Below are 461,373 nucleotides of genomic sequence, written 5' to 3' on the forward strand. Positions count from 1 at the left end.
CTCGCAGCGTGGCTGTTTGCCACAGGCGACCGCCCCCAGTTCCATGACGGCGTTGTTCCACACTCGAGAGCGGTCCTCGGGCAGGAGGTGGTTCGCGGCCGTCGCGAACTGGTCGTCGTCGTCTGGGACGCTGAATGCACGGAAACAGACGCGCTTGACGTTCGTATCCACGACGGCATCGCCGTTGTTGAACGCAAAGCTCGCGACGGCGTTGGCCGTGTACGGGCCGACGCCCATCAACGACTGCAGCGCCTCGGGCGTCTCCGGAAACGTCCCGTCGAATTCGGTCTCGATCTGCCGCGCTGCCTCGTGGAGGTACTTCGCCCGGTTGTTGTAGCCGAGGCTGTGACTCGACCAGAAGCCGACGACGTCGGCTCGGTCGGCGTCAGCCAGCGCGGCGGTGGTCGGCCAGCGCTCGAGAAAGGCCTCCCAGGCGTCGACGACCCGGTCGAGCTGTGTTTGCTGGCTCATCACCTCGCTAACGAGGATCGCGTACGGGTCGTCGGTCTGTCGCCACGGGTACTCGCGGTGATCGTCCTCGTACCACTCGATGAGCGCCGACTGGATCGCCTCAAGGTCGTCGCCGGTCGGGAGCGGGGCCGATTCGCGAGCGGTGTCACTGTCACCGTTTCCGTCACCACCGCCACGATCCGTCGGCTCGTTCTCACCGTTGGGCTCGTCACCACCCTCGCGTGGACTCATTGCTCGAGGTTGCGAATCGATGACCTTACCCCTGGCGGTTTCCGGGATCGGCAGGAAACTGGTGAACGCAGCAGCGCCGACCCAAGCGCGAAAGGTCTATCCGTTGCCCTCGAGTCACCCCTGGTATGAGTCTCGAGGAGCTGAATTCGGAGATGAACGAGACGTACGCCGACCTCGGCGATGAGCTATCGGTCGCCCTCGATCGAGAGACGCGAAACGAACTGGCACTGTTGCAAGCGGCCCTCGAACCGGAGTCGACCGACGAACTCGTCCGGCGAGCGGTGCACATGCTGTTCCAGACGACCGTGGATACGGGCAAACTCGACTTCCAGCTTCGCTCCGGCTACGACGTCACGTACGACGAGTATCTCTCGGGTATGACGTTCGAAGAGATGACCGGCGCGAACGCGTACCCGAAGATGGACGACGAACGACGGTACCAGTTTTAATCGCCTGGGTCGCCCCCACCACGTTTGAAAACGACCTCGACGACGCCGCCCTCCGCACCCGCCGGGAACGTAAGCGCCCCGTCGTACCGGCTAACCGTCCAGTCGACGAGCCAGAGGCCGATCCCCGCCGAGTGGTTGAGCGGCGAGATATCGCTGTCCCCGGTAAGGAGTGCAGCCGTTTCCTCGGGTATACCAGGTCCGTCGTCGGCGAATTGCATGCTGACGGTCGCGTCCGTAACCGTCACCGTGATCTCGATCGTCGCGTCGTCACCCGCGTGCTCGACGACGTTCTCGAGCAGTTCGTCGACGACCAGTTCGAGTTCCTCGCCACCGACGACGACTGCGTTCGCGGGGGTCTCGAGGTCGACGGTCACTCCCGGATGCGCTTCCGTAAACGCCTCGACGCGATCGGTGACTACGTCGACGAGATCAATCTCTGGTGGGTTCGAACTCGGTCGATCGAGCAAGTGTTCGGTCGTTCGGGCTCGGTCTGCGAGGTCGAGGAGATCGGTCGCCGCCAGTCGGATGTCCGTCGCCGCGGTCGACTCCTCGTCCTCGAGGGTCGCTTCGAGGTGAGCGGCGTAGCCGGTAATGATGTTGAGTTCGTTGCGGAGGTTGTGCCGAAGGATTCGGTTGTAGACGAGCAACATCTGCTCGCGACGCTCGAGCGAGCGGGCCAGCCGGTCGAGCGCCCGATCGATCCGACGCCACTCTGCCGGCCCACCGACGGGCTCCGTTTCGTCGTACGCCCGGCGCTCGAGTGCGCCGACACGCCGAGATAGCCGTTGAATCCGCTGAATCTGTGAGTGATACACCCACAGCCCGAAGCCACCGACGGTGCCGAGGAGGAGGACTCCGGTGGCGATCTGGAACGTCCGCAATCGATCCAGTGTCTCGCCCAACGCGGCCTGATCGTGATGGACGGTGACCGTCCAGTCCACCATCTCGAGGTCGGCCTGTCGGTCGATGGTTTCCTCGAAGCGTTCGCGGTCGCTGTAGAGCACCGACTCGTCAGCGGTGACCGTCATCCCTGTTCGCTCCGCTGAGCCGACGAGCGGATCGAAGAAGGTCGTCTCAGTGAGGTGATAGGCGGCATTGACCGTGCCGACGATCTCACCATCGTCGCGTACCGGCACGCTGATTACCACGATGTGGTTGTCCGTTTCGGCCATGAACGGATCGCTGATACAGGATCGATTGGCCAGGGCACACTGGACGTACTCCCGATCGCTGAAGTCGGCGCCGATGAGATCGTCGGAAGCCGCACCGTCGTCCCCGGTCGTAATCGCCCGGACGGTTCCAGACGAATCGACGACGCTTGCCCCGTCGAACGCGGAGGTCTCGACCAGCGCTTCGATCGCGCTCGCTTGTTCGTCGCTCTCGTGATCGATGAGGGCGTCGTTGGTCGCGGCGACCTCGAGCGTTTCGACCTGACCGCGAAGTCGGTCGTCGAGGACGTCGGCAGACTGATCGGCCTGGGCCTCGATCGACCCATCGGTGTAGTCGGTGACGTCGTTTCGGTGGGCATCGAATGTTGCGACGAGTACGGCGCTCGTAACCAGGAAAACGACGAGGAACGCCACCAGAAACCGGTGGGCCGTTTTCATACGGGCACTGGGCGCTCACAGGGACTGCGGCCGGTCGAACGGTACAGCGCGCCGTAGAGTGCCATTTGCTACCATGGCTGTTGTTGATCAGGTTATAAAAACATAGTGCCCGGTGCGACCGAACGTCTCGACCAGCCTGAACGTGAAAGACGGGTGAATCGATCGCAACGAACCGCTCAGACGGGTGCGGGCTGTTCCGCAGCCACCGAGTCGATCGCTTCGAAGAGCAGCCGCGTGGCGAGGTCGATTTCGCGCTCGGTGACGTCGAGCGGTGGCAACAGCCGAAGCGTTTTGTGGCCACAGCCGAGGGTGAGCAGACCGCGTTTCATCGCCGCCTCGACCACTGCCTCACGTCGGTCTTTGGTGTCGAACTCGATCGCCAGCATCAGTCCACGTCCGCGGACGTCGATGACGCCCTCGGCGTCACGCTCCTCGAGGATCGACCGAAGCTGGTCACCGCGCGTCCGGACGTTCGACAGCAGGTTTTGCTCGCGGATGGCGTCGATCGTCAACACGCCCTGCATCGACGCGATGAGGTCGCCGGCCCCCCAGGTCGAGGAGATGCGCCCCTTCTCTTCGGGAAACACGTCGGATCGGGAGATCGTCGCGCCGACGCGAAGCCCCTTGGCGCTGGTGATGACGTCCGGCGTCAGGTCGAGGTGGTCGATGGCCCACATCTCGCCGGTACGGCCCAGCCCGGACTGGATCTCGTCGGCGATGACCTTCAGCCCGAACCGGTCGCGAAGCGCCTCGACGTCACGAGCGAAGTCGGGGTGGGGGACGCGGTAGCCGCCCTCTCCCTGGACGGGCTCTAGGATCAGGTAGGCGACTTCGTCTGGGTCGATAACCCCCAGGTCAGGGTCGAGTTTGTCGGCGACGACGTTGCCGCCCGGGCCGTCAGTCGACCAGTCGGTGTTGTACTCATCCTGGGTCGAGGGGTACGGAACGCTCACGACGCCGGGTACTTCGGGATACCCTTTGCGGTGGACGGCTTTCGATCGGTTGAGCGAGAGAACCCCGAGTGTCCGGCCGTGGAACGCGCCATCGAAGGTGAACGCCCGATGCCCACCCGAGGCGTAACAGATCTTGATGGCGTTCTCGACCGCTTCGGCACCCGAGTTCGAGAGGAACACCCGATCCATCCCGTAGTGATCGGTGAGGTCGACGAGCCGATCCATCAACTGGGTCGGGCCCGGAAAGTCCGCATCAGCGGGACCACCGCCACCGCCACTGACGTAGAAATCCTGTCCAGCGATTTTCAGCGGATCGACGAGGTCGAACTCCTCGAGACGCTCGCGGACGGCGGGGTTGTTGTAGCCGAGCGGGGCCGCGGCGACGTGACTCGTAAAGTCCATGAGGACGTTGCCGTCGACGTCGGTGCAGAACGGCCCAATGGCGTCTTCCCCTGCGTCCCAGACGAATTCGTAGACGTAGGTGCTCGGTGCGGAGAACTGGTGGTGATAGTCAACCCACTGCGTTGCCCGTTTCCCAGGAATCGTCTCGACTCGAGGTTCGACCGTGTCTCGATCCATACGATAGCTCAGCCGGCCACTAAGTAAAAATATTCGTTGTGGTTCGCGCAATTCTTCTGGGAACCGTTGTGGCTCACGCCATCGTCGACCCCATCGATCGGTGGCTATCGGCGATTGCTTGGGGTACGAACGAAACCTGTCTCGGCTCTCCGAGCCGTTCACGGTTCCTAGATGACGACGGCCACCGTCGCGATCGCCCCGCCAATCAACAGGAGTGCGCTCGAGATTGCCACCTGCCGTTTGAACGTCCGATTGGTCGAGCTGGCGGCGAGCAGTGCCTTGACGATGATACTGGAAACCGTCGCGAGCAAGATCGCGATCGTCGCCTCGGGTGCGGCGAGTTGGCCACCGCGGTAGAGGACGACCGCCGAGGTCGTCGCCCCGGCACTCGAGATGAGGCCGCTCGCCACGGCCGTCGCGTAGAATCCGAGCGTCCCGAACCACGTTTCGGCCAGCGACCCGAACACGAGGACGACCAGGAATACCGCTCCGAACGCGAGGGCGTTTTTCATCGAGAACGGGCTCTCGAGTTCCATCGGCGTCGACTCGCCCCAGTCGGCGATGTAGCCGGCGACGACGAACGCGACGAGGATAACCGCACCGAGCGGGGCGACCGCCTCGAGCAGGGGTGAGACGTCGCTACCGATCGTGAACGCGACCGCGATCCCGAGGTTTCTGGCGGCCATCGCGGCGTTCGCGAGTAGGATGGCGGCCACGGCATAAGAAGCCGCGGCCGGTCGCTGGTTGACGTGGTCGAGCATCGTCCCGACGACGGCCGTCGAGGAGGCGAGGCCGCCGAAAAAGCCAGTGACGGCGATCCCGCGTCCGCCGTAACTCGAGACGATGGCGTAGTTGACGATGCCGATTCCGGCGACCGCGACGACCATGAGCCAGATGATCTGTGGCTCGATCGGAATCACCAGCTCGCCGAACTCGAGCGTCGTTTCGGCGGGCAACAGTGGGTAGATGACGAACGCCAAGATGGCGAACTCGGTCGTCGAGCGCATCTCCGCCCGGGTGAGTCCCCAGGCGAACTCGTGGAGTTCGCGTTTGAGCACCAACAACAGCGACGAGAGGACGGCGATGGTCACCCCCTCGAGGATGAACCCGGCGGCGACGAGTGCGCCCACGCCGTAGGCGACCAGCATCGAGACGGACGTCGTCAGCGAGAGACCAGTGTCCTCCTCGCCCATAAGGCCCTGTGCGGCGAGCAAGACGCCCTGGACGATGACGAGCAACCCGCCGAGGAGTAACAGACTCTCGCCGACCTCCGTCTCGAGGACGAGGATCGTAAAGAGCGCGCCGAGCAGACTAATTAGCGAGAAGGTTCGGATCCCCGCAGATTTCTGTGACCACTCGCGCTCGAGGCCGAGGAACATCCCGAGCGCGCCGGCAAGCGCGATTCGGACGACCGTCTCGTCGAGGGGGGCGTCGATCGTCTGGAGGGGGACGTCTGTCAGCATTCGATGTGGCTCGTGTGGTAGGTGGTCGTCTGCAGTCGGTGGTCGTCTGGAGACGGTAGTTGCAGTATGAAAAGGATCGGTGTCGACTTACACTTACAGGTCGACGTACTGTCCTTCCCAGTCCCGGCGGGCCTCGAGTTCACGTCGGCCACGGCGGGTGAGCGTATAGAAGTTCGTCCGGCGGTCGCGGCTGCCCTTCTCGACGAGGCCCTTATCGACCAGTGTGTCGAGGTTCGGGTAGAGGCGACCGTGGTGGATTTCCTTCTCGTAGTACTGCTCGAGTTCTTCTTTGATGGCGAGTCCGTGTGGTTCTTCTTCACCGGCGATCACGTACAACAGATCTCGCTGGAATCCTGTCAGGTCGTACATTGGGAACGTACCACCTGTACTTCTTGTCGAATTTTAATAAAGATATCGGGTTACGATCGAATCTACCCGGATAGCTCGGTGCATACCACTATTATCGTTGTCATCAAATCGTAAGCTCTCCGACGAGTTTTCTTCGACAGACGCATAATACACACCTCATGTTTAGCATACAGAGCGTTTTTTATCTGATTATTCTATATTGATTCGGCAACCACGTTCAGGATCCGCTCTCGAGGATTACGCGAGAATTCGAGGATAACAGTACAACTCTGGCTCGCGGGCCGAACGCTGGTCACGCCCCGTGTTCCTCGTGTTCGCGAGACCCCTTCGCTCAGTAGTAACAACTGAAACGATTCACACACTGATCGCCGACAGGTCTGGCGATCGGGTGTGCGTTGACTTGCAGTGGCTACTATAGGTTCGACCACGAACACGAACGGCCGGGTACAACTCCCGCAACCCACAGCAGTCGCTCGCTGTGTGATCGTAAACAGGAAAGCAAACCGTACGGCATGAAAAGGGCCGTACGATTGCTTGCCGCCCTGAATTGGTCCCCGCTGACGCTTCGGCCCTCCAAAGCGAAGCGTCAAGTGAGAAAATTCACTCGGGAGACTTAAAGGTAACGACACCGCCACGGGCGATGATACGTCGGGAACCGAACTCGTTCGGCGTTTCTACGGGAAGCCGTGGGGCTTGACCCCGAGCCGGTTCACATATGTTCTTCCTCGAGCACCCAACCGAGCGCCCGTCGATAGTGGGTGAACATCTTTCTGACTCCTTCGTGGCGCATCTCTTCGCTCTCGAGCTCGTCGACGAGAAATTCGTACTGCTCGCGGATTTCTTCCTCATCGCGCATAGGACACACTCGACGTTCCACGCTAAAAAAGGGGCGGGCGGTCGGCTTACTCGTGCTCATGGGGCGGCGCTAGCGATGAATCTAGGGCTGTCTTTCGTCCCGTCAGTGGCTGGCGTTGCACGAGTTTACACGCGAACGCGGGGTGCTCGAGCAGGTGCCAGAGGAGTATGTGTCGCCGAGAGCCGGTTACCCCGTCGTAGTCGACGTCCGAGACGGTAAACGTCGACGGCAACTCCTGGTACAACTGCTTCACCGCCTCGAACGAATCGAACACTTTTCGATGGCCACTCGAGGTCGCCCCGCGGCGGGCGACGACGTACGTGCCGTCGCCCCGACGGGTCGCCGTGGTATGGGTAAACTCCTCGGTGCGCTCGAGTGCCTCGGTGAGTTGGTTGCGAAGCCGGCTGACGTCGCCGGTGGTCAACGGATAGGTGTCGGAACCGACGACGAGAACGATGGTTTCCCCGTCCGTCTGGACGGAGAGGGTGCGATTATCGACGAATTTCTCGATCAGGAGTGAGGCTACTCCGTGTCATCGTCTGATCGTTTCACACGGTGGATATAAATTCTTGCGGAGGCGTCACCCATGTTAGCATATCGGGCCAATTTTGCACGAGGATGGGAACCGTGTGAATGGCACTCGTTTCACACTGAAAAAGACAATCCAAAAATAATTAATGGGTGGCCACAATGTTAGGAATATGAAACGTCGGTTCGTGCTTGGCGTCGGCGTTGCCGCCGCCTTGCTTGCCCTCCTCCTGTCGCTCGTCGGGAGCGACACCGTGTTCGCCGAACTCGCTGCTGCCGACCGCCGCTTGCTCGGCGTCGGACTGCTCTCTGGAGCGCTCGCGTTGACCTTTCGCGGACTGGTCTGGGTGCAGTTCCTGACCCTGGTCGACGACTCGCTCCGTCGACGGCAGGTGGGAATGTTGTTCCTGACGGCGATGTTCATCAAATACGTCACCCCCTACGGACAGGTCACGACGGAGCCACTCGTCGCCTACCTCGTCACTCGTGAGGGGGAACTCGCCTACGAAGACGGCCTCGCTGGCGTGTTGGCGGCGGACGTCCTGACACTACCTACCGTACTACTCGTTTGGCTTTCTCGGCGTGGCGTCCATCGTCGCCGGTGGAACCATTGCGACCGCGTTCGTGAGTCGATTGGCCGTCTTCGGGGTGGCCTTCCTGATCGTCGTCGCGGTGCTGGCGGTCGTGCTCTGGCGACGAGCAGTCGTGTACTGGCTCGTCCTCGGAGCGGTCGCCGTCGTTGCCCGGGTCACCTGCTCCGTGACCGATCGATTCGACGCCCTGTTGTGTCCCGACATGGTTCGCGGTCGTCTCGATGGCTTCTACGCGACCATCGACGCAATCGGTGCCAACCGGCGCACGCTCGCGGTGGCGACGGTGTCTGCACACCTGGGGATGGCCTTCCTCATGTTGCCCGTCTACATCGGTGCGAGCGCCCTCGGTTACCACCTGTCCCTGGGCGTCGTCGCCGTAACAGTGGCCGTCGGTAAACTCGGGGCCCTCGTCCCGGCACCCGGTGGCACCGGCGGCGTCGAAGCCATCGTCACTGCCAGCCTGACGACGCTCGGCCACCTCGAGGTGGGGGCTGCGCTCTCGGTTGCCCTCGTTTACCGATTGTGTACATACTGGCTCACCATCGGCATCGGTGGCGTCTGTGCGTTCCCAGCCTTCTACAGGAACTGACGGCCGGAAACCACACCGATGGGTCTTTTGAACTCGCGGCGCTACACTCGCGTGATGAACATTCGCGGGGAGCGTGAGTGTACCGACTGTGGCACCCGCTGGTCGTACTTCGAGACCGGCAGCGTCGGCTGCCCGGCCTGTGGCAGTCTTCGTAGCGTCGGCACGGGCGAGCGCTCGAGTCACACCGACCGACCCACCGACTTCGATCTCACCGCCGTTCGGGGGGCTATCGACGACTGCTCGAACGAGGAACTGGCCGACCGGGCCCGGGCCGCGTGTCGGGAGTACCTCCGAAACCGGGGCTTCGTCAGCGGCGGTCGCCTCCGCGAACTGGACGAGGCGTATCTCGCCGCGGCGGAACTCAACCACGTCGCGGATCTGGTCGCCCGAACGTCCCAGCCCACGGAGGACGAGGAACTGTACTTTCTCGCGTTGCTCCGGGATGCGGACGCGGGCAAGCGCCCCGACGCGGTGACGATACCAGCGTCCTTCCGGGAGGGTCGCGGACTCGCCGTCGCGGACTCGATTCGGGACTACCGGCGCGATATTCGGCTCTGGATCGAGGAAACAGATCGCACGCTCAGCGACGCGGCTCGAAGCACGCTCGAGATCCTGATCGATCACGAGACCAGACTGCGCATGCTCGACGGTGACGTCGATCCGGGGACGGCCGAGACGCTGCTCGAGGCGGCGCGTCACCTGGGGAACGGTGTTCGTGGCGACGAGTACGAACTCGAATTGGCTCAGGAACGCCTCGAGACGGTTTTTTGAGGAATCCTCTCGCAGTCTCGTCTGAACGGGATCGACGTCGCAACGTGGTGGTTGAAGCGTGAATTAAGGTAGATCGACGTCGATCCCCGTCTGCAGGCTGGCCGCCTTGACCGTATTGTACAGCAACATCGCCCGCGTCATCGGTCCGACACCGCCCGGAACGGGTGTGATCGCGCTCGCTCGCGCTTTTGCACTCTCGAAGTCGACGTCACCCACCAGTTCGTACCCCTTCTCCGTGTCGGCGTCGACGCGGTTGACGCCGACGTCGATGACCACTGCGTCCTCGCCGATCATCGAGCCGTCGAGCAACTCGGGGACGCCGACGGCGGCCACGACGACGTCGGCACTGCGGGTCTTTTCGCCGAGGTCATCGGTTCGGGAGTGACACACCGTGACCGTCGCGTTCCCGTCGTCGGCCTTCTGAATGAGCAGGTTCGCCAGCGGCTTGCCGACGATGTCGGATCGGCCGACGATGGTGATATCCGCCCCCTCGGTGTCCACGTCCGCGGCCTCGAGGAGTTTCTGGACGCCGTGAGGGGTACAGGGGCGGAACCTGGCGTCGCCGGCGACGAGACGGCCGACGTTCTCGGGATGGAAGCCATCGACGTCTTTGAGTGGGTCGATTCGACGGATGACCTCCCGGTACTCGACGTGATCCGGAACCGGTGCCTGCACGAGGTAGCCGTGGACGTCGGGGTTCTCGTTGAGGTCGTCGATGGTCTCGTAGAGGGTTTCGGGCGCGGCGTCGCCGGGAACGTCGACGTGGTGGGGTTCGATGCCGACCTCCTCGCAGTCGCGCTGTTTCATCGAGACGTAGGTCTGACTCGCAGGGTCATCTCCCATCAACACGGTGGCCAGACCGGGACGCGAGCCAGCGTCGGCAAGCGTTTCGATGGCGTCGCCGAGGTCGTCCCGTATCTCGCTCGCGACCGCGTTCCCGTCGATGATTCGTGTCATTACGTGAATTCGGGAGGGCGAGCGTCATTAATGCTCGGGTTCGTGCCTATCTCGTGGAAATGCGTTCTGATTATATCCATGTCTGTGCATTATTTTTCCGGTCGCGTGGATTGCCACCAGCGTTCGACCGGCCAGCAGGCACTCAAGCAGGTCATTGTCGGTCGAGGCACCGTCACCAACGACGGTTCAACACCGTTATTTTCGACGAGAGCCTTCCGTTCTCCGTGGAGAACGTAACGGAACGACGGAGCAACCCCTTCGGCATGCGACCGCCGTTTGCAAAGAACGACCCGGGTGCCCACCCGGCGGTCTTCGGCTACGGTGACGCCAACGCGGATTTTCACCTGATCGGTGATCATCCGGGTGTTCACGGCGGGACGACTACGGGGGTACCGTTCACCGAAGTCGATTCGTCGGAGACCCTCTTCGAGGTCTTTCGCCAGGCAGGGTTCAGTAGCGGCCCGCTCGCGGATCCCGACCTCTCGAATCTCTTCGTGAACTACCTGCACATGTGTACACTCCCCGGCGACCGGGCACCGACGCGAGCGGAGTACGACGAACTCGAGCGATACTTCGACGCGGAACTGCGCGCGATCAACGCCCACATCCTGTTACCGGTCGGCGCGAGGGCGACCGACCACGTCCTCCGGGAGTACACGACCCAGCGCCACCGGATTGACCTCGAGATGCCCGCCCTCCACGCTCGTGAGTTCCGCGGCCGCGGATTCATGGTCGTGCCGATTCTCGATCCTGCGGAGTGGGAGTCCGGTGACCGCGCCCGGTTAGCCGCGAAGCTCGAGGCGATTCTGGCGTCCGATTACCGCCAGACGAAGGGCGTGGCGACGCGAGTGGGCTGAGCCTCTCCTGCTAGCGACGGAAGTGCGTCCGGATGCTCACCCGCATCGGCAACCCGAGCGCGCCGACCAATGGGATGACGACGAACAATGCGAGATCAGCCGCAAGCGTGCCGTAACCCGCAGCGCTCAGCCCGAACCCAGCGAGGGGCGCCGAGACACAGACGACGTACAGATACGATGGCGACCAGCCCGGAAGCTGGTGGGTTCGGTGGACGATGACGCCGAAAAACAGCGGCATCAACACGGCACCGGCCAGGAACGGCCCGCCGAGCAACAGCGTCACTGCCGCGAGCGCGATGGCTACCACGATGGTCTCGTCGAGGGAGACGGGGCCCCACGTATGTGTTCGCCACGCGATACGTGCAGCGAGCACGACGAGCAGGGCAGTGAGGACGATGCCGGCCAGCGCGCCGTACCACTGGACGGGCTCGATCGGTGGGGTGAAAAACTCGACCCCGGAGACGAAGCCGATGGCGGTGGCGATTCCGTGGCGGCTACTCGATAGCAGCGTCCAGACCGTAGCCAGATCCGTACCAGCGGCCTGGAGTTCTCGGCTGAGGTCGAGGAGGCTCGCTTCGTTCTCGAGGCCGAAGTGAACCAGTCCAGCGAGATACGTCACGATTGCCGTCCAGATGAGCGGCCAGGCGAAGTTTTGGTTGCGCCACCACCGGAAAAGGGGATTCCCTGCGAACCGATTATGGGTGTCACTCGTGGACGATCGTGTGCTACCTGCGGTTGCCCGTCCGCTCGCGGTGGTGTTCGAGCGCGTCCGGTGGCTAGTGGTGCTGGAGCTGGAACCGGTACTGGCACCGGTGGCGGTGCCGGCAGCGCGCCCACCACCCGTCCCCGTCGCGCTCGCCCCAGTTCCGGTCTGCGTCCGCGCGCTCGAGCCGGTGTGTCCGGTGGTCGTCCCCGATGTGCTGGTGCCGGTAGTGGTGCTGGAACCGGTGCTGTCGTCGGTACCGGTGCCAGCACTGGCACCCGTGGACGATCCCCCAATAGTCGTCTGCCCCGTCTTTTCTGTACCCTCACTTTCGCTCTCCCTCGAGTTGGTCGACCGCTTCCACACGTCCGGGGAGGGCAGCCCAGACGTTCGTTTCGCGACGTAGTCCTCGTGACCGAGGCGGTCGTAGGCCTGTCGTTCGACCGGATCCCCGAGAATGTCGTAGGCCTTCTTCAACGCCGTAAACTGCGCTTGCGCGCGGTCGTCGTCGTTCAGGTCGGGGTGATACACCCGCACCTGTTCGCGGAACGCCTGTTTGATGTCGTCCTGTGAGGCGTCAGCAGAAACGTCGAGAAGGTCGTAAAAGTCGATATCGTCGGTCATATGGAGATCGGTCAACTGTGGCCTGGAACAGTGATCTGTTACACCGTTTTCCTGCGGTGACTTATACTTTCAATATCACAGTCCGGCGGTCGTGAATATCGTGTCATCGTGACCCCACCGTGATGGCTATTTCGGCCGGTGTTGATGGGGCGTGGTTCACTCGAACTCTTCAAGGGATGCCTGACCGGAGTCACGCGACCGATCCGTACGCGAGTCGGACTGGGATGGCTCCTCGGTGTCCTCCTCGTTCGAGTGTGCCTCCAGTAGCGTCGTCAGTGCGGCCTGTTCCGGGTCGGACGGATCGGCCGTGGATCGTCTCCGTTCTCCCGACCTCGAGTCAGTGCCCGGATCGGACGACGTTCTCGAGTCGGTCGTCGTTCGAGCGTTCCAGTCCACGTCGTCCAGGCTCGCCTGGTCGACCTCGCTGAACTCGAGGTTGGCGACTTTCACCCCGAGTTTACGCACCGGGACGGTCTCGAATTCGGCGAACAGCTCGAGGGCGATCTCGCGGACGAGATCGGGGTTGTCTACCGGCCCCGGCAACGATCGCTCCCGGGTGTTGACGTCGTATGGCGGCGTGACGGCTTTGACGCCGACGGTTCGGTACAGTGCTCCCTCCCGCTGGGCGCGCTCGGCGACTGCCGCCGCGAGCGTTTCGACCAGCTCCCGCTTGGGGTCGGGTTCCTCGACCGCCTCGCTGAACGCCGACTCCCGCGAGAAGCTCTTCGGGAGCCCTTTCGGCTCGACCGGGCGGTCGTCGTCACCACGTGCGCGTTCGTACAGCTCCCGGCCTCGCTCGCCAAATCGCTCGATCAACGGTTCCGGATCGGTCGCTGCCACGTCGGCCGCCGTCTCGAGCCCCATCGATCGAAGCTCGCGGGCCGTGACGGGGCCGACGCCGTGGAGTAGGTCGACCTCGAGGGGGGCCAGGAACTCGCGCACCTCGCCTGGGCGAACGACGGTGAGTCCATCGGGTTTGTCGAAGTCGCTCGCGATCTTCGCGGCGCTCATCGACGGCGCAACGCCAATGCTGACCGTGATCCCGACCTCCCGACGGATGCGATCTTTCACGTGGCGGGCGAAGCCGGCCGCAACGGCCCAGGCCGTCCGGTCGGTGACGTCGAGATAGGCTTCGTCGACGCTCACCTCGCGGACGACGTCGGCGCAGTCGTGGAGGATGGTCTTTACGTCCGCGGCGACCGACTGATAGTACTCCATGTCCACCGACCGGTAGTGGCCGGTTTCCTCGACGGTCAGCTCCGGATCCGCCTCCACGCCCGCTCGCCGGGGAAGATTCTCGAGCGCCGTCGAGATTGCCTGGGCGCTCTCGACGCCGAAGGCGCGGGCTTCGTAGCTGGCGGTGGCGACGGCACCGATGGTGTCGCCGGGTTCGTAGCCCATGCCGACGACGACGGGCTCGCCCTCGAGGTCGGGTTCCCGGAGGCGTTCACAGGCGGCGTAGAAACAGTCGGCGTCGACGTGGAGGACGATCCGATCCTCGTCGTCCGCAGTCGTCTCGACGCCGGGGAGGGATGGGTCGTCGGTCATGGGCCTGAAATTCGAGAGTTCGATGTCAATATTTGTGCTCGTGCTCGTGCTCGAGTTTTGGCCGGGATACCGTCAACGTTGCGCCCCGGATCAGGGGCCGTGTTCAGATACCACCACGAGTAATCGAAACGCGGTTCGAATCGGTTGCAAGCCAGTCAGCGTGTACGTTGAACACCGCCGAGTCAGGGGACAGGAAGACGTGACGGAAGGGAACCGTACCCGGTCTGCCGGGAGGGACGCGTTTAGGTACCGCCGTGAGTGAGTGGCTGACATGGACTACGACCTCGACCGATTCGACTCGAGACGCTCCTCGGTACACGCGACCGGTGGGATGGTCGCGACGAGCCAACCGCTTGCTGCCCAGGCCGGCCTGTCGATCCTCCAGGACGGCGGGAACGCCTTCGACGCGGCGGTCGCCACTGCGGCCGCACTGAACGTCGTCGAACCGACCTCGACGGGGCTCGGGGGCGACGTCTTCGCCCTCTACCGGACGGCCGACGGCGACGTGGGGGCGATGCGCGCCTGCGGCGGCGCGCCTGCCGAGGCGACGATCGAAAACGTCTCCGCATCGATCCGCGACCACGGGAACGCTGCGGACTGGTACCCCGAAGCCCGGGGCTACGCCGTCGACGACGCGTCCGACGAGGACGCACTCGAGATGCCCTTCCTCGGGCCGCACGCGGTCACGGTGCCGGGGACGGCCCGCGGCTGGGAGGCGACGGTCGAGGAACTCGGCCGTAAATCGCTGGCGGACGTCCTCGAGCCGGCGATCACCTATGCCACCGAGGGCTACCCCGTCTCGGAGGTCATTTCGTATTACTGGCAGGGCGGCCCCCGACTCTTCACTGACGACCACGCCCGTGAGGCGTACCTGTTCGACGACGAGGCACCTGATCCGGGACAGGTCGTCACGCTCGAGCGCCTCGGCGAGTCGATGCAACGAATCGCCGAGGAGGGCGCAGACGTGGTCTACGAGGGTGAGATCGCCGAGGCCATCGCCGAGGAGATCCAGTCCCAGGGCGGGTTCATGACGGTCGACGACCTCGCCGCCTTCGAACCGGAGTTCCTCGACCCGGTCAGCACCACGTACAACGGCACTGAGGTCTACGAACTGCCGCCGAACAACCAGGGGCTGATCGCCCTCGAGGCGCTCAATATCGCCGAGGAGATCGGTGCCGGCGAGCACGACTACGACTCCCCCGAGCGCATCCACGCCTTCGCGGAGGCGATGAAACTCGCGTTCGTCGACGGGCACCACTACATCACGGATCCGGAGTACGAGACGGTTCCACCGCTTGCCTCGAAGGCCTACGCTCGCGAGCGGGCGTCGGCAATCGGCGACAGTCCCATCCAGGATCCCGAGGTTGGCGTGCCAACGAAGGCGGCCGAGGACGCCGACACCGTCCTCCTGACGGTGGGCGACGCGGAGGGGAACCTCGTCTCCTACATCAACTCCCGCTTCGCTGGCTTCGGCAGCGGCCTCGTCGCCGGCGACACCGGTATTGCGCTCCAGAACCGTGGGGCGTCGTTCTCGCTCGATCCCGACCATCCGAACAGCCTCGAGCCAGGCAAGCGACCGTTCCACACCCTGGTTCCGGCGATCGCGAAATTCGACGAGGACGACTGGGCCGCCTTCGGCGTGATGGGCGGCTATATGCAGCCCCAGGGCCACGTCCAGCTCATTTCGAACCTCGTCGACTATGGGATGGGTGCCCAGGAGGCCCTCGACGCGCCTCGTTGGCGCTACCGGGAGGAGGGGACGCTCGGCGTCGAAGAACGGCTACCCAATCAAACGGGACTGGTTCGAAAAGGCCACGACGTGCGGATCCTCCCGCCGTCGTTGTTCGGCGGCGCACAACTCGTTCGCCGTACGGGGGACGTGCTCACCGGGGCGACCGAACCCCGGAAGGACGGGCAGGCGGTCGGATTCTGAGGAACGGCGCTCGAGCCCGTAATCTCGAGTGAAGCGGACTGCGAACTGAGCTCGAGTGGCCGTGACTTACCCGCTCCAGGTACCGCCGAGGTCGTCGGCGACGTTCTCGCGCCAGCTATCGAACTCGGTCTGGCAGTCGGGGCTCGCCCCGATGTGATCGACGAACCCGGCACCGGGGTCGGCGAGCTCACTGCCACAGAACGGGCAGGTCGCGGTATCACTCCAGTGGGTTGCGTGCGTCGACATACGGCGTGTGCACCACGGGTGATTATATAAAGTTACTCTATGTGTACATTTTATTGGAAAAGTGGATTTATATTGCATATTATTTTGGACAGAAGTTTGGATATGGTTGGTTTACGAAGATGGAACGTCCGATTTTCGACGAGGACTATTGTCCCGATTCTCCGACACCTGCTATCGTGGAACGACAATCTTCGGTGAGTGCCGACGCCAGACCCTATCGGTCTTGCAGTGTACTTCCTCGTTGCAATCATGAACGTCGACTAGCGTCTGTATATCAAAGATACAAATAATGTGTTGTATAGATATTGATTATATACTATAATAATACAGGTACTGTAGTGTAGTGGATCGACGGACGCAGACGGCGTCACATTGAACGCCGTCCGCTCGAGTCGCCGTTCGGATCTCGTTCGCTGTGAGTTGGCCGGCGTTCGTTCGACGTTCGTCTCCGATCAGCGGGGGATCGCGTCGTTCGCGAGCACTCGATCGCCGTAGCTGTGACCGAGGCACCTATGGTAGCTCGCTGACAACCGTCTCGACGACACATGACCCGTCCCTCGAGTCCCCGCGTCTCGAGACGCCAGTTCCTCGCCAGTGGGAGCCTCGCGGTCGCCGGCCTGGCAGGCTGTGCGATGCCGGGATACGGCACGTACGACCGCGATCAGGAGTCGTTCGATCCCGAGATCCTGCCCTACGACGAGACCTATCCACTGCGGGACGACGCAACGATGTTCCGTGGTGGCCTTCGCCGGTTGGGCTACTATCCGGAGGAGACCGTTCCGGACGCGGTGTCGGTCAACTGGTCGCTCCCGGTCAACTACGTCGGGCACACGGCGGCGAAGTCGACGCCGCTGCCGACGCCCGACGGCGAAACGATCGTGATCCCCGCCGACACCGGCAGGCTCCACGCCGTCGATCCCGAGGGGCGACATCGATGGACGCGAATGACCGGCGCGTCACGCTCGCTCGGCTTTCACGGCACACCGACGATTATCGGCGACGTCGCCTACCTGGGGGGTTACGACGGCGACATGTACGCCTTCGATCCCGACACTGGCGACGAGATCTGGCACACTTCCCGTGGTCGCCTCGACGGCGCAATTGCCATCGGCTCGAGTCCTGCTTACTGGGAGGGCGTCGTCTACGTCGTCACGGAGTACTCGAACCCGGACGCGGGGACGATGTGGGCGCTCGACGCCGGGACGGGTGAGCCCCTGTGGAAGGACGACCGCCTGTGGGGGATGCCCCACCCGTCGACGGCGATCGATCCCGCCACCCAGCGGATGATCACGGGCTCGAACGACGGCGTCGTCTACTGCTGGGAGTTTCCCTCGCTCGAGTTCGAGTGGGAGTTCCAAACCGGCAGGGAAGTCAAGGGAACGATCCCGACCTACGACGGGGGCGCGTTCGTCGGCTCCTGGGACGGGTACGTCTACCGCCTCGACCTCGAGGACGGTACCGAGGAGTGGTCGTTCGAAATCGGCCAGGTCGTCATGTCGAATCCGGGGATCGACCCCGAGGCCGGCGTGGTCTACGTCGGTGGCGACGACTGGACGGTCTACGCCCTCGACACCGACACGGGCGAAGAGCTGTGGTCGACGTACGTTCACGGCAATGTCATCGGCTCGCTGACCGTGACCGCCGACGCCGTCCTCGTGGGCTCGTACGACGGGAACCTGTACTGCCTCGAGAAGGACACTGGATCAGTGCGTTGGACGGTCGAAAACCGTGGCCACGTGACCAGCGAGCCGGTGCCTCGAGACGGTCGGATCTACTACGCCGAGCGAGCGTCGATCGCGAACTACTGGGACGACGAACTGGAGACGGTGTTCGAGGCTCCCGGGCACGCATACTGTCTGGTTCCGGAGGAGTGACCGAAGCTGGTTCCGGAGGGGCGATCCTACCTTTTATCGAGAAGGGCTTGATCGAGAGATGATTACGCACAGGCCTCGACCGGCGCGTGCTGGGCGGTGTCGATCCAGAACGACTCGATCGCCTGGGCCATCGAATCGAACTCGGTCGGCGACTGGGGTTTGGTGAGGTAGGCGTTCGCCGCCTTCTCGTAGCTCTTGATGATGTCCGCTTTGCTCTCGGAACTCGAGAGGATCAACACCGGTGGCGGCGGATACTCGATTTCCTCTGCGAGTATGTCGAGCACGTCAAACCCGTCCGAACGCGGCAGGTTGAGATCCAGGAGGACGAGGTCTGGATGGTCGTCCGGATCGGATCCATCGAGTTCACTGAAATAGCGGCCCGCCTCCACGCCATTGGTGACGACCTGGAAGGTAACGTCGCTCTCGACGCTGTTGAACGCCTCCTGAGTGAGTCGGACGTCGCCGGGATTGTCCTCGATCAGGACGATCTCGATTGGCTCTTCGGGGGTGTAGGAATTCATGGGCGTACGTGAACGTTCTCGACCAACCGGTGTAAGGCCTCCACCTAAATGTGTGGGGCTGTGTTTATGCTGCTTCAAATGTACAGGTGACCCGCTCTCTCCCCGGGATTCGACGCCAGTTCCCTCTTTGTGACTCGAGGGTGAAACCAGCGGATATGTCCCAGACCACCTACCGATGCGTTTGCGGTGCCACCCTCGAGTACCGTCAGGATCTCGAGAAGGAGGTCGGCGGCACGTACCCGACGTGGCTCTGTCGCGACTGTCGCACGCCGGTGCCGGGAACGATCGCCGAGCGGATTCGTCACCAGCATCCATCGTAAACTACCCGCTCACACCGGAGCGACACGCCTTTCCCACCGGAGGCGGCACTGTGAGATATGACTATCGAGCCCAAACGGGAACTCACCAGCGTCGACCTGGCAGCCCTCGTCGGCGAACTCGGCACCTACGAGGGGGCGAAAGTCGACAAGGCTTACCTCTATGGCGACGATCTCGTTCGTCTCAAGATGCGCGACTTCGACCGCGGGCGGGTGGAACTACTGATCGAGGTCGGTGAGCAAAAACGAGTCCAGACCCTCTCGCCCGAACGGGTGCCCGATGCACCCGGGCGGCCACCGCAGTTCGCGATGATGCTTCGCAACCGACTTTCCGGCGCTGACTTCGTCGGCGTCGAGCAGTACGAGTTCGATCGCATCCTCGAGTTCGTCTTCGACCGCGAAGACGGCGTTACCCGCATCATCGTCGAACTCTTCGGCCAGGGGAACGTCGCCGTCACCGACAGCGAGTACGAGGTGATCGACTGCCTCGAGACCGTTCGACTGAAATCCCGGACGGTCGTCCCGGGATCGCGCTATGAGTTCCCGGAATCGCGGGTCAACCCGCTCACGATCTCGCGCGAGGCGTTCGATCACTCCATGGACGACTCCGACACCGACGTCGTGCGAACGCTCGCGACCCAGCTCAACTTCGGCGGGCTCTACGCCGAAGAGCTCTGTACGCGTGCTGGCGTCGAGAAGACCCTCGATATCGAGGACGCCGGCGAGGACGAGTACGAACGGCTCTACGAGGCGATCGAACGGCTGGCGATCGATCTCCGAAACGGGCAGGTCGAGCCACGGGTGTACCTCGAGGATGGCGACGACGGCGAGAGCGAAGCCAACGAGACTAACGATGCGGGAACGAGCGCGGAACCAGCGGACGAAACCGCCGCAAACAACCACGTCGTCGACGTGACGCCGTTCCCGCTCGAGGAACGCAACGTGTTGCCCAGCGAGCCCTACGACACGTTTCTGGACGCACTCGAGGAGTACTTCCTTCGGCTGGAACTCGAGGACGACGAACCCGATCCGCGGGCCCAGCGACCGGATTTCGAAGAACAGATCGCGAAACACCAGCGAATCATCGACCAGCAGGAGGGGGCCATCGCGGGCTTCGACGAGCAAGCAGAAGCCGAACGCGAGAAGGCCGAACTGCTGTACGCTCACTACGGCACGGTCGACGACCTCCTGTCGACGGTTCGGTCGGCGAGAGCCGACGGCGTTCCCTGGGGTGAGATCGCCGGCCGTCTCGACGAGGCTAAAGAGCAGGGGATGGACGCCGCCCAACCGTTCGTCGACGTCAACGGCAAGGAGGGTACGGTGACGATCCGCCTCGAGGGCGACCCAATTACCCTCCTCGTCGAGGACGGCGTGGAGAAGAACGCAGACCGCCTCTACACCGAGGCCAAGCGTATCGCGGAGAAAAAAGAGGGTGCGCTCGCGGCCATCGAGGACACCCGCGAGGAGCTCGCGGAGATCAAACGGCGCCGCGACGAGTGGGAGGCTGACGACGGGCCGGAGACCGACGATATCGACGAAGAGGCGGATCAACGCGACTGGCTCGCCGAACCCTCGGTGCCGGTTCGCGAAAACGAACAGTGGTACGAGCGGTTTCGCTGGTTCCACACGAGCGACGGGTTCCTCGTCATCGGCGGGCGAAACGCCGATCAGAACGAGGAACTGGTCAAGAAGTACCTCGAACGCGGCGATAAGGTGTTACACACGCAGGCCCACGGCGGGCCCGTGACGGTGTTGAAGGCGACCGACCCGAGCGAGGCGTCCTCGAAGGACATCGAGATTCCGGAGAGCAGCGTCGAGGAGGCTGCCCAGTTCGCCGTCTCCTACTCGTCAGTCTGGAAGGACGGCCGGTACGCGGGCGACGTCTACGTGGTCGACTCCGATCAGGTCTCGAAGACGCCCGAAAGCGGCGAGTACCTCGAGAAAGGCGGGTTCGCCATCCGTGGCGACCGCAGGTACCTCGACGACACGCCGGTCGGCGTCGCCGTCGGCATCCAGTGTGAACCCTACACCCGCGTGATCGGCGGACCGCCGTCGGCCATCGAGGCGGTCGCGGTGACGACGATTCGGGTCGAACCGGGTCGGTTCGCCCAGGCCGACGCGGCGAAACGGATTTACCGCGAACTCCGTGAGCGGTTCACCGACGAATCGTTCGTCAGAAAGATCGCCAGCCCGGATCAGATCGCCCACTTCCTGCCACCGGGTGGGAGCCGGCTGCTCGAAGAGTAAGACGGGTTCGCCTGACCTGTTTGCCTGGCACGTGAGCCACCCGAGGCGATTTACAAATTGGCTTCGAACGACTGATCCTGTGAGTGTGTCTCCTCGGCCGCGTCGCTCGCCAGCGGTGTCAGCCGAACCGTATCAGGCCCCTCGAGCGTGACGAGATAGCCCGCATATTCGAAGGAGATGGTGACGGTGGACTGGCCGGCCCGGGATCGAAAGAGCGCCTCGAGCGCGTCGACGTCGACCGATTCGTACAGGGGTGGCTCGACTTCGAGGGGGTCTATTCCCTTCCGTTCGGCAACCGTTTCGATGATCGCGAGCCCAGTCCGATGATCCTGCTCCATAACCAAGGTAGCCAACAGTAGATCGTAAAAATCCCGTTGATACTTGCGTGATAGGTGTCCGACGCCTGTCAGCCACCCGTCACCGGTGCCGTCGATGTTCGGGAATCGTTCGGGGACGGTGCAATGATTGACCGAGGGGGGTGACTTATGCACGCTCGACGCAAGAAGCGACCATGAGCAGTGACGACGTGTTCGATCACGGAAAGGACGAGCGCCTCCAGAGTCGCGACGTGACGGAGGGGGCCGACCGAGCACCCCACCGGGCGATGTTTCGAGCGATGGGGTTCGACGACGCCGACTTCGGATCACCGATGATCGGCGTGGCGAACCCGGCGGCGGACATCACGCCCTGTAACGTCCACCTCGACGACGTTGCCGCGTCGGCGCTCGAGGGCGTCGACGACGCTGGCGGGATGCCGATCGAGTTCGGTACGATCACGATTTCGGATGCCATCTCGATGGGCACCGAGGGGATGAAGGCCTCACTAATCTCGCGGGAACTCATCGCCGACAGCGTCGAACTCGTGGCCTTCGGCGAACGGATGGACGGCCTCGTCACCGTCGCCGGCTGTGACAAGAACCTCCCCGGAATGATGCTGGCGGCGATCCGAACCGACCTCCCCAGCGTCTTCCTCTACGGCGGGTCGATCATGCCCGGCCAGCACGACGGACGCGACGTCACCATCGTCCAGGTGTTCGAGGGCGTCGGGGCCCACGCCACCGGCGAGATGGACGCCGACGAACTCGACGACCTCGAGCGCCACGCCTGCCCCGGTGCCGGTTCCTGTGGCGGAATGTTCACGGCGAACACCATGGCTTCGATTTCCGAAGCATTAGGGCTGGCCCCGCTCGGAAGTGCGTCGCCACCCGCGGAGGACGAGGAGCGCTATACGGTCGCCGAGCGCGCCGGCGAACTCGCCGTCGAGGTCGTTGCGGAGAACCGTCGCCCCTCGGACATCCTCTCGCGGAAATCGTTTGAGAACGCCATTGCCCTCCAGACGGCCATCGGTGGCTCGACCAACGGCGTCCTCCACCTGCTCGCGCTCGCCCGCGAGGCGGACGTCGACCTCGAAATCGGGGACTTCGACGACATCTCGAAACGCACCCCCAAAATCGCCGACTTGCAGCCAGGCGGCGACAGTGTGATGAACGACCTCCACGAGATCGGCGGTGTCCCGGTCGTCATCCGTCGGTTGCTCGGGGCAGACCTCTTTCACGGCGACGCGATGACCGTAACGGGGCGGACGATCGAAGCGGAACTCGCTCACCTCGAGGAGACGGGCGCGCTAGCAGCGAGCGACGAGACGGTCGACGCGCCGTTCCTCTACACGGTTGACGAGCCCAAAGAGGCGGAGGGGGCGATCAAGATCCTCGAGGGGAATCTCGCTCCCGACGGTGCGGTGTTGAAAGTAACGGGGGACGACGCGTTCCACCACGAGGGGCCGGCACGCATCTTCGAAAACGAGGAGGACGCGATGGCGTACGTCCAGGAGGGCCACATCGAGAGCGGCGACGTGATCGTCATCCGGAACGAGGGGCCACGCGGCGGCCCGGGCATGCGCGAGATGCTCGGCGTCACCGCGGCCGTCGTCGGCGCTGGTCACGAGGACGACGTGGCGCTCATCACCGACGGCCGATTCTCCGGTGCCACACGGGGGCCGATGATCGGCCACGTGGCCCCGGAAGCGTTCGTTGGCGGCCCAATCGGCGTGCTCGAAGACGGGGACGTGATCACGGTCGACATCCCCGACCGGACGCTGGCCGTCGACCTCGATGACGACGAACTCGAGGCCCGCCGGGACGTGTGGGAACGCCCAGAACCGGCCTACGAGGGAGGCGTGCTGGCGAAGTACTGTCGTGACTTCGACTCGGCTGCCAACGGTGCCGTAACGAACCCGCGGTTGACTCGAGATTGAGTCCTGCATCGATTGGTACACCCACCCGTCTCCTTCCCGACGGCTACGACGTCTTGTTCATATGAAGGAGGTTTGGCTATGTGAAGGGTGCCCGTCGATTCGTGCCGCCACCCGTGAATTTAAATATAATGGTGGCCATTGATATCATTGGACATGGCAACGAGTGACAGCCAACCCGTTCCGGGACCGATCACCCTCCGCCAGTTGTCGACCGTCGACGATCACCGCTCGGTTCGTCACCTCGACGAGTTGAGCGACGACGCCCTCGAGCGATTTCTCGAGCTAGCTGACGGCAACACCACGGTGACCATCGACGAGACCGACCTGGCTGTCGGCGAGGTGATCGTGTTCACCGACTACTATCTGATCTCGTCGGTCTGAGAACTCGTTTTGGTTGCACTGCGCTCACATCCACTTGTTTCTGGACGCCCCTGAGCGACAGCCACCGTCGACGACCCCGGTCGGATCCACCGTCCTCGGGCGTATCGAAGCCGTTTTCCGGGGTGCGCGACAACGCCGTGTATGAACGGCGGAAGCGATATGACGCTCGCGTTCGAACTCGAGGCCCTGAAAGCGGTGGCCTCCCCGGAGGCCGTCTTCGACGACGCCCGGGGCTGGAGTTCCTACGTGGGGGTCGTCTCCGAGGAGCCGACGTACGTCGTCACGAACTTCACGCGAAAGAACAGGGTCAGACAGGACTTCTTCTCCGGCCCACGCGGGAAAGCCGAGAGCTTAGAGAGCGTCAAACGCCAGTTCGACACCGAGCGACACGTGTTCGTCGGTGTCGATGACGCGGACGAAGCACTGGCCGAGGAGGTCGGCTGGGAGTTCCTCCACGTCGAGGACGCCGCGGAGGCCGCCGAGTGGACGCTCGCCAGCGATCAGTCTGCCTCGATCGACGCCGAGGAGGACGTCCGCGACGACTGGCCATAGATGACGGGGCTGTCGGTTCTCGAGGCGATCGACGAGGCGTTCGCCCGCGTGAGCGACCGCCGGGCCGGCCTCGGGTTCGCCGCCGTGTTCCTCACCCAGCTACTGATGCTCGTCGGCATCCAGAGCCAGGTCGAAGCCCAGCGCGACGAACTCGCAGACGAGGAACTCCCCTTCGGTGCCGACCTCGAGATGCTCCCCGAGCAGTTGCCGCTGGCGCTCGAGATCCCCCTGGGCGTATCGACACTGCTCTGGCTCACCATGCTGGTCGGATTCGTCACTGCCTCTGTCGTCGCGTTTCGGTTGCTGGTTCGCCCGGATTCAGGCGCATCGGGAATCGATTCTGATGACCTCTCTCACGACGCGTCGGCGACGGATGCCCGTTCGTGGGACACCGAATCGGAAACCACGACCTCGAGCGAAGAGCCCCATTCCTCGGTCACGTCTACTACCGTCACGGAAGCCCCACCGGATACCGAAGAACGGAGTGCATCACGACCGGCGTGGAACGAGGCACTCGCACGAACGACGCTCTCGGCGTTCGCCGCAGCGGTGCTCGGATCGATGCTCGTAAGCCTCGGGCTGGCTCTGCTCGTGGTTCCGGGACTCGTCGTCGCGACAGCCTTCGCGTTCACTCATCCCTACCTGGCAACCGAACGCGTGGGCGTCATCGAGGCGATGAAACGCAGCCTCGAGCTGGTTCGTGGCTCCTGGATCAAGGTGTTCGCGCTGCTCGTGGTCATCGTCATGAGCTTCATCACGATCAGTTCCCTCGGGGCGTTCGCCGTCGCCGCTCTCCAGGCGTACCCTCTCGCCGGCGAACTCGCGAACGTGGCGCTCACCGCGCTGGCCTGGCTGTTCGCGCTCGCAATCCTCGCGAGCGGGTTCGACCAGCTCGAGCACGCGCAGGCACAGGAAGACGCCAGGTGGGAGGGCATCGACGACGAACTCTTGCCATAACGCAGTCGTCGGGCTTATCACCGTCCCCTTCCAAACGAACCCGATGGCCGAACCTCGCGTCCCGGGTGACGACACGCGAACGCTCGAATTGCCCTGTGGACGGACGCTCGACCCACATGACATCGACCTCGGTATGCGAGAGTACAACTGTTCCTGTGGCGACCGCCACGCCGTCGTCACCGACGTCCATCCACCCTCGAGATTCGTTCCGGAGTCGCTCGTCGCCGTGTTACGGGAGACGGTCGACACCGCCGACGACTTCGACGAGTTCGGCACCCCTCACCTGCTCGGGATCGTCATGGAGGAGTTCCCAGAGAAGGTGGTCGTCCACGACGCGGCCGAAGACGGTGCCGTCGGCTACACGCTGTTGTGGGTCACCGACTTCGACTCACGCCGTCTCCACGTGATCGTCGTCGAGTTGATCGTCGAACTGATGGAACACGCGATCAGCCACGCCGAGGACGGCGACGCGATTACCGAGTTCGAGAGCCAGATGCTCGAGTTCGACGTCGAATCGTTCGTCGACGAGTACCGACAGCTTCGGGACTTCGAGAGCGAACACGACGCGCCGGTTTGATCAAAGGGCAGCGTTGCTGACACGTTCTCACGCACACCCACATCTCCGCCCCTATCCGGTGGGGGAACGTTTTTCTCGTCGCGGTTCAACCTCCGCACATGAGCGATTTCGACCTCGACCTCCGAACCGTCGAGGAACACATCGACGACGAACTCGAGCTCGAAGGGAGCATCCTCCTCGACGTGCTCGACGGATCGAAACCCCCGGAGGAGTGGCTCGAGGCCATCGGGGCAGGAAACGTACTGGTGTTGAACGTCAAGGGCGACGTCAACGAATTGGCGGCGGGCTTCGCGCGCGACATCAAGGAATCGGGCGGCAGTCTGGTGCACTTCCGCGGGTTTTTGATCGTTGCGCCGCCGGGTGTCGACGTGGATACGAGCCGGTTGTGAGCCGGTTGAGCGGTGGTCTCGAGCGCCCTCGAGCGTTTTTCGTGCGCTCGGTCGCTCTGCTTCCCTGGATGCCGAGTGCCGGCTATCCCTCTCCAGACTCCACCAGAAACGTCAGGTGGTGTCCGTCCGGATCGCGAGCGACGAGTCGCGAGTCGGTTCGCTCGAGCGAACACACGTTCCTCCCGAGTGCTTTTTCCACCGCTTCGAGATCGTCCGTCTCGAATCCCAGATCGACATGGAGGCCGCCTCTGGCATCGGCCAGCCCGAGCTGTGGCTCCCAGAGCTCGAGCGCCATCGGGCCGTTCATCCTGACCCGTTGGCGGTCGTCGCCCCGGTCGACCGTTTCGAATCCCAGTTCGGCATAGCGGGCTTCGGCAGCCTCGAGATCGGCGACCTCGAGGACGATCTCGAAGATGCCGTCGATCCCCGGCCCGGCCACCTCGGTCTGTCCCAGCTCGACGCAGTTCCCGTCGGGATCGTACAGGTACAACGAGCGAGCGTCGCCAAAGGTGTGTTCGTCGAGGTCGTAGGCACCATCGAGGCGCTCCCACCAGTCGTCGTACTCAGCGGCCGGAATCGAACACGCGAAGTGGGTGTGGACGCCCCCACGAGGGAGCGACGTGGGTCGCCGGAGGACGATATCGCTCTCACCAGCCCGAAAGACGACGGCGTCGCCCTCGCCATCATTCGTATCGGTACTGATCCCGTCGTCGGTATCGGTGGCGCCTGAAGCAGCTACCAGTGCGGGATGGGAACGCCCATCCAGTCGAACTGACAGCTCGAGCGTCTCCTCGTAAAATCGACGGGCGGGCTCGAGGTACTTGACCTCGAGTCCGAGCCAGGCCAGCCCAGTCAGCATACGTGGGGATACTCAGGGGGGCCACAAAGTCCCATCGACGGGTGCTGTCACCGATGCGAGGGAGCACCCACCCACATCGAAGCGAGGTATCGTCCCAACTGAACCGATTCAGACGCCGATCGCAGACTCGTCTTGCGATCTGGTGTACATTGACTTTTGGAGGCTACTATAGCAAACAAACACATTGTGTTGCATTCGAGGCGACGTTTATTAGCGTGGCGCTCTAACCATCGCCTATGAGCTTTCGTGTCGACGGACGAGCGACTGACCTACAGGAAATCGACCGGTTCGACGGCGGTGTCGGCTGGATCGCTCACCCCGAAGAAACGATGCAGCGGGCCAGTCACGCCCTCGAGTTCGACGGCAAGGTCTGGGTGTTCGACCCCGTGGACGCCGACGGTCTCGACGAGTTGCTCAGCTCCCTCGGCGAGGTCGCTGGCGTTGTCGTCACGGTGGATCGTCACAAACGCGATGCGGGAGCAATCGCCAAACGCCACGAGGTTCCGGTCTACCTACCGACCTGGTTCGACGGCGTAAGCGAAACGCTCGGCGCGCCCGTAACCCGTTACGAGGACGAACTCGCCGACACCGGCCTCGAGGCAATCGTCCTCAAGGACAGTCGAACCTGGCAGGAAGTCGGCTTCTACGATCCCATCCGTGGGACGTTGCTCGTCCACGAATCGCTCGGGACGGCCCCGTACTTCCGCGCCGGGGACGAACCCCTCGGCGTCCATCCGATGCGCCGACTGACGCCACCCAGGGCGACCCTGAGTGGCTATCACCCCGAACGGATTCTCGTCGGCCACGGCGAGGGAATCATGACGGACGCCTCACGCGTGCTGAACGAGACCCTCGACGAATCGCGAAAGCGGACGCCGCGCGCCTATGCGGGGGCGGTTCGCCAGTTCTTGCCGTTCTGAGATCGCCAGTTTTTCACTCCCGTCCCTGTTTCCACTCCGCTACATCGAGGGTGGAACCCAACCCATGCCGGGAACAAGTCTTTGTACACGACTCGAGAAGTATCACCCGTGGTTTACATCACCCGTGGGCTGGTCGAGGTATTGCTCGAACTCGCAGCCGACGCCGACCCAGGTCACGTGACGACTGGCCTCTCAGTGACACAGGCGTCGGCACTCGAGGGAGCTGCGGCCGATGCGCTCGACCCGGAGACACCGGTGTTCACGGACTTTTTTCTGCCCGACCCGGGTAATTCGGTCAACGCGGTGTTCGGCGTGACGCTCTCGACACCGGCGACGGAAACCCAGGGGCGGTTCGTCTCCCACCCCGTAGAGGAACTCGCCGTCACCCGGAAGGACGACCTCGCCCAGGTGATCTTCGTGGCGGTGCCGCCGTGGGACAAGAGCGAGACGGCCTTCGGTGCGTTCGACCGCTCGGGGGATCGCCTCCCACTCGAGATCCTGGATGCCGAGCCGCCGGTGGATCACCTCGAGTAGCCGTCTGGGTGTGCATTCCGTTTCCTGAATCGATCGATGCTAACGTACGTAAGGTATATCACTGCCGCCCGGAGTGGCTTGATTATGGCCAGAACCTCCTATCAGGAACAGCTCCGGGAGCTTCGTTCGGAGATCTGTTACATGGGCGAGGTCGTGATGGAACGACTTCGGATGGGGCTCGACGCCCTCGAGCAAAAGGACGAAGCGCTCGCCAACGACGTGATCACTGGCGATAGCGAGGTCAACCGCATGTACCTCGACCTCGAGCAACAGTGTATCAACCTTCTTGCACTCCAGCAACCCGTCGCCAGCGACCTGCGATTTATCGCCTCCTCGTTCAAGATCATCACCGACCTCGAGCGCATCGGCGACCTCGCGGTCAATCTTGGGGAGTACACGATCGACGCCGAACGCGACCTGTTTCCGGACGTCGACGTACAGGCGATGGGAGAACTCACCCTCGAGATGGTTGACGATGCGATGCAGGCCTACGACGGGGAGGATACCGACGCCTGTCACGAACTTGCCTCCCGGGACGACGACCTCGATCACTTTGCCGAACGAGCGAGCGAAATCGTCGTCAGGGATCTGATCGAGCGCGAACTCGACGCTCCAGACGAAGTCGAGTACCTCTTACAGGACGTCTCCCGGCTCTTGTTGACGATCCGTGACCTCGAGCGCGTCGGCGATCACGCCGTCAACATCGCCGCACGGACGCTGTACATGGTCGAAAACGACGACGAACTCATTTACTAATCGTCCCCACGACGCCCTCGGCTGGGTACGAACGATTGCCACTCGGGCCACGTGGGTCGACGCTCGCCATCGAGCACCGACTCGGCAAGCACGTGGAAACTCGTCACCAGCACCAGAAGGACGACGATCAGCCCGGAGAGGACGGTTGGAGTAATCCGAAGTAGGCCCACAGTCGACAGTGAAACCAGGATCGTACTGATGCCGGTCACCAGTACGTACAGTCGCCACCACTCTCGATCCGGCTCCTCGGATAGCGGCTCGAGGTACTCGACGAACTCCTCGATCCGTTCGGTCGGTTCGACGGTTCCCCGGTCTTTGTCGTAGCGAACGATACGATACTCGTCAAGTTTCGGGAGGTGGGTCTGATACAGCGAGATGTACACCCGTTGGCGCTGAGACGAGTTGAGTTGTTCAGGCGTCGTCTCGTGCTCACGTGCGGCGACCCAGTCGGTGAGATCACGAATATCGACGGCGCCACCTGACTGGTGGAGATAGCGGAGTACGTCACGGCGGCGACTCGTCTGAAGGACGTGAAACCGGTCATCCGGTGTGAGTGCTGGCTGACTACTCGATTCGCCATCCGTGTGCACTGCCCCGGTACCCAACTGCCGTGAGGTTACACCCGAGTTGGGGCCCATATGTGTGTCGCTGACAAGTCACGTATTCCATATAAATCCATACTATCGCACAGCGAGGGTAATCTGCACGTGAATCGTCTCAAAAGTGAAATCATCGGTTCCACGCGCGTCAACTCACAAGCCTACGACTGAAACCGTGAGGAGCTATAGTAGCCACTGCAAGTCAATGTCCACCTGATCGCCAGACGTATCGGCGATCAGTGTGTAATTCGTTGCAGTTGTCACTATCACTCCAAATCCTTTTCATCGATCCGGGTTCATCCCTGAGTATGCGCGTCACGTTTCTCGGTACCGGGAGTGCGATTCCGACCGGCGAGCGTTTTCAAACGGGGCTGGTCGTGCAAGAGTCGGGACGAACCCTCCTCGTCGATTGTGGCAGTGGCGTCATCCACCGACTCCAGCAATCCGGTATCGGCTTTGAGGCGGTCTCGAGCGTCCTGTTGACCCACCATCACCTGGATCACGTCGCCGACTTGCTCCCGCTGATGAAAGCTCGGTGGCTCGCGGGCGAGGAACACCTCGAGATTGTCGGCCCGCAGGGAACGAAAGCACTCGTCGACGGCCACCTCTCGGTGCACGAGTACATGCAGGAGAAACTCGAGCTTCGAGTCCGCGAAGTCGTCCCCGGCTCGTTTTCGGTAGCTAACTTCGATGTCGATGCCTACGAGACCCGACACTCACTGCCGTGTCTCGCCTACCGATTTGGCGATTACGTGACCTTTAGCGGGGACTCAGAGGCGTTCCCTGGTCTCGCGAACTTCGCCGACGGTTCGGGGATCTTGATCCACGACTGCTCGTTTCCAGATGATGTAGATGTCTCGAACCACCCGACGCCGAGCGAACTCGGACAGGCGCTCGCCGGCACCGATATCGGTCGGGTGTACCTGACACACCTGTATCCCCATACAGACGGGCGACACACCGAGATGCAGGATTCCATCGCCAACCACTACGACGGTGACGTCCGCTTTGCAGAGGATCTTCAGACGATCTCGATCGAGTAAAGGCCGTTTTACCGCCCATCCCTCATAATCCCGTAGAAAATCCGCAAATAGCTCTGTGACGTTGTGTTTCGTTAGAACTAGGTGGTTTATTTGGTGCGAAAAAACGAGCTCGAGAGATGTGTTCGAGCGGTTTCACTCGTAGTGTAGTGCGGGTATTCGGATTCTGGGTGACTCGAGTTCGTCTCAGTGGACGTGGAAAATCACCTATTCGAGCGATTCATAATCGGTTTCGGTCAGGCGTTTTTAGGTAGTTGTCGATGGCGTTGTTGAGCGAACGTGAAATCGGGTTTCAGGTGGGTGGCTGAAGTTGAAAATGGCCGGTATGAGGCTTCTAAGTGGTGTATAGAATTATTGGTTCTGTAACACGAACGAATAGTCAATCGAATAGAGTGAATTTCATAATCGGTTGTAGTCTATCGGTTTTAGACTTTGAAATGGGTCTTATTTCTCAAGGAACGGCTTGATATTTTCTTTCGAACGTATTTCGGTGGAGATGATTTACAAACTCGAGCGTATTTTGATGGGGTTCGGGATGTCGAAATTCGAGGGTCATTGCTCGACTCGAGTGAACCCAGTGGAAATTGCTGAGTGAAGGAGTTCATACAGAGTGGGACAGATGCGCAACCAGAGACCGTTATTTCCTCTTTCACTTCTCATATGACTCGAGGCAGGTTGTTGTGACGGCTTTCAACTATGTGAGTAGAGATATGCAATCGTGACCCGAATATGGCTGATAGCAAGTGCACTGTGAGATAATTGGAGACTGGTAGAGATGGATCTTGAGTGTCACAGTAAATCACATCGGAATGTCGAACCAATCTTTTCGACTGTCTCCTCTCGTTTCATCTCACCCATATGTTCGTTCCCAGCGCTGGAGTTCGAACGTCGTGAGCCGACAGACATCTGAATTCACTCGTGCGTCCTCCAAACTGCAAATCACTCGAGGTTGTGAATCCTACTCGTCTGTACCTCCACTCGAGTTGTACTACACCACATGTGCCTTCCTAGTTCGTCTATCTGTTATCCACGAGACCATTATTGCGGCCTCTGTAGCCAATTATGAGGAATTGGAACCTCATTACCTTCCGTTGACACCGCTCTCGAGCGACCATATGGGGTAATCGCAGCTATGGTGAGTACGATCGCTTTTGACACTCTCCCGCACTGAAGTACGAGTTTTTCTCTTTGACTTCCTGTAAGAGTTCACAGCTGGACATCGACCCAGTAGGTGAACGGGTCAACTTATTAATGGTTGGGAGCCGGTGATTGAATGGATATTACTCTCCGTTGATAGGACTCGATAGGGATTCTCGAAATATTCACATATACAACGAGGCTTCGAACGCTACCACACCCCGCCTATTATGCAGAATGAAAGCGTGAAAACGACTATAATATGTGGCAGCCTGTTACAGCAGCTCTACTCCCTTTTCATATCGATAAATTAAACATGGTTATATCCAATTCACCGATAATATTGTTCATTCTCTCAATAGTTGTAGTCACTATAATTACATCGTCAATTATTGCAGTTTTTGCGTTCCTGAAATACGAGAGAGAAAGTGACTCCACAAACGATAGCCCACAAAAAAGACGAAGATTTATTTTGCGCTACACTGGGATTGCTGCCTTCTCCGGAATTGTCGGGGCTATTGGTGGCGGGTTATCAACACTTAAAATCCTTGAAAAGGATTTTGTTAGCTACGTTATTAATTTGAGCATATCGGAGAGATATAAAGGGCGTCCACCACGACCAGAAGGGTTAGTAGGTATATTTCTGACATGGCAACACAATCCTACAACAACTATGACAATAGATTGGCATACAGTTCGCGGTCGACCCTCTATCTCTCTACTTCGATATCGACGTGAGGATAATGGTAGTTGGCAAGAGATTGGTGCAGATTCACGCCCATTTCCCTCCACTACTGACCGAAGTTCGATTGACCCACGAACTATCCATAGGGCTGAATTAACGGGTTTAGAACCTGGGACGGTATACCAATTTCAGGTTTCGGGTTATAATCGTGAATACAAATTCCGCACGATGCCTGCGGAAATATCATCGGAAAAACCGCTCAGATTCGCGACCGGTGGTGATACAATGACAGACTGGGTTGCTTTAAAGCGAGTTAATGAAGTGGCAATGAAACACAATTTAGATTTTATTCATTGGGGAGGTGACCTGGCTTACGCAGATGCCGACCCGAATCAGGTCACTGACTGGTTTGATTGGTTTTCAGTCAATAAGGACACACTAGTGACTGACGAAGGAAGAGTAATTCCAATACTTGTAGCTATTGGTGATCACGAACTAATCGGAGAGCTAGAAACTCACGACCATGTTGATTACGAGCAAACTGATGAGTATCGAAAATTCATGGCTCCATTCTTCTATGAACTGTTCGCCTTTCCCGGTCAGCCAGGATACAATTCACTTGACTTTGGCAACTATCTCAGTTTCATCATCCTCGATTCTAATTGTTCAAACCCTGTCAAAGGCCAGCAGACTATGTGGCTGGAGGAACAACTCGCAAATATGACTGAGCGATCTTACGTCTTTACCTCATATCATAGTGCCGCTTTTCCTTCACATAAGGACTGGAACAAGGAAGAAAAAGTAAAGATTCGCGACCATTGGGTTCCGTTGTTTGAGGAATACGATATTACTTTTGCTCTCGAACACGGTGATCATACATACAAGCGGTCGAAACCCATACGAGAACTGGAAGTCTCCGAAGATGGAATTCAATATCTCGGTGACGGAGCTTGGGGTGTTGTTCCTCGTGGTGGGAATAATAAAAATGAATGGTATATTGATCAGTTCGAAAGCGATAGACACGTTATTATTGTTGAGCTTGACGGGTCGATGGTGGATGTTAAAGTGATAAACGAAGACGAGAATATCATAGATCAATTTGCTGTTGAAGGTAGAGGTAGCTCTACCAATTAGTCTAATTTAGCTCTATTAAACATTAGCACTCACTAAAATATGATTCAATTTTCTATTGGAATAAAAATCACTACAGGTGTGCAGACCCAGAACCGACGACGTTCATGACACACTATACGCGGTGTGGTTGGTGCCCAACCAGAAGAAAATACGGACACGTCCGAGGAGTAATAGGCACTGCTTCCCAGTGCAATTATGAAAGGATGTCTTTTCATTCAGTGGATTATAACATTTAAAATATCCAAATTTATATAGATTATCTTGCAGTGACTGGACTTTGAAGCATTAGACTAGCTAAAACTCTTGGCGGGTCAGATGGCGATTAGGTGACTAAAACCAACATTTCCGCTCTGGGAGACTCGAGCAAATACTCAAATGCTTACGAAGAATTACTAATCGAACGAATAACTGAAAAGCACAGAACCAATGTCGGGTATACTATTTCCCTCATGAAACACGTATATTCAATCAGGAATGACTCGAACGAGCGGGCCATTGTCATCGTCGACCAACACGTACAGATATCCAGTATCGGGAGCGACGGCGACGTCACGAATTCGCCATCCCTCTCCTCCGAGGAGTGAACCAACTTCGTCGACATCGGTTCCGTCGACCGTGAACCGCCCGAGGTACTGACCCGCCAGGTTCCCAACGAACAGGTCGCCGCCCCACTCGGGGAACGCCTCACCGTCGTAAAACGTCATCCCGGCCGGCGGGAACCCACCGGAGGTACACTCCCAGTAGTAGACGGGGTCAATAACGTCGTCGCGTTCGTGTGGATCCTCTCCAACTGGCTCGTCGGTGCCATACTCACAGCCGGTGTGAGCGATCGGCCAGCCAAAGTTGCCCCCTTCCTCGAGCACGTTCAGTTCGTCGCCGTCTTCTTCACCGTGTTCACTCTGCCAGATTTCGTCCGTCTCGGGGTGGACGGTCATCCCCTGGACGTTTCGATGGCCGTATGTGAAGATGGCGTCTGTAAATTCATCGTCGTCTACGAACGGGTTGTCGTCGGGAATCGAGCCGTCCGGTTCCAAGCGGAGCGTCGCGCCCAGTTCGTTCGTCGTATCCTGCGAGACGTGCTCCGGGCCGAAGTCCTTTGACTGGCGGTCGCCCGTCGTCACGTAGATCATCTCGTCTGGCCCGAAGACGACCCGCGAACCGAAGTGACCGGTGCTGTCGACGAACGGTTCTGCGACGTGGATTTCCTCGAAAGACTCGAGTGACAGCGTGTCGGCGTCGGGATCGAATTGCCCGCGACCAACTGCAGTGGCTGACTCGCCCTCGTCGTTGGCGACCGAGTATGTCAGGTACATCCAGGACTCCTCTGGATACTCGGGATGGAGAGTTACGTCGAGGAGGCCACCCTGCCCCGAGGCGTACACGTCGGGTATTCCCTCGATTTGCTCAGTCGAGCCACCCTCCCGGTCAGCGAGCAGGAGTTCCCCGCCACGAATCGTGATGAGGGCGTACTCCGTATCGGGAACGAACTCGAGGCCCCAGGGATGGCTGAGGTCGTCGACGACTGTTTCCACCTCATAGTCCCCTGTATCGGGCGGCCTCCGGTCTAACAGCCGGGACAGGTCGCTGAGGCAACCGGCGAGGGAAAGGAAACCGATCGATGTGCCGGTCGCAAGGACGGTACGTCGCCGAACCGGGTGAGGCGGGATTGAGGAGGGCATGTGGAAAACACTGGGTAGTGTATGTTCTCAACGATAGGGGCAATGATGCTTTGGGGGAAATAGTCAATTATTCCCGGCTACTTCTAATTTAAGTTGGGTGTCAACTCCTCTTCCTCGAGGAGTTCACGTGTTGCGACTCGGATAGCCTCATCACTTTCGTACTTAGGGATCCAGTCGAGCATCGAGAGTTTCTCAATCGATAATTGCATCTTCGGTACATCACCTTTCCAGCCTCGGTCGCCACCACGATACTCGTATGTTGGATCTACGTCCATCTCCTCGGTGACAATCTCTGCAATCCTGCGCACCGAAGTCGTCGTCCGAGTACCGATATTAAACGAGTTCAGGGGCCCTGTAACACTGTCGACGACCGTCAGTAGCGCGTCGATGCAATCAGTTACGTGGAGATAAGATTTCTCTTGGCGACCGTTTCCAAGTATTTCAAGTCGGTCGGGATTCTGGCTGAGCTTCCCGATAAAATCTGGGACGACGGCCCCTCGAAGGCGTGATCCGACCACATTTGCGAACCGAAAATTCCATATTTGGAAATCATGCGAATAGCCGTAGGTAGAAAGAAGTCCTTCATCGGCGAGTTTGCTTGCCCCATAGACGCTGATTGGCTCGAGCGGGCCAAAGTCCTCAGGAGTCGGACGGGGGGCTTCACCGTAAACCGTCGACGATGACGTATATGCCAGGTTTCCGACGCCTACTGATTCCATTGCCTGGAGTACGTTCGACGTCATTGTAGTGTTGGCCCGGAATTGATCGTGAGGCTGTTCGGTGTTGACCGTTTTCAAGGCTGCGAGGTGATAGACGATATCGGTATCTGGGGTCAATACACCCTCGAGAGCATCCGAGTTTGTAAGATCTCGTTGAAATAACGTTGCCTCATCAGTTACCCACTCCTCACGGCTGTTCGATAAGTCGTCGACGACTACGACATCGTCTCCTTGAGCTATCAACCGCTCCACGAGGTGAGAACCGACGAACCCCGCACCACCGGTCACGAGTACCCGTTCGCTCGACATAGGGGTTGTACCAGAAACCGACTCATAGAGGTGTGTTGGGGATTTATCTGAACGTCTGGATTTTTATAATTGGCTCTATTGAAAGGCGCTCATGAGAAATTCGACGCAGCGTTACACGATCACAGCCGACAATCGCTGGGGTTGACACACGCCCCGATTAGAACGCAATGGAACTGGTTTCTGACTAATAGTCGAATTCTATCTATCACCGAGCTATTTGGTAGGTGAGCCTTCTGTTTACTACCAGTTTTATATTATGATGCTTTCCTCACCGACCTTCTTCTCGTTCAGTGAACACCCAGTAGCCGGAGCCGTCGCCCTCACGATGGAGCGTGATCCTTTCGGGGTCGTTCTCGTCAAACCTCGTCGTTATGACCTCAAGGAATCCTCCCTTGAGGTCGTACAGTTTGATCACGTTCTCAACTTCGTTTGCGATCATACGTAGATCGTATGGTGGGTTCGCATAGATCCTGTGCACTATCCCTCCGCTTCATTATTAGTCTTTGAATGTCGGTGAACGCGCTCGAGTGCATAGAGTGCACCCCCGATTCCGACCGTTGTTGCGGCTGGGCCGAATCCGGGTGACGGATCGGTAATTTTAGTTTCAGATTCACGACTCTCGCCCTCGGAGCGATCGTCCGATGACCGGTCGTCGTCTCGTGTCGCGCTGTCTTCCCATTGTGTTTCGTCAGTATTGTCTCCACCCCTTGTGGATTCATCGTCGGTTTCCTCGGAGGGTTCATCATCGTCTGAGCGATCTTCGGACTGGGATTGCTCATCATCTGGTTCGTCGTTGGATTGGTCGTTCTCCTCATCGCCTACTCCGTCGTCGATCGTGTTCTCATCGACCCCACCCGTCTCGTCGTCGATCGAGCCATCGTCATCCGCTCCCAGACCATCGTCGGACGTGTCTTCATCGCCTGGAGGGACGGGTGACCGATCGGTGCCACCACTGCCGTCACTGCCTTCATTATCGTCGATATTCTGATACCCGTCGTCACCACTGATGGTATCTTCGTCCTCGTCATTATCCTCACCAGCAGAGACAGTGGAACCGCCGTAGGCGTCGAATCCGTATCCTCCCTCGCCATATCGCTGGTCTGCTGAATCCTCTAGTCCAGTAGATTCCTGTTCACTGATAACTGCGTGGCTGCCAACCACGCCGATTCCCACACCGGAGGCCAACAACTCACGACGGTTGAGTCGCATAGCCACTAACCTTCTTGACTTTTCTTAAACTCACGGATGATTATATTTCTGTATTTTATGTCATTCCCGATCGCGTGAGAAACTCACCTTGCGTGTGACTGCTCAAATATATCATCTGTATGGTGTGGTTCGGTGCCCTGACACGGGCACGTCTTTAAACTGGTAATAGTCCATCCGATTCGCTTTAATCGACGATTACTGTGGGTAGTACGTGATTGACGGTACGTCAGAACCCGCGAAAATTCGCCAAGAGAACCGCACGAGAGAGATCAGTTCACAGGGATCCAGCAGTGAGGGTACCACGCTCATTGGTCGTCGGACAGCACTCAAAGCGATTGGCGTCGCAGCGATCCCGCTGGCAGCCCAGAGCGTGCAGGCGGACTCCTCGAGTGGCTACGGAGACAGTGGCTATGGTGCTGGATACTACAGTGGTGATTCAGCGGGCGAGGACGAGGATGACTATGCGGGAGTACCAGAGCTCGTCTCTTTCGAGGTCGGCGAGGAGAGTCCACCAAACCCACACGCAGACCTTCACGTGGAGTGGGCAGTCTCAGAACCAGTGAGTGAACTCGAGGAAATTTCGATTGACGTGTACGACATCGGTGGTTCAATTGAGCACGTCGACTCCGAATCGATCGCAGTTGATGGATCTGCTGATACGGGTGAAGAGACTATCAGGATCAGTCACGGTTCAGGGAGCACGTATAGAGTAGCGTTTACGGTGAGCAACTCAACGGGAGGCGAGGCAGACGTCGAGAGTGACGTTCAGGCGGAGTGACTGACCATCAGTCTACTCGATTATCTCGAACCACAGGTGGACGTGATAGGCTGCGTTCGCCGTTGACGGCTCGCTCGGAACCTCGTCATCGAGGTAGAGTAACCACACTATCCGAACATCCTCTCCTGCAATCGTCGGCGAGATAGCATGCGTGTACGTCCAGGTTTCCTCGTGGGCTAGTTCCCCTTCAAACTGATCCAATTCGCGTTGCTCGGTGAGTACGCGTTCACCGTCGACGAAATCGAATACCTGTTCGACGACGACGACGGTGTACGCTGTTGGTTGCTGTTCGTGATTTTCGACGTTGACAACGAACTGTTGGCTCTCGCCGAGCGCAAGTTGCGTTGGATAGTCGTTTCCAACCCATTCTCCATCTTCGCCTTCCGTCAACACAGAGACCGTTGAATGTCCCTCATTCTCCTGTACTGTCGCCCCGACAACCCCAACGCTCGCAACTACTAACATGACTGCTACCACAAGCACTCCTCGTCCACGTTCGGATGCAAGATTTTCCATGGATGGGCTCTCCGTTTCGTAGGATCGAAACCGCTCGATTACGATTCCACCTCTTAAATGGTTTATCGAGTAGAAAAGTTGGTTAGATAGTCCAATATAAAATCAGCACTTTCTGAACATCCTCGAGTTTGTATTCAGTGTCCTCTCGATAATCGTGTGTGGGATATATATGTCGTGTAATTTTCCTATGTGAATCCGGATTCGCCAGCGCCCTCACAAAGTTGGATTGCGTCCTCGAGAAGGGATTCAGCAACACCTCGAGGGAGGGTTTCGTCATCAAAGACGGCACGTTCGTATCCAGTCGTAACCTCTCGCAACAGCGTTTCCTCCCGGTCTCCGAGCCCCTTTGGTTGTTGTCGAGTAATCCTATCGACGAACTCACGGTGAGTCAGCCGGTCGCCTTCGAAGTCGGATTCGAACGCCCGACGAACGGCTGCGTATCCGTACTGAACGGCCCTGTCCGGATCGTTCCCGTCGAGGGTTTTGCGAGCCTGAGCCAGATACTCGGTTGTATTTCCAGCTGATTCGGCTGCGGCTGGCGACAACTCTCGGCCATTAGTGGGGGTGTTCGCCGGCAACGGTCTCGGTGGTGATCCAGACCGTCGGTACCACCAACTTCCGGCCACGATGCCGAACGCACCGAGTATGCCGAGGCCGATCCAGACCCACGTTGGGACACCAACAGCTGTTCCAGCAGAATCGCCACCGTCGGGCACCAGTATCGTCGTTTCGGCTTCGGAACTGGCGAGGCTCGTTTCCGCATTCTCGTACACAACGCTGAGAACGGTCTCACCTTCAGCACCGGCCGGCGGGTCGACGGTCGCGTTAAACTCGCCCTCGCTCCCCGTTGTCACCGAACCGATGGGTGTGTCCTCGAGGTGAATCTGGAGTGTTTCGTTTTCGACTCCGTCTCCATCTGCATCGACGAGCTGACCTGCGAGTCGAATCTCCCCGTTGGATTCTGTCCCATTGGCCGTGATCTCGGTCTCGGTCTCGAGAACGGTGAGCGAGGTATTTCCAGTCGTTTGGGCGAGGGCCTGCTCCTCGAAGTCGAGTGTGATCTCGAGTTCGTGGTCACCGGCGGGTACCGTGCGTGGGAGCTCGATCGCCCCCTCGAACGATCCATTCGACGCTTCGACCGTCCCGAGTGACTGTCCAGCAAGCGAAACCGAGAGTGGGACACCATCGACCGACTCACCCACTGCGGCCACGTTCCCCTGGAGCGTGATCTCGTCGCCGTATGCGCCTTCCGCAGTTGCTCTGATGTCAGTGATCGTCGGTTCGACCTGCGCTACCGAGACGTTGACGGTGGTTTCACTGCCGAGGTACGACGATTGGTTTTCTGGGACGAACTCGACCGTTATGTCATCTGACTCGAGCGGGACGTCACGCGGTCGATGCGTGAGATCGAACGAACCGGTCTCGTCCGTCTCGGCGTACTCGGTATGCCCGCCCACATCGAGTCTAATCTCCTCGTTGGTCACTGCTCTTCCGTCTGCAGTCCGCAACTCGCCCGTCGCGTTCAGTGGGTTCAGATACGAAATGTTCTCGTCTTCGGTCGTAAGCGTCAGTTCAGTCTCGGAGAACTGTTGTGCGGTGATCGCTTCCTGTTCGTCTTGCACTGACTGATTGATCTCTCGCACCTGTTCTCGGCTCTCGGAGACGTCTTGGCCGGTGCTCGCTTCGATCTCGTCGTAGTGCTCGTCGACGCGTTCGCTACGCTCCTCGATTTCCTTGGCGAGCTCCTGCAGTTCTCGAGCGTGCTGTCGTGCCTCGAGATCGTTGCCCGCTTCCCTGGCGTCGTCGTATGCCTCTCGAACCTCCTGATACTCGGTCATCGTCTCGATTAACTCCTCTTGGTCCTCACCTGCTTCATTGAACACCTCGCCTTGTTCGGCATCCCCCGTCTCTGATGAGACTTCTGCGTACTGGCTGGCAATGTCGCGGTACTCCTCGTCGACGTACTCTCGAGCCAGCTCAGTTTGTCCTTCACTCAGTGCCACCGTACTGTCCTGTAATCTGGTCGCGAGTAGGTCACCCAGCCAGCCACGAAGTCCGTCCGGGTCACTTCCCCCATCATACTCCTCCGGATTTTGATGACGGACGGTTTCGTTTTCCGCATCTTCGTGGTCTTCCTGTAGTACGGCGAGGTCGACTGGCGTGCCCAGTTCCGTCTCAGTGTCCTCCGATTGAGCCACGTCAGTATCTGTCGTGGCGACAGGGACAGTCCCGACAGCCAGGACGCTCAACGCTGTCGCTACCCCAACGATTACGGCTAGTAGCTGCAACCGGCCTCGAGGGACGCCCACTCGAGTCGGTTCATCCGAGACGTGTAAAAAGCCGGTCGCACGTACAGCGTGGCAATATTCTGTTGCAAATGAGACTCCTCCACGTCGAAAAGAACCGAATGCAATGTCTCAAAATAATAGGCGATTGATCCCTCCCTTTCATGAACGAGAACGGTGTAGCGGCCGGAGATGCAGCTCACGCATCGATGCCAGGGGTTCGTCGCACTTGCCCTCGTCGTGGCGATCCTTGGGGCGACGTTCGCCAGGCCGATCCTGTTTGCCGGGAGCATACTGATCGGTGCGTGGGTGCTGGCAAACCAGGTTCAATTTTTCCATACACTCACCCAGATGGCCGATGACGTGACGATTCACCAGTGGCCCGAGCGCTCGAGCCTTCGAAAGGGCGAGGACGTCCAGGTGACGATTAGGGCGAGGCTGACCGAGCCGATGCCGTTGTCGCTTGCTATCGAAGCTGGCATGCCGACGGGCGCAGTGGCAAACGAACCCCTAACGGTCACCCTCGATCCACACGAACAGGATGCCACGCAAACGGCGTCGGTATCCTGGCCGGTTAGCGGCCGTCATCAGTTCGAGAGCGCGAGCGTGACCGCAACTGATGGGCTATTCGTCGAAACGCTTCCGATTGGACAGCAGCCGACCATCACCGTCGAACCGCTCGGATCACGCCACGTGCACGTCGGCGAAGGTGGTGACCGCTTCGCAGTCGCCTCGGGCGAACACCGAACGGGGCGTCTCGGGTCGGGCCTCGAGCCCGCCGAACTTCGAGAGTACGTTCCCGGCGAGACGGTCTCTCGAATCGATTGGAAGGCGACAGCACGGCTCGGAAAACCCTACGTTCGGAAGTACGAGGCCGAAACCCATCGACGGACGTTGATCGTCGTCGATCACCGATCAGGGCTGTCAATGGGGCCACCGGGGGAAACGAAACTCGATTATCTCCGTGAGGTCGCACTCGGTGTGGCATCTAGCGCCTACCAGCTCAGCGATCCAATGGGAGTGATCGCCGTCGGCGATGGGGGGATTACGGCACGAAACGAGATTTCCTCGAACGCCGAACAGTATTCCCTGATTCGACGGACGCTCCTGGAGCTCGAACCGACGGCTGCCCGTGATGGAGCGGACAATCAGCACGTAGAGCCAATTCGAACCTCGCCAGTTCTTGGTCGCCCCTCCAGCGAGTCGACTGCAAGCGATTCGAGGGGGGCACACGATGCCCCTCAATCCTGGTCGCGACGACCCACGGCGCCTGCCGAGAGGCGACGGGCACTGACCGACCTCAGCGGGGATGGCAGCGCGTTTGCTGCCGTACTCGAACCGTTCTACACTGCCCAGCGAACCTACCAGAAACAGATCGAGTCCAGGCCTCTATACAGCGCTCTCCGGGGTGAACTCACGACTGAGCCTGGTCGTCTCTGGACTGTTATTCTCACGGACGATTCGAACCTCGAGGAACTCTACGAGGCAGTCACGTTGGCGCGGTCTCGTGGAAACGACGTCCTGCTCGTCCTTGCGCCAACGGTTCTATTCGAACCGATGGAACTCGGTCGGATCGAACGAACCTACGACCGATATCACGCCTTCGAGGGGCATCGGCGCTCGTTTGCCCACATGGATGGCGTCACCGCACTCGAGGTGGCACCGGGAGACCGCCTTTCGGCCGTTCTCGGTAATGGGCGAACCAAACAACACCAATGAGTACTGACACCTTCCTCGAAGAACTCACTCGCCACGGATACGACGATTCACTGGTTGGCGTCGTGTATCTCGTTCTCACCGTGATTTTAGTCGCTCTTTCGGGCCCGTTCGGCCTGGTTGCTGGGCTCGTGACCGCTGCTACCTGGTACGCCCTTGGAACGCCCTTTGCCATCGCCGTTGGTCACATTGCTCTCATCGGTCTGTTTCCCGATGGTATTGGATTCGTCTCGTTCGTCCTCGTCGAAACGGCGTTTCTGGCCATTTTCCTCACAGAGGCACGATTGGTTCCGTCTCCCGTCCGATTTGGTGGTGTTGCATTCGCGAGTCTGCTCCTGCTGGGTGGTGGGGTCTGGCTCGGAATTAGTGTCCACTCACTCTGGATCGGTGCCGGACTCTTCATCGTGTTGTTCGTGAGTGGCCTCTACGTCGTCGCCCGATACGGACGTATTTCACTCGGACTCGTACCCGATAGTCTCGAGTCCGGTATCGAACACCGATCACGAAGCGGCCTACAATCGGATTCGAGTACAGACACAGAACCAGGTGGTGCGAATCGGACGGGGGCGGATTCTGAATCATGAGTCAACGCGACCTCCAGGACGACTCGGCACTGTCGAACGATTCGACCCCGGAACACGACGGGGAAGCTGACGATCGCCTCGAGCTCGTGGCCCAACTCGAGATGCTTACCGAAGAAAATCGTCGCCTGCAGGAAGCCTATGCTCGAAGCCGTCGATCCCAGTACCGACACACTGCGTTCGGACTGGCGATCCTCGGCATCGTCGCTGTTATCGGTGGCCTCCTGTTCCCCGATGGACGCGACGTATTGTTCGCTCTCGGGGGAACGGGGTTGTTCGGCGGGCTACTCACGTACTATCTGATGCCGAATCAGTTCGTCGCCGCTGATCTCAGCGAGCGGATGTACGCGACGATGGCCACGAACTACGCCGACATCGTCGACGAACTCGGGTTACGAGATGAGCGTATATACGTCCCGACGGGTGACTCCACGCTGGCCCGACTCTTCGTCCCACAGCGAGTCGAGTACGACCTTCCCGAGGATTTCTCCCGACCGATCGAGACGGCTGAGAGCCAGCGTGGACTGGTTCTAGTGGCAACCGGAACGGGACTGTTTCGCGAGTTCGAGCGGACGCTCGACGCTGAACTCGCCGCTGCACCGGTCGTTCTGGGGGAACAACTCAGCGACGGCCTCGTCGAAAGCCTCGAACTCGCACGGAGTGCCAACGCAGACGTCGATGTCGATGTCGAAGCGGCGGAAGGCCGAGCGACGGTCGCGGTGTCTGAGAGCGCGCTCGGCCCTGTGGATCGGTTCGATCATCCGATCGCGTCGTTCGTCGCCACGGGGTTTGCCATTGGACTCGACCACCCGATCACGCTCGAAGTTGCTGCAGGATCCACTCAGGAGGAGTGGTTGGTCACCTGTCGATGGGAGCTCGAAGCGGGCGCGACCGACGAAAACGACTGAGAGGCGTTGCTTCTCGAGTTTGGAATTGGGGTTCTGACTCCCTCGCTCATTTCCGCTCACCAGCCGGGGCTCATCTACCCGTCACCATATTGGCTCTGTGGATCGGCCACCGCTGAAACGTCGCTCACGTCCGCACCCGGTGGTTCGATCGTCTGAAGGATCTCACGAATGACGCTCGAGGGCTCGATGTCGCCAAGTTCGGCATCGGTGCCCAGGACGAGTCGGTGGACGAGAATGGGCACACCGAGCGCTTTCACGTCGTCGGGAATGACGTACTCTCGCCCGTGGATGGCCGCACGAGCCTTTGCTCCATTGAGAAATGCCAGTGTCGCCCGTGGCGACCCGCCGTGAGCTACGTCGGGGTGGGTACGACTGGCGTTGACAATATCGAGAATGTACTCCTTCACTGCAGAGGCGACGTGAACCTCTGTCGCAACCTTGCGTGCACTGAGGATACCCGTGGTCTCGACGGCCTGCTCGATGACCTCTGGCTCGAGATCTGGATCGTCGTCGAATCGATCGAGGAGTTCCCGTTCGTTCTCCCGGCTTGGGAGATCGACGGTGAGTTTGAACTGGAATCGATCCCGCTGTGCTTCCGGAAGTTCGAACACGCCTTCCATCTCGATCGGGTTTTGCGTCGCGATCACGAGAAACGGGGTTGGGAGCGACAGTGTATCACCTTCGATCGTTACGTGACGTTCTTGCATCGCCTCGAGGAGCGCACTCTGTGTCTTTGGCGTCGCTCGATTAATCTCGTCAGCGACGAGGACGTTAGTGAAGATGGGGCCCTGATGGAGTTCGAACTCGCCACTGTGTTGTCGGTACACCTGTGTCCCCGTGATGTCGGCCGGAAGGATGTCCGGCGTCATCTGGATCCGTCCGTATCCCAGGCCGGTGGCTCGAGCGAAGAGATTGGCGATGGTGGTTTTGGCGACGCCGGGGACGCCCTCGAGCAGAACGTGGCCTCTGGTCAACAGCGCAATCGTCAGGTGTTCGATGACTTCGTCGTTCCCCACGAGTACACCGTCTACTTCCCGTTGAATCGCTTCGTAGAGTGCCTGGGGGTCGGTCGCTTCGTCACCAGGTGTCGTGATCTCGCTCATCGATTTTACTCATCTTCCACGTGTGTGGTCACGTACTGTTGCCACGCGTTCGATACGTTCGTCGTCCCAGTCGGGGTATTTTAGGCGTAAGAATTCAAGACGTTCAGTATGGGTAAGCGTGGACGTTGCATCTGCGCGCTCGCGCTGAGATGACGGTCTTGGGAGTCTCTTCTGTGTTCGCTTCATCACGGAACGACCAGGTTTCCTCCAAATGGTGGCTACGGCTGCGACGCCGAGGCCGCCGAGCAGTAATTGGAGTGAGACGGATCCTCGGACGGTGAGTAACGCGCCAATAAGTGGCGGAACGTCATCTGATTTTGAGACGTCGATCAGGGCGTGGTCGTTCCCGGTGTAGAGTCCACGAACGAACGCGTCGTTATCCGGTTGGCCGATCATAGCGTTAATCACGAGACTCGGATCGCTGACGACGACCACCTGGCCGTCACCGACAGATTCGACCGTGGCGACTGGGTACGACTCGAGCGTTTCCACGTCCTCGAGATCGGTCGTCTCGTTTCCGAGATACGCGTATTCACTCGTCGCGACGAGTACCGTTGCGTTGCCGGGGTTGACCGCACTCGCGTAGTTGAGTGAGAGTTGATCTACTCCGTCGGTAAGCGGGTGGGTGGTGACGTCCGTTGCAATCGGCATCGTCGGCCCGTTCTGGTGGTTTCGTTCATCACGAAGCAGTTGGCCGTCTACCTGCGCTTCCGTCCCGAGACCGAAGAGGAGTTGGTCACCGCTCGTGCCGAAATTCTCGAGAACGACGAGGGTTCCGCCGCGATCGACAAACTGGCTAATTCGCTGGACGTCCGTTTCAGCGTAGGGTTCGTCTGGAGCGATAACGAAAGAGACCGTTTCATTTGGCTCGACCCTGTTGTAATCGGTAGTTCGGGTGGTGAGTTCGGTCTCGACGGTGGGGTCTGCCTCAAGTTGTGTACGGAAGTCGCTCGTCCCATCCCACGAGGGGTTGTAAGGGGCGAACGCTGCGGTGGAGGTTGCGGCGTAAAAGCCCACTGACGTCACTATTACGAACGCAAGAACTATGAGGAATATCGGTAGCCACGGGAGATCTCCTCGTCGAACGAGGAGTGATTGCCAATTCACGGCAATACCTCAGGTGGAATCATCATGTAGATACGTCGAATAACAATGAAAAGGAAGCCGGCAATTCCCACTAGAATAATCCACCTGAGACGCCCCTTCCACTTCGGGGTGACATTTATTGGCGAAGTCAGTTCCGTTACAACAAGGAGTCCTAAGAGTGATAGACTGAAGAAACCGGTATATGAAAATGAGCCCAACACAGAAAGGACGAATATCGTGCCTATCATCCACGCTAGTTGACCGTGGATGAGAGTCATACGTCGAGGGCTTTGCATCGCTCCAAATGAAAATCGGGTACCCTTGTAAAACTATAACAACACTGCTAGGGGAAAGCCACACTTTCCTTATGGGAGGTGGACGATCTCTCGAATTAAAATATGTATACCCATTGTCACTGGTGGCGGATGTGGTAATAGTAACCCTCCCTTATGATTTAACCCGGCGTTTTATTCGCAGAGAACCGTGTTGTGGAATAGTTACGGGCAGTTAATACCCTCTATAACTCCTGGACAGAAGCGAACAAACCACCTCAACTATGCATAGAGCAGGCTGCTAGCCACGTAGAATCCATACATGGCAGACAGAGAAGCTGATGAGATGAATTCCCCTCGATTACAACAGACACTTGGCCAAGAACCTTACAAAAAGGCGTCCGTTGCTGAACACTACGCGACCCTCGCCACAAACGGCGCATTACGAGCTCGAGAGGTGAAGGTGGTCAATAGGCATTTCGAAAACCGGGATGCACAGGTACTTGACCTCGGATGTGGAGCGGGAAGAACGACACAAGCGCTTGATCGCCGTGGATTTGATGTGATCGGGATCGACGTTAGCGAACCCATGGTAGAACTAGCGAACGAACTATTCGACCATCTAGATATCAGGGTTGGTGATGCAACCAACCTTGATTTTGGGGACGCTACGTTCGATTACATCCTGTTCTCCTGGGTGGGGATTGATTCGATTCGACCGCCTGATAAGCGGAAGCAAGCGCTACAGGAGATTTTCCGAGTATTAAAGCCAGGTGGCGTGTTCGCCGTCAGCACACATAATAATCTTTACGCACTCCCTGCGCTTTTCATCGATTGGAAGTATATCAGGAACTATTATTTCAAGAACGGTAATATTCGGAACTGGTGGTCAAGGTATAAAATAGATGACACGGATTTCGGTGTCCACAAATATATGGCCAACCCAGTTCACCACGTACGCCAACTCAGACAAACGGGCTTCGAACTCATCGAACTCATTGGACGGAGGGAGTCAATTGGGCGATACTTCGAAGGTCAACCGTACTATGTGGTTCGGAAACCCGCTAATATAAACGGATAGTTGAACTGTTGCTGAAGCCCAGTCTTTGATTTTTACGCTGTTTGCTCTCATTTACTAAGCCGCTGACACCAGATACACCTTTGTGACGTTAACGGTATGGCGTCTACGAAAACACGGAGAACGTAGAGTCTGACTTCCGATCAACACATCATAGAATATTGAGTTATGGATTCCGTAAAAGAAGAACTGAGACGTCGATTACCAGAGAGTACAGAACCAGCGATCGAGAAGATGGGATCAGCAAAAGACGATATGGGCTCAATACCTGGACAAGTGTTCCGTCGAATGCCTGATGGAACGAAACCACTCGTCCAGCACGGATATCATATACTCAATCCTGGTGCCTCGTGGGAAAACATGAGACGCCGTGAGCGTACACGCAAGCATTTCAAAAAGCTCATCGGAAATGAGGAATACGACAGGCTCTCAACAGAGTTCTTCGATGAAAGTGGTATTACAGATATTGTCATCTCAGCGATCAAAGAGGTTGGTGATGAGAAAGTCGTATTCGATACACATCGTGGAGTTGCTTCGCACGTCTATGCGCTCATTAGAACTCAAAAACCTGATCGGATTGTATCCACTGGCGTTTATAGTGGCGTCGGAACAGCCTCAATACTCCTCGCCCTGGACAAAAATAATCACGGAATGTTACATACCGTGGATGCCTCACTAACCCGCGGTACCGTAAACCGAACTCGGGGAGGCAGTGACTCTATCCGGGAACTTGATTTCGTGGAACGTGGTCGCCCATCTTGTTCGGAACACCGGAGCCACGAACTCCCGCCTGGGAAAGAGCCAGGCTGGATTATACCAGACAGACTTCGAGAGCGGTGGGAATCCAGACACGGATTTCCGCAGGACGTTTTACCAGAGCTATATACTGAGTTGCCAAAAATTGACATGTTCTACCACGATTCTGGACACTCGAAAAGTGGTATGCTATTTGAGTTTGAACTAGCGTGGAACTGGCTGAAACCTGGTGGGATGTTGATCTCGCCTCATATCGATCAGAATGATGCGTTTGGTGTGTTTGTGAATGAACACGATTGTCATCACGGATTGATTGAACACGATTATCTTGCATCTAGTGAGTATGACGAACCATGTAGTTGTGGCTATGCTGTTAAACTGAAGAATTGATGAATACTGGTGGCTAGTTCGTGTTGAATATTGACTATTTGTGAGCCAATTGTTCACCTACTACTATTTTAAAACATCACTTTTTTATATCCCTCAGAGATGATGTTCATAAACCGAGTCCCCTTCTCTATACCGTAGTATTGCTCCAGTTCAGGATTGAATTTTGATTTGTATTTACAAAGCCGAGGGGTATTCGCCCCGTGAAGATCATATGCTTTTACACCTCGCTTTTTAGCTTCTTTAATTATGTGCCAGTGCAGTATATCGTTTATGGGGAAATCAACATCAGGTATTGCACCCCCCTCCTGGAAATATATTGTCTCGCCGTCATCAAAGATTAAAATTCCAGCCACCCGTTCATCGTTGACGATACCAACGTACGGGCGAACCCACCCATCAGGAAAAATATTATATAAATCTAATAAAAAATCCTCTTTAACTGCATAGGTTTTATCCTGTGCCTCGTAACGGTCTCTCGTTTGTTGGTATATGAACCTGATCCCATCTTCTCCTTGTTCTTCGATCCGATACTGATCCTCATCCGGATCGAGATAGCGACGCAGTGATTTGGAAAACGACATTTTAATCTCATCGATATCACGAGTGACGTCGATACAGTAGGTGTATCGCGGGGTCAACGTAAACCCGTTCCAGGCGAACGGACGGGGATCGTCGTATGCCGGATGCGTTCGCATATAGACGTAGCTCGGACCGATCTCGTTGTCAAGCCAGGTAAGGCTATTTTCGATAAATCGTTTGTGTTGTTTTTCCTGTTTTCGTCGTTTAGGCGACGGGTTCCCGAGAAGGATCGGACCTTGGTACGGTAATCCCATCCTCGGAGCCGGTGAAAATGCCGTACTGATGCCGAACTTCTTAATCTCGACGAACGGTATTACGCCGATCGGTTCCTGGCCATTGTATCCGATCAGTCGTATCACAGTGCCATTAACGTGTTTGTCGACCGTTTCCAGAAAATCATGTAGATGAAAAATTGTCCCGGTTGGTGATCGGTCGATGTATCTATCCCACTCATCCGCTTCGCCAGTAAATTTCTCAACTTCAATCGTCATTTTCCAAGAGGCTGATTATTACGGTCAACTGACACGGTGCGCTGGGGACATGGGACAATATCGTAGGTCTTTGTCATTCGACACACCATATGCGAACAACACTGGAAAAAGTATAGCTTCGATTTGCACGTATAACGTGCCAATTAGAAGTGGAAAAGAGATATTGACGATAAAGTGTGAGATGAGGCCGGCTGATCCTTAAATCCGTCATCACCGAAATTTGAGGTGGTACTCGACCGGGAATAGGAAGCGAGGGTAAAGTGATTGAGGCCTACACGTACTTTCCATTAATGACCTCGAGACCCTGTTGTCGATAATCATTACCAGTTAACTCATCATGATGCTTCCCCTAATTGTTCTTGTGCAAGTTTTCTATGGAGCAGCGCCCCCCTTTCATTACCACTGAAAAGTCCATGCTCGCTCGAATTCCATGGTCAGGACGGTTCGTCCGGTAGATCCGTTAGCGTCCGATAATCTGTTATTTGTACCGATATTAGCTGGAACTGTCCACAGCATCTACAACCCTGCTCGCCATCTAAGCCTTCGATGGCAAACGGATTGGATGCACCCCAAAACCTGTCATGGCGGGAAAAGTTCACAGCGCTCTATCGTGTTGCGACCTTTCGCCCGCTCTATACTGCTGGTATTGTTGTGCTAAGCGCGTTCACCGCATTACTCGAAGGAATTGGATTGAGTTTCATCCTTCCGATCATTGAGTTGGCAGAGGGTGAGACGGATCCAAACGAGGCTGAAGGGCTATTACACGCGTTTGTCGTTGTCTATGAATCGATCGGCGTTCCGTTTACCCTAGGATATCTGATTGTTGGGGTAACTATTGTTATGACAGTTCGATACACCTCGACATTCTTAGTGTCGTGGTTACAAGGGGCCATCGAAACGTATTATATACGGCATCTGCAGTCAACAGCCTTCAATAACGCACTTGATGCGGAGATTTCGTACTTCGATCAAGAGGGATCAGACGATATTCTTAATGCAATTGTCACTCAAGCAGAATACGCTGGAAAAGTTATCCGGTATTCAATACGAACGTTTGAAGCGGTATTGCTATCGATTGTCTACGTGAGTATTGCGCTCTATCTGGCACCCATGTTAACCATCTTTGCAGCGGCTTTCCTTGGCTTCGTCACGTTTTTCTTTCGGTACGTCCTTGAAGCAGGGTACTCTATCGGTGATCGGGTAGCCGATGCGAATGAACGAGTTCAACAGGCCGCACAAGCCGGAACACAGGGCATTCGTGAGGTCAAACTTTTCGGTATCACTCGTGAACTCCAATCGCAATTCTCACGAGGTATCGATCAATTCACTCAATCGCGGATTAGGTTATTACGAAACGAGGCGGCGATCGGTAGTTACTACCAGTTAGCAACAGCAGTGGCTGTGTTCGTGTTAATTTACCTCGCACTCACCTGGACGACGCTGTCGATCGGTGCGCTGGGTGTTTTTCTCTTTGCGATGTTTCAACTCGGGCCGCAAATTAGCCAGTTGAACAGATATGCTTACAAAACCGAGGGGGAGTTACCACATCTAGTGCGAACGCAGGAGTTCGTGGATCGATTGCAAGCCAGTTCCGAAACGGACGAGGGAACGAGATCACTCTCCGAACAGATTAAAGAGATCAGGTTTGAAGACGTAACGTTCAGCTATGAGGAAACTGGCGAACAAGTCCTCAACTCCGTTTCGTTTGACGTAACTTGCGATCAGTTCGTCGCTTTCGTGGGTCAATCAGGCGCGGGCAAGTCGACAATTGCCTCGTTACTTACCAGAATGTACGATCCAGACTCTGGACGAATCACGGCCAATGGGATCCCGATCCAGGAGTTTGAGCTCTCGGCTTGGCGATCACGAGTCTCGATAGTTCAACAGGATCCGCATATTTTTAACGATACACTTAGGAGAAACATAACGCTAGGAAACCGCGAGGCATCACACGAAGAAATCGAACGGGTTAGTGAGATTGCTCAGGTGACTGAATTTTTAGATGGTCTGCCCAAAGGGTATGAGACGAAGCTCGGAGACGATGGGGTCAGATTGTCAGGTGGTCAACGCCAGCGCGTCGCACTTGCTCGAGCTCTGTTGAAAGACGCTGATCTGTTAATTCTTGATGAGGCGACGAGCGACCTCGATTCGACGATCGAACAGCGAGTACATGAAGGGATCGATGAGATGGATCGCGATTATGCAACGCTCGTCATAGCCCATCGCCTATCCACAGTTGTCAATGCTAATCAGATCTATACTATGGATGATGGACAGATAATCGAGTCCGGCGACCATAATCAACTCCTCGAGGAGGACGGACAATACGCGACGCTCTATGCAACGCAATCATCGTGATAGAGGTCTTCCGAAACGACCGCTCGGATGTCTGGATGAGAGAGGTGCCGTCGCTGGCGCGCAGTAAGCTGATTTACATCATCGAAACGAGTGATATCTGACCGGAGGTTATGCCAGTCTTTGTGCCTAATCATCACGATTACAGGAATTTGTGGAACACCCAGGATCTGTGCTATCGAGAGTCTGTGACGCCCACCACCACATCGGATCAACTCACCATTTCGCCCAATTGCGATCCGAAGCTCGTCTGGAAATCTCCGGTCGCCAATCCGTTTAGTTTTGGGTTCGCTGACGGCGACCTCGTCTCGGTAACGTTCACGAAGTTTCTGTTGAGGAACGTATCCAGACTTTCTCATATTCTCGTATAATTCGTCCAACTCACAACACCGACGTTCGACATCTTTGATACTCTGACAACCGTTCCAAGCCTGCTGACCTTGTTCAAGTTGGTTGACGGCTTGCCTATAGAGAGATGTCTCCTTCCAATCAGCATTATGATTGAACCGGGCAGTGAGTGACCGATATACTGGTGTTGCGGTAAAATCCGATCGGTACTTGTCCCACGGCCCGCCACAGACACCTATTAATGCGTTTTTTCCGACTGTCTGCAATATACTCCGAGGAATATCGAGACCGTATTGTACATCACGTGGGTTGACGTGAATCATCGTTGGTAGCGACGATGAGCCAACCAGTTGGGTCTCAATCCGCATACCCTTCGTGAGCACCCAAGACCATATAAAAAAGCCCACCTTCTCAGCAGTAGCTATAACTCCTTGCTCCTTTGCATGTTCATATACCCGTACCAAACGTTGTAGTATAACTTCGTCAATCTGGTTGGTGATGACCATTGGAATTGGTACCTCTTTGAGGGGAACAATGATGTGAGAATTTTCGCAGTGGTGAATATGGGTGTGAATCGGTAACCTCCCCAAACACAGTGAGTACGATCATTGTTCCACCTGGCGTTTGAATATCACTTCCGCCGAACCCCGGTGCGTTTCATCCGCGCAGTGGTTAAATAGTTCAGTGTAGGTTGTCATCATTGGATTTGAGACGTCCGTCGCCAGAACTAGTTCGAACTCACGATCTCGAAGGTCGTTCAATAGTTCTATGATCGGTTTGGTACCCACGCGGTGAGGATGAACCTCGAGAAAAATTATGAGATCTTTAGCGGTATCAAGTACGTTGGTTGCCCCCTTCATTACAGGCACTTCGAATCCCTCAAGGTCGAACCGAAGGACGTTAACGTCGCTTGGATTTAGATTTATCCCGTCGATGAAGCCATCAAGCGAACGTACTGGCACGTCGACCGTACGTCCATTATAGAGGTGTGCCATCTCATCTGGCGGCTCTAAGAGTGTGTGCCTGTTGGCGTGAGAGGATAAATGAAGTCGTTGATAGCCTTGCGTCTTTCCGATTGCTTGTTCGTGAATAACTACGTTCTCAAAACGATTTCGTATAACTCCCCGTCGTAGTGCCATCACGTTTTGGGGATCCGGTTCGATGGCATGAACCGTGGCATTCGGAAGCAGTGACGCCCCTTGAAATGCAAAATAGCCTTTATTGGCGCCGATGTCAAGTATCACTGGATCGGTGACTCGATCACCGAGGATCCGAAGTTCAGCTCGATAGGCGGCAGTCGCTGCTGCTTCGCGTTCACCCCAGTGTAACAGCTCGTGTGACAGACCGTCGTCAAGGGGGTCAAGGAATAACTCAAAGTCAGAAAACTCCTGGACGATTAATCCATCCTCGGCGCGGACATTCGAGAGGTACCATGTATAGAGGTTCGAACCTAACAGCTCCTCAGTGACCAATCCCACGAGGCCCTTGAACCGGCGCTTTCGAACAAGTTCACTTGCTGTACGAACCTTCCCGATCGCCATACGGCAACCTCACCGTCAATCGCATAAAGGCTTATTCAACCGAAAATGAACCTCTTCGCACACACTCTGTCAACTGATTACTGTAAACACCTACCGCCGAACTCCTGAAGCTTTTATGGGACTAAAAAAGATAAATCACGTTCGTTCTAAACCTTGTGCAATGATCAATACTCGAGTGGAATACCCCACTTGTCTCCGAGATGATATGCGAGTGCGTTTCGTTCGCTGAGTGCGAGTTCTCGGTCGTAGACACGCAGTTCGCTGATCCAGCCACGCATCGGTTTACCTCCGTCGTGACGGGCTCCGATCGTCAATCCCACCTGATCGTTTGAGCCGGCAGCCCCTTCGACAACAGCCCCATCGACGTGTAACGCGCTCTCGCTGCCATTGAACACGCATGTGAACACGTGAGCATTGTCATCGTTTGATTGGCCGATACCACCAGAGGCGCCCGACCACATCGTAAATGCGTTGTCATAATCCATGTCGAGGAACGCTCGCTCTTCAGAATCGCGCCCGCCGAAAGCGAAATTTCCACCATCGGGCTCGTCTGCTTGGGCTACCACAATGTAGGTGAACGGCTGAGTAAGATCGTCGCCAAACTCGTCAGTCTGTAGCCACTCGTCCCCGTCAAAGCGAAGCGCAGGGCTGGAATTCAAGCCTGAAGAGTCGTAGGCAGGTCTGTTTTCGCTGGACAATTGGACAGCATCCGAGGAACCTGCGCTGTCAGTCCAGGAACCGACCCGTTCCCCATCATCAGTCCCAGTTAATGACTGTGCATCGTACTGCGAAACTAAGCCTTCGACCAGCGGTGACGACGACCCCTTCGTCCCATCAGCCGGCCAAAAGGTACGTACTTCACCATCGACACGTGCCTCTGCTCGGCTAACCTCCTGAAGTCCACCGTCAGAGCGGATGCCGATCCGTTGTACGTGACGGAGTTCACCATCATATCGAACCTGCGGGACAGAATTCGACGATGGCGGTTCATCGGGATAATCCTCGATGGATATTTCCTCACCTGAAACGAACAAGCCGTCTGGTTCGCGATCTGCCCGTATTGCTACGATCTCACCATCGAAGAAGAACCCATCAATGTCCTCACCTTCGAAGGTTCCGCGGGCATGCCAGTGGCTGCCATCAAAGTGAATGCCGACCGTTTCGTTATATGTTGCTTGACTCCAATCTGACTGGACGATAATGTCGTTCGTGATTATCTCGTACTCGAGGATTTCATCGTCTGAATGAATCGTCAAATTATCGCCATAATCGCTTTCGTTATCGGGATCCTCGAAATATGGATCTTCGTCGTAGTTTGGAGAGTTTGTGGAGTCATCTGATTGGTCGCCCCACCAGCGACGTTCACTCGTTGCTATGTCACAGCCTGCTCCCGAACATTCCGTCCCACCGAGTTCGTTCTCTTTCGTCCCGTTCCCGGTAATGTGGATTCCTTCACCTGTCCAATTGTTTGTCCGATCTTCATTAAATCGGACAGCTAAATCTGTGGTACCACTTTCATCAATGTGGAGTCGACAGTTCCCTACGTAGCCATCGTTAGCGACGATACTGGCATCTCGAGGCGTTATCTGCAGTGGTCGACGTCCATATTCGTCAAAAAGAGCGATATCAACGTCTTCGATGTGGATATTGTCGCCTGGTTCACGCACCCAGAGCGAGCGATGACCCGATCCATATGGATTATCAGAATCTTGTACGATGGTACAGCCAATTACGGAGTCATTTGGACCGCCAGGGCGGATTTGAGAGATGGCATTGTTGCGAAAGAGTCCACCTCTGATGTGGGTGGATCCACCATTCCCGTAACTCTCGTACGTGCGACCAGGACTAGAAAAGTACGCACCGTTATCGGCAAAGTTCTGGACGACGTTATCGATGATCCAGAGTTCACCAGTGTGTCGACCGTGGACATAGTAGCCTGAAGCGCTCGAGGATCCGTAATGAGTTGGGTGGACGCCATCAGGACGCTCTATCCGATCAAAAACAAGCGTCCCGCTCGAACTGTCGGAATATGGTGTGAGTGTACCACTGTCTGCAACCCCGCCCTCAAAGCGGAAGTTCCGAAACTCAAAGGTGACATTCGAGGATGAACTCGAGATCCCCCACTGTGGATCAAAATCAATAGGTGGGTCTTCAAGTTGGATCGTAACGAGACCGTCACCTTCAAGGATTGTATCACTCGAAATACCAGTCAAGTTCCACGATCTGTAATTTGCAGTGGTATAGGTACCTTGTGGGACGATGATATGGACGCCATCGGTGAGGTACTCATCAAGGTACGGGTCAATGCGGTCTCCCTCAGAGAGCCCTACATTACCGAGGTTTATCGTACTGCCGGGTGGATCTGCAGGATTATAGTTTGCCATTGGTTTGTATTTTGATTGAAAGCTGCAATCGTATTCAGAGGTTATCAGGTTCGTGTACGTTAGAGTGGGCAATATTGGCTTTTATTAGCAAGGGTACGTGACCCACCTCACACATAAAAGACAATATCGCCGTCGTGTTGAGTTGGGTCGTCGCTTCCGTCTTCAACGACGTAGATATCTCCGGAGAGTGAGCTGATCGGTTCGGTGCGGTCAACTACGTCACCGTCGAGTTTCGCTGGTGCAATCGTTTCACCAGCGTGGTCGTGATCCGAATCAGATTTCTTCTCGAGTTCTTCTTTGATCCCTTCTATATCTCTGCCAATGTGGTTGAAGTTTTCGTTGAGTGGTTCATGCCAATTTTCGGTACCAGCACTTGGAGTGTTATATCGGTCAGACATCTATCTGTTAGTCAGTGTTGATTGGTAAGACCCTGTTTATTAATTCGTTCTTGTTATAAGATGGGGTGGGTATTGTTCTGGCAAACAATCAGTGTAAGCACGCTGCAAGAAAGAAAGCAGTTGTTGACACATGAAACAAATGACTAGGATGATATCCACATACCAACGTGACTATCCATGACCAAGTGGTCTATCTTGATCGGTTCAAGTGATAGAATAGTGACGGCAGCTTATTGGAGACTCCGATCATTTAACACCATGTTCTCCACCAGAACGTGGCGGACAAGGGAACAACGAAGCTAGTATTCCTTATGGAAATAGGATTTGTTCATCCAGGATCACCAACCGCAGAGGGAGTCGGTTCGAACAACAGTGCAACAAAGATCGTACAAGAACTCGTAGATCGGGGCCACGATATCACAGTCTTTGCGCTGTATCCAGGAGATGCTTCGTCAAACAGTCGTGAATATGATCTCGAAGTCCTCGACCTTGGAAGCGATTACACTTCTAAACTACAACGAGGTCAAGTATTAGAGAAGAAGCTGAAACGTCGGGTTCGACAATTCGAGACATTTGACGTAGCCCACGCGTACGCGCCATTAGCGGTGCCAGGGATGGCCCATATTGCGAAGTATACCTCCACTCCCACCGTGATTGGACTCAACGCCTACGATGCCATCTGTCCGAAAAAAGATCTCCTCCACATGAACGAAACGCGATGTTCGGGAAATGGCGTCGCTAAGTGTACAAAATGTATCACTCACTCCGCCGTTACGTCCCCACTATACGAGACATGTTCTCCGTTGATGTACGCGCCGACGTTTGGATATTTAACACTCCGTCGATTCAACACCCTTCGCCATGTCCTCCGTTCAGAAAAGGTTGCAAATGAGATCGATGCATATCATACATTGTCACCTCACCTCAAAGAAAAGTACGTCAACTTTGGCTTCCCTGAATCGAAATTCCACATCATTCCAAATCTCCTCGATGAGCGGTTTTTAGTCGATCAACCGACCGATTCCGCCAGCCCACCGTATCAGTTACTTTATGTTGGATCACTTCTCGAGAAGAAAGGCGTCCGAAAACTGCTCCCAATGTTTGAACGGTTACACGCGCGGTCGCCAAATGAGTACACACTCACGATTGCTGGTGACGGACCGTGGCAATCATCACTTGAGGCCGAAGTCAAAAAGCGAGGCCTTACTAGCCATGTGGCGGTTCTCGGGAGGGTTCCATATAGCAACGTTCCATCCTTATACGGCGCTCACGATCTCTTTGTGTATCCCGGCAGATGGGATGAACCGTTTGCACGGGTCTTCTTAGAGGCGCTTGCATCGGGGACGCCAATCGTTGGCAGTGATGTCGGCGACCTTAAACAGATTGTGGGGGATGCCGGAGTCGTGACCGATGGTACGCCGGAATCGCTTGCCGATGAAATTACCCGCTTAATTGCAGCGGACGCGTTGCCAGCGATGTCTTCGGCGGCAGTGAATCGCGCAAAGATTTACCAGCCAACAGATGTGATTGATAGGTACGAAGAACTGTACGAGATACTGACTTAATTCTGACACGTCTTAATCCAATCTCGGTGCGTTATCGCTTTCATCTGCAGCATGAACATAGTACAAGACGTAATCGTGGTTGGAATACACTCGATTTATTTCACTCTCCCTTTCTATATATTCGAAATCATTATATGAGAATCTAAAACCGTTGTATAACCCAGCATCTCGATCCCTGTCAATGGAGGGAACAGGCAGATATTTATCATCGGTCAATGCCCCAGGGAGGTTTTGGTTGGCAAAGTGATCCGGGGAGTAGTTACTCGAAAACCTTGCTGAGTGTCCATATATTGCCTGGCTGTATCGACTTGGTGAGACTCGGACGCGGGTGTACTCCATGTCATCATCAGCATGCGTGAAGGTTCGGTCAAATCCCTGCATATGCCCCTGGGACACGTGAGGATTCGCCTGAAAAATAAACGGAGAGAGATGTACCACAGGGATGGACAAGAACAAGAACCCGAGAAGGACAATCACAAGCGCAGTCTTCGCATGGCCCACGGATAATCGATTGCGAGAGAGCGTGTACAAATGGTACAAGCCAATACTACCAATGAACGTTGCGATAGCCATCATAAATCCAAGGTGACGAAAATACTGAGTTGAAAACGTCATATAGAAGAAAAAGAGTAACCCGATAGGGAGGAGACCGATACCTAAGTAGACTACTACGGTGTTGTAGATGAGGTTCTCGCGCGGTGATACCCGGATTTCAATCGTTCTCGCGAGTTGGAGTGTGACTATAGTGGCAACTATTATACAATAGATAAGGGTGACGAAAAATAACCTGAGAAACAGTTCCGAGATATCTGCTCCGATAGCGACCAGAGAACCGGAGATCCTGTCGACGTCGCCAGTGGTCCCGGTATCAACAAATAGCGAAAGAAGAAGGCCAGAAATACTTCGTTCGAAACGACTTCGCATGGCCACCCAAAGCCAAAAAACGATCGCAAACGCCGTTGTCAAACTCACTAATGAGAAATCGACGTTTTGTTGGGTTGACCGGAAATAATGGGTCGCAAGGTGAAACATTACCACACCCCCAAATAGAATCAAGACATTCGCCGCTTGTTGAGGGTGAATCGTCATCAACGAAAGGAAACAGAGCGTAACAAGCAGAAAACCCCGTGGACGATGACTCTCCATCAAATAGACGTACATGTACAAAAATAGGGGTAAGAAAAATAATGCTGCAGTTGTCGGATATGGTCGCATGAAGACGCCTGCCTGTGTTATCTGGTTTACTGGCAGAATCATTAAGGCACTCATTGACCCTATCATCACAAGAACCCAAGCATTATGTAAACGGCGCAGGGTCAACGGAACAAAGAGAAAGAAAACAAGTGCGTAAAACGCTGGTAGAAGCATGAATGAATTTTCAAGGCCGTAGCCGAGAAGGTAATCGAACTGTAGTGAATGGAGCATAATTGCAGGATACATCGTATCCATCGGCATGAACAGCCCTTCTCTCATTTCCTTCGCAATGCCTAGATACGTCATCGGGTCACCGGAGCCGTAGTACTCGTATCCCCGGATTGACGGCAAGGCCACGATGACGAACATCGTAATCGGTCCAAGTAAAAATCCCACCCATCGGTTGAGCCGATTTGATGAGAAGACGGCGACTACAGTGCCACACGTAAGCGCGATTGTAGCACAGATCCAGAACCAAATCGGAGTAGCACTATATATCGAAAGCTCGTACTGCGTGGCGGGATTCCATCTCACGTGGAGAGTCCCAATAGTCAAAGCAAGAAAACTCCCGATCAAAGCAACTTTATAAATATAGTTGTTCATACTGGCTCTCTACCGTGTATCTTTTTCGTCAATTTGACGAAAACAGCGATGAAACTCAGCCTCCGTAGCGCCACGATTCACATTCCCATTCTGTTTTGGAGGCTCCCGTGAGCGGAGCATGGAAGTTTCGCTACTCATGGGACGTCTCTCCAGGTTTGAACGATGTCGGTTGAATCACGCTCGAGGTCGAGTTGCTCATAGCATCCTCGACAGGATCCGACCCAAGCACCCATCGATTGGGCGGTTTTCACGATCCGTTCGTAGATCTCTCTGTATCCGGGGAACTCCTGGTTGTTAATGAACTTGAGATGCCACAGGACAGTCATAATCGCGCCCTGTTCCTGGGCTTCTTGGAGCAACGCTTCACACTCTTCCCAGGCCTCATCAAATGATTCTGTCGCGTTCATAAGTGCGTTTTCCATGATGGTCACTGGAAAAACGACGAATTCGTCCTCAAAGGGACGAAGAACGCCGTACTGACCATTGAATCCGTACTCACTGCTCGACCCCATACTTGAGTCGTATTTCAGTCCGATTTTCCGGTGGTATTCCCACGTCTCCGGCTGGTTTAAATTGAGATAGTGCTGTCGTCCTCCTATGATCTTCCCTTCTAGCAACTGTTCTAGCGTTTTTTTCTCGTATTGAAGTCTGTCAAATTCAGCATAGGAGTCATATGAGCCGTGTAGGCCAACTTCCCACCCTCCACGCTCGAGTTTTTGGATTACGTTGATGATTCTCTCGTCAGAAAGTGCGTATCGGCCAGTATAAAGAACCCAATTTATTGGTTTTATCCACTCGAACGGCTTCTTATCGTGTAATAGTCTCTTTTCATTCAAAAAATAAAATGAAGAGCGTACACCGAGGTCTTCTTCAAGACGCATAAGCTCGTCAAATTGCCAGTACGGCTGTTCGCCACGCACTGCCGACCAAATGTGTGTAAGATCCCGTTCAGTGATTGCATAGTACGGTGCGTGAAATGACTTGTATGGGCGGTCTACGTCGTGAGTGAGGCACAATGCGAACTCATACTCATCGAGTAGTCCACTCATGAAGATGCCACCCCTTTAACTGTGTTGACAATAAATGAAGCTGTGTCAATCTTCTCATCAAGGAGCTTCTTCCGCCGTTTTTCCCATACTGAAGGCGATTTGTTAATTATTGCTTTAGCTCTCGTAGCTACCTCTTTGGGTGTTGCACCTTCGGGTAATCTATAAAGAAGTCCATATCTCGCTTCAAGTTCCTCAAGAACCCCTGCATGTAGCGATGAAATATACAACGCTGGAGTCCCGAGAATTGCACTCTCTATAGCCATTGTTGCACTTTCACCGATAATGAGATCTGCCTGATGAAGGAAGTCATGTATCGCGTGGGGAGGAATGTCGAGTCTATGGTTCGCTAACGAAGGTGGGAGAGGTGACTCAGCAGAAATAACGACGGTTGCACCCATTGCTTCTAATTCGTGTATTAATGAGGCCACCTGTGCTATTCCGGTCTGTCCAACGTCGTGGGCTGCCGCCCACGAAACAAGTCGCAGAAGGACAAGTGGGTGTCCACCAGTGTCTGGAAGCAAGTCTGCAACTGATTCGTCAGGAATGAATCGATGAGGATGAAGGTAGGCTAACTCGTGAAATCCGGGGTACCGCACCTGTTTTGCACCAAGCTCATCCCAATAAGAACTAGGTGTGCAAATAATATCGGCGAACGGAAATGTAATACCATTTTGGAGTTTTGCATGTTCAGTATCAGTAAGGACGATACTCCGACAATCAAGTAGTGAGGACGCATGGGCAACAGATGGCTCTCCGATAGCGATCGCCACTACTGGTTGCAGGGCCCGTATCTCTCTAAGCAGACGAAATTCGTACGCACACTGAGTCGCAGCGAGCTGGGGAAGAGAGGAGGTTTGCCTTGCAATAATTTGATAGTCAATATCGATATTGTCCAGAAGGTGTGATATAAGCGGCCGTTCGCGAGCAAATACATGGACTTCATACCCCTGAGATTCGAGCATTGCAATCGGGTGTTTGAAAACGTGAACGTGTGCGGGATGTTGAATAGTGACGACAATCCGTTTCTCTCTCGCGAGTCCTGTCATAGTGGATTCCCCATTGGCACAACTTGGAAAGCGTTTGCCTTTGTAAACTCATCACCTTGACACACATGTCTTCCCCTCCCCACCACCATCCTAATCATCTGAATGAGCAAACCCAAAGCCATTGTTCTGTTCGGTAGACCCTTTAATTTGTTAAATGAGAAACACTGTTTCAGGGGGTCAATATCACTCTACTCTGTAAATATTGGAACTCTAACAAAATCTACTGCTATTCAACTGCTACTTTCCGACTGTTAAACAAAGACAATTTTTCGTGGAAGGTATCTTTGAATATCAAGAAATTACTAACCCTTGAAGAACGACATTTGGGTGGCACAGCTGGAGGGGATCCCCCGAAGTCACTCCTTACTTGTTTGATCCGTCTCAGATTCTTTCGCGTCGTGTCAGGAGGCGGTTGGGAGTGGGGTGTACCTAATCAACGAGTTTTGAAATCTTCGGTCTTCATCATCAAGAACGGCGTAGTCTTTTGAACGACCTGGGGTGATTGTACTGTCTGTGGATACGTTCGTATCTGCAAAGCACGTCGTAAAAACAGGAGACTCAAGCGCGGGTGCGTCAGCCCGAGTGATAGGATGGGGAGTTCACTGACGCCTGTGAAGCAATTGACCAACCCAATTTGGCTATGTGGGCACCGCTCAACGCATTGGCTAGTGCGATTTGCAATCGACAATACGGACAGCATCTGATGATTTGGATTCTGAGGTATTATAAAGCACTCAAATTATCGAAAGCAAGAATCTATACCTCAGCTCCAGACCTCTTCATACACTGAATATATCTCGTCTGCGATGTTATTCCAGGCAAACCGATCAGCATACTTGAGAATTTCTTCACGATTCCAATCTCGAGAGAGCCCCTGTTCAAGTATCTCTTTGAGTGCATACCTATCGTTTATTTGGCAGTATAGGCCATGTTTTTCACTAGTGATGATCTCATCAACTCCACCCGAATTAGTTCCGATATACGGTTTTCCACACCCCAACGCCTCAAACATTACGGTGGGGTTCCCTTCGGCCTCACTTGCCAATGCAAATATATCACAGGCATTCATCCATTGTACCAGGTCTTCTTCAGACAGATATCCTGGGATTTTGATATCAACAGTGTTGGAACTGTGCTTATTTGCGAGTCGATTCAGGGTTTCGTACTCCTCTCCCTGTCCTCCGATGACGAGCATGAGTTTGCCGTCGATATTGATCTGTGACACCGCTTGGATGAGAAGATCGAATCGCTTCCGCGGTATCAAATATCCGAGGGAGAAGATAAGATTCGTATCTTGATCAATACCCAAATTGGATCTTGCTACATTGGTTTCGATCGTTGGCAACCGGTCTCGGTCGAAACCGTTGGGAATTGAATACACCGCGTCGTTGAAACGGGAGAGTTGTTGACAGTCTTTTTCATTCACTCGAATGATCGCATTAGCAGAACTCCATGCTTGATAGAGATCACTATTACCGGAACTCATCTCTCGCGACAGTCTACCTTCATTTTCATGAACCGTAACGACAGATGGGATGTCATACTCCTTTTGAATTCGCGCAGCGACGTAACCTGAAGTCCAACTGAAGTGGGCATGTACCAGATCATAATTATGCAAATGACCATTTAATTGTCGTTTGAGGCCATAGTAATGGTGGCGGCCGAGTAGTCGGTACCAAGGTGATAAGGGTGCATATGTTAATGGTACAGGAACGACCTCCACGTTCTCAGGCCGGTCTTCATCGATTTTTGAGTCACGGCCATATTTTTTAACAATCCTATCATCTACAATCCAATTAAGATCTGTTAAACGGTTGTATCGTACTGTCACAGTGACATTGTCAAAACGTTCGGCCAAAGCATCTACCTGCCCTTTGGTGAAGTTATTGTAGTGATGGGCAATAACCAGTAAATTTGATTCCACTGTGGTTCTTGATTGGTTTTTTGACTTGACGTGGGGTTTACTTATGCCTTGCATGCTTCTATAACCTGTTTCGCAATCAAACCGACATTACTCATGGAACTGCACCTCTCGATTCTCGTTCGCCTGCATATCGAACAACATCGCGAACATCAGGAACATACTCCCAGTCGTGAACAACAGCCCGCTGAGCGCAATCCGCACGAACAACGGGTTCTCGAGCCGTTTCCACGAATATAACGACCATCCCACCCCGAGCGTCCCAAGCGACGCCGCAACCGCTCCGAACAGGTAAAACAGGGCGAGCGGATGGAAATCCAGAACCAGATACCTGGTTTTCAGCCGCCACAGGAAGTTTCGCAGTAACATCCCCGAGACCTTCCGAATATAGGTTGGGTACTCGATATTCGACTCCTCGTCTCCGTAGTTGGCGGGCATTGCGACATCTGCCACGCGCATCCCTTTGGCGTTCAACTTCACGAGCAGATCGTTGCAGTAGCCGTAGTACTCGTACAGGCCATCGATGCCGACGTTCTCGAGGGCGTGATTCGAAATCGCCGTATAGCCGTTCTGTGGATCCATCATCTTCCAGTAGCCGGAGGCGATTTTGGTGAGGAACGTGAGGATCGAATTTCCGAAAAATCGCCAGGGAGACATCCCACGACGGTACTCCCTGTAGAGCAGTCGATTCCCCTTCGCGTAATCTGCCTCACCCTCCACGATCGGATCGAGAAACCGTGGGAGGAGCTCCGGATCCATCTGCCCGTCGCCGCCCATCACTGCTGTGATGTCTATGTCGTCAGCAAGCGCTCGAGTGTACCCCGTCTTGATCGCGCCGCCAACGCCTCGGTTCGTCTCGTGCTGGATGGGGACGACCCGTTGATCGAACGCGACACCTCCATCCGTGGACGTGGCGGCAAATTCCTGTGAGCGTATCATCTGTCGAGTGCTGTTAGCCTGTCGTGCAAAGTGCTGAATCTCGTTCCAGGTTCCATCAGTCGAAGCGTCGTCGATGACGTAGACGCGGTCGACGTACTCCGGCATCGTCCTGATAACGTCCCCAACAAATCCTTCCTCGTTGTAGGCGGGGACGACGACGCCGATGGTGTGATCTCTATACACCTGCTTCACCCCCAATCGTGTATACTCGGTGGTTACTGTACTCGAGCGTCTGCTGCTCGAGCGCGTCTCGACCATCGATGATGCAGAGACCACTCTCGGCATCTCGAGCGTCGACGTCCTCCCATCGGATCTCCTCGAACTCCTCGTGGGGCGTGACGAGGACAACTCCGTCGAACGACCGCTCGTACACCTCCTCGAGCGCGAGCGGTTCGAGATCGAACGCCTCAAACGACTCGAGCATTGGATCGACGCCGTACACGGAGGCTCCCTCGGCAGTCAACCGCTCGGCGATGGCGAGCGAGGGGGAGGCACGGATCTCCTCGACGCCGGGTCGATAGGTCAACCCAAGAACCAGTACCGATGCGTCTGATAGCTCCGTCCCCGTCGCAGCGAGTCCGTCGCGAAGTTTCTCGACGGTGTAGCCTGGCATCGAGTCGTTCACGGCTCGAGCCGTCTCCAGAAGCGGTGCGTCCGTCTCGAACGGATCGATCAAGAAGTACGGATAGAACGGGATACAGTGGCCACCAACACCTGGGCCGGGGTCGTGAATGTCACAGTACGGCTGGGTATTGGCGACGTCGATCGCCTCTCGGACGTCGATGTCGAGTTCGTCGGTGAACGTCGCCAGCTCGTTGGCCAGCGCGATGTTCACGTCGCGGTAAACTCCTTCGAAGACTTTCACCGCCTCGGCCGTCGTCGCGTCAGCGACGGGAATAACTCCTCGGTCGTTGATCTCCCCGTAAATAGCAGCGGCGAGACGGGTGCTTTCCTCGTCTACTCCGCCGACGACTTTGGGATACGCACCGCGGATGTCTTCGAGCGCTCGACCGCTCGAGGTTCGTTCCGGACAGAACGCGACGCCGAATTCCTCGGGTGATAGCCCCGACGTCGCCTCGAGTTTTGGGAGGACGCGATCGATCGTCGTCCGGGGCGGAACCGTACACTCCACGACGACGAAATCGCCCGGTTCGAGGCCACGACCGATGTCGTCGACGACCGCATCGAGGATCGCCAGGTCGGGCTCGTTGCGATCGGTGATCGGCGTCGGAACGATAATAACGTGAACCTCGCCTGCGGTTGCCGCGTCTCGAGGGTCAGTCGTCGCAGCCAACGCGCCCTCGGAGACGGTTTCATCGACGAGACTGGCAAGACCTGGTTCTCGCTTCACGTGGCACGTGCCATCGTTGACGGCGTCGACGACGCCATCGTCGATGTCGGCACCGAGGACGTTGCCGGTCACGTCAGCAAAGATGGCCGCGAGGGGCAGTCCCATCTTTCCGAGCCCATAGACCGAGACGGGAATGTCGCCGTTCACGAAGGCGGCTTGCACTTCCGCGTCCGACAGAGCGGTGTCGTAAACCCCGCCGGCAACCTGTGCGGAGCCGGATTCAGTCATGGTACACCTCCAACGACTGCGTCTGATATCGTCCTTGCCTGTCGATCTGGGTAGCGATCTTCAGCGCTGTCAGTCCGTCATCGAGCGTCACGTCTGGAGTGGTTCCCGTCGCGACCGTCTCGAGGAACGATTCGAGTTCGTTCCGGAGTGGCTCTTCGTTGGGGACTCGTGGGTGTTCGACGATGCTCTCGTGTGTGTACCGAACGTCGCCGTTTTGATGCACGTACTCCGGCACCGACTGACGGTGGATCTGAATCGATTGATCGAGGTAATCGAGTTCGATGAGACAGCTTTCTGCGGTGATCTGAAGTCGTCGAACTTTTCGCTGGGTCAACCGACTTGCCGTCAACGAGGCGATCGCTCCGGAGTCGAATTTCAAGAGCGCGCTCGCGTGCTTGTTGTCCGCGACACCGGCGCTTCCGACAGTAGTTGGTGACTCCCCGAGTAACGAGCAGACGACGTCGATGTCGTGGATCATCAGATCGAGGACGGCGTTATCAGCAATCTCCCGTTTGGGTGGGGGGCCGAGCCGTTCGGCTTTCACGCCGATAATGGAAAGATCCGGGACAATCTCTGAGAGTGCTTGCACAGCGGGATTGAACCGTTCGATGTGCCCAACCTGCACCGGCACGCCCGACCTGCGTACCGCCGATTTGAGCCGTTTTCCATCCTCGAGGTTGTCAACGACTGGCTTCTCGACGAGGACTGCCACGTTGGCGTCGAGACAGGTCGTCACCGTGTTGTAGTGGAACGGCGTGGGGACGGCTACGGAGACCGCATCGACCTGCTCGAGCAACGATCTGAGATCGGTGGCGGCCACATCGTATCTGTCCGCGACCTCTCGTGCATGCTCGACGTCGACGTCGTAGACGCCCACGAGGTTGGCCGTCGGCAGGTTGTCGTACACGCGTGCGTGGTGTTCCCCCATCGTGCCGACACCGACGACGCCGACGTCAACGGGGTACTGAGCAGCGTTTTCGTCGGTTCTCGTATCATCTTGCATAGTTGGTCGTCACCTCCGTGATGTGGTCGATATCAGCCGCAGAAACGCCAGGGTGAACGGGAAGGGAGAGTACTTCACTGGCTGCTCGGTCGGCGACGGGAACGGTCGCATCGACACCGTCGTACGCCGGTTGGTTCGGGATACACGCTGGATAGTACACCGCTGAGTCGATCCCCTGTTCTGCAAGTTGATCCTGGAACGCGTCTCGGTCTCGAGTGCGAACGGTGTACTGGTGATAGGCGTGACGAACGTGGTCTGGTTCGACCGGCACCTCGAGTTCGCTGTCGTCAATCGATGCCGTCAACTGAGCGGCGTTTTCCCGGCGACGGTCGACGAAGTCCGGGAGTCGCTCGAGTTGCGAGCGACCGATAGCCGCCGCGAGGCTCGTCATTCGGAAGTTGTGCCCGACTGCGTCGTGTGCGTACGTACTCGCCCCTTCGGCACGGCCGTGATTGATGAACTGTCGAACTCCAGTGGCGACGTCGTCTCGATCGGTCACCACCATTCCACCTTCTCCCGTGGTCATGTTCTTCGTTGGGTAGAACGAGAAACAGGCGGCATCTCCGAACGAGCCGACGGGTTTCCCCCTGTAGCTTGCCCCGTGGGCTTGCGCAGCGTCCTCGATGAGCGGGACGTCGAGTTCCGATGCGAGGTCGAGAAACGCGTCCATCTCCGCGGGCAACCCATACAGGTGAACGACGAGAATCGCGTCGATTGGATCGTCTGCTACTCGCCGTCGTGTCGCCTCCGGATCCAGATTGTAGGTGATCGGATCGATATCGGCAAACACGGGGTCGGCTCCGGCGAGCCTGACCGCGTTTGCCGTCGCCACGAACGAAAACGGCGTGGTGAGAACGCGATCACCGTCCCCGAGATCGAGTGCTTCGATCGTTGCGTGAAGGGCGGTCGTCCCGTTCGAGGTTGCAACAGCATAGTCGGTCTCACAGTAGTGGGCGAACTCGCGTTCGAATTCGCGAACCTCCGGCCCATCTGCAAGCATTCCGCTTTCGATAACGGTCGAGACGCGATCGAGTTCCGTCTCGTCCAGTTGTGGTTTAGCAATAGGTATCATTCAAATCGGTTCCCTCCATCGAGCGCGACGGGAAGTGGTTCGTGTCTCGCCGGAACGCCAACTGCGAGCGTTTGCTCTGGGACATCCTCGGTAACGACGGCCCCAGCAGCGACAAATGACTGCTCGCCGATTGACACGCCGGGGAGGACGGTCGCGTTTGCCCCGACCGAGACGTGATCGTTCAGCCGTGGGCCTTCGAGGTCGACCTCCTGTCGAAGCGGGACTGGATCGTTCGTCATGACCGCGTGGGGGCCGATAAAAACGTTATTCCCGATGGTGGTTCTCGAGGGGACGTACGTTCCGGTTTGCAGGCTAACGTTCGAGCCGATGGTCGTGTGCCCATCGACGACGCTGTTCGTCCCGATCAGTACGTCGTCGCCGATCTCCGTGTGTTCGCGTACGAGTGCGAAGTGTCCCGTGGTGAATCGGTCGCCGATGGTGACGTCGTCGTAAATGATTGTCCCCTGTCTAATCGTTGCATTATCACCAACTACTGGTGGCTGTGCCCCATCATCGTAGCTATATCCAAGTGTTACCCCCGCGCTCATCTTTTGGCATGAAAGATACATCCCGGTATAAGCGAAAACCATAGTTACAGCACCTTTCGTTGGTTAATCGGCAACGGTTAGCTCGTCGGACGCCACGCTCAGGGACAATAGTGCTTTACTACCCGACCCCGCTGACGTCTTTCTACCATATCCACGACACGCCGAGCACTGATTCTGGAACCGGCCTACGAAAACATACGCTCGATCGATTTCTCGATCACAGACCCGAGTTGACGGAGTCCACGGTAGAGCTCTCGACCGATCGGCATTCCATCGTAGATCCACAGGAGAAATCCGGCGATAAACAACCCGACGACACCCTGCATGTACAGCGATTGATCCAGCTCGATCAGTGCCTGGAGGTATTCTTCGTTTGCAGTGATGAACCCACCTGTAAACCCCTGTCCACTGCCGCCCTCAACCGGACGCACTGGCCATAATACTCGATTGATGGGGAACCGACCATCCCGGATGTATATCGGGAGAATATCCGCGGGGAGATGCAACAGATACCCGATTCCGAACGCCCATCCGACGCGCGTTCGGTCGCGTCGCCGTGCATACCAGCTAACAGCGCTGGTCAACGGAACGGCGAAGAATATCGAGTGACCCAGCGCATACCCACTGGGGAAGATTCCGTACTCCCACGCAAGTGGCTTGTCGATCAGATCCGGTAACACGGAGGCAAACACGACGACGACAGCCTCGCCAGTAGTCGGAGACTCCCGATAGACTACGTGAGTAAATACTGAATACCCGATGTATCCGACCACAGCATGCTCCCAGGGCATCATGTGAGTGAGGTACTCATCGTGACGACTGTCGCGCTCAAATAGCCCGTACCAATCTATACGAGATCCTGACGTTCACCCTGGGTTGCCAGGGCCCCTGCTTGATTTGGATGGTTCTCGTACAGCCAGTATGGAGTACGTCACCGTTCGTGACGAAGCAGTACCCGCTATCGGGCTTGGCACATACCGACTCGACGGAGACGAGTGCTTCGAGACGGTTCAGACCGCCCTCGAGATAGGCTATCGCCATATCGATACCGCAGAGATGTACGACAATCAGTCCGAAATCGGTGACGCAATCGCCACAACGCCGATCCCGAGAGACGACCTCTTCGTGACGACGAAAGTGTGGAAGACGAATCTGGAACACGATGCGGTTCACCGCTCGGTGGCAGCGTCACTCGAGGCACTCGGTTTCGAGTACCTGGATCTCCTGTTAATCCACTGGCCGACCGACGACGTCCCCGTCGAAGAAACGCTGGGTGCGATGAATCAGTTGCAAGCGGACGGTCGAGTTCGCCACATCGGCGTGAGCAACTTTTCACAGTCTCAGCTCGAGGAGGCGATAGCGGCTTCCGAAACGCCGATCGTCACGAATCAGGTGAAGTACCACCCGTACGTTGATCGGGACGACCTCCTCACATTCTGTCGTGAACACGGTGTGATGCTGACAGCCTACAGCCCGCTTGCCGAAGGGCGGGTAGCCTCCGACGGTACTCTCCGCACAATTGGGGATCGGTATGGGAAATCGCCGACACAGGTCGCGTTACGATGGCTCACCCAGCAGGAGGATGTGATAGCTATTCCGAAAGCCTCGGGTATCGAGCATCTACAGTCCAACATCCAGGTGTTCGATTTCGAACTGACCCCTGAGGAAATGGATCGGATTTTCGCCCATCGTGGGGGTTTGCTCTATCAGGTGCGGAACACGCTTGGACTATAGCTGTATAGGGACAGGCTACTCCATTCCACGATGGTGCCATTGGAGCGAACAGCCTCGGAATACTAACCGGAATGGGAGTGGCTAATTCGCCTGTGGATGCGTTCAGGCGGAACTCAACCGTTTTGTCGGGGTTAATACGACCCGATGTAAACGATCGACTCAGTAGAGCATAGTTAACCGAAGAGACGGTACGCGGGTTCAAAAGCGGTCGTGGGTGAGTATTGGAGCCATGCAGCCGCCTACAGCAATCGTTCTCGCAGCGGGTGAAGGGAGACGGCTTCGCCCACTGACGAAATATCGACCGAAGCCGATGCTTCCGGTCGCGACCAAGCCAATCCTGGAGCGCGTGTTCGATCAGTTGATCGGCGTCGGGATCACCGACATCGTCGTCGTCGTTGGATACAGACGTAACCGCGTCCAATCGTACTTCGGATCCACGTACGGAGAGGCGTCGTTGACCTACGTCACACAGGAAAAGCAACTCGGGACGGGACACGCACTCGCTGTCGCCGAATCGGAAGTAGATGGAACGGTTCTCGTATTGAACGGTGATCAGATTGCCGACGAGACGTTGCTCCATGACGTCATTTCGGCACACGACGCATCGGCGACCGCGACGCTCGGGCTCTTGCGAAAATCGTCGATCGACGAGTACGGTGGTGTGATCCTCGAGGATGGTGTCGTCAGCGATATCGTCGAAGACCCACAAGACGATCGTGAGTATCTGTTGAACGCGGGCGTGTACGCGTTTGAACCGGACGTGTTCGACATGTTGTACAACGGCGCGCCACGAATTGGAGAACGGTTGCTGATCGACGCGATCATGGAACTGTCCGGCGCCGGGCACGAAATTCGAGGCGTCGTTTCCGACGGGTTCTGGGTCGACGCGACGTATCCGTGGGATCTCCTCGAGGTCTCGTTCGAACTCTTCGACGGAGGACTCGTCGACGGCGGGCACGCTATCGATGCGAGTACCGAACCGAATATTCACGAGACGGCTGTGTTGCGAGAGCCGGTAATTGTCGACGGCGATTGTGAGATTGGCCCTGGCGCAGTCGTCGGGCCGTACGCCTGTATAGGGGAGAACACGATCATCGAATCGAACGCGGTCGTAAAGCGAAGCGTTCTCGATTCGGATACCAGAGTGAACGCCAACGCGACCGTAATCGATTGTGTCACTGGCGTCGGTGTACAAATCGGTGCTGGGTCATCCATTCCTGGTGGGCCTGGAGACGTTCGAGTCGGGAACCGAGTCTTTGAGGACGAACCGCTCGGAGCACTCCTCGCGGATCGCGTCTGTGATCGCGGTGGTGTTCACTATCTCTCTGGATCGATCGTTGGGCCTGAGTCCGTCATCTATACTGGTTCAGTCGTTCGCGGAACGATTGCGGAAGGAACGGAGGTACAATACTGATGTGCGGGATAATCGGTTATGCCGGGAAGCGAGAGGATGACAGCCTCGAGGTTCTGATGAACGGCCTCTCGGGCCTCGAGTACCGGGGATATGACTCTTCCGGGGTTGCAATCGCCAACTCAACGATAGAAGTATTCAAACGAGAAGGGCACCTGTCCGCCCTCGAGGAGACGCTTCCAGCGAGAACCGTCCCGGGAACGGTTGGTATTGGCCACACGCGATGGAGTACACACGGCGAGCCCTCGGACAGGAACGCCCACCCGCACACTGATTGCCAGGACACCGTGGCCGTCGTTCACAACGGGATCATCGAGAACTTTCAGTCGCTGCGCGACGATCTCGCGGCTGCGGGCCATACGTTCGACAGCGATACCGATACCGAGGTGGTTCCCCACCTGATCGAACACGAACTCGGAAACGGTGCAAGTCACACGGAAGCGTTTCGGCGCGCGGTCGACCAACTCGAAGGGAGTTACGCGTTGGCAGCCGTCTTCGAGGGCGACCACACGCTGTATGCTACGCGTCAGGAATCACCGCTCGTCGTGGGTCTCGGTGAGGACGGATGCTATCTCGCCAGCGACGTGCCGGCGTTCATCGAGTACACGGACACCGTCGTGTATCTCGAGGACGGAGAGTTCGTCCAACTCGATCCGTCGGGCATGGAAGTCACGGATAGCCAGGGGAACGCCGTCGAAACGACGACCGACACGATTGAGTGGGATCCGGAGGATGCCGGGAAAAGCGGCTACGACCACTACATGCTCAAGGAGATCCACGAGCAACCGACGGCGATCCGCAAGTGTCTCAGAGGTCGGGTACAGGAATTAGAGGAATCGGTGTCGATCGATTCGTTGTCCGACGTGTCCGAACCAGGCGCGGTTCACTTCGTCGCCTGTGGAACCTCCTACTACGCAGCGCTGTACGGCGCTCGCCTGTTTCGAGAACGCGGGATCTGGGCCCAGGCGTTTCTGGCCAGCGAGTACGATCCCGGGGTAATCCCGGTCGACGATGATACGATGGTCGTCGGGGTGACCCAGAGTGGCGAGACTGCAGATACGCTGAGCGCGCTTCGGGGCGCAAACCGGGCCGGTGTCGAGACCATCGCGGTGACGAACGTCGTCGGTAGTTCGGCCGCTCGAGCGTGCGATCACACGCTGTTTATAAGGGCCGGGCCCGAGATTGGGGTGGCAGCTACGAAGACGTTTGCGAGCCAGCAGACGGCACTGGTGTTGCTCTCGAGTGCGCTCACCGGCTACGACGACCCCAATCTCCTCAGGGCGTTCCGGAAACTTCCCGATCAGATGCAATCAATTCTTGATCGATCTCGAGCCGATGCGGTCGCAGAAGCGTACCGGGACGCCGACGCCTACTTCGTAATCGGTCGTGGGTACACCGAACCCGTCGCATACGAGGGTGCGTTGAAGATGAAGGAGATCACGTACAAACACGCCGAAGGGTTCGCCGCAGGAGAGCTCAAACACGGCCCGCTCGCCCTCGTGACGGAGCGGACACCGGTGTTCGCGCTGGTCTCTGACAATGGTATGGCCCGGAAGACGATCGGGAACGTCAAAGAAGTCGAGGCTCGCAGTGCCCCCGTCGTTGCAATCACTGATGTCCCCGAGATGGTCGACCCGTACGCGGACTTCCTGCTCGAGGTACCGAAGACCCACGAGTGGTTAATGCCGATCCTGGCGAACGTGCATCTCCAGTTGGTTGCGTACTCGATTGCCAATCAGCTCGGACGATCGATCGATATGCCGCGGAATCTGGCAAAAAGCGTGACCGTCGAGTGAGGGTCGATCAAGATCACTTGGAATCAGCCCCGAACCGGAAACTCTGGTACCGAAAATACTGGGAGGAGAGTCCGACTGCTGAAACCAGATCAAATGACGAAACGGTACTACACGATATCGTCAGTGGCCATCAATCAGTCTGGAACTCGAGGATCGATCCAGACAGGGTACCACCACCGCCACCGGCAATCGCTCGGAATTCGTATGCCGTGTCACTCGAAAGACCGTCTATCTCTACGCAGAACGAATCCGACGAATTGAGCCGCTGGAACCCCGCCCAGTGCCACGATCCCGTTCCGGCTTCCTGCCACGTGAAGTAGACATCGACGGTATCGAGTCCGCCGTCGTCGATAATCTCGCCGTTGAGCGTCGCTGACGAACCGGTGACATTAGTTGCTGCTCTCGTTTGAACGGTGGGGGTCGATTCGTCCTGCTCGTCCGTTTGGAACTCGAGGATCGATCCTGATTGCGTGCCACCACCACTTCCGGTGATTGCACGGAACTCGTAGTCAGTTCCGCTCGCAAGGCCGTCTATCTCTACGCTGAACGAACCCGACGAACTGAGGCGCTGGAACCCCGCCCAGTGCCACGATCCCGTTCCGGCTTCCTGCCACGTGAAGTAGACATCGACGGTATCGAGTCCACCGTCGTCGACGAGTTCGCCGTTGAGCGTCGCTGACGAACTGGTGACGTCGGTTGCCACCCTCGTTTGAACGGTGAGGGTCGATTCGTCTTGCTCATCCGATTCATCGTCGTCAGCCGTTTCCTCCTCGTCGTCAGCGGATTCATCTTGCTTACTGGACTCACCACCGTAGCCATTCGATCCATATCCGCCCGCACCGTAGCCATCTGTTTGTTCAGCCGCGCCAGTCTGGGCTGCCAGCGGAACTGCCGCGACGCCGAGCAATTTGAGTGCCGATCGGCGACCGATGAACGACGTATCCGAACGCCCCTCGGACGTGGAATAATCAGTTTCGGGATCCTGCTCTGACGTGGTCTGTTCCGACGCTGGGGGTTTCTCAATCACGTCTTACGCACGGTAATAGTCGATTAAAGCAGGTCGGGTACACTGGTTCGGTTTTGAAGTCATTCATCAGTTCGCGAATTACATTGCGCCTGAATAATTGTCGTCGTTGATACGAAGCCGTACGTACTCGTCGCGAACGCCCACAGTGTTCCCACTCGGCTGTCACTTGTGTCCTGGTTCACCAACTGATCGTTTCTAAATTCGTGATTAGCCCACTAAACCTGGTGATGCTGCCTCCTTCACCACAATCCTCGAGTCTTCCTCGAGCATGAAGACGTACGTGACCCACCCGTTCTCGACGGAAGGTGACGCTCTCACGACTGTCGATCCTGCTGGCGGAGAAGTGACCACGAACAGGACGATTAGAGGAACAACTGGAACGATTTACACACTGATCTTCGATACGGCTGGCGATCGGGTGTCCAATGACGTGCAGTGGCTGCTATTGGGGCGCGCCACTCCGCTCGAGGCCGAACAGCGGTTCCGACGTGAGGGGGTCGAGGTGAGGATGGGGTCGTGTTGAAGGCTGGGATCGAGTGGATTCCCTCTCCATTGGTGGGAGGGGAACCAATTCTCGAGGCCGGATGTCACCCGTCTTCGTCCGGCTCGACGCCGACGTCGACCCAGAGATGGACAGTGTAGTCTGCGTTCTCGCTGGTTGGATCTGCTGGGACGTCGTCGACGTACAGGAGCCATACGATCCGCGTGTCGTTCTCATCGATCGTCGGTGCAATGTCGTGGGTGTGAAGCCACGTTTCGTTGTGCGCTACCTGCGTGTGAAACCGCTGTAGCTCGCGCTGTTCGTGCACGATCGAGTCGTTGTCGACGGTTTCGACGTCCTGTTCGACGACGACGACGGTGTAGTTGACAGTTCGTTGTTCGTTGTTGCCGATGCCGAGGACGATCTCGGCGCTTTCACCCTGGGCGAACTCCGTGGGGTAGCCGGATGCCACGAGGTCGCCGTCGTCGTCCTCTGTCAGGATATACAACTCGGAGAACTGTTCCCCCTGGGGCGGGACGGCGATGGCGAAGACGATGCTTCCGACGGCGAGCACGATCGAAGCCACCAGCAGGAGGTTCAGAAGTGCGTCAGCACGGGAATCCGCTTCGAACAGCTCTGCCCGTCCACGATGCCACCACTGCCGGTACGGAACGCGAAATCGCTCCTCAACCGGCAGTTCCCACCGACGGTAGGCCGCAATTGCGGTTACCGGAAGCGTAAACCCGCTTACGGCGATCATGATCGGGGTGAGTCGGATCCCCAAGGGTGTGAAGTTCAGCCCGAGTCCGATCAACGGGACGATGGCAATGCTCAATCCAAACGACACGGCGACGCGTTCGATGCCGTCGATCCCGGGTCGAGGCACGTCGACCCAGCCGGCCACCATCTGGTCGCTCGAGTCGGACGAATCTGCGTCCCTTTCGTGAGCAGTACCTGTAACGGGTTCGTCGCCCTGTTCCGGAAAGAGCGCAGCGATAAACGCGTATCCGGGGACGAAGAGGATGAACACAAGGCCGACGGGTACCCTGAGCGGGGTCTCCCGAATCAACGGTGCGAAGACGGCAACGTTCGTAAGTACGACCATTCCAACAACCGCTGATAGATCTGCAGGGAGATGCCGTACGTGCCGGGGCAAGAGCAGCCACAGCGATCGGGCTGCGTTCATTTACGCCATCGTTTGACGATCACCGGTAAAAATCGGCAGTTTGCACACGCCGGACGAGGTGTTCTGAGGGGATACTCTCCTGTGGACGTTACGCGAAACTGCGAAAGTTCGATCCACCGCACTGACACTGTTCGCCGAGTCCGATGAGAAAGACCGACCCGTCCGTTTCGATCTCCGCACTGAAGATCGACTGACAGTGCTCACACTGTACGGCGGTCTTTTTCTGGATATTCTCCCGTTTCATGGGCAACACAATCTACACCGGAATATCCCTTGATCGTAATTCCAAAATGAATAGGATCGATTTGGGAGAACGAGGCGTACCGTCCGCCGAAACCTCCCCTATCCCGCGACTTTCGATTTCTTCCGGGAGGGGTGTCAGTAGATATATGCTCGAGGCCTCGCAACGGGTCATCAGGATGCTGGGGCGTGGCGTCGACCGGGTCGCAACTACTCGTGGTGATCGGCCGTGAGTGTCGGTGACCGACTGACCGCGGCCATCGTAACTCACAGCCGCCACGTGCTCGTTCTCTGTCTCCTCACGACACTGATACTGGGTGCTGGCCTCCCCGCACTCGAGACCGACACCAGCCTCGAGCAGTTCCAGACGGAGACACCCGAGAGCGACGCCCTCGCCTACGCCGATCGACACTTCGACGAACGCGACGAGAACACGACGACGACGCAGGTCATCTTCCGGGAGGAAAACGCCCTCGAGCGGGACTCGCTGCTCGAGGGGCTCCGATTCCAGCAACAGCTCAGACACGACGACACCATCGGCCCGACGCTCGTCGACGATCACCCCACCGTCGGCGTCGAGAACGTTGTCGCGACGGCGATCATCCGTCTCGAGGAGGCCGACGAACTGCAGGAACGCGCGGATACACTCGAGCAGGAGGCTGCCGAACTCGAGGCCCGAATCGACACACTCGAAGCACATCTCGAGCACGTCGCCTCGATCCAGGTCGAGTACGAGGCGTTGAACGCCTCCTACGAAGCGGGTGAGGTGAGCGAGGACGAGTACGAACGGCGGGCCGCCGAACTCGAGACCGACCTCGAGGAGACGGTGGCGAACGCAACCGCTGACCTCGACGACGAGCGGGCGAGCGAGTTCGAGCGAGCCGCAGCAAGCGTTCGGGCGATTGAGGCCGAAATCGCCGCCCTCGAACGCGAGTACGAAGCTGGCGACGTCGACGACTCGACGTACACCAGCCGACTCGAGCGTCTCGAATCCGACCGTGATGGGGCGATCGTCGACGGCTCGCGGTGGTTGTTCGTCGACGAGATCGAGGCGATGGCTCAGGCGACCGACGACCTCAAGGCCGAACGAGAGGCCCTCGAGCGTCTCGACCTGCCGCCGCTCGACGCCCAGATCGAAGCGCTCGAGGAGGCCGACGACGACGCGTTCGATCGGGCGATCACAACCGTCCTTGCCGACGGCGGCCCCGGGAGCGAGCGTGCATTGCGGCTCCTACCGACCGGTGCGGAACCCGCGTCGCTCGAGTCGAGCGATCGAATGGTACTCGTCAGCCACTCGCTGGATCGAGGCTCGGGCCCATCCGGGGAACTGGGAGCGGACGTGATCGACGCCCAGCATGCCATCGACGCCCACATCGCTGACCGCGGTGACGACCACCTGGTGTTCGGGTTCGGACTGGTCGCCGCGGAGGTGGATCGTGCGGCCGTCGATACCGTGATCCTCGTTGGACCGCTCGCGCTCGTGTTGGTCATCGGGGCGCTCGCAATGGCTTACCGGGACGTCCTCGATATTGTCCTCGGCGTTGCTGGGATGCTGGCCGTCCTCGTCTGGACGTTCGGTATCATGGGCTGGACTGGAATTGCGTTCACTCAGGTATTCGTGGCCGTCCCCGTCCTGCTGGTCGGCCTCTCCATCGACTACGCGATCCACGTCTTCATGCGCTATCGGGAGGCTCGAGTTGGGGATGGCCAGAAGGCCCAAGTTGGGGACGATCTGGCGACTCGAGTTGGGGACGACAGCGATACCGGGGTCGGCGACTCGATGACGGTCGCCCTGGCCGGCATCGCCACCGCGTTCGTCTGGGTGACGGCGACGGCGTCGATCGGCTTTCTCGCCACCCTCGTCAGCCCGATCGATCCGATCAGGGAGTTCGGACTGGTCAGCGCACTCGGTATCGTGGCCTCGCTTTGCGTGTTTGGAGCGATGATCCCGGCGGCGAAGGTCGAACTCGACGATGCCCTCGAGGCACGTGGCATCGACCGCCGAATCCGGGCGATCGGTGGTGCCAGCCGCGTTGGCCGCATTCTGGCTAGCGGTGGGGTAGCTGCCCGCCGTGCCCCTGTTGTGGTACTCCTCTGTGCGTTGCTCGTCACCGCCGGCGGTGCCTACGGGGCAACCCACGTCGATACCACGTTCGACGAGGAGTCGTTTTTGACTGAGGAGCCGCCGTCCTGGACGACCCACCTCGGCCCGTTCGCTCCCGGCGAGTATCGGATGCAATCGACGCTGACCTATCTCGACGACAACTTTCAGCGTCAGGACGGCCATGCCCAGATACTCCTCAGGGGCGACGTCACCGACGGCACGACCCTCCAGCGCGTCAGTCGAGCCGAAGAACGGGCACGCTCGAGCGAGGTCGTCTACGTCCTTCCCGACGGATCGGCCGACGTTCGGTCGCCGCTGACGGCAATGGAGGCCGCAGCCGCCGAGAGCGAGTCGTTCGATGCGACCTATCGGCTGGCCGACCGGACGGACGACGATGTCCCCGACCAGAACGTCCTCGGGCTCTACGACGCGGTTTTTGACGTCAACCCGGGTGGTGCCAGCGAAGTTATCTACCGAAGCGAGACCGGGGAGTACGAGGCGATCCGGCTCGTCGTCGGGATCGATACCGGCACCTCGAGCGCGGAGACGGCAGCGGAGATGCGCGAGATTGCGGCGATTCTCGAGGGTGCAAGCGAAGGCGGAACAGCGACAGGTGAGTCGAGTCTCACAGATCTCGACGACCAGCGATGGGAGGCGACGGCGACTGGCGAACCGCTCGTGACCTACGCCCTCGAGCGAACCCTGTTTGCGAGCGTCGTTAACGGATTGCTTGTCGCACTGATCGCCGTCATGGGCGTCCTCACGGTCGCCTACCGGCTCACTGGGCGCGGTGCGATGCTCGGGGTCGTCACGGTGATTCCCGTCGTCATCGCCCTGGGTGCCACGCTGGGGACGATGGCGATGGTCGGAATCCCGTTCAACGTATTGACCGGGATGGTCACCAGCCTGACGATCGGCCTCGGGATCGCATACGCCGTTCACGTCACCGCACGCTACACCCAGGAACTCGAGGCCGGTCGCTCGGTTTGGCAGGCCCTCGACCGAACGCTGTCGATGACCGGCGGTGCCCTGACCGGGAGCGCGGTGACGACCATCTGTGGCTTCGGCGTCCTGGTCGTCTCGATCGTCCCGCTGCTCCGACAATTCGGCCTCGTCACCGCGATGACGATCGGTTACGCGTTTCTCGCGAGCGTGGTGGTGTTACCGACACTGCTCGCGCTGTGGACGCGATTCGTCGCCCCCGCACCGTACCGTCACGACGATTTTGCGTTCGATCGATCGTCCTGGCGAGGTCGACTCGCTCGAGTCGGTGATCGCGATACCGACGGTGACAGCGACTGATCTCGGTGGTCGACCAGTTTTTATCGATCCGGGCCGGCAGCAGTTGTGTTCCCAATGGGCGTCTGGGTTGGCGACAGTCCAGTTCCCGGCAGGTTCCATCGATGAAGTACACAGGTGGGATGGCAGTACCGTCGTACGGATTGAATGTTAGTATTCGAATAACAACGACTATTTACGCATCCGTTTAGTACGATCATCACAACAGAATGCTGTCCCCGATATTCTTCGAAACGTCCGGAGGGGCGATCGAATGAGCGCCCCCGATCGAATCGCCGAGGCGATCACCACCTACAGCAAGACCATCCTCGTAGTCATGCTGGTGGTGACGCTCGTGATCGGTTCCGGTGCCACGATGGTCGACGACGACTCCTCCCTCGATCAGTTCGAAAGCGACTCTCCAGAACTCGAGGCCGCCGAGTACATCGGCGAGAACTTCACCGTCGAGGAAACCGAGAACACGACGACCGTTCAGGTGATCGTTCGCGGGGAGAACGTCCTCTCACAGGAGTCGCTGATCGACTCCCTCGAGTTCCAACAGGCGATTCGTGCCAACGAGTCGATCAACGCCACTCTCGCCGAAAACAACGCGATGACGGGCGTCGAGAACATCGTCGCCATCACGGCGATACGCGGCGACCAGGCCGACGAACTCGCCGAACGCGGGGCCGAACTCGAGGAACGAAGCGAGTCGCTCAACGAGACGAGCCAGCAACTCAGCGAGGCGCTCGAAACCGTCGTCGGGATCGAACGGGAGTACGCTGCCCTCAACACCTCCCACCAGGAGGGTGAGATCGACGAAGAGACGTACGAACAGGAGGCCGGCGAACTCGAGGATCGCCTCGATGAGACGATTGCTGACGCGACCGCCGACCTCGACGCCGAACAGACGGCGACGTTCGAGGCTACTGTCGCTGATCTTCGGACGGTCGTCAATAACGAGTACCACCTCGAGCGCCAGTACGAAGCCGGCGAGATCAGCGACGACGAGTACGAGTCTCAGTCCGCCGAACTCGCCGAACAACGTGAGGGGCTGTTCGAACAGGGGACGTCAGGCGTCCTTGCCGACGAGTGGGAACAGCTCGAAGCAGACAGCGAGGAACTCGAGGCCGATCAACGAGCGCTCCAGACCGCCGACGATCCGACCCTCGAGGAACAGATCGAGGCCATCGAGAACCTCGACGACGAGGCGTACGAGGAACTCATCGCCGACGTCCTCTCTGACGATGGCGAGGATTCGGCTGCCCTGGCGCTCATGTCGACGGGCTACGAACCCGGCTCGACCGAAGCCGAAGCCCGGATGCTGTTTCTCACGCAACTGACCGACGGAACCGGTATGCCGGAGATGGGCGAAACCGACGACCCCGCCTTCGACGCCCAGCTCGTGTTACAGGATCTGGCGAACGCACACGTCGACAGCAACGACTACATCGTCTTCGGCTTCGGCATCATCGGCGACGAGATCGACCGATCGATGGGCGACAGCCTGGCAATCGTCGGGCCGCTGGCGCTGTTGTTCGTCGTCCTCGCACTCGCCATCGCCTACCGGGACGTCCTCGACATCGCCCTCGGCGTCCTCGGCATTCTCCTCGTGCTCGTCTGGACGTTCGGCTTCATGGGCTGGGCCGATATCGCGTTCAATCAGATGTTCGTCGCGGTGCCCGTCCTCCTGATCGGCCTCTCGATCGACTACGCGATCCACGTGTTCATGCGCCATCGCGAGCAACGCGAAGCCGCTGGCATCACCAGCGACGTTCGTGGTTCGATGGCGATTGCGCTTGCCGGCGTCGGCGTCGCACTGGTGTGGGTAACTGCGACGACCGTCATCGGCTTCCTCTCGAACCTCATCAGTCCGATCGCTCCGATCCGCGAGTTCGGCGTCGTGAGTTCGTTCGGCATCCTCGCGGCCCTCCTGATCTTCGGCGCGCTCGTCCCCGCGGCGAAAGTCGAACTCGATTCGCTCCTCGAGCGGGTCGGCCTCGACCGGCGAAAGCGCGCCTTTGGCACCGGCGGTGGTCGGTTCAGCAGCGTGCTGACGATCGGTGCGACGGCCGCGCGGAAAGCACCGCTCGTGATCCTCGTCGTCGCTCTCGTGTTCACCGCGGGCGGCGTCTACGGAGCCAGCCAGGTTGACACTTCCTTCAGCGAGGAGGATTTCCTTGCCGACAGCCCACCGGAGTGGGCACAACACCTGGGCCCGCTCGCTCCCGGTGAGTACCAGGCGAAATCGAACCTCGACTACGTCAACGAACACTTCCAGCGCCAGGACGTACGTGCCCAGATCCTCGTTCAGGGTGATATCACCGATCCGGAGACACTCGAGCGACTCGACCGCGCCGAACGCGAAGCCGCCGAGAGCGAGGACGTCGTTTACGTTCTGCCAAACGGCGAGGCCGACGTCGAGGGGCCAATTTCGAAGATGCGTGATGTGGCGGCGGTGAACGAGTCGTTCAACGAGACGTTCACCGCTGCTGGCGGTGGGCCGGACTCCGTTCCGACCCAGGATCTGGAGACCGTCTACGACGAGTTGCTCGCCACCGATCCGACGGCGGGCGAGTACGTCTACCGCACTGACGACGGCGAGTACGAGGCCGTTCGGCTGGTGGTCGCCGTTCAGGGAACCGCCGAGTTCGGCGATATCACCGACGAGATGCGGGCGATTGCCGCCGGCATCGACGACGACGGTACCGATCCACGCTGGACGGCCACGGCGACTGGCGATCCGGTCGTCAACTACGTCGTCGAGGGCGACCTGATGGCCACGGTGCTCGAGAGCCTCATGATCACACTCGTTGCCGTCGTCAGCTTCCTCTCGGTCGCCTACTGGGCCACCGGAAAAGGGGCGATGCTGGGTATCGTCACCCTCGTGCCGGTTGCTCTCGCCGTGAGCTGGATTCTCGGGACGATGTACCTCCTCGGGATGCCGTTCAACGTCCTCACGGGGATGATCACCAGCCTCACCATCGGCCTGGGCATCGCCTACAGCATCCACGTGAGTTCACGCTACACGCTCGAACTCGAGCGACAGGGTAGCGTCTGGGACGCGATGGAGACGACGGTCACTGGCACCGGCGGCGCGTTGCTCGGCAGTGCAGCGACGACCGTCGGCGGCTTCGGCGTTCTCAGTTTTGCCATCCTGCCGGTGTTGCGTCAGTTCGGGATTATCACCGGGTTGACGATCATCTACGCGTTCCTCGCGAGCGTGATCGTCCTGCCGACGCTACTCGTCCTCTGGACGCGCTATTTCGGCCCCGACGTCTCGTTCGCACCGACGACTGCGTCACCCCGAGGGACGCCTGCGAGTGACGGTGGCCTCGAGTCCGACGACTCGAGCGAGGAATACACGGGAGGTTACGACCGATGACGACAACGACCCCGACCGAGACCGACGCCATCGAGGCGTTCGAACGCCTGGGACTCACGAGTTACGAAGCGCGGGTGTTCATCGCCCTCCAGCAACTGGGTTCGGGCACCGCCCGTGACGTGGCGAGCATCACGGACGTTCCCCGCTCGCAGGTGTACAGCGTCGCCGAGAGCCTCGAGGATCGGGGCCTGCTGGAAGTTCAGCAGTCGAGCCCGATTCGGTACCGACCGGTGAGCATCGACGAGGCGCGTTCGACGCTTCGATCTCGCTTCGAGAACGAACAGGAGCGAGCGTTCGACTACGTGGAGCAGGTACGGAGCGAACCCGGTGGCGAGGAAGAACAGGAGGACATCTGGACCGTTCGCGGACGCGCACGCATCGACGACCGGACGCTCGATCTGTGCTCGCGGGCCGAGGAACGCGTCGTCTTCGGAACCAGGCTGGAACCCCTCGTCACCGACGAACTCGAGGCCGTGCTCGAGAAACAGGCCGCGGCGGGACTGGAGGTCGCCGCTGTGAGTCGGACGCCAGCGGTTCGCAATCGGCTGGATCGTCTCGACGGAGTGACGGTGTTTTCGCCACCTTCACACCACCAGAGTGACGACCGATCGGGACGGATCGTGATCGTCGACGACGATACGATTCTGTTGAGCGTCGTCGACGATGACGGCAGCGAGACGGCGTTCTGGAGCGCTGGCTCGCGCTTTGCCTCGGTGTTGATTCAGTTGATCGAAGCCGCCGATGGCGGTCACGCGCCGGTTGCACCCGATTCGACCGACTGACAGCCGTCTTTCGAACGCACTTTAGCTGCTCCTGATCATCACGACAGTCTTCGACCATCACCACTTCGTCGAACGCCGGTCACTCGAGCCGATATCGCAACAGGGCCGCGATTCCACCGAGATTCGAGAGCTGTTCGCCAGGCGGGAACTCACTCGAGAAGACCGTCACATCGCCGCCTTTCTGCTCGGCCGTCCGGACCACGTCGTCGACGTTTATCGCCCACTCGCCGTCGGCCCCTCGCTCCTTGCGCAGTTTCTCGTCGAGGATGAGCAGTTCGTCGATCGCGCCGTATTCGGCGGCTTGGGCGACGCTTTCGGGCCCGTAGGCGGCTTTCGCACCCTCGGCGATTCGCTTGGTGAGTTCGTCGATCGCCTCGGCTTCCGATTCGATCCGGGTCTCCTCCTGGACGTCCGCGACGGCCCCTCGTTTGAGCACTTCGTGGACGCCGCGGTCGCCGACACCGGCGGTGTCGACCATCGTCACCTGCTCGGCGACGTCGGGGTGGTTTCGCTCGAGGTACTTCAGAGCATCCTGTTTCGTGAAGCCGGGGCCAGCGAGGATGATCGCATCGACCTCGAGCCGTGAGAGGATCTTCCCGAGGTCGGCGAATAGTTCCGACCGGTCGCGGGCGTACTCGCCTTTTCCCGTCGGGCCGCTGATCGACGCCCGTTCCTCGGTGCCGTACTGGGCGACGGTGTGAACGTGGGCCTCGCCTTCCTCGACGGTGGCGATGGCGACATCGGGGTTTTCGGTCGCCTCGACGGCTTCCTCGAGGCGGGCGTTCTGGTCGGGTTTGAACCGCTTGTCGATCGAAATCTCGTCGCGCTCCTCGACGTTGAGTGTGTGGTGGAAGCCGAGTTGATCCTCCCGGGAGCAGGCGACGATTTCGCCGCCGACGCGCAGGCGGTTGGCGAACTTGTGGAACTCGATATCGTCGACGGCGATGGCGACCCACATATGCTCGCGTTCGCCGCCCGTATCACGTAACTGCTCGTCGTCGCGCTGGATCCGTCGGGTGGTGTCACCCGCGACGCGGTCGCCGGGCTCGAGCACGTACTGGAGGTGCCAGAGGTCGTCGACGCTCTCGGGGACGACCGTCACCCGTTCGCGTCCGCCCTCGAGTGGCTCCCGGTCTTTGAGTTGCATACGCGAGCGATTATCGGGGTGGGGGTAAGTGCGTGACGGATCCGCTGGCTCGGTTCTGCGGTTCTGATCGTGGGTACGTGGGTACGGTGCGTTCGGGGCTAGCCGATCTGACGATCGATCGCGTTCGCCACCTCGAGAATCGTCCTCGGATCGATGTGCTGGTGAACCGGGAGGACGACGACCTCGGCCGCGAGTCGGTGTGCCGTCTCGTAGTCGGGGTTATCGCGAACGTTCGCGGACAGTCGCGGCCATGTGTGGGTGCCGTCGACGCCGTAGTCCTCGAGCAACCGACGGAGCTGTGTAGGGTGTTTCGTGCGGACGGGACAGACGTGTGGGCACACACCCGTGGGAAGCGACTCGAAGACGAGTTCGACGTCTGGCCGTTTTTCGAAGAGGGAGGCCCAGGCCCGGTAGTTCGAGCGGCGGGCCGACCGGATCTCGATCGGGTCGGCCTCCTGTACGAGGTACGCGGAAAGCCGCGACATTGGCGCTTTCGAGGACTCGTATCGCCGTCTTGGGTCGGTCGCTGGCCCGGACAGGCCGTTGTTCGCAACCAGCCGATGGACGGACTCCTTGACCGTTCGATTCGCGTCGAGAAGGCCGGTTGCCAGCGATTTGACCACGAACTGCAGGTCGGCCGCGTGAACGGTGTCTTCGACGCCAGCCAACGCGGATCCCTCGAAATGTTCGGCTACGGACGGGTTAGAGAGATACAACAGCGCGCCGTCCGGAATCGGTAACAGCTTCCACAGGCTCGTAAAGCCGATATCTCCTCGCGTGCCGAGTAATCGACCGTCGTCGAAGCTCAACGCACCGTGGGCGTTGTCGTCGATGTGATAGCAGTCGTGGCGGGCGGCGAGGGAGGCCACCTCCTCGAGTCCAGGCTGTGGGAAGCCAAAGTAGTTTACCGACATGATCGCCAGCGTTTGGTCGTCGATGCGGGCTTCGAGGTCGCCGAAATTGGGGGCGAGGTCGTCGGTGATCGCGTACTGTCTGGGTTCGAGGCCGCAGTCGACGATCGGTTCGACGACGGCGTCGGGGAGGTAGGCGGGAAGTACTACGTTTTCCCACGTCTCCACCGTGTCCGGTTCGGCGGTCGCTGCACGTACCAACGTGGTCAACCCGTCGTGCAGCGCGGCCTTCCCGGAACCGTAGTAGAGAACGGGGTCGGCGTGTTGTCGGACGAACGAGTCGATGTCGGTCGTTCTCGAGTCGTCGGTTGACCACTCGAGCAGTGACGGATTTGCGCTGATCATCGGTTCGTTCGGTCGAATCGCAGATCGATCCGGGGAACGACACCAGCAGAACGGGGGACATCGAACGGTGCACCAGTCATCGGTTCTACTGACTGTCAGCCAGTCGCTTAGTGATGGTGGGGTTACTGCTCGAGCAGGCGTGATAACGGCGGGCTACAGTCACGTTCTATTCTATATTTTCTGAATAGATTTCAAGAACTCTGAACATAGAGAAAAAAGCAGTTGCATAACAAAGCTGCCGACAACGAATTCCCGGGCATGGAAACGGATCGTCCCAGATTGCTCGTCGTCGGTCTCGACGCTGGTTGTCTCCACGTGCTCAAACCAATTTTCGAGGCGGGCCAGGCTCCAACGCTGCGCCGACTGTTTGAAGTCGGAACCCACGGCCCGCTCGAATCCCAGCTGCCGCCGTGGACGGCGAGCGCCTGGCCGTCGATGTACACCGGACAGAACCCGGGCAAACACGGCGTCTACGACTTTCTCAGCTTCGAAGGCTACGACTGGGACGTCGTCAACGCGTCGCACGTCCGCGCACGCCCGGTGTGGGAACTTCTGAGCGATCACGGCTTCTCGAGCGTGGTGGTCAACGTGCCGGTGACCCATCCCACTCGATCGTTCGACGGCGCGTTGATCCCCGGGATGACCGCGCCCGAGTCGCCGCCGTGTCATCCCGAAGGGATTCTCGAGGAGGTGGAGGACGCCATCGGTGACTACCGAGTGTACCCCCAGAGCGGGCCCGAACCAAACCAGTCGATCGAGAGCTACGAACGCACCATCGAGGGGCGTGGAAAGGCGTTCAGGTATCTCGTGGATCGGTTCGAGCCCGATTTCGGCTTCGTCCAGTTCCAGCAGACCGACTCGGTGTTTCACGAACGCCCCGGCGACAAACAGGCTATCGAAGCGGTCTACCGGGCAGTCGACGATCAGCTCGCCCGGACGATCCTCGAGTTCGATCCGGACAACGTCCTCGTCGTCAGCGATCACGGCATCGGCCCCGTCGAGGGCTGGGAGTTCCGGGTCAACGAGTTCCTCCGTGAACGGGGCGACGTCGTCGCCAAAAGCGGCGGTGAGGGGATGCCGACGTGGTCGCGCGCCTGGGAGAACGACCTGCTGGAGGGAGAGTCCGCGGGGGAGCACGACACGAGCCTTCTCGAGCAGGGGATGAACCTGGCAGCTCGTGTGGGAATCACCACCCAGCGGGTCGCTAACGCGCTCGATACGGTCGGGTTGAAGGAACCGATCGGTCGACGAGTGCCGAACGACGTGATCCGCGCCGCGAGCGAACAGGTCGATTTCCCCAACTCGAGAGCCTACCTCCGTTCGAAGAGCGAACTCGGTGTTCGCATCAACCTCGAGGGCCGCGAGCCGAACGGCATCGTTCCCGAAGCCGAGTACGAGTCCTACCGCGTCGACCTCATCGACGACCTCTCGAGCGTCCGGACGCCAGACGGCGAACCGATGTTCGAGGCCGTCGAGCCACGGGAGGCCGTCTTCGACGGGCCGGAACTCGAGTTGGCACCGGACATCATCACCGTGCCGGCGGACTTCGACAACGCGATTGTCGAGGGGCTCGAGGGCGAGCAGTTCGGCGACCCGATCGAACCCTGGAACCACAAACGAACGGGCGTGGTCGCGGCCGCCGGGGCGGACTTCGACGAGAGCGCGTCCCTGTCGGGGGCGACGATTTTCGACGTCGCGCCGACGATATGCTCGTTCTTCGACGTGGGGATCGACCAGGAGATGGACGGCTCCGTCCTTCCGATCGTCGACGCCAGCGAACGCACGAGCTACCCGAGCTACGAACCAAAGCCGATCACCGCTACGGAGGACGGGGCGGTCGAAGATCGACTGGCAGACCTGGGGTATCTGTAACGATGGGAATCGACATCGAACACCTGGATCCACACGAGGATGGCGACGAGTGGGATCGATACGTCGACCGAGCCGATCGGACGCACCCGTTCTACTACGCCGATGCCCTCTCTCTGCAGGCTGGGGATACGGAGACGACCGTCCACTTGCTCGTCGGCTTCAAAGGACAGGAGGTGGTCGGTCTCTTTCCGGTGTTCGCCTATCGGAAGGGGCCGGTTACCGGCGTGTTCTCCCCGGCACCGTACTCGTGGGTACACTACCTCGGCCCAGTCATGTGCAACCTCGCAAAGCTCAAACAGCGGAAAGCCGACCGGCGCGCGAAGGCGTTTCTCGAGGGCTGTCTGGAGTGGATCGAAGACGAACTCTCGCCGGTGTACACGAAGTTCGACGCGGTGGCGGTCGACGACATTCGCCCGTTCACCTGGAGCGGCTACGAGATCGAACCCGAACCGACCTACGTGGTCGATCTCGACTGTGACGAATCCACGCTACTCGACCGGTTCAGCAGCGACGCCAGACAGAACATCCGCGCCGCCGACGAGTTCGAGGGCCAGTACACCATCGAGGAGGGATCGATCGACGACATCGACCGAATCGTCGAGCAGGTTCGCGCTCGATACGAGAGCCAGGGTCGCTCGTTTCACCTGTCGACGTCGTTCGTCCGATCGCTCTACGAGGTGCTCCCCCCTGGATCGATCCGGCCGTACGTCTGTCGTATCGACGGCACGTTTCAGGGCGGCATTCTCGTCGTTGACGGGGACACGACCAGATATCGCTGGCAAGGTGGGGTCAAACTTGAGACAGACCTCGACCTGTCGATCAACGACCTGCTCGACTGGCACGTGATGTCGACCGGCCTCGAGGCAGGATTCGAGGAGTACGATCTGGTGGGTGCCGGCGTACCGAGCATCAACCGGTACAAGGCGAAGTTCAACCCGCGGTTAGAGACGTACTACACCGTGACGACGGGTACGTACGGTGTCGACATGCTGATCGATCGATACCGGAAACGGAAGTAGGGATGTAACGCCCACTAGGCGGCAGCGACTTTTCTCTCCGAAAGAAAGGGGTAGATGACAGGGATGGAGCGTTCATCGGCGATCGACCCGAGCTGAGAGGGAGTGACGCGGCAGCCAGGACGATCAGGCAGTTGTTCGCGCTCGAGAGACGCGGTAGATCGACCGGCGGGCGTCTCGCAGCGAGGCGCGGCTGTCGATACAGTCTGCGGCCTCGAGTTTCGTCACCGCATAGCGCACCGTCCGCGAGCAGAGACGGGATTCGGTGGCGATTTCGGACTGGGTCATCGGGCCTTCGTACTCGAGCACCTTGTAGACGAGTTTGGCGCTCGGCGGAAGCTCTTCGAGGGAGGGCTGTGCGTTCGGTTCGTCACTACTGGCGTCGTTTGAGACACTCATTGAACTGGGTTCGATGTGGAGCGACCACGCGTTGTGCAGCGACCACGACGGCCGGAATGAACGGCCGACATCGTTTCGACGGCGTGTGGGGTGCCTGCTGGCCGTCGGTGCCGAGTTCCTTCGTGGCACCGTGTCGGCGCGGTCGTGACCGGCGTCATTGTCGTGATGGTCGTGGTCGTGATTGTGATCGAGCCTCGTGATTTCGACGGCGGATCTCGGGGAGTGAACGATCGGTCACTGTGGCGAGTCGGCTCGGTTACCGGTGTTCTTTCGGGATGAAGTCGGCCGTCTTCATCTCACGGTAGGTCGCACAGTCAGGGCAAGCGTGGACGGTGTCGCGATTGTCGCCGAACACTCGAGCGAACTGGCGGGTAACCTGTGTCCCACAGTTCCGACACTGCGGGGCGGTCGTCGTCTCTTGCGTCGCCATCGGCGTCCAGTGGGATGGTTCGGTTGACATCAATCTCTCCTTATCATACCACTGTATTTACTATAGGCTGCATAATGGGCTAAATGAACGATATCGTCGACACAATGGTTCACAATGTGCACTGTGAAATTGTTCACAAAATGGGACTGTCACCGCCCCAAGCGTGCATAATACGATCTTACCCACTGTGTAATGGAAGATTATCTGGCCCAGCGTCGGGTCGAGCGGCGGCCTGATTTCCACCGGGGCGTTCCACCCCCGGCAGCCGGCGACCGGCGACCGTATATCCCCTATAGTTATCCGTAAAATCGTCGAACGCATAGGTACTGATGAAAGCTGTTATTCTCGCTGCCGGAGAGGGGACGCGAATCCGTCCGCTCTCACACGCGCTGCCAAAGCCGATGCTCCCCGTCGCCGACCGGCCGTTGCTCGGACACACCGTCGACACGGCCATCGACGCCGGTGCCGAGGAAATCGTGCTGGTGATCGGGTACGAAGCGGATACCGTTCGATCACACTTCGGCGAGACGTATCGCGGCGTCCCGATTCACTACGCCGTCCAGGAAGAACAGCGTGGCACCGCCCACGCGGTCAACACCGCTCGAGAACACCTCGACGGCCCGTTTGCCGTCCTCAACGGCGACAACCTCTACGACCAGGCGGCCGTCGACCAACTGTTCGCCCGCTGTCCCGCCGTTTGCGCCATCGAAGTCGAGGAGCCACAGCACTACGGCGTCCTCAGCACCAGCGGCGAGCGGGTAACCGGTATCGTCGAAAAGCCCGCCGATCCGCCAACGAACCTCGCCAATGCCGGGGCCTACGCTTTCCCGGCGGCTGCGACGGAGTGGCTCGAGGTCGCCGAAAGTGAGCGCGGCGAGTACGAGATCACCGACGTGCTCGCGACGGTCATCGAAGAGTACGACGTCTCGCCGGTGATCCTCGAGCGGTGGCTCGACGTCGGCCGCCCGTGGGAACTGCTCGAGGCCAACGAGTGGAAACTGGGCGAGCTCGAGCGTCGCATCGACGGCTCGGTACACGAGGATGCCGTTATCGAGGGCGATGTCGTCGTCGAGGACGGCGCGACGGTTCGCGCTGGCGTGGTCATCGAGGGGCCTGCGCTTATCCGCGAGGGAGCTACTGTAGGGCCGAACGCCTACGTTCGGGGTGCGACGCTCGTCGATGCGGGCGCAAAGGTCGGTCACGCCGTCGAGGTGAAAAACAGTGTCCTTTCAGCGGGTGCAACTATTGGCCACCTCTCGTACGTTGGTGATAGCGTCCTTGGCCGAGACGTAAACTTCGGTGCCGGGACGACCGTGGCGAACCTCCGACACGACGACGACGATATCCGGTTTACGGTGAAAGGTGAACGGGTTTCGACCGGCCGTCGAAAGCTCGGCGTGGTTGCCGGTGATGAGACCAAAACTGGCATTAACACCAGCCTAACACCTGGTCTGAAGCTCTCTCCGGGGGCGACGAGTCATCCGGGCGAGACGGTCGATCGCGATCGCTGACCCCTCCAACTGGCGGAACAGTAGCGTACAATTGTTGAGCCTTGTCACACACCGTTCGGGATTGTTGCTCGTTGTTACACCCTGTCCGCAATTGTTGAGCCGTGTCACACGGTACGTTTTCGACAGGTGAAACGGTACCAATGACAAACTACAGTTTCGATAGTATATGGTGCGGTATCTATAGCGAAATACTTTGGATACTGTAGCCTGGATCCGAGTTCGATATCGGGCGAGTCTCGAGTTCGGACACGTCGTCTCTTGACGGCGACCACGTTCGACGCGTCAACACCAATAGTTGACCATTGTTTCCCCCTAAAACCGTATTTCCGCAGTTCGGGATGCGATATCATGGGACACCGATACGTTATACCGCTGGAGAACGTAGTTGACCTGTGAGCGACGAATCACAACAACGACGAAATCTCCGTATGCCCAACGACGACGAGTTATTCGCCGTCGTCACCGAACACCTCGGTGGAAACCATGTCCGACTGCAGTGTGAGGACGGTAAAACCCGCCTCGGACGCATCCCCGGTCGGATGAAGTACCGAACCTGGATCAACGAGGACGACATCGTCGTCGCCGAACCCTGGGACTGGCAGGACGAGAAGGCGACGATCGAATGGCGCTACACCGGACAGGACGCAGACCAGCTGCGTCGCGAAGGGCATATCGACTGATTCGTCTCTGCGGATGTTACTGTTGACACACCTCTCGAGAGTCCTCTCTCGGTGACCACGGGGGCACTCGAGACGCCTGTGAGACCTCACTGTCCCGTCGCCGAACCGACCAAGCTGAAATATTCGTTTGAGCGTGCCCAAAGCACTTACTTGCCGTGTTCGTCGTCGAATACATGAACCGCGTGACACGTCGATCCGTTCTCGGTATCGGCACGACCACCCTCCTCGCTAGCGCCGCTGGGTGTCTGAGTCGGGACGACGGCACGTCGAACTCCGGAACGCCGGCGGACGGTTCCGATGACGATGACGAGAATGGTGGCAGTTTCGCGAACGCGAGCGATCCATGGACGTACGAAACCAGCGTCTTCCTCGAGACCGTCGCCGAGGGACTGGTGCTCGGCCAGGAGGATTTCAGGGAAGGAACCGGCGGTCTCGTCGCCCTCGACGTCGACACCGGCGAGCATCGGTGGGGGTACGGCGAATCGGGCGGCTACACGGGAGTTCTTCGGGTTGCTCGTCGACGACGGCATCTACGTCACCCAGGGGTACGACGTGCTGGCGCTCGAGCCGAGCGACGGGTCGGTTCGCTGGACGGAATCACGCGCGGATCGAGGGGCTTTGCTCGTCACCGAGAATGGCGTCTTCTTCGCCACTGACGTGGACGAGATCCGGGCTCGGAATCATGACACCGACCAGGACGAGACTGACCGGTGGACGACGGCGATTGACGACGAGATCAAACGACTGCAAGCTAGCGACGACGGTTTGTACGTCGTGACCGAATCTGGGCTCACTCGAGTCAGCTGGGACGGCGAGATCGACGCCTCAGCCGATATCGAAGCGATCCGAAGTGTCTTCGTTGCCGACGATCGCGTGATCGTCGCCACACGAGAGGAAACCTACGGGCTCGGGTTGGATCTCGAGTTGCCGGTGTGAGCGTCGTCGATATTCTGGCCAGTATGATCGCCGTCGATATATTCACCAGTATGGCCGGCTTCGGTCTCCGTCAGCCGTCAGAAAAACCCCGGCTACTGCCTCACTCGACCGTCACGCTCTTCGCCAGGTTCCGGGGCTTGTCGATCGGCCGGCCCAGGGCATCTGCAGCGTGATACGAGAGCAACTGTAACTGGACGTTCGCCAGCAATCCGGCGAGGTCGGGGTCGACGGCCGGGATATCGAGGTGGGCATCCGCGATGTCGACCGCCCGATGACCAGCGGGGCAGACGGCGACCAGCGGCGCGCCGCGGGTCTGGGCCTCCTCGGCGTTGTTGAGAACCTTCTCGTCCTCGTCGCCGGTGAAGATTGCGAACACGGGCGTTTCGGGGGTCACGAGCGCCAGTGGCCCGTGTTTGAGTTCACCCGAGGCGAACCCCTCGGCGTGTTCGTACGTGATCTCCTTGAACTTCAACGCGCCCTCGAGCGCGACTGGGAAGCCAAGCCCCCGACCGATGAAGAAGTACGACTCGGCACCGAGATACTGCTCGGCGAGTGCTTTTGCAGTGCCGTCCTCGAGGATCGAACTGAAGGTGTCCGGCAGGCCGCTGAGGTCGTTGTACAGCGCCCGCCGATCCTCACAGGTTCCATCGAGGTCGTCGATGATGCATTGCGCGAGTAACAGGAGCATCACGGCCTGGGAGGAGAACGTCTTGGTCGCGGCGACACCGATCTCCGGCCCGGCCCGGATGAGCAAGACGTCGTCGGCGAGGCGGGCTGCCGTCGAACCGACGACGTTGGTCACGGTCAGCAACCGTGCGCCGTCCGCTTCGGCCCGGCGCATCGCGTTGAGCGTATCCGCCGTCTCCCCGCTTTGGGTCACGGCGATCACGAGCGTGTTCTCGTCGACCGGCGGGGCGCTCACCCCGTACTCGTTGGCGAGGTGCGCACTCGTCTGGATGCCACACTGGTTCATCGCGATCGAGCCGTACAGCGCGGCGTGATATGAAGTACCACAGGCGACGAACTGAATCCGTTCGATTCCGTCGAACGCCCCCGGCGGGAACGACTCGAGGGCCACTTCGCCAGGTTCGTCGCCCTGGATTCGACCCTCGATGGCCTGGGCCAGCGAGGTCGGTTGCTCGTGGATTTCCTTGAGCATGAAGTGGTCGTACTCGCCCTTTCCGGCCTGTTCGGGATCCCACGCGACGGTTTCGGGTTGGCGGTCGATCGCGTGTCCCTCGAGCGTGGTGAACTCCACTCCGTCGGGTCGGACGACGACGACGTCGCCATCCTCGAGGTAGACCACGTCGTCGGTGTACTCGAGGAACGCGGGCACGTCGCTGGCGAGGAAGAATCCGTCGTCGTCGAGGCCGACGACAAGGGGCGACCCCTGCCGGGCGGCGTACAGCACGTGCTCGTTCGCGACCATCGCGGCGACGGCATAGCTCCCTTCGAGGTCGTCGATTGCTCGGCGGAACGCCGTCTCGGCTGACGCACCCTCGTCGAGGTAGTACTGAATCAGGTGGGGGATGACCTCGGTGTCGGTGTCGCTCTCGAACTCGTGGCCGAGTTCCTGCAACGACGATTTGAGCGTCGCGTAGTTCTCGATGATGCCGTTGTGGACGACGGCAACGTCTCGCGTCGAGTCGGTGTGGGGGTGTGCGTTCTCGTCAGTCGGCGGCCCGTGGGTACTCCAGCGGGTGTGACCGATACCAACCTCGCCGCTGAGGAGGTCGCTGTCGATCGCTTGCTTCAGCTCAGCGACTTTACCCGATTGCTTCTGTATCTTGATACCGGAACCGTTCTGGACGGCGACGCCGGCGGAGTCGTAGCCGCGATACTCGAGGTTCTCGAGGCCGGTCAACAGGGTATCGATCGCTTCGTCGGTTCCGACACGGCCGATGATGCCACACATCAGCGGCTCACCTCGTGTGGAACCATCGTTAGCTGACAGTCGCGGCTGGCCGCTGTTCGCTGGGCTTTTCGGCGAGGAGAGAAAAGATCTGTCCGGCCGGTGGTGTGCGGGGCGGTTGCGACCGCTGAAGAGGGGGATCCGCTACGGGTTACTCGACGCGGTATTCGGTGCACTGACATACCCACTCAAAGTGGCGCTCGGCCCATTACTATAGATTCACTAACGGCAGTGATAGCCTCCCCGTACCTGCACCGAACGATGAGCCATTGCGTCAGGTCGTGCAACCGTCTTCGTGTGACCGCGTATCCACCGAAACGGTTTCTTTCACGAGTTGGGACGTGGTTCGAGAGGTGAAGGCAAGTGTTTCTCGACGTATGGTCACCAATCTCGGAATTGTCTCCGGTTTGGGTCGGGCTACTGTCGAGAAACGAGTGCAAACAACCGGTCAGTCAGCCCGTCGTTTCACGGGCTCCTCTATCGCGTCAGACGAGCCACGGTGGGCACAGCGAACAGGTTCCAACTGGGTTCTCGTGACGATTGGCTCCCGGTCTGACTCGAGATCTCCACTGACCTTCACTCGAGATCCCATTGCTCCGCCACGAGGAAAGCCCACGACTTATTAGTCACCCGGACAGTACCACAAAATAGAACGCAACGCAATCGTCGACGTCGTTCTGCGTACGGCGTTAGTCGGAGGCAGTAGAGATGAGTAGGAACGTGCGCCGGTATCGTCTACCCCAGCCCAAAAGATCGTCATGATACTCCCGTTTCTCCCGGTCTCACCGGTCGGTCTCTCGCTCGAGGAGCCGGTGCTGGTGTTTACGATCGCGATGATCGTCTTCCTCGGCGGGCCGCTGGTCGTCAAACACTTCGGCCAGCCAGGGATCGTCGGCATCGTCCTCGTCGGGGCGATCATCGGGCCCGATGCCCTCGAGATCGTCGAACACACCGACGCGATCATTCTGCTCGGCGAGGTCGGCCTCATCTACCTGCTGTTCACCGTCGGCCTCGAACTCGACTTGCGGGGCTTTTCGGACGCGCCAGAGAACGCCGCCCTTTTCGGACTGACGAGCTTCTTCCTTCCGTTCACCGTGGGGACGGTTGCCGCCATGACGATTCTCGGGTTCGACCTGCTGGCGGCACTGTTGCTGGCGGCCGTGTTCGCCTCGCACACGCTGCTCGCCTACCCGATCGTCAACCAGCTCAACGTCACGAAAAACCGGGCGGTCACCGCCGTCTTCGGTGGCATCCTCTTTACGGACACGCTCGCGCTCATCGTCCTCGCGATCGTCACCGGGGCGATCGACGGCGAACTGACCGTCTGGCTGTTCCTCTCGGTGTTCGCCAGCCTGGTCGTCCTGTTCGGTGCCATCTGGTTCCTGATCCCACCGCTGTCCCGACGGTTCTTCCAGACCTTCAGCCAGGAGAGCTACTTCGAATTCCTGTTCGTGATGGTCGCACTGTTCGCCGCCGCGAGCCTCGCCGAAGTACTCGATATCGCCCCCATTCTCGGTGCGTTCGTCGCCGGCCTCGCGCTGAACCGGCTCATCCCACAGGGTGGCACGCTCATCAATCGGATCGAGTTCGTCGGCAACGCGTTTTTCATTCCGTTCTTCCTCCTGCACGTCGGGATGCTCGTCAATCCCACAGTCATCGTCGCCGGGCTCGAGACGATCCAGATCGCCGCCGTCGTCACCGTCGTCATGCTCACGACGAAGTGGGCGGCCGCGTGGCTGGTTTCGACCGTCCAGGGCTACGACGCCAACGAACGCGGCGTCATCTTCGGCCTCTCGACCGGCCAGGCTGCCGCTGCGCTGGCGATCACCCTCGTCGGCGTCGACGCCGGGGTCTTCGGCGACCAAGTGTTGAACGCCGTCGTCTTGCTCTTGCTCGTCACCGCCCTGGTCAGTCCGTGGCTCACCGAGCGAGCCGCGACCAAACTCGCCCTCGAGCGGGAGGTCGAACAGGGCGAAGACAGCGTGCTCGATCCGAACATTCTGTTGCCGCTCTCTCACCACGCCGAGATGCAAGAGCGATTGCTCGAGTTGGCGTTCGTCCTGAAAGGCCAGCGCGGTACGGAACCGGTGCACGTGCTGACGGTGGTGCAACGCGACCGGAACGTTCGAACCGAGGAACAGATCGCAGCCGTCAGCGAGGATCTCGATCGGGTCGCCGAAATCGGTGGCGCGGCCGAGGTGCCGGTACACACCGAAACGCGCGTGAGCCACAACGTCGCCAGCGGCATCGTCCAGGGGGCCCTCGAGGTGCAGGCGAACCAGATCCTGATGGGCTGGGACGCCAAACGCTCGTTCAGCCATCGGATTTTCGGCAGTATCATCGATCAGGTGCTCGAGCGAACCTCGCTTCCGGTGTTGATCAGCCGACTCGGCCACCCGATCAACACGACGAAAGAGATCACCGTCGTCGTCCCGATCGGTGCCGACCACCACGAGGGGTTCTACGAGGCCGTGCACATCACGAAACGGCTCGCCGCGAGCCTCGGCGTCCCGTTGTCCGTCCTCATCGTGGAGGGACGCACCCACCAGGTCGACCGGCTCTTCGAACTCGTCGAGGAGGACGTCTCGGCCGAGTTCGATGCCGTCGACCAGTGGGGTGACTTGCTCCCGACGCTCGAGTCGCGCGCGGGCGAAGATGATCTGATTATTGCCATCGCGCCGCGCAAGGGCGACGTCGGTTGGCACCCGGAACTGGCGGATTTGCCGGGTCGACTCGCAGAACTCCCACCGGAGTCGTTCATCACGATCCATCCGCGTCAGGGCGAACCGGAGTACGACCGGCGGTACCTGCGACTCGAGTGATCGTCGAGTGACCGCAGCGTTCACTCGTGTGTGTTTTGAGAGTCGTCGACGAGGCCGTATTCTTCTTGTACACGGTTCCCTTCTCCTTCCGTATGAGCGGCCCGATTGAACGACTCCAGGAAAATATTACGTCTGCCACCGCGTTACTCGTCATCGGGTTGAGTATCGTCGCCTATGGGCTGAGCATCCCGTATGCATGGGTATTCTTCGTCGTTGGACTCTTCGTCATCGTTCCACTCGTTGGATTGCTGTTCGGTGCGGACGACTGGCGCAAGTGGGATCCGCTCAGCGACGAATTTTGGGACGACATCTTCGAGGACGAGCCAGCGGAGGCAACCGAATCGCCACCCCCTGACGACGAAGCGACGACTGAAGACGCACTGGAGACGTTGCGCGACCGATACGCGCGTGGTGAGCTTACGGACGAGCAATTCGAGCGAAAACTCGAGTTGCTCGTCGAAACCGAGTCGCTGGAGAACGTCGAAGATTGGTACACGAACCGGGAGCGGGGCGACCGGTTGACCGAGCGCGAGTAGGTGACGAGACGCACTCACCAATTCGACGCCGGGTCTAAAAACTCGACGGAATCTACAGGCGGTTCAAGGCGAGTGCCTCGGGGCTTGACCCCGAGGGTGAAGCCGACAACGCCTAACCTATCAACGCTAATCCATACCTTTACAACACCCAAGTACGTCGATTAGGGTATGGAAAAGTCGCTTACGAAGACACTCGTCTTCCAACTCCAATCCGATGACAAGCGACTTCTCTCCGACGCGTATAATGAAGCTCGGTGGGTGTACAACCAGACCATCCAATTAGCGAAAAACGGGATGGACTGGGACGACATCTCACCACGTCTTGAAGACGAGGCAGACCTCGTGAAGAACACCACGCAACGCATTGTCGCTAAAGCACTTGATGCACTTCAGCAGTCCTACAACCGCGACGACTACAACACACCCAGTCACGAGAAAACTGGGCCATACCCGTTGCGAATGAACTTCACCGAGGGGTACAATCTCACACGCAAAGACAACGGGATACACTACCGAATCAGTGCCAAGCCGTACAATCCGGTGAAAGGTACACTTCGTGGCGCACCAGACAACCTCGAACTCCTCGAACAAGCCCTCGAACGTGACGAGTGGCGTGTCGGAACCGCCGAAGCGATGGCACGCAACGGAAATCACGAACTACACGTCAACGTTACTCATCTCGAAGCCACGGTTCAAGACAAACACGACGCTCAGACCATTGTAGGCGTAGACATCAACGAAGATTGCGTGGCTCTTTCAGCCCTTCGTGATGACGACATCGTTGATTCCGTGGTTATCGACTACCCGGAAATCAAGAAAGAGCGCCATCGGTACTTCACGATGCGTAAGCGAATGCAGAACGTTGGGCAGACAGCGTTCGACCGTATATTCGAGAACAAAGAGGAACGATACGTTCACGACCAACTCCACCAAGTCTCCCGGCGAATTGTGGTGTGGGTTCAGCAATTCGTGTCGCCGCTCGTTGTGTTTGAAGACCTCAAGCATATGCGAGATTCGATTGATTACGGTACTCGGATGAATCGTCGGTTGCACTCCCTGCCGTTTCACAAACTCCGCTCGTTCGTCACGTACAAAGCGGCGTTCGAGGGGATTCCGAACGATGACATCGACCCGGCGTACACCAGCCAGACGTGTTCTTTCTCAAAGTGTGAGCATACGACTCGGTCGAATCGCCGGAAGAAGCGGTTCAAGTGCAACGCGTGTGGTCGGCAAGACCACGCTGACCGAAACGCGGCAGTGAATATTGCGAAGAAAGGATTGGAGAAGTTGAATCGAAATGTGCCTGCTCTCAACACGCTTCCGGTTGTTCGGAAACTGCGACGGCAGGCATCGGGCTGTGTGAACCAGCCGACCGTGACCCACGCAACCGTTCGAGGCCACCAAGCCGATGGTCGCGTGGGAGTGTCCGATTAAACCACGGGAAGCCTCGGGGCTTGACCCCGAGGCGGTTCACAGCGACGTTTCACACAGCTCGTTCATCGCCCGACGCAACCGCTGTGAGACGGCCGACTTCGAAATTCCCAACATCTCGGCGAGTTCGTCCTGTGAGATGCCTCGAGGCACGTCGAAATACCCCTCCTCGTACGCGACGGTGAGCAGGCGTTCCTGTTTTTCCGTCAGCCCGACCACGGTGGTGTCCTCGGGGTTCGCCAGCCGCAGATGGTTGACGTGAAACGAGATACCGAGTCCTTTGCAGGCGCGGTTGAACGCCACCAACCCGTCCCGATCAGGGAACTGAAGCCGCGCGATCCACCCCGTCTTTCCGCCGGTGAGGCTCAGAATGCGCCCGTCGAATTCGGCAATCCGACTCGTGAACCGTACCGTCTCGGTACACACGGTGGCGCGGTAGACCCGTTTCCGTGGGTACCGATCGACGAGTGTCGGTTCTCGTATCGTCGTATCGTTCGCGAGTGCGGCCTCGAACTCCGAGAACGGGACGGATTCTGCCCCGAAGAAGATGACCGTTCGTCCGTCCTCGAGGTCGCTCCAGTACTCGATCTCGACCCGGCCGCTCGAGAGCTCACGGAGGGTCGGCCGAAGTACCAGTGCTTCGTGATCGAGTTCGAGTTCGGCAACGATACTGCCCCCCGCCTGTGAATGAAGTGAGATCTGATCGGTCTCGGATGGCTTGGTGCTCATCGTTCGATCACCGTAATCCATTGTTCGAGAGAGTAATCGACGCTTATCGACAACGCATACATCAAGCGTGCATTTCGACCCGAGTCACTTGGTGGTGGACGCTAAATACACTCAGGTGGTGATTAATCGACGCTAAACGTATTCATTGATACGATATCTTGACTGTCTGTCCTCCCTGAGTAACACGGACTTTCCGCCAGCGACATAGCGTAACAGCGCGATTATCGCCCGGTAATTATCTGTTTCACTCGGTACGCACCTCGTGTTCACGTCCGAGTCCGCTACTCGAGCCACCCCTCCTCGAAGAGCAGTTCGAATAGCTTTCGCTCGGCCGTCCTGAGGTGGCGCGTGAACGTCGGCTGTGAGACGTCGAGCAACTCGGCCACCTCGCCACCAGTTCGATCGCGGGGCCACTCGAAGTAGCCCGCGTGGTAGGTGACCCGGAGCGTCTCGAGCTGTCGGTCGGTCAACTGCTCGCGGAGGTGCTCGCTGAAGGTTCCGTCCCGATTGCTCTCCGCCGAGACGACCCGTTTCGACCGGAGTTCGATGTCCGGGTACCGTTTCTCGAGGCGGTCGGCGAACGTCCGAATGCTGGTTCCGGGGGCGACGTCGATCACGATTCGCGGACGATGATCCGTGGCGTCGATTCGTGTGAGTTTCCCGCCGTGGGTTCCCACGACCGACCCGATATTCGACTCCCGAATCGCCGTTTCGAGGTGGAGTCGATCACCGCGGGAACGCGAGAGGGTGCCACCCTCGAGACCGTCGATGTCCTCGAGGGCCGCCCCTACGGTCTCTCTGTCGAGTTCTCCATCGTCCATACCCAGCGAGAGCACGGCGCTCGCGCCAGAGTCGGTGTGACTCAATGTGAGCAGATCCACCCGACACCGACAGCCCACGGCAAGGTCGATCAGTGGATCGTCGACCGACTCGCGTGCAGTGGCGTCGCTGGACGGTGATCGATCCGTCGAAGCACGGTCGGCCCCCTCCTCCGTCACGTCGTGTGCGGGCAGGGCGAACTCGAGTTCGAGTCGATCCTCGCTGGTTACGAACTGCCGATACTCCTCGAGAGCGTTGGCGAGCGTCAGTGTCGTCCGAAGTGCCTCGAGACCGGTGAGCGTCGAATCGGCTGGTGGGTCGGTGATGGCGAGCGCCAGGACTCCGTACTGTCGCTCGTCGAAAACGAGTGGGAGGGAGGCAACGACCCGTCCGCCTCGCTCTTCTCGAGTGTCCCCGTCGCCGTCCTGTCCGGGCCGATCGATCCCTGCGTCTCGCTCAGTCCAGGTGTCCGCTTGTTCGACGGTCACTGTCCTCGAACCGACGACTGACTCGAGCGAGTCGACGTCCGTTTCCGAGATCGTCCCCCTCCCGTCGACGAACGGGGAGACGGATCCACCCGCAGTTGCTCGCGTGCGATACTGCCCGTCCTCGAGGTCGATCGATCCGATCCAGACGCCCGTCACCCACGTGAGGGCTGCCAGGTCGTCACAGATCGCGGACTCGAGGTGTTCCCGGTTGCTTCCGGCAGCCATCCGCTCGTCGATCGTTGTGACGACCGCTTCCAGTTCCCGTTGCCGGTCGAGTTGGGCTTCGATCCCTTCGAGTCGATTTTCGAGCCCATCCCGATTCCGGGCATTCTCGAGCGTTTCGAGCCGATCCGTCACGACTGCAGCGAGGATGGAGAGCGCGTCGACGTCGACCGGATCGAGAGTCCGCAGTCCGAGGCCGGTCGCGAAGACGATTCCCTGGTCGCCGAGTGGAACGAGTAGTACGTGTTCGGTGTGCAGTCCCACCCGTTCGAAGAGGGAATCGAACGCCGTCGAGTCAGCGAGTCCCATCGCCGGACCGATGAGTTCCCGCGGATCGAGTGCGGGTACCGTCACCGTCTCGAGCGTCGGCAGCGACAGTGGCGGGTCGGAATCGGACGGTTTGACGGCCGCGGGGTGGAGTCGATCACCCTCGCGAAGATAGACCCCGACAGCCGAGGAGGGGGTGGTTTGCAACACGCCATCGGCAGCGATCGCGGCGAGACGGGAGGGCCGTGTCGTCGTCCGAACGTCGTGAGCCACGCCCGCGAGCGTCGAGACCGTCGTGGTATCGACCGTCGGTGACCCACCGTCGAGCAGTCCGAGGGCGTACCGATCAGCATCGACGGAGACGACAGCGGCAGACAGCGTTCGATCACCGTCAGCGGTGTGTACCGTCGCTGTGAACGTCCCCGCTCGCCCAACGGGGGTGGCCGCCGTTCGGCTGTGAACCCGCTCGCGGGTTCGGTCATCGATCAGTGCCTCGAGGGACTGGCCGATATGCTCCCCATCTGTCGGCCCGAGCAGACGGCGTCCAGCCTCGTTTATCGCCTGCAGGTGCCCGGTGTTTCGATCGACGAGCAGCACGCCGATACCGAGCGCGTCGACGACCGTCTCGAGCGTCCGTGACTGCTGGAGCGGTTCTGCAGGTGTCGCTGAGGTGAGTGTGATTGCCATGACGCCGCTCGACGTCGGGGCCGCGAGCCACTCGAGTTCGTCGGCTTCTGCGTGGTCGATACCGGAACGTTCCGTCTCGCCTTGCTTGTCGAAGCGGGGAGTGGTGAAACGAACCGGTGACTCGGTCTGGCGGCACTGCTTGAGACTGTCGGAAAACCGCTCTCGTATCCTCGCCGGAAGCACGTCCCAGAGGGTGGCATCCGCCCTCCCCGGCTCGAACCGTGAGGACGCGGCCCTGGATGCGGCCACCAGGTTCCAGGTGTCGTCGACGGCGAGTGCGGGTCGGTCGACCGATTCGACCCAATGGACGAGGTCGTCCGTCGGTGGTGCAGCTGCCGGTGATAGAACGAGATCGATTTTCCCGTCAGTATCCGATTCAATTTCTCCGTCGGCATCCGTTTTTGGGCTCGCTATCGCGGTCACGGTTTGGCGAATCCAGGAGCCATCGGCGTGTCTGAATCGGGCGACTGCCGTCGACTGCGTTCTCCCGTGCGGTGAGACCGCGTCGACGGTCTGACGTACCGCCGATCGATCGGCGGGATTGACCATCTCCTCGATGCGTTGTCCCTGTATCTCGCTCGGGAGGCGGCCCAGAGTCGGCTCGATGGCTGCCCCTGCGGCGATGACGGTGTTTCCGTCGCCGAGACGGAGCCAGGCGATCGGCCCGGACTCGAGGAACCGACGGGCGATGTCGGCTGACTCGAGCGAGGATGCGGTTCGCTGGCGCTCGTCGCTGCGATCCTTCTCGGCCCCCTCAATCACGTCCTCGGATCCTTTCAGTACTGTCCGTACGCGTGCGCGAACGACTGCCGGATCGGCCCCCGGATCGAGGACGTCCGTCGCGCCCGCCCCGAGGGCTGCCCTCGCCTCGGGTGGCGATACTAGCGCGAGGATCGGACACTCGGCGACCTGCTGTATCCGCTCGCGGTCGCCTGGAGAGAGTTCCGCGAACGGATACACCAGACAGCAGACCGTTGTTTCCCGCCCAACGTCGAGGGCCGACTCGACATCGGCGACCCGACGGACGGCCCGTTCACCCAGGGCGTCTGTGAGCATCTGCGTCGCCGTCGCTGTCGGATCGACTACGAGTACAGGTGTCGTCTCACGGCGCTCGAGGGGCGTCCGTTCGCTCACGGCAGTCCACTGTTCGAGTACGAACCAGCGTGCGGCCATTAAGTAGGCCCACCGTATTCACCGGTAGCGATGGATTGGACTCGGTAAACTACCCTACCCTACTTCGCTCACCCCATACGGGGTTCGCTCGTTGAGGGTAGGGCTTTGATGTGGACTCCCGGCAATCAGTCGCCAGCAATAGGCTGGTAACTCTCGCCGTTCAACATCCCACCATTCACACGCACGTCTACTGGTGCGTCTCCGCTCCCCGACTTGGGCGAGGAACGGAGTCTGTGTTTCTGCTTTCGGGCGTATCGTATCCCGATATTTTTCGCCGCGTTATAGTCCGCGTTGACCTCGTAGCCGCACTTCTGGCACTCGAAGTGTTCTCCGTGGCGGTTCGCTTCGTGCGTGAACCCGCAGTCCGTCCGAGAACAGCGTTGGGACGTGTGGTTCGGCGCAACTTGCTTCACCGTGACGCCACGTTCCGGTGCCTTGTATTCGACGTACTCGATAAGGCGTCGGAACGCCCAGAGGTGGTGCCATTTAGCCTGTGGAAGCCGCTCACGGATGTCCGTTAAGTCCTCGAACACGATCACGTCGCACCCGTTCTCAACAGCTTCCGTAACAATCTCGTTGGCGACGGTGTGGATGTACTGTTTGCGCCACGCTTCTTCGCGTTTGCCGAGGCGCAGAAGCGCATTGTGCGCGGCTTGCGTGCCGTGCTGTTGCATCTCACCACGCCGTTTCTCGAACTCGCGGCACCAATGGTCGTAGTCGTTCCCCTGACAAAAGCGGCCGGTTGAGGAAACAGCGAGGCTGTTGACGCCGAGGTCGATACCGAGGACTGTTTGGTGCCCGGTATCTGTCGAAACCTCGGATTCGTCGTCATCGTACTTCCGGGTCGTAATGTGGAAGTAGAACTCGTCGGTCGCCTTGTCGTATTGCAGTGTACTCGCCCGGAACTCGTAGTCCTGCGAGAGAACATACTGCTCGTAGGGGGTCGGACTGTCTGCCGGAAGTTCAAAGTCGCACTCGACACGCCCGTTGACGGTGGAGAGCGAGACTTTGTTCCGGTAGAACGTGGCACTTCGCTTATCGTAGACCATGCTCCACGACGTGAACTCCGGCTGGCTCACACGCTTGCCCTGTTTCCACCGTTCGACGCATCCTTTGACGGCTTGGACGGCGCGTCGGATGGCTTCTTGGACGAGGTTCGCGGTGAGATCGGTTTCCTCTCGCAGCTCCGCGTAGAGTGCGTCTCGCGCAGTTGAGTTCGCAGTGATGCAGTTCGTGTAGGAGTTCCCGTCCCAACAGACCTCACCAGCACGATTCGCACAGTAGAGGAACTGTCGAGCGGATTCGTGGAGGTCGTCGCGGCGCTCATCCGGAACGACGAGTTTGACCGGCGCTGTTCGACGAACCTCCATGTTTCAGATTGCTGTCTAACGGTACTTATATGCTTGGGAGGCGGGTAGCTACCGTCGTGCGGTTGCGTCGTCCGTTGTCGGTTTCCTCTCCGACCTACTCGCTCGCTACACTCGCTCCTTGAGGTCGGAGGCTCCACCTCGATTTATGCTGAAACAGCCGTTCAGAGTACGTCGAGCACGAAGAACGCCAGATACAGCTGTCCGAGGCCGGCCACGATCATGATCCCACCGGCGACTCGCTTGAGCGTACCCGTGTGAGCGGTGAGCCACCCCGACCCGGCGACCAGCCCCATCCCGGTTGCGACGGTCAGTGAGATCATGAGGAGGGTGACGGTGCCGACGTATGCCAGGATGACGAGGAGCCCACTGACTGCCGACAGCGAGAGGGCACTCCCCAGGACACCGATAAACAGCGGTGCGACACAGCCAGCGGCCGCGAGGGCGTACCCCGCCCCGAATACGCCGAACCCGAGGACGCTCGAGCGTCGCTGTGGGAGCGCGATCGTCAGTGAGGGGGCTCGGTCGAACACGACGAGGACGCCGAAGACGACCAGGATCGCGCCCACGATCGGTTCGAAAAGGACGATGTTCTCGAGTTGTGAGTGCCCGACGACGAACGTCGCGCCGAGGAGGACGAGGAAGGTGGCGATGACGCCGACGCCGGCGATGAGACCTCTGGAGAGCGAGCCACCGAGTGTCGCCTCGCCACCCTCGGTTTGACTCACGTAGTAGCCGACGTAGCCGGGCAACAGCGGGTACGCACAGGGAGAAAAGAACGTCGCAACACCGGCTCCGATCGCAAACGCGAGCGTCGGAACGAGAGTGAGATCCACCATCTTAGAGCGCCCGTTCGATGCCGTCGATCAGTTCGTCGGCGGTTTTGACGCCGGCATCAGACCAGCGCTCGACGCCGTGTTCGTCGATTGCCACCGCGTACGGATAGCCCGAGAGGCCGTAACGCTCGGCGAGTTCAGCGGTTCGATCTCGTGCAATCGTCCACTGTCCATCGTGTTCGCCCCACCAGTCGGCGATGTCGTCGTCTGGTGCGTTCTCGAGCGTCACCGATACGAACGTTACCGTGTCGCCGAGGTGGTCGTGGGCGTCAGCCAGCGCGGGCATCTGCTCGACACATGGCGGACACCAGGTTCCAAAGAAGTCGATAAACGTCGGCTGCTCGAGCGACGGGAGTGCGATCGTTCCCGGTTCGCTCCCCCGGGCGTCGACAGTCTCGAGCTCGAGTTGGTCGACATCCGGGCCGAACCGATGCTGGAGTGACGACTGGATCGACGAGGCGCCGCCCATGGCGACGGCTCCCCCAGCAGCGAGGATGCCGAGACTGCCGATGCCAGCGAGGAGTTCCCGTCGGCGCATGCTAGTTGCCAGTTACTGCCCGTACGTCCTCGAGCACCTTCGAGGTGTCGACCATCGCACCGCGAGGGTAGGAACGTTCGACGACGCCGTGTTCGTTGACGAGCAGGATCAGGTTGATGTGGGTGAAGGTGTACTCGCCGTGATCGTGGTCGTCGTCGGTGTGGCTGTTGTGGTCGTCGTTTCCGTCGTGGCCGTCGTGGTCACCGTGATCGTCGTTCTCATCGTCATCGTGACCGTCGTGATCATCACCGTCTTCCACCCGATCGATGAGCATCCCAATCTCGTCCTCGAGCAACGCCTTCCCGTCCTCGTAGTTCTCAGGCCGGAGGAAGTGCCAGTTTCCGGCCTCGAAATCGACGCCCTGTTGTTCTCCATACTCCTCGAGCACGTCTGCCGTGTCGCGTTCGGGATCGAACGTCATCGCCAGCAGCGAGAGGTCGTCGTCGTAGCCGCGTTCGATCGAATCGGCCTGGGCGCGACGCAGGCGCAACAGTAGCGCCGGACAGGCCCCGTCGGGACACGACGTGAAAAAGAAGGTCATGAGGTAGGCTTTCTCGCCTTCGAAATCGCTCGAGGAGATGGTCTCGCCGGACAACGGGTCTGGGAGCGAAAAGTCCGGCATCTCGTGTCCGTGGATTGGGTGGATCGGGTCGCCACGATCCTCCGTCGGTGGGTCGAGCACGGTCTGACCGTCCCCCCAGTTACCCCGGCCTGGTTCCTCGCCGCCGAGCGCCGACGTCGTCTCCTCGAGCGTTCCAAGACAACCCGCCAGTCCTGCGAGGCCTGCCGTGGTCAGTCCGCCGAGGTACGTCCGTCTGTCCATATTCGATGCCAGGGGCCAGTCGATGAAAGGCTCGTTGGTTCGGCGGTCGAAAAACCGACAGTGGTTTTTTGTACTCGTTCTAAAACAGTGGTATGCCCCTCTCTCGGCGAGATCTGTTGTATACCACCGCGATCGGTGGGTCGCTGGGGTTCGCCGGCTGTCTCGAACGCCTGGGCTTCGAGGAACAGTCGGCCTGGGACACCCCACCCATGGTCGACGATCGTCCAGACGCCGTCTATATCCCGTCTTCGTCCGAGGAGATGGGTGTCTACGGACGGGCAAGCGACGGCGAGTACGTCGTCGAACTCTCCTTTACGTTCCCCCACCGGTTCTGGCTCGTCGCCGGTGATCGCGAACGCGTCGACGTCCAACCCGACGACACCCTCCACCTGATGATGACCGTCTGGGACGACGTCACCGGTGTCGTCCTCCCCGTCGATATGGGGCTGGAGATCGTCGACGCCGACGGCGATCTTGTCCACGGTGACACCCCGTGGTCGATGCTCTCCCAGCGGATGGGGTTTCACTACGGCGACAACGTCACCCTCCCGGGCGAGGGTAGGTACACTGCACGCATGTCCGTTGGCCCCGTCACGACCCGTCGGACGGGCGACCTCGAGGGTCGCCTCGAGTCGCTGTCGACGCTGGAGGTGGACTTCGAGTACGCCCGATCGGATATCCACGATCTCTCGTTGAATCTGACCGACGAGGACGAACGGGGGACTCGAGGGGCGTTGCCGTTGATGGATCACAGTGACCACGGCGATCACGCTGGCGAGAGCAACGGAGATCGGGATGAATCCGATGGTCATGACAGTGACGACGACAGTCACAGCGATCACGACGACCACGGTGACCACGACGACAGTCACAGCGATCACGACGACCACGGTGACCACACCGATCACCCCACATCCCGCGGCCCAGCCGTCGACAGCCTCCACGGTACGCTCCTCGGCACCGAAACGACCGGTGACGCTGCCATCGCCGCGCTCGTGACCGATCTCGAGCGATTCAGTGAGAACGGCGACCCGTATCTGGCCGTCTGTCCCCGAACGCCCTACAACGACGTCATCCTCCCGTTTATGTCGCTCTCGACGACGTTCGAGGCAGAGGGCTCGACGCTGCTCGAGTCCCGTCTCGTCGAAACGATCGATCACGAGTTCGGCCATCACTACGGGCTTGCTGCTGGTGAACTCGAGCAGGCCGATCGAGTCACCGTCACCGTCGACACGCCGCCGCAGGTCTCGCGCCACGACGGGTACGAGACGGCCTTCTTCGAGTTCGATCCGATCACGTTCGAGCTGTAGTGATGATGGGCCCGTCGATTTCCGTTGAACGTCCGTGAACTACCCCACCCTACCGCTCGCCTGACGGCTCGCGCTTGAGGGTGGGGCTTCCTGTTTCAACGACGCGCTTTGCAGATACGAACGTATCCACAGGGAGTGCAGTCTCTACAGGCGGTCAAGGCAGAGTGCCTCGGGGCTTGACCCCGAGGGTGAATGCCGACAACGCCTAACCTATCAACGCTAATCCATACATTTACAACACCCAAGTACGTCGATTAGGGTATGGAAAAGTCGCTTACGAAGACACTCGTCTTCCAACTCCAATCCGATGACAAGCGACTTCTCTCCGACGCGTATAATGAAGCTCGGTGGGTGTACAATCAGACCATCCGATTAGCAAAAGATGGGATGGACTGGGGCGACATTTCGCCACGTCTTGAAGACGATGCCGACCTCGTGAAGAACACCACGCAACGAATCGTCGCCAAGGCACTTGATGCAGTTCAGCAGTCCTACGACCGCGACGACTACAACACGCCCAGTCACGAGAAGACTGGGCCGTACCCGTTGCGGATGAACTTCACTGAAGGCTACAATCTCACGCTCGAAGACGACGGCATACACTATCGCATCAGTGCCAAGCCGTACAATCCGGTGAACGGCAAGCTTCGTGGCGCACCAGACACCCTCGAACTCCTCGAACACGCCCTCGAAAGTGACGAATGGCGGGTGGGAACCGCTGAAGCGATGACTCGCAACGGCAACCACGAACTCCACGTCAACGTCACTGACCTCGAAGCAACAGTCCAAGACAAGACTGACGCTCACACCATCGTGGGTGTGGACATTAATGAGGGCTGTGTAGCTCTTGCCGCCCTTCGTGATGACGACATCGTTGATTCCGTGGTTATCGACTACCCGGAAATCAAGAAAGAGCGCCATCGGTACTTCACGATGCGTAAGCGAATGCAGAACGTTGGGCAGACAGCGTTCGACCGTATATTCGAGAACAAAGAGGAGCGATACGTTCACGACCAACTCCATCAAGTCTCCCGACGGGTCGTGGAGTGGGTTCAGCAATTCGAGTCGCCGCTCGTTGTGTTTGAAGACCTCAAGCATATGCGAGATTTGATTGATTACGGTACTCGGATGAATCGTCGGTTGCACTCACTACCGTTTCACAAACTCCGTTCGTTCGTCGCGTACAAAGCGGCGTTCGAGGGGATTCCAAGCGATGACATCGACCCGGCGTACACCAGCCAGACGTGTTCTTTTACTGAGTGTGAGCATACGGCTCGGTCGAATCGTCGGAAGAAGCGGTTCAAGTGCAACGCGTGTGGTCGGCAAGACCACGCTGACCGGAACGCGGCAGTGAATATTGCGAAGAAAGGATTGGAGAAGTTGAATCGAAATGTGCCTGCTCTCAACACGTTGCCGACTGTTCGGAAACTGCGACGGCAGACATCGGGCTGTGTGAATCAGCCGACCGTGACCCACCCGACCGTTCGAGGCTATCAGACCGATGGTCGCATGGGTGTGTCCGACTAATCCACGGGAAGCCTCGGGGCTTGACCCCGAGGCGATTCACAGGCGTTGGTTCGGAGTATCCCACTCCTACATCTCCGAGGCCGCGAGAAAGAATGTTCCACGCCGCATTCGCGTCCCTGTCCGCCTCAAACCCACACGCCGGACAGGAGTGTTCACGAACCCACAACGGCTTCTCCGTCGAGACGCCGCAGGACGCGCACTCCTTGGTCGTCCCTCTCGGGTCGACCTCCACGAAGTGCGTTCCTTCGCGTTCGCACTTGTATTCGAGCAACGAGAGGAACGTTTGCCACCCCGCAGACGCCGTGTTGCGGCTGTTCGACGGCGACTCCATCATCCCCTTCACGTTCAGGTCTTCGACCGCTACGAGGTCGTACTCCCGAGCGTAGTACGCCGAGAGTTTGTGCAAGAAGTCCCGCCGCTTCCGTTTCAGGCCGGCGTAACACTCCGCCACGCGCCGCCGTTGCTTCTCGTAGTTGTTCGACCCGTGTTGCTTCCGCGAGAGTGTCCGCTGTTCGCGTTCCAAGCGTTCACGTTCGTTCGAGAGGTCGAGCGACCCGACCGCCGTGCCGTCGGTGTCGTGGGCGTACTTGAGAATCCCTACGTCGATACCAACCACGTCGGTCAGTTTGTCGGATTTCTCGGGTGGTTCGCGATCCACTTCAACGCCGAACGTGGCGAACCACTCGCCCGTCGGCTCTTTCTTGAGCGTGATCTGCTTGAGTTTCGCGTTGTCAGGGGTGGCGCGGTGAAGCCGTATCGGTATGTCCGCGAGTTTCGAGAGTGACAGCACAGTCTGACCGCCCTTCTTGTCGAGCTTGAAGCCAGACTGACTGTACGTAAAACTACGGAACTCCCGTGGTGGCTTCCACGTGAGTTGACCGACGCCGTAGCCGTTCTCCTTGAGTTTGGAGAGGCCTTTGACGTTCTGCTCGATTCGCATGACCGCCGTTTGCAGAACTGTCGAGTACACGTCTGAAAGGGCCTCCCACCAATCTTTCAGAGACGGGACTTCGTCCCGGATGGATCGAACACGCTGATTGAGCGTGCCTGACCCCTCAGGGATTTGGTCAAAGCGGTAGAGCGCGTGATTGTACAGTTGCCTACAAATGTCTCGGTGGCGGTTCAACTCCTCGCGGTGGGCGTCGGACGGATTGAGACGGTACTTGTAGGCGTAGTACATCCGTTACTCTCGTTCCTCGATTAGTTCGTCAAGTTTCTCACGGACGAACGATGAGAGGTTGAGGTGTTGGCCCTCTATCCACTCGTCTTGATCCTCCCGGATGGTGATTGTCTTCCGTTTCACCGTAATGCACACTATGCACGCCACACGCATAATAACTTCGGTGAACGTTGGCCTGTGGGCCGAGCATCAAACGTGCTTGAGAAATGTGCGGCGCTGTATCCCCTCCCTGCTCACGCCTTCGGCGCTCGCTGAGGAAGGGGGCTTAGCGCCTACTTTCAGCTAAACGGTGTGAACGATGAGAACGGCGGGATATCCCACCCGTGTATTAACCACTACAGGCCACGTCCGGTATCGAGCGTGTAGGAAGAGGGGGATACACACTTTCGAACGTCCAGTTTGCGTGACTCTACGTTCGTACTCACTGTTCGCACGAGGAAATTCGTAACCGTCACGTAAAACTCGAGGTTGCAACCACCTAATTCCTCCATAACAAACACCACTGGAGGTGAAGCTGTCCGGTATGTCACAATCGAATCAACCGCGGGTGACCGTTGGCTGTCCCGCCTGTGCCACCCCCGTTTCAGCCCCCGTTCCCGGCGGTCCAGGCCTTCGCGGCGTCGAACACGGTCGCGAAAGCGAGTGGGAGGAGTCACATCGATTGAACGGACTCGAGACCACCTGTCGAAACTGCGGCCATCAGGTCGAACTCTACTATTACTGATCGTCTCTCGTCGAGCACGGACGCGCCCCTCCGCGAACCCACACGTTTTTGCGGACAGCCGACCCCACATCGGACGTGTACATCGAGAACAGCTTTCTTCCCGTCCGCGGGGTCGGTGAGACCACCGAACGCCGCCTCTGGGAACACGGCATTACCCACTGGGACGAGTTCGACGGCAGCGTCGTCGGGCCAACGGTCGCCGACCGCATCGAGGCGTTCATCGAGGACGGCCGGCGTCACCTCGAGGCCGGGGACGTCTCGCCGTTCGCCGAGGCGCTCCCGGCGGCGAGTAGCTGGCGATTCTACGAGAACGTTCGCGAGGACGTCTGTTACCTCGACATCGAGACGACGGGGCTCGACGCGGCCCGCCACGACGTGACGACCGTGAGCCTCCACCGGCGGGGCGACACCAGGACATTCGTCAACGGGCAGGATCTCACCGCCGACGCGCTCCGGGCCGAACTGGCAGCATCCTCGGCGCTCGTCACCTTCAACGGTCAGCGCTTCGACGTGCCCTTCCTCGAGACGGCTCTCGACATCGAGATCGCGCTCCCACACATCGACCTCATGTATCCGTGTCGAAAGCTCGACCTGACGGGTGGGCTCAAACGGATCGAGCGCGACCTCGGGATCGAGCGCGACCAGCCCGACATCAGCGGTCGCGACGCCGTTCGGCTCTGGCATCAGTACGAACGCGGCGACGACGATGCCCTCGAGACACTCGTCCAGTACAATCAGGCCGACACCGCAAACCTCGAGCCGTTGATGGAAACCGTCGCCAACCAACTGCACGAGACCGTCTTCGAGCGAGTCTGTGGCGAGACAGTCGCTGGCCGGCATCGGTAGGGTCACCATGTCCGATCCCCTTACCACCTATCACACCGATATCGACGTTCGCCTCCGCGACGTCGACTTCATGGGCCACGTCAACAACGCCGTCTACGCGACCTACCTCGAGCAAGCTCGTGCCGGATTCTTTCGGGACGTCCTCGAGGTGTCTCTGGATCAGGTCGATACGGTGCTCGCCCGTCTCGAACTCGAGTATCACCGGCCGATCGAGGCCGAACAGCGTGTGGGCGTCGAGCTCAGGGTGCCCGAACTCGGTACTTCGAGCATTCCGATGTCGTACACGATCACTGCCGACGGTGCATCCGCGGCGACCGGCAAGACGGTACAGGTCGTCGTCGACCGGGAAACGGGGGCGTCACGCCCGATTCCGGACGCCTGGCGCGAGCGGCTCGAATGATAATCTGCGTACACGGGATCCTCTGTCGAGCCTCTTGTTCGTGACGTCGGACGGTTGTACTACTGGTGTGAACGTGTCGTCGGTGCTCTCGGTCGCTCGTCTGAACGAGCAGACGTACCCGTCACGGCCGTCTAGTCGAGAATATCGACGGTACCGTCGCTTTTGACGACGATATCGTACCCACAGAACCGAAAGGCAACTTCACCCGGGCTTCGAAGGGTACCGTCCTCTCGAGGTGCAAAGAGGGAATCGAGTGCTTCTGGATTGAGAACGTCGTACAGTGCGTCGTACTCTGGTGGCTCGATATCGATCGGATCGACACCTTCTTCGTCGGCTACCGCTTCGACAATTCGGAAACTAAGAGGGGGTTGTTCCTGTGTGTCCATTCGGTCGGCTGAGAGTAGCATTGCAGGATGCTTTTCACGCCCAGATATAAATCCTGTGGCCTCAATGCCTTCTTGCAGCACAATAGTGTACTATAAACGCCAAATTAATACTTCAATGTATATATTGGGCATGGAAATACAATTGAAACTACGAATTATTCGACACCGAGAACGTCTACCTGCCCAAATCGACCGTTCCAATCCGATATTGAAGTTCACCGTTCGGTGCCTGAAACAACGAGTGAACGTTCTCGATCAAAACAATTACAAGTATTACCGGTTCAGAACCGGGCCGCTCGTGACAGTACCTCCGTCGTCATCGCATTCAGCAGGAACGAACCCGAGCCCACATCCGAATGGAGGGGGCGAGTCCCACGAGAGTCGAGACGATAACAGAGCCAGGGCCGGGATTTGAACCCGGGAACTCTCGATTACAAGTCGAGTGCATGTACCGCCCATGCTCCCCTGGCGCGGTCTGTGAGTTATCCCTCATCCTTTGAGTGTGTATCGTTTTTCATCGACCCCTCGAGTCGACGTTCGAAACCGATTCGAAACGGTGTATATCCTGCTTGCCGGTAAAACTGCCTGGCCGCTTCATTGGCTGCCATCGCCTCGAGGGAGATCACGTCGACGCCTCGCTCGACGAGGTCGGACTCGACCGCCTCCAGGAGCCGCGAACCGAGACCCTGTCCCCGGAGGGCAGGGTCGACGTACAGGTTCGAGAGCAAGCCACGCGTACAATCGAGGTCGAGGGATCCGTGTTCGACCGAAAACGAGGCGAAGCCGACGATCGAACCACGATGCCGCGCGACGAGCAGTCCGCCATCTACCTGGTGGGCTCTGAGCAGCGCCTGCATCGTTTCCCGGTTCGATTCAGCGTGCACGTGCGAGCCGTGCTGGCGTTGATTGATGGCCAACCGTACCCATAGCTCGGTGATCGCCTCGAGATCGTCGGGCGTCGCCGGTTCGATCGTGATGTCGTCGGTGTCCGTCATTCGTCGTCTCCTCCCGATAGTCGGTGCGTGTCACTCGAGCACGCGAACCAATATAATCGCTGTCGAACCGGAACTGGTGCATCTTCGCCAGCCGTTCGCTCGCCCACCACACGCAGGGTGTCGGCTACACCTGCCGGCAGTCAGTACAGACGAGCTGACCGTTTGCCTCCTGTAGCGACTCGGCCAGGGTGCCACACGCCTCACAGACGCCCTGTGTCGAGAACTCGTCGTTCCCGTCTGTGGCGTACTCGGTCGCGAGACCGGCACCTTCGCCGCCAGGATTCGAAACGGCCCCCTCGCTCGCAGCCGGTTTAGCAGTTGCCCCCTGGAACGATCCCGCGACGACGATGACGTCACGCTGGGTGAGGACACCGGCGATGCCGTCGCCGTTCTCGACGACGAGATTTCGGATGTTCTCCCGTGCCATCATATCCGCCGCGTCCGTGAGCGAGTGATCGGCGTCGATGGTCAACACGGGCGCGGACATGACGTCACCAACTGTCGTTTCGGCAGGATCGTCCTCGCGTTCGACGACGCCGAGGACGTCCCACTCGGTCATGATGCCGACGGCTGTCGATCCCCGGACGACGAGCACGCAGCCGGCGCGCTCTTCTCGCATCAACGTCACCGCCCCGTGAACGGTGTCTGACTCGCTTACACCGACGTACTCAGTCGTCAGGGCTTCCCTGACCGACAGATCCGATTCCATGTTCGAATACACTTCACAAACGACCTAAAAGGTACCTCCGGCACGTTTATACAGTCACACACTGAAGATTTGATTTCTGTCCCGACCCGGCCGCGTCGGTCACTCTGGTCTACTTGTGCAGTTCGGCGCGCGTACTGTTCGCTCGACAGCGCTCGAGGGCGTGTTTTGCCTCGTATCCGGCTTCGTGCGCGGTCGCGCCGGTACCGATGCCAACCTGTAACTCGACCTCGACGTCCGACTGGACGTGATCGATCGCATCGAGGTAATCCGCGCGCTCGAGGTCGGGGCAGACGACGATGACGTTGTCGCCGCCGACGAAAAACGAGAGGCTGTCGTGGGCGTGGCGCATGTAGCGCATGAGCGAGGCGTAGCCCTGTTCGATCTCGATGAAGCTATCGAAGGCGTTGAGTTCGTCGGTGTACTCGCCGGTCGCGTCGATGACGTCGAAGTGTGCGATCTGGACGTCGTCGTTCGTTCGGTGGGCATCGTCGATCGTTCGGCCGTCGAGGATCTGTCGACGGTGTTCGTCCTGGGCGCTGCCGGCGTCCTGGATCAGGCCGGTGGCGTCGGAGAGCGCCTGCACCGGCGTCGTGCCCGTCGCCACGCCGAGACTGAGCGTGACCGGATACCGGTTACCGACGGATTCTTGCAAGAGCGCGTGATCCTCGAAATCAAGCCCGTTGGTGACGGCGATCATGTTGTCGAAACGGGTGAAAAAGACGTAGCCGTCCCGGTTGCCGACGAATTGCGAGATGTCCGCATAGAGGCGTGACTGGAGCGTCTGTAAGTCGGCCTCGCGTCGCGGCTCGGGGGTCACTGTCCACGGCCCGTAGTTATCGATCTGGAAGAGAGTCACCTGCGTGTTCGTCACAGTACCTGATCGTTTCGAACGGTATCGTATAAACGATACGTAATCCAGATTCGTGATGACGTCCAGCATTCGCTCGCGAGCGCTATCATCTCCTTCAATAGCGCTGTCATCATCCGCAAAATCACTCTCGTGCCTGCAATGGTTCGTCTCGGATCCCGCGCTCGAGGTGACGTGGGTGAGAACTCAGGCCGATTTCTTCTCCGGGTCGGCGCCGACGGGGTGGTAGTCCCAGAAGTTTCCGGCGCGCATGGCCCGGCCGACGGCTTTGTGCATGTCCGTGATCGTCTCGAACTCTGCCTGGTCGACGTACTCGAAGATGTCGCTGAGGGCGACGACTTTCTTGGAGTTGATCCGGATTGGCTCGGTGCCGTGGGCCTCGACGAATTCGTCGCGCGAGAGCGGGAAATCCTCGTCCTCGTCGACCTTCTTCGCGATGATCGCCATATCGAACTTCCGCATCCCTTCGCTGCCCTCCTCGCCGTCGGGGTCGTGTGGCCAGTCCATACTGGAGCGTGTGCGCGGGGGTTGCAAAAGGATTTCTCCTCGGCGGCGATGGAACAGTGCTCGAGCCGTCCCCCAGACTCGCTCAATCAGACTCGGCTGGCTGCTGTGGCTCCTCGAGCAGTTCCGTCCGGTGTTCGTCGAGAAGCGGTGCCCGGCCGCGCGGTCGCGGTGGCGTCTCGCTCATCTTGATCGGACTGCCGGCGATGTCGACGGGTCGGTCAGCCCCCGGCTGATCGACGGAGACGAGCATCTCGCGGGCGTGGACGTGCGGGTCGTCGAAGATGTCGTCCGTGTTCTGCACCGGCGCTACCGGGACGGATCCCTCGAGCGTCTCACAGATGTCGTCGCTCGAGCGCTCGCGTGTCCACGCGCGAATCTCTTCCCGAAGTGCGTCGCGGTGAGCGAGGCGACGGTCGGGGTTTGGATAGTCGGTGGCCAGATCCGGTCGTTCCATCGCCTCACAGAGGGCCTTCCAGTGGTTGGTGCCGAAGGCGGCGATGACGACGTAGCCATCAGCGGCCTCGAAAGCGTCGTAGGGGAACAGCGTCGGGTGGGAGTTGCCTTGTCGGGTCGGCGCCGCCCCGGTGTAGGAGTGCTGGTAGATGGCTCTCTCGGTCATGCTTATCATCGCGTCGTACATCGCGGTGTCCACGTACTGTCCCTCGCCCGTCCGGTCGCGGTGATGGAGCGCCGCTAGGATGCCGACGCAGTTGAGCGTGGCCGTAAAGAGGTCGCCGATGCCGGGGCCGACTTTCGTCGGAGGGCTGTCCTCGAAGCCGGTGATCTCCATCACGCCCCCGAGCGCCTGCGCGATAATGTCGAAGGAGGGCTGACCCTGTCGGTGGGTTTCACCGGTTCGTGGATCACCGAAGCCACGAATCGAGGAGTAGATGAGTTCGGGGTTTTGCGCGCGCAGGGTTTCGTAACCCAGGTCGAATCGTTCCATCGTGCCCGCCCGGAAGTTTTCGACGACAACGTCGGCTTCCGTAACGAGCGAGAGGAATTCCTCGCGCCCGCGTTCGGAGTCGAAATCGATCTCGAGACTGCGTTTACCCCGGTTGACGCTCTGGAAGTAGCCGCCGTAGGCTTCGGCGTCGGGATCGTCGACAAACGGCGGGTTTGGGCGAATCAGATCGCCACCAGGTCGTTCGACTTTGACCACGTCGGCCCCCATATCGGCGAGCAACATCGTACAGTACGGGCCGGCAAGCACCTGCGTCAGATCCAGCACGCGAAGTCTCGAGAGCGCTCCCATAGCCTCACGTCACGGACGGGTGTGAAAAACGTTTACTATAAATCATGACAGTGTTATTTTCTCTCACGGAAAGTGTGTTAGGGCGTATTAGGAGTAATATCATGATCAACCATTAACTTTAAACACCGGTCTATCATGGTTGTGCACACTCATGTCCCGTACGGTCGTTCTCGGGGTCATCGGTTCCGACGCCCACGTCGTCGGCATCACGATCCTCGAGCAGGCGTTCAGTGCAGCTGGATTCACGGTCATCAACCTCGGCGTTCAGACCTCCCAGGCGGAGTTCGCCGAGGCCGCAGTCGCCCACGACGCCGAGGCCGTACTGGTCTCCTCGCTCTACGGCCACGCCGAGCAGGACTGTCAGGGCTTTCAAGAGGTTCTCGAGGCCCACGGGGTCGACGCCGTCACCTACATCGGCGGCAACCTCGCGGTCGGTCAGGACGACTTCGAACAGACCCGCGAGACGTTCGAAGCCCTCGGGTTCGACCGCGTCTTTGACTCCGAGACTGAGCCAGCGGAGGCCATCGCAGCCCTGAAGCGAGACCTCCAGATCACGACGAGCGAACAGGAGCGGGCCACCGTGACATCGTAGATGATACGCGACGAACGCATTCCAGCCGACGAGTTGCAACGCATCGACGAACAGCTTCGGAGTGAGTGGCCGACGGGCGACGCCGTCGACTTCGAGGAGGCGGTCCGCTATCACGAGTCGCTGCCCGCGCACAAACGGTTTGCCGAGGTTCTCGAGACTGCCGACCAACCGCTGTTACAGCCTCGAGCAGGGGTGCCACGTTTAGGGGATCAGATCGAGTTGCTTCGCTACCTCCAAGAAGAAGGCGAAGCCGACCTGTTACCGACGACGATCGACTCCTACACGCGCGACAACGAGTACGGAAAGGCGCAGGAAGGCCTCGAGAATGCTCGGGAGTCGGGCGAGGACACGCTCAACGGCTTCCCGGCCGTAAACCACGGCGTCGACGGCTGTCGGGAGTTGATCAATGCCGTCGACGCGCCGATCGAGGTGCGCCACGGTACCCCCGACGCGCGCCTGTTGGCGGCGATCACCTTCGCCGGCGGCTTCCAGAGCTTCGAGGGCGGACCGATATCGTACAACATCCCCTACACTAAACGCCACGATCTGGCGACGACCATCGAACACTGGCAGTTCGTCGATCGGCTCGCCGGGGCTTACACCGAACGCGGCGTGCGGATCAACCGCGAGCCGTTCGGGCCGCTAACGGGGACGCTCGTTCCACCCAGTATCGCCATCACCGTGATGTTGCTCGAGGGGCTGCTCGCGGCGACCCAGGGCGTCCGCTCGCTCACGCTCGGGTACGGACAGGTGGGGAACGTCGTCCAGGACGTCGCCGCTCTGCGTGCGCTCCGGTCGCTGGGCGAGGCGTACCTCCCCGAAGAGGTCCGCGTGACGACGGTCTTCCACGAGTGGATGGGCGGTTTTCCGCCTGACGAAGCCCGTGCCAGCGGCGTCATCGGGCTGGGCGGAATAACGGCCGCGATCGCCCAGCCGGACAAGGTCATCACGAAGTCCCCACAGGAGTTCCAGGGCGTTCCGACGAAGGAGGCCAACGCGGCCGGCCTCCGCACGACCAGACAGATCATCGATATGGCTATCGAACAACGAATCGACATCGACGGCATCGAGGACGAACAGGCGCTGATCGAACGCGAAACGCGACAACTCGTGGACAGCGTCTTCGATCACGGCGACGATGACGTCGCACGGGGAACCATCTTGGCGTTCGAATCAGGGGCCCTCGACGTCCCATTCGCACCCAGCGACAGTGCACACGGGGCCGTCCTACCAGCTCGAGACGACGACGGCCGCGTTCGTATCCTCGAGTTCGGCGACCTCGCACTCGAAGACGACGTCAAGGAGATCCACGGTGCGCGTCTCGCTCGACGTGCAGAAACCGAAGGGCGAAAGCGTTCGTTCAGGATGGTCGCCGACGACGTCGACGCGATCAGTGACGGTCGCCTTATCGGTCGCCCGAACGGAGGTGAACGGCGTGCAGATTGAGGCCCTCCGGGCCACGCCGGGCGTCGCCGGCTTCTACGCGGACGACCAGCGAGCGATCAAGAACGGCGCCACGTCGGATGGCTTCGCCTACGAGGGCACCCCGCTCACCGACGGCTTTCGGGCAATCCGTCAGGCGGGCGAGGCGCTGCTCGTTGACCTCGAGTTGAGCGACGGGACGGTCGTCCGGGGCGACTGCGCTGCCGTTCAATATTCCGGAGCCGGCGGGCGAGATTCATTGTTTGGCGCTGATGCGTACGCGCCAGTTCTCAACGGGCCCGTGGCCGACGCGCTCGTTGGCCGCGACCCACGAGTGTTCGGCGAGAACGCGGCCGTTCTCGAGTCACTCCGTGTGGATTCCGGATCTGGCTGCGGCAACGAACGCGGACGGCTCCACACCGCAGTCAGGTACGGCGTCTCTCAGGCGCTGCTCGCGGCGGCCGCCCGAACCAGACGAACCACGATGACCGACGTCCTCGCCGACCACCTCGGAACGGAGCCGTCGACCGAGCCGATTCCGGTCTTCGGACAGTCCGGCGACGACAGACGGACGAACGCCGAGAAGATGCTCATCAAGGGCGTGCCCGTCCTCCCACATGGCCTGTTCAACAGCCGCTCGAAGATGGGTACCACCGGGGAGAGACTCCAGCAATACCTCGAGTGGCTGCACGACCGAACGGCCGACCTCGGCCCGGAGGGGTACGAACCGCGCTTTCACGTCGACGTCTACGGCATGATCGGCGAACTGTTCGGTGCGCCGTTCGACAGCGACGAGGTGCTCGAATACGTCGCCAGCCTCGACGCGGCGACCGGGTCGATTCCGCTCCAGCTCGAGGGGCCGATGGACGTCGGCACCCGTGAGGATCAGATTCACGCGATGTGTGAACTGCGCGAGGGACTGGCCGACGCGGGCATCGACGTCGACATCGTCGCCGACGAGTGGTGTAACACGCTCGAGGACGTTCGGGCGTTCGTCGACGCCGGGGCGGCGGACGTCGTCCAGGTGAAAACACCTGACCTCGGTGGGATTCACCGAAGCGGCGAGGCGGTTCGCTACTGCCGTGGAACCGACACTCGAGCCTATCTGGGCGGCACCTGCAACGAGACGAACGTCTCAGCCCGCGCCTGCGCGCACGTCGCGCTCGCGACGAACGCCGCCCAGGTGCTGGCCAAACCCGGCATGGGCTTCGACGAGGGCTACATGATCGTCGAAAACGAGATGCGCCGAACGTTGGCGCGACGCCGGGAGTCGCCCGCTGGATCGAGCGACGCCGAGGGGGTCACCGCCGATGACTGAGTACGAGTGGACGGATCCGGACACCTTCGCGTCCGTCCTCGAGCGCGTGGAAACTCGCGAGAAAGGCCACTTCTTCGAGGATTTCGAGGAGGGGGAAACGATCGAGCACGACCCCGGCCTTCGATTGACCCGCTGGGGAAACGAACTGTGGACGAGCCAGACGCTGAACCACGATCCGTTCTACTGGCGGGCGGACGCCGCTCGAGAGCGTGGTCAGGAGGAGACGCCGATCCATCCCGACTACCTGCTCGCCGCGACCCTCGGCTGCACGGTCGAGGATCTGAGCGAGAAAGGCGGCTACTTCCTCGGCCGGACGAACGTGCAGTTTCCGACCGACCCCGTCGCTCCCGGTATCGACCTGCGCGTCGAGAGCGAGGTGCTCGAGACCACGCGCTCGAACTCGCGACCCGAGTACGGGATCGTTACCTGGCACACGCGCGGCTACGACGCCGACACCGACCGAACGCTCTGTGCCTACGAGCGGACGAACATGATTCCACGACGGGAGCCGACCGAGGGCCTCGAGACCGACGGTGGTCGTGCGGACTCGAGCGACAATGTGAGTGGTTCCGATGGGAGTGATTCGAGCGATGAACCCGACGACCAGCGGACGCTCCCGGAGACGTTCGTTATCCCCGAGGGCACCGCCTTCGAGGACTTCGAGGCGGCTCTCGAGCGCGCCCCCGACCGAGATACCGCGGTCGCCTACCGACACGAACGCGGCCGGACGATGGACGACCTGACGGTCGCTGGACTCCCGCTCGCCACGTTGAACACGGCGAAACAACACCACAACGTCGACGTCATGGCGGACTCCCCCTCCGGCGATATCGTCACCTACGGGGACGTCACCCGGTCAACGGCGCTCGGGCACGCCCGCTCGGACGAGCAGACGCTCCGGGAAGTGCGCTTTACGGACGAACGCTTCCACACGTTCGTCACCCCCGGCGACACAGTCTACTGTTTCACGCGCGTGCTCGAGACCAGCCGCGAGACGACGACGGCGAACGAGCGAGCCGGCACCGTCCACTTCGAACACGTCGCGTTCAACCAGCACGACGAACCGGTGTACTCTGGCCGCCGAACCGCAGAGATCGCGACTCGAGATGCCAGCAACTGACGCGATATTCCACCAAGTGACGCGAGATGCCACGAACTGAGACAATACGAATTGACAGCCACACATGACAGCTAACACCACCAACAGCACCAGCAGCACAAACACCACCATCACCACCTGCAGAACCTTCCAGACCGCACCGGCGGCCGTTCCGCGAGACGACACGGCGAAGTACCTCCGTTCGGGGCTCACCGCCGAGGGGTTTCAGGCACCCGACTGGCTCGTGCCCGACCTCGAGGACGGCACGGCTCTCGACATGAAATCCGAGGGACTCGAGAACGTCTGTGACCTCGTTCCCGATCACGACTTTCCCGGCGAGATCTGGCCGCGCGTCCAGTGGAGCTACGACGACGAGGGCTTCCGCGAGCAGGGTCGGAGGGAAATCGATACGCTCCTCGCCGAGCTCGGGACGAAAATCGACGGCGTCGTCGTCCCGAAGGTTGGCCGCCGCGCGGACGTCGAGCGCGCGCTCACAGCCGTCGCCGACGCGGAATCGGACGCGGGGCTCCAGGACGGCTCCATCGACCTCTCGGTCATCGTCGAGACCGCCCGCGCCAGATCCGACCTTCGAGAGATTGCCCGACTCGGTGCGGACTCGAGACTTACCGCACTCGTCTTCGGGCCCGTCGACTACACGGCCGAACTCGGCGGCCGCGACCTCGGTGATGGCCGCCCGCAGTGGGACGGCCTGCTCGAGGCGATGTCGAACGAGGCGAGCGCGAACGACCTGCTCGCGATCGGCGGCCCCTTCGACGACCTCTTTCGGGAACGATCGGGCGTGACGATCTACAACGCAGACGGCTACGCCGATCAGGTCGAGCGCGAGGCCCGGATCGGGCTGGACGGGTCGTGGTCGCTGTACCCCAAACAGACGATCCAGGCCAACCGGATCCACATGCCCACGGCGACGGAACTCGAGCGGGACGTCCACAGGATCGAGGCGTTCAACGAGGCGAAAGCCGCGGGAACGGGAGCGGTGACGATCGACGGCCAGATGGTCGACGAGGCGACGTTCAAGAATTTCCGGAACACGGTCGAGACCGTTCGTGCGATCCACCGAACGCGCCCCGAACAGACGACCGAACTGTACGACGACGGGGTGCTCAAGCGGGCACTGGATCTCGACGTATCGTATCGGTGAGGCGGTCGGGACGGTGTTTGTCGGCCACCGCGGCTACTCGTCGAGTACCGCACTCGAGTCGTCCCGCGGTCGGTACGCGAGTCCCTGGATCGTCTCCGTCAACGAGAGGAATCTGTCGGCGTTGTTCGAGATGCCGTGTGCCGTGACTGCGTGTTGGGAGAGTGAGGCCGACACCGACGCCTCGAGCAGTCGCTGACAGTCGTCCGGACTTAACCACATCGCACGGGCGTATCGTTCTCCCGACCCGTCGCGTTCGGCACAGACGGCCTGGAGTTCGTCCGCCGACAGCAGCCAGCCAATTCGGAGGTTCACGACCTCGAGGCCGTGGCGGCTGGCGTAGTACGCGCCCATCGCCTCGCCGAACACCTTGCTCACGCCGTAGTAGCTATCGGGGCTGGGCGAATCGTCGGGACGGACGACCAACGGATTGCCCTGGGTCGTCTCGACCCGGGTCGGTTCCACGACGTTGTCGGCGTTGACCGCGTGATTCGAACTGGCGAAGACGACACGCTCGAGTCCGTTCTCGAGGGCCGCCTCGAACGCGTTGTACGCGCCGTCGATGTTCGGTTCCCGAACCTCGTTCCAGTCGGCCGTGGGCGACGGGTTCGCCGCCAGGTGAACCAGGACGTCGGCTCCCTCGAGTGCATCGACGAAGGCGTCGTAGTCGGCGACCTCGAGCGTCTCGGTGTCGAGATCGTCGTGTTCGCTGTGGCTGAAGAGCCGACACTCGTACTCGGAAAGCGCCTCGATCGTCTGTCGGCCAACGCTGCCTGAAGCACCCGTGATGGCGACCGTGCGGTCGGTCGACTGGGCGTCTGCTGACATGCCTCTAGCGACGACCGTACGTCCGAAATAGGGTGGGTCGGCGCGTGCCGGTGTGCGGTGTGAGGTATCACGGGCTGGTGGCCTCTCGAGATTGACTGCCCAGTGCCACATCCTCCATATGCCGTTCGAAGTCTGTCGAGCGTCCCTGGTGATCGGTCACATCCCGCTCGCTCGAGTCCTCAAGTTCCGTCCTCACATCCACTCCGATTCCCCGGATGACCGCTACAGGTCGATCGCGTCCGGATCGGGCGTCGGCAGCGACCGATGCTGGCGGGGCGGAACCAGGTAGTTCGCCCGCCGCAACACCGTCATATACTGCTGGATGCCGTTGTTCGTCACCGGACCAATCGCAGACTGGTCGGCGATGTCCGACCCCGTCATCGCCTCGCGGGTCGCGACGAAATCCTCGATGTTCCGCTGGTGGGAGAGAAAGTGCAGGCCCGCCTCACCGTCGTCAGTCGAATTAAAATCCCGACGGAGGATGATCGGCTCGCCGTCTTCGCGCGCACGCGCGGACTTCTGTGCGTGACCGACCATCCCATGCTCGTGGGCGTCCTCGAGCGTGCGTTCTGCGCAGTCCTCGACTTGGCTCGAGTCGCCGAGGTTGTCCCCAGCGCCCTCGATTCGCCCTTCGTCGGCGTGGGCCGGACAGAACATCTTGCGCTCGCGAATTTCGCGGCTGTCCTGTTCGTACCACTGGTTGAGCGAGAGACGAATCCACGAGAGGTGAGTCGTCGTCCCGCCGGCGAACGGCCCTTCCTGAATCGTCACCCGATCCTCGGAGGCCTGGTTCTTCTTGAAGCCCGACTTGAAGCCCATAAACAGCGGTGCGTCCTCGGAGACGGGTTCACTGTCGGGAATCCCGCGAATGCCCTCCTGGTTCTCCGCTGGCAGTCCCGGCCCGATGAATCCTGTCCGCCGTTCAGCAATGTCGAAGATGCCCGCGAGCGTGTCCGCGACGTCGACGCCGTTGACTTCATCGAGGTCGCCCGTGAGGGCTTCCTCGGCGCTCAAAATGACGGATCCACGGTCGCTCGCGAGGTGAATGATCGCGTCGTACGCGTCGAATTCTGGACTCTCGATCGGCGAGAGCGCTCTCGGTTCCGGGAGGGCGACGCTGTCCGGCAATGGCTCGTCGAAGCGTTCGAAGTACGACGGCCCGTAGCAGACGGTGAACAACAGCCCGTCGCTCCCGCGTTCGTAGGCCCGCTCGAGGGTTTCGAAGGCCGCCTCGACGCGTTCGCGTTCGGCTGGTGTGGGGCCGTCGCCGACGTACTCGAGGTGGAGACAGACGTGGTGTTCGGGGGCGACCGAGTTACCGTGCTCGTCCGTTCGCTCGAACGCCGTCCAGGCGTGCTGGCGATCGGGCAGCGTCTCGAGTTCCTCGGGTGGGACTCCCTGTGGCGGCTCGTCCCCCGACTCTCGATCCAGACAGGCAGCGAGTGCGCTTGCCCCGCCGATGGCGACGGCGCTCCGGACGAACGCCCGGCGCGAAATCGTACGCGACGACCGACTCATATCGATCCCTCGGGTCTGGTGGCTAATGGGGGTTGTGGTGCACGTGTCGGAACCTGCGAAAAAGCGCCCAGCGAAAGTGCGCCCAGCGAGAAAGCGGTCGTAGACTGTCCAATCCGTCGAACACTTCGGATACCCTGGTACAACCGATACGCGTTTCGTCACTGGACGTGTCTGATGGGAGCATGGAACAGATCGAGACGTTCGAAACGATCGATGCCCCGCCCGATGTCGTCTGGGACGTCCTGCTCGAGTTCGACGCCTATCCCGAGTGGAATCCGTTCATCCGTGCGATCGAGGGGAGCCCGATCGAAGGCGAACGCCTCACCGTCGAGATCCAGCCGCCAGGTTCACGCATTACGACGGTTCGCCCTGAGGTGCTGTTCGTCGAGGAGAACCGCCGACTCGTCTGGGTTGGGCACCTGCTCGTCCCCTACGCGTTCGACGGCTACCACGAATTTCACCTCGAGCCGATCGAGGAGGGGAGGAAGACCATGCTCTTACAACGTGAGACGTTCCGCGGTGCGCTGGTGCCGATCCTGTTCGACGGCGACCGGATTGAACGCGGATTCAGGGGAATGAACGAGGCGATCAAGGCTCGAGCGGAGTCTCGCGTGCGTGCAACCGCCTGACCGCTCGATTGAGATTCGATTACGCCCCTGCACGCCGTTACGTCTCGGTCTATTGAAGTTCCGACAGTTCTCGAAGCGACGTAATTTCGTGAGTCGGGTCGCCGTGATAACCGAACTCTGCGAACGAATACCCCTCCCGGTGTGATCGGCGGATGAACGCCGAATCAATCTCGAGTGCTTCTGCGACCGCGACGTCGACCCAGCTATCCCCGACGTACAGCGGGTTCGAACATCCCATCTCGTCGATCGCTCGATCGAGGTAGTACGGCGTCGGCTTCTTGCGTTCGATACCTTTCACCGTCGGTTCGCGGCCATAGTAGGGATCGAACGCCTCGAGTTCGAAGTGGTCGACGATGTTTTCGATCGTCTCGTGCTGGTTGTTGCTGACGATCCCCATCGGTCTCGAGATCGACTCGAGCGCCGTCACGTCGTCGTAAAGCGTCTTCCGGCCGGCACGAATCTCCTCGTACTGGACGTCGATCGCTGCCCGTTCGCGTGCTTCCCACAGCGTGGACGGTTCCAGCTCGTACCGGTCGGTGATCGCCTCGAGTTCATCGACCGTGGGTGAGATCAGTGTGTTAAGTTCGTCGTCGGTCGGGTCGGTGACGCCGTGGCGCTCGAACGCCTGCGACATCGCCCGACGAAGCGCCTCGTAGCTGGTCGGCGTCGTCAACACGCCGTCGTTATCGAAGACGACTGCGTCGTATTGCATTCGCGTGGGAGTACGGGTCGAAGGGTTTTCGGACTTACGGGCACACTCGAGTGTGGTTTCCGTGGCGCTCCAACGCGAGTTCGTAGCGCTCTACCAGAACACTCGCGCTGACGACCAGCCGAGAGTTCAACTAAGCGGTAGCGCGGAGTCGCCTTCTGCTCACGGCTTCGCCGTTCGAACGGTCAGCGGAACCTTTGGTTCCGCGTTATCCTCAAAAGCGAGCGAAGCGAGCGGTAGGGAGGGGAGGAGCGTGTTCGTATAGTCGTTCGAAAGGCGGGCCTTTCGTGATGACGAGAGACTCTGTCTCTCGAACCACTGTGCAAAACGATAGTCTATAAATAGCCATTGGACTATATTGAATATGTGGCAGACGACTACGTACATCGGACGGCAATCACCCGCCTCTCGATAGACGGCGAGCAACGCGACTTGCTCGAAGAGACCATCACCGAGTGGAAACGGGGCTGCCAACTCGCCACAGACCTCGCGTGGGGATGTTGCAACGCCAAGAGCGACGTGCAACCCCTCGCCTACGACGCTGTGCGCGAAGAGACTGACCTCGGTAGTCAGCACGCGATTCTCGCCACCCACCAAGCCGCACAAGCCATCACCGGCTGTATCGAACGCCGGTCAAAGCGCAAGAAAGTCAGCAAACCGACGTTCACTGCGCCGACCGTAAAATACGATACACGGACGATGACGGTGTTCGATGACGACACTGTCTCCCTCTCCACGACGGGGAGCCGGGTTCGATGTTCGCTTGACCTTCCCGACGTCGACAATGGCTATCAGCGACAGTACCTCGACTCGGACGAATGGAGCGTCACGGAAAGCACGCTCACCGCCCGAGACGGTGAGTTCTTCCTGCATATCGGCTTCCGCCGGTACAAGAACGACACCGAACGAAATACCGCCGAGGACGGGACGATCCTCGGGGTTGACCTCGGTATCGAAAACCTCGCTGTCACCAGCACCGCCTACTTCTTCAGCGGGCGGAAGCTAACCCACCGGCTCCGCGAGTTCGAGAAGGTACGCGCCGGATTACAACAGACCGGAACGCGAAGTGCTCACCGAACACTCGTACAGTCGAGTGGCCGGGAACTTCGTTACGTCCGCGACGTGCTTCATCGGGCGTCAAACGCGCTGATAGACGAAGCACTCCGCTACGACTGTGACGTAATCGCGTTCGAGGATCTAACCCACATCCGCGACCGCACGGGCGCGTCGTGGGGGCACAAGTGGGCGTTCCGAACCCTCTATGAGTACGTCGAGTACAAAGCCGAAGCCGTCGGTATCTCGGTGAAGCAAGTCGGGTCGGCGTACACGTCGAAGCGGTGTTCTGAGTGCGGATTTACCGCAAGCGAGAATCGCTCGTCGCGTAACGAGTTCCGATGCGTGAAGTGTGGGTCGGAAGCGAACGCCGATTACAATGCGGCGAAGAACATCGGTATGCGGTATGTCCGTCGAGGCCAACAGTCGTCTCGGCGGATGGGCGACAGTCAACTCGCCCTGAAGTCTGGAACGGTGACGCCGAAGCGCGGATTTACCGCCTACCCCGATGGGTTCGAGGCCGAGTTCACGGACAAGCCCCACCCTCCACGAGCGAGGCCGTCAGGCCGAGCGAAGTAGGGTGGGGTAGTTGACATACGAACCCGCAGTCAACACCGGTGATGGACGGACACTCGCGTCTACGCGTTCGCACCCGGAGCCCCTTGCTGGCAGGTTCCGCGTTCGGTTCCGAGCATCGGTACCCGTTGGCCGGCCCCGACCAACCGGGAGTCCGCAACTCGAGGGTGACTGATGGGTCATAGAGCGCTCGTCGCCTACCGCCGCCCCGATCACCTCTACGATCTTCGCTACAGTCACTGGGGTGGTGACGACCTCGACGTCCTCGAGTATCTCTCGGCGGAGACGCCGCTGGCCCGTAGTCGGATCGACTCGGAACTCCTGGCCGACTCCGTGTCGCTCGACGGCGTCTTGGCCGACTTCCTCGACCCCTGTGGCTACGAGGCCCTGATCCTCGTGTCGCCCACCTTCACGATCCGAGCCTATCGCGTCCTCTGGCTCGAGTGGGGCGACGGCCGCGATCAGGGGCGCGGCGCACTGGTCGAGGTCGAGCCGGGCGACTGTGATCTGACCGTCCGAACCTGGTTTCGTGCCACCAAAACGGCAGTCGCGGACGTCGTCGAAATGGGCGTCCTCTCGAGACGTGCGGCCCAGTCGTACCTCGAGGCGCGTATCGCCGAGGACGAAAACGGCTACTTCTACACGTACGGGGCGACGGCGGCTGACGAGGATACAACTGATGCGTTCGATGGGTTTCTGGGTAACAATTTGTGTGAGTGACGTGAGTCTGCAGTTCTGGACATGACAGTGAATTCTCAGGACGCCCAGCTCACGATTCTCGAGCGCTCAACCCCAGCTGTTTACCGTCCCGGACTTCGGAAAAGGTCGGAATCCGAGTGGGTTGGGGCAGATTTGGCTGCCGCGCTCCGCTGCGCTCCGCGCCCGCGTCCATCGAGTTTGTGTGCGGAGTCCATAACCAATGGCTGTCACACAACCACGAAAAGTATCCGAGCTATTCATCCGAGAACGCGAAGGAGAACGGGCAAAGGCAACAATCTACAAAGACAGAGACGTACTCAACCAGTTCACCACCTGGTGCGAAAACAACCAGATAGATTCAATCCGGGATCTCGATGGAACCGTTCTGCTCGAGTACAAACTGTTCCTGCAAGACGATCCGAACAAAGCTGACTCCACCATCCGGAATCACTTCAGCACGCTCAGAACATACTTCAGATTCTGCCGACGGATTGACGCAACTCGGGAGGATCAACACCTCTATGAGAAGCTGAAAACCCCTGACTTTGCTAAAGGAGAGCTGTCTCGGGACGATATGATGGAAACAGAACGAGTCAAAGAGCTACTGGAATACTTGCGGAAGTTCGAATATGCCAGCAGTCGTCATACTATGTTCATCGTGTTCTGGCATACAGGGTGTCGGCGTGGTGCTCTCCGAGGACTGGATCTACATGACTACGAGAGAGTCAAGCAACGAGAACACGGCAAACACGGGGTTCTCAAATTCAGGCACCGTCCTGATACGGATACGCCGTTAAAGAACAAAGCCTCTGGACAGCGGGAAGTGATTGTTTGGCCCAGCATCGGGGAAATCATTGAAGACTACATCGATACCAAACGTATCAAAATAGAAGATGAAAATGGCAGGAAGCCGCTGATAACCAGTAGTATGGGGCGGTATGCGATTTCATCAATTCAAAGGCAGATCTACGGGGTTACTCGACCCTGCTACTACTCAAACAGTTGTCCGCACGGACGAGAAATAGAGAACTGTGAGGCGTATAATTACAACAAATCAAACAAGTGCCCGTCGTCGTTGTCTCCACACCCAATGCGTCGGACGGCAATCACGTACCATTTGGAAGAAAAAGACTGGACATACGAAGCGGCATCAGGCCGATTCGACGTGTCGCAGAAAATCTTGGACGAACACTACGACGAGTCTACCGATGAAGGGAGAATGAAAACTCGAGCATCAATGCACTTCGACGGTGATCAGGGGGTAATCTGACGTGCTCTAAACCACCCTTACAGCAGTCCAAGTAGATTCGTTGAACTCTACTCGTAGTAATCCAGTTGCTCTACCACGTCAGCAAACGCAACGTTTTCTTGCACCTGATTGATTTCTATCCGGACTCGTTCTCCTTTCTCTGTATCCGACACAATAACCACGTAGCCGCGCTCAACACGTGCAATACCGTCTCCTTGTTCTCCTATGCCCTCAATATCAACCACACGCGTTTCACCTGTTTCCACGGGCGGCTCCAGCGAGCTCTCTTTCTGTTCCGGTTCCCGTTCTGGTTGTGGCTTCTCGATTGATTCATCAAGGGTAGACAACACCGCAACTCGGTACGGGATTCCTTCATCTACATCGCCGAGCCGGAGTTCTTGTTCCGGAATCTCAATAATATATGATCCATCTCGTTCTTCAATGCGTCCTGAAAACATGCACAGAAGCTGGTCAGAAATCTCCATTGAACAGATCTCACCTCGAAAATCAGGTTACGAGTCCTTGAGTCTACCGTCGGTGACACTGCCGCGTTTTCGCTGTGTCCATATTTGACAGCAAGAAACCGGGCATCAGAGCGCCGTCCTTGAATTCGAATTTTGTGTTCAGCGGGAATGCGCCCACTCTTGCCACACCTCCTCAGATGACTGCGTTGCAATCCTTGTTCGGTGATGTGTTTCAGGGGTCGTGCTGAATACAGGGCGCGAATGTGGCACTCGGCAGGATCGACCATCGCAAAGATGAAAGTTCAGTACAGAGTCGGTACTGAGCGCCACCACTGCCCCGAGTGTCCGATGTTCTTCCGGAGTACTGGCGACCTTTAGACCCACTACAACGGAGAACTCGGTTCCGTGACTGAATTCGCTGAGCGGTTAGGACAGCTGGGTTTGTAGCGGTTGGTAAGTGACAATTTGCAACTCGTGTGAAAACAACCCTCGACTGTCAGTTCACCTATGACCTAGTAACTTCATGAAAAACAAGAATACGATAACCGAGAGTACGCCCATGACAAACAAAAGTGTAATATGTCTGAGTATAACTCTGGCAAGCGCATATAACGAAGGGGCATCAGAGTGCATCACGATATATTCTACAGCAGTCACAGTTGCGCTATTCACGACAAGGTTCTCTACAACATTTACAGCACTCATTGTCATTGCATATGACCGGTTAGATTACATATGAGTTCAGTAATACCGATCCCTGTGAGGATGGCTCGTCGCTTCATATATGGTTTCTTAGAGTCACCAGCAAGTACTTTCTGGTGAGCTAATAATAACATGCTCTAAATTGGTACAGTGATGGCGTCTCAACCCCACAGGTCAAAGTAAAAGATGCGATTCTGTATTGCTAAACTCATGCTCTGAGTCGGTCAAGTCGTTTCTGATAGGGATCAGGTAGTTCGTTCAGCTTTTGCTGAACTCACAGCGTGAATGTGTTATCGGGTGAACCTGACACTACGGCTGAGACAGACCGGTCAGTACAGAGTATAGATGCAGCACATTGACCTCGTTTATTTCAATCACATTGGGTGGAACCAACCGATATGTACGGGTGCTTACCGATCACCGTTGGCTCTATCAGTTCCTATTAGTACTGGAACTGATGCGCTGAATTGAAGGCCCGAATGAATGTTGCATGAGTTGAGTTCGATTTGCTAAGAGTGGCGATCAGTCAGTACAGGTAATTTTCAGATTACCGATTGGAAAGAGCCATGTTAATCGACTCACAGAGACTGGGTTCTAATCCGCTATCCCGGTACCCTGCGGCGAGATTGACATCTACGGCCCAGTATCGGTTTTCGTTATCTTTGACGAGATCAACCCCAACGCCCCGGAGATCGAGTCGGTTGACGAGACGACGCAAACGTCGAGTAAGCGTCAGTCTGGGGCGTACATGAGTGAGGAATCGTTTGGGGCCATAGAGCTTCGAGGTAACGAGCTTGGCCGCCGTCTGGACTCGTGTTCCATCGTTTACCGCGTAGTATTTGTAATCGACAGGCTTCGTGTGGATCAACTGTTGATAGAAATCTCCCTCGCCGTTCAGTTCGGGATCGCCATGCCAGATGTAGTAGGGTTTTGCAACGTACTCAAACTCGGGTTTCTCGAAGGATAGTCTAGGAGTCCGAAATCCGACCGCCTCGAGCGCTCGTAGCCCAATTAGTCGTGAACTCAACGCCATCGTTGCGACGAGGTTGTTCCACAGGGGCGTTCCCGTTTGTCGTGCATACCTGAGAGCGGAGAGATTGAATGGGAAAACCTGCTTATTGACGAGCAAAGCAAGATCGTCGATGTGACTCGGAGAGAGTTCGGATCGCGGCTCAAAGAACCGAACGGTATATCCCGATTTCCGAAGTTGGCTGGCGACGGCAGTGAAGACCGGCTGATCACCCTTACAAAGAATCCCGATTTGCTCCGCGTTAGCCGTCTTCATCGATAGCAGATGTATGTGTGTCAGACAGAATAATCCTCCGTGCAGTTTCGCCCCCTGCTACTGCAGTCAAAACAATCAGCAACTGCTTCGGCCGCACTGAGCGATCACTACCTTCGTGCAACATTCGCGCTCTGTATTTAGCAAATCTAATCTATCAACTACTGTAGAGATATGATGCGAAATAATGAGTTGAGTTGATAACCCCTATCAAAAAAACTTCCAAGACCAAGTCCGCAATGGGCGCAGCAAAAAGCGAACCTCACGCGCGGTTCCTACTTGATGATAAGGGCCGTAGTGGCGCGGCGCTTCCAGCTGGAAAATTCTGCTGGCAAAGGTTCCAAAGACAGAATACGGTTGGAAACAGTTATCATTCCAGTCTTCTTCGGTATAATCGCACTACGGCTCGACGGCTAAGGCAGTGACTTCATGAAATCCGAGAACCGGCAGAAGGGTTCTTTATAAGGGACTCTACGCCGTCTGTGGGTTCACGCGAAGGAACTGAGCGTATGGGTTGGGGCAGATTTGAACTGCCGACTTCCTCCGTGTGAAGGAGGTATCATAACCGGACTAGATCACCAACCCGCACGAGATGGTATCCGGGGGCGAAACTTAAGCGTTCCTTTCAGCGATTACCGTCGATGCCAGCGATCCCGGCTGCCACTCGAGTCCTTGGACTCATCACGCTCGAACTCGGGTAATTCGACTCAGACACGACTTCCGCTGTCACCAATCACGTACACGCTCAGTACGTCGGCGACTCCTCGACCGACCCATCGCGCTGGTTGACCACTCGAGCGAGCGTAAACAACCCGTCGGATAATCGGTTGAGATACTGCACGGCATCTTCGTTCACTGCGTTTGGCTCGCTCTCCTGGAGGGTAACAGCCCGTCGTTCCGCTCGTCGACACACCGCTCGAGCGTGATGCAACCTGGAACCCGACTCGCTCCCAGAGGGGAGGATGAACGAACGCAACGGCTCGAGTTCTTCGTCGTGATTGTCGATCCAGTTCTCGACTGTGTCGACGTGGTCGTCGGTGATCATCGGATCGTCCTCATCGGGATCTGGATTGGCGAAATCCGCCTGGACGATGTGGAGGTGGTTCTGTACCGCTCGGAGCTGGTCGTCGATATCGTCGTGGCCCGTCGGTCGAATCGTCCCGATGAGCGCGTTGAGTTCGTCGACGGTTCCGTAGGCCTCGATTCGGGGATCCGTCTTCGAGACGCGCGTCATGTCTCGGAGATCCGTTCCGCCGTCGTCTCCGCGTCCGGTATAGATCGGCATTACTGGAGTCAATGGGCGGTGGTGACTTAATGGGATTGACGAACGCACGTTTGCACCCCTCACCCCAATTCTATATCCCAACATACAGTTTATGTGTTCGCGCCACGACGGTGAATCAGTACGTTAAACATCCCTGGAACCAGACCTAGCCCCATGATGGAACTCGAAGCCGACTGTCCGGACTGTGGTGAGCAAACGTTCTACCGCGCAGCGAGCACGACGCTCCACCTCGGCGAGAAAGTCAAGTGGCACTGCCCACACTGCGATTACGGGTTCGTGGAGATCAACGGGATCGACTCGAGCGCGGTCTAAGGCATCGATTCCTCTCTGGGCTCGTTTTCAACCGAATCTGCTCGGCAGCTACGTACGGTGTTCAACGATCACGATCAGGACGGTCTATAGAGTGCATCGCTTCAAACGGGACTGTCCTGGCCTCGAGCGGAGCTATACTGCCTCGAGCGGGGTGTAGAGACCTCGAGCGGAGCTGTACAGGTCTTGCCCGGCTATTGGTGTAGCCTCGACGTACAAACACCATCCTTCTCGCCGTAAAGAGATCCGCTAAGCAGTCAGGCAAATCAGCGGTGGAGAGCTTCCTCTCTCGCTGCGAGGGATTTAGCCAGTCGACGAGGTAACCTGGCTGCTCGGTCGGAACGTCCGGTTCTAGCGGTCGAATAGGGGGATACGATGGACGAGTCGTTCGACCGGCACAATACCCACCACGCTGCACGCTCAACTTCTGGATTTTGCGTGATCTTCACCGACAGTGTCTCTCGAACCATTTTACAGCTGGCCCCGATTCTGTCGTGAGGACTCGAGGGTATCGTCTGTCACCTCTTCCCTACCTATTATCTTCGCATTCCCGTCACGAACCATTCGTCACGGTTTCACTTTTCGTCGCCCCCGTAGCTCGAACCTTCCTGCTCGACCGTTCGTCCTACACTTCGCCACCACATTCGTCGTTTTCGTACACGAGATGCTGGTATATGCGATCGAGCACCCATCGGTGTTATTTCTCTGTGTCACATGTCTTCTAGTCCGATTGCCCACTTTTTCCGAGTAGTTCATCTCCAGCGTCTCGAGGTCTCGCCTGTCATAACCGTCGATACTCCCCTGGTGAGAGTGCGGGGTAGAGCAGTGTCTCGCTAGTGTTCATCGTACAGCCTGTATGGGTGTCAGGATCTTCCAGTCACACAGCGGGTGTCGATTACGGGGATTCGAGAGAACGCCCTGTGCTTTAGCGAGATGATGAATCCGAACCAGTTTGACATCCTCTACACGACTGCAGTCGTGGGGTTTCTCACGTTCAGGGCCGAGTCGGTCTCGACCCCGACGGAGGCAACGTCCCGACCACGGTGGTTGGTCTCGGTTTGTAGGCGGTGCGTCGAGGCGATGAGCGTGTGGTGACGCCAGTCCACGTGGACTCTCTCGCTAACACCCGACGGTTCGTGGGATGCAAGTGGATTCCCAAGCACACAACGCCTCTTACGAGGCTCGACGCACAAGCCCACAGACCACAGCCAGCCGCCAGTGGATCGGTCAGTGTGCCGTCTGGGGCGGAGAACGACCTGTTGTCGTTCGAAAGATCCGAGATCTTTCGTGATGACGAGACGGCAAACCGTCTCCACTATCCCACGAAGGAATCCTCGTGCTTCAGCGCGGGAAGGGCATCAACACACATCCGTCACTCACCTGGTCGATGTGCCCGTGAAGTGGAACCTGTCCGTACCCTCGGCCTCCAACTGTCGACCCACAGCGTGTCTTCGTTGCGTGCCTCGTTGGGGGTATTGATCGTATTTGTCGGGAAATGCGAATTCGTCGATACGCTCGCGGTCGAAGTCGGATTGTGCGATTCACTCACCGAGTGAATCGTTGGTTTCGATTTGACTTTGTCGACGAGGTGGTGATCCACTCTCCACCTTTCAGATCACATGGCCGTTTTCCGCCAAGGGGCGTCCAAGCAGCATCTGGTTTCAACCCTGTTCTGCCGATCTTACCCCCAGGGTAAGACTGCGAAAGTAGGTGTTCTCCTTCTCGGATCTCGACCGTCTCTCTCGCTTGCGTTTTCGGCGTTTCAGTCGGGTTCGGTGAACGAAACTGACCCGCACTCATTCTGACCGACGTCGCGTTCGTTCGTTGATGATACGGATGCGATATTTCCAGTGTGTATCCCTATCGTTACTGGCGTTCACTGTGGTACTCGAGCGAAACGTCCCGTCCACGACACGGTGTCGCCGTTCGTATAGCAGTGGTGTGGACACATCGGTTGAATACTGGTTGGGTCAACCAGAGCGGTCGTACATGCTGGTGCTGTGTCGCTCTCGAAGCTGGCCTTCGGAACCGCCGCCAGTTTGAACTGATTTTGTGAGCGGATTCCGACCGATCAATTGTAAGATTGTTGATGGCTGATTCGGTAAGATGTGGGAGTAACCATGGAGTCGTAATCGGCGTAGAAGTCAATTTATTGACGGTATTTGGCGACACCTTCTAACCGGCATTACTACACTAAGGCTGATACAGAGGTTCAAACTGCTGCTATAGGGGGCAAATTGAGGAGTCTTTAGACCATCTTATCCAACTAAGGCCGACTGAAGCACCAACAACTAAGTACTACCCGTTCGTCGCCATCGACGAGACAGACATGCCGGAACCAAAGCTGAACGTCGGCGTCCCCGAACATCAGCTCGCGATCTACGACGACGAAGCCGAGGAAATGGGCTTCTCCTCCAGGGCCGAATACATCCGCTCGATGATCAATGCTGGACGGCGGGAATTCGGCCTCAACCCCCAGGGTGAGACCCCGGAAGACGCCTCTCTACGAGGGTCGCTCGACGAACGCATTCTCGCAATTCTCGAGGAGGCCGAGGGGTTGGCCCAAGACGAGGTCGTCGACGCAGTCACCGCTGACGTTGAAGATCAGGTCACCGAGGTACTCAACGACCTGAACGACGAGGGGCGCATCGACTACGACGTCCGTCGGAGTGGCTTCGTCGTTGCGGAGGGGCAGTAACCGATGGACGCTACCGAACCCATCGGTGATCTCGACGCCAATGCCGAAGACCCGATCGCGACGTTCCTCGAGGAAATCAGCCTCTACGGCCGGTCACAGAAGACGATTGCGGACTACGAGACGACGCTGAGACAATTCGAGCGGTTCCTCCGGGGTGACGGCGGGCCAACCGACCTCGACGACGTCGCGCGACGTGACTGCCTCTCGTGGATTCAGCACCTCCGTGACGAGGGGTATGCCCCTGGTTCGATCCGGACGAAAGCCGTCCACCTCAACCGATTCTACAGTCATATGGCCCAGGTCGGCGCGTTCGACGCGAATCCGATGGTCGTCGTGATGGAACAGTTGAGCGAGCGTGGGGACGCCTCACCGACGCGACGAGACGTCTCCATCGAGCAGATGGGGGCGTTCGTCGCGGAGATCGACCACCCGCTCCGGCAGGCAATCGTGACGATGCTGTCGAAGACCGGGATCCGGGCTGGTGAGCTGTGTAATCTCGATCTGCGGGACGTGAACCTCGAGCACGAGGCGATCATCGACTATCGCGACACGCCGCCACGGGCTGCCGTTCGCGATCACCCCGATTCGTTCTTCGTGGCCAGCGACATCGCCGTCGGGAGCGTCGTCAACGGCGAACAGCGAGCGGAAGGGAATAAACGCCATCGCGATACACGGATTCCGATCGACGAAGAACTACAGGAAGCGCTCGTCCGATGGTTGGCGATTCGCCCGGATCCCGCCTCTGACGCCGACCCGTTGTTCGTGAGTACGAGTCGGAAGTGTGGACAGCGATTGACCGTCGATATGGTGCATTCACACGTTCGAGAAGCCGCTGAGCAGCGTGGATGGTACGCAGAGGGTGCTGGCCCAGAGGAGAACGTGACACCCCACTACTTCCGGCACTTTTTCACCACGCGGCTAAGGGGGCGCGTCGATGACGCGTATCTCGTGCAGTACATCCGCGGCGACGTCGGTGACGTGATGGATCGATACACGCACGATTGGGAGGAACTCGTCGAAAAACCGTACCGTAGTCACATTTTTCGATTCAGTGAGTGACTGCTACCCTACTCATAAACCCCATATCGCTATACAAAATCCCTGGCTGTTTTCTAACAGGGATTCTCCGTATGGATCGCTGCAAATCGCAAGACGGGGCGACGCTGAGGGCTAACGTCGCCACTGTGCCTCGAGATCGGAGTCCGAAGCAACGTGATTCCACGACGGAATTGGGCCTCAGTCGGCTATGATGGACGCTACATTACAGCTGGAGCCTCGAACTGATCGAGTTCGGAACGGGAAGTGAACTGAAACGCAGAACCTGAAAAACAGACGGACGACCGGAAGCGACTACTCGTCCTCGAGCGCCTGCCAGGACAGCCGCGGATTCCGCGCGGCGCTCGTCTGATCGATGCGACCGACTGCGGTTCGGTTCGGCGCGGTCTCGAGCGTCTCGTCGTCCGATGCCTGAGCGTGACCGAACGCTTCGGCGAGTCGATCGAGCGTCTCTTTGCTCTCGACTTCCGTCGGCTCGGTCATCAGCGCCTCCGGCACGATCTCTGGCCACTTCGTCGTCGGCGGGTGAACGCCGAAGTCGAGCATCCGTTTGGCGACGTCGGCTGCGTCCTGGTTACCGGCGCTGGCGACGAACTCGTGGTGGAACGGGCCGTACGGCACCTCGTAGTCGATCTGACTCGCGAGGTAGTTCGCGTTGAGGACGGCCTTCGCACCGGCGTCGGTGAGCCCCTCGTCACCGAGGCGAGCGATGTAGGCGAATGCCTTGACCAGGACGAGCCAGTTCCCCTGGAAGCCGTGGACGTGACCGATCGAGTGATCGGGATCGAATAGTTCGTATCCCTCATCGGAGTGGCGAACGCGGGGTTTCGGGAGGAACGGTGCGAGTTCGTCGACGACACCCACCGGACCGGCACCGGGGCCGCCGCCACCGTGGGGCGTCGCGAACGTCTTGTGCACGTTGTAGTGCATGACGTCGAAGCCCATGTCGCCCGGACGGGCTCGTCCGAGCAAGGCGTTGAGGTTCGCCCCATCGTAGTAGAGCAATCCGCCGGCGTCGTGAACCATCGCGGCAATCTCCTGAATGTCGCCCTCGAACAGCCCCAGGGTATTCGGGTTCGTCAGCATGAGGGCAGCCGTGTTCTCCGAGAGTGCGGCCTCGAGCGCCTCGAGGTCGACCCGGCCGTCCTCGTCGCTCGGGATGGTGACGACATCGTACCCGCCGAGGGCCGCCGTCGCGAAGTTCGTCCCGTGGGCGCTCTCGGGGATGATAACTTCGTCCCGGTGGCCCTCGCCGTTGTGTTCGTGGTAGGCGGTCGCCACGCGGATGCCGACGAACTCGCCGGCCGCACCCGCGGGTGGCTGGAGCGTGACGGCGTCCATCCCGCCGATTCGACCGAGGTAATCCTGCAGACGGTACAGGATTTCGAGGGTTCCCTGGATCGTCTCCGGCGAGCGGTCGGGGTGAACGGCACCGGACTCGAGGGCAGCCACGTCCTCGGTGAATTTGGGGTTGTACTTCATCGTACAGGAACCCAGGGGGTAGGGGCCGTTGTCGATCCCGTACACCATCTGTGAGAGTCGCGTGTAGTGGCGCGCGAGTTCTGGCTCCGAAAGCGACGGCAACTCGAGGCTGTCCCGCGTCAGGTCGTCGGGCAGCGGGGAGTCGTCGTCGATCGCGACCCGAGTGGTGTTTTTCTCCGAGAGCAGCGGTTCGTACTGGCCGTCGGTAACGTAGCGAGCCTGGTCGAAGTAGGTCTCGCCGTTTTCGCCTGCCGCCTCGGGGGCGTGCTCGGTCATCGAGCCACCTCCGTCACCGCCGCGACGAACCCATCGATATCCTCGTCGCTCACGCCAGCAATACAGCACTGAATCTCGTGGTCGCCGACGACGTGAACCGCGTACCCGTGCTCCTCGAGATCGCCCGCGACCGCTTTGGCGGGGCGATCGACCCGGGCGACGAACTCCCGGAAGTGTCGACGGTCGTGAACCGGGGCCTCGACGCCGTCGATGTCATCGAGTTGTTCGGCCACCGCCTCCGCTTTACGTACCCCGCGAGTGGCGAGGTCGGCGAGCCCCGATGGCCCGAGGTACGCTGCGTGCATCGCCGTTCGGAGGGCAACCCACGCCTGGTTGGTACAGATGTTGCTCGTGGCGCGTTCACGTCGGATGTGTTGTTCGCGCGTCTGGAGAGTCAGCGTGAACACGCGACGATCGGACTGATCCTCGCTGACGCCGACGAGTCGACCCGGTACCTGTCGGAGATAGCGCTCACGGGTTGCGAAGAGACCGAGCCCCATGCCGTAACTGGTCGGGAGACCTAGGACGCTGGCATCCCCGATCACGACGTCGGCACCGACGTCGGCCGGCCGCTGGAGCAATGACAGCGCGATCGGATCCGAACCGATGACGTACAGGGCATCGACCTCGTTCACGCTCGAGCCGATATCGGCCAGGTTCTCCTCGATAGTTCCCCGGACGGTCGGGTTCTCGACGTAGCACATGACCACGTCCTCGTCGAGTGCCGTCTCGAGGGAATCGACGTCGACGTTCCCATCGGTCGTCGGGTACGTCTCGACCTCGAGGTCGGTTCCGGCGACGTAGTTCTCGAGGGTGCTCCGGCGACCCTCGAGCAAAATGTCGGGAACCAGGACGCGGTGGCCGGACGTGGCGCGAACGCGGTCGGCGAGCGTCGCTGCCTCGCCGAGGGCGGTCGCCGCGTCGTACATCGAGCAGTTGGCGATCTCGAGCCCGGTCAACTCGACGAGGAGGGACTGGTATTCGAACAGCGCCTGCAAGAACCCCTGGGAGATTTCGGGCTGGTACTGAGTGTAGGAGGTGAGAAACTCCGAGCGATCCGCGAGGTGGTCGACCACCGAGGGGACGTAGTAGCCGTAGTGGCCCCGTCCCAGCAGTTCGATCAGATCGTCGTTTTGCTCGAGCGTATCCCCAACCAGTGCTCGCGCCTCGCGCTCGCTGTGCGGTTCGATCCCGAACTCGTCGTCAAACCATACCTCGGGCGGGATGTCGAAGAGGTCGTCGATGGAGTCGACACCGATCGCCTCGAGCATCGCCGCCGTGTCGTCGTCCGTGTGGGGAGCGTACGGACTCCCCGTGGTACGTGTTCCGTTCATGGCAACTTCGAGTCTCGGGTGGCTGAAAAGGCATCCGTTTCCACCGGCGGTCGGTCGCGGGCTTCGTTCCGAGACACGTTAGGCGAGAGTTAGGGGCACGGGGTTATGAACGCACCTCTTTTTCCTCCGGCGTGGGAGCAATCGCTGTCTCGCCGTGGACGCGTCCACTGCGTGCGTGGTCACTCGAGTGGTCGATGCTGCAAAACGGAATCCGTATTCGAGAACCGCCCTACTCGACGAACCGGTACTTGCGCTCGCCCATTCGGCCCCAGCCGTCGAAGACGAACTCCTGCTCGGGGGTCGTCAGCGGCTCGATGTCGACGTCCATGTCGTGATTGTGGGCGTCGTGAATCTCCTCGTAGTCCGCCCAGCTAATGTCGTAGCGGGCCTCGAGCTGTTCGTCGACGTTCAGCGCAGCGATCTCCTCGCGCCAGTTCTCCCGGACGACTTCGGTGTGGATCTCGGCCTGTGCGCCGCTCCCGTAGGAAGCCACGAGCAGTTGGTCGCCGGTGACGTCGCGGTCGGTCTCGTAGGCGTGTTTGAGCGCGCTCGCGCGGGCAACGTGCACCGAGCCGGTGTACCAGTTGCCGACGTTCCTGGAAATGGTCAGCGTCGGGTCGATGGTCTCGGCGTACCACTCCTGGTAGCGGTCGGTGCGTTTGAGGCTGTCCATGTACTCGCGGATGGCTTCGCGGAAGGCCTCGTCGTCGTCGAAGGCCTCCTCACGGGGCTGGCGGCCGATCTCCTCGGCGAGTTCCTCCTCGATCTCGGTGTCGCGGGTGACGTGTCGGTACGCGAGCAGCGCGGCCTTGCGAACCATGCCTGGGAACGGCGTGTGGAAGGGGGCGTAGGCGAAATCGTCGACGGTGAGATCGCCGGCCTCGCGCTGGTAGTCGACTAGCGCCTCGCGCATGCGCGCGAGATACACCTGTACGGAGCGCTTGCCGTCGACGCTGGGGAACTGCTGGTTAGGTTTGAGGAAGTCGGTCTCGTCGGCCGAGCCGTACCCCTGTTCAGTCGAGAGTTCGACCAGGTCGGGATCCTCGCTGATGAGCATCGCCACGGCACCGGCACCCTGGGTCGCCTCGCCGGCGTCCCCGCGAGCGTACAGCGCGGTGTCGGTGGCGATCACGATCGCTGAGCGCCCCCGGTTGCGGCCGGCCTGGATCCAGTTGAAGGCGTCGTCCAGACTCTGCGTGCCGGCGATGCAGGCGAACTTGCGCTCGCCTTTGTTCGCGTGGTGGAAGTCGCCCTCGAACACCTGCTCGAGGCAGCCTGCGACGTACGTCGAAACCGGTTTCGAGTTGTCGAAGGCGCTCTCGGTGGCGACGTCGATGCGGCCGATATCGTCGGGCTCGAGGCCTTTGCGATCCATGAGGCGGTAGGCGGCGTTGGCGCCCATGGTGACGATGTCCTCGTAGCTGTCGGGGAACGAGGAGGCGTTGAGGCCGAGGCCTTTGGTGTACTTTTCGGGGTCTTCGCCCTTCTGGGGGGCGAACGTGCCGGGCAAGTCGAGTTTGAGGTTGCCCGTCCAAATTTCGACGGCGTCGATACCGACGGATGTCATACTGTAAGGGTACAAGTCAGGCTACAAGATATTGTCGTTCGTGGTTTCGACGATTGACGTTCACGTTAAGGAACTAGGAACGTTATTTCGACCATTGATTACACTCTGTAGCGAGTTTCGAACCAAAAGGAGGTGGTCGGACAATGATCAATCCTCTTCCGATATTAACCGTTGGGTGTAAACGGATAATTCGTCATGATTATGGCTGGCTTCGTAAAGCACGTAGATTGTCTCTCCGTCAGATTCTACGTCGATAGTGGTTGTCGTTGTTTCACGACCTTCAGTGTCGAATGTCAGCGAGTCGATCTCGCTTTCTTCACTATTGAATATAACAACATTAATTTCGCCACTTGATTGGTGTATGCTCGCATCTATGTCTAACTCCAATGTGTACGTACCTTGATTCACATCGTCAGTTGCAGTGCCGATTTTGAAGGGGTTATTTTCGGACGTGAACGTTGCAGGGCTATTGTCTGCGGTTTGTATATTCACGAAGCTTTCCAGTGTGCCTGCTGGATCATCATCGAATGGTGGAATGTCCGAATCTCCGCCTTCGCCGTCTCTGTACCTGTTGGGGACAAATTCAGTTTGAGGGACAACCGAAACGGTGACCGTTTCATCATCTACCTCGGGTGATTCTGACGAAATAGTGATCGTCACTTCATCCTCTGAGTCTGTTTCTGCAGCCTCGTAAACGGTTTGCACTATCCCGTTCTCACTACTCGTATCCGTTTCAGAACTCAAGGTACCGTCACCATTTGTTGTGAACGTCACCGTCTCACCCTCGTAGTTATCTCCGAATTGATCGACGATTTCTGCTGTAATGGTCGTCGTTTGGCCTGGGGATATCGGGTCATCACTAGCACCGGCGTTTTCGATCGCTGTTGCTGTCGGTTCGTCAGTAACTGTCACTGTTGCTGCATCGCTATCTAAAGCGTTTGATCGACCTTCCTCATATAGAATCGCGGTCAGCGTTTCACCAGAATTGAACTCATCATGGTCAAGGTCAACCGTATACAATCCGTCTTCTTCGACAGTTTTCGAGCCGATTTCGTATCCACTCGAGTTTTCGATTACGATCGTCGCATCACCGTTCTCAGTATTGGAGAACCAGACGTCTTCGACCTCAACAGCACCCTCTGGCGGGATTGTCTGGTCGTTGAAGGTTAGTGCGCCATCCGGCTCTCTGCTGATCGTTAGCACAATTGTGTCGCCATCGCTCCCGCTCGAGGTGTACACTTTGACGCTATCACCGTCTTCCGCGTCGTCGTCGACGGTAAACGTAGTGGTATTCGTGCCGGCAGAATCAGTCCATCCCGTATTCGGGGAAACGGTTCCAACGCTGGTGTCGTTGACGGAGAACTCGACCCTGGCACCATCTGCAACGTCGTCAGTTTCCATCGTCAGGTCGATTTCGTTTCCGGTCACGACACAGGTGTTTGCGCTACACTCCTCGTCGTCCACACCCGATTGACCCGATGGATCCTGCCAATCGACCCAATACGCTGGCGTCGCGCCGTCGCCCTCTCCACCACTTCCACTGCCAGCCCTCACCTCGAATTCGATATCGACATCCGAGCCATCGATCGATAATTCCACGGTATCGCCTGTCTCGAGTTCGCCGATACGCACCTGTCCGTTACTCCCGGTTGACGTCGATCTGAGGTCGCCATCCCCTTCATTCGTAATTTCGACGTTCCGAACGGGGTTGTTGAACGTATCCCGGACTTCGACGATTGTTGTTGGTGCGAACTCGTCGACGACGGTCATGTAGGACACGCGATCGACGGCGTCCGCTCGAGTCGCATCACCGATTCCGACTTCGGCCATCCGGAGCGAATACGATTGATTCACCAACTGAAACCGGATTGCTGGCTGCTCGGACGTCCCGGCTTCCTCGATACTATCCTCGAGTACCGCATCTGACTCTCGAAGACTAGCGTTCCAGGCTTCGAAATTCGACGTCGGCAGCGTCATCGTAATTGGGTTGTCGTCCTCGACTTGAGCGACGCTCACCGTATTCGATGACGTACTGAACGCCCGCGTTTGCACTGAAACGGTCGAGCTGCTCGAGGTCGACAGATTCCCCGTCATCGTCACGATCGTGATCTCGTCGCCATCGATCACGATCTGATTGTCAATCGGGATGGTCGCATTGTTCGGATGGTGGTTGTACAGCAATCCGTGCTCGAAAACGGTCGTCGGAGCATTTCGATACTCGTTGTACCCTGGCGTGTACGTGAGTCCGTAGGTTTCACGCGCCCAGTTCTCGATCGGTACCTCGTCGCCATCAATCGAGGTCGCGTTCTCGATGACGATTTCACCGAGGGGTTCAGAGGCCAGGGTTCCCGATGACGGTGGGGGGTTGACCGTCATCGTTCGGGATGGATAGTTCGTGCCGAGGCTGACCGAATCGGCTCCACCACTCCCACCACCGGGAACGGAGACGATCGTATTTCGAAGCTCCTGAAGCTGACTCTGGGTCTGCTGGTTGTGCTCGTACTCAACCGCCTGATTCTCGTCGGGGACGACGTTCACCTGATACAACGCGAGCGCCGTCACGACGATTCCGAGGAGGAGCACGGCTCCGATTACTGCGGAGACAGCGCGCTCGTCACCCCGGTCTATCATACGGAGTGATAGTCCTGATAACGTAAACGCTTATTGGCTCGAGGCCCCGCTCGAGCCGTCCAAAAGAGCCTCCTCTGGTTACTCGTCTTCCTCGACGACTTCCGGATCGCTCATCGCGCTCTGGAGGCTGTCGAGGCCGTTGATCCACTCCGTGACGAGGCCGTACTCGAGTTCCTCGGCGATCGTCATATCCAGCGTTTCGCCGTCGAAAATCAGCGTCCCCGCCTGGGCCGCATAGCCGAGCGCGGCGTCCAGATCTTCCTCGGCCTCGGCGTCGGCCGCGGCACCGATGTAATCCATAACGCTCGCTTCCTCGGCCGGGCCGCTCGCGACATACTCCTCGGCGGCGATGAACACACAGACCAGACTCGTCTGGACGCCGTCGACGAGCATGCGCGTCTCCTCGTCGTCGATGTCGACCTCCGAGAGGACGATCTCGCGCACGTCGGCGATCTCCTCGAGGGCCTGTTCCTGCTCGAGTTCGCCGTCTTCGTAGGCGGCGACGATTTTGGCCACGGCGATCGCGGTATCGTCCTGCAGGTTCAACAGTAAGCGCGCGGACGATTCGTCCTCCGGATCGATCTCTTCGTCGTCCAGGCGGTCGATCCAGTTCTGCCAGCGTTCTGCGGAATAGAACTCTGCCGGGGGATTGCTCATACTCTCACCTACACCGGCCGCTTGAAATGCCTTTCTCTACACCTCGCCCGTGAAGTCGCCACCCTATATTCGGCCCTAAAAACGGAACAGGACGGTCACGCATCGCGCTCGAGCGTCGCCTCCGTGTCGATCCCGTACACCACCTCGGGCGTTTCGACGTGAGCCGTTCGAACGGCCCCCTCGTACCCCTGCTCGAGCAGCCAGGCGACCCGTCGCGGGACGGTTTTCGGGCCGAGGACGGCACCCGGTCGGTCGGGATCGTCGACGAAATCGGTCTCCATCAAGAACGGCTCGCCACGCTCGGCGGCGACCTCGAGGCGGTCTTTCTCGCTCATGACGCTCGGGGTGATCCCCTCGAGACGGCCACCGGCGTAGTGTTTGACGACCCTGTGGGCGGGGAGCCCAGCGTCTTCGGCCCACTCGGCGACCTCGGTGAAGTCCGAACTGGCTTCGGCGTGGAGCTGGACGGCACACTCCAGGTCGGCCCCCAGTTCGAACGCGTGTCGCATGACGGCGTTCGAGGCGTCCCAGACGTCGTCGCTGACGTCGTAGTGGGGCCGACCGGATTTCAGGCCGAGCGCCTCGCCGTCGCGGACGTACTCGGCGGCGACCTCGAGGCCACTCTGCATAATCTCGGCAGCCTCCTGGGGCGACAGGCCGCGTTCGTCGACCAGTCGCGAGACCATTCCGGGGTGGACGCCGAGTACCGGCCAGGCGCGACCATAGAGGCGGTCGCTCGCCTCGGAAACGATCTCGATGGTTCGCTCGAAGACTGAACGAAAGTCCTCGCCGGCGTCGGCCTCGACGCCCAGGTGCCACGACGGTTTGTTGATCACGATCAGGTGCGTTCCGCCCATCCGGGCGAAATCGTCGACGGCTTCGAGCCCTCGCCCATGATCCGGATCGAGGTGGAGGTGGTTGTCGAGTACTGGCGTCTCAGCATCGATCATGGTCGGAGGGTTGGGAGCCAGGTCGGAAAAGCCATCGACTTGTGATCGCGTCCAATGCGGTGAACCGCGACCTACCCCTCGGCGGTATCACGAGACGTCGACTCCCCCTCGAGCGTGATCGCCATGTCGGCGGCGTTCTGGAGGGCGTCGGAACGTCCGTGCGCGCCGGGGGCGATGGCGACCGTCCGGATCCCTTCGACACCGGCGTACTCGAGAACGGGCTTGAAATCGGTGTCCCGGGAGGCGATGACGAGTTCGTCGATCCGTCCGTCGGCAACACACGCGGTGGCATCGACGGCGAGTTTGACGTCGACGTCCCCGCTCGTGATCACAACTTCGAACCCGCGGGCTTCGGCTGCCTGGATGAGTCCTGGCGTGGCGTGTTCGTCCAGATACAGCCGGATGACGCCGACCCGGCCGCGCTCGAGCACCGCTTCCCGGAGGTCGTCGAGATCGACGTCGAACTCGTTGCGAAAGACGTTCGGCCCGTCGACGAACAGGCCAATGCTGTCCGTCGACGGCGTTTCCCGCAGCCGATTTCGGACGGATTCAAACATAGGGGTGGATAGTTAGCCCGCTGCAATAGGTGTACCGAACCGCGGAATCGACGAAAAAGCGGCCTCGACGGTTCGGTTCCCACTGACTGAACACGGGTTCGCTCGAGATGGAGTATTACGATATGATGATAATTCAACGTACACTTTCATATCTTGTTGTCTATCGACTAATAAATTGTGCAGAGTTTAGTAATGGTTTAATATGTGTTTGTGGATGAGTTACACGAACCATGTCAGACAATGACAACTACGGGTTCGATCGACGATCGGTGCTGAAAGGAGCAAGCGCACTTGGTGCATTTTTCGGACTTGGTGGCGTTGTGACGGCCACACCCGGACGGAATCCGGGTCCAAAAGAGGACGAAATCGTCGTTGGTCTCGGCGTCAGCGTAGCCGATGCGGAGGCAACGCTCACACCGGCACTTCCGGAACAAGCCGAGATCGTCCACCGCAACGAGACACTCGGCTACGTCGCCGTCAAACTTCCAGAACAGGCGTCGGCGCAAGCTAGAGAGAACGTCAAGAACCGCGTCGAGGCCGTCCAGGGTGTGGAGTACGCCGAGGACAACGCCACTTACGAGGCACTGCTCGTTCCCAACGACCCGATGTACGGTCAGCAGTACGCTCCCCAGCAAGTCGGCTGTGAGGAGGCCTGGGACACGACGCTCGGCGATCCTGGTGTCACGATCTCGATCATCGACCAGGGGATCCAGTACGACCATCCGAACCTCGCGGAGAACATGGACGGGAGCGTCTCCAACTACGGCTACGACTTCGTCGACAACAACGGCGACCCCTATCCCGTCACCCAGAGCGAAAACCACGGGACGCACGTCGGTGGGATCGCCGCCGCCGGCACGAACAACGGTGAGGGCCACGCCGGCATCTCGAACTGTTCGATGCTCTCCGCACGCGCACTCAACTCACAGGGAGGTGGGTCGCTGACGGACATCGCCGACGCGATCCAGTGGTCGGGTGACCAGGGTGCGGACATCATCAACATGTCCCTGGGTGGCGGCGGCTTCAACAATACGATGAACAACGCCTGTGAGTACGCCTACAGTCAGGGATCGCTCCTCATCGCGGCCGCCGGGAACGACAGCGGCAGCGTCAACTACCCTGCGGCGTACGATTCGGTGATGGCCGTCTCCGCCATCGACGAGAACGAGAACCTCGCGAACTTCTCGAGTCGCGGCCCCGAGATCGAGCTCGCCGCCCCCGGCGTCGACGTCCTCTCGACGGTCAACTGGGACGACTATCAGGCGCTGTCGGGGACGTCGATGGCATCCCCGGTCGCCGCGGGGGTCGCCGCGCTCGCGAAATCGGCCCACCCGTCGATGAGCAACGACCAGTTGCGGTCACACCTCCAGGAGACCGCGGTCGACATCGGTCTCCCCGGTGACCATCAGGGTGCCGGCCGCGTCGACGCGGCAAACGCCGTCAGCGATGGGGGCGGCGATCCACCGGAGTCCCCAACAGCCGTTATCGACGTCAGCGATACGAACCCGGACGTCGGCGACGCCGTCGAACTCGACGGCACGGGCTCGAGTTCGCCCAACGGTTCGATCACCGAGTACTACTGGAACGCCGAACCGGGCGGATCCGCGACCGGGTCGACGGTCACGCTCCAGCGGGACGAGGAAGTCGACGTAACGGTTTCCCTGACGATCACCGACGAGGACGGACAGACCGATACCGATTCGGTGACGGTGAGCTTCGGTGGCGACGGCGGAGGCCAGTGTGGTGCTGAGGTCAACACCGCCAGCGCCGAGGGCTACTTGAGCGGCGGCTGGTATGGCAACCCGAGCGATACGTACTCGTACGCCCTCCAGACGTCCGATCCGTGTCACGGGACGGTCACGCTTGACGGCCCATCGGACGCCACGTTCGACCTGTATCTCACCCTCGACGGCCGGACGCCGACGACGACCGACTACGACGAACGGTCGTACAACTGGGGTGCTGATGAGGAGATCAGCGTCGACCTCGACGGCGACGAGAGCTTCGGCATCCTCGTCGATCGGTGGGACGGTGAGGGTAGCTACACCCTGACCGTCGAGGAACTCGGCAAATAACCGCTCACGTTCGATTTTCTTTAGCGCTGATTCGAGCCGTTGTCGTCACTTCTCGGTGATTACCGAGTCGAACTGTCGATCACCGATAACTCCGTACAACAGCCGCTTGAATCGCCCGTCCACTCGAGGACGTTGGACGTACGTCCTCTCGTGTAGGTCGTCGAATTCCTTCTCGCCCCGACCGCTCGAGTGGCGTCATCTCAGGATTTCCGTTGTTGTGATGATGTAGTGCACCTAATTTCCTCTGTGGAATCGATCACGATAGTGGATCGGGAGTTCAGTTAACTACGACACAGATAGTATTAAAAAACGTACACGTGATTGTTCGTCGCTGGTCTGTAAACGACCCGTCCACCAGTTAGCATTTACACCCTGGTTATGGCTGTTCTTACCGACATTCATCGTTATCATTGATCTTCTGACAATAAATTCCATAGTATTTCATAAGGATTTAATTATAGTTGTGAGTATGCGTGACTACGTCATGTCAGAGGATGACATTCCAGGCTTTGATCGACGTACCGTACTGAAATCCGCTGGTGCACTCGGTGCCTTCTTCGGTATCAGTGGACTCACCGTTGCAACCCCTGGCCGTAGGCCAGGGCCAAAAGAAGACGAAATCGTCGTCGGGATGGGGGCGAACGTCTCCGACGCCGAAGCGACACTCGCTTCGGAACTTCCCGAACAGGCCGAGATCGTCCACCGCAACGAGACACTCGGCTACGTCGCCGTCAAACTTCCAGAGCAGGCGTCGGCGCAGGCCAGAGAGAACGTCAAGAACCGCGTCGAGGCCGTCCGGGGTGTGGAGTACGCCGAGGACAACGCCACCTACGAGGCGCTTTACACGCCGAACGACCCGATGTACGGCCAGCAGTACGCCCCACAGCAGGTCAATTGTGAAGGTGCGTGGGACACGACGCTCGGCGATCCTGGTGTCACGATCTCGATCATCGACCAGGGGATCCAGTACGACCATCCGAACCTCGCGGAGAACATGGACGGGAGCGTCTCCAACTACGGCTACGACTTCGTCGACAACAACGACGATCCGTACCCAGTTTCGCAGGGTGAGAACCACGGGACGCACGTCGGTGGGATCGCCGCCGGCGGCACGGACAACGGTGAGGGCCACGCCGGCATCTCGAACTGTTCGATGCTCTCGGCTCGAGCCCTCGGCGACGGTGGCGGCGGGTCGCTGACGGACATCGCCGACGCGATCCAGTGGTCGGGTGACCAGGGTGCGGACGTCATCAACATGTCTCTGGGTGGTGGTGGCTTCTCCGATACGATGAACAACGCCTGTGAGTACGCCTACAATCAGGGATCGCTCCTCATCGCCGCCGCCGGGAACGACTACGGTGGCAGCGTCTCGTACCCCGCAGCGTACGATTCGGTGATGGCCGTCTCCGCATTGGACGAAAACGAAACTCTCACATCGTACTCGAACAAGGGCAGCCAGATCGAACTCGCTGCGCCGGGAAGCAACGTCCTCTCGACGGTCAACTGGGACGACTACGACGAGCTCTCCGGCACGTCGATGGCATCCCCGGTCGCTGCCGGGGTGGCCGCGCTCGCGAAATCGGCCCATTCGGGCCTCTCGAACGACCAGCTTCGTTCTCATCTTCAGAACACGGCCGTCGACATTGGCCTTCCCGCGGATGAACAGGGACACGGTCGCGTAGATGCGAATCTCGCAGTCAATACTGATCCAGGTGACGACGGCGGCGACGACCCGGACGATCCCGACGATCCCGACGACCCAGGCGAATGTGGTGACGAGGTCAACACCGCAAGCGCCGAGGGGCACCTGAGCGGCGGCTGGTACGGGAACCCGAGCGACACCTACTCCTACGACCTCCAGACGGACGATCCGTGCCACGCGACGATCACCCTCGATGGGCCGTCGAACGCGACGTTCGACCTGTATCTCACCCTGGACGGTCGAACGCCGACGACGACCGACTACGACGAACGGTCGTACAACTGGGGTGCCGACGAGGAGATCAGCGTCGACCTCGACGGCGACGAGAGCTTCGGCATCCTCGTCGACCGCTACGACGGCGAGGGAAGTTACACCCTGACCGTCGAGGAACTCGGCAAATAACCACTCGTCCACCACCCCCGTTCGCCTGTCTCGAGTACCGCTACTCGAAACGGGTAGGCAACGTATCAGACATCCGCTACCGATTCCCATTTTTGACGTCGTTTGTGGACGGCTCGTTCGAAGTCGACGAAAACCTATTACTACCCCGGCCGTGTTGGCTCGAGTATGTCGCTTCAGATGCCGCCACTGCGTCGGGTTCACGACGATCGCGGGGCGAAGGTCACCGAGTTTGGCGGCTGGGAGATGCCGGTCGAATTCGACTCGATCCGCGAGGAACACCAGGCCGTCCGTGAGAACGTCGGCAAGTTCGACGTCTCACACATGGGTGAAATCGAGGTGGCAGGCCCGGACGCGACGCAATTGATGCAGCGACTCACCTCGAACGACGTCACCGCTCTCGACGTCCGCGATTCCCAGTACGCGGTCATCCCCGACACCGACGGCGTGATCATCGACGACACCGTGCTCTACCGACTGCCCGACGCCGACGGCCACCGTCGCTATCTGTTCATCCCGAACGCGGGCAACGACGAGGCGATGGCAGAGCGATGGCGCACCCACCGAGACGAGTTGGGGCTCGAGGCAACCGTCGATAACCAGACCCAGGAGTACGCGATGTTCGCCATCCAGGGGCCGAACGCCCGTTCGCTCGCGGCCGACGTCGTCGACGAGCCGAAGGCGGTCGGCGACCTGGGTCGGTTCGAGGCGACCGACGCGTCGATCGACGGTATCGAGTGCTGGATCGCTCGAACCGGCTACACGGGCGAGGACGGTCTCGAGGTGCTCGCTCCCTGGGACGAAGCCGAACCCATCTGGGCGGCGTTCGACTGCCAGCCCTGTGGGCTCGGAGCCAGGGACACCCTTCGCCTCGAGGCCGGCTTCGTCCTGGCCGGACAGGATTTCGACCACGAGTCGAACCCGCGGACACCCTACGAGTGCGGGATCGGGTTTACCGTCAAACTGGACACCGAGTTCGTCGGCCGGGATGCGCTCGAGCAGGTAAAGGAGGAAGGCATCGAGGAGAAACTCGTCGGCTTCCGACTCGTCGACCGCGGCATCGCTCGCCACGGGTACGACATCCTGAACGGTGACGGCGACCCGATCGGCACGGTGACGAGCGGGACGATGAGTCCGACGCTCGAGGCGGCAATCGGGATGGGATACGTCCCGGTCGAGTACGCCGACGAGGGAACGGTCGTCCGCATCGACGTTCGTGGACGGAACAAAAAGGCAAAGATTGAAACGACTCCCTTCATCGACACAGTATAATGAGCTTCGACACACCAGACGATCGACGGTACCTCGAATCGCACGAGTGGGCACTCGAAACGGACGACGGCGTCAAAGTCGGCATCTCCGACTTCGCACAGGACGAACTCGGCGACGTCGTCTTCGTCGAACTTCCCGACGAAGGCGACTCGATGACCCAGGAGGAGGCCTTCGGCGTGATCGAGTCGATCAAAGCGGTCTCCGACCTCTATGCACCGATTAGCGGCACGGTGACGGCCGTCAACGAAGACCTGTTCGACGCCCCCGAACTCGTCAACGAGGATCCCTTCGGCGACGGGTGGATGCTCGAGATCGATCCCGACGACGAGAGCGAACTCGAGGCGTTGCTCTCGGCCGAGGCGTACAGCGATCAGGTCGCCTGATCCAACCGCTCCGATCGCGACCCGTAGCGTACGGCTCGTAGCTGTGTGCTGCCTCCCATTTTTGTGCGAACGCTGGATACACAGGAGTCACAGCCCGTCGGCGGCCGACATCTCGAGTTCGGACGCGTACTCGAGACCGGTGGTTGGGCTGTCGTCGGAGCCGTTGTCATTGGGCGACCGCGTCAATATCGCTTCAATGGGCGTAGGAATCGTCTGTACGCGGATCATACAACTCACTGGCGAGATCGATCAGGAGGTTTCCGAGGAGTCCGATACCAACAGGAACCAGCATCGCCCCGAGGATCAACTGTCCGTCGCGAGTATCGATCGCCGTGTACCCGACGTATCCGATACCGTTGATCGTGAAGATGTACTCGAGGACGTAGACCGTCAGGACGAAGATCGAGAGCACCTCGGCGAACGAGAGCGAGAGGAGAGGGTACTTGGCGTTGGCCAGGATGTGTCTCGAGACGGCCGACTTGCTGAGCCCCTTCGATCGAGCCAGTTTGACGAAGTCTTGACCGGCGTACTCGGCCGTTTGTGCGCGGACGTACCGTGACTGCGCGCCGAAGAGCGTCAGCGACAGTACGACGGCTGGGACGACGTACGCTTTCAGGTTCGTCGGGGCGAGCGGCGAGGCAGCACTATCGTACACCAGGCTGCCGAGGCCGAACTCGTAGATGGCGTAGCTGAAGGCGGCACCGGCGAGGAAAAACGCCGGGATCGCAGCGATCGCATAGGCACCCACGCGAACGATGGATTCGAGTCGCTTCGTCGACGCGGTGGCGGAGTAGTATCCGAGTAGCGTACTCGCGATCGTCGACACGACGAGCGCTGGAATGATGTACACTGCAGAGACGAGCGTCGCATCGAGGACGACGCTGCCGACCGGACGCTCGTACGTGTGTGACCACCCCCAGTCGAACGTGGCGTATCCGATCATCCAGTCCAGATATCGCTCGTGGAGTGACCCATCGAGGCCGCGACTCGCCTGATACGTGTCGACGGCGGATTGGGGATCGCCGCCGCCGGTGGCTGCTCCCCAGGCGGCCAACGTCTCGTTTGGATCCGGTGCCCAGTTGAGAAAGGCGAACATCGCGGTAAGCAATAGCCAGATGACGACGAGGGCAAACAGGAATCGGTGTCCGACGAGTCTGATGACGGTGTTCATGGCGTCCGGTAGCGTAGAGGATTATAACGTCGTGTAGCAAATACACGTCAACAACCCAACTTCATTGTTTCGGTGCGTGCAGCGACGACGGATCGTCACGGAGCTTCCGATGTGGTCGACCCGATTCTGCTGCTACCAACACATTCATTGTGGACGAACCGGAACCAGAAGGTCAGCTGACCAACACGAATGCCCGTTCCCGATGAGCCCTCCGGCGTCGATGGCCACCCGCTCGAGTCAACCGACTGGGCACGGAATCAGGGGAGTATCGGTTGGGACTGGTTCGACGTGTTGCGGTGGGGAATTCTGGCTGCAGTGATAGTCGCGGCAATCTCCGACACGGTGCTCGTTGATGAGTGGAACGTGCTCCCGGTCTCGATGGACGTCTTCGATTGGCTCCTGGTGATCGCCCTCACTGTTGCGTTGGTCGTGAGCGCGCCGGTTCTTTGCAACCGGGATCGGTTGCGGTGGCACCTCTCACGCTACCCGACGGATCTGCCTTCGGTGTTCGGGCTTGTCGTGGTTGGTCTCGTCTTTCTCGTGGGTTTTCTCGGCCCGTTCTTCGTTCCCGAACCGACGGAAGCGTTCGACCGGTTGAACCAGCCACCACTGTTACTGTCGGTCGACGAGAGCCTTGTCAGCTCCTGTCTGGGCGAGCAACGTGGCGGTGTCTGTCATGGAACCATGGACCACCCGTTCGGAACCGACCGGTGGGGGATGGACGTCCTCACGTACGTCGTCTACAGCACCCGAACGACCCTCGAGATGATTGTGCTTGTGGCGATGATTGCCGTTCCGATCGCGACGCTCGTCGGCACCGCCGCTGCCTACGGCGGTGGCTGGATCGATTCAGTGTTGATGCGGTACGTCGACGTGCAGATGGTCGTTCCCGCGTTTTTCATCTACTTCGTGCTCTATTTCACCTATGGGCCGAGTCACACGATGCTCATCGCCGTCTTCGGCCTCTTTAGTTGGGGTGGTATCGCCCGCGCCGTTCGCCTCGAGGTGCTACGTGTTCGCCAGGAGGCGTACGTCTCTGCGGCGAAGGCGGCCGGTGCCAGCACGCGCGCCCGAATTCTCGACCACGTGTTTCCGAACGTAACGGGGGTCATCGTCGTCTCGATGACGATTCAGATCCCGTTCTTGATCGTCGCGGAGGCCTCCCTCTCGTTTCTCGGTCTCGGAGACGCCTACGTCTACTCCTGGGGTGATATCATTCGTCGCGGACTCGAGGACATCCACCTTCGGGCATGGATTCCGGCGATTCCGGGAATTGCACTCACGGTCACGGTTCTGGGATGTTATCTCCTCGGTGACGCGCTCCAGCAGATGTTCGATCCGCGAACGAGGTAATACGTCGTATGGGATTCGGATCCCAAAACAAGGAATGGCTCGCCTCTACTCGATCGTCGCGAGCGTCTCGAGCATCTCCTCGAGCGGTACCGTCGAGACAGCGAGGGAGTAGCCGTCGATTCGGGCCAGGTCGGCGGCGTGCTCCCAGAGGTCGTCCGCCTCGAGGCCGTGGAGGACGACGGCGTTCGGCGTCGGGTTGACAACTCGGAGCGCGACGAGGGGCGATTCGCCGCGGGTGACGCCGGTAAAGACGAGCAAACGGTTCGTACTCTGGCCGTAGAGCCGGAAGAACTCCTCACTCGAGAGGCGTGTGATCGCCTCGATGCTGTTGATGACGGTGTGACCGCTGATTCGATCCGTGCTTCCGGGTGCAATTTCCGTTGCCTCGATCGATTCGTACACGTCGGGGAGGTGGTATGTGGTCGCGTACTCGCGCAAGTCGTAGACGACGTCGCTTTCGAATCCCGCCGAGAGGACGCGGCCGTACTGTCGAATGCGGTCACCGCCTCGCTGTTCGTCGATTGCGAGCAATCCGTCGACGAGTCGTTTGATGACGCCGATGCCGGGACTTTCGCGGCGACCGCTCTCGTAATCGGAGATGACCGACGAGGAAACCTCGAGTTCGCCCGCCAGATCCGTCTGGGAGACGTCGAAATCCGTTCGCCACTTGCGCAACGTCGCGCCGGGGTCGCCGCTCAAGGTGATCTCGCCGGCGATCTTCTCCGCCAGTTCCCGTTTTGGCCCGCGTCCGCCCATACTAATCGGGGAGTCACACGGCTGTGGCAAGTAGCTACCGGCATCGCTCGAGGGTATGTGTCTCTCGCCTGCTCGGTATCTCGCGCGTATTGCATCACTCGGGATTCCATGTGATCACATCACTCGAGTTCGTCCACGGCAAACACTCAAGCGATCAGCGTCCGTGACTGTCGCTCATGCCTTCCACTGTCGTCCACGTCGGACTGGCCGGGCTGGTCGGCGCTGCACTCCTCGGCGATCGGTTCGATACCAGGGCAATCCTGTTCGTCATGGCCGTCACTGCCATCATCGATCTCGATACACTGATCGGAATTTATTTCCCGGGTACGCATCGTGCTGCACTGCACAATATTTGGGTCGTCGTGATTCCCGGTGTCCTCCTCTACTGGGACGCGAACGTTCGCGACCGGTCGTTCGTCCGCTCGAGATGGGGTGACTACGGCTACCGTGCCGGCTGGGTCACGCTCGTTGCCGTCCTGTTCGCCCACATTCTGCTCGATGCGTTTTACAACGGCGTGAATCTGTTCTGGCCGGTGTACGACCGATTCTTCGACCTTTCGGGGGCGCTCATGGTGACCGATCAGCGGGGTCTCGTCCAGACGTTCGTCGAACTCGAGTCGGGTTCTGGGGGTACGTCGCTCTCGGAATCGACGGCGAGAGGCACTACTGCCGACACTCACTACTCGACCGGCTTCGACCCCACGCGAGAGGAACCGCCCGAAGACGTCGAACGGATCTTTCCGATCGCGAGCTCCGGTGAACTGTTCGTCGTTTCAGTGATCGGCTATCTCACTGTCGGCTATCGAATCTACGAATCGCGGCGACGGAGCGAGTGACCAGGATCTACAGTCCTATGTAGGCGTCGACTGTATGGGAGCCCATGGAACCATCGGTGACTGACAGAGCGTACGATCCGACAACCGATCGCCAGGCGCTGTGGGAACTCAAGCGTGGATTCGAACTCGGTCTCGGTGAGGGGACTGGCGACGACGAGAAAACGCAGCAGTACGAGGCGAAACTCGACGACGAGTATCGCGACGGCTATCTCGAGTGGGTCGAACGCTGTCAGGCGTCGGAGCCGGATGCCGTCACTGTGGCCGTGCGTTCGGATCCAAATATGGACTCGAATGTGGACACAGACTCGAACACGAATGCAGGAGCATCGAACCCCACACCATCGCTCGTCGGCTACGTATTCGTCCTGCCCCAGGATCACGCCTACATCTGGGACGCCGCCGTCCTCAACGAACTCTACGTTCGACCCGCGTTCCGCGGTACTGGCGTCGCAGACGGCCTCATGGAACGGGCGATCGAAACTGCTCGCGAACAATCGCTCCCGCTCGAGCGACTGGTTCTCGACGTCGATCGCGAAAACGACCGTGCACAGGCGTTTTACGACCGCCACGGGTTCGACCACTGGGGCGAGATGGTCGCCCGGCCGCTCGAGTGAGGCGGGTGCGTCCTTTCCCGTCGAGGCCGAGGTCGGGATCGCGACGCATCGTCTGATCTGTTGGCGTTGCTTCCTGGTGACTGCCGAGTCGCAAGGGTACCCAGCGGTAACTCGTTCCACCAGTCCGTATCAATCGACGGGCTGATCGTGACGCTACCCACGAGAAAACTTTCGCACGAGTACGCCACCGACGGCCCCGAACGTCAGCGGATAGACGATCCCGACGATGAGAATCGACTCGAGCGGGGCGGGACGGATGACCCCGCCTTCGACCGGCACCGTGGATACAAGGACGGCGACGATCGTCGCGAGCAGGTAGCCGATGGCGATCATCGCGCCGACGATCGACGCGTCGGTGTGTGTCTCGAGCGTTTCGACACGACGGGCGGTGATGGCTGAGCCCGCTAGTGCGAGGACGACCGGGGGGAGGATCAAGAGCAGCCACTCGTTCCCGCCACCGTGGGTGACGGCATTTTGCTCGGCCCGAAGGAGGCTGTACAATCCCTGCTGTGGAATCAGAGTCGGGACGCCGTGTGCGTTGACGTACGTCCAGGCGACGAGTTCGGCGGTGAGGGTCTCGCCAGTAGCCGATTCGAGAATCTCCGTCCGGAGGTCGCTCCGAATCGTCGAACCAGCGAGGAGGTAGGTGAGGGCGTAGCCGACGGCCCAGGCAGCAGTTCCGGCGGACGCCCCCTCGAGGAGTGGCTGTAGGTCGTTCTCGTCGGCCGTGGCGTTGCCGTCGGTGTCTGCATCGACACCGCCCTCGATCTCGGCGTTAGCGTCGCCCTTCGCTTCGTTCTCGGGATCCCGCCCAGACATTGACGCTTCTTTCCCGTGGGCGATGAAAATCGTTGTGTTCGGTTGACCTGTCGCTGGCGGAGTGCTGGTACGGTGAACGGTCGCGTGTTGGATCGGGTGGACGAACCGTCAATCGATTCCGATAGCACGGTCTCGAGTTCGAAATTGTTCGGTCGCGTGACTCGTCGATTCCTGATATCGACGTCCGTTCGAATAGGAGTGGGCCACCGTCGCGGCTACCCAGCCACGAACAGCCGCGGGTGGCACGAGTGTTGAGCATGAGTGATCCACCATGACGCGCTTATGAAGAACGCATCATGTGGCGTGCAAACCGACCGGTTCGCAGACCACGTGCACTCACTGGGTTGGTGTGCGGGCAATACGTCGCGTCGTCGGGGTGTTCCCGTCGACAGATGGGTATTGGACGTATTGGGTAATAAACTCGGTTGAAGTAACGAATATTCCTGGTAGCCACCCAATATGTGTTTGAACGTTTGTACAATACCAAAATAAATGATGATCGTCTCATCCTAACTCGCCTTTGCTCGGAGAAGTACCGGATCGGTCACTGAGCTATACGGCGTCGGGTATTACTGCACGTAGCGCTTACCGGGTGGTTCCACCCGTCGAACTGGTCGTGGACGTCCTCGAAGCGGACTGTTCGTTCTCGTGAAAACGCGGTACCACCCGTCCACTACTGTCGCGCTGGTTCACGGCTTTACAGCGACGGTGGTACAGCAGAAGCGGATTCCAGTTTCTCAGACGGGATTCGCGGCGACGTCGTTGATCCCGGTCTGGACGAGATACCACAGGATCGGCGGAAACACGAGTTCGGCGAGGAACAACAGCAAGCCGCTCTCGTCGACGACGGCCTCACAATCCTTGGCGAACCACCAGAGGATGACGAGATTGACGATCGGGATGAACAGGCCGATAAACCGCAGCAGTGGACTGTACTCCGCGTCCGTCCCGACCTCGAGCTGGACGAACGTGATGTAATACCAGTACGGGATGTGAACCGCCTCGGGGTCAAGCCCCGAGGCTTCTTCGCGTGGTTTAATCAGATACTCCCACCCGACCATCGGCCTGATAGCCTCGAACGGTCGGGTGGGTCACGGTCGGGCTGTCCACAAGCCCCGATGCCTGCCGTCGCACCTTCCGAACTTGGGGAAGGCTGTTGAGAGCAGGCACATTCCAACTCATACACTTCTCGATACCTTTCACGGCGATATTGACGCTTGCACCACGGTCACTGTGGTCTTGATGACTACAAGACTTGCACTTGAATCGCTTCTTCCGCCGATTCGCCCGTTCAGCGTGCCCACACAACGGGCACCGCTGGCTCGTCTTGTACGGGTCAATCGAATCCGAGGGGATTCCCTCGAACGCAGCCTTGTACGACGTATAGAACTGGAGAGCGCGAAACGGCAAGTGGTGCAAGCGTCGGTTCATCCGCGTGCCGTAGTCGATACTGTCGCGCATCTCTTTGAGGTCTTCAAAGACGATGCACGGCTTCTCGAACCGCTGGCTCCACTCCACGATGTGACGGCTCACCTTGTGGAGTCGGTCACGGACGAACCGTTCCTCGCGCCCTTCCAGCGTGTCGTGGATGCTGTCCTTCCCCGCGTTCTGGACGCGCTTCCTCATCGTGAAATAGCGGTGGCGCTCGAACTTGATTTCGGGGAAGTCGATAACCAACGTATCCTCGACACCATTCTCGGAGAGTGCAGTGAGAGCCACGTTGTCCTCGTTCACATCGACACCGATAACCGTCCGAGAGTCCTGCTTGTCTCGCACAGTACGTTCGGTGTTGCGAATATTGACGTGGAGTTCCGGTTCTCCCTCGCGCCACAGGGCTTCACTGGTCGTGACTTTCCACTCATCGCTCGTTAGTGCGTTCTTGAGCAAATCAAGGTGGGAGTCACTACCCTTGAGGATACCTTTGACGTGGTTGTAGGGTTTCGCACTGATGCGAAACGCCACTTCGTCCTCATCGGTGAGCGAGAGGTTGTAGCCTTCTTCGTAGTTGGCTCGAAGTGGGTACGCGCCACCTTTGGTGTGGCTGGGAATGTTGTAGTCGTCGTAGTCGTAGTAATTCTCCATCGCTTCCAAGGCCTTGGCGACGATGCGTTGAGTCGTGTTCTTGATGAGGTCGGCCTCGTCTTCGAGACGAGGAGAAATGTCGTCCCAGTCCACGCCGTTTTTGGCAAGGCGGATGGTTTCGTTGTACACCCAGCGGGCTTCGAGGGTGGCGTCTTTGAGCAGACTCTCGTTGTCACTCTGGATGTCGAGTTGGAAGTCCAGCGTCTTCACGAGAGTCGGCTCTTCGGTTGTCATTCTTTGTCTTGTTCAGTGGGTTCTGAGGTGCGAACGACTTTCACGTCCGCGCCACGCCAGCGTTTTGGGACGGTGACGTGGGCGCTGTTCCCGAACGGTTTGACCTCTCCGTCGAGAACTTCTTCGCCGTCGATTTCAAAGCGATTCGCCATACCAGTGTATATACTTAAGTGTATCGGTGTGGTGTGTCAACTATGGAGGAGAAACGGTCAAATCACACGGTGTACAACGCCAACTATCACTTCGTGTGGTGTCCGAAGTACCGCCACGCGATACTGGAGCCAATCGAGGATTCGTTGGATGAGTGTTTTCAGAAGGTATGCGATGAGTACGGCTATGACCTACAATCGTTGCACATATCTCCTGACCACGTACACGTGTTCCTGTCCGCGCATCCGAAACACGCGCCGAGCGAGATTGTACGGACAATTAAGAGCATCACAGCGCGAGAGATGTGGGAGCAACACGAACCGTTTCTGGAACAGTATTTGTGGGGTGGTGGATTCTGGGAACAGTCATACTATGTCGGGACGGCAGGCATAGTGTCGAGCGAGACGATTGAACAGTATATTGAACGAACGGAACACGTTTAGTGGAGTTTACGGCCTTCACCCTCGGGTTCAAGCCCCGAGGCACTCGGCCTGTCTTTTCTGTAGAATCCGAACGTTATGATCGTGAACAGTACCTGCTTTCCGAGTGACCGGTGGCGGAACGCACCCTCGTTCGTGACTGTCCGTTTAGACATACCAGTTTCATTCACCAGACCTGACTAATATCTTGTGCTGTGATGAGTTCGAATAATTTCAGTTGTCGTCGCGATTCAGCGAGCCGTAACAATGGGACTCGCTCGCGCAATTCCAAAATATATTGGATTAACACGTATTTGTCATCACCCCGTAGCACCTATTGCAGGGAGCACCCCAACGGAACACACGATACCCCCCGTGTGAGTTCAGCCCTGCCACCGAGCCAACCACCCCACATCACCAACACCACCCCGCATCACCACACAGGAATCCACTACGGCGTGTGCCTCCCAAACCGCCCGTAGTCGTTCCCGGGCGTTTTTCAAACTCCCCCGCTTTTCACCCTTCCACTGGCAACCGACCAGCGACCGTTCTCACAACTACTCGGGTCTCAAGAGCCACTGCTCGAGTTCGTCGAAACGTCCGACCCTCCAGACGGTGCCGTGAGGAATTCGTTCTCGACGCTCGAGGTATCGTTGGTGGGCACCGAAGAAATCGATAAGTGCCCGGGGAGGGCTCCGAACCCTCGATCTCCGCATGTCCCAGGTTCGAGGCTCGGCAGCATCCTCGAGGGACACGGAGGCTTCCAAGGCGAAACCGCACCGAATCTCTGAACCCTATGAGTGCGGCGCTATGTCCAGCTAAGCCACCCGGGCTTGCGTGCACTCTCGGCTTTGGCGCTGGCTTTCTTTAACCTTCCCATTCACCGGCGGCGTGCAATCCGTACCCACGGATTTATGATCAGCCCTTGCGAAATTCGGGCTATGACTGTTCCCGGAATCGTCCAGTCGACGCTCGAGGGCGAGGAGATCGCCACTCGGGTGTCACTCGGTGGCGACGACGAACTGTTTATTACGCCCTCGAGAACCATCATCTACCGCGCTGAAGGTCTATTGAGCGACGAATCTGTCGATGAGTTCGACCACAGCGCCGATCGACTCACGCTCTCGGAAGGCCGTCGAAAGACCACGTTCACCCTCGAGTACTCCATCGATGGCGAGCGATCGTTTTCGATCCCAGCCAGTCGAACCGACGATGTTCTCCATCCGGTACTCGCCGGCGTCCTAACCGGCAACGAGATCACCGACCCCGGCGAGACCGTCCACCGGACGTTCCGCTTTAGCGAACTGACACTCATCATCACCAGCGACCGCGTCGTCAAACACATCGGCGAGGCCGTCTGGGACAGCGACTACGAAGGGTATCACTACGACGACGTGACGAATCTCTCGTTCGAGGACGGGAGCGTCGCCACCCAGATCGTCCTCGAGACCGACGGCCGCCAACAGCGGGTCAAAGCACCGAACGACCGGGCTGACGAAGTCTGTGAACGCCTCAAACGGGCGCTCTTTGCATACTACGACGTGAGCACGCTCGAGGAACTCAACGCAGCTATCGCCCCCGAGGACGACGACTCGGCGGCTCGATCGACCTCGGGCATCGACTTCGGAGCGGGAGTCGATCCACTCGATGCCAACCCGCCCGAACCGGAGGAAGACGAGCCAGCGGCGAGGTCGGCTGATTCGGTGGCTGAGAACGATCGGCTCGGGACAGGGAGCGGATCCGACGGTGAAACGACCACGGCGGAGTACGACGAGTCGGCTGCAGACCCAGGCGCAGGTAGTGGCCAATCGACGGGGGCGACACAGACAGCGGCGGGCGCGGCGCGTGGCGCTACGCACAGCAGCGATCCGGAATTAGTCGACCGAATCGAATCGCTCGAGGCGGCCGTCGACGCCCAGACGGAGTTACTCGAGTCCCAGCAGCGAACGATCGAACAGTTGATTCAGGAGCTCAAGCAGGGTCGGTAACGATTCGTTCATTCGTACGAGCAGATAGTATTTTCAGGCACTCGAGCAGGGCGAGAGCGTTGGTTCCGGCTCTTGGAGTAGATCAGTCCGGTTGGGTAGCCGCCGTCAATCGAGTACCGTCTGTGAGCCGGCTGCGAGAATGCGGCTATCGGGTTGCACGAACACACCGAACCCGAAGACGGTAACTCACTCCCGACCTGTGACTTTGCGGATACACGACGAGCCGAAGGGGCCGATTTCGCCGGCCTCGAGTTTGATGAAGTGACCAGTCGACAGGCTGGAGCCACACCGCTGGCAGTGAAAGTCACCCTCTTTCGTCACGACCTGTTCCTGAAAACGGACGTACTGTCGGCTCTTCACGCGGACAATGCCGTCCTCACGCTCGATGATTCCCCGAAGTTCGGCCTCGTCGAGGATCGTCCGGGTCAGCGTCGGATTGGTCGTGATCGTCTCGATCCGATCGAGGAGATCCGGGAGGGGGAGTGAGTCGTGTTCGAGTCGCTCGAGCAGCGCGAGCCCGAGTTCGACGCGCTCGTCCATCGATGTGAGGTGTCCGGTGAATCGTGATAAACGTTCTGACGAGGAAGGTGAGCCGGAGACACGTGCTGTCGGGGCGGTGAGCCAGACACAAAAGTTTCAACCCCTGGGTTCGAACCCGGTGCTAGTTCGATGTCGTTACCGCTCGCCGCTCGAGCCCTCCTCGGAACCGTGCTCCTCGGCGTCGTCCTCGTTGGGAGCGTGGTGGTGTCCCCATCGGCGAGTCTCGGCCTCCTCGAGTCGGTCGCCGGCAATCCCTACCGGTTTGGCCTCGTCGTCGCCGCCCTGTACGCGATTCGCCCCATCTTCGCCTGGCCGACGACACCACTTGCCGTCGTGGTCGGCTACGGGTTCGGAATCACGCTGGGCGTTCCAATCGCCCTCCTTGGCGTCGCCCTGACGGTGATTCCGGTGTACCTGGTCGTTCGCTGGCTCACCGAGTCGTCGGCCGACCGAGCACGGGTGTGTGCAACGCTCCCGTTTGGAACCACCCTCGAGAGGAGCCACCGCGTGGTCACCCAATACTACGAAACCGCGGGCCCCTTCCGCGGTGTCGTCGCCTCACGGTTGGCCCCAATTCCATCGGACGTCGCGACGGGGGCGGCCGCGGTGAGCGGCGTTCGGCTTCGCCACCTCGTCGCCGGTACCGTCGTCGGAGAGGTACCGTGGACGATCGCAGCCGTCGTCCTCGGCGCGTCGACGGCGACGCTCGCAGCCAGCGTCCGTGACACCGGTGGACTGGGCGAGTACGGGATGGCGCTCGCAGTAATCTGCACGGCTGCAGCGGTGGTGCTCGTCGCCCCGGCGGTGTATCACCTCCTTCGGACGCAGGATGGGGCGCCGACCGCCTGAAAATGAACCCGCAGTTATGCCTCCTCGAAACCATCACCCAGCGACTCACCTAACTTGCCCAACTCGTCCTCGAGTTGCTGGTAGGTCTCCGTACCCTCGAGTTCCTCCATCGTGAGTTCGTCCTCGAGGGTGTCTTTCTTGTTCGAGAGCGCCTGGAGTTCGCGACGTCCGTCCTGTAAGTATCGCGACTGAACCCGGAGCGTATCGATGATGCGGGTGAGCTGACTTCGCGTGACGGGTTTCGTGACGTAGTCGTCGATATCGAGTGCAACGATGTCGAGACCCGGGTCGACTGCGGTCACCATGATGACCCAGCAATCGTGGCCACGGCGACGTATCTCTTCGAGCACTTCGTCGCCGGTGAGATCCGGCATGTGGCGATCCAGAAGGACGATGTCGACCTCGTCGGTCAGTTGCTCGAGAGCAGATCGACCGTCGTAGGCGGTGAGAACGTCGTAGCTATCCCCAACCCAGGTCGCATACAGATCCGTGAGTTCGGTCTCGTCGTCGACGACGAGGATCGTCGGTTGAGTAGACATGGACAGCCTTGTCTCTGAGAAGGGGTCGTTTCGGTCAACTCAGCGTGTGGGTCGACCGTGGATATGCGACCTCGAGTTGGTGCGTACGTCCGTGGGGATTGGTCGTGGGGTACGTTCGGGGAGGTAGGTTTGGGAATGTACGTTCGTGAAGTCCGGTCTACGGTGTCGTCGGATGACAGGTGACACCGACGCCCGACAGCCGATCATCCATCTGGTTGACAAGCAAATTTTCCTCTACTGCATCGCCACAGTCAGCGGAACGGATCTGAACAATCGTAGATGACCCCGTGCTGTGGGCAGACGTACTTACAGTGGCGTTTGTAGAGGGATGCCTCACAGCGCGGACAGGGTGGGCCGTTGGTGTCGTCTGGTGGGTGCATCGAACGCGGCCTCTCGTCGATCCCGGACGCGTGCTCTACTGAAGACGGCGATCCTGGATCGACAGGTCACGCCGATATCGGTTCCCGACCGTCAAGAGCGTGACGGCTGAAGCGAGATCACGGTCTTACACCGTCTCAACCAGTATACAGAAATCGTTTTTGAAGATACGAATACTGTTGACAAATTATTTGTGACTGGTTCACATCGTGTTGCACATGGGCGCCGAACCACCGATCGAGGAACTCCATTTCGCAGATGCACCGTCAGTCGACGCGGTTCCTGGGCCGAAGTCGCGCACACTGCTCGAGAAACAACGCGAGATCGACAGTAGCGCCGTCGCGTATCCGAACGACATCCCGCTGGCGTTCGAGGCGGGGAAGGGGGCGACGATCAGGGACGTCGACGGAAACACCTACATCGATATGTTCGCAGGGATCGGCGTCCTCAACGTCGGACACGCGAACCCGTACGTCGTCGACGCGATCCACGACCAGATGGACAAACTCGTCCACACGGTCGACTTCCCGACCGAGGCGCGCCTCGACCTCATCGAGAAACTCGACGAAATCGCTCCGGGCTCGCTCGCCGGGAACAATCGCGTCGTCTTCGGCGGCCCCACGGGGAGCGACGCCATCGAGGCGTCGATCAAACTCGCGAAGTTCAACACCGACGGCGACGGGCTGATCGCCTTCCGCGGGGGCTACCACGGCCCAACGAGCGGGGCGATGAGCCTCACCTCGAACACGAAATTCAAGGGCCACTACACGCCGTTGCTTCCGGACGTCGTTCACGCGCCGTACCCCTACCCGTTCGCCCAGGGAAAGAGCCCGGACGATGCCACGAAGGACGCCCTCGAGGAGGTTCGAGCCATCGTCGAAGACCCCTACAGCGGCCTCGCGAATCCGGCCGGGATCTTCGTCGAGCCGATTCAGGGCGAAGGCGGCGTCGTCGTCCCGCCGGCAGGGTTCCTCGAGGGCCTCAGGGAGATCGCCGACGACAACTCACTGCCGCTGATCTTCGACGAGATCCAGAGCGGGATTGGACGCACGGGCGAGTGGTTCGCCGCGGATCACTTCGACGTGACGCCCGACGCGATGACGATGGCGAAAGCCCTCGGCGGGAACGGTCTCCCGCTCTCGGCGACGATGTACCGCGAGGAACTCGACACCTGGGGACCGGGCGATCACGCAGGCACCTACCGCGGACACGTCACGGCGATGGTCGGCGGCACTCGTGCGATCGAGTACATCCAGGCCCACGATCTGCTCGCCCACGCCCGCGACCTCGGTGCGCACATTCGCGCCCGGTTGGAGGAAGTCGCCGAGACGACCCCCGTGCTTGGCGAGGTACGCGGCAAGGGGCTGTTCATCGGGGCCGAATTCGTCCACGAAGATGGGAGTCCCGCCGACAACGTCGTGGGTTCGATCCAGCAGTACTGTTACGAACACGGCGTGCTGGTGTGGACGGCCGGCCGGTACGGGAGCGTCCTCCGACTTCTGCCACCACTCGTACTAACGCGCGAGCTGGCCGACGTTGCCCTCGAGGTGATCGCCGACGGCATCGAGCACGCAGCCGCCGAAGCGTCGCCATCACGCTAACGGTGTTGGCCGCTCTCGAGATGGGATCGGCTCCTCTCGAGGTGGCGGATACGAGGGCGGTAACCGTCGGTCAGTTCGCTGAATGCGCCCTCGAGCGAGATTCTGTCATATTTGACTTTCGTAACCAGCATATACAATAATTGATGAGCGTTTTTCGTTGTACGGAGTCCGTACGTTCGTATTAGGATACGGTGAACCGATGGCGGGCGGTGACTTCGTGAATCAGTAAACCGCGGCTATTGGCTCTACTCGTCGTGTCGCGTGCGTCTCTCGAGCGCGGCATCTGGTAGCCGTCATCCGATTCTGCTTGTGACGACGTGGATATCGATTCGTTCTCACAGTAATTGTATACAAATTCTGTATATCACGACAACGATTACAGAAAGTCTTAATAACCAATCCGTGGATGTGGTGTTTGGTGGTACCACACACCATGGTATTTGATACATCGATTCGAGACGGTTGCGGGGGGATAGATCGAAAGAAAAGCCAGTGGTGGGGCTGCAGTGCGTCGGGTGATCGCCACCAGAAGTGGACGTTTTTCGATCCACTGGTTTCGGTACTGAGAGGTGAGGATCATGGCTGACGGCGGCGACCTCGGCGCTGTCGGGCGGTTCCGCGAGGAAATCGATCCGATCGTGTTCATCTTCGGTACGCTCCTGACGGTCGGTGTCATCGCGATGTTCTTCTTCAGCCGGAGCACCCTGGCCTGGGCTATCGGCGATCCCGAGACCGCCCAAGAGGGGGTTCTTAACACGTTCTTCCTCGAGTACCTCAACTGGGCGCTGCTGGTGATCGTGTTCCTGGTCGTCGTCTTCCTCCTGTTCCTGATACTAGGGCCGTGGGGGAAGCTCAAATTCGGGGACGATCCGCCGGAGTACAGCTTCCTGTCGTTTTTCGCGATGTTGTACTCCGCTGGCTTCGCCGCGGGCGTCGTGTTCTGGGGCCCGACGGAAGCGCTGTTTTACTACGACAATCCGTCGCCACTGTTCGACGTGTCGAGTCAATCGGGTGAGGCGATGCCGATCGCCATACAACAGACGCTCTTCCACTGGGCGTTGCCCCAGCTAGCCGTCTTCACGATCATGGGGATCGCGATCGGCTACTTCGCGTACAACTACGAGAACGTGCCACTTCGTGTGTCGTCGGCGCTCACGCCGATTCTCGGGCGCGACAACCTCGACGGCCCGGCTGCGAAGGCCATCGACATCCTCGCGGTCTTCGCGACCATCGGCGGCGTGGCGACCTCGCTCGGCTTCATCGGCAGCCAGTTCGTCACCGGACTCGACTACCAGTGGGGTATAGACCTGGGAGACACAGGCATCCTCCTCGTAGTCACGGCGATGACGCTCCTGTTTACGATTTCGATGGTTCTGGGGGTCAACCGCGGGATCAGGCGACTCTCGAACTTCAATATGGTGTTGTTCGTGATCCTCCTCCTGGCGACCTTCATCGTGGGGCCGACGATCTTCCTCGTCCTGGTCGGTACGCAGGCCCTCAGCGGAATGGTCACGAATTTCGTCTCTATGAGCCTCTACACCGGTGCGGGGGCGGAGGGCGGAACCCAGTGGGTGAACGACTGGACCGTCTTCTACTGGGCGTGGGCCCTCTCGTGGTCGCCGTTCGCGGGGCTGTTCATCGCGCGCATCTCCCGGGGTCGAACGGTACGGGAGGTCGCGTTCACGGGCATCGTCGCGACCTCGGCGGCGACGATTCCGTGGTTCATTTCACTGGGCGGTACCGCGCTGTATGCACAACACAACGAGATCGCCGACTTCAGCGGCGTCATGGCGTTCGAGCAGGGCGCCGAGGTCACTGGCTTCATCCTGTTCGATGCGTTCCCACTCGGGACGGTGTTCATGATCGCGTTCATGTTACTCGTGACGACGTTCTTCATCACGTCCGCGGACTCCTCGACGCTCGCGGTGTCGATGATGACGACCGGTGGGAAGGCGAGACCGTCGAACATCAACCGAATCTTCTGGGGAGTCGTCCTCGGGATGACCGCAGCGATCCTCATGATTCAGGGTGGTGTCGACGCGCTCCAGTCCGCCGCAATCGTCACCGGCGGGCCGTTCGCGTTCGTCTGCTTCCTCGCCATGCTCGGGCTGATCAAACACTTCAGCACGAAGTACGGCCGCGTCCTGCTTCAGGAGGACACCGTGTTGATCGGCTCCTCCGAGGACAAACCGGCTGTCGGCGGTGCGGCACAGGCAGGAGACGACGACTGAGAGGGAACGTCGTACCACCATACCGCCGTTTGCCGCTATCGAGTGGGAAAACGGTGGTACGTGATTACAACGATCCCTCCGACCCACTCCCCTCGCTTACGGGGTTTCGCAACCGTTATTGATCGCCGTATACAGTTTTTGTGTATGACTACGGACGACGAAATGGACGAGTTGAAGGGCCTCGCGTACGACCCAGACCGAGAGCGAGGGATCCTCACGCCCAGCGATCGGGAGTTCCTGCTCGGCCGTAAAACGGACTACACCGATCACTCGAAGAAACAGAAACGCAACCGGATTCGCCGACGAATACGGAACGCCATCCTCGATTTCTCCATCATCTTCGACCACCTCGACGACCGCGACCGTGAAACGGTGTTCGACCCCGAAGACGAGGAGCGAGACGCCTACACGCAGGGCATCGTCGACATGCTCGCACTCCTCCACCTCGGTACGATGGGCTACTCGACGCCGTTCAAGGACATGCTCTCACAGGGGGTCTACAAGGCCGAACAGGAACTCGCCGGCTCCGACTACCGCATGGTGAACGTCTACTTCAACGTCGATCCCGTCGGTCAGATCGACGTCGATGAGGTCATCGACAAACTCGAGCGTGGTCGCTTCAACGAGCTCACCGACGAGGAGTTGCGGGCGTTCGTGCGATTGCTCGCGGAATCGTCGGAGTTCTCGCCCGATCCGATGCGCGAGGAGATCAAAGACCAGATGGACGAGTTCGCCGAGCGGGCCACCCAGGCAGCCCTCCAGCGCGAACAGCGCATCGAGGATCTCATCGATTGAGCGGTGGAGTCAACGGGAGCCGACTGACTCTCGAGCAATGTCGACGAATGTTGAGCACAGTCAACGAATACTGACAGAGTCGACGAATACTGAGGAGAGTCAACGATTTTCGAGCGGCTCGACGCGAGAATCGAGCGACGGATCCCGTCGTAATCGGTGCCGAATCGGGGGGTAAAATGTCGGACGCACCGACCGGTTACGGTCGTTCGACCTCGAGTCGACGAACCGACTCGACGAGTACGTCGACAGCGATCTCGAGGCTGCGCTCGTCGACGTCGAAATGAGGTGTGTGGTGGCTGTCCGGGTGATCGGTGCCGACGATTAGATAGGACGCGAGTCCGCCCTCATCCTGGACGCGCCGCATGAGGAACGTCGCGTCCTCGCTCGCCCCGAAATCCGCGGTTCGTACCGTGTCGTCAACGCCGTCCGTTTCGCCGGCCACGTCGTACACCAGGTCGACCAGTTCGTCGTCGCTGTCGGCCCGCGGCGACTCGCTGACGACGTCGAACTCGAGGTCACAGCCGTGCATGGCGGCGGCGGACTCGAACGTGCGACGGAGTTCGCCTTTCACGTACTCCATCAGGGCGGTGGTCTCGCCACGAACCTCGGCCACGACGTCAGCTCGTTCGGCGATGATGTTGCTCGCGGTTCCCGCCTCGACGCGACCCACATTTACCCGCGTCATGCCGCCGCTGTGTCGCGGGATGCCGTAGGCGTTCTGTACCGCCGTGGCCATCGCCTGGATCGCATTGTGCCCCTCGTTCGGCGCTTTTCCGGCGTGGGCGGATCGTCCGCGGATAGTCGCGTCGATGTGGCTCATCGCCAGCGGTTTGACGATGCCCGCGACGACCTTCCCCGTCGGATGGTCGAGGCCGACGTGGACGGCGAGGAGGTACTCGAGTCCCTCAGCGTAGGGGCCGTCGGCCATTGGCTTCCCGCCGCCAGCTTCCTCCTCGGCCGGCTGGAAGAAGACGGTGAACGTGCCGTCGAAATCGCTCTCGAGCACCGCCTCGAGGGTCGCCAGCCCGATCGTCATGTGAGCATCGTGTCCGCACGCGTGCATCAGTCCCTCGTGCTCCGACCGGAATCCCTCAACCGCGGGCTCGTGGTCGTCGTCGCTCGCCTCCTCGACGAACAGGCCGTCGATGTCGACCCGGAGCCCGATCGACGGCCCGTCGCCCCGACGCACCCTGGCGACGACGCCGGTGTAACCGCCCTCCGTCGCCTCGAGCACGTCCTGACGCGCCCCGCGTTCGCGAGCGCGATCGAACCACGTCTCGAGATCGTCGTCGTTCGGAACCGCCATCCGTTCGTCTGGATCCATCGCCTCCGGTCCGACGACAATCTCGTCGATCCCGCCCGTCCCGGCCTCCTCGCTGCGGGCGTCTATCGCCTCGAGTTCGTCGACGAGCAGGCTGGTGGTGTAGAACTCCCGCCAGCCCGGTTCGGGGTACCGGTGGAACGTTCGCCTGACGTCGCCCAATCTGTCGCGAACCGTTCGGGTCATCTCGATCGATACCTACCCCGTGCTCGCACTTAATGGTACACAGATTTCGTTGAAGGCGGATACACACATTTTATTTTTCGTACCCGCGTGACGGCACCTATGACCGATGCTCGTCAGGACGTCGTCGTCCTCCGCGAAGGAACCGAGGGGCTCGCGACGGAACCGTACGCCGATCTCCTGCGCGACCGACTCCCGAGCTACGACGTCAGACACGCGCCGACGCCGCAAGCCGAACGCACGCTCGTCGAACGGGCACCGATCGTCACGGGCGTCCGCATCGACGAGGCGCTCCTCGAGCGCGCCGCGGAACTCGAGCTCTTCGCCTGTGCGTTCGCCGGTACGGAACACCTTCCGATGGACGCGCTCGAGGATCGCGGCGTGATTGTGACCAATGCCGGGGGCATCCACGCGCCCGGCATCGCCGAACAGGCGCTCGGGAACATGCTGGTGTTCGCCCGACGGCTCCACGAGGGGTGGCGGCGGAAGCGAAACCGCGAGTGGCGTCACTTCCAGTCGTTCGAGCTGACGGGGTCGACGGTCACGGTCGTCGGCCTCGGCTCGATCGGCACCGAACTGGTGACCCGACTCGAGGGGTTTTCCGTCGAGACGATCGGCGTCAGGTACAGTCCGGAGAAGGGTGGGCCGACGGACGAGGTCATCGGCTTCGACGACGATGCCATCCACGACGCGCTCGCTCGAACCGACTACCTCGTGATCGCCTGCCCGCTTACGGAGACGACCCGCGGCCTCATCGGCTCCGAGGCGTTCGCGACGCTCCCGCCACACGCTGTCCTCGTCAACACCGCTCGAGGCCCGATCGTCGACACCGACGCGCTGGTGTCGGCGATTCAGACCAACGGCATTCGCGGGGCGGCACTCGACGTCACCGATCCCGAACCGCTTCCTCCCGACCATCCGCTGTGGGACTTCGAGAACGTTCTCATCACGCCACACACCGGTGGTCACACCCCGAAACACTGGAACCGACTAGCCGACATCGTCGCGAGAAACGTCGAGGTACTCGAGGAGACGGGATCCGCGAACGATCTCGAGAACGTGGTGTTTGCGCCCTGAACCGGTCGATTTCGTCGGTGGCGTTGCTGCCGACCCTGGGCCGAGAGCAGAGGCGAAAGCAGCGACACCGCTCGAGTGACCCATGATTCCCGAACTCCCACAACCGATCCTCGGGATCCTCCTCGCGAGCCTCGCGGCGATCATGTGGGCGATCCAGTACCTGTGCGTTCGCGTCGGAACGGATGATGGTGACGTTCTCTCGGCCGTTATCGTCACCATCGCGGTCAATCTCGCGTTGCTCGCTCCGGCTGTCCTCGTCGTCTACCCGCGGCCGTACTCGGGACTGTTCACCCCGCTCTCTCTCGTCGCGTTTACCGCCGCGGGACTCGTCGGCACGCTCCTCGCCCGACTCCTCATGTACAAGAGCATCGAAACGATCGGGGCGAGTCGAACCTCGCCCGTGATCGCCGCGAACGTCTTCTTCGCGACCGTCCTCGCGGTGGTCTTCCTCGAGGAGTCCCTCACGTTCGTGCACGTCGTCGGCATCGTCCTCATCGTCGGCGGGGTCGCCGTCATCTCCTGGGATACCGCGTCGTCAGAACCCGATCAGTCCCTTCGGGAACTCGGCCTCTCGCTGTTGCTCCCCGTGGTGGCCGCTGCGGCGATCGGCATCGAACCGATCTTCGTCTCAATCGGTCTCGAGGAGGGGACGCCCGCCATCCCCGGTGTGCTGGCCATGACTGCCGCCGGTGGAATCGGGTTCGTTGGCTACCTCCTGTGGCGACGACAGCCCGTTCAACTATCGGTGCGGAGCCCCTCGACCGCTTGGTACGTCGCCGCAGGCGTCTCGAGTGCGATCGGTCTCGTCACGTACTTCGCGGCGCTCGAGGTCGCCCCCGTCGTGATCGTCGTTCCCCTGTTGCAAACGACGCCGTTGCTCGTCGTCGTCCTCTCCGCGCTGTTTCTCCCGCAGCGTCTCGAGCGGGTCACGCTACTCACGGTGGTCGCTGCGCTCGTCGTCGTGGGTGGGGCGATTCTGGTGTCGGTTTCGGGGTGACGCGGTTTCGTGAAGACGGTATGTCGAGGTGACGCTGCACACCGCCGCCAGGTTCCGCGATCAGACCGAGAACAGTTCCTGCGGGAACGATGAGAACCGCTCCGCACCCGTACTCGTCACCCGGAACGACTCGCTGATCTCGACGCCGAACTCGTCGAACCAGATGCCGGGAATCATGTGGAAGGTCATGTTCTCCTCGAGCACCGTCTCGTCGCCGGGGCGGAGGCTGGCCGTGTGCTCGCCCCAGTCCGGCGGGTAGCCACACCCCATCGAGTAGCCGATGCGCGATTCCTTCTCGATGCCGTGTTCGGCGATGGTCTCCCGCCAGGCCCGTTCGACTGCCTCGCAGGTGACGCCCGGTTTGGCGGTATCGAGGGCGGCGTTCAGACCCTCGACGACGACGTCGGCCACGCGCTGCATCTCGTCGGGCACGTTGCCGACGACGGCCGTCCGGGCCAACGGCGAGTGATAGCGGTGTCGACAGCCTGAGAGTTCGATGATGACGGGATCGCCTGCCCGGAATGGATCGTCCGACCACGTCAGGTGGGGCGTCCCCGTGTGGTCTCCGGAGGGCATCAACGGAACGATGGCGGGGTAGTCCCCACCCATTCCGTCCACGCCGTCGATCAGCGTGTGATAAATTTCGGCCGCGACGGTCGACTCGGGGACGCCTTCCTCGAGCGCGTCCAGCCCCGCTTGCATCGCCGCGTCAGACAGTTCGACCGCCTGCTCGATGTACTCGAGTTCTTGGTCTGATTTCACGATGCGTACCTCGTTCACCAGGAGCGTCGCGTCGTCGAACGACGCCCCGGGGAGGTTCTGTTGCAGTCGCTCGTGGGAGTGAGCGGTGTAGTAGTAGGCGTCCATCTCGACGCCGATGGCGGTTCGATCGAGCTCCATCTCCTCGAGGACGGTCGCCACGTAGTCCATCGGGTGTTTGCCGACGGGCGACTGGACGTGATCGTCGCTGTAGGATCTGATGTGCTCGTGGTCGATCCAGACCGTCGCTTTCGCCCCGTTGGCGTCCATCTCGCGACCGATCCACACCGGCTGGTCGTGATCGAGTGAGACGACGACGCCCTGGTGGACGTAGAACGACCAGCCGTCGTAGCCGGTGAGGTAGTTCATGTTGGCCGGGTCGGTGACGAACAGCGTCTCGAGACCTGCTTCTCGCATTCGCTCTTTGGTTCGGTCGACTCGCCGTTCGTACTCCGCTCGCTCGAATGGTGTGGCTGTCATTCTCAATCAATCCGACGAACGATGCGCTCTCGCTTAATCTTTTTCGTGTTCGCCGTATACGGAATGTGTATATTTGGCCAGCGGATTAGGCGGTCGCGTCGATCGACTCGAGTAACAGGTCGGCACCGAGGTCGATCTCGCGTTCGGTCACGTCGAGCGGCGGCAACAGCCTGATCGCCTTCTCGCCACAGCCGAGCGTCAGCAGGCCTCGAGCGACGGCCTCCTCGACGACGGCGGTTCGACGCTCGGTGGTGTCGAACTCCACGGCGAGCATGAGTCCGCGTCCGCGCACGTCGATCACACCGTCGGGCTCCGCGTCGCGCAACCGTTCTTTCATGTGGGCACCGCGAACGACTGCGTTCGCACACAGGTCGTACTCTCGAATCGCGTCGATCGTCAATGCTCCCTGTAACGCCGAGAGGATGTCGCCCCCACCCCACGTCGATCCGATGCGGTTCTTTTCGGTGGGGAAGACTTCCGAGCGCGAGATGGTCGCGCCGGTTCGAAGCGCCTTCCCGCCGGCGATGACGTCCGGTTCGATCGCGTAGTGATCCGAGGCCCACAGCTTTCCCGTTCGTCCAAGTCCGGACTGGATTTCGTCGGCGATCAGGTGAATGTCGTAGGTCTCACAGACCCTCGCTACCTCGTCCATGAACGCCTCACTCGGGAAGTTGTAGCCGCCGACGCCCTGGATCGGCTCGAGGATCAGGAACGAAATCTCCGACGGATCGATGTAGCCCCCTTCGGGCTCGAGGAGCCGTCCCAGCTGTGAGTCACCGCCGGCGAAAAAGCCACAGGAGCACGTCTCCTGGCTACAGTTTCGATCCTCACAGAACGGTACCGTTCTCGTTCCTGCGATTTCGGGATACGAACGGGTGTAGACGGACTTGGCTCGAGTCATCGAGAGCGTCCCAACAGTCCGGCCGTGGAACGCGCCGACGAACGTGATGCCGTACTTCGGCGATTGGGTGTTCGCGTTGGCGATCTTCATCGCGTTTTCGACCGCCTCGGCGCCGCTGTTACAGAGAAACACTGTGTCCATGTCGTAGTGGGCGGTGATCTCGACCAGCCGATCCATGAGCTGGCTCGGTCCGGGGTGGGCCGGATCCGTCGGCGACGTACCGGCACCGACGTAGAAGTCCTGGCCGGCGATCTTCATCGGATCGCCGAGTTCGAACTCGGCCATCGGCTCGAGAATTTTGGGATTGTCGTACCCGAGGGGTGCAGCGCCGATGTGGCACGTAAAGTCCATGAGGACGTTTCCGTCGACATCGGTACAGAACGGCCCCGCTGCCGGTGCGGTTCGATCCCAGACGAACTCGTGGGAGTATTCACTTGGGGCGGCGCTCCGGTGGTGGTACTCGATCCACGACTGGGCCGCCTCGCCCGGGACGGTACGAACCGACGGCTCCGCGGTATCCCGATCCATACACAGAAATCGTGTATGGCGTTATTAAATGTTGGTGTCTCTCCGTTCAGCACTCGCTCCAGCCACAGGACTCACACGTCTTGCAGCCTTCCGAGAAGTACAGCGAGAGCGACCCACAGGAGGGACACTCCGGCGACTCGCCGGCGTCGATCAGATCCTGGGTGGCGTCCTGTTTTTCGGCTGCGGCCCCGCCGTCGGTCTCGTGATCCTCGTAGTCGACTGCAGCCTCCTCGGCGTCCGCCGACTCCTCGAGCGTCTGCTGTTTCGGGTACGGTTTGTCGATTTCGTTGTCGAGGTAGCGTCGCATCGCAGTGCCAATCGCGTCCGGGATCGACTGAATCTGTTCGCCCTTGTCCCAGGCCACCTTCGGACTTCGGGTTCCACAGAGTTCGTCGACGACCTCCTCGGGATCGACACCGGAGCGCAGCGAGGTCGAGATGACCTTCGCCAGCGCTTCGGTGAAGGAGTTGGTGAAGCCGCCGGAGTGGCCGATGTTGGCGAACAACTCGAACGGCTGGCCGGTTTCGGGATCCTCGTTGATCGTGACATACACCTTGCCGTAGCCGGTGTCGATGCGCTGGCTCACGCCCTGCAAGGCGTCGGGGCGTTCGCGTTTTTCGGCGAACTCGACGGTCGGTCGGTCGCCGTTGGTCTCGAGGTCGGCCCCAAGCACTTGGCGGACGTCTTCGTGCTCGAGGAACTGCTCGAGGCCACCGAAGATTTCGCCGATCTGTTCGACCAGCGCCTCGGCGGCTTCGGTCTCGTCGGCGAACTCCGTGTTGTCCGCGCGCGTCGTCAGCACCTGCTTCGTCCGGGTGCCGTCGCGGTAGTAGGTGACGCCCTTGCCGCCGTGTTCGTACACCCACTCGAAGACCTCCTTGGCGTCCTCGAGCGTGGAGTCGTTGGGCGCGTTGACGGTCTTCGAGATGGCGGAGTCGACGCCCTCCTGGCAGGCACACTGCACGGCCGCGTGATCTTTCGCGGTGAGGTCGGCGGTGATGACGAACAGTTCGCCGATCGCGTCGGGGACGGTCTCGAGCCCGTCGACACCGTCGAACTGGTTGGTAGCCATCTGTTCCTGGGCCTCGCGCTTTGCGGCCTCGACGTCGATATCGTTGGCCTCGAGCGTGCGCAGGAAGTAGTCGTCGAACTCCACCAGCATCTCGTCGCCCTGGACGTCGTCGGTGACGTTCTTGTAGTAGGCGACGTTGTAGATGGGCTCACAGCCGCCGGTGGTGTTGCCGACCATGCTCGTCGTCCCGGTCGGCGCGATCGTCGTGACGTTGTGGTTCCGGATGGGGAACCCGTCAGGGAACCGATCCGCGTTGAGACCCGTCTGGTGTTCGAACCACTCGCGGTACTCCGTGGGGTTCGCGTACTTCGACTCGTCCCAGTCGGCGAAGGAGCCGCGCTCTTCGGCCAGTTCGTGACTCGTCCACTTGGCCTCGTGGTTGATGTGGGTCATCAGTTGGCGGGCGACCTCGTTACCCTCGTCGCTACCGTACTTGATGCCGAGCTGGATGTAGAGCTGTGCCAGCCCCATGATGCCCAGTCCGATCTTGCGCATCCGGCGAACGGTCTCTTCGATCTCTTCGACCGGGAAGTCGGACATCGTGACGACGTTCTCGAGGAAGCGCGTGCCGTAGGCGATGCGCTCGTCGAACTCGTCCCAGTCGATGGCCGCCTCGAGGAACGCTGCGACGGCTTCCTCGTGGCTCTCGTACTCGTCGGCGTGTTCGGCCGACCAGACGCGCCAGTCTGGGGAATCAAAGGCAGCGAGGGTACTCAGGTTAATATGTCCAAGATTACAGGCCTCGAATTCTTCCAACGGCTGCTCACCACATGGATTTGTCGCCAAAATGGTATGTTCGGGGTGTTTCTCCACGTCGAAGGAGTGTTCCTTGTTGACGCGCTCGAGATAGATCACGCCGGGTTCGCCGTTCTCGTGGGCACCCTCCACGATGCGCTCCCAGACGAGTTCGGCGGGAATAGAGAGCGGTTCGCCGACCTCGACGTACTCGCCGAGGTCGTAGCGGCCGTACATCTCCTTGGTTTCCTCGGTGGCGATGTGTGGCTCTTCCGTCCGTGGGTTGGTGAACGTGTACTCTTCGCCGTTCTGGACGGCCTCCATGAAGGCGTCGGTGACGCCCACCGAGATGTTAAAATTCGAGAGGTGGCCCTCGACGGCGTTGCGCAGGTGTTTCGGCACCTTGCCGTCGTCGTCGATCAGTTCGCGGGCCTCCTCGAGCGCCTCGGCGAACGTCGTGTACGTGTAGTCGTCGGGGTCGTTGAGCCGCAGCGTGTGTGCCAGCGAGACGTCCTTGTTTTTGGCGTGGATGAATTCGATGACGTCCGGGTGTGAGACGCGCATGATGCTCATCTGGGCCCCCCGTCGGGTACCGCCTTGCGCGATGGTCTCACACAGCTGATCGTACGTGCGCATGAAGGTGATCGGGCCGGAGGCGATGCCGCCGGTGGAACCGACGGAGTCCCCGAACGGGCGCAGTTGCCAGAAGCCGTAGCCGACGCCGCCACCGGACTGGAAAACCTCGGCGGCCTTCTTGGCCGTCTCGTGGATGTTCGCGAGGTCGTCGTCGGGGCTCATGACGAAACAGGCCGAGAGTTGCTGGAGTTCGTCACCTGCGTTCATCAGCGTCGGCGAGTTGGGCATGAACGAGAGGGTTTCCATACCCTCGATGAACGTGTCGGCGACGTCCTCGACGTGTTCTCGAACCGAAGTGGGAAGTCCGGGGACGACGGTGTCGTAGGCAAATTTGTTGACGTTCTCCTCGGTGAGCACCGTCTCGACGTCGTCGTCGACGGTCGTCCCCTCCCCGAAGACCTCCGCGGCGAGTTCGTCCCGGCGTGGATGGCCCGGCTTGAGCTGGTCTGGCGTGACGGTGACCTCGACCCCCTGGTTGTCGCCCTCGTACACTGCCTCGGCGAGAGCGATGTTCTTCCCGATGCGCTCGAACAGTTCCTCCTGGGTCTCGGTAAGTTCGCCGTCGGCATCCTTCCGAAGATAGCGTGCTGGGAGGATGTTGTGATAGGCGTTTGCCGTCATGCGCTCCTCGAGGGTCTCGCCCTCAGTGCGTTTGATCGGCAGCGTGAGATCGTCCGCGGTGAGCTCGGATTCGCTCATGCGTGCGACACCTCGTCCGCACACCGCCCACTGCTGGCGAATTTTCCGTCTGACAGTGTATCCCTTTGCATGGTTAGTGACGAAGGATGGATATTCTCCCACCCCTATAAATCTGTCTGACTTGCAATAGTGAAAGTCAAATTGCAAAGATACCGCTCAGTGGTCGTCGTTCGTTCCCGGTCGCCGAGACGGACGTCTCGGGCCCTGTCATACGCTATGAACGCATCAGTCTTAATCATTTTCAGAGGACACTGAAAGTGAAACCCGGTTCCGGATCCCTCGAGTATTGCCGGTGTCGACCGTCGATGTGTGCATCTCTGGTACTCACAACGCGTTGGAGGCATATCAGCGGTTTCCACGAGGGTTGATGTGTCTCGATAATGAGAGTTTCAACTCATCCGGAACTATTAGGTGGATTGAGTGCGCGGTGATAGCTATGCTCGATCCGATAACCGGTTCACCGATCCTGATGGCGCTCGCAATTCTCGCGATCATCGCCGTCGCGATAACCGCGATCAGGTTCGCGATCAAGATCGCTATCAGAGTGGGACTCGTCGCTGCCGTGGTACTCGCTGGACTGTATACGATGGGTTATCTCGGCGTGCTCCCGTTCTGAGCGCGCACGTCCCGAAGAAAGTTCTCGATGATCTCGTGACCGACGGCGGTGAGTACGCTCTCCGGATGGAACTGTACGCACTCGAGTGGCACGTCCTCGTCCGTGTGACGGACGCCCATGACGAGTGACGTGCCATCGTGGTCGGTCGTCGCCGTTACCTCGAGACAGTCGGGCACCTCGACGGCGACTAGCGAGTGGTACCGACCGGCCTGGAAGCCCTGCTCGAGCCCCGCGAAGACGCCCCGTCCGTCGTGATTCACGGAAGAAGCTTTCCCGTGGATCGGCGACGGTGCGCGGTCGATCGTCCCGCCTAGGGCGTAGACGGCGGCCTCGAGACCAAGGCAGACACCCAACGTAGGGATCGTCGGACTCACCTCGCGGATCACGTCCATCGAGACGCCGACGTCGCGTTCGTTTTCCGGGTGGCCGGGGCCAGGACTGATGATGATCGCGTCGGCGTCGACCGCGCGAACCTCCTCGAGCGTGGCGGTGTTTTTCAACACGGTCGTCTCGGCGTGCTCGCTGACGTACTCGACCAGATTGTACGTAAAGGAGTCGTAGTTGTCGACGACGAGAACGTGCGGTCGCCCCTCGTCGGCGGTGACGTCGACTCCGCTGGCGGAATCATCGCTATACTCGTCTCCAGCGCCAGGCGTCGTGCTCATTGCTCGGCCCCCACGACCACGTCACGGTCAGTCGGATCGGTCGACTCCTCCCGTTCGATCTGCTCGAGCGCCGCCAACACGCCGCCCATCTTTTTCTCCGTCTCGTCGTACTCGGCTGCCGGATCGCTGTCGGCGACGAGACCCGCGCCCGCTTGCACGGTGATGCGCTGGTCGTCACCACCGGATTCGATCGTCGCCGTTCGGATGACGATCGCGAAGTCGGCATCCCCCGTCCAGGAGTAGTAGCCGACGCCACCACCGTACAGACCGCGAGGCTCGTCCTCGAGATCGTCGATGATCTCCATTGCCCGCACTTTCGGTGCGCCAGAAAGTGTCCCTGCGGGGAACGCAGCACGGGTCGTGTCGAACGCGTCGGCGTCGGCGGCCAGCCGACCGGTGACCGTCGACTCGATGTGCTGGACGTGGCTGTACTTGAGGACGTTCATGAACTCGTCGACGCGAACGGAGCCTGCTTCGGCGACCCGGCGAACGTCGTTTCGTGCCAGATCGACCAGCATCGTGTGTTCGGCGCGCTCTTTGGCGTCGGCGAGCATCTCGCCGGCCAGGCGTCGATCCTCGACGGGGCTCGAGCCTCGTTCACAGGTACCGGCGATCGGATTCGACATGATCTCGCCGCCGCGCACGGAGATCAGCGTCTCGGGGCTGGCACCGACGACCGTGAGATCGTCGTGCTCGAGCAAGTACATGTACGGCGAGGGGTTGATCTCGCGCATCGACTCGTAGAACCCCAGGGGATCGATCTCACCACGAATTTCGCGACGTCGGGAGATCACGCCCTGGTAGATCTCGCCGTCGAGCACGCGTTCTTTCGCTCGATCGACGGCCGCTTCGTACGTCTGGCGCGACCCTGCCGTCTCCGATCGTTTGACAAATCCGCCGGTTTCGAGGGTCGTTGCCGACGAAAGGACGGTCTGGACGCGTTCGGCTTCTGATCGGAGCTCGTCGTACACTGCTCGCGGATCGTCGGCGGGGCCAATCACCGGCGTGAACACCAGCGAGACGGTGCCATCGTGTTCGTCGAACACGAGCGTTTTCGTCGTCAGAACGAACTGGGCGTCCGGAAATCGCGAGTCGGGTCGCTCACAGCCCACTTCCTCGAGCCAGAGGTCGTAGACGGCGTCGTACGCGAGAAAGCCAACCAGCCCACCCTCGAGGTGCTGGCGGTCGCGGTCGGGGACGTTCTCCAGTCGAACGTCGGGCAAAGCCGCCCGAAGCGAATCGACGGTGTCTCCGCTGTCGTCGCGGCCGATGGTCTCGAGTGGCGCAGTGTCCGTGAGGGGTTCGACGGTCGTCCCATCGGGATCGACGGTGATGACCGCCTCTGGTTCGTACCCGACGTACGAAAAGCGGGCGTGTCGATCCGCGCTGGCGGCGTTCGGTCTGAACGCACCGTCCGGATCGCTCGAGGGCGTCTTCTCTGCGCTCTCGAGCAGGAAGCTGTAGGGCGACGGCTCGCGGTCGGCTTCTGTTCCCTCGGTTTCGATACGTCCTGTAAGGGCCGCATACGCGTTCAGTGGCGTCGTTTCGACCTCGAGCGTGGCCTCGAGGCGGACGACGGCCGGTCGCTCCCGTCGGTCGGTTCGCTCGGCGAGGCCGACGAATCTATCGTCGTCGGTCTGGAGCGTCAGCGACGACTGCGTTGGGGTGGGTGCTGCGTTCGATGTCGATGGTGGATTCGTCATTGTGAATGTCGATATCGGTATCGGCGATCAGCGTTCGACTGTCGGCGGCTCTCGAGATCGTACCGCCACCCCATCGGGACGGCGGGCCGCGTCGACGAACGCACGAACGGCCTCGTGGTCTTTCGTTCCCGGTGTGGCTTCGATTCCGCTCGAGACGTCGACGGCGTACGGCGATACGGTCTCGATCGCTTCGGTGACGTTCGACGGAGTGAGCCCGCCAGCGAGAATGACCGGTGACTCGAGGGCTGAAACTGCCTCGCGGGTTTGCTCCCAGTCGTGGGTTTCACCGGTACCGCCAGCACCGTGTTCGTCCACGGAGTCGACGACCAGCGCGTCCGCGATGTCGTCGTACATTTCAGCCGCCGACACGTCTTCGGCGTCGATGGCGAGGAAGACCGCGGCGTCGATTTTGGCTCGCAGGTAAGCCAGATCGCCCGGTCGCATTCCGCCGTGGAGCTGCATGACGTCGGGTTCGACGGCTTCGGCGAGTTCGATTGCCCGCTCAGGCCCCGTCGGCATCGTCACGAGAACGGTCGTTACGAACGGTGGGGCGGCGTCGACGAGCGCTGTGGCGCGATCGGCGGTCACTTCCCGTGGTGTTTCGATCGAAACGTCACAGACGATCCCGACGGCATCTGCTCCGGCTTCGACGGCGGCATCGAGATCGTCCTTCTGGGTGATCCCGCAAATCTTCACGCGCGTCATTGGGCCTCCGCCTCTGCTTCCGTGTTCGTGTCCGTTTTCGAGTCGACTTCCGCGTTCTTTTCCGAATCCGTTTCTGCGTTCGCGCCCGATCGCGTAGAATCACACAGACGCTCGAGCGTCGCGGCGGCGTCACCCGATTGAATCGCTTCGAGGGCCCGATCGGCACCCGCCTCGAGCGTGTCGACTTCCCCGGAGATGTAGACAGCAGCGCCGGCGTTCGCCAGGATGACGTCCCGTTTCGCACCGTCGATGCGACCGTCGACGATTCCGCGGAGGTCGGCGGCGTTCGCTTCGGGCGTTCCACCGGCGACGGCGTCGATAGCGTGGGTCTCAAGTCCGAGGTCGGCTGGCTCGAGGGTGTACTCCTCGACGGTTTCCCCGTCAACCTCGGCGACGCGCGTCTCGCCGTGGATCGCAATTTCGTCGGTACCAGCACCGTGGACGACGAGCGCCCGTTCGACATTCATGCGTGCGAGGGCACGCGCGAGTACCGGAACGAGTTCGGGGTCGTAGACGCCCACGACCTGTGCGTCGGCTCCGGCCGGGTTCGTGAGTGGGCCGAGGACGTTGAAGATCGTCCGCATCCCGAGTTCCTGGCGCGGCCCGATGACGGCTTTCATCGCGGGGTGGAACACCGGGGCGAGCATGAAGCCGATGCCGTCGGTTTCGATGGCGCGTTCGACGGCGGGCGGTTCGGCGTCAACGGTGACGCCCACCTCCTCGAGGACGTCGGCGCTACCGGAGGAGGAGGACACCGAGTAGTTGCCGTGTTTGGCGACGGAAACGCCGGCGCCCGCTGCGACGATCGCGCTCGTCGTGGAGACGTTGATCGTGTCGTAGTCGTCGCCGCCGGTGCCGCAGGTGTCGACCAGCGGTTCGCGATCGGGATCGATCGTTCGGGCGGCGTCGCGCATCCCTTCAGCGAAGCCCGCGATTTCGGCTTCCGTCTCGCCTTTCGAACGCAGTGCCGCGAGCAGTGCACCGATCTGTGCTTCGGTCGCATCCTGGAAGATTGCGCTCGAGGCGGCTCGAGCCTCCGGCTGTGCGAGGTTTCGACCGTCAGTCACGTGTTCGACGTAAGTTTGCATAGGGGAACACCAGTGTACGAATTTGTCTTACAATGTCCAAAACAGTACATCAACTTAAGCGTGTCGGAGCCACGCCCGTGGTGAACACTGCCGAACGACCGGTGATTCGAAACCTTCAATTAGGGTGGCGGGCAACGATTGAGTGCGAAGGGAGAACGCGCAGACGCAAACCGGGTTGGTGGTCTAGTCTGGTTATGACACCTCCTTGACATGGAGGAGGCCGGCAGTTCAAATCTGCCCCAACCCACTTTTCAGCGACACAACGCGACGAGCAAAGTGGTTCGCTCGTCGCTGAAAATTGTTGTCGGAAGATTTGAACCAGATAAGTCGCAGCCCGGGAAGCGAACGGAGTGAGCGACCCGGAACGTCTTGACGAGGTTCAAATCTGGCCCAACCGCCTCGAGCAACACGATTGACGGATGGGACTGATACTCGAGGCTCGAGAAATGGCATAATGGTGTAGAAAGGAGCTGTACTTCTCGAGTGACGCGAAGACGTTTCGCCGTAGTTCGAATCGTACTGATCCGTGGGCCTGAGGCGAAACGGGGTGTGACTACCGCTTTTTGAATAGTGGCTACCAGAGTACCTCCTCGAATATTCCTAACACAAAACACCGGCTTGCGATTACCTCGAGGTACCTTACTCACTCACCCAGGTGTTAGCGCGAGTATATGCATTACGGGTGAGTGTCTCGTTCATGAATCGAGGAGCGTCTGGAAAACGTGTACGTACTCGACTATTTGCTGTTTTGTGTTCGATTTTGATGGTGTGTTCGGTACTGGTGCCGTTCGGTGTAGCGGCACAGCCAGCAGCCGATTCGAACGCTGACTCGCTTTCTGCCATCGATCCCGACCTCGAGGGGTGTCTCGTCGTCTCGGAGGATGAAGAAGGGGGCGACTTTGACAGTATCCAGGATGCAATCGATGCGGCGGAACCGGGGGATACGATCTGCGTAGAGACGGGAATCTACGACGAGGGTCTGCAGGTAACCACCGAAGGAATCACCATTGCGGCGGTACCGGGGGCTGACCCGGTGTTGCAAGGGTCGTCAGGGACTGGTATTGAGATCGACGGTGCCCACAACGTGACGCTCGAGGGGCTGACGATCCAGGGATACGACAGCAACGGAATCCGAGTCACCGGTGACGGTCACAATCTTACCGTACGTGACATGCGTATCGAAGACAGCGGACGGGGAATCTGGCTCGAGAATAACGTTGCCTCAAGCGTCGTTATCGAGAATAACGAGATCGTGAACAACGGCGTCAGGGGGATTCACATCGGTGAGAACAATGAGGATGTGGAGGTTCGCGGGAACTACATCGCGGACAACGGTGGCGTCGGCATCAATGCTAGGTACGCGCCCCACGTCGTCGTCGCCGACAACATTCTCGATGGGAACAGCGGAAACGGAATCGCCATCTGGGACGAGTACGCCGTAGTCCGGGACAACACCCTGAACGGCAACGGCAACGTCGCCATACGCATTTCTCATGACGGCGACCATGCGCTCGTTGAGGGGAACGAGGTCACCGGTGGCGATGTCGGTATCAGTGCTTCGATGGTGGACAGCCCCGAAATTCGGAACAACGCCATCACCAGCGCAACGGTCGACGTCGAACTCGACCGCGTACGGACGGCCACAATCGTCGACAACACCTTCGAGACCGGAATCGCCCTCGGCGGCGCAGCCGGCACGTTCGAGCACTTCGACCACACCGCCTCCGGCAACACCATCGGGGACGATCCGCTTGTCTTCGTCAGCGGCGAGGACGACCCGACGATCCCCGAAGACGCGGCGCAGGTCATCGTCGTCGACTCGTCGAACGTCGAGGTTTCCGGACTCGAGTTCGATGGCGTCGCCTCTGGGATCCAGATCGCCTACAGCCCCGGTGCCGTCGTCTCCGACAACGTCGTTTCGAACACCGGGAGTCACGGGATTCGAGTGTGGGCTTCTGATGACACGGTTGTGTCGGGGAACGACCTGCTGAGCAACGACGAGACCTCACTCGTCTCTGGGATCGGCATCCATGGCTCTGCCGACGCCGTCGCCGCGGAGAACACGATCACCGACAGTAGCAGCCGGGCGCTCGAGGTCGGTGGCTCACCCGACTCGATCGTTCGGGACAATTCGCTGATCGACAACCACAACGGGTTGCACCTCACTGGCTCGGATCGAACGGCGGTCACAAACAATACGATCACCGGGACGCACCACGGGGGAACGACCAGTAACTTCCGATCGGCGATACTCGTGATAAGTGGGGAGTACGTCGAAATACGCGGTAACGAGATCACGGACAACCACGTGAACGGCATCCACGACAACCGCGGGTCTAACTCACAGTACGTCACGATCGAGGATAACCACATCGCGAACAACGGAAACGAGGGAATCTACTGGTCGAGGAGCCACGACGCGACGATCCACAACAACACCGTTACTGACAACGGCCGAACCGGTATCAACGGACCGATGCGAGCGAACGTCACACACAACGAAGTTAGTGGCAACTCAGTTGGCATCGACGTCTCGCACGATTCGCTCGTAGCGAACAACCTCGTCCAGGATAACCGCGGCAACGGCGTCGAGGCGAACGCTGACTCGACGGTGCGTGACAACACGATCGTAGACAACGGCATCGCGGGGATCTACTTCCGGAACTTCGACGGCCAGCTCGTGGAGAGTAACGAGGTCAGCGGTCACGCCGTCGATCTGTGGATTCACGAGACCACCGACGTCACCGTTCGGCACAATTCGTTCGAATCCGGTGTCCTCTTGCGGAGTTACTACGCCGATTCCGAGGAACTGACCACGCACTCGTTCGTCAACAACACGGTCGGGGATCGGTCGCTCCACTACGTCCGAAACGAAACCAGCGTCGAGGTTCCGGACGATGTCGGGCAGGTTATCGTTGTCAACTCGACGGACGTGAACGTCTCGGGTCTGGAGTTTGACGGGGTCCCGGCCCCAGTCCAGGTCGCCTACAGCCACAGCGTGGAAGTCACCGACAATTCGATCGCGAATGGGACTGACACGAACACGGAACGAGGGGCGGTTACCATCTGGGAGTCGACCCAGTCGACGATTCAACGAAACACTATCGTCGAGATGGGTGAACGAACGACCGGGATCGAACTCATCAATGGGGGGCCCGCCGAGGTCACCAACAATACGATTACAGACGTCGGCTGGAACGGTATTGCCGCCGAAGACATCGACGCTCCGAAGATCACCCGGAACATAGTCACGGACGCGGGCAGGGACGCCATTACCGTCACTAACAGCGATGATCTGACGATCACTTGGAACACCGTAACAGGCGCTGGTGGGGACGGCATTCACACGACCGTCACCGATGAGGGGCTGGGTGCGGACGTTGCGAACAACACGGTTTCGAACAACGAGCGAGGTATTGTGGTTGAAGCACAGGGATGGAGTTCGCCCATCATAAACGTATTAATCCTCGACAACCTCATTGAGCACAACTCTGCGGCTGGCCTCGAGTTCACTGACGAGGCCGAGGACGTTCAGGTGCATGGGAACGCCATCCAGAACAACGGAAACGGGATTGTCTACAGCGATCATAGTCCCGAATACGCACTGAACGCGACGGACAACTGGTGGGGTGCTGCGAGCGGGCCGAGTGGCGGTGTCACGGATCCCGAAACTGGAACGATTGCGGACGGTGATGGGGATACCGTCGACGAACACGTCCTGTTCGATCCGTGGGACGAAACGCCGTTGGGGCCGACGTTCGAGATCGGTATCGACGACACGAACTCACCCATCGCCGCCGGCGAGACGCTGACGGTAGACGTAACCGTCGAAAACCTCGCCGACGAGACGGAAACCCAGACGATCGAACTGGTCGATTTCGACGGCAGCGTCGTCGACGCCGTCGATGAGCTGACGCTCGAGGGAGGCGAATCCGAATCGCTTACTCTCACATGGGAAACGCCCACCGATGTCGTCGGAACCGGTGACATCACCGTTCAGACCGAGGACGATTCCGACACCGACCAAGTGATCGTTCTCTCAGCCGAGGCAATCGAAGTAGACACCTGTACAGTGATCGATGCCCCTGGGTACTACTTGCTGACCGGTGACCTCGAGGGCGACGCAACCTGCCTCGAAATTACAGCGGACGACGTGGTTCTCGACGGAATGGGACACACCGTTCAGGGCGAAGATCTCGACGACGACGGAACCAATTACGGTATCGTGGTCGACGATGCTGACGGCGTCACGGTCAGCAATGTCGTCATCTCTGGCTGGGACGTCGGCCTGTACTACAACGAAGCCAGTGACGGTGTCATCAGCGACGTAATCACTGAGAACAACGGAGCAGGGTTCAACCTCCGTGCGTCCAACGACAACGACGTCTCTAGCCTCACGGCTCGATATAACGATTATCGAGGACTCAACGTCGGCTCTGGTGGTGGATCGAGTCATGGTAACACGTTCACGGACATCCACGTATACGAGAACGAAATCAGCGGAAGCTCCCTTTATCCAGGTGCGGTTCAGGTAGCCTCTGGATCAGCCAACAACGTGTTCACCGGACTAAACGCCTCTTCGAACCGCGCCGGTCTGCGAACCGCCGGCTGGTCGAACACGTTCACCGATGTCGTCGCCGACGACAACTCGATGTACGGGCTGAACCTCGAGAGTAACTTTGGTAACGAGTTCGAGAACGTGAGTGTCTCAAAGAACGGCTGGCACGGAATCCGAATCGGTGAGAGCAACGGGAACGTATTGACGAACGTAACGGCGACCGAAAACGACGGTACTGCCATTTACCTCGTTGGTAGTCTGAGAGGTGGCGCTGCCGTTACGAACACCGTCTTTACCGGAGTAAATGTGTCTGATACCGACGGAAACGGAATTGGACTGAGTAACGCCGACGGGAACACGTTTACCGATATTGCGCTACAGGACAACAGCGGTAGTTCGATCCATCTCTCGAGTGGGTCGAGCGGGAACACGTTCACCGATGTCGTGGTCACCGACAGTGGTGGCCACGGATTCTACTCCGCCTATGGAAGTCAGGACAACACCGTCGAGCACCTCGAGCTGGCTACCGCCACCATCTCGTTCGAGGGGCAGGATATACGGGTCAGTTCCGCCGGTGAACTAGGCGAACCGCAAACTGGAACCAATCCACTGGGTATCTTTGCGAATGTCGGTGGTTCAGGAGTGGACGCCCACCTCGACTCATTGTACGTTCACTACGACGAAATCGATGTGACCGGCATCGACGAATCGAGCCTCGAGATCTGGCGCTTGACCGAGACCTGGTCACCGCCGTCGGAGGAGTCCTACGACTCGGGTGTGAACACGGACGAACAGTACGTTTACGCGACTGATATCGACGAGTTCGGCACCTTCGGTGTCTTTGGCGAACCGGGTACGGTTCCTTCGATCACCGATACCACGGTGGATCCAACAGAAATCGATGAAGGTGAGTCCGTTACAGTTACGGCGACCGTCGAAAACGTCGGCGACGTCGGTGGGGACGTCATCGTTGCACTCGAGATCGATGGTACAACGGTGGATACCGAGACGATCGATCTCGAGACAGGTGAGACTGGCCAGGTCACCTTCACACACACGTTCGAGGATTCGGGTACGTTCGACGTGAGCGTGAGCGAGACTCATGCGGGTACAGTAACCGTTAACGACGACAGCGACGACAGCGACGACAGCGACGACAGCGACGACGACGAACCCGAAGCGAACGTCATCGTCTACGGGGGATCCGTAAGCCACGACGCTGTCGGCATCGACGACACCGTCACGATTACCGGCGACCTCTACAACAGCGGCGACGTCGCCGGTGACGTCACCGTCGAGCTGACGATCAGCGGCGAACACGTCGACGAGACGATGAGCCAGACAGTCACGGTCGAACCTGGCCTCGAGCGAGACGGCGTCGAATTCGAGTGGACTCCAACGGAAGACAGTCTCCCGGACGGCGTCGACAGCGACGAGGTCACGATCACGCTCAACAGCCTGGTCGTCGACACCGTCTCGCTCGAGCACCAGTACTCGGACATTCAAGTGATCGCCGCATCTACGTCCGAAACCGAGGTCGTCGGCGGCACCGAGTTCCACGTCGTCGGGAGCATCTACCAGGCAGGCACTATCGAAGGATCCGAAGAGATCACGTTGACCGCCACTCCGACCGATGGAGGCGATCCAATCGACCTCGGAGTCCAGGAAGTGACGCTCGCGCCCGGCTTCTACCACCTCGGCGCAATCAATATCACTGCTTCGTTCGACGCGGACGACGCTGGTACGTACGACCTCGAGCTTGGCGACCGGTCGGCGGGAACGATCGAGGTCGAGCCCGCCGAATCGGACATCCAGGTAATCGCCGCCTCGGCCTCGGAGATCGAGCTCGTCGAGGGTGAGGATATGTACGTCATCGGCAGCATCTACCAGTCCGGCAATATCGAGGGAACCGAGGAAATCGAACTCACCGCCACGAACGTAGACACCGGCGAGTCCACGGTGGTGGGCACTCAGGAGGTGACGCTCGCGCCCGGCTACTACCACCTCGGCGCACTCAACGTCACACACGTCCCCGACGAAGCGGGCACGTACGACCTCGAGTTAGGCGACCGAAACGCCGGGACGATCGAGGTCGCGTCCGCCGAGTCGGACATCAACGTGATTGCCGCCTCCGTTTCAGAGATAGAACTCGTTGAAGGAGATGAAATTCACGTCGTCGGGAGCATCTACCAGGCCGGCACCATCGATGGGCCTGAAGAGATCGAGGTCACTGCCATCAATCAGGAGACGAACGAGACGACCGTTCTTGGCGTTCAGGAAGTCTCGCTCGAGCCCGGCTTCTACCACCTCGGCGCGGTCAACGTTACCGTTGTCCCAGAACCGGGCACCTACGACATCGAACTCGGCGACCGAAACGCCGGGACGATCGAGGTCGAGCCCGCCGAATCGGACATCCAGGTAATTGCCGCCTCTGCCTCGGAGATCGACCTGATCGAGGGTGAAGAGCTGTACGTCATTGGCAGCATCTACCAGACCGGTAATATCGAGGGAACCGAGGAAATCGAACTCACCGCCACGAACACCGACACCGGTGAGACGACGGTGGTGGGCACGCAGGAGGTGACGCTCGCGCCCGGCTACTACCACCTCGGGGCGATCAACATCACGTACGCGCCTGATGAGGCCGGAACGTACGACCTCGAGCTCGGCGACCGGGCTGCGGGAACGATCGAGGTCGAGCCCGCCGAATCGGACATCCAGGTAATTGCCGCCTCTGCCTCGGAGATCGACCTGATCGAGGGTGAGGAGCTGTACGTCGTGGGGAGCATCTATCAGGCAGGTAACATCGAGGGAACCGAGGAGATCGAACTCACCGCCACGAACGTAGACACCGGTGAGACGACGGTAGTGGGCACGCAGGAGGTGACGCTCGCGCCCGGCTACTACCACCTCGGGGCGATCAACGTCACGTACGTCCCCGACGAAGCGGGTACGTACGACCTCGAGCTCGGCGACCGGGCTGCGGGAACGATCGAAGTCGAGGAAGCCGTCACCGACATTCAGGTGATCGCGGCGTCCGCGTCGGACATCGAGATTTCCGAGAACGAGGAGACCTACGTGGTCGGGTCGGTCTACCAGGCGGGCAATATCGAAGGAACCGAAGAGATCGAGCTGACGGCGACCCACGAGGACGGTACAGAGACGGTCGTGGGAACCCAGGACGTGACGCTCGCGCCGGGATACTATCATCTGGGCGCATTGAACGTGACGTTCGAACCCGAACAGAGCGGCAACTACACCCTCGAACTCGGTGGCACGTACGCAGGAACGGTGTACGTCGAGGAGATCGTCACAGACATCCAGGTCATCGCGGCATCTACCGCCGACGTCGAACTGATCGAGGGCGAGGAGACCTACGTGATCGGCAGCGTCTACCAGAACGGAAGCGACACCGCGACGGAGGAGATCGAGCTGACCGCGACCAATCAGGAGACGAACGAGACGCACGTCGTCGGCAGCCAGGAGGTGACGGTCGCGCCGGGATACTACCACCTCGGGGCGATCAACATCACCTTCACACCGGACGAGCCGGGGACGTACGACCTCGAGCTAGGTGGTCGGAACGCCGGCTGGGTGGACGTCGAGCCCGCCGAATCGGACATCAGCGTAATCGCCGCCTCGGCCTCGGAGATCGAACTGGTGGAAGGCGAAGAGCTGTACGTCATCGGCAGCATCTACCAGGCCGGCAACATCGAGGGAACCGAGGAGATCGAACTCACTGCCACGAACACCAACACCGGCGAGACGGAGGTCGTGGGAACGCAGGAGGTGACGCTCGCGCCCGGCTACTACCACCTCGGGGCGATCAACGTCACGTACGCGCCTGATGAGGCCGGAACGTACGACCTCGAGTTAGGCGACCGAAACGCCGGGACGGTCGAGGTCGAGCCCGCCGAATCGGATATCCAGGTAATCGCCGCCTCGGCTTCAGAGATCGAACTGATCGAGGGCGAAGAGCTGTACGTCATTGGCAGCATCTACCAGGCCGGCACCATCGAGGGAACCGAGGAACTCGAACTCACCGCCACGAACACCGACACCGGTGAGACGACGGTAGTGGGCACGCAGGAGGTGACGCTCGCGCCCGGCTACTACCACCTGGGTGCGCTCAACGTCACGTACGTCCCCGACGAAGCGGGCACGTACGACCTCGAGTTAGGCGACCGAAACGCCGGGACGATCGAGGTCGAGCCCGCCGAATCGAACATCCAGGTGATCGCCGCCTCGGCTTCAGAGATCGAACTGGTGGAAGGCGAAGAGCTGTACGTCATAGGCAGCATCTACCAGTCCGGCACTATCGAGGGAACCGAGGAAATCGAACTCACTGCCACGAACACCGACACCGGTGAGACGGAGGTCGTGGGAACGCAGGAGGTGACGCTCGCTCCTGGTTACTACCACCTCGGGGCGATCAACGTCACGTACACGCCCGACGAAGCGGGCACGTACGACCTCGAGTTAGGCGACCGAAACGCCGGGACGATCGAAGTGGCCTCCGCCGAGTCGGACATCCAGGTGATCGCCGCCTCAGCCTCCGCGCTCGAGGTCGCCGAGGGCCAGGAGTTCCACGTAATCGGGAGCATCTACCAGACTGGCACCATCGAGGGGCCGGAGGAGATCGCCCTCACAGCCACCCCGACCGACGGCGGCGACCCCATCGAACTCGGGAGTCAGGAAGCGTCGCTCCAGCCAGGCTGGTACCACCTCGGTGCGATCAACGTCAGCGCGACGCTCGAGCAACCGGGTACCTACGACCTCGAGTTGGGTGACCGATCCGCCGGGCAACTCGTGGTCACCCAGGCGACCGTTGAACCGACCATCGTCGCCGTCGAGGGCCACTCGAGCGCGAGTGACCTCGTCACGGCCGATGGCGACGTCCTCGACACCGACGGCTCGTACGTGTACGCGAGCGACGAAGCGACCGTCGAGGTGGCTGTGGACGCCGATCACCCGATCGACGAGGTGACGGTACTCATCAGTTCACTCGAGACGACTTACAGCGTCTCGACTCAGGCGATCCGTCAGGGCGACACCTGGATCGCGTCGATTCCGTTCGAGAGTCTCCCCGACGACGGCCGCTACGAACTGACGGCCGTCGCTGCCGACGAACGCGACAACGGCGGGATGGATCGAGCGGACGAAACGCTGGTGATCGACCGACAGTCACCGTCGATGTCGGTGAGCATCGAGGACGTTACCCACGAGGACGCGACGATCGTCATCGAGAGCACCGAACCGCTCGATGGAGTACCGACCGTCGATGTTACCGTCGACGAACTCGAGGCGGACGACGCTTCCGTCGGAGCCGATCCAACGGTCACCGGGATCGAGGCCGATCCGTCGGGCACCACCTTCACGGGCACCCTCGAGTTCGACGAGTCGGGCGAGTACACCGTCACCGTGACGGGTGTCGACCGGGCCGGTAACGACGCGACCGACGACGCCTCCGTGGTCGTCCATACCGGATTCACGCTCGAGGACGGCACCATCGAATTCGCCAACAGCGGAACGACGATCGAGTTCGATCTTGTCGACGACGTCGAAGAGGCGATGAAGGCGGAGGAACTGTTCATCGCGCTCTCGGAGAACGCGGTGGACGCCAACCTCGATGACGGGTCACTCGGCGTCAATTTCCTGACGGCCGATCTCGACAGCTTCATCGATCACCAGCTCGGGTCGGGCGCCATCGAAGGCGCAACGATCACGATGCCGGTCGACGAGACGGCCCTTCCGGCGGGCACTACTGCGACCGACGTCGGCTTCCACTACTACGACGAGGGCACCGAGACGTGGGATCCAGTGGACTCGAGCGTCGATTTCATTGACGACGACCCATACCTCACCGCCACCGTCGACGGCTTCTCGACGTACGGAGCCATGATCGTGGATGAGGAACCGCCGACGCTGACGAGCGTATCGCCCGCGCCCAAGAGCGAGTTGCCGACGGGTACCGACGAAACCACCGTTGCGTTCGCCTACGAGGACGATCTCTCTGGCGTCGACGTGAGCTCGATCACCATCGAACTCGACGGCGTCGACGTGACCGAGGACGATCGAACGCAGATCACCTCCTCAGAGACCACCCTCGAGGTGGCGCTCGAGGACGGTGCGTCACACACAGTAGCCCTCACTGTGGCCGACGAGGGCGGGAACGAGGAAACGTACACGACGTCGTTCAAAGTCGCGACGGCCGACGACACAGACGGCTCAAGTGACGACCCGTCGGATGACTCGAGAACCGACGACACAGACGATGGCGAGGACAGCCCAGTCTTCGACGATGAGTACGCGGACGACGCGGACGATTCGATCCCCGGATTCGGGGTTGGCATCGCGATTGGGGTAGTCCTCGTCACCGTGCTGCTTGGTCGCCGACGGTCGTAGCTGACGACCTCATCACTCGTCACATCGATTTCTGCCATCCATTACTCGTCAACACTCGCTACTGTCAGTTACGAGATACCGATCGCTCGAGCGGACAGATTCACAAAAATACCGTGAACAGTTGGTGTGATGACGTCCCGTTCAGCAGGACGTGGTGGTTCGAAGTGAATCAGGCGGGTGAGTCGTTGTTGCCGTTGTCACCGTTGTCGCCGTTGTCATCACAGACCACGTCAGTGTTGGCGTCAGCTTCGCCAACCTTCTTTTTGTTGTGGTGGATCGTTACACGGCCTTTGCCCTTCTTGTCGAGGTCGGCCCAGAAGCACCGCTTCTCCCGACCCGGAATCTCGAGGACGCCGGCCTGGTTCGTGTAGGCGTTGCGCCAGACGATTTTGACGTCTTTCTTGTAGTGGTTGTAGACGTAGTACTTCGCCTCCCCGTGTTTCTTCTCTTTGCCGTTCTCACTGCGGTAGCAGATCGGCTCGAGCTCGAGGGCTTTCTTGTGGTCGTCGGGTTTGCACTTCTTGTCCTTGACGCCTTTTCTGGCGAGGCGTTCACCCATGAACCAGAGGGAGACGGAGAGGTCGTCGAATCCGTTGTTGCCGTTATCGTCGTTGTCGTCCAGGTCGACCCAGAACTCCCGTGAGTCGTTCCCGCCGACGTAGAACGTTCCCTCGTAGTCCGGACAATCGTCGTCGCCATTGAAGCCGTTGTCGTCGTGATCGACCGTCCAGGATACTGGGACGGCCTGTCGGTTGTAGTTCCGGACACGGAACTTCGCCTCGCCGTCACGATAACAGACCGGTTTGAGGTGGATCTTCCGTCCCTTCGGTCGGCAGAGGTCGTCGGTATTGGCGTCCTTTTCGTCGATCCGCTTGCTGTTGTAGTAGAGGCTCGCTCGACCCTTCCCCTTCCGATCGAGTTCCACCCAGAAGCATCGCGTGCCACCTGCAGGCACCTTCCTTACGCCGGCCTGGTTCTTATACTCGTTCTTCCAGACCACCTTCGCGTCGTGGCTGTAGTGATTGTGGACGCAGAACTTGGCCTCACCGTGGAAGTCGTCGTCCTTTTTCCGCTTTTTCTTCTCGTCGTACATCCCGTCGACGTCGCCAATCGTGAAGACGGTCGCCGAAGACTCCTCGTCGTTCAGCGTGAACCGCGCAGGGTACAGCCCAGGCATCTCCGGGTTCTGGACGTTGTCGAGGCAGACGTCGATCGAGTCTCCTTGCTCGAGGTCGTAGTTCCCACCGAAGGTGAGGGTGAGCGTCTGGCCGTTGTTGCTGTCGCTGACCTCGTCCAGGTCGTTCGTCACGTCATCACCGTTGAGTTCGGCGGAGACGTCGTCGTCTTCGACGTTCGAGACGTCGACGCCGGTTCCACAGAAGTCGGCGACGATTTCGTTCAGCGAGTTACCGTCGGCGTCGTCGCCCACGGTGAGGCTGAAGCAGTAGGTCGCCGTCTCCCCTGGTTCGTCGGGGTCGACGGTGAGGTCGGCGTCGCCGCGGTAGGCGCGCTCGTCGATGTAACACTTCGCCTCGAGCTCGAGGGCTTCCTTCGGGCTCTCGGGTTCGCACTCCTTCTGATCGTTGGCGTGTTTGACGTCGATCTGGTCACCCTTGTAAAAGAGGCGAACCGTAGCCTGGCCATCCTCGGCGTCGACCCAGAAGTACTTCGATTCCTTTCCGGGAACGGTGAGGGAACCAGTCTGGTCGGTTCCGTAGACGTCCCAGGTCACCTCGACCGATCGTTTGTTCTCGTTGTCCACGCGGAACCGCGATCGTTCCGATTCGTAACAGATCGCAACGAGTCTGATGTTGTCGCGTTTGTGTTCGCTCGCTGTCGCCGTCCCAGCGGCGAATCCGGTGCCACCTAGCAGTGCACCGGAGGCAGCGATTCGTTTGAGGCTATCTCGTCTCGTGATGGATCGTTCGTCTGTCATCGTATTCTCCTGGGTGTGCTCCCAGAGTGGATACACGTCCGAGACACGGACAGTTTGTAATCGATGAACTACTCGATTTCACGAGCCTCCTTCTCGCTGAATCGTCTCGAGCGTTGAACAACCATCAGCAGTGACCAGTTGTAAGCCGGCCATACCTCGAGTAAATCACTGGCAAACGGTCACTACACGACTTGCTGGGCCTCGAGTAAGCCGCGGTAGACGTGCTGTCTATCGACGACGTGTCGCTCAGACCCTGGTATCGACGGTCTACCGAACGTAGGGCCAGTCACCGCTTCGTGATGACACGCCCTACCCACGTTTTCCAGTGGTTACTACGAGAAACGCACTCATCGCGGCCCACCTTCACTGACCGGCGTTAGAGCCCGGTCGGTGCCTCGAGTAGTGTCGTCTCGAGCCCCCACTCTCGAGCCAGCCCCTCCAGCGCCTCGACGCCGAACGTCTCGGTCGCGTAGTGGCCGGCCAGCACGACGTGCACCCCGGCTTCCTTCGCGTCGTGGTACACCTGCTGTTTGCCTTCGCCCGTCACCAGCGCGTCGGCACCGACCCCGAGGGCTTCATCGAGCCAGTCGACGCCGCTGCCGGTGACGATCGCCACCGTTTCGACCGCCTCAGGCCCGAACTCGAGCACCTGTATCGGCTGGCCACCGGTCGCGAGTTCGGCCTCGAGGGTCGCCTGGAGTTCGGTGGGCGAGTACGGTTTCGGTACCTTCCCACGCTGCCCGATGTACTCCGGGCCGTATTCGCCGAACGGTTCGCGTTCTTCGAGGCCGAGGACGTCCGCGACGCCGGCAGCGTTGCCTAGCTCCTGGTGGCCGTCGAGTGGGAGGTGGGAGACGTAGAGCGCCATATCGTGTTCGAGCAACGCCTCGAGTCGGTCGTAGGTACGCCCGGTCACGCGTTCGATGCCGCCCCACGAGAGACCGTGATGGGAGACGAGCAGATCCGCGCCGGCCTCGCCAGCAGCCTGAATCGTTTCGAGGGCCGCGTCGACGGCGAAGGCGACGTGATCGACCGATTTCGATCTCGAGTCCGATCCGACCTGCAGGCCGTTCGCGCTAACGTCTAGGTCGGCGTAGGCGTCCGTCCGCAACTCCTCATCCAGCCGATCGACGATCGTAGCGAGTTCCATGGCCACCGATTCGCGGGGGAGGTCTTTGAGTCGGACGGTTTTCGAGGCCAGGCCGACAGGGACTCGAGTGAACCCAGTATTGATCCGCCACTTACCGATACAGAAGTGAGGGAGTCACCGACAATCCAACATCTGTAGTCATAGATTCACTATCTATAGCATTACACTATACACATAATAGTTAGGATACACGGATCGCGACACACACTCGAGTCGGCCGACCGTACTCACTCGCGGTACTGGTTCAGCCGCATCTTGAGCCGCTTTGCAGCCTCCCCAGCCACCGTCGCGAATTTCTCGCCGGCGTTCTCTCCTGCGAAGATGATCCCGCGTGAGGAGTTGACGAGACCGACGCCGTTGGCCAGGCCGTACTCGACGGCCGCCTCGGCGTCGCCACCCTGGGCCCCCACTCCAGGGACGAGGAACGGGAGGTCGGGCACTTGCTCGCGCAGTTCCTCGAGTTCCTCGGGTTTCGTCGCGCCGACGACGAGGCCGACGTTGTCGTTCTCGTTCCAGAGATCGGCCAGCGCAGCGACGCGCTCGTAGAGGGGTTCGCCCGTCTCGAGTTCGAGATCCTGGAGGTCAGCCCCGCCGGGGTTGGAGGTGCGACAGAGGACGAACACGCCGGCTTCCTCGTTCGCGAGGAACGGTTGGAGGGAGTCTCGACCCATGTAGGGGTTGACGGTGATCGCATCTACGCGTTCGAGGATCTGGGCGTACTGGCGGGTCGTGTTCCCGATGTCGGCACGCTTGGCGTCGAGCAGTACGGGGACGCCCTTGCCGTGGGCGTAGGCGATCGTCTCCTCGAGGGCGGCCCAGCCGTCGGGATCCTCGTAGAAGGCCGCGTTCGGTTTGTACACCGCGGCGTGTTCGTGGGTGGCGTCGATGATCCGGCGGTTGAACGCCCAGCGAGGGAGGTCGTACTCCTGCAGGTGCTCGGGAATGCGTTTGGGGTCGGGGTCGAGGCCGACGCTGACGACGCTGTCGACTGTCACGATGCGATCGTGCAACCGGTCGAAGAAGTTCATGCGCTCGAGTCGGCGGGCGATTGCCGAAAACGTTGCTATACTGCTTCCCGTCCGGCCAATCGGTCGGCACTCACACCGGGGTCGGCTTACTCCAGGGTCACGAACACCGACCTCGCTTACTCCGGAAATAACTCCTCGGTACGGTCGATGCCGTCGATGGCAGCGACGTCTGCGGCCTCGAGGTCGATATCGGTCGCCGACAGGTTCGCTTCGAGGTGGTCGCGGCTGCTGGCTTTCGGAATCGCCCGCACGCCGTCGTGGGCGAGCACCCAGGCCAGCGCGACCGCCTCGGGCGTCGTGTCATGACGGTCGGCGACCGCACAGACGGACTCGAGGTCGCGAACCCGTCCACCGGCCAGGGGCGAGTAGGCGACGACGGGATAGCCGTGATCACGGGCGTGGGCGAGCAATTCCGGCGACTGGAACAGAGGATGAAACTCGATCTGGTGGGCGGCGATCGGTGCCTCGAGAATCGACCGTGCGGTCTCGAGTTCCGCCACCGAAAAGTTACTCAGGCCGACGTGCTCGATGAGCCCGTTCGTCCGCAGGGCGTCGAACGCCGGCAGCGTCCGCTCGGGATCGTAGGTGTCGATCGGTCGGTGAACGTACAGCAAGTCGATCGTCTCGAGTCCGAGGCGCTCGAGGCTCTCGTCGGTGGAGCGACGGACGGCTTTGGGGGAGAGGCTGTCTGCCCAGACTTTCGTCGCGACCGTTAGTTCAGATCGGGGGACGTCGCTCCGGGCGATCCCCTCGCCGACGACGGTCTCGTTGTCGTAGATCTGGGCCGTATCGAGGTGGCGGTAGCCGACCTCGAGCGCCGTCGCGACGACATCGGGATCCTCGATTCCCATGGTGCCGAGGCCGACTGGTGGGAGTTCCATACCCCGGTTATCGGCTCCGGCGAAAAGTATCCGCCGCTCGAGGATCGGACGCACTGGCAGAGGTGGCTACACCGAGGAGAACCCACTGTACGCTCAGGCGCGGATCACTGTCTTCTTAACCGTCGGTTTCGACCTACGTCCCATGAGCATTCCCTCGTTCGTCATCGCCATCGCCGGGGGAACCGGCGCCGGGAAAACGACCGTCTCTCGAGCGGTCGCAGACACGGTCGGCGAGGGCGTCACCCGGATCCCACTCGACAACTACTACGAGGATCTCTCTCACCTCGCGTACGACGAACGCAGGGAGGTCAACTACGACCACCCGGACGCGTTCGAGTGGGAACTGATCCGGGAACACCTCGACGCGCTCTCGATGGGCCAACCGATCGAGATGCCCCATTACGACTTCGAAATTCACAATCGAAAAGAGGAAACTGTCCGCGTCGAACCAACCGAGGTCATCGTCGTCGAGGGCATCCTGGCGCTGTACGACGAGATACTCCTCGAGATGCTCGATCTGCGGGTGTACGTGATGACCGACGCCGACGTGCGGATCCTCCGCCGCATCCAGCGCGACGTTATCGACCGTGGGCGCGACCTCGAGGGTGTCATCGATCAGTACCTCGAGACGGTCAAACCGATGCACGAGCGCTTCGTCGCACCGACGAAAAAACATGCCGACATCATTATCCCCGAAGGAGTCAACCGGATGGCGATCGACCTCCTGACCGAGAAGATCGAGGCGGAACTGGTCGGCGAACCCGTCGACGATGAGCACGACCGGCGAGGGGCGCTCGAGTCGTTCGAAGACTGAGACTGGGCTTCGCGATTCTCTTCGGATGTCCCCGTCGGAAAGCGCTTTGTGTTCAGTCGTCTGCGGCTTCTTGCTCGCTCGAGCCGACTGGTTCGACCTCCGCGGCCGCAGCCTTGTACTCCGGAATCTTCGCCAGCGGATCGAGCACGTCGTTCGTGAGCGTGTTCGCCCGCGCGTCCGCGAAGTGCGGCGTCGTCCAGACCACGCCCTCCTTGATGTCCTCGGTGACCTGTGCCTCGAGAACGATTTCGCCCCGGCGTGAGCGTAGCGTGACGTAGTCGCCGTCTTCGATCCCGCGGTCGGCGGCGTCGGCCGGGTGGATGTCGACGAAGTTCTCCGGCGTCTTCCGACGGAGGGTGGGCGAGCGCGTACTCATCGTTCCCGTATTGTAGTGTTCCTCGAGTCTCGCCGTCGTCAGCACGAGCGGGAACTCCTCGTCCTCGACCTCAGCAGGTGGCTGGTGGCGAACCCCCCGGATTACGCCCAGGCCGTCCTCGGTGTCGAACGACTCCGCGTAGAGGTACTGGTCGCCCTCGTCGCCCTCCTCGTAACAGGGCCACTGGACACCCTCGAGACCGATGCTGTCGTAGGTGATCCCGTGGTAGATCGGACACACCTCTCGAAGCTCCTCGAAGACCGCCTCTGGCCCGTCGAAGTCGAACCCCTCCCCGAACAGTCGGGTTCCCAGCTCACTGAGGATGTCGAGGTCGTGGCGGGTGTTTCCGGGGACGCTCGTTGCCGGGCGCATCAGTTGCACCCGTCGGTCGGTGTTCGTGACGGTACCGCCGCGTTCGGCCCAGGTAGTCGCGGGAAGGACGACGTCTGCGAACTCGGCGGTTTCGGTCATGAAGATATCCTGGACGGCGAGGAATTCGAGGTCGGCCATCCGTTTTTCCACCTCGAGGGCGTCCGGTTCGCTCATCACCGGGTTCTCGCCCATAACGAACAGGCCGTGGATCGAGTCCCCGATGGCGTTCGACACCTCGACGTTCGTCAGCCCCGGTTCGGGTGGAATCTCGAACCCCCACACGTCCTCGACCGACTCGCGCGCCTCGTCGTCGTCGACTTCCAGGTAACCCGGGAGGACGTTCGGCATCGCGCCGACGTCACAGGTTCCCTGGACGTTGTTCTGACCGCGGAGGGGGTTGACACCGGTTCCTGGACGGCCCAGATTGCCCGTAATGAGTGCGAGGTTGACCTCGTTCTGGACGTTGTCGACGCCGCAGGCGTGCTGGCTCATCCCCATGCCGGTGAAGATGGCAGCGTTGTCGGCCTCGGCGTAGATGCGGGCGGCCTCCTGGATATCCTCGAGCGGGATGCCGCAGATGTCCGCTGCGTCTTCCATATCGAACTCTGCCAGGGTGGCCTCGAGGTGGTCGAAGCCCGTCGTTCGCGCCTCGATGAAGTCCTCGTCGTACAGTCCCTCGTCGATGATGGTCTTGAGGACGATGTTGAGCAGCGGGATGTCGGTACCGGGTTTGAGCTGGAGGTGGATGTCGGCGTCCCGGCTGGTCTTGTTCGCGTGGGGGTCGACCTGGATGAGCGTCGCGCCGTCGAGCGTCGCCTGCCGGAAGTAGTTGCTGTGGGCGATGACGTGCTGTTCGGCCGGGTTTGCCCCCTGCACCCAGTAGACCTCACCGTCTTCCTCGAGATCGGCCATGCTGTTGGTCATCGCCCCCGCACCCAGGCTCTGGCGGAGCGTGTACACCGTCGAGGCGTGACACATTCGCGTGCAGTTGTCCACGTTGTTCGTCCCGTAGCGACGGGCGAGTTTCTGGAGCAGGTAGTTCTCCTCGTTCATCACCTTCGAAGAGGCGAAAAAACCGGTCGCGTCCGGGCCGTACTCGTCGTCCAACCGCTCGAGTTCGTCGACGATATGCTCGAGTGCTTCGTCCCAGGTGGCTTCCCGGAAGGATTCACCTTCGCGAATAAGCGGTTCCGTCAACCGATCCTCGTGGTCGACGACCTGGGTCGACGCGCCACCCTTGATGCACAGCGCACCATCGTTCACCGGCGCGTCGAACCACGGCTGGAGGCGAACCGACCCGGGTTCGTCCTCCTCGAGCAGTTTGAGTCCACAGCCGACCCCGCAGTACGGACAGATCGTGTGGACGCCCTCGTCGTCTGAGCTCATGGGTGTATGTGACACCGTCACGCATTTAGTTGTTAGCGTAGGCTCGATGTTGATGGCGGTGCTAGCAGACCACTGAGAATCAGCCAAAACGACCGGAAAACCCGTCAGTAGCCGCGTTCGATCAAGTAGTCGGCCACCTGGAACAACAGCTTTCGGGCCTCGTTGTCGGGCAACATTTCGAGGCGAGCCTTTCCACGGGTGACGAGGTCGCGAGCCTTCTCGTTGGCGTACTCGATCGATCCGGCCTCCTCGAGGGTAGCGACGGCGTCGTCGATTTCGGCTTCGGTCACCGCTTCGACGTCCGTCGTGTCCACGAGCGATTCGATGTCGACACCCTGCTCGCGAGCGTGGACGGTGATCAGGGTCTGTTTGTTCTCGACGAGGTCGCTGCCGCGCTGTTTCCCCAGTTTCTCGCTCGGTACGGTCAGGTCGAGCACGTCGTCCTGAATCTGGAAGGCTCGGCCGACGTCCAGCCCGTAGCCATAGAGGGCGTCGACGGTCTCCTGATCGGCACCCAGCAACACGGCCGGGAGACAGGCAGACGCGGCGTACAGGACGGCCGTCTTCTGTTCGACCATCTCGAGGTACTCCTCGGGCGTGACGTCGTCGCGGGCCTCGAAACTGACGTCGAGGGACTGTCCCTCACAGATCTTCGTGCACGTCTTCGCGAGGATGTCCAGCGCCTGGACGGTGCGATCGGCATCCGCACCCGTCTCGAGCATAATCTCGAACGCTTTCGAGTAGAGGGTGTCGCCGGCGAGGATGGCCGTCTCGAGGTCGTAGGCCTTGTGCACTGCGGGTACGCCCCGACGGAGGTCGTCGTCGTCCATGATGTCGTCGTGGATCAGCGTGAACGACTGGATGACCTCGACGCTGACGGCGGCGGCCATGATGTCGACCGTCGAGTCGGTGAGGGTGGGGAACTCCCGGTACGGCGTCGAGAGCGTCTCGACGTCCGCGAGGGCTTCGGCAGCCGCCAGCAACACCGTCGGCCGGAGGCGTTTACCGCCCGCATCGAGCAGGTAGCGCGACGCCTCGTAGAGCCGCTCGGGTCGCTGTATCGGCAGTTCCTCGGGAATGGCGTCGTTGACGAGGTCTCGTCGCTCGCCAACGGCCTCGAGTACCGCTTTTTCTCGTGCCTCGGGGGATGTCATGTTAGTCGACGAGCTGGATGATGTTCCCGTTGCGAGAGACGTGGACGTCACGCCCCATCTGGTAGCCTTCGCCTTCACACAGGCCGACGTAGCCCGAGAGCCCTTTCAAGTTCTGGTGAGCGGGGATGATGTGCTGTGGCTGGAGGGCGTCGAGCATCTTGTAGTGGCCCTCCTGGTTCAGGTGACCAGAGACGTGAATGTCGTCGTAGACACGAGCGCCCTGCATGCCGAGTAGTTTCTCGGCCTGGTAGCGTTGTCCCTCGTTGGTCGGCTCCGGGATAACGCGGGCGGAGAAGACGACCTTATCGCCATCGTCCAGTTCGTACGGCGTCTCGCCACGTGCCATCCGGGTGAGCATCGCGCGCGGTTCGCCCTGGTGGCCCGTCACGACGGGTAGGAAGTTCTCCTTGCCCTCGTTCATGATGCGTTTGAAGGTTCGATCGACGGACTTGCGGTGGCCGAACATACCCAGATCAGAGGGGAAATCGACGAAGTCGAGTCGCTCGGCGGTGCCCGAATATTTCTCCATCGAGCGGCCGAGCAGGACGGGCTGGCGACCGATGTCGTCGGCGAACTCGACGAGGGATTTTACACGAGCGATGTGGCTCGAGAACGTCGTGGCGACGATGCCACCGTCGTAGTCCTCCATGCTGTAGAGGACGTCACGGAGGTGTTCGCGGGCGACGTTCTCGGAGGGGGTTCGCCCCTTCTTGTTCGCGTTCGTACAGTCCTCGATGTAACAGAGGACGCCGTTGTCCTCGCGGCCAATCTCACGGAAGCGCTTCATGTCGATCGGGTCGCCGAGCACCGGCGTGTGATCCATGCGCTTGTCGAGGCCGTAGACGATGGCACCCTCCGGGGTGTGGAGGACGGGGTTGATCGCGTCGATGATCGAGTGGGTGACGTTGACGAACTCGAGTTCGACCCCGTGGTCGCCGATCGTCATCGACTCGCCGGGATCCATCTTGATCAGGTCGTTCTCGACGCCGAACTTCTGTTCGCCCTCGATCTGCTGTTTGACCAGCTCGATCGTGAACGGGGTCGCGACGACTGGCGCGTTGTACCGGTGGGCGAGCTTGGAGATGGCTCCGATGTGGTCGAGGTGGCCGTGGGTCGGAACGATCGCCTGCACGTCGCCCTCGAGGTCGCTCATGACCCGGTCGTCCGGGATGGCGCCCATGTCGATCAGATCCAGGCTGTGCATTCGTTCGGTTTCGACGTTGTCGTGGATCAGAACCTGTGAGAGGTTCAGTCCCATGTCGAAGATAACGACGTCGTTTCCTGCGCGAACGGCAGTCATCTGCCGCCCAACTTCCTCGTAACCGCCAATGGTTGCAATTTCGATTTCCATGGTTGTATACACTGAGCGCGGTCGTCGCACTCATCGAAACGGTCCGCGGACTCCCAGGTACGGCAGACCGGCACGGTGTCGCGTCGGCCACAGTCCCGCTATGCGATCGGGATCGGTTCCGGGCGAGATCACGGCGACGCCGTAACCACACCACACGATCGCACTTGCCCGCGGGTTTCGCTACTGCCGACTACACACCCAGGGAGTATAAAGTCCGTGGGTTTTCCGAGCCTCCTCGATACCGCCTCCCGTTTTGGGACGTGCGATGCCTCCGTTCTCGAGTCGCTCTAACACCACTGCTGGCTCCGAGAGGCTCAACCGTCGTTTTGCGCCGGTTCTGTGTGGCATAAACGAGCAATTAGTGCAACGTTTTACACGTTGCTTAGGATATTATTCTACACCATCATTCATGATAACATTAATGTCAGCGCTCGTTGTCGTGGGTCATATGTCACCACGACACACTTCGTCGGTGCCAGGGAATGATCGATCGGTCTCGAGACGAACAATCCTGCGAGGCGTCGGTGCCTCAGCCGTTGGCCTCGGTGGACTTGCACTCGCTTCATCGCCCGCCCAGGCCGGCAAAGAGGATTCGTGTGACGATCCGCCGATGTGGTACCCGCGAGTCACGACACGCGGTCACTTCGATACGACCTGGTGGGGAAGCGTCTACATCACGGACGGCAACGACGAGACCAACTACGACGTCGCCGGTGATCCGATTCCGGGACTGGACGGATCGTCACCGGACGAACTCCTGATTCACGCCCACGGCTGGAACAACGACCTCGAGGGTGGCGTCTGCTCGGTGAGCGAAGCCGGATTCACCTTCGACCTCGAGGGCTACGACCATCCGGTGGTCGGCTACACCTGGGACGCCGATTACGGCTGGTATAACGCGACGAGCATCGCCGAACAGAACGGGCCGAAACTCGCTCACTTCCTCATCGCCTATCGCGCACAGAACCCGAACGTCACGCTACGGCTGTGCTGTCACTCACTCGGGGCACGCGTCGCCCTCAGCGCCATCGACACGCTCGCTCACTGGGGCTACCACGACGTCGTCGAAAGTGCAACGTTGCTCGGCGGCGCGGCGGACAACGACAGCCCGTCACTCGAGGGAACCTACGGGTCAGCGATCGGTTCCGCGGTCGGCCGGTTGGATAACTTCTGGATGAACGACGACGCGGTGCTCGACTGGGCGTACAGCACGGCCGAGTGGGGCACCGCGATCGGTGCGAGCACGATCGACGGTACGCCGCCGGCGAACTACGCCGATCACAACGTCGACTACGTCCCGGATCACTTCAGCCATTACAAACCCGACGGGTGTCTCCACGAGGTCATCGCGACGTTCTGATCCGATTCTCGACGGATTTCGATCGATCGGGTACCGGGCGTTTGCGCTGTACCCAGACGCTGGTACGAGGGGACTTCACAGCGGGTGGTTGGGTTGAATGGGCGTCAAGAAAATCGGTCAAACGATCTCTTTTCACACTAAATTTTGCCACCAACGTCGCTTTCAACCGGTCAATGTAACGACGATATCCGAAATACAAACATTTCTAAACACTCGTACAAAATGGGTACGTGAGCTATGTCGAAGGATCTCGAGCGAGACCTGGGTCTGTTCGCCGTCATTGCGATCAGTATGGGTGCGATGATCGGCAGCGGCATCTTCATCCTCCCTGGATTGGCGATGGCCATTGCCGGACCGTCCGTGATCGTCGCGTTCGTCCTCGCCGCTATTCTGGTCGTCCCCGCCGCACTCAGCATCGCCGAGCTCGGCACGGCCATGCCCGAAGCCGGTGGGGATTACGTGTTCATCGAGCGCGGAATGGGGCCGGCAGCCGGCACGATCGCAGGGCTGGGCACCTGGCTCATGTTGATGCTCAAAGGCTCGCTCGCGCTCTACGGCGGTATGTTCTACATTCACTTTGTCTACGCGCTCCCGACCTGGGAGCTGGCGATTCCGGGGCTCGAGTTCGCGCTCACGGTTCCCGGCGTCAGGGCCCTCGGCGTCACGTTGGCGCTCGTCCTCATCGGCGTCAATCTCCTCGGGGTCAAACAGACCGGGGGGCTCCAGTTGATCATGGTGATCGTCATGCTCGTGATCCTCTCCGGGTTCGTCGCCGCCGCCATCGTCCAGGTCGAGGCGGCGAACTACGCCGATTTCTTTGGCGAAGGAATCGGCGGCATTCTGAACGCGACGGCACTCGTCTTGGTTTCCTACGCCGGCGTGACGAAGGTCGCAGCAGTTGCCGAAGAGATCGAAAATCCCGGCCGGAACCTTCCGCTCGGGTTACTCATCTCGCTGATCGCGACCAGCTTTCTGTACGCTTTACTCGTGTTCGTCCTCGTCGGTATCATCGAGGGCGACGAGCTGGCCGGCTCGGAAGAACCGATGGCGCTCGCGACCGAGTTGCTGTTCGGTGACATGACGATTCCGGTTGCCGGTATGGAACTCGCCATCGGATTCGGTGCCGTCGCCGCGATCGTCCTCGCGGCGCTGCTCGCACTCGTCAGCACGGCCAACGCCGGCATTTTGACTGCCTCGAGATACCCACTGGCGTTGAGTCGTGACAAGCTCTTCGTCCCGGCGTTCGAGTACATCCACCCTCGGTTCAAGACGCCGTTCGTTGCCATCCTCACGACCGGGGCGGTCATCGTCCTCATCGTCGCCACCATGCCCGTCGACGACATCGCGAAGATGGCCGGTGCCTTCCAGATTCTCGTCTACATTTTGGTGTGTGGCGCATTGATCGCCTTCCGTGAACGCGACCTCGAGTGGTACCAGCCGGATTTTCACACCCCAGCCTACCCCTGGGTTCAGCTCTTCGGCATCGTCTCGGGGGTGTTCATCATCGCGCAAATGGACTGGCTCCCGGTCGTCGGTACTATCGTTATCACGATCTTCGGGTTCGTCTGGTACCACTACTACGCCCGCGACCGGGTCGAACGCGAGGGCGTCGCCGTCGGCCTCGCCAGACGCGAAGCTGGCAAACAGTTCGTCCGCGACACCGAAGCGGAATTCGCGCGCAACGACCGATACGAGGTGTTGATCCCGCTTCGCCAGGACGTTTCCCGCGAGCAAGAAAACGCCCTCTTGCAACTCGCCGCGCCCATCGTCCGTAGCCAGGGCGGGCGAATCCGAGTGATCCGGTTCGACGAAGTCCCCGACCAGGTACCCCTCGACACGGCCGCGAGCGAACTCTCCGAACGCGACGTCGCGTTCGAGAAACGAACCGACACGCTGGTGAGCGAACTCGACGTCCCGGTCGAAGTTGGGGAAATCGTCAGCCACGACACCCGCCACGCCGTCGTCAACTTCGCCGAGCGAACCGGCGCGAACCTGATCCTCGCCCGCCAGCAGGCGACCAGCCGGCTCGGCACGCTGTTCGGCCGCGATACCGACTGGATCCTCGAGCACGCCCCCTGTGACGTCGTCTTCGTCCAGCACGAACGACACACGCCGGTCGACGAAATCGCCATCGTGACCGACCGCAGCCCGTTCAACGATCCGCTGAAGGTCGAACTCGCGAACACGCTGGCGACGCAACTCGACGCACGATTGCGATTCCTCTTTGCCGTCTCGGAGAACGCACCCGACGAACTAATCGAGACGGTCGAAGACTACCACGCCGAACTTGACGACATCTGTACGGTGCCCGTCGAGAGTTCAATCGTCCGGGCGAACGACGCCATCGGCGGGTTGTCGGCCGAACTCGAGAGCGCTGACCTCGTCATGCTGAGCACGGTTACCCACCGCCGGCTCCCGGATCTGCTCATCGAGCAGCGTTCCGATCGGCTCGCGGCCGCGATAGAACAGCCGGTGTTGCTCGTTCACTCGAAGAAGACCAGGCGCGGGTCGTTCCTCAGGCCGATCCTCGAGCGCGTCTTGTTCAATTAACCGCACGACACCCTCAGCGAATCCATAACTCGCCAGTAGCCGACGGCACAGGTCTCGATGGTCGTTTCTCCGAATGACTTTCGCGCAATTCTAATGAATGCAATATGGCAGATCTGCCAAAGCATATTTTTCTTGTTATTTATGTCGATGGCAGGGTTGGGAATTCAAATTCTATGGAATAAGCCACTTATGGCTCTGATATCGTTATATCTAATTATAGTTCGAGTACGAAACTGAGGAGGAACATAGATTGGCAATTCGGACTAAAATGCCCAAGAGAGTGTCTCAATACTGGTTTTATTGTTGTGGATCCAAATAGTGTATGGTAAAAATTATATTAGTTCATTCATAGAATGGGAATTGGTGGGTCTGTTACCAAGGATGACGCTGCAGATCCGCTCGAGGATACTTCTCTTCCCATTCGCTCCCGACACGTCTCGCGAGCTCGTGGATCCGAGCGAGTTTCGCCACGGCGGTCTCGTGCTCGTCGACACGAAGGTCGTGGGCCAGGTGTGGTTCCTCGGGATCGAACACGCATAGGGCGGCGCTCTGGGCGTGTTCCCCACGTTTGTCGCCGCCGGCGTTCGCACCCGCCTCGAGCGCCGCGAGTAAGCGTTCGTCAAGCGGCCGTCCGACGGTTGTCTCGAACCGATCGGCCATCGCTCCGAGGACGTCCTCACCGACGAGCATGTTTCCGGCGACCGTATACTCCGATCCGACGCGCTCTCCAGCGGTCGGGACGCACTCCTCGCCCGTGATTGCGACGACACCGCCGTCAGCGTCAACACCGTGGATTTGCCGCACCGTGGCGTGTGGGTCGTCCGCGAGCAGTTCCTCGACGGCCGCATCGATCGCGTCGCCGGCCTCGAGGGCTCGTATCGTTCGGACGCCGAGAGGCGTACTCGTCATCGCCTGGGTGCAGACTGCTCCGCGACGACAGACGAACGGTGCTGTCGACCCGACGGCGATGGCCTTCGTCGCGACGGCAACCCCGTGACGGCCCTCGACCGTCGCACAGATGGAGAACGTCACGGCTGCTCTCGCTCCGCGCTCTGGGTCGCCCGAGTCGTTTGGGTCTGGGTCGCCGGCTGACTCATCTCCTCGAGCGAGAGGTGACAGGCAATCCGGTGATTGCTCTCGTCGACCCTCTCGGGAAGCGGTTCGTCCGTCTCACACACCTCGCCAATCTTCTTCGGACAGCGGGTGTGGAACGGACAGCCGTTCGGCGGGTCGAGGGGGCTCGGCACCGTCCCCTCGAGCAGGATTCGATCGCTCGTCTGATCGGGGTTCGTGTGGGGAACCGCCGACAGCAAGCTCTCGGTGTAGGGGTGATACGGCGGGTCAAACACCTCGCCGACGGCGCCGAATTCGGCGATTTTACCGAGGTACATCACAGCAACCCTATCACAGAGGTGCCTGACGACGCTGATGTTGTGGGAGATGAACAGGAACGAGAGCCCGAACTCGTCCTGGATGTCATCGAGAAGGTTCAGAATTTGTGCCTGCACACTCACGTCCAGCGCCGAGACGGGTTCGTCACAGACGATCAGTTCCGGCTCGACCGCGAGGGCGTTCGCGATGGCGACCCGCTGTTGTTGCCCGCCGGAGAACTGGTGTGGATACTTGTCGATGTCGCTCGCCTGCAAGCCGACGCGTTCGAGCAGGTCTTTGATCCGCTCGCGCTTTTCCTCGCCCGTCGCGATGGAGTGTTTCTCCATGCCGCGCCCGATGATCTGGCCGACGGTCTTGCGCGGGTTGAGCGAACTCTTCGGATCCTGGAAGATGATCTGCATCTCTCGGCGGAGGCTTCGAATCTCCCGTTTACCGAGTTCGTGTAACGGGTGCCCGTCGAAGTACACTTCGCCGCCGGTCGGCTCGAGCAGTTGCATCACCGTCCGTGCGACCGTCGACTTTCCACAGCCACTCTCGCCAACCAGGCCGACCGTCTCGCCGCGGTTGATCGTGAAGCTCACGCCGTCGACGGCCTTGACGTACCGTCGCTCGAGTGTGAGCCCGCCGCCGTCGGTGCGAGCCAGTGAAAGGTTCCCGAAGAGCCCGTCGCCGGCCGGGAAGTGCTTCTCGAGGTCTCGCACCTCGAGGAGGGGCTCGTTGTGTTCCTCCCGACGGCGTCGTTCGACCTCGCCTTCGACGGCCGGCTCCGAGAGATCGAGTTCGTCCGTCCAGATGCATGCCGCTTGGGCGCCTTCGGGGCCGCCAATGACCGGCTCGAGCGCTGGATCGCCGCCGGATCGACACGCCTCGATGGCGTGCGGACAGCGATCGGCGAAGTTGCAACCGTCGGGAAGCGCCTTGAGGTCTGGCATCGACCCGCCGAGGGCGTACAGCCGGTTACGATCGGAGTCGACTGCCGGAATCGCGTCGATGAGGGTTCGGGTGTAGGGGTGCCTCGGCTGCTCGAAGATATCGTCTACCCGTCCCGTCTCGACGAGATTACCGGCGTACATGACCCCGACGCGGTCGCAGGTCTGGGCGACCACACCGAGGTTGTGCGTAATCATCAGAATCGAGACGCCGCGCTCTTCTCGAAGATCGTTTAACAGTTCGAGGATCTTCGCTTGGGTCGTCACGTCGAGCGCCGTCGTCGGCTCGTCGGCGATAATGAGATCCGGTTCGCAGGCGAGCCCGATGGCGATCAGCACCCGCTGGCGCATCCCGCCCGAGAACTCGTGTGGGTACTCGTCGATCCGCGAGGCCGGATCCGGGATTTCGACATCTTCCATCGCTTCGATGGCAATGTCGCGCGCCTCCGCTTCGCCGACGTCCTGGTGGAGCCGGATCGTTTCGATGATCTGCTGGCCGACCGTGAGGACGGGATTAAGCGAGGTCATCGGATCCTGCGGGATCAGCGTGATCTTGTTCCCGCGAACGCTGCGCATCTCTTTTTCCGTGAGCGAGAGGAGTTCCTGCCCGTCGAACGTGATCGATCCCGAGACGATTTCGCCCGGATACCGGATGAGCCGCATGATCGATTTGGCGGTTACGCTCTTGCCAGCGCCGGACTCGCCGACGATGCCCATCACTTCCCCGCGATCGAGGGTGAAGGAGACGTCGTTGACGGCGGTGACGGTGCCCTCTTCGGTGCGAAACTGCGTTCGCAGGTCGTCGACTGCAAGTAGTGTATTGGTAGTCGTCATTCGATAATCTCCCCCTTTGGATCGAGGACGTCACGGAGGCCGTCGCCCAGCAGATTGAAGCCGATCACCGCGATGGCGATGGCCAGCGCCGGGAAGAAGACGAGCCACGGCGCATCGCCCATGAAGGCCCAGCCCTGGTTGATCATCAGGCCCCACGACGGGGTCGGCGGCTGGACGCCAAGCCCGAGGAACGAGAGACTCGCCTCGAGAAGCATGGTGAACGCGATGTTTATCGACCCCTGGACGAGCAGTGGGCCGACGCAGTTGGGCAACACTTCCCGGAAGATGATGTAGGTGTCACTCTCCCCGCGCGCAACGGCTGCTTCGACGAACGATTCGTTGCGCACCGACAGCGCTGCGCTGCGGGCCACCCTGGCGATAAACGGCGTGTACACGAGCGCCAGTGCCAGGATCACGTTGTTCAGGCTCGGCTCGAGGACGGCGACGATTGTCAGGGCGAGCAAGATTGGTGGGAACGACATCATCGCGTCCATTCCGCGCATCAATCCCTCGTCGATCAGTCCCTGATAGTAGCCGGCGACGACCCCAATGGTCGTCCCCATAATCATCGCCGCGCTGATCGAGGTGAACCCGACGTACAGCGAGATGCGTGCACCCATCATGACGCGGCTGAAGATGTCACGCCCAAGATCGTCGGTTCCCATCGGGTGCTCGAGCGACGGCGAGAGTTCTCGATCCTGCACGTTGGTCGCCTCGGGATCGTGCGGGACAATGAACGGCGCGAAGATCGCCGTCGTGAACAGTCCAATGATGATTAACAGGCCGAGCATCGCCTTCTGGTTCCGGCGGAACTGCTTGACGAATCGGCCGTAGTGAGCCTTCTTCTCGTCAGTCAAGCGAAAGCGTTCAGTCGACATTACTCGTCACCTCCGTAGCGGATTCGCGGATCGACGTAAGCGTAGAACGTGTCCGCGAGGAAGTTCGAGAGCATGTAGATCAGCGCGATCACAATGATACAGCCTTGCAACAGCGGGACGTCGCGGTTCTCGATGGCCGTCAGCGTGAGCCGACCGATGCCCGGCCAGGAGAAGACTTCCTCGAGGACGACCACACCGCCGAAGGCGTAGCTGAACTGGAACGCAATGACCGTGATGACCGGGATCGCGGCGTTTTTTAGCGCGTGGCGAAGCACGACAGCGCGTTCGCTCAATCCCTTCGACCGGGCGAACTCGACGTAGTCTTCGCTCAGTTCGTCGATCATGCTCGAGCGAGTCATGCGCATAATGTATGCGGTCAGCGCGACGCCCATCGCGCTGGCCGGCAACACGAGGTGGTGTGCAGCCGCGACGGGGTCTTCCATCGGTGAGACGTACCCACGCGTCGGGAACCCGCCGAGGGTTAGCGCGAACACGTAAATGAACACGAGCCCCCACAGGAAGATGGGCAGCGAGAGGCCGACGAACGCGACCATCGACGCGGTAAGGTCGGTCGGTGAGTTCTTCTTCACTGCGGCGATGACGCCCAATGGAATCGACAAACTCACCGATATGATCGTCGCCGTGACCGCGAGCAACAGCGACCGTGGCAATCGAATCGCGATCAGGTCGGCGACGGGCGTCCCGTACCGGAGGGACGTGCCCATATCGCCCTGAACCATACCGACGATCCAGTCGACGTACTGTATGTAGAGCGGTTGATCGAGTCCCAGTTGTGCCTCGAGCTGGGCGATCGATTGCTCGGTCGCGTTCGGGCCGAGGATCAGGAGTGCGACGTTCCCTGGCAGGATGTTCGTGAGACCGAACGTGATCAGCGTCACCAAGAACAGCGTGATCGTCATGAACCCCAGCCGTTTGAAGATGTAGCTTACGAACGCCATCTATCGGTGAGCGTGTGGTAAAGTCCGTATCATATCCCTTGCAGTGTGTACGTGTATCGATCAGTTCATCCAGGTATTCTCGAAGCGGAAGGTCGAACCATCAGGTGACATGACCTCTCCCTGGAAGTCGTGCGTTCTGGCCATCAGGGTGGGCATCCAGTAGAGCAGGATGTGTCCCGACCGCCGTTCCTGTAGAATCTCTGCGGCATCATGGTACAGCGGTGCGCGGTCTTCCATTTCGTAGTAGCGTCGAGCCTCGTCGACAAGGTCGTTGTACTCGTCGTCTTCCCAACCCGTAAAGAAGAACGCCCCATCGGTGTGGAACGGCCGGTGGAAGCCAGCGTCCGGGAACCAGAGCGCGAGGTAGGAACTCGTCGTCGCTTCGAAGTTACGATCGGTGTAAACGTCACTGAGCCAGTTGCTCCAGGTGATCAGCTGGATATTGAGGTCGATGCCGACCTGTGCAGCCTGCGATTCGATCACCTGCGCCGCCGTTACCTGATCGTTGTACTGTTCGGGAATTTGGAATGTGACCTCAAACCCGTCCGGATAGCCGGCAGCCTCGAGGTGTTCTTGAGCGAGGTCGTAATCCTGTGGGCGGGGCTCGAGGTCGGGATGCTCCCACTCGCTGTCGGGTGCGGCGGGGCTCGAGGCGACCTGTCCCTGTCCATAGAGGGCCGCCTCCATGACCTCTTGTTTGTCTATTGCGTAGTCGAGTGCCAGACGGGCATCGATGTCATCGAAGGGCTCCTCGTTGCAATTCAATCCGAGGTACGTAAGCGACTGCGGGAAGCGACGAATGAAATCGACGTCGGGGTCGTCATCGAGATCATCGGCGTGGCGGGGTGGAACCCCGTTGATGAAGTCGAGTTCCCCGGCATTGAACGTGTTGAGCCGGTTGTCGTCATCGGAAATCTCGAGTTTCGTTACCGTGTCCAGGTACGGGAGGTCGTCGTCCCAGTACTCGTCGAATCGCGTCATCACGAACTCGGAGTCCAGTTCCATGCTGTCGAACTCGAACGGCCCGGTGCCGATCGGTTCGTCGATGGAGTTCTGGTCGGCCTGGTCGGCCGGAATAATGTGCATGTGTGAGGTCGCCATCCGGGAGAGCATCGGCGCGAACGGCTCGGAGAGCGTCATCTCGAACGTGTAGTCGCCGTCGGTGTCCATTCCGTCGACGAGTGCCATGTAGTCGGCGGCAAGTCCCTCGTGTTCCTGAATGCGATTGAACGAGGCGTATACGTCCTCGGCCGTCAGCTCGCTCCCGTCGTGGAACTGTACTCCCTCCCTGATCTGGAACGTCAGTTCCGTGTTGTCCTCGGAGGCGTCCCAGGACTCTGCCAATAGCGGCTCGAGTTCGTACTCCCAGTTGACCCTGACGAGCCCCTGCGTGATGTTCTCGAGGACGCGTGCACTGGCGGCGGCACTCTCGAAGTGGGGGTCGAGACTCTGTACCGGAACGCTGCCGCCCCAGAGCACTTCACCACCATGGGTCGCGTCGCTGTCGTCAGTGTCGACTTCGGTTTCGTCGCCCACGCCGTTCCCGTTTCCGTTTCCGTTCCCCGGATCGTCGTCATCCCCACCGAGACACCCCGCAAACGCAATCGGGATGCCCGCAGCTGCCGCCTTCATGAAGAGGCGACGGCTGGGCACCGAAGCTGAACTGGTAGTCTCTCGGCTACTGTGATGGCTTGGCATACCTACCTATCGATATTCGATTTACCATATATAAACTTATGGATTATGGAAGTGATCTGGGTCGTTCGTCCCCGAACTGCCGTCACTCGAGTGACCACTACTGGTCGTTGTGACAACCCTCTTCAGTGACTGTCAGGCTCCTCTTTGTATCAATTAAGCCCCAGCCAGTTTGGCAACCGCAGCCGTGATCACATTGGCGGCGCTTGCGCAGTCGTCCCAGTCTGTCCACTCGCGCGGATTGTGCGAAATGCCGTCGCGAGACGGAGCAAATAGAAGCCCAGCGTCGGTTACTCTGGCGACGTTCATCGTGTCGTGAGCCGCTCCGGAGTGCAGCGACAGCGTCTCGGTACCCGTCGCGGCACCCGCCTCGAGCAGGGCCTCCCGACACCGTTCTGCCATCGGTTCCGGCGGGATGTCGTACGGTTGTGTAATGGAGATGTCGACGCCGCGGTCTGTTTCGACCCGTTGTACGCTTTCCTCGAGTGCGGCGACGAGCGCGTCCATCGAGTCAGCGTCGACGTCACGAATGTCGACGCCGAGCCGAATCGTCCCCGGAATCACGTTCGTCGCGTTGGGTGAGGCTTCCACCTTTCCGACCGTACCGACTGCCGAGGCCGACTCTGCCGAGACGATTCGATTGGCCGCCGACTCGAGGTCGAGGATGAGTTCGCTCGCCGCCGCGAGCGCGTCAGTTCGGTCGCCCATCGGCGTCGATCCGGCGTGGTCTGCTTCGCCCGTTACGTCGACGTAGCAGTGTGTGATCCCGCTGATCGACGTGACAACACCGGCTATCGCGCCAGCCTCCTCGAGTCGCGTCCCCTGTTCTACGTGGAGTTCCAGCCAGGCGTCCCACTCGGCGGCGTCAATTCGACCCTTGCCATGGTAGCCGATTTGCTCGAGCGCCGTCTCGAGGGACGTTCCCGATCCGTCCTCGAGCGCAACCGCCTCCTCGACGGACATCCGTCCGGTGGCGACCAACGACCCGAGCAAACCGTTGCCGAACCGTTGCCCTTCCTCTTCGGTGAAACAGACGACGTGTATCGGCCGCTCGACCGAAATCGACGATTCCTGGAGCGTTCTGACGGCCTCGAGGGCTCCGTACGTGCCGAGTGGACCGTCGAAGATGCCACCGGAGGGGACGGAATCGAGGTGGCTCCCAATCGCAACGGGGGCAAGCGACGGATCAGCATTCGGTGACACCCACCGACCGACGATGTTTCCGACGGCGTCGACGCGAACCTCGAGACCCGCATCCTCGAGACGGCGGACGAATCGGTCACGTGCTTGTTTGTTCTCGGTAGTTCCCGTTAGTACGGTTCGTCCGTGGCCCTCGACGTCGGGAAGGACGCCACATTCGGCGTTCGCTTCGATATCGGATCGAAGCCGCTCTCCAGAGACCTGCATACTCAGTTCGCCGTTCTGAAGTACTTCATGTTAAGTGTTTGCGTTTCCCAGCACCTATCCGTTCGCTGTGTTACCGTTCGCGAAATCCGAACCCTGTGGGGTGGCCGAGATGTCGGTTTGAGTCGAAGTGTCCTCACAGTCGAAGTGTTGAACGCGTATCGGCGGCAGACCGATTTCACTGAATCGAGCTCACCGTTCGAGGCAGAACGTGTTCTCCAAATGCGAACACCTATGGTGTACCCGCACGTGACCCCGCTATGGCCCGCGACGAGAACCGATCCGCTCGCACCCTCGAAACAGTCGCCCGAGCCTGTGACGTCATCGACACGCTCGATTCACTCGACGGCGCTGGCGTAACGGAACTGGCGACGGAACTCGGTATGGCGAAAAGTTCCGCCCACGCGTATCTCAATACGCTTCGGGAGCAACGACTGGTCGTTAAACGCGGTGACCAGTATCACCTCAGCCTGGAGTTTCTCTACCTCGGAAAATCGGTTCGGCACCGACACGTGCTCTTCGAACACGGAAAATCGGTCGTCGAGGAACTCGCCGCGGATAGTGGCGAGTACGTCCACCTGATGGCCGAACAACACGGTCTCGAGCGGAATATTTACAAAGTAGCGGGTGAGAACGCCGTCGGCGATACCTACCACACCGCAAAGGAACGTAAGACCGACTACCTCCACTTCACTTCGACGGGGAAAGCTGTTCTCGCTTATCTGCCCGAGTCCCGGGTTCGAGAGATTGCCGACATCTACGGGCTCGTCGAGAAAACCGAGAACACGATTACCGATCTCGAGACGCTCATCGAGGAGCTCGAGGGGATTCGCGAGCGGGGGTACGCGGTCAACGACGAGGAGGAAGTCAAGGGCATTCGGGCAGTCGGTGCCCCGATTCGAAATGCGAACGGTACTGTCCTCGGCGCGGTTAGCGTCTCCGGCCCCACGAGTCGGTTCAATGGTGAGTATTATCACGAAGCGGTGCCTCACATGGTCAAAGAAGCCGCGAACGTCACCGAAGCCAGCATCAACATGTCAGACGCGAGCCGGACGCTATAGGTTCCCATCCTCGCGAAAGGAGCTATTACAAACCTAATACTGTAATACCCAACGAGAAATCGTCCCGGGTGAATCAAAGGCACTCTGGTTGCGTTCGCATTTGGCGAACGGCGCTCGTTTAGAGATCCGATGAGGCGCGCACTATCTACTGGTGGGAGTAGTATCAATTAAGACATACTTTCGAACCGCCAGTACGTAGACACACGTTATAATATAATCAATGCAACACCTCAATACCATGGTGGTTTGAGGAATTGATAATTTTTTAAATATGTTTGCTCTGATTGTGGACTCGGGATTGTTTTGGCTTAATGATCGCCTATTAAGAAACCTTTCGCAGCCCATGGGCTGAAATCTTGGAGAGGTATAGTATTATAGGGCGTGTATTTATAATTCTAGGGCGCATGGAAGATTAGAATTCGGTTTATATGATTGGGCGCTTTACTGTACGTACAGGGCCCAATAGAGCCAATAACTATTGTTATATTGGTACTTATGCCACAGAAACCTAATCTAACAATCATTCCTATATGGATGGTATGTTGGTCTACACTGCCGACGACTGGTTCCAATCGGAATCCGCTCGAGTGACCCATCTGACGATCCAATGTTCGCCAGCAGTCCACGGCAAGTCTGCGGAGGTTCCAGAAAGGCTTACTCGAGGCTCCCCAACTGGCGAATATGATCAGAACCTTCGACGGCTACGCCCCGACGATCGCCGACTCGGCGTACGTCGACGAGAGCGCGGTCGTCATCGGCAACGTCACTATCGAAGCGGAGGCCAGCGTCTGGCCCGGGGCCGTCCTCCGGGGCGACCACGGCGAGATCGTCCTCGAGGAAGGCGCGAACGTCCAGGACAACGCCACCGTCCACGAGGGTGCGACGATCGGTCCGTATGCGACGGTCGGCCACAACGCGATCGTTCACAGCGCGAGCGTCGGCGAGCGAGCGCTGGTTGGGATGGGGGCGATTGTGCTCGACCGATCCACAATCGGTGCCGAGAGCCTGGTCGGCGCGAACAGTGTCGTCACCGAAGACACGACGATCCCCGACTCCGTCCTGGCCATCGGTGCACCGGCCGAAGTCGTGAAGACCGTCGAGGATTCGCCGTGGACGGCCGCTGCGGATCACTACGTTGATCTCGCGAAACGCTATACGGAAACATCCGAGGTGCTCGAGCGGGGGACACACGGTGCGGTCGACGGTGAGGGCGACCAGTCCTAACGAAGCGGCAATCGAATGAAGCGGCTACCGAATCGTCGTTCCCGGCTGGTCGCCCGCGAGAAACGCCGACAATGCGTCGGGGCCGAAAATAGAGGCCTGGCCCGGCAACTCAAGCAGCGCCTGCACCTTCGCAGCCATGCCGCCAGTGACGTCCGTCGAGTCGCTCTCCCCGAGAACGGCCTCGACGTCACCGTAACGGTCGATTTCGGCGATAACCTCATCATCGTCGTCGAGGACACCTGGCACCGTCGAACACAACCCGATGCGCTCGGCCTCGAGGTCGGTCGCCAGCGTCGTGACGAGTTCGTCCCCGCTAATGATGGTCACGCCCCGTTCGCGCTGGGCGATGACGTCGCCGTGGAGGACGGGGACGAACCCTTCCTCGAGTAGCGTTTTCACGGGCTCCGTAGCGAACGTGAGCGTCCCGTCCTGATCGCGAGCCCCGGCCGAGAACGGATGGACGGGCACCGCCGGAATCGCTGCCTCGAGCAGTCGCTGGAGGACGAACCCGTTGAGCGTCTTCATCGCTCCGTGGATGTCGTGTACGGCGTCGACGTCGTGCGTGCCCTGGGTGGTGCTCACGTCGTGTTCGCTCGCGTGGACGTGCCCGAAGCTTCCGCCCCCGTGGACGACGACTAGTTTCCCAACGCTTCCGGCCTCGAGGGCCTCGGCGATTGACGTCCCGGCCGTCTCGAGCGCATTTCCGTCGAGGGTTTCGGCCCGATCCTTGTCGGTGATGACGCTCCCGCCGAGTTTGAGCACGGTCGTCATTCGAGCCGTTTCACCCCGGTTTCGGCCAGTTCGGCGCGGAAGGCGTCCTCACAGCCAGGTGTGAACCGCAGTGCTGTCTCGCTGGCTTCGGTCTGATCGAGAGCCACGATACAGCCGCCGCCACCAGCCCCCGTCAGTTTCGCCCCAAGGGCGTCGGCGTCTCGCGCCGCCCAGACCATGGTGTCGAGCGACCGCGAGGAGACGCCGAGTGCCGACAACAGCCCGTGGTTGAAGTCCATGAGTCGACCGACCTCCTCGAGGTTACCGTCTTCGAGCGCCGCCTCGCCGCGCCTGACCACGTTCCCGATCGTTTCGACGGTATCGGCGGCGAACGCGTACTCCTCCCGGAGCGCCCGGACACCCGACACCAGTTCGCCGGTCTCGCCGGCCCCGCCATCGAACCCGATGACGATCGGCAGATCCGGGGCGTCGATACGGCGACAGTCCTCGCCTTCGACGCGGACGGCACCACCGGTTGCTGAACAGAACGTGTCCGCCCTGGACGCCTGTCCATCCTGTACCGCGTACTCGGTCTGAAACGCCCGTTCGGCCAGTTCGTCGACCTCGAGCGTGGCTCCCAGTTCTCGGGTCGCGGCGTCGATAGCGGCGACGACGACCGCCGCGGACGACCCGAGTCCGGCCCCGAGCGGGATATCGCTCTCGATGATGACGTCGAAACCGGCGTCCGGTTCCTCCGTCACGTCCCGTACCTGTTCGATCGCCTCGTCGACGTAGCCCATCGCCGCGGTGATCAGGTGTTCCGGGACGTCGACGTCAGGATGGCCGTCCGTCCGTCCGCCGTACTCGACGGTAAATCCGTCCAGGCTGAGATTGTCCGCCTGCACCCGCAGTTTGTCGTCCGCGCGCTGTTCGACGGTCACCCGTGCCCGCCGTTCGATCGCACACGGGACGGCGGGCTCGCCGTAGACGACTGCGTGCTCCCCGAAGAGATACACCTTCCCGGGAGCGCTCGAGACTGTCATATTCCAGGATTCGGACGACGACGGTTAATAGCTATCCTCTCGCGTCGGGCCCGTATTGGGTACCCGACACTCGTCTCCCCCGTCATCAGGATGGAGGCACTCGTCTCCACTAGCAGGATGGACGCCCGTGTGGCGGTCGCTCCCACATCGCTTCCGTCACTCGAGGTCTCGCCGCTCGATCAGACGTATCGCTCGGCGATCTCTCCGACGACCGGAAGGGCGAACCGGTCTCCCCGGTACGCCTTGAGCATGAGCACGAGCCAGAGGATGAACACGATTGGCCCAATCAGGAGTCCAGACAGCGCCATCATCAATCCGAACCCGGCTGCGAACAGCCATCCAATCCCCGGGATGAGTTCGAGGAAGACGATCGCGATGTTGAGGCCAATCCCAATGGCGAAGAGGCCGCCAAAGACGAGCGTACTCTGGGCCGCGTGAAATCGGACGAATTCATTTCTATCCTCCAGCAGGAGAAACACGATCCCCGTCACGAACCCGAACAGGTAACACAGCGTCCCAGCGACGTGTTCCTCGAGCCCACCCACGATCTCGGTGGATCCTCGACTCTCGTGTGCTGTTCCCCCTCCGCTCGATCCACAGTCGGTGCAGAACGTGCGTTGACTGGACAGTTCCTCCCCACACTGCTGACAGTACATGTGGTACGTGTCACCACACCTGTCCATTACTAATGACGACATACCATTGGGTACGCGATGCCAGCAGTTCCCGTAACGACCGTCGTCGCTGTGGGTGAAACGCACGCGTCCCTCGAGGAGTGCGGTATTCAAGTACACGACGACACAAAAGAACGCTTACCGAACGAAAACGTCTATACGAGGCTCTCGAAGTCGTCGAGCGCGTAATTGGGCTCTGCGCCACGGCGGTCGAGGACTTCGTTGGCCAGCAGCCAGTAGACGACGGAGAGCGCCTTGCGACCCTTGTTGTTCGTCGGCACGACGAGGTCGACGTTGCTGGTCTGGTTGTTCGAGTCACACATCGCGATCACGGGAATGCCGACCGTGATCGCCTCCTTGACGGCCTGGGCGTCACCGATCGGGTCGGTGACGACCACGACGTCCGGCTCGATGTAGCCGGCGTATTTGGGGTTGGTCAGCGTGCCGGGGATGAACCGACCCGTGCGAGCGCGAGCACCGACCGCTTCCGCGAACTTCTCGGCGGGGAAGCGACCGTACTGACGGCTCGAGGTGACCAGAATCTGTTCGGGGGCGTAGTTCGCGAGGAAGTCCGCGGCCGTACGGATGCGGCCGTCGGTCTTCGAGACGTCGAGCACGTAGAGACCGTCGGTTCGGACGCGGTGGATGAACCGCTCCATGTCCTTGGTCTTTTGCTGGGTACCGATGTGGACACCGGCACCGAGGTAGTCCTCGACGGGGATGAGGAGGTCGGCCTCCTCGTCGGACATCACGTCGTCGTCGAGTGCTGGTCCGGCTGATTCGGCTTCCTGTTCGTCCGCGGCCTCGTCGGCTGCGGCGGGCTGTTCGTCTACTGGCTCGACGTCCTCGGCGGGATCGGCGGCGGGACCAGCCCCTTCGGCTGGCTCCTCGTCGATCTCCGCCTCGGCGGCGTCGAGTCCGTCCTGTTGTGCGTTGTCCTCAGTCATGTCGCATCGTCTGCAATTCGGATGAGCTCGTTGAGCTTGGCGGTTCGCTCGCCGCCGACTGCGCCGGTCTTGATGAACGGCACGTCGGTCGCGACGGCGAGGTGTGCGATCGTCGTGTCCTCGGTCTCACCGGATCGATGGGAGACGATCGACTCGTACCCGTTCTCGCGGGCGAGTTCGATCGCGTCGAAGGCGTCGGTGAGCGTCCCGATCTGGTTCGGTTTGATCAGAATGCTGTTTGCCGCGCCCTGCTCGATCCCGTCGGCGAGGCGTTCGGTGTTGGTGACGAACAGATCGTCACCGCAGACGAGCGTTCTGTCGCCGACTTCTTCGGTGAGAGTTGCGAACGCCTCGTAATCGTTCTCGTCGAGAGGATCCTCGACGTAGACGAGGTCGTACTCCTCGACCAGGTCGGCGATGTAGGCGATCTGTTCGGCCGTGTCTCGAGTCGTGTCGCTGTACTCGTAGATGCCGGCGTCGGCGTCGTACATTTCGGCCGCAGCGACGTCGAGTCCGAATCGGATCTCGAAGCCGACCTCGTCTTCGATGGTCGAGACGGCCTCGTCGACGATGTCGAACGCCTCGGCGTCGTCGATCGACGGCGCCCAGGCACCCTCATCGCCCTTGCCTGCGGGGACGTCCCGCTCGTGGAGCAACTCCGACACTTCGGCGTGGACGGCCGCGTTCGCGAACACCGCATCCGCGACGCTCGGTGCGCCGACGGGTGCGGAGAGGAACTCTTGGATGTCCGTCGCGTCGGCGGCGTGCTCGCCGCCGCCGATGACGTTTCCGAGCGGAATCGGGAAGTTCTCGCCACGGAACGCACCACCGAGGTGCTGGAACAGCGGGGCACCGAGCACGTCGGCGCCGGCTTTCGCGGCGGCCATCGAGATGGCGACCGCGCTGTTGGCTCCAATCTCGGAGAAGTCGTCGGTACCGTCGGCCGCCCGAAGGAGTGCGTCGACCTCCCGCTGGTTGCCGGCGAACGCCTCACCGACGAGACGCGGGACGGCGTGTTCGCGGGCGGCGGCGATCGCTTCGTTTGGTGGGCGTTCGATCGCTTCGTACTCGCCCGTGCTCGCACCCGACGGCGCAGCTGCGCGCCCGAAGCCGCCGCTTTCGGTCAGCACGTCGGCTTCGACCGTGGGATTACCCCGCGAGTCGAGCACTTCCCGAAGCCGAACGTCGGTGATGCGCGTCATTTCGATCCTCGGTGGACGGTGAACGGAAGCACCCCAGCGTCGTACTCTTCGGCGGCGATCAGGATCGGTTCGGCCTGATCGGTGTCGATCAACACCGGTGCCCCGTAAGACACTTGCAGCGCTCGTGCGCCGAGGATGCGTGCTTTCTCGTATCGGTTGTGGCGTTGTCCCTGCATTACTGGTATGGTGAGACGACGTCGACGAGGTCGGTGTGGCTGACCAGCATCCGCCGGCAGCAGAACCGATCGACGCCGAGGTCGTCGAGAACCTCCTGCGGGTCCTCGTCGCCCTGGTTTGCTCGTTCGTCGAACGCTTCCCAGTGTTCGCCGACGACGTTGCCGCACGTGAAACACCGGACCGGTACCATCATATCCTGATCACCTCAGCGGTAGGATTTCTGGTAGCGGGCCCGTGCGCCTGGGCCGCCCCACTTTTTGGGTTCGGACTGGCGAACGTCGTTGACCAGTAGCGAACGGTCGAACTCCATGTAGGCGTCGCGGAGTTCGGCGTCGTTCGTGTGCTGGACGATGCCGCGAGCGATGGCGGTGCGGACGGCGTTTGCCTGGCCGCTAACGCCGCCACCCTCGACGTGGACTTCGACGTCGATGCCGTCACGGAGGTCGTCGCCTGCGATGCGGAACGGTTCGAGCATCTTCAGGCGGGACATCTCCGGTTCGACCAGTTCGACCGGTTGGGTGTTGATTCGCACGCGACCCTCACCCTCGCGTACGGTTGCGCGGGCGACGGCCGTCTTCTTCTTTCCACTCGTGTTCGTTACCATGTGACGTTAGCACCTAGCTGTTCGGACACTTCGTGCAGGTGGACGAAGCGGATGTTCGAGAGTCGATCCAGCGACGTGCCCTCGAGGATCTCGGCCTCGCGGTCGTCGTCGCCTTCGTAGGGGTTGCCGACGTAGACGCGAACGTTCTCGAGCGCCTCGCGTCCGCGTGGCTTCTTGTACGGAAGCATCCCGCGAACGGCTCGCTTGAGAATGGCGTCCGGACGGCGCGGGTACATCGGCCCCTGGTCGGAGCCGAGCCCGATACGGGTTCGGTAGGTGTCGAACACGTCGTTCTTGTCGCCGGTGATGACGGCGTCCTCGGCGTTGACGATCGCGATTCGCTCGCCGTCGAGGGCGCGCTGGGCAACCTCACTGGCGACGCGGCCGAGAATGCAGTCTCGAGCGTCGACGACGACGTCGGCGTCGTATTCAGCGACGCTCATCAGGCGATCACCCGGACGTTCGAGCCGTCGGGGTTCTCCTCGAGAAGTTCCTCGAGGCGAACCGATTCGCCGACCGCTTCGATCTTGGTCTCTGCCGACGACGAGAAGTCGACGGCGGCGACGGTGACGTTCTTTTGCAGTGCGCCGGATCCCAGCACCTTGCCGGGGACGACGACGGTCTCTTCCTCACGTGCGTATCGCTCGATCCGCCCCAGGTTGACCTCTGCGTGGTTGCGCCGGGGTTTCTCGAGACGATCCGCAATATCTCGCCAGACGGCTGCGTCCCGCTCGCGGGACGTAGACTTCAACTCGGCGATGAGATCGGTGAGTCTCGGATTGGTCTTTGTACTCATTGGTTTCCTCCAGTGTCAACTAGAGCGTGCCCACCCGTCGATGGATGGGACTTCGCAAATCGACTATCGGTGACACACCTCACCTCGAGGTCAGTCGCTCCTCGAGTCGAGTGCGTCGGATCGGAGAAGTGATGCAGGGAGCAGGATTTGAACCTGCGGACTCCTACGAGACAGCGCCCTGAACGCTGCGCCGTTGGCCTGACTTGGCTATCCCTGCTCGCACTTCCCCGTACCCGTCGCCCCGTAAAACCCCTTTCGATTTGAACCCCCGATCGGCTGCCGATCTCGTCGCTCACGGCGTCGGCGTCCGTCGGGATCGAACCGGGTGTGGAACGTCGGGTCATTGGTTTGGTAGTCGTCTGTGGTGTGTGGTCGTGATCGATACTACAGCTGGACGGCTTCCTCGAGTTCGGCCGCACGCCGGTCAATCGAATCGACCGCGCGGGTCACGAGTTCCTCGACGCTGAACGAGCCGTCGGTTTCGACGTGGAAGACGAAGGCGTTCGGCACGTCCTCGACGCGTACGTCCTTTCCGGGGTAACGCTGGGCGAGGTCGTGGTCGAACTCGCTCGTCGTAACGAGTTCGCCGTCGTCCTCGATGACGCCACGAACGATCTGGCGCTCCTGGTCTTCGAACTCGGGTAAGTCCTCGCCGACGTCGACACGCTGGAGGTGTCGGTAGCCGACGGCCACGCCGCCCTGGTGTTTGGCGTGATCCTTGCCGCGGTCGAAGACGGCGTCGGCTTCGGCCTCGAGACGCTGGTTGTCCTTCAGCTGGATGATCGGCACGTTCTGGTCGGCCGGTTTGACGAGGTCGTCACTCGAGACCAGATCGCCGGAGTAGGCGGTTCCTGGCCCTTCGACGTCGATCGAGAGCGTGACGGCGTCGCCGTCGACGAACTCGTCTACGGGAGGCGTCGTCAGCGGGACGAGCCCGAGCCGGAGCGCGATCTGCTCGTCGAACATGACCGACGAGTTCTCGATGAATCGAACCTCGTCGATCGCTAGCGTGGGGACGTCCGCGATCATCGCCCGGCGAATGCCGTTGGCGAATGCGGGCGTCACACCACGGACGAGAAAGCGGGCGCTCCGTTCCTCACGTTCGACGAACTCGACGTCGTACTCTTCGGTCATGGTCTAGTAGCCGCCCTTGCCTTTCGGTGCTCGCGATCCGTCGTGTGGGATCGGGGTTACGTCCTCGATGCGACCGATTTCGAGACCCGCACGGGCGAGTGCACGGATGGTCGCCTGTGCGCCTGGCCCGGGGGACTTCTGTAAGTTCCCGCCGGGGCCGCGGACGCGGATGTGCAGGCCGGTGATACCGGCTGCTTTGATCTCGTCGGCGATGGATTCGGCCATCTGCATGGCCGCGTACGGCGACGCTTCGTCGCGGTTCTGTTTGACTGCCGTCCCGCCGGAGGATTTCGCGATCGTCTCGGCGCCCGTGAGGTCGGTCACGGTCATGACGGTGTTGTTGAACGATGCGTGAACGTGGGCAATGCCCCATTTGTCGTCGTCTGCCATGTTATTGACCCTCCGCGCGTGCTGGGTGGAGTTCGTCCGCGATCGGACTGTTCTCTTCGAAGTCGACCAGATCCTCCTCGTCGACGTCGACGACGTACGACGGAACCCGCTGGCGCTGGCCGTCGAGGACGATGTGACCGTGCGTGATGAACTGACGCGCCTGTTGTGGCGTCTGGGCCAGCCCCTTGCGGTAGGCGACCGTCTGGAGACGGCGCTCGAGAACGTCCTCGACCTCGAGGCTCAGAACGGCACCGAGCTCGTCGGCTTCGTCGAGGATGCCGACGCGTTTGAGCCGTCCGAGGAACTCCTCGGTTCGGTTGATGACGGTTTCGTCGTCTTGCTCCTGAGCGAGCAGGTCACGGGCCTCGCGCCGGTAGGAGCGAAGTTCGGACTGGGCTCGCCAGAGCTCTTCTTTATTCTTCAGACCGTAGCGGTCGAGGAGCGAGTGCTCACTCGAGATCCGCTCGCCCTGGTAGGGGTGATTCGGCGTCTCGTACTGTTTGGTATTGGAGCCGAGTGGCATTATTCGTCATCCTCCGCCGCCGCTTCTTCGGCGGCTTCTTCACGGATCTCCTCGACGTTGACACCGATCGTCCCTTCGGTACGGCCGGTGGACTTCGTTCGCTGGCCGCGAACCTTCTGGCCGCGCTTGTGTCGAACGCCTCTGTAGGAGTCGATCATTTTCATCCGGTTGATGTCGTGCTGACGGGTCAACTGGAGATCGTTACCGGTTTCGTGGGAGGTCTCGCCGGTGTAAAAGTCCCGCTGGCGGTTGGTGAGCCACCCGGGAACGGTGTCGGCGTAGTTCTCGACGACTTCGATGACGTCGTCGATCGTCTCCTGGTCGAGCGCGCCGAACGTCGCCGTTCGGTCGACGCCCGCTTCGTCTGCGATGATGCGGGCGGTTCGTCGGCCGATCCCGTTCATCTCAGAGAGCGAGCGCTCGACGGACTTCGTCCCGTCCAGGTCTGTCTGCCCGATTCGGACGAAGTACTGAAGCTCGTCTTCCTCCTCGTGTTCTTGCGGTTCTTCCTCACTCATGTGTGGTTTTGCTATGGTGGTCGTGTGCGGTTCGAGGCGACCGTCTCCAACGACGGCGACCAGCAGTGGTCGCTCGTCACCGGCAACAGTCGTCTGATCGACGTCGTGGCGGGGATTTGAACCCCGGAGGCTTGACGCCACATGGTTAGCAACCATGCGCCTTGGGCCGCTTGGCTACCACGACACCGTGTGTATCGTCGCCCTCTCGGACTCGGGGACGGATCCCCTACATCGTATTGCACTCGTTCCTTCCCGTGGCCAGTACTTAAGGGCAACGAAAGATCCCGGTTCGTCACCGTGGAGGCGTGTGATACCATACCGGAATCCGACGACTTATTAGGAACTGTACAAAAGTGGCAGTCAATTGGTGCCTTCCACAGAGACGCTCACTCGAGTGGCGATCGTTCTCGTTGCAATCGTCGCCATCGGCCTGGTCGCCGCAACGATCAGTTCTCCGATCGATCCCGGGAGCGAAGGCCTCGGTCCGAACGACGGCGACGGCGATGGCGAAATCGGCCCCCAGCCGGTCGAACACGGCGAAACGACGACCATTCCGTCCTTTTTCATCTACCTCATCTACGCGATGGGGATCCTTGTCGCCATCGCCATCGTCTGGTACCTGATATACTACCGGCGGGACGCCGTCAAAGCACTCGCACTCGTGATCGCTACAGCGGCGATCCTCGTAGGGATTCTCTACCTCCTGCTCGAGTTGGGGGTCGACCTACCGACAGAGGAGCAACAAAACCAGACTGTAGAATCGCCCGGGGACGGCGAGCCCGGTGGTGGCGACGGTGGCGACGGTGAGGAAGACATCGTCACACGGGAACTGGGGCCCTTTCTCGGCTTTCTCGTCGTTCTCGCAATGATTTTCGTGGGGGGACTCCTGTTGAGTGCTCGTTCGTCGTCGACCGACGAGAAACTACCAACCGAGTCGACGGACGCTCAACCGGACGAACAGGCCGCCGTCGCCGCCGCGGCCGGCAGAGCGGCGAATCGGATTAGCGCTGACAGTACGGAAGACGTCGACAACGAAGTGTACCGGGCCTGGCGGGAGATGACCCAGTTGCTCGAGGTCGACCGCCCCGAGACGACGACACCCGGAGAGTTCGCGACTGCTGCCACCGAGGCAGGCCTCGAGCGAGAGCACGTCGACGAACTCACGCGGTTGTTCGAGGACGTCCGCTACGGCCACGAGGCGACAACGGCCGAGCGGGAAGAGCGAGCCGTGACGATCCTTCGTGCGATCGAATCCGCGTACGGTGGCGGTGATGACGAATGAACGGGCGACGTCTCGCACTGGGTGTTGGCGTACTTCTGTTCTTCGTTGGCGTGCTCGCCATCCTCGGCATCACGTACCTATCGGTTTCGCGGAACGCCATTTTCTTGATCGGTCTCGTCGTCATCCTGGCCGCGCTCAGCGGCCTGAGCAGCCGACGGGAAAAACGGCGCATTGCGGACACGACCGATCCCGAACATCGAGCCACGGTTTCGACCCCGGGCCACGACCTGTCGAGGACGATCAACCAGTTCCGTACGGAGACGTACGGTTTCGCCGCTGACTCCCAGCGAATCGTCGAAGGGCTTCACGGCGCGGCCCTTGCCGTCCTCACCCGTTTCGATGGGCAGTCGGAGGCGGAGGCACTCGATCGAATCGAGAACGGTACCTGGACGGAGGACGACCGTGCTGCTGCCTTCCTCTCGTCCGATCTGGAGGCACCGACCAGATCCGTTCGGAACCGATTGGCAGCCGTGTTCGACAGCCGAACGACGTTCAGACAGGACGTCAGTCGAACCGCTGCCACCATCGCCAGTATCGGCTACGGTGGGTTGGGCGAACGACCAGTTGCGACGGACATTCCACAGTACGACCCGGAGGAACTCGATGACGTCACCCCACGAACGACGACTCTGAGCGTATCCGAGGTAACCGAACGCGCTGCCCGAGAGACGGGGTACTGGACGGGCGTCGGTGCCCTCTCGTTGTTGGCTGTGGGTATCGGCGCGATAGCGGAATCGCCCGGCGTCGTGCTCGCCGGTGTCGTCGGTGTTGGCTACGCCGGGTCCGCCCACCTCCGCGTTGCGCCCCACCCGAATATTTCCCTCGAGCGAACGCTCAGCAACGAGACCCCTGATCCTGGCGAGGAGGTGGCGGTCACCGTTACGATCACGAACGAGTCTGCCAGCTTCATTCCGGATCTCAGACTCATCGACGGTGTCCCGGCGGGCCTGGCGCTTACCGACGGGTCGGCACGACTTGGCACGAGCCTCAGACCCGAGGAGTCGGTCACGCTCGAGTACACCGTGACGGCCCGACGGGGCACTCACACGTTCGATCCGGCGCTCGTGATCACCCGTGATCTCTCGCGGTCGAGCGAACGCGAGTGCTACGTCGGGACGGAGACGACGCTCGTGTCCCAGCCACTTCTGCGCCCGCTCGCCGCGACGATGCCGCTTCGACCGGCCGCGGCCGCCTTCTCGGGGCAGTTGACCACGGCCGAAGCCGGCGAGGGAATGCAGTTCCACTCCGTGCGCGAGTATCGACGCAACGATCCGCTCAACCGCATCGACTGGAACCGACACGCCCGCTCGGGTGAGTTGGCGACCCTCGAGTTCCACGAAGAGCGCGCCGCACGCGTGCTCATTCTGATCGACGCGCGAAAGGCGTCCTACCTCGCGCCGAAGCCGGATGCACCCCACGCCGTCGACCGCGCTGTCGAAGCCGCCGGTTTGATCGCGGCGTCGCTGCTTGATGCCGGTGATACGGTCGGTCTCGCCGCCCTGGGGCCGGTCAACCGTACAGATACGAGACAGATCAACCTGCGTGATACCTGCTGGCTAGCCCCCTCCTCCGGTCAGCATCACCGCATCCAGTTCAGCGAACTGCTGGCGAGCCACCCGCAGTTCGCGACGGAGCCACCCCGCGGAAAGACACAGTGGCAGCCACAGCTCAGGATGATCCGCCGTCGGCTCTCCGCCGAGACGCAAATTCTGTTCATCAGCCCGCTCTGTGATGCCACCGCCACCCGAATCGTACGGCGTCTTGACGCGCGCGGTCACGCATTGACGGTGCTCAGCCCGGATCCGACCGCCGAGCGGACGACCAGCCAGCAACTCGCTCGCGTCGCTCGGCGCATTCGCCGGTTCGACCTCCAGCGGGCTGGAGTTCCGGTCATCGACTGGTCGGCAGACGAAACCATCGACGAGGTCATTGCACGAGCCAACGCGGGTGAGAACCGATGATCGAAGTCACCAGACGCCCGACGCGGATTTCGAGTGTAGCTGCGACGCTCGCGGGCGGTGTCGCCGTCCTCTCGGCAGCCCTGGGTGGGCCGGCCGGCCCGACCGTTGGATTGGTCGGATTCCTCGTACTTGGTCTCGGTCTCCACCGCGGAATCTACGGCGCAGTCGACATCGGTGCCGGACTGGTGTTCCTGGGCGTCCTCTTCGGCGGGCTCCAGGGTGCGCCCGTCGAAGCGACGGTGCTCGGTGCCGTCACCGCGCTGGTAGCCTGGGATCTCGGTACCAGCGCCGTCGAACTCGGCTCCCAGCTCGGCCGGGAAGCCGACACTCGTCGTCTCGAGGGGGTACAGCTACTCTCGAGTCTCTCCGTCGGGTTGCTGACGGCGACGGTTGGCTACGGTGCGTACGTGTTCGGTGCCGGCGGCCAGCCCGCGGGTGCGGTGGTGCTCCTGTTGCTGTCGGTGTTGTTCGTGGTCGTCGGGCTGAAAGGTCGCTAGAGCGAAAGCGACTCGAGCGGGTTCGTAACAGAGACACTACCTGCTGTTGAACCCCTAGACGCCGATGTACTCCTCGTTCAACTCCCAGTCGCCGGCCTCGTTTCGCACCATATACTCGCCGTAGTAGGGGACTCGGTTGGCGACGACCGCTCGAAACGCCTCCCGGATCTCGGCTTTCGTCATCTCCCCCATCGGGCGCAGGTCGTCGTTTCGGTTGAGACAGCCTTTCAGATAGCCCTGATGGGTGACCCGGACGCGGTGGCAGTTCGCACAGAAGGTGGGGTTCTCGACGGGATCGACGATTTCGACCATGCCACGACCCGTGCCGTCGTCCGCGCCGATCCAGTAGCGCTTGCGGTCGTGCATCTCGCGATGTTCGACCTCCTCTGCCTGTTCGGCGAGCCAGTCGTGAACGCGCTGGATGTCGACGTTCCACTCCGGTTTGCCCGTCAACTCGGGCATGTACTCGATCAACTGGAGCTGGAGGCCGTCGTTTTCGGCGACGTGGTCGACCATCTCGGGGACGTACCCCGCCGTGTGCTCGAAGACGACCATGTTGAGTTTGACCGGATCGAGCCCTGCATCCAGGGCCGCGTGGACACCTTCGATCACCTTGTCGTAGGCCCCGCTTTTCGTTACCGCGGCGAACGCCTCGGGATCGAGCGCATCCTGGGAGACGTTGACCCGCTCGAGACCAGCGTCGACGAGCGCCTCGGCCCGACCGGGGAGGAAGGTGCCGTTGGTCGTGAGCGAGACCTCCATCGAATTCGGTGTCCGGGTGATGATCTCCTCGAGATCCTCCCTGAGCATCGGTTCGCCACCGGTGAATTTGACGGCCGTCACGTCGAACTCCGCGGCAACCTCGAGAAAGCGAACGACGTCGTCGGTGTCCATCTCGTCGTCCTGGGGGGCCATCGGCCCACGCGTGTCGCCCAACCCCTCGTTGTGACAGTAGACGCAGTCGAAATTACACCGATCGGTGAGCGAGACCCGAACCCCGGTTACCTCGCGTCCGAAGTCGTCGGTGAGCATGCGAGACAATTGCGGTCGGATCCGCTTAAACACGTGGGCTTCACCGGCAGTTATGTAACCATTCGTGGTTACGTGCCAGGGCCGAAGAGCGGACGCATTCGGTTCACGCACGGCATGGTATGTGTCATCCGTGGGGGACATGTGCCAGATTGAGCCGGGCCCAGAAGCCCAACAGCTACCCCACTCGAGGTCGGAGGGAGTGGTATGGATCGCGAGATGCTCGACGACCAGCGTGAACTCGTCGCCCTGATCGAAGACGCCGGCTGGGAGGTAACCGGCCTCGAGCTGTCCGCCTACGACAGTCCGTGGGTGGACGAGGACGCGCCGGAAGCGGAAGTGACGATTACAGCCAGAAAACCCTACGACGATGGGACGGAGGAGGACGATTCGGACGAAGACGAGAGTCCGTTCCGGATCAGCTGATCGGCGCTCGAGACTGACTGATCACCGGCGGTACCGGGAACCCCAAAAATCGGTCTCGAGCCAGCGACGCGTCGTCACCCCTTGATGTTGCAGACCGGGAACGTCCGGGCCACTTTATCGCCGATGCCGAGTTCGTCGGAGACACGTACGACCTCGTCGACGTCCTTGTAGACGCCCGGCGCTTCCTCGGCGATCGTCGCTCCCGACTGGGCTTTGACGAAGATCTGTTGCTGGGACTCGAGTTCGTCCCGAACGTCCTCGCCCCAGTAGTCCTTTTTCGCCTGGGTACGGCTCATCAGCCGACCAGCGCCGTGGGCCGTCGACCCAAACGTAAGATCGAGCGAGTTCTCGCCCCCACGGAGGACGTAGCTTCCGGCACCCATGCTGCCGGGGATGATCACCGGCTGGCCGACGTCGCGATAGGCCTTCGGGACGTCTGGATGGCCGGCAGGGAACGCCCGCGTCGCCCCTTTCCGGTGGACGAACAGTTCTCGCTGTTCGCCCTCGACGGTGTGGTTTTCCTTCTTGGCGATGTTGTGGGCGACGTCGTACAGCAATTCCATCTCCATCGACTGCCAGGAGCGATCGAACACGTCCGCGAAGACTTCCCGCGTGCGGTGCATGATTAGCTGCCGGTTGACCCAGGCGAAGTTGATCGCCGCATTCATCGCCGCGTAGTAGTCCTCGGCCAGCTGTGAGCCAGCGGGCGCAGCCGCCAGCTCTTTGTCCGGCAACTGGTTCAACAGCCCACCGTGTTGACGCTCGATCTTTCGCAGGTAGTCGTTACACGTCTGGTGACCCAGTCCGCGCGAGCCACAGTGGATCAACACCACGATCTGGTCTTCCGCGAGCCCGAAGGCCTCGCCGACCGCGTCGTCGAAGATGTCGGTCACACGCTGTACCTCGAGGAAGTGGTTCCCGGAGCCGAGTGAGCCGACCTGGTTTTTGCCCCGATCCTTGGCCTTCTGGCTGATCTTCGAGGCGTCGGCTCCGGCTCGAACGCCCTCGTCCTCACAGTGAGCAAGGTCGTCTTCGACGGCGTGGCCTGCCTCCAGCGCCCAGTCGACGCCGCGCTCGAGTATCTGCTCGATCGTTTCGACGTCAGTTTCGACGACGCCGCCACCACCGAGCCCCGACGGGATGGCCTCGAAGAGGGCCTCGACGAGTGCCTCCTCCCGGCCCTGGAGGTCGTCGTAGGTCAGGTTCGTTCGCATCATTCTGACGCCGCAGTTGATGTCGTAGCCGACCGACCCCGGCGAGATACAGCCGTTTTCGGCGTCCATCGCGCCCACGCCGCCGACCGGGAAGCCGTACCCCTGGTGACCGTCGGGCATGCAGATGGCGTACTTCGTGATCCCCGGGAGGTGGGTCGCGTTGCGCAACTGTTCGAGCGTGCGATCCTCGCTGATCTCCTCGAGCAGGGATTCACTGGCCAGCACACGGGCTGGAACGCGCATGGGGCCTTCCTGTGGTAGCTCCCAGACGTGCTCTCGAATCTGTTCGAGCACGATGCCGTCGGCGTCGAACGTCTTGGTCATACTCGACGATGGGACGTGCAGGCTGAAAGGTGTTGCCAGGTCGTGCCCGTCGAGTGGTTAGTCTGCGGCCGCTGATGCCACGGCGTCCTCGAGTTCGGCTTCGACGGTCTCGAGGCGGTTGTCGACCGAGTACGGGCCTGCGCCGGTGATCAACAGCACCGACGCCATCCCGAAGAGGGCGACGTGGGCCAGGACGGGATCGTCGGGCAACGCGAAGAGCGTTAGCGTGAACATTGCGATCGCCGTCGCCGCGCTGGCTCGGGTAAAGAGGCCGAGAATCAGGGCAATTCCGAGTGCCGTCTCGGTTAGCCCCGCACCAATCACCCACAGTTCGGGGCTCACCGGGACGACGTTCGTGAGGTCGTACCGATCGACCACGGCGAGTGCGATGCCTGGTCGAAGCAGTTTCTGGCCGGTGCCGAGGTAGATGAACGTGAGTCCCAGTCCGACGCGAGTGACGGTCGGAACAAATTGCTCGTAGGATGCGATCCACGTCTGAAAGCGTGTGGCGACGTCGTACACCCGATCGATGCGACCGTACAGCGTTCCCGGCCCGCCGGCCACCCGCTGGAGGACGTGATCGCCGCTTGGCTGACCGCTCCCAACGAGTGCTATTGCGAGGAGGCCACCCACGAACTCGAGTTGTAACAGCAAGGTCGGCCAGGTGAGCAGACCGACGAGGTAGACGGCGAGGGTGACGAGCGCGACGAGTCGTGTGGCCAGCCCGAACAGGAGAAGAAAGCCCAGAGCCACCTGCAGTAGACGAACCTCGATCTCGAGAGCGGGACTGACGAAGTAGCCGCTGAACCCGGCACCGATGAGGGGAATGCCGAAGGAGATGCGAAGGAGCCACGGCACGAACTCTGTGTACTCGCGCATGGCGGTTCGGAAGGCGGCAACGTCTCTGGGAACCGGTTTCACCCACAGATACCCCGCCAGCGCGAACACCACGGCGAGTCCACCTGCTACGAGCACTCCCACGATAGCCGGATCGGTGAATGCGTCGGCCAAAAACTCGCTCGCGCTGACGTCGTGTTCCTCGTCGACGACGTACTCCTCGTGGGCGCTGACGGGCGCTGTGGTAAGGAGGAACAGCAGCGACAGGCCGATTGTGGCGACTCCGCTCGTGACGTGATGACGTCGCGCCATAGCTGCCCGTACTCCAGCCACGAATAAAAGCACACAGTCGATCACGTTGACAGGCCAGAGTCGGCCGCTCGAGTGACGAGCGACAGGACGAGGTGTACAGTGTCGAGAAATCGTCGGGAACCACAGACGCCAGGTGCGTGCGGTGATCAGTTAGCGAGGGATTGGTTACACGTCGAAGACGACGTACGCCTCCCACCCGGCGTCGACCTCCTCGAGGCGCATCTCGGAGTAGGTGACGGCCTTGATCTCGCGGGCGTCGATGTCAGAGAGCGGAACGCCGCGGGCAGTGGCCTCGAGTCGCCAGGCATCCAGGTCGTCTCCCTCGTCCGTTTCAGGCTCTTCCGCGAGCCGTTCGACCCGGTTTTCGACGGGAAGCTCGAGGCGCACGTCGCGAAGATAGATGAGTTCGTCCAGGTACTCGAACAGGAGCGCCTCGCGGTTCTCGGCGGTGACTGCGAGCGAGAATCGATCCGTCGACGCGCCGGGAGCAGCGTCGTCAGGGGTGGGAGGAGCAGCGTCACCGGCGGCGATCTCATCACAGGAGGCCCCGGCTAACCCGTCGGCGACGGCCGCAAACGTCGACTCGAGTGACTCCCCCCTCGCGGCGACCGCGATGTCCGCGGTGTGGGCGCGGAGTTCGTAGCTCATACGTGTTGGAGCGTACCCCACCCAGTGCCCTATGTTCGTCGATCTATAGGCGGTGCAGGGCGAGAACCCCGACCCTTGGGGTCGGGGGTGAAGCCCGTCGAAGGACTACACATGCTCACTACGGTTGATGTACTGTTCAATCGTTTCCCGACTCACCTCTCCTGCCGTCCCCACGTAGAATGAACGCTCCCAACACCCACCGCCCCAATACAACGACCGCATCACTTCGGGATATTCTGACCACAATCTCCGTGCTGTCACGCTCTTCAACCGTAATACAATCTCACTTGGCGCGTGTTTCGGATGCGCTCCCAGGAACACATGAACGTGGTCAGGGGAGATATGCAACGACCGCAACTCGGTGTCGTTCCGCTCGATAATCACATGGAACTCCGATTCCAATGTCTCTGCAACGTAGTCGAGAAACGAGTGTCGATACCGAGGGCACCACACGAAGTGGTAGTTGATATTGTACACCGTGTGGTTTGAACGAGTCACCTCCATACACACCGCACGACGTAACAACATTTAAGTCAATGTGTTAATAAGTATTTACTGCAAATAAGATGGCGCGACGATTCACCGTCGATTTCGAGGAGGACTTCTACAAAGACTTCTCGAAGAAATGCATCGACGAAGACCGAACGAAAGCCGATGTCGTACGCAAACTTCTCCGCGAGTGGACGTACGACGAAGACACCGAGTGAGTTTCACGCATGGACATCGAAGACCAAAACCTCACGAAAACCCTCCCACTCCAACTCCAGTTTTACGAAGAGGGCGATGAGGCGAAAGTCTTCGAGTCCACGCAAGAATCACGCTCAGTGTACAACGACACCATCCGCCTCGCCAAACAGGGCGAAGACTGGGATGACATCCGTCGCCAGATGGAGCAAGACGCCAACCTCGTGAAAAACAACACACAGTTGGTCGTCAAGAAAGCCCTCGAAGCGATGGAGAACTATTACGAATACGACGACTACAACATGCCCAGTCACACCAAAACTGGGTCATATCCCCTGCGAATGAACCACAAAGAGGGCTACACACTCTCACTCACCGACGACGGCGAGGTTGCGTTTCGTATCTCTCCGAAACCATATCATCCCGTTCGAGGGACGGTCGTTGGCGATCCGGTGCATCTCGACGTGTTGAAAATCGCACTGTCGAGTGACGAGTGGAAGATAGGGACGGCTGAAGCCCTATTCACGGATGGCCGTGCCGAACTCCACGTCAACGTCACACACCAGACGCAGACCGTCCGAGACAAAACCGACTCGAAGACGGTGATTGGTGTGGATGTGAACGAGGACAACATCGCGTTGACCGCAATGGATGAAACGGGAGTTCTCGACACACTCATCATCGACTTCCCCGAAATTAAGTCTGAACGCCACCGCTATTTCACGATGAAAAAGCGGATGCAGAACGCGGGGAAGCCGTCGTACAAGAACGTGGTTTGTGACCGAGAGTATCGGTTTGTCCACGATAGACTCCACAAATTGTCTCGGGCCGTAGTCGAGTTTGCGAAGCGGTTTCCTGACCCGTGCATTGCACTTGAAGACCTCAAGGATATGCGCGAGTCAATTGACTACGGCACTCAGATGAATCGTCGGCTCCACGCGATGCCGTTCCGCGCAACACACGTGTTCATCGCGTACAAAGCAGCGTTTGAAAGCATCCCGATTGCCTCGGTTGAAGCGGAGTACACGAGTCAGGGCTGTGCGTTGACGGCGTGTGAACACGCCGAGCGAGCGAATCGACGGTGGAAGCGGTTCCAGTGCAAGTCGTGTGGTCATCAAGACCATGCGGATAGGAATGCGTCGGTGAACGTTGCGAAGCGTGGATTGGCGAAGTGTTTGTTAGATGTACCTGCTCTCAAGAGCCTTCCTCAAGTTCGGAAGGTGCGACGGTGGGCATCGGGGCGCGTGAACCGCCCGACCTCATCCCTCGTAACCGTTTGAGACGGCCTTGCTCTGAAACGGGTAGGCGTCGGGGGTTGCAGGGAGTGTTAGCGATAATCTGAGGGAACCACGAAGAAGCCCCGACCCTTGTGGTCGGGGTTGTTCACCGTCGAACCACCGCTTGCAGCGGCGACGTGGGATGCTCGAGCGAACACTGAAAACGGAAAAATCGGTGTTCGGAGGCTAACGACCACCGTTTCCCCTGAAATGTCGGTCTGACTGCCGGTGGAATTATATTGCCGTCCGTGATACGGTATGGTAGTGAGCGTCAACATCGACAGTCGCGTTGTCGGGCCCGGGAGCGACGAGTTCGTCGAGGAGGCCTGGGAGCTCAAAGAACAGATTAGCCAGGCCGAAGGGGTACTCAAGCAGCGACGGAACTTCTTCATCGACGCCTATCGTCGCTCCACGGTTCACTGTTACGTCCGCGACGGAACTACCCTCGTCGGGTTTGCGGCCGTTCGACGGGACGGATACATTCTCTTTCTTGCCGTCTCGCCCGAGGCTCGAGGCGAAGGGATTGGCAAGCGCCTCGTCGCACAGGTCGCCCAGGATCACCGAACCATCACCTGCCACGCCCGAACGACGAACGAAAACGCCCTCCAGTTCTACGAACACCTCGGCTTCGAAATCAAACGACGCATCGACAACTACTACGAGGACGGTGGCGACGCCTACTACCTCAAACTCGGCTCGAGTGCCGGCCTGACCGATCGGATTTCGGATCTGATTCGCCGATAGTCGGTCGCGGATCCCTCGTCTCAATCAGTCAGCGTTGCTGTTACCGAACTCGAGTCGGACGAACATTCGGAAACGCCTATATGCTCGTATTGCTGACTACCAGAGACGAATGGAGGAGCGAACGCGAGCCTATCTTCGGGGGCGGTTTCGGGATCATTATCGACGCACGGAGATCACCCCGCCCCCGGGGGCCAACGAACGCGAGTGGGGATTCATCCCCTGGACGGAGGGCCCCAAGACCACGATGGTTCGCCACCGCTCGCTCCTCGAGTTGGGTTCGATCGAGGACTTCCTCGAGCGAAAGCGCCCACAGCACGTCTACTTCTCGGTCGGCCGTTATCGCGACCCCGGCGCGAACTCGATGAGCGCGAAGGACTGGCGCGCGTCGGATCTCGTCTTCGACCTCGACGCCGACCACCTGCCCAGCGTGACCCTCGGTGAGGACTCCTACGCCGAAATGCTGTCGAAGTGCAAGGACGCCTTACTCAGGTTACTCGATTTCCTGGAGGACGACTTCGGTTTCGAGGAACTCGAGGTCGTCTTCTCCGGTGGACGTGGCTACCACGTGCACGTGCGCGACGAGAACGTCCTCCACCTCGAGCGCGAGCACCGCCGGGAGATCGTCGACTACGTGCGCGGAATCGGCCTCGAGTACGACCAGCTGATCGACGCCGAGACGGTCGCGGGCCTGGGGCGAAAGACGCCAACACAGCGGCGACATCTCTCCGTCGAGGGCGGCTGGGGACGCCGAACCCACCGACACTTCATGGCCTTCGTCGACGAGCTCCTCGACCTCGAGGAGGAGGCCGCCCTCGAGCGACTCCAGTCGTTCGACGGCATCGGCGAGGGGAAGGCGACGGCGACGCTCAACGCCGCCCGAACCAACCGCCAGGAACTCGAGGCGGGCAACGTCACGGTTCACACCGCCGTCTCCCAACTGGCCGAGCGGTTCGCCAAACGGGCCGTCGAGCGGGACAACGCGCCGATCGACGAACCGGTGACGACCGACACGAATCGACTGATCCGCCTCCCCGGCAGCCTCCACGGCGGCAGCGCGCTCGAGACCAGACGCATCGCGCGAGACGAACTCGACGCGTTCGACCCGCTGGTTGACGCCGTCCCCGAGACGTTCGTCGGGCACGAGATCGCCGTCGACGTGAGCCGCGGCGGCGAGGTTGAACTCGGGGGCGATATCTTTACAGTCCCGGAGGGTGACCAGTCACTACCAGAGTACGTTGCCATGTTCCTGATGGCGCGTGGTCGGGCGGAGAAGGAAACGGAAACATGAATCTCGACGAGTTACGCACGGTGCAAAGCAAGGAGCGTCAGAAGGACAGTCTCCAGCATCTGCGTCCCTCCTTTTACCAGGAGGTCGGCGACTACATCGCGAATCTCGAGGCCGAACGCGAGTGTATCGCCGACGCGGCCGACGACCCCTTCTCTTCGCCCGAGGTCGGTCGGCTGACTGACGAAATCGAGACGGCGAAGGACGTCGTCGACGCGATCTACGAGCGCCGGATGGGCAAACTCGTCAAACAGGCCAGTCTTGCAGCGGCGGGGATGCCCGCCGACGACGAGGGGCTCACGGCCGAAGAGTCGGATCTGTTCGACGACCTCGTCGACCGAATCCAGGGCAACAAAACGCGGGTGCTGGACGTCCTCGAGGGCAAGGAGTCGGTGGCTGGAGGCGCGGCAAACGACGCAAGCGACTCGAATCCGAACGCGGACACCAAGTCACCGGATCGTTCTGCCGACGCACCGGAATCATCGTCGCCAGCGTCAAACGCCCCATCCGATTCGGTGAGCGTCGCCGACGCGATGGGTGGGGAGTTGCCGGCGGACGAGACGGAGGCATCTCAGGAGTCATCATCGGCCGACGAAACGCCGCCACCACCGCCACCGGACGAACCGCCGCTCGAGAACGCTGACGCGGTATCCGACGGGGCGGATTCGGAGCCACCCATTCGAGACGACGAGCCGTCAGCATTGGCCACTGAAACTGACGCTGATGCTCAAACTGACACCGCAACCGCAGGCGACGAATCGACCACGGACGTCGACCGCGTCACCGTCAAGATCACCCGCGACGTCGGCTCGATTCTCGGGATCGACGATCGGGAGTACACTCTCGCGACCGACGACGTCGTCACGCTCCCCGAGCAGAACGCGACGCCGCTGGTCGAGCGGGAAGCGGCCGAACAGCTCGAGTGACCTGACCCGGTCGGACGAGGAAGATGCCGTCACGACCGACACCACTACAACTATCGAGACGAACGTCCAGGTATGCTCGAGATTGGCGACGACGCACCCGATTTCGCACTGGACAATCAACACGGCGAGACCGTTCGCCGCTCTGATTTCGACGGCCAGCACCTCATCGTCTACTTCTACCCGCGGGCGAACACCGAGGGCTGTACGGTCGAAGCCTGTGAGTTTCGCGACGCGCGCCCCACGTTCGAGAACGAGAACGCGGCCGTCGTCGGCATCAGCGACGACCCAGTCGACGACCTGGCGTCGTTCGCGGCGGAGTACGACCTCGAGTTCGACCTCCTCTCGGACGAGGATGGCGAGGTCTCGGCCGCCTACGACTCCTACGGCGAGAAGAACATGTTCGGCAACACCTTCGACGGCGTCTTCCGGAACACCTACGTCGTCGGCCCGGACGGGACGATCCAGGCCGTCTTCGAGGGCGTCTCCCCCGAAGGGCACGCCGAGGAAGTGCTTGAGGCGCTCGCGTAGGGTGGCCGATGTCGGGGTCGATCACCGCTGAAAGCAAACGCGAGGTCGACGCCCTCCTCTCGCGACTCGAGGCCGATTACGGCACGTTCGAGCGTCTCGAGAAAACGTGGACTCACTCGCCCGACGAACAGAAACGGATTCTCGAGCGGTACGAACGTGACGAACTCGGCGGCGCCGGGGTCTGGCTGCGAAACGGGGCCGGCGAAATTCTGCTGGTTCGAAACGAGGGCGACGACGGATGGGCGGATCCCGGCGGCAAAGTCGAACCCGGTGAGTCTGTTGAACGGGCCGCGAAACGGGAAGTTCGGGAGGAAGCCGGCGTCGACTGTCGGCTAACCGGAATCTGTGAAGTTCACGAGATCACAAATCGATGTGAGACCGCCGCACTCCCCGACGTCCTCGAAGCTATCGTCATCTTCGATGGCGAATACGTTTCTGGGGAACCGCGGCCTCGAGAGGGAGAAATCGCTGAGGTGGACTGGTTCGATGCTCCGCCCTCGAGCGTGTTGTACGACGAGGTACGGACGAGGCCGTATCCGGCACAGGAATATAGTGCCAATTGAAACGATGTACACACCGTTAGCAGACTTGTCTTCCGATCAGCTGTACAGTGACGTTCAGTGGCTACTAAAGGTCGACGATTAACCTGCGTGGACTTTCCAGACTGTCGTCGGGGGTGGCGGTCGAAAGACGATCAGATCGACGGAATGCACACACTTCCACACGCCAGCGACCCGGATCGGGCGAGAAGCCTTCGAACTGCCGATCGTCACGACGACACTCGAGCCGATCAACTCCGAAATTGCCGCCGTCGCATTCGTCCTCGCCGTCGCCGTCCTGATCGGCGCGGCAGCACTGTTGTTCACCCCGGATTGTCAGCAAGGGCAACACTCTACGACTTCTTTTCCTTTCCACCGGCGATACTCCTCGTCACCGTGGTCTGGAAACTCTCCTATCCGAACCACCTGGGGGAACTCGACGGCGCGTCAGAGGGAGATCGATTCCTGGACGTCCTGAGACTCGAGGGGAGTTGGTAGCTCGAGTGTCTCGAGAGTTCCATGAATCACTTCGAGAAACCAACCTAAAGCCCTGAATCCGACGAAACGGAGCCGTTCCGATCGATTTGTTCGTACAGATAGTACGAATAGACAACTGTGATGATGGCGGTGACGACTACGGGGACGAAAAAGAAGTACAGCGCGTATTCGCCAAACAGGAGTCCGACCACTGTGAGTATCGCTGTCAGTTTGAACAGTTTCCCACCGAGCGCGTGAGTTCGATCCCAGACCACCTCGTCACTGAGCGTCCACGGCGTACGGATGCCGACAAACCAGTTTCGGTTTGCGTGGGTGAGTACGACCCCGCAGTAGTAAAACAATCCGGCTGCTCCAAGCAGGATCAGGTAGACGAAGTCGAATTCGTACCCGAGATTGAACGCGATAATGCCGGTGTGAATGAGGAACATATATGACGCGAAAACGACGACGAACCAGTCGTAATAGGTGCGAAACTCGGCGATGTTCGCACGCAGTGGATCTATTCGTGGAATTACGGCGAACAAACCGAGTAGTCCCGCAGTCAGCGAGGGCATGAGTCCGAGTGCGAGTGATTTAGACATCGTCCCACTCGGTTCACCGGCGGCGTTCCAGTTGGAAACGACCTGGTCGGGGAGTTCGGGTGCAGCAATAACGCTCACCATCGCCGAGAATACGACGAAGCTGCCAGCCAAGGCGAATCGGTGACGAGTGTTCATAGCGGATGATACGTCGGACGTACTGATGAATTCGAGGGATGGGTCAATCACGGAACCAGGACGATCGATGTACGATGAGGTACGGGCGAGGGCGTATCCGGCTCGAGAATAGAGTTAAAATCCGGGGACTGTCAATCCAGACAACGTGGTCGCCTGTACGCGGCGCTGGCTGACTGTACGCGGCGCGGAGCGCCGCGTTTCACCGAGCGCTTCGCGCTTGGCCTTTTAAGCGTAGCTTTTTGCGCTGAGTGGTTCCGCGCGGAGCGCGGAATCCCGAAGCGGAAAAAGGTACTATTGGAAGGTTCGTCCCAGCTGATCCTCGGCCGTCTCCGGTTCGCGCGTCTGGAACTGCTCTTCGATCTCTTCGTAGCGCTCCCGGGTGTCGGCGGTCACGCTCGGTGGCACTTCCTCGAGCGCCTGCTCGAAGTGTGCCTTGCTGATCCGGACGTTGCCGACCGTGTCAGCCATGTCTTCGGGGGAGACGGTGTTGATGAACTCCCGCGAAGCGGCCATCGACGCCTCACGGCAGACCGCTTCGATGTCGGCACCGACGTAGCCCGCCGTCTCGCTCGCAAGCCACTCGAGGTCGATCGCCTCGGCGAGGGGCTTGTTGCGCGTGTGCACCTCGAAGATCTTCTTGCGACCGTCCTCGTCGGGGACGGGAACGTGAACGTGGCGGTCGAGGCGACCGGGGCGGAGCAGCGCCGTGTCGATGAGATCCGGCCGATTTGTCGTCGCAATGACCACGACGTCCTCGAGTTCCTCGAGGCCGTCGAGTTCCGTGAGCAGCTGGGAGACGACGCGTTCGCCGACACCTGAATCCATCTGACCGCCGCCGCGTTCGGTGGCGATGGAGTCGATCTCGTCGAAGAAGATCACGGTCGGGGCGTTCGACCGGGCCTTCTCGAAGACTTCGCGAACGCCCTTCTCGGACTCCCCGACGTACTTGTTCAGCAGTTCGGGGCCTTTGATCGAGATGAAGTTCGACTGGGCCTCGTTGGCGACGGCCTTCGCGAGCAGGGTCTTCCCCGTGCCGGGCGGGCCGTACATGAGGACGCCTTTGGCGGCCTCCATGTCCATCGCCCGGAACACCTCGGGGTAATCGAGGGGCCACTGGATCGTCTCTTGGAGGCGTTCTTTGGTGTCCGCCAGGCCACCGACGTCGTTCCAGGTGACGTCGGGCACTTCGACGAACACTTCCCGGAGGGCGGAGGGGGTAATCCCCTTGAGCGCTTCCTTGAAGTCTTTCTCCGTGACGCGCAGGCGCTCGAGCACCTCGGCGTCGATCTCTTCCTGTTCGAGATCGAGCTCGGGCCGGATGCGTCGGAGGGCGTTCATCGCCGCCTCTTTGGTCAGGCTCTCGAGGTCGGCGCCGACGAAGCCGTGGGTGTTCTCGGCGTAGCGATCCAGATCGACGCTGTCGGAGAGGGGCATCCCGCGGGTGTGTACCTGCAGGATCTCCGTTCGGCCGTCCTTGTCCGGGACGCCGATTTCGATCTCGCGGTCGAAGCGACCGCCACGACGGAGCGCGGGATCGATCGCGTCGAGGCGGTTAGTCGCGGCGATGACGGTGACGCGGCCTCGCTCCTCGAGGCCGTCCATCAGCGAGAGTAACTGGGCGACGACGCGCCGTTCGACGTCACCGCCGGCGTCTTCGCGCTTTGCGGCGATGGAGTCGATTTCGTCGATGAAGACGATCGCCGGGGCGTTCTCCTCGGCCTCCTCGAAAACCTCCCGGAGCTGCTCTTCCGATTCGCCGTAGTACTTCGACATGATCTCCGGGCCGGAGATCGTAGTGAAGTGGGCGTCGATTTCGTTGGCGACGGCTTTCGCCATCAGCGTCTTCCCGGTGCCCGGCGGGCCGTGGAGCAGGACGCCTTTTGGCGGCTCGATACCGAGTTGCTGGAACAGTTCGGGGTGGCGCATCGGCAGCTCAATCATCTCCCGAACCTGGTCGAGTTCGTTATCGAGTCCGCCGATGTCCTCGTAGGCGACGTTCGGGACGCCCTCGCGACCGCCGCCCGCACCGGCGCTGATCTGTTCGGCCGGGGTTTCGGAGATCTGGATCTCCGTCGAGTCAGTGATGACCACCGTTCCGCTCGGCGACGTCGAAGCGATCTTCAGCGGCACCGACTGGCCGGAGCTGGCCATCGGCCCGAACGACAGCGAGAAGGGGACGGTCTGTCCCTCGGTGACCGCTTGTCCGCTGAGCTTATCGCGGACGAGCGGACCGATGTTACCCCGGATGCGGAGGTTCTGAGGGAGCGCGACCGTGACGCGCGTCGCCTGTTTGACGTCCGCTTTCTCGATGGTGACGCGGTCGTCGATACCGACACCAGCCTCCTGGCGAAGGCGGCCATCGATCCGGATGACGCCGCGGCCTTCGTCTTCGGGATAGCCTGGCCACACGCGTGCAACCGCTCGCGCGTCGGCGTTTCCTTCGATGACGATGTAGTCACCGTTCTCGAGGCCGAGCTCGCTCATCGAAGTGCGATCGATCGCAGCGAGTCCGCGCCCAGCGTCTTTCTGTTTGAGCGGTCTGACGGTGAGTTTCATAGGGAGTCCTCCAATTCGACAGTGAGTACGCCGTTTTTGATAAACGCTTGCGCGTCACGTGCCTGTGCTGGCAGATCGAATTCGTGCTGATCGTCGCCCAGAACGACGATGACGGTTCCGTCCACCACGTCGACCGTCGCATCGTCGTCGACGTCGCCGAAGTCGACCGCCAGAACGGATTCGTCGTCGTACTGGTACTGGCGCACCAGCCGATCACCGTCTCGGGCAAACTGTGAGTAATTCATTGTAACTAACCCCAGGTAAGCTGCGCTACTATATAAATGTTGTGTTGAGAAAACGCACGACGTGAGCACATAGGTGAGTTAGCGGTCGAACTGCAGTTCGCGAAGACAACTCGAGCAGAACCGCATTGTCGACATCCGGCTCACAATACGTTGATCGGGCACGCACACGCTACTACTCGTTGGATCGGGGACGCACACGCCCACTGTTAGTCAGATCGGCGACGATCAGCGATACTCTCCTCGCCGGTCTCGGTCGCGACGATTTCGTACAGGATCGCTCGAGCACCGTCGGTTTTCGGTCGAAGGATCCTGCCGAGGCGCTGGGTAAACTCGCGCTCGCTCCCGCTTCCGGAGAGGACGACCGCGACCGATGCGTCGGGAACGTCGACCCCTTCGTCGAGGACGTTCGACGTCACCACGCGCGAGTACGTGCCGTCGCGAAACTTCTCGAGGACGTCCCGGCGTTCGGCCGTCCCCGTTTGATGGGTGAGTACGGGTATCAGGAATCGTTCGCCGACCTCGTAAGCGAGGTCGTTGTAGGCGGTGAAGACGATCGTTCGTTCCTCTCGATGATCGCCGAGCACGTCGGCCAGGGTCTCGAGTTTCCCTTCGGCACCGAGCATGATCTCTCGAGCGCGCTGGCGTGCCAGGAGTGCTTCCCGTGCGGCCGGGTCGGAGCCGGATCGCTTGACGAGCTCCTGATAGTCCGAACCCGACTGCATCCGGATGTTCGACCTGGCGAGGTAGTCCACAAATGTACCCTGATGCCGTTCATAGGCAGCCCGTTCCTCGACCGTGAGCGAGACGGTCAGTCGCTTGACGTCGTACGGAGCCAGGTGCTCGCCGGCGAGGTCGTCAGCGGAGAGGCGGTAGACGACCGGCCCCACGAGCGATTCGATCACCTCGTGAGCGCCATCGGGCCGTTCGAACGTCGCCGTCAAGCCCAATCGCGCCGGTGCAGCCAGCAGGCGCGCGATGTCCCGGTACCCCTCGCCGCCGAGATGGTGCACTTCGTCGAAGACGACGAAGCCGAACCGATCACCGACGGAGTCGGCTTTCAGATACGCAGAATCGTACGTCGAGACGGTGAGCGCTTCGAGTCGCTGCTCGCCGCCGCCGAAGCGCCCAACGGGAAAGTCGAACTCCGCCTCGAGTTCGGTCGCCCACTGCTCGAGCAGATCGATCGTAGGTACGACGATTAGCGTGGGCACGCCGAGGCGTTCGATCGCTTTGATCGCGATGACGGTCTTCCCGCTGCCGGTCGGCAGCTCGAGTACGCCGGCTGGTGCCACTGCCGGGTGGGCGCTGCCGTCATCGGTGTCGGTGGCCGAATCGACCGTACCCCATCGGTCGGTCTCGAGCCAGTACTCGAGCGCCTCGCGCTGGTACGAACGGAGGTCGTAGGCAGAACGAATCCCGTGGAGCCGTTCCGGTTCGAAGGTGAGCACCGTGTCGTCCACCACGACCCCGTGGTCGTCGAGTGCAGACCGGAGTGGTGCGTACCGATAGCCTTCCGCGCGGAACGATCCCGTCCGGGCATCTCTCTTGAGCGCACCATCGGCCAGCAAGCCGTCCTCGAGGAGCGTCTCGAGCGTTTGCTCGTCGCCCTCGATGCGAATCGTCCCGTCCTCATAACACAAGCTGACGGGGCGATCGGGTGCGGTGGCAGGCGGCGACATAGCTTCGACTCTGTTCGTGTGTGGACGTGGCTGGCACAAATACTCTCTGACGGGCAGTGATGGCGTTTCCCTACTTATTGCAAAGAGACAGTGTCATTCGGGTCGACCACTACCTGCTGGCGGTGATAAGAACGCATACCTCAACCCTTTTATTACCGCTGTGCCTTGTCTGGGACATGAGCGAAGACGAGGGCCCAAACCCCACAGCCCAAGGCGTTTCGGCTGCGGGAAACGACGACGCCGATGCGGAAGACGGCTCCGAGGCCTCGAGCCAGGATGCGGACGAGGAGCCGGAGCCATCCGACGGCGAGGGAACCGCCGATGAGCAGCCACCGGAGGACGAACTACCGACCGACTCGAGTGCGGACGCTGAACCTGTCGCTGAGGATGGCGAAGCCGCCGAAACGGGAGTGACGGACGAGACACCACAAACGAGCGACGACATTCGCGACCTCCTCAATACGCTCCGGGAATACGACGACGAGATCGCTCGCGACGTCAACTCGATCGTCGAGACGGCCCGCGACCTCAACGGAACCGTCCAGCACCAGCGCGACGAGCTAGACGACCTGAGCGAGCGCGTCGACGCCCAGGCGGAGACGATCGGCGACCTCCAGAGCCAACTCGAGAACCGCGAACAGGAACTCGAGGCCCGCCAGGAAATCATCGACGAGTACGAACAACAGATCGAGGATCTCAAAGGGCACGTCAAACGGACGCAGGCGGACTTCCAGAACTACAAAAAGCGGGCGAAAAAGCGTCAACAGCAGATCAAAGATCGGGCAACCGAAGATCTCGTTCAGCGACTGGTTGGCGTGCGAGACAACCTGAAACGGGCGCTCGGGGAAGAGAGCGACGACGTCGAGAGCCTGCGGGACGGCCTCGAGATGACCCTGCGGGAGTTCGACCGGATCCTCGCCGACGAGAACGTCGAGGAGATCGATCCCGAACCGGGAACCGACGTCGATCCGCAGCGCCACGAGGTGATGATGCGAATCGATAGCGAACTGCCCGAGGGAACGATCGCCGACGTCTTCACGCCCGGCTACGAGATGAGCGAGAAGGTGATCCAGAACGCCCAGGTGACGGTGAGCAACGGAGCGCTCGAGGGTGAGAGCGAGGCCGAAGCCGATGGCGAAGGTGAAGACGAGGGCGAGGGCGAGCCACCGTCCGACGACGCGGACGACGGTATCGCTGGCAACGATAGTGACGATGGCGCTGACGCGGATGGTGACGATGACGACGATAATGCTCAGGGGAGCGAATCAGTCGACGGCGACGAGGGATCGCACCCGGATGGGGACAACGAAGCCGACACAGAGACCGACGACGGCGACGGTGAGGAGGCGATCGAACTTGGCGGTGAGGTTGCGGTGACTGACGACGAGGACAGCGAGAACGTCGGCGAGAGCGATGGGGACGTGAACGACGAGACGGCTGATGCCGACGAAGTTGCATCGACGGACGACGAGGATAGCGAGGAAGCCGGTGACGGTGCCGATGCGAGCGACACTGACGAGGCGGATATCAACGTCGATGGCGATGTCGATGCGGATGGCGACGGTGGCGAAGTCGACGGCGACGAGTCCGACGAACCCGATGGGGAAGCCACGGATGACGTGGAGACGGAACCTACCGAGTAGGGAACGTGAGCGATTGACCGAGCCTGACGGTTCGGTTCGTCTCAACCGGTGGCTCGAGCATTCACCGCCTCGAGCCACCCACCGACTCGAAGCAGGTTTTTTTACGTGTCAGCGTCAGATTCGATAGCCAGTGCGTCCCTGGAACCGATCGCTCGAGAGTAACTACGATCGGGGTAAGACTTCCACGGAATCGCGCGTTGGGTGGGGTTTCAGAAGTCTTTTGACGACATAGGGGTAACGTCCGCTACGACATGACCGAGGACTTAAACTGGGCAATTGGAGGCGAGGCCGGGGACGGTATCGACTCCACTGGGAAAATTTTCGCCCAGGCACTCTCCAGGGCCGGACGACACGTCTTTACGTCGAAGGATTTCGCGTCGCGGATCCGTGGCGGCTACACCGCCTACAAGATACGGACGTCGACAGACCGCGTACAGAGTGTCGTCGATCGGCTCGACATTCTCGTCGCGCTCACCCAACGAACCATCGACGAAAATCTCGACGAACTTCACGAGGGCAGTGCCGTCATCTACGACGGCGAGCGCTCGTGGGACGCCGAGATTCCCGACGAAATCACCGCCGTCGACGTGCCACTGAAAACGCTCGCCGAAGAGGCCGGCGGTGCCATCATGCTCAACGTCGTCGCGCTCGGGGCCGCCTGTGAAATTACCGGTTTCGACGTCGAGTACCTCGACGAATCGCTCGAGAAGCGCTTCGGTGGCAAGGGATCGAAGATCGTCGAGAACAACCGCGAGGCCGCCCGCAAGGGCCGAGACTACGTCCGCGAGAACTACGATTTCGACCTCGGTTACGAACTCGATACGACGGACAACGACTACGTCCTGCTCAACGGCGACGAGGCCATCGGGATGGGCGCACTCGCCGCTGGCTGTCGCTTCTACGCCGGCTACCCGATCACGCCGGCGACGAACGTGATGGAGTACCTGACCGGGCGGATCGAACAGTACGGCGGTCACGTCGTCCAGGCTGAGGACGAACTGTCGGCGATCAACATGGCGCTCGGTGGCGCCCGCGCCGGCGCTCGCTCGATGACGGCAACCTCGGGGCCGGGCATCGACCTGATGACCGAAACGTTTGGCCTCGTCGCGACGAGCGAAACGCCGCTCGTCATCGTCGACGTGATGCGCTCTGGACCATCGACCGGGATGCCGACCAAGCAAGAACAGGGCGACCTGAACATGACGTTGTACGGCGGCCACGGCGAAATTCCACGGTTCGTCGTCGCGCCGACGACCATCGACGAGTGTTTCTGGAAGACCGTCGAGGCGTTCAACTACGCCGAGAAGTACCAGACGCCCGTCTACGTCGTCGCCGACCTCGCGCTCGCAGTCACCGAACAGACGTTCTCGCCCGAGACGTTCGACATGGACGCCGTCGAGATCGACCGCGGCACCCTCGTCGACGACGACTCGATCGGCGAGTGGCTCGACGAGCAGGGTCGCTTCCGCGCCCACGCCGCCACCGAGGACGGCATCAGCCCCCGCGCCATCCCCGGTACGACCGACGGGGCCCACATGTCCACCGGCCTCGAGCACGACGAACTCGGCCGGCGAACGGAGGACACCGAGGTGCGCGTCGAACAGGTCGACAAACGAAACCGAAAGGTCGAGACTGCCAAGGCCGAGGAGGACTGGGACTACCGGGAGTTCGGCGACGAAGACGCCGAGAACCTCGTCATCTCCTGGGGGTCGAACGAGGGCGCGCTCGTCGAAGCGCTCGAGTACCTCGAGGACGAGGGTATCGACGTCCGTATCCTCTCGGTGCCGTACATCTTCCCGCGGCCGGATCTCACCGACGACGTCGAGGCGGCCGAGGACGTGATCGTAGTCGAGTGTAACGCGACCGGTCAGTTCGCCGACGTGATCGAACACGACACGCTGACGCGGGTCAAACGGGTCAACAAGTACACCGGTGTCCGCTTCAAGGCGGACGAACTCGCCGACGCGATTTCAACGAAACTCTCAGAGGAGGTGCCTGCACAATGAGCTCAGAGGTACGATTCACCGACTTCAAATCCGACAAGCAACCGACCTGGTGTCCTGGCTGTGGGGACTTCGGGACGATGAACGGCATGATGAAAGCCCTCGCGAACACGGGGAACGACCCGGACAACACCTTCCTCGTCGCCGGGATCGGCTGTTCCGGCAAGATCGGGACGTACATGCACAGCTACGCCCTCCACGGGGTGCACGGTCGTGCGCTCCCCGTAGCGACGGGGGTCAAGATGGCCCGACCCGACATCGAGGTCATGGCCGCCGGCGGCGACGGCGACGGCTACTCGATCGGTGCCGGCCACTTCGTCCACGCCGTCCGGCGCAACGTCGACATGACCTACGTCGTCATGGACAACCGCATCTACGGGCTGACCAAGGGGCAGGCTTCGCCGACCTCGCGATCCGATTTCGAGACGTCGACGACGCCAGAGGGGCCACAGCAGCCACCCGTCAACCCGCTCGCGCTCGCGCTCGCCGCCGGGGCGACGTTCATCGCCCAGTCGTTCGCCTCCGACGCGCTGCGCCACGCCGAGATCATCGAGGAGGCCATCGAACACGACGGCTTCGGCTTCGTCAACGTCTTCAGCCCGTGTGTGACGTTCAACGACGTCGACACCTACGACTACTTCCGCGACACGCTGGTCGACCTCGAGGAGGAGGGTCACGACCGTCACGACCTCGAGGCCGCAAAGGAGGTCATCCTCGACGCGGACAAAGAGTATCAGGGCGTAATGTATCAGAACGAGAACTCGGTTCCGTACCATGAACAACACGGCGTCACCGAGAACATGGCTGATATTCCAGACGGCGCGCCGGAGAACGCGATGGATCTCGTGCGCGAGTTCTACTGAGTCCGCTTCAATTCTTTTCGCCGCCGTCAGAGACCCCAACACGGTCGAGACCGATGAAAACGGTACACACCGCTCGAGGCTTGTCGCTTGAGTGCACCAGGATTAAAGAGAGTGTCGACGATTGTGACCAGTTCGAAATAGCGTGAGGGTACCGAAGGCGGCCGTCGAACAGCTGCAAATTGTTTTCATTGTGGTCTCTCGAGAAGCCACTTACCGAGAAAATGCCGATCGCTCCGAACGTACCCCTGAGACGTTCGTCAGTTAGGGTGAAAACGGCAGCAATATTCCTCAGAAGTGTCGGTCGTGGTCAGTACGGTGTGAGAACTGAGGTCACAAGTCCCACGACTAACAGTCCCGCGATGATAAGGATGATAAACCCGACGATGTATCCGAACGCCATAGCGACAGCCCGGTAGTTTCGCGGCTTCCCAATCAACCAGCCCAGAATCATCACGTACACCGGAAGCATGATGATTCCGAAGATCACGTACAATCCAAGGTGGATCGTTTCATGCGCCATCTCAGTTCACCTCCTCCGGGTCGAGTTCAACCATTGGGATCACTTTCGTCGCGACCAGGAATCCGAGGCCGACCAGAACGATCGTGCCGATAAAGAGCCACCACTCGAGGAGCGTAGGGGAATACGATCCACTGGGATACAGGTTCGTCAGCGGTGGGGCAGTCGGGAACATGAGCCCTTCCACGATGAACATCACCTTCTTGTTCAGGATCGTCACGGAGAGGATCGCCGAGATGGCGACCAGTGCCGGAATGCTGAAGAACCGGTCGGGCCAGCCGATCATGAGGAACAATGCAACGACGGAGACGACGAGCCCGGCGACGGCCAGCCAGAAGAACGGCAACTCGAGCATCGCTCCAGTGAGTGCACCGATGTTTGTCGGGGCCGTGTATACCCCGGTCAAAATGTCGTGCATCGTGAACCAGATCGTCGCTAGTGCCAGGAACGCGAGGACGGTCGCGAGATCACGGAAGATTCGGTCTTCGATGACATCTCCCCAGTCGTACGCGAATCTGAAAATCGCTGTAATGATGATGACACCGGCGAGCGCACTTGTGAGCGACTCCGTGAGCATCGCTGCACCGGCTGCGGATCCGTACCACGCTGGTTGGGCGGCGATGAGGCTGAACAGCCACGGAACGACGCCGCCAGACAGCAGCGGCACGAGCGCAAGGATCGCTACCGCAAGCCACCAGAGGATCTGCTCGATCTTCTCGTCTTCCGATCTCGAGTATCCGATCGTAAGCACCGAGTACAGCGGCGAGAAGACAGTGGGGAGTCGGTCTCGGAAGGCAGCTATCTCCGCTCTAAGTGAGAGACACAAATACGTCAGACTCAGCACGAGGTACAGCGTAATCACAGCGATGTCCCAGGCCAGCGGCGAGTGGTGTACGGTGGCTGGCCACCAGAGGATCGTGTTGAATATCCTGTCGGGGCGACCCATGCTCAACACGATATTGAACGCGGCCATGCTGAGCGCAAGCACCGTCAATACCTCCGATACTCGAGCGATGGGGGCGAACCGGTCGATATCGATCACTCGTACGGCAGCCGAGATGGCGATGCCCCCGTGTGCTAGACCGACCCACCAGACGAACCCGCCGATGTACAGTCCCCAGGGAACCCCTCCGGAGATCCCCCAGTCACCGATGCCAGTCACCGCCCAGACGCCGGCGTTGAGCTGGTACGCCCATGCGATCAGGAACAATACCGTCCCGAGTAAAAAGATCACGAGAAGCGCGTAGTACCGTTTCGATGTGTGCTCTAACGGGTACAGGATCCTGTCCTCGAAGACGTCAGTACTCATTGATCCCCACCCCCATCGTCCGCGAGCGTCTCCATGCCGAGATCTTCGTAGGTGAACGGTCCATCCGTCGGTGTTGCGTTCTTCGATGGCTCGTTACCTAGATAGACGACGTTCGGCTCGTTTCCTTGTTCCTCGAGTAGCTTGAACCGGGATTGGTCTCGGTTCTCTCGAAGATACTGGCGGGGTTGGCTGTCCGCATCGTTCATGTCACCGAAGTGGATCGCATCGACGGGGCAGTCGTCCTCACAGGCGGTCGTCCCCCGTTGAGCGCTGTCGTCCTGTCGGTGGACGCAGAAGGTACACTTGCCCATGACACCTGCGGGTGGCGGCCCGCCGACTCGTCGATCGTTCCTATCAGTGTCCGACCCGATAAAGCCGGGAGACTTGTCGGTCGGCTCATCCTTCCCGAGGAAGTTTACACCGTACGGACAGGCGACCTCGCAGTACTTACAACCGATACATCGATCGTAGTCCGTGAGGACGATACCATCTTCCTGACGTTTGAACCGCGATTGGGTCGGACAGACGTACGTACACGACGGTTCGGAGCAGTGTTGGCACGGACGGGGCATCTGTCCCTCGCTCACGTCGTCGTACTCCGTTTCCTCGTATCGGAAGACGTGCATCCACTGGCTGCCGCGGTCGGTATCGTTCTCCCGTTTACAGGCTTCCGCACACTTCAAGCAGGCAATGCATTGATCCGTGTCAATCACCATCCCCAGCTGGACGTCATCCCCGTCGGAATCTGCCGTGCTCGCGGGTGTGTTAACTGCTCGGTCGAGACAACCGGCCACGCTCGTTGCCGCTCCCGCTACGGCCAACCCACCCATTGTCTTTAGCAATCCTCGCCGGGAAGGTACCGCGTCTCCTCCGACATCGGGAACACCGGGAAGCGCATCCCCGTCGTCGTCAGTTGTCGCTTTGACCGTTGTTTCGTACGTCGGCCGCAGATCGATCCCGAACTCCTCGAAGACTGCTTCGTGGTGTTTTTCGTGGAACGCGGCCTCGGTCATTTCTCCCCGTGCAAGGGCCATCGCGTCTCTACTGATCTCGATGCCCAGGTTCGTGTCGAACTCCACGGTCTCGAGTTTGGCCTCGGCGCGGGCTTCCCAGTCATCATCGAGGTCATCAGGAGTCCATCCCTGACCGAGATCTGGTATCTCAGGCGCTGTTTCTGGCGATTCGTCGCTCTCATTTGACCCGGAACATGTCCCCGAACCACAGGTACACCGGGACGGATCTATGTCGGAACTCATACCGATACCCTCATCATGCATATGGATCCCACCGGACTGCGGGTAGGGTTGCGTGTGGAAATTACAGGAGTTTATATGCTCGACGGGGCGAACTGGTGCAGGCTCGTTTTTCTACCCGCTGGGGCGGAACGTCACGGCAGGTTACACGGAACCTGCATGTCGGGCGGAGCTCTTCAAACGGGCGTGACGGCCATACACAGGCGGGTGGATCGGGGAGTATAAAAACCGCTGTATACTCCAGACCAATTCGAATCCCACCCAAGAGCCGAGTATTGCATATGACTGAGGAAACTCGAGGTCGATCGGACGACGAAATCGCGAACCTGAGTATCGATGAAGCCAGGGACGCTCTGAAAGGCGAAGCGGCGATTCCAATGCGGGCGTCTGGAACGCTTCGACGTCGGTTTCTATTAGCTATGGGCGCAACGGCAACGTTTGGCGCAAGCGCAGGATGTCTCGGTATGTTTAGCGAGGATCCCGAGGCGGCAGGTAGTGAAGATGACGACATCGACTATTCGGAGATAGAGAAGTTCAAACTCGATTGGGTTCCCAAGCAGATTCTCAAGAACCTGAACGTCAAGATGGCGTTCAACAACGAACAGTTCTTCTTCCGATTCAACTGGGAACAGCCGAACGCTGGCGGTTGGTTCCACGATTATCTCATCTACCACGAAGACGAAGGAGAGTGGGTGCGCCACGCCAGCCCGGATCCGTGGGTGGCCGATCAGGATCATCCGGATCACATCGGCTTTTACGAGGATCGCGTCACGTTCCTCTTAGACGACGGTTCCGTGAAGGGATTCGAGAACTTCGGCGGCTGGCTCACCGTACACATGGGAACTCGGAGTCTTCCGGGCGCTGCCACGTCGGAGGAGGTCGAGAACCATCCACATCTCGGTGACGACGGACTCGGGCGGAACGACGTCCGAAAGTTCCTCCCACAATCGCGCGAGGGCGAGTGGTGGGAATCCCCGTGGGACGATATTCGTTCACAGGAAGAACTGGATCAGCTGAAAGAAGACGGCGTCTTCGTCGATTTGCCGATGTTTCGCGCGCACCGGAGCAATCCGATGGGTTACGCCACGGATCATCACGTCCTCGAGTACCGGCACGGTGACGAGGGGAGCAACACATTCGGGTCACAGGGCTGGGATCCGGAGACCGGGCCGGAGTACATGTTTGATCCGGACGTGGTCGAAAACGGTGCGCTCGATCACGAGCGGATGCTCGAGGGTGACTATCGCCAGGATCTGTTCTACGACGATCGTGACGAGTGGCTCGGGGAGGAGGAACCCTACTATCTAGCCGACGAGTGGATGGTCGAGTTCGATCCGGAGGTCGCCGAACGGGATGGGGCAGCCATTCCCCGTCGACCGCTCCAGCAACCCGAAGGAAGTGCCGCTGACTGGCAGTGTCGAGGCGTATGGGACGATGGTGAATGGACTGTGGATATGTGGAGAGACCTCGAAACCGAGAACCCCCTGGACACCAAACAACTCGAATCCGGCAGGGTCTACGACTGGGCACCAGCCATCCACCATGGCTACAATGCACGGTGGCACTGGGTGGCATACCCGTACAAGTTAGGGCTCGGGACGGGAACGGAAGCCGATTTCCACGCCGTACAGTTCGACGGCGATGCCCCCGATTGGGACGATATCCCGACCCACACGATACCGCTGATCTACCCCGGGCAGGTCGACTGGACGTGGCTCACCAGCAAGGAACACCGCGGATACATCCCAACTCGAAACGACGAAATGTCGATCTGGGACGTCCACGAGAATCCGCGACGGATGGCGGCGATGGTGCTCGGCAAGGAAATCGGAGAAGATCCGCGGCGGTGAGATGATGCAATTCGCGTTCGAATCGATCGCCTGCGTTCGTGTGTCCGTCACCCAAACGACGAACTCGATGACGATTCAGCGACGCGTCGGTGCGCTTCGAGACGCATTGATCGACCGCGGTGGTCTCGAGGAGGTATTCGTCGTTGGAAACGCAGCCGTCCTTGACGCCTACGTCCGAGGTTCCGGGCCGGAGATCATCGACGAGCTTCGAGCGGAGGTCGAGATTCGGAACGGTACATTCCCGGGAATCCATAACGATGCTGTCCACCCCGTCGGTGACGTCGACGTGTTCGTTGGAATCGAAGCCGTCGACCGCCTGTTCGCTCGAGCAGCACGTACCGACACCCTCGACGCGACCAGCCACCGTTCGGCCGGGAGCATCCCCGAAGCATACGTCCAGGCGCGGCGATCAGGGAAGCTCACCGGGCCGCTGGCACGACTCGTCAGGTGCGCATGTCGTGTGCACCGGCGGGTTCGATCGGGAGCCAGTCCAGAACGCGTCGTTCACCGGGAACGTGGTCGTCTTGTCGGCGAGTTTGAACCAACCGTACAGACGGCCGTCCTCGAGGACGTTCACGAGCACGCAGAAGAAGTCAAACGGCGCGAGGTCGAACGGGCACGGCGGATGCTTACGGCGGCGGACGGCCTGACCTCCGAACAAGAACGCGTTCTCGAAGGACTCGCCGCTACGTTGGTTGATCGTCTCGTCACTGAGCGGCTTGCTTGCCACCTCGAGCGGAGCCCAGTGGGGAAGGTCGACGACGAACACTCGAGGACGTCGGGCAGGCCGAGAACACAGTTAAGCGAGTCGCTTGCGGCGATCTTCGAACTGTTCGAATTCGAGGTGAGCGAGGCCGACCGCGACCGCGAGTTCACGAACGATCACACGAGCAACCGGATAGAGGGGGAGTCGTGACCGGGTCGCCGTCGTCTACTCGTTGGGGGCACGGGTCGGTGCTCGCCGCCGCCGGAATCGTTCTACTCGCCCATCCGGCGTACGTGAGTTCCCTGTCGGTCTACCCGGGGACGGACTGGGGATTCCTCCCGCTGTTTCACGCCGCGTTCACCGCGCTCGGATTGCTCGCGGTCTCGGCTGGTGGGCTTCTCGTACGTCACGGACGGATCGTTCCGCCAACGCGGGAACTACTCGTCGTCACAACAGTTACGGCCGTGGCCGTTCCGCTGTACGGCATCGTTCTCCTTCAGACGTACGGCACTAGTGGCCCCATCATGGAGGGGTACGGCATTAAACGAGCGTTCGTCGGCGGTCTTGTCGTGGGCTCGTTCCTCATCGGCTTCAGCCTCTCGAGTCGGCGATGGCGAGCGGCGGCGGCTGGTGGTGCCATCCCATCTGTTCCGGCTGCGTTCGTCGCCTTCGAGTGGGTACTCGTCGTTCTCGAGTATCGACCCGGTGCGCTTCTCGGCCCGGTCGTCGATGTCTGGTTTCTCTTGACAGCCGCACCCCTGCTCGAGATCCCGTACCTCGGGACGGGAATCCTTCTCGTTGCGGGGACACTCGGCTTCTGGATGGGCGTTCCGGCGAAACGTGCTACACCCGAGTCGAACCGTCGCGAGTCCGCATCCGGTAACGGCCACTCCTGACACGGACGCCACGAGTCGTCACACTCCTTCCGTGAACCATCGGCCGTCTCCGATAGCTGCGGCGAATCCGAGAGGGTGAATAAAACGCGACCACTGTCAATTCAACGGTCGGAGACGGTTGTCTCGGTGACGTCGGCGCCGTCACGGGTACCAATGGGGTCGGAGGTCTCCCTCTCGAGACGCTCGAACAGGTCGTCGTGGATTTCGGGTACTTCGTCGGTTCCCTCCTCGTTCGGTACCTCGATACGGATCACGAACTGTATCGCATCGATGTACTCGCCACGATGAACCTGAAACAGTCTCGCACAGCCACAGTCGAGCCACTCGAGCGCCCAGTCGATAAGCCAGGATTCGTGGTCGTACACCGGTTTTTGGTGTGTGTAGACCAGTTCGTACCGGTAGCTCCCGTGGGAATTCATGGGAGTAATACTCCCCCTACCAGTATGGGCCACTCAACCGATGGATCGCTATATCGCGGTAAGACCATAATTATTTGCAGGTGACAGTAAGCAGTGAGTGTACCCCTCTATACTACACCCGTTTTTGTAGCGACCGCATCTACTCAAACGGATATCGAACGCGAGCAAACGTGCCCGAACCGTTAGACGTTGCCCTGTCGGTATCGATAGTCACCGCTCCAGTGGTCGCATCGATCGGGGAGGTTCACCCCTTCGACGGCTGGGGTTGGTCTCAGTCGCTCACGAGTGACCGAACAAGCGTGACCTCGGCGGCGTTGAGACGTTGTGATACCGCAGACCGTGAGATGTCGAGACGATCTGCGAGTACCTCGAGGTCAGCCTGCCGCGGGCAGTCGTAATAGCCGAGTTCAACGGCGAGATCGACTGCCTCACGTTGTTTGTCCGTTATTTTGGAGGTGTTGATCTCGAATCGGCTTTCTTCATCAGTACAGGTTCTCGTGAGCCGTTCGAGATGAACGGATGCATCGATATCCCTGAGAGAGTTGACAATGTCGGTAAGTACCTCCCGTTCTTTGACGATAACCGAGACAACGAAGGAACCGTTCCGAACTGACGTGACCGTGAAGATGCACTCGTACTCGGAGGCCGCCGTACAGATGCACGAAGACTCCATCTCTGCGGAGATGAACGACGTCTGTTCGACCGCACGGTCTTCCGTACGCACTTCGCAGTAACAGGTGTGACACTCGGATTCGTCGCTCACGATGTTCTGTGAGATGATCGTTGAGTCGTTTGCTTCGCGGATGATCGGACAGAAAGAGTTGGCGGGCGGTTTGATCAGTAACGTGGCTCGAAGGGGGTTTACTTCTGTCTCGTGTAAAGAACCGGGAGCAGACTGACCCATAGATAACGTTGTGCGCAAACTATGGATATGTCTTCAGGGACGTTCCTACGACATGGGAATGATGCACAGATTCAGATCACCGATACGCATCTGGAACGGGTGGCGTCAAGCTCGTGGGAGACCGTGTATGACGGGATCCTCCCAGCCGCACTCATGGGGTTCGTTGTAGTCTCTTACGTAACTGCTTCGCCGGCTACCAGGGATCGGGAGTCGTCGCCATTGTCATGCAGTTATTGGCGCTATCCCGAGGTATGAGTGAGCGTGAATGGGAAGGGACGCAGTCACGACCGACAGCGAAGCCGACCCCACGCGCGACCGTCGAGTACGGCCCGGACGGCGTGACCGTCCACGGGATGAGCGACCGGGTCGACGAAGACGACGCTCCCGTCGCCCTCGAGGTGTTCAAACAGGTGACGGGCCAGCGGTTGCCCGACAAGCCATTCGGAACCCATCGAGCGACGGTACATCAGTTCGAGCACGTCCTCGTCGTCCACTACCCCAACCAGGAAGACGCGGCGACTGCGGAAGCCGACGCACCGAAACGGGGGACCGTCGCGACGTTCGACGCGGAGGCAGCCGAGCAACCGTTGACGGCCCTCGTCGAGGCGACGGTTCGAGCGACTCGGTAGCGATCAGCACGCTCCACGAATCCGGTGCCGGCTTCGAGGTGTTCCCAGGGCGTGGGAATCAACTGGGTTTATCATCGGTACGGGGACGCTATCTCCAGTCGGTGATCGGATGACATGGACTATCGTCGTCGGCGTGAAGCAAGTTCCCGATGCGGCTGAGGTCGGGATCGATCCCGATACCGGGCGACTGGATCGGGCGAACGCTCCCGCCGTCATGAACCCGCCGGACAGAGACGCCCTCGAGGCAGCCCTCTCGATCAAAGATGAAGTAGACGCTCGCATCGTCGCGATGACGATGGGGCCACCGATGGCGACGCCCGTCCTCGAGGAAGCGATTGCGATGGGGTGTGACGACGCCGTGTTGATCACCGATCGCGCCTTCGCTGGCAGTGACACGTGGCCGACGAGCCTGACGCTCGCGAAAGCAGCCGAGAAACTCGGCGCCGACATCGTCCTCGCCGGTGAGGAAACGACTGACTCCTCGACGGGGCAGGTGCCCCCCGGGATCGCCGCCCACAACGGCTGGGCACAGCTCACCTACGTCGAAGCCATCGAGCCACGACCCGAGGAGAACCGACTGGTCGCAACACGTGACGTCGAAGGCGGCTACGAACGTGTCGCTGCCGACCTCCCGGTGGTCGTCGCCGTCGCCTACGGCGAGTTCGAACCACGACCCGCCGGCCTCCACCGCAAGATCTACGCCGAGAACGACTTCGAGCCGATCGAGTGGACGGCCGAGGATCTGGGTATCGAGGACGAGGTCGGACTCGACGTCTCGCCGACCTCCGTCGGTGGCATGGAGACCGTCCAGCCGGTCGAACGCAAGGGCGAGGTAGTCGAGGAGATCGGCGATCTGGCCGACCCAATTACGGAGGTGCTCTCATGAGCGAGCAGAACGACGCCGGAATCGACGTCGAGGAGTACGAAGACGTCTGGGTCTTCGTCGAAGAGCACGCTGGCGAGGTAATGCCCGTCTCCTGGGAACTCCTCGCGGAGGGCAAGAAGCTCACCGAGAAGACTGGCGAGAACCTCGTCGCCCTCGTCATCGGCGAGGATCTCGAGAACGTCGCCGAGGAGGCGCTCGAGCGCGGCGCTGACCGCGTGCTCGTCGCCGACGACCCGGTGTTCGAACCGTATCGGGCCGACCCCTACGGGGCGCAGTTTCGGGCGATGGTCGAGGAGCGAAAGCCCTCGATCGTCCTCATCGGCGGCACCCACACCGGCCGCGACTTCGCCGGCCGGGTCGCCGTCCCGACCCACGCCGGTCTCACGGCGGACGTGACCGAGATCGACGTCGACGACGACGGGCTGTTGCAGGCCCGCCGACCCGCTTTCGGCGGCGACATCCTCGCGACGATTCTCTGTGAGGAACACCGGCCGCAGATGGCGACGATCCGACCTGGCGTCTTCGAGCCGGGTGAGTCCGACCCAGACGCCGACGACGGCCGAACGGCCGACGACGAGGCGATCATCCCGGTCGACGTCGTCGTCGACGAAGCCGACACGATCAGCGAGGTGCTCGAGCGTGAGGTCGGCGACACGGCCGATATCACCGAAGCCGAGCGCATCGTCGCCGTCGGCGCCGGCGTCGAGGGCGACCTCGGGCCCGCGATCGAACTGGCCGAGGCGCTCGACGCCGAACTCGCCGCGAGCCGCGCGGCCGTGGACGAGGGCTGGGTCGACGGCTCGAGACAGGTCGGCCAGACGGGAAAAACCGTCCGACCGGAGCTGTACGTCGCTCTCGGCATCAGCGGGGCGATTCAGCACATCGAGGGCATGAACAAATCGGGCACGGTGATCGCGGTCAACACCGACCCGAACGCGCCGATCTTCGAGCACGCGGACTACGGCATCGTCGGCGACTTCGCCGACGTCTGTCCAGAGCTCGCGGCAACGTTGGCTGACCGTGACCTGACGGAGGTGGTACAATGACCGATCAACAACTCGCAGACGGCGCACAGCTCCTCGACGAGCGAGCGGGCGACGCCGCCCTCGAGGCACCGAACTACGACAACGACTTCGACGTGATCATCGTCGGGGCCGGCCTCGCCGGAACCGCCGCAGCCCTGACGCTGGCAAATCGGGGGCTCGAGCCCCTGCTCATCGAGCGCGGAACGTACCCGGGCGCGAAGAACGTCTTCGGCGGCGTGCTCTACACGCCGACCATTCGTGAACTGACGGATCTGGACTCGGCACCGCTCGAGCGCTACATCGCCGAGAAGCGCTTCAGCATGCTGAGCCACGACGACGAGACGGCCGTCTCCCTCAAACCGGGCGCGTGGAACCGCGAACCGCACAACGATTCCTACACGGTCTTGCGCGGAGACTTCGATCGGTGGTTCGCCGAGCAGGCCGTCGAGGCCGGCGCGACGCTCGTGACCGAAACGACGGTCACCGGCGTCGTCCGAGAGGGCGGCGGCATCGTCGGCGTCCAGACCGACCGACCCGACGGCGAGATCCGTGCTCCCTACGTCGTCCTCGCCGAGGGGGCGAACTCGCTGGTGAGCGAAGGCGCGAACCTCAAGGAGACCGAATCCCGGAAGAACATCGCTGTCGCCGCCAAGGAAGTCCTCGAGTTCCCGGGGAACGACACGGCCATCGAAGACCGGTTCCGACTGGTCGGCGACGCCGGTGTCTCCTACCACTACTTCGGCGAGGGGGCCGTCGGCGAAGCCTACGGTGGTGGTTTCATCTACACGAACGGCGACACGGTGAGCGTCGGGGTGGCCTACAGCCTCGACGACGCCGCGACAAAACGCCAGTCGCCAGAGTCGACGCTGAACCTGTTCAAGAGCCATCCGGCCGTGGCCCCACTGCTCAGGGGTGCGCGTACCGTGGAGTACAGCGCCAAGACGATTCCGGAAGGCGGCGCCGAGTCGATGCCCGACCTCGTCCACGACGGGGCCGTCATCGTCGGCGACGCCGCAGGGCTGGTACTCAACAACGGCGTCCACCTCGAGGGGACGAACATGGCCGTCGAGAGCGGCTACTACGCCGGTTCGGCCATCGCCGAGGCGGCACAGAAGGGGCAGACTGGTGCGGAAGCACTCGAGTCTTATCCCGACCGGCTCGAGAACTCCTTCGTCGTGCAGAACCTCGAGCGCTACGCCTGGCTCCAGGAGCGCGTCGAGGAGGATCGCGAACTCCTGTTCGAGCAGTTGCCCCGGGCGATTGCGGACGCGAGCACGGAGTACTTCAGGATGGATCGCTCGCCCAAAGCAACCCACGCGAACGCCGCCAAACAGCGGGTGTTCGACACCCTCGGCGGCTGGACGGGCGCAATGAAGCTGGCGCTGCGATACCGAAAACTGGTGAAATAAGATGAGTGTAACCCCACAGGTTCCCGAGATCGAGAACGCATCGATGGAAGATCGCCTCTACACGGTCAAGTACGACGACCCGGGTGAGTCCCACCTCGACGTCAAAGTCCAGCGCATCTGTTCGGACTCGTGTGAGACCAGCGACTGCGTCTCCATCTGTCCGGCGGACGTCTGGCGACGCGAGGACGGCGAGGTGCCGACCATCGCCTACGAGAACTGCCTCGAGTGCTCGAGTTGCCGGTTCGCCTGCCCGTACGACAACGTTAGCTGGGAGTACCCCAAGACGGGGTCGGGTGTGACGTACAAACACGGGTGACGGTTGTCCGTTTTCGGTGTCCATATTCCGTCCCCCGTGTCCCGTATTCCTCATTCCGTTTCATCCCACACTGCTCGAGGCGTGTCTTCGAACATTGATCCCGAATCTGAATTCGTATTTCTGTTCCCGTTCTCGCTTCTGTTCCTGTGATCGTTCCCGTTCCCGACCAGTGGGAACGATCGACCGTATACATGCGTGTGTGGGGCATACACACGATCGAGGGCCCCGACCATGACAGACACGCTCACATCCCGACCAGGAACGACACGCGTCGCCTCGATCGAACAGGCCGCAGTCGCCGCCTACGACGCGCTCCGTGCGGCTGGCTGCACGGCGATCGAAACCGAACTCCCACACCAGACCCGCGGCACCTGGATCGTTCCGGCGACGACCGACGAGGGACGTCGCCACGTCCACATCGATCCTCGGACGGGAACGACCCGCATCTCCACCTGTCGAGACTGACTGACAGGCGTCGGCGCTGGTGGCGTTTTCAGTGATCGCTTCTTCTACTCCCGTCCGAATCGGCTCGAGCGCTGCCGGCTGTTTTGAAAAATACTCGAGCGAGCCCGCTCCAGAGCGGCGCTGATTCGCTGATTCCGATGAAACCGTCGTTGATCAGGGGAAGAAATATGTCGTGACTGCCGACACGACGGCTCGGCCGCGGCACGTATCAACAGTTATCGGGATGGCCCACGGCCGTACAGGTATGGCGGAGTTTTCCACTCGCGTCGAGGCAGTATCGATCAGCGGCATCCGCGAAGTGTTCGAGGCGGCCGGCGAGGATGCCATCAACCTCGGCATCGGCCAGCCGGATTTCCCGACCCCCGAACACGCACGGCAGGCGGCGATCGACGCCATCGAGTCGGGAAAAACCGACGCCTACACCTCCAACAAGGGCATTCTCCCCCTTCGAGAGGCGATCTCGGCAAAGTACGACCACGACTACGGCATCGACGTCGATCCCGGCGACGCCATCGTGACCGCCGGCGGGAGCGAAGCCCTTCACCTGGCGCTCGAGGCCCACGTCGATCCCGGCCAGGAGGTCATCTTCCCCGATCCTGGCTTCGTCGCCTACGATGCGCTGACGAAACTCGCCGGCGGGACGCCGAAGCCGGTCGACCTCCGCGAGGATCTGACCCTCGATCCGGCCGCCGTCGAGGAGGCGATTACCGAGGACACGGCGGTTTTCATCGTGAACAGTCCCGGCAACCCGACGGGCGCCGTCCAGAGCGAGGCCGACGTCCGCGAGTTCGCCCGCATTGCGGACGAACACGACGTGCTCTGTCTCTCCGACGAGGTGTACGAACACATCGTCTTCGACGGTGAGCACCACTCGCCGCTGGCGTACGCGAACACGGACAACGTCGTCGTCGTCAGCGCCTGCTCGAAGACGTACTCGATGACCGGCTGGCGACTCGGCTGGGTGATCGGCGCTAACTCACGGATCGAGCGCATGCTTCGCGTCCACCAGTACTGCCAGGCCTGTGCCTCCGCGCCGGCCCAGTACGCGGCCGAAGCCGCCCTCTCGGGCCCCCAGGACTGCGTCACCGAGATGCGCGACTCGTTCGAACGCCGTCGAGACGTCGTCCTCGAGGGCCTCGAGGCGGCCGGTCTCGAGGTGCCGACCCCCCAGGGGGCGTTCTACGCGATGCCGAAGGTGCCCGAGGGCTGGTGTGACGAGGTGCTCTCCCGTGGCGTCGTCGTCGTCCCCGGCGAGGCGTTCGGCGCGAACGGCGAGGGGTACGCCCGACTCTCGTACGCGACGGGCATGGACGACCTCGAGGAGGCGCTCGAGATCATGCAGGCGGCGACGGACGCGGTTCGATAGGCAAAACTACAGCTTCTGCTGTTTTTTACGCTACTTTCTATACCATTTTACTATAGCATTCATAGCTAAGGCGTGGGATGCGCTCGAGGCCGTCGATGCCAGGACTGACGGAGTCCGGACAGGCCGCTCACTCCGCGTCCTCGAGCACGTCCCGACACCGTTCGCGGGCAGCCGCGAGGTGTTCGTCGGCGTCGTCGTGGCCCGTTTCGTCGGCTTCCGCGAGCAGGTGCTCGACCTGTCGGATGCGTTTGCGGATCGTCGCCTCGTCGAGGTCGTTTTCGGCAGCGTCGCGGGCGACCGCCTCCGCCTCGCCGAGCCAGCGGTTCGTTCGGTGATCGATCGGAAGTTCGGCCGTCGCCTCGAGGTGGCGATAGATTGCATCGACGTGTGTCGTGAGGTCGTCCGTCTCGTCGCCGTTCGACGGTGGCGTCATACCCCCGTCTACAGTGGCCAAACCTGTGGCTGTTCGGGTTCGCTGGCCGGGGCTCGAGGTGCGTGAACCCAAAAAACGTGAGGTGAGGAGTTCGAAGGGAGAGGTGCGATAGAGTCGTCTCGCCAGTTATAGCAACCGGTCGACCGTCTCGAGCGCGTTCGTCCGACCGGCGCCGAAGTCGGGGTCGCTGCGGCCGTCCGTTCCCTCTGCGCCTCGGGCAATAGCACCCTCGACCCGCCGGGCGTTGCTCTCTGGCTCGAGTTCCCGGACGAGCGCGGCGAGTCCGGTTACCTGCGGGGCGGCCATCGAGGTGCCTGCTGCCCAGCCGTAGCTGCCGGGAACCGTCGAGTAGACGAGGTTGAGCGGGTAGGGCCACTCCACTTCGTCGGGATCTTCGATGAGCGTCTTCTCCTCGGTCTCGTACCCGCCTCCGGGTGCGCCGACGTCGATTTCGTTCGTTCCGTAGTTCGAGTAGAACGCTCGCTCGTCGTTCGGCGCGGTCGCGCTCACCGAGAGGACGCCCGAGAGGCTGTTCGGGAGGGTGAAAAAGCCCTCTTGCTGGAGGTTCGCGTCGGAGTTCCCGGCGGAGCCGACGAGGAGCGTTCCCGCACGCGTGACCGACTGTGCAACCGGTTCCATGATCCGTCGATACTGATCGGCGTTCGCCGCCGGCGGAATCGGTGCCGTGCCGATGCTCATGTTGGCGGCGTCGGAACCGATCGCGGCGGCGTACTCCATCCCGATGAGAATGTCACCGAAGGCCGCGCCACCCTCGTCGCCGAAGACGCGAATAGAGACGATGGTCGCGTCGGGGGCCGTCCCCAGCATTCCAACGCTGCCGTTGGCGGCGGCCGTTCCGGCGACGTGCGTGCCGTGAAAATCGACGTCACCTATGTGTTCGCTGATCGCGCCGCCGATGACCGAGACGCTCGCGTCTGTGTCGACCGTGAGATCCGGATGCGTATCGTCGACCCCGGTGTCGATGATGGCGACGGTTCGCCCGGCACCGGTCGCGTGGTCGTGGGCCTCGCGAACCTGCTGTACCTGCTTGTCCCAGAGAAATTCGTCGTACACCTGATCGATGCTGGATGTGCCGACGTCGGCCGACGCCTCAAGCGCCGGCGTCTCGAGTTCGAAGGCAAGATCCGGAAGGGCGAGGGAAACGCCCTGAACGGTCTCGAGGTCGGCGGCGGCATCCGCCGGGCCGTCGACGAGGAGCACTCGTCCGTCGGCGAGTTCCCATCGTACGTCGAATCCGGCAGCGGAAACGTTGTCCGCCGCATCCCCGTTCGTTCTGGTCAAATAGCGTGCCCGACCGTCGGACGCGCTCGCCAGTCCAGCGAACGTCATCGTTGCACCCAGTGCGCCAAGTCCCTGCAAAACAGATCGTCTGTTCGTGAATGTCATGTGTGTGAATCCCAACCGCGGGATGGTTCAAACGGGTCGACAATCACTATATAATTTATTACTTTACTCACGAAATGACTGGTATCAACAGGCGTAAGTAAGTGTCGAACACTCAGCACCGAAGGGGGTTCATCGCCCGCTGGTGCGTTCTCGCTGGTGTGGCGATACGAACCAGCCAGTGATGCCGTAATCAAATCCCTTGCCGGTTGTCAGACCTTTTCGTCACTCGAGCGATACGACTCCTGTATGGCCGATCAGTTACTGGTACTCAACAAGGATTCGGATACGATGTCGGTGCTCGACGCCGACACCGGCGAGACCGAGACCGTCGTCGAAACGGACTTCAACCCCCACGAGATCACCGTAACGCCGGACGGCGAGAAGACGTACGTCACCTGCTCGCTCGGCGGGTCGCTGCTCGTCTTCGACACCGACTCCTGGGAACTGTTCGAGCGCATCGAACACGAGGAGTTCGACTTCCCGCACGGACTCGCGATCCGCGAGGAGGCGGGCGAACTCTGGCTCGCTTCGACCTACAGCTCGCGGGTGTACGTTATCGACGTCGAGACCGACGAGATCCTCGAGCACTTCCCGACCCATCAGGACAAATCGCACATGGTGGCAATCACGCCCGACGAGGAACGGGCTTTCGTCGCCAACATCGGTAGTGAGAACGTGACGGCGATCGACTGTGAGACACGACGAATCCTGGGCGACCCGATGGTCGGTGAGGAGCCCGAAGGGATCGAGGTACACCCCGAAGCTGGACTCCTGGTGGCGAATCAGGAAGACGGCTTGCTTTCGGTACTCGATCCGGACAGTCTCGAGACGACCGGCCGGGCGCTCCTCGGTGAGAACCCGATCCGAGTCGTCTCCTCCCCCGACGGGCGACACGTGCTCGTTCCGAACCGCGAAGGCAACGACGTCTCGTTGATCGACACCCAGCACGTACGCGACGGCGAACGACGACCGTGGGAGATCGCCCGCATCCCGGTGGGCATCTGGCCCGGAGGCACGGTGTTCGCCCCCGATGGTGAACGGGCGTTCGTCGCCAACAACAAGACCAACGATGTGAGCGTCATCGACTGCGAATCCTGGTCGGAGGTCGAACGCTACGATACCGAGGTACACCCCGACGGGATTGCCTACCTCAACCGGTGACGACGGCTGAACGCTCCGTCTCGAGGACTGAACGCTCCGGTTCGGGTAACCGATTCAAGTTCTCCGCTTCGTGGCGGTTCGTCCGGAGATGACTGCAGGGACGTCTCCTCACTACGTGCGACATCGACACTGTTCTCGAAGCGCTGGCCACACTGGACAGGCTGGAACGCACGCGTGTAGTCGGCACGAGACGCTCGAACGACCTCGAACGGTTACGTCGATACTCGAGACCCGTTCCTCGTTCCCAGCAACCGGGCTGCAGTATTATGTGTCACGTCGTCGACTAACCATCTATGGCACTGGCGAGACACGGCTCCGGACTCGAGGTGACAGGTCGAGCGTATCTCTCACAGGTACACCCAGTCTTCATGTTGCCCCCGCTCGCCGCCTCGCTGTTCGGCGGGATTCTGGTCGGCTCCCTCGAGCCGGTAGTAGCCTCGGTTCACGTCCTCGCGATGTTCGCCGCGGTCTACACCGCCCACGTCAAAGACGGCTACGTCGACTTTCACGTGCGCGGGGAGGACGACGACCACCCCCTCACGGTCGCCGGCTGTCGACTCGGGCTGGTGGCGTCGACCGCGCTCTTTGTCGCGTGTTGTCTGGCCCTGTTCGCGCTCGTCGGCTGGGGTGCCGTCGCGGTGACCGTCCCGACCTGGCTGATCGCGTATCTCCACGCCCCACAGCTAGATATGCACCCCGTGACGGCGACCGCGGGGTACCCGGCAGGGATCGCCCTCAGCCTCCTCGGGGGCTACTACGTACAGGCGACGGCACTCGACGTGTTGCCGATCGGGTTCGCGCTCGTCTTTCTGACGTTGCTGTCGGGGATCAAGGTGATCGACGACGCCAAAGACTACGACTACGATCGCTCCATCGACAAGCGAACCGTCGCCGTGGTTCTCGGCCCCGCTCGAGCCACGACCGTCGCCTATGGGCTGATGGTCACCGGGCTGGCCGTCGTCGGTCTGCTCGCACTGACTGGCACCTTCCCGCTGGGGGCGCTCCTCGCGATCGTCGCCTTCGGGGTCGTCGCCCTCTTCGCGCGACGGGCACCGCCTCGGCTCGCGACCATGCTCCTTATTCGGGGCACGTATCTGTTTTTGGCCGTACTCGTCGCTGCCGTCTGGTTCGAGCCGCTGGCGACGGTGGGCGCGATAGTGTAACTGTGCTACAACACGGATTCTTCGACCGTCGGACTCATGCTGCCGGTGTGAGCGTAGACGCCGACGACGAGGATGAGGCCCGCGAGGAGGGCGATCCCGGCGCTGATCGCGTACATGATCGAGAAGCCGATGGTCTCGGCCAGCGGCAGCGAGATGAGCGGGCCGAGGCCGCCGCCGACGTCCCCCAAAATGTTGTTCGTTCCCATCGCCCGCCCCATCCGCTCCTCGGCGGTGAGGTCGGCTAACAGCGCGGTGAGCGGGCCGCCGACCCCGCCCTGGCCAGCACCGATGAGGATGCAGCCGACGACGACCGAGAAAAATGATCCGGCGAGAGTGAGCACCAGAAATCCGATGCAGTTGAGCACGAGAAAAAAGACCAGAACGGGCACTCGAGCCCCGACGGAGTCGCTGAGGACGCCGCCTGAGATCGTGAAGATCGCGCCCATCAGGACGGTGATGGCCATCAGCATGCCCGAGGTGCCCTGTTCGCCGAAGACGACCGCGTAGCCGAGTATCTCCGTCGAGATCGTAAGCGATTCGACCCGCAGGTAGATCACCAGCGTCGAAAACAACACGCCGACGTACGCGAAGTAGAGCCCGAAGTTGACGAAGCCGACCGTCAGCGCGGGGACGGTCAACTCGAGATCCCAGGGTTTGACCGAGGTATCCGTCTCCTCGACGTGGGTCTCAGGCACGACGACGAAGGCAATGACGCTCGCCAGGCCGGCGAATGCTGCGGCGAGGACGAAGGCCGCGGAGTTGCCGTACAGTTCGCTGACTATTCCTCCGAGCACCAGTCCCGCGGGAAAGCCGAAGGTGATGCCTGCCCGGACGATCCCCATGCTCGTCCCACGGGAGTCGGCGTCGCTCACGTCGGCGGTAATCGTGTAGGCGGTCGCGAAGACGAGTGCGCTCCCGAGCCCCCAGAGGACGCGAGCGAGCAGGAACCAGACCTCCGGATTGGGGGATACGAGACCGACGGCCCCGCCGAGGAAGGTGTCGGGTCGCGACGCGTAGATCGCCAGCACGTAGCCGAACGTTGCGACGCCCTCGATGGCGAGGCCGACGACGAACGGCTTCCGGGTGCCGATCCGATCGACCAGGATGCCCGCGGGGGCGTTCGCGACGAGCCTCGTCCATCGGTTCGCGGCGAGAATCAGGCCGACCATCGCCGCCGAGATACCGAGCACCTCCCCAAGGTTCGGCAGGATGGGGAAGATCACGCCGCCACCGAACCCGACGAAGAAGGTGCTCACGACGACGGCGAGCACGATCCGGCGAGGGGTGTGGTCAGGGTTCGAATCGGACACGGCGATCGGCTCGTTATTTCGTTTCGATACACTCGATTTTTCGGCGAGGGATTTGGCTCTTGTGAAGTGAGCAAACGCCACGATCAGAGAAACGGGTTCGATCCGGTTGCCTGCTCGAGGCGAGCGGGCGAATACTGCTGGCTGTTTCAGGCTCGAGAACGACCAATTGCGCGATAAGCGGAAGACGCAAATCCCGCGTCAAAACGTGTCGAGTTCGCCGTCGATCACACGCTTGGTGATGTCGGTGACGTTCGCCAAGCCGTCGTCGACGATGGCTTCGATCTCGTCGTGAACGTCCTCGAGGTTGACGCCCTCTTCGGTGACGACGTGGACGTCGGCGACGTGGGGTTCGTCGATCGGGCGACCAATCTGGCTCAGGAGACGAACGCGCAGGTCGCGGATCCCGTCGACCTCGCTCACGACGGATTCGGCGATGTCGGTCGAGAGCAGGTTGTAGATCTTGCCGATGTGGTTGACGGGGTTCTTTCCGCTGGTGGCTTCCATCGACATCGACCGGTTTGGCGTGATCAGGCCGTTCGCACGGTTACCGCGACCGACTGAGCCATCGTCGCCCTGTTCGGCGGAGGTGCCGGTGACGGTGAGGTAGATCGAGCCCGATTCGACGTCGTCGGCGGTGTTGACGTAGACCGAGACGTTGCGGTCGGTGTACTCTGTGGCGACGTCGGCTACGAATTCCCGAACGGAATCGACGGCGTCGACGTAGCTATTCATGTCTGGGACGTGCTCGTCGATCATCGCCGCGGCGACAGTGACGTCGATCTGATCGCCTTCGCGTTTACCCATGATCTTGACGTCCGAGCCGAGGTACGGGTTCTCGGCGGCGAACTCGGTGTTCAGCCGCTGTTCGGCGTTGTAGACGATCTGCTCGGTCTCCGAGAGTGGCGCGTGACCGACGCCAAAACTGGTGTCGTTCGCCATCGGTACCTGTACTTCGTCCTCGCCGAAAACGTCCTGGAGGTCGCCGCTTCCCTCACCAAGTTTGACGTCGACGACGATATCCTCGCCGAATGTAAGTTCCGGAATCTCGGCCTCGAGGTACTCGCGAGCGGCCGTCAGCGCGATGCGCTCGGTGGGGATCGTCTGGCCCCCGTAGTGTTTGGTCGCCCGGCCGACAATTAGGAGGTAGATGGGATCGACGACTTCGCCGCCGCCGAAGGCTGGTGCGGCTTCGCCGGCGACGAGCTGTGTCTCGTCGGTGTTGAAGTGGAGAACCTTGCCGACGCGGTCGAGGTACTCGCGTGCGAGTGCCCCCGCGACGCTCTCGGCGATGCCGTCACTGATGGAATCGGGGTGGCCGATCCCCTTTCGTTCGACGATTTCGACCTCCTGATCCTCGACGGCTCGGCGGTCGATCGGTTCGACCCTGATGTTCCGTTCGCTCATTACCCGACATTTCACTGGGGTGGTTCTATAACTTGCGAAAACGTTGGTGCGACGAAAGATAACTTGAGGTAATATTGGCGCAGTCAGGACTCGAGTACCAGCTCGAGATAGGACGTCCTGATCTGCTCGTCCGGGTCGAGGTCGAGGCGTTCGAGGAGTCGCTGTGCCCCCTCGCGAACCGATTCGACGTCGGCTTCGGTTTCGGCCTCGGCTTCGACCTCGAGGAACTCGCCAGCGCCGTCGACCGTATCCAAGGTGATCGTATACCCCTCGAGGGCGTATCGCTCGCGACGTTTGCGTACCGTCGCCGCCGGTTCGAATCCGAGCGTCGTCAGGGCGGCGTCCATCGCTTCGTCGTCGCCGACCGTGGTCTCGTGTTCGATTCGGGTCTTCGACTCGGCCTCGAGCAGCGGGCCCTTGTAGGTGAGTCTGCTGTCGGTGTCGCTCGCTCCGTGTGCGCCTGACTCGCCCGATGTCGGGCCGTTCGATTCCTGTGCACCCACCGTCGGTGGACTGGAGTCACGGACAGCCGACTCGCGACGAATTCGAAGTGCCTCGTCCGTCTCTGGAAACGAACGATGGGGCGCGTCGTAGTACGTATCCTCCTGGAGCAGGGTCGACTCGTGGTCGGCTCCCGCGGCCTCGAGCCGTTTCCGAACGTCGTCGAGGACGGCGGGCACCTTGAGTTCGACTTCGTACATGTCTCGTTGAACGAACGGCCGCCATACGAACGTGTCGCTCCTCGATTCACCGTCTCGACGCCGATTCGCGACGCTCGACCAAAAACGTCGGTCTTAAATGCAGACAGCGGGTCGTATCACGTATGACTGAGGATCAGGAGGCCGAGTCCGAAGCACCGGCCGATGACGTTGAAGCGGACGTCGAAGACACCGATGATGCAGCAAACGGGCTACAGGACGGCGATTTCGTCAAGATTGCCTACACCGCTCGCACCGTCGACGGCGATCAGCTCGTCGACACGACCGACCCCGAGGTCGCCGAAGAGGAAGGCGTCGACCAGCAGGATCGAGAGTTCGCCCCGCGAACGATCGTCCTGGGCGAGGGTCACATCTTCGGTGACGTCGAAGACGCGATTCTCGGCAAGGAAGTCGGCACGGAAGGCGAGGTCACCATCTCAGCCGTCGACGCCTTCGGCGAGTACGACCCCGACGACGTCGAGACGATCAGCGCAGAGAAGATCGACGAGGACGACCGCTACCCTGGCGCGCACGTCCACGTCGACGGCCAGCACGGCTACGTGAGTACCATCATCGGCGGTCGTGCCCGCGTCGACTTTAACCACCCGCTGGCCGGTGAGGACGTCGAGTACACCTACGAGGTGCTCGAGGTCGTCGACGACCGTGCACAGCAGGCTGCGGGCCTGTTCGAGATGTACCTCGACGTCGAACCAGAACTCCACATCGAGACCGACGAGGTCGAAGAGGAGGTTCCCGTCGAGTCGGATGACGATGACGACGAGGACGAAGACGCCGAACCCGAGTTCGAAACCGAAATCGTCGAAAAGGAGACCCTCTACGTCGAGTCGACGCCACAGCTGACGATGAACCAGCAGTGGATGTTCTCCAAACAACAGATCGCCCAGGACGTCATCGACAAGGTCGGCGTCGACCGCGTCATCGTCCAGGAGGTCATCGACGGCATGGGTGGCATGGGCATGCCCGGCATGATGGGCGGCATGGGCGGCATGGGCGGCGGCGAGGAAGCCGACCTCGAGGCCGCACTTGAGGACGCCGACGTCGACGCCGACGAGATCGTCGAGGAGCTCGAAGCCGAAGCCGACGACGAGTAAGCACCAGTTTTCGCGTTTTACGCCGTGGTCGGAAAGAAATATAGTAGCTACAGCAAGCCAGTGTACACCTGATCGCCAGACGTGTCGGCGATCAGTGTGTACATCGTTACAGTTGTTACTATACTCCCAACTCAGGTCACCCCCAACCAATGGCTTCGAGCCGAAGTCACACCCCTAGTAACTTGGCCAACAGTGTAATGGTAGTTCATTTCATGCTTAAAGTAATGCGACAGTTTTTCCGAACACGTTCGGCCGTCGACGGTCGAACCGTTGTGATGGCACTCGGCGCTAGCTACGTCGGACTGGCGTTGCTTTTTGCCGCGTTCCCAACTGTCGACGACCTCTCTTCGGCAGCTATTGTAATCGTCGTGTTGTTTACCGCTTTTCCGGGTACAGTCCTCCTGTACGGCGGCTATCGGTTGACTCGAGCGGACATCCATGCCGCGTTATACGAACGTATCGCCGGCTGGGTGCTCGGTTCCATCGGTCTCATGGCACTTATCCTGTTCCTTTCGCAACTGGCGAGCGAAGTCGCCGGACTCGTTCCGAACCTGCTGATTCTCACCGCCCTCGCTAGCCTTGCTGGCTTCGGGATGGGTCTCTACGACGCTCAGGCGAGGACGCGAGCACGCGAAGCCGAACAGCGAAGTCGCGAACTCGCCTACCAGAACAATCGACTGGAGGGATTCGCTGGCGTGCTCGCACACGAACTCCGAAATCCGCTCGCGATCGCCAGGGGCTACCACGAGCAGTTAGATCCCCGAAACGAGGAGGCATCACGGGAGGTTGCCCTCGCCCACGACCGGATCGAGGAGATGATCGACATCCTCCTCATTATCGTCCGCGGGTCGGCCACGGACGCTGACGACGAGCCGATCGATCTCGCCGTTCTGGCCGATCAGGCGTGGAACGGGATTGACGATGGGACTGGATCGGAAACGCTCGAGGTCGCCACCAACGGCGCGATCCGGGGCGACGTCGTTCACGTCCACCACTTGCTGGTGAATCTCTTCCAGAATAGCGTCGAACACGCCCAGGCGGACGTGACCGTCCGTATTGGGGATCTCGAGGATGGATTTTTCGTCGAGGACGACGGCCCGGGTATCCCCGTAGAGCGACACGACGAGGTCGTCGAACCAGGCGTGACGACGAGTTCGCGCGGGACGGGGCTCGGATTGATGCTCGTCACGCAACTCGCCAGCCTGTACGACTGGGAGTGGACGCTCACCGAGAGCAGGGATGGCGGAACGCGCTTCGAGTTTACCGGTGTCGACCTCGTCGGGGACGCGAACTGACACCGATCCAGTCGCTCAAGGGGGCTGTCGTCAGTACCAGAGCACGTATCGCCCACCTCAGGCGATATCCCGACTCGTATCGATCTCGACCTGCTCGGTCAACTGGAGCTTGATGATCTCAGTCGGCGACCCGCCGCCACGGAACTTCGGAATCGCGAGGTGGTTTTCGATCTCGGTTCCCTCGAGTGACGTTCGTAGGTCGAACACCGCATCGGCGACGTGTTCCGTCGTGGGCCGGTTCGCGGGCGGATTCGGCCGCTTCAGACAATGGAGCACGGCGATGCTTCCCGTCTCGAGCATGTGGGATTTGAGGCCGTTGAGGAACTCGAGATAGCTGTCGGCGTCAGCCTGCTCGAGGACGTCCATCGTGTCGATGATAAGGTTCGCCCCGTCCGGCAGGGCGCTGATGAGTCGGTCGGCCTCCTCGAGCGGGTCGGCTTCGTTGACGTGGCGAACGGTGGGGCTGCCGACGCGGCTCCGGGAGGATTCGATGGCGTGGCGAACGACGTCGTCGGTGCGTTCGGTGGTCAGATAGAGCGTTCCCCGTGCGGCGGTCAGTTCGTAGAGCAGGAGTTCAGACTGGCTGGCGGGACTGGCGGTGTAGGCGACCATACAGCCGGGTGGCAATCCACCGTCTAACTTCCGATCCAGCACGTCGATTCCCGTTTCCAGCCGACCAACCATGCGATTGATGTGAATTCTCACAGCGCCTGCATAACTCTTTGGCCCGGTTGCAGGGTGAGTAGGCGCTCGAGCCGTTTGAACGTGGCTGGCAGTCCACCGCTCTCGGAACCAACCGTGTCAGCCAACATACGAATCACGGACGCAAACTGCCATGTTTTAAGCAAGCCCGGCACTGCGTTTCAGATGCCCAATGAAACTTCACGAGTATCAGGCGAAGCAGGTGTTCGCCGACGCCGGGATTCCCACGCCCGACTCGACGCTCGCGTCCGACGTCGACGGCGTGGTGGCGGCGGCCGAGGAAATCGGCTACCCTGTCGCGATCAAAGCACAGGTACAGGTCGGCGGCCGGGGGAAAGCCGGGGGGATCAAACTCGCCGACGACGAGGCAGAAGCCCGCGAGGCAGCCGACGCGATTCTCGGCATGGATCTCAAAGGCTACCACGTTGAACAGGTACTGGTCGAGCAGGCCGTCGACTTCACCGACGAACTGTACGTCGGCGTCACGATGGATCGCGGCGCTGGCAAACCCGTCGCGATGGTCTCGACGAAAGGCGGCGTCGACATCGAGGCCGTCGCCGAGGAAACCCCGGAAGCAATCGCTTCCGAGCACATCGACCCGGCCTTCGGCATGCACCCCTATCAGGCCCGCAAGGCCGTCTACGATGCCGGTGTCGACCGTGACCTGGCGCGTGACGTCTCGAGCGTCCTGACCACACTCTATCAGCTCTGGGACGACAGGGATGGCGCCGACGCCGAGATCAATCCGTTGATGGTCACGAGCGATAACGAGGTCATCGCGGCCGACGCCGTGATGAACATCGACGAGGACGCCCTGTTCCGCCAGCCCGAGCTCGCGGAAATGGAAGCGGACGCTGCGAGCGGCGACGCCCTCGAGCAGAAAGCCGACGAGTACGACTTCGACTACGTTCGCCTCGAGGGGAACGTCGGCATCATCGGCAACGGTGCCGGACTCGTGATGACGACGCTCGACCTGGTCGACCACTACGGTGGCGAACCCGCGAACTTCCTGGACGTCGGTGGCGGCGCAAAGGCCGCTCGAATCGCGAACGCGCTGGACATGGTGTTCTCCGACGACAACGTTGACAGCGTCGTCTTCAACATCTTCGGGGGGATCACCCGCGGCGACGAGGTCGCCAAGGGGATCAACGAGGCGCTCGGTCAGTTCGAAGAGATTCCAAAGCCGGTCGTCGTTCGCCTGGCTGGGACGAATTGGGAGGAAGGCATGGAGATTCTGAACGAAGACCTCGTGACGGTCGAACAGACTCTCGAGGACGCAGTCCAGCGTGCTGTTTCCTACGCTGATGAGGTGAACCAATGAGCGTACTCGTCGACGACGACACCCGCGTTGTGGTACAGGGAATCACCGGCGGGGAGGGTAAGTTCCACGCCGGCCAGATGATCGAATACGGGACGAACGTCGTGGCCGGAGCCGTCCCGGGGAAGGGCGGCCAGGAGGTTCACGGCGTACCCGTCTACGACACGGTCAACGAGGCGGTCGAAGCGGAGAACGCCGACGCATCGGTCGTCTTCGTCCCGCCTGCGTTCGCGGGCGACGCGATGTTCGAGGCCCTCGATACGGATCTTGACCTCGTCGTGGCGATCACCGAAGGTGTCCCGACCCAGGACATGGCGCGCGTGAAGCGTCGCCTGGACGAGACCAACACCTACCTGATCGGCCCGAACTGTCCCGGCCTGATCACGCCCGGCGAGGCGAAACTCGGCATCCTCCCTGGCAACATCTTCGCCTCCGGCGAGGTCGGCCTCGTCTCTCGTTCGGGTACTCTGACCTACCAGGTTGTCGACAATCTCACCCAGCGCGGGATCGGTCAGACCACCGCTATCGGTATCGGTGGCGACCCGATCATCGGCACGAGCTTCATCGACGCCCTCGAGCTGTTCGAGAACGACCCGGACACGAAAGCGATCGCCATGTGTGGTGAGATCGGTGGCGAGGACGAAGAGGAGGCCGCGGCCTACATCGACGAGCACGTCGACACGCCGGTCGCAGGCTTCATCGCCGGTCGGACGGCCCCGCCAGGAAAGCGGATGGGCCACGCCGGCGCAATCGTCTCCGGTTCCGGAACCGGCACCGCGGAGAGCAAGATCAACGCCCTCAACGACGCGGGCGTCCCCGTCGGCGACACGCCCGAGGAAGTCGCCGATCACATCGAGAGCTTCCTCTAGGGTCGCTACCTGTTTCCCCGTTCTGGTGATCGACTTTTCGTCGTGATGCTCACTGGCGAAGTGGACACTCGAGTGCCAATACTACTCTTTTTGTATCAATGGATTAGATGACCCGAATCGAGAGGGTTCAGTACGGAGACGCGCTGGTCTCGAGTCACGGGCCACCGGTGTGATCCTGCTCATCATGTCCGTTGTACACCGCCTGCCACAACACGTAAGCGAATCGCCTGCGACGCTCGCGGTATGGAGCGAATGCCACTCGGAATCTCGCGGTTCGATGCGATGATCGGTGGCGGAGCCCCGGCCGGAAGCGTCGTCCTCCTCGCCAGCGAATCCGGGGCGGGCGGACGGGAGTTCGCCTACACAGCGACGGCGATGAACGGGCTCGCCCACGCCGACGCCGACCTGTTCGAGTTCTACTACGGCGACCTCGAGCCCGGCGTCGCCCTCCCCGAGGCTGTCCACTACATTTCCTTTACCGGCGAGCGATCGGCCCTCGTCGACGAGATGGGCTTCGTCCTCGAGGACGACCTGGTCGAACGCGGCACCGACCCCGTCTCTTTTCGTGACCTCTCGACGGAGTACTTTCAGCTCACGCCGGTGCCGACCGACTGGTACAGCGAGACGCGTACCGATATCAGAAACTTAGGCAAGAGTACGAATCGGCGGGACGTCCTCGAGGCACTGGGCGATTATCTGACGACCCACGCCGCCGGGAATCTGGTCGTGATCGACTCAGCCACTGATTTGCTCGCCGCGGCCGGGAGCACTGATCGACTGGCTCGAACGGACCTCACGGTACTTCTGAAGGGGCTGAAACGGGCCTCCTACCACTGGGGCGGTATCGTCCTGTTGCTCGTGAACGTCGAAACGTTGACCGATCGGGAGTTCGGCCGCCTCAAAGAAGCCACCGACGGGACGCTCCGATTCGAGTGGGAGAGCGGCGGCTCAGAACGCGACCGCACGCTCGTCGTCGAGGAGTTCCGGGGCGTCCTCTCGCGGCTCGAGGACGAGAACATCGTCCGATTCGAGACAGAGATTCGGGACAGCGGCTTCGATATTAGCAACGTGCGCAAGATCCGGTGATAAGGGACGTTGCACCAGTGTACCGCCAACCACCGACGCGGGATCGGCGATCGGCGGTACGCGCGTACAACGATCCCTGTAAAACTGCCACAACCCCTAAGAGTCCATCGTTCCAATCGGTGGTAGATGGCGAGCGAGGATCACGAGGACGGAGCGGTTTCGGTTGCCCTCCCTGCCGACCTCGAGGACTGGCTCGAGGCGGAAGCGGCCCAACGCGGCGTCTCCCGCAACCAGTTCTGCCAGCAGCTCCTCTCCGCGATGCGGACGGCTGACGACGATACCGAGTTCGAACCCGCCGACGTCGCCGCCCTCGAGTCCCTCCGTACGGATCTCGAGAGCCAGCGCCGGGAGTTCATCGACCACGTCGAGGACGTCCGTGACCGCGTGATCCAGGTCAAAGGAGAAGCTGACGGGAAGGCGCCCGTCGATCACGACCACGACGACTACGCCGGCGAGGAGGCAGTCGAGACGCTCGAGGCTCGACTCACCGCTCTCGAGGATCAGGCGGATCAACTCGAGCAACTCGGCGAAACGGTCGATTCGGGGTTCGAAAACTTCGAGACTGTTCTCGAACACGTCCTCGAGACGACGGACGAACTCGACCGTCGGTCGACGACGCTCGCAAAGGCCGTCCTCGACCTCCGCGAACAGCGTGATTCCCTCGCGTCTCGGGAGCGACGGCGCTCGGAGGTCGACGAGCTCAGACTGGCGGCGAACCGCCTCGGCGTTCGGACGGCGACCTGTGAATCGTGTGCGGCCGCCGTCGACATCGCGCTGTTGACTGAACCGCGCTGCCCCCACTGCGGGAGCGCGGTTGCCGACGTCAGCGCGAAGACGTCCTTCTTCGGCTCGAACCGACTCGAGACCGGCGAGCCACCGGCATTAGCGCCCGGTGCTGAAGCCGCGGTCGAGACATCGGACGATGGATCCCTGTTCGAGACGGTCGAGGAGGATGCCGACGACTCGGCGACAGAACACGATGTAAACCCGGGTGAGAGAGATGCCTGAAGACGGTACATCGGAGGACGGAGACGCGTCGGATGCGGAGGGCGCCCGCTCCCCCCGTTCCGAATCGAGCGAGGTCGGCGACGACCACGACGAGTCCACGTCCGTCGCGTTCGACGAACGCGCGCTCGAGGCCGCCCCCGAGGACGGTGAGCCGACGGCAGCACGAGCACTCGAGGCTGCCTCCGAGGACGAGTCGGCGACAGATCCCCTCGCCGGCCTCGCCGACCGGGTTGTCGAGCACGGAGCCGAAACGGACGACCACGTCGCCGAGGAGTTGTTCGACCGCGAAGACGTGACCGAACTCGACAGCGACCTCCTCTGGGAGGAACTCGAAGGCGACGCCGACGCAGGCATCGACCCGGATCGAGACGACCGCGAGTACCGGACGATCTCGAAACGGAAGTACTGCCACCAGTGTGAACATTTCGCCGCCCCACCCGAGGTTGGGTGTACGAACGAGGGTACCGAGATCATCGAACTGACGTCGATGGACTCGTTCCGGGTCGTCGACTGTCCGGTAGTGCTCGAGGACGAGGCGCTCGAGAAGACGCACTAGGACGGTGAGCGACACGAATGCGGTGAGAGTCACGAAGGCGCTCTCCCCCAGTACGGATCGTTTTTGTCACTCGAGCGAGTAACCGGACGTATGCAGTTCTGTGGCGACTGTGGCTCGATGATGAAAGCCGACGGTGAGCACATGGTGTGTACGAACGACGACTGCGGAGCCACGATGGCTCGCGACAAAGAGCAGGAAGCGTCGTTCGTCACGACGGAATCCCAGACGTTCGACGACGTCATCGAGACGGACGAGAGCGCGAACTTCGAAGGGAAGCCGATCGCCTCGGATGTTCGATGTGACGACTGTGGCAACGAGGAAGCCTGGTATACGATCAAGCAGACGGCCTCGGCCGACGAGCCACCGACGCGATTTTTCAAGTGCACCGAGTGTGGCTATCGCTGGCGAGAGTACAATTGATGTCGACTCGAGGGTTGTAGAGGCCGTGACTCAGGGAACGTCCAGTCAGTGACTCGAGCGAACACTCACAGCCACCCGTGGACTATCCGCTCATCAGAAAGCATTTATGACAAAACTACAACTAAATAGCTATGCCGCCCACGACCCCCCTCCGCCGGCCAGCAGCCTATTTCGAGCAAACATCCCAGTCTCGTGTATCCGGCACCCTCGTATTCGTCGCCCACCTCATCGTCGACCTCGCCGCCGTGTTTTCCATCGTGTGGCTCCTATTTCGCCAGATCGACAACCCACCGGCAGGGCTCCAGAGCGAACTGTTCAGCCAGCTCGTCGGACTCGCCGTTTTCGGTGCGATCGTGTACGCCATCGCCTGGCTCCTCGTTAGTGCACTCATGCACGTTCTGAGCGGCGGTTCAGGCACTGATGGGACGTTTTGGGACGCAATGGACGTTGCCGGCTGGGCCTACGCACCGGAGATCGTGACAGCACCGCTGTTGCTCGCACTGGCCTGGAACTCGATCCGAGGGCTCACACTCGATGGGTCGGATCCACAGCGCCTTGTCGCACAACTCGAGACCCTCGAGAGCGCCGCACATCATCCGGTCAGCCTTCTCGTCGTCGCCATCGTCGTCGCCTGGAGCGTGTACATCCTCGCGAAGGGAACCGCAGCGACCCACGACGTCTCGACCGACAAGACGCTCCCGCCGGCAATCATCGTCGGCATCGGTGCGTTTCTGTTTGCCCTCGTCTGAGCAGCGACCTGGGGTCCAGCGACTCGATGTCGGATCTCGACGTGCAATGGGTCGCTCGAGTACTGTGGTGATATCGTGGCTCGAGATCGGCGCTTCGGTGTAGGACAGGATTCGAACCACGGTCGGAGCAAGCTCCTCCCTGGTTCGAATCCTTCGTCGCACATACACGTCTCTCACGTGCATTCGAGATGTTAGTGCGCGGGACAGGATTCGAACCTGCGGACGCCTACGCGACAGCGTCCTAAGCGCTGCGCCGTTACCACTTGGCTACCCGCGCTCGTTCTCGAGTAGTTTCTGACACGGCAAAGAAGGTATCGGTCTGATTGTCCCGTTATTACTGGGTCACCGGCTCTTCCGGTGACCAGTCCGGGGGCACGATGAACGTGATGTGTTCTGCGTCCCGTAGCTGGTGGAGCTCGGCCGCTTGTTCCGCCAGCGCCCGGTCTCGATACGGCATCTCGAGCCCGCAGCCAGTACAGACGAGTTTACAGGTTGGTTCGTTCATGAGTGGACGCCCCCGCCAGTCGCGTCACTGGTGCTTGGGAAGGGATGTGCTTTAGTAAGTGTGACCTAGTGAAATCGGACGCGAACGGCCAGTTTTTCGACGGGTTCGTAGCTGTGCGTTGTCTTGCGTAGCACGATATTGCTGTGAGTGTCTCAGTGCCCCCACACTCCGTTATGACGATACGACGATCGCGCCACAGCAACAGCCTCAATCAACCGTGTACTTATGAGCGATCACCACGGTATAACGGGTATGTACAACGCCAGCGCTCGCATCGAACACGAGTCCTGGCTCGAGGAACTCGAGCGAATCGCCGACCGGCTCGAACTCTCGAGTGAGGCGCGGTCGACGGCCGCAGATCTATTTCTCGCGAACGTCCCTGAATCGGATCGCTCGAAACGAGCGATGCTAGCGGCAAGCGTGTACGCCGGCTCACTCGTCGCCAGCGACGGCCGTACCCAGTGTGCCGTCGCCGACGCCGCCGATGTCTCCCGACTCTCGATCCAGCAGCGGTGGAAAGACCTGCTCGAGGACGCCGGTCTCGAGCCGCCGAAGTGGTAACGGATATCCCATGTGAATCGATTTACACATCGATCGCTGACTCGTCGTGTGACTGGGTGTGACTGCGACTTGCGATGGCTCCACTAGTCGGTCGCGAGGGCAGTCACTGAACGAATAACGTATCCCCGTGAGTGACTGTTTCGACGAATCCTCTGGCTGTAAGCGGCCACTACGCCACTGAAATCAGAAGAAGCGGAGATTACTGGTCGGAAAGGATGCCGAACGAACGGTGTTTGAGAGGGGTCGTCGTGACAGAGCGCCGATTGACGAGACCGACGCTCTCGATCAGGACGTCGGCTGACTCGAGCCCACTATTCTTCGTCAGACTCCTCGACGCGACCGAGACGCTTCGCCGCAAGTGCGGCACCGCCGGCGATTCCTGCCGCACCGACCGCTGCCCCAAACCCGGGCATGCCGTCGTCGGTGTCGTCGGACGTCCCGTCACTGTCATCAGTTTCGGTGTCGTCGGAATCGTCGTCGGTGTCGACGCCGTCGCCATCATCCTCGCCACCGTCATCGTCGCCGGGATCGTCCGCATCTGAACCCTCGTCCTCGTCGCTCGAGTCGTCATCATCCGGTGCATCCACGTCGCCGGCATCCGGGAGATCGACGTCGCCGAGGGCGACGAACGGCAGTTGCGGGAGCGAGTCGTCTGAATCGGCGAGCAACTCGGTGCGGTCGACGCCCTCGGGGGTTACCATGTCCATGACCCGTGGATCCGTCGATCCAGAGCCGCCGCCGATGACGTACTCGTCGGCCTCGGGGGCAATCCCCCGGATGTTCCCCTCACCGAAGCCGTCGAACGGTGCCACGAGTGCCGACATACCAATGGCGCCGTCGGCGTCGCCGTCCCAGCCAATCGAGTCGGCAGGAACGCGAATCGAAACGGTTCGTCCCTCGACGTTCGTTTCGACGTCGGACGTGACAGTGTCGCCGTCGGCGTCCTCGACGCTCTCGTTCGATTCGCCGTTGACGACGATTCGGTAGTGATACGGCGAGGCCATATTGGCGTGGAGACCGGAGCGTCCCTCGACGGCTTCGGGGCCGTCAGCGTCCGGATCGTAGACGTAGATCTGGTAGAACTGGTGGGAGAACGGTCGCGGGAGTCCCCACGGGTTCTCGACCTCGGTGGCCATCGTGAACGCGAACTCGACGTGATCACGCGAGGCCGAGACCGTCAGTTCGTCGATGTCCCAGGCTCCCTCGTAGAAGTCGTCACTGGTCGGGTACTCGTAGGTGCCCGGCCCATACGGTTCGCCCGTTGTCTCGTCGAACCGGGCCACCTCCTCGAGCGCCGTCGCGAGCGGGACGTACGGAATGGTCGCGAGCGTGCCGTCGCTGTAGGCGAGCGCCTGGAACTGCGGGACGTCCCCCGGCGTCGTCACGTCGATGACGTTCGGGGCGGAGTCGTTCTGTGCGCCGCCGAAGGTCGTCTCCGTCGAATCGTCGGTAACCTGTCTGACGTTCCCCGGCGCGTCCGGATCGTAGCCCAGCATGAGGACGGCTAGTTCCATCGACTCGAGGGCGGTGTCGAACGCATCCTTGGGAACGTCGATCAGGATTGAATCGTCCGCAGGATTGGCCGCGAGGTCGCCCTCGACGAGGAGCGTCCCGTCTGGTGCTTCGACGCGAGTGCCGTGTTCGCCATCGACGACGACCCGGTACTGGTAGGCCTTCTCGAACGTCGCTTTGACGCCTTCTCGGGCGTCTGTGTCGCCGTCCTTCGTGCCGTCGTGCAGGTAGACCTGCAGGTGTTGTTCCGAGAAGCCGCCGTCGTAGTCCGCGTGATTCTCGAGGTCGCCACCGATTTCGGCGCGGAACTGGTAGGTGTCGCCGCCGTCGTGGACGCTGAGGCTCGTGAGATCGAAAATGCCGTGGGAGAACCGGTCGCTAGTGGGATACCGGTACCGGCCATCCCCGTCGTCCGTTCCGGGCGCGACAGCGAGGTTGGCGATACGGTCGCCGGTTGCGAAGAACGTCGGCGTCTCGAGGATGGCGACCGAATCGACCTCAACGGTCAGGCGCTCCTCGCTGGTGGACACAGAGACGTCCTCGCCGGTGAAGGCGTCCGTCTCGTGGACGTCGCCGCGCAGGTCGACCGTCGCCGGGTCGTCGGGTTCGAAGTTGACGATGACGACCGCTCGTTCGGGCCCGGCGACGTCCTCGAGGTGGCTGGCGTCGCGACCGAAGACGAGCACGCGGTCGTCGGACTCGTACCACTCGCCCACGAGCGCCGCGTCGTTCTTCAGGACGTCGAGGTCGTGGTAGGTCGCGATCAGTTCCCTGTAGAACTCGAGGTGTTCCTCGTCGTAGGCGTCCCAGTTCATGAACGCACGCTGGCGGCCGCCGGGGCGGACGTCGGAGCCAGTGTCGATGGAGCCGTCGGCACCGACGCCGCGCGGGTCGTCCTCTCCCAGGTGTCGCCCCTCGCCGTAGCGGCTGATCTGGCGCTCCTGGCCGTAGTAGACGAACGGGACGCCGGGGAGGGTGACGCCGGCAGCCCAGCACGCCCGCTGGATCGCCGCGCCGCGATCCCACTCCTCGTCGTCGACTGCGTTGTGGTCGGGGTCGTGCATGTCGACGACGGTCTGGTTGAGCAGTCGGACCTCGTCGTGGTTTTCGACGGCGTTGAGGAGGAGGGAGTAGTCGGGGAACCCGTCAGTTTGCCGGGCGCGGACGTCGTCGTAGAGGTTGCTCGGCGAGGCGAGTCCGTTGGCGACGTCGTGAGTCGTCGTCGTGAATCCGTCGGTGTCGAAGTGCATGTCGAACTCGTTCTCGGAGAACGCCGGATCCTTCGGGATCGCCTCGTCGAGCATGAGGAACTCGCTGTTGTTCGAACGAACGACCTCACGAACGTCCTTCCAGATGCTGTGGGGCGCTCCCCAGGCAATGTCACACCGGAAGCCGTCGACGCCGACCTCACCCGACCAGAACTCGGCGATCGAGAGGATGTGTTCGCGGACGGCGACGTTGTCGAGGTTCCAGTTGGGCATGACGCGCAGCCCCCAGAAGCCGGTGGTCTGTGGGGCGGGGTCGACGATCTCGCCGTCGAGCGTGACGGGAGCCTCGAGGCGATCCCACCAGTCGAAGTACTTCGAGTCCTCGTCCCAGGCGTGGACGGGGGGATACTCCCAGTCTGGGGCTGGCGATTCGGTGCCCTGCTCGGCGATGGTGTCCTGGAAGAACGGGTGTCCGCGACCGGCGTGGTTGATCACCAGGTCAAAGACGACCCGGATGTCGCGGTCGTGGCAGGCGTCGACGAAGGCCGTGTACGCCTCGACGGGATCCATCCCGTCTGGGGTCAGATCCTCGGCGATGCCGAAGTAATCGTTCGTGTCGTAGCCGTGAGGGCCACCGCCCGGCAACTCGTCCTCCTGGAAGCCCGAGCGGTTGTCGTGGCCGAATAGCTTGTCGACGCTCTCGGCGGGGACGACCGGCGTCAACCACACCGCGTCGACCCCGAGATCGTCGAGATACTCGACGCCGTCGATGAGGTCGTCGAACGTCGTTTCGCCCCGCTGACCGGCCCATGATCGGGGGAAGATCTGGTACATCACGCCGTCTTCCATCCACTCCGGGGCGCGATTCGGGAGTGAAACTTCGCCCTCCGGGTCGAGTTCGATCGAATCGACCATGCTCTGTGTGGAACCGTCGTATGCGACGGCGTGGACGCGTGCGGACTCCCCCTCGAGCGCGTCGACGGGAACGCGGCCGGTCAGGCCATCGACCTCGATGGCTTCGGTCTCGAGGGCGTCCCGGTCGTCGGCGAGGAAGACGACCTCGAGGTCGTCGCGTGTTGCCTGGCTGTTGGGCGCGAGCTGGGCGTTCGTCTCGATAACGTAGGTGTCGTCTTCGAAATGCCCGTCGAGTGCGAGGCGCGGCGACCCACCTGATGCCGCCTCCGATTCTGGAAACGCGTGGATCGTGAGTTCGTGGATGCCGTCGGGCGCCTCGAGCGAGAGGACGTACGTCCCGGGCACGTCGGCTTCGAACTCGGTGACGTTGTCCCGGCCCTCGTTGTACCGGGGTCGCTCGGGATCGAGCGAGGACTGGTAGGTGAGTTCAGCCTCGCTGCCCTCGGGTGCCTCGAGGATCGACCAGGCGAAGTCGTCGGCGTCGTAGCCGTCCGGGTCGGGCGTCGCTTCAGGGACGCGGGGGGCGAGGTTGTCCCGGCCACCGATGAGTTCGGGGCCGACGAACGCCGAGTTCCAGAGCTTCTCGCCGGCCGTAACGAACCGGGGATGGCCGGGGTGGTAGGAGTCGATGCCGCTCGCGGTCAGATCGTCCGGCACGCTGGCAGTGACTGAGCCGCTCAGGCCAGTCAGTAGCCCAAGTGCGCCCAGGCCCGCCATGCCGCCGAGTACCGTTCGTCTGCGGAGCGCCGTCAGGTCGTCGTCGCGTGTGTGATCGCTCATGGATGGGGTGGCTGTTCCGTCCGCTTGTCGATGACGTGGGTCTGTGTTGGCGTGTCCCGTGTCACCTCGCCGAACGGAATGTGCAAGTAGGGTGTAATTATTCACCACACTTAGCACTATTTACAATCTTTTTGATATAAAGTGGTGATTCCTCTCGAGAGACTAATCGGTGAAATCAGTGCGTTCCGCCGACAGCAGCACAGAATCGTGAAAGGAGCAGCCGACAGGGGGTGCACGAGGAACGCTACGCGCTCGATACTCGCGTTGTACCCTGGAACTTCACCGTTTCATCGACTTGCAGAAAAACACCGACCCGCCAGACGAACGGAGACGCCTGGTGGGCGACGTGGAACCGACGGTTCGACAGCTATTCGGGACGCTTCGCGTTCCGCCCTTCTCGATCGGGCGTCAGGTTGCCGTGTTCGTCGATTTCGCCGTTGACGATGCGGGTGCTCGAGATGATGTCCTCGTCCTCGGCGAGCACGTGTGGAACGACGACGACCTCGAGGGGGTCGTGGCCCTTCTCGCGACGGATTTCGTTGATTCGTTTCCCGCCGTCGACGGTCTCGGGGGAGACGATGAGGTAATCGAACTGGGATTCGGTCGCGATCCCCGTTGGCTCGGTCAGCGTCCGGATTTCGAACGAGCGATCGTACTCCGCGGCGAGGGTTTCGAGTTCGGCCGCGAGGTCGCGCTTTCGCTCTTCGTACGGTCGTACGTAACGATCGACGTGTCGAGTCTTCGGTGCGAGTTCGTCGCTGGTCAACCCCACAGTCACGTCTCCGAGTTCGAACGCCCGTTCGAACAGCTGTCGGTGGCCGTCGTGAACGGGGTCGAACGTCCCACCAAGCGCGACGTCCATACTGCATGGCACTGGTGGGGTGCGTATAAAAGGGTCGAATCGTCCGTTCCACCCCCAGTGCCAACCCTGACTTCGACGATCGTCGAAATCCCTCTTCGCATCGTTTTTTGTACTGGACGTTCCTCCATCCGATATGGGACTTGACGAAGACGCTCTGGACTACCACCGAACCGATCCACCGGGGAAAGTCGAGATTTCGACGACGAAACCGACGAATACCCAGCGTGACCTCTCGCTCGCCTACTCGCCAGGCGTCGCCGCGCCGTGTATGGAGATCCACGAGGACGAAACCGATGCCTACACCTACACGGCGAAGGGGAATCTCGTCGGCGTCGTCTCGAACGGCTCTGCGGTGCTCGGTCTGGGCAACATTGGCGCGCAGGCGTCGAAACCCGTCATGGAGGGCAAAGGCGTCCTGTTCAAACGCTTCGCCGATATCGACGTCTTCGACATCGAACTCGAGGAGGATGATCCGCACAAACTCGTCGAGGCGATCAAGATGATGGAGCCGACGTTCGGCGGGATCAACCTCGAGGACATCAAAGCGCCCGAGTGTTTCACCGTCGAGGAACGCCTCCGAGAGGAGGTCGACATTCCCGTCTTCCACGACGATCAGCACGGAACGGCGATCATCTCCGGGGCCGCACTCGTCAACGCCGCCGAAATCGCCGGCAAGGAACTCGAGGATCTCGAGATCGTCTTCTCGGGCGCGGGTGCGAGCGCCCTCGCGACCGCCCGGTTTTACGTCTCTCTCGGTGCGCGCAAGGAGAACATCCTCATGTGTGACTCCTCGGGGATCATCACGACAGCCAGAGCTGAGGCTGGTGACGTCAACGAGTACAAACGTGAGTTCGCCCGGGACGTCCCGGAGGGAGACCTCGCGGACGCGATGAACGGTGCGGACGTGTTCGTCGGCCTCTCGATCGGCGGAATCGTCTCCCAGGAGATGGTTCGTTCGATGGGCGACAACCCGATTATCTTCGCGATGGCGAATCCCGATCCCGAAATTAGCTACCACGACGCCAAAGACGCCCGCGACGACGACGTGATCATGGCGACCGGTCGCTCGGATTACCCAAACCAGGTCAACAACGTCCTCGGGTTCCCGTTCATTTTCCGCGGTGCCCTCGACGTTCGAGCGACCGAGATCAACGAGGCGATGAAGGTCGCCGCCGCACGCGCACTCGCCGACCTCGCCCGCCAAGACGTTCCCGACGCCGTCGTCAAAGCCTACGGCGACCAGCCGATCCAGTTCGGCCCTGACTACATCATCCCCAAGCCGGTCGATCCACGGGTGCTGTTCCGGGTCGCCCCGGCGGTCGCCCAGGCAGCGATCGACTCCGGGGCCGCCCGCACGGCCCTTGACACTGCCGAGTACGAGGCCCAGCTCGAGGCTCGCCTCGGCAAGTCCCGCGAGATGATGCGCGTGGTGCTCAACAAGGCGAAGAGCGATCCAAAGCGCGTCGCTCTGGCCGAAGGTGAGGACGAGAAGATGATCCGCGCAGCCTATCAGATGCAAGAACAGGGCATTGCGGATCCGATCCTCATCGGCGACCAGAACACGATCACCCGAACGGCGACGAACCTCGGCCTCGAGTTCACGCCGACGGTGGCTGACCCCACCACGGGGGAGTACGACTCCTACGCCGACCGGCTGTACGACCTTCGCCAGCGAAAGGGCATCACCCGCTCGGAGGCGACCGACCTGGTTCGCCGGGACACCAACTACTTCGGCAGCGTGATGGTCGAGGAAGGGGACGCCGACGCCCTCCTGACGGGGCTCACGCACCACTACCCGTCGGCGCTGCGCCCGCCGCTACAGGTTATCGGCACGGCCGAGGACGTCGAGTACGCCGCCGGGGTCTACCTGCTGACGTTCAAGAACCGGATCGTCTTCTGTGCGGACGCGACGGTGAATCAGGATCCCGACGAGGAGGTGCTCGCGGAGGTCACGAAACAGACCGCGAAACTCGCTCGCCGGTTCAACGTCGAACCGCGGGCAGCGCTGCTCTCGTACTCGAACTTTGGCAGCGTCAACAACGAGGGAACCCGGAAACCCCGTCGGGCCGCCGCGATGTTGCAAGCGGATCCCGAGATCGACTTCCCGGTCGACGGGGAGATGCAGGCAGATACTGCCGTCGTCGAGGACATCCTCACCGGCACCTACGAGTTCTCCGAACTCGAGGAGGCCGCGAACGTGCTCGTCTTCCCGAACCTCGAGTCGGGCAACATCGGCTACAAACTCCTCCAGCGTCTGGGCGGCGCCGAGGCCATCGGACCGATGCTGGTCGGGATGGACAAGCCGGTACACGTGCTCCAGCGCGGGGACGAGGTCAAAGACATCGTGAACCTGGCGGGTGTGGCAGTCGTCGACGCTCAACAGGACTGAGGCGCTCAAATCGCTTTTTGGAACGGTTGCATACCGATCGGCGGTCGGGGAATCGTGGCCTACTACTCGAGGAACGAGCACTCGAGACGAACGCGTTCGGGCAGATTATCGACCTCGGCAATACTCACCCCTCTGCGTAGCCTCATGGCTCGAGGCTCGTAGTCGTGTGTATGAGCGACGAACCCGAGAATTCGCTGTCGACAGATTCCGTCCACGCCGGACAGGAACCCGATCCCGCGACGGGTGCCCGAGCGCCGCCACTGTACCAGACCACCTCCTACGTGTTCGAGGACGCCGACGACGCCGCGTCCCAGTTCGCCCTCGAGGAGCCGGGATACATCTACTCGCGACTGATGAACCCGACCCTCGAGACGCTGCAGGAACGACTGGCAACGCTCGAGGGCGGGGTCGGCGCGGCCGTCACTGCCTCCGGGATGGCCGCCCTCGATCTGACGACGTTCCTGCTCGCCGAGGCGGGAGACAACATCGTGAGCGCGTCCTCATTGTACGGGGGGACGTACACCTACCTGACTCACTCCGTCGAACGTCGCGGGATCACGACGCGGTTCGTCGACACGCTCGAGTACGACGCCTACGCCGACGCAATCGACGACGACACCGCGTACGTCCACCTCGAGACGATCGGGAATCCGGCACTCGACACGCCGGACATCGAACGGATCGCCGACATCGCCCACGACAACGGTGTGCCGCTGGTCGTCGACAACACGTTCGCGACGCCGGCGCTATGCCGACCGCTCGAGCACGGCGCGGACATCGTCTGGAACTCGACGACGAAGTGGCTCCATGGCTCCGGGACGACCGTCGGCGGCGTCGTCGTCGACGGGGGATCGTTCCCGTGGGCCGATTACCCCGATAAGTACTCCGAACTGGCCGCGGACAATCCCGCCTATCACGGCGTAAACTTCGCGGAGACCTTCGGCGACGCTGCCTTCACCTACGCGGCCATCGCTCGCGGCCTGCGCGACCTCGGGAATCAGCAGTCACCGTTCGACGCCTGGCAGACGATACAGGGCCTCGAGACGCTTCCCCTTCGCATGGAGCGCCACTGCGAGAACGCCATGGCCGTCGCTGAGTTCCTCGAGTCCCACGACGCCGTCTCCTGGGTGAACTACCCGGGACTCGACTCCCATCCCACCCACGACAACGCGAGCGAGTACCTCGAGGGCGGCTACGGCGGTATGATCACGTTCGGTCTCGAGGCGGGCTACGAGGCCGCCCGGAAGACGGTCGAATCGACCAACCTCGCGAGTTTGCTGGCGAACGTGGGGGATGCGAAGACGCTCATCATCCACCCGGCCAGCACGACCCATCAGCAACTGAGCGACGAGGAGAAGGAAGCCTCGGGGGTCACCGACGACCTCGTCCGACTGTCGGTCGGGATCGAGGATCCGGGCAACATCATCGCCGATCTCGAGCAAGCGATCGACGAAGCGACCTCGAGCTAGAACTGGTTTTGGACAATAAAACCGGTCGTGTTTAGTTTGTCTCATTGTGCCAGCGGGTGAAGGCTTGGAGCCACGAATTAGCCGTCTCTGGATAGACGTGACTGAACAAGTTTGAGAACGAAGACGTTCGTCGTTTTACCTCTCTGTAGACACGTTCAACACTGTTGCAGTCACCGTGACGCTCGTACCGAAACTCGAGGCCACGCCGGTGGAGTGCAGCTTTCAACCAGGCAGCCGAATCAATCAGGAAGACGGCGTCTTCGACGTCGTGTTTCTCCATAAGTTCCGCGAGAAACATCTCGGTGAGAGCGGTTGTACGTGCGGAATACAGCCGAACGCACAAGAATCGGTTGGTCGCTGGATCGACCACTGCATACAGCCAGTATTGGTGTCCATCGATCCAGATCACGGTCTCGTCGAGGGCGACGTGGGTCGGACTGGCACCGTCTTTCGGCGCAAGATCGGCTTTGTGAACCTAGTCATGAACCGCCTTCCGACTCCGTTCGACACCGTATTTCTCGAGTTCTCGAACGGTATTCGAAAGTGACAGTCCGCCCAAGTGGAGGCGAATACCGAGCACCATCAGCTCGCGCGGTGTCCGCTCGCGTTGCACAAATTCCAAGTCGATCCATCCACTAGATTCTCTGAGGCTGGCAGTTTTCGGCATAGGCACCAAAGACTGCCACCGCCTCACCACTTCATACTCAAACTAAACATCGCCATAAAACCGGCCGCAACTTTTTAAGACGAGACGGTGTCGAATTTCGCATGACTGACGTGCAGGTGCTTGCAGTCTGTGGAAGCCTTCGCGACGAGAGCTACACGCGCGTGACTCTCGAGCGGGCGCTCGAGGAAGCGGCCCAAGCTGGTGCGGAGACGGAACTCCTCGACCTCCGAACGTACGACCTCCCGCTGTTCGACGCCGACGTCGACCGGGAAGACGCCGGCGATGCCGAGACGGTCGCCCGACAGATCCGTGACGCCGACGCCATCATCCTCGGCTCGCCGATGTACCACGGCTCGTACTCCTCGACGCTGAAAACGGCCCTCGACTACTGCGGGTTCGACGAGTTCGAGGACAAGACCGTCGGCCTGGTGGGCGTGGCAGGTGGCTCGTTTCCGATAACGACACTCGAGCACCTCCGAACGGTGTGTCGAGCACTCAACACCTGGGTACTCCCCCACCAGGTCGCCGTCCCCCGCGCCCACAGCGTGATCGACGCCGGTGAGTTCGTCGACGAGAACCTCGAAGAGCGGGTCGCGACGCTCGGTCGCCGGGCGGTGCAGTACGCCAGAATCGAGCCCGATCCGAGTTCGTTCGAAGGGGATCACAACGTCGGTGCGTGATCAGGGCTCGAGCGTCTGTTGAAACCGACGCTGGTGGGCCAGAAACGCGAACGCACCGAAGACGAGGATGCCGAGCTGGTAGGCCTCGATGCGGAATATGAGGGCGGTGTCACCGACGACGAACGGTTCTGTCAGCACCGTCCAGTTCGTAAACCAGGCCGAGGCGAGGAGAATCGATGCGCCGAGAGCGACGAGTCCACCCGCCAGTGCCGCGGTGGCGTAACACCGGCGCGACTCGGGGAGCCGGAAGACCCGGCACTCGAGGACGAACTGCACGGTCAGTACCAGCCCGAGGAGGATTCCAGCAACAGTGAGGCCAAGGACACCATCGATCCGTTCGGCCAGAAGGATCCACAGCGGCCAGGCAGCAACGAGCGTCAGCATCGTCGCGATCCGTCGTGGCGTCAACAGCACCTGCACGGGCGCCGTCGCCGCCCCGAAGATGCCGAGCCGCAAGAGCGCGCCACAGAAGAGAATCCCCAGTCCTGCGAGGGCCGCCGCTGCCGTTCGCGTTTCGACGACCACGAGCGTAAACCACAGGCCGACGGCAACCGCCTCGAGCGTCGCCGCACCCGCGGCTGCCGTCACGCCGACGACGCGCCGGCGCGTGTGTCGGCCGAACAGGCCGGGCTGGCGAATGACGCTCATACCCCTCGTATGTGTTTGACACCTTTCGTTATGGGATGCGTTAGCCGCTCTCGAGCCGCTCGCGAGAGACCCGAAACGAGCGGGGATCGCGCCGAGCGAATTGGAAATCGATTTAACCTCGGGTTTCCCCGCTTTTATCCGATGCATGCGATCACGAACAGTGGGTGGATCGAAGTCGTCACCGGCAGCATGTTCTCCGGGAAAACCGAGGAACTCCTGCGACGGCTCCGGCGCGCAGAAATCGCGGGCCAGGATGTAGCGGTCTTTACACCGGCGCTCGACGACCGCTACGGCGAAGACTACATCGGTTCACACGATGGCCGTCGCTGGGAAGCGACTGCTTTGGATCCCGACGGCGACCTCGAGCGGGCGTTCGACGTGCTCAACGGCGAACAGGTGGTCGCGTTCGACGAGGCGAACTTCTTCACGGAGTCGCTGGTCGACATCTGTGAGCGGTTGGCTGCCAACGGCCGCCGCGTCATCGTCAGCGGCACCGACCAGACCTTTCGTGGCGAGCCGTTTCACCCGCTGCCCGACCTGATCGCGGTCGCCGAGTACGTCGAGAAGTTCCGGGCTATCTGTGCCTGCTGTGGCGAGCCAGCCACGCGCAATCAGCGCCTGGTGGACGGTCGCCCGGCACACGTCGACGATCCGACCATCCTGGTTGGTGCTGCGGAGTCCTACGAGGCACGGTGTCGGCACTGTCACACGCTTCGAACCGACTGACGGCATTTCGGGTGACACGGAACGCACGAACGGATAAACGCACACAACAAAACGACATGACCCAGTGGATCGACGACCCTCACGGCGGACGCGACCGCGGCCCGCGAGCGCTCGCTCGAGCGTGGTTCGAGGTGCTCGTTCGACCGCAGCGGTTCTTCCGGACGGGCGTCGCACCGGGCGATCAGGCCCCGGGCCTGACGTTTCTGCTGACCGTCGTGCTGGTCGTCGCTTCGTCGCGATATCTGCTCACGCCAGAGGTCTACCCATCGATCCCGGTCTCGCCCGTGCTCGAGGGCCTATTCTGGATCAGTCTTCTCGTCTTCCTCGTCGCCCCGCTCGGCCTCCACCTCCTCGCGGCGATTCAGACGCTCTTCTTGATGATTGTTGCTCGCGAGCGCGCCGGAATCAGCCAGACGGTGCAAGTCATCGCCTATGCGACGGCTCCGTGTGTCTTCGTCGGCCTCCCGATTCCTGCCGTTCGTCTTCTCGCCTGTTGGTACGGTACGGTGTTGCTGATCGCTGGGCTCCGAATCGTCCACGAACTCTCGGTTGTCCGGGCTATTCTCGCCGGTGCGATTCCCGCAGCTCTCGTCTTTGGATACGGTTTCGGTGGCTTCACAGCGCTCGAGGCGGTCACGAGTAGCCTGCCCGTCTGAGTCCAGTAATCCCGTATTGCTCGCTTTCGCCGCCAGTAGGCTCCGCCTACCGCTACACGCGACTATATCGTATTCGAAAACGTGGCACAGAACTATTTACCGGGATGTTGTCGGCTGTCGTATGCCCAAGCGAGAATCAGAGCAAGCGCCACTCTCAGAGCGCGTCGTGAAAGAAGCCGTCGGCGTCGGGATGGACACGCCGATGCGTGAACCCATTCTCGAGGCCGTCAAGGAGGCCGAAGGAACGAGTCCGCCAGCGAAGCGTGCCATCCCGGCGGTAGGGTTGTTCGGAATCGGAACCGCCATCGGGTACCTCCTCGGTCAGTCGGGGGTGCTCGAGTCCGCGGGCGAAGACGGCGACGGAACGGATCTGGACATCACGTCGGCTGTCGAATCGGAGGCTGAGGAGGAACCGGAGTCGATGGACGAAGCCGAAGCCGAAGGCGAGGGCGAAGACCAGAAATCGGGTGGAATGGCCGGCCGTCTGCTCGTGCTCCTCGGAATCGCCGTCGGGGCCGTGTTGGTGTGGCGTCGACGGCAGGCCGAGGGAGACGAGTGGGAACCCATCGAGGAGTTCGAACCCGCGGTCGATGCGGTGACGATGGACGAAGACGAGGAAGACGAGAGCGAGGAAGCAGCTGAAGCTGACGAGGACATGGGAGACGACATGGACATGGACGAGGAAGAGGCCGGCGGGGACGACGGCGAGCAGGACGACGGCGAAGAAGCCGAAGCCGAGTCCTGAGCGTCGACGCGCTACCCCAGCGTATTCTTGCGGTTCGGACGGTGATCGACGACCTCGAGCGACAGGTGGTTCCTCCGAACAGAAGCGTGTTCAGGATTGTGTGGGACACGACGTGTTCATCCTCGAGTGGGGGTGTAATTGTCGTCATGGATGTGAGGAATGACTGTCGTCACGGAAGTGAAGGAGTGACCGTCGTCATCGAGTGCGACGAGCAACCGCCGCCCTCGAGTGACAATATCGTGAACGGATCCGGTTCCGGATCAGGATCGCGGATCGTACTTGTTCCGAATGAAGATCGCGATGGCGTTCATCAGGAGCAGTATCGTCAACAGGACGACGATCCCCGCCGCGGCGACGTGCTGGAATCCGGCCTGTGGCAGGGTGGCCCACTCGAAGATCATCATCGGCATCGCGCTGAACGGGCTGGTCAACCCATCCGGAGCGATAAACATCGAGGTCGCCGCCCCGATCATCAGGATCGGTGCGGTCTCGCCGATCGCTCGAGACAGCGAGAGGATCGTCCCGGTCATGATCCCCGGTAGCGCACGGGGTAAGACGACGTCCCGGGTGACCTGCCATTGCGTCGCCCCCACGCCGTAGGCCGCCTGTCGCTGTGAGTCGGGCACTGCGCGCAGGGCCTCCTGGGTCGAGACGATCACGATCGGGAGGATGAGCAGGGTGAGCGTGAGCGCCCCGGCGATGAGACTCGAGCCCAGTTGCATGGCCCGGACGAAGATCGCGAGGCCGAGCAGGCCGTAGACGATGGAGGGGACGCCCGCGAGGTTGGCGATGTTGGCCTCGATGAACGATTTGAGCCGGCTCTCGGGGGCGTACTCCTCGAGGTAGACGGCCGCGCCGACGCCGAGGAAGATGGTGAACACTGCGGTCAGGGCGATCAGGAAGATCGACCCGATCAGCGCGGGATATATTCCGGCCCCGCGACCGCCCGGCAGGTAGTTCTCGATCGACTGGGACGGCGGATAGGTGAGGAACTCCCAGGTGACCCATCCCCAGGACTCGTAGATGACGTCGGCGATCAGGGCGATGAGCGCGACGATGCCGACGAGTGTCGAGGCGAAACAGATCGCCACGAAGAGGCGTCCGATCTGTCGTTTTCGCTCGATCTGACCAGATTCGTCCGTGAACGGGGATCGTGCGGTGTCGGTGCTCATTGGTACTCCTCCCGGTAGCGCGATTTGATCCACATGCTAAACAGGTTCATCGAGAGCGTCATCACGAACAGCGTCATCCCGACCGCGAACAGACTCTTGTACCCGATCGAGTCCACCGAGACGTCGCTGATGCCGATCTGCACCATGTACGCCGTCATCGTCTGAATCGGCTCGAGCGGGTCGAACGTGATTTGGGGGTGCATCCCGGCGGCGAGCGTGACGGCCATCGTCTCGCCAATTGCCCGCGACAGCGCGAGAATATAGGAGGCGATGACGCCAGAGAGGGATGCCGGGACGACGACGGTCGTCGACACTTCGAACTTCGTTGCGCCGAGGCCGTAGGCCGCGTTACGCAGGTCGTCCGGTACCGCCGACATGGCGTCCTCGGAGAGCGAGGAGACCATCGGGATGATCATGATGCCCACAACGATGGCTCCCGCCGCGGCGTTGAACGTTCCCGTTTGCGGAAACACGCCCTGTAACAGCGGCGTGATGAACGAGAGGGCGAAAAAGCCGTAGACGATCGTCGGCACCCCCGCGAGGATCTCGAGGGTCGGTTTGATCGTTCGGCGGACACGGGGGCTGGCATACTCCGAGAGGTAGATCGCCGTCAGCGTCCCGACCGGGATCGCGATGATCGCGGAGCCGACCGTGATGAGCAAGGTTCCCCAGATCAACGGCAGGACGCCGTAACTGTGGGGGCGGATGACGGGCGACCAGTTCGTCCCCGTCAGGTACTCGACGATCGACACCTCCGCGAAGAACTCGGCTGAGCCCTGGACGAGAACCAGAATTATGCCGAGAGTCGTGAGAATCGTGACGAGCGCACACGAGAAGAAAACGTACCGGACGAAGCCGTTTTTCCGGTTGTCGATGTCGCTTCCCTGATTCGTGATGTCGACGGCTGAGTCGACGCTCATTCGACCACCGCCTCGAGCGCTTCTCGCAGTCGGTCGTGGTTCTCCTCGAGGCGGCCGTCACCGAGCGCGTAGAACCCGGCCCGGCGAGCAGACCACTGCGTCCAGGTGAGCGTTTCGTCGTCGCCAACTATGTCGGCCTCGGTGGCCTCGCCGTCGATCTCCTCGAAGTAGAATTCGGCGAACCGTCTGACCTCCCTCCGATCGAACGCGCCCGTTCGGAAGTACGCGTACAACGGGCGCGTCAACGGCGAATACGCTTCGCTCTCGATGTGTTCCTGATATGGCCGATAGTATTCCCCGGGTTCCTCGTCGCTTTCAACCGCGATCAGTTTGAGATCGTCCTCGTTTTCCTGGTAGTAGCCGGCACCGCCGAACCCGAGCCCGTATTGGCTCCCGCGTACGCCGCGGACGATGACGTTCGTATCGGCGCTCGCGGAGTAATCCGATCGAATCGCTCCAAGCTCACCGGTAATCGCCTTCGTGAAGAAATCGAACGTACCCGAGGCCGGGTCGCGGCCGTACAGCTCGATTTCCTCGTCGGGCCAGTCCGGATCGTCCGGGCGGACGTCGCTCCAGGTCTGGACGTCCGAGCCGGGTTCCCAGATCCGCTCGAGTTCCTCGAGCGAGAGTTCGTCACACCAGGTGTTATCCGGATGAGTGAAAACGGCGATACCGTCGAGGGCGACGTCGAGTTCGACGTAGTCGACGCCGTTTGCCGAACAGAGGCTCCCCTCGTCGGTCGGGTCACCCTCGTCGATGATCTGGCGGCTCGCGTTCTGTACCTGCGTTTCTCCGCGACAGAAGCGTTGGAAGCCCGCACCGGTGCCAGAACCTCGTACGGGGACTATGACGCGATTGTTTCGCCACTGGAACTCCTCCGAGACGATGGCGCTGTGGGGTAAGACGGTGTTGCTGCCGTCGATACGGATCTCGCCGGAGAGGTCGCTGGATTCGCCGCGAACGAGACAGCCAGCCAATCCGGAGAGCGCCGTACCGGCCACACCGAGTGTGAAGCGACGACGGGAAAGAGTGGTGTCGTCGCCCCTAGAAGCCGGTTCGTTTCCCATTAGTGTGATATGAGCTGAGTACTATCTAAATACCCTACTATGATGACTATATAGGGCTATGTTGTGAACCAGTCACTTGGTGCGTTTGTGGGATCAATACGTTCGAAATACTCGAGAAAATCGTGGTGTAGGATCGACTTTCTCTGCCAGGTTGCCGTCGCTCTATAGATTGCAGTGGATTTATATTGTGCTGAGTAAATCACCCTCCATGGAAACCCGAAAGGTGCAGGTCACCGGCGGCTCGACGTATACCGTCTCGCTCCCGAAAACGTGGGCGACTGACAACGACGTCAGCGCCGGCACCACCGTCGAGTTCTACCCCGATGACGATGCACTCTTGCTCACCCCACAGAGCGATACGCATCGACAAAAAGGAACTCTCGACGTGACGAACCTCGAGGGCGAACGGCTCACGCGGGCGGTGATGACGATGTACGTCAGCGGCTTCGACATCATCGCGCTGGAAGCCAACCGGATCACGACCGATCAACGCCGAGCGATTCGAAGCGCCACGCAAGGACTGGTCGGTGTGGAGGTGCTCGAGGAGACGACCGACAGCGTCGTGATCCAGGATCTGCTCGACTCCTCGGAGCTGTCTATCGTCAACGCAGTCACGCGAATGCGCCTGATCGCGGCCTCGATGCTCAGGGACGCTGTCGAAGCCCTCATCGAGAACGACGACGACATCGCGCGGGACGTCATCGAACGCGACGACGACGTCGACCGCCTCTGGCTCGTCGTCTCGCGTACGTTCCGGGCGACGCTGCGCTCACCGCGGGCCTCGGAGGAACTGGGCGTCTCCCGTGAGGACTGCTTCGACTACCACTCGAGTGCGCGCCAGCTCGAACGGGTGGCCGACCACGCTGCAAAGATCAGCAAACTCGCGCTCAAACTCGAGGCGATTCCCGAGGGCGTCGCCGATGCACTCGAGGATCTCCTGGGCGACACGTTCGACGTGTTCGAGAAGTCGATGGACGCGCTGTTCGCCGAGGACAGCGCCGAGGCGACCGAACTCGGCCACGCCGCCCTCGAATCCGTACTCGAGATCGACGAGCACACCCGCACGATCGACGACATGCTTCGCGACCTCGACTCCGTTCAGGCGCAGTCGCTGGGGCTCATCGTCGACTCGCTCTCGCGAAGCGCCGACTACGGCGGCAACATCGCGGAGACGGCGTTGCAGAAGGCCGCGCCGCGGCCATAGTCCGTCTCTCTTGAGCGGATCAGTTCCTCAACACGAGCAATTCCGCACAAAGCCGGTTTGTGTACGGCATGAGACTCCGAATGCGACAGCCCCAGCGACATCGCTCACAGGTGGAATAACGAAACCGCGAATCGACCAGCCTCCAAACGGGGCGGTCGTTACTCGAGCAGGACGGCGTTGACCTGTCCGGTCTGACCGGGGCGGGAGGTGACGCGGGCCGTGCCTTCGCTCGTGTCGATGAGGGCACCTTTCGTGATGATGTTCCGGCGGACGTAGTTCGGGTTGGCGTCGTTCTCGAGGACGTCCGTGATCTCGGCGGTGACGGTCTCCTCACCCGTGCTCACGCTGGCGACGTCGGTCGCGAGCGCGCGGGTCTTCTCGCCGTTGCCGCGGACGTCGATCGTCCGGAAGCGGGGCTCGCCGACCTGCGTCTCGGTTGGGTGTCGGCCGAGTTCGTGTTTGCGTCGGTTGTTAAACGGCTTCAGTCGGCCGCCGGTGCGCTTGCGCGTAGAGCGTCCATGGTCTTGCATACCCGCACGAAGTCGTGGCGCATACTTGAATGCACCTCTTCGGATCGGCCTCCGAGTAGGAGACGATCACGGCGTTGCGAACGCGAGTTGTGCCCTACACACAATTGCCCGGACGAATCTGCCTCGAAATCGAGCACCGCTTCATCACTCCGAGGGTTAACTCCTGGCCAGCGACCGGATGTGCCCAAACTCCTCCCTGAGCGCTCGGCGTTTGACCAGCACGAACCCGAACGCGATGAGGGCAAACCCGAACACCGTTGCGACGTCGATCACTTCGCCGAGCCACAGCCAGCCGAAGATGGCGGCGAACACTGGCGCGACGTAGGAGACCATGTTGATCTCGACGGCTCCCAGGCGCTCGAGCAGGTCGAAGTACACCAGGAAGCCGAACGCGCTGGCGACGAGGGCGAGATAGCCGAGGGCGAAGAGGGCTTCGGCCTCGAGCCAGGTGGACGGCTCGATGGGTTCCCGGAGGCCGAGACTGAGGAGGTGCATGAGGAAGGCGCCGCCGAGCATCGACCAGGCCTCCATCGTTTCGATGGGCATGGTGCCTTCGATTCGTCGGGTGAGGACGCTCCCGAACGCGAAGGAAGCCGCGGCCAGAAAGACCAGCAGTGTGGCGACGGCGTTGGTCGCCAGCAGATCGTTTGGATCGGGTTGAGCGATGACGATGACTCCGAGCAGTCCGAAGCCAACGCCGACGATTCCCACCGTCGAGAGGGCATCGGAGGGGACGAGCTGTCGGGCGAACCCGGTCGTCAGGACTGGTGAGAGGCTGACGACGATAGCTGCCGCGGCGGCCGTGGTGTGTTGCTGGCCGACGAACAGAAACGCGTGGTAGGCGGCGATCAGGAACACCGAGCCGATGGTGACCAGCAGCCACTGGTCGCGTCCTCGAGGAAGGACGTCACCGACGGCGTAAGCCGCGTAGGCGAGCATGATGACGCCCGCGATGTCGTATCGGATTGCTGCAAACAACACCGGGGGGAAGTACTCGAGACCGGCGCCGATGGCCACGAACGCGGTTCCCCAGACGGCGGCGAGCGCCAGGAAGAGGACGAAGTTACGGTACCTGCTCACGGCTACCTGTTCGTCGAAGACGACCTATGGGTTTCGATCCGAAGGTCGGCAATTGGGTTCAACTCGCCCTCAAGTCTGGAACGGTGACGCCAAACGCCGGATTTACCGGCTACCCCGACGGGTTCGAGGCCGAGTTCACGGACAAGCCCCACCCTCAAAGCGCCGAAGGCGCTTAGGGTGGGGTAGTTGACATGTCGGTACCGTCGCTCGAGATACAGCATTCGAGTACGGTACCGGGACACGGTGCTCGAAACCCGGTACTGAGAGACGTCACTCGAGGCTGAGTCCTGCGTGCCAGCGGTCGACGCCCGCCTCGCGTTTGACGGCGTCCATCTTCGCCAGCAGGTGGGTCGCCAGCGAGGCTGTTTCGGCGGCTCGAGACTCCCCTTCGGTGCGGAACTCGCCGGTGATGCGGTTGGCGTAGACGGAACAGATGGCCCCGGCGCGGAGGCCGTAGACGTTCGCGATGGTGAGGATGGCGCTGGCTTCCATCTCGATGTTCGCGACGTTGGCCGCGGTGAGTTCGTCGACCAGGTCGTCTGCACCGGCAGCCTCGAATCCCTCGAATCCGGGTCGGCCCTGGCCGGCGTAGAAGGAGTCGGCGCTCATCGTGATCCCCGTGTGGTAGTCGTAGCCCAGCCGTTCGGCCGCGGCGACGAGTGCGCTCACGACCTCGTAGTCGGCCGTCGCCGGGTAGTCCTCGCGGACGTACTCGTCGCTGGTGCCCTCCTGGCGAACCCCGCCGGTGGTGATCACGAGGTCGCCGACGTCCATCTCGGGTTGGATCGCCCCGCAGGAGCCGACCCGGATGAACGTCTCACAGCCGACGCGGGCGAGTTCTTCGAGCGCGATGGCGGCGGAGGGGCCTCCGATCCCCGTCGAGGTGACCGAGATCGGCGTCCCGTCGTATGCGCCCGTTGCCGTCCGGTACTCGCGGTGGTGTGCGCGTTCCTCGTGGTCGTCCCAGTGGGCGACGATCTTCTCGACGCGTTCGGGATTCCCCGGGAGGAGCACGGTGTCGGCCACGTCGTCGGCCCCGACCTCGAGGTGGTACTGTACGTCGGCGTTCGGATCTTCGCTGTCGCCGGTCATTGAGACCGGAAAGTTCGTCCCGCCATCGTATATAAATGCTGGACGGCCGTGGATGGACGTATGGGCAGGGATCAGTCCGCAGAGGACTCGAGCGAGTCGGGACACCGAACCTCGAGCGCCAGTGATCAGAGCGGCTCGAGCCCCGGGGAACAGCGAGGGCCGGATGATGACACAGCGCCGGGGGCGCTCACGGACACCTACGCCGCTGCCATCCAGCACGATCTGGTCGACCTCGAGCCCGAGACGACGCTCATCGGCGTCGTCCGACAACCCCCACCGTGGTTTCACGCCGCTGTCGAGGAGAACGTGCGGGAACTCGGGCCACCGTCGTCGTTGCTCGAGGAGACGAAAACAGCCGAGGAGGAGTTGAAGATGCAGGGGCTGTGTGCGGAAGGAGCCCACAACGCCGCCTGGGAGCAGGTAGACTTCGTGAGTCGATATCGAACTCACCTCGAGACCGACGCGGACGCCCAGGATGCACTCACGAGATTACGGGAGCGACTCGAGAGCGGCGAATCGATCGCGCTGGTGTGTTTCGAGAACACGAACAAAAAGTGCTGTCACCGGACGGTGCTTCGGGAGGTACTCGAGGGAGAGTAGCGCGTTCGGTCACCGTCGACTGTCACGTCGCCTGGTCGGCTCGACTGTCATCCACATTTTCCGGTTCGTCACACGACGCCGACACCACCCGGCCAGCGAGTCGGTCGTCGACGACCCGACCCAGGATTTCGACCTCGATCGGCCCCGCCGGTGGCACCTCTTCGAGTTCCTCGAGTCCTTCACAGACGAGGACGTTCATGGGGCTGGTCGCGGATGGATGCTCGGCGAGTAGCCGTCCGTCCTCGTCGACGGACACCTCGAGGCAGTATCGGTGGCCAACCTTCAGGGAACCGCTGACGAGGTCACGGATGGATGTCATTGAAGTCAGAACCGGTGAATATCCACGTCCTCTGGATCGGCCGGGTTGAGTTCGGTCGCACAGTCCGCACAGAGGCTCGAGCCCCGGTCGTAGTGGGTGTGACAGACGAGTGAACCGCAGTTGTCACATCGCTCCTGTGCTGGCCGACTCTCGCAGATCTGACACAGGCCGCTGACGCTCATACCGGGTGTACGACCTCGAGTGGCTTAACTCGCGGGTCGTCAGATGGGTCGTGAAGTGTGGTCGGGTGATCGTTCATCCCGGCAAATGCTATGATTACTATATCTATTTACTCTAAAGGGTGTAGTTTCATGCACAAAACAGTGCTCTGAGTGCCTCCTCGAGCGTCGATCAATCCACGGTTGGCGCATCCTTTAGGAGGTTCGAGGCATTAGTTCAGGTGTGCAGCAGTCTCCGCTCGTGCTGGTCATCGCCGCGCTCTTTGCGGGTATGACGGCGTTGCTCGTCATCGGCTCGGTCGTCTCCGGGTCGCCGGTCGCGTTCCTCGCGGCGCTCCCGCTCGGAGCGACGGCGTACTTCATGTACTACCACGGGAGCGGGAAGCTCCTCGAGCGGGTGTATCGCCGGGAGGCCCGGCGTCGTCGCATGGATAGCCAACAGCGACAGCGTGGCGGCTTCGGCGCTGGCCCCCGTGCCCGCGGTGATCCCCGTACGAGGGCCGAACGGGAGGCACGATTCGGCGGCAGTCGGAACTGGACTCGAGGCACTTCATCCCGATACGACCCTCGAGACCGAGCGCCGCCGCCCTCGAGCGGGCCGACGCGGGCCGAAGCCCGGTCGGTGCTCGGCGTCGACCCGACGGCCGAACAGGCGACGATCAAGCGGGCCTACCGCGAACGGGTCAAGGATGTCCACCCGGATCGGGGCGGCGACGAAGCCGAGTTCAAGGCAGTGACGGCTGCTTACGAGCGATTGAGCGACTAGTCGACGTCGGCGCCGAGAGGGATTTAACCACTACCGCTCGAGCTCCGGGACATTCGGCCCGAACTTGCCGACGATACCCGAATCGGAAACCCGATCGCGAAGCAGTCGACGGTTCTCTTGTCGTAGCTGTTCGGGAGCAGCATCGTCGATGAGCAGCCGTGAGAGAGTCTCGCCGAACTGCTCGCTGGCGAGGAAATCGGTGACGTTGACGTACGTCGCACCAGCATCGATGAGTTCGACGGCGGCGGCGGTGTCGTCGGCCCGAAGCAAAACGTCTGCATCGGTCTCAGTCGAGAGCACGTACTCGGAGAGTGACTGCTGTGGCGGCGTCGACACGATCAGCTCTGCCTCGGCGGGGTTGCAGAGATCCCACGCGACGTCGCTCATCGCGTCACCGAAGACACAGACCTCGTGGTACTCTCTCGCGAGTTCGAACCGATCCGGGTCGTTCTCGATGACCACCACCGGCTTGTCGAGTTCGCGACAGACCGTGACGACGCTGCTCCCAAGTTTGCCGTAGCCGATGACGACAACGTGATCGGACAGCGGTTCGTCCGGAAGGGCGCTCCGGGAGCGAATTGTGTCCTCGGTCGCCCCGAATATCCCGGTTCGCTCGAGCAGTCGGTAGAGTTCGTCCTCGTAGGTGTAGGTCAGTGTGGACGTGACCATCGTCGCCGCCGCAGCGAGCAATATGGCGTCGAACAGCGATTGGGTGATTTGGCCGGCCAGCAGGCCGCTGATGGCGAGAATCAGTGAAAATTCGCTGATCTGGTCGAGGCTAAAACTCGTGAGCGCGGCCGTCCGCGTATCGTAGCCCTGATACACCAGCCCCCAGATCGTCACCACCGGTTTGACGAGAACGATGCCCACGATGAGCACGCCGGCCATGACGAACACGTCAGCCGACGGCCGCACGACGAGGCTGCCGAGCGTGACGAAGAAAATCGCCGTAAAGAAGTCCTCGATCGACTCGAGCGCCGATAGGAGTGCGAGATTGTACTCGAAGTCCTGTGTAATCGAGAGGCCGGCGGCGAACGCGCCGACGACGATCGACACTTCAAGGATCTCTGCAAGGGCGAGAAAGCCGATGAGCAGTCCGATTCCCGTTAGCATAATCAACTCGTCGGAGTCTCCCGAAAGGGTGACCAGCATTCCGAACAGGTAGATCCGGATTACGACCGCCGCAGCCAACAGTAACACGCCATAGCCGAGCTGGAGTGCGATCCCGTCGACGGAGAACGTCGCGGCTCCGAAGATGAGGATGATTCCGACGGCGAACAGATCCTGGACGAAGTGAATCGACTCGGTCAGCCGCCCGTGAATCAAGTCGAGGCGGATTTCGCCCTGGGCGAGTTCCCGGCCGACGAGTGACGAACTCAGCGCCGCCGCCGTTGCGAAGTAGGCCGCGGACAGCTGATCGAGGCCGAGCAACAGTGCGATACCGAACCCGGTGGCACCGACGACGAGAATCTGGATGGCGGCGACGTGTTCGCTATCGCGGGCAACTGAGAGAAACCGACGCGGTTCGGCGTGAACCCCGAAGACGAAAACGAGGAAGGCGATGCCGAGTTGGGCTAGCTCCAGCGTAATTCCCCGACCGATGAGCGGACTCACGCCGATTCCGACGAGGATGTACAGTGGTACCGATGGAATCGGATACCTGGTTGCGAGCAACAACACGACTGCGGCCGTGATGAAGATAATCGCCAGCGGCTCGATCAACTCAGACATTCGACTCACCTCCACGGTCGGAATCGCTCGAGTCGGCCTCTCCGGGAGCCGTTACTTCGACCGCCGATCGAAGGTGGTCGATGTCCGTTTCGACGGCGCTCAGGAACGCCTGGCGATCCGTGAGATACCGGGTGAGGTACCGTCGGATCTTGAGCCCGGCCAGAACGGTCGGCAGGGTCACGTAGTGGGCTCCCTCGTCGTACAGGTCGAGTGCCTGTTCGACGCTATCGGCTTCGACGATAACGATCGCCTCGTCGGCCGATTCGCGGATAGCGAGTTCGTTGATGTCGGTCTGTACCGACGACGACATCACGACCGACGCCCGGCTGAGACCCGCTTCCTTGCGAAGTTCGCCGTGTTTGAAGTCACCGTAGATGACGTCGTAGGGGGTATCCGCAAAGCGGTCAGATGTGGCCGGGTTTCGATCGACGATGACGACGTCCCCGACTGTCTCGTGCAGCACCGGAAGCACTGGCTCGGTCACGTCGTCGACACCGACCACGACCGCGTGGTCGGCGTACGTTTTCAGTTCGACGTCCCGTTTATCGTCGCTCTCGAAGCGGCTCCACAGCGGTTTCGTCAGGGCGTACAGCTGATGGTTGTACTTGATGAGGTACGTCGAGAGGCTCATCGTGACGATCGCCATCAGGCTCAGATAGCCGAGAATCGGCTCGCCGATGAACCCCTGTGTGACGGCCAGTGCGCCGACGACGAGCGAGAACTCGCTGACCTGCACCATGTTGAGGCTGCCGAGAAACGACGTCTCGGGGGTGAAGTTTTCGTAGTCGATGAGCGCGAACATGATGAGGAAGTTTCCGACCATGAGCACTGCCGACGCGATGAGCGCTTCCTGCCAGAAGGCAAAGAGGTCGTCGGCGGCGATTCGAAGGCCGATGCTCGAGAAGAACACCACCATGAACAGATCCGTCAGCGGGCGAATGCGCTCGGTGAGTTCGCTGGTGTACTGCACCTGTGCGAGGCTCAGCCCTGCGAGGAAGGCCCCAACCTCGATGGAGAGGTTCATCTCCATCGAACCGTAGATGAAGAGGAACGCCCAGGCGATGCCGACGATGAAAAACGCCTCTTGGTCGCCCGCCACGGCGCGAAAGAGCTGGGGGAGGAAGTACCGGGCGGCGACGTACGAAAAGACCCCAATCGCGGCCATCAGGACGAAAATTCGCCCGATGTTGATCGCGATGGTCGTCGGGTCGGCGAACGATTCGGCGCTCAGGATTGCGAGGAGCACGACGAGATAGATGTCCTGGATGATCAACACGCCGACGTCGATCTTGCCGGGCAGCGACGTGAGTTCGTCTTTGTCCGCAAGTACTTTGACGATGATCGGAGTCGCCCCGAACACGGTTGCGAGGGCGATGATCGTCGTCTGCAGCAGATCGAATCCCAGCGCGTAGGCGACCCCGAAGGCGAGCGCCGTCTGTAGAATCGTCTGCCAGATTGCGATGTTGATTACCGGTCGAAGAATCTCGCGGATATCGTCTATACGAAGCTTGAGCCCGAGTAAAAAGAGGAGAAATCCCAGTCCGAGTTCCGCCATCAACTCGACCAATTCGCCCTCGGTGATGACGTCGAGAAAAACCGGCCCAAGGACGATCCCGGTAAAAATGTACGCGACGATCGTCGGCTGTCCCGACAGCCGGAAGAGATAGCCAAGGGTGACCGCTGTCAGCATGATCAGCGCGAAATCAGCAGCAATCGTGACTGTTCCCTCGACCATTGATCAGTACTGGTGCATTTGCGGACGGTACTTTTGAGGTTGGTGGTTCACCGTGTTGTAGGCTGGTACGACGCTCGATTGGTGATTGCGGGTGACGATTCTCGAGGTCGGTTTCGGCCGAGCGAACAGCAGCCAGGGCGGTGATCAATTCGAACCCGACGTCTCGATTGCTATGAAATCCGTTCCAACAACGATTCTAACTCGTCGTGGGCCTCCGGCGTGCCAATTACGATGAGCCGATCGCCGACTTCGAAGACGACATTGTTCTCGATCACCGATCTCACCTCCCCCTCGCGCTCGAGCCCGAGCAGTGTCGTATCAGTTTTCGCTTCGATCACGACTTCGTCCTCCCTAACCCCAGCGAGCCCCGAATCCTCGGTCACGGAGTACCATTGGATGAGTTCCCCGCTACTCGATTGCTCGGTGAGTTGTCCAGCGATTGGCTGGTAGTACGCGCCGACCAGAAAGAGGCCGAACGCCCGCGCTTGCGCGTCGGTCAGCTCGACGATTTCTTCGTAGTCATTGTTGGTGTGCTCCCGATAGAAGAGCTGTCGTTCACCCGAGGGTCGGATCACTACTGCGAGACTTTGGTGTGGATCGAGGTACAACTCGTACCGCTTTCCGATGCCCGGGAGGATGGTTTCCTTGACTTCGAACGGCATACCTGCATAGTGGGGGACGCTTCACTTATACCTCCCTTCGCTTTCACCGCTGTGTCGGAGTCGTCATCGGATACTCGGCGGACTGCCCAATCGCCGAACGCGGTTTTCGAGTGGGCACGATGACCGAAGCACTGTACCTCAAGCGGTACCCCGTTTCGACGACGTCCACGGACTGTATGGAGCTGTGAAGCCGCCACCACCGTGCCACATGCTGGCATCCGACGGGAAGGCTTTTGCCGTGTGACTTGCTATCAGCGCATATGAGCCGTGACCGGGCTCTCCTCGAGCGAGCCCTGGAACGTGGCGAACAGGACGGTGGGAACGTCGAGTTCAAGGAACGACTCATCGAGTCAGTTCACCTCGAGGGGGGCCGCCGAGAGAGTCTGGCGGCACAACTTCGCCACCGCGTGTTGTCGGGTGACGGCGAAGCGACCTACGTCGTCGGCGTGACCGACGACGGCGGCCTTGCCGGCATCGACGCCGAAACGTTTTCTGAGTCGATGGACGTCCTCTCGTTGCTCGCCGAGGAAGCCGAGTGTCACATCGAAGACGTCCAGACCTGGGGGATCAACGACGGCCTGGTCGGCGTCGCCCTCGTCGAGGAGGGTGCCGTCCTCGAGACCGACGACGATCACGTCGTCATCGGAACGGCCGGGCACGTCGACCACGGGAAGAGTACGCTCGTCGGGTCGCTCGTCACCGGTCGTCCGGACGATGGCGACGGGGCGACTCGAGCATTCCTCGACGTCCAGCCACACGAAGTCGAACGTGGGCTGTCGGCCGATCTCTCCTACGCCGTCTACGGCTTCGACGACGATGGGCCGGTACACGTCACCAACCCGAATCGCAAGCAAGATCGCGCGCAGGTCGTCGAGAACGCCGACCGTCTCGTCTCGTTCGTCGATACTGTGGGTCACGAGCCCTGGCTTCGAACGACGATCCGCGGGCTCGTCGGACAGAAACTCGACTACGGCCTGCTCGTCGTCGCCGCCGACGACGGCCCGACACGGACGACTCGTGAACACCTCGGCGTGCTCCTCGCGACCGAACTCCCGACCATCGTCGCGCTCACGAAGACCGACACCGTCGACGACGACCGTATCGAAGACGTGACGCTCGAGGTCGAGCGCCTGCTCCGTGACGTGGGTAAGTCGCCGCTTCGGATCGAACGCCACGGCGTCGACGCCGCCGTCGAGGAGATCGGTGATACCGTCGTGCCCATCGCCGAAACCAGTGCCATCACCATGGAGGGACTCGACGTGCTGGACGAACTGTTCGATCGACTCCCGAAAACCTCGCGCAACGAGGGCGACTTCCGGATGTACATCGATCGCAGTTACTCCGTGACCGGCGTCGGGGCCGTCGCCTCGGGCACCGTCATGAGCGGCGAGGTCGAAGCCGGCGACACCCTCCTGCTTGGGCCGATGGCCGATGGCACCTTCCAACAGGTCGACGTCCGCTCGATCGAGATGCACTACCATCGGGTCGATCAGGCCCAGGCCGGTCGCATCGTCGGCATCGCCCTCAAGGGAGTTCACGAACGGGACATCGAGCGCGGGATGGTGTTACTGCCCGGCGACGCCGACCCCACTCCAGTGCGAGAGTTCGAGGCCGAAGTGATGGTTCTCAACCACCCCACGCGGATCGGCGACGGCTACGAACCCGTCGTCCACCTCGAGACGATCGGTGAAGCCGCCGCTTTTTACCCCGAGGAGGGTCGCCTCCTGCCCGGTGATCGGGGTCGGACGCGGGTTCGGTTCAAGTTCCGCTCCTATCTCGTCGAGGAGGGTCAGAAGTTCGTCTTCCGGGAGGGTCACAGCAAGGGCGTCGGAACGGTTACGGATGTGTATCCGGCGGACTGAGTGGTTTCTTTATCCGTTTGACTGTGTGGGAGGGAGTCGGTTCCTCAGAGTCACGTGATCCGAGAGAGCGTTCTCTCTCGCCATCACGGGAGATTTCGAATTTCACGACCTGCTCGAGAAATAGTACTAGCTGCAACGAATTACACATTGATCGCCGATACGTCTGGCGATCAGGTGTGCATTGACTTGCAGTGGCTACTATAGTCCCACGAGACAAGCACACCGACCATCCCTCACTGACCGTATTCGTGAGAGTCGGCTATTCGAGGAGGCATGGAAAGCGTACTGCTCGACGCATGCGTACGTGTTGGTGCACCCCATTCAATGAAATGGTTAAATAATGGGCCGTCGTATGTTCAACCGGATGGTTAAACGACAGTCGAACGGACTCGATACCGATTCAGGCGATACCGGATCCGATCGAACCATCGATGCGGATCCTGGATCCGAACCCGACTTCGATGCGATCTTCGGCGCGCTGGCACACCCGATCCGTCGAGCGCTCATCGAGCAACTCGCGGGAGGCCCCGAGAGCGTTGGCGAACTCGCCGAACCGCACGACGTGTCCCTTGCGGCGGTCTCGAAGCACCTGCAGATCCTGACGGACGCGGGACTCATCGAAGTCGAGAAGGATGGTCGCGTTCGCCGGTGTCATCTCGACGCCGCGCCGCTCAGCGACGCCTTCGGCTGGTTGACCCGATATCGGATCTTCTGGGAGGATCGATTCGACGCCCTCGAAGACCATCTGAAGAGGAATGACAATGACAGACGACAACACGACCGCGAAGACGGTGACCGAAGCACGTGAGGAGCAACTGACGATACGGCGAACCGTCGATGCACCTCGTGATCGCGTGTGGCGGGCGTTCACCGATCCGGACGAACTGGAGCAATGGTTCGTTCCCGACGGAATGACCGCCGAGGTTCGCGCCAACGAGCTGGAGGCGAACGGCGAGATGATCATCAGCTGGATCGGCGACGACCAGCGCATCGACAACGAGGGGTACTACGTCGAGGTCGTCGAGCCCGAACGACTCGTTTCAGGCGAGGAGACCGAGGACGGGGAGCTACGAGTTACCTACGAGTTCAGAGACGTCGACGGCGGGACGGAGATCGTGATCACCCAGGAGTTCCCCGAGTCAGTTCCCGACGGCGCAGCCGAGGGGTGGGCGGGTATGCTCGATCAACTGGTGGAGCTGCTCGAGGCGGCCGACCCTGTGGTCGAATCGACGGACACCTCGCTGACTATCCGCCGAACGTTCGACGCACCGATCGAACGCGTCTGGCGAGCGTTCACCGATCCGGACGAGATGGGACGGTGGTACGGAGCGGATCTGATGGCGGTCGAAATTCACGCACTCGAGGTCGAACCCGGCGGCTCGTTCTCGATCACGATGAACGAAGGCGACAGCACGTACGACATCGATGGCGAGTTTCTCGAGGTGGTCGAACCGAAGCGTCTCGTCCATACCTGGTACGTGGGTCGGATCACGGTCGAACTCGACGCTATCGGCGGCAAGACGGGGCTCGTGTTCACCCACACGGATCTTCCAGATCGCGAGACCACCGAGCAACACGTCGAGGGGTGGACGGCGGCGATCGAAACGCTGGCGACGACGGTGCGAGATTCGGACGCCGGGTTCGACCCGAGCGAGTACGACCTGACGATCACTCGAACCTTCGACGCACCGCGCGAGGCTGTCTGGGCGGCCTGGGTCGATCCCGACCAGGTGGCAGCGTGGTGGGGCCCCGAGGGGTTCACCGTCCCCCGCTGTGAACTGGACGTCCGACCGGGCGGATCCTTCCACGTCGACATGGAAGCACCGGACGGCACGATTTACCCGAACGCAGGCGAGATTCTCGAGGTCGACGAACCCGAGCGCCTCGTGCTTCGCAGTCACGTCTTCGAGGACGAAGACGGCGAGCCACAACTGGTAACGCAGAGCACCATCACGTTCGACGCTGACGGAACCCGAACCTACCTCACGCTCGAGACGGCGGTGATCGAGGCGACGCCGATTGTCGAGGAGGCCCTCAGCGGGATGGAAGCCGGCTGGACCGGGAGCTTCGAGAAGCTCGAGGAACATCTCGAGGCGTGAACGGCGAAATGACGGCAGCGGAACCGTTTCTCGAGCACCGTGATGACCGTCCGTACATCGCGGTCGCTGCCGGCTCCAATAGTACCAACTGACACGATTCACCCACTGTTGAAGTAGTGGGATTCTGTCTTCCGTCTGTATGCATAGGTGGGAAGGTTTTTATTCTCTGTCCCAAAGTCACTAGTAGCAGTTCATCGCAACGCTCGACATCTTTGACCGGACGTTGGTGATCGGGTGACCGATCCTTCCTCAACACGCCGGCCAGTCAGTCTTCGATACGAAGCGCCTCAATGCCGAAACCCGTGTTATCGGTCGTGCTGTGATGGCGAGACAGCGAACGAGCACCTCTATGAGCGACACAACGATTCATTCGGATGTACACGACCGCGTCGTCGAACAGGTTCCCCCACATTTGGATATTACCGACGTTCAGTTCGAAGGGCCGGATCTCGTCATCTATACTGAGACTCCCCGTGAGTTCGCTGAAAACAGCGATACTCTCGGAAAGTTAGCACGATCTCTACAAAAGCGGGTGACGATTCGTCCAGCGCCGGGCACACAATCGAGCCCGTCGGAAGCGGAGACGAAAATCCGTGAAATCGTTCCCGATGACGCCCACATACAGGATCTTGACTTTTATCCAACGATTGGAGAAGTGCTTATCGAAGCAGAAAAACCGGGACTCGTCATCGGTCGAGGAGGAAGTACGATTCGGAAGATCACCCAGGAGGTCGGGTGGAACCCGGAGGTGGTTCGAACGCCGCCAATGGAGTCCTCCACGGTCAGTAACGTTCGAAACTTCCTGACCCAGGAACGTGGTGAGCGGCGTGAGTTCCTCACAACGGTCGGCGAGAAGATCCACGGGGAACCCCAGAAGGACGTCGACTGGGTTCGGATAACGACGTTAGGCTGTTGCCGTGAAGTTGGCCGGGCAAGTTTCGTGCTTCACACGCCCAACACGCGAGTCCTCATCGACTGTGGAGACAAACCCGGTGCCGAGGGAGAAGTTCCTTACCTCCACGCCCCTGAAGCGATGCCACTGACGGGTCTCGATGCGGTCGTGTTGACACACGCCCATCTCGATCACAGTGCATTGCTGCCGTTACTGTTCAAATACGGGTACGATGGCCCGATATACACCACTGAGCCCACGCGGGACTTGATGGGCTTGCTCCAACTCGATTATCTCACCGTCGCCTCGAAGGAGGGTCGAACGCCGCCGTACGCCAGCGAACAGGTACGTCAGGCGATCAAGCACACCATTCCGGTCGAATACGGCAACGTCACCGACATCGCGCCGGATATCAAACTGACGATGCACAATGCCGGACACATCCTGGGGAGCGCCTCCGCACACTTCCACATTGGAGATGGCTTCTACAACGTTCTCTTTTCCGGTGACGTTCACTACGAGCCGACGCGGCTGTTCAACGGGGCCGTCAACGACTTCCCCCGTGTGGAGACGATGATAATGGAATCGACGTACGGTCGTCGTGGGGACTACCAGACCAACACCGAAGAGAGCGAGGGGAACGTCCACCAGATCATCAGGGAAACCTACGAGCAAGACGGGATTACTGTTATCCCCGCGTTCGCCGTCGGACGGTCGCAGGAACTGATGCTCGTTCTCGAGGAGGCGATGCGTGAAGACACGATTCCGACGATGCCCGTCTATCTCGACGGGATGATTCGAGAGGCGACCGCAATCCATACGGCGTATCCCGAGTATCTCCGCGACGGACTTCGCCAACGCATTCTCCACGAAGATGAGAACCCGTTTATCGCCGACCAGTTCAGACAGGTAGATGGTGGACAGGAGATGCGCGAGGAGATTGCGAGCGGGGATCCCTGTATTATTCTCTCGACGTCCGGGATGGTGACTGGAGGCCCGATCATGTCCTGGCTCGAGTTACTCGGCCCAAACCCGGATAACACGCTCCTCTTCGTCGGGTATCAGGCGGAAGGAACGCTCGGGCGACGAATCCAGAGCGGCCACACGGAAGTGACAATGAACGGCGGGCGTGATCGGTCGAACCGACTCACGCTCGAGTTCAGGATCGAATCAGTGAGCGGCTTCTCCGGCCACGCCGATCGAGCGGGGCTCGAGCAGTACGTCGGAGAGATGAATCCTCGCCCGGAATCGATTCTGTGTGTCCACGGTGACGAGCAGGCGACGGATCAACTCTCCTCTGCACTCTACCAGGAATACAACGTCAGGACGTATCAACCGAAAAATCTCGAGACGTTCCGATTCCCGTAGCACGATCCACCGCGCTTTTCGCTCCCATTTCACGGTTGGTAACGATTCTCCTGCAGTCGAATAACGAGAAGTGGCGATTCCTGGAGAGTCACTGTGTAGCGTTGGCCAGCGTTCAGAGCGATGGCAACCAAACGCTTTCTACAGGCGGTTCAAGGCGAGTGCCTCGGGGCTTGACCCCGAGATGAAGCCGACAACGCCTAACCTATCAACGCTAATCCATACCTTTACAACACCCGAGTCCGTCGATTAGGGTATGGAAAAGTCGCTTACGAAGACACTCGTCTTCCAACTTCAATCCGATAACGGGCGACTTCTTTCCGAAGCGTACCACGAAGCGCGTTGGGTGTACAACCAGACCATCCAATTAGCGAAAAACGGGATGGACTGGGACGACATCTCACCACGTCTTGAAGACGAGGCAGACCTCGTGAAGAACACCACGCAACGCATTGTCGCTAAAGCACTCGATGCACTTCAGCAGTCCTACAACCGCGACGACTACAACACACCCAGTCACGAGAAAACTGGGCCATACCCGTTGCGAATGAACTTCACCGAGGGATACAATCTCACACGCAAAGACAACGGGATACACTACCGAATCAGTGCCAAACCGTACAATCCGGTGAAAGGTACACTTCGTGGCGCACCAGACACCCTCGAACTTCTCGAACACGCCCTCGAACGTGACGACTGGCGTGTGGGAACCGCCGAAGCGATGACGCGCAACGGCAATCACGAACTGCACGTCAACGTCACTCATCTCGAAGCCACGGTTCAAGATAAACACGATGCTCAGACTGTCGTCGGAGTAGACATCAACGAGAATTGCGTAGCCCTTTCAGCCCTTCGTGAAGACGGCATCGCTGATTCGGTGGTCATCGACTACCCTGAAATCAAGGAAGAGCGTCATCGGTACTTCACGATGCGGAAGCGGATGCAAAACGCTGGCCAGACAGCGTTTGACCGCGTGTTCGAGGACAAGGAAGAACGGTACGTTCACAACCAACTCCACCAAGTTTCCCGGCGAATTGTGGTGTGGGTTCAGCAATTCGAGTCGCCGCTCGTTGTGTTTGAAGACCTCAAGCACATGCGAGATTCGATTGATTACGGCACTCGGATGAACCGTCGGTTGCACTCCCTGCCGTTTCACAAACTCCGCTCGTTCGTCGCGTACAAAGCGGCGTTCGAGGGGATTCCGAACGATGACATCGACCCGGCTTACACCAGCCAGACGTGTTCTTTCTCAAAGTGTGAGCATACGGCTCGGTCGAATCGCCGGAAGAAGCGGTTCAAGTGCAACGCGTGTGGTCGGCAAGACCACGCTGACCGAAACGCGGCAGTGAATATTGCGAAGAAAGGATTGGAGAAGTTGAATCGAAATGTGCCTGCTCTCAACACGCTTCCGGTTGTTCGGAAACTGCGACGGCAGGCATCGGGCTGTGTGAACCAGCCGACCGTGACCCACGCAACCGTTCGAGGCCACCAAGCCGATGGTCGCGTGGGAGTGTCCGATTAAACCACGGGAAGCCTCGGGGCTTGACCCCGAGGCGGTTCACGACCCACTTCCTCTCAACGGTATGTCCACGACGGTCACAACACCTGATGCGGACGAGGGTTGTGCGTACTGTGAGTCGCGTATCTTCGATCACGACCCACTTTGCGTGCGGGATTGCACCGATACTTGTGGATCACCCACGTACTTCTGTAACTATGCATGTCTGTCGGCATATATCGAGGAGAACGATTTGACGACGGGCAATGCGTGTAACTGGTCGCCCGAAGAAAACAGTTGTTGTTAACTGAGCGCTGTGTGCATTCCACTCATTTTATGTTTTCAGATCGTCGGCCCACTCCGAAGGGAGGATGCGTAGCAGGCCGTCGGTCGCGAGATCCTTGGTAGTAACGAATAGAATGTCATCGCCGCCGATGACGGCGGTACCGCCGCCGAATACCTCGTCCCAGTGGTTGAGGACGGCGCTGGGGATTGGTAGCTCACGGACGTCCGTGCCGATTTCACTGCTGCCAACGTACTGCATCCCGTCGCGGCGCTCGATAGCGTCGAAGTCGAGCGAGACCAATACCGCATCGTCGCGTGCACGGATTCCCCAGTACGCTTCGGTCGAGTGGGCCAGAAAGCCCTGATTGAATGCCCGCTGTGGTGCCGGAACCTCCCGGCTCTGCCTGTCGATGGCCGCCTCGCCCAGACGATCGATATCTGCTGTTTCGGTGCCAACGCCGGCGTCAGTGTCCTCCTCGATTGCCGTCTCGTCGCTCGCCCCTTCCTCGCCACCGGCATCCTCTGTTTCGCGCTCGGTCGCCTCCGATAGGGTCTCGCTCTCGACGCCAGTGTCGACGATCTCGCGCTGGTCGACCGATGCTGACTCGGCGTCAGATTCGGACTCGAGCCCCGAACCTACGTCCTCGAGATCTGGGGTCGTGTCAGCGATGTCCACGGCCGCCTCGCCGGTGGCGCGGTCTTGCGCCCCGACGCCGCCGGCCTCATCGGCGACGGCATCGACGTCAGGCCGTGTGACCACGTCGGTTTGCTCGACGTCAGGCTCCTCGCCACTGCTGCGGGATCGCCGTTGGCCGAGCGCGGCCGCTATGAACCCAGCTCCCAGGACGAGCGTGGCGAACCCGCGCTCGCGCTCACCGGCCAGGAGCGCCCGGATGCCGCTGAGGAGGCCTGCCCCGCCGATGAGTGCCGGTACTGTACCCGATTCGACGCCGCGACGGAGAGACGGTGCTGCCCTCGAGATGTACTCACGGCCGCTTCTCGCCGCGGCCCGCGCGGTATCGACTTCTGATTTCGACTCCGATCGTGCGCTGGTGTCAGTCTGGTTCACACCGAACCGTTCGGTCGCAACGCACAAATCCTCACCGTCATAATCAACATATATCTAACATTAATCGCGCCCAGTTGTCGCTCAGTTATATAGGTGCTCTGCGTCGGTCACGTCCTTCCTGCCAGAAGACGAGAAATACGGACATCCCTTGCTGAACTCGAGGCGAAAATCCGTCGATACAAACGCGGACAACTCGGCCATCGGCCTTATCGCACGGGATCCGCGCTCGCTTTGCTCGCGGGGAGACTGGTGATGCACCCCTCCATTGGGTCAGTTACGCCTGTTCTGACAGCAAACAGGAAGGTTGTTCAGTGAGTGCTGAACTCAAAGCGCGAATGTGGCAGATGCCGGTGGTCAATCAGATGGGCAAGGGTTCGATCACTCACGTGTACTACGTCTCAGCACGTGTTTCAATATCGTTCAATTGATGTCGCCCTCGAAGACCATATCCATGACACGGAGAACCGTTCCTCTGTGTATTATGTAAAACCTATCTTCATCCTCATTTCGTCGAATTTCATTTACAATCTCTTACAGAGAGGTGGTTTCATCTGGGGCTCAGGTACTGGTAATTTGATTTCGTCACAATTAGAATTGCTCTCGACAGGGCCAACAAACCACAATCGGTGGGCAACAACCGCCAGCGCAACAAATTGAGGTTCCTCGTTGGCGGCCGTCGGAGAGTACGATCCATCGCGCAGTCACTTCCACCTCGTCAACTTCAGTCTCGGCTTGGTACAGACCGGCATCACCGGTTGCCTCAGCGGTGAGGAAGGGAACGCCTTCCTCGTCTGCCAGGGACGCCGCCCCGAGGAACTCGCCGTCAACCATCGCTAGCTTGACTTCGTCCTCCTCGTCGGCTAGCGTCACACCGCCAACCTCGTATTCACCGACAAGCCAGATGGCGATATCATTTCCATCGCAGAGGTACGCCGCAATCTCTTCGGGCTGCCCAGTATCGTCGTCGGTAAAAGAAACGCCAACGAACAGATCGTCAGTAACCTCCCCGACGTATGTGTTTTCCAAAGGTTCGGCCTGCAGGGTTCCGCCCGGGATCTCTGCCTCTAAGGTTTCCAGGTTGAGTTCAGATGTTTCAAAGGGATTGAAATCATCGGGATTGAATTCATCCTCGTCACCTTGGTCATTGTCGTCGTAGTCGGCGCTCGCGGTTCCGATGATACCGAGTGCGCTTGCGCCAGCCCCGCTGGCTTTTAGCATAGTTCTACGCGAGATCCCGTCAATCAGGCCGGTATCGGATGATGTGTTAACGTTTTGGTTTGTGTCGTGAGGCATAATATCTTCCCACCACCTATACGCGAGATGGGTACAGATAGTCATCTACTGCCGTTGGTGCAGCTACTGACGGATTTGCATCTGCAGGTTCTAATTATCCGCTACAAGCACTCGTGTGGTTTCTAACGGATGATTCAGGTTGACATCCTCCTCCGCGGGAACGCGGAGGAATCCCACGGCTTCGCACCGCTGAGTTGGGATATTAGGGTTCGCAGTCTACCACCTCTGTCCGAGGTTGGAATCCTCGGGAGAGGTCATGAAGGTAGACTTCGGGCTGTGCCAACCAGCCGGTACTCCTATCTTCGTCCAAACTGGCCGAAGACTCAGAGTTACTTTCATTGATATCGAGACGGATGTTCTCCGCCCCGTTCACATCAGCGTTGAACGCGCCATCACACCCCTCACAGACGTACAGTCCACGTTCGACACGCTGACTATCCTCTTCTCTCCCGCAGATACAACACGTCTTACTCGTGTCGCGTTCGGACCCTTCTACGACTAAGGTATGCTGAACTCACAGCGTGAGTGTGGCACGGACTGAGAGTCGATCTGTGAAGGGGAGTGGTCAGTCAGTGCAGTAGAAGTGTTTATCGTTTAATCGACCCTCCCTCAGACTGATGGAGCCCCGAATCACTCTCGTTACTCTGGGTGTCGAAGATCTTGATGAGGCCATCAATTTCTATCGAGACGGCCTTGGTTTCCCGATGCATGATCGTGAGGAGGATAGTGATGTAGCGTTCTTCGAACTTGAGGGGACGTGGCTTTCACTGTACCCGAGAGACCTCCTCGCTGAGGATGCGACCGTGTCTGACGAGGAAACTGGATTCTCTGGGGTTACTCTAGCGCACAACGTTCCGAGTAAGGATGGGGTCGAATCGATTCTGATGGAAGCCGAAGCCGCGGGTGGTCGTATAGTTAAGCCAGCTCAGGACGTATTTTGGGGCGGGTATTCTGGTTACTTCGCAGACCTTGACGGTCATCTGTGGGAAGTAGCGTATCCAGAACTCACCGACGAGTAGCTCCGTTCGGCTGAATTATGAAGTCAGTTTGCTGCATCCTTTCTCTGGATTCAGCACGCAGTTTCTGACAAAATATGAATAGAACGTTCAGTCTCTGCTGCATACACAGCGCGAATGTAGCATTGATTGAGGAGAGATCAACTTGGAAGATCAAACGCTCAGTACTGATCAATTTGGTAACGAGCTAACATTTGACTACTCGGACTGCTGATAAGAGCGATGTGCAGGATACAGAGAGAGTCTGTAGATCGAGTATGATGATCCAATACTCGTCGCGTGTTTCTCGCTAAACAACTGGAAGAGAGTCTGTACACTGGCAGGAAATAACGGTCAAACAGTTATTTATATTGGAGAAAGCATTTAACAAACTAATCCAGACTCGTTGATATGAAACGTCGCACAGTCATCGCTGGTACTGGAGCCGCACTTTCTGCTATCGGTGGCGGCTGTTTAGGCACCGATGGGGAATACAATGACAGCGGAAGTAGTGACAATAGAGACGATGACAACGGAAGTAGTGATCATAGAGGTGATGATAACACTGAAATCGAATATCAACGATGTACCAAACCATTCATTCCGTTTTCCGAACTTCCTGTGAAAGCACGAAACCAAGTTGAAACAGCCGTGGAGGAAGGAGACTATACCACCAGTGAAATACTATATTATCCAGAACTTGTCGGCGAGGAATCAGCTCTCTGGATAGAAGAGGACAACCAATACTACGAACATAGGCTTGAGGAATTATCAAACAATAAAGTGACGCTGACGTTCGAAGAAATTACACCAACCCGTAAGACGCCAGCCGAACTCAAATTGAGCAATCAAACTGAAGACTCGGTCACAGTGAGCATAACGATCTCAAGCGAAGAAGATGAAGTTTTTACTGACGAAGAACTGACAATCGATCCAGCCGAAAATATTAACGAAGTTGATGACCTAACGGGAAGGGTTAGGGAATATGTCGGAGAGAAGCGCGATGCTGAGAATCTTCCCGGCTACTCGTTCCCTGAAAAACTTCAAGGATACGATGTTTCGGTCACCCTATTGGGAGATGAATCTAAACTTGATCCCAACTCTAAAACTGCCACCGTAAACATAGATCCGTGGTTTCTGTATTATTGGATCCAAATATCCGAAGACGAAATCCTAATGGGGACAGTTCAAGAGAATGATGGAACCTTTACAGAACATCGAGATAGTAAAACGGGATACCAGTGGGAGTGTACCCAACCGCCGGAAGGATGGCCGAAAAAGAGGGTTCAATCCTAATATCACTGGTTTGAACTCCAATTCTCACCATTCAGCACACCTTTGGCACCATCATCGGTAGCTGATAGAAGCAGTCGCGTTGGGTTCCCATCTGTGTGTATCGATTTTCTCACTGAGGTTTCGAAATAACTGATTTGCCATGCTGCATTCATCCTCTGAATGTTGCAAGCCGCTTCTGACAGCAGTTCGGCAACTCGTTGAATCTCTGCAAGATATAGGGCGCGAATGTCGCACGGGGTCTGACTCGATCTGCGACGGTGGTGATCGCTCAGTACAGAGGAACCACTAATCGTTCGGCGCAGTGAACAAGGTATCACTCCAGTATTTTCTTTTTACCATTCTCAAAGCAGAGGCCACTACAGAATATCGAAGTTACCGTCCTTTCAGACGGATGATTGTGAGATCCCAGTCTGGTATTGATTCATCATTATGGAGAAGTTCATACCCGCAATCGCTTACGTTCACTCCATTCTGATATGCCCGCCTGACAAGTTCGTCAAGGGATTCCTCTAATTCGGCTTTCGTACGTGGTGACCACTCACTCATTGGACAGACACGTAGCCGTCGCCGCAGACTGTAACTTTGTACCCGTTGTAGGAAAAGGTCACTTGGCCTTCCATCCGACCAGCGGACGGCATACTGGCGAAGATTTGGTCTAAGGCATCGGGGTCAATTACTTCGTAGAGCGGGGGAGTTAGTTCGAGAGGGTTAACGTCTTCTACTTCGGCTACCATTTTTACCACTTCATTGCTTACATTATCGACGTGCGCTGTTGCGGTCTGTGCTTGAACCATAGACCACTATAGTCCCTCACTCTTCTTCAACCTATTGCTTGATTGATATTTTCCAGAGCAACATAAAAGGGGCTGGAAATTAGCCAGTGTCCTCCTCATTCGTAAACTCCTCCCCGAAGTGGTTGTACGGGTTGGCTCGTTCCTGTTTCATCATCTCCATCCGCTCAATATCGACGCCGAGTGAGTCCAGCGCTTCAAGGGTATCCTCAATGTCTTCCGACGTGAGGCCCACTACTTCCATTGATAGGTTTTCGTTGTTGGTCAATAGCTCACGAATGCTTACGATACCGGATACCTCCATGATGTCGTCCAGCATCTTCTCTCGGTTCCGAAGGGGGACTGTCGCGGTGACGAGGAGGTGATGGCCTAACCCCGTTTCACTGTACCTTATGATTGGGTGATAACTGATAATGACGCCACGCTCCTCAAGACGATTGATTCGATTAGCGACCGTACTGGACGAAACACCGACTTTCTCAGCCATGTCCTCGGTCGTGTTACCCCGAGCATCCTTCTGGAGAAGGTACAAAATGCCTTTATCCACGTTGTCGAGTTCTTTGGAAACCATCTTTCGATTGTACGGGTCGAAACGGGAAGTGGCTTTCCGCAGTAATCAACACACGCCGACCGCGCCGGTTGTTGCCGTGTGGTTCTAGTCAGTATTGAACAATACGTCTATTGCGAACAGAGCCACTCGAACTGGCTGAGTACGGGGGAAATGCCGTGCGACACAGGCTGTGTGTATCTTACACGCCCATCAGAACACCTCCTTGGACTGTTAGAAATCTCGGCGATCAGTAAGCATCCGTATGTGTCGATTGGTTTCGACCTGAACGTGTGAAATAAACGAGGGCGCTGTGCTGAACTCATCCTCTGAATGTTGCAAGCCGCTTCTGACAGCAGTTCGGTAGCTCGTTGAATATCTGCAAGATATAGGGCGCAAATGGGGCAGCCCTAATCGGTTAGGAGAGGGAAGTGTTAGTAGCATTGTTAGTCACCGAGTTCGGTTCTGAGTTTCTTGTTCAGGTTTTGCGTTTCGATATCTGATTCGATGAGTTCACCGCACGCTCCAACGAATTCCGTGTCGTTTAGTCGTCCGGTGAAGACGTGGGATTCGCCGTCATCGGTTCTGATCTGAACGATAATGATGTCGTAGTCTTCACTGCTGAAGTAGTTGTAGGTGGTGGAAATCCCACCAATGATGAGGAACACGAAGAAGAGCATCTCATATTCTAGGCCCGGTGGGTCTGTACCAGCGAAATAGAATATGTAGACGGCGAATATGAGTACGAGAGTGATGGCAGCGAAGAACCATCCAAGAGGTCTGTTGCGGAGGAGGGTTGTGTCGCGCTTGAAAGTGACGCTGGTGATCTCATCGGTTGGGATGGATACTGACGGTGGGATGTCCGGGTTTTCCGGGGTGTACGTGATACTGGTGCCATCTCCGGCGAAGACACCACTGTTTTCTCCATCGATGACGTATTCATCGATATACGCCTCAGTCTCAAAATTCATTTAGTGTGATTTTGAGAGGGGTCTCTTTTTAGACTTTTGGCCCCTGTGAAATCTACGGTCGGTGATCCTTCTGCCAGTTGATGCTGAATATATCCTCTGTATCTCGCAGGCCCCTATCGACAGAAAATCAATAGTTCGCCACACCTTTGCGAGAAACAAGGGCGAATACAGCAGGTGGTTCTCAAAAAGCGTTCATGGATCCGTTGCCGGGAGCGTAAACGAAAACGTCGATCCTTTTTCGGGTTCGGAGTCGACCCAAATCTCGCCCCCATGACGTTCGACAACTCGTCGGCAGAGTGCGAGACCGATCCCCGTCCCTTCGTACTCCTCGTGGGTGTGGAGTCGCTGGAACACCTCGAAGACTCGGTCTGCATCCTCCTGATCGATACCGATCCCATTGTCTGTGATCGAAATAATCCACTCGTCCCCATCACGCGTCGCAGAAATTGATACTCGAGGGTCTTGCTCGCCGCTATACTGGAGCGCGTTGTCCAACAGGTTCTGGAAAAGTTGGCGGAGCTGACTGGCGTCACCGGTGACAGTCGGCAGCGGTTCAGCAGTGATTTCAACACCGGTTTCCTCGATGCGGATCCCGAGATCCGTCAACACATCGTCCAGCACTGCCTCGATATCGACCGAATCGAAGGAGTTCCCCTGTGTTTCGACTCTGGAGTACGTGAGCAGCCCATCGATCATTGCCTCCATCCGCTCGGCACCGTCGACGGCGAACTCGATGAACTCCTCGGCGTCGTCGTCGAGTTCGTCGCTATACTGACGCTCGAGCAGTTGCAGGTAGCTCGTGACCATCCGTAACGGCTCATGCAGGTCGTGAGAGGCCACGTAGGCGAACTGCTGGAGGCGCTCGTTGGATTCTTCTAGCTGTCGCTGATACGTGTATCGGTCGGTGATGTCGAAATGGGCAACAGCGACGTATCGCTGATCATCGTTCGTAAACGATGCTGCCCGCATGAGAAACCACCGTTGTTTCTCGGGAGAGTGACACGGATATTCGAACTCGAAGAGTTCTCGTTCGCCCGATAGAATCTCCGACAACCCGGCGGCAGCAGCCTGTGCCGTCTCGGTCTCCGCTTGTTTGGTGATCGTCAGATAGTTGGTACCGAGTGTATCTGGCCGAGTATCGATATCGTTTGCCTCGCCGAATTTCTGCCAGGCTCGATTTGTATACAGGATCGTCCCTTCGCCATCGAGGATTGCGAAGTTAATCGGGAGTGTTTCCACAGCGGCTGGAATAAGCGTCTCTGGCTCCCTGGCATTCATATCCGTTTTCAGTTGACTGAGGGGGATAACGTTGTTCCCATTCTGGTTACAGGATACCTGACATTCTCTGTGGTATGCACACGACTTCCCTCAATTCTCCGGTAATCCGTTCGAATGTTGTAGCATAAATCGTAATGTAATGTCGGAGTAGGGTAGCGTTCTCAACAAAAATACGTGTAGTAGTCTCGTATCGGCATGTATTCTCGACCCGGGAGCTTTCGATTGGAAGTACCTTTGCTCGGGTATCCAAAAATGGGCGTATCGAGACACACGTGTAATTTTTAGCCAACTTTGTGAATGGATAGGGCAATTGGAGTTGGAATTATCGGCGCAATGAACGCGTGGCAATTCAGCTACTAATCTTCAAAAAGTTCCAATAAAACGAACCAGTTAATCGGATTGGTCGTGAGACAACCAGTCGACTGAGTGGATGTCTGCCAGCGACTCGAGCCGACGTACTGGCTTCTGGTTCGGCGTCGATTCCCTCACCGCATCCGGGGACGCCGGCACCCAGACCGAGCGCATACCCGCAGCCTGTGCTCCTGCGACGTCGCTCGAGAGTGAGTTCCCAACGTACACCGCCCGATCCGATGTGGTCTCGAGCGCCTCGAGTGCGACCTCGAACGGCTCCGGGTCGGGTTTCGGTGCGGTGTCGTAGCCCGCGTACACCGCCGTCTCGAACGCGTCGGTTAGCTCGAGGGCGGCGAGTTTCTCACGTTGCATCGCCGGATCGCCGTTCGTGACCAGTCCCAACCGATAGTCGTCGGTGAGCATCTGGAGGACGTCCGGCACGCCCGGCAGCGGATCGACCGCCCGCTGATCGCGTTCCTCGGCGAAGGCAGCCGCCACGGCGACGCCCGCCTGTCGGTCGAAGCCAGCGTCGGCGGCGAGTTCGGCGAAGCACTGCTCGCGAAGCTCGCCGATGCTCGAGCTGGTCGCGAGGTAGTCGTCATACCGGTCGTAGTACGCCGTCGGGTCGAACAGCGGGTCGTATCCGGCGCGCTCGAATGCCGCCTCGAGGACGGCCGCCGAGGATCGTCGGTAACGACAGAGCGTGTCGTCGAGATCGAACAGGACTGCATCGACTGGGGTTGGCATCGTCCGGTCGGACTCGAGGAAGTCGAATGACAAAAGTGGTCGGTGCACAGGGAGTCTCGAACGCATCTCCGAGGAGCACGTCACGAGAACCGTTTGCATCTCGTCCGCTACTCGAAATTGATTAACGGCTTGATGATATCGTCCTCTTTTTCGTCCATTATTCCGAAGGCCTCTGCGATCTCGTCAAACTCGAACTCATGTGTCGTCATTTTCGTCGGTTGACCTCCTCCCGCGCCTGAAGACGCGGGTATGCGCTCGCACTATGTATCAAACGTACAAATGAGCCCCCTTCGTGGGTTTGAGAATAGCGTCCCTCGAGCTGATCTCAGGGCGATCTTTTTCGGTAATTTTCGTTTCGCCAATCCCATCCACGACAAATGCTTACATCGACATGCAGCTCCGAGCATGCCTGCTAAAATGATGATTATTTAATAGGACTTCTTGTAATTCGCCCCATTTTGTTTGTCGTTAGTCATGACCCTTGATATAGATTGACATACTTTCGCCCGGTGACGACGGTTGAAGGTGGGTGATTCGACATATCCAATCGCAAATTTTGAAGAGGTCTCTTGCGGTTTGTAGGCTAGCAGACAAGATTAGTTTACTTGATCTGTTTTACAGAAAACTAGAGAATAGATACTGATACTGACATTCGGATACATGTCAGGTTTGGTCGTTACCAGCAGTTGCAATGTCTCCGACAAGACGATCGACCATTAAAGGTATCGGCGCTGCGGGCGGACTGACAGCGATTTCAGGAACCGCCCTCGCGACCGGCGAAGACAAAGACGACGACTACGACGACGACGAGGCAGAAGAACAGCCAACGGAACCCGTCGAACCGCCCGAGACGGGGATCCGTGTTGCACACTTCTCACCGGACGCACCGAATGTCGATGTCTACCTCGGTGGCGACGTCGTGCTGGAAGATGTTCCATACCGGACGATCTCGGACTACCTCGCGGTCGATGCCGGCACCTATCCGGTGAAGATAACGGCCGCAGGCGACCCCGAAACAGTGGTCTTCGATCAAGAGGTGACGATCGAGCAGGGAGCCATCTACTCCGCGTTCGCCATCGGTCTTCTCGAGCCGCCCGAAACTCTCGAGGAGAACGCATTCGAGGTGCTCATCCAGCTCGACCGAGGCCCCGCCGACGGCCACTAGCGGTTGATACCGGCGTTTTTATCAATCTCCACACAACTAAAGCCGTGGGCTTCCTCTGCATTTCTGTGAAAAAAGCGGTCGATCAGCGGTGGGTGGTTCGTCGTTGGGGTAGTTGACTTGAAGCCCCGGATGAGGCCGTCCGGGACGATTCCGATTCAGTCCATCATTACAGTCCTGGTGTGAAGACAATCACTTCCAGGAGTAAACGAGTTCTATTCCTCCGATGTAACAGTTATTTGGCTGTGCGTAGTATTATTCGAGACCCCCATCATGTGTCGAGGCTCTTCAAACCGCGGAGGACTGTAACAATGGCAAGTACAATCGAGAAACTCGATCTGGAGAACGACCTCGTACAATTGCTCGTCACGGAAGCGGTGAAAGTCGCAATGAAGTCGCCGTTACGCGATCCGATTCTCGAGGCGATCGAAGGGACTGCCGGAGAAACACGTGAAGCGATCGAAGGGACAGCCGGAGAAACACTCGAGGCGACCGATGAAGATGAGGCGTCGGTCACGAGAGAAAAAAGCCGGCGCACCAAAGTAATCCAGGGAGGAACCGTATTCGTCGTAATGTTTGTCGTGCTGTACGTTACCCTCCGGCGATTGACCAGCGATGAACCAAACGCGTGAACCAGGCTAACTCAATTAGTTCGCTCCAGATACCGGATCACTTGCGAAAGAATCCGAGAGCGCCCGATCGATCGACTCGTATGATACGTGAATGAAACTCTTCGAGTTCGTTCGTGAGCGACGGTGGATTCCGGTTACCGGCTATCTAATCTACGTGTCGGCGCTCACGGCGGGCTACTACTACAACCTCACATTCGTCCAGTTGGGATTGACCGATCTTGGGACGCGCGAGATCGGCATGTCCCCGGAGGACGTGTCGATAGTGATGGCTGTGCTCGCGCTCCTCACGCTCGTCGCCGCCATCGGCAGCGGCCTCGTCATGGATCGACGTGGCTGGAGCACCGATCTGTACGTGAAGTTTCGCCTGCTCTTTCTGATTATTCTCGTGCAACTGCTCCTGACGATCGCTGCCCCGTTCGTGAGTACGGTCGAGTGGTTCGTGCTGTGGGTCGTCGTCTGTTCGGCGACGCTCGGACTCGGCATCCCGGTGACGTTCAGCTTCATGCTCGATTTCATCCCCATCAGAGACCGGGGATACGTTGCCGCGATAGTGGCAGGCCTCTCGTTTTTCATCGCGGCGCTGTATCCAGTCGAGTGGCGAATCGATGAGTTTAGCCTCGTTATGAGTGCGATGATGGTGCCAGCAGTGTTGATTCTCGCCGTCCTTTCAGTGAAGCGGTTCGCATTCGTCGATGTCCTCGCCGGACAGCACGAACGTAGCACGTTTGGGATCGGTCGGTTCTGCCGATCGACGCCTGTTCGAACACTGAGTGTCGCGTTCTGGGCCCCAGTCCTGTTGATGTTCGGTGTTTTCTTCATTGATAGTCTGGGCTTTCTCCGGATCATTGAGGAACCGCTCTACATCTACACATCGTGGCAATCACCCGACCTGAGTGTCCGGCTGTTCATCGCCGTCCTCCACGTCGTTGGGGCGATTGCCGCCGGTGTCCTGTACACGAACTTCGAGCGGAACTGGGTGTTTATCTGGGTCTTCGGTCTGTTCGCATTCACGCACCTGCTGTACGTCTTTGACATCCAGTTCGGAGCGGGAGAGACGCCAGCACTCATTCTCCCAATGTTCTACGTCCTCGCGGTGAGTTTCTACACGACGCTCAACTTCGCGCTCTGGCCGGATCTCTCGACGTCGAAGACGATCGGGACACACACGGCGCTCGGCGTGGGAATCGCTGGTTGGCTAGCGACGTTCCTGAGCACCGCGCTGGCGCTGTACTCGGAAGGAATTGAGCTCTCCCTCACGAGCCATCTAACGTACGTGAACGCCCTCTCGTTGCTGTTCGTGGTCGCGTTGCCGGTACTGCTTTACGTCAATCGAATGGTCGAGTTAGCACGTGGAAAGGCGGCGTCATGAATCTGGAACTCCTCCCGTTGTTAATCATCGTTCTACTCATGATGTCTGCGGGCGGGGGAGAGGTCGAAACAACTGAATTTGTTATCGAGGGCAATCATGAGATCACCGAGCATCGTGGGGCGTTGATCGTTGGCGACGCAACCGTCACCATCCCCTCAGACGAAGCGATTGCTGGTCCAGTCTACGTCATCGGGGGCGAGTTCCACATTCAGGGTACCGTTGAAGGTGATGTGACGCAGTTGTCGGGCTCGCTCATCGTCGAAGACGGCGGAACTATCGATGGCGAACTCCAGCACATCGGCGGGGGTGAGGAAGTGGCCGACGGAGCAGTCATCGCCGACCGATCGACCGTCGCATTCGCACCCGCCGAACCCGACCCGATCGCCGCGTACACGCCTGTTATTCTGACGACGCTGGTGTTGGCCCTCGCGGGAGCGTGGCTCGCCCGAACCCGTCGTATTCTCCTCGAAACAGTCGGCTCGGCTGCACGCGATCACTCGGTTGTCAGTCTCACCGTCGGGGCGCTCATCGCCGTCACGTTTCTCGCCGTGTTCGTGTTTATGGCGTTCACTCTCGTTCTACTCCCGGTGAGCATTCTCGGGCTGTTGGTCGGAATGATGACAATATTCTACGGGATCATCGCCCTGGGGTACCTTGTTGGCCAACAACTGGAAACGTCACGCGTCGAACTGGCGACCGCACTCGGCGTCGTCGCCATCATGGTCTTCCTGCAGGTGATCGAAGTGGTTCCGATCCTTGGCGATCTGATCGCGGCCGCCCTTCTTCTGATTGGCCTGGGAGCCGTCGTGGTGACGTACTTCGGGCTCCAGGAGTTCGAGCCAGTGTCGCTGCCGGAATGACGACCAATCTGGTGGTATACTGATTCGATCACAAAGGACTCTTCGAAGGCTTTTGCCGGTCACAGCGAGATCAACGTCCACGAGTTCGCGTTCGCGCCGGGAATACTTATCCCGCCGTCAGAACGCGAGGAGGCTCTGTTGAAACCCTCAAGAGGTGATAGGTTTCAGACCTTGTGCTGCATACAGGGCGCGGGCCGTGTTTAGACGCTAGTAATATTGCCTCTATGTCGGGATTTCTAGGAAATGAAGCGAGCACAGGTGGATGTGCACTCCAAACTGGCCCGCTTCACCGAACGATGTGTCGAATTGTCTCAAAAAGCTGTCGGAAGCGGTTCGAAAGAACCTCTCAGCAAAGGAAAAGATGGCTACGCCGATTGGGTGATCGTAGCGATCCATGGTCTTCGAGAATACCTCGATCACTCCTACCGACGGTTGCTAGACGTTCTTCGAGAAATGCCTGCTATTGTCGCCAAACTCGGCCTTTCACCGGATGAGCTGCCGGACTTCACCACCGTTTGTGCTCGAAAACAAGATCTCAAGATGCCCGTCTGGCGGATGCTGTTGCAGCTGTCGGCGGAACTATTCGATACCGGAGAGGTACAAGCAATCGACTCGACCAGCATCGCTCATCGCTCGTCGAGTCATAACTACGCAAAACGCGTCAAAGGGACGTTTGAGTCGGTCAAAACCACTATTCTCGTAGACTGTTCTACGCGAGCCATTCTCGATGTACACTGCTCGATGAACCTACCACATGACACGCAGATTGCGTGGCAAGTCCTGAAAAGAAATCTCAGCACCGTGGAAACTGTCGTCGCTGACAAAGGGTTTGATTGGGATGAACTCCGGCAGATGCTACGAAACGAGGGGATTAGACCGGTAATCAAGCATCGTGAGTTCTACTCGCTCGACGCTGCGCACAATGCTCGGATTGATGATGAAACCTACCATCAACGGTCTATCGCAGAATCGATATTTTTCGCGTTGCGCAAGCGTTTCGGTTCCACACTTAAGGCAAGAACGTGGTTTGGGCAGTTCCGAGAACTCGTCCTAAAGGCTGCCGTCAGAAACATCGAACAATCGATCAGGGCCTAACCCGGCCGATCTCGCGCGTCTAAACAAGACCCAGGGCGCGTATTCAGAAAGCGAGGGTATAGTCAATAAGTAGGAGTGTAGTGGATAGTCGAGGAATGATTGACCGATTATATCTGCTGTGTGATAGTCAAACCGATCAGTATTGGTGAACGACACATGATAGTAACAGATTTTCAATTGACACAGATATTTCAATTCTATCTCAAAGTTTAGTTCAATAAAATAATAGTTTGATGGTCGAACTTAATATGGCTCGTGGCGTACCTCCATCGGCGATTCAATTGTCAAGTGAAGTAACTGAACCAGTACCCGACGAGGAGCATCTCCACGTGCTCGGCGCTACGATGACTATCACCGCCGACGGTGAGGATACGAACGGGGAGTTTTCCGTCAAGGATATGCTCGCCCCGCCTGGGTTCGAGAATGGCCTGCATACCCACAGGCCCGCCGAAATCTTCCACGTCATCGACGGTGAAATGTTGTTACACGTGGATGGCGAGACACAGTATCTCACTCCCGGGATGACGGGTCATGTCTCGGCGAACGTACCACACGGAATGCGTGTTGAGGGAGACGAAGTGTTGCGCGTACTCATCGTCATGACGCCCGCGGGTGCCGAGGACTTCTTCCGCGCCGTCGGTGAACCGTCTGCCAGCCGGGAGCTGCCCGAACTGCGCGACGTAACCGATGCTGACCTTGAAGCCCTCTTTGCGATAGGTGAAGAGCACGGTTTCGAATTTCTCGGCCCGCTCCCGACCGACGCGTAAATCGGTCGGCTACGCACTCGGCGGCAGTGTGGACGAACATAGCCCAACGCAGCAGGCGCGGAATACCCGATACAAACGGTGTCGCCGTGCTGAACTCATGCTCTGAGTTTGTCACACCATTCCTGACAGAAGCCGAGTAGTTCGAACAATCCGTGCTGAACCCACAGCGCGTATCGCTCACGTCCGATCTCTGATCACATTCCTCCTGTTCACCGTCTGCAGATTTTTCAGCAGCTGACACTATGTGGGTGTATCACATAGATAGTGGGGGTAATACAGCCCATGGCAAAAGCAACACCGCCAGACGAAGGGGCAGAAATGGAAACCGTCACGTCTGCAGATGGAACTGAAATCGCCTTCGAGCGAACAGGAAGCGGGCCACCGCTTGTGCTAGTCCACGGCAGCGGGGTCAGTGATCACCGGCGATGGGAGATCGCTGATGTTCGCTCTTCCCTGGCCGACCACGTGACGGTATACGCCATCGACCGTCGCGGTCGCGGCGAGAGTGGCGATGCAGACACCTACTCGCTGGAGAGGGAGATCCAGGACGTCGTCGCCGTCGTCGAGTCCATCGACGACCCGCTGACACTCCTCGGACATTCTTTCGGCGCCAACCTCGCACTGGAGGCGTCACTTCTCACCGACTCCCTCAACGGACTCATTCTGTACGAACCGGGGATCCCAGTGGGCGATCACGACATGAGCGATCCAGCGGTAATCTCCCAAATGAACGACCTCTTGGCAGAAGGAAACAACGAGGAGGCCCTCATGGTGTTCCTTCGTGAGATCGGCGGGCTTACATCGGACGAAATCGACATGTTTCGCGCCGATGCCAGTTGGGATGATCGAGTCGCAGGAGCTCACACCCTCCCACGGGAGGAACGGGCTTCAAGCGAGCATGAGTTGCAACCGAATCGCCTTGCGGCAATGACCACTCCCAGCTTGCTGTTATCCGGTGGAAAGAGTCCTCAGAAGTTCAAGGACGCGACGAAGGCGATCCACGAAGCACTGCCGAACAGTCGGATTGTTACCTTCGAGGACGAACAGCACGTGGCGATGCAAAACAAACCAGAACGGTTCGTCGACGAGGTGCTTTCGTTCGTTCGTGAGTCGAATTGATAGATCAGCGATCATCTCCTGCCGTTTATGCCGTTCGTTCGATAGGCATCTGTAGCGATCGGCTGGTTCTGTACATCGGAAGTATCTACCTGTGGTGCTGACTACATCCTCTGTATGCAGCAGTCCGTTCCTTTCGAATCACGTACATTCGCTGTCCTCAGATGAAATAGCGAGGCTTCGCTCCAGATTGTGAACCACGCACTTGATGACGAGTTCGCGGAACTGCTTCCACCAAAGGGATCGCAGAACGAGTACGAATCGTAGATCGTTCACACGCCCGATCCAGTGTGAACCGGTGCCGCGGCCCCCTCAGTCTGTTCGTCCTCGAGCTGGATCTTCATGTAGATCCGGCCCAGGATCGTGTACAGGAAGGCGGAGTAGTAGAACACTGCCATCGGAATGATGATGATCCACCCGATGATGGTAATGAACGAGACGACACTCACCAGTGCGACGACGACCCAGCCGCCGATGGCGCCGACGAGGGCGACGAGAAGACCGACGGCGTACGTCTTGTGCGTGAGCAAATGCTGGAGTCCGTCCACGTCGTAGGCTCCGGAAAACGTGTGCGTGACCGCGAACTGGAGGAACACTGCCGGAACCACGTAGTAGAACGCCAGCGTTGCGATGACGCCCAGCGATTCGCTTACCGTTCCCACGACGTAGGATATGAGGGACATCGCTATTGCCAGCGGAAGCATCACCAGAATCGCTAGCACGCCCAGTTTGAGTAATTCGCCCCAGTCATCGAATCGTGGGGGATTCGGCTTCCTACTTGCGACGGCTTCGGTGAGTTTGACGAAGTATCCAGTGACAAGAAATAGTGGAACGATCAGCCAAATAAACAGGGTGAGCGCTCCGCCGATCAGGATCGTTCCCCACCCGTTTCGATGCGGGTATCCGATCGCGTAGTCGAGGATCGAGTTGGTGTCCTGCTCCTGTTCCAGTTCTGGTTCCGGTTGCAGTTCCGGATCCGGTTCCGGTTCTGGTTCCGATTTTGGATTGTCGGCCACCTCGACCGGTTGTGTCTCGTGTTCTTGTGTCTCTCGCTCGGTCATCTCACGTGTCTTCCGACTCGGGCCCGCGTCGATCTCCACGCCACACTCCGAACAGAACCGTTCTCCCCCCCTCGAGTTTCGTTCCACAATTTGAACAGTATGGCATAACTCACGACCTCATGTACTTGTAGCGGTCAGCACAGATAGAGATGGTACATGATTCTACAACTCAAGAATTGTTAGATATCAATCAATAGGTCTTAGCGTCACGTCACTCGAGTTGTCGCCCACGCGGCTATCGAGCGAACGCCCTCGTCGGGATCGGAGTCTGCCATCGATCGTAACTGTTCCAGGGCTACCGTCGCCTCGAGGTGGCCGAGCGCCTTGCACGCGTTTCGCCTCACAACTGGCGATGGATCGTCCAGCAACTCGACGAGGGCCGGGATCGCTACCTCGGTCGCTTCGCTATCGTCCACGGCGACGTGCAACAATGCTGCTGCAGCGTTACCGGAGAGATACTCGTCGTCGGTGTGGAGACAGCTGACGAGAACCGGAACGTGATCGCGGACGTCAGCCGGGTGTTCCGTAGCGATGTCACCGAGGAGGCCGACCGCGTTCGCGCGGACGTTTGTTGGTGCGCCCGAGCCAGCAATCTCGGCAAGCGTCTCCGTTGCCGACGTCCCGATGGCCGGATACGCGGACACGACCGCCCCGAGTGCGGAGAGTGCGTTCGCCTGATACGCGTGGTCTCGATCCGTGACCCCGTCGATCAGTTGGGGAACTACGGGTTTCACTTCCTCCGGGTACTCGTGAGCGACGCCGGAGAGGACGTACACTGCGTTTGCGCGTATTTGATCGTTCTCCGTATCGAGGAGCGTCGAAAGCGTCGGGACGAGATCCACAAACTCGCCTGGTGCCGTGGCCACCAGTTCGACGCAACACCCGGTGGCCGCCTGCGTGACGTCGGTCGGCTTCGTCGAGACGTGATCGACAATTTCATCTCGGAGCACGAGCACCGCCTTCGGATCGTTCGTGGCAAGTTGGCGAAGACACCGAAGGACGAGCGCGGTCTCGAGTGAGGGCCGACCGAGTAACCGACCGAGATCATCGACGAACGTCGCTCCGACGTCGTCGCGGACTCGAGCCACGTTGAGCAACGCGACGATCGCCGCACCGTGGGCTGGGTGTGAAGCGACCGGATTCGAGAGGATCGCTCCCACGTCGTCGGGATCGACCTCCATCGGTTCCGTCAGTGCGAGATGCCGAAGCTCCGTTGCCCGTTCGACAAACTGGTCGTCTGACTCGTTCATTATCCATACCTCCGTCAGTGTTGACAATAAATGACATGGCACATGTGAAGGTGATCTGACTACACCTGTCTGACCAGCCACCAGTCGTAGCTGTGAAAGGCCACGTTCGATTCGGTGCCGAACGAAATCACGCCAACTCTCCTTTGCTCTCTATCACGCCCTTTTCGTTACTTCGAACGAACACTGGTCGTCGAATTCCCACAGCGGGACGACGTCGGTCGTTGCGTACTGACCGACCGTCGTCCCGTGTTCCTGAAACGCTATGGGGTCGGTACAATTGATCTCGAGCACGTTCAGGGACGTTCGCTTCGATACCGTGCACCACAGCACACTGGTGCCAATTTTGCTGTGATCCGTCGAGCAGTGGGCACGTATGTTCTCTTGAGCGCTACGCAAGGATCCAGTATTATCTCCGAAGCGCGTGAGACGATTGATTCGATGATCGACGCAGGCTGGTACTGTGCGCCAGAGTTGGACACAACGCTAATCCACACACTCGAATCCCTCGAGCAATACCGACGGTGTATCGCGGTAGCTGGCCGAAACCAGCACCGGGAGGGCACACGGCAGTTCGTCATAGGTGCAGCAGGTCGAACGTACGCTGTGATGGTGATCGGGCGATTCACTCCCGATGTGAACGGTCGGAAACTGCTGTTGTGGGCATCAGCTCGTCAAAATCCTGCTTGTGCATCCACTCACACAGCTGAACCAGCTGGTCACACGCAGCGTCGAATAGTCGTTCACCCTTTGCTTTCGAGGCGTCTGTCGGGTCGCCGAAACTACCGGTTTCCGAATTCCCAATCGCATCGTAGTACGTTCGTGCACCGTTCTGATGCGTTTGAACGTCAGCAAGGTCGACACACCCGGTCTCTCTGGCCGCCTCGAGCTCTCCCTCTCTGACGTTCTCCGTGAGATACCACACCATCGACGTCTCCTTCGGCCCCGCGTGAGGACCGTTCTGCTCGAACAGTTCCGTCACTAGCGCTGGAATGCTCTCGTCCCACATCCACTCGATTGCGTACGCGATTTCATCTTCGTACAATCGACGACCAACCTCACGCAGGTGTGGGACGTTCCCGCCGTGGGCGTTCACGTAGACGATGCGATCGATACCGTGAGCGGTGAGGTTCCTGGAAAAACTTTCGACGTACGTGCGGAACGCGGACGCATCGACCCACATCGTCCCCGGAAACTGACGGTGATGAGAGCTGACGCCGATAGTGATGGTGGGAGTGCACAGATAGCCCGCTCGACTGGCCGCTTCTCGAGCAAGCCCTTCGGCGATCACGTGATCGGTTCCTTCGGGGAGGTGCAGTCCGTGTTGCTCCGTCGAACCGATCGGGACGATCGCCACTGACTTTTCGTCGAAATACGACTCGAGTTCGGGCCACGTGTGATCGGCAAGATACATGTCCATCTGTGTACGATCCGAATCGAGAAAAATATCGGGTCGTGGTCGGTTCGTGGTGTCCATGGATTCTCGGACACAGCCTCGTTCGTGTAGAGGCGAACGAGACAGTCAGTCGAGTTCTTCGTCCGCCGACACCGCTTCGCCGTCTTTCATCGGCCACTCGAGTTCGATTTCTAGCTCTGCCTCGTCGTCGCCGACCTCGTACTCGACCTCGAGTTCGAAGCGTTCCGGGATCGCCACGGTGAACCCGTTCTCCCCTTCGATGTCGATCGTTCCGTCTTCGACTCCGGCAGCGACTTCTCGCAGGATAGCCGCGCCCTCCGCTCGACTCATCACCCGCTCTCCTTCGCGCTCCGTCTCATCGGCTGTCGATTCCGTTTCGGTATCGGCTTCGTGCTCGTCGTCTGCCATACCTGGCCTACCACGACCGTCGGTAAAATATACGGGCCTTCAAATCGACGCGGTTTGGACGGCAGCGATTTCCTCGAGCCCTCCGGATCAGCGCTATCGAAGTGTCGTTCCCGGTCGCTCGCCCGTATGTTCACCGTTCCTGACGACGAACTGGCCGTTGACGAGCACGTGGGGGATTCCGTCCGGATAGACGGCCGGGTCGACGAAGGATCCACCCTGTCCAACGGTCTCGGGATCGAACACGGTCACGTCCGCCCACGAACCCGGTTTCAATAAGCCGCGGTTCTCGAGCCCCAGTCGCGATGCTGGCTGCCCGGTCATTTTGAACACGGCCTGCTCGATCGAGAGCAGGTTCCGTTCACGAACGTAGTGACCGAGCACTCGTGGGAAAGTGCCATAGCTTCGAGGATGGGGAACGCCGTCACCCAGGGGGCCTTCGGGAACCATCGCGTTGCCATCGCTCCCGATCATGGTGAGGTCGTGACTCATGACCTCCTCGACGTCCGTCTCGTCCAGACAGAAGTGAATGTGCTTGGTTCGACACCGATCCTGAATCAGCGTGTCGATCGCGATATCGACGGCCGCCCGCGTTTCGTCTTCCCGGTCGGCGAGTTCGCCGACGGTCTTTCCCTGGAGGTGTTCGAGAGCCGGCGTTCGGACGTTCGTCAGGAGGATGTCGTCCCAGGAGTCGGTGTTCGATTCGAGTTCCCGACGAATACGTTCGCGGGTGGCCTCGTCCTGTAAGCGCTCGAGGAGCGCCTCCGTCCCACCTTCGCGAGCCCACGTCGGAACCCGGGCGCTCAGACTCGTCGAGGAGGCGGTGTACGGATATTGCTCACACTGGATGTCGATGCCGTCGCGGTTTCGGGCGAGTTCCATCCGACGCAGCGTGTATCGAACTTTCCCCCAGTTGTCCCGACCGACGGCCTTGTGGTGGGACACCTGTACCGGAACGTCGGCACGGTCACCGATCTCGATGGCCTCCTCGAGCGCCGAAAAGATGTCGTCGCCCTCGCTTCGCATGTGGGTGGTGTACAGCTTGTCGTGGTCGGCGACGACCGATGCGAGTTCGACGAGTTCTTCGGTGTCGGCGAACGCCCCGGGCGTGTATATCAGCCCCGTCGACAGCCCAACGGCACCGTCGGACAGCGCCTCGTCGACGATCGCCTTCATCTCCTCGAGTTCGTCCGCCGTCGGTGCCCGATCTTCGTACCCAAGCACGGGAATGCGGGCGTTTTCGTGCCCAATCAGCGAGCCGACGTTCACCGAAATTCCGCCCTCGTGTTCGAGGTGATCGAGGTACTCACCCATCGTCGTCCAGGCGGTCGTATCGACAGCCTCCCCGACGCCGCGGTAGGCGAAGCTCTCTGCAACGTCCTCGGCTGCCGCCCCGTGTTTCGGTGCCGCACTCGTTCCACAGTTTCCCAGGATCTCGAGCGTAACGCCCTGTCGAACTTTGCTGTGAGCGTCCCGATTCGCCGGGAGGGTGTAATCGGAGTGCGTGTGGATGTCGATGAATCCGGGTGCGACGACGAGTCCAGATGCGTCGAGTTCGGTATCACCGGTTCCCGAAACGGTGCCCACGGATTCGATCCGTCCGTCCCGAATCGCCACATCACCGTCGAACCAGGGTGCGCCGGTTCCATCGACGACTCGAGCGCCCCGGAATATCACGTCGTGTGCTGACATACCCCTATGCAATTCACGCCGGTCGTAAAAATCCCTCCCTCGTACGCAAGGGTCGCGGCCGAACGGACGGTTCATTGGGAACGGTGTTTCGATACCCTGTCGATCGCTCCTCGATCCCTCTTGGAGAAAACGTCACCCAGGTTGACTCACTCCGGCGTATCCGGAACCATGCTGGGATCCGGAACGATCCCGTGACCGGGGCCACGCGTCTCGAGCGTCGGCCCGACAGTGACGTCGGCGACGTTCCGTTCGAACGAGAGGTTCCCGTCCAGATCGACGTACGAAAAGCCCCCGAGACCCGCCACGAGGTGGGCGCTCGCGTGCAACCCGAGCGCACTCTCGAGCATACAGCCGATCATCACCTCGAGGTTGGCCCCGCGGGCGATTTCGGCGATCGCTGCACCGTCTGTCAGTCCCGACTTCGCCGCTTTGATATTGATGACGTCCGCGGCTCCCGACGCGGCAATACGGTGAGCATCAGTGGGCGTGAAGACGGCCTCGTCGGCTGCAACGGGGATCCGAACCGCCTCCGTCACCCGCTTGAGTCCCCGAACGTCGTCGCGGTGAACCGGCTGTTCGAGGAGCGTGAGGTCGAGACCTCGAGTCCGTGCTTCGTGAGCAAACTGGATGGCCTCCTTGGGCTGCCATCCCTGGTTTGCATCGACTTTGACCCCTGCGTTCGGGGCCACCTCCCGTACGGCGGCCACTCGCTCGATATCCGCCGATACATCGCCGCCAACTTTCACTTTGAGCTCGTCGAATCCTGCCTCGAGGGCTGATTCGGCTTCGGCGGCGGCCGTATCGGGGTCGACGATCGACACCGTCAGGTCAGTGCGAATCGGCCCGGGCGACCCACCGAAACACTCTGCGAGAGAAATATCACGCTCACGACAGTAGGCGTCGTAAAGCGCCGTCTCGAGGGCAAGTCGTGCCGAGACAGCGCCGGGAAGCGCTGCCTCGAGATCGGTCACGATCGAGCGCCGATTTCGCAGGTCTCGCCCCTCCAGCACCGAGACACCGGCTTTCGCCGTTTCGATCGCGCTGTCGATCGTTTCGCCAGTGATCGGCTCGAGCGGCGCGGCTTCTCCCCACCCGACGGTACCCGAGTCGGTCTCGACCCTGACGAGGAGGTTCTCCGCCTCGTGTTTCGTTCCGAGCGAAATCTCGAAGGGATCGGTCAACGGGACGTCGAGGCGGTACACCTCGATTCGCTCGACGATCATCGAGCCCCCTCCGCGGGGAGGAACCGCTTCATCGCCGTGACCGACTCCGCGAGCGACTCGACGTACTCGGCGTGAGACGGGTCGAGGCTGTTTACCGTCACTTGTTCGGCGCTTCCGTAGGCGTGAACGAACTCGGAGCCGCCGAGGCTGATCGCGACGTGCCCGGGGAAGAACAGGAGATCGCCGGGTTCGAGATTGTCCTGCGAGACGTCCGTGCCGAGGTCACGCTGCTGATCCGCATCGCGTGGTACGGTGACGCCAACGGACGCGTACGCGACCCAGACCAGGCCAGAGCAGTCGATCCCTTCGATAGTCATCCCGCCCCACTCGTAGGGCGTCCTGAGGAACTGTCTGGCGACGGCGACGACGTCGGCTCCGGTTCCCGTCGACGTCCGTTCGTGGATGGCCGTCTCTGGCAGCGTCGCCCGAACCCCGGTTCGAAACGAGACGGTTACCTCCTCGTCGTCGCGTGACTCGAGATGGCAGTCGACGCCGGCCGGGACAGTCTCCGGAGTGGCATTCGACTGGTGGGGGGTCGTCGGTGCCGTGACGACGCCGTCTGGCCGCCACTCGCTCTGATTCGTTACGTCCACACCGTTCCTCGTCCCCCTCGGATCCGTCGTGTCCACAGCGTCCACCGCCGTTCCCGGATCCGTCACGTCCACATCGTCCGCCGCCACTCTCGGATCCGTCAACGCCGTCGCTTCGACCCACCCGAGGTACCCACCGGGCGTCCGAACGCGCCGCCAGCCATCTCTCGAGTCGTAGGCCGTAAGCTCGGCACCGTACAGCACCTGCGTGACCTGTTCGGCGTCCTCGTGCGGCTCGCCACGGACGGCACTGACGTGCAGATCGGTCGTCATCGCTTCGCCGGTTCCCTCGAGTACCGAGAGCGAATCGCGTACGGTTCGACCGGTGGATAGTTGGCGCAGTTCCTCGAGGAGACTCTCTTTAGTTCGATCGGTCTGTACGGTTCCAGCAAGCACGATTCCCGGTGTCTCGTCGTCGCCCTCATCCTCCGCCTCGACGGTGACCTCGAAACAAACCACACGATCGTCGGGAGCGTGGACGGTCTTCACCCGCTGGACGGCGAGTTCTTCAACGGAGGTCATCGGGCACCTCCCCTTTGGCGAACACGTCCGCGGGTTTCTCGGGTCGGCGAATCACGTCGATCTCGCCGTCCGATCGACACAGCAACACGGGTGGCTTCGGCTGGGCGTTCGTGTGTGACGCACTTCCCAGCGAGTACGCACCGATCCGATCGATTGCGAGGAGGTCGTCCCGCTCGAGCGGCGGCAGCGGGACGTCTTCGGCGATCACGTCGCCGGTGTAACAGAGCGGCCCTGCGACGTCGTAGTGCTCGCTTGACTCGCCATCGGTGAGGGCGTAAATCGGATACGGCCAGTACGACGAGACGGTGTTCGTACCGGCGTCGAGCACGGCAAACGACGCGTGCGGCGTCTCCTTGATTACGCCGACGGTCGACACCAGCGTCCCGGCGTTGCCGACCAACCGTCGCCCGGGTTCGAGATACAGTGTCGGGAGCGGGAGGTCGAACGACCGCGCGGTCTCGCGAACCGTCGTCGCAATCTCCGTCACAATCGCGTCGGTGTCGGGAACGGGGCCGTCGTACGGAACCGGAAACCCGCCACCCAGATCGAGGATGTCGATTTCGACACCGAGTTCGTCCCGAATCTCGGCCGCAAACGAGAGCATCTCGCGGGCGGCAACGCCGTAGGGTTCGACACCCTTGATCTGACTCCCGATGTGCAACTGTACGCCTGCGAGTTCGACTGCCGACGACGATGCCGCCCGTTCGGCGACGGCCATCGCTCGACCGGAGTCGATATCGAGACCGAATTTCGACTCCCGGGTCGCCGTCGCAACCTCTGGGTGGGTTGGCACTTCCATCGCTGGATTGCCCCGAACGAGCACCTTCGGTTGCATCTCCGTCCGTTCGGCGGCGTCGATCAGCCGCTCGAGCTCCATCGCGTTGTCCACCAGGAGATGTTCGACACCCATCTCGAGCGCTCGTTCGACGTCTTCGGGACGGCGGTTCATCCCCGTCAACAGAAGTTCCCGAGGCTCGTACCCAGCGGAACGTGCAGCCGATAGTTCGCCGGTGGCGTACACTTCGGCGTGACAACCTTCGTCCCGAAGCACCGAGAGGATTCCCGGGTTGTAGTTCGCTTTCACGGCGAAGTGAACCACTGAATCCGGATACTGCTCGTCGAGTGCCCGCCGTACCGTTCGATAGTTCCGCCTGATGTCGTCCTCGAAGAAGACGTAAACCGGCGTTCCGTACGGAGAGAGGAGGTCGGATTCGATCCCGAGGAGACGCTCTCTCCGCGCCTCAATATCCATCACTATCGGACGTGCGTACTGGAGAGGGAAAACACGCCCCCTCGCATACTAGGCGGCGCTTCTCGAGGACGTTCCGCCCTGGGAAGGGATGTACGGCTCTCGCAGGGGCCGTACCGAAGTTTCCACCGCCCCCAAACGGTCGAGGTGGCGATCGGCGGCGCGTCGATACACCCGCCTCTATCCCTCGAGACGGCCGTCCAGTGCGCCGAACCCGTCCGGTGGCCGGCGATGGCGTGCCGCCTGTTCGTAGGCGTACGCGAGTTCGAGTAAGCGCGGTTCCCCGAACGGCCGCCCCAGCAATTCGACGCCGACGGGGAGGCCGCCATCGGTAAACCCGGCTGGCACGACGATGGCGGGGAGGCCGGTGTGAGCCGAGAGCTCACAGTTCAGTTCCTCGAAGGGCTGGTGCTCGGGAATCGCCACCGGTGGAATCGTCGACGGCGGATACAGCAGGGCATCTACCTCGTGAGTGGCCATTCGGCCGAGCGTGTCGATGCGGAGTTCTCGTCGCCGCTCGAGCCGCCGCACGTACGCCGGATCGTCGTCGACCGTTTCGGGGTCGGTCTCGAGAATCGGCTCCCCCTCCAGTCGCGAGCTGACCGCCGGTGCGACCGCTCCGGAGTCGACGATCGCCTCCAGCGAGTCGTACGGGGCGTCCGCCCCGAGCCCGTCCAGATACCGATTGAGGTCACGTTTGAACTCGAAACTGATGACGCGGGCAGAACCCAGAAACGACGTGTCGACGATGTCGACGGGGTCGACGATCGTTGCCCCGGCGCGCTCCATCTCGTCGATCGCGGTGTCGAGTACGTCAGTGACCGACTGGGCTGCCTCACTGGGCGCACTTCCTTCTGCTTGCAGTCCGAACAGTTCCCGCACGACGCCGATGCGCGCACTCTCGAGTCCCTGTTCGTCGAGGTGTGAGACATACCCGTCGTCCGGGACGTTTCCGACACCCGTGGCCGTAACGGGATCTGCCGGATCGTAGCCGGCCATCACGTCCAGCATCCGAGCAGTGTCCGTGACCGTACGGGTGATCGGCCCGGCCGTATCCTGGGTCTCGCTCAACGGGATCATTCCCGTTCGGCTGACCAGTCCCCTGGTGGGTCGCAAGCCGACCAAGTTGTTGAACGCGGGCGGCGAACGAACCGACGAACAGGTATCCGATCCGGTTCCGATCGCCCCGAGGTTCGCCGCGACGGCCGCTGCCGTCCCACCGCTCGATCCCGACGGACGCCTCTCGAGCGCGTAGGCGTTCCGTGTCTCGCCACCGAGTGAACTGATCGTGTCGACACCGTAGGCGAACTCCTGCAGGTTCGCCTTCGCCAGAATAATCCCGCCAGCGGCACGGAGGGCCTCAACGAGAAACGCGTCCGCCGACGGGATCGATTCGGCGAGCGTCACCGACCCCGCCGTCGTCGGCATGTCGTGGGTGTCCTGGTTGTCTTTGAGAACGATCGGAACACCGTGGAGCGGGCCGACGAAGCCGTCGCGTTCGAACGCTGCGTCGAGTTCGCTGGCCCGCGCCTCGGCGTTCGGGTTGATCGTCAAAATCGAGTTCAGGTCGTCGTCGTACGCGTCGATTCGGTCGAGATACCGGGCTACGAGCGACTCGGCTGTCAGCGTTCCCCGCTCGAAGGCTGCGTGGATATCCTCGACGGTCGGGTCGACGAGGCTGAACGAATTGAGGTCGGCATCGGAATCGGGATCGGATACTGGGGGCATGTCCTTCCGATTGGATACTGTCCCATCCGCTATAGTAATAGGGATCACTGAAGTCACTGCTGTCGGTCGTCCATCGGGGGATCGGCGCTCGAAACCGGTGTGGTCGAGCAGTTCGGTTCGATCCTCGAGCCAGGTCTCTCGGGCTCCCGCCTCGTGACCGTCGAAATCATTGGTGGTTGCAAGTGTTACCGACGTCGTTGACACCCGTTTGTCGTAGGAACCGCCAAACGTACTAACGAGGCCTGAGCGAAGGGGACGACAGAGGCGGGTCATGCCGATAGTCAATCGTCACAGACAGAGTCCGATCTAGCCGTCAGTGCCAGCCTTATGCTCATCGCGACCGCGAACACGATTGTATGCCAGACCACGACACCGACACGCTCGTTACGGCCGACTGGGTCGAAGATCACCTCGAGGAATTCCAGTCCGACGACCCCGAGTACCGACTGCTGGAAGTCAACAACCCGACCGTCACGGCAGATTCGGAGTACACGCCCTACGAAGAGGGACACATCCCGGGCGCGATCTTCTTTCACTGGAAGGAGGATCTCAGCGACCCGACGACCCGTGACCTCCTCGATAAAGAGGCGTTCGAGCAACTGAACGCCGAGGCAGGGATCACCGAGGATTCGACGGTGGTTCTCTACGGCGGCGGGCGTGTCCCCAATTGGTTCGCGCTGTTCGCCTACTGGGAGTACACGTACTACGGCCACGAGGACGTCCGCGTCATCGACGGCGGGAAACCGTACTGGATCGAACACGACTACCCGCTGACGACCGACGAACCCGACTTTTCGACCCACGAATACCACGCTCGCGGCCCCTTCGAGCGCATCCGTGCCTACCAGAACGACGTCGAGCAGGCGATCGACTCCGGCGTTCCGCTGGTCGACGTGCGCTCGCCCGAGGAGTTTACCGGCGAGGTCATCGCTCCCGAAGGCCTCCAGGAGACGGCCCAGCGTGGCGGGCACATTCCCGGGGCGAAAAACGTGCCGACGACGTCGGTGTTGGACGACGACGGAACGTTCAAATCGCCCGACGAGCTCCGGGCGCTGTACGACGACGTCGGCATCACCGAAGATCAGTCCGTGATCACCTACTGCCGGGTCGGCGAGCGGTCGTCTATCGAGTGGTACGTCCTCCGCAAACTCCTCGGGTTCGAGGACGTCGAGAACTACGACGGCTCCTGGACGGAGTGGGGCAACCGCATCCGGGCACCGATTGAGACCGGGACAGCCGAGTAGCGACGTCTCACCCGTCTCGAGTCGGAAACCCGAGTCCAAAGCCGATTCCGTTCTCGAGCTACGTCCCCGATCGATCCCGTGCAACATCGATTCGACGCGGTACGGATACCTGCCGCCAACGCGGTCATTTAAGCCGCTCCCGGTTTCACTCTCGAGTATGGCGAATCACGATCCCGGAACGGACGATCCGCTCTCGATTCACGGCGTCGTCCCACCCACGGTTACGGCATTTCACGACGACGAGTCGGTCGACTACGAAACGACGGCCGCCCACGCCCGGTTCGTCGTCGACGGGGGCACTCACGGCGTCTTCCCGCTCGGGACGAACGGCGAGTTCCCGCTGCTGACGCCCGACGAGCGGAAGGGTGTCGTCGAGGCCGTCGTCGACGAAATCGACGGCGACGTCCCCGTGATTGCGGGCGTCGGTGCCCCGAGTACTCGAGAGACCGTCGACCACGCTACGCACGCGGAATCCGTTGGTGCAGACGGCCTGGTTGTCGTCACCCCCTACTACTATCCCCTCGATCACGACGCGTACCTCGAGCACTATCGTCGGGTCGCGGAGGCGACGTCGCTACCGATCTACATCTACCACATCCCGAGCAAGACGGGGAATTCGATCCCCCGAACGACTCTCGACGAACTCGTCGAGATCGACTCGGTCGTCGGTCTCAAAGACTCGAGCAAGGACGTGCCGTGGCTCGCCCAGTCGATCGACGCCCACCCCGAGATGACGTTCCTCGCTGGATCGGACTCGCTGCTCTTTACCGGCCTCGAGATCGGTTGTTCCGGGATGGTGAGCGCGGTGGCGAACGTCTTCCCGGAACTGGTCGTCGATCTGTACGAGGCCTACGATGAGGGTGACGAAGCACGGGCTCGGGCCCTCCAGAGCCGCGTGTACGATGTCCGCGACGCGCTCAAAGTCGGCGGTGCGTACATGTCCGGGGTGAAGACTGCACTCCAGTTGCGCGGGTTCGACGCCGGGCCGCTTCGCAGTCCCCTCCGGCTCAAAGACGAGGCAAGCGCGGCCGAACTCGAGGCCGAACTCGAGGCGCTCGAGCTGCTGTAGACGGATGGACGCCGGGTTGTGGCAGGTGTCGGCTACGACCGACACAAACCAGTGGCATTTTTTGCCGTTCCCACGGACTCTGAGCCATGGAACTCACGCCGGAGCAGGAAGCGATCAGGGACGTGGTGCGGGAGTTCGCCACCGAAGAGATCAGACCGACCGCGCTCGAGGCCGACGAGACGGAGACCTTCCCCGAGGAGGTCTGGGACGGACTGGCGCAACTCGATCTCACCGGACTCACGGTTCCCGAGGAGTACGGCGGCTACGACGCCGATCCGGTCACCTACGCCATCGTCAACGAGGAGGTCGCATACGGCATGCTCGCGGTGGCGACCGCGCTCTCCGTACACTGCCTGGCGACGTCCTGCATCGCCAGCTTTGGCGATGAGAGTCAGAAAGAGCGCTGGCTCCCGGAGATGGCCACCGGCCGCCCAGTCGGCGCGTTCGCCCTCTCGGAGCCCCACGCGGGGTCGAACCCGGCCGAGATGACGACCGAGGCGCGGCTCGAGGGCGACGAGTACGTGATCAACGGTGACAAACAGTGGATCACCAACGGGCAGCGGGCGGGCGTCATCATCCTCTTCGCCAAGACCGACCGAGACGATCCGTCGACGGTGACCCAGTTCCTCGTCCCCGCCGACGCCGACGGCCTCACGGTGGGCGAGACGGAAGACAAACTCGGCCTCCGGGCGAGCGATACGACCGGACTGCACTTCGACGACGTCCGTATCCCCGCGGAAAACCGGCTGACTGAGGAGGGACGTGGTCTCTCGGCGGCGTTCGACATCCTGACCGGTGGACGGATCGCCATCGCCGCCCAGTCGGTCGGCCTCGCCCAGTCGGCTCTCGACGAGGCACTCGCCTACAGCCAGGAGCGCGAGCAGTTCGACAAACCGATCGGGGACATTCAGACGATCCGGCACAAACTCGCAGAGATGGCGACGCGAACGCAAGCCGGTCGCTTGCTCACCCGCGACGCCGCCCGAAAGCGCGGCGTGGGCGCTACCGACGCCGCGATGGCTGCAAGCATGGCCAAGTACTTCGCCAGCGAGGCCGCGATGTTCGTGACAAACGAGAGCGTCCAGATCCACGGCGGCTACGGCTACGTGACCGAAGGCGAGGTCGAACGCCTCTACCGCGACGCCAAGATCACCGAAATCTACGAGGGGACGACCGAGATTCAGAAGAAGATCATCGCTCGGCACCTCCTCGAGTAGTCACCAGTGTGCGACCTTCGACAACCGGTTCGTCGCATCCTCGTAAGACGACCAAAGGCGCTATTTTCCGGGACTTCCTATCTGCTCCTGTGACTGCTCGAGCCTACGACGCTATCGTCTACGACCTCGACGGAACGCTCGTCCACCTAGACGTCGACTGGCACGTCGTCGCGGGTGACGTCCTCGAGGTGTACCTGGAGGCAGCGATCGATCCCCCGGGAAGTGACCTGTGGGAACTGCTGGGAAGCGCCGCCGAATTCGATCTCGCACCGCAGGTGGAGGCCGCGATCGCGACCCACGAACGAGAGGGGGCACGGTCGTCGACCCGACTGGCTCACGCCGACCACCTCGAGGAGGCCGCCCAGCACGTCCCCGTCGGCGTCTGTTCGCTCAACTGCGAGGACGCCTGTCGGATCGCCCTCCGGGAACACGAACTCGAGCCATCGGTCGACGCCGTCGTCGGTCGCGATACCGTCGACACTCGGAAACCCGATCCCGAACCCTTGCTCGAGACGATCGACGGACTCGACGCCACCCCGGAGACGACGCTCTTCATCGGGGACTCCTCGCGCGACGAGAAAACGGCCCAGCGAGCGGGGACGGCGTTCGAATACGTCGACACCGGTCGGTGACGGTTGGGCGGAAACGGCTACTCCTGCCTGTCATTCCTGCGTTCGCTTGGCGTAGGCAAACACGCTCAGCGCGGTCAGAATCCAGATCACAGCACCAACTCGGATCGCGAACTCCGCTCGATCCCCCCACGTTGGGAGCGAGACGGTCGTCGACGCGAGCGCGACCACCGGCGCGCCGATCAGAATCGTCGTGACGAACGTCACCTGCATCACCCAGCCGTAATCGACGCCGTCCGGATCGGAAGTTTCGACGGGTTCAGGCACACTCGAGGCTCTCGAGGCAAATGGCTTAAAGACGCCGTTCCCGCCCGATAGGTGGTGATTGGCCTGTGTGTCGACGACGGTGCCCGGCCAATGAGTTGATGACGGTGGAACCGAATAGCCAGATAGCTACGTCTACTACACAATGGCCGAGCGAGACACCCTGTACATCGTTGCCCTGCTCGTAGCGGTCGTGCTGTCTGTCGCCGTCGCCCTGTATGGGCGGTGGGGTACCCATCAGCGTGACGACCGACTGGCGACGCTACTCGCGGCCATGATGGGGGTGACTGCTTTCTGGGCGATGGGGTCGCTAATCGCCCACGTCACCGTACACGAGACGGCGACGCTCGCTGGGTGGGGAATGTCGAATATCGCGACGATTCTGTTACCGATTGCGTGGGTTACGTTCGCACTCCAGTACGCCGGATACGGTTCCCATTTGACACCGCGAACCGTTGGAGTGCTTCTCGTTGTGCCCGTCGTTTCGTTCGTCGGAAGGATCACAAACCCCTTCCACGGCTGGTTTTACACGTCGGTGACCGTGGCTGATTCGGGAACGTACATCGAGTACACGACGGGGTCGCTCTACGCGCTCCACGTCTCCTACAGCTACCTGCTGGTGTTGCTCGGAATCGTCGTCGTCGGCCACTTCGGATACACCGCTCGGCGACTCTACCGCCGACAAGCGCTGACCATCGTTTCGGCGGTTCTAGTGCCGTTTCTCGTCAACGTCGGATACGTCAGTACGACGGGGGCAGGCCAACTCAACTGGACGCCAGTCGCCTTCACCGTAACCGGCCTGGCGATTACCGGTGCCGTCTTTCGGTATCAGTTGCTCGATATCGTCCCCATCGCCCGCGAATCTGTCGTCGAAACGATGCGCGACGGCGTCGTCGTCCTCGACGACCACGACCGACTGGTCGACGTCAACGCCGCCGCTGAGTCGATGCTCGAGCCGCCCGGCGAATCGCTTCTCGGAGCATCGGCCGAAGCCGTGACTATCGGAACGAAGCCGATCACCGAGGTTCTCGAGACGACCGAAGCGGTCGCGATCGAACACGGCAACGGTACCCAGTATGTTACGGTACGAACGACGCCGCTTGTCGGTACTGACGGCGGGACGCTCGTCCTCTTTCAGGATGTGACCGACAGTCGGCGAACCGAACGTCGATATCGGACGTTGATCGAGAACGCGAGCGACGTCGTGACCGTCCTCGGGGCCAACGGGACGATCCGGTATCAAAGCCCGTCGGTCAGTCGCGTTCTCGGGTACGAGCCAGCAGCGATGGTCGAGACGAACGCATTCGAGTACGTCCATCCGGCCGACCGGGAGACGCTGGTTCCGTACTTCGAAGAAAACGTTAAAATGACTGACGAACCGAGGCGCGTCGAATTCCGCATGCAACACGTCGACGGTCACTGGCGTACGCTCGAGGCCACCGGCCGCAACATGCTCGAGGATCCCGTCGTCGACGGCGTCGTCGTTAACTCTCGAGACGTCACCGAACGTCGGCGACGCGAGCACGAACTCGAGCGGACGAACGATCGACTCGACGAGTTTGCGAGCGTCGTCAGTCACGACCTTCGGAACCCGCTGAACGTCGCGGAAGGGTATCTTGACATCCTCGATTCGCGCGTCGATGACGATGCGATCGGGGTGATCCAGGAACAACATACCCGGATGACACAGATCATCGACGATGCGTTGACCATGGCTCGGGAAGGAGCCACCGTCGAAACAACCGAACAACTATCCCTCGAGGCAGTCGCACGAGACGCCTGGAGGAGCGTCGACACCGAGGGAGCGACACTCACGGTGCTTGGCGACCGTCCGCTCGAGGCGGATCGTGATCGACTGCTTCGGGTGTTCGAAAACTGGTATCGAAACAGCATCGAGCACGGTGCCGATCCGGATCGACCCGACGATGGAGTCTCGATCGCCGTTGGGCCGACCGACGAGGGCTTTTTCGTCGTCGACGATGGTTCGGGAATCCCGCCAACCGAACGTGAGGCGGTGTTCGACTCGGGCTACTCGACGAACGCGGACGGAACCGGATTCGGCCTGTCGATCGTCGATCAGATCGTCACAGCCCACGGCTGGACGGTGACGCTCGAGGAGAGTCCGATCGAGAGCTACGACGGGGCGTACTTCGAGGTGACAGTCGAGTCGACGACGCCAGTTTCGACACCATCGCTGGCAGAAAACAACGCCATTTAATCGCTCGCACCCGACTAGCCGGTATGCCCACCGTTCGTGACGTCCGTGACAACACGGGAGACGAACCGATCACGATGCTCACTGCCTACGACGCTCCGACGGCCGCGATCGTCGACCAGGCAGGCGTCGACGTTATCCTCGTCGGCGATAGCGTCGGGAACACGACACTCGGCTACGAGACGACGCTGCCGGTCACCGTCGAGGACACCCTCAGACACGTCGGTGCCGTCGTCCGGGCCACCGAGGACGCCCTCGTCGTCGCCGACATGCCCTTTCTCTCCTTCGGCGTCGACGACGCGGAGAGCCTCGAGAACGCCGGACGCATGCTCAAGGAGGCGGGGGCGACAGCCGTCAAACTCGAATCCGGGCCACACACGATCGAGTTGACCGAGAAGATGGTACAGCTCGGGATTCCCGTGATGGCTCACCTGGGATTGACGCCCCAGCACGTCAACCAATACGGCGGGTTCCCGCGGCAGGGAACCGACGAGGAATCGGCCCGGCGAATTCTCGAGTTGGCGGAGGCACACGCCGACGCCGGCGCATTTGCACTGATTCTCGAGCATGTCCCCTCGAACGTCGCGGCGCAAGTGACCGACGCAATCGACATTCCGACGATCGGCATCGGCGCGGGGCCGTCGTGTGACGGCCAGGTGCTGGTCTTTCACGACGTCGTGGGCCTCAGCGAGTGGAGTCCCTCTTTCTCGAAGCAGTTCGGCGACGTCAAAGCGGCGATGAAATCGGCCGTCGACGAGTACGTCAATTCCGTCGAGGACGGAACCTTCCCGGGTGACGAACACAGCTACGAACAGTCGGATCTCGATCGGATCTACTGACGAGTGAGTCAGTAGCGAGAACGTGTCACTGAATCCATCAATCAGAATAACCGATGTTTTTGGCAATTCGGTGAGTCGGAATCCGTATGGGATATCACGTTATCGATCCCTCGAGTCTCGAGCCCATCGGCTGGGAGGGACGCAAACTGCGTTCGATCAGCGAGGCCGCCGGCTTCGAGAAGGTGGGCCTAAACCACTTTCTCGCCGAGCCAGGTGAACAGCTTCCACTCGAGTACCACCAGCACGATACCCAGGAGGAGGCCTTCTTCGTCAGTCGTGGGACGATTCACGTCGAAACGCCCGACGAGGAGTTCGTCGTCGGTGACGGGGAGTTTTTCACCGTCAACCCCGGGAATCCACACCGCGCGTTCGTTCCTGACGCCGCCTCGGAACCAGCGGCTATAGTCGCAATCGGTGCGCCTCGAGTGAGCGACGCCGAGAAATACGACCCCTGACCGTATGTTACAGCATCGTGGGTGCTGATCGTACGCCCCATTGCCTCCACTGACCACAATTCACCACACCCTCTGACCCTCAGTCACCGATCGTTGCGTCGAGAAACGACACCAGCGCCTCGTTGAACGCACTCGGCTGCTCGAGCATCGCGAGGTGAGCAGCGTCCGGGATTTCGGCGAGTTCTCCGTTCGGTATCTCGTCGGCCAGGAACTCGTGGAACCGGGGCGGCATGAGTTGGTCGTGCTCACCGTACACCGCAAGGACGGGGACGTCGATCGCGTCCAGTCGATCCCGGACATCGAACTGGTGGCAGGTGAGGAAATCCCGCTGTATTACGTCCTGCCCACACTCACGCATCGTCTCGAGAGACTTCGAGCGGAGGCGCGGATCAGGGTCGTGAAAGAATCGATTGGGTTCGTGCAAGAACTCGAGTGCCCGCTCGAAGTCGTTTTCGAGCCACCAGCGAAGATCCTCGAGCACGCCCAATCGAGCACCGGTACCGGTGAGCACGGCGGCGTCGAGGTTCGCCTCGTCGGCGCGCTCGATGAGAATGTGCATGGTGATGGCCCCACCAAGCGAGTTTCCGACGAGGACTCGTGCGTCGGTGTCTTCGAGGACGGCAATCACGTCGTCGGCGTAGGCTGACAGTGTCGTATAGCCGGGGTTGGCGTCGACGTCGTCCGACTCGCCGTGGCCACTCAGGTCGACAGCAACGACCGGATACCGGTCGGCGATCCGATGCTGTGATTTCCAGACATTGCTCGATCCCCCGCTTCCGTGGACGAAACAGATCGGCTCCCCCGTGGCGCCACGGTCGGCGAGATCGTACGCGGTCTCGCGACCGTGGTGAGTGACCGTGTACATAGTGGTACTCACGGGGGGTGGCCTGATAAGTGTCTGTTAGACCGGTCGTGCCCGTTTCAGGTGCTCCCTCGGCTGGCAGAACCCACCACGACGTGGAAGCGCTCACGTCGAAACGGACTCACTCCTCGAGAAATCGGTCGCGAATCGCTCGAGCCGCGTCCGTGCCGTAGTGGTCGACCAGCCCCACCAGGGCATCGCCGAACGCCCGTCGGCACTGCCTCGTGGATGGGTACTCGAGTTCGTCGGCGACGGTCTCCCAGGAGTGACCCTGCAGCACGCGCCGCACGAACAGGCGCTCCTCCCGCGGGGAGAGTACACCACTGGTTTCGGCCGGTCGTTCGATAAGGAACCGCGTGATCAGCCGTCTGAACGGTTCGGGATCGACAGCAAACCTGGCCGGGCCGTACGCCGCCCCCGCTACCACGTGCCAGTCATGGTTCGAGGTCGCGAGCGAGGGGGCGTGGGCAGGGTCGATCGAATCGGTGACCGCACGAACTACGTCGGGGTCGAGGTTGCAAAGGGTATCGGACAGCATCGCGGGAAGCCGACTGGCGAACCAGGAACCGTGGCCCTCGAGCAGTTGCTCGCCGCCGTCGCTCGTCGGCCGCAGCATAATCGCGGAGTGTTCGCCGCTGGTGGCGTTTCGGGTCGTCGAGAGGTGCACCGTCCGATAGCCGTTGTTCTGCCAGAACGAGACGAGCGGAGCCGTCGCGCCGAACCCGGTGCCGAGCCAGTCGACCGTACTCGCGTAGTCGGCCTCGAGGCACTCGAGCAGGTGTGAGCCCAGCCCTCGCGAGCGAACGGCATGGTGGGTGGCGATCCGGACGACCCGAATTCCCGAGAGCCCACCCGCTTCTTCGTCGCGCAGATGGGTCGTGAGGATGTCTGGGATCATGTTCCCCCTCACGCGAGCCCCCTCGTACATCCGTCGACGGATGTCTACGTCGAGTCCGCCTTCGCGGGCCAGCAACCCGACGGTGACGACGTGCCCGTCGTGGAACAGGCTGCAGACCTCGAGGTTTGGGGCGTCGAGCAATCTGGCTAGATCGTTCGGTTCGGTTCGGTAGTGTGCGAGCACGAGCAGCCCGAACACCTCCCGCAGGAGGGACTCGTCCTCGAAGAGGGTATCGGCGTCGAGTCGGCGGAAGGTTACCGTCTCCGGCGTCGCGTTCTCGACGAGCGATGCGACCGGCGGCCGGGCGTCGAGCAAGAGGGCACGAAACGACCAAACCTCGAGCGGGTCGCCGCCCGCGTAGCGGATTGGGTCGTACAGAGTATTCGTCGTCACGTCGTGATCGCTCGCCTCGAGTCGGTCGCGAAACCGAACCGAAAAGCCCCGGCCGGCACCTTCGTAGCCGTGGATTGTCGTCGCGAACGCGATTCGGTCGGCCGTGAGCAGCGACTGGAGGACGCCGACCGAGAGCGCTGCGGCCTCGTCGACGAGGACGACGTCGGCCTCCCTCTCGCCGGTGACGGCCTCGAGCGGTGGAACGTACTCGACGACGCCGCCGGTGCTCGAGACGAGTCGCCGACGTTCGCCGTTACCTCCACCAGACTTGTCGTCGTCACCCTCCAGCACTGTGTCCAGTGTCGCGAGGAGCTCGCGGGCGCGGGCGAACACGTCTCCGACGTTCTCGGAAGCGGGTGCCGTAACCAGAACGCGCCCGCCTGCGGCGGCGAAACACCCGGCCGCCAGTCCAATCGCGCTCGATTTACCCCGGCCACGATCGGCCTCGAGCACGACGGCCTGGTGTCGATCGTGAAGCCGTTCCAGTACTTCGAGAGCGTCGCGCTGGTCGTCGGTGTAACAGGTGTCGTAGGCAGCGGTCGGAAACCGCCTCTGCTCCAATTGGGGCATCTCGTCGTCTCTGCTCGAGTCCCCCTTCGACGCCCGTCCTCCGGCAGGACGACCAACCAGCCGTGGTGCCCGCTCGATCAGTCCCTCCGACTCGAGCGTCCGTGTGTCCACGTCGACGATAGCGATACCCCGGTGTGCCTCGAGCGTCTCGAGGAGGCGCTGTCTGAATCGTCCGGTGACGTCCTCGAGTTCGAAAGGGGGAACGGCAAGAGATCGCTCGAACGCCCCACGCTCGCTCGCCCAGGTCGAACCTGATGGGAGCAGGAGAACGAAGAGCCCTCCGCCGTCGACCGTCCCCACGACCCGACCAATCGCGTTTGGTTCCAGGGTTTCGTGGCCGTCGACGATGACGACCTCTCGCGTCGTCCCGAGCAGGTCGCCGGTCTGACGCTGCGAGTGTTGCTCACAGCGCAATCGATCTTCGGGGCCGACCAGCGCCGTTCGCGTGATGGGTACCTCGAGCATCTCGAGGATGGCTTGCAGGTCGGCATACCCACGCTCGCGGTCGCCACAAAGTACGAGACCCCGGCGTTCGTTCTCCGCCAGCGCTTCCGTGCGGAGGGCCCGTGCGTACGCGGCGATGTCCATACGTCCTCTCGGAACAGCGCCAGTAAGATACTGTCGCCTCTGAGGGTGATCGTCGTGGTTCGTCCCCGATTCCGTCTACCCGTGCAATGGTTTCCCACGGGCCCGTTCGTTTGAACACGCTTTTAAGGGGGGCAACATTACTGAGGAATACACCCTACGTGGGGTTGATGATACTCCTAGCCTCACAGGACTTTCGCCGGGTTCGACCCGGCCCGGGCCCAGCCCCGGATGGCAGGGGAGTGCGAGCCCGCACGTAGGAGAGGTGAACAACCAATGGCAGTCTACGTAACCACAGACATCCCAGCCGACCTCGCCGACGACGCCCTCGAGGCGCTCGAGGTCGCCCGAGACACAGGTAGTGTAAAGAAAGGAACGAACGAAACGACCAAAGCCATCGAGCGCGGCAACGCCGAACTCGTCTACGTCGCCGAGGACGTCAGCCCGGAGGAGATCGTGATGCACCTCCCCGAACTCGCCGACGAGAAAGGCATCCCAGTGGTCTTCGTCGAGACCCAGGACGACGTCGGCCACGCTGCTGGCCTCGAGGTCGGCAGTGCCGCCGCGGCGATCGTCGACGCCGGAGAGGCGGCGAGCGACGTCGAGGACATCGCCGGCAAGGTCGAGGATCTCGACTGAGGTGATTATTCATGAGCGCTGAAGACGGAGAAAGCAGTTCAACGCCCGCCGAGGTCATCGAGATCGTCGGCAAGACCGGTATGCACGGTGAAGCCATGCAGGTCAAGTGCCGGATCAAGGAGGGCGAGAACCAGGGACGCATCATCACCCGAAACTGCCTCGGGCCGGTTCGCGAGGGGGACATCCTCCAGCTGCGCGAGACCGCCCGCGAGGCCGACTCCATCGGAGGACAGTAAGATGGTCGAGAAGCGAACCTGCGATTACACGGGCGAAGACATCGAGCCCGGAACGGGCATCATGTACGTCCGAAACGACGGTACCGTGCTCCACTTCGTGGACTCGAAGGCGGAGAAGAACTACAAACTCGGCCGCGAACCACGTGACCTCGAGTGGACGGCCGAGGGTCGTCGCGGCAAAGGCCCCGTCCAGGACGCACCCGAGGTCGACGAGGAGCCAGAACCGGAATCGGCATCTGAATCGGAAGCCGAAGCCGAAGAAGATATCGAAGACGTCGAAGCAGACCTCGAGGACGAGGACGAAGCTGACGATGACGAGGCTGGAGCCGAGGACGAAGACGCCGAAGCAACCGAAGACGACGAAGCGGCTGCGGAAGCCGACGACGCGGACGCTGACGAGGTCGACGACGAGAGCGAGGAGACAGCATGAGCGACCACGAGCGAACCTTCGTGATGGTCAAACCCGACGCCTTCGCTCGCGGACTCGTGGGCGAGGTCGTCTCCCGACTCGAGGAGCGCGGCCTCAAACTCGTCGGCATCAAAGTGATCAACATGCCCGAATCACGGGCCAAAGAGCACTACGCCGAACACGAGGACAAACCGTTCTTCGACGGCCTGATCGACTTCATTACCAGCGGCCCGGTCGTCCCGATGGTCTGGGAGGGTCAGGACGCGACGCGTCAGGTTCGCCAGATGATCGGCGAGACCGACCCGCTCGAGGCCGCCCCTGGTACGATCCGGGGCGACTACGCACTCGACCTCGGTCGCAACGTCGTCCACGCGGCAGACCACGAGGACGAGGGCGCGAACAAGCGCGAGATTGCGATCCACTTCGACGAGGACGAGCTCATCGACTACGACCAGCACGACGCTGGCTGGCTGTACGAGTAACTTCGTACGATCGGACGCGTCGAGAGGGTCGATAACTCGATTCGGTTTTCTTTCAGCGACTTACTCCGACCTCGAGCGGTCGCTATCGTAGTGTCAGACGGTTTTTTGATACCCCAATTGCCATCCACACGGACGTCCCGAACGAGTTCGCGAGGATCTAGAGGCACCTCGAGGGCAAACCTGCGTGTATGTCCGGTTACCAGCCCCTGTTCGAACAGACCAGCGTCCCGACCGATCGACCCAGGGAGGTACTCGACGTCCGTACGCTTGGGCCGCCCCAGCCACTCGCCCGCACGCTCGAGCGACTGGCAGCCAGCGACGACGATCTGGTGTTGATACAGCGGAACGATCGCGCCCCACAGTTCCTGTACCCGAAACTCGAGGATAGAGGCTACACCTACGAGACGGTCGAGACCGAAATGGAGGTCGTCACGGTTATTTGGCGGGAGTGATCGCACCGGTCGCGGATGGTGTACAGAACCGTTCTGAGTACGGATTCTGTGCGAACGATCTGTCGAGATGGAGTGCCCCAGACCACAGTTGAGTGTATCGTTCGCTGACAGAGGGCGCGTATCCTGTCGCTGCATCCCCGAGACGAGATCGCGATGCCGATGTTACACTGTCGCTGAGAGTCACTATACCAAAGGTTAATGCCGTTTGATAGGCTATTTGTAAAAAGAACCGTATGACCGATAGTTCGATCGATGAAAAATCGGGTGAGGGGGATTTCGATGTCGGCCCGAGCATGGACGAACTCTTCGGGGAGATCGAAGAGCTTGAGGAGGGGGAGGTCGATCGGGAGGAGACACAGTCGGCAGACGACGTCGAAGACGTGACGGCGGCGGACGTTTTTAGCCAGCTCCGTACCGAAGCAGCCGAGGAGTCCGGCGTCGACGACTTTCTCGAGGACGAGAGCCCGGAAGAGATCATCGCGAGTGCCGACGACGAGACCGACTCGGAGCCGGACGAATTTGATGCAGATCTCATGGACGAAGGGGCTCTGGACGATCTGTTGCTCACGGGACGAACGCAATCGGACGAGTTCCTCTGGGTCGACAGCGGGGGTGCTGACCAGGACTCGTCAGCCACCGAGGCGGAACCAGAACCATCCACCGAGGCAGAGTCGGATACCGACTCGTCCATGCCCGACGACGCGGACACTGAAGCGGACGAAAACGCGGCAGTCAGCGACGATGCACCCATCGATGCTGGACCCGAGCGATCCGATACCGACCCGACCGAGTCCACTACGGCGTCGGAGAGCGACCCGGCTGCTGAAGCCGATTCCGTTGCAACCACTGATTCGTCGCCGTCGAACGGGTCAGAACGGGAGGGTGTGTCGGCCCCCCTCGGGTCTGAAACTGAAACTGAAGCGAAAACAAAAACCGAATCCGAAACTGAAGAACCCGCCGCCCCGACGGACGACGATGGGAAAGAGACGTCTAAGGGCAACCGACAGGCTGGTAGCTCCCCATCCTCAAACGAAGACGACAGTGATGGCAACGACAAAACCACACCAACCGGCCGCGTCGACTACGCCCTCGAGTCCGACGCCGACGACGCCTCACCCGAAGACGAATCGCTGGTCGTCTCCGACGTCGAATCGACGACCACCGACCTCGTCCCGACCGAGACCGAATCCGACGAGAGCGGCGGGTTCCTCAGTTGGATACGGTCGAAGCTACCGTTCTGAGTCGCGTATTCGACCCTCATCGTGCGGCGAAATCGTTTTTGGGCATTCCACCGAAGCACCTGGTATGAGCACGGACGACGAACTCGAACGAATTCGCGAGCAAAAACGAAAGGAGCTACAGGAACGCGCCGAAGCCGAAACGCAGGCGGCCTCGAGTCCTGACGAACCGATTCCGATCGAAAACTCGGCTCACTTTCAGGAGACGCTACAGGATCACGACCGCGTCCTCGTGGACTTTTACGCCGATTGGTGTGGCCCGTGTCAGATGCTCGCTCCCGTCCTCGATCGGATCGCGGCCGAGACCAGCGGAACGATCGCGAAAGTCGACACCGAAGCCCTCCCTCAACTGGCCCAGCAGTACGGCGTTCGCGGCTTGCCGACGCTGATCCTCTTTGAGCACGGCGAGCCAGCGAAACAGCTCGTCGGGATGCAAGAGGAGTCGACGCTGCGGAACCTCTTCGTGTAGGCCGCGTTAGCTCGCCCGTCCGCGGAACGTGCGGACTTTGTGAGGTGTTCGGTACGCTTGTTTTGGAGTAGTATGGGTACGTGAGGGCTCGAGTCGCGGATTCGACCGTCTTCTTCGGGTAACTGATCCGGTTTCACTCGAGCCAGGCCGAGGGAAACGCAGAGAGAGGGCGGTAGAACGAGAGGGCAGTAGAGCGAGCGTGATGTCCGGACGAGAACTAACCGCGAGGCGGCCGAACTACTCGTAGAGCGGATTCGCTGCACAGAGGTCGTCGACTTCCGCGGCGACGTCCGCAATGACCGACTCGTCGTCGGGGGCGTCGATGACGCGGGCGATCAGGGTTCCGACGGTGCGGAGGTCGTCCTCGTCGAAGCCGCGGGTCGTTAGCGCGGGGGTTCCAACACGAATACCGCTCGGGTTGAACGCCGACCGGGTCTCGCCGGGAACGGTGTTCGCGTTGAGGACGATTCCGGCTTCCTCGAGGGCCTCTTCGGCGTCGCCACCGGTCGTCTCGGGGTGTGATGGCCGCAGGTCGACGAGCACGAGGTGGTTGTCGGTACCACCGGAGACGAGCGAAAAGCCGTCCTCGACGAGCGCCTCACCGAGGGCTTTGGCGTTGGCGACGGTCTGTTCGGCGTACTCCTGGAACGCGGGCTCGAGCGCCTCGCCGAAACCGACGGCTTTGCCGGCGACGTTGTGCATGAGCGGGCCGCCCTGGCCGCCGGGGAAGACGGCTTTATCGATATCGTCGGCGTACTCCTCCCGGGTCATGACGATGCCACCGCGGCCGGCACGGATCGTTTTGTGGGTCGATCCCGTGACGAAATCGGCGATGCCGACGGGGGATCCGTGGACGCCCGCGGCCACGAGGCCGGTGATGTGGGCGATGTCGGCCAGATGGAGGGCGTCGACTGACTCGGCCGCGTCCTGAATGCGCTCCCACTCGACTTCGCGTGGATACGCGGAGTAGCCCGAGACGATGATGTCCGGCTCGAACTCGGCGGCGTGGTCGGTGAGGCCATCGTAGTCGAGGACGCCCGTCTCGGAGTCGACTTCGTACTGTTCGACCTCGTACAGTTGCCCGGTGAAGTTCGCCGGGTGGCCGTGGCTGAGGTGGCCGCCGTGGGTCAGATCCAGCGAGAGGATCTTGTCCCCGGGCTCGAGCATCGCGAAGTAGACGGCCTGGTTGGCCTGGGTTCCCGAGTGGGGCTGGACGTTGACGTGTTCGGCACCGAAGAGTTCCTGCGCCCGGTCGATGGCGAGCTGTTCGACCTCGTCGGCGTACCGACAGCCGCCGTAGTAGCGGGCACCCGGATACCCCTCGGCGTACTTGTTCGTCAAGGCGCTCCCCTGGGCGTCGAGGACGGCGCGGCTGACGTGATTTTCGCTGGCGATCATCGACAGCGTCGACTGCTGTCGTCGAATCTCTCCCTCGAGGGCATCAGCTACGTCGGGATCGACGTCGCGAACCTGGTCGTGTTCCATATTCTCAGTGGCGTCTGGGCAGTGTATAAGTGTACCTTTCCTCGGCAATATCGGACTCGAGTGGTATCGGACTCGATCGGCGTGGTGGAACCGACATTATCATCGATCGTACAGACGATACAACTATCTTTCAGGGATGAGTTTCATTACAGTGAATGATAGAGTGGGACGGTGCCGACGATCACGTTCGCGTGGTCGATGCGGATAACACCACCCTGTGTGTCCAGGGAGTCGGTCTCACCATCGACGGTACGGGCCCCGACATCTCCCGACCGGTCGACGAGACCATCGTCGTGACGGCAAAAGCCCTCCAGTTCCCCCACGCCGTCGTCTACGCGTCTGCACTCGGCCGGGACGAGTGGTACCAACTCGAGCCCGACGAGATCGAACTGGAACTGCCGCCAGCGGAGTACGTCCTCGACATCGATACCGGCATCAAAACCTATCTGCGGTTTTCGGGGCCGGCGGTCATCCAGCGGGCGAGTGATTACTCGACGCTCGTGATCTCCTTCCCCGAACGAACGCGGACGATTCTGGGCTTTCGCAGCCGCCACGAGTTTCCTGCGGAGACGATCACCGTTTCTGAAACTCCCTCGGGTCTCGCCCGCGGCCTATCGCTGCTGTCGTCGTCGATCAAGACCCAGCTCCCGGATCGAACGTATCCGACACTGCGCGGGCACCCGCCACTGCTCGAGACCGGCGAGACGTTCTCAGCGCCGGCGTCGCTGCGAAATGCCGACCGGTCGGGAATCGAACTGGTCGTTCCACCCAGGTACGACGCGCTGTTCGTCGTCGCACCGCTCGCGTACTTCCTGCAAGCGACCGTCAGCACCGAATCGGGAAGCACGCCCCGTATTCGCCTCCCCGACGTGGCTCGTGAGCGGGAACTCCAGCCGATGCCAGACCTCGAGGCCGATGTCGAACGGCTACTTCGACAGTGTTTCTTCCTGGACTGTCTGGTTCGCAATGCCGGCCCGTACGGAACGCGATTGGCCGAGTTGAATCTCCTCGAGGCGCTCGACATCGACGCGAAGGCGTTGTACGAGGCGACCCCACAGGAGCGGCTCGCAGCGTATCTCGAGGTGCCGTATTCTGCGCTCAGCCATCGGCTTCCGACGTGGCATCTGTCGACGTACGTCGAGCCGACGGTGCCGAGCGTGGAGGCGATTCCGTATCTTCTCGATCGACTGAGCCTCATCTTTATGCCCCGGACGTCCACGCTCGAGGGCAGGGAACTCGTCGAGCGATCGCTCACCGACTTCTACCGTGGCGACCGCTCGGGGGCGGGACAGGTCGCGTCGGTCAACATCGTCAAACCGGAGCTTCGTGGCGGGCGTGTCCACGGCTGGCTGGCCGACGGCGTCCCGATCGACGTGTTCAAATCGAACGTCGCCGCCTACCGAAATCGACTGTCGTTCCTCGAACGAGACAACGGAACGCCGTCGATCCGGATCGTCCTGAACGATCCCGAGATGGCTGGCGAGCGCGAGCGGGTGGCATCGATCTATCAGCAGCGCGCCGAAGAACTCTCACTCGACGTTCGCGTCGACGAGCACCTCAGGACTGACGCACTCGCCCAGGTGTTCGAGAGCGATCATGCGTTCGTCCACTACATCGGCCACTGTGAAACCGACGGCCTCCGGTGTCCGGACGGCGCGCTCGCGACCTCGAGTATCGACGACTGCCGGGTCGAGACGTTTTTCCTCAATGCCTGTGGCTCCTTCTATGAGGGAATGAATCTCATCGAACGCGGGAGCGTCGCTGGGGCCGTGACGTTCAGGCAAGTGCTCAACGATCACGCGCTGAAGGTCGGTTCGACCTTTGCGAAGTTGCTCGTCCATGGGTTCAGTTTCGAGCGTGCGATGCGCCTCGCTCGCCGACGGATCATGATGGGGAAAGATTACGCCGTGGTCGGTGATGGCACCCACTCGGTGACCGAAGGGGACTTACAGGTTCCAACGACGGCGACGATCGAACCGCTTCCGGACGGCAATTACCTCGTCGAACTCGAGTGCTATTCGACCCGGGTGAACGGTCAGTACTATTATCCACACGCGGCCGACAACGAGTACAGCTACCTGTGTGGGACGCCCTCGTCGATCACACTCGAGAAGGTCGCGTTGACACAGTTCCTCCAGGAATCGAACCTTGCAGTCATCTACGATGGCGATGTCTACTGGTCGAGTGAACTTGCTCGAACAATGAGCGGCGATCAGGGGCCGCCGTAACTGCTCACGCGTTTCGACGATGCTGATCCGAGATCGGCTTCTCGGCGACGCCGTGTCCGCTGTTCGTTTCGTGACAACTGTGGTACCCACGCTCGATCGTCGGAGACACCCATACGACAGCAAAAATGGAATTCAGTATAGTTAACTGTTGCTGTTGTGTGCCACGTTGCCATTGAGTATGACAACACACCACACATTTGGCAGTCCACTCGGGCAAATCGAATTGGTGTATGGACACCCCCAGTCGATTCGCACAGATAGAGTGTAAAAATCGACAAAAATCTCCGCTTTTGTCGCCTGAGTATAAGTTGTGGCGTGATGATGGCCAACAAAATTAAGTACTGCGCTATCGTTTACTTCTGTAGAGAGATGACTTCGAATTTACTCAACCATCAGATAGAGGAGATCCTCGAGACCGTTCTCACCGACGCCTCGGGTGACGTGTACATGGTCAATCCGTCGTGGGAGGCCATCGAAGAGTTCGTTACCGTCGCAACCGAGTTCGACGGCGATCTCCCGACCGTCCACATGCTCGCCGACGATCGGACGCTGAAGGACGTCATGGGCGACTTTATCGTCGCCTCGAACGCCGCAGACCTGATCGATGAGGGCACCCTCGAGCTGCGCACCCTCGAGCAGGCACCCGAAAACTCCCTGCTCATCACCGACGACACCGTCGTCGCCGTCGTCCACGCAGGCGACCGCGTCGGTGGTCTCGTCACCGACGACGAGGAATTCGTCGACGCTTCCTTCGACACCTACGCAGCCCGCTGGGAGGACGCAAACGCGTTCAATCTCCGTACACCGCCGATCACCCGCGTCCGAGAGACGCTCTCCGACGAGATCAGCGCCGATGCCGAGGCCGACTTCACGGCGATCCTCAACTCGCTCGAGACCGCCCGCGGCGACGGCGACGGCCTCGACGAGGTCACCATCTCGCTGCTCGTCGCAGCCAGGAACGAGGCGCTGCTCTACGACATCAGCAAGTGGGGCGAGGACGTCGGTATCGCCTCGAAGGCGACGTTCAGCCGCACGAAGACCAAGCTCGAGGACATGGGCCTGATCGACACCGAGAAGGTGCCGATCGACGTCGGTCGTCCGCGCCTGCGTCTGAAGATCGGTGACGACCGACTCGACGAGGCCGACAACGGCCAGCTCGCGACGGTCGCCCAGTCGATCCTTAACTAAGACCACCGACCTTTTACGCTGCGCTTGTTCGCGACGACGACAGCGTTGCTGTCGTGCGTCGCGTCGTCGCTCGGTAAAAGCTCGACCAAAAGCTCTCCTCCCTCCGTTCGTTCACTCCGTTCACTCACATCAGTCGTCGGCCCGCTCGCTCACTGACTCACGGGCGTTGCCCGTTTGTCTGTCCGCGGCGCTACGCGCCGCGCTTTCGTTCGCTCGCGGAACACGTTCGTGGCCTGCCCTTCCCCGGAACGCGGGACTCTCGCCATGCTCGAGGCCCGCGTCTGGCCACCGTCGCTGAACGGAGTCGGTACGGGTTTGATCTGATTCTCAGGGCCGCTGACCACAGAAGGACGCATATCCCAAGGACGCAAACCCCAAGTCATCGCCGTCCCTCGAGACGCGTATGTACGAAGCCGTCCACGTCGACCCCGAGCCAGGCAAGGGAGCCGACGTCGTCGCTCAGGTGGTCGAGACGGCCGCCAGATACGGCTACGAGGGCGTGGTGGTGCGCAATCACGACGGCGTACGCGTCGCGTTCGATGCCGACGAACTCGCCGACGAGTACGGGATCGACGTCGTCGACGGCGTCGAAATTCGATCCGATGATCCCCACCAGGCCAGTGGCTCCGTCGGCAACTACCGACCCCAGTATACGATCCTGGCGATCCACGGCGGGACGAACGCGATCAACCGATTCGCCGTCGAGACCGACAAAGTCGACGTGCTGGCCCACCCGATGGACGGCTCCGGGGACGTCAACCACGTCCTCGTTAAAGCGGCGGTCGAGAACGGGGTTCGTCTCGAGTTCTCGTTCGCGAACGTCCTCCGTGCGACCGGCGGCCGACGGGTGCGAGCGATACAGTCCCTGCGCAAGCTCCGGGAACTCGTCACCTACTACGACGCGCCCTACGTCGTGAGCGCCGATCCACGCGGCCCGCTCGAGCTGCGAGGCCCGCGAGAGCTATGCGCACTCGGCGAGGAGCTCGGATTCGACCAGGAGTGGATCGTCGACGGCCTAGAGGAGTGGGGGTCTCTCGCGGGCCGCAATCGGCGGATCCAGTCCGATTCGTTCATTGAGCCGGGGGTCGAACGAGGGAGATATGAAAAAGACCGTTGCTGAACACGCGGCCCGATTCGACGACATCGCGAGCGAGTACGACGATTCGGGCACCGAGGAGTACCGGGCCTGTGCGAGCCTAGTGATCGAACACGCCGCGCCCGAGAGCGACGACGTCATCCTTGATATCGGCACCGGAACCGGGGCAATCGCGCTGGCGCTGGCTCCCGATGCCGAGGCGGTCGTTGGCAGAGACATTAGCGAAGGTATGATGGAGGAGGCACGCTCGAAAGCCGCCGACCAGGGTCTCGAGAACGTCTCCTTCGGCTACGGGACGTTTCGCGAGCCCGAGTACGACAGCCCCGTCGACGTGGTCACATCGAACTTCGCCATGCACCACCTCTCGGACGAGGAAAAACGCGAGGCGATTGACGCCATCGCGAGCCTCGAGCCCCAGCGGTTCGTCCTCGGTGACGTCATGTTCTTCGGGGAACCCGATCCGAGCGAGCCGTTCTACGACCCCGAAGTCGACGATCCAGCGACCGTCGGCGAACTCGCCGACGCCTTCACCGATGCGGGCTTCTCGCTGACGGCCGTCGAACGAGTACACGATCAGGTGGGCGTACTGGTCGCAGAACGGGGAGCCTAATCCGTCACCATCGATGAAACACCTCCCGAAACACCTCCGGCCACGGTGGCGCTATCTCGCCATCGAACTCGAGACCGACCCCGATGCCGACGTCACCCGCCGCTCGTTCCAGCGGGAGGTCTGGTACGCCGGGCAGAACTTACTGGGCGACCCGGGGAGCGCGGACGCCGACCTGACGGTGGTTCGCTACCGATTCGACGACGGCAGAGGTGAGGCGATCGTACGCGTCCGCCACGGCGAGGTCGAACGGGCTCGAGCGGCGATCGCCTGCGTGGATTCGATCGACGGCAATACGCTGGGTCTGTTCGTCTGTGGCGTCAGCGGAACGATACGGGCCGCCGAAACTAAATTTTGACTGTCGGAACGATTTTTGTTGCGGCTCATCTCCTCGGGAGTGTAGCCAGCAGCCTGTTCCAACCCGTCTGTAACGGCGACAGTCAGCCGCCACGACGGTTGTGATGAACCGGCGCATATGCAGCAGTAAGAAAACTATTTAGGACGCCGCCGGTAACATCGGGTAGAGAGAGCCGTCGTGTTCGACATCGCTGACCGAGTCGCCGTCCGGCGAACTGAATCTGTAGACGTGCGACTCGATGACGTGATCGTCGTCACGACACCCCTCAATACAATTTAGCGTGATACTATGCAGGGACAAGCCCAACAGCAGGCGTACGACCGCGGCATCACGATCTTCTCACCAGACGGCCGACTCTACCAGGTAGAGTACGCCCGTGAGGCGGTCAAACGTGGCACCGCGAGCATCGGCATTCGAACGGCGGGCGGTGTCGTCCTCGCCGTCGACAAACGGATTCCCTCCCCACTGCTCGAGGACTCGAGCGTCGAGAAAATCCACAAGGCCGACGACCACATCGGCATCGCGAGCGCCGGCCACGTCGCCGACGCCCGCCAGCTCATCGACTTCGCCCGCAGACAGAGCCAGGTGAACCACCTGCGCTACGGCGAGCCAATCGGCGTCGAGACCCTCACCAAGACCGTCACCGACCACATCCAGCAGTACACCCAGGTCGGCGGGGCTCGCCCGTTCGGCGTCGCGCTCATCGTCGGCGGCATCGAAAACGGCGAACCACGACTGTTCGAGACCGATCCGTCGGGAACGCCCTACGAGTGGAAGGCCCTCGCCGTCGGTGCCGAACGCGGTGAACTCCAGGGCTTCCTCGAGGAACACTACGACGAGGAGGCCGACCTCGACGGTGGCGTCGCCCTCGCACTCGAGGCCCTCGCCTCGGTCAACGACGATTCGCTGTTGCCAAACGAGGTCGGTCTGGCAACGATCGACGCCGAGACGGAGACGTTCGTCCAGTTCGAGGACGACGAAATCGAGACGTACCTCGAGGAGAACGAGTTGCTCGACACCGGCGAAGACGCTGACGACGAGTAACCGACGCCGTCACCACTCCGTATTTTTTCGGCGACGTCCCATTGGCGTGTCCAGATACGACCGCGAGCACTCAGAACGCGGTTCGAATCGGTTCATGCCAGTCGGCGTGTACGCTGAACACCACCGGTTCCACACGGGAAAGGTCTTTTAACCGCCCGTGGATATCTTCGGGTATGATATCGCTTGACGAGGCAGTCACCGCGCGACTCGAGTCACACGGCGCGCGTTTCGAGGTGCTAGTCGACCCGGATGCAGCACTGTCGATCAAACGCGGCGAGTTCGATGGCGACCTCGAGGACGTGATCGCCGCCGAGGACGTCTTCGACAACGCCTCGACGGGTGATCGACCGGCCGAAAACGATCTCGAGGACGTCTTCGACACCACGGATCCCCTCGAGATCATCCCCGAGGTCATCACACGCGGGGAGATCCAAATTACCGCCGAACAGCGCCGTGAAATGCAAGAACAGAAGCGAAAGGAACTGATCACGACCATCTCGCGAAACGCGATCAATCCTCAGATGGACAACGCCCCCCATCCGCCCGAACGGATCGAGAACGCCCTCGAGGAAGCCGGGTTCACCGTCGATCCGATGGAACCCGCGAGCGAACAGGTCGACGACGCGCTGGATGCCCTCCGACCCGTGATTCCGATTCGGTTCGAAGAGATCACGATCGCCGTCCAGATCCCGCCGGAGCACGCCGGCAGCGCGCAGGCGAAGATCCGACAGTACGGTGACCTCGAGCGAGAGGAGTGGCAACCGGACGGCTCGTGGATCGGCGTCATCACGTTCCCCGCCGGCTTGCAGAACGACTTCTACAACGTCGTCAACGAGAACACGAGTGGTGAAGCGGAAACCCAGATAGTCAGCGACAAAGACGAACTGAGCACCCGATAAAACGATTGGCGAACCGTCCTATCCGCGGTGGAACCCGATCATGAAGCCGGTCGCAAATCCGGCACCGACCGATAGCGTCGAGATCAGCGACTCGAGATAGCTCGCATCAGCTCGTTCCGAGGTACTAATCAGCCCCCGCGACAGTGCATCCCAGTCGACGATGAGAATCCCCTGTGACTCGAGGTACCGGAAAATAACGAGCTGGACGCCGATGATGACGGCGATCAGTTTGGCAATCTTCTTGGCTGCAAATCCCATCAGCGCCCCGATCAGAGCGCCACCGCCGAACTCGAAACCGAGCGTCGTGAGATCGATATCGACCATCGTAGGGTGATTCGAGGCAGCCACCATGACTGTTGTGGTGGCCAACTGGTCACGCACCGATCAATTTCATCGGTTATGGGCGTGGCCGACGTACAACGCAAGGAGGTGTGCACCGAGCAATACGAGAAAGACGCCCGTTCGGAGGCCGTTCGAGAGGCCGATGACGAGTAACGGGAGATACAGAATCGGCAAGACGATTGCGACCCAGAAACTCGCCACGCGGAGGCGCTCTCGAATCGTCGGAAGCGACCACTCGAGATCGTTCTGGCCGTCGATAGTTCGGTGGTCTGTGGACTGTTCCCCGCCACGAGTCGACTGTGAATCCGACATTGAGTCACCAGTACCAGGTGAGTAACCGACGTGACGCGATATATACCATCACGTACGTTTCACGCGATCAGTCGAAATTCACCGAGCTAGGATCTGCCACACGAGTTCGGCCACACGAAACGCCCGGCGAAATGACTGCTTGTACGCCCGACAGCAACCGTGTACGTCCACTATGCGAAAACCAGCCAGCTCGAGGAATCGATCAGCCGTCGGTGGTACCGTTCGGTCAGCTATGCACTGGGTAAACTGTTTACGGAATAATCGAGCGACGCCCAATCGAAATGCCGTACGGACGAAAGCTGGTAAGCCCAGCTTACTGGAACCCGATTCGGCTGCCCCGTCGCCCCGTTCCAGGTTCGACGGCCCTGGTGCCGCCTCTGAACTCCTGTTCGATCTGTTCGTAGTACTCGAGGATGTCGTCGGTGATCGTCGGCCGGACGTTCTCCATCGCCTGGCGGAAGTGACGCATCTCGACCAGGTCGGCGTCCTCTTCCTCCCGAAGCGCTTCGATCGCTGCCTCGCGGGCGATCGACTCGAGGTCGCTACCGACGTAGCCCTCGGTGATCTCGGCGATCTCGCGGAGGCTCACGTCCGCTGCCAGTGGCGTGTCCTCAGTGTGGATCTCGAGGATGCGCTCGCGGCCCTCGGTGTCCGGTTCGCCTATCATGACCAGGCGATCGAACCGACCCGATCGCAGTAATGCAGGGTCGATCATGTCCGGGCGGTTCGTTGCACCGATGACCATCACGTTCTCCATCTCCTCGAGGCCGTCGAGTTCGGTCAGCAACTGGTTGACGACCCGTTCGGAGACGTTGCTGCCGACCTCGCCGCCGCGGCCGGGTGCGAGGGAGTCGAGTTCGTCGAAGAAGATCACCGTCGGTGAGACCTGCCGGGCCTTCCGGAAGGTCTGTCGGATGGCCTTCTCGGACTCACCGACCCACTTACTGAGTAGCTGGGGTCCACGAACCGAGATGAAGTTCGCGTTGGTCTCGTTGGCGACGGCTTTGGCCATCAGCGTCTTCCCGGTGCCTGGCGGTCCGTAGAGTAAGACCCCGGCTGGCGGGTCGATTCCCATCCGTTCAAACTTCTCGGGGGTGCGAAGCGGCCACTCGACGGACTCCTGTACCTGCTCTTTGGCGGCGGTGAGCCCGCCGACGTCGTCCCAGCTCATCTTCGGCAGTTCGACGAGCACTTCGCGCATCGCCGACGGCTCAACCTCGGCGAGCGCCCCGCGGAAGTCGTCGCGTTTGACGATCATCCGGTCGATGAGGCTTGGTGGGATGTCCTCCTCGTCGAGATCGATCTCGGGGAGGTATCGGCGCAGCGCTTTCATCGCTGCCTCCTTCGTGAGCGACTCGATGTCGGCTCCGACGAAGCCGTGGGTTTCGTCCGCGAGGTGACCCAGGTTGACGTCGTCGCTCAGCGGCATCCCGCGGGTGTGGATCTGGAGGATCTCCTCGCGACCGACCTCGTCCGGAACCCCGATTTCGATTTCGCGGTCGAACCGGCCAGGCCGGCGGAGTGCGGGGTCGACGCTGTCGACGCGGTTGGTTGCCGCGATGACGATGACCTGTCCTCTGGCCTCGAGACCGTCCATCATCGTCAGCAGCTGGGCGACGACACGGCGTTCGACCTCGCCAGTGACGTCCTCGCGTTTGGGAGCGATGGAGTCGAGTTCGTCGATGAAGATGATCGCAGGGGACTCCTCACTCGCGTCCTCGAAGATTTCTCGCAGTTGCTGTTCGGACTCGCCGTAGTACTTCGAGATGATCTCCGGGCCAGCGATAGAGAAGAAACTGGCCGAGGTCTCGTTGGCGACCGCCTTGGCGAGCAACGTCTTCCCGGTACCCGGCGGCCCGTGCAACAGGACACCCTGTGGCGGCTCGATTCCCAGTTTCTTGAAGATCTGGGGATGTTTCATCGGCAACTCGACCATCTCGCGAACGCGCTGAATCTCGCCCTGGAGGCCCCCGATGTCCTCGTAGGTGATGCCGCCGCCAGTCTTCTCGAAGCCCGAAATCGGCTCCTCACGGAGTTCGACATCGGTGTCCTCGGTGATGAGGACGACGCCGTCCGGCTCCGTTTCGACGGCGATCAAGGGGATGGCCTGGCCCGGCGAGCGCATGAACGGATGGTTCGTCGAACTCATCACGGGAACGATGTCGCGGCCGACGACGGGTCGCTTGAGGATCTGGCGTTTGACCATGCCAGCGGCGTCCGAGCCGAACTGGACGGACGCCTCCTCGGGCGGGGCCAACACCAGGGTCTCTGCTTTCGTCGCTTCGGCTTTCCGGATCGTCACGCGTTCGCCGATGCCGACGTCCGCGTTCTGTCTGGTGAATCCGTCGATTCGAACGGTGTCGGTGTTCCAGTCCTGTCGGTCAGCACGCCACACCTTGGCAGCGGTCGTTTCGGATCCCTCGATCTCGATGATGTCGCCCGGACTCAACTTCAGATGAAGCAGCGTGTCCGGGTCGAGACGGGCAATACCACGACCCGAGTCGTTCGGGTACGCTTTCGCGACCTCCAGTTGCACTTCGTTCATGATTGGGGGTAGACGGGGATGTTCCTGAATCCGACTCGCCGTCGGATAGGTTTTTTGCTCGCACTGGTTTTCACCTGTGCTAGATGCTGTCACATGTAACTGGGCGAGGGAAGTACATAGATGTACCGACCTCGGTCGTTTTTCGAAATGAGCAATGGTACCTATGACGGGGAGAGTGATGGCTTTTTACCCTCACCGCTCGCCGATGTAGCTATGACGACACGCCAGCTCGTCTTCGACGGTCGAATGGGTGCCAGCGGCGACATGCTGCTCGCAACCCTGCTCGAGGTTGGTGCCGATCCGGCTGTCCTCGAGCCCGTCGAGGACGCGCTCGATCTCGAGTATTGGATCGGGACGACGACGAAGTGTGGGATTCGCGCGAAGACGGTCGACGTCGTATTGGCCGGCGATCACGAGCGTGGCGATGGAGACGCCGACGGTGACGCAGAGACCGGGCACGAGGGGCACGGCCACGAAGGACATCACCACGATGGCCACGACCACCACAGCGACGACGAGCCAGGCCACTCACACAGACACGATCACACGCACACCCACGCCGAAGGCCACGGCCCACACCGCAGCTACCGCGAGGTCTGTACGATCGTCGAGGAGATGGGCCTCGAGCCGCCCGTCGAAGCCGACGCACTCGCCATCTTCGAACGGCTCGGCGAAGCCGAAGCCGCCGTTCACGGCACCGATCTCGAGTCGATACACTTCCACGAAGTTGGCGCGGACGACGCCATCGCCGACGTCGTCGGTTCCGTCGCGCTCGTCCACGATCTGGACGTCGACCGCGTCTCGACCACTCCCGTCTCGGTCGGCGGTGGCACCGTGTCGATGAGTCACGGCGAGTATCCGATTCCAGCGCCGGCCGTCCTCGAGATCGCCGAACGAGCCGACTGGGAGATCAGCGGCGGCCCCGTCGAGGCCGAACTGTTGACGCCGACCGGGGCAGCCATCCTCGCCCACGTCGCCGACGGCGTCGAGGGCGTCCCGCCGCTTTCGGTCGACTTGTCCGGCTACGGTGCCGGCGGCTACGACCTCGACCCGCACCCGAACGTCCTTCGGGCGATCGTCGGCGAGGCTCGAGGCACCCTTCAGCGGGACGACATCGCCGTCCTCGAGACGAACCTCGACGACGTGGCACCCGAGGTACTCGGCGGCCTCCAGGAGACGCTCGCCCCGGCCGGCGCTCGAGACGTCTCGATCGTGCCGGTGACGATGAAGAAATCCAGGCCGGGCCACCTGGTGAAGGTGATCTGCAAGCCCGAAGATCGCGAGCGCGTGGCCAGAAAACTGGCCGAGGAGACGGGGACGCTCGGGATTCGCGACGCGGGCGTCACCCACCGCTGGATCGCCCAACGAGAATTTGAGACGGTCTCCCTCGAGCTCGACGGGAATCGATACGACGTGTCGGTGAAGGTAGCGAGCGACGAGGACGGGGCGGTGTACGACGTGAGCGCAGAGTACGACGACGTGGCGGCCGTCGCCAGCGAAACCGGGCTGAGTATCCGGTCGATCGCCAATCAGGCTGAACGTGCGTACGACGAGGCGGACGACCGCTGAGCGCTCGAGAAATCACGGGAAACAGTCCGATTCCGTTCCAGGCGAATTCTCAATAAACCTCAGTCGCCGTTCCGATGTTCGTCGAGGGCTTCCTCGATCGACAGCTCACCGCTCGCGACCCGCCGGGCGAGCGCTTCGTCGATCGCTCGATTCGTCTCGCTACGCTCTCTCGAGCGATCCTTGATCACCTGTAGCTCGCCGGCAGTTGGCTCGATCTCCCGCGTCTCGATCGGGTCACCCTCGCGACGGGCGATATTCGCCGCGGCGAGGACGTCCCCCATGCCGCGTGCACCGGTACCGAGGTACGGCGTGGTGCCGGTTTCGTCGACCAGTTCGACCCGAACGGCCTCGAGTTCGTTGATCAGGGTCGCGCTCTCGAGGCGGGCACCATCGCCGATTCGCACCACGGGGTCGGCGGCATCGACGGCCTGTATCTCTCCCCGGATGACGTCGACGGCGTCGGCAATCGGTACCTGAAAGGCGGCTATTACCGTCTCGCCAGCGAGCACGGCGATACCGGGTTGGCGACCCGGGTCGACGCCGATAACCGTCCGCCCGTCGCCACCGCGGAGCGTGCCGAGGGCCTTGTCGACGGCCAGACGCGGGTCGTCCGGATCGGCGACGATCGTCGGGACGCCGGCATCGTCGAAGTCCTCGGCGTGTTCTGCCCCGGTGAGCACGACCGCCGTCTCCGACGGTAACGGGTCGTCGATCTCGATGGTCGTGAACGTGGTTCCCCGGTCGCGAAGCTCGTTCACGACACCGTGGTACACTTCGAAGTCTGCGGTGGCGACGACGATCACACCGCTCGTTCGTTCTCGATCGAATAAAACGTGTCCGTCCCACTGTCCGTGCTCGAGCCAGCGGAAATTCGACAGCGCACAGATCGGTACCGGGGGCTTTTTGCGTGGTACGTTCGAACGACGACTGTGAACGACGAGTCGATTCCGACCGGCTGTAGCCCGGTCGATGCGTTACTGTCGGGCGGGTTCGAACGCGGTGCCGTTACGCAGTTGTACGGCCCACCGGCTGCGGGGAAGACGAATCTGGCGCTGTCTGCCGCCGTCGAAACGGCGGCGGCGGGAGGCACCGCCGTCTACATCGACACCGAGGGCGTTTCCGTCGACCGGTTCGAACAGCTGCTTCAGGCCCGCACAGACGACGTCGAATCCGTGGCGTCGCGGATCATCATCGAGGACGCCTACGATTTCGCTGAGCAGGCCGAGGCCGTCAGGGACGCCGAGGAGTTCGCGACGCAGGCCGACCTGATCGTCCTCGACAGCGCAACCGGCTTCTACCGACTCGAGCGAGGCGAAGACGGGGAAGCCGGCGACGCGCTCAGACAGGTGACCAGTCAGATCACCCACCTGCTCTCGCTGGCGCGCAAACACGACCTCGCGGTCGTGATCACGAATCAGGTGTACGCCGACCCCGACTCCGACCGGACGCGTCCGCTCGGGGGGAACACGATGGAGCACTGGACCGGCGTCGTCGTCCGCCTCGAGCGCTTCCGCGGCGGAAACCGACGGGCGACGCTGACCAAACACCGGTCGAAGGCGGCCGGCGAATCGGTCACGTTTCGGATCACCGGCTCGGGCGTCGAAGGAAGCGACGAGAGGACTGTATAGCGTCGCTAAACGAGCGCATGAATTGGCAGAAAACGGTGTTATGGAGGTGTACCACCCGGAGCGGAGCTTCGACGCCGGTCTGGTGAGTTAGAGTTCGTTGAGCTTTCGTAACAGCTGTCCGCGGTATTCCTCGTCGCTGCGGACGCCTTTGAGCTCGAGGACGTTTCGCTCGAGTTTGTCCAGGGCGACACGGAACGCGTTTTCAGCGCCGTAGCCCTCGCCGGAGCCGGCTACCTGTGACTTGTTCGTCCGGAGTCGAATCTGACACTGGATCAGTGGGGTGCCACGAAGCTTCTCTTTGTGCTCGTGGAACCGGACGTGTGCGTGGTGAACCTGCATGTCGGCGTACTTGTCGGCGACCTGCTCGATGCTCTGGACGACTGACTCCCGCGTGATGGTGTCCATGAGCGAGATGTTCGTGATCTGGACGTCCATGTGCTCTTCCTCAGTGAACGTCAGCGCTCGGAGGACGTCCGTCTTCGTGACGACGCCCTCGATGACCCGGTCGTCGTCGTCGGGCGTCACGACCAACCCGGCGTAGTCGTGCTCGAGCATCGTCTCGACAGCCTCTCGAGCGGTCGCATCCGCCGTCGTCGTCACCACGGGGCTGTTCATGATATCGTAAATCGGGACGTCCAGCATCCGCTCGTTGTCGCCGACGCGGTCGCCCGTCGTCATGCGCTCGTTTTCGCGGATGACGAAGTCGGCGATGTCGTGGGTCGTGACGACGCCCGTGAGGTAGCCGTTCTCGTTGACGACGGGAAGCCGGGAGATGCCGTGTTCGCGCAGGTGATTGATCGCCTTGCCGATACCGTCGTCCTCGGCGAGGCGTATCGGATCGTCGGTGTAGATATCGGCCACGGTGAGCGCGTCGAGGTTCTCGAGGACGGCGGTGAGCAGGTCGTCTTCGGTGATGACGCCCCAGAGCTCGTCGTGTTCGAACACCGGCGCAACCTTTGTGTTCCCCTCGACGAGCATTCGGGCGACCTCCCGAATGTCCTCGTTTCGGTCGACCTTCGGGGACGGATCGTTCCGGCTCGGTTTGATCAACGCACCGACTTTCGCGTCGTCTTCGACGTGAGACTGGAGCACCTCTCGCTCGCTGATGACGCCCGCGTAGTCTCCGTCATCGGTGACGATCAGCCCTTTCGGGTTGCCGTTTTCGAAGGTAGAACGGACTTTCCCCATTCGCGTACCGACGTCGACTTCGATATACTCCGTGGTGGCGATATCAGCGATATTCATCGTTCCGCGTGGACGTACTCCGGCCGGACTATTTAACGTACCGACCTGCGGGATATGCTGCCGGGAACGCGACAGACACGGCTACGAGTTCGTGAGGAAGTGGCGGCTGACGGAGCTCAAGAGCCGTACAGCGGTCGCTCTCTCGAGTGACCACTCAGTTTGAGGGGACGAGATGGCCGGGGAGTAGTTTGAGGTAGAGTAACGGAAGGAACCATTCGAGGCCGTGTGGGAGGTTCACGACGTACAGTGCCAGGAGTAACCCAATTGCAAACAGACCCATTGCAATTGGTCGGCGGAGACGCTCTGGGACACCGAGCACGATGACCGCGCTGCCGAGGAGAAAACCATACGCTATCGTGGTTTCCGTCCACGTCAGAAGGGGAAATACCGCTGCCAGGATGAACGGATGAACGTGGAGAGCGATAAACTGGAGATGTGCCCGTCGACGGTGTGACGGCCTGTGCCACCACCGACTTCCCGCGACCGTCGTCGTAGCAATGATCCCACCTGCAATATCGAGGCTGATCACCAGAACGATCGCAATCTGTAACGTGTTCCAGCCGAGTGCGGCCACTTGCGAGTAGACGAAAACCGTGCCGGAAAAGACAACTGCGAACCCGAGAATGAGCCAATTCTCTGCCCGCGTTGTATCCGGGCCAACGAGTCGATCCCAGCTTCCCCGTACGCCGGTTCGTGGTGCACTCGGAGACTCCGGATTCGAATTCATACGTATTCTGTCGAACGGTGTTGAAATGAAGTCTCGGTTCGTGAGCAAATACTATGCGTATGCATCAACGCTGAAAATCGGGTAAACGACCACGGGTCGGGTGACCCGTGGCTTTTCTTGTTCCCTCAGCCTATGCCGATAGCACTCCACGCGACACGATGTCGCGGGATGAGGATGGGCGGTTTACAGAGCGCCCCGACCCAGACAGGCTCACCTTCCGAACAAACGGTTGGGTTTTGCGAGTCCGGTAATTAACTGATTCAACATCTACACCAGCATGTTTCGCCCACGCTCGCCACGCCACATTCACACTCGCGTTCCGGTCAGCATGGTCTTGCTGAACCTCACACGAATCATTCGTACACCGGAACCGCCGACCTTGACGGTAGCCACGGTGTCCACAACACGAACACGACTTCGAGTTGTACGGCGACTCAACCGTCTCACACGGAATCTGATTCCACGTCACCTTGTAGCGAACCTGCTTCTCGAACTTATGGAACGGGAGTTTGTGCAGACGCCGATTCATGTACGTACCGTACTTGATGGCGTCTCGAATCCCACTCAAGTCCTCGAACACGATAACTGGGTTCGAGAACTGTTGGGCGAACTCCACCACAACCCGAGACAGCCGGTGAAGAACCCACTCAGTGTAGCGTTCTTCTTTCTCCCCGAGTTGGTGATGGATGGAGTGTTGGCCGTGTTCTTGACAGCGTTTCGTGATGGTGTGGTAGCGTTGGCGTTCGGCTTTCACCGTACCGTAGTCAAGCACGAGTGTTCCGAGCGTGTCCATCGTCTCACGATTAAGAGCGGTGAGAGCGATGTTGCGCTCGTTAATATCGACGCCGACGAGAGTGTCAGCGTCTTCGGGTTCAGGCACCTCAACCTCTGTTTTAACCGTGACGTGTAGGTAGTACACGCCATCTCGGTACACAAGTTCAGCCTGTCCCAACGACCACTCATCCTCCGTCAAGGATTCCCCAATCAACGCAAGGTCTTCCGGTCGCCCTCGAAGGTGCCCTTTCACCTTCTTGTACGGCTTCGGACTCACACGGAACTGAACCCGGTCATCCTCGTCGTTGTAGGTGAGGCGGTAGCCTTCGGTGTGCGCCATGACAAGTGGGTAGGCTCCTTTCTTGTCCGTGGCGGGTGGCGACGGTTTTCCGACGTGAGTGTTGTCTTGGTCGTGCCACCAGTTGAGGAGTTCTTTGTAGGAATCCCACGCTTGCAGGGCTTTCCCGACGACCGCGCACTTGTTGTTCCGAAGGAAGTCATCGCGGTCAACTTCCTTCTGAATCTCAGTACGGTTGTATCCGTCTTGTTTGAGTCGGAGTGTGTCGTTGGCGATGTCTCGTGCGGTGAAGCGGGCATCTTTGAGCCACGACCGCTCACCAGACTCTATGCAGAGTCGAGTGCGTGCGGTCTTCGTGACTTCTTCGATACCCATACCTTGACTATCGAATCAAATGATAATAAAAGTGGGGATTAGGATGGGAGAATACAGGAGTCATGCACATTCGATTAGTCTGTGTAAGTATCATTTCGTGTGGTGCCCGAAGTCAAGCAAAGCAGAGCTTTGCGTACCACGCGGAGCTTCGCTCCGCTTAGTACCGACACGAGATGTTGGAGTTCGTTCGAGACGAACTTGCGGAATTGTTCCAAGGAACTGCCGAGCGATTCGGTCACGAGATTGTGTCGATGGAGATTGCCCCCGACCACGTTCACTTGTTCGTGAAGACCGGCCCGAAATGGAGTCCTGCCGAGATAGCGAAACAATTCAAAGGTTACTCGGGACGAACGGTTCTCAAGCGTCATCCTGAACTCAAACAGCGGTATTTCTGGGGAAGTGACCTGTGGAAGGATGGCTACTACGTCGGAACAACGGGTGCAGTTTCCGAGGACGTGGTTCGTCGGTATATCGAGGATACTGAACATTAGGCGAGCGTACGCGATTCACCCACGGGTCAGGTGACCCGTGGAACTCTCGCTGTTATCTTTAGATACTGTCCCCTATCTCGCTAACGGAGTCAGTACCGATCGAAGTGTCGATCCTGCACCTTCACGAAGACTGCCATCAACAGCGAAAACGCGAGCGTCGCGACGCCGATCTGTGCCCAGTGAACGACTCCGAGTGGCTCGACGCTGAACAGGAGTTGTCCGGTTGCGGTATAGAGGACGAGCAACTGGAGGGCGACCGCGATTGCGACGGCGAGTATGAGCCAACGGTTCGAAAATACGCCGAGCCCGTACCGGAAGCGGATCGCTTGGATACGCACGATTTCGAAGACGACGAACCCGGTGAACACCATGGTCTGGGCGAGTTCTCGACTGGGCTCGTAGCCCGGGTTCCAGCCCAAGAGCGCTCCACTCAGGTCGTATCCCGGAATTACGTTTCCGAAGTAGTTGAGGGTAAACAGCGGCAGCAGACAGATCGTCATGAACGACGCGATGCCGACGATCGACGTGACGATGCGTTTCGTGATGACCCCCTCACCCGGTGGGCGTGGATCGCGCTCCATGATGTCCTCGGCGGCCGGGTCGACCCCCATCGTAAGCGCCGGAATCCCATCGGTGACGACGTTGATCCAGAGGATCTGTATCGGCGTGATCACGAGGCCGAGTCCGGCCAGCGTGCCCGTAAAGATCATCGTCACCTCCCCGCCGTTGCCTGACAGGAGGTAGTTGACGAACTTGCGGACGTTGTCGAAGATCCGTCGTCCACCCCGGACGGCGTTCCGGATCGTCGCGAAGTTATCGTCCAGCAGGACGATGTCCGAGGCCTGCTCGGTGACGTCCGTTCCCCGAATCCCCATCGCCACGCCGACGTCGGCGTTTTTCACCGCCGGGGCGTCGTTGACGCCGTCGCCGGTCATAGCCACCGTGTGGCCCTTCTCTTGCAGCATTTTGAGAATCCGCGTCTTGTGCTCCGGCGATGTTCGCGCGAAGATGTCGACGTCGTCGACGAGTTCGCTCAGTCGGTCGTCGTCGATCTCCTCGAGTTCCGGGCCAGTGACCACCGTCGTCGACCGGAGCCCGACCGCCTCGCCGACTGCTCGAGCCGTGATGGCGTTGTCGCCGGTGACCATGACGACGTTGATGCCGGCGGACAGACAGCCCTCGATCGCCCCAGGCACTTCCGAGCGTGGCGGGTCGAGCATCCCCTGATAGCCCAGAAATACGAGTTCCTGTTCGATTGACTCGTCGGCTGCCTCGAGTTGGTCGTCGGGGACGTCGGGTCGATACGCGAACCCCATTACCCGAAGCGCGTCGTTCGCGAATTCGTCGCGCTCGTCCTCGAGTTCCGCCCGTCGTTCGTCGGTCAGTTCGACCGGGTCTCCGTCGACCTGAACCTGTTCGTGGGTACACCGCTCGAGTACCGTCTCCGGTGCGCCTTTCGTGTATGCGACCGTTTCACCGTCCGGCGTTCGGTGCACGGTCGTCATCCGCTTTCGTGTGGAGGTAAAGTCGACCTCACTGAGTCTCGGGTAGTCTTCCTCGAGTTCCCGATGGTCGAACCCGGCTTTCTGTGCGGCGACGAACAGCGCGATTTCGGTGGGGTCTCCGAGGTAAGTTCGATCCCGTTCTCTGTCGCCATCTGAATCGTCGCCGTCCCGCTCGCGCGTCCCCTGATCGACGTTGTTACAGAGCATCCCACACCGCAGAATGTCGGATACTTCGTCGGTATGGACAGGATCGCCATCTTGCTGGAAGGTTCCGTCGGTGGCGTAGCCGGTGCCGGTCACCTCGTAGCGCTGCCGGTTGGTGGAGAGGCGCGTGACGGTCATCTCCGCCTCGGTGAGCGTCCCCGTTTTGTCCGTACAGATGACGTCGACCGAGCCGAGCGCCTCGACGATCGGCAGGCGGCGAACCAGGGCGTTTTGCTCGGCCATCCGACGGGCACCCAGTGCTAGCGAGAGCGTGACGACCGCTGGTAACCCCTCGGGAACTGCGGAGACGGCGATGCCGACCGCCGTCAAAAACACCTGCAGCGGCGGCGTATCGCCGAGCACCAGTTCCGTGATCGCTATGACCGAAACGATGCCGACGACGCCCAGTGCGATCAGTTTTCCGAGGCGATCCATCTCGGACTGAAACGGCGTGTCGCGATCCTCGGCTTGCTCGAGGGCCGTCGCGATCTGACCGATCTCCGACTCCGGGCCGGTTTCGACGACGACCGCCACCCCGGAGCCACGCTGGACGACGGTGTCCTTGTACAACATGTTCGTCCGCTCGGCGAGCGAGGTGGCCGAGTCGACCCATCCGACGGTTTTCGAGACGCCGGCACTCTCACCAGTCAGTGCCGCCTCGTCGACGCTGAGGTTCGATTCCTCGATAAGACGGGCATCCGCCGGGACGATGTCACCCGATCCAACGAACACGACGTCACCCGGGACGACCGTCGTGGCATCGATTTCGGTCTTTTCGCCGTTGCGTCGCACCAGGGCGTACGTCGTCGAGAGTTCGGCCAGCGCCTGAATGCTCTGCTCTGCGCGATAGTCCTGGAAGAAGCCGAACACGGTGATGAAGACGACCACGCCCGCGATCACCGCGGCGTCAATCGTATGGCCGACGACCGCCATCACCGCCGCAGCGACGATGAGAACCCAGATCAGTGCCGGCTTGTACTGCTCGAGGAAGATGGTCAGCGGCGAGATCCCCTCCTCGGCCTCGACCTCGTTTGGCCCCTCGCGCTCCAGGCGTTCTCGCACCTCGTTGCGATCGAGTCCAGACTCCGAAGTGGATAGGCGGTCGTAGACCGTCTCGAGCGGGATCGAATGCCAGTCCTCTCCTGGCGATTGCTCCGGGAGGTGCTGTTCGGAGTGGTCTTGCCGCGACACGAACGTTTCACACCGGCTACCGTGTTAAACACCGGGTGAGTGGCGGTATTCGGGGCTCGAGTGCAATGCCGATCGAGTAATGAGTCCGTCGCCTCACGTGTTTCCGACGGGTTTCGACACCACCTATTGCACCGTTTTCAGTCGATTATCCGGCGGCTTGCTCGAGTACCGTTCCCGTATCGATCACACTGCTATCCGGCGATGGTCAGCGAGCGATGACGGCGTGGTCACCCTCGACAACCCTGTCGACCTCCGCTCGAGTGACGACCGCCACGTCGCCTGGAATCGTTCGCTTGAGCGCAGCAACAGCACCACCGTACTCGAGGGCGGTTCCGAGCGAGCGATCTTCGAGTCGGCTGGCGAGAAACCCACCGACGAATGCGTCGCCGGTGCCGATCGGGTCGATCGTCTCAGTCTCGAACGCCGGCCGTTCGACGAGGGTGCCGTCCGCGTAGGCCGTCGCGCCGTCGGCTCCACAGGTGATCACGACCGTCTCGAAGTCCCACTCCTCAGCAAGATCTGTGGCGATCGTCCCGGCGTCCCCGGCACGTTCCAGCACGTTTCGCGCGTCACGGGCTGGCGTGATGAGCACGTCGATTGCGGGGAAATACTGCTCGAGCGTGTCTCGAGCCTGGGCCGGTGTCCACAATGTGCTCCGGTAGTTGACGTCGAATGCGGTTTGGACGCCGGCCACCTGTGCGATCTCGAGTACGTCACCGACCGTTTGCTCGAGCGTAGAGGAGAGGGCGGGCGTGATGCCGGAGGTCAGAAATGTCTCCGCCTCTCGAATAGTCTCCGTGGCGAGTTCGTCCGCGGTCGCGCTCGTCACCGCCGCGTTTGCCCGGTCGTAGATGACGCTCGTCCCACGAGGCTGGCCGGCGCGCTCGAGGAAGTAGGTGCCCTGACGACCCGACTCTGTCCAGACGACCTCGACGGTCACGCCGTACCGGCGCAGTTCACTGACCACCCGACGACCCAGCGGAGAACTCGGAAGTTTCGACAGCCAGGTGGCTGGTCTCCCGAGACATGCGGCGGCAACCGCGACGTTGCTTTCAGCACCGCCCGGTACGACCTCGAGCGTGGTCGCCGACTCGAGTCGCTGCTGGTCGGGCGGTGAGAGTCGAAGCATCGTCTCGCCGAAAGTGACGATCGCTCCCATGTCGAAGCCGACACCAACTATGGCTATAATAGGACCACTCCCCTGGCGGTCGCGATGGTTCCATTGCCAGTTAACCACGACTGACGTCGTGGGCTTCCACCTTGCGTCTGTGTGGGTGCGCTCGCCTCAGGACGACGCGTGGCGTCGCTCGAGGACGAACAGGTACAGAAAGGTGCCGACGAGGGCGAGTTGGACGACGGCATCCACGACGCCCAGCGCAAAGAACTGCATCCCACTTAGCACCCAGACGACCAGGAGCGTCGTGACGTAGACAGCACCGACGAGATAGAGGATGGGTTGCCAGAAGACTGTGAAGAAGACGACGACGCCCGCGAACAGGGCGAGCCCGAGGAGTACGAACTGCGTCTCGCCGGTCGTCAACCCGATGTATCCGTGGATGGCGGCCGTCAACGTTGCAAGTACGATCACGAGGAGGTGTCCTGGCGTCCAGTCGATGGAACGGCGGATCGAATGATCGGTATCGTCTCCCGCTGAATGTTGACCCATCCCTACCAGGTGGTTTGTGAAGACAGGACAAAAACGTCCGTACGAGCGACCCCCTCCTCTCGGCTCGAGTGGTAGTCTGGTTGGACCGAAACCTGTGCTCACACATCCAATCCTATTCCGTCACCGGTCGAAACTCCAAATTCTGTACCTTTAAGCTATAGTGTATGTATTTAGGGAATTATGGGCGAACAGGCCAAACCTCGCCGTTTATGGCAGAGATGCTGTCAACGAGCGGCCTCACCGACCCCTCACCGCTCGAGTCGTGCGATACGGGTCTCTCCGCTCGAGCGGTCGATGTGGACGTTGAATCGGACGCCGTCGCCTTCGGTGCGGACGATCCAGTATCGGCCCTGTTCGTACGGGTCGTCGAGAACCGAGACGTCATCGTGGCCGTCGTCGGCTACCACCTCTCGAGCGCGGTCGATCGCCTGTTCGGCTGTGGCGACGGTCACATCCGCCTCGCTCGACGGTCGGGTCACCAGGACGGATCCCGGGGCCTGACGGAGCACTCGTTCGGTGACGCTCCCGAGGATGACGCGGTCGAGGCCGCGGCGACCGTGGGTTCCCATCACGATCAGATCGATCTCGTGGTCGTCGGCGTACTCGAGGATGCGCTCGTGAGCCGCTCCGTCCTCGATAGCCGTCACGACGTCGATGCCGTCTGGCGCTCGGTCGGCCGTTTCGGTCGTGACGGTTTTGCCTTCCTCCTCGTAGGCTTCGATCAGTCGATCCGCCGAGAGTTCAAACGGGTTCGTCTGATCGACGTCGATGACGTAGAGGACGTGAACAGTCGCACCGAACCGCTCGGCGATTTCGTAGGCCTGGCCGACGGCGCTGTCCGCGGCGTGGCTGCCGTCCGTCGGAATCAGAATCGAACGGTACATACCTCATAGTCACCCTCCACTCTCTTAGATTCTTCCGCGAACGTGCCGGAATCGATGCTATTTCGAGCGCCCAAGTTGCGGCGATCCCCTGCTCTTTCGACTCACCGAAGATGCGTCGCGAACCATTTCCGGCGTGACCCGCGACCGACTCCAGCGCACCCGGCTCCTCGAAAAGGTGGGTGGTTCCCTCGAGGTCGACGCTATCCGCGGTGACCGTCACGGTGCGGTCGCTAGTTTCCATCGAGTCGTATTCGATGTCCCCCAGCTAGAGTTTGGACGGGGCACTCGACGGCTCATACGGCACGGCCGTGAACTGACTGGTTTCACTCGAGTACCAATCCCGTTGCCTATCGAGCCTGCTCACGTTTCAAGCGGGATAGTTGTAAGTGATCGTCACGCGAACGAAGTGTATGATCGATCGGTTTCTCTCCTCTCGTACCCGGAAACGAGATACGAGACCCCGTATCCACCGTCAGCGCTTCGGAGGACGATAACGATGAGCGAACCGATCGCTAGCCGATTAGCGTGGGGGGTCAGAGGCGCACTCGTCTTCGTGTTCGCGGTCGGCGTCCGTCATCGAAATCCGGGGGCCATCGTCAACGCCGCCGTCGCGTTCATCGGATCATTTCTCCCCGACCTCATCGAGCGACGGTATCCCGTTACGTTCAGACCGTGGCAACGGGTCTATGCGCTCACCGCGTTGTTGACTCACGCCGTCGGTATGCTGGGGCCGTACGACGAAGTGGGGTGGTGGGATACCCTGACGCACGTTCACTCCGCGAGTATCCTCGGCGGAATCGCTCACACCGTCGCTCGACGACGGGGAAACGATCCACAAACGGCCGTCGTGCTTACCGTTACGGTCGTCGGGTTGCTGTGGGAACTGCTCGAGTACCTGATTCACGTTCTCGCCCGTCGATTCGACCTCGAGCCGGTGTTGATACAATATGGGAAACGAGACACGGCACTCGACCTCGTGTCGAACTCCGCTGGCGCATTGATGGTGGTGCTCTTCGGTGATCGATTTCTCGGGAACTTTACCGACGACGGAGCCGCCAGCGCGCGGTGAATCATCGAGGGAACGGGGGATAAATAGTGGCGGGACGAGTGTGGATAACGGGCGAGCGATTCGATGGATCAATTTCAGAAATGTGCAGGTATTGCTGTGATTGGTTACAATCAGCCGGATAATTATATCGTTGACGGTGGCGAATCGGAACTAGAATGTCCCAAATGGTCACAAAATCTTCGGACGCACAGCCCAGGGAATACAGCGGCGTGAACTTCGAACTGCTGGCTGTTGGCGAGGAGTCGATGGTGACGAAGATGCTCTTTGAGGTGGGGAACGAGGTGGAGATGCATAGCCACCCGAACGAGCAGAGCGGCTACGTGATCTCCGGCCGCTACCGGCTGATCGTGGCGGGCGAGGAGACGATCATCGAGGCCGGCGACAGCTATGCGATCCCCGAGGGCGTCGAGCATGGACTGGAGGTACTCGAATCGGGCGAGGTGATCGACGTGTTCGTGCCGCCCCGCGAGAAGTACCGCTGACTGCTCGAGGTACCGGATTTCGACCGTCCGACAGTCATCATTTCGAGCGTCCAGCCGCCGCCATCATTCGACCGATCGTCGTCACCAACCACGACGGGCCGAGTTTCGGCAATACTGATGGCTGCGTGCCGCGGTCGACAGCGACTGGAACGGACAATCGACACCTCACTCTCAAGTGCTGCCCGTGAGGACCACGGGCCGATCTGTCTCGAGAATGACCGACTGGGTGACGCTGCCGAAGATCGCTTTGCCGACCGGCGAGCGTTTCCGGCCACCGAGAACGATTGCGTCGACGTCGAAGCGATCGGCTTCTGCGAGGATGTCCGCGACCGTATCTCCGCTTTCGTCGAGGATCGTGTACTCGACGTCGTGTTCCTCGAGATGTTCCCGTGCACGCCGGACGGATCCGATTCGGAGCGCCGATTTGAACGGCTGGAGTTCGTCGGGGAGGTCACCGCCTTCATCGTGAAAGACGAACAGAATAATTGCCTCGACGGCGTTCGACGCCTCCGGCAGCGACGCCACGTACGCGGCCTGTCTGCGTGCTCGTTCCTCGTCCGTATCGACCGCCATCAGTACGCGGTACATGGGTGCACACTCGATTCCAGCGGTCATAATACGGTGCTGTGGGTCGGCGTTGAGGTGAAGCGTCGATACAAACGGAACGAAACTGCCACTCGATCGAGGTGAATGCGAAAGCGCGAACGGCAAACGTATCGCACTCGGGCACCCGATCCGTACGTTCAAGGCGGCGTGGCCCGAATGAACGAGCGAGTGTATGTCGTCGGGTATTCGCGCGACGGTAACAGTAGGGGAGCCGAATAACTGCCCAATCGCACGGTTCGCTGCAACGACGGGAACGACGATCGAGAACGTCTCGACGAGCGTCGCCCGGCCGGGAGAAGCCGGCAGTACGGCCGAGTTTCTCGCCGCGACCGACGCCGAAGTCGAGGGTGAGATCACCGGGCCGGTGTTCTCCTACGGCTCGAGCAACCTCTACCGGCGAACGTACGAGGCGGACGCCACCTGTCCCTGTGCGTGTCTCGGATCGTTCGGGTGTCCAATCCATCGATACGCCGCCGAAGACGGGGACGTCACGCTCGTCTTCCACGCCGACAGTTTCGAGCAGTTACAGGCGGTGATGGCCGAATTCCGGGAGCAGTTCCCCGGCGTCGACGTCCAGCGACTCCTCCAGCCACCGCTTCAGGGAACGCCGGAAGAACAGGTGTTCGTCAACCGGGGAAAGCTCACCGATCGCCAGTACGAGGTGTTACAGACGGCCTACGATATGGGCTATTTCGAACGACCGAAGGGCGCAAACGCCACCGAGATCGCTGATGCACTCGGTATTACCCAGTCGACCGTCACCGAACACCTCGGCGCTGCACAGCGGAAACTCCTCGAGGACATCCTCGAGAGCGACACCTGATGGCGACTGTTGTACCATTGAACCAACGATCACCCGCAGGGGTCTGCAATCGGGGGGCCGTGACTACGACGATCCCTCTGAGGGCCGTCGCTCGAGCGAACGCCGACGTGATCGTACGAATCGTTGACATCCGGATCATAACGGAAATAGTTTAATGCCCCATCGGCTTTCACTCAGCATACGACGATGCCACTAGCCGAGGAAACCGAAATGACGAAGGCGGAGATCGACGCCTTTCTTAGTCGGCACGAAACAGGCGTCTTAGCGCTTGCTGATGGTGATATTCCCTACGCGATCCCGATCTCGTACGGCTACAACGCGGACGCGCGAAGGTTCTACGTTCGTCTGGTCTCGACGCCCGAAAGCGAGAAGCGCCAGTTTCTCGCCTCCTCCCCACAGTCCCGACTCGTGGTGTACGAAGAGCGCGAAGCCAGGACGAACTACGGCAGTGTCGTCGCCGTGGGTGCGCTCGAGGAGATCGATCCCAGTGAACTGACCGTCGAACACATCGAGCAGTACGGCGAGGCGAGGCGCCCGCTGTTCGAAATCTGGGGCGAGTCTAAGCAGGATCTGAACATTCAGCTCTATCAGTTCGAGCCGACGGAGTTGAGCGGGCGGCGAACGGTTATCGAACGCGACGACGAGTGATTTCGGCTGCGGTGTCGTGCGTTTCACGTGCTGATTGTTCGTGCTGTTCTCCCGTCGCGATGCGTCCGTGCGTGCAGCCGTCGAGTGGTATCTCGACGGGAAGCCGCCAGGACGACCTGAAACAGGTGCTACTGTAAAGGGGAAAAATTGTCCGGCGTCACCGGTGCGCCACAGACCGGGCAGCCGTGGGCCAGTGTGGCCTCTCGAATCGGCGGGTTCACCGTGATCTGTTGGCCGCAGTCAGTGCAGCGGAACTCGTATTCGGTCTCCATAGGCTGGTCTCTATATACAGACACGGCTACCATCCCGATAGATATTTGCCCCTTCTATACGGGTCCATTTATATGCGGAGCAGGCGCAATACCACGTCGTTTACGGCGTGTATACGCGCCGTCGTGGGATGACGTGAACCACCGATAACAGCAGGGCAGGATATTCAACGCGCTCGCAAAATGGTTAGTGTTATGTAATCTTGTCAACATAAGTTATGTATGGCGATAGAGGTCGTGGATAGAACCTTCGTTGCTTCCATTCGGAATCAGCGAGAGGTTCAACCCGACCTCGATGCGCTTGGCTTCGCCGCCAGTAAACTCTGGAACGTCGGCGCTGGACGTGTGACCGCGTATGGAGCGAAACTGGCCTCATCCCCGACGAAGGCGACCTGAAAACCTACCTGAAAACCCACGAACGCTACGCCGACTTGCCTTCTCAATCGAGTCAGCGCGTTCTCGAAGAACTCGCTGAAGCGTTCGACGGTTGGTATGGGAAACGTCGAAACGGGGATTCGAAAGCGAATCCACCCGGCTACCGCAAACACAACGACAACCACCCTCGTTCCACGGTCACGTTCAAAGCCGCAGGATTCAAAGTCGATACCAAGTTCGGTAGGGTACGCCTCTCGAAAGGCAAGAACCTGAAAGAACACTGATCCGACTTCATCCTCTGTGACATCGAGGCGCGACCGGACGTGGACTTGGAAGACGTGAAGAGCGTCCAGCAAGTCCGCACCGTCTGGAACGCGTCCAGCGGCACGTGGGAACTCCACCTCGTCTGCAAACTTGTAGTCGAGATTCCCGAGACGCCCGGCGAGAACACCGTGGGGGTAGACCTCGGCGTCAACAACTTCGCCGCACTCGCGTACGAGGGCGGTCATGCGGAGTTGTATCCGTTGAACTGCCTGAAGCAGGATGACTACTACCACAGCAAGCACATCGCCCGCTGTGACGATACATCATCCGAACGGGCCACGCGGTTGAACGCGAAGAAGGCCAATCGGCGCACCCACTACTTCCACGCTCTCTCGAAGCACATCGTCGAACGCTGCGTCGAAGAAGACGTTGAACAATAGCCATCGGAGACCTCGGTGGCATCCGAGAGGACGAAGACGGCGACGTGAAGGACTGGGGCAAGCACGGCAACTTGGACCTGCACTCGTGGGCGTTCGACCGGTTCACGTCGATGCTTGAGTACAAGGCCAAAGATGAGGGAATCTCGGTTGAACGTGTTTCAGAGCGTGACACGTCGAAATCGTGTTCGTGTTGTGGGCGTACACGAAAGGCGAATCGCGTCGAACGTGGGTTGTACGCGTGCAATTCGTGTGGGATGGTGGCTAACGCGGACGTGAACGGGGCGGAGAATATTCGGCAGAAAGTAACTCCGAATCTCGCTATGGGTGGCGGTGATAGGAGTAACGGCTGGTTGGCACAGCCATCGACCCACCTGTTCGATTCCGAGAGCGGCTGCTTTGCACCGCGAGAACACGTAGGCTCGTAGACCATAAATATCCCAAACGCGGTCGGGATTCCCGCGTCTTCAGGCGCGGGAGGATGTCAAAACCGACGACCCAACCGGTAGAGGGCATTGGTTCGAGCCGATACACGCCGTCGTCGATCCACCCGTTCATCGCCCATCTTCGAGTTCGCCGACGAAATCGAGCGCGAACACCCCCTCCGGCGCGGCGACCAGGGGGTTGACCTCGAACGCCGATAGCTCCGGGTGGTCGGCGGCGATCGACGAGAGGCGAACGAGCGCGTCGACCACGGCTGTCGTATCCGCTGGTTCTTGCCCGCGAACGCCCTCGAGGAGCGGTGCGACCGGACTCGAGTCGACGAGCGTGCGTGCGTCGGCTCGTGAGAGCGGTGCCAGCGCGTGGTCGACCGCTTGCTGCTGTTCGACGAGGATGCCACCGGTGCCAAAGGTGACCAGCGGGCCGAACCGCGGGTGTCGCGTCACGCCGACGAGACATTCGACGCCGTCGGGGGCCATTTCTTGTACCTGCACGCCGCGAATTCGGGCTTCGGGGACAGTTGCTCGAACGGTCTCGAGTAGTTCCGTACAGGTCGACTCGACGGCCGAAAGCGGGACGTCGATTGCGACCCCGCCCACGTCGGTTTTGTGTGGAATGTCTGGACTCACGATTTTGAGGGCGACCCGGTCGACGCCGCCCATGGCCACCGCTGCGGCTTGGGCTTCGGCGCCATCCTCGACGATGCATCCCTGTGGCGTTGGGACACCGTACGCCTCGAGAATTGACATTCCTTCGACGCCAATGGTCGTCCAGTCGGTGAGCTGTGCACCGGCGAGCGTCGTCGTGGCCGTGCCCCGATCGGCATCGACCGGTTCCGGGGGCTCGTACGGCCGTCGACGAAACCGGTCGTAAGCGACCATCGACGCGATCGTCTCCGCCGCCCGTGTCGCGTCGGAATAGTTCGGAATCCCCGCCGCCAGCAAGGCGTCGTCGACGGACTGCTCGAGCGGCCCACCGGAAAAACACGACAGGACGGGTTTGCCGTGGCGGCGAGCGGTCTCCCCGATGGCCGTCGCGAGCGAAGACGGATCGACGAGCGGATGCGGGGTCGTTGTGACCAGAACCGCATCGACACAGCCGTCACCGAGGACGACGTCCAGGGCGGTCTGGAACCGGGCCACGTCGGCGTCGCCGAGGACGTCGACCGGATTCGACGCCGAAGCGGCCGACGGGAGTCCGTCGTGGAGCCGTTCCCGGGTGCTCGAGTCGAGCGACGCGAGCGTCAACCCGGCTGCAGAGAGGGCGTCGGCGGCGAGGACGCCCGGGCCGCCAGCGTTCGTCACGACGGCGACGCGATCGCCTCTGGGAATCGGTTGCTGGGCGAACGCTCGCGTCAGATCGAAGAGCGCCTGCTGGGAGGGGACACGTCGGATGCCTGCCGCGTCGAACGCTGCCTCGAACCCGGAGTCGTCTCCCACGAGCGCACCTGTGTGAGACGCCGCAGCCCGTGATCCGGCGTCGGTGTGTCCCGATTTGAGCGCGACGATCGGGGTCGATCGGCCGACTTCCCTGGCGGCCTCGACGAACGCCTGGCCGTCGGCGACGTCCTCGAGGTAGGCGACGATCACGTCCGTGTCGGGGTCGGCTCCCCAGTATCGCACCAGCGCTGCCTCGTCGATTCCGGCCGTGTTTCCGAGCGAGACCACGTCACGGGTGCCCAGCCCCTCAGACTGTGCCCAGTCGAGGATCGACGTGATCATCGCCCCGGAGTGACTCAGCACGGAGACGGTGCCCGCGTCGGGGAAGGTCGGGGCAAAACTCGCGTTCAGCCCATTTCGGGTGCTGAGTACGCCAAGGGAGTTCGGCCCGATCAGCGTCAGGTTGTGGCGGTCGACGAGCGCACAAAGCGTTTCCTCACGTTCTGTGCCGCCGCCGTCAGTTTCTCCGAAGCCGGCCGAGAGGACGGCGACTGCCTCGATCCCAGCACGACCGGCCGCGTCGACCGCATCGAGTGCTGGCTCCGGCGGTAATACGACGACAGCTAAGGAGATGGCGTCACCGTCGAGTGCTTCGAGTGAGTCGACGGCTGGAACGCCACCGACGGTCTCGTGGGTCGGCGTGACGGGAACGAGCCTGCCGCCGTACGTCTCTCGGAGGTTCTCGAAGACGAGTCGGCCGATGGCATCCTCCCGGTCGGTCGCGCCGACGACCGCGACGCCGACGGGATCGACCAGCGATGAAAGATCCTGTGGCTCGGCGATATCCGCTCTATCGGTTGGAACGCGCGTCGCCCTGGTCGCCGCGTCGCACTCGAGGTCGATCGTCACCGACTGCGGTTCCCGCCGAAGCAGTGCATCACGATACTCGCGTCCGATCCGACGGAGCGACGGCGGCGGTGCCTCGAGTGTAACCGTTTTCTCACCGGAATCCACGCCGTTGGCGATGACGTGTCGACAGAGTTCCGTCCCGGCGACTGTGTCAGCGTCGCCCGCGACCGTTACGCTGGTACTCGCTGCCGACCGGTCGTAGCTGGCGAGTCCGACCGGCACGCCGTCGGTGATGGCGACGAAGTCGGTAGGGTCACCGCTCTGTGAGACTCCCGGAGAGTTGTCGGCCTCGAGTCCCACTGGAAGCGTCTCGAGCGACAGGTATTCACGAATCTCTGCGGGGGAGACCGGGGCGGTAGCGACCGGATAAATCGTGTACGACGTTCCGTCCTCGGCGACGTATCGGGGACACCGCGGCGGGCACTCGGGTGCCCCCTGACAGTCGGCTGGGCGGAACACCGGACAGGTGTATGAACGCGACATCGTGCTGGCTCGAGTGGTTGTACGCTGTGTTCGAGCATGGCCCTACGTCCGAACATGTGCTCGTGGGCGGGTCACCGGTCGGTGGAAGGGGTGCTGACCGGATGAACGTACCCGACGACTCAGGAGCGGCGCCGAACCAGCGCCGTCACGAGGAGTCGCCAGGGAAGCACGAAGAGCAACCCGAAGCCAATGTTGACGAGGATAAAGTCGATCGGGGCACCCCCCGGGAAGTACGACGTCGCGCGGATGAGGCCGCCGAGAACCGAGGCAGCGATCCATCCGAGCGTGATAAGCCCGAGCGTCCGGCGATAGCTCGAGAGTGTTCGGGGGCTGAACAGCCCGAGGATCGGACCGACGACGAGCCAGGCAAGCAGGAACGGCGTCGCCGTTCTGAGCAAGTGTTCCGGGTACACCCAGGGCTCGATCGAGTGAGAGAGCAAGCCAACGCCGATGAACGCGATGACGACGAGTGCGTCTCCGAAGAGGATCGCAACCGTCGACAGCAGGCGAAATCGGTCTGGCGGATCGGTTCGGAGGCTGGTGAGTGTCTCGGTCATGGTCGTGATCAGATGAGGAGTGCTTCGGCGACGATCGCGAGCAGGACAACTCCAAGGTAGGCGTTCGAGGTGTAAAACGTTCGCATCGTCGCCCGATCGGTTCGGACGCGACACTGGGTGACGGCACTCGCGAGGAACAGGCTTCCAGCGAGCACGATCGCGACGGTAAATAGCCACCCCAGCGGCGACACCAGCGTGAGCGTCGCGGCCGTCAACAGCGTTGCGCCGAGCGTCAAGAGAACCCGTCGCCGGGCAGCAGCGACGCCCGCGACGACGGGAAACATGGGGTAGCCGCCTCGGGCGTAATCCTCCCGGTAGACGATGGCGAGGTTGTAAAAGTGCGCCGGCGTCCAGATGACGACCAGCAGTGCGAGCACGAGCGCGGGCAGGCCGATCGAGCCCGTCACCGCAACCCAGCCGATGACGGCCGGGAGCGCGCCGGCCCCGCCGCCGAGGGCGATGTTCCAGGACGTGTTCGGTTTGAGGACGACGGTGTAGAGGACGCTGTAGTAGGCGACGGCGATGAGCGTCAACGCCGCGGCGAGTGTGTTCACGAGCGTGAGGAGGACGACCATCGAGAGACACAGCAGCGCCACGCCAAATAGCAACGCTCGCCGGATCGGGATCTGTGCGGTTGCAACGGGTCGATCGGCCGTCCGGGCCATCCGCTGATCTCGATCTCGTTCGAAGGCGTGGTTGAACGTACCGCTCGCGCCGATCGCCAACACGCCGCCGGCCAGCGTGGCGACGATCGTGACGCCGCTGGGCCACGTACCCGTCGTCGCCGCGAGCGCAATGCCAGCCAGCGCGAGTAGACACAGCAACCACATGAGCCGCGGTTTCGTCAACTCGAGATACGCCTGCACTCGGCTTTGGATAGCCTCGAGAAGACTGTGTTCGGTCGAGGCTGGCTGTCGACGGATTTCGTTGGCCGGTGGTTGGCCAGGTTCGTTCGCCGGTGGTTGACCGGGTTCAGCAGCCTTCGACTGCCGAGTACTCGCCTGTTCCGAGACCCTCGGTGAGTTGGCTGGCTGCCCAGCGACACTACGTACCGTCCTCGAGTCCCGCGTCGTCCCCTCGAGTGCCCAGCCGAGCGAGAGCAACAGCGCCACGAAGATGAACGTGGCAATTCCGAGATGGAGCTGGGTCGCGTAGGGAACACTCGTTAGGACGACGAGGGCACCGACGCCGACCTGAATCGGGAAGGCGACGAAGCCGGCGGTGACGGCCGCGCGAATGTGCCAGGAGGTCTCCGTGCGCCACGCCATCGCGAGTGTCAGGAGAACCAGAACACCGGCAACCACCGAGAGCAGTCGATGGCCGACGATCAGGAAGAACTCCCCGGACAGCACCTCGAGACCGCCACAGAAGGGCCACGTCGAACAGGACGACGCGGCCCTGGTCGTCGTCATCGCCGCGCCGGTAGCGATCAGCGCGTAGGTCGTGAGAATAGTCGCAGTGAGGACGGTTACGAATCGTCGTGTCGTGAATAGGGGTGTCATAGGGAACTCGAGAGATATCGGTGACGTTGAATCGGTAGTTCTCGACTGCGCGGGGTCATACTGCGGGCTTTGAAGCCAGCCCACCCGATGGTTCTCCCGAACATGTTTCGGAGGAGTCCCATCTCATGCACCTGCCAGATACAGCTGTCCGATCCCGGCGGCGATCAGGACGATCCCGGCGATCCTGACGATGCAGCCCGTGGCGTTTCGCGTCCACTGCGAGCCGACGTCGTATCCAACCGCCGTTGCCACGGTGACCGAGAGCATGAGAACGCCGAATCCACCAGCATAGGAGCCGAGAACGAGCGCCGTCTCGAGGGGTGCCATCGTCACCGATCGAAGGGCGAGCGCGAGAAATACCGGTAGTACGCAGGCGGTCGCCGCCAGCGCATACATCCCGCCGAAGACGGCGAAGCCCCAGCGACTCGAGCGCCGCTCGGGCAAGAGGACGTGGATCGAACCCGTTCCGCCCCAGAGAACCCACGCCCCCAGCAGGATCAGGGCGAGGCCGACCCCGTACTCGAGAAACGGGAGAACTCGTGCGAGCGCTTCGCCGAACACGAGCGCGACTGCCGAGAGGGCCACCAACACGGTGGTGGCGCCGGCTGCGGCGGCAAGGCCACGCACTACGGCCCCGCCGAGGGGCGGGCTGTTCTCGCCCGTCGAAGCGACATAGTAGCTAACGTATCCGGGCAACAGGGCGTACGAACAGGGCGCGAAGAACGTGGCGACACCGATGCCCAGCGCGAACAGTATCGTGCCGATGAGTTCTCCACCGAACATTGTCACACCCCGTCCACTGCGCGCTCGATCGGCTCCAGGAGTTCGTCGACGGACTTGTAGCCGCGGCCAGCGTATCGAATCGCATTCGAGTCGTCCAGCACGTACGTGTAGGGGACGCCCGAGGCGTCGAGCGCCTCGGTCAACGCGAGATCGTTATCGAGGGCGACCGACCACCGCCCGTCGTGGTCGATCCACCAGGTTGCCACGTCCGATCTGGTGACGGTTCGACCGACCGGTTCGTTCGTCACTGAGAGAAACTGGACGTCGGGATGTTGGCCAATATCGTCGTACACCGCCCCCATCGGCTCCATCTGTTCGGCGCAGACGCCACACCAGGTCGCGAAGAACTCGAGAACCGTCACGTTGCCACGTTCGGGGACGGACAGTGTCCCAGCTTGGCTTCCGGGAGCGTCGATGGTCTCGAGTTCGATCGGTTCGACCGTCGCGGCCAAGCCGAGCGGGTCGATGTACCCCGTCGCGTACGCGGCCCCGACCCCGCTTGCACCGAGTGCGGCGGCTCCGGCGAGGAGGTCGCGTCGTCGCACCCTCACCACCCCTCGACCACTGTCCGGGCGTCCTCCACGACCGTCGACGGTGGCGGAACGTCGCCGGAGTATGCCCGCTCGACGTAGCCGTCCTTGTTGGCGAGGATGAGCAGCGTCGTGTGCATAAATTCCATGTCCATCATCTCCCCTTCCGAATCGGACTCGGCGTCCTCCGTTGATTCGAACATACAGCCGAACGTCTCCTCGACGACCTCTGTTGCTCGCTCCGGTGACTCGGGACGGAGCGTGTACCAGTTATCGAGCTCCCGGTCGACGCCGTGGCGTTCCTCGTACTCACCGAGTATGTCCGGGGTATCGTATTCGGGATCGAAAGTGATCGGCATGAACGCCACCTCGTCGGCGTACTCGTTGCTAATCGAATCGTCCTGAACGTGTCTGAGCGAGGCCATCAGCCCCGGACACGCCCCCGGACAGCGGGTGAAGATGAACGTAAAGAGGGTATGCCGTTCGCCAGTGAACGCCGTCGTCGTCACCGACCGCTCGAGCAGCGGCGCCGGCACCGTCGCTTCTGGAATTCGGTCGCCGTATATTGGCCAGGGAACGTCGGCCTCGACCGTTCGCTCGTGAGCGTCCGGCTCGTCGAGGACGACGTTCTCGTTACTCGACCCCTGCCCGAGGCAACCGGCGGTTCCGGCCACGGCCGTTGCGGCGGTCACCCGGAGGAACGTCCGTCTATCCACCGTCGAGGGACTCGAGTGCGTGTTCATGGGTGAATAGAGGTTCATTCACACCTAATCCGTCTTCCTCGTTCCCGAGCAGCGGGAGACGGGACGAACATATTCGTGGCATCGTTCTCGAGTGGGTGATTGCTTGCCCGGTGCCGGGATGGCTTTCCCCGGTGGACGATTCCACGGTCGCCATCGCCGATTCCGGTCGTCGGCGGTCAGCCCATTGAATGTACAAGGGAGAGACCGAATTATCGAGTCGACAAATCGTCCGTTATGACGACGTACTACCTACACGAACCCGAGTTTTCGGGAACGACGACCGATGAGTGGGACGACCCGCAACTCGAGGATTTCCACACCGACGATCTGAGCGACGTCTCGAGCCACTTCTTCCTCTCGGTATCGGGTTTTCCGCCAGAGATTTTTACCGACTGCAAACTCCCCGTGGTCGATCCGGATGGAAACCTGAACAAAAACGCACTCGCGACGGCGAAAAGCGGTGGGCGCGGCGTCGGTGTGGTGAACGACATCGACGAGGAGACGAAAACGGCGGTCGAGAACCTGATCGAAGACCTGGCCAACGAACACTTCGAAGACGCCGACTTCGGCGACTGAGGCGGTCAGAGAACGCGCGTGAGTCGTGATCGGTGAAGAGAGCTACGGCCCCGCCTCGAGGACGGGTTTCGTCTCCACGTTGAACCCATCGATACCCGTCTGCACTCGAGTGGGGAGCGCTGGCTGTGGGTCAGTCAGCCCCGGTTCCGTCTCGGGGTTGGGCCAGCCGACGACGACCCGGCCGATCCCCCCGGCCACTTCGTGGGACGTACAGACGTGGCGCGTGTCGGCGTAATCGTACACCCCCTCCACGTCGAACGTCCGCTCGAACGTGTGTCCCTCGAGTCTGAGCTGGGAGCTCGCCCAGGGCTCGGCCTCGTCGGGGATCCGCTGTGGGCCGTGTGTATCCGGGTGATACGAAGTGACGTCGTGTCGCCCGTCTTCGTTGACCCACGTCACGGTGGCGCCGACGGTGACGTGCACGATCGTGGCCATGAACTGCGGGTACGGGGTGGACGTGACGCGAACTTCGACCGCGTCGGCCGGCGATCCCAGCTCCCCGGTACCGTCAGCGGACTGGCTCGGTTCGGATTCGTTTCCGTTGCTCTCGAGAGTACCGAGACAGCCCGCGAGGGCGGATGCGAGGCCGGTTCCGGTCAGGGCGAGCGTCCTACGGCGGGAGAGCGGTGACATGGTGATGAAACGTGTCGGCCGTGGTCTGTGTGCGATTCTACTCGGGGTTGTCGTCGTAGATCTCGGTGTTGGGTTCACCCTGGACGTCGATGACGGCGAGGGCACCCTTGTGGACGACCCGCGAGAGCGCGTGATCGACGATCTTGACAGGGCCGGGGACGTGCAGTTCCATCTCCCCGACGGCGACGGTACCGGGGGCGACCGGGGTCGTTTCGACGTATCGTGCGGGATCCGAGAGCAGATCGCCGTCGCGGTACAGGTTGCTCCAGACGTTCCCGATCGGATGCCAGGCGGTGGTGAGATTCGGGCCACCAACGGCCTGGTACACGCGAACGGTCTCGCCAACTTCGGCCGTGACGGGGCCGTGTGCGCCGTTCGGGGTGAAGCCGTAGGCCTCTCCGTTCAGCAGCACGTAGGTGGGGTCTTCGTCCCTCGAGGACTGGGTATCCCAGCTGTGGTGGCCTTCCTCACCAGGCTGGCCGTTCGTGTACAGCTCGTGTTGGCCGAAGTAGAACTCCCGGTCGACCTCTGGGAGTCCGTCTTCGGGTTCGACGAGGATCGCACCAAACATCCCGGCGCTGATGTGGTGATCCATGTTCGGCACCGCACAGTGGTAGATGTGGACACCGGGGTACTTTGTCTGGAAGCGCAGTCGGGTGGGCTCGTCACCCGGGGCAATTGTCGTGGCTTCAGCACCCCCACCCGGCCCGTACACCGCGTGGAAGTCGATGTTGTGCATGTCGATGTTGTACTCGTCGGGCACCTCGAAGGTGAGGTCGATCGTGTCACCCTGGCGAACGCGGTACATCGGGCCGGGAATCTGGCCCTCGTAGGTCATGTAGTCGAAGGTGACACCCGGTTCGACTTCCGCAGTCGCTTCGATGCACTGAATCGTCAGGTCGTGCGTACGCGGCTCGTCCCAATCGACCGGCCCGGGCACGTCCGTTGGATCGGCCGCGATGTGATCGACGTCGACTGCCTTGGCGTCAGGTAACGACTCGACGGCGTCGGAGGTCGATCCACCCTCGTCACCGCCGTTGCCGGTTCCGTTCCCGTTGCCATTGCCATTGCCGTTCGTTTCTCCGCCTATGCACCCAGCAATTGCAACTGCACCAGTGACACCGAGTCCCTGCAGGAACCGGCGTCTGTTTGTATTTCGGTGAGTCATTGTCCTCACTCTCGAGTAGGTTACGACGATCGTTCAATAGTGGAGATGATTCCCGCCGAATGGAAATACCTCCGGAGGTGTTCGGACAGGTGTTTAAATAATTTGTACCACCCCGTTATACGGGTGTCAACATTATACCGAAAAACTCGATTTCAGCGAGTGGAGTGCGAATGCCCGTGAGTTTGCAACGAAAACAGATTGCGTCATTCGGTGAATAACTCCGACCTCTAGGCTCGGGGTTATCTCCCTGCGCTGCATATAGTGGATACCAAACACGACCGAACCGGCCACGCCGACGAGGAAGTGGATACCGAGGGCGAGCCGTGAGATGGCGACAAATGCGTACGGAATCCGCAAATAGCTCTGTGCAGTCGTGCTACGTTTGAACTAGGTGGGGTAGATCCGGAGTAACGAATTCGCTCGAGCGATGTGTTTTTCGTGGGTCTCGTCTGTGCTCAGTGGTTTTTCGAGTTTCTGGGTGACTCGAGTTCGTCTCATCGAGGGTGGCAAATCCCCTTCCTGAGGAGTTCATAATCGGTTTCCGTCTATCGATTTGGGGTGGGTAGTGGTGTCATTTGCATGAGGTGATGAAATCCTGCTTCAGGAGGGCACCTATAGCTGGAATTGGGTGTTGTGAGGCTTCTATGGGGCGAATAGAGAGTGCAGATTAGTAACACGATTGAATAGTCAATGTGATGAAGTATATTTCATAATCGGTTGCAGTCTATCGGTTTCAGTGGTGAAAATCAGGCGTTGTTACTCGAGATGGGGGCTGATTTCGTCGGTTTGAGCGCGTTCCTGTCGGGTTCCGTACCGTACTCGAGCGTGTCTCGAGGGGAATGTCGAGATTTAGAACCAGTGTCGGACTCGAGTGAGGTGGTCGAGACGGTCTTTCAGCGATGGTCTGAGGAGATGTGTATGTAGCCGAGATGGATGATTGACGGTTGTAAGCGCCCCCAGTGGAATAAATTGGGTAGAGGCGATTGCTTGAGTGTTTCAGTGATTCGTATTGGACTGTCGAATCGTGTGTGGATTGTCGTCGTTTCGCTTTGGCCCTCGATGCAACGAGTTCGGACACAGTTGATGAACTCACCAGAAGGGAGTTCCTACTCGAGTACCCTCGAGACCGCGCTCGTGACCCTGAAGCGGTTCCAGAACGGTGATCTTGCTCGAGTTTTTCGCCCCATGTTCCTAGTTCACCCTCAGACACCTCACAGCACACTAATTGCGGGCTTAATAGGCAATTATGACTTCTAGGTACCTCATCAAATTCCTCGAAAACCGCTCTCGAGCGGTCTGCTGACCACATCCGGTGGACACCTCCACGAGATGCCGAACTCGAGTATCACTACTGCTGTTTCTCCCATCCGGATTTTCGATCAATTTGGAACACGCAGCATCAACTCGAGGTGACGCCTCTCTTTTCACTCCCGATGATATCGTGAACGTGGCAGAACCAGACGAGTAGTTCACTCCACATTTTTCAATTTCGTGATGATGACGTCCTCGTCGACCATCAAACGTCATCTTCAGCGAGGCGATCAATGAACGATCGCCGTTCTTCGAGTCGGGATGCTTTCGAGTCCTCGACTCAATTTTTGAGGCGGCGCTGATCGGTGACTTTGACCGTCTCCTCTCCATAGAGAATCGTCCCCTCCTCGAGAGCGTTCAATGCAATTTCATCTGGCAACGCTTCGAGATAACTGACGTCGACGAACGCCTCTGCGTACCGCTGAAGTTTTGCATCGATGCGGTTTCGCTGGCGAAATCGCTCGTGTCGAGTCCAGTCATCAGGGAAGCGAACACAAATATCGACATCAGAGGTGTCTGTTGGGTTCCCACTCGCATACGATCCGAACAAAATCGCATAGGTAACTTCCGTGGTTCGGATATAGTCACGAACTGCCTCGAGATCCACGGTGGTCTGTTCCATGAGTCCCCGTTTGTACGGGACTTGTTTATATATTCCTCGTGGAAAGGCACTGACTGCTCGAGGTTCTGGCCGTGTATCTGCCGTGGACAGTCGTCGTCTTCGGTGAAACGTGACAGGCCGTCTTCTGTGATGACTGCCGAGGATTACTCGAGCGAACCACTTTCCAGCAACCACCCAACCAGTTCCAGTGCGTCGTTCAGTGATTCCAATGAGATGTCTGGCCCCCCTTGAGAGTGGTCACGCAGGGGTGTCCATGGTCACCCGATGACGTCAGCTGTCTCCAGTGGCTGTGTGTTCTCACTCGAGTGGCCTGCCTCACCGGGAATCTCCACATTCGTCGGAATAATCAGGCGGCGTTCGGTGTACTCGAGGCCGTTCTTTCGCTCACTGCATTTGCAGATGGCCAACCGATTGTTCGAGAGCTCGAGGAGGGCGTCGATGGTTCTCTAAACGAGGTTCTTCGCTAGGAGTTACTGACGCCGCGCTCTTGATGGCGGCTCCCGTGATTGAGGTCGCTGGCTTTCCCGTCCTCCTTGATGCCCTTGCAGCCGTTCGTCCAGGGGTTGTCGCCCACATTCGTGTCTGTAGGCGCGTTCCACATTGAGCAAGCAAATCTACGTTTCCGGAACGGCGTCACTGTCGCTTTCACCACTCTCCGTCACATGAGCGTACTACTAATATGTGGTTCTCGAATGTGGGTACCGGTAACATGACCGCAGACACGTACTCTGTGATCGGTCTCGATGAAGCTGAAGAACGAACATCCCACGATTCGATTCCAGCCGTGAAGGCCCTCGGGTACGAACTGCGCGCTCGGAATAATCCACGTCCGCTCGAATCGCGCTTCAACTATTTCATCTACGACGAAGGACAGGCCATTCCACGACATAAACAGCGTGAACAGGAGGAGCTGTTTTTCGTCGTTAGCGGTCGTTGTCGATTTAAAGTTGATGGGGACGAGTTCGAGGTTGAAGCGAACGACTTCGTCGTTATCGACCCCGGCCCATGGCGACAGATTACCGCGCTTGAGCCATCAGAAATTTTCGCTGTCGGCGCGCCGAACGTTCGTGATGATGCTGTCTTCGAGGGTGAGAATCCGTTCGACTGAACCAATCACCAGTGGACAATTAGAGGGGGTACAATGAGCTTCACAAGTGCGTTGGACTATGGGGTCGCTCGAGTCAGCGTCCGTCGAACGACCGGCAGTTCCACTATTTGCCAGCCGATGACTGCCCCGACGGTGCCAATCAGGGCGAGAATGGGTCGAGCTTCGCCTCCGGTAGTAATCGTCCCGAGGAACGTGATTACGGAGTCTGCGTAAAATGGAAGAAGGATCTCAGTCGGTCGGCGGCTCCATCACACCGAGTTGCTGGAAGAAGTCAAGATTGTCCCAGTAGTTGAAGTCCTCGACGGCTTTCCCGTTCTCGAACCGATTGAGAGTCATCCCGGGGCTCTCGACGACGTTCCCGGTTGCCTCGATTCCCTCGATCTCCCCCTCGTGGGTGGCACGCCAGGTAAAGTGGGTGACGACGACGTCATCGTCGGAGAACATGTCGTGAACCTCGATCTCCGTGTCAGGAAACGCCTCCCTGTACGTCCGAATGTACTCTTTGTATCCATCGATCCCGCGAATCTCCGGTTGCCCAGGCAGGCGCAAGGCGACGTCCTCGGCCAGTACTTCGTCGAGTCCGTCGAGATCGTTGTCTTCGATGAGATCCCAGATCCGCTGCGTTACCTCTTTGTTGGTGACTTCGAATTCTGTTGCCATTGTATCCCCCCGCTTATCGAGCTAGTGCGTCAATCGACGCTGACGCCCATGACTGCACGCGTGTAATCACGCGCACTGCTCACATACGACGGCAAATTACTTAGTATGCAATTGTGGAACATATATGGATTCCAGGCAGAGTTTTCGACTGCGAATCCAGTTGTGTTCCAGCAAACAGGTACGAACGAGACGTGAACTGGACACGACCGAAGATGTTACGCTCGAGTGAGCGTCCGTCGAACGACTGGTAGCTCCACGAGTTGCCAGCCAATGACGGCTCCAACAGTGCCGACCAGAGCGAGTATGGCCCGTGTTTCGCCGCCAGTAACGACCAGCGCAAGGGCGGCGATTGCGATTGCGACGAGGAAGACGCGTAGCGGGCGAATCCCGACCACGTACCCGATCACCGCAAGATAGAGGATACCGAATGCGACCGAGGCGACCACGTCGACGAGGTAGTGGACGCCAAGGGCGAGCCTGGAGAGGGCCACGATGGCGACGACGAGGGTGGCGATCGTTACTCGAGTTAGGAGTTGGGCGCGCTCGAGCCACAGCGCGAGCGCCCCCCAGAAGATCGTGGCGGCCATTACGTGTCCGCTCGGGAAGCCGTGTTTGCTGGTCTCGACGGCGTGCAGGTCTGCGGGTGGCCGTGGAAGGGCAAAGGATCCTTTCACGAGGACGACGAACGCCAGGCCGCCGAAGACTGTGGCGATCAGGAACACCGTTCTCTCGGAGCACAGTGGCTCCTCTAGACGGTCGGATCTAAGGTTGGAACCGACCTCGAGGAGGTACAGCAGTCCCAGGAGGGGGACGATGACGATGAGATCCCCGAGCAATGCAAGGGCGGCGAAGGCCTCGACGGCCCACTCCGGGAGGTGTTCACGGAGGGCGACGGTGACACCGAGATCTCGAGTCATCTATGAGCCTCATCGGGGACGTGGGGTGATAGATGGACGCGTTCAGGTGGGAGCCACATTCGCATCTCAGGATCGTCGTACCAGCGGTTCGTACCAGTCACGGTTTGCCTCGTACCACTCGATGAACGATCGGACGCCCTCTCGGATCGACGTCGACGGATCGTAGCCGAGGAGGCGGTTGGCCTTCGAGACGTCCGCATGGGTGTGTTCGGCGTCGCCGGCTCGAGCTTCGTCGTACACGATCTCGAGCGACGGGTCGATTTCGTTGCGGATGACCCGTGCCAGGTCGTCGATCGAGATGTTGTCGGTGCTGCCGACGTTGAGGGCTTCGCCGTCGGCGGCGTCGTCGGTCATAAGCTGGTGGTTCACCCTGACGACGTCGCCGACCTGCGTGAAGTCCCGCGTCTGGGTTCCGTCGCCGTAGATGACGGGTGGCTCGCCGTTGATACATCGCGAGACGAAATTCGAGATGGCCATGTTGGGTCGCATGCGCGGCCCGTACACCGTGAAATAGCGCAATGAGACCGTGGGTAAGCCGTACACGTCGTGGAAGACGCGTGCGTACTCCTCGGCGGCGAGTTTCGACACGCCGTAGGGGCTCGTCGGTTGTTTTCGCTGGTCTTCGACGTAGGGGAGGGATTCGGGCACGCCGTACACCGAGGAGGAACTCGCGAGGACGACGCGCTCAAGGTCGGTGTCGCGGGCGGCCTCGAGGACGTTCATCGTGCCATTGACGTTGATCGAGTTCGGTTTCGAGGGATCCTCAACGCTCGTGCGGACGCCCGCCTGTGCAGCCTGGTGATAGACGATGTCGGCTTCGGTGACGAGTTGGGTGACGAGGTCGGCGTCGCGGACGTCGCCCTCGACGAACTGGTAGGTTCCGTCGGTGTCGTTCGCGGCTGTACGGGTGGTCTCGATCGTGTGACGTTTGATCCCGACGTCGTAAAACGGCTCGAGGTTGTCGAGGACGGTTACCTGGTGGCCGTCGGTGACGAAAGACTCGGCGAGATGGCCGCCGATGAATCCTGCGCCGCCCGTGACGAGAATGTTCATTCTGTTATGCTTGAGAACACGACGGGGCTACTTTGACGTTTTGACATTCACCTGGGCTCGAGGGCGATACTAGATGTCCTGATATCAGTGAAATGGTCGATTCAGACATCAAGATCCGAGCGATTGCTCGAGCGTCCGCTTCGAAACACTCACGAACTGAACCCGCGGCTCGATGAGATACCAGCCAAGACTGATCGCGACGGCGACGGCGTTGATCAGGATGTCGATGCCACTCATGTGTCGGGCAGGAACGAGTCCCTGGCCAAGTTCGATCAGGGCGCCGTATCCAGTTGCGATGACGAACACGAGGAGCATTTTCCGTGAGCGAGGGAGGTTCCGGTCGGTGATAGCGTAGGCAAGGGAGAGACCGAGTGTAACGTACGCGAGGACGTGATTCCAGGTTGGAAGCGGCAGGGTATCCGGCGATGGCGTCTCAGGCGGTATAGCGAGTATGGAGAAGTAGAAGATGATAGCCGCGACGGCGAAGACGCCACCCAGTCGCAGGGAACGCGGAAACAACGGAACGGGAATTGTCATAGCATGTGATTTGACCAGTACTGGAAAAGAGTAGCGAAATAATGATGTAGTGTCGACAGTATCATTCAGCGGACTTCGTGTTCGACGTCGCGTTCTCGATTCGTTTCGACCTCGACGAGGCACTCGAGTTCGAGTTCAAACGTACAACTCAATGAATGGTCTATTGCTTCGAAGTAACATAGATGACTTAGAACCCGTTACAGCCAGTACCTGGATATATTATCAAAATATAAAATACTGGTATCCACGAACGTCTCTATATTAGTTTGTAGGCAAAGGATCATATTTTACGTTGATTTCGTAGGCAATATATCTATCAAAGCGCTTATTAATCGACCGTGTCATATAGGTGATGGATGCTTACTGGGTGGCGCTATCGCATTGCTGGATTTACAGGAACCGTGGCCATAGTCGTTGGCGCGGTTCTCCTCGCGAACCATCCAGCCGCTCAGGCCCTGTTCACCACCCACGTTCCGTTGTTTAATCGGCTCGAGCCAACCGTTCTCGAGGGCGAGTCACGTCGCTGGGCGATTTTGTTGAGCGTCGTGTTCGTCGGTGGGGCGTTGCTTCCGTTGTACAAACCCCAACCACGACGGTTGCTCGACACCGTGTTTCTGGCACAGAAACGCGTCGTCGTCGGCGGGCTGGCAATGGCGACGCTCGGATACTTCAAATGGAGTCATCGACTCCCGCGCCAGACACTCGCGATGACCGTGGCGATTCTCGTCGTGGTAATTCCGCTCTGGTTCGTCTGGATGCGCCGCCGACCGACTGGAGAGCCCGGTCGAACGCTTCTCGTCGGCGACGACCTCGAGCAGATCGAGCAAATTGCGCCGACGATCAACGCACCAGTGATCGGCTACCTGTGCCCCACGCGTATCGTGCACCACCAGGGGAAGGCTTCTGCGCGCATCGACGACGTGCTGACTGACGGAGGCACCGTCAGCGATTCGAGACTTGCCGAAATCGAAGCCACCATCGATCAGTACGGGCGACTTGGCGCGATGACCAGACTCGGCGGGCTCTCGCGCCTCGAGGACGTCCTGCTCGAGCACGACGTCGACACTGTCGTGCTGGCGTTCGCCCAGCCCGATCGGGCGGAGTTCTTCGGTGCGCTCGATGCGTGTCACGAACACGGTGTCTCGGCGAAAGTGCACCGAGAGTACGCCGACAGCGTGCTGGTGTCAGAAGGTGACGTGGGTGAGCTCGTGGACGTGGATCTCGAGCCGTGGGATCCGTTCGATCACGTATTCAAGCGGGTGTTCGACGTGATGTTCGCGACCGTTGGATTGGTCGTGTTCGCACCGCTTTTCGTCCTTATCGCCGCAGCCATCAAGATGGACAGTCGCGGGCCGGTGTTCTACAGCCAGGATCGAACCGCTGGCTTCGGGGAGACGTTTTCCGTGTACAAGTTCCGGTCGATGCTTCCCGAGAGCGAGGACGTCAACCCGGGCGAAGACGACAGTCGCGTGACGCGCGTTGGGTGCTTCCTCCGGAAGACCCACCTGGATGAGTTACCTCAGCTGTGGTCGATCTTCGTCGGGGACATGAGCGTCGTCGGGCCACGAGCCGCCTGGACTGAGGAAGAACGGTTACTCGAGCAAGACGTCTCGTCGTGGCGCAAACGCTGGTTCGTGAAACCCGGGTTGACGGGGCTGGCACAGATCAACGACGCCAAGAGTACGGATCCGGATCTGAAGCTTCGATACGACCTCGAGTACATTCGTAAGCAGTCGGTGTGGTTCGATTTACAGATCGTGATTCGGCAGATCTGGAATGTGGTCGAAGACATCGCTGAAACCGTTCGTGATTGAAGCGCGTTTGCTGATGTTGTGATTTTTGTGCCGGTCTGATAGTGCGAGTCAAGCATGAGAAGTGAGATGGATCGCCCTCGAGTGGAAATGACAACCGATTAAACCCGGAAGTGAGAACATCTATCTGAATGCGATTTCCCTGTGGCATACTGTAAGTCACTGGGTTCAACGCCAGGGGAGCCCGGTTGGTGTAGCAATGAACCAAAACGAACAGAGTGACGCTAATTCAGAGCGTGAAATAAGGGCGTCCAGTGATACCTTTTCGGTACTAATCAGTGTCTACAAAAACGATGATCCCAAGCATTTTCAGATTGCTCTCGAGAGTATTTTTGGTCAAACACTCGTACCTACCGAGGTCGTCATCGTCGCTGATGGGCCACTGACGTCGGAATTGGACGAAGTGATCGAGGAATTCGTTTTTCGACATTTAGAAACAATACAGGTAGTTCGCCTCGAGACGAATCAAGGACTCGGTGCAGCACTTCGAACTGGACTCGAGGCATGTTCGTACGATCGGGTAGCACGAATGGACGCCGATGATGTCGCCGTTTCAGAGCGTTTCGAAGAGCAAGTAGCGTATCTCAAGTCGAACCCAGACGTCGATGTCGTAGGGAGTCACGTCGGAGAATTTCGCACCGATCCAGAGAACGTTGACACTGTTCGATCAGTACCGTCCTCTGCGTCAGCGGTTGAATCGATGGCCCGCTTTCGGTGTCCGACGAACCATCCCAGCGTGATGTACCGTCGTCAGGCTGTTCTCGAGGCAGGGAATTATCGTCCACTTCGATCGATGCAGGATTACGAGTTATGGATGCGGATGCTGTCACAGGGATATACGATCGAGAACCTTCCACAAGTTCTGGTGAAATGCCGAGCCGGAGAAGACCTCTATCGCCGTCGGGGCGGGTTGTCGTATGCTCGTCTCGAATTCTCTTTACAGCGTGAGTTCCACCGGTCAGGGATGATTTCTGGTGTCGAATTTATTCGGAATATTGTATACCGAGTTCCGATTAGACTGATTCCATCTCGCCTCCGTGGTGCTATTTACAAGGTTGCGCTACGCGATTAGTCGTTGACGATGTTCGACACATCGATGATGTAACTTCTTCGAACGCCTTCGTGAGTAGAATCGATTGATATTGCAGTTCCATCAGGTCTCCAGCGTGGGTGGAGGTCACATCTGTTCACACCCTCGTATTCGAACGGAGAAAGAAACCGACCGATTTCGATCTCACGGCCTTTTTTCCTGTCATAGAGCAGGAGGTGACGTTGTCGAGCACGATCAGGATAGGTATCGGTGACGATCCACTGGCCATCGGGTGAAAGAGATGGATGGCCGTCACCGTACTCCTCAAAGGTACCGAGTAGTGCGACCTTCCCCGTTGTGGTATCGACAACGTGGTATTTGCTCCCATACGTTTCAGAAGTGCCCCAGACGAGCAATTGCTCATCGTCGAGCCAACAGTAATGGGAGATAGTCGACCAGTCTAACAGCGGTTCATCGATATCATCCGAGGCGTACAGTCGGGAATTTCGTCCGCGGCTATCGCGCCATCGATGGAGGAACACGAACCGGTCACCTGATGGATTATACAGGACATGGTTCAAGTAGTGGTTCGCCTGTTCCACGTCGTTATCTATGAGGTCGCCCAAGCAGACCAATAGGTCAGCAGATCCGTCGTCAAGGTATACACGCCAGAGCCCGTCATTGGAAGGATCTGGTATTACTGTGGGATCATCAAGACCGTACCCGTAATCTGGTCTGTTTCGATCTAAGCGATGGTAGTTGAGTGATATGAATTCCTCACCAGTGGGGGCGATCGCCTGCAATGGCCAGTCGTAGCGATCAATTTCCTCACCGTTCACGTCTACGATACGGGTAACGAGGTTACCGTCCTGGACGTCATTGAAGAGGATCCTGTCGTCCTGTGTTGGGTGCCACTGTACCCGACTGCCCTGCTGATAGTTCCAGGCGTCCGTAGCTGCTATCGATTGGTTACCATCGTCATCATACAAATGGATCGAGACGGACGCGTCCGCGGATAGGTGTTGATAGACTGCATTGTTCATCGACCTGTTCCAGGGTGTCGTATCGAAATACCCGAAGAACGATTGCGTAGCAATTCGAGTTTCGTCAAACCACTCCCCTGGTGTCAACAGAGAAGCTTTAGGGTGCGTCCACGCAGAAAAGTCTCGGTCACCATATATGACGTAGTTCCCACGTTGGTACAGCGTCTTGGCTCCTTGCTTTGCCCTGGGAAATCGATCTAACAGTCTAGCTATCGATCGCTCGACTGGATTGTACGTCCCCATCTATCCGGATCAGTTATCGAGCCCGTAAATTAGGTATTTCGGGTTTCGGGTCGAGATGGAAATCATTTACTAGCTTCACTCCAACATCAGTATACTCACAACAGATGGGAACGGATCTGCTTTACATTGTTTCGACACTCCGTCGCAGCGGCCCTACGAACCAGCTCTATTACATCCTCAAATACCTTGACGAGGAGTTCGACGCTACGGTGTTGACGCTCTCACCAGAACCCGAGGATACCGAGCTCCCTCGATTTCGGAATCTCGACATCACGTACGATACGCTCGGTCTCTCTCGAGTCGAAGGCGTGACCATTGGGCCCAAGCGACTCCGCTCGGTGGTTTCCAAACACGATCCAGATGTTATCCATACACAAGGAATTCGAGCAGACACGCTTTCTGCCGCGTTCCTCTCCAAGTATCCTCGAGTGACGACGATTCGGAATTACCCGTACGACGACTACCCAGCAAAGTTCGGGAAGCTCCAGGGAACGGCAATGGCGTGGGAACACCTTCGCGTCTTCAACCGCTTGGATCAGCCTGTTGCGTGCTCCAAAACGATCGCTGGCATGGTGGAACCACACGGTATTGATGCGGTTCCGATACAGAACGGTGTCGATCATCACAAGTTTACGCCGCCAACCGACTCGAGGAAGAAAGAGCTTCGGCGAGAGCTAGAACTTCCAGAAGAGAAACGGATCTTCGTTTCCGTCGGATCATTAATTCCGAGGAAAGATCCTGAACTGCTCATCCGTGGGTTTGTACAGAGTGACCTCAGTGACTCGTTATTACTTTTCTTAGGAGACGGTCCACTTCGTGAGTCGTGCGAGGAATTAGCTAGAACAACATCATCGATCAAATTCAAGGGTTGGGTAGAGAACGTCAATGAGTATTTACAGGCAGCAGATTATTTCGTCACTGCTTCTCACTCTGAAGGCTTACCCAATGCAGTAATGGAAGCCTTGTCAACGGGGCTACCGGTATGTCTTTCTGATATTGATCCGCATCGAGAGTTAGTCACGAGTCATACTGAAGGTGTTTTTTTTGAAATAGGTAAGCGGGATAATCTAGAAAAAGCGTTACACACTCTTGTGAACAGCGACTACGAACGGAATTCTAATTTGGCGCGCGATACGGCAGTGAATCAACTCAGTGCCGAACATATGTCCCATGAATATCAACAGATCTACAATAGATATTAGTCAAGTTCATAATCCATCTAGTTTTAACCCGGTAAATTAATTCGTTCTCAAAATTTCGATCATCCTGAATAAATAAGAGATATGAACCCTCGCTTGATATGTGACCCTATATGCTGAAGGGATTATTCCTAAGGGCGGTAAGAATATACAACGAAGATGGAGCGATCGAGCTAATATCAAAATCCAAAAAATTTGCCTTTAGATTCATCAAAAACGGGTTTAAAGTACATCGGTATCAGACTGATGAACGAGTTGATACACAAAAACGGTTGGAAATAATACAAAAACAGATCGATGAAAATGATTCAAGTCTATTAGATATTGGATGTGCTGATGGATATCTCACTTCAAAATTTCACGAGAAGGGCTTGTTTTGCATTGGGGTAGATCAGGCCGAACAAATGCTTGCAATAGCCCGCTCAGGACGCCAGTATAAAGATGGTCTCGGTTTCATTAGGAAGGAAATTACCCCTGATTCATTATCTAAACTACCAGATTTCGACGTAATTTTATTATTGACCGTATATCATCATTGGGTGAATTCATACGGTCTTAAAACGGCAGAAGATATGCTAGTCGAGCTTACTGAAAAGGGAAACAAATTATTTTTCCAACCTCCGGGAAAAGAGATCCACAATAACGTTCAAAAGTCTTCAGACCAGTCAATTGAGGAGTATTATATGAACTATTTGAAAGAAACACTTCCAGAGAGCACTGATATTAAATTACTTGATACTACGGATTACACTGATGGCGAAAGGCGCGACCCTCTTTATCTAATCATGAGAAATTAGCCATGGCTAATTTAAAATATCTCTATAACCGATCGATTGATATTTATCGTAATCAAGGCATTAAAAGGTTAGTTAAGTCCAGTGGAAGGTTTTTGATTGGAAATATTATTGGCTCAGACAGATATTATCGTGTGAAGTATGACATTAGACAATTTCGTCAGCAGCGTAAACATGGGCCAGTTCCCCATGCATTGGACATAAGATCCGCATCACCGAAAACGATCAAAAGAATGTCTAGTACAGACCCTTCGTTAAAATGGCAAAAGGCCGGTTTAATTGAAGATGGTGACTGGGATCGGTCAGATTGTTTATTCAAGAACTACGATCTTTATATCGCATTTCAAAACAGATTTGAAAGTGGATGTTCATGGAGAGATACTGGGTTTTATCAACGTGCATCTAATCAAATCAAAGAAGGGCGAATTAAATGGGGATGCCAGACAGTCGACGAGTTAGATGCTAGATGTGAAGCGTTAGATGATTTATACACATCTATTAAGAAAAACGGTTATATTGATCGAAAAGACATGACCAAAAATAAAGGAGAGCTACCTGCTACTGATAGCTTTGCTGCTATAAGCAGCTCACCCTTACACCAATACGACGAAATAGCAGTTGATGTAGGTCGATCTGGTGAGCTATTATTTGTTGATGGTCGAAACAGGCTCGCCATATGTAAAATACTGGATATCGACAAAATCCCTGTTCGTATTGTTCGACGGCATGAGATCTGGCAAAACCACCGTCAAGATATTATTGAAAAGGATGAAAAAGCATATAATCACCCCGACCTGGTTGATCTCATATGAGCAAATGAAGAAGTTTCCATACTATAGACATGACTAGTAAATAAAAAAGATGGTGAACTATGTCCACAAATTCTATTAAACAACACAAACTCAACTTCACAAGACCATCTCAATATGTTCAATACATTTTGTATTTTAGCACATTTCTTGCACCCTGGTTTGCAATTTTTCCGACCAGTGCCGGTCTATATGAGTTCGTTATCATAGGCCTATTCATATACATTATTGTATCTGATAATAAATTAGTAATGCCGGACAGACATGTTACTGCGGCTCTCTTTCTAGTATTTTTTGGATATTCTATATCAGTATTCACAGCTCATCAACCACTTAATGCGGTTAGCTTTTCAATACAATTTGGATTCATATTATTGGTACAAGGATCTGTACTATACACACTTACTAGAAGTAGAATTGATCTGCACTATCACGCCGTAGCTCTAACGATTTCGTTAATGGTAATGATTCTATACTTCATTATTTCCGAGCCGTTTTTTGACAACTACATGAATAATAGACTCGTTTTATTTTTTAGTAATCCAAACATATTTGCTCTCCATATTGCCCCAGCCACAGTATTAACGATATATATGTCTTACTCGAAATGGAAACAGAGTCGGATACCACAGACTGCCATTTTTTCTGCCATAGCGATTATCGGGATTATTTTAATATTTCTTTCACAATCTAGGCGTGTGTTTATTTATCTATTCATCTGTATTTTTCTCATTCTCGGTACCAATTTTGGACAGCGTACTCGATTGATTGAGTTAGTTATGAAAGGAACGGTGGCAGTAATATCCCTTGGATTAGTTGGGTTTTTAATGTATGTGTCTGGAATATTACCGCCAATATTCGCAGAGAGATTAGATGTTTTTGAGGGGCGCGGTTCATTAGAGAATAGATATGTGCCGATACTATTAGCTGCCAGATACTTCAGTGAAACTATGATACTCGGGTCAGGATATAATAACTTTGAGTTACATTTGAATGACTTAGCAGTAACAGCAGCAGAAGAACATTATGCTCACAAACCACATAATATGCTTATCATCCCATTTGTGGAGGGTGGCATTTTCGCCGGTTTTGGGATTTTAGCTTTAGTGGGCATTATTTGTTGGAGGTCGATCATCAGCTGGAGAGCAGGGAGGTTTAATAATTCAGAAGTCGAATTTGTGTTTGTAGCCTGTACAATTGCTTTCTTCGCGGCACAAATGTTTGGAGTTCTATCAATTTTACGAGTTAATTGGCTAATTATATTTTTAGGACTAGTATCACTCCATATTATAACAGACAAAACAAGGATGTCCGAATTGAGGAACGGGCGAAAATAAATAAGTTAACGTCTTTGTCTAAATTTGTGCGATAAATAAGTAGCTATCTTGAACGTTTGTCTTCCGAAAATTGACAATAATAAGAACACATATGCTTTGATGTTTTTCGGATCATATTTGAGAGATGTCCAGAAAAGTTGGCGAGAGGCGTGAATATTACCTTGATTAGCATTTATGAAACCCCGGTTAAGTAACGAATTTGAAATCCATCTTTGATTAAGGACATCTGAATGCTTCTCAAATAGCATGGCTGAACCAAGCTCTTTAGCTTTTGTATTCGTTGAGATTCGATCATCATGGACATAGTGATTCACCTTCGGTTCATTCAATCCGTGAAAATAATATCCATTTTTTAATACTCGCAAATAAAAATCGTAATCTTGTTTTGAAGGTAGCTCTTCATCTAACAGCCCAACTTCAGTTAGGATATCATGCTTAATTGTAACACAGGAAAATGATCCAATTTCGTTCCTTACTTTTAAATCACCTAACTGTGTTTTCCCATCAATTACTTCACTAACCTCCTTGGAACCATCATGGAAAACTTTTTCATATGATGTATAGACTCCAGCACAATCTGAACAAGATTTTTCAAAAGCATTGATTACAGACTCAATATAGTCTTTTTGGAATTCGTCATCTGAATCAAGGAATGATATGTAATCACCACATGCTAATTTCACACCCGTGTTTCTGGCCGCGTTTGCACCCAGATTTTCCTCATGCCGAACTACACAATACCGAGTAAAGACTTCTTCAGGCACTGTGAGTGTTTCCTCAATTGGTTGGTCTGATCCATCATCCACAACAATCAATTCGAGATTTGTATACGATTGCTGGGTAACTGAGTTCACTGAACGTTGCGTTTGTTGGTGACGATTATATGTGGGTATGACTACTGACACAATCGGATCCGTACTTTTTTCAGTGATTGAATTGACCTTCATTTACTAACTTTATTATATGAGATGATGGATTCTACGTTTTTCTTTTCAGAATACGGAACCATCCCATCTTTATCTGGAAAGCCAATTGCCATAAACATTACCACCGTTTCATCATCATCTAATTCAAGTATATTGTTTAACTGGCGTTCATTGTGCGGGATCGCGGGCCAATTGATGCAACAAGATGCAAGTCCTTGAGTTTCTAACGAAAACTGAAACGCCATTGCGGCGAGACTAGCGTCAATATAGATGACATGCTTGTCTCGAGCATCAAAATACGCTCGTTGTTTACCGACGATGGCCGCTAAACATGGGATATTGTGTTTGTATCCTCTGGCGCCAATAGCCAACGAAGAAAGTTCTTCGATCAACTCCGGCTCGTCGTATAATCTGAATTCGAATGATTGTCTATTGCATGCACTTGGCGATTGCATCGCAATTTCGAGCGACTTGTCAACGAGCTCTCGTGGAACCTCTTTATCCTGAAACCATCGAGTACTGGTTCGCTGGGTCGCGAGTTGCTTGAGATCAGCGTAAGAAACTGGTGAGTCACTTAGCTCACGACGAGGATATGGTACACGGTTTCCAGGTGTATAGTCTATCTGTGCTAAGAATTCTGAAAACTCCTCATGAGCTTCAGCTATGGCATCGGTATGTTCGACTGTTTTGAAGTAATTGGCAAGCACATCGATAGCCCAATAGAGTTGTTCATCGTCTTCTTCGGGATTCCACGCAGTTTTTAAATCTCCGACCACATTTCCAACATAACTTTCTGCAAACACAGGTCGCCGGTTCCTCATTGAAAGCCCCTTTTCTATCCGATGAATACTTCGAATGATCCTGTGGCGCGGGGCATCTCGTTGTTCTTCGGCCTCGTGATATTTAGCAACACCACAGAGTACTGCCCGCTGTTCTTGATAAAATGTTCCTTTGAGGGTAAAATAAATGCTGGTTAAAACTCGTGAGCGAGCGATAGTTCTGAGTGTTTTATTTTTTGGGAAGATTTTCCAGACAACGTTTTCATAAAACTTGTTCAACGAGTACCGCGTGCTTTTTCGGAACAGTTGTCTGGCGCCTTCCTCGTTGTATATTGATTTTCCTCGAGAAAGCAACGATGGCATTCCTGATGACGTCAAACCACTGGCGATACTTCAACGTGTCTTTTCGACTATCGCGGCGATATCTTCGAGGCGTTTATACTGGTTGCGAAACAGTTTTGTGATATGAACGGGAATCACCGAAAGGTCACTCGAAATCTTTCTTTAGTTGCATCCGTCGAGCGGGAATTCCTATCGAATTTAGTGTTTCCCGAGAATAGCCGCCCAAAATCCTTCGATGGACGAAAAAATATTGCTATAGTCGGTGGTGAGCTGTTCAACAAGGGGGCTCAAGCGATGACGTTTACCGTCGTCGATCATCTATCAAAAACATATCCCGAAAAGGATATTATCCTCCTTTCTGCGCAGGACTATCACCGACCACCCCACGAGAAATCACAGTACACTTTCGAAATACTGCCGTGGGATCCTGAGGTTCACCTCTCTTTGCTTTCTCCCTCGATTACTACAGTAAACACTACTGAATATCCAAGCAGGGTGATGAAACAGGTTAGAGAATTATTTTCAAGCTGTGCTTGCCTAATCGATATAAGTGGCTATGCGTTCTCTTCCCAATTTAGCTTCAAACGTTCGTTCACGTACCTCACCAATCTCGTAATCGCTAAAAAATTCGGTATCCCACTATACATTTTTCCGCAATCAATCGGACCCTTTGACTACTCTACCCCGAAAAAACTCGTCTTTAACCCACTCATGCAAACGTATCTCCACTATCCTGAGGTAATTTGTCCACGAGAAAATGCAGGCGTCGAATCTCTCGCTCCGTACACACAAAGTAATGTACAACGGGAAAACGATATTGTCCTTCAGAACAAGGATTACGATCTAAAAAATATCTATTCAAGCCAGCCAGATATCGAACGCAGAGCAATTGACCCAAATGGAGTCGGAATTGTTCCCAATTCAAAGGTATTCGAACGTGCAGATCCTGAAGAGTTGTATTCGCTCTATGATGCAGCTATTGAAGAATTGCTTTCGAAAGATCGATCAGTTTACATCCTTAGACACTCAGTTGAAGACCTAGATCTTTGTAGGAATATAAAACGACGGTTCAGAGACGATGATCGAGTTGTTCTGATAAAGGAAGAGTTGAACGCGATAGAACTCGAATACATTATCGATCAGTTTGAGTTTTTGATAGGCTCTCGGTACCACTCGCTCATTCATGCATACAAGAACCATGTTCCTGTAATTGCTATAGGATGGGCCGTAAAATATGAAGAACTTTTGAAAAACTTTGATCAAGAAGAGTTCTTTTTCGAAGGACGTAAGCAGATTAGTGTGGATGAGTTCATTGATGCAATAAACAGAATGAGTAAACAGTGTAGCCACGAATCTGGGGTCATTGAAACGAAAGTCAAGAGTATACAACAAGACGATTTGTTTAGTAGACTGTTTGGTGAGTGATCAAGGTGCCCCGGAATCTCGTTCGAGCTTTCCTCTCAATTTTGGGGACGAAAATAGGTGTTCTTTTTCTGGCTATACTTACTACACCGATTATTGTCCGTCTTCTTGGTAGTGATGGATATGGCGATTATGCTTTAGTGATGTCCGTATTCGGTGTACTATCTGTCTTTACCACATCGGGGATTTTCAATGGTATAAGGAAGTATATTGCTGAGGATCGATCCTTCAACTGCTGGAGCGATCACGTTTTCGCATTTTACTTTAAGGTGTCAGTGTTGGTTACGGGAGGGTTTGCGCTCTTCTTGATACTCCTCTCACAGACGAGACTCGTTGAAGAATCACTCTCAAGTGAGTTCCAGCTATATTTTTTAATCCTGGCGGCTTATCTCTTCCTTGATCAATTCTATTCAGTAGGAAGAGGCGCATTAATGGGATTCGGGTTAGAACACCACTCCGAACCTCTCAAAATTGTAAAAAAGCTCATATATGCAATAACAGCGATTGCATTACTATATTTTGGACTAGGTGTAGAGGGAGTACTCCTTGGCCAAGTTACTGCAGCACTGATTGTTGGTGTTACAACCCTTTGGTTGATCCGAGAACGGATATCTTTCGCACAGGTTTTTAGAAGATCTCACTCTATTCCTAAATATGAACTCTTGAGCTTCAATGTGTACAGCATATTACTTGCATTCTTAACAATATCACTATATCACGTAGACATTCTAATTTTACGGCCAGTAGCTGGAAACGTCGAGACTGGCTATTACAAGGCTGCACTTGTTATTGCTGAGTTCCTCTGGATGGCTCCTATGGCAATCCAGTATACCCTTGTTCATTCAACTTCCGAAATGTGGTCAAAAGGGCAACACGAAACGATTACCGAAATTGCCTCCCGATCAACGAGGCTTAACCTTTCTCTAATGGTTATTATGATGATAGGGTTAGCTGCTCTTGCAAACACTTTCGTTCCAATTTATTTTGGGTCTGAATTTTATCCAGCAGTTGTCCCTCTATTAATTCTTCTTCCAGGCGTACTTGGATTCGCATTAGCGCGGCCGATCTTTGCCATTGGTCAAGGTAAGGGCGAACTTCGAAGCCTAGTTCTTGCTACCGGTGCTGCTGCGGTGCTTAACCTGTGTCTGAATCTCTTGTTGATCCCATCATATGGGATGATTGGTGCTGCACTTGCGACATCTATCGGATACGCCTCTATGTTTCTCTTCCACACTTTGATTGCACGGCGTATCGGTTTCGATCCGATCGCCGACCTTCGCGCGATTAGAATATTTGCTGCCGGTCTTCTCACTGCACCAGTAGTATTTGGTTTAGCAGAAGTTCTGACCCCCCTCTTTTCGCTTGTCGTCGTCCCAATTGTCGGTTTTATGCTGTATTTTGCACTCTCCGTACAGTTAGGGGTTATCAGTACCGATGAATTAAAAATGGTTCATCAGAAAGCACCGAGCAAGTTCGATCCAATTTTCAAATGGATATTTGCTTTCAAGGGATAATTTAGAGAATGTCGATTAATTCTATCGGCGTGTGAGTATAGTAAGACTCAGTTGGTTGGCGATAACGTCGGTCAAGTCTCGTTCAACATTTCGCCAGCCACCTCGGGTAATGTGGATGCGAAGATTATGAATCGACATCCAATTTAATTGAACGACCTTGCAGTTATATCCTCACAGCTGGATACTCTAGGATCAACGGCGAATCTTCCACCTCACTCCACCTCAAGCGTCGCGGCACCTGCCACATCTTCCTCGGAAACGACTACCTCTTCACCATCAATCAAATAAGTACCAGGATTCGAAACTGTCACCTCGAGTTTCCCGTCTTCCCCAACCGTCACTGTTCGCTCGTATTCTAACGACTCACCCGACACGAAAATGTCGCCGCTGACGATCACGTTCTCGCCCGATTCACTGCCGACCTCTAGCGTCGCACCAGGAACCAGTGCGAATGCTGCCACGGATCGATCGTCGTCGACGTACAACAGTTGGTAGTGCTCGAGTGGCTCGCCATCTCCCTCTCCGACACCCAAGCCTTCGAGTAGGTGTGTCTGAACAGTCCCCGAATGCGCTTCCCTATCAGTCACGAGGACGTACCCAACTCTGTCACCAAACGCCTCGTGATAGCGGTCTGGATCGTCGTCGAGCCGGAAGTCGTCGAAGTTCGATCTGGCATAGCCGTACCCGCGAGATTCCCCGTTCACGAAGTAGTTATGCATCCGGTTGTCCCCCCAGTGGCTCAACACGTAGTTGCCAGGGAATTCACGCTCGGTTTCGTTTGCGTGTTCCTCGATCGCCATGACGGCCTCGTACTCGGGATCATCGTAACTTACCTGGCCTGCAAGACCCGGCGCGTAAATGAGGCTCATCCCGCAAATGAGCAACCCGATTCCGACGATATACGCTGTCGTCTGTACATCCGGAGCCGTAATGACTGGATCGTCACCACCGCCATCAGCTCGTGCTGGCGTGACAGGCTCTGGCGACCGAAACGGCATCGGACGTCGAACCAGATCGAGCGTCGAAAGGACGTAGACGAGTCCAACCCCGCCGAGGACGGACAGCGGGATCGCGAGCTGTGCGGCAAACCGGATCTGAATACCGGCGAGCACCGTGAGGATGATCGTGTAGACGCCGAGAAGCAGCCACGCTGGTTCGTAGTCACGGTAGAGGGCCCAGCATACCCAGCCGAGAATAGCCATGGCCAGATAGAAGCTGACCCCGAGCTGGATGACCGGGCCGAATATCACGCCGTAGTCGAACGTGAACAACGACGCGGATTCCGTATATCCTTCTCGAAGAAAGAGGTCGTCAGCCCGTGCTCGTGCCTGCGCCCAGTCGTCGGGTCGATACGTCCGAAGCAGGTACACCCCGAGGCCAGCAACGACCGCCTCGAGCGCCGCCAGTCCACCGACGTGGATCTCGAGGTGACGCCACAGGTCTCCCAGTGCCATCACGGCGATCGCCCCACCGAGAACCATCGCGGGCGTGTACGCCACGAACGCCAGTCTCCAGTCCCAGCTGGTGTGCATCCAGACCGAAATCACTGTCCCAATCACGAGGCCCCCGAGCACCGGCAGGTTCGCTAACGTCGGTGAGATCCCCTCTCGAACGTCGAGGAGCGTTCGAAGGCCAATGTACGCCGCAAACGGGATGAACAACAACGGCGAGCCGCCCCAGAGGTGTACCGAAAATCCGAGGGCCACGCCGAGGACGACCGCCCACAACCACGTCACTGGAGACTCGAGATGGCCGCGAATCGCCTCCTGAGTCTCGCTATCCTCTCGTCGTCGAGTGAAGTCCACAGCGAGCCAGGCCAGCGCCAACAACGTCACGCCAAGCCAGAAGTACTGGTGGAGTCGGTGCTCGAGAAATCCAATCTGTGTGTACACAACGTGAACGGGAGCGATAGCGAACAGAACGACTGAAGCGATACCCATCCGTGGGTCTCTTGTCACAACAACAGCCAGCGCGTAAATCACGACGCCGAGGGCGATCGACGCAACAACCGGAAGCCAAGCGGCAACCATATCGGCAGCCCACTGGTCTCCGCCGAGCAACGTTGCGAACCACCAGTTGAGTGCATGAGTCAGTGGCCGGCGAGACATGGCACCCGCAGGCATCTCAGCAAGCAACCCGATGTCGGTCGGACTCGTCGACTCCGCCAGCAACTCCTCCATCCAGTAGCGATAGTGGTACGGGTCGTTCCCCGGGGAGACGACGTCGTCGCCACGCATCACCGACCCGTACTGGGTAATCCGCATTACGAACACCAGCAGTAGCGCGCCAGCCAACCCAAGGAGTGCTCGCACGTCGCCCCAGATCCCCAGATCGATCGACGGGAGGGTTATCGACGGCCCACTGTCGCTCGAGTAAGCCCCTATATCCTCGCCAGCAACCACCGCAGCAACAATTTCCCGATTTACCAGTTGATATTCTCCGTCGACTTTCTCAACGATCCCTCGAGAGACCAGCTCGCCAAACGTTCCCGAATCGAGTTCGACGTCGTCGAACGTCCACGTCTCGTGTTCCGCATCGACCTCGAGGACGGCCTCGAGTGCCCGTTCCCCGTCGGGTTTCTCCTCGAGGAACGTGGCCGTCGCGTCCACAAGTGCACTCGAGTCGCCGTCATCGCTCATTGGAAAGCAGGTGAGTGTATAGGGCCATGATAGTTTCGTTCTGCAGAGCAACGGGTGTAGTGGTGGAAAGCCCTGTACTATGTCCACGACAGTTATACCCCGAACGCGACCAGCTTGAGGAGAACTCGAGATGACTACATACAACCAGGATGAGAACACCTATATCGGGCCACTCACATCCACGATACAATGTTCGAGCGTGGTATGCGATGTCGATAATAGACGACGAAGGCAATCTCTTTGGCGTCGTCAACGTGATCGACGCACTCGCTGTCTTGTTGATTCTAGCCGTCCTCGTCGTGGGAGTCGCTGTTGTCGGCGTCATGTGGAGCGACGGCGAACCGGAAACGCGATATGCGACGATCGATCTCGGCGAACAGCCCGACTACGTGGCCGACCGAATCGAACCGGGTGACCGAATGGCCGTCGAGGGATACGACCAGAACGTGACGATTACGGACGTCTACGTCACATCCACACCCGATGACGACAACGCCGACGCCGGCCCGTCCATCGTCGTCCGCGCCGCAGTCGACGGCGAACTCATCGAGAACGACCACGGCCGCCTCGAGTTCACCCACGCGGGCGATCGTTTCCGCGCAGGCAACGAACTCACCCTCGACATGCTCGAGTACACGGCCACCGGCGTCGTCACGACCATTGACCAGGAGGGAGACACCCTCGACACGCAGACGACGACCGTCCTGCTCGAGTCGACCCTCCCCGCGAGCACGGCCGACGCGATCCAGGTCGACGACGAGTTCGGCGTGGCGGGCCACACCTTCGCGACGGTCACCGAGGTTCGAACGTACGCCGTCGGCAGCGACCAACGACGGGTGCAAGTCGGCCTCGAACTCGAGACCATCACACGCGGATCGACGCCCCACTTCGCGGGCAACTCGGTCGCGATCGGCTCCGACCTGTCGATAACAGCCGGCGAGTACGCCTTCACCGGCGACGTCATCCGTATCGGCTCACTCCAGGAGGCAGGCGACATCGACGAGACGACGGTCGAACTCAAACTCGAGAACGTCAACCCCGATCTCGCGGATAGCCTCGAGGCCGGGATGACCGAGACCGAGCGCGGCGAAACGGTTGCCACCGTCCAAAGCGTCGAGAGCCAGCCCGCGGAGGTCGTCCTCGAGAGCGAGGACGGAAACATCTACCTTCGCGAGCACCCGAAGAACATGGACGTCCGACTCGTGGTCGACGTACAGACCGTGGAGACCGAATCCGGTCTCCGATTCAAGGGTGACTCCCTCAGAGAAGGAAACACGATCCACCTCGACTTCGGCTCGATTTCGGTCGACGGAATGGTGACCACGATCGACCACGACGACTAATCAGTCATGCTCGAGTCATACCGAGAAGGATCGGTACTCGCCAGTGCCGCCCGCCGCTGTCGAGCACGCGTCACATCGGTGAGCAACGGATCGCGGCTCCTTGAGCGGGCTGGATCCCTCTACAGCTCACTTCGACGCCGAGCCACCGGCATCGGTTCCCGACTCCAGCACACCTTCGAACACTCCACGATCAGCAAACGGACTGCTGGCACCCGTACACGAATCGCAACGGCAGCCGCCGAAGCGAGCGTCCGATCGCTCGGAACGACCCTCCAGCGGTACGTTACTAGCTCGTTTGGCTACCAGTGGCTGACCGCAGAGCCAAACCCCGACGTCATCGTGATCGACCTTCGTGAGACCGTCGTCGGCACGCTCGTAATTCGACCGCTCGAGTGGACGATCGAGACGATCACGGACGCCTCGAGCGACTCGCGACTCGTCGAACCCCTGCACTACGTTCATCACGAATTCCGGAGCAATCCAATTCGGCTACTCGGATTTGCTGGCCTCGCGAGCATCCCACCCCTCTTCGGTGTCCTCGCACTTACCGGGAACCTGTCCGTTGTGACGACCGCCGGAGTCGTGGTGCTGGCCGCAGCAGCTGGGCTCGCGACTCGAGCTCGATGGTCGTTGGACGAGTTGCTGGAAACCCGGGTCGCAAAAGCACTCGCTGCAACGTTCGAGCCACCGGCCCCACCAGAGAGAGCGTCCACTGATGGGAACGATGAATCGACGTCGGAAGACGATACTGACCGAGAATCTTAGTCGTCGCTCGCAACCGCCATCGCATCCTCACGCTGTTCCAGCCGCCGTTCGGCCTCGTCGCGATCCTCGGGATAGCCGACGTCGATCCGCCAGCCGTCGATGCCGATCGCGTCGATCGTCCGACCCGACTGAATCAACAGGTCGATCGCCTCGCTGATCTCGTACTCCCCACGATTACTGGGCTGCACGAGATGGCAGGCGTGGAAGATCGCTGGCGAAAAGGTATAGAAACCAGTCATCACGAGGTTCGACGGCGGCTCCTCGGGCTTTTCGACCACGTCGGTGATCTCGCCGTACTTGTTCGTATCACAGACCCCATAGCGAGAGGCATCCTCCCAGGACACTTCCTCGACCAGGAACGCGGCATCCGCGCGCTCCTCGCGCTGTCGGCGTACCACGTCCTGTAGATTCGCCTCGAAGATATTGTCGCCCAGGATCAACATGAAGTCGTCGTCGATGTGCTCCTCGACGGTCAACAGCGCGTGAGCCAGCCCCTTCTGCTCACGCTGGTGGCAGTACCTGATCGGGACGCCCTGATAGGAATCGCCGTAATGATCGATGATCTTCTCTTTCAGATAGCCGACCACGACGACGAACTCGTCAGCGCCCAGCTCGAGCAACTGATCGAAACAATGCGTCAAGATCGGTTTCCCTGCAACCTCGACCATCCCCTTGGGTTTGTCGTCGGTGAGTGGCCGAAGCCGGGTTCCTTTCCCCCCGGCGAGAACGACTGCTTTCATCAACTCTAGGTGTAAATTCGTCGTACAATAACTTTCTGGCTTGCCAGTGAACCAACACCTCGCCGGTGACAACAACGTTCATCGCACCACAGCAACACGCCGCACTCAATCCACGTCAACCTCGAGGGTGTCGACGGTGCGCTCGTTATTACTGGTTGGGATGAATTCGCAACCCTCGACGAGGAACTCGACTCGATGGCCCAGCAGTCATCGGTGCTGGATCACGATTCATCGAGCCTTCGGACGGAAAATCACGACGGCTTGAGCTGGTAACATCCGCTGGGCGGAGTGTGAACGATTCGTTGACGAAGAGAACAACCTGCTTGCAGCCACGACCTCCAAGCAGTGTTGCTCGTGTTCTATGGATGGGTGGGGAAGACACCTATCATGGGTCGTTCTCCTGATTAGCATCCGTACTGACCCGTTCTCGAAGCCAGTAGCCAGCGCCAGCGAGTCCTGCGAGAGCGCCTGCAATTCCAAATCCGGGTGATTGGTCGTCCACCTCGTGATCATCCCCAGTCACGGCGCCCCCATCCTCGGTCGTGCTGTCGTCATCTCCGATCTCGTTGTCGTCATCCCCGGTCGTGCTGTCGTCGGACGAGCTATCCGAATTGGAGTCCGTAGCGGCTTGAACCTGGAATGAGCGTGTATGGCTATCGTCGTCCGTCTCGACGGTGAGTTCGTACTCCCCAATCGAAAGTCCCGCCGTGTCGAGGGTGACTGTCCGCTCGAGGCGCTCGCCGTTTTCGAGTGACGACTCAACCAGCTGGTCGGTGAGCACGGTGTCACCTGCTTCGTCGGTGATCGTTGCGACAACGTCTTGCTCTCCCGCAACTCCCCGATTACGAATGGTCACCGACACCGGTGCTTCAGTGTTCTCTTCGACGGACTCGGGGAAGGCGACCTCGTTGAGTTCGAACACCGGCGTGTCCTCGTCGACGAGGGTCACGCTGGCAGTGTGATCGATCGCGTCTGTGACGATCCTATAGTCGTACACGCCAGTCTCGAGGCCATCGGTGTCGGTCTCGAACTCGAGTGTTGTCGACTCGTCCGCAGCCAACGCGACTGGTCGGCGCTCGACGGCCTCGCCAGCGAACTGAAACTCGATGACTTCCTCAATCGGCGTTGGCCCCGTGTTAATCACGGTAGCGGTAACCTGGGCTGTATCGCCAGCGACGAGCGTATCTAACTCGGATAGCTGCTGAATCGAGAAGGCATGCTCCCATGCAAGTACCGGATACTCGTCGGTCACCGCCCACGTTTCCTCGAAGTCGAACCCATCCAGGGTAGAGATAGCATCTTCACCGGTCATCTCATCGGTGTTCAGCGCTGTGCTACCGCCGTCCGAAGTCCCCACCCCTGTCGTGTCGACGTCCCAGTAGGAGTCGGTGACGCTACCGTCCGAGTTATTCGCGACGACCCCGCCCCCATCACCCTCGAGCGTGGCACTGGCGTAGGACGTGCTTACAATCCCGCCGAAGACGTTGAGTCCGAGCACGCCGGCAACGTCGCCACGTCCGCTCACCACACCGCTCGCATAGGAGTTCGTAATGCGGTCGCCGGAGGATTGGCCCATGATTCCCCCGACCTTCCGTTCTCCCTGTACGTTCGCGTGTGAGGCGGCCTCAGAGATGACGACGTCTTCGCCGTCCTCGCCGGTTGTCGTGCCGCCAATGATCCCCCCGACGTTGTCCTCGCCGACGACGGTTCCCGAGACGGTAACGCGAGAAATCTCTGTGGGGCTTTCAGCCATCCCCACTAGCGCACCGACGAAATCGTCACCGGTCACGTGCACGTCCACGAGGTGAAGGTTCCTGATCGTTCCCCACATGACGTTGCCGAACAGGCCGATCCCTTCGAACTGATCGACGGACTCCTCGAGGTGCAGACCCGTGACCTCGTGATTGTGACCATCGAATGTTCCCGAAAACGGCTCTCGAAGACTTCCGATTCGAACGAACCGCTCGAACCCGGAGAGGTCGATATCCTCGGCGAGATCGAAGTGGGCTGATGGCTCGAAGTCGACGTACGCGAGTTCCGTTCCGGTGGTGATTCGATACGGATCGGCGTCCGTGCCATCCCCCTCGGTGGGGGGTGTGGCCAGGATCACCGTCTCTTCATCGGTTGTTTCTCCCCACGTGGCGCTGACCGTCAGTTCGTCTCGGTCGTATCCGTCGGTGGGGACGTTGAGAGAGACCGTTTCCGTCTCGCCGACCGATGGTGAGACCGTCACCGTGTCGACGACATCGCCGTCGACTGCACAGTCGATCGGAAGATTGGTCAAGTCATCCGCATCACCCCCGATCACCCGCACAGCGATCTCAACGGTGACTGCGTCACCGGCTACGACCGCCCGCTCGGCGTCAACGTCGATCGACAGCGCCGGCTCGTTTGGCGTGCCGATCGTTATCGTATCGGTTGCCACTGGGTCGAGGCCCTGTGGATCGTCGTCAACGATTGTCGCCGTCACCTCCTGTCCCTGCTCGAGTGGGATCCCATTTTCATCTGCCTCGAGTGGGAGGGTGACCGTCTCGCTGGTGCCTGGATCGACCTCTGCCAGCACGACCGCTCCGCCCTGTTCGGTCTCGAGGCGGAGCATTGCCTGATCGCGAACCGAATACCCTGACGAGAGATCGTACGTTATCCTCACCGTCTCATCGCCGGCAGCCGGCGTCTCGACGAACTCCACTCGCCCATGGACGGCGGCCGATTCTGATGTGAGCGCCGCATTGCGATTGGTACGCCCGGCTTCGAACAACTCGACTATCACCATTTCGTCATCAGCGAGCGGCGTTGCCAGTTCGACGTGCACACGGTCGTCCACAGCGGGATCAAATCCGTGTGTCGAGTCGGTGAGTTCACCGCGTTCGTCGCTGAAGACACGCAGTTCGTACTCCTGGTCGTCCTGGGCTCGTGCGAGAACGGTCACCGTCTCCTTCCCGATTGCCGGCGGCTCGGCAAACGAGACGAAGTGGGGGACGACATGTTTCCGGTGAAATGCGATGAGTTCCTCGGTGACGGGACGGTGGCCGATATTGGGGTACACCTCGACTCGACCGGTTGCCCCGGAGTCCTCGTAGACCGATTTGCAGTAGGGCATCCGGTCATTTTGCATGTGCTCACCATAGACCTCGAGAGCGATATCGCGCTGGGTCGGGTTCCAGGCATCGTCGTAGGGGATCGTATCGTTCTCGTCGTCCCCACCCATATAGACCAGTTGGTCGACCGCTTGCCACTGGTCACGGTCGAATGCTTCCCCGGTGAGTGACTCGAGGTCGGCGATGCCGATGTGGTAGTTCAGAGTTTGGCCCTCTGCCTCCTCGAGAGGCAAGATGGCGGTGCCGTTGATGCCTCCGGCGGTAACCGACCGCACGCGGTCGGGATGGAGGGCGGTGAACCGATTGACGAAGGTTCCCGACGCCGAAAATCCGTTCATGATGATGTCCTCGGCGACAGGATAGGACTGTACCGACAGGAGTTCCTTCGCGTGTTGAACCATCCGCAGGAGCTGTTCGTCCACACGCTCGAGATCGCCGGAGTCGATCTGCATCGTCTCGGTATCGAGGGCGTGGACGTAGTGTCGCCAACTGACCGGATCCGAGGACGGTCGCGGAAACACCGGAACGAGAACCGGAACCCGAAGCTCGTCACCGATCCGTCTGGGTGTCCCGTACTCGATCAATCGCTCGGCAGACTCACGGTGGACATCGAAGTCGTCCGTGGCCGTTCCCGTGTTGTTCGGCTCTACGAGGAGGGGTCGGTTGAACGCATCGTCGACCGCTGGCGCGTACAGGTAGTACGGATAGTTGAACCCGAAATCGCCATCAGCCGGAATCAAGGTGACGTCCATTCCCGCACCACCAACCGATTCGTTGCCGGTGGCACCGGCGGCCGTTCCAATCAGCCCGCTGGCCGCGGCGACGGTTCCAAAAAGTCCCGACCGTAACACGTCTCGGCGGCCGAGCCCAAACTCAATCATCTCTTCCCCTCCGCGTCTTGCTCGAGGGCGTGGTGGTCGTTAGGTCGTAACCCACAGTATGAGTCTCCACAGTAGACTGTCCAAAAAGAGACAATTTATCAACCATTGGACGATTGTTCGCTCCACGTCACTTAGTTGTGATGATCCGTTGTTAGACTGGTGAATCAATAGAAATAGAAGGTGACATAACGAACTCGAGACAGAATCACCGACGACGGGGTGACTTGACTGCCCGGTTGAACGCACCGAAGATGAGATTTGTGAGCCTTCGTGCTAGATGCTGAGCGTGAATGCTGCAAACCGACTTCGGTTGTTCTGAGTATTTTCGACGAACCAACCGATCAGTAGATCTGTCTCGAGGAGTCGCCTGACTGATGAGTCACTTAGAAAAATCGTCCTCACTCGGTACTGACGAGGGAACCACACCGAACCGTACAAACCGAGCAGCAAGTCATGCCGGGTTCGAGCGATCGAACGCCACCGTGACGATCGTTCCACGAGGATCGTTATCCTCGATCTCGAGGTCAGCGCCGAACTCCTCGAGGAGGGTAGTCACGATGTAGAGACCCATACCCATGCCGGAAAGGTCATCGAATCTAGCCGTCGGATCGACGAGCCGTTCTTTTTGACCGTCCGGAATGCCGACCCCGTCGTCAGCAATGGCCACTCGGACACGATCGTCGTCTACCGCAGTGGTCACGGAGATTCGTGGCGTCTCGCGATCGGTGTGGATCACCGCGTTCTCGAAGAGGTGTTTGAACGCGATCTCGAGCATCGAGGTGGCTTTGACGAAGACCGGTTCGTCTTCTGGGTTCTGGCCTGATAGCCTGAAGGTGATTTCGGCGTCGGTCTCGTGTCGCACGCGCTCTATCTTTCGCTCCAACGCCAACGATAGATCGGTCGGTTCGAGGTCGTGCTCGCGCGTCTCGAGTACGTCCAGGAACTCTGCCGCGGCGTCAGTTCGATCGAGCAGATGCCGGCTCGCTTCGAGCAGGCGTTCGATGACAGGTTTGTCGGCGCGGTCGACCCGATCCTCCAGGTGATCGCTCCAGCCCATAATCATACTCGCGTCGGTTCGAACATCCGTTCTGACGAAGTGGTGCAAGAGTGCGAGATGATGGTTCTGCTCCCTGAGTTCGTACTGGGTGTGGGCACGTTCGATCGCGTACCTGAGGGTTCGAACGAGCAACTCCGCGCTGAGCGTCCCTTTGACGAGATAATCCTGTGCACCTCGTCGGATCGCCTCGACGCCGACGTCGACTTCGCTCTGTCCGGTCAGGACGACGATCGGAACCGTCGGCGCGTGCTCGACCACGGCCTCGACGGTGTCGAGTCCGGCGCTATCCGGAAGCATGAGATCAAGCAGCACGACGTCCGGTGATCTCTCTTCGAGCGCCTCGAGCGCGCTCGCCAGCCGATCCACGTGTTCGACCGTCACGTCACCGTCAAGCCTGCCACCGTAGGCTCCACGATTCGTCCCCTGGTACTGCGCGAACAACCGTTCGACGGTGAGGGCGTCTTCGAGATCGTCCTCGACCAGGAGGAGGTCGACAGGAGCCGCCACGTTCATGTCTGTGGTCTCTCTCAACCACTACTATCTATTTCGGTACCCGGCGAAACACGTCTGCTTGCATACAATTTGCAGCGACAAATTCGATGAGTTTTCCGAAGGTCTTTGTCATTTCGAACATACCGACCCGCATGGATCATTCTGAGGTCGGTGTATCACGGGAGCACGCCACGACCCTCACGGTTCTCTCGCTGCTCTCGAAGAAGTGGCACCCGGTTGTCGTTCTTACGCTTATGGACGACGATTCCCTCGGATTCAACGAACTCCTCGAAGCGATACCGAACATTTCGGGTAACATGCTCTCGAAAACGCTCGATGAACTCTGTGAGGTTGATCTCATCGAACGACGGGTCGTAAACGAGTCCCCTCTTCGGGTCGAGTACGAGCTCACTACCGCGGGGGCCGACATGGAGATGATCTTCGATGCGAGCGTTGCGTGGGCACAAACCCACCTCGAACCGTCGACGCCGACGATCCTCTTTGTCGACGGAGACCGACGAGTGACGGAGATGTATCAGGAGTGGCTAAACGACCGTTACATCACGTTGCGAGCGCACAACATCGACGAACTCGAGTCGCTTGTCGACCCTGCCGTCGACGTCGTGCTGGTAGACGAAGGAGTTCCCGGCGTCGACCCGACCGATCTCACGAGTATTGTAGGGAGTACCTGCCGAACGATCGTCTTCGTGGACGATCGGCCCGGGGTCGATGTATACGAGGTGGACGCCGACGACATTCGACGGAAACCGATCGTGCAATCGACCGCCGTCGACGCCATTGAATCTCAACTCCATAGACGGGAGGAGGACGCGGCCGAGCGTGAACGATCGGCTCTGTCAGCAAAACGGTCGATCCTTGAATCGTGCTTCTCGCCCGTTCAACTCGACGCCGACGAGCGATACGCCGAGTTGTGCGAGCGTCTCGACGGGCTCGAGGAATCCCACTGATCTGAACCGGGTCTCGCGTCCTTCGTCGGCCTCGAGTCGACTACACGCGTCCCGATGGGACGAATCAATTTCGGTTGGTTGGCGTTGCTCTCTCTACGGTGTCGACGCCAGTTATCTCGAAGCGAGCGCCGCCATGCGCACCCTCCGTGGCACAGACCGCCCATCCATGTGCGCCGGCGATGTGACTGACAATGCTGAGGCCCAGCCCTGTTCCGTCTTCGGAGGTTGAGTACCCGCGGTCGAAGATGCGTAAACGTAGTTCCGGCTGGATCCCTGTCCCATCGTCCTCGACGAAAAACCCGTCAGCGAGCGATCCGATGCGGACACACATCCCGTCAGCCGTGGGGTCACCGTCGTCCGAACCGGCCATGCCATCCTCCTTCATATCCACCCCCATTCCCGTCGCGAATCGGTCGCCTGCGCTGGGCTGATCCATCGCCAGTGACCGATCCCCTACTTGCGGCCGATCGTCCACAGAGCCGTGTTCGACGCTGTTTCGAAAGATGTTCTCAAGTAACTGTTGTAACCGATCGGGATCCGCGAGTACGGTGTCGTCAGTCTCGACGACAAGCTCGGCATCCGGAGTCCACACGCGACTCCAGGCGTTAGTGGCCAGATCCGCGAGGTCGACCGGCTCGAGGTCGTCGATTTGGTGACCCGTCCGTGCGAGGTCGAGCAAGTCTTCGAGGAGGTGACGCATCCGGTCAGTCGCTTCGAACACGAGGTCGAGCCTCGAGACGTCCTCTGTTTTCCGAGCGAGATCCGTGTTCACGCGAATCTGCATCAACGGCCCCTGCATATCGTGTGAGACGATGCCGGCGAACTCGTCGAGATATTCGTTTTGCTTGATGAGCTGTTGTTCGCGTCGCTTGATCCCCGTGACATCACGAGCGACGATCACTCGGCCGAGCGGTTCGAACGTATCGCCCTCGACGGGATCGATCGACACCGAAGCGTGCCGTCGTCGTCCGTTCCGTTCGAAGGCAATCTCAGCTTCGGCTCGCTTCGTTTCTACGACCACCTCGAGGGTTTCAGACGACACGGCGTGGAAGAACGTCTCGGGTGCCATCCCGGCAACCGGGTCATCGACGTCGAAGAGCTCGAGTGCAGCCCGGTTCCAGTCCACGACTCGGTTCCGATCGTCGATAATAACGACGGCATCGGCCATCCGCTCAACGACCGTTTGCCTTGCAACTGGGGTGACGTCAAGGAACTCCGTCCGGTACAGCGCCCACCCCATGAGTACAACGCCGACGATAACGCCGATCGGCGTTGGGTCGAACCCGAGGAGGCCGACGTCGAGCAGTAACAGCAGATTTGCGCCTACTCCAACGGCTGGGGTCATCGCCAGAATGGCTGCCTGTCGGCGACGAAGGCCGCTGGAACTCGCCCATTGCGAGACATAGAGCGTCGTCGAGATGAACACGAGCACGTACATGGAAACGATATGAACCCAGTACAGCGGCCCGCCGGCAATTCGGATGCCCCCAGTGTTATCGACCCACGCGTTAGACCGGTACGCCAGGTCGTGTACCCAGAAGAAGTTGGTCCAGAGCACGACGAAGTGGATGACCGCGAGTGCAGCGAGAAAGAGGATGAGTGACCTGGCCGGGCGTCGACCCGTCGCGAACTCGACGGCGACGAGAAACCAGCTGATGAAACAAATTGTAATCACAAACTGGACGGTAGTGTACAGGATCAACGAGCCAGTCAAGCTGTGAACAAAGTAGTAGAGACCTACGCAGCAGAGCCAGAGCGAGGTCGCGACGATCGTTACCGCGAACCACTTGCTTCCGGGTCGATTGGGGTAGCGCAACGGCCGTCGGAGCAAGAACAAGACACCCGCCGCAGCGATAAGGTATGCGACTCGGAAATGGAACTCCTCGAGAACCATGTTCGGATTGCTAAGCGATGAAAATCACACATTCTGATATAATTACCGATATTGCCCCGTTCAGGGACGACCGACGTTGGGCACTGTGACGATAGTTGAGATCTTCCACACGACTGAAATCGGGGAGTTCCTCGCGCTCGGGGTCAATCATCGGCGGTGGTGCCAGTTCGCCGTATCCTCCTCCCATCGTGTTATGATCCGATTTCAAACGAACCGGTTCCAGACCGACATCATTGTAAGTTAGATCAACCTAACCTATGAGACAATCTCGAGGTCAGATAACGCTCATAGTCGGGAAAAATCGTTTCCACGTATGGAGGTTCGAGCAGTGACAAGAGGTAGGCTCGCGAGGCAAGCCGACGGCGGAAGATCGTCGTTAGGGTGCCGTCGGGAGACGTGGGATGAATGTAGTAGTAACGCGATTCAATCGATCACATCGGTCGGACAGAACGCGGGAGAGGTGGCGTGTGACGGGTGAACACCTCGACATCGAGTCGTCTGGACGGTATCTACTCGTGGCAGGACTTGTACTCATTATCCTCGTCATGTCAGCCGGTGTTGCGCACGCTGCGACCGGGGAAATTGATGATCCAGCTGTTGCAAGTTTTTCGGAGTCACCCGCAATCAGCAGCGAACACGCGACGAACCTCCAGTCGTTGGTGACAAATGATACCCAAGACGAAGAATCGACCCCAGCAGTTCGTATCAACAATACTGTCCGAGGGGAAAACGATAATTTCGGAAGTAATGGGGTCGCGACATCGGGAGACACCGCATACGTCATGGAGGGGTCGGATCGGCTCGTAGCGGTCGATCCCTCCGGTGAGACGCAGTGGGTCGCGGATCTCCCGGGATCGTCCACGTCCCCTCCAACAGTCGCTGACGGGCGTGTCTACGTGACGGTAAGTGAATTCGCCGCGGGTGAACTCGTCGCCTACGATGCGGTGGACGGAACCGAACTGTGGAACACATCGGACGCGGGCGTCAGTCTCAGCAGCGGGACTCCAGCCGTCGTTGGGGAGCACGTGTACGTCTATGAGTTCACGTCACCGCGGACGATCCACGCATTCGATCCCGAGGACGGATCGCTCATCTGGAGTGAGGGTGTCTCAGATGACCTGTTCACGTTTGACGCGGACGACGAGACAGTTTACTACGCCACCGACGACGTCGTCGGTGCGTTGAACGGTTCCACGGGCGACCTCGAGTGGGAGTTCGATGATGTCCTCACCGGAGACGTGGTCGAGGGGCCGACCGTTCACGACGGCCTCCTGTATGTGTCGGTCGAGAGCGGGTCGGTCGACGACATCAATAATCCCCCGTCACTCCTCGCTATCGATATCGAAGATGGAACCCTGCTCTGGCGCGTGCAGTTCGAGGGCAATAGCGCCCTCGAGCCAGTCTTCGCCGATGGGACTGCCTTCGTCGCGAACGATCAATCTCTCTACGCAATCGATACTGATACCGGCGTAGTGATCGATCAGTACCTCGCCAGCGGGGAGATCAAAGATATCGCCGTTGACGGCGACGATCTCATCATTCCGACCGCCGACGGATTGCTCCGCTCGCTCGACACTGACCTCTCAGTGAACTGGTCACTCGACGTTCCGCCCGACACGGGCGACATGTCGGATGTGGGCTGGGTAGACGCGGTCGAATCCGTGAGTGAGACCACGTTTGTAGTGGCGCGAACGCACTGGGAGCTCGATCATTCGAACGCCGACTACGCGGTGTACACGATCGAACCGACGTCGATCGGTGTCACCGGAGTCGAGGTTTCGACGACAGAGGCCGAACCCGGTGACGTTGTCACGGCCGAAGCGACCGTGACGAACGTCGGAGATGTGACGGCTACGTCCTCAATCATCTTCGAGGTGTACGGGCCGCTATCTCCGATCCAGCCAGACGAACACGCGATCGACGTGGCACTCGATCCTGGTGAGGATCAGACGGTCGATGTCACATTCGAGGTAACATCGACGGGTGAGTACGAGATCACTATGCTCGAAGCCGGAACGGGCGGACTCCTGCCCGATCCCCGCCTCGAGTCTGCGGTCGTCTCAGTGAGCCACCCTAATCCGAACCATGACTGGGGTCACGAGCAATTCGACGCGGCGGGAGCGAACAACAACCCGTACACGAACGCACCCGGCGGGCCGCTCCAGGAGGTCTGGACGCACGAATTCGACGGCGGGGCGAATCCAGCGCTGGTCGGCGACGGATTCGTCATCGTTCACAACGGAACGGCGATTCAGTCAATTGACCTCGAGACGGGTGAGGTCGAGTGGGAGTACATGCCGGAGGTCGCCGACGAAGATGGCCAGGAACAGATGAGTATCGAGCGACACGTCGTCGCCGACGGGGTTGTCTACTTCACGACCGAGCACTATACGGGTGACTTATCGTGGGGGGACGAGACGTACCACGTGCGACTATACGCACTCGACGTCGAGACAGGAACTGCCGTCTGGGAGCACGATTATAGTACGTTCCCCGAAAACCACCGACTCAATGGGAATTTCCTTCTCGTCGATGAGGAAGGAGTGCTCCTGGAGCTCCGCGAGTACCACAGGGAGAGTCCCGACGTCCCCATGATCGACGGTGACACGCTGCTTTCGGTCGACCGCGATACCGGCGACCTTACCGCCTTCGCCCCAACGCTAGACGTATCGATCCAGCGAGGTATCTCCACTGGCGATCACGTCGTCTTCGAGGCGAATCGAACGCTGTACTCGGTGGAGCGTGATTCGCTGAACGACGTGAGCAGTCGGTCGCTGAACACGTACACAGCCGAACTCGCCTCGAACGGCGAGGACGTCTTCGTTGCCACTCGCTACTACCACGGCGGAGACAACCCCACGCCGAGTGAGCTTCGAGATGTGGGCGACATCTACGCGCTGAACCCAGAGAACCTGTCGGATGAGCGCTGGCACGCAGCGCCGGACACCATCTACACCGAGATCGGTGAGTACGATCGTCACTACGATCTCGTCATGACGGACGAGACGCTCGTCAGTGCGGCGTACCAAACGGATCCGTTGACAGTCCACTATGCATTCGATCTGGAAACAGGCGAACTCGTGTGGGAGGAACGCTACGACTCTCCGGGGAGAGAGAAGCGCGATCTCACCGCAGGCGACGGAGTGCTCTATGCCCCACACACTGGTTTGTCGCCGTACACCAGCACGCTTGACCCTGCGACCGGCGAACCAGTAGTCGAATCGAGTTTGGCGGGACTGTACCACACCACCGTTTCGAACGGAACCGTTCTCGTTACGGATACCGGAGGTGTCTCCGCGCTTCGGGAGTCTCGCGCCCCCGAAGTCGTGGATCTATCGCTCTCGGCAACTGAGGTGCAGTATGGCGACACGATCGATGTCGACGTCACTGTTCACAACCCAGCCGACGTCGTCGTCGACGTGGCGCTCGAACTGGACTGGGGCGCGCCCCTCGACGACGTGACCGACGACTTCGAACTCCAGCCCAGTGAGACGCGGACGCTAAGCTATGAGTTCGATGCATGGTTCGGTGACAACTCCGCACATGTTGTCGTTGAGAACTCTGGTCTTCGAGATCACGTTCAAACCACGTCGATGCACGTTCCCTACACCGGCCATCGCAACCCGCTGGCGACATTCGAGTTCGAGTCAGCAGAGCCCGTCGCCGGGCAGTCGATCACCTTCGACGCTGGCGAGTCATACCCGCGAGGTGGTGACGTTGAGGAGTACCGCTGGGACTTCACTGGAGACGGGGCGATCGACACAACGACTGAGAATGTAGAGACCACCTGGACATTCGAGGAACCCGGTGTGAACCTCGTGACCTTGGTGATCGTAGATGGAGCTGGTTACCATGGATTCCAGACAGCCGTCGTCGACGTCGAGGGCGAGGGCGATGACGTCCCGATCGAGCGGACTGCGCTCGAGGACGCGCGCGATGCGTTCGACGCGCTGGCCGACGCCTACGAGAGCGACGCCGCCGAGGCGCTTGTCGCCGAGGTGGACGCTGGCCTCGACGAGGGTGCGTACGAGGACGAATCCGAATACGCCACGCTCATCGGGAGCGTCCATGCCCACGCCGATGCTGTTGCGGACGACCTAGAGCGGAACGTTTCGACAGCGAGCCTCAACGCTTACAGTGGCGCCATCACGTCGCTGCAAACAGCCCTCGATGAGGACGCCGACACCGAGACACTCGCTGCAGAACTGGATGCGCTGAACGACGCGGCAGCGGAACTCGAGGGCTGGTACTTCTCGGTCGAACTCCAGGCAGTCGATACGGAGGTAGTCGCGGGAGAGACACTGACGCTACCCTACGAAGTGACGAACGAAGGAACCGAATCGGGAACGCAGGAAGTTGCGCTCCTCGTAAACGGATCGACCGTCGTCACGGAGACCCACACGGTAGACGCCTCGACATCAATCGAAGGCGAGTTAACGTACGAAACAACGCAAGTAGACGCGCCATCGATCGAGATTGTCATTCAGAGTCCGGACGACACTGATGTGACAACCGTCGCCATCAATGAGCCGGAAACACCCGATCCAGTGGCCAAGATAGCCCTTGAGAACGCGAATACCACCTTCGAAGCGGTAGGTGACGAGTTCGACAGTCCAACTGCACAGTTGTTGGTAACCGAATTTGACCAGGCCGTCGACGACGGGGTGTACGACAACGAAGTCGAGTTCGATCTATTCCTCGAAGACGCCATGCCGCTCTTAGAAGCAGTATCCGACGAGCTCGACGGCCAGGTGACGGACTCGAGTCTAGCCGATTACGACGAGTCAGTGACCGAACTGGATTCGCTCGTGGGATCAAAGTCGTCAACCAAAGCGCTGGCTACGGGACTGGATGCGGTGAGCGAGGCGGCGGGCGCCTTCGAGAAACCGTCGCCTGATCCGGACGACGACGAGTCTGAGGATGACAGTGACGAGGACGATGCCGATGAAGACGAATCGGACGAGGACGAATCGGACGAGGACGACAGCGACGAGGATGATGCTGATGAAGACGAATCGGACGAAGACGACAGCGACGAGGACGACAGCGACGAGGACGACAGCGACGAGGACGATGCTGATGAAGACGAATCGGACGAAGACGACAGTGACGAGGACGATGCTGATGAAGACGAATCGGACGAGGACGACAGTGACGAGGACGATGCTGATGAAGACGAATCGGACGAGGACGACAGTGACGAGGACGATGCTGATGAAGACGAATCTAACGGGGATGCTGACCAAGACACAGGCGGAGTAGACGATGAAGTGGCGGACGATGAAGATGATTCGGATGACGAAACCGACACCAGTGATGAGGAGGCCGATGATGAAACCTCAGACGGGTTGCCCGGATTCGGTGTTACCGTCGCCTTTATCGCACTCCTCGCGACTGCCCTGTTGGCGCTCCGTTCAGAGCGGTAGGCAACGACGACCAATCGATTAATCCTCTCTTTGCGGATCGGCTCTTGAGTACAAGAAATCCGTATACGAATATGCAGCAAGCCGATCTCGGTTGTTTCCAGTGTTTCTCGACGAATCAACCGATCAGTAGATCCGTATCACGGAATCGGCCGACTGCTGAATACCGGTGGAAATACGTCCTCACTCACCACCGAACGACGCGTCGGCGAGCAGTTGTCGAACGGCGGTGGCGGCGTCTTCGAACGCGTTCAGATCCATACTATCCGTCGTCATGATCGTACCGACCTCGCCCTCCAGCACTCTGACCACGAATCCGTCCTCGTGGAACCTGATAGTGAACTCGTACGGGCCGATACCCGTTCCGTCTGTCTGGGGAGCAATCGACGTTCTGACTGGTACCTCCGCGAATCCGACCCGCTCGAGTTCGACCAGTGGTTCCTTGGCCGTTCGGGCGGCTTCCACCGAGTCGTAGAGCCCCTGACGAAGATAGAGCACGTCGAACGCGGATGGCGTAAAATACACCACACCCCGGAGTGTGTCGCCGAGGCTGGTGCGTGCGGCGCTCACAAGGCCGGTCGCCACGTCGTCACTGATGGACGTTCTGAAATCTTCAGCAATCATCGAACACATAGAGGTGCTACACCATATCAAGGATTTCGCCTACAGTTACACGAATCCATCAGAACCTCGGTAAGCCAATTTGTCAAACCATCAGGCCCATCGTGAATGTGTTATTAGTACGTCATCTGTGGTACCCTCGAGTATGCGGCGCAGAGAACTCATGGAAGTGGGGGCCAGCATGTTGGCTGTGTCCATGACGGCACGACAGCGCCGATCGCCCGCTTCACAGTCCCAGACCGGCACCGCTATCGAACAGCTCGTCTCTGACACGTACGACCAACTTGGACTCACGACCGGGCTCTCGCCGTCGGGGGACGTCGTGGTGTACGGGTTCGACGACGGAAACGTGATGATCCACGATGACGACCACGACGGCGAGGTGATCCCTCTCTCCGTCGATCGATACGTCAGCCACCTCCTCGTGCGTGAACCCCAGACCGCAATCGTCGCCTGGATGGACGCCGATCTGTTCGGCCCACTGGATCTCGAGGTCGGTGACGGCCCGCTCGTCGAACACCGAGGGCTGTGGGCTATCGACGCGACGACCGATGGTGAGCGAATCGCATCCGTCTCCCATCCCGCCGACACCGTCGGCAGCGTTGGCGTCGCGGACGGCCAGGGGTCAGTGATGTGGTCGTCGCCGCTCGAGGAGGCAACCGGGTACGCGGTCGCGATCACCGAAAACGGCGAGTACGTCGCAGTCGGGGCCGCCCACTACTGGGAAGACGGGGTCGACCCTGCCGGTCGTCCGGGGATCCGACTGTACGACGACACCGGTACTGAACTGTGGCATCACGACCACGATGAAGACGTCCTCTCGATTGGCATCTCCACCGCACACGAGGTGGTGGCCGCGGGAACGGACGACGGCCAAACGATCGTCCTCAACCTCGAAGGAGACCTGCTCTGGGAGAGCGATGAGTATGGTGGGTGGATCGCCCTCTCTGGCAATGGCGAGACGATTCTTTTGTCGGAAACGGACGGAACGCTCGTTGCACTCGAGTCGACCACCGGAGACGAACGCTGGATCGCCGACGTCGACATGTGGGTCGGGGAGGATCTCAGCGTCTCCGACGACGGGGCACGATGTTTGCTTGCCGACCGCGGCGAAGGTGAGTTCACTCTCGTCGACGAGGGAGAGACGGTCTGGACGGAATCACACGACGTCGGCCCCGGCCGTGGCACACTCGCCGGCGATGGCAGTATGTGGAGTACGATCGTGACCGATCTCGAGGACGAGACGAGTCTGCTGGAAGCCTATCGCGATCCGGAGGCGGTCTCGGAGTCTGAACCTACGTCTGGGAACGCATCGACCGACGAGGATGACGACGAATCGTCGGGAACTGATGGGCCCGTCTCACTCGAGCTCGTCGACTACTACATCCTCGGCAACGATCCCGACGAGGAATACATCACGCTACGGAACACCGGTGATGAGACGCTCGAGATGGCGGGATGGATCCTCCGCGACCGCGAAGACGGTGGTCGTGTTAACGTGAATCTCTCACCGTTCGTGTTTCCGAGTGGGTTCACGCTCGAGCCAGGCGTAGAGGTGACCATTGTGAGCGGACAGGGGGAACCGACGGGCGACTCGCTCTACTGGGGACAAGACAACCAACACATCTGGAACGAGGATGGTGATGTCGTCATCGTCCAGAAAGCGTCTGAAGAGGAAGTTTTCAGAGCGGATATCACCGCCAACCCCGAGAATAACGAAAACGGAAATGATTCGCCAGTCTCGCTCGCACTCGTCGATTACTACATCGATGGCGGTGATCCACAGGAGGAACACATAACGATACGAAACACCGGTAATGCGGCTCTCGATCTCACCGGCTGGCGGATCGAAGATGCTCACGGAGTCCCAGCCTCCAACATCTCTCCGTTCGAATTTCCACCTGGGTTCACGCTCGATCCGGGTGCAGACGTGACCTTCGTCACTGGTCAAGGGAACAATACGGCCGACACACTCTACTGGGGATACGGGCGACAGGTGTGGAACGAAGACGGTGATACTGTCTATGTGTACGATGGAGAGGAGAATCTCCACCTCGAGGAACAGATCGCCTCAGATGATTCCACGAACGGAGAGCCATCGAATGGCGAACTCACGGTCACAATCGACCACACGAACGACCCAGTCGAAGCCGGCGAGCATCTGCAGGTAGTGGCAAACGTAGCGAATACCGACACTTCAGACAGCAGCGATACGGTCGAACTGGTTGTGGGCGGTGAGGTGGTCGACTCCCAGTCGGTGACGGTATCCGGGGAGACAACCCAACGCGTCGAAATGGGTTATACGACCCATCCCGTCGAACAGGATGTCTCGTTCGAGGTGACGGTGCGAACGAGCGACGACAGCGCCTCGACGACGGTTTCAGTGTTTACCACGACTGACGACGGAGATGGTGAACCCGATTCTGCGGACGATAATACGGACTCGGATGATGAGACCGACGACCCTGGAGAGCAAGACGACGGAGACACAGACGAGCCAGAAGACACAGACCAGCCTGCTGAGTCGGACGACCCAGACGATTCGGACGACACCGAGGAAGAGTCGGAGAGCCCAGACGATTCGGATGATTCCAACGGAGAATCGGATCCCGATTCAGCGGAGGGCGAAGACTCACCTGCAGGTTCTGATAACGGGGATGAGACGGAAGATAACAGTAGCGAATAGTGCAAAACGGTCGAATCGCTAGGCAACAGGATCACACCCTTTCAGACCCGACCGTTCGATAGTGGGCTCGAACGGCCTCCAGGAGATTCGATCGCCATTTTCGGTCATCGGGTTGGGAGATACCCTCGTAGCGCTACCATTCTCTCGAGTCTGGGGATGCAGGGGTGCTGTATCGACGATTGGCTCCAGCTTGACACCCTCGGAATGGGGACGAGTATTCTCGATGTAAGTGACCTAAAGGTAACCTATGATATAACCTCCCAGTTAGCACAGGTATTTCCTCGGCCGCTGGACATATAATTCATGAAGCCACGACATTCGCAACGGCCAGCACATATCCGTATTCTCGCTATTCTCTTTTCACTGCTTATGATTGGGTCAGTCGTCGCACCGGTCGCCGCGGCAGGTGGCATCGGGGTGGACGCGCCAGCGCAGTCGGAGTCCGGGTTCGACTCGCTAACCGACACCACGATACTGCAGGAATCGAGTACGGACGACGACTCGAGTTCGACGGACAGTGGTGAGGAACCGGACGACGGTTCGAGTGACTCAGGTGAATCCGGCCAGGTGCAAACGATATCGGCCAGCGACGCGTCGTGTGACCTGACTGTTGAATCTGGTGAGTCTATTCAGTCGGCGATCGCCACGGCTGACTGGGGTGAGAAGATCTGCGTCGACGCCGGAACCTACGAGGAGGATCTGTGGATCGACACCGGCGGGGTGACGCTTGTCGCGAACGGAGAAGTGACGCTGATTCCCGACGAGGAGACGTGGACCGGTGTCTACGTCAACGCCAGCGGCGTCACGGTCGAGGGCCTCGAGGTTCGGGAATTCTCTCGAGGCATCCACGTGGCGTCCGAGACGAGCAACGTCGAAATCCGGGAGAATCTACTGACGGCGAACGACGTCGGTGTCAATCTCGCGGCGGTCACTGGAACCGTCGTTGACGCCAACACCATTACGAACAACAGCGAGAACGGAATCATCTTCGCCGGGTTTTCAGCCCAGGAAAACGTCGAGATTACGAACAACACGATCACGCACAACGAGTACCACGCGATTAACGCGATCGCTTCGACGGGTTCGAACGGGGCGACCGGAACCCTCGTCTCCGGAAACACCATATCGAACAATACTGGCAGCAGTACTTCACCGGCGATCACGTTCAGGCGCTCGAGCGACACGATCGTCGTCGACAACGACATCCAGCACGACGGTCAGATCGCGATCGACTTCCGTGACTATTCGTACGACGCTTTGATCGAACGAAACACGATTACAAACACCTCGCGAGGCATTCACCTCGGTGACGTCTCTTCGATCGTGATTCGCGACAACGACATCGAGGGTCTGACAGCGTCTGCCATCTGGATGCGCGCGTCGAGTTCGATTGAGATCGTCGACAACCGACTCGACGGTAACCAGCAGGGGATCAGATCCGGGGGACTAGATACGCTCCTCGTCGAGAACAACACGGTCTCGAGCGAGCGAACAGACCTTAGTCTGTCCTCGACAACCGATGCGACGGTTCTCGAGAACGAATTCGCTACTGGAGTTCAGATAACGAGCGGGACGAACGAACAGGAGATGGATCACTTCCTCCACGAGTTCGACGACAACACGGTCGGGGGTGATACGCTCGTCTACGTGCGAGACGTAGACGGTGTGACGATCGACCCCTCTAGTCATCCGGACGCCGGTCAGATCATCGTCGCGAACTCGACGAACGTGGAAATCTCGAACTTCGAGCTCGCCGGCACCGTCGCCGCTATTCAACTCGGGGTGACCGATGGAACGGTCGTCACGAATAACAAGATCGAAGACGGTAACGAGGGCGGGCCGGGTGGTATCGTCGATATGGGCTCAACCGGGACGATAATCGAGCACAACGACGTCTCGACCGTGATGTACGGCATTCGCTTGGTCGGCGGCACCGAAAACGTCGTCCGAGAGAATACGGTGAGCGACACGTGGGGCCCAGGCGGTGATGCGTACACCTTCGGCATCCTGGTCGAGCGGTACGGGACGGATCACGAGGTTCGTGACAACACGGTCACCGGCTCGTACAGCGACGGTATTCACGTCGCGAACCGGGCTCACGGGACGCTGGTCGAGGGCAACACGCTCGAAGCCAACGGCCGACACGGCCTTCAGATCCGGTGGAACGCCCACGACTCTGTGGTTCGAGACAACGAAATCTCCGGTAACAACGACTACGGGATCTACCTCGAACGCGCCGAGCGAACGGTGGTCGAGGGCAACGACGTTTTCGAGAACACGCTCGGGATCGTCGCGGGTCGTGACGCCGACGATCTGCTAATCGAGGACAACGCGGTCACCGACAACAGTCGACAGGGCATTCAACTCGAACCACCAGGCGCATTCTCCTCTGGAGACGCCCCGTACAACGCGACGATTCGCCACAACGTGATCACGGACAACGGCCACGAGGGGATTCTCCTCGATGAGGCCGCGGACGCGACGATCACGGGCAACACGATCGTCGACAACGGACACGTCGATCCGACCTGGTCGTACATCACCTACGGTAACGGCATCGAACTGCGCGACGCAGTCGACGCGACGGTCGCAGAGAACACGATCGAGGGATCGGTCGTCGACGGCCTGGTCGTCGGGGCCGGCTCGGCTAATGCAATCCTGTCGAACAACACGGTTGCCGACAGCGGCGAACGCGGAATCTACGTCGACGCGGGGAACGCGACGCTCCGTGACAACGCCATCGCGGGCAACCCCGAGGGGGTCGTCTCGGGTGGCGACGAGGTCGACGCCCGCTGGAACTGGTGGGGAGACGTGAGTGGGCCCAGCGGCGGCGAGTCGGATCCCGTCAACGGGACGATAGCCGATGGATCGGGCGACAGCGTCGGCGAAAACGTCAGGTTCGATCCGTGGCTCGCCGCAGATCCAGACGCAGATCCCTTCTTCGAGGTGACGATCGACTCGACGAACGCGCCCGTCGAAGCCGGTGAGTCGATCACGGTCGACGTAACCGTCCTGAATACCGGCGCCGAGAGCACCGGGTCTATCGAGCTCGAGGACTTCGACCGCACAGTCGTCGACACGGCCACCGATGTCGAACTCGAGAGCGGTGAACAGACGACGATCCAGCTGTCGTGGTCGACCGACGAGACCGATGTCGGCCTCGGTGACGTGACCGTCCGGAGCGACGACGACGCCGACAGGGCGCCAGTCGCGATCCAATCCGGTGGCGCCGTCGAACTCGAGGAATGCGCCGCGATTCATTTCGCAGGCACCTACACGCTCGCCGGTGACCTCACGGGAAGCCAAACCTGCATTGAGATCACCGCGGACGACGTGGAAATCGACGGGCAGGGCCACACCCTCGAGGGTGTCGGCGTGGTGGACGACGGGACGCAGTACGGGATTTACGTCAACGACGCGGACAACGTCTCAATCAGCGACGTGACGATTGACGGCTGGGACACCGGGTTGTACGTCGCCGGGAATGACGGCGTTTTCACGGACGTACTCGTCGAGAACGGAGGTACTGGCGCGGAGTTCGGTAACGCAGACGACAACGAGGTGACGAACCTCACGGTCAGGTATACCGAGAACCGGGCGCTTACCGTCGGTGGTTTCTCACACATTCCGGCCAGCGGGAACACGTTCACGAACGTCACGGCGTACGACACCGAACGGAGTGGCGGTGGATTCGATCCGGGTGCGATCAATCTCGGATGGGCAGCAAGTAACAACGAGTTCGTCGGGGTGAACGCCTCCAACAACACCGCCGGTATCCGTACGGCAAGCGGTTCGTCGTCGAATACACTCGTGGACGTCGAAGCCCACGACAACGACCGGTATGGGCTGAATCTCGAGTCGTCGAACGGCGACGTCTTCGACGGCGTCAAGGTCTCGGGCAACGGCTGGCATGGGATTCGAATCAACGGCGACTGGAACTCGTTGTCCAACGTGACGGCGACGGATAACGACGGAACGGCGATCTACCTCACGAGTGTGAGCACCGATCCGTCCGTCGTGGGGAACTCACTAGACTCGGTACTCGTTGAAGACACAGACGGAAACGGGATCGGTCTCAGCAACGCCGTGGGAACCGAGTTCACCGACGTTACCATCGTCAACAGCACTGGCAACGCAGTCGACATGCGAAGTGAAGCGAATCACAACACGTTCACCGGCCTCTCGATCCACGGGGGCGAGTCGAATGCCGTCTACCTCGATCCGGGTCAGTACGACAATAACGACGATAACACGTTCAAAGACGTTACCATCTCGGATAACCAGGGCGGTATGTCGCTCTTCGCCGACCGTACGACCGTCACGAACCTGACCGCCAAAGACATCGGGGGAACAGCCCTCAGTCTCTCTGGCTCAGCTACCGACAGCGTCGTTACTGATGTCTCGATCAGCAACGTTTCGACGGGTGTGGGTATGTCCGGAAGCCCAACGAACAACGAGGTATCCAACGTCTCGATCACGGATGCGGGAACTGGTCTCTCCGTTTCCGGGGCCGATAACCATCTGTCGAACGTGACGGTGACCGACAGCGCCACCGACGTTTCGGTTGGGCCCACGACGAACACCACCTTCGAGAGAATCCACCTTGAGGGATCGACGCTCTCGTTTGACGGCCAGGACGTCACTATCGACGGAACGTCGGTACCCGAGACTATGCCCGAAACGGGCTATCCGATCGACGCGTACGTGAACGTGACGGCGAACGGCGATGCGCCTCTCCTGACAGAACTCGGGTTCCACTACGATGAAGCGGATGTCGACGGTCTCGATGAGGCTACACTCGAGCTCTGGCGATATGACGACTCCGGCACTTGGGAGTCGGCGAGTGAGGCGTCCTACGACGTCGGCGTCGACACGGACGAGCGGTTCGTCTACGCGACGAACGTCACCGAAGTCTCCACTTTCGGCGTCTTCGCGGACACCTCGCCCCAGGCGTCGATCACGCACCCGTCGCTGTCGGACGAGGAGGTCGTGCAGGGTGAGTCGGTCACGGTCACCGCACAGGTGACGAACGTCGGGCTCGCCGACGGGGAACTCACGATTCCGCTCGAAGTGAACGGCCAGGCCGTCGCCAACGAGACGGTCACGCTCGACGTCGACGAGTCCGAGACGGTCTCGATCACGCACGTCTTCGACGAGTCGGGCGAATTCGACGTCTCGATCGACGGCCTTTCGGTGGGCACCGTCACCGTCCTCGCGAGTGCCGACGTGCTGATCTACGGAGCTGACGCGGACGAGACGGCTGTGACGCTCGAGGAGACGATCACGGTCACCGCCGACCTGTACAACAGCGGCGACGTACCGGACGAGCACACGGTCAACCTGACCGCTGACGGCGATGTCGTCGACGAAACGACCGTCACCGTTGATCAGGGAACCAACCCCGGCCTCGTGGAACTCGAGTGGACACCGACGGCTGCGGATTTGCCGTCGGGCGAAGATAGCGCCGAGTTCGACCTGGGACTCGACGGATTCGTCGTCGGCTCGGTGACGGTCGTCGACCAGTACTCGGACATCCAGGTGATTGCGGCATCCACTGCTGACACCGAACTGATCGAGGGCGAGGAGACGTACGTGATCGGGTCGGTCTACCAGGCAGGGAACGTGGAGGGAACTGAAGAGATCGAACTGACGGCGACGCACAACGAGACGGGCGAGACTGAGGTAATCGACAGCCAGGACGTCACACTCGCGCCGGGATACTACCACCTGGGTGCACTGAACATCTCGTTCACCCCGGACGAGCCGGGTCACTACGACCTCGAGTTAGGTGATCGGAACGCCGGCTGGGTGGACGTCGAACCTGCCGAGTCCGATATCCAGGTCATCGCCGCTTCGAGCACGGAGACCGAGTTGATCGAAGGCGAGGAGATGCACGTGATCGGCAGCATTTACCAGGCAGGCAATATCGAAGGAACCGAAGAGATCGAGTTAACGGCGACGCACAACGAGACGGGTGAGACCGAAGTGGTGGGAACCCAGAACGTGACAGTCGCGCCAGGATACTACCACCTGGGTGCACTGAATATCACCTTCACCCCGGACGAACCAGGTCACTACGACCTGCAACTGGGTGATCGGAACGCCGGCTGGGTGGATGTCGAACCCGCTGAGTCCGATATCCAGGTGATTGCGGCATCCACTGCTGACACCGAACTGATCGAGGGCGAGGAGACGTACGTGATCGGGTCGGTCTACCAGGCAGGGAACGTGGAGGGAACTGAAGAGATCGAACTGACGGCAACGCATAACGAGACAGGCGAGACCGAAGTGGTGGGAACCCAGAACGTGACGCTCGCACCGGGTTACTACCACCTGGGAGCGATCAACATCACCTTCACCCCGGACGAGCCAGGTCACTACGATCTCAAGTTAGGTGATCGGAACGCCGGCTGGGTGGATGTCGAACCCGCTGAGTCCGATATCCAGGTGATTGCGGCGTCAACTTCTGACGTCGAACTGATCGAAGGCGAGGAGACGTACGTGATCGGGTCGGTCTACCAGGCAGGGAACGTGGAGGGAACTGAAGAGATCGAACTGACGGCAACACACAACGAGACGGGTGAGACCGAAGTGGTGGGAACCCAGAACGTGACACTCGCGCCAGGATACTACCACCTGGGAGGGATTAACATCACCTTCACGCCGGACGAACCGGGCCACTACGACCTCGAACTGGGTGATCGGAACGCCGGCTGGGTGGACGTCGAGCCGGCCGTAACGGACATTCAGGTGATCGCGGCGTCGACTTCTGACGTCGAACTGATCGAAGGCGAGGAAACGCACGTGATCGGGTCGATCTACCAGGCCGGCAATATCGAGGGAACTGAAGAGATCGAATTGACGGCAACGCACAACGAGACAGGCGAGACCGAAGTGGTGGGAACCCAGAACGTGACGCTCGCGCCGGGATACTACCACCTGGGAGGGATTAACATCACCTTCACCCCGGACGAACCGGGCCACTACGACCTCGAACTCGATGGCCGGAATGCCGGCTGGGTGGACGTCGAGGAAGCCGTCACCGACATTCAGGTGATCGCGGCGTCCGCGTCGGACATCGAGATTTCCGAGAACGAGGAGACCTACGTGGTCGGGTCGGTCTACCAGGCGGGCAATATCGAAGGAACCGAAGAGATCGAGCTGACGGCGACCCACGAGGACGGTACAGAGACGGTCGTGGGAACCCAGGACGTGACGCTCGCGCCGGGATACTATCATCTGGGCGCATTGAACGTGACGTTCGAACCCGAACAGAGCGGCAACTACACCCTCGAACTCGGTGGCACGTACGCAGGAACGGTGTACGTCGAGGAGATCGTCACAGACATCCAGGTCATCGCGGCATCTACCGCCGACGTCGAACTGATCGAGGGCGAGGAGACCTACGTGATCGGCAGCGTCTACCAGAACGGAAGCGACACCGCGACCGAGGAGATCGAGCTGACCGCGACCAATCAGGAGACGAACGAGACGCACGTCGTCGGCAGCCAGGAGGTGACGGTCGCGCCGGGATACTACCACCTCGGGGCGATCAACATCACCTTCACACCGGACGAGCCGGGGACGTACGACCTCGAACTCGATGGCCGGAACGCCGGTTTCGTGGAGGTAGAACCAGCGGTCTCGGATATTCAGGTAATCGCAGCGTCGACTGCTGACACCGAACTGATCGAGGGTGAGGAGACGTACGTGATCGGGTCGATCTACCAGGCCGGCAATGTCGATGGGACCGAAGAAATCGAACTGACGGCGACACACAATGAGACGGGCGAAACGGAGGTTATCGCCAGCCAGGAAGTCACGCTCGCGCCGGGATACTACCACCTGGGAGCGATCAACATCACCTTCACACCGGACGAGCCGGGCCACTACGACCTCGAACTCGATGGCCGGAATGCCGGCTGGGTGGACGTCGAACCTGCCGAGTCCGATATCCAGGTGATTGCAGCGTCCACCGCTGACGTCGAACTGATCGAAGGCGAGGAAACGCACGTGATCGGATCGATCTACCAGGCGGGCAATGTCGAGGGAACCGAAGAGATCGAACTGACGGCAACGCACAACGAGACGGGTGAGACCGAAGTGGTAGGAACCCAGAACGTAACGCTCGCACCGGGTTACTACCACCTCGGGGCGATCAACATCACCTTCACACCGGACGAACCGGGTCACTACGACCTCGAACTCGATGGCCGGAGCGCCGGCTGGGTGGACGTCGAACCTGCCGAGTCCGATATCCAGGTGATTGCAGCGTCCACCGCTGACGTCGAACTGATCGAGGGTGAGGAGACGTACGTCATCGGGTCGATCTACCAGGCGGGCAATATCGGAGGAACCGAAGAGATCGAACTGACGGCGACGCACAACGAGACGGGCGAAACGGAGGTTATCGCCAGCCAGGAAGTCACGCTCGAGCCGGGATACTACCACCTGGGGGCGATCAACATCACCTTCACACCGGACGAGCCAGGCCACTACGACCTCGAGTTAGGTGATCGGAACGCCGGCTGGGTGGACGTCGAACCCGCCGAGTCCGATATCCGGGTAATCGCGGCAGCTGCCACCGAGAGCGAGATTGCCTACGGCCAGGATACGCACGTGGTCGGGTCAGTCTACCAGGCCGGCAATATCGAGGGAACCGAAGAGATCGAGCTGACGGCAACGCACAACGAGACAGGTGAGACCGAAGTGGTGGGAACCCAGAACGTGACGCTCGCGCCGGGATTCTACCACCTCGGGGCTCTGAACATCTCGTTCACACCGGATGAGCCGGGACACTACGACCTGCAGTTGGGTGAAAGGAACGCCGGTTGGGTCGACGTTTCCGATCCAGTAGTCGAACCGACCATCGTCGACGTCGACGGCTACTCGACAGAGACCGACCCCGCAACCGGAAACGGCGTGGTGTACGCGAACGACGACGCCAGCGTGACGATCGACGTCGAGGCCGACCTCGACCTGACGACGGTGACGCTGTTGATCGACTCGCTCGAGACAACGTACATCGTCCCCGCGGACGCGACCCACGACGCTGGGGACACCTGGATTGCTGACGTTCCGTTCGGGAACCTCCCCGACGACGGCGAGTACGCGCTGTCGGTCATTGCGGTCGACGAACTCAATCACGCGGGAACGGTCGACGCCGACGAGACGCTCGTGATCGACCGCGAGGATCCAACGCTGTCGGTCAGCCTCGAGGACGTCACCGGCGACGACGCCACTATCATCGTCGAAAGTGACGAACCGCTCGTGGACGCCCCCGAGATCGAAGTGACCGTCGAGGACATCTCCAGTAGCGTGTCTACGATGGGCGACGATCCGTCGGTGACGATCGACTCGAGCAACACTGACAACACGACCTTCACGGGAACGCTCACCTTCGGCGACGAGTCGGGCGAGTACACCGTCGACGTGATCGGAACCGATCGGGCGGGCAACGAGGGCACTGCCTCGACCGACGTGGTTCACTACCCGTTCACGCTCGAGAATGACGTTATCGAGATCGAAGGACTCGACGTGCAGATCGTCCTCGACGTCGTCGACGATGTCGATGCGGCCGTTAAGGCTGAGAACCTGGCGCTTGCACTCGCCGAGAGCACAGCTAACGCGAACCTCGATGACGGCGCCCACGGCGTCGGCTTCTTGCAGACCGAACTGCCCGGACTGCTCGACGTCCACCTCGAGGGGGCCGAGATCGCAATGCCGATCGACGAGGCGGATCTCCCAACCGGATTCGACGCATCGGACGTCGAGATGCAACACTACGACTCGGCCACCGGCGAGTGGTCGACGGTCGAGGACACGTCCCTCGACTACGAGCTAGGCGACGATCCGTATCTCGTCGCCGACGTGTCGGGCTTCTCGACCTACGGGGCCGTAATCCCCGACACGACGGCGCCGACGATTGATTCGATTGGGGTCGCCGACGGCCACGAGTTCGACGCGGGAACCGAGACCGTGAGCCTCGAGTTCGCCTACGAGGATGACCTCTCGGGCGTCGACGTGGGCTCGATCGAGTTACTCGTCGACGGCGAGCTACAGACCGATCCCGAGCAGACGGCGATCGGTTCGAGTGGAGCAACTCACATCCATCAGGTTGCCGACGGTGGAAGCTACACCGTGATACTCCACGTCGCAGACGAGGCGGGTAACGATGCGACCGAGACGGTGACGTTCTCGGTCGCGGAGTCGGACGAGGACGATGATGATGCAGACGACTCGGACGACACAGACGACTCGGACGACACAGACGACTCGGACGACACGGACGACACAGACGACTCGGACGACACAGACGACACAGACGACACAGACGACAAAGACGACAAAGACGACACAGACGACTCGGACGACAAAGACGACAAAGACGACAAAGACGACAAAGACGACTCGGACGATTCGGACGACGCAGATGACTCGCAGGACGACGGTGGTGACGCAGACGGGGATGACAGTTCCGTTGACGACGATCCGTCTGACACGGACAGGGACGACGAGGCTCCGGAAGACGACGATGACGGATCCCCAGAAGTAGATGACGCCGATGAAGCCCCGGAAGACGATGACGACAGCATTCCTGGCTTCGGCGTAGTCGTCGCCCTGATCGCCGTACTGTCAGTACTCTGTGTGCGTCTCCGCGGAGCGGCTATCGATCGATCGTCACTGGCGTGACCGCGTTCGGCATATCCAATCACTCGTTCTCGAAAGGTACATTTGCAAGAAGCGTGTGAGTAGGTTCTCCAGAGGCGTTGTATTGCGAAGTTCGGATCATCTCATTGGAAAATCTCGAGAAGGATTTCCCTGCTATACAAGAGACCGGTAGTGCTACGCACCAGGAACACCGACGGCCTCGAATCCCGTGATTCCGAGGAACGCCAACACATACAGCATGATCAGGATGGTCAGCCACGCGAGGATCCCGATCATCGCAGCGGCAGTCCAGCTCGTGGAGTATCGCCAGTTGATTACCCCAATGTAGGCGATAAGCGCGACCAACGGCCCAAGTAAGGGAATCCAGCCAACGAGAGCCCCGAAGACGGCCCAGACAATCGCCCCCAATAACGCGGTGACAATTGCGTGATCGAAGTCCTTCGCGCCGACGATGACTCGAGCACCGACGTAAATACCGACGGCTCCAAGGAGGAGACTGACGAGAAAGACAACTGCGGTGGCGACGACCATACGAGAAATGTATCAGTCCAGCATAACAAACCTGCTGCTTGCAATTTCTCCCTAACCGATACGCACGATTCTTTCATCGATCGTTTCGCCAGGATCCCCACACTTCACGATACTTCTCGAGTTCTCGGCACCCTTCCTTCCGCTCGAACGTATCGATGGCGGAGAGTACCTCGTTGTCCTTGACCCACTCGAGCAACACACGAAATTCACCGACACTAAGTTTGTACCCTGGTGGTTCTTCCGCCGGTCGAGAAAGTAAGCCGGAAATCACCGATGGGCTTCAGCCTGTGTACGACGACGTGACCACCCCGACTTCAAGGGTCGGGGTTCTCGTCTTGCTCCGCTACAAAGACGCACGGAGAATATCGCGGAAGAGGTTCCTGGGCGGAGTGATGATTCAGACCCAGTCTCCAGGAACGAACTCGCGAATCTCTCTATGATTTTTGTAGACAGTATCGATTACCTCTAACGCTGAGACGACGTTTGCAGGAGACGGCAACTCGTTCTGGTGGTATAATATCACTCCACGGTTTTGGTCGTACTCGAGATGGTCGTCATCTTCAGTGAAAATGACCCAGTCGTTCGCTTCGGCGTACCGACCGATTTCGTCGTCACGCGCATCTTGTGAGAGTTCATCACGGACTGTAGAAACGGTAATCCACTCCGTTTGGCGAAACGATTCGGTATACTTCGCGTTGACGTTCTGATCGCACAAGATTCGCACGCTTAGGCTCCCGTTTCGGAGTCCTCTGTGTTTGGAGCACGGCTCTGGACACGAAGCCTGTGCTTCGTTGCTTCCCGCTGGTTACGGATGACATCCATCACTTCAGGATGGGCATCGTAGTACTCGAGAGCGGCAGCCACCTGGTGGCGCGACAAATCAGGGTATCCCTCCAGAATATCTTCGATCGTCTGCTCACCATCACGGATACTTTCACCAATCGTGAAAACACCGATACGTGTCCCATCGATCCGAGGCTTCCCACCGAGGATCTCCGGTGTTTTCACGATCGGTGTCTCTCCGTGTTGTGCAACTCCTTCATCGAGTTGTTCGAGTGCCTGTTGTCGAGTTTTCCCACGCCCCTCAATGCCGGTTTTTTCATCGATAGCGACCCATTCGTCGGTCTCTCGGGTCAGTCGAATCGTTTCTGCACTCATGCGTTATCCCTCCGATCAATGCGCGACCATGCGAGGGAGTTGCCGATTTTCTTGCTCGTAACTTTGTGCTCCTCTTCGAGTTGGCGGAGTCGATAGTCGGCACTCGGCCGTTCGATGCCTAATTCGCCTGCAACGTCATTCGTACCTGCAGGTTCGTGTTTTTCAACCGCGGCGAGAACAGCTTGCTCAGAGTGTTGCGGAGTGAACCGACCTCGGTCATCGCGCCTGCTCTCGCTCATATCAATCAGTAAACGCTCCAGTAGTAAAAGTCCATCTACTGTAGAGTAGATGGACTACGTGCCAATTTTCAGGTAAAAGTATGTTCGGTTAATCGTCGGCGTCAGTCGATGACATCGGTGTATTTCCCTCCAGAGACAGCAAGAAACGTCTCTAGCGCTGTTTTGACTCCAATCAATCCTCCGGTCGCTCAAGAGTCGGTCAAGAGCCGGTCGAGAGTCGAACGAGTTCCTGTGTAGTCTCATTGTGAGAGTGTGTTTACGCAGGGTTTCGACTAATAGTTCGTTCGCTCCGACTGATCTCGAGAGAACTGCCCTATCGTGCTGACCTTCTGATGATAGCTTCGTTCTGACGTTCGCCACCCTCGAGTCCGTTCACCACCGAAATACGTTCATCCGAAAACGATCATTACGCACCGTATTTCACACATACATATGGTTTTCGGTGCCGATTGACTTTTGTGTCGTGATGGTATAGGGGCAGTTGCGCACTAACACCTTCCTGTACCGATATGCAAACTGAAATTACCTCCGCCGACGGCGAACACGACTCGAATTACGACCAGGCTAACGATCGCTACGTCTTTCAATACGATCCCGATGGAACGGCGACGCTCACGACGACAATCGTGCACGCCCTCTCGAGTATCGCGAACGTCGACGTCTCCCAGGGCGAGTTCTCACTGTACGACAGCATCGATCCGGATGCACTCGAACGGCTCTTCAGCCAGAAGGCAGACGGGGACGCCCGACTCGACGGGCACGTCTGTTTCCGGGCGCTCGAGCACGAAGTGTATGTCTTCGCCAACGGCGACATCTTCGTCTATCCGCCCTCCGGGCAGTCGGCCTCATTTCACCGCTGACAAATCCTGATCGTCGTCTTGCCGCCCCATCACCGCAACCGCACCTCCAAGCGTCGCGACCGATGGCTATCCAGAGATCGTTGTACTCAACGTTCGAGCATCAGCGTCGTACCGTGTCCATCGGCTCAGAAACGCCCCGATCGACGAATAGCGCCTCGAGTGAGGAATTACTGACCCTCGTTCGACATCCACTGACCCTCGAGTGAGGATTCACTGACCTCGAGCGACAGCTACGCGCTCACTCTCGTGTCGACTGCGCGTGGAAACTTGAGCCTGACGACGCTCCCGCGAGGCTCGTTCGTGTCGAATTCGATTATGCCACCGGATCGAACGACGATCCAGTTGACGAGCCACAGTCCGAGGCCGCTGGCGTGTTCCAGCGGCGTCTCCCGCCTGGAGGTCAACACGGCCTGTTCGTCTGCCGGGATCCCCGGCCCGTCGTCGGTGATAGTCACGTCGATCGTCGACGCCGTGGCAGTGACAGTCACCTCGACGGTCGGATTCGGTCGGTCGCTGTGTTCGATGGCGTTCTCGAGGACGTTTTCGATCGCCGACCGATGGAGCGGGTCGGCCCGGGCGAGTGCCCGCCCCTGGGCATCGACGATGACCGTTGCGTGAGCGTAACTGCGCTGAAGCCGTTCAGTTGCGTTTCGAACCGATGCCGCCATATCGACGGCCTGCTGTTGGCTCTCCTCGTGAAGCACGAGATCGACTTCCCGTGCGAGATCGCTGAGATCGGCGAGTGCGGTCGCTTTCTCGTCGATGGCCTCGAGGAACTCCGCACCACTGGGCTCGACGTGGTCGGTGAGGAGATCCGCATAGCCACCAATGATGTTGACGTTGTTTTTGACGTCGTGTCTGAGGACGCGATTGAGCACCTGTAATCGCTGTTTGTATCGCCGTTCGTCGGTAACGTCCGTGGCCGTCAGGACGTACTCGTCGGCACCCTCGTACAGCGGATCGATCGTCGTCTTGAATCGACTCCACCGCCCGTTGGCGTGTTTCACTCGATGCTCGATCGGTTCGGCATCGGTTGTGGATCCCATACCCACACGAGTGAACGCCTTCCGAACAGCGTCACGGTCGTCGGGATGTACGTACTTGAGGAGTGGTGCCTCCAGCACGCTCATTGGATTGTAGCCGAGGACAGGTTCGACCGAGGGACTCACGTATTTAATCG

396 protein-coding genes, 7 tRNA genes and 11 pseudogenes (2 of these 414 only partly in view) are annotated in these 461,373 nt (G+C 59.9%); 189 read left to right on the forward strand and 225 right to left on the reverse strand.

What is annotated here, in order from left to right; all coding sequences use genetic code 11:
- Positions 1-702 carry the 5' portion of an HhH-GPD family protein gene (locus tag NGM68_RS13415; protein ID WP_252698744.1) on the reverse strand. 369 nt of this gene lie to the left of the window's left edge, so only the first 702 of its 1,071 coding nucleotides appear in the window; it begins with the start codon at positions 700-702; the stop codon falls past the left edge of the window.
- Between the two features lie 125 nt (positions 703-827).
- On the opposite strand from NGM68_RS13415, the gene NGM68_RS13420 reads away from it, so the two are divergent.
- Entirely contained in the window at positions 828-1,151 is a 324-nt protein-coding gene (locus tag NGM68_RS13420) for a ribbon-helix-helix protein (RefSeq protein WP_252698745.1), read from the forward strand.
- On the opposite strand, the gene NGM68_RS13425 is transcribed toward NGM68_RS13420, so the two are convergent.
- The 6 genes from NGM68_RS13425 to NGM68_RS13450 all read right to left on the reverse strand — a co-directional run bounded on the left by NGM68_RS13425 (position 1,148) and on the right by NGM68_RS13450 (position 7,402).
- Positions 1,148-2,758, reverse strand: a complete 1,611-nt coding sequence (locus NGM68_RS13425; protein ID WP_252698746.1) for a sensor histidine kinase — start codon at positions 2,756-2,758, stop codon at positions 1,148-1,150. The genes NGM68_RS13420 and NGM68_RS13425 overlap by 4 nt on opposite strands.
- A gap of 176 nt (positions 2,759-2,934) precedes the next feature.
- A complete protein-coding gene (locus NGM68_RS13430) occupies positions 2,935-4,290 on the reverse strand; it encodes an aminotransferase class III-fold pyridoxal phosphate-dependent enzyme (RefSeq protein ID WP_252698747.1) in 1,356 nt (451 codons plus the stop codon).
- Between the two features lie 167 nt (positions 4,291-4,457).
- Positions 4,458-5,750, reverse strand: coding sequence for an MgtC/SapB family protein (locus NGM68_RS13435; RefSeq protein WP_252701431.1), 1,293 nt, complete (start codon positions 5,748-5,750; stop codon positions 4,458-4,460).
- Between the two features lie 96 nt (positions 5,751-5,846).
- Complete coding sequence (locus tag NGM68_RS13440; protein ID WP_252698748.1) at positions 5,847-6,122, reverse strand: PadR family transcriptional regulator; 276 nt, start codon at positions 6,120-6,122, stop codon at positions 5,847-5,849.
- Positions 6,123-6,831: 709 nt separating this feature from the next.
- Complete coding sequence (locus tag NGM68_RS13445; RefSeq protein WP_252698749.1) at positions 6,832-6,978, reverse strand: hypothetical protein; 147 nt, start codon at positions 6,976-6,978, stop codon at positions 6,832-6,834.
- A 46-nt stretch (positions 6,979-7,024) separates the two neighbouring features.
- Complete coding sequence (locus tag NGM68_RS13450; protein WP_252698750.1) at positions 7,025-7,402, reverse strand: DUF7528 family protein; 378 nt, start codon at positions 7,400-7,402, stop codon at positions 7,025-7,027.
- A 277-nt stretch (positions 7,403-7,679) separates the two neighbouring features.
- Here NGM68_RS13450 and NGM68_RS18255 point away from each other — a divergent pair.
- From NGM68_RS18255 to NGM68_RS13460, 3 genes and pseudogenes are all read left to right on the forward strand, one after another.
- Positions 7,680-8,003, forward strand: a pseudogene (locus NGM68_RS18255) (lysylphosphatidylglycerol synthase domain-containing protein); the annotation flags it as partial.
- An 85-nt stretch (positions 8,004-8,088) separates the two neighbouring features.
- Positions 8,089-8,688, forward strand: coding sequence for a lysylphosphatidylglycerol synthase domain-containing protein (locus NGM68_RS18260; RefSeq protein ID WP_311136039.1), 600 nt, complete (start codon positions 8,089-8,091; stop codon positions 8,686-8,688).
- A 54-nt stretch (positions 8,689-8,742) separates the two neighbouring features.
- Positions 8,743-9,459 carry a DUF7117 family protein gene (locus NGM68_RS13460; RefSeq protein WP_252698751.1) on the forward strand — a complete coding sequence of 239 codons (717 nt, stop codon included), beginning with the start codon at positions 8,743-8,745 and terminating at the stop codon, positions 9,457-9,459.
- A 63-nt stretch (positions 9,460-9,522) separates the two neighbouring features.
- On the opposite strand, the gene NGM68_RS13465 is transcribed toward NGM68_RS13460, so the two are convergent.
- Positions 9,523-10,416, reverse strand: a complete 894-nt coding sequence (locus tag NGM68_RS13465) for a bifunctional methylenetetrahydrofolate dehydrogenase/methenyltetrahydrofolate cyclohydrolase (RefSeq protein ID WP_252698752.1) — start codon at positions 10,414-10,416, stop codon at positions 9,523-9,525.
- Positions 10,417-10,640: 224 nt separating this feature from the next.
- On the opposite strand from NGM68_RS13465, the gene NGM68_RS13470 reads away from it, so the two are divergent.
- Complete coding sequence (locus NGM68_RS13470) at positions 10,641-11,273, forward strand: uracil-DNA glycosylase family protein (RefSeq protein ID WP_252698753.1); 633 nt, start codon at positions 10,641-10,643, stop codon at positions 11,271-11,273.
- Between the two features lie 10 nt (positions 11,274-11,283).
- Here NGM68_RS13470 and NGM68_RS13475 read toward each other — a convergent pair whose 3' ends face one another.
- A complete protein-coding gene (locus tag NGM68_RS13475; RefSeq protein ID WP_252698754.1) occupies positions 11,284-12,600 on the reverse strand; it encodes a J domain-containing protein in 1,317 nt (438 codons plus the stop codon).
- Between the two features lie 156 nt (positions 12,601-12,756).
- On the reverse strand, positions 12,757-14,148 hold the full coding sequence (dinB, locus tag NGM68_RS13480; protein WP_252698755.1) for a DNA polymerase IV: 1,392 nt from the start codon (positions 14,146-14,148) through the stop codon (positions 12,757-12,759).
- Between the two features lie 271 nt (positions 14,149-14,419).
- On the opposite strand from dinB, the gene NGM68_RS13485 reads away from it, so the two are divergent.
- Positions 14,420-16,081, forward strand: coding sequence for a gamma-glutamyltransferase family protein (locus NGM68_RS13485; RefSeq protein WP_252698756.1), 1,662 nt, complete (start codon positions 14,420-14,422; stop codon positions 16,079-16,081).
- Between the two features lie 66 nt (positions 16,082-16,147).
- Here the strand turns inward: NGM68_RS13485 and NGM68_RS13490 are convergent, their stop codons facing one another.
- Complete coding sequence (locus NGM68_RS13490; RefSeq protein WP_252698757.1) at positions 16,148-16,327, reverse strand: DUF7501 family protein; 180 nt, start codon at positions 16,325-16,327, stop codon at positions 16,148-16,150.
- A 545-nt stretch (positions 16,328-16,872) separates the two neighbouring features.
- Between NGM68_RS13490 and NGM68_RS13495 the strand changes: the two genes are divergently transcribed.
- On the forward strand, positions 16,873-18,201 hold the full coding sequence (locus NGM68_RS13495; protein ID WP_252698758.1) for an outer membrane protein assembly factor BamB family protein: 1,329 nt from the start codon (positions 16,873-16,875) through the stop codon (positions 18,199-18,201).
- Between the two features lie 62 nt (positions 18,202-18,263).
- Here the strand turns inward: NGM68_RS13495 and NGM68_RS13500 are convergent, their stop codons facing one another.
- Complete coding sequence (locus NGM68_RS13500; RefSeq protein WP_252698759.1) at positions 18,264-18,722, reverse strand: response regulator; 459 nt, start codon at positions 18,720-18,722, stop codon at positions 18,264-18,266.
- Positions 18,723-18,877: 155 nt separating this feature from the next.
- Between NGM68_RS13500 and NGM68_RS13505 the strand changes: the two genes are divergently transcribed.
- On the forward strand, positions 18,878-19,042 hold the full coding sequence (locus NGM68_RS13505; protein ID WP_252698760.1) for a hypothetical protein: 165 nt from the start codon (positions 18,878-18,880) through the stop codon (positions 19,040-19,042).
- Positions 19,043-19,105: 63 nt separating this feature from the next.
- On the forward strand, positions 19,106-21,286 hold the full coding sequence (gene rqcH / locus NGM68_RS13510) for a ribosome rescue protein RqcH (RefSeq protein WP_252701432.1): 2,181 nt from the start codon (positions 19,106-19,108) through the stop codon (positions 21,284-21,286).
- Positions 21,287-21,336: 50 nt separating this feature from the next.
- On the opposite strand, the gene NGM68_RS13515 is transcribed toward rqcH, so the two are convergent.
- A complete protein-coding gene (locus NGM68_RS13515; protein WP_252698761.1) occupies positions 21,337-21,624 on the reverse strand; it encodes a HalOD1 output domain-containing protein in 288 nt (95 codons plus the stop codon).
- A gap of 173 nt (positions 21,625-21,797) precedes the next feature.
- Between NGM68_RS13515 and ilvD the strand changes: the two genes are divergently transcribed.
- The 6 genes from ilvD to NGM68_RS13545 all read left to right on the forward strand — a co-directional run bounded on the left by ilvD (position 21,798) and on the right by NGM68_RS13545 (position 26,396).
- Positions 21,798-23,540: a dihydroxy-acid dehydratase gene (gene ilvD / locus NGM68_RS13520; protein ID WP_252698762.1), complete on the forward strand. Its 1,743-nt coding sequence runs from the start codon at positions 21,798-21,800 to the stop codon at positions 23,538-23,540.
- 153 nt (positions 23,541-23,693) lie between these two features.
- A complete protein-coding gene (locus NGM68_RS13525) occupies positions 23,694-23,921 on the forward strand; it encodes a DUF7979 domain-containing protein (protein WP_252698763.1) in 228 nt (75 codons plus the stop codon).
- A 141-nt stretch (positions 23,922-24,062) separates the two neighbouring features.
- Positions 24,063-24,473 (forward strand): DUF7124 domain-containing protein, encoded by a 411-nt coding sequence (locus NGM68_RS13530; RefSeq protein WP_252698764.1) that lies wholly within the window; start codon positions 24,063-24,065, stop codon positions 24,471-24,473.
- Entirely contained in the window at positions 24,474-25,430 is a 957-nt protein-coding gene (locus NGM68_RS13535) for a DUF7847 domain-containing protein (RefSeq protein WP_252698765.1), read from the forward strand. It abuts the gene before it with no gap.
- A gap of 43 nt (positions 25,431-25,473) precedes the next feature.
- A complete protein-coding gene (locus tag NGM68_RS13540; protein ID WP_252698766.1) occupies positions 25,474-26,007 on the forward strand; it encodes a DUF5815 family protein in 534 nt (177 codons plus the stop codon).
- Positions 26,008-26,105: 98 nt separating this feature from the next.
- Positions 26,106-26,396 (forward strand): DUF5779 family protein, encoded by a 291-nt coding sequence (locus NGM68_RS13545; RefSeq protein ID WP_252698767.1) that lies wholly within the window; start codon positions 26,106-26,108, stop codon positions 26,394-26,396.
- Between the two features lie 82 nt (positions 26,397-26,478).
- Here the strand turns inward: NGM68_RS13545 and NGM68_RS13550 are convergent, their stop codons facing one another.
- Positions 26,479-27,255: a VOC family protein gene (locus tag NGM68_RS13550; RefSeq protein ID WP_252698768.1), complete on the reverse strand. Its 777-nt coding sequence runs from the start codon at positions 27,253-27,255 to the stop codon at positions 26,479-26,481.
- A 236-nt stretch (positions 27,256-27,491) separates the two neighbouring features.
- On the opposite strand from NGM68_RS13550, the gene NGM68_RS13555 reads away from it, so the two are divergent.
- The 3 genes from NGM68_RS13555 (at position 27,492) to phoU (ending at position 29,465) form a co-directional block, all read left to right on the forward strand.
- Complete coding sequence (locus NGM68_RS13555; protein ID WP_252698769.1) at positions 27,492-28,175, forward strand: MBL fold metallo-hydrolase; 684 nt, start codon at positions 27,492-27,494, stop codon at positions 28,173-28,175.
- Between the two features lie 108 nt (positions 28,176-28,283).
- Positions 28,284-28,709: a JAB/MPN domain protein-containing protein gene (locus NGM68_RS13560; protein ID WP_252698770.1), complete on the forward strand. Its 426-nt coding sequence runs from the start codon at positions 28,284-28,286 to the stop codon at positions 28,707-28,709.
- Positions 28,710-28,793: 84 nt separating this feature from the next.
- Complete coding sequence (phoU, locus tag NGM68_RS13565; RefSeq protein ID WP_252698771.1) at positions 28,794-29,465, forward strand: phosphate signaling complex protein PhoU; 672 nt, start codon at positions 28,794-28,796, stop codon at positions 29,463-29,465.
- Here the strand turns inward: phoU and NGM68_RS13570 are convergent.
- Positions 29,462-30,103 carry a DUF7344 domain-containing protein gene (locus NGM68_RS13570; RefSeq protein WP_252698772.1) on the reverse strand — a complete coding sequence of 214 codons (642 nt, stop codon included), beginning with the start codon at positions 30,101-30,103 and terminating at the stop codon, positions 29,462-29,464. The two genes, phoU and NGM68_RS13570, sit on opposite strands and share 4 nt — an antisense overlap.
- A gap of 269 nt (positions 30,104-30,372) precedes the next feature.
- Here NGM68_RS13570 and NGM68_RS13575 point away from each other — a divergent pair, with 269 nt between their 5' ends.
- The gene (locus NGM68_RS13575; RefSeq protein WP_252698773.1) at positions 30,373-31,107 is read left to right on the forward strand and encodes an MBL fold metallo-hydrolase; all 735 of its coding nucleotides are present in this window, start codon (positions 30,373-30,375) and stop codon (positions 31,105-31,107) included.
- Between the two features lie 1,396 nt (positions 31,108-32,503).
- Positions 32,504-34,060: a purple acid phosphatase family protein gene (locus NGM68_RS13580; RefSeq protein WP_252698774.1), complete on the forward strand. Its 1,557-nt coding sequence runs from the start codon at positions 32,504-32,506 to the stop codon at positions 34,058-34,060.
- A 464-nt stretch (positions 34,061-34,524) separates the two neighbouring features.
- On the opposite strand, the gene NGM68_RS13585 is transcribed toward NGM68_RS13580, so the two are convergent.
- The 4 genes from NGM68_RS13585 to NGM68_RS13600 all read right to left on the reverse strand — a co-directional run bounded on the left by NGM68_RS13585 (position 34,525) and on the right by NGM68_RS13600 (position 37,976).
- A complete protein-coding gene (locus tag NGM68_RS13585) occupies positions 34,525-35,739 on the reverse strand; it encodes a PQQ-dependent sugar dehydrogenase (RefSeq protein ID WP_425493575.1) in 1,215 nt (404 codons plus the stop codon).
- Positions 35,740-35,822: 83 nt separating this feature from the next.
- On the reverse strand, positions 35,823-36,767 hold the full coding sequence (locus NGM68_RS13590; RefSeq protein ID WP_252698776.1) for an NAD-dependent epimerase/dehydratase family protein: 945 nt from the start codon (positions 36,765-36,767) through the stop codon (positions 35,823-35,825).
- A gap of 268 nt (positions 36,768-37,035) precedes the next feature.
- Positions 37,036-37,206, reverse strand: a complete 171-nt coding sequence (locus NGM68_RS13595) for a hypothetical protein (protein WP_252698777.1) — start codon at positions 37,204-37,206, stop codon at positions 37,036-37,038.
- Positions 37,207-37,244: 38 nt separating this feature from the next.
- Positions 37,245-37,976 (reverse strand): nucleolar 14 family protein, encoded by a 732-nt coding sequence (locus NGM68_RS13600; RefSeq protein WP_252698778.1) that lies wholly within the window; start codon positions 37,974-37,976, stop codon positions 37,245-37,247.
- Positions 37,977-38,187: 211 nt separating this feature from the next.
- Between NGM68_RS13600 and NGM68_RS13605 the strand changes: the two genes are divergently transcribed.
- On the forward strand, positions 38,188-38,754 hold the full coding sequence (locus tag NGM68_RS13605) for a hypothetical protein (RefSeq protein WP_252698779.1): 567 nt from the start codon (positions 38,188-38,190) through the stop codon (positions 38,752-38,754).
- Between the two features lie 12 nt (positions 38,755-38,766).
- Here the strand turns inward: NGM68_RS13605 and NGM68_RS13610 are convergent, their stop codons facing one another.
- Both NGM68_RS13610 and NGM68_RS13615 read right to left on the reverse strand, forming a co-directional pair.
- Positions 38,767-39,270 carry a DUF1616 domain-containing protein gene (locus NGM68_RS13610; RefSeq protein ID WP_256469888.1) on the reverse strand — a complete coding sequence of 168 codons (504 nt, stop codon included), beginning with the start codon at positions 39,268-39,270 and terminating at the stop codon, positions 38,767-38,769.
- 185 nt (positions 39,271-39,455) lie between these two features.
- Entirely contained in the window at positions 39,456-41,468 is a 2,013-nt protein-coding gene (locus tag NGM68_RS13615; protein ID WP_252698781.1) for a hypothetical protein, read from the reverse strand.
- Positions 41,469-41,747: 279 nt separating this feature from the next.
- Here NGM68_RS13615 and NGM68_RS13620 point away from each other — a divergent pair, with 279 nt between their 5' ends.
- Genes NGM68_RS13620 through NGM68_RS13630 form a run of 3 tightly spaced genes read left to right on the forward strand, consistent with a single transcriptional unit; the run spans position 41,748 to position 44,760 of the window.
- Entirely contained in the window at positions 41,748-43,274 is a 1,527-nt protein-coding gene (locus tag NGM68_RS13620; protein WP_252698782.1) for a DUF58 domain-containing protein, read from the forward strand.
- Positions 43,271-43,855 (forward strand): DUF8163 family membrane protein, encoded by a 585-nt coding sequence (locus NGM68_RS13625; RefSeq protein ID WP_252698783.1) that lies wholly within the window; start codon positions 43,271-43,273, stop codon positions 43,853-43,855. The genes NGM68_RS13620 and NGM68_RS13625 overlap by 4 nt, the downstream gene beginning before the upstream one ends.
- Positions 43,852-44,760 (forward strand): DUF7982 domain-containing protein, encoded by a 909-nt coding sequence (locus tag NGM68_RS13630; protein WP_252698784.1) that lies wholly within the window; start codon positions 43,852-43,854, stop codon positions 44,758-44,760. Before NGM68_RS13625 ends, NGM68_RS13630 begins: the two co-directional genes overlap by 4 nt.
- A gap of 74 nt (positions 44,761-44,834) precedes the next feature.
- On the opposite strand, the gene NGM68_RS13635 is transcribed toward NGM68_RS13630, so the two are convergent.
- The 3 genes from NGM68_RS13635 to NGM68_RS18410 all read right to left on the reverse strand — a co-directional run bounded on the left by NGM68_RS13635 (position 44,835) and on the right by NGM68_RS18410 (position 47,245).
- Positions 44,835-45,863 (reverse strand): AAA family ATPase, encoded by a 1,029-nt coding sequence (locus NGM68_RS13635; protein ID WP_252698785.1) that lies wholly within the window; start codon positions 45,861-45,863, stop codon positions 44,835-44,837.
- Positions 45,864-45,872: 9 nt separating this feature from the next.
- Positions 45,873-46,889, reverse strand: coding sequence for a DUF4350 domain-containing protein (locus NGM68_RS13640; protein ID WP_252698786.1), 1,017 nt, complete (start codon positions 46,887-46,889; stop codon positions 45,873-45,875).
- 77 nt (positions 46,890-46,966) lie between these two features.
- Entirely contained in the window at positions 46,967-47,245 is a 279-nt protein-coding gene (locus tag NGM68_RS18410) for a DUF8044 family membrane protein (RefSeq protein ID WP_484549495.1), read from the reverse strand.
- A gap of 298 nt (positions 47,246-47,543) precedes the next feature.
- Here NGM68_RS18410 and NGM68_RS13650 point away from each other — a divergent pair, with 298 nt between their 5' ends.
- Both NGM68_RS13650 and NGM68_RS13655 read left to right on the forward strand, forming a co-directional pair.
- Positions 47,544-48,302 (forward strand): class I SAM-dependent methyltransferase, encoded by a 759-nt coding sequence (locus NGM68_RS13650; RefSeq protein ID WP_252698788.1) that lies wholly within the window; start codon positions 47,544-47,546, stop codon positions 48,300-48,302.
- Positions 48,303-48,467: 165 nt separating this feature from the next.
- Positions 48,468-49,445 (forward strand): class I SAM-dependent methyltransferase, encoded by a 978-nt coding sequence (locus NGM68_RS13655; RefSeq protein ID WP_252698789.1) that lies wholly within the window; start codon positions 48,468-48,470, stop codon positions 49,443-49,445.
- 68 nt (positions 49,446-49,513) lie between these two features.
- On the opposite strand, the gene NGM68_RS13660 is transcribed toward NGM68_RS13655, so the two are convergent.
- Positions 49,514-50,515, reverse strand: a complete 1,002-nt coding sequence (locus tag NGM68_RS13660) for a GNAT family N-acetyltransferase (protein ID WP_252698790.1) — start codon at positions 50,513-50,515, stop codon at positions 49,514-49,516.
- Between the two features lie 546 nt (positions 50,516-51,061).
- Between NGM68_RS13660 and NGM68_RS13665 the strand changes: the two genes are divergently transcribed.
- Positions 51,062-52,873: an ABC transporter ATP-binding protein gene (locus tag NGM68_RS13665; RefSeq protein WP_252698791.1), complete on the forward strand. Its 1,812-nt coding sequence runs from the start codon at positions 51,062-51,064 to the stop codon at positions 52,871-52,873.
- 950 nt (positions 52,874-53,823) lie between these two features.
- Here NGM68_RS13665 and NGM68_RS13670 read toward each other — a convergent pair.
- The 3 genes from NGM68_RS13670 to NGM68_RS13680 form a co-directional block, all read right to left on the reverse strand.
- Positions 53,824-54,759: an FkbM family methyltransferase gene (locus NGM68_RS13670; RefSeq protein ID WP_252698792.1), complete on the reverse strand. Its 936-nt coding sequence runs from the start codon at positions 54,757-54,759 to the stop codon at positions 53,824-53,826.
- Between the two features lie 164 nt (positions 54,760-54,923).
- Positions 54,924-57,143 carry a LamG domain-containing protein gene (locus NGM68_RS13675; RefSeq protein WP_252698793.1) on the reverse strand — a complete coding sequence of 740 codons (2,220 nt, stop codon included), beginning with the start codon at positions 57,141-57,143 and terminating at the stop codon, positions 54,924-54,926.
- A 107-nt stretch (positions 57,144-57,250) separates the two neighbouring features.
- The gene (locus tag NGM68_RS13680) at positions 57,251-57,541 is read right to left on the reverse strand and encodes a hypothetical protein (RefSeq protein WP_252698794.1); all 291 of its coding nucleotides are present in this window, start codon (positions 57,539-57,541) and stop codon (positions 57,251-57,253) included.
- A 275-nt stretch (positions 57,542-57,816) separates the two neighbouring features.
- Here NGM68_RS13680 and NGM68_RS13685 point away from each other — a divergent pair, with 275 nt between their 5' ends.
- Positions 57,817-59,106, forward strand: coding sequence for a glycosyltransferase family 4 protein (locus NGM68_RS13685; protein ID WP_252698795.1), 1,290 nt, complete (start codon positions 57,817-57,819; stop codon positions 59,104-59,106).
- A 12-nt stretch (positions 59,107-59,118) separates the two neighbouring features.
- Here NGM68_RS13685 and NGM68_RS13690 read toward each other — a convergent pair whose 3' ends face one another.
- The 10 genes from NGM68_RS13690 to NGM68_RS13735 all read right to left on the reverse strand — a co-directional run bounded on the left by NGM68_RS13690 (position 59,119) and on the right by NGM68_RS13735 (position 70,854).
- Complete coding sequence (locus tag NGM68_RS13690; protein WP_252698796.1) at positions 59,119-60,903, reverse strand: hypothetical protein; 1,785 nt, start codon at positions 60,901-60,903, stop codon at positions 59,119-59,121.
- Between the two features lie 134 nt (positions 60,904-61,037).
- Positions 61,038-61,952, reverse strand: coding sequence for a polysaccharide deacetylase family protein (locus tag NGM68_RS13695; RefSeq protein ID WP_252698797.1), 915 nt, complete (start codon positions 61,950-61,952; stop codon positions 61,038-61,040).
- A complete protein-coding gene (locus NGM68_RS13700; protein WP_252698798.1) occupies positions 61,949-62,998 on the reverse strand; it encodes a DUF354 domain-containing protein in 1,050 nt (349 codons plus the stop codon). Before NGM68_RS13700 ends, NGM68_RS13695 begins: the two co-directional genes overlap by 4 nt.
- A 763-nt stretch (positions 62,999-63,761) precedes the next feature.
- On the reverse strand, positions 63,762-64,976 hold the full coding sequence (locus tag NGM68_RS13705; protein ID WP_252698799.1) for a glycosyltransferase: 1,215 nt from the start codon (positions 64,974-64,976) through the stop codon (positions 63,762-63,764).
- A gap of 33 nt (positions 64,977-65,009) precedes the next feature.
- On the reverse strand, positions 65,010-66,041 hold the full coding sequence (locus tag NGM68_RS13710; RefSeq protein ID WP_252698800.1) for a glycosyltransferase family 2 protein: 1,032 nt from the start codon (positions 66,039-66,041) through the stop codon (positions 65,010-65,012).
- Positions 66,034-67,437: a nucleotide sugar dehydrogenase gene (locus tag NGM68_RS13715; RefSeq protein ID WP_252698801.1), complete on the reverse strand. Its 1,404-nt coding sequence runs from the start codon at positions 67,435-67,437 to the stop codon at positions 66,034-66,036. The genes NGM68_RS13710 and NGM68_RS13715 overlap by 8 nt, the downstream gene beginning before the upstream one ends.
- Positions 67,430-68,440: a Gfo/Idh/MocA family protein gene (locus NGM68_RS13720; RefSeq protein ID WP_252698802.1), complete on the reverse strand. Its 1,011-nt coding sequence runs from the start codon at positions 68,438-68,440 to the stop codon at positions 67,430-67,432. Before NGM68_RS13720 ends, NGM68_RS13715 begins: the two co-directional genes overlap by 8 nt.
- The gene (locus NGM68_RS13725; protein WP_252698803.1) at positions 68,430-69,512 is read right to left on the reverse strand and encodes a DegT/DnrJ/EryC1/StrS family aminotransferase; all 1,083 of its coding nucleotides are present in this window, start codon (positions 69,510-69,512) and stop codon (positions 68,430-68,432) included. Before NGM68_RS13725 ends, NGM68_RS13720 begins: the two co-directional genes overlap by 11 nt.
- Complete coding sequence (locus tag NGM68_RS13730; protein WP_252698804.1) at positions 69,509-70,060, reverse strand: acyltransferase; 552 nt, start codon at positions 70,058-70,060, stop codon at positions 69,509-69,511. Before NGM68_RS13730 ends, NGM68_RS13725 begins: the two co-directional genes overlap by 4 nt.
- Before the next feature lie 185 nt (positions 70,061-70,245).
- On the reverse strand, positions 70,246-70,854 hold the full coding sequence (locus tag NGM68_RS13735) for a metal-dependent hydrolase (RefSeq protein WP_252698805.1): 609 nt from the start codon (positions 70,852-70,854) through the stop codon (positions 70,246-70,248).
- A gap of 127 nt (positions 70,855-70,981) precedes the next feature.
- Here NGM68_RS13735 and NGM68_RS13740 point away from each other — a divergent pair, with 127 nt between their 5' ends.
- The 3 genes from NGM68_RS13740 to glmS (NGM68_RS13750) all read left to right on the forward strand — a co-directional run bounded on the left by NGM68_RS13740 (position 70,982) and on the right by glmS (NGM68_RS13750) (position 75,001).
- Positions 70,982-71,794 (forward strand): aldo/keto reductase, encoded by an 813-nt coding sequence (locus NGM68_RS13740; protein WP_252698806.1) that lies wholly within the window; start codon positions 70,982-70,984, stop codon positions 71,792-71,794.
- A gap of 229 nt (positions 71,795-72,023) precedes the next feature.
- Positions 72,024-73,208 carry a sugar phosphate nucleotidyltransferase gene (locus tag NGM68_RS13745; RefSeq protein ID WP_252698807.1) on the forward strand — a complete coding sequence of 395 codons (1,185 nt, stop codon included), beginning with the start codon at positions 72,024-72,026 and terminating at the stop codon, positions 73,206-73,208.
- The gene (gene glmS / locus NGM68_RS13750; protein ID WP_252698808.1) at positions 73,208-75,001 is read left to right on the forward strand and encodes a glutamine--fructose-6-phosphate transaminase (isomerizing); all 1,794 of its coding nucleotides are present in this window, start codon (positions 73,208-73,210) and stop codon (positions 74,999-75,001) included. Before NGM68_RS13745 ends, glmS (NGM68_RS13750) begins: the two co-directional genes overlap by 1 nt.
- A gap of 130 nt (positions 75,002-75,131) precedes the next feature.
- Here the strand turns inward: glmS (NGM68_RS13750) and NGM68_RS13755 are convergent, their stop codons facing one another.
- The 3 genes from NGM68_RS13755 to NGM68_RS13765 form a co-directional block, all read right to left on the reverse strand.
- Entirely contained in the window at positions 75,132-76,028 is an 897-nt protein-coding gene (locus NGM68_RS13755) for a fibronectin type III domain-containing protein (protein WP_252698809.1), read from the reverse strand.
- 587 nt (positions 76,029-76,615) lie between these two features.
- Entirely contained in the window at positions 76,616-77,695 is a 1,080-nt protein-coding gene (locus tag NGM68_RS13760; protein WP_252698810.1) for a DUF1616 domain-containing protein, read from the reverse strand.
- Positions 77,696-77,783: 88 nt separating this feature from the next.
- Positions 77,784-77,939: a hypothetical protein gene (locus tag NGM68_RS13765; protein WP_252698811.1), complete on the reverse strand. Its 156-nt coding sequence runs from the start codon at positions 77,937-77,939 to the stop codon at positions 77,784-77,786.
- Between the two features lie 225 nt (positions 77,940-78,164).
- Here NGM68_RS13765 and NGM68_RS13770 point away from each other — a divergent pair, with 225 nt between their 5' ends.
- The 3 genes from NGM68_RS13770 (at position 78,165) to NGM68_RS13780 (ending at position 85,484) form a co-directional block, all read left to right on the forward strand.
- Positions 78,165-81,341: an MMPL family transporter gene (locus NGM68_RS13770; RefSeq protein ID WP_252698812.1), complete on the forward strand. Its 3,177-nt coding sequence runs from the start codon at positions 78,165-78,167 to the stop codon at positions 81,339-81,341.
- 250 nt (positions 81,342-81,591) lie between these two features.
- Positions 81,592-84,702, forward strand: a complete 3,111-nt coding sequence (locus tag NGM68_RS13775; protein WP_252698813.1) for an MMPL family transporter — start codon at positions 81,592-81,594, stop codon at positions 84,700-84,702.
- On the forward strand, positions 84,699-85,484 hold the full coding sequence (locus NGM68_RS13780) for a TrmB family transcriptional regulator (RefSeq protein ID WP_252698814.1): 786 nt from the start codon (positions 84,699-84,701) through the stop codon (positions 85,482-85,484). The genes NGM68_RS13775 and NGM68_RS13780 overlap by 4 nt, the downstream gene beginning before the upstream one ends.
- Positions 85,485-85,563: 79 nt before the next feature.
- On the opposite strand, the gene NGM68_RS13785 is transcribed toward NGM68_RS13780, so the two are convergent.
- Both NGM68_RS13785 and NGM68_RS13790 read right to left on the reverse strand, forming a co-directional pair.
- Positions 85,564-86,631 carry an mRNA surveillance protein pelota gene (locus NGM68_RS13785; RefSeq protein WP_252698815.1) on the reverse strand — a complete coding sequence of 356 codons (1,068 nt, stop codon included), beginning with the start codon at positions 86,629-86,631 and terminating at the stop codon, positions 85,564-85,566.
- Between the two features lie 98 nt (positions 86,632-86,729).
- Positions 86,730-87,887, reverse strand: coding sequence for a DegT/DnrJ/EryC1/StrS family aminotransferase (locus tag NGM68_RS13790; RefSeq protein ID WP_252698816.1), 1,158 nt, complete (start codon positions 87,885-87,887; stop codon positions 86,730-86,732).
- Positions 87,888-88,145: 258 nt separating this feature from the next.
- Between NGM68_RS13790 and NGM68_RS13795 the strand changes: the two genes are divergently transcribed.
- Positions 88,146-89,759, forward strand: coding sequence for an alkaline phosphatase family protein (locus tag NGM68_RS13795; RefSeq protein WP_252698817.1), 1,614 nt, complete (start codon positions 88,146-88,148; stop codon positions 89,757-89,759).
- Between the two features lie 2 nt (positions 89,760-89,761).
- Positions 89,762-90,778 carry a lipid II:glycine glycyltransferase FemX gene (locus NGM68_RS13800; RefSeq protein WP_252698818.1) on the forward strand — a complete coding sequence of 339 codons (1,017 nt, stop codon included), beginning with the start codon at positions 89,762-89,764 and terminating at the stop codon, positions 90,776-90,778.
- A gap of 123 nt (positions 90,779-90,901) precedes the next feature.
- Here NGM68_RS13800 and NGM68_RS13805 read toward each other — a convergent pair whose 3' ends face one another.
- Entirely contained in the window at positions 90,902-91,174 is a 273-nt protein-coding gene (locus tag NGM68_RS13805; RefSeq protein WP_252698819.1) for a MarR family transcriptional regulator, read from the reverse strand.
- A gap of 256 nt (positions 91,175-91,430) precedes the next feature.
- Positions 91,431-91,634 carry a DUF7563 family protein gene (locus NGM68_RS13810; protein ID WP_252698820.1) on the reverse strand — a complete coding sequence of 68 codons (204 nt, stop codon included), beginning with the start codon at positions 91,632-91,634 and terminating at the stop codon, positions 91,431-91,433.
- 299 nt (positions 91,635-91,933) lie between these two features.
- Here NGM68_RS13810 and glmU point away from each other — a divergent pair, with 299 nt between their 5' ends.
- On the forward strand, positions 91,934-93,115 hold the full coding sequence (gene glmU / locus NGM68_RS13815) for a bifunctional sugar-1-phosphate nucleotidylyltransferase/acetyltransferase (protein WP_252698821.1): 1,182 nt from the start codon (positions 91,934-91,936) through the stop codon (positions 93,113-93,115).
- Positions 93,116-93,507: 392 nt separating this feature from the next.
- On the forward strand, positions 93,508-93,795 hold the full coding sequence (locus tag NGM68_RS13820; RefSeq protein WP_256469889.1) for a translation initiation factor eIF-1A: 288 nt from the start codon (positions 93,508-93,510) through the stop codon (positions 93,793-93,795).
- A 146-nt stretch (positions 93,796-93,941) separates the two neighbouring features.
- Here NGM68_RS13820 and NGM68_RS13825 read toward each other — a convergent pair whose 3' ends face one another.
- Entirely contained in the window at positions 93,942-94,325 is a 384-nt protein-coding gene (locus tag NGM68_RS13825; protein WP_252698823.1) for a hypothetical protein, read from the reverse strand.
- Between NGM68_RS13825 and NGM68_RS13830 the strand changes: the two genes are divergently transcribed.
- Positions 94,306-94,731 carry a hypothetical protein gene (locus tag NGM68_RS13830; protein WP_252698824.1) on the forward strand — a complete coding sequence of 142 codons (426 nt, stop codon included), beginning with the start codon at positions 94,306-94,308 and terminating at the stop codon, positions 94,729-94,731. The genes NGM68_RS13825 and NGM68_RS13830 overlap by 20 nt on opposite strands.
- Before the next feature lie 100 nt (positions 94,732-94,831).
- On the opposite strand, the gene glmS (NGM68_RS13835) is transcribed toward NGM68_RS13830, so the two are convergent.
- Positions 94,832-96,646, reverse strand: a complete 1,815-nt coding sequence (glmS, locus tag NGM68_RS13835; protein WP_252698825.1) for a glutamine--fructose-6-phosphate transaminase (isomerizing) — start codon at positions 96,644-96,646, stop codon at positions 94,832-94,834.
- Positions 96,647-97,401: 755 nt separating this feature from the next.
- On the opposite strand from glmS (NGM68_RS13835), the gene NGM68_RS13840 reads away from it, so the two are divergent.
- From NGM68_RS13840 to NGM68_RS13850, 3 genes are all read left to right on the forward strand, one after another.
- Entirely contained in the window at positions 97,402-99,465 is a 2,064-nt protein-coding gene (locus NGM68_RS13840; RefSeq protein WP_252698826.1) for a cation:proton antiporter, read from the forward strand.
- A 92-nt stretch (positions 99,466-99,557) separates the two neighbouring features.
- A complete protein-coding gene (locus tag NGM68_RS13845; RefSeq protein WP_252698827.1) occupies positions 99,558-100,001 on the forward strand; it encodes an SHOCT domain-containing protein in 444 nt (147 codons plus the stop codon).
- 168 nt (positions 100,002-100,169) lie between these two features.
- Positions 100,170-101,435: an RNA-guided endonuclease InsQ/TnpB family protein gene (locus NGM68_RS13850; protein ID WP_252698828.1), complete on the forward strand. Its 1,266-nt coding sequence runs from the start codon at positions 100,170-100,172 to the stop codon at positions 101,433-101,435.
- A 36-nt stretch (positions 101,436-101,471) separates the two neighbouring features.
- On the opposite strand, the gene NGM68_RS13855 is transcribed toward NGM68_RS13850, so the two are convergent.
- The 6 genes from NGM68_RS13855 to NGM68_RS13880 all read right to left on the reverse strand — a co-directional run bounded on the left by NGM68_RS13855 (position 101,472) and on the right by NGM68_RS13880 (position 109,381).
- Positions 101,472-102,161: a helix-turn-helix domain-containing protein gene (locus NGM68_RS13855; protein ID WP_252698829.1), complete on the reverse strand. Its 690-nt coding sequence runs from the start codon at positions 102,159-102,161 to the stop codon at positions 101,472-101,474.
- 281 nt (positions 102,162-102,442) lie between these two features.
- Positions 102,443-105,817 carry a helix-turn-helix domain-containing protein gene (locus tag NGM68_RS13860; RefSeq protein WP_252698830.1) on the reverse strand — a complete coding sequence of 1,125 codons (3,375 nt, stop codon included), beginning with the start codon at positions 105,815-105,817 and terminating at the stop codon, positions 102,443-102,445.
- Between the two features lie 125 nt (positions 105,818-105,942).
- Positions 105,943-107,187, reverse strand: coding sequence for an RNA-guided endonuclease InsQ/TnpB family protein (locus NGM68_RS13865; RefSeq protein WP_252698831.1), 1,245 nt, complete (start codon positions 107,185-107,187; stop codon positions 105,943-105,945).
- A gap of 161 nt (positions 107,188-107,348) precedes the next feature.
- Positions 107,349-108,023, reverse strand: a complete 675-nt coding sequence (locus tag NGM68_RS13870; protein ID WP_252698832.1) for a cytochrome c biogenesis protein CcdA — start codon at positions 108,021-108,023, stop codon at positions 107,349-107,351.
- A 1-nt stretch (position 108,024) separates the two neighbouring features.
- Entirely contained in the window at positions 108,025-108,558 is a 534-nt protein-coding gene (locus NGM68_RS13875) for a TlpA family protein disulfide reductase (protein ID WP_252698833.1), read from the reverse strand.
- A gap of 1 nt (position 108,559) precedes the next feature.
- Positions 108,560-109,381, reverse strand: coding sequence for an SCO family protein (locus NGM68_RS13880; RefSeq protein WP_252698834.1), 822 nt, complete (start codon positions 109,379-109,381; stop codon positions 108,560-108,562).
- Positions 109,382-109,473: 92 nt separating this feature from the next.
- Here NGM68_RS13880 and NGM68_RS13885 point away from each other — a divergent pair, with 92 nt between their 5' ends.
- Complete coding sequence (locus NGM68_RS13885; protein WP_252698835.1) at positions 109,474-110,691, forward strand: iron transporter; 1,218 nt, start codon at positions 109,474-109,476, stop codon at positions 110,689-110,691.
- Positions 110,692-110,740: 49 nt separating this feature from the next.
- Here the strand turns inward: NGM68_RS13885 and NGM68_RS18360 are convergent.
- A pseudogene (locus NGM68_RS18360) lies at positions 110,741-110,842 on the reverse strand (RNA-guided endonuclease InsQ/TnpB family protein); the annotation flags it as partial.
- A 110-nt stretch (positions 110,843-110,952) separates the two neighbouring features.
- Here NGM68_RS18360 and NGM68_RS13890 point away from each other — a divergent pair.
- Positions 110,953-112,038: pseudogene (locus NGM68_RS13890) on the forward strand (RNA-guided endonuclease TnpB family protein); the annotation flags it as partial.
- Between the two features lie 55 nt (positions 112,039-112,093).
- Here NGM68_RS13890 and NGM68_RS13895 read toward each other — a convergent pair.
- On the reverse strand, positions 112,094-113,398 hold the full coding sequence (locus NGM68_RS13895; protein ID WP_252698836.1) for an RNA-guided endonuclease InsQ/TnpB family protein: 1,305 nt from the start codon (positions 113,396-113,398) through the stop codon (positions 112,094-112,096).
- Between the two features lie 523 nt (positions 113,399-113,921).
- Between NGM68_RS13895 and NGM68_RS13900 the strand changes: the two genes are divergently transcribed.
- The 3 genes from NGM68_RS13900 to NGM68_RS13910 all read left to right on the forward strand — a co-directional run bounded on the left by NGM68_RS13900 (position 113,922) and on the right by NGM68_RS13910 (position 115,368).
- Positions 113,922-114,122: a hypothetical protein gene (locus tag NGM68_RS13900; protein ID WP_252698837.1), complete on the forward strand. Its 201-nt coding sequence runs from the start codon at positions 113,922-113,924 to the stop codon at positions 114,120-114,122.
- 75 nt (positions 114,123-114,197) lie between these two features.
- On the forward strand, positions 114,198-114,968 hold the full coding sequence (locus tag NGM68_RS13905) for a ribonuclease H-like domain-containing protein (RefSeq protein ID WP_252698838.1): 771 nt from the start codon (positions 114,198-114,200) through the stop codon (positions 114,966-114,968).
- A 7-nt stretch (positions 114,969-114,975) separates the two neighbouring features.
- Positions 114,976-115,368, forward strand: coding sequence for an acyl-CoA thioesterase (locus NGM68_RS13910; protein ID WP_252698839.1), 393 nt, complete (start codon positions 114,976-114,978; stop codon positions 115,366-115,368).
- 131 nt (positions 115,369-115,499) lie between these two features.
- Here the strand turns inward: NGM68_RS13910 and ddfA (NGM68_RS13915) are convergent, their stop codons facing one another.
- From ddfA (NGM68_RS13915) to mct, 7 genes are all read right to left on the reverse strand, one after another.
- Entirely contained in the window at positions 115,500-115,775 is a 276-nt protein-coding gene (gene ddfA / locus NGM68_RS13915; RefSeq protein WP_252698840.1) for a DdfA family disk-determining factor, read from the reverse strand.
- Positions 115,776-116,150: 375 nt separating this feature from the next.
- Positions 116,151-116,224 (reverse strand) — tRNA-Thr (locus NGM68_RS13920).
- Positions 116,225-116,236: 12 nt separating this feature from the next.
- Entirely contained in the window at positions 116,237-116,749 is a 513-nt protein-coding gene (locus tag NGM68_RS13925; RefSeq protein ID WP_252698841.1) for a GNAT family N-acetyltransferase, read from the reverse strand.
- Between the two features lie 124 nt (positions 116,750-116,873).
- On the reverse strand, positions 116,874-117,458 hold the full coding sequence (locus tag NGM68_RS13930) for a CBS domain-containing protein (protein WP_252698842.1): 585 nt from the start codon (positions 117,456-117,458) through the stop codon (positions 116,874-116,876).
- Positions 117,459-117,567: 109 nt separating this feature from the next.
- Complete coding sequence (locus tag NGM68_RS13935; RefSeq protein WP_252698843.1) at positions 117,568-118,329, reverse strand: GTP cyclohydrolase III; 762 nt, start codon at positions 118,327-118,329, stop codon at positions 117,568-117,570.
- A gap of 183 nt (positions 118,330-118,512) precedes the next feature.
- A complete protein-coding gene (locus NGM68_RS13940; RefSeq protein WP_252698844.1) occupies positions 118,513-118,833 on the reverse strand; it encodes a DUF5785 family protein in 321 nt (106 codons plus the stop codon).
- Positions 118,834-118,915: 82 nt separating this feature from the next.
- A complete protein-coding gene (gene mct, locus NGM68_RS13945; protein WP_252698845.1) occupies positions 118,916-120,088 on the reverse strand; it encodes a succinyl-CoA:mesaconate CoA-transferase in 1,173 nt (390 codons plus the stop codon).
- A 151-nt stretch (positions 120,089-120,239) separates the two neighbouring features.
- On the opposite strand from mct, the gene glmS (NGM68_RS13950) reads away from it, so the two are divergent.
- The 5 genes from glmS (NGM68_RS13950) to citE all read left to right on the forward strand — a co-directional run bounded on the left by glmS (NGM68_RS13950) (position 120,240) and on the right by citE (position 125,681).
- Complete coding sequence (glmS, locus tag NGM68_RS13950) at positions 120,240-120,680, forward strand: methylaspartate mutase subunit S (protein WP_252698846.1); 441 nt, start codon at positions 120,240-120,242, stop codon at positions 120,678-120,680.
- Entirely contained in the window at positions 120,681-122,126 is a 1,446-nt protein-coding gene (locus NGM68_RS13955) for a methylaspartate mutase subunit E (RefSeq protein WP_252698847.1), read from the forward strand.
- Positions 122,116-123,420: a methylaspartate ammonia-lyase gene (locus NGM68_RS13960; RefSeq protein ID WP_252698848.1), complete on the forward strand. Its 1,305-nt coding sequence runs from the start codon at positions 122,116-122,118 to the stop codon at positions 123,418-123,420. Before NGM68_RS13955 ends, NGM68_RS13960 begins: the two co-directional genes overlap by 11 nt.
- Positions 123,413-124,540, forward strand: a complete 1,128-nt coding sequence (gene mch, locus NGM68_RS13965) for a 2-methylfumaryl-CoA hydratase (protein ID WP_252698849.1) — start codon at positions 123,413-123,415, stop codon at positions 124,538-124,540. Before NGM68_RS13960 ends, mch begins: the two co-directional genes overlap by 8 nt.
- A gap of 64 nt (positions 124,541-124,604) precedes the next feature.
- Positions 124,605-125,681, forward strand: a complete 1,077-nt coding sequence (gene citE / locus NGM68_RS13970) for an L-malyl-CoA/beta-methylmalyl-CoA lyase (protein WP_252698850.1) — start codon at positions 124,605-124,607, stop codon at positions 125,679-125,681.
- A 33-nt stretch (positions 125,682-125,714) separates the two neighbouring features.
- Here the strand turns inward: citE and NGM68_RS13975 are convergent, their stop codons facing one another.
- Entirely contained in the window at positions 125,715-126,506 is a 792-nt protein-coding gene (locus tag NGM68_RS13975; RefSeq protein ID WP_252698851.1) for an NAD-dependent epimerase/dehydratase family protein, read from the reverse strand.
- Positions 126,507-126,728: 222 nt separating this feature from the next.
- Positions 126,729-128,024 carry a DUF7405 family protein gene (locus NGM68_RS13980; RefSeq protein ID WP_252698852.1) on the reverse strand — a complete coding sequence of 432 codons (1,296 nt, stop codon included), beginning with the start codon at positions 128,022-128,024 and terminating at the stop codon, positions 126,729-126,731.
- 182 nt (positions 128,025-128,206) lie between these two features.
- On the opposite strand from NGM68_RS13980, the gene NGM68_RS13985 reads away from it, so the two are divergent.
- Entirely contained in the window at positions 128,207-128,653 is a 447-nt protein-coding gene (locus NGM68_RS13985; RefSeq protein WP_252698853.1) for an SRPBCC domain-containing protein, read from the forward strand.
- A 49-nt stretch (positions 128,654-128,702) separates the two neighbouring features.
- Here the strand turns inward: NGM68_RS13985 and NGM68_RS13990 are convergent, their stop codons facing one another.
- Entirely contained in the window at positions 128,703-129,365 is a 663-nt protein-coding gene (locus NGM68_RS13990; RefSeq protein WP_252698854.1) for an HAD family hydrolase, read from the reverse strand.
- A gap of 363 nt (positions 129,366-129,728) precedes the next feature.
- Here NGM68_RS13990 and NGM68_RS13995 point away from each other — a divergent pair, with 363 nt between their 5' ends.
- From NGM68_RS13995 to NGM68_RS14005, 3 genes are all read left to right on the forward strand, one after another.
- Positions 129,729-130,994, forward strand: coding sequence for an RNA-guided endonuclease InsQ/TnpB family protein (locus NGM68_RS13995; RefSeq protein WP_252698855.1), 1,266 nt, complete (start codon positions 129,729-129,731; stop codon positions 130,992-130,994).
- Between the two features lie 171 nt (positions 130,995-131,165).
- Positions 131,166-131,711, forward strand: coding sequence for a DUF6735 family protein (locus NGM68_RS14000; protein ID WP_252698856.1), 546 nt, complete (start codon positions 131,166-131,168; stop codon positions 131,709-131,711).
- Positions 131,712-131,910: 199 nt separating this feature from the next.
- Entirely contained in the window at positions 131,911-132,960 is a 1,050-nt protein-coding gene (locus NGM68_RS14005) for a tyrosine-type recombinase/integrase (protein ID WP_252698857.1), read from the forward strand.
- Between the two features lie 47 nt (positions 132,961-133,007).
- Here the strand turns inward: NGM68_RS14005 and NGM68_RS14010 are convergent, their stop codons facing one another.
- From NGM68_RS14010 to NGM68_RS14025, 4 genes are all read right to left on the reverse strand, one after another.
- Complete coding sequence (locus NGM68_RS14010; RefSeq protein WP_252698858.1) at positions 133,008-133,424, reverse strand: TRAM domain-containing protein; 417 nt, start codon at positions 133,422-133,424, stop codon at positions 133,008-133,010.
- Positions 133,425-134,652: 1,228 nt separating this feature from the next.
- Complete coding sequence (locus tag NGM68_RS14015; protein ID WP_252698859.1) at positions 134,653-135,390, reverse strand: ATP-grasp domain-containing protein; 738 nt, start codon at positions 135,388-135,390, stop codon at positions 134,653-134,655.
- A gap of 507 nt (positions 135,391-135,897) precedes the next feature.
- Positions 135,898-135,972 (reverse strand) — tRNA-Val (locus NGM68_RS14020).
- 160 nt (positions 135,973-136,132) lie between these two features.
- The gene (locus NGM68_RS14025) at positions 136,133-136,672 is read right to left on the reverse strand and encodes a cob(I)yrinic acid a,c-diamide adenosyltransferase (RefSeq protein WP_252698860.1); all 540 of its coding nucleotides are present in this window, start codon (positions 136,670-136,672) and stop codon (positions 136,133-136,135) included.
- A gap of 153 nt (positions 136,673-136,825) precedes the next feature.
- Between NGM68_RS14025 and NGM68_RS14030 the strand changes: the two genes are divergently transcribed.
- From NGM68_RS14030 to NGM68_RS14040, 3 genes are all read left to right on the forward strand, one after another.
- Complete coding sequence (locus NGM68_RS14030) at positions 136,826-136,984, forward strand: DUF7838 family putative zinc beta-ribbon protein (RefSeq protein ID WP_252701458.1); 159 nt, start codon at positions 136,826-136,828, stop codon at positions 136,982-136,984.
- Positions 136,985-139,310: 2,326 nt separating this feature from the next.
- Positions 139,311-139,679, forward strand: coding sequence for a DUF5805 domain-containing protein (locus tag NGM68_RS14035; protein WP_252698861.1), 369 nt, complete (start codon positions 139,311-139,313; stop codon positions 139,677-139,679).
- 3 nt (positions 139,680-139,682) lie between these two features.
- Positions 139,683-140,738, forward strand: coding sequence for a tyrosine-type recombinase/integrase (locus NGM68_RS14040; protein ID WP_252698862.1), 1,056 nt, complete (start codon positions 139,683-139,685; stop codon positions 140,736-140,738).
- A gap of 291 nt (positions 140,739-141,029) precedes the next feature.
- Here the strand turns inward: NGM68_RS14040 and gcvPB are convergent, their stop codons facing one another.
- The 7 genes from gcvPB to NGM68_RS14075 all read right to left on the reverse strand — a co-directional run bounded on the left by gcvPB (position 141,030) and on the right by NGM68_RS14075 (position 150,189).
- Positions 141,030-142,493 carry an aminomethyl-transferring glycine dehydrogenase subunit GcvPB gene (gene gcvPB, locus NGM68_RS14045; RefSeq protein WP_252698863.1) on the reverse strand — a complete coding sequence of 488 codons (1,464 nt, stop codon included), beginning with the start codon at positions 142,491-142,493 and terminating at the stop codon, positions 141,030-141,032.
- Positions 142,490-143,827 (reverse strand): aminomethyl-transferring glycine dehydrogenase subunit GcvPA, encoded by a 1,338-nt coding sequence (gene gcvPA / locus NGM68_RS14050; protein ID WP_252698864.1) that lies wholly within the window; start codon positions 143,825-143,827, stop codon positions 142,490-142,492. Before gcvPA ends, gcvPB begins: the two co-directional genes overlap by 4 nt.
- 229 nt (positions 143,828-144,056) lie before the next feature.
- A complete protein-coding gene (hmgB, locus tag NGM68_RS14055) occupies positions 144,057-145,394 on the reverse strand; it encodes a hydroxymethylglutaryl-CoA synthase (protein WP_252698865.1) in 1,338 nt (445 codons plus the stop codon).
- Positions 145,395-145,541: 147 nt separating this feature from the next.
- Positions 145,542-148,025, reverse strand: coding sequence for an Ig-like domain-containing protein (locus tag NGM68_RS14060; protein ID WP_252698866.1), 2,484 nt, complete (start codon positions 148,023-148,025; stop codon positions 145,542-145,544).
- 78 nt (positions 148,026-148,103) lie between these two features.
- Entirely contained in the window at positions 148,104-148,682 is a 579-nt protein-coding gene (locus NGM68_RS14065) for a DUF2150 family protein (RefSeq protein WP_252698867.1), read from the reverse strand.
- Between the two features lie 95 nt (positions 148,683-148,777).
- Positions 148,778-149,632, reverse strand: a complete 855-nt coding sequence (locus NGM68_RS14070; protein ID WP_252698868.1) for a TatD family hydrolase — start codon at positions 149,630-149,632, stop codon at positions 148,778-148,780.
- Positions 149,633-149,703: 71 nt separating this feature from the next.
- A complete protein-coding gene (locus tag NGM68_RS14075; protein WP_252698869.1) occupies positions 149,704-150,189 on the reverse strand; it encodes an NYN domain-containing protein in 486 nt (161 codons plus the stop codon).
- 230 nt (positions 150,190-150,419) lie between these two features.
- On the opposite strand from NGM68_RS14075, the gene NGM68_RS14080 reads away from it, so the two are divergent.
- The 4 genes from NGM68_RS14080 (at position 150,420) to gcvH (ending at position 156,020) form a co-directional block, all read left to right on the forward strand.
- Entirely contained in the window at positions 150,420-152,264 is a 1,845-nt protein-coding gene (locus tag NGM68_RS14080) for a S8 family serine peptidase (protein WP_252698870.1), read from the forward strand.
- A gap of 484 nt (positions 152,265-152,748) precedes the next feature.
- A complete protein-coding gene (locus NGM68_RS14085; RefSeq protein WP_252698871.1) occupies positions 152,749-154,368 on the forward strand; it encodes a S8 family peptidase in 1,620 nt (539 codons plus the stop codon).
- Between the two features lie 165 nt (positions 154,369-154,533).
- Positions 154,534-155,637: a glycine cleavage system aminomethyltransferase GcvT gene (gcvT, locus tag NGM68_RS14090; RefSeq protein WP_252698872.1), complete on the forward strand. Its 1,104-nt coding sequence runs from the start codon at positions 154,534-154,536 to the stop codon at positions 155,635-155,637.
- Positions 155,637-156,020, forward strand: coding sequence for a glycine cleavage system protein GcvH (gcvH, locus tag NGM68_RS14095; protein ID WP_252698873.1), 384 nt, complete (start codon positions 155,637-155,639; stop codon positions 156,018-156,020). The genes gcvT and gcvH overlap by 1 nt, the downstream gene beginning before the upstream one ends.
- Positions 156,021-156,213: 193 nt before the next feature.
- On the opposite strand, the gene NGM68_RS14100 is transcribed toward gcvH, so the two are convergent.
- Positions 156,214-157,191 (reverse strand): ABC transporter permease, encoded by a 978-nt coding sequence (locus tag NGM68_RS14100; RefSeq protein WP_252698874.1) that lies wholly within the window; start codon positions 157,189-157,191, stop codon positions 156,214-156,216.
- A gap of 189 nt (positions 157,192-157,380) precedes the next feature.
- Here NGM68_RS14100 and NGM68_RS14105 point away from each other — a divergent pair, with 189 nt between their 5' ends.
- On the forward strand, positions 157,381-158,544 hold the full coding sequence (locus NGM68_RS14105) for an ABC transporter permease (protein ID WP_252698875.1): 1,164 nt from the start codon (positions 157,381-157,383) through the stop codon (positions 158,542-158,544).
- Positions 158,545-158,589: 45 nt separating this feature from the next.
- Here NGM68_RS14105 and NGM68_RS14110 read toward each other — a convergent pair whose 3' ends face one another.
- Complete coding sequence (locus NGM68_RS14110; protein ID WP_252698876.1) at positions 158,590-159,300, reverse strand: helix-turn-helix domain-containing protein; 711 nt, start codon at positions 159,298-159,300, stop codon at positions 158,590-158,592.
- A 176-nt stretch (positions 159,301-159,476) separates the two neighbouring features.
- Here NGM68_RS14110 and NGM68_RS14115 point away from each other — a divergent pair, with 176 nt between their 5' ends.
- Positions 159,477-160,136 (forward strand): metal-dependent hydrolase, encoded by a 660-nt coding sequence (locus NGM68_RS14115; protein ID WP_252698877.1) that lies wholly within the window; start codon positions 159,477-159,479, stop codon positions 160,134-160,136.
- A 44-nt stretch (positions 160,137-160,180) separates the two neighbouring features.
- Positions 160,181-160,750: a GNAT family N-acetyltransferase gene (locus NGM68_RS14120; protein WP_252698878.1), complete on the forward strand. Its 570-nt coding sequence runs from the start codon at positions 160,181-160,183 to the stop codon at positions 160,748-160,750.
- Between the two features lie 153 nt (positions 160,751-160,903).
- Here NGM68_RS14120 and NGM68_RS14125 read toward each other — a convergent pair whose 3' ends face one another.
- The 4 genes from NGM68_RS14125 to NGM68_RS14140 all read right to left on the reverse strand — a co-directional run bounded on the left by NGM68_RS14125 (position 160,904) and on the right by NGM68_RS14140 (position 164,037).
- A complete protein-coding gene (locus NGM68_RS14125; protein ID WP_252698879.1) occupies positions 160,904-161,569 on the reverse strand; it encodes a DUF7978 family protein in 666 nt (221 codons plus the stop codon).
- 737 nt (positions 161,570-162,306) lie between these two features.
- A complete protein-coding gene (locus NGM68_RS14130) occupies positions 162,307-162,630 on the reverse strand; it encodes a hypothetical protein (RefSeq protein WP_252698880.1) in 324 nt (107 codons plus the stop codon).
- A complete protein-coding gene (locus tag NGM68_RS14135) occupies positions 162,605-163,885 on the reverse strand; it encodes a transposase (RefSeq protein ID WP_252698881.1) in 1,281 nt (426 codons plus the stop codon). Before NGM68_RS14135 ends, NGM68_RS14130 begins: the two co-directional genes overlap by 26 nt.
- Complete coding sequence (locus NGM68_RS14140; protein WP_252698882.1) at positions 163,882-164,037, reverse strand: DUF2080 family transposase-associated protein; 156 nt, start codon at positions 164,035-164,037, stop codon at positions 163,882-163,884. The genes NGM68_RS14135 and NGM68_RS14140 overlap by 4 nt, the downstream gene beginning before the upstream one ends.
- A gap of 42 nt (positions 164,038-164,079) precedes the next feature.
- Between NGM68_RS14140 and tnpA (NGM68_RS14145) the strand changes: the two genes are divergently transcribed.
- Positions 164,080-164,478: an IS200/IS605 family transposase gene (tnpA, locus tag NGM68_RS14145; RefSeq protein WP_252698883.1), complete on the forward strand. Its 399-nt coding sequence runs from the start codon at positions 164,080-164,082 to the stop codon at positions 164,476-164,478.
- Here tnpA (NGM68_RS14145) and NGM68_RS14150 read toward each other — a convergent pair.
- Together NGM68_RS14150 and NGM68_RS14155 are read right to left on the reverse strand one after the other, a co-directional pair.
- Positions 164,475-164,630 carry a DUF4234 domain-containing protein gene (locus NGM68_RS14150; RefSeq protein ID WP_252698884.1) on the reverse strand — a complete coding sequence of 52 codons (156 nt, stop codon included), beginning with the start codon at positions 164,628-164,630 and terminating at the stop codon, positions 164,475-164,477. The genes tnpA (NGM68_RS14145) and NGM68_RS14150 overlap by 4 nt on opposite strands.
- Before the next feature lie 504 nt (positions 164,631-165,134).
- A tRNA-Met gene (locus tag NGM68_RS14155) sits at positions 165,135-165,287 on the reverse strand.
- Between the two features lie 108 nt (positions 165,288-165,395).
- Here NGM68_RS14155 and NGM68_RS14160 point away from each other — a divergent pair.
- Positions 165,396-166,442, forward strand: coding sequence for a DUF7115 domain-containing protein (locus NGM68_RS14160; RefSeq protein WP_252698885.1), 1,047 nt, complete (start codon positions 165,396-165,398; stop codon positions 166,440-166,442).
- Between the two features lie 186 nt (positions 166,443-166,628).
- On the opposite strand, the gene NGM68_RS14165 is transcribed toward NGM68_RS14160, so the two are convergent.
- Positions 166,629-166,982: a DUF5830 family protein gene (locus NGM68_RS14165; RefSeq protein ID WP_252698886.1), complete on the reverse strand. Its 354-nt coding sequence runs from the start codon at positions 166,980-166,982 to the stop codon at positions 166,629-166,631.
- Between the two features lie 129 nt (positions 166,983-167,111).
- Here NGM68_RS14165 and NGM68_RS14170 point away from each other — a divergent pair, with 129 nt between their 5' ends.
- Positions 167,112-167,831, forward strand: a complete 720-nt coding sequence (locus NGM68_RS14170) for a TVP38/TMEM64 family protein (protein ID WP_252698887.1) — start codon at positions 167,112-167,114, stop codon at positions 167,829-167,831.
- Positions 167,832-167,845: 14 nt separating this feature from the next.
- On the opposite strand, the gene NGM68_RS14175 is transcribed toward NGM68_RS14170, so the two are convergent.
- Positions 167,846-168,370 (reverse strand): response regulator transcription factor, encoded by a 525-nt coding sequence (locus NGM68_RS14175; RefSeq protein WP_252698888.1) that lies wholly within the window; start codon positions 168,368-168,370, stop codon positions 167,846-167,848.
- 251 nt (positions 168,371-168,621) lie between these two features.
- The gene (locus tag NGM68_RS18220) at positions 168,622-168,750 is read right to left on the reverse strand and encodes an HVO_2523 family zinc finger protein (protein WP_256469890.1); all 129 of its coding nucleotides are present in this window, start codon (positions 168,748-168,750) and stop codon (positions 168,622-168,624) included.
- A 216-nt stretch (positions 168,751-168,966) separates the two neighbouring features.
- Between NGM68_RS18220 and NGM68_RS14180 the strand changes: the two genes are divergently transcribed.
- The 3 genes from NGM68_RS14180 to NGM68_RS14190 all read left to right on the forward strand — a co-directional run bounded on the left by NGM68_RS14180 (position 168,967) and on the right by NGM68_RS14190 (position 173,375).
- The gene (locus NGM68_RS14180; RefSeq protein WP_252698889.1) at positions 168,967-170,349 is read left to right on the forward strand and encodes an aspartate aminotransferase family protein; all 1,383 of its coding nucleotides are present in this window, start codon (positions 168,967-168,969) and stop codon (positions 170,347-170,349) included.
- A 578-nt stretch (positions 170,350-170,927) separates the two neighbouring features.
- Positions 170,928-172,580 carry a BCCT family transporter gene (locus tag NGM68_RS14185; protein ID WP_252698890.1) on the forward strand — a complete coding sequence of 551 codons (1,653 nt, stop codon included), beginning with the start codon at positions 170,928-170,930 and terminating at the stop codon, positions 172,578-172,580.
- Between the two features lie 144 nt (positions 172,581-172,724).
- Positions 172,725-173,375, forward strand: a complete 651-nt coding sequence (locus NGM68_RS14190; RefSeq protein ID WP_252698891.1) for a DUF8102 family protein — start codon at positions 172,725-172,727, stop codon at positions 173,373-173,375.
- Positions 173,376-173,571: 196 nt separating this feature from the next.
- On the opposite strand, the gene NGM68_RS14195 is transcribed toward NGM68_RS14190, so the two are convergent.
- Positions 173,572-174,882 (reverse strand): amidohydrolase, encoded by a 1,311-nt coding sequence (locus tag NGM68_RS14195; RefSeq protein ID WP_252698892.1) that lies wholly within the window; start codon positions 174,880-174,882, stop codon positions 173,572-173,574.
- A 99-nt stretch (positions 174,883-174,981) separates the two neighbouring features.
- Between NGM68_RS14195 and NGM68_RS14200 the strand changes: the two genes are divergently transcribed.
- Together NGM68_RS14200 and NGM68_RS14205 are read left to right on the forward strand one after the other, a co-directional pair.
- Positions 174,982-175,956 (forward strand): D-2-hydroxyacid dehydrogenase, encoded by a 975-nt coding sequence (locus NGM68_RS14200; protein ID WP_252698893.1) that lies wholly within the window; start codon positions 174,982-174,984, stop codon positions 175,954-175,956.
- Between the two features lie 82 nt (positions 175,957-176,038).
- Entirely contained in the window at positions 176,039-176,953 is a 915-nt protein-coding gene (locus NGM68_RS14205; protein ID WP_252698894.1) for an EamA family transporter, read from the forward strand.
- Between the two features lie 60 nt (positions 176,954-177,013).
- Here the strand turns inward: NGM68_RS14205 and NGM68_RS14210 are convergent, their stop codons facing one another.
- The 3 genes from NGM68_RS14210 to NGM68_RS14220 form a co-directional block, all read right to left on the reverse strand.
- Positions 177,014-178,192 (reverse strand): M24 family metallopeptidase, encoded by a 1,179-nt coding sequence (locus tag NGM68_RS14210; RefSeq protein WP_252698895.1) that lies wholly within the window; start codon positions 178,190-178,192, stop codon positions 177,014-177,016.
- Between the two features lie 85 nt (positions 178,193-178,277).
- The gene (locus NGM68_RS14215; RefSeq protein ID WP_252698896.1) at positions 178,278-179,621 is read right to left on the reverse strand and encodes a class-III pyridoxal-phosphate-dependent aminotransferase; all 1,344 of its coding nucleotides are present in this window, start codon (positions 179,619-179,621) and stop codon (positions 178,278-178,280) included.
- A gap of 46 nt (positions 179,622-179,667) precedes the next feature.
- A complete protein-coding gene (locus NGM68_RS14220) occupies positions 179,668-182,763 on the reverse strand; it encodes an adenosylcobalamin-dependent ribonucleoside-diphosphate reductase (RefSeq protein WP_252698897.1) in 3,096 nt (1,031 codons plus the stop codon).
- 436 nt (positions 182,764-183,199) lie between these two features.
- Between NGM68_RS14220 and NGM68_RS14225 the strand changes: the two genes are divergently transcribed.
- Positions 183,200-183,379, forward strand: coding sequence for a DUF8029 family protein (locus NGM68_RS14225; protein WP_252698898.1), 180 nt, complete (start codon positions 183,200-183,202; stop codon positions 183,377-183,379).
- Here the strand turns inward: NGM68_RS14225 and trpG are convergent.
- The 4 genes from trpG to trpD are packed head-to-tail and all read right to left on the reverse strand — an operon-like array spanning position 183,355 to position 187,540.
- Positions 183,355-184,044, reverse strand: coding sequence for an anthranilate synthase component II (trpG, locus tag NGM68_RS14230; protein WP_252698899.1), 690 nt, complete (start codon positions 184,042-184,044; stop codon positions 183,355-183,357). The two genes, NGM68_RS14225 and trpG, sit on opposite strands and share 25 nt — an antisense overlap.
- Positions 184,041-185,747, reverse strand: coding sequence for an anthranilate synthase component I (trpE, locus tag NGM68_RS14235; RefSeq protein ID WP_252698900.1), 1,707 nt, complete (start codon positions 185,745-185,747; stop codon positions 184,041-184,043). Before trpE ends, trpG begins: the two co-directional genes overlap by 4 nt.
- 27 nt (positions 185,748-185,774) lie before the next feature.
- Positions 185,775-186,452 carry a phosphoribosylanthranilate isomerase gene (locus NGM68_RS14240; protein WP_252698901.1) on the reverse strand — a complete coding sequence of 226 codons (678 nt, stop codon included), beginning with the start codon at positions 186,450-186,452 and terminating at the stop codon, positions 185,775-185,777.
- The gene (gene trpD / locus NGM68_RS14245) at positions 186,449-187,540 is read right to left on the reverse strand and encodes an anthranilate phosphoribosyltransferase (protein ID WP_252698902.1); all 1,092 of its coding nucleotides are present in this window, start codon (positions 187,538-187,540) and stop codon (positions 186,449-186,451) included. The genes NGM68_RS14240 and trpD overlap by 4 nt, the downstream gene beginning before the upstream one ends.
- Before the next feature lie 172 nt (positions 187,541-187,712).
- On the opposite strand from trpD, the gene NGM68_RS14250 reads away from it, so the two are divergent.
- A tRNA-Val gene (locus NGM68_RS14250) sits at positions 187,713-187,787 on the forward strand.
- Between the two features lie 516 nt (positions 187,788-188,303).
- Positions 188,304-198,503, forward strand: a complete 10,200-nt coding sequence (locus NGM68_RS14255) for a right-handed parallel beta-helix repeat-containing protein (RefSeq protein WP_252698903.1) — start codon at positions 188,304-188,306, stop codon at positions 198,501-198,503.
- 169 nt (positions 198,504-198,672) lie between these two features.
- Here the strand turns inward: NGM68_RS14255 and NGM68_RS14260 are convergent, their stop codons facing one another.
- From NGM68_RS14260 to NGM68_RS14275, 4 genes are all read right to left on the reverse strand, one after another.
- Entirely contained in the window at positions 198,673-200,439 is a 1,767-nt protein-coding gene (locus tag NGM68_RS14260) for a hypothetical protein (RefSeq protein ID WP_252698904.1), read from the reverse strand.
- A gap of 376 nt (positions 200,440-200,815) precedes the next feature.
- Positions 200,816-201,589 (reverse strand): Nif3-like dinuclear metal center hexameric protein, encoded by a 774-nt coding sequence (locus tag NGM68_RS14265; protein WP_252698905.1) that lies wholly within the window; start codon positions 201,587-201,589, stop codon positions 200,816-200,818.
- A 227-nt stretch (positions 201,590-201,816) separates the two neighbouring features.
- Positions 201,817-202,617: an orotidine-5'-phosphate decarboxylase gene (pyrF, locus tag NGM68_RS14270; protein WP_252698906.1), complete on the reverse strand. Its 801-nt coding sequence runs from the start codon at positions 202,615-202,617 to the stop codon at positions 201,817-201,819.
- Positions 202,618-202,733: 116 nt separating this feature from the next.
- Complete coding sequence (locus NGM68_RS14275) at positions 202,734-203,498, reverse strand: aldo/keto reductase (RefSeq protein WP_252698907.1); 765 nt, start codon at positions 203,496-203,498, stop codon at positions 202,734-202,736.
- A gap of 142 nt (positions 203,499-203,640) precedes the next feature.
- Between NGM68_RS14275 and udk the strand changes: the two genes are divergently transcribed.
- Entirely contained in the window at positions 203,641-204,312 is a 672-nt protein-coding gene (udk, locus tag NGM68_RS14280) for a uridine kinase (protein WP_252698908.1), read from the forward strand.
- Positions 204,313-204,364: 52 nt separating this feature from the next.
- Here udk and fdhF read toward each other — a convergent pair whose 3' ends face one another.
- From fdhF to NGM68_RS14295, 3 genes are all read right to left on the reverse strand, one after another.
- Complete coding sequence (gene fdhF / locus NGM68_RS14285; protein WP_252698909.1) at positions 204,365-206,446, reverse strand: formate dehydrogenase subunit alpha; 2,082 nt, start codon at positions 206,444-206,446, stop codon at positions 204,365-204,367.
- A 104-nt stretch (positions 206,447-206,550) separates the two neighbouring features.
- On the reverse strand, positions 206,551-207,600 hold the full coding sequence (gene idsA3 / locus NGM68_RS14290; protein ID WP_252698910.1) for a geranylfarnesyl diphosphate synthase: 1,050 nt from the start codon (positions 207,598-207,600) through the stop codon (positions 206,551-206,553).
- Position 207,601: 1 nt separating this feature from the next.
- Positions 207,602-208,951, reverse strand: a complete 1,350-nt coding sequence (locus tag NGM68_RS14295) for a ribonuclease J (protein WP_252698911.1) — start codon at positions 208,949-208,951, stop codon at positions 207,602-207,604.
- Positions 208,952-209,399: 448 nt separating this feature from the next.
- Between NGM68_RS14295 and NGM68_RS14300 the strand changes: the two genes are divergently transcribed.
- Positions 209,400-210,311, forward strand: coding sequence for a DUF726 domain-containing protein (locus tag NGM68_RS14300; RefSeq protein ID WP_252698912.1), 912 nt, complete (start codon positions 209,400-209,402; stop codon positions 210,309-210,311).
- Between the two features lie 237 nt (positions 210,312-210,548).
- Entirely contained in the window at positions 210,549-212,861 is a 2,313-nt protein-coding gene (locus tag NGM68_RS14305; RefSeq protein WP_252698913.1) for an amino acid permease, read from the forward strand.
- Positions 212,862-213,233: 372 nt separating this feature from the next.
- On the opposite strand, the gene NGM68_RS14310 is transcribed toward NGM68_RS14305, so the two are convergent.
- The 6 genes from NGM68_RS14310 to NGM68_RS14335 form a co-directional block, all read right to left on the reverse strand.
- Entirely contained in the window at positions 213,234-213,893 is a 660-nt protein-coding gene (locus tag NGM68_RS14310) for a DUF1028 domain-containing protein (protein WP_252698914.1), read from the reverse strand.
- Positions 213,890-216,016, reverse strand: a complete 2,127-nt coding sequence (locus NGM68_RS14315) for a dipeptide ABC transporter ATP-binding protein (protein ID WP_252698915.1) — start codon at positions 216,014-216,016, stop codon at positions 213,890-213,892. The genes NGM68_RS14310 and NGM68_RS14315 overlap by 4 nt, the downstream gene beginning before the upstream one ends.
- The gene (locus NGM68_RS14320; RefSeq protein ID WP_252698916.1) at positions 216,013-216,894 is read right to left on the reverse strand and encodes an ABC transporter permease; all 882 of its coding nucleotides are present in this window, start codon (positions 216,892-216,894) and stop codon (positions 216,013-216,015) included. Before NGM68_RS14320 ends, NGM68_RS14315 begins: the two co-directional genes overlap by 4 nt.
- Positions 216,894-217,853 (reverse strand): ABC transporter permease, encoded by a 960-nt coding sequence (locus tag NGM68_RS14325; protein WP_252698917.1) that lies wholly within the window; start codon positions 217,851-217,853, stop codon positions 216,894-216,896. Before NGM68_RS14325 ends, NGM68_RS14320 begins: the two co-directional genes overlap by 1 nt.
- Positions 217,854-217,913: 60 nt before the next feature.
- On the reverse strand, positions 217,914-219,485 hold the full coding sequence (locus NGM68_RS14330) for an ABC transporter substrate-binding protein (protein WP_252698918.1): 1,572 nt from the start codon (positions 219,483-219,485) through the stop codon (positions 217,914-217,916).
- Positions 219,486-219,704: 219 nt separating this feature from the next.
- Positions 219,705-220,955, reverse strand: a complete 1,251-nt coding sequence (locus NGM68_RS14335) for a Zn-dependent hydrolase (protein ID WP_252698919.1) — start codon at positions 220,953-220,955, stop codon at positions 219,705-219,707.
- A 257-nt stretch (positions 220,956-221,212) separates the two neighbouring features.
- On the opposite strand from NGM68_RS14335, the gene NGM68_RS14340 reads away from it, so the two are divergent.
- A complete protein-coding gene (locus NGM68_RS14340; protein ID WP_252698920.1) occupies positions 221,213-222,013 on the forward strand; it encodes an IclR family transcriptional regulator in 801 nt (266 codons plus the stop codon).
- Positions 222,014-222,694: 681 nt separating this feature from the next.
- On the forward strand, positions 222,695-223,237 hold the full coding sequence (locus tag NGM68_RS14345; protein WP_252698921.1) for a gamma carbonic anhydrase family protein: 543 nt from the start codon (positions 222,695-222,697) through the stop codon (positions 223,235-223,237).
- A 24-nt stretch (positions 223,238-223,261) separates the two neighbouring features.
- On the opposite strand, the gene NGM68_RS14350 is transcribed toward NGM68_RS14345, so the two are convergent.
- From NGM68_RS14350 to NGM68_RS14425, 16 genes are all read right to left on the reverse strand, one after another.
- Positions 223,262-224,008, reverse strand: coding sequence for an isopentenyl phosphate kinase (locus NGM68_RS14350; protein ID WP_252698922.1), 747 nt, complete (start codon positions 224,006-224,008; stop codon positions 223,262-223,264).
- A complete protein-coding gene (gene mvk, locus NGM68_RS14355; protein WP_252698923.1) occupies positions 224,005-224,991 on the reverse strand; it encodes a mevalonate kinase in 987 nt (328 codons plus the stop codon). Before mvk ends, NGM68_RS14350 begins: the two co-directional genes overlap by 4 nt.
- Before the next feature lie 179 nt (positions 224,992-225,170).
- Entirely contained in the window at positions 225,171-225,647 is a 477-nt protein-coding gene (locus tag NGM68_RS14360; RefSeq protein ID WP_252698924.1) for a magnetosome magnetite crystal formation protein family, read from the reverse strand.
- 173 nt (positions 225,648-225,820) lie between these two features.
- The gene (rpsB, locus tag NGM68_RS14365) at positions 225,821-226,612 is read right to left on the reverse strand and encodes a 30S ribosomal protein S2 (protein WP_252698925.1); all 792 of its coding nucleotides are present in this window, start codon (positions 226,610-226,612) and stop codon (positions 225,821-225,823) included.
- Positions 226,609-227,814, reverse strand: a complete 1,206-nt coding sequence (eno, locus tag NGM68_RS14370; protein ID WP_252698926.1) for a phosphopyruvate hydratase — start codon at positions 227,812-227,814, stop codon at positions 226,609-226,611. Before eno ends, rpsB begins: the two co-directional genes overlap by 4 nt.
- Positions 227,811-227,990, reverse strand: a complete 180-nt coding sequence (locus NGM68_RS14375; protein WP_252698927.1) for a DNA-directed RNA polymerase subunit K — start codon at positions 227,988-227,990, stop codon at positions 227,811-227,813. The genes eno and NGM68_RS14375 overlap by 4 nt, the downstream gene beginning before the upstream one ends.
- On the reverse strand, positions 227,990-228,184 hold the full coding sequence (locus NGM68_RS14380; protein ID WP_252698928.1) for a DNA-directed RNA polymerase subunit N: 195 nt from the start codon (positions 228,182-228,184) through the stop codon (positions 227,990-227,992). The genes NGM68_RS14375 and NGM68_RS14380 overlap by 1 nt, the downstream gene beginning before the upstream one ends.
- Positions 228,185-228,196: 12 nt before the next feature.
- Complete coding sequence (locus tag NGM68_RS14385) at positions 228,197-228,595, reverse strand: 30S ribosomal protein S9 (protein WP_252698929.1); 399 nt, start codon at positions 228,593-228,595, stop codon at positions 228,197-228,199.
- Entirely contained in the window at positions 228,589-229,038 is a 450-nt protein-coding gene (locus NGM68_RS14390) for a 50S ribosomal protein L13 (RefSeq protein ID WP_252698930.1), read from the reverse strand. Before NGM68_RS14390 ends, NGM68_RS14385 begins: the two co-directional genes overlap by 7 nt.
- Positions 229,038-229,391 (reverse strand): 50S ribosomal protein L18e, encoded by a 354-nt coding sequence (locus NGM68_RS14395; RefSeq protein ID WP_252698931.1) that lies wholly within the window; start codon positions 229,389-229,391, stop codon positions 229,038-229,040. The genes NGM68_RS14390 and NGM68_RS14395 overlap by 1 nt, the downstream gene beginning before the upstream one ends.
- A 132-nt stretch (positions 229,392-229,523) precedes the next feature.
- Positions 229,524-229,608, reverse strand: a tRNA-Leu gene (locus NGM68_RS14400).
- A 167-nt stretch (positions 229,609-229,775) separates the two neighbouring features.
- Complete coding sequence (locus NGM68_RS14405) at positions 229,776-230,525, reverse strand: DNA-directed RNA polymerase subunit D (protein WP_252698932.1); 750 nt, start codon at positions 230,523-230,525, stop codon at positions 229,776-229,778.
- A 3-nt stretch (positions 230,526-230,528) separates the two neighbouring features.
- Positions 230,529-230,915, reverse strand: coding sequence for a 30S ribosomal protein S11 (locus NGM68_RS14410; protein WP_252698933.1), 387 nt, complete (start codon positions 230,913-230,915; stop codon positions 230,529-230,531).
- A 1-nt stretch (position 230,916) separates the two neighbouring features.
- The gene (locus NGM68_RS14415; protein WP_252698934.1) at positions 230,917-231,438 is read right to left on the reverse strand and encodes a 30S ribosomal protein S4; all 522 of its coding nucleotides are present in this window, start codon (positions 231,436-231,438) and stop codon (positions 230,917-230,919) included.
- Positions 231,438-231,956 (reverse strand): 30S ribosomal protein S13, encoded by a 519-nt coding sequence (locus NGM68_RS14420; protein WP_252698935.1) that lies wholly within the window; start codon positions 231,954-231,956, stop codon positions 231,438-231,440. The genes NGM68_RS14415 and NGM68_RS14420 overlap by 1 nt, the downstream gene beginning before the upstream one ends.
- A 101-nt stretch (positions 231,957-232,057) precedes the next feature.
- Positions 232,058-232,140 (reverse strand) — tRNA-Ser (locus NGM68_RS14425).
- 183 nt (positions 232,141-232,323) lie between these two features.
- On the opposite strand from NGM68_RS14425, the gene NGM68_RS14430 reads away from it, so the two are divergent.
- Genes NGM68_RS14430 through NGM68_RS14440 form a run of 3 tightly spaced genes read left to right on the forward strand, consistent with a single transcriptional unit; the run spans position 232,324 to position 235,696 of the window.
- Positions 232,324-233,238 carry a DUF4129 domain-containing protein gene (locus tag NGM68_RS14430; protein ID WP_252698936.1) on the forward strand — a complete coding sequence of 305 codons (915 nt, stop codon included), beginning with the start codon at positions 232,324-232,326 and terminating at the stop codon, positions 233,236-233,238.
- The gene (locus NGM68_RS14435; RefSeq protein ID WP_252698937.1) at positions 233,235-235,199 is read left to right on the forward strand and encodes a DUF58 domain-containing protein; all 1,965 of its coding nucleotides are present in this window, start codon (positions 233,235-233,237) and stop codon (positions 235,197-235,199) included. Before NGM68_RS14430 ends, NGM68_RS14435 begins: the two co-directional genes overlap by 4 nt.
- Positions 235,196-235,696: a DUF7519 family protein gene (locus NGM68_RS14440; RefSeq protein WP_252698938.1), complete on the forward strand. Its 501-nt coding sequence runs from the start codon at positions 235,196-235,198 to the stop codon at positions 235,694-235,696. The genes NGM68_RS14435 and NGM68_RS14440 overlap by 4 nt, the downstream gene beginning before the upstream one ends.
- Positions 235,697-235,750: 54 nt before the next feature.
- On the opposite strand, the gene moaA is transcribed toward NGM68_RS14440, so the two are convergent.
- Positions 235,751-236,728: a GTP 3',8-cyclase MoaA gene (gene moaA, locus NGM68_RS14445; protein WP_252698939.1), complete on the reverse strand. Its 978-nt coding sequence runs from the start codon at positions 236,726-236,728 to the stop codon at positions 235,751-235,753.
- Positions 236,729-236,932: 204 nt separating this feature from the next.
- On the opposite strand from moaA, the gene NGM68_RS14450 reads away from it, so the two are divergent.
- Complete coding sequence (locus NGM68_RS14450; RefSeq protein WP_252698940.1) at positions 236,933-237,151, forward strand: hypothetical protein; 219 nt, start codon at positions 236,933-236,935, stop codon at positions 237,149-237,151.
- A 74-nt stretch (positions 237,152-237,225) separates the two neighbouring features.
- Here NGM68_RS14450 and NGM68_RS14455 read toward each other — a convergent pair whose 3' ends face one another.
- The 4 genes from NGM68_RS14455 to tnpA (NGM68_RS14470) form a co-directional block, all read right to left on the reverse strand.
- Positions 237,226-238,689 carry an RtcB family protein gene (locus NGM68_RS14455; RefSeq protein ID WP_252698941.1) on the reverse strand — a complete coding sequence of 488 codons (1,464 nt, stop codon included), beginning with the start codon at positions 238,687-238,689 and terminating at the stop codon, positions 237,226-237,228.
- Positions 238,690-238,746: 57 nt separating this feature from the next.
- Positions 238,747-239,838 carry a DoxX family protein gene (locus tag NGM68_RS14460; protein WP_252698942.1) on the reverse strand — a complete coding sequence of 364 codons (1,092 nt, stop codon included), beginning with the start codon at positions 239,836-239,838 and terminating at the stop codon, positions 238,747-238,749.
- Positions 239,839-240,003: 165 nt separating this feature from the next.
- On the reverse strand, positions 240,004-240,486 hold the full coding sequence (locus NGM68_RS14465) for an archease (RefSeq protein ID WP_252698943.1): 483 nt from the start codon (positions 240,484-240,486) through the stop codon (positions 240,004-240,006).
- A gap of 105 nt (positions 240,487-240,591) precedes the next feature.
- On the reverse strand, positions 240,592-240,990 hold the full coding sequence (gene tnpA, locus NGM68_RS14470) for an IS200/IS605 family transposase (RefSeq protein ID WP_252698944.1): 399 nt from the start codon (positions 240,988-240,990) through the stop codon (positions 240,592-240,594).
- Positions 240,991-241,052: 62 nt separating this feature from the next.
- Here tnpA (NGM68_RS14470) and NGM68_RS14475 point away from each other — a divergent pair, with 62 nt between their 5' ends.
- The 7 genes from NGM68_RS14475 (at position 241,053) to NGM68_RS14505 (ending at position 246,493) form a co-directional block, all read left to right on the forward strand.
- Complete coding sequence (locus tag NGM68_RS14475) at positions 241,053-241,193, forward strand: hypothetical protein (protein WP_252698945.1); 141 nt, start codon at positions 241,053-241,055, stop codon at positions 241,191-241,193.
- Positions 241,194-241,202: 9 nt separating this feature from the next.
- Positions 241,203-242,450: an RNA-guided endonuclease InsQ/TnpB family protein gene (locus NGM68_RS14480; protein ID WP_252698946.1), complete on the forward strand. Its 1,248-nt coding sequence runs from the start codon at positions 241,203-241,205 to the stop codon at positions 242,448-242,450.
- 261 nt (positions 242,451-242,711) lie between these two features.
- Positions 242,712-243,191: a GNAT family N-acetyltransferase gene (locus NGM68_RS14485; RefSeq protein ID WP_252698947.1), complete on the forward strand. Its 480-nt coding sequence runs from the start codon at positions 242,712-242,714 to the stop codon at positions 243,189-243,191.
- 109 nt (positions 243,192-243,300) lie between these two features.
- Positions 243,301-244,479 carry a DNA primase small subunit PriS gene (gene priS, locus NGM68_RS14490; protein ID WP_252698948.1) on the forward strand — a complete coding sequence of 393 codons (1,179 nt, stop codon included), beginning with the start codon at positions 243,301-243,303 and terminating at the stop codon, positions 244,477-244,479.
- Positions 244,476-245,402 (forward strand): DNA replication complex subunit Gins51, encoded by a 927-nt coding sequence (locus NGM68_RS14495; protein WP_252698949.1) that lies wholly within the window; start codon positions 244,476-244,478, stop codon positions 245,400-245,402. The genes priS and NGM68_RS14495 overlap by 4 nt, the downstream gene beginning before the upstream one ends.
- 72 nt (positions 245,403-245,474) lie before the next feature.
- Positions 245,475-245,930: a thioredoxin-dependent thiol peroxidase gene (gene bcp / locus NGM68_RS14500; RefSeq protein WP_252698950.1), complete on the forward strand. Its 456-nt coding sequence runs from the start codon at positions 245,475-245,477 to the stop codon at positions 245,928-245,930.
- An 8-nt stretch (positions 245,931-245,938) separates the two neighbouring features.
- Positions 245,939-246,493 carry an NUDIX hydrolase gene (locus NGM68_RS14505; protein WP_252698951.1) on the forward strand — a complete coding sequence of 185 codons (555 nt, stop codon included), beginning with the start codon at positions 245,939-245,941 and terminating at the stop codon, positions 246,491-246,493.
- A 518-nt stretch (positions 246,494-247,011) separates the two neighbouring features.
- Here NGM68_RS14505 and NGM68_RS14510 read toward each other — a convergent pair.
- The 4 genes from NGM68_RS14510 to NGM68_RS14525 all read right to left on the reverse strand — a co-directional run bounded on the left by NGM68_RS14510 (position 247,012) and on the right by NGM68_RS14525 (position 252,163).
- Positions 247,012-247,683, reverse strand: a complete 672-nt coding sequence (locus NGM68_RS14510; RefSeq protein WP_252698952.1) for an SdpI family protein — start codon at positions 247,681-247,683, stop codon at positions 247,012-247,014.
- A 291-nt stretch (positions 247,684-247,974) separates the two neighbouring features.
- Entirely contained in the window at positions 247,975-250,239 is a 2,265-nt protein-coding gene (locus NGM68_RS14515; RefSeq protein WP_252698953.1) for a CDC48 family AAA ATPase, read from the reverse strand.
- Positions 250,236-250,484, reverse strand: coding sequence for a DUF7127 family protein (locus NGM68_RS14520; RefSeq protein ID WP_252698954.1), 249 nt, complete (start codon positions 250,482-250,484; stop codon positions 250,236-250,238). The genes NGM68_RS14515 and NGM68_RS14520 overlap by 4 nt, the downstream gene beginning before the upstream one ends.
- 206 nt (positions 250,485-250,690) lie before the next feature.
- Positions 250,691-252,163, reverse strand: coding sequence for a DEAD/DEAH box helicase (locus NGM68_RS14525; RefSeq protein ID WP_252698955.1), 1,473 nt, complete (start codon positions 252,161-252,163; stop codon positions 250,691-250,693).
- Positions 252,164-252,339: 176 nt separating this feature from the next.
- On the opposite strand from NGM68_RS14525, the pseudogene NGM68_RS18365 reads away from it, so the two are divergent.
- The 3 genes and pseudogenes from NGM68_RS18365 to NGM68_RS14540 all read left to right on the forward strand — a co-directional run.
- Positions 252,340-253,251 (forward strand): annotated as a pseudogene (locus NGM68_RS18365) (nucleotide exchange factor GrpE); the annotation flags it as partial.
- A gap of 806 nt (positions 253,252-254,057) precedes the next feature.
- Positions 254,058-255,812, forward strand: a complete 1,755-nt coding sequence (locus NGM68_RS14535) for a 2-oxoacid:acceptor oxidoreductase subunit alpha (protein WP_252698956.1) — start codon at positions 254,058-254,060, stop codon at positions 255,810-255,812.
- Entirely contained in the window at positions 255,809-256,672 is an 864-nt protein-coding gene (locus NGM68_RS14540) for a 2-oxoacid:ferredoxin oxidoreductase subunit beta (RefSeq protein ID WP_252698957.1), read from the forward strand. Before NGM68_RS14535 ends, NGM68_RS14540 begins: the two co-directional genes overlap by 4 nt.
- Positions 256,673-256,979: 307 nt before the next feature.
- On the opposite strand, the gene NGM68_RS14545 is transcribed toward NGM68_RS14540, so the two are convergent.
- Genes NGM68_RS14545 through NGM68_RS14555 form a run of 3 tightly spaced genes read right to left on the reverse strand, consistent with a single transcriptional unit; the run spans position 256,980 to position 259,754 of the window.
- A complete protein-coding gene (locus NGM68_RS14545; protein ID WP_252698958.1) occupies positions 256,980-257,192 on the reverse strand; it encodes a hypothetical protein in 213 nt (70 codons plus the stop codon).
- 1 nt (position 257,193) lies between these two features.
- Positions 257,194-258,498, reverse strand: a complete 1,305-nt coding sequence (gene nrfD / locus NGM68_RS14550) for an NrfD/PsrC family molybdoenzyme membrane anchor subunit (protein WP_252698959.1) — start codon at positions 258,496-258,498, stop codon at positions 257,194-257,196.
- Complete coding sequence (locus tag NGM68_RS14555; RefSeq protein WP_252698960.1) at positions 258,495-259,754, reverse strand: 4Fe-4S ferredoxin N-terminal domain-containing protein; 1,260 nt, start codon at positions 259,752-259,754, stop codon at positions 258,495-258,497. Before NGM68_RS14555 ends, nrfD begins: the two co-directional genes overlap by 4 nt.
- A gap of 278 nt (positions 259,755-260,032) precedes the next feature.
- Here NGM68_RS14555 and NGM68_RS14560 point away from each other — a divergent pair, with 278 nt between their 5' ends.
- Genes NGM68_RS14560 through NGM68_RS14570 form a run of 3 tightly spaced genes read left to right on the forward strand, consistent with a single transcriptional unit; the run spans position 260,033 to position 263,203 of the window.
- A complete protein-coding gene (locus NGM68_RS14560) occupies positions 260,033-261,601 on the forward strand; it encodes an ethylbenzene dehydrogenase-related protein (RefSeq protein WP_252698961.1) in 1,569 nt (522 codons plus the stop codon).
- Positions 261,602-261,605: 4 nt separating this feature from the next.
- Positions 261,606-262,517: a hypothetical protein gene (locus NGM68_RS14565; RefSeq protein WP_252698962.1), complete on the forward strand. Its 912-nt coding sequence runs from the start codon at positions 261,606-261,608 to the stop codon at positions 262,515-262,517.
- Positions 262,514-263,203 (forward strand): hypothetical protein, encoded by a 690-nt coding sequence (locus NGM68_RS14570; RefSeq protein WP_252698963.1) that lies wholly within the window; start codon positions 262,514-262,516, stop codon positions 263,201-263,203. Before NGM68_RS14565 ends, NGM68_RS14570 begins: the two co-directional genes overlap by 4 nt.
- Before the next feature lie 101 nt (positions 263,204-263,304).
- On the opposite strand, the gene NGM68_RS14575 is transcribed toward NGM68_RS14570, so the two are convergent.
- The gene (locus NGM68_RS14575; RefSeq protein WP_252698964.1) at positions 263,305-263,622 is read right to left on the reverse strand and encodes a hypothetical protein; all 318 of its coding nucleotides are present in this window, start codon (positions 263,620-263,622) and stop codon (positions 263,305-263,307) included.
- Between the two features lie 271 nt (positions 263,623-263,893).
- Positions 263,894-264,526 (reverse strand): helix-turn-helix domain-containing protein, encoded by a 633-nt coding sequence (locus NGM68_RS14580; protein WP_252698965.1) that lies wholly within the window; start codon positions 264,524-264,526, stop codon positions 263,894-263,896.
- A 251-nt stretch (positions 264,527-264,777) separates the two neighbouring features.
- Between NGM68_RS14580 and NGM68_RS14585 the strand changes: the two genes are divergently transcribed.
- The 7 genes from NGM68_RS14585 to NGM68_RS14615 all read left to right on the forward strand — a co-directional run bounded on the left by NGM68_RS14585 (position 264,778) and on the right by NGM68_RS14615 (position 270,622).
- Entirely contained in the window at positions 264,778-265,155 is a 378-nt protein-coding gene (locus NGM68_RS14585; RefSeq protein ID WP_252698966.1) for a DUF7522 family protein, read from the forward strand.
- Between the two features lie 109 nt (positions 265,156-265,264).
- Positions 265,265-266,041, forward strand: a complete 777-nt coding sequence (locus NGM68_RS14590) for an electron transfer flavoprotein subunit beta/FixA family protein (RefSeq protein WP_252698967.1) — start codon at positions 265,265-265,267, stop codon at positions 266,039-266,041.
- Positions 266,038-267,087: an electron transfer flavoprotein subunit alpha/FixB family protein gene (locus NGM68_RS14595; RefSeq protein WP_252698968.1), complete on the forward strand. Its 1,050-nt coding sequence runs from the start codon at positions 266,038-266,040 to the stop codon at positions 267,085-267,087. Before NGM68_RS14590 ends, NGM68_RS14595 begins: the two co-directional genes overlap by 4 nt.
- On the forward strand, positions 267,084-268,475 hold the full coding sequence (locus NGM68_RS14600; protein WP_252698969.1) for an FAD-dependent oxidoreductase: 1,392 nt from the start codon (positions 267,084-267,086) through the stop codon (positions 268,473-268,475). Before NGM68_RS14595 ends, NGM68_RS14600 begins: the two co-directional genes overlap by 4 nt.
- Before the next feature lies 1 nt (position 268,476).
- Positions 268,477-268,791, forward strand: coding sequence for a ferredoxin family protein (locus NGM68_RS14605; RefSeq protein WP_252698970.1), 315 nt, complete (start codon positions 268,477-268,479; stop codon positions 268,789-268,791).
- A gap of 231 nt (positions 268,792-269,022) precedes the next feature.
- A complete protein-coding gene (locus NGM68_RS14610) occupies positions 269,023-269,256 on the forward strand; it encodes a hypothetical protein (RefSeq protein ID WP_252698971.1) in 234 nt (77 codons plus the stop codon).
- 244 nt (positions 269,257-269,500) lie between these two features.
- Entirely contained in the window at positions 269,501-270,622 is a 1,122-nt protein-coding gene (locus tag NGM68_RS14615) for a pyridoxal phosphate-dependent aminotransferase (protein ID WP_252698972.1), read from the forward strand.
- Between the two features lie 127 nt (positions 270,623-270,749).
- Here NGM68_RS14615 and NGM68_RS14620 read toward each other — a convergent pair whose 3' ends face one another.
- Entirely contained in the window at positions 270,750-271,055 is a 306-nt protein-coding gene (locus tag NGM68_RS14620) for a DUF8152 family protein (protein WP_252698973.1), read from the reverse strand.
- A gap of 126 nt (positions 271,056-271,181) precedes the next feature.
- On the reverse strand, positions 271,182-272,405 hold the full coding sequence (locus NGM68_RS14625; protein WP_252698974.1) for a S8 family peptidase: 1,224 nt from the start codon (positions 272,403-272,405) through the stop codon (positions 271,182-271,184).
- A 303-nt stretch (positions 272,406-272,708) separates the two neighbouring features.
- Between NGM68_RS14625 and NGM68_RS14630 the strand changes: the two genes are divergently transcribed.
- Together NGM68_RS14630 and NGM68_RS14635 are read left to right on the forward strand one after the other, a co-directional pair.
- Complete coding sequence (locus NGM68_RS14630; RefSeq protein WP_252698975.1) at positions 272,709-273,623, forward strand: beta-propeller fold lactonase family protein; 915 nt, start codon at positions 272,709-272,711, stop codon at positions 273,621-273,623.
- A gap of 293 nt (positions 273,624-273,916) precedes the next feature.
- On the forward strand, positions 273,917-274,786 hold the full coding sequence (locus tag NGM68_RS14635) for a UbiA family prenyltransferase (protein ID WP_252698976.1): 870 nt from the start codon (positions 273,917-273,919) through the stop codon (positions 274,784-274,786).
- Positions 274,787-274,791: 5 nt separating this feature from the next.
- Here the strand turns inward: NGM68_RS14635 and NGM68_RS14640 are convergent, their stop codons facing one another.
- From NGM68_RS14640 to cyaB, 3 genes are all read right to left on the reverse strand, one after another.
- Entirely contained in the window at positions 274,792-276,096 is a 1,305-nt protein-coding gene (locus tag NGM68_RS14640; protein ID WP_252698977.1) for an MFS transporter, read from the reverse strand.
- A gap of 198 nt (positions 276,097-276,294) precedes the next feature.
- A complete protein-coding gene (locus NGM68_RS14645; RefSeq protein WP_252698978.1) occupies positions 276,295-277,500 on the reverse strand; it encodes a methionine adenosyltransferase in 1,206 nt (401 codons plus the stop codon).
- An 83-nt stretch (positions 277,501-277,583) separates the two neighbouring features.
- Positions 277,584-278,201, reverse strand: coding sequence for a class IV adenylate cyclase (gene cyaB, locus NGM68_RS14650; protein ID WP_252698979.1), 618 nt, complete (start codon positions 278,199-278,201; stop codon positions 277,584-277,586).
- Between the two features lie 122 nt (positions 278,202-278,323).
- Between cyaB and NGM68_RS14655 the strand changes: the two genes are divergently transcribed.
- Both NGM68_RS14655 and NGM68_RS14660 read left to right on the forward strand, forming a co-directional pair.
- Positions 278,324-279,310: an FKBP-type peptidyl-prolyl cis-trans isomerase gene (locus tag NGM68_RS14655; protein ID WP_252698980.1), complete on the forward strand. Its 987-nt coding sequence runs from the start codon at positions 278,324-278,326 to the stop codon at positions 279,308-279,310.
- A 275-nt stretch (positions 279,311-279,585) separates the two neighbouring features.
- Entirely contained in the window at positions 279,586-280,605 is a 1,020-nt protein-coding gene (locus NGM68_RS14660) for a sensor histidine kinase (protein ID WP_252698981.1), read from the forward strand.
- Positions 280,606-280,662: 57 nt separating this feature from the next.
- On the opposite strand, the gene NGM68_RS14665 is transcribed toward NGM68_RS14660, so the two are convergent.
- Positions 280,663-281,289: an RAD55 family ATPase gene (locus NGM68_RS14665; RefSeq protein WP_252698982.1), complete on the reverse strand. Its 627-nt coding sequence runs from the start codon at positions 281,287-281,289 to the stop codon at positions 280,663-280,665.
- Positions 281,290-281,479: 190 nt separating this feature from the next.
- Here NGM68_RS14665 and sucC point away from each other — a divergent pair, with 190 nt between their 5' ends.
- The 7 genes from sucC to NGM68_RS14700 all read left to right on the forward strand — a co-directional run bounded on the left by sucC (position 281,480) and on the right by NGM68_RS14700 (position 287,313).
- Positions 281,480-282,628 (forward strand): ADP-forming succinate--CoA ligase subunit beta, encoded by a 1,149-nt coding sequence (sucC, locus tag NGM68_RS14670; RefSeq protein ID WP_252698983.1) that lies wholly within the window; start codon positions 281,480-281,482, stop codon positions 282,626-282,628.
- Positions 282,625-283,494 (forward strand): succinate--CoA ligase subunit alpha, encoded by an 870-nt coding sequence (sucD, locus tag NGM68_RS14675; RefSeq protein ID WP_252698984.1) that lies wholly within the window; start codon positions 282,625-282,627, stop codon positions 283,492-283,494. Before sucC ends, sucD begins: the two co-directional genes overlap by 4 nt.
- Before the next feature lie 243 nt (positions 283,495-283,737).
- The gene (locus tag NGM68_RS14680; protein WP_252698985.1) at positions 283,738-284,580 is read left to right on the forward strand and encodes an RAD55 family ATPase; all 843 of its coding nucleotides are present in this window, start codon (positions 283,738-283,740) and stop codon (positions 284,578-284,580) included.
- A gap of 126 nt (positions 284,581-284,706) precedes the next feature.
- Positions 284,707-285,588, forward strand: a complete 882-nt coding sequence (locus NGM68_RS14685; RefSeq protein WP_252698986.1) for a hypothetical protein — start codon at positions 284,707-284,709, stop codon at positions 285,586-285,588.
- Positions 285,581-286,144, forward strand: coding sequence for a DUF1818 family protein (locus NGM68_RS14690; protein WP_252698987.1), 564 nt, complete (start codon positions 285,581-285,583; stop codon positions 286,142-286,144). Before NGM68_RS14685 ends, NGM68_RS14690 begins: the two co-directional genes overlap by 8 nt.
- Before the next feature lie 90 nt (positions 286,145-286,234).
- Positions 286,235-286,564, forward strand: coding sequence for a transcription factor S (locus NGM68_RS14695; RefSeq protein WP_252698988.1), 330 nt, complete (start codon positions 286,235-286,237; stop codon positions 286,562-286,564).
- A gap of 131 nt (positions 286,565-286,695) precedes the next feature.
- On the forward strand, positions 286,696-287,313 hold the full coding sequence (locus NGM68_RS14700) for a Yip1 family protein (RefSeq protein ID WP_252698989.1): 618 nt from the start codon (positions 286,696-286,698) through the stop codon (positions 287,311-287,313).
- Positions 287,314-287,508: 195 nt separating this feature from the next.
- On the opposite strand, the gene NGM68_RS14705 is transcribed toward NGM68_RS14700, so the two are convergent.
- Positions 287,509-287,590: transfer RNA gene (locus NGM68_RS14705), tRNA-Leu, on the reverse strand.
- A gap of 57 nt (positions 287,591-287,647) precedes the next feature.
- Positions 287,648-287,818, reverse strand: a complete 171-nt coding sequence (locus NGM68_RS14710; protein ID WP_252698990.1) for a hypothetical protein — start codon at positions 287,816-287,818, stop codon at positions 287,648-287,650.
- Positions 287,819-288,070: 252 nt separating this feature from the next.
- Between NGM68_RS14710 and NGM68_RS14715 the strand changes: the two genes are divergently transcribed.
- Positions 288,071-288,379 (forward strand): cyclin family protein, encoded by a 309-nt coding sequence (locus NGM68_RS14715; RefSeq protein WP_252698991.1) that lies wholly within the window; start codon positions 288,071-288,073, stop codon positions 288,377-288,379.
- Between the two features lie 311 nt (positions 288,380-288,690).
- On the opposite strand, the gene NGM68_RS14720 is transcribed toward NGM68_RS14715, so the two are convergent.
- The gene (locus NGM68_RS14720) at positions 288,691-292,794 is read right to left on the reverse strand and encodes a glucodextranase DOMON-like domain-containing protein (RefSeq protein WP_252698992.1); all 4,104 of its coding nucleotides are present in this window, start codon (positions 292,792-292,794) and stop codon (positions 288,691-288,693) included.
- Between the two features lie 367 nt (positions 292,795-293,161).
- A complete protein-coding gene (locus NGM68_RS14725; RefSeq protein WP_252698993.1) occupies positions 293,162-293,656 on the reverse strand; it encodes a phosphopantetheine adenylyltransferase in 495 nt (164 codons plus the stop codon).
- Between the two features lie 133 nt (positions 293,657-293,789).
- Between NGM68_RS14725 and NGM68_RS14730 the strand changes: the two genes are divergently transcribed.
- Both NGM68_RS14730 and NGM68_RS14735 read left to right on the forward strand, forming a co-directional pair.
- Positions 293,790-296,045: an NADP-dependent malic enzyme gene (locus tag NGM68_RS14730; RefSeq protein WP_252698994.1), complete on the forward strand. Its 2,256-nt coding sequence runs from the start codon at positions 293,790-293,792 to the stop codon at positions 296,043-296,045.
- 170 nt (positions 296,046-296,215) lie between these two features.
- Entirely contained in the window at positions 296,216-297,514 is a 1,299-nt protein-coding gene (locus tag NGM68_RS14735; RefSeq protein ID WP_252698995.1) for an O-acetylhomoserine aminocarboxypropyltransferase/cysteine synthase family protein, read from the forward strand.
- 31 nt (positions 297,515-297,545) lie between these two features.
- On the opposite strand, the pseudogene NGM68_RS14740 reads toward NGM68_RS14735, so the two are convergent.
- Positions 297,546-298,181 (reverse strand): annotated as a pseudogene (locus NGM68_RS14740) (IS6 family transposase).
- Between the two features lie 101 nt (positions 298,182-298,282).
- On the opposite strand from NGM68_RS14740, the gene NGM68_RS14745 reads away from it, so the two are divergent.
- Positions 298,283-298,861 carry an NADPH-dependent FMN reductase gene (locus NGM68_RS14745; RefSeq protein ID WP_252698996.1) on the forward strand — a complete coding sequence of 193 codons (579 nt, stop codon included), beginning with the start codon at positions 298,283-298,285 and terminating at the stop codon, positions 298,859-298,861.
- Here NGM68_RS14745 and NGM68_RS14750 read toward each other — a convergent pair whose 3' ends face one another.
- Positions 298,862-299,509, reverse strand: coding sequence for a hypothetical protein (locus NGM68_RS14750; protein WP_252698997.1), 648 nt, complete (start codon positions 299,507-299,509; stop codon positions 298,862-298,864).
- A gap of 141 nt (positions 299,510-299,650) precedes the next feature.
- Between NGM68_RS14750 and NGM68_RS14755 the strand changes: the two genes are divergently transcribed.
- From NGM68_RS14755 to NGM68_RS14765, 3 genes are all read left to right on the forward strand, one after another.
- Entirely contained in the window at positions 299,651-300,235 is a 585-nt protein-coding gene (locus NGM68_RS14755) for a thymidine kinase (RefSeq protein WP_252698998.1), read from the forward strand.
- Between the two features lie 56 nt (positions 300,236-300,291).
- Positions 300,292-300,891: a YIP1 family protein gene (locus NGM68_RS14760; RefSeq protein ID WP_252698999.1), complete on the forward strand. Its 600-nt coding sequence runs from the start codon at positions 300,292-300,294 to the stop codon at positions 300,889-300,891.
- A gap of 121 nt (positions 300,892-301,012) precedes the next feature.
- A complete protein-coding gene (locus NGM68_RS14765) occupies positions 301,013-301,636 on the forward strand; it encodes a hypothetical protein (RefSeq protein WP_252699000.1) in 624 nt (207 codons plus the stop codon).
- 260 nt (positions 301,637-301,896) lie between these two features.
- Here the strand turns inward: NGM68_RS14765 and pstA are convergent, their stop codons facing one another.
- From pstA to NGM68_RS14780, 3 genes are read right to left on the reverse strand one after another with little or no spacing between them, the layout of a single operon-like run.
- A complete protein-coding gene (gene pstA, locus NGM68_RS14770) occupies positions 301,897-302,808 on the reverse strand; it encodes a phosphate ABC transporter permease PstA (RefSeq protein ID WP_252699001.1) in 912 nt (303 codons plus the stop codon).
- A complete protein-coding gene (pstC, locus tag NGM68_RS14775) occupies positions 302,805-303,728 on the reverse strand; it encodes a phosphate ABC transporter permease subunit PstC (protein WP_252699002.1) in 924 nt (307 codons plus the stop codon). The genes pstA and pstC overlap by 4 nt, the downstream gene beginning before the upstream one ends.
- Positions 303,725-304,795, reverse strand: coding sequence for a PstS family phosphate ABC transporter substrate-binding protein (locus NGM68_RS14780; protein ID WP_252699003.1), 1,071 nt, complete (start codon positions 304,793-304,795; stop codon positions 303,725-303,727). The genes pstC and NGM68_RS14780 overlap by 4 nt, the downstream gene beginning before the upstream one ends.
- Before the next feature lie 208 nt (positions 304,796-305,003).
- Between NGM68_RS14780 and NGM68_RS14785 the strand changes: the two genes are divergently transcribed.
- On the forward strand, positions 305,004-305,999 hold the full coding sequence (locus tag NGM68_RS14785) for a phosphate uptake regulator PhoU (RefSeq protein WP_252699004.1): 996 nt from the start codon (positions 305,004-305,006) through the stop codon (positions 305,997-305,999).
- Between the two features lie 158 nt (positions 306,000-306,157).
- On the opposite strand, the gene NGM68_RS14790 is transcribed toward NGM68_RS14785, so the two are convergent.
- Positions 306,158-306,529 carry a 30S ribosomal protein S8e gene (locus tag NGM68_RS14790; RefSeq protein WP_252699005.1) on the reverse strand — a complete coding sequence of 124 codons (372 nt, stop codon included), beginning with the start codon at positions 306,527-306,529 and terminating at the stop codon, positions 306,158-306,160.
- A 156-nt stretch (positions 306,530-306,685) separates the two neighbouring features.
- The gene (locus tag NGM68_RS14795; protein ID WP_252699006.1) at positions 306,686-307,609 is read right to left on the reverse strand and encodes a DMT family transporter; all 924 of its coding nucleotides are present in this window, start codon (positions 307,607-307,609) and stop codon (positions 306,686-306,688) included.
- A 56-nt stretch (positions 307,610-307,665) separates the two neighbouring features.
- On the opposite strand from NGM68_RS14795, the pseudogene NGM68_RS14800 reads away from it, so the two are divergent.
- Positions 307,666-307,785, forward strand: a pseudogene (locus NGM68_RS14800) (transposase); the annotation flags it as partial.
- A gap of 94 nt (positions 307,786-307,879) precedes the next feature.
- Here the strand turns inward: NGM68_RS14800 and NGM68_RS14805 are convergent.
- Positions 307,880-308,701, reverse strand: a complete 822-nt coding sequence (locus tag NGM68_RS14805; RefSeq protein WP_252699008.1) for a nucleoside phosphorylase — start codon at positions 308,699-308,701, stop codon at positions 307,880-307,882.
- Between the two features lie 60 nt (positions 308,702-308,761).
- Between NGM68_RS14805 and NGM68_RS14810 the strand changes: the two genes are divergently transcribed.
- Complete coding sequence (locus tag NGM68_RS14810; protein WP_425493577.1) at positions 308,762-309,301, forward strand: DUF488 family protein, N3 subclade; 540 nt, start codon at positions 308,762-308,764, stop codon at positions 309,299-309,301.
- A 22-nt stretch (positions 309,302-309,323) separates the two neighbouring features.
- Here NGM68_RS14810 and NGM68_RS14815 read toward each other — a convergent pair whose 3' ends face one another.
- A complete protein-coding gene (locus tag NGM68_RS14815) occupies positions 309,324-309,620 on the reverse strand; it encodes a hypothetical protein (protein ID WP_252699009.1) in 297 nt (98 codons plus the stop codon).
- Positions 309,621-309,625: 5 nt separating this feature from the next.
- Entirely contained in the window at positions 309,626-309,802 is a 177-nt protein-coding gene (locus NGM68_RS14820) for a hypothetical protein (RefSeq protein WP_252699010.1), read from the reverse strand.
- Between the two features lie 220 nt (positions 309,803-310,022).
- Here NGM68_RS14820 and NGM68_RS14825 point away from each other — a divergent pair, with 220 nt between their 5' ends.
- Positions 310,023-310,565 carry a J domain-containing protein gene (locus NGM68_RS14825; RefSeq protein ID WP_252699011.1) on the forward strand — a complete coding sequence of 181 codons (543 nt, stop codon included), beginning with the start codon at positions 310,023-310,025 and terminating at the stop codon, positions 310,563-310,565.
- A gap of 30 nt (positions 310,566-310,595) precedes the next feature.
- Here NGM68_RS14825 and NGM68_RS14830 read toward each other — a convergent pair whose 3' ends face one another.
- From NGM68_RS14830 to NGM68_RS14840, 3 genes are all read right to left on the reverse strand, one after another.
- On the reverse strand, positions 310,596-312,296 hold the full coding sequence (locus NGM68_RS14830) for a cation:proton antiporter (RefSeq protein WP_252699012.1): 1,701 nt from the start codon (positions 312,294-312,296) through the stop codon (positions 310,596-310,598).
- Complete coding sequence (locus NGM68_RS14835) at positions 312,289-314,031, reverse strand: cation:proton antiporter (RefSeq protein WP_252699013.1); 1,743 nt, start codon at positions 314,029-314,031, stop codon at positions 312,289-312,291. The genes NGM68_RS14830 and NGM68_RS14835 overlap by 8 nt, the downstream gene beginning before the upstream one ends.
- A gap of 170 nt (positions 314,032-314,201) precedes the next feature.
- Positions 314,202-314,693 (reverse strand): cation:proton antiporter regulatory subunit, encoded by a 492-nt coding sequence (locus NGM68_RS14840; RefSeq protein WP_252699014.1) that lies wholly within the window; start codon positions 314,691-314,693, stop codon positions 314,202-314,204.
- Between the two features lie 260 nt (positions 314,694-314,953).
- Here NGM68_RS14840 and NGM68_RS14845 point away from each other — a divergent pair, with 260 nt between their 5' ends.
- From NGM68_RS14845 to NGM68_RS14870, 6 genes are all read left to right on the forward strand, one after another.
- Positions 314,954-316,555: a GTPBP1 family GTP-binding protein gene (locus NGM68_RS14845; RefSeq protein WP_252699015.1), complete on the forward strand. Its 1,602-nt coding sequence runs from the start codon at positions 314,954-314,956 to the stop codon at positions 316,553-316,555.
- A 427-nt stretch (positions 316,556-316,982) separates the two neighbouring features.
- Positions 316,983-317,363 carry an ArsR/SmtB family transcription factor gene (locus NGM68_RS14850; protein WP_425493625.1) on the forward strand — a complete coding sequence of 127 codons (381 nt, stop codon included), beginning with the start codon at positions 316,983-316,985 and terminating at the stop codon, positions 317,361-317,363.
- Complete coding sequence (locus NGM68_RS14855) at positions 317,317-318,654, forward strand: SRPBCC family protein (protein ID WP_252699017.1); 1,338 nt, start codon at positions 317,317-317,319, stop codon at positions 318,652-318,654. Before NGM68_RS14850 ends, NGM68_RS14855 begins: the two co-directional genes overlap by 47 nt.
- Before the next feature lie 349 nt (positions 318,655-319,003).
- Positions 319,004-320,914: a beta-CASP ribonuclease aCPSF1 gene (locus NGM68_RS14860; protein WP_252699018.1), complete on the forward strand. Its 1,911-nt coding sequence runs from the start codon at positions 319,004-319,006 to the stop codon at positions 320,912-320,914.
- 253 nt (positions 320,915-321,167) lie between these two features.
- A complete protein-coding gene (locus tag NGM68_RS14865; RefSeq protein WP_252699019.1) occupies positions 321,168-322,433 on the forward strand; it encodes an RNA-guided endonuclease InsQ/TnpB family protein in 1,266 nt (421 codons plus the stop codon).
- Between the two features lie 61 nt (positions 322,434-322,494).
- Entirely contained in the window at positions 322,495-322,716 is a 222-nt protein-coding gene (locus NGM68_RS14870; RefSeq protein ID WP_252701434.1) for a hypothetical protein, read from the forward strand.
- Between the two features lie 27 nt (positions 322,717-322,743).
- Here the strand turns inward: NGM68_RS14870 and NGM68_RS14875 are convergent, their stop codons facing one another.
- From NGM68_RS14875 to NGM68_RS14885, 3 genes and pseudogenes are all read right to left on the reverse strand, one after another.
- Positions 322,744-323,763 carry a hypothetical protein gene (locus tag NGM68_RS14875; RefSeq protein ID WP_252699020.1) on the reverse strand — a complete coding sequence of 340 codons (1,020 nt, stop codon included), beginning with the start codon at positions 323,761-323,763 and terminating at the stop codon, positions 322,744-322,746.
- 588 nt (positions 323,764-324,351) lie between these two features.
- On the reverse strand, positions 324,352-325,101 hold the full coding sequence (locus NGM68_RS14880; RefSeq protein ID WP_252699021.1) for a twin-arginine translocation signal domain-containing protein: 750 nt from the start codon (positions 325,099-325,101) through the stop codon (positions 324,352-324,354).
- Positions 325,102-325,258: 157 nt separating this feature from the next.
- Positions 325,259-325,555: pseudogene (locus tag NGM68_RS14885) on the reverse strand (zinc ribbon domain-containing protein); the annotation flags it as partial.
- 118 nt (positions 325,556-325,673) lie between these two features.
- Here NGM68_RS14885 and NGM68_RS14890 point away from each other — a divergent pair.
- Positions 325,674-326,075, forward strand: coding sequence for a VOC family protein (locus NGM68_RS14890; protein ID WP_252699022.1), 402 nt, complete (start codon positions 325,674-325,676; stop codon positions 326,073-326,075).
- 387 nt (positions 326,076-326,462) lie between these two features.
- A complete protein-coding gene (locus NGM68_RS14895) occupies positions 326,463-327,347 on the forward strand; it encodes a hypothetical protein (RefSeq protein ID WP_252699023.1) in 885 nt (294 codons plus the stop codon).
- A gap of 542 nt (positions 327,348-327,889) precedes the next feature.
- On the opposite strand, the gene ddfA (NGM68_RS14900) is transcribed toward NGM68_RS14895, so the two are convergent.
- From ddfA (NGM68_RS14900) to NGM68_RS14920, 5 genes are all read right to left on the reverse strand, one after another.
- The gene (ddfA, locus tag NGM68_RS14900; protein WP_252699024.1) at positions 327,890-328,141 is read right to left on the reverse strand and encodes a DdfA family disk-determining factor; all 252 of its coding nucleotides are present in this window, start codon (positions 328,139-328,141) and stop codon (positions 327,890-327,892) included.
- Between the two features lie 79 nt (positions 328,142-328,220).
- Complete coding sequence (locus tag NGM68_RS14905; protein ID WP_252699025.1) at positions 328,221-328,709, reverse strand: Lrp/AsnC family transcriptional regulator; 489 nt, start codon at positions 328,707-328,709, stop codon at positions 328,221-328,223.
- A gap of 422 nt (positions 328,710-329,131) precedes the next feature.
- On the reverse strand, positions 329,132-329,656 hold the full coding sequence (locus tag NGM68_RS14910; protein WP_252699026.1) for a hypothetical protein: 525 nt from the start codon (positions 329,654-329,656) through the stop codon (positions 329,132-329,134).
- A 192-nt stretch (positions 329,657-329,848) separates the two neighbouring features.
- Positions 329,849-330,934 (reverse strand): PAS domain-containing sensor histidine kinase, encoded by a 1,086-nt coding sequence (locus tag NGM68_RS14915; RefSeq protein ID WP_252699027.1) that lies wholly within the window; start codon positions 330,932-330,934, stop codon positions 329,849-329,851.
- A gap of 390 nt (positions 330,935-331,324) precedes the next feature.
- Positions 331,325-332,032 (reverse strand): HAD family hydrolase, encoded by a 708-nt coding sequence (locus tag NGM68_RS14920; RefSeq protein WP_252699028.1) that lies wholly within the window; start codon positions 332,030-332,032, stop codon positions 331,325-331,327.
- 691 nt (positions 332,033-332,723) lie between these two features.
- Here NGM68_RS14920 and NGM68_RS14925 point away from each other — a divergent pair.
- The 7 genes from NGM68_RS14925 to NGM68_RS14955 all read left to right on the forward strand — a co-directional run bounded on the left by NGM68_RS14925 (position 332,724) and on the right by NGM68_RS14955 (position 339,036).
- Positions 332,724-333,197 carry a DUF4397 domain-containing protein gene (locus tag NGM68_RS14925; protein ID WP_252699029.1) on the forward strand — a complete coding sequence of 158 codons (474 nt, stop codon included), beginning with the start codon at positions 332,724-332,726 and terminating at the stop codon, positions 333,195-333,197.
- A 308-nt stretch (positions 333,198-333,505) separates the two neighbouring features.
- Positions 333,506-333,826, forward strand: a complete 321-nt coding sequence (locus tag NGM68_RS14930) for a hypothetical protein (protein ID WP_252699030.1) — start codon at positions 333,506-333,508, stop codon at positions 333,824-333,826.
- Positions 333,827-333,917: 91 nt separating this feature from the next.
- Entirely contained in the window at positions 333,918-335,195 is a 1,278-nt protein-coding gene (locus tag NGM68_RS14935; RefSeq protein ID WP_252699031.1) for a hypothetical protein, read from the forward strand.
- Complete coding sequence (locus NGM68_RS14940; RefSeq protein ID WP_252699032.1) at positions 335,192-336,055, forward strand: DUF8173 domain-containing protein; 864 nt, start codon at positions 335,192-335,194, stop codon at positions 336,053-336,055. Before NGM68_RS14935 ends, NGM68_RS14940 begins: the two co-directional genes overlap by 4 nt.
- A 264-nt stretch (positions 336,056-336,319) precedes the next feature.
- On the forward strand, positions 336,320-337,150 hold the full coding sequence (locus NGM68_RS14945) for an IS5 family transposase (RefSeq protein WP_252701424.1): 831 nt from the start codon (positions 336,320-336,322) through the stop codon (positions 337,148-337,150).
- A 329-nt stretch (positions 337,151-337,479) separates the two neighbouring features.
- Positions 337,480-337,917 carry a cupin domain-containing protein gene (locus NGM68_RS14950; protein ID WP_252699033.1) on the forward strand — a complete coding sequence of 146 codons (438 nt, stop codon included), beginning with the start codon at positions 337,480-337,482 and terminating at the stop codon, positions 337,915-337,917.
- A gap of 282 nt (positions 337,918-338,199) precedes the next feature.
- Entirely contained in the window at positions 338,200-339,036 is an 837-nt protein-coding gene (locus NGM68_RS14955; protein ID WP_252699034.1) for an alpha/beta fold hydrolase, read from the forward strand.
- A 269-nt stretch (positions 339,037-339,305) separates the two neighbouring features.
- On the opposite strand, the gene NGM68_RS14960 is transcribed toward NGM68_RS14955, so the two are convergent.
- From NGM68_RS14960 to NGM68_RS15005, 10 genes are all read right to left on the reverse strand, one after another.
- Complete coding sequence (locus tag NGM68_RS14960; RefSeq protein ID WP_252699035.1) at positions 339,306-340,094, reverse strand: DUF4013 domain-containing protein; 789 nt, start codon at positions 340,092-340,094, stop codon at positions 339,306-339,308.
- A 206-nt stretch (positions 340,095-340,300) separates the two neighbouring features.
- Entirely contained in the window at positions 340,301-341,344 is a 1,044-nt protein-coding gene (locus tag NGM68_RS14965) for a HEAT repeat domain-containing protein (RefSeq protein ID WP_252699036.1), read from the reverse strand.
- Between the two features lie 153 nt (positions 341,345-341,497).
- Entirely contained in the window at positions 341,498-341,635 is a 138-nt protein-coding gene (locus NGM68_RS14970) for a hypothetical protein (protein WP_252699037.1), read from the reverse strand.
- A 331-nt stretch (positions 341,636-341,966) separates the two neighbouring features.
- Positions 341,967-342,755, reverse strand: coding sequence for a creatininase family protein (locus NGM68_RS14975; protein ID WP_252701435.1), 789 nt, complete (start codon positions 342,753-342,755; stop codon positions 341,967-341,969).
- 108 nt (positions 342,756-342,863) lie between these two features.
- Positions 342,864-343,166, reverse strand: coding sequence for an amphi-Trp domain-containing protein (locus tag NGM68_RS14980; protein WP_252699038.1), 303 nt, complete (start codon positions 343,164-343,166; stop codon positions 342,864-342,866).
- Positions 343,167-343,259: 93 nt separating this feature from the next.
- Entirely contained in the window at positions 343,260-344,855 is a 1,596-nt protein-coding gene (locus NGM68_RS14985; protein ID WP_252699039.1) for an N-acyl-D-amino-acid deacylase family protein, read from the reverse strand.
- 146 nt (positions 344,856-345,001) lie between these two features.
- Entirely contained in the window at positions 345,002-346,078 is a 1,077-nt protein-coding gene (locus tag NGM68_RS14990) for a dipeptide epimerase (RefSeq protein WP_252699040.1), read from the reverse strand.
- Complete coding sequence (locus NGM68_RS14995; RefSeq protein ID WP_252699041.1) at positions 346,075-347,190, reverse strand: C40 family peptidase; 1,116 nt, start codon at positions 347,188-347,190, stop codon at positions 346,075-346,077. The genes NGM68_RS14990 and NGM68_RS14995 overlap by 4 nt, the downstream gene beginning before the upstream one ends.
- Complete coding sequence (gene lysA / locus NGM68_RS15000; RefSeq protein WP_252699042.1) at positions 347,177-348,442, reverse strand: diaminopimelate decarboxylase; 1,266 nt, start codon at positions 348,440-348,442, stop codon at positions 347,177-347,179. The genes NGM68_RS14995 and lysA overlap by 14 nt, the downstream gene beginning before the upstream one ends.
- 177 nt (positions 348,443-348,619) lie before the next feature.
- The gene (locus NGM68_RS15005; RefSeq protein ID WP_252699043.1) at positions 348,620-350,167 is read right to left on the reverse strand and encodes an amidase family protein; all 1,548 of its coding nucleotides are present in this window, start codon (positions 350,165-350,167) and stop codon (positions 348,620-348,622) included.
- A 356-nt stretch (positions 350,168-350,523) separates the two neighbouring features.
- Between NGM68_RS15005 and NGM68_RS15010 the strand changes: the two genes are divergently transcribed.
- The 4 genes from NGM68_RS15010 (at position 350,524) to NGM68_RS15025 (ending at position 354,329) form a co-directional block, all read left to right on the forward strand.
- The gene (locus tag NGM68_RS15010; RefSeq protein ID WP_252699044.1) at positions 350,524-351,411 is read left to right on the forward strand and encodes a sulfurtransferase; all 888 of its coding nucleotides are present in this window, start codon (positions 350,524-350,526) and stop codon (positions 351,409-351,411) included.
- A 157-nt stretch (positions 351,412-351,568) separates the two neighbouring features.
- The gene (locus NGM68_RS15015; RefSeq protein WP_252699045.1) at positions 351,569-352,480 is read left to right on the forward strand and encodes a dihydrodipicolinate synthase family protein; all 912 of its coding nucleotides are present in this window, start codon (positions 351,569-351,571) and stop codon (positions 352,478-352,480) included.
- A gap of 86 nt (positions 352,481-352,566) precedes the next feature.
- Positions 352,567-353,697, forward strand: coding sequence for an acyl-CoA dehydrogenase family protein (locus NGM68_RS15020; protein ID WP_252699046.1), 1,131 nt, complete (start codon positions 352,567-352,569; stop codon positions 353,695-353,697).
- Positions 353,698-353,786: 89 nt separating this feature from the next.
- The gene (locus tag NGM68_RS15025; protein ID WP_252699047.1) at positions 353,787-354,329 is read left to right on the forward strand and encodes an HAD family hydrolase; all 543 of its coding nucleotides are present in this window, start codon (positions 353,787-353,789) and stop codon (positions 354,327-354,329) included.
- A 30-nt stretch (positions 354,330-354,359) separates the two neighbouring features.
- Here NGM68_RS15025 and NGM68_RS15030 read toward each other — a convergent pair whose 3' ends face one another.
- Positions 354,360-354,593: a DUF5822 domain-containing protein gene (locus NGM68_RS15030; protein WP_252699048.1), complete on the reverse strand. Its 234-nt coding sequence runs from the start codon at positions 354,591-354,593 to the stop codon at positions 354,360-354,362.
- 142 nt (positions 354,594-354,735) lie between these two features.
- Between NGM68_RS15030 and NGM68_RS15035 the strand changes: the two genes are divergently transcribed.
- The 3 genes from NGM68_RS15035 (at position 354,736) to NGM68_RS15045 (ending at position 358,099) form a co-directional block, all read left to right on the forward strand.
- The gene (locus tag NGM68_RS15035) at positions 354,736-356,808 is read left to right on the forward strand and encodes a histidine kinase N-terminal 7TM domain-containing protein (RefSeq protein ID WP_252699049.1); all 2,073 of its coding nucleotides are present in this window, start codon (positions 354,736-354,738) and stop codon (positions 356,806-356,808) included.
- Between the two features lie 23 nt (positions 356,809-356,831).
- Positions 356,832-357,644 (forward strand): 3-methyl-2-oxobutanoate hydroxymethyltransferase, encoded by an 813-nt coding sequence (panB, locus tag NGM68_RS15040; protein ID WP_252699050.1) that lies wholly within the window; start codon positions 356,832-356,834, stop codon positions 357,642-357,644.
- Between the two features lie 86 nt (positions 357,645-357,730).
- Positions 357,731-358,099, forward strand: a complete 369-nt coding sequence (locus NGM68_RS15045; protein WP_252699051.1) for a cupin domain-containing protein — start codon at positions 357,731-357,733, stop codon at positions 358,097-358,099.
- Positions 358,100-358,178: 79 nt separating this feature from the next.
- On the opposite strand, the gene NGM68_RS15050 is transcribed toward NGM68_RS15045, so the two are convergent.
- Both NGM68_RS15050 and tmcA read right to left on the reverse strand, forming a co-directional pair.
- Positions 358,179-358,964, reverse strand: coding sequence for an alpha/beta fold hydrolase (locus tag NGM68_RS15050; RefSeq protein WP_252699052.1), 786 nt, complete (start codon positions 358,962-358,964; stop codon positions 358,179-358,181).
- 118 nt (positions 358,965-359,082) lie between these two features.
- The gene (gene tmcA / locus NGM68_RS15055; protein ID WP_252699053.1) at positions 359,083-361,410 is read right to left on the reverse strand and encodes a tRNA(Met) cytidine acetyltransferase TmcA; all 2,328 of its coding nucleotides are present in this window, start codon (positions 361,408-361,410) and stop codon (positions 359,083-359,085) included.
- A gap of 273 nt (positions 361,411-361,683) precedes the next feature.
- Between tmcA and rpl7ae the strand changes: the two genes are divergently transcribed.
- The 7 genes from rpl7ae to trxA all read left to right on the forward strand — a co-directional run bounded on the left by rpl7ae (position 361,684) and on the right by trxA (position 365,332).
- Entirely contained in the window at positions 361,684-362,046 is a 363-nt protein-coding gene (gene rpl7ae / locus NGM68_RS15060; protein WP_252699054.1) for a 50S ribosomal protein L7Ae, read from the forward strand.
- Positions 362,047-362,057: 11 nt separating this feature from the next.
- Positions 362,058-362,282 (forward strand): 30S ribosomal protein S28e, encoded by a 225-nt coding sequence (locus NGM68_RS15065; protein WP_252699055.1) that lies wholly within the window; start codon positions 362,058-362,060, stop codon positions 362,280-362,282.
- 1 nt (position 362,283) lies between these two features.
- Positions 362,284-362,712, forward strand: coding sequence for a 50S ribosomal protein L24e (locus NGM68_RS15070; protein ID WP_252699056.1), 429 nt, complete (start codon positions 362,284-362,286; stop codon positions 362,710-362,712).
- Complete coding sequence (gene ndk, locus NGM68_RS15075) at positions 362,709-363,173, forward strand: nucleoside-diphosphate kinase (protein ID WP_252699057.1); 465 nt, start codon at positions 362,709-362,711, stop codon at positions 363,171-363,173. Before NGM68_RS15070 ends, ndk begins: the two co-directional genes overlap by 4 nt.
- A gap of 188 nt (positions 363,174-363,361) precedes the next feature.
- Positions 363,362-363,625 (forward strand): DUF2249 domain-containing protein, encoded by a 264-nt coding sequence (locus NGM68_RS15080; RefSeq protein WP_252699058.1) that lies wholly within the window; start codon positions 363,362-363,364, stop codon positions 363,623-363,625.
- A 233-nt stretch (positions 363,626-363,858) separates the two neighbouring features.
- Positions 363,859-364,866 (forward strand): hypothetical protein, encoded by a 1,008-nt coding sequence (locus NGM68_RS15085; protein WP_252699059.1) that lies wholly within the window; start codon positions 363,859-363,861, stop codon positions 364,864-364,866.
- 64 nt (positions 364,867-364,930) lie between these two features.
- Positions 364,931-365,332 carry a thioredoxin gene (trxA, locus tag NGM68_RS15090; RefSeq protein ID WP_252699060.1) on the forward strand — a complete coding sequence of 134 codons (402 nt, stop codon included), beginning with the start codon at positions 364,931-364,933 and terminating at the stop codon, positions 365,330-365,332.
- A gap of 237 nt (positions 365,333-365,569) precedes the next feature.
- Here the strand turns inward: trxA and glyA are convergent, their stop codons facing one another.
- A complete protein-coding gene (gene glyA, locus NGM68_RS15095) occupies positions 365,570-366,817 on the reverse strand; it encodes a serine hydroxymethyltransferase (protein WP_252699061.1) in 1,248 nt (415 codons plus the stop codon).
- Positions 366,818-366,972: 155 nt separating this feature from the next.
- Between glyA and NGM68_RS15100 the strand changes: the two genes are divergently transcribed.
- From NGM68_RS15100 to NGM68_RS15130, 7 genes and pseudogenes are all read left to right on the forward strand, one after another.
- On the forward strand, positions 366,973-369,045 hold the full coding sequence (locus NGM68_RS15100; RefSeq protein WP_252699062.1) for a hypothetical protein: 2,073 nt from the start codon (positions 366,973-366,975) through the stop codon (positions 369,043-369,045).
- Positions 369,046-369,414: 369 nt separating this feature from the next.
- A complete protein-coding gene (gene tbsP / locus NGM68_RS15105) occupies positions 369,415-370,233 on the forward strand; it encodes a transcriptional regulator TbsP (RefSeq protein ID WP_252699063.1) in 819 nt (272 codons plus the stop codon).
- 403 nt (positions 370,234-370,636) lie between these two features.
- Complete coding sequence (locus NGM68_RS15110) at positions 370,637-371,353, forward strand: RNase P subunit p30 family protein (RefSeq protein ID WP_252699064.1); 717 nt, start codon at positions 370,637-370,639, stop codon at positions 371,351-371,353.
- Positions 371,334-371,939, forward strand: coding sequence for a class I SAM-dependent methyltransferase (locus NGM68_RS15115; protein ID WP_252699065.1), 606 nt, complete (start codon positions 371,334-371,336; stop codon positions 371,937-371,939). The genes NGM68_RS15110 and NGM68_RS15115 overlap by 20 nt, the downstream gene beginning before the upstream one ends.
- A gap of 13 nt (positions 371,940-371,952) precedes the next feature.
- Positions 371,953-372,291 (forward strand): annotated as a pseudogene (locus NGM68_RS15120) (Rpp14/Pop5 family protein); the annotation flags it as partial.
- Between the two features lie 291 nt (positions 372,292-372,582).
- The gene (psmA, locus tag NGM68_RS15125) at positions 372,583-373,338 is read left to right on the forward strand and encodes an archaeal proteasome endopeptidase complex subunit alpha (RefSeq protein ID WP_252699066.1); all 756 of its coding nucleotides are present in this window, start codon (positions 372,583-372,585) and stop codon (positions 373,336-373,338) included.
- Positions 373,339-373,511: 173 nt separating this feature from the next.
- The gene (locus tag NGM68_RS15130) at positions 373,512-374,237 is read left to right on the forward strand and encodes a ribosome assembly factor SBDS (RefSeq protein WP_252699067.1); all 726 of its coding nucleotides are present in this window, start codon (positions 373,512-373,514) and stop codon (positions 374,235-374,237) included.
- Between the two features lie 18 nt (positions 374,238-374,255).
- On the opposite strand, the gene NGM68_RS15135 is transcribed toward NGM68_RS15130, so the two are convergent.
- From NGM68_RS15135 to NGM68_RS15145, 3 genes are all read right to left on the reverse strand, one after another.
- Positions 374,256-374,561, reverse strand: a complete 306-nt coding sequence (locus tag NGM68_RS15135) for an FUN14 domain-containing protein (RefSeq protein ID WP_252699068.1) — start codon at positions 374,559-374,561, stop codon at positions 374,256-374,258.
- Between the two features lie 66 nt (positions 374,562-374,627).
- Entirely contained in the window at positions 374,628-374,891 is a 264-nt protein-coding gene (locus tag NGM68_RS15140) for a DUF8028 family protein (protein ID WP_252699069.1), read from the reverse strand.
- A 313-nt stretch (positions 374,892-375,204) separates the two neighbouring features.
- Positions 375,205-377,436 (reverse strand): CDC48 family AAA ATPase, encoded by a 2,232-nt coding sequence (locus NGM68_RS15145; RefSeq protein WP_252699070.1) that lies wholly within the window; start codon positions 377,434-377,436, stop codon positions 375,205-375,207.
- Positions 377,437-377,649: 213 nt separating this feature from the next.
- Between NGM68_RS15145 and larC the strand changes: the two genes are divergently transcribed.
- Positions 377,650-379,005, forward strand: coding sequence for a nickel pincer cofactor biosynthesis protein LarC (gene larC / locus NGM68_RS15150; protein ID WP_252699071.1), 1,356 nt, complete (start codon positions 377,650-377,652; stop codon positions 379,003-379,005).
- 59 nt (positions 379,006-379,064) lie between these two features.
- Here larC and NGM68_RS15155 read toward each other — a convergent pair whose 3' ends face one another.
- Positions 379,065-379,808 carry a hypothetical protein gene (locus tag NGM68_RS15155; RefSeq protein WP_252699072.1) on the reverse strand — a complete coding sequence of 248 codons (744 nt, stop codon included), beginning with the start codon at positions 379,806-379,808 and terminating at the stop codon, positions 379,065-379,067.
- A 126-nt stretch (positions 379,809-379,934) separates the two neighbouring features.
- On the opposite strand from NGM68_RS15155, the gene radB reads away from it, so the two are divergent.
- Positions 379,935-380,633, forward strand: a complete 699-nt coding sequence (gene radB, locus NGM68_RS15160) for a DNA repair and recombination protein RadB (RefSeq protein ID WP_252699073.1) — start codon at positions 379,935-379,937, stop codon at positions 380,631-380,633.
- Positions 380,634-380,720: 87 nt separating this feature from the next.
- Here radB and NGM68_RS15165 read toward each other — a convergent pair whose 3' ends face one another.
- From NGM68_RS15165 to NGM68_RS15175, 3 genes are all read right to left on the reverse strand, one after another.
- Positions 380,721-381,878 (reverse strand): CBS domain-containing protein, encoded by a 1,158-nt coding sequence (locus tag NGM68_RS15165; protein ID WP_252699074.1) that lies wholly within the window; start codon positions 381,876-381,878, stop codon positions 380,721-380,723.
- Positions 381,879-382,032: 154 nt separating this feature from the next.
- Positions 382,033-382,605: a hypothetical protein gene (locus NGM68_RS15170; RefSeq protein WP_252699075.1), complete on the reverse strand. Its 573-nt coding sequence runs from the start codon at positions 382,603-382,605 to the stop codon at positions 382,033-382,035.
- A gap of 130 nt (positions 382,606-382,735) precedes the next feature.
- Positions 382,736-384,052, reverse strand: a complete 1,317-nt coding sequence (locus NGM68_RS15175; RefSeq protein ID WP_252698640.1) for a transposase — start codon at positions 384,050-384,052, stop codon at positions 382,736-382,738.
- 43 nt (positions 384,053-384,095) lie between these two features.
- Between NGM68_RS15175 and tnpA (NGM68_RS15180) the strand changes: the two are divergent.
- Positions 384,096-384,543 (forward strand): annotated as a pseudogene (gene tnpA, locus NGM68_RS15180) (IS200/IS605 family transposase).
- An 89-nt stretch (positions 384,544-384,632) separates the two neighbouring features.
- Here the strand turns inward: tnpA (NGM68_RS15180) and NGM68_RS15185 are convergent.
- The 4 genes from NGM68_RS15185 to NGM68_RS15200 form a co-directional block, all read right to left on the reverse strand.
- Positions 384,633-387,443, reverse strand: a complete 2,811-nt coding sequence (locus NGM68_RS15185; protein ID WP_252699076.1) for a cation-translocating P-type ATPase — start codon at positions 387,441-387,443, stop codon at positions 384,633-384,635.
- A 205-nt stretch (positions 387,444-387,648) separates the two neighbouring features.
- The gene (kdgK1, locus tag NGM68_RS15190; RefSeq protein WP_252699077.1) at positions 387,649-388,602 is read right to left on the reverse strand and encodes a bifunctional 2-dehydro-3-deoxygluconokinase/2-dehydro-3-deoxygalactonokinase; all 954 of its coding nucleotides are present in this window, start codon (positions 388,600-388,602) and stop codon (positions 387,649-387,651) included.
- 126 nt (positions 388,603-388,728) lie between these two features.
- Complete coding sequence (locus tag NGM68_RS15195) at positions 388,729-389,109, reverse strand: hypothetical protein (RefSeq protein WP_252699078.1); 381 nt, start codon at positions 389,107-389,109, stop codon at positions 388,729-388,731.
- 248 nt (positions 389,110-389,357) lie between these two features.
- Positions 389,358-389,993 carry a universal stress protein gene (locus NGM68_RS15200; protein WP_252699079.1) on the reverse strand — a complete coding sequence of 212 codons (636 nt, stop codon included), beginning with the start codon at positions 389,991-389,993 and terminating at the stop codon, positions 389,358-389,360.
- Positions 389,994-390,489: 496 nt separating this feature from the next.
- Between NGM68_RS15200 and NGM68_RS15205 the strand changes: the two genes are divergently transcribed.
- Entirely contained in the window at positions 390,490-391,062 is a 573-nt protein-coding gene (locus tag NGM68_RS15205; RefSeq protein WP_252699080.1) for a DUF2238 domain-containing protein, read from the forward strand.
- 155 nt (positions 391,063-391,217) lie between these two features.
- The gene (locus NGM68_RS15210; protein ID WP_252699081.1) at positions 391,218-391,544 is read left to right on the forward strand and encodes a cupin domain-containing protein; all 327 of its coding nucleotides are present in this window, start codon (positions 391,218-391,220) and stop codon (positions 391,542-391,544) included.
- Positions 391,545-391,715: 171 nt separating this feature from the next.
- Here NGM68_RS15210 and NGM68_RS15215 read toward each other — a convergent pair whose 3' ends face one another.
- Positions 391,716-392,132, reverse strand: coding sequence for a universal stress protein (locus NGM68_RS15215; protein WP_252699082.1), 417 nt, complete (start codon positions 392,130-392,132; stop codon positions 391,716-391,718).
- 190 nt (positions 392,133-392,322) lie between these two features.
- Between NGM68_RS15215 and NGM68_RS15220 the strand changes: the two genes are divergently transcribed.
- A complete protein-coding gene (locus NGM68_RS15220; RefSeq protein ID WP_252699083.1) occupies positions 392,323-392,973 on the forward strand; it encodes a helix-turn-helix domain-containing protein in 651 nt (216 codons plus the stop codon).
- A 186-nt stretch (positions 392,974-393,159) separates the two neighbouring features.
- Positions 393,160-393,621 (forward strand): pyridoxamine 5'-phosphate oxidase family protein, encoded by a 462-nt coding sequence (locus NGM68_RS15225; RefSeq protein ID WP_252699084.1) that lies wholly within the window; start codon positions 393,160-393,162, stop codon positions 393,619-393,621.
- Between the two features lie 128 nt (positions 393,622-393,749).
- Here NGM68_RS15225 and NGM68_RS15230 read toward each other — a convergent pair whose 3' ends face one another.
- On the reverse strand, positions 393,750-393,893 hold the full coding sequence (locus NGM68_RS15230) for a zinc ribbon domain-containing protein (protein ID WP_252699085.1): 144 nt from the start codon (positions 393,891-393,893) through the stop codon (positions 393,750-393,752).
- A 219-nt stretch (positions 393,894-394,112) separates the two neighbouring features.
- Between NGM68_RS15230 and NGM68_RS15235 the strand changes: the two are divergent.
- Positions 394,113-395,394 (forward strand): annotated as a pseudogene (locus NGM68_RS15235) (RNA-guided endonuclease InsQ/TnpB family protein).
- Between the two features lie 126 nt (positions 395,395-395,520).
- On the opposite strand, the gene NGM68_RS15240 reads toward NGM68_RS15235, so the two are convergent.
- The 6 genes from NGM68_RS15240 to NGM68_RS15265 all read right to left on the reverse strand — a co-directional run bounded on the left by NGM68_RS15240 (position 395,521) and on the right by NGM68_RS15265 (position 402,293).
- Positions 395,521-398,178 (reverse strand): acetate--CoA ligase family protein, encoded by a 2,658-nt coding sequence (locus tag NGM68_RS15240; RefSeq protein ID WP_252699086.1) that lies wholly within the window; start codon positions 398,176-398,178, stop codon positions 395,521-395,523.
- Positions 398,179-398,297: 119 nt separating this feature from the next.
- Positions 398,298-398,735, reverse strand: a complete 438-nt coding sequence (locus NGM68_RS15245; protein ID WP_252699087.1) for a DUF3054 domain-containing protein — start codon at positions 398,733-398,735, stop codon at positions 398,298-398,300.
- A gap of 8 nt (positions 398,736-398,743) precedes the next feature.
- A complete protein-coding gene (gene cyoE, locus NGM68_RS15250) occupies positions 398,744-400,237 on the reverse strand; it encodes a heme o synthase (protein ID WP_252699088.1) in 1,494 nt (497 codons plus the stop codon).
- 123 nt (positions 400,238-400,360) lie between these two features.
- On the reverse strand, positions 400,361-401,020 hold the full coding sequence (locus NGM68_RS15255) for a cytochrome c biogenesis CcdA family protein (RefSeq protein ID WP_252699089.1): 660 nt from the start codon (positions 401,018-401,020) through the stop codon (positions 400,361-400,363).
- Positions 401,021-401,022: 2 nt separating this feature from the next.
- Positions 401,023-401,565, reverse strand: a complete 543-nt coding sequence (locus NGM68_RS15260; RefSeq protein ID WP_252699090.1) for a TlpA family protein disulfide reductase — start codon at positions 401,563-401,565, stop codon at positions 401,023-401,025.
- 2 nt (positions 401,566-401,567) lie between these two features.
- Positions 401,568-402,293, reverse strand: coding sequence for an SCO family protein (locus tag NGM68_RS15265; protein ID WP_252699091.1), 726 nt, complete (start codon positions 402,291-402,293; stop codon positions 401,568-401,570).
- Between the two features lie 234 nt (positions 402,294-402,527).
- Between NGM68_RS15265 and NGM68_RS15270 the strand changes: the two genes are divergently transcribed.
- Positions 402,528-402,869: a hypothetical protein gene (locus tag NGM68_RS15270; protein ID WP_252699092.1), complete on the forward strand. Its 342-nt coding sequence runs from the start codon at positions 402,528-402,530 to the stop codon at positions 402,867-402,869.
- 42 nt (positions 402,870-402,911) lie between these two features.
- On the opposite strand, the gene NGM68_RS15275 is transcribed toward NGM68_RS15270, so the two are convergent.
- The 5 genes from NGM68_RS15275 to NGM68_RS18370 all read right to left on the reverse strand — a co-directional run bounded on the left by NGM68_RS15275 (position 402,912) and on the right by NGM68_RS18370 (position 407,204).
- Positions 402,912-403,502 carry a cupredoxin domain-containing protein gene (locus NGM68_RS15275; protein ID WP_252699093.1) on the reverse strand — a complete coding sequence of 197 codons (591 nt, stop codon included), beginning with the start codon at positions 403,500-403,502 and terminating at the stop codon, positions 402,912-402,914.
- A 37-nt stretch (positions 403,503-403,539) separates the two neighbouring features.
- A complete protein-coding gene (gene nirK, locus NGM68_RS15280; RefSeq protein ID WP_252699094.1) occupies positions 403,540-404,670 on the reverse strand; it encodes a copper-containing nitrite reductase in 1,131 nt (376 codons plus the stop codon).
- Positions 404,671-406,261: 1,591 nt separating this feature from the next.
- The gene (mntA, locus tag NGM68_RS15285; protein ID WP_252699095.1) at positions 406,262-406,603 is read right to left on the reverse strand and encodes a type VII toxin-antitoxin system MntA family adenylyltransferase antitoxin; all 342 of its coding nucleotides are present in this window, start codon (positions 406,601-406,603) and stop codon (positions 406,262-406,264) included.
- 257 nt (positions 406,604-406,860) lie between these two features.
- Positions 406,861-407,010 carry a DUF8008 family protein gene (locus NGM68_RS18415; RefSeq protein WP_484549496.1) on the reverse strand — a complete coding sequence of 50 codons (150 nt, stop codon included), beginning with the start codon at positions 407,008-407,010 and terminating at the stop codon, positions 406,861-406,863.
- Positions 407,011-407,066: 56 nt separating this feature from the next.
- A complete protein-coding gene (locus tag NGM68_RS18370) occupies positions 407,067-407,204 on the reverse strand; it encodes a DUF8008 family protein (RefSeq protein WP_425493578.1) in 138 nt (45 codons plus the stop codon).
- A 108-nt stretch (positions 407,205-407,312) separates the two neighbouring features.
- On the opposite strand from NGM68_RS18370, the gene NGM68_RS15295 reads away from it, so the two are divergent.
- Positions 407,313-407,711, forward strand: coding sequence for a cupin domain-containing protein (locus NGM68_RS15295; protein ID WP_252699096.1), 399 nt, complete (start codon positions 407,313-407,315; stop codon positions 407,709-407,711).
- A gap of 228 nt (positions 407,712-407,939) precedes the next feature.
- On the opposite strand, the gene NGM68_RS15300 is transcribed toward NGM68_RS15295, so the two are convergent.
- The 4 genes from NGM68_RS15300 to NGM68_RS15315 all read right to left on the reverse strand — a co-directional run bounded on the left by NGM68_RS15300 (position 407,940) and on the right by NGM68_RS15315 (position 410,878).
- Positions 407,940-408,371, reverse strand: a complete 432-nt coding sequence (locus NGM68_RS15300; protein ID WP_252699097.1) for an ester cyclase — start codon at positions 408,369-408,371, stop codon at positions 407,940-407,942.
- 215 nt (positions 408,372-408,586) lie between these two features.
- A complete protein-coding gene (locus NGM68_RS15305) occupies positions 408,587-409,288 on the reverse strand; it encodes a phosphatase PAP2 family protein (protein ID WP_252699098.1) in 702 nt (233 codons plus the stop codon).
- A 66-nt stretch (positions 409,289-409,354) separates the two neighbouring features.
- On the reverse strand, positions 409,355-410,341 hold the full coding sequence (locus tag NGM68_RS15310; protein ID WP_252699099.1) for a GDP-mannose 4,6-dehydratase: 987 nt from the start codon (positions 410,339-410,341) through the stop codon (positions 409,355-409,357).
- Positions 410,342-410,449: 108 nt separating this feature from the next.
- Positions 410,450-410,878, reverse strand: coding sequence for a VanZ family protein (locus tag NGM68_RS15315; protein ID WP_252699100.1), 429 nt, complete (start codon positions 410,876-410,878; stop codon positions 410,450-410,452).
- A gap of 356 nt (positions 410,879-411,234) precedes the next feature.
- On the opposite strand from NGM68_RS15315, the gene NGM68_RS15320 reads away from it, so the two are divergent.
- Positions 411,235-412,692 (forward strand): sugar transferase, encoded by a 1,458-nt coding sequence (locus tag NGM68_RS15320; protein ID WP_252699101.1) that lies wholly within the window; start codon positions 411,235-411,237, stop codon positions 412,690-412,692.
- A gap of 196 nt (positions 412,693-412,888) precedes the next feature.
- A complete protein-coding gene (locus NGM68_RS15325) occupies positions 412,889-413,761 on the forward strand; it encodes a glycosyltransferase (protein WP_252699102.1) in 873 nt (290 codons plus the stop codon).
- Here NGM68_RS15325 and NGM68_RS15330 read toward each other — a convergent pair.
- Complete coding sequence (locus NGM68_RS15330) at positions 413,758-414,708, reverse strand: TolB family protein (protein WP_252699103.1); 951 nt, start codon at positions 414,706-414,708, stop codon at positions 413,758-413,760. The genes NGM68_RS15325 and NGM68_RS15330 overlap by 4 nt on opposite strands.
- A 401-nt stretch (positions 414,709-415,109) precedes the next feature.
- Between NGM68_RS15330 and NGM68_RS15335 the strand changes: the two genes are divergently transcribed.
- The 4 genes from NGM68_RS15335 to NGM68_RS15350 all read left to right on the forward strand — a co-directional run bounded on the left by NGM68_RS15335 (position 415,110) and on the right by NGM68_RS15350 (position 419,144).
- Positions 415,110-416,207, forward strand: coding sequence for a glycosyltransferase (locus NGM68_RS15335; RefSeq protein WP_252699104.1), 1,098 nt, complete (start codon positions 415,110-415,112; stop codon positions 416,205-416,207).
- Positions 416,208-416,317: 110 nt separating this feature from the next.
- Positions 416,318-417,001 carry a methyltransferase gene (locus tag NGM68_RS15340; protein WP_252699105.1) on the forward strand — a complete coding sequence of 228 codons (684 nt, stop codon included), beginning with the start codon at positions 416,318-416,320 and terminating at the stop codon, positions 416,999-417,001.
- 2 nt (positions 417,002-417,003) lie between these two features.
- Positions 417,004-417,810: a ParB N-terminal domain-containing protein gene (locus NGM68_RS15345; protein ID WP_252699106.1), complete on the forward strand. Its 807-nt coding sequence runs from the start codon at positions 417,004-417,006 to the stop codon at positions 417,808-417,810.
- A gap of 590 nt (positions 417,811-418,400) precedes the next feature.
- Positions 418,401-419,144: an O-antigen ligase family protein gene (locus tag NGM68_RS15350; RefSeq protein WP_252701436.1), complete on the forward strand. Its 744-nt coding sequence runs from the start codon at positions 418,401-418,403 to the stop codon at positions 419,142-419,144.
- A gap of 5 nt (positions 419,145-419,149) precedes the next feature.
- Here NGM68_RS15350 and NGM68_RS15355 read toward each other — a convergent pair whose 3' ends face one another.
- Together NGM68_RS15355 and NGM68_RS15360 are read right to left on the reverse strand one after the other, a co-directional pair.
- Positions 419,150-420,091, reverse strand: coding sequence for a glycosyltransferase family 2 protein (locus tag NGM68_RS15355; RefSeq protein ID WP_256469894.1), 942 nt, complete (start codon positions 420,089-420,091; stop codon positions 419,150-419,152).
- Complete coding sequence (locus tag NGM68_RS15360) at positions 420,088-421,212, reverse strand: nitroreductase family protein (protein ID WP_252699108.1); 1,125 nt, start codon at positions 421,210-421,212, stop codon at positions 420,088-420,090. Before NGM68_RS15360 ends, NGM68_RS15355 begins: the two co-directional genes overlap by 4 nt.
- A gap of 102 nt (positions 421,213-421,314) precedes the next feature.
- Here NGM68_RS15360 and NGM68_RS15365 point away from each other — a divergent pair, with 102 nt between their 5' ends.
- The gene (locus tag NGM68_RS15365) at positions 421,315-422,616 is read left to right on the forward strand and encodes a polysaccharide pyruvyl transferase family protein (RefSeq protein ID WP_252699109.1); all 1,302 of its coding nucleotides are present in this window, start codon (positions 421,315-421,317) and stop codon (positions 422,614-422,616) included.
- 5 nt (positions 422,617-422,621) lie between these two features.
- Positions 422,622-424,127 (forward strand): flippase, encoded by a 1,506-nt coding sequence (locus NGM68_RS15370; RefSeq protein WP_252699110.1) that lies wholly within the window; start codon positions 422,622-422,624, stop codon positions 424,125-424,127.
- A gap of 212 nt (positions 424,128-424,339) precedes the next feature.
- On the opposite strand, the gene NGM68_RS15375 is transcribed toward NGM68_RS15370, so the two are convergent.
- Entirely contained in the window at positions 424,340-426,766 is a 2,427-nt protein-coding gene (locus tag NGM68_RS15375) for an MFS transporter (RefSeq protein WP_252699111.1), read from the reverse strand.
- A 209-nt stretch (positions 426,767-426,975) separates the two neighbouring features.
- On the opposite strand from NGM68_RS15375, the gene NGM68_RS15380 reads away from it, so the two are divergent.
- Complete coding sequence (locus NGM68_RS15380) at positions 426,976-428,109, forward strand: DUF4330 family protein (RefSeq protein WP_252699112.1); 1,134 nt, start codon at positions 426,976-426,978, stop codon at positions 428,107-428,109.
- Positions 428,110-428,115: 6 nt separating this feature from the next.
- Entirely contained in the window at positions 428,116-428,874 is a 759-nt protein-coding gene (locus NGM68_RS15385) for a hypothetical protein (protein WP_252699113.1), read from the forward strand.
- Here NGM68_RS15385 and aglF read toward each other — a convergent pair.
- The 3 genes from aglF to NGM68_RS15400 all read right to left on the reverse strand — a co-directional run bounded on the left by aglF (position 428,871) and on the right by NGM68_RS15400 (position 435,163).
- Entirely contained in the window at positions 428,871-429,614 is a 744-nt protein-coding gene (aglF, locus tag NGM68_RS15390) for a UTP--glucose-1-phosphate uridylyltransferase AglF (RefSeq protein ID WP_252699114.1), read from the reverse strand. The genes NGM68_RS15385 and aglF overlap by 4 nt on opposite strands.
- Before the next feature lie 385 nt (positions 429,615-429,999).
- Positions 430,000-433,593 (reverse strand): CARDB domain-containing protein, encoded by a 3,594-nt coding sequence (locus NGM68_RS15395; RefSeq protein ID WP_252699115.1) that lies wholly within the window; start codon positions 433,591-433,593, stop codon positions 430,000-430,002.
- 451 nt (positions 433,594-434,044) lie between these two features.
- Positions 434,045-435,163, reverse strand: coding sequence for a hybrid sensor histidine kinase/response regulator (locus NGM68_RS15400; protein ID WP_252699116.1), 1,119 nt, complete (start codon positions 435,161-435,163; stop codon positions 434,045-434,047).
- Positions 435,164-435,294: 131 nt separating this feature from the next.
- On the opposite strand from NGM68_RS15400, the gene NGM68_RS15405 reads away from it, so the two are divergent.
- Entirely contained in the window at positions 435,295-436,110 is an 816-nt protein-coding gene (locus NGM68_RS15405) for a winged helix-turn-helix transcriptional regulator (RefSeq protein WP_252699117.1), read from the forward strand.
- A gap of 64 nt (positions 436,111-436,174) precedes the next feature.
- Here NGM68_RS15405 and NGM68_RS15410 read toward each other — a convergent pair whose 3' ends face one another.
- Positions 436,175-438,004, reverse strand: a complete 1,830-nt coding sequence (locus tag NGM68_RS15410) for a histidine kinase N-terminal 7TM domain-containing protein (protein ID WP_252699118.1) — start codon at positions 438,002-438,004, stop codon at positions 436,175-436,177.
- 545 nt (positions 438,005-438,549) lie between these two features.
- Between NGM68_RS15410 and NGM68_RS15415 the strand changes: the two genes are divergently transcribed.
- On the forward strand, positions 438,550-443,430 hold the full coding sequence (locus tag NGM68_RS15415; protein ID WP_256469947.1) for an outer membrane protein assembly factor BamB family protein: 4,881 nt from the start codon (positions 438,550-438,552) through the stop codon (positions 443,428-443,430).
- Between the two features lie 180 nt (positions 443,431-443,610).
- On the opposite strand, the gene NGM68_RS15420 is transcribed toward NGM68_RS15415, so the two are convergent.
- The gene (locus tag NGM68_RS15420; RefSeq protein WP_252699120.1) at positions 443,611-444,051 is read right to left on the reverse strand and encodes a DUF7522 family protein; all 441 of its coding nucleotides are present in this window, start codon (positions 444,049-444,051) and stop codon (positions 443,611-443,613) included.
- A gap of 193 nt (positions 444,052-444,244) precedes the next feature.
- Between NGM68_RS15420 and NGM68_RS15425 the strand changes: the two genes are divergently transcribed.
- A complete protein-coding gene (locus tag NGM68_RS15425; protein WP_252699121.1) occupies positions 444,245-446,734 on the forward strand; it encodes a lamin tail domain-containing protein in 2,490 nt (829 codons plus the stop codon).
- 369 nt (positions 446,735-447,103) lie between these two features.
- Positions 447,104-457,426, forward strand: a complete 10,323-nt coding sequence (locus NGM68_RS15430) for a right-handed parallel beta-helix repeat-containing protein (protein ID WP_252699122.1) — start codon at positions 447,104-447,106, stop codon at positions 457,424-457,426.
- A gap of 153 nt (positions 457,427-457,579) precedes the next feature.
- Here NGM68_RS15430 and NGM68_RS15435 read toward each other — a convergent pair whose 3' ends face one another.
- The 4 genes and pseudogenes from NGM68_RS15435 to NGM68_RS15440 form a co-directional block, all read right to left on the reverse strand.
- Entirely contained in the window at positions 457,580-457,936 is a 357-nt protein-coding gene (locus NGM68_RS15435) for a hypothetical protein (RefSeq protein ID WP_252699123.1), read from the reverse strand.
- Between the two features lie 73 nt (positions 457,937-458,009).
- Positions 458,010-458,203: pseudogene (locus NGM68_RS18375) on the reverse strand (type II toxin-antitoxin system RelE family toxin); the annotation flags it as partial.
- A gap of 130 nt (positions 458,204-458,333) precedes the next feature.
- Positions 458,334-458,660 carry a DUF5615 family PIN-like protein gene (locus NGM68_RS18380; protein ID WP_425493579.1) on the reverse strand — a complete coding sequence of 109 codons (327 nt, stop codon included), beginning with the start codon at positions 458,658-458,660 and terminating at the stop codon, positions 458,334-458,336.
- 2 nt (positions 458,661-458,662) lie between these two features.
- Positions 458,663-459,094, reverse strand: coding sequence for a DUF433 domain-containing protein (locus NGM68_RS15440; RefSeq protein WP_252699124.1), 432 nt, complete (start codon positions 459,092-459,094; stop codon positions 458,663-458,665).
- A 748-nt stretch (positions 459,095-459,842) separates the two neighbouring features.
- On the opposite strand from NGM68_RS15440, the gene NGM68_RS15445 reads away from it, so the two are divergent.
- The gene (locus NGM68_RS15445; protein ID WP_252699125.1) at positions 459,843-460,193 is read left to right on the forward strand and encodes a HalOD1 output domain-containing protein; all 351 of its coding nucleotides are present in this window, start codon (positions 459,843-459,845) and stop codon (positions 460,191-460,193) included.
- 230 nt (positions 460,194-460,423) lie between these two features.
- Here NGM68_RS15445 and NGM68_RS15450 read toward each other — a convergent pair whose 3' ends face one another.
- A protein-coding gene (locus NGM68_RS15450; RefSeq protein WP_252699126.1) for a histidine kinase N-terminal 7TM domain-containing protein crosses the window boundary here: on the reverse strand, positions 460,424-461,373 show its end. 1,108 nt of this gene lie beyond the right edge of the window; the window shows 950 of its 2,058 coding nt (coding positions 1,109-2,058); its start codon lies beyond the right edge, outside the window — the gene reads right to left on this strand; it ends in the stop codon at positions 460,424-460,426.

Origin of the sequence: Natronosalvus vescus (assembly GCF_023973145.1) — an archaeon.
Classification (GTDB): Archaea; Halobacteriota; Halobacteria; order Halobacteriales; family Natrialbaceae; genus Natronosalvus; species Natronosalvus vescus.

Excerpts from the sequence above, each read along its gene's own strand:
- NGM68_RS13420 (WP_252698745.1), top strand. The coding sequence starts at position 828 with ATGAGTCTCGAGGAGCTGAATTCGGAGATGAACGAGACGTACGCCGAC.
- NGM68_RS13425 (WP_252698746.1), bottom strand. The coding sequence starts at position 2,758 with ATGAAAACGGCCCACCGGTTTCTGGTGGCGTTCCTCGTCGTTTTCCTG.
- NGM68_RS13430 (WP_252698747.1), bottom strand. The coding sequence starts at position 4,290 with ATGGATCGAGACACGGTCGAACCTCGAGTCGAGACGATTCCTGGGAAA.
- NGM68_RS13440 (WP_252698748.1), bottom strand. The coding sequence starts at position 6,122 with ATGTACGACCTGACAGGATTCCAGCGAGATCTGTTGTACGTGATCGCC.
- NGM68_RS13445 (WP_252698749.1), bottom strand. The coding sequence starts at position 6,978 with ATGCGCGATGAGGAAGAAATCCGCGAGCAGTACGAATTTCTCGTCGAC.
- NGM68_RS13460 (WP_252698751.1), top strand. The coding sequence starts at position 8,743 with ATGAACATTCGCGGGGAGCGTGAGTGTACCGACTGTGGCACCCGCTGG.
- NGM68_RS13465 (WP_252698752.1), bottom strand. The coding sequence starts at position 10,416 with ATGACACGAATCATCGACGGGAACGCGGTCGCGAGCGAGATACGGGAC.
- NGM68_RS13475 (WP_252698754.1), bottom strand. The coding sequence starts at position 12,600 with ATGACCGACGATATCGACTTTTACGACCTTCTCGACGTTTCTGCTGAC.
- dinB (WP_252698755.1), bottom strand. The coding sequence starts at position 14,148 with ATGACCGACGACCCATCCCTCCCCGGCGTCGAGACGACTGCGGACGAC.
- NGM68_RS13485 (WP_252698756.1), top strand. The coding sequence starts at position 14,420 with ATGGACTACGACCTCGACCGATTCGACTCGAGACGCTCCTCGGTACAC.
- NGM68_RS13490 (WP_252698757.1), bottom strand. The coding sequence starts at position 16,327 with ATGTCGACGCACGCAACCCACTGGAGTGATACCGCGACCTGCCCGTTC.
- NGM68_RS13495 (WP_252698758.1), top strand. The coding sequence starts at position 16,873 with ATGACCCGTCCCTCGAGTCCCCGCGTCTCGAGACGCCAGTTCCTCGCC.
- NGM68_RS13500 (WP_252698759.1), bottom strand. The coding sequence starts at position 18,722 with ATGAATTCCTACACCCCCGAAGAGCCAATCGAGATCGTCCTGATCGAG.
- NGM68_RS13505 (WP_252698760.1), top strand. The coding sequence starts at position 18,878 with ATGTCCCAGACCACCTACCGATGCGTTTGCGGTGCCACCCTCGAGTAC.
- NGM68_RS13515 (WP_252698761.1), bottom strand. The coding sequence starts at position 21,624 with ATGGAGCAGGATCATCGGACTGGGCTCGCGATCATCGAAACGGTTGCC.
- ilvD (WP_252698762.1), top strand. The coding sequence starts at position 21,798 with ATGAGCAGTGACGACGTGTTCGATCACGGAAAGGACGAGCGCCTCCAG.
- NGM68_RS13525 (WP_252698763.1), top strand. The coding sequence starts at position 23,694 with ATGGCAACGAGTGACAGCCAACCCGTTCCGGGACCGATCACCCTCCGC.
- NGM68_RS13530 (WP_252698764.1), top strand. The coding sequence starts at position 24,063 with ATGAACGGCGGAAGCGATATGACGCTCGCGTTCGAACTCGAGGCCCTG.
- NGM68_RS13535 (WP_252698765.1), top strand. The coding sequence starts at position 24,474 with ATGACGGGGCTGTCGGTTCTCGAGGCGATCGACGAGGCGTTCGCCCGC.
- NGM68_RS13540 (WP_252698766.1), top strand. The coding sequence starts at position 25,474 with ATGGCCGAACCTCGCGTCCCGGGTGACGACACGCGAACGCTCGAATTG.
- NGM68_RS13545 (WP_252698767.1), top strand. The coding sequence starts at position 26,106 with ATGAGCGATTTCGACCTCGACCTCCGAACCGTCGAGGAACACATCGAC.
- NGM68_RS13550 (WP_252698768.1), bottom strand. The coding sequence starts at position 27,255 with ATGCTGACTGGGCTGGCCTGGCTCGGACTCGAGGTCAAGTACCTCGAG.
- NGM68_RS13555 (WP_252698769.1), top strand. The coding sequence starts at position 27,492 with ATGAGCTTTCGTGTCGACGGACGAGCGACTGACCTACAGGAAATCGAC.
- phoU (WP_252698771.1), top strand. The coding sequence starts at position 28,794 with ATGGCCAGAACCTCCTATCAGGAACAGCTCCGGGAGCTTCGTTCGGAG.
- NGM68_RS13570 (WP_252698772.1), bottom strand. The coding sequence starts at position 30,103 with ATGGGCCCCAACTCGGGTGTAACCTCACGGCAGTTGGGTACCGGGGCA.
- NGM68_RS13575 (WP_252698773.1), top strand. The coding sequence starts at position 30,373 with ATGCGCGTCACGTTTCTCGGTACCGGGAGTGCGATTCCGACCGGCGAG.
- NGM68_RS13580 (WP_252698774.1), top strand. The coding sequence starts at position 32,504 with ATGTGGCAGCCTGTTACAGCAGCTCTACTCCCTTTTCATATCGATAAA.
- NGM68_RS13585 (WP_425493575.1), bottom strand. The coding sequence starts at position 35,739 with ATGCCCTCCTCAATCCCGCCTCACCCGGTTCGGCGACGTACCGTCCTT.
- NGM68_RS13590 (WP_252698776.1), bottom strand. The coding sequence starts at position 36,767 with ATGTCGAGCGAACGGGTACTCGTGACCGGTGGTGCGGGGTTCGTCGGT.
- NGM68_RS13595 (WP_252698777.1), bottom strand. The coding sequence starts at position 37,206 with ATGATCGCAAACGAAGTTGAGAACGTGATCAAACTGTACGACCTCAAG.
- NGM68_RS13600 (WP_252698778.1), bottom strand. The coding sequence starts at position 37,976 with ATGCGACTCAACCGTCGTGAGTTGTTGGCCTCCGGTGTGGGAATCGGC.
- NGM68_RS13610 (WP_256469888.1), bottom strand. The coding sequence starts at position 39,270 with ATGGAAAATCTTGCATCCGAACGTGGACGAGGAGTGCTTGTGGTAGCA.
- NGM68_RS13620 (WP_252698782.1), top strand. The coding sequence starts at position 41,748 with ATGCAGCTCACGCATCGATGCCAGGGGTTCGTCGCACTTGCCCTCGTC.
- NGM68_RS13625 (WP_252698783.1), top strand. The coding sequence starts at position 43,271 with ATGAGTACTGACACCTTCCTCGAAGAACTCACTCGCCACGGATACGAC.
- NGM68_RS13630 (WP_252698784.1), top strand. The coding sequence starts at position 43,852 with ATGAGTCAACGCGACCTCCAGGACGACTCGGCACTGTCGAACGATTCG.
- NGM68_RS13635 (WP_252698785.1), bottom strand. The coding sequence starts at position 45,863 with ATGAGCGAGATCACGACACCTGGTGACGAAGCGACCGACCCCCAGGCA.
- NGM68_RS18410 (WP_484549495.1), bottom strand. The coding sequence starts at position 47,245 with ATGCAAAGCCCTCGACGTATGACTCTCATCCACGGTCAACTAGCGTGG.
- NGM68_RS13650 (WP_252698788.1), top strand. The coding sequence starts at position 47,544 with ATGGCAGACAGAGAAGCTGATGAGATGAATTCCCCTCGATTACAACAG.
- NGM68_RS13655 (WP_252698789.1), top strand. The coding sequence starts at position 48,468 with ATGGATTCCGTAAAAGAAGAACTGAGACGTCGATTACCAGAGAGTACA.
- NGM68_RS13660 (WP_252698790.1), bottom strand. The coding sequence starts at position 50,515 with ATGACGATTGAAGTTGAGAAATTTACTGGCGAAGCGGATGAGTGGGAT.
- NGM68_RS13665 (WP_252698791.1), top strand. The coding sequence starts at position 51,062 with ATGGCAAACGGATTGGATGCACCCCAAAACCTGTCATGGCGGGAAAAG.
- NGM68_RS13670 (WP_252698792.1), bottom strand. The coding sequence starts at position 54,759 with ATGGCGATCGGGAAGGTTCGTACAGCAAGTGAACTTGTTCGAAAGCGC.
- NGM68_RS13675 (WP_252698793.1), bottom strand. The coding sequence starts at position 57,143 with ATGGCAAACTATAATCCTGCAGATCCACCCGGCAGTACGATAAACCTC.
- NGM68_RS13680 (WP_252698794.1), bottom strand. The coding sequence starts at position 57,541 with ATGTCTGACCGATATAACACTCCAAGTGCTGGTACCGAAAATTGGCAT.
- NGM68_RS13690 (WP_252698796.1), bottom strand. The coding sequence starts at position 60,903 with ATGAACAACTATATTTATAAAGTTGCTTTGATCGGGAGTTTTCTTGCT.
- NGM68_RS13695 (WP_252698797.1), bottom strand. The coding sequence starts at position 61,952 with ATGAGTGGACTACTCGATGAGTATGAGTTCGCATTGTGCCTCACTCAC.
- NGM68_RS13700 (WP_252698798.1), bottom strand. The coding sequence starts at position 62,998 with ATGACAGGACTCGCGAGAGAGAAACGGATTGTCGTCACTATTCAACAT.
- NGM68_RS13705 (WP_252698799.1), bottom strand. The coding sequence starts at position 64,976 with ATGCAAGGCATAAGTAAACCCCACGTCAAGTCAAAAAACCAATCAAGA.
- NGM68_RS13715 (WP_252698801.1), bottom strand. The coding sequence starts at position 67,437 with ATGACTGAATCCGGCTCCGCACAGGTTGCCGGCGGGGTTTACGACACC.
- NGM68_RS13720 (WP_252698802.1), bottom strand. The coding sequence starts at position 68,440 with ATGCAAGATGATACGAGAACCGACGAAAACGCTGCTCAGTACCCCGTT.
- NGM68_RS13725 (WP_252698803.1), bottom strand. The coding sequence starts at position 69,512 with ATGATACCTATTGCTAAACCACAACTGGACGAGACGGAACTCGATCGC.
- NGM68_RS13730 (WP_252698804.1), bottom strand. The coding sequence starts at position 70,060 with ATGAGCGCGGGGGTAACACTTGGATATAGCTACGATGATGGGGCACAG.
- NGM68_RS13735 (WP_252698805.1), bottom strand. The coding sequence starts at position 70,854 with ATGATGCCCTGGGAGCATGCTGTGGTCGGATACATCGGGTATTCAGTA.
- NGM68_RS13740 (WP_252698806.1), top strand. The coding sequence starts at position 70,982 with ATGGAGTACGTCACCGTTCGTGACGAAGCAGTACCCGCTATCGGGCTT.
- NGM68_RS13745 (WP_252698807.1), top strand. The coding sequence starts at position 72,024 with ATGCAGCCGCCTACAGCAATCGTTCTCGCAGCGGGTGAAGGGAGACGG.
- glmS (WP_252698808.1), top strand. The coding sequence starts at position 73,208 with ATGTGCGGGATAATCGGTTATGCCGGGAAGCGAGAGGATGACAGCCTC.
- NGM68_RS13760 (WP_252698810.1), bottom strand. The coding sequence starts at position 77,695 with ATGAACGCAGCCCGATCGCTGTGGCTGCTCTTGCCCCGGCACGTACGG.
- NGM68_RS13765 (WP_252698811.1), bottom strand. The coding sequence starts at position 77,939 with ATGAAACGGGAGAATATCCAGAAAAAGACCGCCGTACAGTGTGAGCAC.
- NGM68_RS13775 (WP_252698813.1), top strand. The coding sequence starts at position 81,592 with ATGAGCGCCCCCGATCGAATCGCCGAGGCGATCACCACCTACAGCAAG.
- NGM68_RS13780 (WP_252698814.1), top strand. The coding sequence starts at position 84,699 with ATGACGACAACGACCCCGACCGAGACCGACGCCATCGAGGCGTTCGAA.
- NGM68_RS13785 (WP_252698815.1), bottom strand. The coding sequence starts at position 86,631 with ATGCAACTCAAAGACCGGGAGCCACTCGAGGGCGGACGCGAACGGGTG.
- NGM68_RS13790 (WP_252698816.1), bottom strand. The coding sequence starts at position 87,887 with ATGATCAGCGCAAATCCGTCACTGCTCGAGTGGTCAACCGACGACTCG.
- NGM68_RS13795 (WP_252698817.1), top strand. The coding sequence starts at position 88,146 with ATGGAAACGGATCGTCCCAGATTGCTCGTCGTCGGTCTCGACGCTGGT.
- NGM68_RS13800 (WP_252698818.1), top strand. The coding sequence starts at position 89,762 with ATGGGAATCGACATCGAACACCTGGATCCACACGAGGATGGCGACGAG.
- NGM68_RS13805 (WP_252698819.1), bottom strand. The coding sequence starts at position 91,174 with ATGAGTGTCTCAAACGACGCCAGTAGTGACGAACCGAACGCACAGCCC.
- NGM68_RS13810 (WP_252698820.1), bottom strand. The coding sequence starts at position 91,634 with ATGTCAACCGAACCATCCCACTGGACGCCGATGGCGACGCAAGAGACG.
- glmU (WP_252698821.1), top strand. The coding sequence starts at position 91,934 with ATGAAAGCTGTTATTCTCGCTGCCGGAGAGGGGACGCGAATCCGTCCG.
- NGM68_RS13825 (WP_252698823.1), bottom strand. The coding sequence starts at position 94,325 with ATGCCGTCGTCGACGAGCAACCCGAAGAACTCCCGTGTAGCCGCCCGA.
- glmS (WP_252698825.1), bottom strand. The coding sequence starts at position 96,646 with ATGTGTGGCATCATCGGCCGTGTCGGAACCGACGAAGCGATCGATACC.
- NGM68_RS13840 (WP_252698826.1), top strand. The coding sequence starts at position 97,402 with ATGATACTCCCGTTTCTCCCGGTCTCACCGGTCGGTCTCTCGCTCGAG.
- NGM68_RS13845 (WP_252698827.1), top strand. The coding sequence starts at position 99,558 with ATGAGCGGCCCGATTGAACGACTCCAGGAAAATATTACGTCTGCCACC.
- NGM68_RS13850 (WP_252698828.1), top strand. The coding sequence starts at position 100,170 with ATGGAAAAGTCGCTTACGAAGACACTCGTCTTCCAACTCCAATCCGAT.
- NGM68_RS13855 (WP_252698829.1), bottom strand. The coding sequence starts at position 102,161 with ATGAGCACCAAGCCATCCGAGACCGATCAGATCTCACTTCATTCACAG.
- NGM68_RS13860 (WP_252698830.1), bottom strand. The coding sequence starts at position 105,817 with ATGGCCGCACGCTGGTTCGTACTCGAACAGTGGACTGCCGTGAGCGAA.
- NGM68_RS13865 (WP_252698831.1), bottom strand. The coding sequence starts at position 107,187 with ATGGAGGTTCGTCGAACAGCGCCGGTCAAACTCGTCGTTCCGGATGAG.
- NGM68_RS13870 (WP_252698832.1), bottom strand. The coding sequence starts at position 108,023 with ATGGTGGATCTCACTCTCGTTCCGACGCTCGCGTTTGCGATCGGAGCC.
- NGM68_RS13875 (WP_252698833.1), bottom strand. The coding sequence starts at position 108,558 with ATGCGCCGACGGGAACTCCTCGCTGGCATCGGCAGTCTCGGCATCCTC.
- NGM68_RS13880 (WP_252698834.1), bottom strand. The coding sequence starts at position 109,381 with ATGGACAGACGGACGTACCTCGGCGGACTGACCACGGCAGGCCTCGCA.
- NGM68_RS13885 (WP_252698835.1), top strand. The coding sequence starts at position 109,474 with ATGCCCCTCTCTCGGCGAGATCTGTTGTATACCACCGCGATCGGTGGG.
- NGM68_RS13895 (WP_252698836.1), bottom strand. The coding sequence starts at position 113,398 with ATGTACTACGCCTACAAGTACCGTCTCAATCCGTCCGACGCCCACCGC.
- NGM68_RS13900 (WP_252698837.1), top strand. The coding sequence starts at position 113,922 with ATGTCACAATCGAATCAACCGCGGGTGACCGTTGGCTGTCCCGCCTGT.
- NGM68_RS13910 (WP_252698839.1), top strand. The coding sequence starts at position 114,976 with ATGTCCGATCCCCTTACCACCTATCACACCGATATCGACGTTCGCCTC.
- ddfA (WP_252698840.1), bottom strand. The coding sequence starts at position 115,775 with ATGCTACTCTCAGCCGACCGAATGGACACACAGGAACAACCCCCTCTT.
- NGM68_RS13925 (WP_252698841.1), bottom strand. The coding sequence starts at position 116,749 with ATGACGGACACCGACGACATCACGATCGAACCGGCGACGCCCGACGAT.
- NGM68_RS13930 (WP_252698842.1), bottom strand. The coding sequence starts at position 117,458 with ATGGAATCGGATCTGTCGGTCAGGGAAGCCCTGACGACTGAGTACGTC.
- NGM68_RS13940 (WP_252698844.1), bottom strand. The coding sequence starts at position 118,833 with ATGGACTGGCCACACGACCCCGACGGCGAGGAGGGCAGCGAAGGGATG.
- mct (WP_252698845.1), bottom strand. The coding sequence starts at position 120,088 with ATGGGAGCGCTCTCGAGACTTCGCGTGCTGGATCTGACGCAGGTGCTT.
- glmS (WP_252698846.1), top strand. The coding sequence starts at position 120,240 with ATGTCCCGTACGGTCGTTCTCGGGGTCATCGGTTCCGACGCCCACGTC.
- NGM68_RS13955 (WP_252698847.1), top strand. The coding sequence starts at position 120,681 with ATGATACGCGACGAACGCATTCCAGCCGACGAGTTGCAACGCATCGAC.
- mch (WP_252698849.1), top strand. The coding sequence starts at position 123,413 with ATGACTGAGTACGAGTGGACGGATCCGGACACCTTCGCGTCCGTCCTC.
- citE (WP_252698850.1), top strand. The coding sequence starts at position 124,605 with ATGACAGCTAACACCACCAACAGCACCAGCAGCACAAACACCACCATC.
- NGM68_RS13975 (WP_252698851.1), bottom strand. The coding sequence starts at position 126,506 with ATGTCAGCAGACGCCCAGTCGACCGACCGCACGGTCGCCATCACGGGT.
- NGM68_RS13980 (WP_252698852.1), bottom strand. The coding sequence starts at position 128,024 with ATGAGTCGGTCGTCGCGTACGATTTCGCGCCGGGCGTTCGTCCGGAGC.
- NGM68_RS13985 (WP_252698853.1), top strand. The coding sequence starts at position 128,207 with ATGGAACAGATCGAGACGTTCGAAACGATCGATGCCCCGCCCGATGTC.
- NGM68_RS13990 (WP_252698854.1), bottom strand. The coding sequence starts at position 129,365 with ATGCAATACGACGCAGTCGTCTTCGATAACGACGGCGTGTTGACGACG.
- NGM68_RS14000 (WP_252698856.1), top strand. The coding sequence starts at position 131,166 with ATGGGTCATAGAGCGCTCGTCGCCTACCGCCGCCCCGATCACCTCTAC.
- NGM68_RS14005 (WP_252698857.1), top strand. The coding sequence starts at position 131,911 with ATGGCTGTCACACAACCACGAAAAGTATCCGAGCTATTCATCCGAGAA.
- NGM68_RS14010 (WP_252698858.1), bottom strand. The coding sequence starts at position 133,424 with ATGGAGATTTCTGACCAGCTTCTGTGCATGTTTTCAGGACGCATTGAA.
- NGM68_RS14015 (WP_252698859.1), bottom strand. The coding sequence starts at position 135,390 with ATGAAGACGGCTAACGCGGAGCAAATCGGGATTCTTTGTAAGGGTGAT.
- NGM68_RS14025 (WP_252698860.1), bottom strand. The coding sequence starts at position 136,672 with ATGCCGATCTATACCGGACGCGGAGACGACGGCGGAACGGATCTCCGA.
- NGM68_RS14030 (WP_252701458.1), top strand. The coding sequence starts at position 136,826 with ATGATGGAACTCGAAGCCGACTGTCCGGACTGTGGTGAGCAAACGTTC.
- NGM68_RS14035 (WP_252698861.1), top strand. The coding sequence starts at position 139,311 with ATGCCGGAACCAAAGCTGAACGTCGGCGTCCCCGAACATCAGCTCGCG.
- NGM68_RS14040 (WP_252698862.1), top strand. The coding sequence starts at position 139,683 with ATGGACGCTACCGAACCCATCGGTGATCTCGACGCCAATGCCGAAGAC.
- gcvPB (WP_252698863.1), bottom strand. The coding sequence starts at position 142,493 with ATGACCGAGCACGCCCCCGAGGCGGCAGGCGAAAACGGCGAGACCTAC.
- gcvPA (WP_252698864.1), bottom strand. The coding sequence starts at position 143,827 with ATGAACGGAACACGTACCACGGGGAGTCCGTACGCTCCCCACACGGAC.
- hmgB (WP_252698865.1), bottom strand. The coding sequence starts at position 145,394 with ATGACATCCGTCGGTATCGACGCCGTCGAAATTTGGACGGGCAACCTC.
- NGM68_RS14060 (WP_252698866.1), bottom strand. The coding sequence starts at position 148,025 with ATGATAGACCGGGGTGACGAGCGCGCTGTCTCCGCAGTAATCGGAGCC.
- NGM68_RS14065 (WP_252698867.1), bottom strand. The coding sequence starts at position 148,682 with ATGAGCAATCCCCCGGCAGAGTTCTATTCCGCAGAACGCTGGCAGAAC.
- NGM68_RS14070 (WP_252698868.1), bottom strand. The coding sequence starts at position 149,632 with ATGATCGATGCTGAGACGCCAGTACTCGACAACCACCTCCACCTCGAT.
- NGM68_RS14075 (WP_252698869.1), bottom strand. The coding sequence starts at position 150,189 with ATGTTTGAATCCGTCCGAAATCGGCTGCGGGAAACGCCGTCGACGGAC.
- NGM68_RS14080 (WP_252698870.1), top strand. The coding sequence starts at position 150,420 with ATGTCAGACAATGACAACTACGGGTTCGATCGACGATCGGTGCTGAAA.
- NGM68_RS14085 (WP_252698871.1), top strand. The coding sequence starts at position 152,749 with ATGTCAGAGGATGACATTCCAGGCTTTGATCGACGTACCGTACTGAAA.
- gcvT (WP_252698872.1), top strand. The coding sequence starts at position 154,534 with ATGTCGCTTCAGATGCCGCCACTGCGTCGGGTTCACGACGATCGCGGG.
- gcvH (WP_252698873.1), top strand. The coding sequence starts at position 155,637 with ATGAGCTTCGACACACCAGACGATCGACGGTACCTCGAATCGCACGAG.
- NGM68_RS14100 (WP_252698874.1), bottom strand. The coding sequence starts at position 157,191 with ATGAACACCGTCATCAGACTCGTCGGACACCGATTCCTGTTTGCCCTC.
- NGM68_RS14105 (WP_252698875.1), top strand. The coding sequence starts at position 157,381 with ATGCCCGTTCCCGATGAGCCCTCCGGCGTCGATGGCCACCCGCTCGAG.
- NGM68_RS14110 (WP_252698876.1), bottom strand. The coding sequence starts at position 159,300 with ATGGGCGGACGCGGGCCAAAACGGGAACTGGCGGAGAAGATCGCCGGC.
- NGM68_RS14115 (WP_252698877.1), top strand. The coding sequence starts at position 159,477 with ATGCCTTCCACTGTCGTCCACGTCGGACTGGCCGGGCTGGTCGGCGCT.
- NGM68_RS14120 (WP_252698878.1), top strand. The coding sequence starts at position 160,181 with ATGGAACCATCGGTGACTGACAGAGCGTACGATCCGACAACCGATCGC.
- NGM68_RS14125 (WP_252698879.1), bottom strand. The coding sequence starts at position 161,569 with ATGTCTGGGCGGGATCCCGAGAACGAAGCGAAGGGCGACGCTAACGCC.
- NGM68_RS14130 (WP_252698880.1), bottom strand. The coding sequence starts at position 162,630 with ATGGTCGGGTGGGAGTATCTGATTAAACCACGCGAAGAAGCCTCGGGG.
- NGM68_RS14135 (WP_252698881.1), bottom strand. The coding sequence starts at position 163,885 with ATGACAACCGAAGAGCCGACTCTCGTGAAGACGCTGGACTTCCAACTC.
- NGM68_RS14140 (WP_252698882.1), bottom strand. The coding sequence starts at position 164,037 with ATGGCGAATCGCTTTGAAATCGACGGCGAAGAAGTTCTCGACGGAGAG.
- tnpA (WP_252698883.1), top strand. The coding sequence starts at position 164,080 with ATGGAGGAGAAACGGTCAAATCACACGGTGTACAACGCCAACTATCAC.
- NGM68_RS14150 (WP_252698884.1), bottom strand. The coding sequence starts at position 164,630 with ATGTCTAAACGGACAGTCACGAACGAGGGTGCGTTCCGCCACCGGTCA.
- NGM68_RS14160 (WP_252698885.1), top strand. The coding sequence starts at position 165,396 with ATGACTGTTCCCGGAATCGTCCAGTCGACGCTCGAGGGCGAGGAGATC.
- NGM68_RS14165 (WP_252698886.1), bottom strand. The coding sequence starts at position 166,982 with ATGGACGAGCGCGTCGAACTCGGGCTCGCGCTGCTCGAGCGACTCGAA.
- NGM68_RS14170 (WP_252698887.1), top strand. The coding sequence starts at position 167,112 with ATGTCGTTACCGCTCGCCGCTCGAGCCCTCCTCGGAACCGTGCTCCTC.
- NGM68_RS14175 (WP_252698888.1), bottom strand. The coding sequence starts at position 168,370 with ATGTCTACTCAACCGACGATCCTCGTCGTCGACGACGAGACCGAACTC.
- NGM68_RS18220 (WP_256469890.1), bottom strand. The coding sequence starts at position 168,750 with ATGCACCCACCAGACGACACCAACGGCCCACCCTGTCCGCGCTGTGAG.
- NGM68_RS14180 (WP_252698889.1), top strand. The coding sequence starts at position 168,967 with ATGGGCGCCGAACCACCGATCGAGGAACTCCATTTCGCAGATGCACCG.
- NGM68_RS14185 (WP_252698890.1), top strand. The coding sequence starts at position 170,928 with ATGGCTGACGGCGGCGACCTCGGCGCTGTCGGGCGGTTCCGCGAGGAA.
- NGM68_RS14190 (WP_252698891.1), top strand. The coding sequence starts at position 172,725 with ATGACTACGGACGACGAAATGGACGAGTTGAAGGGCCTCGCGTACGAC.
- NGM68_RS14195 (WP_252698892.1), bottom strand. The coding sequence starts at position 174,882 with ATGACCCGAACGGTTCGCGACAGATTGGGCGACGTCAGGCGAACGTTC.
- NGM68_RS14200 (WP_252698893.1), top strand. The coding sequence starts at position 174,982 with ATGACCGATGCTCGTCAGGACGTCGTCGTCCTCCGCGAAGGAACCGAG.
- NGM68_RS14205 (WP_252698894.1), top strand. The coding sequence starts at position 176,039 with ATGATTCCCGAACTCCCACAACCGATCCTCGGGATCCTCCTCGCGAGC.
- NGM68_RS14210 (WP_252698895.1), bottom strand. The coding sequence starts at position 178,192 with ATGACAGCCACACCATTCGAGCGAGCGGAGTACGAACGGCGAGTCGAC.
- NGM68_RS14215 (WP_252698896.1), bottom strand. The coding sequence starts at position 179,621 with ATGGATCGGGATACCGCGGAGCCGTCGGTTCGTACCGTCCCGGGCGAG.
- NGM68_RS14220 (WP_252698897.1), bottom strand. The coding sequence starts at position 182,763 with ATGAGCGAATCCGAGCTCACCGCGGACGATCTCACGCTGCCGATCAAA.
- NGM68_RS14225 (WP_252698898.1), top strand. The coding sequence starts at position 183,200 with ATGCTCGATCCGATAACCGGTTCACCGATCCTGATGGCGCTCGCAATT.
- trpG (WP_252698899.1), bottom strand. The coding sequence starts at position 184,044 with ATGAGCACGACGCCTGGCGCTGGAGACGAGTATAGCGATGATTCCGCC.
- trpE (WP_252698900.1), bottom strand. The coding sequence starts at position 185,747 with ATGACGAATCCACCATCGACATCGAACGCAGCACCCACCCCAACGCAG.
- NGM68_RS14240 (WP_252698901.1), bottom strand. The coding sequence starts at position 186,452 with ATGACGCGCGTGAAGATTTGCGGGATCACCCAGAAGGACGATCTCGAT.
- trpD (WP_252698902.1), bottom strand. The coding sequence starts at position 187,540 with ATGCAAACTTACGTCGAACACGTGACTGACGGTCGAAACCTCGCACAG.
- NGM68_RS14255 (WP_252698903.1), top strand. The coding sequence starts at position 188,304 with ATGGTGTGTTCGGTACTGGTGCCGTTCGGTGTAGCGGCACAGCCAGCA.
- NGM68_RS14260 (WP_252698904.1), bottom strand. The coding sequence starts at position 200,439 with ATGACAGACGAACGATCCATCACGAGACGAGATAGCCTCAAACGAATC.
- NGM68_RS14265 (WP_252698905.1), bottom strand. The coding sequence starts at position 201,589 with ATGGAACTCGCTACGATCGTCGATCGGCTGGATGAGGAGTTGCGGACG.
- pyrF (WP_252698906.1), bottom strand. The coding sequence starts at position 202,617 with ATGAACTTCTTCGACCGGTTGCACGATCGCATCGTGACAGTCGACAGC.
- NGM68_RS14275 (WP_252698907.1), bottom strand. The coding sequence starts at position 203,498 with ATGGAACTCCCACCAGTCGGCCTCGGCACCATGGGAATCGAGGATCCC.
- udk (WP_252698908.1), top strand. The coding sequence starts at position 203,641 with ATGAGCATTCCCTCGTTCGTCATCGCCATCGCCGGGGGAACCGGCGCC.
- fdhF (WP_252698909.1), bottom strand. The coding sequence starts at position 206,446 with ATGAGCTCAGACGACGAGGGCGTCCACACGATCTGTCCGTACTGCGGG.
- idsA3 (WP_252698910.1), bottom strand. The coding sequence starts at position 207,600 with ATGACATCCCCCGAGGCACGAGAAAAAGCGGTACTCGAGGCCGTTGGC.
- NGM68_RS14295 (WP_252698911.1), bottom strand. The coding sequence starts at position 208,951 with ATGGAAATCGAAATTGCAACCATTGGCGGTTACGAGGAAGTTGGGCGG.
- NGM68_RS14300 (WP_252698912.1), top strand. The coding sequence starts at position 209,400 with ATGTCACCACGACACACTTCGTCGGTGCCAGGGAATGATCGATCGGTC.
- NGM68_RS14305 (WP_252698913.1), top strand. The coding sequence starts at position 210,549 with ATGTCGAAGGATCTCGAGCGAGACCTGGGTCTGTTCGCCGTCATTGCG.
- NGM68_RS14315 (WP_252698915.1), bottom strand. The coding sequence starts at position 216,016 with ATGACGACTACCAATACACTACTTGCAGTCGACGACCTGCGAACGCAG.
- NGM68_RS14320 (WP_252698916.1), bottom strand. The coding sequence starts at position 216,894 with ATGTCGACTGAACGCTTTCGCTTGACTGACGAGAAGAAGGCTCACTAC.
- NGM68_RS14325 (WP_252698917.1), bottom strand. The coding sequence starts at position 217,853 with ATGGCGTTCGTAAGCTACATCTTCAAACGGCTGGGGTTCATGACGATC.
- NGM68_RS14330 (WP_252698918.1), bottom strand. The coding sequence starts at position 219,485 with ATGAAGGCGGCAGCTGCGGGCATCCCGATTGCGTTTGCGGGGTGTCTC.
- NGM68_RS14335 (WP_252698919.1), bottom strand. The coding sequence starts at position 220,955 with ATGCAGGTCTCTGGAGAGCGGCTTCGATCCGATATCGAAGCGAACGCC.
- NGM68_RS14340 (WP_252698920.1), top strand. The coding sequence starts at position 221,213 with ATGGCCCGCGACGAGAACCGATCCGCTCGCACCCTCGAAACAGTCGCC.
- NGM68_RS14345 (WP_252698921.1), top strand. The coding sequence starts at position 222,695 with ATGATCAGAACCTTCGACGGCTACGCCCCGACGATCGCCGACTCGGCG.
- NGM68_RS14350 (WP_252698922.1), bottom strand. The coding sequence starts at position 224,008 with ATGACGACCGTGCTCAAACTCGGCGGGAGCGTCATCACCGACAAGGAT.
- mvk (WP_252698923.1), bottom strand. The coding sequence starts at position 224,991 with ATGACAGTCTCGAGCGCTCCCGGGAAGGTGTATCTCTTCGGGGAGCAC.
- NGM68_RS14360 (WP_252698924.1), bottom strand. The coding sequence starts at position 225,647 with ATGTACTGTCAGCAGTGTGGGGAGGAACTGTCCAGTCAACGCACGTTC.
- rpsB (WP_252698925.1), bottom strand. The coding sequence starts at position 226,612 with ATGACTGAGGACAACGCACAACAGGACGGACTCGACGCCGCCGAGGCG.
- eno (WP_252698926.1), bottom strand. The coding sequence starts at position 227,814 with ATGACGCGCATCACCGACGTTCGGCTTCGGGAAGTGCTCGACTCGCGG.
- NGM68_RS14375 (WP_252698927.1), bottom strand. The coding sequence starts at position 227,990 with ATGCAGGGACAACGCCACAACCGATACGAGAAAGCACGCATCCTCGGC.
- NGM68_RS14380 (WP_252698928.1), bottom strand. The coding sequence starts at position 228,184 with ATGATGGTACCGGTCCGGTGTTTCACGTGCGGCAACGTCGTCGGCGAA.
- NGM68_RS14385 (WP_252698929.1), bottom strand. The coding sequence starts at position 228,595 with ATGGTAACGAACACGAGTGGAAAGAAGAAGACGGCCGTCGCCCGCGCA.
- NGM68_RS14390 (WP_252698930.1), bottom strand. The coding sequence starts at position 229,038 with ATGAGCGTCGCTGAATACGACGCCGACGTCGTCGTCGACGCTCGAGAC.
- NGM68_RS14395 (WP_252698931.1), bottom strand. The coding sequence starts at position 229,391 with ATGAGTACAAAGACCAATCCGAGACTCACCGATCTCATCGCCGAGTTG.
- NGM68_RS14405 (WP_252698932.1), bottom strand. The coding sequence starts at position 230,525 with ATGACCGAAGAGTACGACGTCGAGTTCGTCGAACGTGAGGAACGGAGC.
- NGM68_RS14410 (WP_252698933.1), bottom strand. The coding sequence starts at position 230,915 with ATGGCAGACGACGACAAATGGGGCATTGCCCACGTTCACGCATCGTTC.
- NGM68_RS14415 (WP_252698934.1), bottom strand. The coding sequence starts at position 231,438 with ATGCCACTCGGCTCCAATACCAAACAGTACGAGACGCCGAATCACCCC.
- NGM68_RS14420 (WP_252698935.1), bottom strand. The coding sequence starts at position 231,956 with ATGAGTGAGGAAGAACCGCAAGAACACGAGGAGGAAGACGAGCTTCAG.
- NGM68_RS14435 (WP_252698937.1), top strand. The coding sequence starts at position 233,235 with ATGAACGGGCGACGTCTCGCACTGGGTGTTGGCGTACTTCTGTTCTTC.
- NGM68_RS14440 (WP_252698938.1), top strand. The coding sequence starts at position 235,196 with ATGATCGAAGTCACCAGACGCCCGACGCGGATTTCGAGTGTAGCTGCG.
- moaA (WP_252698939.1), bottom strand. The coding sequence starts at position 236,728 with ATGCTCACCGACGACTTCGGACGCGAGGTAACCGGGGTTCGGGTCTCG.
- NGM68_RS14450 (WP_252698940.1), top strand. The coding sequence starts at position 236,933 with ATGGATCGCGAGATGCTCGACGACCAGCGTGAACTCGTCGCCCTGATC.
- NGM68_RS14455 (WP_252698941.1), bottom strand. The coding sequence starts at position 238,689 with ATGACCAAGACGTTCGACGCCGACGGCATCGTGCTCGAACAGATTCGA.
- NGM68_RS14460 (WP_252698942.1), bottom strand. The coding sequence starts at position 239,838 with ATGGCGCGACGTCATCACGTCACGAGCGGAGTCGCCACAATCGGCCTG.
- NGM68_RS14465 (WP_252698943.1), bottom strand. The coding sequence starts at position 240,486 with ATGAGCTACGAACTCCGCGCCCACACCGCGGACATCGCGGTCGCCGCG.
- tnpA (WP_252698944.1), bottom strand. The coding sequence starts at position 240,990 with ATGGAGGTGACTCGTTCAAACCACACGGTGTACAATATCAACTACCAC.
- NGM68_RS14475 (WP_252698945.1), top strand. The coding sequence starts at position 241,053 with ATGGCGCGACGATTCACCGTCGATTTCGAGGAGGACTTCTACAAAGAC.
- NGM68_RS14480 (WP_252698946.1), top strand. The coding sequence starts at position 241,203 with ATGGACATCGAAGACCAAAACCTCACGAAAACCCTCCCACTCCAACTC.
- priS (WP_252698948.1), top strand. The coding sequence starts at position 243,301 with ATGGAGGAGCGAACGCGAGCCTATCTTCGGGGGCGGTTTCGGGATCAT.
- NGM68_RS14495 (WP_252698949.1), top strand. The coding sequence starts at position 244,476 with ATGAATCTCGACGAGTTACGCACGGTGCAAAGCAAGGAGCGTCAGAAG.
- bcp (WP_252698950.1), top strand. The coding sequence starts at position 245,475 with ATGCTCGAGATTGGCGACGACGCACCCGATTTCGCACTGGACAATCAA.
- NGM68_RS14505 (WP_252698951.1), top strand. The coding sequence starts at position 245,939 with ATGTCGGGGTCGATCACCGCTGAAAGCAAACGCGAGGTCGACGCCCTC.
- NGM68_RS14510 (WP_252698952.1), bottom strand. The coding sequence starts at position 247,683 with ATGAACACTCGTCACCGATTCGCCTTGGCTGGCAGCTTCGTCGTATTC.
- NGM68_RS14515 (WP_252698953.1), bottom strand. The coding sequence starts at position 250,239 with ATGAAACTCACCGTCAGACCGCTCAAACAGAAAGACGCTGGGCGCGGA.
- NGM68_RS14520 (WP_252698954.1), bottom strand. The coding sequence starts at position 250,484 with ATGAATTACTCACAGTTTGCCCGAGACGGTGATCGGCTGGTGCGCCAG.
- NGM68_RS14525 (WP_252698955.1), bottom strand. The coding sequence starts at position 252,163 with ATGTCGCCGCCTGCCACCGCACCCGATCGCCCCGTCAGCTTGTGTTAT.
- NGM68_RS14535 (WP_252698956.1), top strand. The coding sequence starts at position 254,058 with ATGACCGAGGACTTAAACTGGGCAATTGGAGGCGAGGCCGGGGACGGT.
- NGM68_RS14540 (WP_252698957.1), top strand. The coding sequence starts at position 255,809 with ATGAGCTCAGAGGTACGATTCACCGACTTCAAATCCGACAAGCAACCG.
- NGM68_RS14545 (WP_252698958.1), bottom strand. The coding sequence starts at position 257,192 with ATGGCGCATGAAACGATCCACCTTGGATTGTACGTGATCTTCGGAATC.
- nrfD (WP_252698959.1), bottom strand. The coding sequence starts at position 258,498 with ATGAGTACTGACGTCTTCGAGGACAGGATCCTGTACCCGTTAGAGCAC.
- NGM68_RS14555 (WP_252698960.1), bottom strand. The coding sequence starts at position 259,754 with ATGAGTTCCGACATAGATCCGTCCCGGTGTACCTGTGGTTCGGGGACA.
- NGM68_RS14560 (WP_252698961.1), top strand. The coding sequence starts at position 260,033 with ATGACTGAGGAAACTCGAGGTCGATCGGACGACGAAATCGCGAACCTG.
- NGM68_RS14565 (WP_252698962.1), top strand. The coding sequence starts at position 261,606 with ATGCAATTCGCGTTCGAATCGATCGCCTGCGTTCGTGTGTCCGTCACC.
- NGM68_RS14575 (WP_252698964.1), bottom strand. The coding sequence starts at position 263,622 with ATGAATTCCCACGGGAGCTACCGGTACGAACTGGTCTACACACACCAA.
- NGM68_RS14580 (WP_252698965.1), bottom strand. The coding sequence starts at position 264,526 with ATGGGTCAGTCTGCTCCCGGTTCTTTACACGAGACAGAAGTAAACCCC.
- NGM68_RS14585 (WP_252698966.1), top strand. The coding sequence starts at position 264,778 with ATGAGTGAGCGTGAATGGGAAGGGACGCAGTCACGACCGACAGCGAAG.
- NGM68_RS14590 (WP_252698967.1), top strand. The coding sequence starts at position 265,265 with ATGACATGGACTATCGTCGTCGGCGTGAAGCAAGTTCCCGATGCGGCT.
- NGM68_RS14595 (WP_252698968.1), top strand. The coding sequence starts at position 266,038 with ATGAGCGAGCAGAACGACGCCGGAATCGACGTCGAGGAGTACGAAGAC.
- NGM68_RS14600 (WP_252698969.1), top strand. The coding sequence starts at position 267,084 with ATGACCGATCAACAACTCGCAGACGGCGCACAGCTCCTCGACGAGCGA.
- NGM68_RS14605 (WP_252698970.1), top strand. The coding sequence starts at position 268,477 with ATGAGTGTAACCCCACAGGTTCCCGAGATCGAGAACGCATCGATGGAA.
- NGM68_RS14610 (WP_252698971.1), top strand. The coding sequence starts at position 269,023 with ATGACAGACACGCTCACATCCCGACCAGGAACGACACGCGTCGCCTCG.
- NGM68_RS14615 (WP_252698972.1), top strand. The coding sequence starts at position 269,501 with ATGGCGGAGTTTTCCACTCGCGTCGAGGCAGTATCGATCAGCGGCATC.
- NGM68_RS14620 (WP_252698973.1), bottom strand. The coding sequence starts at position 271,055 with ATGACGCCACCGTCGAACGGCGACGAGACGGACGACCTCACGACACAC.
- NGM68_RS14625 (WP_252698974.1), bottom strand. The coding sequence starts at position 272,405 with ATGACGTTCGCTGGACTGGCGAGCGCGTCCGACGGTCGGGCACGCTAT.
- NGM68_RS14630 (WP_252698975.1), top strand. The coding sequence starts at position 272,709 with ATGGCCGATCAGTTACTGGTACTCAACAAGGATTCGGATACGATGTCG.
- NGM68_RS14635 (WP_252698976.1), top strand. The coding sequence starts at position 273,917 with ATGGCACTGGCGAGACACGGCTCCGGACTCGAGGTGACAGGTCGAGCG.
- NGM68_RS14645 (WP_252698978.1), bottom strand. The coding sequence starts at position 277,500 with ATGAGCGAACGGAACATCAGGGTCGAACCGATCGACCGCCGAGCCGTC.
- cyaB (WP_252698979.1), bottom strand. The coding sequence starts at position 278,201 with ATGTACGAAGTCGAACTCAAGGTGCCCGCCGTCCTCGACGACGTTCGG.
- NGM68_RS14655 (WP_252698980.1), top strand. The coding sequence starts at position 278,324 with ATGACTGAGGATCAGGAGGCCGAGTCCGAAGCACCGGCCGATGACGTT.
- NGM68_RS14660 (WP_252698981.1), top strand. The coding sequence starts at position 279,586 with ATGGCACTCGGCGCTAGCTACGTCGGACTGGCGTTGCTTTTTGCCGCG.
- NGM68_RS14665 (WP_252698982.1), bottom strand. The coding sequence starts at position 281,289 with ATGGTTGGTCGGCTGGAAACGGGAATCGACGTGCTGGATCGGAAGTTA.
- sucC (WP_252698983.1), top strand. The coding sequence starts at position 281,480 with ATGAAACTTCACGAGTATCAGGCGAAGCAGGTGTTCGCCGACGCCGGG.
- sucD (WP_252698984.1), top strand. The coding sequence starts at position 282,625 with ATGAGCGTACTCGTCGACGACGACACCCGCGTTGTGGTACAGGGAATC.
- NGM68_RS14680 (WP_252698985.1), top strand. The coding sequence starts at position 283,738 with ATGGAGCGAATGCCACTCGGAATCTCGCGGTTCGATGCGATGATCGGT.
- NGM68_RS14685 (WP_252698986.1), top strand. The coding sequence starts at position 284,707 with ATGGCGAGCGAGGATCACGAGGACGGAGCGGTTTCGGTTGCCCTCCCT.
- NGM68_RS14690 (WP_252698987.1), top strand. The coding sequence starts at position 285,581 with ATGCCTGAAGACGGTACATCGGAGGACGGAGACGCGTCGGATGCGGAG.
- NGM68_RS14695 (WP_252698988.1), top strand. The coding sequence starts at position 286,235 with ATGCAGTTCTGTGGCGACTGTGGCTCGATGATGAAAGCCGACGGTGAG.
- NGM68_RS14700 (WP_252698989.1), top strand. The coding sequence starts at position 286,696 with ATGCCGCCCACGACCCCCCTCCGCCGGCCAGCAGCCTATTTCGAGCAA.
- NGM68_RS14710 (WP_252698990.1), bottom strand. The coding sequence starts at position 287,818 with ATGAACGAACCAACCTGTAAACTCGTCTGTACTGGCTGCGGGCTCGAG.
- NGM68_RS14715 (WP_252698991.1), top strand. The coding sequence starts at position 288,071 with ATGTACAACGCCAGCGCTCGCATCGAACACGAGTCCTGGCTCGAGGAA.
- NGM68_RS14720 (WP_252698992.1), bottom strand. The coding sequence starts at position 292,794 with ATGAGCGATCACACACGCGACGACGACCTGACGGCGCTCCGCAGACGA.
- NGM68_RS14725 (WP_252698993.1), bottom strand. The coding sequence starts at position 293,656 with ATGGACGTCGCGCTTGGTGGGACGTTCGACCCCGTTCACGACGGCCAC.
- NGM68_RS14730 (WP_252698994.1), top strand. The coding sequence starts at position 293,790 with ATGGGACTTGACGAAGACGCTCTGGACTACCACCGAACCGATCCACCG.
- NGM68_RS14735 (WP_252698995.1), top strand. The coding sequence starts at position 296,216 with ATGAGCGACGAACCCGAGAATTCGCTGTCGACAGATTCCGTCCACGCC.
- NGM68_RS14745 (WP_252698996.1), top strand. The coding sequence starts at position 298,283 with ATGACTGACGTGCAGGTGCTTGCAGTCTGTGGAAGCCTTCGCGACGAG.
- NGM68_RS14750 (WP_252698997.1), bottom strand. The coding sequence starts at position 299,509 with ATGAGCGTCATTCGCCAGCCCGGCCTGTTCGGCCGACACACGCGCCGG.
- NGM68_RS14755 (WP_252698998.1), top strand. The coding sequence starts at position 299,651 with ATGCATGCGATCACGAACAGTGGGTGGATCGAAGTCGTCACCGGCAGC.
- NGM68_RS14760 (WP_252698999.1), top strand. The coding sequence starts at position 300,292 with ATGACCCAGTGGATCGACGACCCTCACGGCGGACGCGACCGCGGCCCG.
- NGM68_RS14765 (WP_252699000.1), top strand. The coding sequence starts at position 301,013 with ATGCCCAAGCGAGAATCAGAGCAAGCGCCACTCTCAGAGCGCGTCGTG.
- pstA (WP_252699001.1), bottom strand. The coding sequence starts at position 302,808 with ATGAGCACCGACACCGCACGATCCCCGTTCACGGACGAATCTGGTCAG.
- pstC (WP_252699002.1), bottom strand. The coding sequence starts at position 303,728 with ATGAGCGTCGACTCAGCCGTCGACATCACGAATCAGGGAAGCGACATC.
- NGM68_RS14780 (WP_252699003.1), bottom strand. The coding sequence starts at position 304,795 with ATGGGAAACGAACCGGCTTCTAGGGGCGACGACACCACTCTTTCCCGT.
- NGM68_RS14785 (WP_252699004.1), top strand. The coding sequence starts at position 305,004 with ATGGAAACCCGAAAGGTGCAGGTCACCGGCGGCTCGACGTATACCGTC.
- NGM68_RS14790 (WP_252699005.1), bottom strand. The coding sequence starts at position 306,529 with ATGCAAGACCATGGACGCTCTACGCGCAAGCGCACCGGCGGCCGACTG.
- NGM68_RS14805 (WP_252699008.1), bottom strand. The coding sequence starts at position 308,701 with ATGACCGGCGACAGCGAAGATCCGAACGCCGACGTACAGTACCACCTC.
- NGM68_RS14810 (WP_425493577.1), top strand. The coding sequence starts at position 308,762 with ATGGGCAGGGATCAGTCCGCAGAGGACTCGAGCGAGTCGGGACACCGA.
- NGM68_RS14815 (WP_252699009.1), bottom strand. The coding sequence starts at position 309,620 with ATGACATCCATCCGTGACCTCGTCAGCGGTTCCCTGAAGGTTGGCCAC.
- NGM68_RS14820 (WP_252699010.1), bottom strand. The coding sequence starts at position 309,802 with ATGAGCGTCAGCGGCCTGTGTCAGATCTGCGAGAGTCGGCCAGCACAG.
- NGM68_RS14830 (WP_252699012.1), bottom strand. The coding sequence starts at position 312,296 with ATGTCTGAGTTGATCGAGCCGCTGGCGATTATCTTCATCACGGCCGCA.
- NGM68_RS14835 (WP_252699013.1), bottom strand. The coding sequence starts at position 314,031 with ATGGTCGAGGGAACAGTCACGATTGCTGCTGATTTCGCGCTGATCATG.
- NGM68_RS14840 (WP_252699014.1), bottom strand. The coding sequence starts at position 314,693 with ATGCCGTTCGAAGTCAAGGAAACCATCCTCCCGGGCATCGGAAAGCGG.
- NGM68_RS14845 (WP_252699015.1), top strand. The coding sequence starts at position 314,954 with ATGAGCCGTGACCGGGCTCTCCTCGAGCGAGCCCTGGAACGTGGCGAA.
- NGM68_RS14855 (WP_252699017.1), top strand. The coding sequence starts at position 317,317 with ATGACAGACGACAACACGACCGCGAAGACGGTGACCGAAGCACGTGAG.
- NGM68_RS14860 (WP_252699018.1), top strand. The coding sequence starts at position 319,004 with ATGAGCGACACAACGATTCATTCGGATGTACACGACCGCGTCGTCGAA.
- NGM68_RS14865 (WP_252699019.1), top strand. The coding sequence starts at position 321,168 with ATGGAAAAGTCGCTTACGAAGACACTCGTCTTCCAACTTCAATCCGAT.
- NGM68_RS14870 (WP_252701434.1), top strand. The coding sequence starts at position 322,495 with ATGTCCACGACGGTCACAACACCTGATGCGGACGAGGGTTGTGCGTAC.
- NGM68_RS14880 (WP_252699021.1), bottom strand. The coding sequence starts at position 325,101 with ATGACTATCTGTACCCATCTCGCGTATAGGTGGTGGGAAGATATTATG.
- NGM68_RS14890 (WP_252699022.1), top strand. The coding sequence starts at position 325,674 with ATGGAGCCCCGAATCACTCTCGTTACTCTGGGTGTCGAAGATCTTGAT.
- NGM68_RS14895 (WP_252699023.1), top strand. The coding sequence starts at position 326,463 with ATGAAACGTCGCACAGTCATCGCTGGTACTGGAGCCGCACTTTCTGCT.
- ddfA (WP_252699024.1), bottom strand. The coding sequence starts at position 328,141 with ATGGTTCAAGCACAGACCGCAACAGCGCACGTCGATAATGTAAGCAAT.
- NGM68_RS14905 (WP_252699025.1), bottom strand. The coding sequence starts at position 328,709 with ATGGTTTCCAAAGAACTCGACAACGTGGATAAAGGCATTTTGTACCTT.
- NGM68_RS14910 (WP_252699026.1), bottom strand. The coding sequence starts at position 329,656 with ATGAATTTTGAGACTGAGGCGTATATCGATGAATACGTCATCGATGGA.
- NGM68_RS14915 (WP_252699027.1), bottom strand. The coding sequence starts at position 330,934 with ATGAATGCCAGGGAGCCAGAGACGCTTATTCCAGCCGCTGTGGAAACA.
- NGM68_RS14920 (WP_252699028.1), bottom strand. The coding sequence starts at position 332,032 with ATGCCAACCCCAGTCGATGCAGTCCTGTTCGATCTCGACGACACGCTC.
- NGM68_RS14925 (WP_252699029.1), top strand. The coding sequence starts at position 332,724 with ATGTCTCCGACAAGACGATCGACCATTAAAGGTATCGGCGCTGCGGGC.
- NGM68_RS14930 (WP_252699030.1), top strand. The coding sequence starts at position 333,506 with ATGGCAAGTACAATCGAGAAACTCGATCTGGAGAACGACCTCGTACAA.
- NGM68_RS14935 (WP_252699031.1), top strand. The coding sequence starts at position 333,918 with ATGAAACTCTTCGAGTTCGTTCGTGAGCGACGGTGGATTCCGGTTACC.
- NGM68_RS14940 (WP_252699032.1), top strand. The coding sequence starts at position 335,192 with ATGAATCTGGAACTCCTCCCGTTGTTAATCATCGTTCTACTCATGATG.
- NGM68_RS14955 (WP_252699034.1), top strand. The coding sequence starts at position 338,200 with ATGGCAAAAGCAACACCGCCAGACGAAGGGGCAGAAATGGAAACCGTC.
- NGM68_RS14960 (WP_252699035.1), bottom strand. The coding sequence starts at position 340,094 with ATGACCGAGCGAGAGACACAAGAACACGAGACACAACCGGTCGAGGTG.
- NGM68_RS14965 (WP_252699036.1), bottom strand. The coding sequence starts at position 341,344 with ATGAACGAGTCAGACGACCAGTTTGTCGAACGGGCAACGGAGCTTCGG.
- NGM68_RS14975 (WP_252701435.1), bottom strand. The coding sequence starts at position 342,755 with ATGTATCTTGCCGATCACACGTGGCCCGAACTCGAGTCGTATTTCGAC.
- NGM68_RS14980 (WP_252699038.1), bottom strand. The coding sequence starts at position 343,166 with ATGGCAGACGACGAGCACGAAGCCGATACCGAAACGGAATCGACAGCC.
- NGM68_RS14985 (WP_252699039.1), bottom strand. The coding sequence starts at position 344,855 with ATGTCAGCACACGACGTGATATTCCGGGGCGCTCGAGTCGTCGATGGA.
- NGM68_RS14990 (WP_252699040.1), bottom strand. The coding sequence starts at position 346,078 with ATGATCGTCGAGCGAATCGAGGTGTACCGCCTCGACGTCCCGTTGACC.
- NGM68_RS14995 (WP_252699041.1), bottom strand. The coding sequence starts at position 347,190 with ATGACCTCCGTTGAAGAACTCGCCGTCCAGCGGGTGAAGACCGTCCAC.
- lysA (WP_252699042.1), bottom strand. The coding sequence starts at position 348,442 with ATGGATATTGAGGCGCGGAGAGAGCGTCTCCTCGGGATCGAATCCGAC.
- NGM68_RS15005 (WP_252699043.1), bottom strand. The coding sequence starts at position 350,167 with ATGCCCCCAGTATCCGATCCCGATTCCGATGCCGACCTCAATTCGTTC.
- NGM68_RS15010 (WP_252699044.1), top strand. The coding sequence starts at position 350,524 with ATGCCAGACCACGACACCGACACGCTCGTTACGGCCGACTGGGTCGAA.
- NGM68_RS15015 (WP_252699045.1), top strand. The coding sequence starts at position 351,569 with ATGGCGAATCACGATCCCGGAACGGACGATCCGCTCTCGATTCACGGC.
- NGM68_RS15020 (WP_252699046.1), top strand. The coding sequence starts at position 352,567 with ATGGAACTCACGCCGGAGCAGGAAGCGATCAGGGACGTGGTGCGGGAG.
- NGM68_RS15035 (WP_252699049.1), top strand. The coding sequence starts at position 354,736 with ATGGCCGAGCGAGACACCCTGTACATCGTTGCCCTGCTCGTAGCGGTC.
- panB (WP_252699050.1), top strand. The coding sequence starts at position 356,832 with ATGCCCACCGTTCGTGACGTCCGTGACAACACGGGAGACGAACCGATC.
- NGM68_RS15045 (WP_252699051.1), top strand. The coding sequence starts at position 357,731 with ATGGGATATCACGTTATCGATCCCTCGAGTCTCGAGCCCATCGGCTGG.
- NGM68_RS15050 (WP_252699052.1), bottom strand. The coding sequence starts at position 358,964 with ATGTACACGGTCACTCACCACGGTCGCGAGACCGCGTACGATCTCGCC.
- tmcA (WP_252699053.1), bottom strand. The coding sequence starts at position 361,410 with ATGGACATCGCCGCGTACGCACGGGCCCTCCGCACGGAAGCGCTGGCG.
- rpl7ae (WP_252699054.1), top strand. The coding sequence starts at position 361,684 with ATGGCAGTCTACGTAACCACAGACATCCCAGCCGACCTCGCCGACGAC.
- NGM68_RS15065 (WP_252699055.1), top strand. The coding sequence starts at position 362,058 with ATGAGCGCTGAAGACGGAGAAAGCAGTTCAACGCCCGCCGAGGTCATC.
- NGM68_RS15070 (WP_252699056.1), top strand. The coding sequence starts at position 362,284 with ATGGTCGAGAAGCGAACCTGCGATTACACGGGCGAAGACATCGAGCCC.
- ndk (WP_252699057.1), top strand. The coding sequence starts at position 362,709 with ATGAGCGACCACGAGCGAACCTTCGTGATGGTCAAACCCGACGCCTTC.
- NGM68_RS15080 (WP_252699058.1), top strand. The coding sequence starts at position 363,362 with ATGTCCGGTTACCAGCCCCTGTTCGAACAGACCAGCGTCCCGACCGAT.
- NGM68_RS15085 (WP_252699059.1), top strand. The coding sequence starts at position 363,859 with ATGACCGATAGTTCGATCGATGAAAAATCGGGTGAGGGGGATTTCGAT.
- trxA (WP_252699060.1), top strand. The coding sequence starts at position 364,931 with ATGAGCACGGACGACGAACTCGAACGAATTCGCGAGCAAAAACGAAAG.
- glyA (WP_252699061.1), bottom strand. The coding sequence starts at position 366,817 with ATGGAACACGACCAGGTTCGCGACGTCGATCCCGACGTAGCTGATGCC.
- NGM68_RS15100 (WP_252699062.1), top strand. The coding sequence starts at position 366,973 with ATGATAGAGTGGGACGGTGCCGACGATCACGTTCGCGTGGTCGATGCG.
- tbsP (WP_252699063.1), top strand. The coding sequence starts at position 369,415 with ATGACTTCGAATTTACTCAACCATCAGATAGAGGAGATCCTCGAGACC.
- NGM68_RS15110 (WP_252699064.1), top strand. The coding sequence starts at position 370,637 with ATGTACGAAGCCGTCCACGTCGACCCCGAGCCAGGCAAGGGAGCCGAC.
- NGM68_RS15115 (WP_252699065.1), top strand. The coding sequence starts at position 371,334 with ATGAAAAAGACCGTTGCTGAACACGCGGCCCGATTCGACGACATCGCG.
- psmA (WP_252699066.1), top strand. The coding sequence starts at position 372,583 with ATGCAGGGACAAGCCCAACAGCAGGCGTACGACCGCGGCATCACGATC.
- NGM68_RS15130 (WP_252699067.1), top strand. The coding sequence starts at position 373,512 with ATGATATCGCTTGACGAGGCAGTCACCGCGCGACTCGAGTCACACGGC.
- NGM68_RS15135 (WP_252699068.1), bottom strand. The coding sequence starts at position 374,561 with ATGGTCGATATCGATCTCACGACGCTCGGTTTCGAGTTCGGCGGTGGC.
- NGM68_RS15140 (WP_252699069.1), bottom strand. The coding sequence starts at position 374,891 with ATGTCGGATTCACAGTCGACTCGTGGCGGGGAACAGTCCACAGACCAC.
- NGM68_RS15145 (WP_252699070.1), bottom strand. The coding sequence starts at position 377,436 with ATGAACGAAGTGCAACTGGAGGTCGCGAAAGCGTACCCGAACGACTCG.
- larC (WP_252699071.1), top strand. The coding sequence starts at position 377,650 with ATGACGACACGCCAGCTCGTCTTCGACGGTCGAATGGGTGCCAGCGGC.
- NGM68_RS15165 (WP_252699074.1), bottom strand. The coding sequence starts at position 381,878 with ATGAATATCGCTGATATCGCCACCACGGAGTATATCGAAGTCGACGTC.
- NGM68_RS15170 (WP_252699075.1), bottom strand. The coding sequence starts at position 382,605 with ATGAATTCGAATCCGGAGTCTCCGAGTGCACCACGAACCGGCGTACGG.
- NGM68_RS15175 (WP_252698640.1), bottom strand. The coding sequence starts at position 384,052 with ATGGGTATCGAAGAAGTCACGAAGACCGCACGCACTCGACTCTGCATA.
- kdgK1 (WP_252699077.1), bottom strand. The coding sequence starts at position 388,602 with ATGGGAGCGATCGTCACTTTCGGCGAGACGATGCTTCGACTCTCACCG.
- NGM68_RS15195 (WP_252699078.1), bottom strand. The coding sequence starts at position 389,109 with ATGGGTCAACATTCAGCGGGAGACGATACCGATCATTCGATCCGCCGT.
- NGM68_RS15200 (WP_252699079.1), bottom strand. The coding sequence starts at position 389,993 with ATGTACCGTTCGATTCTGATTCCGACGGACGGCAGCCACGCCGCGGAC.
- NGM68_RS15205 (WP_252699080.1), top strand. The coding sequence starts at position 390,490 with ATGAGCGAACCGATCGCTAGCCGATTAGCGTGGGGGGTCAGAGGCGCA.
- NGM68_RS15210 (WP_252699081.1), top strand. The coding sequence starts at position 391,218 with ATGTCCCAAATGGTCACAAAATCTTCGGACGCACAGCCCAGGGAATAC.
- NGM68_RS15215 (WP_252699082.1), bottom strand. The coding sequence starts at position 392,132 with ATGTACCGCGTACTGATGGCGGTCGATACGGACGAGGAACGAGCACGC.
- NGM68_RS15220 (WP_252699083.1), top strand. The coding sequence starts at position 392,323 with ATGTCGTCGGGTATTCGCGCGACGGTAACAGTAGGGGAGCCGAATAAC.
- NGM68_RS15225 (WP_252699084.1), top strand. The coding sequence starts at position 393,160 with ATGCCACTAGCCGAGGAAACCGAAATGACGAAGGCGGAGATCGACGCC.
- NGM68_RS15230 (WP_252699085.1), bottom strand. The coding sequence starts at position 393,893 with ATGGAGACCGAATACGAGTTCCGCTGCACTGACTGCGGCCAACAGATC.
- NGM68_RS15240 (WP_252699086.1), bottom strand. The coding sequence starts at position 398,178 with ATGTCGCGTTCATACACCTGTCCGGTGTTCCGCCCAGCCGACTGTCAG.
- NGM68_RS15245 (WP_252699087.1), bottom strand. The coding sequence starts at position 398,735 with ATGACCGAGACACTCACCAGCCTCCGAACCGATCCGCCAGACCGATTT.
- cyoE (WP_252699088.1), bottom strand. The coding sequence starts at position 400,237 with ATGACACCCCTATTCACGACACGACGATTCGTAACCGTCCTCACTGCG.
- NGM68_RS15255 (WP_252699089.1), bottom strand. The coding sequence starts at position 401,020 with ATGTTCGGTGGAGAACTCATCGGCACGATACTGTTCGCGCTGGGCATC.
- NGM68_RS15265 (WP_252699091.1), bottom strand. The coding sequence starts at position 402,293 with ATGAACACGCACTCGAGTCCCTCGACGGTGGATAGACGGACGTTCCTC.
- NGM68_RS15270 (WP_252699092.1), top strand. The coding sequence starts at position 402,528 with ATGACGACGTACTACCTACACGAACCCGAGTTTTCGGGAACGACGACC.
- NGM68_RS15275 (WP_252699093.1), bottom strand. The coding sequence starts at position 403,502 with ATGTCACCGCTCTCCCGCCGTAGGACGCTCGCCCTGACCGGAACCGGC.
- nirK (WP_252699094.1), bottom strand. The coding sequence starts at position 404,670 with ATGACTCACCGAAATACAAACAGACGCCGGTTCCTGCAGGGACTCGGT.
- mntA (WP_252699095.1), bottom strand. The coding sequence starts at position 406,603 with ATGGAACAGACCACCGTGGATCTCGAGGCAGTTCGTGACTATATCCGA.
- NGM68_RS18370 (WP_425493578.1), bottom strand. The coding sequence starts at position 407,204 with ATGTGGAACGCGCCTACAGACACGAATGTGGGCGACAACCCCTGGACG.
- NGM68_RS15295 (WP_252699096.1), top strand. The coding sequence starts at position 407,313 with ATGACCGCAGACACGTACTCTGTGATCGGTCTCGATGAAGCTGAAGAA.
- NGM68_RS15300 (WP_252699097.1), bottom strand. The coding sequence starts at position 408,371 with ATGGCAACAGAATTCGAAGTCACCAACAAAGAGGTAACGCAGCGGATC.
- NGM68_RS15305 (WP_252699098.1), bottom strand. The coding sequence starts at position 409,288 with ATGACTCGAGATCTCGGTGTCACCGTCGCCCTCCGTGAACACCTCCCG.
- NGM68_RS15310 (WP_252699099.1), bottom strand. The coding sequence starts at position 410,341 with ATGAACATTCTCGTCACGGGCGGCGCAGGATTCATCGGCGGCCATCTC.
- NGM68_RS15315 (WP_252699100.1), bottom strand. The coding sequence starts at position 410,878 with ATGACAATTCCCGTTCCGTTGTTTCCGCGTTCCCTGCGACTGGGTGGC.
- NGM68_RS15320 (WP_252699101.1), top strand. The coding sequence starts at position 411,235 with ATGCTTACTGGGTGGCGCTATCGCATTGCTGGATTTACAGGAACCGTG.
- NGM68_RS15325 (WP_252699102.1), top strand. The coding sequence starts at position 412,889 with ATGAACCAAAACGAACAGAGTGACGCTAATTCAGAGCGTGAAATAAGG.
- NGM68_RS15335 (WP_252699104.1), top strand. The coding sequence starts at position 415,110 with ATGGGAACGGATCTGCTTTACATTGTTTCGACACTCCGTCGCAGCGGC.
- NGM68_RS15340 (WP_252699105.1), top strand. The coding sequence starts at position 416,318 with ATGCTGAAGGGATTATTCCTAAGGGCGGTAAGAATATACAACGAAGAT.
- NGM68_RS15345 (WP_252699106.1), top strand. The coding sequence starts at position 417,004 with ATGGCTAATTTAAAATATCTCTATAACCGATCGATTGATATTTATCGT.
- NGM68_RS15350 (WP_252701436.1), top strand. The coding sequence starts at position 418,401 with ATGTCTTACTCGAAATGGAAACAGAGTCGGATACCACAGACTGCCATT.
- NGM68_RS15355 (WP_256469894.1), bottom strand. The coding sequence starts at position 420,091 with ATGAAGGTCAATTCAATCACTGAAAAAAGTACGGATCCGATTGTGTCA.
- NGM68_RS15360 (WP_252699108.1), bottom strand. The coding sequence starts at position 421,212 with ATGCCATCGTTGCTTTCTCGAGGAAAATCAATATACAACGAGGAAGGC.
- NGM68_RS15365 (WP_252699109.1), top strand. The coding sequence starts at position 421,315 with ATGAACGGGAATCACCGAAAGGTCACTCGAAATCTTTCTTTAGTTGCA.
- NGM68_RS15375 (WP_252699111.1), bottom strand. The coding sequence starts at position 426,766 with ATGAGCGATGACGGCGACTCGAGTGCACTTGTGGACGCGACGGCCACG.
- NGM68_RS15380 (WP_252699112.1), top strand. The coding sequence starts at position 426,976 with ATGTCGATAATAGACGACGAAGGCAATCTCTTTGGCGTCGTCAACGTG.
- NGM68_RS15385 (WP_252699113.1), top strand. The coding sequence starts at position 428,116 with ATGCTCGAGTCATACCGAGAAGGATCGGTACTCGCCAGTGCCGCCCGC.
- aglF (WP_252699114.1), bottom strand. The coding sequence starts at position 429,614 with ATGAAAGCAGTCGTTCTCGCCGGGGGGAAAGGAACCCGGCTTCGGCCA.
- NGM68_RS15395 (WP_252699115.1), bottom strand. The coding sequence starts at position 433,593 with ATGATTGAGTTTGGGCTCGGCCGCCGAGACGTGTTACGGTCGGGACTT.
- NGM68_RS15400 (WP_252699116.1), bottom strand. The coding sequence starts at position 435,163 with ATGAACGTGGCGGCTCCTGTCGACCTCCTCCTGGTCGAGGACGATCTC.
- NGM68_RS15405 (WP_252699117.1), top strand. The coding sequence starts at position 435,295 with ATGGATCATTCTGAGGTCGGTGTATCACGGGAGCACGCCACGACCCTC.
- NGM68_RS15410 (WP_252699118.1), bottom strand. The coding sequence starts at position 438,004 with ATGGTTCTCGAGGAGTTCCATTTCCGAGTCGCATACCTTATCGCTGCG.
- NGM68_RS15415 (WP_256469947.1), top strand. The coding sequence starts at position 438,550 with ATGTCAGCCGGTGTTGCGCACGCTGCGACCGGGGAAATTGATGATCCA.
- NGM68_RS15420 (WP_252699120.1), bottom strand. The coding sequence starts at position 444,051 with ATGATTGCTGAAGATTTCAGAACGTCCATCAGTGACGACGTGGCGACC.
- NGM68_RS15425 (WP_252699121.1), top strand. The coding sequence starts at position 444,245 with ATGACGGCACGACAGCGCCGATCGCCCGCTTCACAGTCCCAGACCGGC.
- NGM68_RS15430 (WP_252699122.1), top strand. The coding sequence starts at position 447,104 with ATGATTGGGTCAGTCGTCGCACCGGTCGCCGCGGCAGGTGGCATCGGG.
- NGM68_RS15435 (WP_252699123.1), bottom strand. The coding sequence starts at position 457,936 with ATGGTCGTCGCCACCGCAGTTGTCTTTCTCGTCAGTCTCCTCCTTGGA.
- NGM68_RS15440 (WP_252699124.1), bottom strand. The coding sequence starts at position 459,094 with ATGAGTGCAGAAACGATTCGACTGACCCGAGAGACCGACGAATGGGTC.
- NGM68_RS15445 (WP_252699125.1), top strand. The coding sequence starts at position 459,843 with ATGCAAACTGAAATTACCTCCGCCGACGGCGAACACGACTCGAATTAC.